This window comes from Candidatus Nitrosocosmicus sp. R (genome assembly GCF_054408505.1).
The window spans coordinates 639,388-1,100,760 of record NZ_CP167090.1; the positions used below are offsets into that span (position 1 = coordinate 639,388).

Sequence of the window (461,373 nt, forward strand, 5' to 3'; positions counted from 1 at the left end):
GTTGAAATCTTACTAGGATGATACTTTTGAATCCAGTTCCAGATCGTCACATGATTTCTTTTGTATATCTGAGATAATCTTTCTGAGGCTTTCCTTAAGGACAGACCTGAAAAATACAAATGCAACCCATAATATACATACTTTGAAGGCGTTCTGTTTCTAGTAAGCATGAAGGAAATGGAATGCTTTCAAGCTATAGACTTGTCGCTAACTGAACAGAGCCGAAATAACGCATTAATATAGTTATATACTCCTAAAACTAGTCAATATGCCCTTAATACTCCGATTGGTTCTGATAGTGGCACGATAGGAAATTCGAATCCATTAGTCTTTTGCCGACAGTAAATTCCAACACGGTTCATATACTTATATGCTGTTTTACCAATTGTTTTTAATCATTCCAATTACGATTGTTATAGTTTCTACGCTTGGTTTGGGTGTCGTTACAACACATGCACTTGATCATCCCCTTCCAAGTGGTATATATAAATTCCATTCGATTCCATACATAAGAAACACTCTTGGAGATACTGTTTATCCATCAGGAACGATGATAATTGCAAACCACTTGGGTAAAAGTGTAGAAGTCGAATTGTTGCATATAATCGTACTATTTTATCCACACAAATAGAATACAGAGATACGCTTTATACTAGAGAGGACCCTGCGATTTATAGTATTGTAATTACTTCTGAGGGTGAGGTGCCGATCAAGGAACTGCTGGATTTGAGGAGTTGTGTAGTAATGATCGTTCTCCAAACCCCTACCAGAGATAACGCAGAAGTTTATGTAGCTCAATGCCCTAGGGATTTATCTACTTCATCAGATGGATTGGAGTTTGGGAATACTGCATCTTTTTCAAACTCATTTGAATCTATCAAATAACTATTTCTAGCAAATTGCTACAAAAACCTAAACGATTCAAATATTTCTTCCAGTTGATTCTGAACATTCACAGAATCTATGCTTTTGGTATTTTGTTGATCCTGTTCAAATAAGGTTATAAAACCACGATCTTTTTTGTCATTTATGATAAACGTTCTTTCATGTATAACTATATTTTTATCATCGTACGATCTCTTTACGATTACAGTTCCAGAGCGGCCACTTCTAATAGGATATTTATCCAACATTGATTCTTCGAGTATTGTCTCTCCTGAGTAAATTGCATCCTTTAATACTTTTTCAATAGCCATTTCAATGGGACCCTCGGAGTTTATTTTTACATTCACTCTTTTAAACCCAAAAATTACCGAATCGCTGTGCATCAACACATCTGCACCAAAATTCTTTATGCTCTCATCAGTTATCTCGACCCAATCTGATGGATAATCAAACGCTATGCATAATTCTATATTTTCATAGTGTTTCTTCTCTAACTTCATCCTCTTTGATGCTCCTCTTCTTCAAATAAATTATAATAGATGGCGGGTTTAAAAATGATCATACTGTATCCCACAGTATTTTCCTTAAACCCATTCCATCAATTTCTCAGCAGACTCAAATGATTTTCATACAGTTACATAGTCGTCTAAGTCTGCTGGAGTTCTTATCTCCTGTGCATCTTTAATATAGTCGGCGAATGATTGATTCTAAACCTCTTCAGCGGGTCTCCTAATAACTAGGTATTCGTTGTAGGGAATTTCGGAATAACCGTTTTTCATTGACTGCGACCATCTTCTCCTTCGTTGGTTTTTGATTTATTGTCCTCATACCGTAGTAGTAGGCCTAAAGGCTTTTTACAAAACAGATTTCCTAGGATTTGATAATCTTCTAGATGCATTGCTAAAATTATAAAAATAATACTTTATGATACCAACTTTATTAGTCGGAATTAAGACCCAACTGCAGTAAATCCTACCTTTACAGCACTAAGTATTAACACATAGCAAGACTGTCTTTCAATTTGTAGTTACAAATGAGCAGGGATTGACAGGTAAATCTGACATTGTTTCAATTACTGTAAATGGGGAAAATGAAAATCCATCATTTGAGGGAATACTCGGCTCTGGAAAAAACATAAACGTCCAGGTTCAAGAGAATTCTGGTAACATTGAAGGTGGACAATCAGGTGCTGGAAATATGTATTCTGACTCTTCCATTTTCCAAGGTCAATCTACAGAGCAGGAAGTCAGGTAATATCTTAGACTTCTAACAAGGTAAGACAATAAGAACCACAGAAGGGCTGGATAAAGTCTCATCTCATTTTATTTATCAAAATCCAAGCAAATTGTTACTATATATAGGTAGATGGTTCGGTGGAAATCGTGTGAATTTCCACATGGGTTTGAGATGATCAGCATAATGTTTGGCTGTTTGTCAATGGCTAAATTTATGAAGGATTTGATGGGGATGAACTATTTTAAATTAACACGTATAAGCAACCTTTAATTCATAGCACGCATACTAGTCGACACTATGTCATTAAAGATATCAATTGTTCTTTCCGTTTTTGCCTTATTTTTCTTATGTTGTGGTGTAACTCTAACCCTAACATCTTATGCCCAATCAGACTTGCAGACAACTAAACATAGAAACATGGTCATAGATTTGGGCAATGGTTTGGAGACCAACGCAAGACTAAACCTTCCAGCCGTTGGCGACGGCCCCTATCCAGGAGTTCTTTTAGTACCCGGGCTCTGGAAAAACTGACATGAATGAAACTGCAGGGTATGTTCATATAGATAATGATACAGGATCAATTATATATCCGTCTAGTAGGCCATACTTTGAAATAGCGCAATATCTTTCAGAAAGGGGCTTTGCAGTATTGCAATATGACAAGAGAGGCATAGGCGAAAATTTTACGGTACTGGATAGCAATGTATGGGGGAATGCCACAGTTCAAGATCTAAAGCGAGATGCGGAGAAGGCCTTAGATCTACTTATACAACAACCAGAGGTAGATGCTAGCGATATAACTCTAGTTGGACATAGTGAGGGTACAACTATTGTCCCAAGAGTTGCAATCGATAATCCAGGAAAAGTAAATAACCTTGTATTAATGGGATCGGTAGCACAGAACATAAGTGATTTAGGCTACTATCAGGGAGTTACGCTCCCGTTGCTTTATGCCCAAGAAAATCTAGACCATAATCACAATGGTCTGATATCAGTACAGGAGGCGGATAGGAACCGTCTTTTTAATACTATTTTTGGGAACCTTACTCTATTTCTTGCTCAAAATATTACTGCTACAAATGGAACGATGATCGAACAACTAAATCCTCAATATAATACGAATAATGATACTTTCATAAGTATTAATGAAGAACTCAAACCTAGGATATTATCTTTAATCAAATCATTACCATCTCAAGTTGCAACTCCAGGTGAAAAGTGTGATCCTAATAACTCCTGTCCTATCTGGATTATTACACATTATCCTACACCTACTTTAGATATCATAAGTAAAGTTCCATCTGATACATCTATTCTAATACAGCAAGGAAAGAATGACTCACAAACTCCAATACAGCAAGCACTTCTTTTAGAACAGGAACTGACAGAAGCAAAACATCCGGATCATACTTTGATAACATATCCTGACCTTGGCCATGCTTTCTCACCTTCATCTCAATGGGTGACTGCTTTTGGCCCAATGGAACCAAAGGTTCTAGAAGATCTTTTTGGCTGGCTTTCAAATCCAGTCAGGGACTTTAAGGAATTTACCATTTTGAAACAAGAATGATATGCCGTGTAATTGATTTGGTTTGTCTAACAGATTGTTACTAATATTGGTAGTGGGTTCGGTGGTATGTGAAACAAATTTGACCTCTTATTGATACCCAAATGATATATTATAGAATGCAATTTCAAATTGCCTGGTTCACCCTAGTTTCATTTGTTTAGAATTTGCCTTCAATTTTGACCACGAAGAATAATAATTAGACAACTTGCACTCTATGAAAAGTAATAAAGCCGTTATCGCCTATCATTTGTTTTAACGGTAACAACAATGGTTGTATCTTTTCTTCCTCATCTATTGTTTCTATCATCATAGGCTGATTTATCATTAAACCCTCCAAATGAACTGTTGACTTGCCTCTTCTTCCAAATCCGTCAACACCTAGCCATACTATAGCCCCTAAAACGTTCGCCTTCATTAAAAATTCAATAATAGTTTTCTCCAGTCTTTTTCCATTTACATTGTCGTTTTTCTTTATGCGAATGTTTAAGCATATCATTTGTTTCAGGGTCATTATTCTAAAATTACTATTGTAATAATTGAATTATTAAGATTCTGCCACCATATAACGCCAAAAAGGATAAGCCTACATTGGCTACTGTATTAATCATCATATTTAGAATTTGTTTATTTTCTATCATCACTATGTTTTCTAAAGCAAATGAAGACATCGTGGTTAAAGAACCACAGAATCCAATAGCGATCAAAAAAGAATATCTTTGATCTATGTTCCAGTTAACCAATAGAACAGAGAAAATGCCCAGGATAAAACTACCTACGATATTTACAATCAATACGTTTGAACCTATTATTCCTAATATCAAAGGAAAAGAGGTGATCTTATATCGGAGATAAGCACCTAATATTGCTCCGGCTGCCAATAAAACAAACTCTATTCCCTTCACGACTGTTAATAGATTTCATATTATACTTTATCTTTTCTTATATCTGGATTTCAAAAATTTAACAATGATTCTGAGAAATAATAGTCATTATCAACCAGTCTTCTAAAAAAAATAGACAAATTCTCAAACTTTATAGAATAGGTGCAATCCAAAGTAGGGTTGAGTCTATTATCTGAATTTACTCCAATTGAAATATCCGCTTTTCTAAAGGCAGGATTATCATTTTCAGAATCACCCAAGTATATTATTTTGCCTTTGATATCCATTATTTCATAGAGTTTGGAAACAACAGAATCAAATGCACCACCCTTATTTAATTTGGTAACATAAACATCAATGAAAGGATGAGTAGAATATTCTTGGATATAAAGATGTTGAGTATAAAAACTTGACTTTTTTTTGGGTATACTGCCTTCTTTTTGTTGAGCACTATTTAATATATTATATACTGATTCTTGGCGCTGTTAACTTAGGCGTCTGGCACCTCCTTGTTGTGTATTTTTACAAATAGATTCAACCAGTTGTTGACATGATCTAGTTTACACTTCTCTTTACTACATGGAAAGTAATCGTCAAATCCTTCAGTTCGATTCTTGATATACTGCATCGTCCTTTCGATAATGCTTTTCTCAAACGAAGAATTGATATGGTGTTTTAGTTTTAGGAATCTACAAGCCATTGGGTACCAGGTTCCACCGTCTGTTGATACGACATGTTTTCCGTGAATCTTGATCAGACCTGAAATAAATCTCTCTGCGATAAGCATGTTCCTCTCCTTGGATTTATTAGCTAAGAAAGAGTGCGAGAATTTGCCTATTTTCTGGTTCGATTGCTGCCCATAACCAGGAGTATTCTGAGCCGACTTTTATTAATGTCTCATCAATGAGGTATTCTGATATTTTTGTTCTTCTTGTTGAAACCTTTCGAGGTTTATACCTTTGAATCCAATTCCAAATTGCAACGTGACTTCTATTGATAATATGTAAAAAGGACAATGCCTTGGCAGTATTTCTAAGCGATAAGCCAAGAAAGTACAAATAAAGACCATAGTAAATATGCTCTGAAGATGTTTTATTTCTTTTACTTAACATAACAGAAATAGAGCGTCTTTAAGCTAAAGATTTATCGTTAAGTTAACAGGGCCCTTTTGTGACTGACACTATTTAAATACAACCGCTGCAATTTGAAGAAAACAGATATAATAACTGGATTAACTTTAACAACAATAGTTAACAAAATTTATGTTGGTGGTCGTTTCAGATGAAATGTCGGCTTACAATAAAGTATATTTTAACTTTCGGGAAACTCTGCAATGGTTGTATATCTATCGTTAAAGAACAATTAAGTGATATAAGAGGAGGAAGAAAAGTGGAAATAAACTACATTACAAACATTATGATAGGGAATTTGATGCCTCATTAATGATATTATTAAAGTTAAGAAATAGATGACTATAAAAAAAATCAATATGTAAATTCCTGCATCATCACTTCGTTCAAATAGAACCGAATAAATAATTTGGTTTGTGTAGAATGATCCGAAATTATGAGAATAGCGGTTTGTTGAAGAAGAAATAACTGATATGATTGCAAGTGACACTCTATTTGTCATTCAATGTTCCCAAAGTAATCTACATTATTATAATAAACACAATGGTCCTTACAAATACCCTCTTTATTAAGCGGAATCTGTTCATTTACCTTGAAATTCTAAATCATAATTATTTGATTCAACCCTGATAATAAGATCAGTATAATCTGATATTGAACTCTCGCGCTGTGAATAAATTCTGTATAAGAGATCCCAACCGTTTGCCTCAATTAAATATACTTTTCTGACTCTATTATAGGATATCAATGAATTATTTACCAAATGATACAAATATTCTCTCAAAATTGCTTTCGATATAGGAATAACTCTAGGGATATGTAATTCGATTTCTGAAAATGACGACCCCTTTATACACGCTAACAAGATTGATTCCGTGGTGGCTACCTTTAGACAAATCGGGTTTATGTCTTCTTTGCTGCGTTCCCGATTCATTTAATCCTTGTCACCTTTTATTTTGTGATTTAGAAAGGTCGCAAAATCGTCCTTGTTAAATGGTTTCAATTCTTTTAAATTCATATGGGATGGTAATTAAAAAACATTTAGGAGCTATAGGCATAGCAAGATTGATTAGTCATCATGATTGCGATTATATTTGGAATAATCATTATGGTGTAGATAAATGCCATCTTAAAATACTAGAACTAGATTATTAACAATTCAAAACATGACTTTTTTAACAATAGGATTACGATAATCGATCCCCTAAACTTTAAACATCACCGGATAAATTGGGCCTGATTTAGGATACCTATCTTAATCTATTTTGTATTGGGTTGAGTAATGTGAAATTATGACGAAGAACCAAATTTTTCTGTTAATGCGATTAAGGTTTACCCAATACTTATCAGAAAAATTAATGGGATTCTAGAAAATCTTGATCAGTATCGAATCAGGCGATATCAAAAAAAATTTGTCTGTTAATTTTATATTGATAATGTATATTAAATTTTAATAAAATATCTATAAACAAGATAACAATAAAAAAAAGGATTAGTTATTTATTTGTCCTAAAGCATTGTTGCCTTTATTGAATTGGTCTTGGAAGTTAAAGTTGTTACCAGATAAGAATGAACTTCCACCAGAAACTACTTGACTATTCTGTTTTGATTTTTGAGATTGTTCGATTATTTGTTTTGCTTTGTTACTTTTTTTTGCTAATGCGTCTTCTGAAATTGCCAATGGGGCTAAGATCAAAGCTAGTGTAAGAACAACTGATGTTGATACTAGTAATGTTTTACTTGTGTTCATACCTGTAAATTCTATTATCATAATGCAATATATATTAGGTATTTTAGAATTTTATATGAACATGTTTCAGTTGGTTTGAACAGAAAAATCTTCTAGTATCCTTACTCATATGAATGACTTCCTTACCATTGTTAGTACCTAATCCTGATAATTGAATGAAAGTTGCAATATTTACTACTATTTATATTGTCTTAGGAAAAATAAAATTACTAATAGCTTCAAGTTAGCTTTCACAATATTTTGCTAAAAAATGATTAGTTATATAAACAATATTGAACATCTACAATTAATGACAGACAATATCATTGATGATGCAGCCAAGAAAATAAAAAATTCAGAACAAGACGCTGAAGCAAAGGCAGAAACAGCCCAAGATCATGCAGAAGGAAAGCCTAGTTCAGAGACCTTGAACAAGGCTAAAGTAAAGATAAAAGATGCATTAGATTAAAAAATTATTTAGACACTTTAACAATATTTTTTTTTACTATATATCTAAATATCATCTCATCAATAGTTTACATATCACATATTCTGAACCTTGATTTTCCATAGAATCTCTGATAGTATTGATTGCTCTATTATCCTTTGTTACCATTGATAATGCGGATTCATAATTAAGGTGTTTGGTATCGTATCCGAATAAACCTCTTTTTCATTCATTGTTTTGGTTCCTCTTGTGTTCAGCGTGAATAAAGAAAGGGTTTGCGAAATTACCATTTGAAAAGTCGTTTTGGAAGTCGATAACATATTCTTTTATTTGATTTTATGTGTCGGAAGCGTGCTATTTATAAGTATTAGTGTGGTTTCGCTTTATTTCCTGCAAGTACAAATTTATGATTATTTTACTCTTGATAAAGCATAGTGCGAAATTACCTCATTGAAACATTGTTTCTATTTGTATATATCGATGGATTGATCCGCGAGTATTATGTTACCTTTGCTATTAACCATTGAATCTACGGTAAAAAGAGGTAAACCAGCAAATTCCAAAAGTGAAAAACTGCTGTGCTTGCTAAAATATCAAAACTACATATTTCAATTCATACATTAATTTATGACATAGAGACATTAAATTGAGATCAAAAAAATTTTGGTGTATTCGTAGAGTATTTCAGTTTGACCTCGTACCATGGATTTTTAAATGACAATTTTCTTTTATCTGTATAGTTGAGGAAATTAATGTTCAGAATATTTCTGCTTTCTCTGCGCCTTGACTATAGTTACTTTGCTCGTTCGAGTTCCACATATATTTTTGAAGATGTGGTATAAGGAATAGCTTGCTTAACTTTACACTCAATGTTATCAATTATAGATTCGATAGCATCTGTACTCAAATCATCACTTAAGCTTACTTCTATTGCTATAAGGACATCTTCTGGTGCAAAGTGCATTGTACGAATTGAAATTATTTTATCTACTTCAGGTATTTTAGAAACTGCATTAAAGATAGCCTGGTAATCTCTTCTCGACATGGCTTCTCCTATAAGCAAATCTTTGTTTTCTCTAGCCAAAAAGAATGCAAATGTCATTAACGTTATACCAATCAAGAGAGAACCAATGGCATCATACGCCATATTTCCAGTTATATCTGAAAGATAGACGGCTGTCCCTGCAATAATTATACCTAAAATAGCTGCCGAATCTTCAACTATAACAGTCAAGACAGACGTATCCTTGCTTTCTTTAAATTCCATCATTGTAGTCGAAATAGTTAATCTTTCGCCTCTATCTTCAATTCCCTTCTTGAATATTCCAAATGCTATTCGGAGAGCATTTGCCTCAAAAACAAATGATATCGCCAAAATTATATAAGTTATGGATACATTTTCTAGCGCATGCGTCTCAACTCCAAATAACGAACTAAATCCTTGTTCTAACGATAGTACTCCAGAAATACCAAAGATGAGTGTGGCTACAATAAAAGACCAAAAAAACTGTTCTTTTCCATGTCCGAATGGATGTTTTTCAGAAACTTGTTTTTTACTTGTTTTAATCCCAACTAAAAGTAATACTTGATTAAATGTATCGGAAAATGAATGATATGTCTCAGCCCACATCGAGGAGCTACCCGTTAGAATCGCGGCCACAAGTTTGGATATTGCAATTCCTAAGTTTCCAAATAAGGCTGCATAAATTGCTCTTTTTGAACCTCCCCCTGCCATTGATGATTGTATTATAACCCTCCATTTAAGATTAGATATAACTGCAAAATATTTATTTGACGTTAACTGGATTTTCCAACCGCTTTTTATTTTTCATTTTATTCGAAATAATGGAGGTGAGAACCTCACAAGGTTTATCAAAAAGACCATCCATACAACATGGAGAAAAACCCGAATTATCCACAGGTCTGCAAATATTGCCATCTGACCACACACTTACCTTCCGATATCCCTTTATTGATGGTAGATAACTTGATAATTATTTCTTTATTTCTGCCACTGTGTTTTTTTTAAGATTTCAATCCCAACCCTAATAGTGAATGTCAAATTAAGCAGATTGGATTTAATTTATTCTGGTGGATCCAATCCGCACGGGTAAAATCCAACCCTACTGCCACCCATCCTGAGCCAATTTATATCATAATTTTAAAAAAATTCGACCAATAATGAGAAGGATCATTCAATCTATAGCGGCGTCACTATATAATCAGGATTCCACTAACAAAGACAATTAAAACGCTAAAGAATTATAATGATAATCGTAGCGGCAATGATAATATCGATAATAAAAAAGTACCGCATAAACCGCATATTCCTGTTATTTCATTTCAGGGCTATAAACATAATCCATCTTCGAATTAAATTGGGTCAAGGATTCAATCCCAAATGAAGTTCAGAGTTAGTTAACCTACTTCTAAATCAAAAAGGATTTTTGTTAATACATGAACTTCTTGCCAATCTTCTGTAGATATACTGCTGATTTCAACCAAATCCTCGTTGTGTACGACTCTACATCTGATTTTCATTGTTTTATAAGTAATAAGATTGGAATTCATTTCTTCTAGAATCTAATACCTAGATACAAAATGCCAACTAATTTTCTTAATCTTGTCTCAGTCAAAACGAGATCATAGCATAATTGAGTAAGACACCTTATTGGCTCGAGGAAAATTGCCAAACAAGTGGTGTTATAAAACTTGTTAAATAATATGATAAATGATAATCTATCATGATGTTTGTGTTTTTAAACCTGGAAAATGACAGTTGAAAAGCGTGAGCATAAGATTGGTACCCACTCATATGGAAAGGGAAAATATGCATCGTCGACCGAAAATCGTCGGTTAGTATGGGAATACGTAATCTGGCCGCTAATATTGGATGTTAACAGAAACTATTTTACTTTACAAGAATATCATATAAAGCGAGATTGCGTTTGTGAAAACAAAGAAATTTTGCCTTCCAAGGTTGCAGGAGGATTTGTGTCACTTTTGGTTAAAGGCATTTTGGTGCGCGAAAAGAACATTTATTCAATCCATTATAAATTAATCCCGTATATGAGAAAAAGAGTCCACCTAGATTATGAAACGGTTCTAAAGGAAATAAGATCAAAAAAATAAGTAAATCGTCTAAATAGGAAGTGACGAATATAATCACTCCAATTATATGCTTTTTTATAATATTTCCACCTTAAAATGCTTGGCTAGTTGGTGTAATGCTTAGTCATAGTAAATTAACGACGAAGGTATACGTTGAGTGCTGATTGTTAATTGAAGATCATGACGGCAATATTCTCACAGACCTTACTATAATAGTCAGAAAACACTGGAATTACAAATGCATTTGGACAGAGTTAGAAGATACGTCAACACAACAGATTGCAACCATAGCAATTTACAAGAGAACCGCCCGAAGAAGAAATATTATTGATTTATTGTTTCTGGTGGCTCAACAACCACATTGCCTTGCACATTAACTAAATATATAGGATCACCATGGAGATCAAATTTCGACGTTTTAGATACCTTAGCTACCATTGGCTGTACTTTTATTTTTGCTCCATCATCGACAACATATTCATTCCAATCTTGAGTTATTATCGTATAACGAACATCATGTGTTATTGATTGTTGCAATTCGGATGGAGAATAGGCTTTGGAATCTGGTTGATCTCTCTCATTTGATAAAACCACAATTATATTTTGAACATCAATATTGTAAGTAGAATTTTTTTTCCGAATTTTAGTGGCTATTACTTTAATCTTTAGAATCGTGCTATCTGATAAATCATATCGGCACCAGTCTTCCCTTGAAACCGTAAAGTCTAATGGAGGCCTTAAGAAACTATCCATTCAATTTTATGGTTCTTTGGTTATTATTAAATTCAGTGTTAGATCAGATAATTTGTGTGCTGTTGGATATTTCCATCAAACCCAAGTCGTTCAGCTTCTCTTTTCGCTTTGTTAAATAAAAGACGGGATCCACCTTTCAGAGTATATTTGTCACGGTCTGTAATTGTACTTTCTTGGTTTATCACTTAGAAATGCTGTCTAAGCATTGTCCTTGTTACATATTGTTCAGGAAAGATGTATTGTGATATGGAATTGGATATAAAAGTACAGACCTCAAAAGGTTTCTGCAAATAGAACAAAGATTTCAGAATCCATGTTATACGAGACGTTCTTAAAAATCTACTCCTGGTTAATCTGGTTATGATTTGCAATCAAATTGAGGCTCACAGGAGGAAGGTTCTCGTAATTTTGAAAAAAATAACCAAAGAGGGGAACATGCTCATCCAGTGAGGTTTCTATCAGGTTTGGGTAACATTCGTAGAATACATTAGGATTCAACATATACTGTAACATGGTAACCTCAATAATGAAGGTTCTTAAATCTTGATCACCATATCCATTCCTCTTTGGAAAGAAGTCTAAGCGAGAGAACGATGCAATACATCAAGGACAGAATTTGGATTTGATAAGTATTTTCCTATCAGAAAAAAGAATTGTAAGCGGAAGCATATCAAATAATACCTCAATTCATTTGCAAGTAAGCATAACAGCAAAATAACGACAACTTTACAGGCTCAGAATTTCCTTAAGCCTTTTATATATGCAATTTAAAGTAGACATGTCATGTCTCCAAACCCATCATTTTATGTGATGATTGTATTTTTGATAGCCATCATAACAAGTCCAACAATAAATTCAGTATTAGCCTCTTCATCGACCAACAAGAGTACTTCTTCTAGTTATCCTAAATCCAATATTTCTCTCTATTCTATCTACACCACCAAGAGATAATAATAATTTGACTTCAACATTTGCAATAACTGACCAGATAAAAGCCCTCATAGATGATCGTTTAGATGAAAATAAAACTAATTCTGGAATCGTTATCGGGCTCATGGACCCCAATGGAACTCAGTTTTATGCTCACTGTAAAATGTCCAATTCAAGTAGCGCTACCGTAGACGAAAATACCGTATTTTCCATTGGTTCTAGTTGTCTTTCTTTGCTAGTCAGATTTATTTCCCAATCTAGAACCCAAACTATCGATTCTCCAATGAAATCTGGACAAAAGAAACTTCTGAACTAAGGGGACTCATTACAGGAGAGAAATCTTGAAAATTTGACTCCTCTATGTTGTTAAACCAAACCGATAAGTTATTTGACATTCAGATCGGCAGGATGGTTAGTCTGTGTGAGTCTATTGTGAATGTAGGAAAAATGGATATGTAGTTTGAAAAGTTAGTTAATTAGATCAAAAGAAAATCATTACTGTCTAGCGTATAGAAGGTAGCCTAGAAGATTTTTCAGTAATTTTTAGGTAGGGAAATGGCGTAGTCACCATCAATTTCTTGCTTAATTATTAATCCTTGTTGTTCAAGTAAGTCAATCATTTGAACTAGAGGTATTACACCTAGTCTGTGACGATACCGTTTTTTAAGACTACTTATAGTTACAATATCTGGTTTGAGCGTCAAATCAGATAGCAAGTTTAGAAATGATTGCGAATACTTCTCCAAATCATTTCTTGATAAAATCCCAAAGGTTTCTGGGGATACCAAATAGTGCTCTGAAACTCTATATATCCCTTCATAGATGATGTTTAATTCGTCTTTTTCATCCCAACCAACCAATTTCTCATGAACAAGAATAGGTAGGATATTATCCTTAAACGCTATCTCTGTTATAGGAAAATTAGTATCTTCGCCTTCAATTGCCATCCAAACTCTCTCAAATTTGACTTTTTTTCGGACATCGCCATTGACCGTTTCAGCTAATCTTTTTAGAAAATTAAAAACATGGAATTGTTCGGCATAATCTAGTTCTGAAACCTTCATTATTGAGTTTTTGAATTTTATTGCATTTAAAGATAAGTTAACATGTTACTTGATCTTCTCAAAATGAATTATTATTTCAAATATATGCTATATTTAGAATTTATTTGGATATCCTCATGATTTCTACATAACAGATGTTTATTTTGGTAACTGTACTAGTATATTTCAAGGGATAAGGTAATTCTGGGATTCTAAAATATTGAAATGAAGAGAAGAATCAGTATTCTTGATATGAAATTGAATCATTTTCTTTCATATATGTTTCCCTTTTTTGTGTCCTCAAAACACAACATTGCAAGACTGAGTTGTTGAACGCCACAAGAATATGGATTCCTCAGAGAGAGAACTGCTACTGATGACTGTCCTAAAACACTGCTAACTAGATTATAGCTTTGAAGCGATTATGATTTGGTCAAGAAAACTATGACGTAGGTATGAGGGAGGTGGTATTTTTTATACACTCATATATATGGTATCTATGTCTTTAAGAAATCAATCCTCGTTTTTTACTGATAGTTCATATGATTACTGGTTAATAGAAAAATCAGGTACCTATAGACAATCTTTCCACATGGGTTTTTCATTCAAAGTCAAATAAATCATCTACTTGTCCATTACCAACAAATTCGTTCTTATAATAATAATAGTCTGTGTTACCATTTTTGTTCAAATCTTGATTATTGGAATTCAATGGTATGTTTGATTCAAGCACCTTTGATTCTTTAGTAGCATTCTTTTTTAAATTCTTTATTACAGAGGCATCAAGCCATATGCCTTTGCATCTTGGACACTCCTCTGCATATAAAAAAGACCTGAATGTTGATTTGATTTTAGAAATACACATTGGACAAATCAGGGTATTATCACCTTGGACTACTTGTATACTGAAATGAGTTCACTCTTTTTTTTGCCATGCTTAATACATTCTGACTAATTAGTCAATTATTTTATTATGAAAAATGTTAAGACCATTTGGGCCTTTGCGACAACCACAATTAGGCATATACCAATCATAGGTATGATAACTGCCATCAATGACAAATTAGCTACACTCAATCCTCCAACTATTGCTGATAAAATATTAATAATAATTACTCCGATTAAGAGCAGGAGTCCCGATTTCCTTTCGTCATTGTCCGTTAAAGTCTTTGCAGTCTGTTGATGGGTTAAACTAATTATGAGGTTAGTTCAAGTGCCTGTAATATATGTGGTCGAAATGTGGGGTACCCCTAACGCACGAACTGCTGAACTCTGTATGCCCATAGATATTGTCGCTAACATGATGAAAAGGTATAAGGCAAACCCACCAATACTTTTACCCACAATAAACCCTCCAAGTGTGAATAGGGCTAGGAATATCACCTCTACCAATAAAGCCCTAGTAACTGTTGCCGGCCAAATTTACCTTTGAAGTCCTAGATTAGGTTCCACAAGTCTGTTACCCAGGACTATTCCACCTATGAAACCAGTTATTGCAACAAGAGGCACTATGACATTAAGAATATTTCCAGTACTAATCGCAAGTCCAAGAAGAACAGTATTACCTGTTAAAACAGATGCAAAAACATCGAGTCCTATAAAGCTTATAGCATCCATGAACCCCGACATAGATGCAAGAGCAACTAACAGTATGTTTCGCAAATACAAAATCTGAGATGTGGCATCATTGACATCTGCTGGCAATTTGGCTGAATCCTTTGCAGGTGTCTTATCTGAAGGGTTATTCATGATCGTCTTCTATCATTTTATGTACTAAGAAATAAAAGAATTAATAACGCTAGACTGTTCCATTTCATAAAATAGATACCAAAGGATAATTTTGGCTTATCCTTTATATCAGTTAATATCCAAAACATAAAGCTCTCACCAAACCCGCGGGACTGTCCTTAGGATTTCTACCGAGTATACTATATACTGTCTATCTTTCATTTGTAGGATAAATTCTTACAAATAATTATTTTAGTTCATTCTAATTATTTAAACAAGAATGATCACAAGTTAGATAGTGGGTTATGCTGGTATCAAGGATTTACAAAAGTAATGAGAAGATTCACTTTACTCATGAACTAGGTTCATGTTTTGACCAGTTAGACGTATTGATATAGGTCATGCATTCTTTCAATCGTATTTATTTGACTACTCTAGTCAGTCAGTCTGACCTTCCAATGTGAATAATCTGATTAGAAATCAAAACGGATTAGAAATTTTTGGAGCGGATCAACACTGGAATAAAATATGTATCCGTCTGACTTCATGTTATTATTAGATAAATTTATGTTATTTTTATAAATCTTATAACAAATAATTATTTTATTCGTATTGTCATAATTTAGTGATATGTTTATTTACTTTTTTGAATAAATATGAATAACCTAGAGAATAGTAATAAGGCTACATTCATGTCATAAAGAATGTTATAGTAAGGACTATGGCAACGAAAGGTACGTCGCAAACTACTTTCTATCGTTGACGCAATAGATTCCTTACTAAAACTTCTGGAAAACATGAGGTTAGATCAAACAGGATGATGACGTGGTCAAAAGTTTACTGATATCTTTTTACTATTTTCTAGGAATGTATGTAGAATCACCATATATCGGATTTTTGTACTTTATATTTGTAATATCAAATGTAAAGTAAATATAGAAAATGAATAACGATACAAGTGAAAAAGACCAGCACTATCCACTAGCTCCTGATTTGACAATACATAGGATAATCAATGGCATGTGGCAAGTCGCAGGAGGTCATGGATATATCGATCATGAAATGGCAATCGAGGAGATGATGAAATATCACGAAGCTGGATTCACAAGTTGGGATCTTGCCGATATTTATGGCCCAGCGGAGGATTTTATTGGACAGTTCCGAACTAGATTATCTAGTATAAAAGGAGAAGAAGAACTCGATAGAATCCAAGCATTAACAAAATGGGTACCGCATCCAGGAAGAATCGAATATTCTATCGTCAAAGAAAATATTCAAAAATCACTTTCCAGAATGGGTGTAGACTCTCTTGACTTACTTCAGTTCCACTGGTGGGATTATAATAATCCGTATTACATGGATGCTCTCAGATATTTGTCAGACCTCAGAGATGAAGGCATAATCAAAAATGTAGGACTTACAAATTTTGATACCGACCGTATACAACTCATGATAGATTCTGGTTTGCAGATTGTATCAAACCAAATTCAATATTCTATCATAGATCGAAGACCAGAGGTAAAAATGGTACCTTTTTGCATGGAGCATAATATCAAACTTCTTGCCTATGGAAGCCTGTGTGGAGGGCTATTGTCAGAACGATATCTAGGACAAATGCAAGAACCGTCTACTACAGATCTAGATACATTAAGCCTGAGAAAATATAAGAAGATGATAGATATTTGGGGGGGATGGTGTTTATTTCAGGAACTTTTATTCACATTGAACGAGGTAGCACAAAAGCACAATGTGAGTATTGCTAATGTAGCAACTCGATATATCCTGCAGAAACCTGCAGTCGCAGGCGCCATAATTGGTGTTAGACTTGGAATATCCGATCATAGAAATAGTAATGCCCAGGCATTCAACTTCAGTTTAGGCAAGTCAGACTATGATACAATAGATGTTGTATGCACAAAGTCAAATAACTTATTTGACATGGTGGGAGACTGTGGTGATGAGTATCGATAATCATCTTAAGGTGATCTATTCTTCTTAAACGTCTTGGAACCTTGTACCTCTTTGAAATTAGGATACTGGTAACACTCATTCAATGTTAATATCAGAATACTAATAATGATGCAGGTGTGGGGAAGAGGTTTTTTATTGATTTTCCACCCTTCTTATCTAAAATAGTTATTAGCATGAATCTCGAAAACTTACACTAACTAAACCCGATTGCAATATTATGAGTCAACATACAGTAGATAGTAATTTCCGGAAATAACGAATTAGATGAAATTAAGACAACAAAAAAGTACTAGTCCTAATAGTTGTATACATCATATCTAATACATGTTGTGGAATTGAGGGTCACGATCTGAAATTCGTACCGCACTTAACTAGAATCATATCTTTTGGATTTATTATTATCTATTATTTGTGTAACCAATCTAAATATCATCCAGATTTCCTCAGACTATACATGCTATGAGGTACTCAATATTTTAACCATATGCATATAGTAACGGCCTAGATGTATGATATCAACTAAAGTACTCTTAAATCATGAATCGATCTATAAAATCATGTCTGCGTTCATATTAATAAAAAAAATTGAAGCATATTTTTTATCATCCTTTTTCCCAAACGACTATCCTCAAAACAAATCATATCTATTTTGAATTTGTTGGTTGTCAATAAGATACTGATTCATCAGATTAAATGTTATCATCACCTGATGTTTATCTTAAATGATTGCTGTCGTATCATATAATTTTGACATTTCAATATGACAGGGGTTGTTGATATTTGGCCGATGAGTTAATAGTATTGAATCGAAGATTATATATCAGTAAACGATCATATATTTATTTTAAGGCGAATAGAATACGACAAGAGTAAAATTTTATAATAACCAACAATTATCCGATATTGAAAAAGATATTAATGAATTTTTGAAGAAAGAAGAGGTTAAACAGTTAATTGATATTAAATTTACCGCCCTTAGCAAAAACGGTATTGATGAATATACCGCAGTAATTGTTTATCAAGAGAATATGAACCCTGGTAAAGAGGATCCTCAAATGTACGAATAGTATTGTTTTATCTTATACACTATCAATTTAATTGGCATTTATTACCACATGATTTTCCCAATGTTAAAACAAAATTGGTTTCAAAGTATCGATTAATTACTAAACAAAACCTCTGTAAGATTATTTTTTTTCAAATAATCTTCAGGGCTTGGAAACAAGATATCAGACAATTCTACTTTCTTATGGAGTTTCAAAAACAATCGGACAAATTCATAGTTAATGCATAATATTCACAGAAATGTTTACTCCTCGTACATGTGATAAACCTTAGCGATGATGTACCAGGTCCCATCAAGTTTTATGAGGGTGTGAAAGTCCGTATAATTTGCCCCAAGCGCGTCATTCTCCATATCGACGTGCAGTACTGCCGTTGTAGGCGTAATAGCTAATACATCTATTCGTGTCTTGATGTTGGGCGCAGGGCCATTCTTCTCAACAAAATCGTAGAGGTTCTTGATTGGCCCATGGAGTAACTTGCCATCGAGATATCCGTACATTATAGCATCCTTATGAAAGGCCTGGGAAAGGACAGTGACGTTGCCCATGCGTAATCCTTCTACATATAAAGCTACAGTAACAACAGCATCTTCATAGTCCTGAGTAGGCACATTTTTTATATTCTTTGACATGGGATTTCTTTTTCATTGGAAATGAAGTATTTCATGTAAATAAACCTACCATATAAGATAAAAATTAAGAGATTGAGAAAATCTTAGGTTAATTGATCAGGTCACGCTTGGTAGCTCGATGAGAATTACCAAATGGAGGAAGTCTAAGAATTTGTTAAATATTATTAAATAGGAAGATCTACTATATTATTCATATTCCTAAATCAAAAAAATGACGATAGCAAAACGTCGGGCAAAGACAATGTCCAATCCAATAGGAAAGGGAAATATGCAACTTCCACCGAAAATCGGAGGTTAGTGTGGGAATACATCGTATGGCCACTAATTCTAAAGATTAACAGAAATTATTTCACTTCAAGTGAATACCATATAATCAGAGACAAAGTTTCGATAGAAAAAAATATTCCTACTTCAAAGGTGTCCGGGGGACTGGTATCACTATTGCTCAAAGGAATTCTCACTCAAGACAAGAAATATTATTCAATTCATTACAAATTAATTCCCTATATGAGAATAAGATCACAGCTAAATTATGGAACTGTTTTAAGAGAAATTTGTTCTAAAAAATGACTAAATGGGGATATACTAATGATTCTCCTATCTTTGCAAATGATTTTTACTCCTTCTCCTTTCTGCTTGTTCACTAGTCAATTATTGTTATGACCATGTTGTAATCTTTTCGTATTAAGAAAAGGCTAGGCTTGACCCTAATATATTAAAAATATATCGCAAAGTTGGTTTATTTATCCTCATATGACAAAAGTAAACTATGAGTAAAATTATACTGTGTCACATCCAATCTCTTCCAAGTCTCATTAATACGATACCCGATGAAAACGATATAGTGAAACTAAAATTCGTTTATGCGGGTATATAGTTCACTTAGTGACTTTTTTTGACAATAATCTATAGGAAAAATCTTTTTATAGATTTATGGTGATAATGACATGATTGAATATGGTCATGGTGGGTAGTTATATTCAAAAATATATACCTAGAAGGACTGACTTAACTTTATCAAACAATAAAGACAAAAATAGACAACAATTACCTTCGTGCTATATACCTAATTGTCATTCCTATCCCTTATCGCGGTGCACCATATGTTCAAGTTATTGCTGCTATGCACATGTTTATGGTCATGATCATTCAATAGAGAATTTTGAAATACTGAAATAATTTCACTTCAATATTGTTTTAAAAATACATTACTTATCGATGGAAAAAATAGAGAAAGAATATCAAAAGATCTATAATAAACAATCAAGGTATTAGAGTTCGTCTTGCTTGGAACTGGGGCAATTTTAGAATCTAACACGACATGCAAGATTGCATCTATTCCTCTAGTTCTTGGAATCATCGATTCAATCTCTTGATTGTAAATGCTACCTGTAGTTTTATTTTGGGAATGTTTTCTATTTTATGAGTCAGCGGGATATTAAACCCGAGATCCTCTTTCATAGTAGATATTAGATTTTGTGCTTCTCCACCACCATATCATCTCTGCTTTTGGAATTTATAGTCATGATAGAAAGTAACCAAATTCTAAATATGATGATTAATATTATAGGCAACGTTGGATTTTCCTTTTTGACCCTGGATCATAGAAGAATAATATTGGTTTTAGTTGTCACAATAGTGCTCTTCTATATATGACCTTGAATGAAGTGACTAACTTATACACTCATACAAAAATGCTAAAATAAATGGAAAGACTTGAAAAACTATCATCGAATTATTGATGAATGAAAAGGTTCTAAACGCTATAGTTTGGTTGGGTGTGGATGGATTTGGTAGCAGATGAAAATAGGCAGTGCTTTTGGAAGGATTAGTGATAAATTAAACCATGATGATCGAACCAATAGATAACAAAAAAGATTAGACCTTTGTTACTAACATTCAAAACGTTGATAGGCGACAATGATCTCATCACTATTCATAGAATGCAAGTTGTCTGACCATCTTTTTCCAGTGTATCTACATTTGTAAAGGTCTGAAGTTAAATATCTTGGTATGCCATGAGATAAGTGTAAATGGCCAAAGACCCCGTTTGTAATATGAAGGTGGATGAAAAGACTGCAGAGCACATATCAGAAATTAGCGGAAACAAGATATATCTCTGTTCTTCTGTATGAAAACAACAATTCGATCGATATCGATCAAAATATGGATATTGAGACAAATCGCGAATAAATAAAAAAATCACTCGGCAATTTCGGATTTACCCTCATATTTTCTTTTAATTGATTCTATTCTGCCTTGATATTTTTCAGTATATCCTGATTTGCATGATATACAACAGAAGAATCGCTCAATATCTGCAAATGTCAATATTTTAGGTTTACCATAGACAGGTCCATCACAAAAATCACAAATAATGTTTATTGCTAGGCCACTTGTAATTCTTTTCTGAATTTCATCTATTTCATTTTTTAGAATCTTATTCTGAGGATTTTTATCGGTGTTCTCTTTTCTTTTGGCATTTTCATCAAGGTACTGCAATTGAATGAAATTCTTTTCTTTTGATTCTATCTTCTCAAAGTCAAAAACCGGTAGGATCCCCTTGATAAATCCTACGTTAACCAACCTTTCATAACGTGCCTTTACTGTAGGAGTTGTTATTCCTGTTTCCCTTGATATTTGTCTAAATGACTTTCTGCCATTCTGTAGTAGTGATTCTAGAATGGATACATCGATTTCATCGAGGCTGAGTGGCATTTAACGATGTCAATTTACCCATCTTCTCATATTATTCTTTACATTTGTAAAGAGTAGGAGTATGTCTCTACTCTTGCCTGATAAGTTCAGCCAAAATAAGAAATTAAATCTAGTCAATATTGTGCGGCTCTAACGAATTTGTATCCAGATTCTTCTAATCTTGCTTGAATGTCGTGTTTAGTTATTGTTAAGGGATCAAACTCGACAATCACTGTATTTGTTATATTGTTTATGTCTATTTTCTTGATTCCCTTTTTATCTTTTAATTGTTTTTCAATGATGGGTATGCATGTAGTACAATACATTCCGACAACTCTAAAGTAGGCTTTTTCAGAGGATGTCAATAATTCTATTTTTGTGTTTATTTAATTAATTGAGCTGCTAAAAAGGTAAGTATTCTAGTGTCAGAGAATCAGCGATTCAAGAAGATTTTACCGACATAAACTAATTTTACATTTGTAAAGCCTTGTTGTTATATATCTATTTATTATTATTTATTGTATGGCAAAGGATCCAATATGCGGAATGTTCGTTGAAGAAAATAAAAACTCCATTCATTATACTAAAGAAGGAATAACCTATTATTTTTGTTCTTCTCAATGTTTAAATGAATTCCTTGAACCCGAGAAGGCCCTAAAAAAACTAAAAATACATGTTATAATTAGCATAGCACTGACAATACCAATCGTGTTGCTTAGCTTGCCACATATGATTCTACAACTGGGACATCTTTATCCAATCGAAATGATGGGATATATCAATTATGTACTTTTAGCTTTGGCTACTCCAATACAATTTTGGATTGGATGGCGTTTTTACCAAGGATTCTGGGATGGTATCAAAGCAAAAGCATCAAATATGGATACATTGATTGCTATTGGAACAACAGCTGCATATGTATACAGCGCCATAGTTACCATCATTCCTGGATACTTTCCATTTACAGCGGTATATTTCGAAACAGCTGCAATCATAATTACTCTTATCTTGATAGGAAGACTTCTTGAAACTAAGACAAAAGAAAAAGCATCAAGTGCAGTGAGAAAGTTATTAGATCTAAAACCCACGAATGCACATGTATTAAGACCTGAAATAAGAGAAAAAAATTATGCAAACAAAGATACTAATAATAAAAGTAATAATGCTTTGGATGGTTCTAGACTCGAGCTAGTTTCAAAAGAGTTTAGAGAACTTGAAATTCCAGTGGAAGAAATCATACAAGGCGACTTAATGATCATACGCCCCGGTGAAAGAGTTCCTACTGATTGAATGATAATGGATGGTTCGTCTTCGATAGACGAGTCTGCGATAACAGGCGAAAGCGTACCTGTTGACAAGGTAAAAGGCGACGAAGTAATTGGAGCAACTATTAACAAGAACGGCCTCTTAAAAGTAAAAGCAACTAAGATTGGTCAGGATACAGTATTATCACAAATAATAACCCTTGTAGAAGAGGCCAAAACAGGCAAAGCCAAAGTAGAAAGAATGGTAGACCAGGTAGCAAAGTATTTTGTTCCAGCCATTGTAATAATAGCAATTGGAGTGTTCCTCGGTTGGTATTTTATAGGTAATGCAGGATTAACTTATTCCATATTGGCATTTGTCTCTGTCATGATAATAGCATGTCCTTGTGCTTTAGGATTGGCTACACCAGCCGCATTAATGATGGGTGCGGCAAAAGGCGCTGAAAATGGTATCTTATATAAAGGCGGCGAGTATATAGAAATGGCAAGTAAAGTCAATTTGGTAGTATTTGATAAGACGGGAACATTAACAGAAGGAAAACCGTCTGTTACTGACATCATTACACTTGATGAAATAGATGATAACGATCTTTTAAGACTAGCAGCTATAGGAGAATCAGGTTCAGAGCATCCCTTGGCTAAGGCTATAATCGCAAAAGCAAACGAAAAAGGAATTTCTACAGTTTCGCCTGATTCATTTGAAGCGGTAGTAGGTTATGGCCTAGAGCCAGATACTCTAACTATGATATAACGATAGGAAATAGAAAAATAATGTTAGACAATAATATTTCAATTTCTGAAAACATCGAAACAAAACTTTTGGAATTAGAAAAAGATGGTAAAACTGCAGTATTAGTCTCAATAGACAATCATTTATCGGGATTAATCGCAATATCTGATACCATAAAGAAAGACGCCAAAGAAGCGATATTTGACTTAAAAAACCTGGGAATTAAATCGGTAATGCTTACTGGAGATAATGAAAGAACAGCAAAGGCTGTCGCTTCCCGAATTGGGATTGAAAGAGTAATAGCCCAAGTTTTACCAAGTCAAAAAGAAGAGATTATAGGCAATATTCAGAGAAAAGAAAACAGAGTTGTAGCAATGGTAGGTGACGGAATTAATGATGCTCCAGCATTAGCCAGAGCAGATTTGGGAATTGCAATAGGATCTGGAACAGATGTTGCCAAAGAAACTGGTGGCGTAATTTTAATAAACAACAATATTAGAGACGTTGTAACCGCTTTAGAATTAGGAAAGAAAACTGTTTCAAAAATAAAACAAAACCTTTTCTGGGCTTTTGCTTATAATACTGGATTGATACCTATTGCAGCTGGTGCATTGGTTCCTATTTTGGGACTATCTGTATTTGGGTGGCTTCCAATTCTTGCTGGGGTTGCAATGGCCATGAGCTCTGTCACCGTTGTTACTAATTCTCTATTTTTGGGAAGATATAAACCAAGAACAAAAAATAGATTGAAAACAAAATTCGTTTAGACATCATCTTGTTCTATTCTACTCTATTTTGATGTTCTAAAACGACTATCCTTGGATTACCTATATCTACTGATTATGCTGTTACAACACACTATCAGTTACTGCTCTTACAGAACTCTTAATTGCCTCAGAGATTCTGAAAAATGTTAGAAGTTTTGTAATAAAACCCTCATTCTTGGATAGAACAAACATTTTGCTGAATAATTATCGATATTCGATTGTTCAATTATACTGTAGGTATCTTCTCAGATCTCTTAATTTGAAGTCATTGTTGCCAATCGTTGTATTATCAAAATCCTTAAACTGGCTGATACTCACTTTCACTTTTAGTTCAGATCTTGGTAAAAGTAATAATCTCTGTGAGCCAAATACAACCATTATATGTTGAAATTTGAAATCTAATTAGTGATAAAGAAATAAGTGAACAATAAAAAAAAGGTTAGTTGTTTGATTGTCCTAATGCATTACTTCCGGTGTTAGCTTGGAATTGGAAGTTTAAGTTGTTGCCTGAAAGTATGGAGTCTCCACCAGAAACTACTTGACTATTCTGTTTTGATTTTTGAGATTGACTAATTATTTGTTTCGCTTTGTTACTCTTTTTTGCTAATGCGTCTTCTGAAATTGCCAATGGGGCTAAGATCAAAGCTAGTGCAAGAACAACTGATGTTGATACTAGTAATGTTTTACTTGTATTCATACTTGTAAACTATATCATTACAATTCAACTTATATTGGATATTTTAGATATTTCTATTAATCTTTAGAGGAAAAATTAAACAGAAAAAATTTCTAAACCTATAATCCGAATAACCCAAAGGTCCAGTAAAGGTGTGATGGAAAATCAAGGATCAAGTTTATGGAAAAAGATTTAACATGGTATATAATATTTGAATGTCACTTTTGATACTTAATCATTTACCTGTTTCTTGTCAAATTCTACTTGTTTACTTTTTTTCCAAATATCTGCAATCATCTCGGATGATTTTACCAATTATCATATTTACATAAACTAATTAAAATTACATATACTAATTCTGAATTAAATCCCTCAGCTAGGCTGTTCAACTAAGATACGTAAACCCTAGACTAACGAATCTGTATTATAATCGATTTAGTCAAAGATAGTATCGGAATTTTGAGTCCGTTGGATTAATACTAGTGTATACACATAAAAAGCACTTTACCCGACATACCGATTTGAATATAGTCATCTGTAAATCCTACATATCTAGGGCACTTGTAATAGAGTTATAGATACGATCATCTGATTGTTAATATTATTGTTGTTGGCTTTGTTAGGAGTATAATAGTAATTTGAAGTACAAAAAAAGAAGAGATAAATGAAAAAAGCTCCCCTAAAGAGTATTTTAGTTGGGAGGAGATAGAATTACTAACACATATTGTTGCAGCTAAAATACAGAATTTAAACAAAAAGTATGATATAATATTAGGAATAACAAATGGTGGAATCATTCCTGCCAGATTAATGGCCCTAGAACTTGATATAAATCATATAGAGTTAATACCTATTAGAAATAAAAAACTGCATATTGAAGAAATGCCTCAATTAATGACCAATAAAAAGTATCTTGTAGTGGATGAAATATATGATACTGGTGAAACATTTTCTAAAGTCAAATGTGCAATGCAAGATTTTGATTGTGATTATGCGTTTCTTATGAGGAGATTCAACGACCCGAATGGCAATAAACCTGGCAATGAAACAGCATTTATCGGAAAAATATTAAATCATTACAAATGGATCGTTTTTCCATGGGAACAAAAAAACATTATCATATGATAGAAAAATGTTTAGGAATTTCTAATTTGTCAAATTGGATTGCACTAGTGATCAACCTGTCCATAAAACTATAAGAACTATGCTTCTCCAAGGAACCAAGATACCTGATCAAAAAGTATGATTAAAGACAGTAGCAATAAATAGGCTCTGTTCACTTAACGGTTTCTCTCCTTGTTGTGATAATCTACAAATAGATTCAACCAATTGATTATGTGATTTAGATTACAATTTTTCATTTTGCATGGAAAGTAGTCATCGAAACCTTCAGTCCTATCCTTGATGTATTACATCGTCTTTTCTATGATACTTTTCTCAAAAGAAGAATGAATGTGGTGATCAAGGTTCAAGAACCTACATGCTTGAGGATACCACGTACCTCTGTCTGTAGATACTGGATGCTTTCCGTGATTCCTTACTAAACCGGAAATGAATCTCTCTGCTATGAGCATGTTTCTTTCCTTAGATATGTTTAGTGCTAGAATTTGTCTGTTTCTTGGTTCTATGGCTACCCAAAGCCAGATATATTGAGAACCAACCTTGATCAGTGTTTCATCTATAATGTATTCTGCGATCCTTTTTCTCTTTGATGATATCTTTTTGGGATGATACTTTTGAATCCAGTTCCAAATAGAAACATGATTTCGTTTGAAAGTATAAGATAATCTTTCAGCTGCTCTTCTAAGCGATAGACCTGAAAAATACAAATACAGCCCATAGTATACTTTGAAGGTGTTTTGTTTCTGGTAATCAAAAAGAAGATAAAGTATCTTAAAGCTATAAAATTTCTTTAAGTGAACAGAGCCAATAAATACGATATTCAGCTAAAATATTACCAAATCAGAAAGAAATGATCAAATATAATAAACTATGTTAATTATAAGGGGAGTATATGAGTAGTAGAGATTTTAACCCATTTGACTGGTATAAGAATTTCTTTGGAAGGCATCCAAACAAGAATAGAGGAGGGGGATTCTTCGATGATTACTTTGCCGGATTTGAAGAGATGCAAGAGGAGATGGAGAGAATATTTAAACAATTTAATAATATACAATCCAATGCGCCCAAGGAATTGGTAAGAGAATATCAAGCGCCGGATGGTACCAAAGTGAGAGAAGTCGGACCAATAGTTTATGGATATTCGATGACAATTGGACCTGATGGCAAACCACATATAAGCCAATTTGGAAACGTTAAGAATTTGGCTGGAGGATCAAACAAGCAAGAACTAAATCTCGCTGGTATGGGCTCAGGACCAGCATTAACAGCTGAAAGAGAACCTCTAGCGGATCTAAATACTACTGAAAAGGAAATTAAAGTTATAGTAGAAATGCCCGGAATAAAAAAAGAAGATATTAAAATAAATGCAACTGAAGGCTTGGTGGAAATTATGACTACTGGTTCTCCAAGAAAATATCACAAAAGTATAGAAATACCAACAGAAGCAGATATCGATTCAGCTAGATCTAACTATACTAATGGTATTTTAGAAGTCGTTTTCAATAAAAAAGAAAATGTGAAACCAAAAGGTAAGGAAGTAAAGGTAGAATAATGTTGCACAATTGCCATTAATTTTTTGTTCATGCGGTACATGAGTCTTTCAAAATAATAAACTAAAATGGCAGAAGGAGAGCACTTGAAGAAGCTTCAAACCGATGTTGAAGATCTTCTTAAACGTATAAAGCAAGAACATTAAAAAGAGTTATCCTCAAAAATTGTCTCAGTAGCAAGCCTAGATGAATGGTCAACTATTATGGAATAATTCAGGTGATTCTTTAGTTTTATTTAACATAATGTAATGTCTATGCTGCTGCATATTCCTAATGATAGATTCAAAGCTTCCATAACGCCTTTGAAATTAAATCAGTCTATTATAGTTGTATAACATCATGTTCAAAAGATTTGAAAGTAAATAAGAGTAAATAAATTAATGACTTTGTGTGATTGATAATTGATAACCATACAAACAGTAAAGTCATTCAAGAGAATGGTCCGATTTCTTAACCTCATACTACAAAACACACCAGATCAATAATTGTCATTGCAATTCTCTTTAGGTCAAAGATTGATACTTCCTTTCCTAAACCTTTCTTTACAACTTGATGTTTAGTTTAGTTTACATATGATTCTATTGTACCCATTATTCTTTTATATTAATAATGATCATATGTATTGACTATTCTACAATTCGTAGTACAGTAACTGTTACCCTATATGAGTAACGAATGCCCGTTAATAAAAAGCTAGATAGCACGGGTTGAGGCTATTGAGTAAATAGTTACTACAGTTAGATATTCTAACTTGATGGTTGTAATTTACATAATTACATTTTCCCACATATGAATAGAATGGCGTTTTGACAGGTAATAAGTCGGAATTCTAGGTCACACGCTTCAACATGGCTCCTCCTTCATAGCTAGTAATAGTGAGTATTTTTTCTCAGCTTTCCTCTGAGACTGAAGAGAGTTGTAATTAGTGAATTGATAAGCATCGGCCTTATAAGCATCGGCGCCAGAAAAATATCGATAACATAGAGACAAGTCTATTCATCAATTTAGTATTTTGTAGAAACCGAACTATTGGTAATTTAATTTAACCTCCAAAATCAATTGAGGTATATGTGATAGAAGTAAAATCAATAGCTAGAGTTGAACCATGTTCCATTCAAAGAATAAAAGCCGGAGGTCCTAGCACGGTTGGATGAAGACAATAGTGGACATACAAATCAATGGACTCAACCATTTGTACAATCAAATACATCACCTGTTGTCCTTTGTGACCCCTGTACAGTTAAGCCTACTTTTACACTATCTAATTTTTCACCTTTAAACATCCTACAATGCAAAATAGAAATGGCAATTAATACTAATTTGATTTTGAGATAAAATATTATTCCTAGGTACAACACTGCTTTCACAAATAACAACTTGATTAGGTTGATTTCCAATTCTTACTTCATCTAGTGTCGCAAATTACTATTGCATCCATAAAGCAAGGTAGTATAAGTAAAACAAGATAAAATATTTGATGATTCGAGTTCACAATTAGTGGGTGATGATCTACGAGTCTCTCACCTCATAATCTACAATACTCTTAATGAGCAGCGTCTACCCCCTAGAGTCTACAAAAAAAACCGAATATGAACAATTAGAATCTTTATCTATGTTCTGAGATTTTAGGAATACCCACATGATTCTCACCATACTATAGATCTTGATGTTTTTTATCGCAGTGAACTTGCACACGGATAGGGCCTTCATCTACTAAACAACACGCAAATTTAGCAGAAAAGTCCGATTAGGGGTTTGTCTAGTCCGTAAAGTCCATAATTTCAGTTGCACTAATAGCCAAAAAGCTTTGAAAGCCAAGCCAGAGTGAATCAGGAGGGACTATGCACGTGAATTTGCAATACTCAATTTTAAAGATGAAATGAAAGATAAAAGCATCGGACTGTCATAGTTAAGTCATTGCATCATCTTGGAAAAAAAATTAATTTATCCATCTCAGTTCTTGATTTGGTAATGGTAAATGCTGGCAGTACTCCGAACCAGTCAATGCAAAATAGTTTGGATTTAGCTCGACATGTGGAACGATGGGGGTATAATCGATATTGGCTGGCAGAACATCATAACATACCTGGTATAGCAAGTGCAGCTACCTCAGTGCTCATAGGGTTTATTGCAGGAGGTACTTCTACCATTCGAGTTGGCTCAGGTGGGATAATGCTTCCAAATCACAGTCCTCTTGTCATAGCCGAGCAATTTGGAACCCTGGAGAGTTTGTATCCTGGTAGGATTGATCTAGGTATAGGTCGAGCCCCAGGAACTGATAGGCTTACTTCTATGGCCTTGAGGCGTGGTATTCTGAATGAATCAGAAGAAGATTTTCCCAACAGTGTAGAGGAATTAATGAACTATCTGGAACCCCAAACCATCACGAAGGAAGTAAGGGCTACCCCAGGAGAGGGATTGAATATACCTATCTGGCTTTTGGGTTCTAGTATATTCAGTGCTCAACTAGCCGCGGCGCGGGGATTACCATTTGCATTTGCAAGCCATTTTGCTCCTGCCTACTTGGAATCTGCTGTAAATATATACAAAGAACGATTTCAGCCATCTAAAACTCTACAAGAGCCTTATGTCATGGCTGCAGTAAATGTATTTGCAGCTGATACTGACGAGGAGGCAAGTCGTTTATTCACATCTGTACAACTAATGGCATTGGGAATGATTAGAAAAAACCATGGACTACTACAACCCCCAATAGACAACATCGATGAGATATGGGACCAACTTGAAAAATATGCAGTGGGTGAACGGCTCAAATACTCATTTGTTGGAAATCCTTCTAAGGTTAAGAAGGGTTTAGAATCCTTTTTGAACAGAACTCAGGTAGATGAAATCATGGGTGTTTCTCATATTTACGACCATACTGCAAGACTTCACTCTTTTGAGATTTTATCTTCACTCTGACAATAACAAAATATAGCAGATCACTATCCCTGAGCTATTACAAAAATAGTTAACCTGCTCCCTTTCTAAATTTGTCACATATGTCTTGATATTTCGATGATTATTTGATTCTATAAAATTGCCATTATTTGTTTTGTAATACAAGGCAATTCAAATCGTATGGCCCTAGTAATATTACCTTATTCTATGTTGCAGTAGGGCCACGACGCCAATAAAACCAGCAACATAATAACCAAAAGTCTGATGGTTCAACTCAATGACTTGAATTTTGGCATTAAATAGAATGATGTTCAAAATATTCAAAAGGGCTGTTGGTTGTATAAAGCTGGCGTTCAAATTTCGATTTAATAATGATGTCTGCAAATACTATGTTGTATTTACACTCAACGATAGAGAGTGCTAAGTGAATCTCCTAACTTTTGACCCATTGAAGGCGCAGAACAACTCATTAATAATACAAATTCAGAAACGGTTGATAGTTCCATCTTTGAACAAACGGATATTTCCTTGCTAAAGAATGGATCATACAATGTTAATCGACATTCAAGTTATTTATTACCGTTGCCACTAATTACAAGACAAGATATACAAGATAGGAGAACTCACCATTCTTTATTGTTGAAGAAATAAAAGAAGTAGTGATTACAGAGCTATTGTGACCAGAAAATTCCGCCAGTTGTAGACAATCTTTTAATAATTACTAATTAATCACCAATACATGGATAAAATTTCTAATTTTGACAAACAATATAGAAAACCTGCTTCTCTGATGATTGTTTTTGTAATATGGTCATCGATTTTTTCTATGATTGTTTCAATTAATACTGGAGATTTAGCTATTAGTTTATTCCCAACAGTTTTTGCTCAAAAGAATCAGACAGGAGTCGGAGATGTTCAAAAAGAGTCTTTGGTAAGAGATGAATCGTTGCAAAAACAGGACACAATAAACGATGATAATAAACTTCAACCCGGTATAGTTACCAATCCTGGACCCCAGAACTGTGGAATAAATCCAAATGCACCGCCATGCTGTACACCTGGAGAGGATAAAGGATGTATCGGCGAAGTACCCCAGAACTGTGGAATAAATCCAAATGCACCGCCATGCTGTACACCTGGAGAGGATAAAGGATGTATCGGCGAAGTACCCCAGAACTGTGGAATAAATCCAAATGCACCGCCATGCTGTACACCTGGAGAGGATAAAGGATGTATCGGCGAAGTACCCCAGAACTGTGGAATAAATCCAAATGCACCGCCATGCTGTACACCTGGAGAGGATAAAGGATGTATCGGTAATGATGATAATGTAAGTATTTTGCAATTAGGAACAAATCCACAAAATCTAAAACCAGGAGACGAATTTAAAGTGCTGGCAACGGTAATAAATAACTTGAATGTCCCAATAAAATATACTGGAGCCCAATGTGGGGGTTCACCTTTAGATATTCAATTTGATAACAATGTAAATATTAACTATGCCATAGCATGTCAGGCAATATCTACAGAAACACTAGATACTCATGAAACAACAACAGTACAAGGGAAAGGATATGAAATATTAACAGCAGAAAACCCTGGTAAGGTGAATGCACAAGTCACATTCAATTATGGAGTAGAAGGCGACGATGCTAATCAGAAACAAGTAGCAGAATCGTTTTCATTTGATATAATAAATTAACAGATAACATCCATCGCAATTCACCTTTCCTCAAAATCTTTATCAAACAACTTTTTTATCTGTCAATATGTTACCTTTTGTCATATAATTATAAAGTTCATAGGACAATTTTATGATTTCCACCGACTCAGCGCTATCTTCTATTAAATAGGCTGGTAAGTTTTTTTATCCTCGTTCATTAACAATTACACATAAGCTTAATAGTTAATCTTTCATCCTATTATCTGACAAAACCATGAATAAGTCAACACAATCGATTACCTTATTTGTCCTCTTGTTTATCTTATTTTCATTTAGTTGTTCATCGTCTACTATTTTTCTGTCATACGGCGCTTATTTCAAAGCACCTGCATCACCCGGTGGTCCGGTTCTAAATGACCCTAACCTTGTGGTCGAAAAAGTCAACAACAAACCATTAAACATTCCTACATCCTTAGCGTTCTTTGGACACAATGATATACTTGTAACTGAAAAAGAGACGGGTAAGGTAATTAGAGTATTGGACGGACAAGTTAAAGAGAATGTTCCTCTTCTAGACGTTGAAGTGGCTACTGCCATGGAGAGAGGTTTGTTGGGATTGACTCTTTTAAAAAGCATGAACGACACTAAAACGTATGTTTTTCTATATTACACAGAATCAGGTGGTGGTAAAGATGGTGATGATTTTAATGCCGGTGTAGAGCCTGTGGGTAACAGATTATACAAATATGAATATCATGACGGAAAATTGATAAATCCTACGCTTCTTTTGGACTTGCCTGCTACCCCTGTGAACAATAAAGGGGAGCACAATGGGGGCAAGGTGATAATTGGCCCTGATAGCAACATTTACACGGTAATTGGAGATGTGGGTGCTCACAGAACAGAATCTCAAAATGTTGTTAATGGTCCTGCAGCTGATGGTACAAGCGGCATCATCAGGCTAACTCCTACTGGTGAATTTGCCGGAGACCCTATTTTTGGAACTGAGGGTCCATTAAGGTACTATTATGCAATGGGTATCCGCAACAGCTTTGGTATGGACTTTGATCCTGTATCAGGTACCTTATGGGCAACAGAAAACGGACCAGCAGCGGGAGACGAAATAAATATGGTTGAACCTGGCTTTAACAGTGGATGGGCTCAAATCCAAGGATTTGCTGATAGCGATATTCTTAATCGCGGTAAATCTGCAGAAGATTTGTTGATTTTAGGAGATGCCAAATACAGTGACCCTGAATTTTCTTGGAACACTACTGTTGGAATAACCGATGCTAAATTTTTCTCATCTGACAAACTAGGTAAACAGTATGAGAACAACCTATTTGTGGGGGATATTAACAACGGCTATATCTACCGATTCACTCTAAATTCAGAAAGAAATGCTATCGAAATAAACAGAAGCTCCTATGAGGGAAATTTGGATATCTTGGCTGATAAACAGGTAAATACTCCGAAAGAGGTTATTCCACTCATATTCGGAAGTGGTTTTGGAGGTATTACAGATTTAGAAGTGGGACCAGATGGATATCTATACGTTTTGACTTATTTCGGAGAAATCTATAGAATCATTCCAAAGTTAGACCTTATTGATTCCGATAATTCTTTACATGCAAATAAATCACAGTCACCACTGACCCAAACCGCACCTTCCGTTTCTAATTCAACCATAGTACAAATAATGGGTATTGAGGGTGACAAGTCCTACAATCCTAATCCTGTAGTGGTCCAAGAAGGTCAAACAATTCTATGGGTAAACGGTGATGCAATCTCTCACACAGTAACCTCAAATTCTCATAAAAATGGATACGAAAATAACTCTGGAATATTGTTTGACTCTACCGCAATATTGCCGGGACACTTTTATAGTAAGGTGTTTGTTCTATCTGGCACTTATTCGTATTATTGTTTCTACCATCCTACCATGATTGGGCAAGTAATAGTAGAGTAAGTGACTATTTAGTTCTGATGAACTAATAAATCATTGATTACGAATTATTGTATTGATTAAAAATTTGTTTCACCTGATTACAAAAGGACTGTTAGGTGATAACAAGGAAAAAAATCCATGACAGAAGCAAAAATATAAAAAGAAATATTAACAGATGAAAAAATATGGTACAACGGCTAGAGGAATGTTATAGTTATTTTAAGATTTTCCTATAGTTATTGGGTATTATTTTATATTTCATCGATACCATCAAACCAAAAAAATCAAAAATGCTTTATTATTCTATCAATATCCGTTTGCTCTATCTGATCCACAGTTACTTCCGCTTCCAAAACAATCTTTTATTATAATTATTATATGATTTATTATACTACTTTTAATGATAGGTTCTATATGGTTTGTTTGTAATCAGTGTTTATTAAATGGTATCTAAGAAAGTTACACCAAAGGATGATAAGAAAGGATTAGCATCTGCTGATAAGGAAACACAAAAGAAGGTCGCAAGTAAAGGTGGAAAGGCCAAAGCCAAGGCCACTAGTACAAAGGCCACTAGTACAAAGGCCACTAGTACAAAGGCCACTAGTACAAAGGCCACTAGTACAAAGGCCACTAGTACAAAGGCCACTAGTCCTAAGAAGACCAGTGGCAGTGCTAAGAAAAAATAATATCTAATTCATAGTATATTATTTTTAATAAATTTTATTTCTTTATTAATCGTGAAACCATATGAAATAACCGCATGTTTAATTAAATAAGATCTGTCTTATGATAAGTCCTTTTTGCAAATAAGAGTATTTCGTAAATCCATATTGTTTTTGGTTAATTTATAAAAACAACTGTTTAAGTGATTCATATCTTTTGATATAATCAATTCCTTTTGGAGATATAACATAGTGAGGAACATCTGTGTATTTACTATTCAATAAGAGATTCTTATTAGTAACGGGTTTAATGAACTGATTAGATAATAATGATGATAAAGTATGTTTATTTGTTGAGATTCTGTACTTAGTTAGAGGGATAGGCTGGTTTTCTAAATAAAGCAGAGCATCATATACACATTCATAGTGGGTCCTGTACCCGTTTAATTTTACTTTTTGGCTACGAATTGCCACTGTCACGCCTGATTCAAACATCATAAAATAAATACAAATCTTAATACAACCATCGATTAAAAATATCCTATTATTATTGCAGTTAGATGTAGTAGTAAAATCATTGATAATATAGTCAAGAAAGCTAAAAAGTAATTTTGTCAGCGCAAATTAAGGCTTTCCAAATAAAATCTACCATACTTTCATCTTCAGTGTTCTATATAAATAGTAATTTTAAAAAATATGATTATTCTAAGTAGATCTTTCCAAAGTTGACTTTATCAAATACCACCGAAATAATGGCTTCATAATATTAATACTGCCGCACTAACTACCGTTGTCCATAGGCCATCCTTGTTTCCTGCAGCTGACTGGGTGAAATTTTGTGTTTTGTAAATCTTTCCTGAAAGTTTCCATTGTTCTTCGTTTTGATCCCATGAAAGTGTTGGATCAGTGGGTAATCCGATTGTTGTGGCAAGCATTTCCATGGCCAAATCCTCTGCATAATCTCCGGCCTTAGAAGCTGTTTCTCCAGTTGAGTGGTGTTCTGACAAATACCCATATTGAGCATCATCTGCTGGCCTAGCTAATCCAATGGATGCGGCAATTAGTCTGTTTGGCTCATTAGTAGCTGATCTCGCCATTACCGTAAAAACAATTTGTCCTGGTTTCAGATATCTTCTGCCTTCTCCTCTATTTACTATCTTGCACTGTGGTGGTTTGATACTAGATACCGATACCAAATTCAGATCGCTTATCGAAGCATCACGTAAGGCAAGTTCAAAGCTAGTGAGATAATCTTTGTGGGTACCTCTACCTTTAGTAAAAAACATAATTTTCGGAATATATGCCATAGGGTCTGACAATGGTATTTTTTTGCAAAGTTCATTCTCTCTAACCATCTCTAGACAAGTTGTGTAAAGGATAGGATAAAAACATGATTTTTGAATTGATCGATTGATTAACCGTCTCTAAGATGTATAGATTTTTTTGCCTTATAGATAAATCGACTTACCTATAGACATGTAATAAAGATCCAAGAAATTGTTATCTGACAATGTAAATCGGGTTTTAGACTTTAGAATGGACTCTAATTAATGATAAAGTTAAGAATCCAGGTGGTTGATATTTTTTTTGCATTATCATCTTTGAACTTGGTATTATGTATGCACAGAATTTTTATAGTAATCTTATCAATTAATCCATGTATATAACTAGAAAAGTATGATACATTCTATTTTCTCAATTATCATTACTTTTACCGATCACGTTATTCATTGAAAATTTGAATTGATTACCTTATACAATGGAGTCATATTGAGGATTTGTTATTGATGATTTACCAGCTTATATCGGTACATCTCAATATCGCAGTGAATGGTGATTTTTCTCAATGCACTTCAAACAGAGTTATACATCAACGCTTTCCACTAATAAGATTAAAATATATAATGGTGAACTTTGATTTAGTGGCAAAAGTCATAGCTTTCCATTCGTACAAAGGCGGAACAGGTAAAACCACTTTAGCAGTAAACCTTTCTGCAAACCTGGCGTCAAAGGGATACCATGTTTTACTTGTTGATATGGATGTCTATGCTCCAAGCTTATATGTTTATTTTAATATTCAACCAAAGAAATGGATTAATGATTACTTGAATGATAAAATTACCTTTTGTGATTCCATTTATGATTTCTCTCATGTATTGAAAGAATTTGATTCAAACACGCAGATTAACGATATAAAAGGCTCCTTTCATGCTGTTTTTTCTAATCCATCAAAGAAAGAAATAACCGATTTAGATTCCGTTATGAGGAAGGATTCATCAAAGTCTCACATGTTAAAAAAAATGTTATTTTTAAAAGAAACAGGTATTACAGTTACAGACTATGATTATATCATTCTGGATACAAGTCCGGGTATTCGATATTGGTCAATTAATTCCTTGGCCATTTCGGATACTATCTTTTTGTCACTAAAGATGGATAATATAGACGTGGAAGGTACTAAACATATGGCTATGGATGTGTATGGTTCTTTTACAAGTTATGGAACTAGATCTTATTTGTTGTTGAATAGAGTTGCAGGCTATTGCGAGCCTCCAGTAACCCTTGATACAGGTAACTCTAAGTATGGTGAAAATATTTCTTCTTTTAGGTCTTTGCTATTAGAACAAAATGAAACAATTAATAATTTGGAAAAGTTAATAAAAATGGATGTAGTTTCGATGATCCCTTGTTATTGTGATATGCAATTTGAAAGACAGGAATATTTAACTGTCTTAAAAAATCCAAATCACCCTTTTTCAAAGAAAGTCGATGAATTATCAAAGAAAATCGAATAGTTCTGATATCAAATCCGGCTGTTGAGGATCGCTCAGTCTCAAAGCTCATAGACCTCTCAAAAGAAAAAAAGAAATATCTACCTAACATAGTAATGTAGATGAAACATTTCCCTGGTAATGACATAATAGGTAGAAACCTACAGCGACCTGATCTTGGAGTGTATCTAATTTCTGGGCCAAAGTTATCGGGAAAATTACACTATTGCAATAATTTTATATTAAATGGCCTGACAGACGGGGTTTTTTGTATTTGTATCAGCTCTTCATTCATAGAAAAAAAATATAAAAGCATTTTTTTTTCGGGGTTGGAGAGCTTGTGTCTTAATTTAACAGTGTTAAATCCATATACGTTAAAGGGATATGATGGAGCCAGTTTTGAAAATAGTCAAGCGCTCACACATCTTTTTGAAGAGGTTAGACAAATAATTGAAACCCACATAAATCGACCTGTCTACTTTGTGTTAAGTTCATTGACTAACTTTCTAGAAAATTTTAACGATCAAGATGTAACCAAATTTGTAACTAGTTTGGTCTTTCTGCTTAAAAACCATGAGGTAAATTCAATATTTTCTATTGATAGCACAGACCCCAATTCATCCATATTTATTAACAAGGTAGCACATCTTTTTGACGGACTATTTGAAACTAAGTTACCTTCAGATCCTTCTCAGTCGCAAAAGTACATAAAACTAGTATCTATGTTTGGGAATACTAAATGTAAATCAGATTGGATAAATTATACACTGGACGATAACAATATCATAACATCTATTAGTAATCAAACTAGACTAATTTGCAATTTATGTAAGGAACAGATTGATGAATCTCCAGTATTCTATCAAGAACTTTCTTTTCATCAGGAACATCTAGCCATTTACATGAAATTAGTTAATTTTTACGGAAATTCTAAAATTGCAGAATTTGGATCATCTGGAATTTTATATACAAATTTCTTCTTTATTGATATAGTTGGATTGTCAGATCCTTCTCTGTCGGTCAAAAATCAGATAGAAAAGATCCAGATACTAAATAATTTGATCAATTCGTGTAATTCTTATAAAAAGGACCGAGAGAAGAAAATTCTTCCTACTGGAGATGGTATGGCGATCGGTTTCTTAACCGATCCTAAACTACCTGTAGAATTAAGCCTGGAACTTCACAAAAAACTAGGAATACACAATTCAAATTCATCAAATCAATCTATAATACAAGTGCGAATTGGAATTGGTTCGGGACATGTTTTTATAGTCAATGATTTGAATGATAATCAAAATTTATGGGGTCCAGGTATAATACTTGCTAGGAGAGTTATGGATTTAGGTGATCAAGGTCACATATTGATCGAAGGAAGTTTTGCAAATAACTTATTTAGTATTGACAGTGAATTAAAGAAAGACATACATTATCTCGGGAGTTACTGTATAAAACACAACCAAAAAATTGATGTTTATTCCCTATATAATCAGTACGCCGGCAATGCAGAAATTCCACAAAAATTTTTAGATTTACCTAAATCCATTTGATACATTCTATATTATTTCCACTAAATCTTCAAATTCTTAATTGTTAAATAACCAATAGCATCCTTATGGAATTCATTTCCTATTGCTGGCTAAATTGTATTACTAACCAAATTTAGTAATACTGTTTCTTTTTAAAGGCTTGTCTTTAAACATTTACAATTATTGGCGATAATCCAATTTTTATTGCTCGTATTAGTACCATCGTATCGTCTTTGCCTAAGAATAATGGTCTTCCTTTTTAGTGAGGGACCTCTTAACAGATATTAATTGCATATCAGTCATTTTTGAGAATGTTTTTATATCTTTATCATACCAAAAACCTGTATGGCTATTTTTCTTGATGTTCATAAGGTGCCATTTAAAGAAGAAAATCTCCAAGAGCTGGTTAAGGCTCCCATAGACGAATATGGGGTCACACACGTCAACTTATTCTACAATATGGAAGCTGGTGTATGTTTTTGTTTATTAAGTGCTCCCGATAAAGAAGCCGTAATTAAGCATCACGATAAGGTTAACATAGAATGTGAATGGATTACAGAAGTTAGTATGGCAACAGGTAATGAATCCCTAAAATTTACCACCAAGTGAACTTGTATATATGCATAAGATTAACTTGGGGTACAAATCGGGTGTTAGAATAATGGAAATTGACATAAAAACAAAACAAAAAACCTTATCAATTATTTAAAATTTGTTACCTTCGGGTTCCATTAGAAGGTAAATTTGAAAAGATAATCTTATATTCGTATGTGGGTTAATAACCTTAAGTTATTAAAAATGCCCACAGGTTCTGGCATAAAGGAAGTCAATGTAAAATATACCCTTGATGAATCCATCAATCTTATACTTAAAATATTTTCTAATACCGAGCAGCATTTGGAAATAATTATAGATCATGATTGGTTATGCCATTTAGTGGAGTATTCATCAATTCTTACATTCTTCAGGAAATTGAAATTGCGCAATATCGACATCAAGATCGTAGTCGAAATTGACAAGAAGAGCGCAAATTATTCTAAGCGTCTAATGAAATTTTCTGATATAAGACATTCAGATAATCTAGAGGGGTGCAGCTTTAGGAACGAGCACTCATATTGTTTCTGCCACTTCTCTGAAAATGGATTAAGCGATCTGGAACAAGAAATCGAGCCACTGGAGAAATTGACTCAATTCTTTTACGTGGATAACAGGAATTTTGTCAAACAACAAGATTCTTTATTTAAGCATCTATGGGGTGATTCCGTTCCAGCAAGGGAAAAAATAACAGAAATTGAAAAAAGTGTAATGGAGGTCATACTAAACCATGAACCCCAGTCAGAAATAGATGCCAATTCAAGTGAAATACTTTTTCGGATTGTGGGATCTTGTGTAGATCAAATACTGATCTTAATTCCCTCAACTAATCTCTTTTGGGATTTTTACAATAGCAATCTGTTTGTCTCAATCTCAAAGATGTTAGTCAAAGACGTGACGGTAAAGATCCTAATTCACTTGGAAGAAGGACAAACGGCCGTAAAGGATGAAATACGATATAAACTCAAGGAACTATCTCAGGATTTGGACATTAATACTAATTTTTTCTCCAAAAAAATTCCTCAATTACATCTATCAATAATTGTAGACAATGTTGTTTTGGTAGAAATTGATTACGGGAACGAAGGATTTGTTCTTTCAACAAAAGAACTTGACCCAATAGTGTCCTTTTCCATTAGTGATACTCGGGTATCGTCCTCAACTTCAGTATTTGACATTTTGTGGATACAGTCTGATTTTGAAAGACAAAAAAAGATTAAACAAACCTATTTTGATATTTTTAAAGGATTTAATATGAAAAGCGAGAATTACAGTAGAGATTGGAATTTTGAAAAAAAAAGTAACAAATAATCTAGCTTCTATGCCCTTAATATTCTTTTAAATAACATCCTTCGTTGGTTTTTTTCATATTGATTGAAACATTGATTAGATTTCTAGAATCTAACCATTTTGCCTACTATTAGTGTGTTTCTATTAATGGGCTCATACCAGTGCTTCTATGTTCAAAGAATTCTGACGTTTTCCATCATGTCTACAAATCAATATTATAACAAGATATGCATGCAGGTAAATTTATCAATATTTTTCGATAATTTATTTCGTTTATTTAATGATCAATGAAATTCACATTAATGAAATAAACAAGAGGGAGAGTTAAACGAAATTAAACTGTATTTTTATTCCATCATGATCGTAAACATAAAATGAAGTTTTTTGGTGAAAATCTGAATCAAGTATCTTTTCATCCATCGAGATACCATTATTAATGAGGTGGTTTTTGAATGAGTCTTTCTCTTTATTGTTATTGGGTATCATGATTGCAAAATGGTCTAGTCCTACTTTACTCAAGTCATTTGCACTATTAGGTAGGATGTTTGTCCCAATCCATGCATTTGTGGCAATGTGATGATGATATCTATCTGCGGCAAAAAAATGGGCTCCTGGATACGAAGCAGTATGGTAAAGTCCAATCATATCCTGATAGAATTTCTTGGCTTTAGTAAGGTTTGATACGTGTAAATGAACATGACCTATCGATGTTTTCTCAGGAAGACCATTCCATGCTTCATAACTTTCATGATTTAATAAATCCTTGACATCGAGTGATTCTGTTACCATGTGTATTTTGTTTGCATCAGTCCATGTCCATTCAGATGGTAGCCTATCATGGTAAATCTCGATCCCGTTATTATCGGGGTCGTGGAGATATAAAGACTCAGAGACGGCGTGGTCGGCCAAACCTTCATAGTATCGTGGATCGAGATTTTTCTTAATGTGCTGGAGAAATGATGCTAAAAATTTTCTTTCAGGCAGTAATATGGCAAAATGATAAAGCCCTGCCTCTCTTTTTGTTAGGCTAGGATTGTTTGATACGCTACTATTGACACCATCTATCTGACTCAAGACTAGCAATGATGAATTCTCATCCTGTCCAGGCTCACGAGAACCAAGACATACTATATTTTCTTTTGGTTTGTTTTCTAATATCTTAAATCCTAAAATGGATTGGTAAAAATCTATGGAATTCTGTAAATTAGAGACTTTTAGGTGAACATGATCAATCTTTAAAGATGGGTCGGCGATAAATCTATTTTCTTCATCATTATTACTATATTTACTATTATAACTACCATTCATATATATATTTTAATTCTGATCTATTTAATACCAAATGCCATTTCAAAAGATCAAAATAAAAAACTAATTAGATAAAATATGGGAAATTTGTTTTGAGGTAGTAAATTTCTCTTTTGATTTCTTTCTAACGGAACATGGGATTTTATCATAGTATAGCTGTTAGTAACAAGAAGTAGTTTTATTTGACTCTAAATGATCTTGCACATTATATTGTAACCTGTGATCATACTAGTTGGTAATTCAAATAAAAAAAGTAGTTTAGTTTACTGCATGAGAATAAGTAAAAAATTACTTCGTTCTTACTTTGTACTCATTAATTGTCCTCTTATTTCACCATCTGGATATTGAACTGTGTGAATGTTAACATAAGTACTATTACCCTTGATTGCAGTCATTAAGTCAGAAACTGTTTTTCCTTGTAACGGTCCTTCCAAATTAATTCCTGTTAGAGTACCATTTATAGTAAGCCCATTTTGATTTGGATTCTGCGTGGGATCGAATGTGAATAGAGTCACTGCAATTGGTCCGTTTTCTCCTAGAATTCCACTGTGGATATGAGCCGCGGTTACATTCTGGATGCCAGAAGCATTAACGGAAAAGTCTAGTGTATCATTGTTTGGGAGAATGGGGCTAAATCTTGCCTCTCCTGTTGCTTGAGTATCCACTGCTGGAACTTCCTCTTGACCAGTAAGGTTAGCAGCAAAATCGTGGTTTGCAAATGCTGTTGATGTACTTGAAACTGCTGATACCGCAAAGACACTTCCTAGTGCTAGAGCGATGCTTAGAAATAACATTCTGTTATTTTTGATTGTCATCCACTTAATGTCAATAATGTGGTATATAACCACTTTGTTAAGCTTCTCAGTCTTCTAGAAATCTATCACGGTCCAAACCATCACTAAAAATATTTTGGTTAGTTGGAGCAATATTTATCAAATAACCATATTTGGATAATTCTAAATACTATCTACATGACTTTGCATATTTTTCAAAGTGTGGATGGTCATGTCTTGTGATTCTATATTTTTGTCGATTTATGATTTTACTTCCCAAGAAGAGTTTCATTCCAAAACCATTACGTCATGTTACAATACCAAAATGGCCGCAGATTACAAAGGTGGTAATAATTATCCTATTGTAAATTGATATTTGTTGACCATAGATGTCGGTAAACCCATATATCTAAGACCCAAGACCTGATGAGGGTTCCAATGATGGAAACTCTATGAAAAAAGTATAGTAGTCAATCCCATAGTAGGATGACGCTATAATTTTTAGACCTTATCACTTGAACTATTGATAACCGGCCATTTTTTCTTACGTAATGAACCCATCATGGTGTGATTCAGATTGAGATGAGCTTGTACAAGTTCTTTGGGCGTCAAAGCCATCCACTGATTTAGCGAAATATCTTGAAAGCGAGAACTTTTAAACATCTCCAGGAAACGCAATGGTTTATCACCAATATTTTCGATATAGTGACCCATCGCAAATGGGACATACCCGACATCGCCAGCCTGGTAGTCAAAAGTCCGTGCTTTACCTTCTGCTGCAAATACTCCCATCCGGGCAGAACCTTCAATATAATATTGCCATTCATCAGTATTTGGATGCCAATGCATCTCTCGCATTCCTCTTGGCTTGACCTCCACAAGTCCTGCCGCTATGTTGGTTGCTTCTGGGAAATTGGACGAATCGATCAGACGAACCGTACCACCACAGGTCGCCAATGGCTCTTGATTCAGAAAATGATAGCTAAAAGATCTTTGTCCCTGATTGCTAACGATCTTGTCAGATGCTAATGGCCCAGGTACCTCGGTAGGAAACATGTAGTACTTGTGATCAAGTTCGTGCATCAGAATATTGGCGAATTCGATCATTTGCAAGCCAAAATTCTTTGCTAGTACTTCTTTGGGGGTATGGGCAAACCAATCGGTAATGAGAAACGTTGAATCTTCAGAAAAGTTGCCATCATCAAAAACGAGGAGAAACTCGCAGCCTTCTTCTAATCCTTGGATCGAATGAGGAATACCGGGAGGAAAATACCATATATCTCCAGTACCTACATCGTCTAGGAAGTTACAACCATCTTGGTCAACTGCACTTATTCGTGCCCTTCCGTTGAGCATATACGCCCACTCCGCCTCCTTATGCCAGTGCAATTCGCGTACTCCTCCGGCATTTAACCGCATGTTAACGCCAGCGAGCGTCGTAGCGATAGGTAACTCTCTTGCTGTTACTTGTCGTGTCCATCCACCTTTCTGAAGTCGATTGTGTGCCAAAGAAAATGAAAATTTCAAATTCGGTAATGTACCTGAATCAGGTACTAGGTGGTGTAAGAATATCGGGGTTCTGACGGTCCAATTCTTTATTACGTGGACCAGGATCGGTTCCACCAGTATCAGGTCTAATAGGGTCTGGTATGGATCTTTCTGAGACCCTTTTATAACACCACTTCTTGATTAGGGATAATAAGGCTGGTATTATTCATCCCACTCTTTGATGACCATGAACAACTAAAGGTTTTCTTATCTTGATTTACCTTGTTAGTTTTAAAATATTTCCAAATATCTGCCATTTTTTGCATCATATACGTAAAGCCAAACCAAGGAATGATTTATACTTAGTGGAATACGGGATGCTGGTATGTATCAGAATAATCCCACCAAAGTCAAATTAGTAATTTGAAAATTGCAATTCAAATGGCAAAATTTATTTGCAGTAATGTGCTGACCTTTTTGATTCATATGCCACGAGCCTGTCAGAATGATCTTGCAAGGTATACTATACTGTCTCAATATTAGTAAAGAGATAAATTGAAAATAAGATGTTTATCCATACTGTCCTTTTGGATCTCTCCTATAAACGGGACAACTTTATCAAATATCAAATATCTTTTAAGCGCCATCATTTTCGTCCAAATGGGATATTTATGGTGGTACTGCTGAATAGTTATCGGATATGGACCATATTTGTAAACAGGCAAGGATAAATTTGAATTCCAATAAAAAAAATGCCGTGAATATAGAAAAAAATAACACGAAGATAAATGATAAAGTTAGATTGTCATTAAACTAATTCTTGTGTTTTAAACGGGTTAAATTTTACCATAAACTAAGAAAGGACGACCTCCACAATTAATCTCATGAGCGAAGTATATGCAATTTCTGCAGTAACTCTAATTATCAGAAACATGAAAAGATCTTGTAGCTTTTACTCTAAAGTACCTGGTTTTGAATTGATTTATGGTGGGTCTATTGATGATCCGTTTACTACTTATCAGATTGGAAAGCGTAAGCAGCATATGTATTTGAACCTCGAACTCGAAGGTTCTGCAAGTAGCACTTGTTTTAGTAAGTGTCAGCCTAGATTTTTTGGTAGAATAATTTTTTACACGGCGGATGTAGACAAATTATATTCGTATTTTGTCAATAACCCGTCTTTCTCGAATTTAATTCTGCTTGTTCACGAACCAGTGGATGCCCCTTGGGGAGAAAGGTATTTCCATATAAGGGAACCAGATGGACATGAACTTTCATTCGCTCACCCTATGAAAAAGAAACCTATCCAGCAGAATTAATATGATTAATTGTCTCTCTGAATTTGAAATTATGATTATTGATAAGCGAATTTCAATGTCAGTTCCATTACCATTTAAAGCGATTTATTTTGTTCAGATCGTGTTATCTGCTATTGAGATGAATGAGTATTGAACAATGTCCTAGAGGTTGATGTTGATATTTTAAACGGATTTACTCCTAAATCTGGTAATCTACTCTGGCCAAAAAACATAAAATTTTTTAGTCGTCTAGAATTTCAAGAACGCAAAAGGATGAAATAATATTTTCTGCAAAGCGTTACAATTTTTATACTATGATGTAAATGTAAAGGAGTATGTATGCTTTAAGGTTAATACTATTGGTCTGTATGCTTGCAACCATAACTTTTATTTCTGGAATAATAGGATTTTCGCTTCAAATATATGCTAACACTCCAACAACAGCGGAGCTTCCTGCAACCGTTGGAAACGCATCACCATCAGATTTGGGATTAACAAATAGTACCGTGCCAGCAGAAAACACAACAACAGTAACACCCGTAACTCCTCTGTAGCAGATGAGAGGAAAATTTAGTAAAAGATTGGATAACATACTCACAAAATAGAAACATGCTGGAATCACTATCAGGGAATTGGGAAAATTAAATAGGTAATGCAATAATAGATATATCATTGATATTCAAAATATTTATTTAATATACTGTTGACTCTTTGACTATGAAATTTTTAATACGAGTTTCCTTTCCTACTTTACTTGGAAACGAAATGGTAAATGATCCAACCTTTTTAAAAAAAATAGAAGAACATATAAGAAACACAAAGTCAGAATCTGCATTTTTTACCCTTTCTGATGGAGAAAGGACTGCTATGTTTGTAATGGATATATCCTCTCCTGACCAAATGTATAACGCTTGTGAACCTTTGTTAATGCTAGGCGGAAAGGTCCACCGGGATATGATAATGACCCTAGATGACATAAAAAAAGGACAGTAACTTTTTTATAAATCGCTACTAATTTCCATTTTTATATGAATTATTGTTACCTTTACAGGTTAGATTGGGTTGTCTTGAAGACCATGATGTTGGATCTATCCAAAAATGTGTTCCACTATTAAAAATAACAGTTCACAAAAAGGAGTTTAAAGATCGATTTATGCTATGGATAGCAAAAGCCTTTTTAACTTGCTGATTTAACAATGAGAAGTGAACAGGAGTTATATAATTGTCGTAATGACCCTAGTGGTGCCAATTTTCTTAATTGCATTAAATCAAAATCTATCTTATCCATTGCAAGAGTATGCACAATAAACAACACTGCTAATACTATTTCTAGTAATGTTACATCAGATATGGCCAATAAAGTCATATCTGAACAGCCAATTGTTCTTCGTGGAATTGTCTCATCCGAAGATTTTAATAATGTGACTTTGAAAGCTGGGGATGATCCACATAGTGCACCACTGCTTCCTAATAGGGATGACGAAACAATATAATCTGGTATAGTAACGTTTACTGCAACGAAACAGGTGGAAGCGGGTATTAGCCACAGACTGAATATTGACAATAATACTTTTTCTCAGCTTGATACAGATAGACTTGGAGAACTATATTCTGGATACCATACTGACACAGGAGAACGCGGAACCCCCGGTGTCTTAAGTGCTCCGTCAGCTATCGTGACTGATTATGGCACTGCATCTCCATATTTCTCTGCATCCATTCCTTTCGTGGGTGATTCAGTATGGCTGAGAACGATTAACGGCGAACCTTTTATTGCAGTATGTGAACTATTTGCAAAGATAATTCAACCTGAAGGAGTTGTCAATCTGGAAACAGCCCTGATTGATTGATCCTACTAACATCTATCCTCAGATGGTTTTTTCCTAACGATTGCCTTTTGGGAATTGCTTTTATGGTGGGTTAAAGAACACGGGTTATTCTCGCTCCGAAAAATAATTTGAATGACAGATGGAGACATAATGATAAGATTTAATGATTGTGATTATTTTCTTACTCTAATTTTTTTTGATCATTTGCAACTTTGATCATATTCTCCTTTTCATGGTTTAATTCATCATCAGTCAAGTTGATGGCCGATATTATTGTGGGATTAGCCCCATTTGGAGGATCATCAATAAAAATGATTACGTGGGTAGACGTCTTTAATATACTAATTACTGATTCATCATATGATGGCAGGTTCAATTCGAGATCTTTTATTGGAACCACAGATCCTAGATCGTCAATATCCAGTAAAGTAACATTTACCTTGTGTTCTACATCGCTAATTTTATTAATCTTAACTAGCACTAATATAATACATCGCCATCTTTAATACATTTTTCTACTGGCCAGATATCATATACGTAGGAACCAGGGGGATATTTTACATGATAATACGACTCGGAAGTTAATCTTTCATACTATTAGACGCTCTATATGTTACATAAGGTCAACGCAAAGATATAAAAATCAAATCTTTTTTGAAACAGTCTAAATTAACCAGATCAATGAGAATAACCATGACATTAGATTAACCATACGAAATAATATCACATGAAGATCATAAAATAATTGAAATCACCAATTTTGCTAGGTGTAATCACAAACATCAGTATCCTATTTTTGTTTCGGTGTCCTGAGACCGTATTTGATGCTTAATATGATGGTGAACATCGTAATAATTCTATCTTATGTTATTATTACATAATGTAAGAAAACTTTATATAATGTAATGTGTATTACATATGTAGGTGTATATGATAAATGAGCAATAAAGACATTATACCAAGCGATTGGATTAGCAGATTCTTTGAGACAGGTCTAGGAAAAGGCAGAGGAAGAGGATTAGGATTGTTTAACAGAGATGCATTCAGCGATTTTGATGATATCCATAAGGAAATGAATAGAATGTTTGATGTATTTAATGATATCTCAAATAACGCCCCAAAAGAACTCGTAAGAGAATATGAAACAAAAGAAGGTGGTAAAGTTAGAGAAGTAGGGCCAATAGTGTATGGATATTCAATGACTATCGGGTCCGATGGTAAACCTCATGTTCGGGAATTTGGAAATATCAAATCTTTGAATGACAGTTCTGTAAAAAAAATAGGAACACAACCTGATAATATCTCCCAAATATCTGCAGAAAGAGAGCCATTAGTTGATGTGAACTTGACCGATAAAGAAGTCAAAGTAGTGGTTGAAATGCCCGGTATCAGAAAAGAAGACATAAAAGTGAAAGCATATGACTCGCAAGTTGAAGTAACAACATCAAAGGATGCTCAAAGAAAATATCATAAGAATATAGAACTTCCAGAGCTAGCAGAAATTGAGACTGCAAGATCAGCATATAACAATGGCATATTGGAAATAACCTTCGACAAAAAGAAAGTTACTAAACCCGCAGGTAAGGAAATCAAAATAGAGTAGATACAATTACATTCCAGACATTCAATAATTCATTTTTTTAGCAATTTTCTAAAATAATAATCACATTTCAGTTTTATTTTGTTCAAAAGCATTTGATATTAACAATATTTTATATGAAGGCGAGTGTATGCGGTCATAATCGAAAATAGACCAGGATAAACAGTAAGGAATCTAAAACTACCAGTCATTCACCTTTCTCAAGAACCTTTTAATCCTATTTGGATACCATCTGTTCTAAAAAAATGTCAAAAGGCCTTTACAAATCATGAAAAATATAAAAAGTAAATGGTGTATCTATAACATGGATACCCTGGAATTTGATCTTTCTACGATAGAGGCGCATCTTAGATATAATCTATTAATTTCTCTAATAACTCCTAGACCAATCGCCTTCATTTCTACATTAAGCGATAAAGGAATCCCAAACGCGGCGCCCTTTTCGTTTTTTAATTTGATGGGGAATGACCCTCCAATTGTGGCTATTGGTATTGGCAAAGATGAAACTCGAAAAAATGATTTGAAAGATACTGGGTATCATATCCAAATGACAAAGGAGTTTGTCATAAATATTGTAAACGAAAGTAGTTTAGAGCAAGTGAACATGACATCCATTGATTTTCCCCCAGAAATTGACGAATCCGATATTGCCGGGCTAACCAAGATACCCTCTATAAAGGTGAAACCACCAAGGATCGCGGAGTCACCAGCTAACCTTGAATGCCGCCTAGCAAGTACCGCAGAAATTGGAAACACCCGCATAGTGTTGGGGGAAATTATCTACCTGCATGTAAAGAAAGAATTTTTGGATCCTTACGAGAATCAAACGGTCCTACCGATCTAATCTCCCCAGTTGGGAGGATGCACAAAAACTGTGTATATACCCGAACTACTGATTTGTTTAATGTACCGCGTCTATCTTTTAAAGAATGGAAAGAGCAGGAAAAGAGTAGTAAAAATATATGAATAGGAATAACCATGGAATGTACCATGTTACCCTCTATAGCCATAGATCCTCCGAGTAATATTGATTTTTATTCTAACGATTTGGGACCTCGGCTTGTAAAGTTCACGCTAAACCAAGATGATGCAATGTCGCATCATCTTTATTTCGGTGATAAAACAAGCCGTCTAGGGACAATACTTACATTTTTCCACTGGCAAGAAATACCTATGGGGTGCCGAGGCCCCTGTCTGATCTATCTGGCAAACAGGTATTATTGCACCAGGGTCAGCGGATCCAATATTACCAAAAGAGCAAGTAAATTGTCTTTTACGACTATTGCAGGTTTATGTTCCCATGAAATATTCTCATATTCATATCTAGTAAAGAGGATGTAGTTTATCAGACAATTTTATAATTCGCTAGAATTTCAATCAAATTCCAGCAACCAATAGTATTGACTTAGTAACGAACAAGTGAAAAACGCTTGTAAGTGAAATTTGATACTATAATAAGTGAAAATAATTATTTCCTGGTCGGGATTTAACGAATCAATATAATTTGCATCCAGACGAGCGTATTTCAACTCACCTGGATGTAAGCATCAAGCCTAAATGATGCATATCATGATGACACTTCATGAATATTAAATATTTGGATGACCTTTCATTGGGATGATACTCTAGAAAAATAATCAAATTCATTGAAAGCAAATGAATGAAAAACTTCAGCTTATTAAAATAAGCATGAAAACACGTTTAATCGTACCGAGTAAAGATATTTTGTATGTGGTAAACCACATCTCCTACCCAGATAATACGTAAATCTCAAATGTCTTACAGGACTAAATCAAGATTAATCTCCAAAGTCTAATTAACTATTGTTTTAAATAAAAAATGATTATATTAAAAAAATAAATTAATTAACTTGGTCTCCAAATGCAGTTATGTTAGTGGTCGCCAATCTAATATGCGAAACGACCTCAAACAAGTTAAAAGTATACTTTTCATTTGGCTTTAATATGAAAGATGGCTGCGTAACATATTCATTGAATTTGCCCAAACTATTTCCATCTTTGTCAAAGAATTCACCAGTGATTTCAATATCATGCACATCAAATGTATTATTATTCCTTACTGCTCCATCCACTTCTACCATACCTTGTGCAGTCTTGGAGGTCACCAGATCCTCTACAGGCATAAACACCTTTCCAGATTTTTGATTACTGTTATTCTGATTATCAGCAGTTTCATTTACCTGTGCTCTTGCACTATTTTTGAATTCATAAAAAGGGTCTGCAGATGAGGCAACCATCAATAGTGACAAAATGATAGTAATTTCCTTTAACATCATTAATTAATAGATGGTATTCCATAATAAATTTTCTTATTGAATTATGTTAAACCGTTTGAATATCTGAGGAATAAATACATCTGGAGATGGAGAATACGGGTAATAGTAAAAATTCTCTAGATAAAAGAAGGGAATTATTTGTACCAGTTTGGATGTTTGGTAATTAGAAGTTGTGAAAAAAAGGAATATCAAATACTTTTTCAAAAGAAAAACCAATTGGAAGATAGCTTGACAACAACAACTTATTCTATATAGAACGATCGTGCTGAAAGTTTTATAATGTTCATTGTCGCAAATGGATTTTATAATTGAATTTCTATATCGGTTGTTCTGGTTGGAGTTACAGTGGATGCAAAGGGACGTTTTATCCAAATGATTTAGATAGCAAAGATTATTTTCATATTATTCCAAATTTTTTGATTTTGCTGAGGTTGATTCGACATATTATAATATTCCATCGAGGTTTGCGGTTAGAGATTGGAAAGACAAAACACTATCTGATTTCAAGTTTACATTAAAGTTTCCAAAGATTATACCACATGAAAAAAAACCTGAGATTGTTTTCCAAGCCGTTATCCATTTTTTTTATTGCTTTAGAGCCTTTGATTGAAAAAATCTTGTTATTACTGATTCAGCTTCTACCCTATCTAACTGTGAAGAAGAGGTTTGAGTCATTCTCTGTAATGACTCAATTTTGATACCCGATTTAGATATGCGATTGAGTTAGACATTCCTCCTGGTTTGAAGAAGAGATATTTGATTATCTAAAAGAGCAAAACATGTCGCTGGTTTGGAGTGTTAGAGAGGAATCAACTACCCATACAATAATAACATTCGATCAAATTTAAGCTAGATTTATTGAGGATGGAAGTATAAATGAAAAAGATTTTGGCAAAGTTGTAAAGGGAGAGGATCGAACAACAGAAATGATCTAATATATGAGAAAATTTGAGAGGATACAAAATGCTGAAAATAATATCCACGACGTGCTAATTGCCTTCAACAATCACTTTGCGGGATTTGGTCCTCAGTCCGTGAATGATTTCTCGAAGACTACGAACAAATTGGAGAGATATTGGAAGTGACCTAGAAAGTCGGCAACAAAACAACTCAAATCAAGCCCATGGTAGATACCAATCAAGTATATCAGATTTTAGCAGATTTCATTTTAAAGCATAGAATCTGGATTAACATTATGCATTCTAATATGCTTGGAATAACTGATGTGTATCATTAAGAATGTGTATGAGGAAAGTCCGTGATTATTCACTGATGTTTTTACCATCCGATATCACTAATGCCATATAGCACAACCGGACCCGGCCAACTACTCATAAATGTAAAGAGAAGAAAATATCGAGCGATATTATTAGTGTGAATCTATAATAATTATAGCGTATTTGATAGATATTTCTTTGCTTTCTCTAATACCTTTTTTTCATTCTCGGGCAAAGGCTGATTGTTTATTAATTCTTTAAATTGTAGCGAATTTATGATTGCCTTTCCACCAAAGTGATTATTAAAATAAACAAAAATCGTATCAGTATTTTCCTTTATTCTATTGATCTTACTTACCCATGGAATAAGTTCCTTTTCAGAATACAGATAATCATACCAATAATGATCTCTAGTAGTGTTTCTCCCATGGAATCTAACTACCGCCAATTTATTAGATGTCAAATTATTTTCATTTGATAAAAATCCAAGATTCTCTTGCGCAGGAGAATCAGTGAAGACGGATGCAATACTAAAGTGATGGAGTAATTCAAACACTCCCTCCGTATTCCATGAATTATGCCTGAATTCTATGGCGATATTGTTGTGATTTTTGAGATCAGATTGATTTCTCAGAGCATTCAAAAACTTTTCCAATATATTGGACTCATTAATGGTAAAACTGGGTGGAAGTTGAATTATTATCGAGCCTAATTTCCCTCTACTTTCAAGTGGAGATATTTTTTTGAGGAATTCATTCAAATCAGGTACCACATTCCTGTTGATATCTAATCTCTTTTCATGCGTAATTATTTCGGGGACTTTGACTGATATTTTAAAATCGTTAGGAGTTGTATTTGCCATTCCTATAAATAAACCTTCATGCATGTGTTCATAGAATCTCTTGTAGAAAGTAGCATCCATCTCGACAGCATCAAAAAATTGAGAATAATATCTCAGTTTTCTCGTTTTATTATCTGGGTAAAATACATTTAACCATCCACCCTTTTCTGGTGCACCGCCATAGTTCCATCCAGAACATCCTAGATATAATTGAGAACACATGATTAGTTTGATTATGATTTCCCAATAATTAAGAAAATCGGTTCATTTTCCTCTCATGCTATTGGATTAAAATTATCAGAAATAATGATTTTGTTTTTAAAGTTTTAATCACTTCAATGTATACTCCTCATTATGAAGATTGGTATATTAGGATCAGGAGAGGTAGGTCGAAGATTGGCGGATGGTTGCTTAGATCTTGGCCACCACGTTATGATTGGGACACGTAATCCTGCAAAAGAAGAAATACAGAAATGGATAAACAACCCCAAACATAAAGAAAATGCTTTTGTTGGATCATTTGCCGATGCAGCTTCTTTTGGTGAATTAATTGTCATTTCAACTTTCTGGGGGGGCACTGAGAATGCAATTAATTTGGCTATTTCATCCAATTTTAATGATAAAATAGTCGTTGATACAACAAATCCATTAGAATTTGCTAAGGATTCACCCCCAAAACTCTCACTCGGGTATGATAAATCTGCTGGTGAGGTAGTTCAATCCATGCTACCAAATTCAAAAGTTGTAAAAGCCTTTAACATAGTAGGTAATCCCCATATGATTCATCCTGACTTCCCGGGAGGTCCACCAACTATGTTTATTTGCGGCAATTTTAAGGATGCCAAAGACACGATCATTGAAGAATTATTAACCCCATTTGGTTGGGAGACAATAGACATCGGGGGAATTGAGCAATCGAGATTGTTAGAACCCCTTGCCATGTTATGGATAACTCATTACCTTCAAACCGGGTTGGGAAACCATGCCTTCAAGTTGTTAAAAAAATAATACCCTTTATGCATTTGTATTTTTTTTATGTTGGATGCCTGTCTACTTGCCATTACATGAAGTTTCGTTTATTGATAAATTGTCCAGATAGCAGTAAATCACAAATATTGAAACCTCTTCCATGGTATATATCGATTTTAGTTGCTCGAAACTTCAATCTTGTTATTTATAAACAAAATAATAAACTAAAATCTTTCCATTTAAAAATGATTATGATTCGTTTTGTTATCCATTGGAAGAATTTATGCGTAACCTATGCATGATAACATTACTGATGTTCAAAAGGCCATCAAGATGGTCCAATCAAAATCTGCGATTAACGTCGTAGGCGACTAGTCTGTTCAAATAGCTTTTAATTTACAAAATATGTGAGTAACAATATTAATTCTTGAATCCCATCTGGTGTTTCACCAAGGTTACTACTAGTATAATATATCCTATTAAATATTGTCAACGAAAATATTGACCTACCTTTCCTGTGATAATAATTTGTTGATTTTATCTATAAATTTGTTGATATTCTCAACATGAGTTCCTTCCCAGTAAACTTTTGAACATTTTGAACATTCATAAATTGTGGATATACTCTCATATACTTTCTCTGGAACGGGATAAGATGTCATTGTCTTGTCAAGTTTTCTAAGAGTGCCGTTACAAATTGAACATCGGGTATTTGCGTTCGGAACCGGATTGATATGTTTGATATCACATCTCCCTAATATAAAAACCAAATTTTCAACTTCATTGTCATCAGGGAGTAACAATCCATTCCTGCTCAATTTTGAGATCTTTAAATAGAGTCCTCTGTCTCTGGTTACCAATAGCTTGTGATCATGATTACTTTTATTGATTAGAAAATCATCACTAGCATCTAACCAGAATTCGGTGTCAAATCCCATTATTCTTAATTTCTTTGCAATATTTCCTCCCATGCAGTCAATAATAAATTTTGGGTGATCCACTTCATGATCAGTAGGTATCTGTTACTTTTAGTTATTCTAAGTACCAGTATGTTTATCTAGATACCAACCGTTATAGTGGAAAACCATTAATACTATTTCGCCTTTTTATATGATTGACCTTTTTTCACTTCAATGACTCTGAATTTTCCCTCTTTTCTTGAATGATTAAGATGTTGAAATTGGCGATCTAATCAAATCATTCCCTTTGCCATTTTTCTCCACACTCACTTTAAGTTGCAACTTTCAACTGAGAATAGATCGCAGAATATTTTATTTAATAGTTTTATCAATGATTAAAGATTTCTAGATGAAAAATCGAGGTTTTAGTAAATTTTAGCTATGAAAGTAAGATTATAAGTGTTGATGATTAATTATTTTAGAATGTCTGTTGATAATGATGTTCGAAATAATCTGGCAAAGTATGAGAAATTCAAGGGTGGAGAACCTGAGAAAGTAATGCTATATCATAAACTCAAACTAGAAAACCTGGAGATAATAAGTGACAAGACAAACTATCTGGATATGGACACAGCCAAGATTCCAATAGTAGATTTTGTATGCGATATATGTAATCTTCCAATGGAGGCACAACAACACCCATCCAAAGTAGATCTCGTCTGCATAAATTGTAATCAGACATATCCTTAGTACTTGGACTAATTTTTGATCATCGTATTAACTTTGAAATATCCAGAACTAATTTTAAGCGGGTCCCGTACTTAGTTTCTGATTACTAATATTGCAATGTCTTTGATTTTATATTAAATGAAATCATTCTAGAGTGGCAACATCGAGTCAAAATCTCGAGGAAAAGGTGTCATGAAGCAGTATCCCATTCATTTTAGGACAGGGTTTATTATTTCAGAAGGGGAAATAAAAGAATACAAGACTGATAAAGGAAATTAGCAAACAAACTGGTAGAGGTCAATGAACCTGATAAAATATGTTATCAATTTTATTTCGAAAAGTCTAAGGCAAAATGTATTGTACATGAAACATGTATGATGCAGAAATAGTATTTGCTCAATTCGAGGGGGTGCCTCAAATACAGTTCTTCCAAAGATTCGTGATATATCTAGGATAACAAGTTTTGAGGTTTTTAGGACCATCAACAACAAGTTACGTAAGGCGATATAAGGCTTGAATCTGCAACCCTCCATTCTATATACGGGTTTTAACCGTTTAATTCGATGATGTGTAGATGGCCGATTCACGAAAGAATAAATGTGTACTCTCAAGCAAACTATTGAGAAAGATTGCATTAGACTCGCCGAAAGATCTTTTTGAAAAACTTTTGGCTGGCTTGCTTGATCAACTCCTAGTTCTGTTTTAACCTACTTAAACCCATTCAAAATAGATCAAACATAATATTTTTATCAATCAATTTTCTAAATGATTAAAGATGTGTTATGTATTTCGATATTTCTACAAGTGATACTGACATTGCAAAATTCGAAAAGTTAAAGGACAATTTTAGTTGGTTTTATTCAAATTATGATAGAATTGAGAGGGATATTCACAATCAGTATATTGCTGTTAAAGATAGAAAGCATATTGATAACGATGTCAACCTCGAAGCTCTTATAAAAAGACTCAATTTGAAGAGCTATGACGAATCAATAGCTATCGAGTTCGTAAATTCTAAGAGTCAATAATATCGACAATTGCTTTTTTATTCTTGTCCGCGTTTTAATATGACTATTTACACCATGATTGATTAGAACTCATAGATAATTTGTGAACTATGGAATCAAAATGTAGAATACATTGCAGATAACTTTTAAAAATATTTTATATATTTCGAATTATCAATGTGTTTAGATGGTAAGATACGTAATAAAAGAGGGAAAAGGACCTATGGAAGTGAAGGTTGGCAATGATAGTAAATGGATTTGCATGTGTGGATTAAGTCAAAACCAGCCGTTTTGTGATGGTGCTCATAAAAAAACACTAAATGAGGAGGATGGAAAAGTCTACAAGTACAATACTGATGGTACTAGAACTGAAATACAAATTTGAATAAGCAATGTAATCATTCTTATAATTTATTCTTTTTAAATTGAAGCAAAAAAGTTTTAAATGATTTCCTTTATGAAAAAAGTTTTAAAGTTAATTTTCGCTACGAAAATAACATATTCCCGAAACATTTATGAGTGTGCATGACCTTATCAATTGCCTTTTAATTTAGATATTGGAATTATATTAATTGTCAGAAAGTTGCGATTAAAATAGGTAGATGGTAATATAGTTATGTACACACTATAATATACAATGGAATCCGATTATAAGTTTAGGTATGTGAATGATTACATTAAAAATTTACTAGATGGAAATATGACACTTCAATATGAAGATGTGGATTTGAAAAGTGTAAAAAAACCTATCGAATATCTCGACAAGATTGAAAAATGGTTGGAATTTAGAAATAGAATTAGAGATGAGGATCCAGATGAATTTACTAAACTTACAGGCGAATTGTTTACCCATCTCTTAGCTATACGACTGGCTGGTGTAGTAATAGACCATTCTTGTGAATATTGTGATATGACTGGTAACGAAGAAATCGTAGATACCGAACCACTATCACCTTCGACTACAATTAAAGAATCAAATAGGGACGCCGAGGTGTAAATTTTGATCAAAATCATTTTTCCTGAAACAATCCTGCTAAATTACAATACCTCCATGAAGATTCAATAATTAATATAATTATGCTTATTTGATAAAAAGACAATCCATTAGGTCTGTTGATCCATTACCGAGTCTTAAAAAACAATGGATTTTACTTTAATAATTTTTATTGAGATACACAATAGGTTCCTCTATGAATCTATTAATAGAGGCGGCTACGAAAAGTTTAAAAAAATCATATAATCCTTACTCTGGTTTATCTGTAGGTTGTGCCTTAAAAACATCTTCTGGCAAAATCTATGATGGAGTTAATATTGAAAATTCAGTTTTTGGACTGACCATGTGTGCCGAAAGGGTTGCAGTGTTTAAGGCCGTTTCTGAAGGGAACGTCGACATAGAGGAAATCGCATTGGTAGCTTCTACAGGAAAACCAATCTATCCCTGCGGTGCCTGCAGACAAGTGTTATATGAATTCAATCCTAATACAAAAATATATTCAAGTGATGGTAAAACTCTAATTTTATTGGAAATTCTCCCTTTTGCATTTTCGAGGGATGCGTTAAGTTAAATTCGCTACTTTAGTTGATCTCTTCATCAAACTTGATTTCTTGAATTAAAGGGCAGCCTATTGTTATGTAGAATAGTTTGAGGATCTTGTAGTATCATTTCATTAAGGTTTTCCACATCAATATATACATCGTTTGCATCTTTCTTGAATGATCTTGCTCCTGAGTGTTGCGTCGATGGTTACCTCAGTTTTATCCTTAGTATCTATACTTTCTGTCTTAAACACTATTACTTTTTGAAGAACATTCCTAACTAAAATGTAATAAGCAAAAGGAATTATTGTATGAGTTCCTGGTGCTAATCGTTTACTACGTATCCATCCTTAAAACTAATTCCTTATAGTATTGGTTGAATAGGATAAGAAAAGAGGAAATAATAATATAATCCTGCTACTAATAATCCGCAAATTAGTATTTCTATGCTGGCATTTATCTTAATCCCATAAATGTAATTAAAACTTCCAAAACCAAAACCAAAACCATCTGGATACCTGAACCTTTTTTCGGTGAATTTGTTCTTGAAAAAACAATTAGCATTTCTTGAAGTGGGGATAGCTATGTGAAGCAAAGTAAACTTAAAATGTTATTATGAACAATTGAAAATATTTTCTAGTGTACTTTTGATTGATCGCATATATCTTATCATCTTTATTTTACATGGATCTAAAGGTCGTTCTGCTAAAATACTTTTTTTTATTTTACTAAGGTTCAATACTGTTACTGCAAGAATACCAAATCCTTACATTTCATATCTTAATTCTTAGTTTCAAGGAGATTTTAATAACCCAAAGGATAAGTAACGAAACATATATACTTAATTCTAGATAACACTGTTTGCAGAATGTCTAATATTGGCAAAAGTAAGGTGGCGCTTGTAACAGGTAGTTCTACCGGTATTGGATATGAGACTTGTTTAGCACTAGCTCGCAACAGTTTCGTTACTTGTGCTACAATGAGGGACAAAAAAAAATCTAAGGATTTGGAGAGAATTGCAAGGAACGAAAATCTACAATTAAAGATATTTGAAATGGATGTTGACATAGACCGTTCTGTTTATGAGGCAATTGAAAAGATAACTACGGAATTTGGTAAAATAGATGTACTTGTAAATAATGCTGGATATGGTCTCTTTGGGGCCTTAGAAGACTTTTCAATGGATGAAATAAAGAATCAATTTGAAACTAATGTTTTCGGTGTGATCAGAGTAATTCGTAAAGTATTACCTATAATGAGGCAACAAAAAGCTGGAATTATTATTAATATTAGTTCCATATCTGGGCTTGCTGGAGATCCTACCCAATCTGCATACTGTGCCACAAAATTTGCTGTTGAGGGGTTAAGCGAAGCTCTTTCTTTTGAGTTAGAATCCTTTGGAATAAAATTAATATTAATAGAACCTGGTGTGATAAATACAGAATTCGTAGAAGATTTAGTCGTACCTTCCAATAAGTATGGGATTGATAAGAATAGGGATTTAGTATCCACATCATATGATGGAAAAAAGAAAAAATCCTTGTCCATTTACAGCAACACAGTGGACAAGTTCTTGTCCTTTTATTACAATGCCATGAGCCATGCGCCTCATCCACACCTTGTGGCTGACGAAATAATTCGAGCAATTGCTAATTCTTCCAACAGTGAGAATGGAGCAACTTTATTGAGAATTGCTGTTGGAAACGATTCCAAAGAATATTCAAAACTCAAAAAGGAGTTATCTGATAAAGACTTTCACGAATTATTAAAAACGAACCTATTGAAATAAAATTACATGCGATGTTCTGGCGATTATATAAAGAGATAAACTGTATTCGTTTTATGCCCGATTTTCTAATAATTGAATTTCTCATGCAAGAAAATTCTCTCGACCTGTCAAAGAAATAAAAAACAAATTCTGTCTACTATTCTATTCTTACTCATATCCATCCAATATAACACTTTCCCATTTTGATATTTCTCAGAGCACATCTCAAAATTGCATTCCTTAATACGATGTGTTGAAGTGAACTATTCTCCGATGACTGCTACTCCATTATAATGGGCCCGCAATTGTCTTAAGCAATAATGAAGAAAAAGTTGGATCATCATTGATCAACTTCAATATTAGTAAAATAAATGGAGACCTTAAGACGAACAGCATGAATGTTGAAAAGTTGATGAAAGATGCTGCATGAGTATTTTTAGCCCCTGTTCACCTTGAAATTTCAAAGTGTCTCATTAATGTCCTTTGTTTTGTGGCGAGTGGTCATTTTTTAAGCTTAGTAACGGCACTAACTTGCTTTCCAAAGAGTAGAAACCCATCGCAAATTTAACTATGCTTATTAAAGCTCTCATCAATTTATGATTTATAAATATCAAATTACAACCTAGAGATATGATTATGCCAATGTCAAATGACGATGGTAATAGTAATAACAAGAATAGTTTGGTGATTAAACCAACAGAGCTAAAGAGAAAAATGGATAAGGGCGATGATATTTTTATTTTAGATGTCAGAAGTAGGCAGGAACATGATATGTGGACTATTTCTTATGATAATTATCCGGATTCACTTGTAATCCCTGTAGATACCCTGGCTTCTCTCGAATCTCTAAGACAGATTCCAAAGAATAAAGAAGTTATCACGTTTTGTGCTCATGGTCAACGTTCATCTATGGCAGCAAGAACTCTCTCGTCTTTAGGATATAATGTTAGAACTGTTGAAGGGGGTATGGCTGGATGGAGTAGATTATATGATGTTGCTGAAGTAAATTTAGATTCAAATATTACTTTGAAAATTTGGCAGGTTAGACGCATATCAAAGGGGTGCATGAGCTATGTTATCGCATCCACTAAAGACAAAAAAGCAACAATTATTGATGCAACATGCGATATCGACACTGTTATCAACACTCTCCTTCAAGAAAATGAACTTACAGTTAGTAGAGTACTTGATACTCATATGCATGCAGATCACCTTTCAGGTTCAGTCAGAGTTGCTAGAAAATATGGATCAGAGGTAGCGATTAGTGGGTTTGAAAACTACACTACAGAACAGGTATCGTCTGAACAGGACCCAAAATGTAAACTAATTTCAACAGGACAAAAATTTGAATTAGAGGATGGATTCTATTTAGAAGCTATTCACACCCCAGGGCATACAGATGGTAGCATGAGTTTCTTATTGAAAATTCATAGAGTTACTAAAAATGATTACACCAACAAACAGCAAAGTAGTGGCGTTACTTTTGCCAAAAATAGTGACAATGATGAACTAGATTATTATCTTTTTACAGGTGATACTATTTTTGTAAATGGGGTGGGAAGACCAGATCTTCGTAATAAATCACAGGAATATACCAATAAACTTTTCCACACTTATTATAACGTGATATTTAACCTACCTGACAAAACAATTATACTTCCAGCTCACTATAGCTCTGGTTTTGAACATGAAAAACCCGTTCTTGATTCACTGGGATCGATTAAACAAAAACTGGCATCCATACTGGATTCCAAAAATACATTCATAGACTTTGTAACTTCAAATATCCCTCACCATCCTATGAATTATGAAAAAATAGTCTACTTAAACAAAAACTTGACTTCCTGTGATATGGTAAATCAAACAGATCTAGAGTCTGGTCCAAATTCTTGTTGTATCAGAGCTTAGTAATTTATGCTTCTATTTTATAGTAACGATTATCTGGTTCTCAATATTAACTGTTGTGGGTTTATCAAAGTTGATACAGATCAATTATGAATATTTGCCAATATCGGACCTTACTTGCTAAATGACCACCTACTACACCCAAGAAGACTCTATGACAACCAAACAGAGTCATTAAAAGTATGTAAAATCTTAAGTGAAAGGAATATGTATTCTATTTGTGACTACAAACGAGCCTTTGAGGGAGTCGTTCAAAAATTAGCTGAAACTTTTAACGATCCTCAAATTAGACAAACGTCTTATTTTGACTTTTATGATGATTCTCTTGCTATACATGGTTTTCCTCCTAATTTACCAAATAACAAAGAGGGTTTTAAGCAATTTATCTATATTCTGTGGAACGCGTTCCCTGATATAAGAATCTTATTTGATGACATTATTATTGAGGAAAGTAAAGTTGTTTGCCGATACGTTTTATCTGGAACTCATAAAGGGGAATTTTTGGGTATACCTCCAACCAATAAGTCTTTTAGAGTAAATGGTATGACCATCTTTTACTTTAAGGATAGAAAATGTGTTCAACGTTGGAACCTAGTAGATATGACATCTTTAATGGAACAGTTAAAACCATAGTCACACCCACTTGATTCATGTCAAACCATTAAGAATAGTCCTGAAAGGGCAACAGAACCTTCATGGTATTGATCAATTTTATAAAATTTATCCTGCAATTTTTACCAAGCATAGTGTTAGGGCTCGGCCTTTCCCATTATTTAATGGCATACTGTAGGGTCATACACAAGTAGAAACCCCTGATTCACATTCTAATGTGACAGTGTTAGACATACTTTTGCATCTTAATTACGACGATTCTTGAATGGACTTTCCCTCTATGGCCTGACGAAAGTTCATAAATAACTGATTTAAATTTTCTTGATAAAAAATACTCTAAAAATGAAACAATTGTCCTTCCATGCATATCGGCTGTAAAAATTGTTATCAATTCTGGTTTTAGGTCGATAACGAACTTTAATAATTCATCGATCCGATATGAACCTGAATGCATTCTATCGCCTTTAAAATGGTGACTCAAAACCATGTACTCTTGAGCCTTTGTTTGATTTGAGCCGGTCCCTGCCGAAACTATAACTATTTCATTATTCATCTATGCATACATCATCTATTCATATATCTTAAAATAAATTTGTTCATATGAATTACTATCAGTGTTTGATTGAGGAGTACCAATTAAGAATTTAAAAATTTGTGATTTGACTGGTCGTTTTGCTATTCACATAATCTATCTGTCCTAGCAGACAATCAACTATGTCTACTTACTACCTGGATACTAGAACATTCCCATTATTTTATCCGTGTTTATCATTTTTAATGCTTCCGCATATCATCCAAACAAAAAAAGGACAAATGAATTGACATGCAATTCATTTTAGGATTGAAGTGCCGAAAGACTGAATGTCTATAGTGCTATTACTATAAGTACCAACAAAAGAAATGAATATTGCTAATAAAATGATCTTATTTACTCGAATTATTTTTTGATAACAAATCGTTGCGTACAAACATAGACTAAATTGTTAAACTATTTTATCTTTAAAATTAGGGAAGTAAATCCTAATACGAAATATTCTAATAATGAATAGTGTCAATAAAGCCACATAATTTAAATATACTTTAAATGATTTCCACTATTTTGTAACTAACATATATTAACCTAATTCCATGCTTTATTAACTATGTTATCTAAATTTAATTATCTAGGGTGATAATATGTCCTTTGACTACCTGCACTATGTGGCTTCTTATAAGAAAAATATAAAAAATCAAAATAGTAAAAGTGATAAACATATATCGCTACCAAAGAGAACCTCTGCACGTACACTTTTATATAATGATAAGAACCTGACAAAGGTTCATCCGAATTCTAAAATAAAGAAAAATAAGAAATATCGAGTCTTGGTAGCCGAATCAAACTCTGGTGTACGGGCAATGATCAAATTATATTTAGAATCTTTGAATTTGAATTACATTGCTGTTGATAGGGGAGATGAAGCTTTACATCTTTTTTCTAATACTGTTGACGACAGAGGGAAAAAATATGATGTTGTGTTACTGGATACTCATTTAGATGGACTATCAGGATTAGAAGTCGCAATCGAGATTCATAAACAGAGTCCCGATCAAAGAATAATGATCATGAGTGCTTCACCAAGAGAACACCTTTCTAATGAATTACTAAAATCGACCAAAATACGTGAGAGCGATATTTTTGCGAGACCATTTAGACTCGCAGAATTGATTTGTTCAATAGAACCAATACCCTGATTCCGAATTATTTATATTAGTATGTGAGATGATTTCTCTTACCTATCCATTTAGTTTTAGGTTTGATTAATACCCAAATTCCCTACCTGATGAGGTTTTGATACTATCGGTATTTTTGGAGAATTGATGTATATCCATCATTCATAGGTAGAGACAACTATCTGCTTGCACCAATTTTAGATTTTCATATTATGAGGCCGACCTAATGTAGCCTACTGTAGCCTAACGTATATCTTTAAGGAAGACCTTCCTAATCAAACTATTAGGCCAATCTGCGATTAGCATAACGTTGTCCATCTAATCCTATTTATAGATAACTGGATTCAGATTGGACTATCTGATCGTGTTTATTGGATCGGTCGATTTTTGGATCTGATTTGAAATGATTCTATTTCAACATGAACTATCGTATCGTTCAGACTAAAAGAATCCTGATGGGCATGGGCAATATGAGAATCGAAGAAGAAATCATGGGTTCGCACATTTTGAGTCTATTTACCCATACAAATGACTTTGTTTATGATTTGTTTCATTGAAATCGGGAACCCTATCCATGTCCATCAATTACGAGGATTATCAACGATCTACTGATTTTCCAAATCTGATGATCTGATAGATGCGAAAAATATTTAATAATCTAATTGATATGCCTTAAAATGTTATAAGCAATGAACTCACGAAAATCTAAGGGAGTTTAGAATTGGGTATGATATTTTCAGATATTGAAAAAGCAGGAGATTTGGCAGAGCAAGTAGCCTTACAAATTAAGAATTCCAATGGCAATCTCAGAGCTGTTTATTATAAGCTTGAAGAAATTTTGATTAATTATAGGAAAAATAAAGTTGATGTGGATTTGATTATGCCGGCTATCTATGAAGTTGATTTTGAATTTAACAAGACGAATCCTGATGGTAGATCTGTGTGGATTGCATATGCAGATGCATTACATGAAGAGTTATGTAATTCAAACGGCAGTCTTCACAAAATGGTGAAATATGGGAACAATTTAAAAGGCGCATTCCTGGTCAACCACATAATGGACCAACTAAATTTACCACCGAGTTCAGCTCTGTTGATAAGTCCAAAAGCTGCCAGTATCTTGGGCCTCGGAGTAACTGCATTTTGCAGACATGAAAATAAAAAATGTGACTGATCGCCTTCAATCATTGATGCATAAGTCAATTTCAATCAAATACAATAATATGGCCATTTATGTCAAAAACCTTTGAGAGCAAAATTAATTATAAAGTCATATTACAAATAAAACATTGCGGTTAGCAGATTATGGTAAAAACGTTGTTATCTTACCCATATTGCTCATATCTTCAGTAATTTTGGGAATCTTATCCTATAATTATTTCACTCAAACAGCAAATCAAATTCAAGATCTGGCATTAGATGATTTGCAAACAAATTCAGGGATTGAAGTATACAGCATTTCAAACATCCTTCAAAACTCTATATATTTTGTAAATTCAAATTTGGAAAGAATTGTCAATTCCCCGTCTATTACAAACTGGAATATTACTGGAATTCAAAGATTACTTGACCTCGCCCTGAATTCTACTAACTATATTACAGATGGGTATTACCTATTAGATAGCAATGGGACCTTAGTTACCTTTACCGGGATAAATAAAGAACAATATGCACCTTACAAGGGTATCAATCTAGGCCATAGAGATTATTTTAAAATTCCAAAGCAGAATGGAACCGTTTATACAAGCACTGTGATTGAATCTAACGACAATGTACCAAGAATCTATATTTCGTTCCCTATTACTAGGAGTAATAATACTGAGTTACTCGATCCTGCTGTAGACCTACAGCAATCCAGAAACAATTCTATCTCTTTCAAAGGGGTAGTAGTGGCTTCTATAGCTGCAAAAACCCTTGGGAGTTTCCTTGAAAGTCAATTGCATCCTAAATTTAATGGTGAAATAGGGTTTCTTGATAGAGACGGTACCATAATATATTCACCCAATCAAACCTTTATAGGCAAAGATTATTTTGGACCGGAATTTCAATCTTTCATGAAAACCTCTCTTAAGGATAACGAGGAGAGATTTAACAATATTATACATAAAGCTCTTGGTGCTGAAAGTGGTGTAGATGAATTCAACTTTGAGAATTCTACGACCACAATAGCCTACCAGGCAGTAATAGTTCCAGGCAGCCAGGGACAGGAGAATAGAATTGGTACCTTGTTCATAACGGTTCCACATACTCTAGCAGGGGATGTAATAGGTCTAATTAATACACAAAATCTAGTTAGTTTTGCGATAATCTTTGCAATTGCCTCGATATTAGTCATAGTAACAATTATCTTGGTAAGATGGAACCGAATTCTAAAGAATGTGGTGGATCAAAAGACCTCCCAATTAACAGATTCGATTGAAAAATTAGAAAAAGCCAATGAAAACTTGCAATCACATGACAAGTTACAAAAAGAGTTTATCAACGTTGCTGCACATGAACTACGGACTCCGACCCAGGCAATATCCGGAAATTTAGAATTAGTTGAAATGACATATCTTCCATCGATCCTACAAGAAACATCAATAAATCAAGAAGAAATCACTAGAGAATTTGAGAATTTGGTCGAAGATAAGGAAAAGTTGGCCGAGTTCAGAAAGGCACTAATCTCCACCTATAGGAATTCACAAAGACTTGAGAAACTGGTGAATGACATACTAGATACTTCGCGAATTGAAGGTAATAGATTAGAGTTACATAAAGAATCATTTAATCTAAATGAAAAAATCGAAAATGTAATTAAAGATATAAGCAACAAATCCGATAACTATAAAGAGCAAAATAATCTACATAATCCGATAACGATAGACTTTGAACCTCAACAGGATCCAATTAACGTATTTGCTGATAAGATAAGAATTTTTGAGGTCCTTTCAAATCTGTTAAATAATGCAATAAAATTTTCAAAAGGTAAACCAGTCACTATTTCAGTCAGGAAGTTAAAGAATAATAGCGAAAATTTTTCTAGTAATGATAAGGAAAAGGGAAATATTCAAGATATCGATGGTACAGAAACAATTATAGTATCTGTTACCGATAGAGGGATGGGTATTGACGTAGAAATTTTGCCTCGCCTATTTACAAAATTCGCTACCAAGTCAAATCAAGGCACCGGACTAGGTTTGTATATAGCCAAAAATATAATTGAAGCGCACGGGGGACAGATATGGGCTCAGGATAATGCCGATGGAATAGGTGTCACCTTTTCATTTAGTTTACCGCTAGATCAATAACCCTATGAACGCTACTTAGATTTGCAACAACATTTTAGTATGATGTTTGCCTCTGACGGCTATTTGACGGGATTATGAGATTTTGTTTATCAAAATATCATAGTCACCAATAATTCAGCGGTATCAAAATTGACTTATTTTAGGGTAATGATAGGCGTTTTTCAAAAAGGTTACTCGAAGAAGAGATTAAAGGACGGGAATTCTATATCAAAGGTTTATCCCACTCGGGACACATCCAGCTTTTCTTTGTGAAGTCATCATTATATAGTCGTTATCATGTTCTACAGCGGGATGTAATGTTATGTCCATATTCTGACTTCCTAGAGCCCTCAAATGTAATATTAAAAAGAGTAGCAGTTTGTATAAATAATTCGGTTGGGTCGAATCGCTAATTGTAATAAAAACCAAGATATATAGTAACAGATATGAAAAAAGATGAACCAATTCTTATTAGTCATAGTCAATTATTTTGAAATGGCACTTTGCAATATTGAATGAAAAACAATTCCTAGGGCCCTATCATGATATAAAAAATATAGTCGAGATTGATTTTAACGAAGCACAATGGTTTGATATCTTAAGGGAGCATTTTATGAAAATATCTTGGAAGTTATCAAATTTTCGAAATAACTGATAATAATGCTATCTCATCAAAAAATTCAAAAAATATATTTATTCGCTGTGAATAATTCCTTTAATCTTCTGTTTCATTTCATCAGTTATATCTTCTTCTTTCATATTGTGATGACTTTTGGCATGCTCTATGCCATTTTTCAAAACTTCCTCATCTGTTTCACCTTTTACGATATAATCACAATCAAATCCAGCTTCTCTACAACTTATCGTTTTCATAATTATCCTTGGACTTGCTACCTATAAATAATTATTGTACCATATCCGGGTTTATATTAGTTCAAAACTATTGTAGTTCAAACCTGTTTCACAATAAAGCTAGCTGTATTTTGACTAATATTTATCTAATATGTATCATTATGTATAAATGGTCCTAAATCAAAATAATTAATTTCGAGTTGGTTTCGATCGCACTGTGAAAGTTGCCGATGACTCAAATGACTCTTTTAATCACCTTCTCTACAATTTATAAAAATAAGGTGTTTGTGCTTGCCTAAATATCGATATTATTGTAGAGTTAGATTCACTTGAGGAACACTAGTTTTGACCAATGGGTTTGCTTGGAATTGTGGTAGTTCGGTGAATCCCAATGGTTTTAGTCCTATCAGTCCTTTATTATTGAAAATAACGTTTGGGAAGATTTTCAGGAAAGTGTTATAATCTCTAACGCCGTCATTATAACAGGTTCTTGCAACCGTTATTCTATTCTCGGTTCCTGCTAATTCGTCCATCAATCTAGTCACGACCTGATCTGATTTCAAAGAAGGATATGCCTCATAAGTTAATACAATCCTACCAAGAGCACTCTCAATCAAATTGCTTAGCTGAGTTTTTTGAGAAATATCACTGTTCGGAGTGGACATCCATTGTGTTCTCAAGTTAGTTATTTCATTGAGAGTTTGTTGCTCAAATTGCATATATCCCTTTACAGATTGAACCAAGTTTGGAATTAAGTCATAACGTCTTTGCAATTGCGTATCAGTATCTACTGCCAACCTCTACATTCTCATTTTTTGCCAAGGCTGCGTTAAATCCAGAATAATAGGTAACAATGAATATAACAATGATGATCGCAATAGTTATGATTATGCCTAAGGATGCCGCTATACTCTTGCTTACCAGACTATTTTCCTCTGTTGTCTAAATTGACATGACTGTGCTATAAATAAACATTATCGTCCTCCACCGCCCCCACTGGAGTGTCCTCCACCGCCACCACTGCCTCCACCGCTAAATCCACCCGCTTCCACTTCCGCTTCTACCAATCCACCCACTTCCACTACTTCCGCCGTACCAACCTGCTCCTCCGTAACTTCCCCATCTTCTCCCGTTTCGTCCGCCTCTTCTAAGGGATAGTAGTAAGACGCTCAAAATAATTATTACAATGATTATAATTCCAAAGTACTCTACTCGAGACTGTTGCTGAAGTTCTTTTGTCAATTCATAGTTCGGGTCATCGTTAGAATATCCAATGTATTGTCCCAATGAAACTACTGTGTTTAGAAGCCCCTGATCGAGTACAGTAATATTTCCATTTTTAGCATAAAGATCTTTTGCAGGCACCAGGTAGGTGTCTAGTATTTCTCCAGCAATTCCATCCGTGATATTACCTTCGAGTCCTCTACCAACCTCAATCCGCATTGAACCCCCGGATGTGTCAGGTTTAGAGGAAAATAACAATAAAATCCCATTGTCCTTCCCGCCCTTGCCAATTCCCTTTATTCCGTCAAGATTTAATTCATTAAATATGTAATTTGAAAGAGGACTAAAGCTACCTTTTTTCTCCTGAGTCGGATTCACTACTGTTATTGCCTCAACAGTATAATCAACTGTATTTTTATCTTTTTATTTATTGACTCCGCTACTGTATCAAATGAATCTTATGTTTTGACTAATTAGAAATCTCTTAAATACAAGGGAATAATCTTTTATCCGCATTTCATGAGAAAAGTAATCTCTTTTTTTAAAAAGTTAATACGTCGTTTTTGATGATCGGCTCTTAATCAATTAGATTATTAACCACTTGAAATTGACATTCACTATTACAGTCATTTATGATTCGATGATTCCATCTGTAATAAAACCTTGTCCACTACTTTTTTGTTTCTTTCTAAATAACTAGGAGATTCTATATCTATCCAATCTGTTCCACTAAAAAACACATCGTAACAATAGATACTATTATTATCACTAATTCTTATTTTTGATAGAATATCTGAAGATAGATCAAAACTTTTTCCATCGTTCTCATTTGATTTTATTCTTAAAAAATTCATTATTCTATTGTTGAAAAGATAAATTCCTGATGCTTCGGGGTGTTCAAGCTTGACAATTGGTTTTTCACTGAATTCCTTAATTAGGTACATATTTTTGTTAAATTTCTTGTCCAGGATCAACCTGCCTGTTTCCTCCTTACGATGTGACCTGGCTATTACTATTCCTATCAGTCCTTCATCTGTTTCAGAATTGATTTTGGTATATTCCTCAACAAGACTGTTTATGTCCACAGCACACAAGTTGTCCGCATACCATACCATGAAGAAGGTCTCCTTCTCCAATCTTTTCATACACTCCAGGAGCGCACCACCAGTTCCCTTTTTTCTATCTTCAATAAAAATAATTTTCTTGTCGATAACGCGTTCCTTGCCCTCTAGATAATTAATAATTTGTTTTCCGTGAGAGTCAAATTCACAAACTATTATGATTTCCGTAATATGTGAGAATTTGGAAACATATCTTATTATGTAGTCAATCAAGGGCTTTCCATTAATCGGAATCAACGCCTTTGGACTATAATCACTAAATGGTCTTGCTCTAGAGCCTATGCCACCTGCCAGTAATACTATCTTCATCCAATCTAATTTTGCTCATGAATTTATAAAATAGTATCTGAAAAAATGCTAAAAGAGAAATAAATGCACCAATCTTACTGCTATCCATGATAAATCTAATCTATTATAAATGATCTGTATCCTTTTCGATTCTTTAGGCTCAATTAAGTCATTTGGCTATTTGAAGGGCCATGAATAATATGTTACGACTATGCCAGTCTCAAAAGAATATTCTCATAGTCAAAAAAATTCGTATTAGGTTTAATAACTTTATTTCATATTGTTAATTCATGCTAGAAAAACAAATCAATGAAATGAAAGAGAATATAGATATAGGAATAGAAGTAGAAAACAGGAAAGAAGTTGTAGGTATTCTTAATATCTTGTTAGCAGACGAATACCTGCTATTTACAAAAACACGTAATTACCACTGGAATGTAGTAGGCAAAGATTTCAAAGAGCGTCATGAATTTTTTCAGCAACAATATGAAAAATTAGATGGGATGATTGACGAAATAGCTGAACGAACCAGACAATTGGGTGGAGCCACAGTAGCTACAATGAATGAGTTTATGCGTATTACCAATTTGAAGGAAAAACCTGGTGAATATCCATCTGATTTAAAAATGATATCAAATTTATTAACCGATCATGAAAGCACCATAAAATATCTACGAAAAAGTGCCGATAAGTGCGATGAGAAATATAATGACATGGGGACTAATGATTTTTTGATAGGCTTGATGGAAATTCATGAAAAAATGGCCTGGATGTTAAGAACCCATTTAGACTAGATGGATATAATAAGGCCATATCTATAAAAAATTAAAAGATATCTTGTCTATTTTTTTATTAATTTTATCCCATGACTGATCAAAAGACACCATAAAGAAATATTATAGGACCATATTTCTAGAGACAATACATAATCATATAAAAATGGTTTCAATAATTGGAGATCTAAATTTAAATTGGTAGGGAATAACATTATCCATATAATTTATTGGATTTGATATTAACATTGTTACTACCAATTTCTACCAAGTAAGATATTAGTACAATAGATAAAATGCTCATTCTAGACAAGTATACTATTTTCTTGAAAACAACAATGATTGAGATCTTTATATAGGTAAAATAAAAATTGTAACTAGAACCCTTTGATTTTCACACTGCAGGGGCTTATTCTAGGTGTGATTTCTATTCATGAATACGGTTACAGATCTTCTAACTGATCTATAGGGTAATCCTTTATTATTTATACCTAAATTCTCCTTATTAATTGGAAGAATAATAATAGCATTTGAATGATCGATTTTCCTTTAAAGTCCAAAACTCGTTCCTTTTGATCTAAATGGTCGGTTGAGGAAAGAAGGTGGTTAAAGTTATGAATATAATAGATATCCCTTTCATAGTGGAAGCAAAAACTATGAGTAATCTAAAAACAAAAAATGTTTCATATTATTTTAGTGAATAGACTCATAGTCTTTGTCTAGTTAAAAAAACTATAATGCTGGGCCAAGTAAACTCTTACGAGAGACTTTTGGATATATCTAAAGATCAAAGAGACATGCGGTTATTGAAAAAGAAATTTCAAAATTAAAGATTGCCATCGAATTGATGAAAAGTCAAGTATTCTTTTGATCATTGGATTATGTTGATATGATACAGATTTTAACCTCCATATATATTAAATCAAAATATTATGCCCGCGATTTCTGAAAAAACTCAATCCCAAGATGGTTAGAATGATGCGATTTACTTTTCTGTGTATATGTTCAATTCTTGCTATTTGATGATTAAATAGGTGATATCAAATCTTTTCAAAGATCAATACCAGTCATTGATCTGAAAACCAGACAGACAAATTAAAATAACGTAGATGGGTAAATCCCATGGTAAGTACAACATGGATACAAAATGGAAGATTATTAATGGTGTGGCCGTAGCAATTTTCATAGCAGCCGCTTTTTATTGGATTGCAAATTCTTAAGTTTCAGAATGACATATTCATAAATTATCTATATTGCTCTTGTTTATCTCATAAGGTGGAGAATTATTAAAGTAATAAACATTCTCTTGTTCCGATTTTCAATTTTAAACGCCCAACTTTTGCAGTCTTGAATTTAGAATACTAGCCTCTTATTTATTATGTCCTATGTTCTCTAACTACCTCCAAATCCCAAGAATGTTTATGGAAGTGTAATCTTAGATCACAGGAAAAGTCATCCAGTCGATAGGTGGCTCGTTAAATCAACAAGAACATTTCAAACATAATGCTCTCAAAAATTCAATTTACTATTCCTATATTTCATAAATTTGATTCACATCCAAGGAATGGTTTGAAAAACAAAAATAAATTTGGAGTCGAGTACGATCGTTTGTAATTTAAGAGACTACTTAGCTATCTGATTACATGAGAAATATTCCATACCCTGCCCCACGATACATCCTGAAATGAATCCTTCGTAATATGCTCTATCATTAGGTCCACATTGATTAAATACAGTTTGGTTGTATGGTTTACTTTGGTCTCCATCATTAAAGCCTGACCTATAGCATGCCTCATTCAATGGATCTCTGTTATTTTCATCATCGTCATCGTCACTACTGGATTATGTAACCATAGGATCGGTAACACCCATAGTTCCGATTACGCCTAGGATTGCTATGATCGTGTAAATCCTTAACACTAGTTAGTGTCCTCTCCCATTGTCTTCTGAACGTTTGACAATTACAATTAAATTTGTCATCATGGTCCTATTACGAATATCTAGTTAGGCTTTTCTATCTGATAAGGTCTGAATGCGTCGTTAGTTTCAAATAAATCCCAAATTATTCAATCAATTCATTACCTTTTATGGACCTGTCCCATCCTTGATTGATACAATATGTGATAATGGTCCTCGAAAGAAGAGATTTATAAAATTCTAAATTCAATACTGTGACTTCTATTCTAAACCATAGGTCCCCAATTGTTCAATTCATAGAATCAATATAGTAAGGCATATCCTACTAGATATTCATGCTTGATTCCCCATTTATTAAGGGACACAAAATCAACAACATATATGGTAATCCTTCGTTACATCTACATCATTTTAAAACCCAGTATGTAATTGGTTGCGAGGTATTATGATTGAGCATTAAAAGTGGGTTTGAATAGAGTCAAAATCATTACACTCTTAGCGGTATAAGAATGGGTAAGTCAAAATTTAATAATTAGAAAAGTAACTAAGAATTGATGCAATCTTCTAATTCGGATATCATTAATAGAAAGGTGGTAATGATTTGTGAAGACGAAAAGGAATTACTTGACCTTTACTCCAGGGTGTTGGAATTGAAATATGACGTTATCAAAGTTTGTTCAGGAGCCGAATGTATGCATGAATACCTTGAGAAAAAAGCAAAGGGATCTCCAATTGATCTCCTTTTCCTAGATTACAAATTAGGTGATATGCTAGGCGATGATGTAGCGAAAAAGATAAAGAAAATGAATGGGATTAAAATTATTCTGATTTCCGCATATAATTTGGATGAACCAACTAAAAAAGAACTTTTTGAAAATAAGTATATCGAAAAATTTCTGCAAAAACCGATTCGAATGAGACAAATAATTCAGGTAGCGGGGGAAGCAATCTGAAATAATTTAAAAAAATCTATTTTCTATATATTTACTTATTGGTATATTAATTTAAGACTTTGAACATTTGGAGTTTTTTTAACATTAGATACCCCTTTGGGATAATAGAGATTCCAAAATGGCATCAACCTGTTTTAGGCTAAGATTTATGACGATATTGTGGATATAATGTATTACATCATAATTCAATGGGCTGATCTTTTGCTTTCATTTAGCCGTTTCCTTACTAGTTGTTTTGTGATATCTAACACTTTATCTCACACAATGAAAGCAAAAATGACCAAAAATCTGATGACTTATCTATAAAGTTCATTCTTATCATCATTACCCATCTCTAATTATGGATGATATATGGGATTGGGAAAGACGATATTGTTTTGAGCTTGGGTAACTCCGCAGCTATGGGTCTGGATATTTGTCTTTAATAGTAGAATGTTCTGGAAAACCATCAGAAGCACTTGCGGTATTGGTATATTCCATTCGATTTCTGGCTTAATTGAGAAGACCCGTTCTCAATACTAATTGAAGGGTCACATAGATGATTTTATTTAGGAAAGGTTGTGTGGCATTTTACAGGAATGGTGAAGATTATTTGATGGTTAATAACCGGGATTATCAACAAAAACAACACTTTAAACTATTTTGAGTGTAATGTAAAGATAAGTTAATGAAAGGAAAAACGGTATGAGAAGATGTTCCATTTTCATACAGTACCATTCAATTTTTTGTTCTTACAAAAAGTATAATTTGATAAAGATTGGTTAGATTGCCTGCTAAAGATATCCAATGACAAAAAGAGCCATAGCAGCTGCCATAGCAGCACCCCATACCAATTTATTCCAATCAAAAATCTTTTGTCCATCTAAGACTCCCATCGGTATGAGATTAAACATCGCAATCCAACCGTTAAAAGAGGCACCGACTGCAAAGTAGGGATTATAGGAACCGTAAGTCAAAGTTAAAATCAAAAACGAAAAACCCATAGCTAAATTAGTAAGCGGTCCAACAAGAGCAACTCTGCCAAATTTAGAGCGATCATTTAGTCTGACCATCACTGCTCCGGGAGCTATGAACTTGAATGGCATTATTGGGAGAGCAGAAATTGCCGTCAGAACAAGACCATAGATTTCGGCTCTAAATTCTGCCCAGCTACCATAATATTGGGCCAAGAACTTATGAGCTAATTCATGGACTAGAAAAGCACTGGTAAAAATTGCAAGGAATTGCCAAGAGAAATATCTGTAATTATTCAGGGAAAGTCCTACACAAATTACGAGCGCAGTAGCTAATGAAAGATGAAGAAGTTCGGTCTTTGAAGTTTTTATACTCAATAAATTACCTATCGATTCTTAAACCCGGATGAGTTGATTTCTTATACTGTTTGTCGTTAAAGAGCGTATCTTGCTTTCGCTTATTGTATGAATACAAGAAAGGACATGAATGATGTATTGGATTTCTATGATTACTGCAAAAGTATTCTTTACAATAATTACATCTAAAGGGAAAACCATCCAACAGTCCGCAGGTATAGCACTGAATAGGATTTTCTTTCCTTTCTGTAGTCATATTGAATAATTACTGGATTCTAATGTGCATGAAATAGTAATCAAACATCCAGTGATAGCCACTGGTAACCCCCCACTATGATTAAGACATGATGGAAAATCTAGTTTTTTCCCACCCAGATAATTGAACCTCACAATCCTCATATACTATATTAATAAGTTCAATTATATCAAATTACCTTAAAAATTCCACTCAGATTTGTTTTGGATAACATATTGATTAATGCCATTTGACCAAATTGATTTTTTTATTATTGTTCGCAGATAAATGGAATTCACGAAGCATTAATTTTTGAGTTTTTGATAATGATAAAATTTCAAAATAGTAGTAGTATTTGATACTTGTGAGGACGTAAAGTTCAATTTCAACAAAGCAGCATAAATCTAATATTTCATGGCTTTATTCTGGAAATTATTTTTGAAAATGAAATTAAGTCAAATATACCCTGTTTTAAAACATTGAGATGATACAGAAATTAATATATCTACATCTAGTAAACCAGTTGTTATTAGGGCAAACTACTTAGATACCTAAATCATGGACTATTGAAATTCGGAATAGGAAGATTTACATCTTATTACTGAGAAAACGGCGGAGACATGTTATGAGTATTTATGGCAACTTCTGCTGTATTATTTGAAGAGCTAGTTTCATTGATTATAGTCATTGGTAAATCAGGAGTTGGACTTTGTGCTTGCATACTTGGAATTATGGGTATTGCAAAAAGAATCGAAGATGCAAAGAGTGCAGAAATCAAGAATACACATGATTTATTCATTTCCCTTACATTTATATCAAAGTATTTAACATCTATTAAAAATATTAACTTAAAGTAATATTTGAAATTACTATTGTGATATGAGAATTAGACGATACAATCTTTTGAAAGCCCACTACATTTATGCTTAATTTCATTCATCAGATGCCAAACGAACTTTCCATAATGTTTACCAAACATCATAGGAATTGGTCAAATGATATATTGGAAAAAATAATAAAGATTTCGGGGGTAAAGTCACTCCAACAACCTGTACTTTTTAAGAAATATCATCAAATACCCGCACTCGATGCTTCGAATTCGTAAAATGAGATAAATTTGTTGGATCATAAAACAATAACATATTGTTCGCAATCCAAATAATTCAGGTAGGACGATTGGGATCACTTGAATAACACTGTTTAAAATTAGATGCGGAACCCTATCCAATATAGTTAAGAACCTACTAAAAGTCTAACCTATAGAATCAAATTTAGACAGTGATTTCCACAAATACCACGTAGCGATACTTCTATAAGGTTTCCATCCAGAAGATACTTCCAGCATATATTCATGAGTAGGTAGTTCAGCTAAATTATATAATTTTTGGATTGCCTTTTTTACTCCCAAATCATCCAAGGGAATTACATCTTCTCGCTGCAGGCAAAAGATAAGAAACATCTCCGCAGTCCATCTCCCAATACCTTTTACTTTTACCAATTCAGTTATAACTTCTTCATTTTGCAAATCGGGTAAACCATGAATATTTAATTCACCGGAGACGATCTTCGTCGACAAATTTTTAATGTATTCTATTTTCTTGAATGACAAACCTATAGTAAATCTCAAGACAGTGTTTGGAGTAGAAATAATCTGTTCAGGAGTTGGTAAAGTATCACCATAATACCGTAGAAATCTGGAGTATATCGCATTTGCAGCACTGCCTGCAAGCTGCTGATAGATTATGGATTTCAACAAAGATTCAAAGAGATTACCGTGGATCTGAATTGAATAATTTCCTATAGATTTAATTAATTTCCCAAGTAGAAGGTCTTGTTTTGAAAGTAATTCTAATGGATCCGGATTCGTCATTCCTACACTAGAAATACTTTTGATCAAGTTTTAAGAGTTACTTTATCCAACTTACTTTCGTTAATTCAAGATAAACCAGATCTTAGTCTCTGCATAGTAATTACTGAGAACTAAATTTTATTGTATAACATTGTCTGGTTAGAATCCTTACTAAGATCTTCTGTTTCAAGACCGTAATTAATACTAGGATCTTAAATGTCAGAGCATAGGAGAGATTTATACTTAAAATGGGTGGGAATGAGGGAGTAAATATTGAATATATTTTTATATTCCTAAACTCTGAAACAAATGACAAATACTTAACAGATCAATTGAAATCGAGAAGAAAAAAACATCGTCAGATCCCTTCAAATTAAATCATCTCAAAAAATTTTGCTGCCATTGTTACTTTTTATGATTCTGAATAATAGGATTGTTGTTTATGTACGACCATCAGGATATTAAAAGACATGAGCATCATCAAAAGGTCCACACTGATTACAGAAACTGTTCATTTCATTCGACCCTTCTTCTGATAACGTTAGAAATACAACTTTTTTCTATTCTATACTTTTTACTTTATTTCAGTAAGAAAAAGTTTGCTTAGGTTCCTGTGATGATAACACTATAAGAAAATGGTAACCATTCAATCAAAGGAGAATAATTGCTTCTCATTGTGGATGAATTTTATCTTATTTACACATCTATGATAAAAGCTCTACAAGCGCGTGGAGGATATTTGTATGGTATTAGGAAAATAAGTTATACTAATGCCCCATCTCATGTTATATTTATTGGTGAATTGTATCCCACTCTAGAAAAAGACATTCCTGCTGACATTGATTCAACAAATAATACAGTTCAAAATTATCTATTCCATGATAAATCAAAAATATGAACAAAAGATTACATCGATGATCTCTGACTGCGTATATCTGAAGGACAGGATACAAATAACAAAGAAGCAAGGCAATTCTGATTCTGTGGCATACTGCGGACTAAATTAAATAAGTGAGTAGTTTGACAAGTCTACGAATACACTTGCATCAAATACTAATTCCACTACGTTGTGTAATGGTAACGTAAAAAAACTACATTGTTTTGCCATATTACCAACCTCTGCAGTCCATATTCCATTTTCTTCCGATACTGAAAGTGCTGTACTAATATCCATGAAGGGGAGGAAGATCCGCATATCATGGGAGTTAGTCAAATGCCAATAAATGATCAGTAAATTATCTTCGAGTCCATTTGGGGTAACCGAATTCAGATTAAAGGTCAATGCTTTCCCAATTTAAATTCAATGTTCCATTACGGTAGGTTATTCTAATTTCTAATTAACTCGGTGCGCTCCCACTTGCATGTGAGTCATTGGATACGATTTTGATAAATTGCAAATTCTTAATAACAATATTGATAATAGTGTTCTATGACATATAACAAATTTTTTTCAATTTTATTTATCTCGATGATGGCGACAATTTTTGCCGGCATTTTAACAATTCCAGGTGTAAATATGCTTACTTACGCAACATCATTGCTAGGGGAATCAATCCAACAGAGCCAACAAGATCTTCAATCGACCATAAATAACCAAGTCCAACAATCGATTACAGATACCATCAACACCATAAACGATAGCAATGATTCAACTGTTGACACCATCGCAAGCAATCAAACACAAAATACGGGTTCCTCAAATAACTTGATAAAGGGAGGAATTACGAGCTTGCAGAACGATCAATCGGATAATACCACCACTTGGATATTGGGCGGTGTATATAAGATGGAAAATCTTAGTTCCGAAGCTCCAACATTTAATGCATCATTCTATATGGTAAAAACAGATGGTAATTCTTCTCATTCTCATGACATCTATGACTTGGTTTTGATCACTCCTATAATTGATAGTACAACAAGTAATTCAACACACATTAATGGTACGACAACTGTGACCATGAAAGACGGACCCATAACTAATGTACCTACAAATATTACCATACTAGGTGACAGTGCTATTAGTATTTGGATAAACCCATCTAAAGTCAATAATCATTTTGGAGATTCGCCCGTTTATGGAACTCAGGAATTGAAATGTGTGGATAAACCTGCACTCTGTAAATGAGTTGAAGGCGGTTAAAATGCCGCAACTCGACAATATATTGTACAAGACTACATTAAGAGAACCTTAAGACTATTGGATATCTATACACAGATCGAGATTTAGGGATAACTGTAAAATCTAGTAGAAACTATCCTTTTTGGCTTATTTTTTCATAATGGAAGAAATATAGTCAAACTATGTGTTGAAATCAAGAAATAATATGATTGCAACGTAGCAAATTCTATTTATTTCGCACATCCTTGATTTCTTTTCGAAACAAAGATGGCTAAAATAGTAGTTTTGATCATTTTAATTACTGCCTGCTGAGCATGAGAATACGTGATAGCATACAAATTACATTTTGATAGGATGATAGTAATCTTCCAATACATTAAATACTAAATTGACTATTGTATATCGATTTGAATTGGATTATCCTGATTATGTTAACGATTTAGAAACAATCAATAATCAAAATCTGTCATGGGTTTACCTGGAAAGACCCACACGAGAAAAAATGGATTTAGTATCCAAAAATTTTCCTATTCATGAGTTGAATATCGAAGATTGCTTGTCGAAGAATCAACTCCCTAAAATCGATCGATATGACGATCATATATTTGTCATACTCCAATTTCCAACTACTCTCAAAGGAAGAGCTGCCCCAAACTTTACTCAACTCTCCTTGTTTATAGGTAAGGACTATCTAATTTCGATTACTCAGGGCGATCTTTATCCATTAACTGAACTATTTAGAACTTGTAAGAGCGGCAGTCAGAAGATCAGGAATAATTTCATGGGAGGATCTCCAGGTTATCTATTACATTCAATTTTAGATGCACTGGTTGATAATCTACTTCACATATTAATGAAAATTATTGGAAACTTAGACGACATTGAAGATGAAGTATTTGATGATAAAGTGGCAAATGCTAAGGAAATATCAATCCTCAGGAGAGAAATTACAACACTTCGCAGAATAGTCTTGCCGTTAAAACGAATCATGATGGAAATCACATCCAGAGATGTTAAGAGATTTTCAAGCAGCGCAGCGGCAGAGGATCTAATTGATTATTTTGACGACATTAATGATCATATATCAAAAGTACTAGAGGCACTCGATGAATCCAAAGAAACAATTGAAATTTACAAAGATACTGATAATATGCTGAATTCGGAAAAAACGAATAAAATTCTAAGTTTTTTAACAATATTGTTTACACTCTCAATTCCAATTACTGTAGCGGGGACCTTTTATGGAATGAACATTGTAATACCTGGTAGTGTCAATGAGGGGGGGAAAATTATCGATTACTTTCCACTCATTTTGACCGCATCACTTTCGTCACTGGCTGCAGGAGTTATGGTGTTATACTTTAGAAAGTTAGGCTGGTTCAATTCATAGGATCATATTAGGATATTTCCATTTCTTTACCATCTGTATTTAATTCAACCAAATCATATCATTTCACTGAATCTTTAGGGTAGAGGTGGGGGCAGACCAATACTTGTCCTTTCTGCTTCCACCTTTGCTTAATTACAACCAATAATCTCATTATTTTAATTCATCCCTTTTGTATTTACGATTATAAGAATGGAGCATATATGTCCATTCAGTGTCAGAAAACTAAGTGCGACTAGTATGACCGTATTTTAGTGGTAGTATAAAATTACATTTGATGAATTTCGAGATCCGCTCGACAAAGTGGGAAAGCCTATATGACCTAGTGGCAAGGATTCTACCATGTCTATGTCTTGTCTTGGCTGTGAAGAATATTTTGATAGGTATATATCCTAGATGGTGATGTAAACGATACCAGTATGTGCATCGTCCGATTAAAATTGATTTCACAAGCTCCTGCTATTGGTATCTTTCAATATTGGGCAATCCTTGTTTGTAATAAATTGTAAAGTTTTGACCTTGAGAATAAGGACAATTTTCTACTGACCTAGGTATACCGTCCGAAGCCTCAACTATGCAAGTACCATTTTGTTTTATCTTGACCACTACTAGCTCTTGAATGCTTGGACTAAAAAGCTGTTGCAAGGATCCACCCATTAAGATAAAAATTAAAACTATTCCTGCAATTATGAATAAAAAAGCTAACATTTTTGGTGAAAGATCAAAATCCATTTTCTTATTTCAATATATTAGAATTCTGCCTTGTTATATTACTATGTTTTCATTTTTTATTGAAATCTGACCGGATAATACAAATTAGCCTTGATATCTTTTTGTGGTTTTGACATCGGTATCATTTATTTGACTATTCTTTTAGTCCCATGATGATTGCAATATGAAGTCAGGAAGTCTACATTTATGCTAGTTATTAATGGTGGAAACAGTAGATAATTTAGATCAAGATTAATTTTTGGCAACTTATCAATTCTTTATGTGTAACCATAGAATGTTCATATGATTCAAGACGCTTGATGAATTGAAGAAGGCTAAGCAATGGGATACCAATTGAGTAGTTTGACAAATTTGTAACATTTCACGTCTCTCATAATGATTATTAGCAAGCTAATTAGCCGGTACGCATCAGAAGATGCTTTTCTTCTTGCATGGGATTGGTATTACATATCGCCACCTAAGATTAGATTATCTGTCAGGGATCTTCAACTAAAACCCTTCTTAAAAAACCCGCTTCAACTAGATACCTATATTACAGATATTTGTAGAGAACTGGACTGATATCTTTTTGATTTTGAGTCGTGATACTCAAATTAGTGTAGTCATAGTTTATGACCGCGTTCTGGCTGATACAATATCGTAGTGATTTTCATCAGTTAGGAACTTGTGCTACTTATTTTCTAAGATGTCTTAAAATTCCTCGAGTATAATGTTTAGTTGATGCAATAAAAACATTGCGATTGATAGAACAATAATTTATTTTAATGAGAACATCTATAATCTGCATAAAATAATTAGGTTCATAGTCTTGTACATAGAATTGAGATTATTTCAACTAAGGATCAAAGTTTCAATTTATGAATGAAAAGAATTCTCAAAAAGATGCATGGTTTGTACTAGCAATTCTCAGCTGTCTAGCACTAATAACTATGTACGGAGAGACCATGCTGATTCCAGCGATCCCTTATTTAATAAATGATTTTGAAATATCTTATAATACCTCATCATGGATTTTGACTGCCTACTTGGTTGCTGGTGCATTAATGACTCCGATTATAGGTAAACTTTCGGATGTTTATGGAAAAAAAAAGATATTGGTGATTGTAATGGTGATATATTCAATCGGGAGTTTATTGGGAGGAATGTCTGATGATATCTTTATGATGGTAATATCTAGAATAATCCAAGGAACTGGCCTAGCTATGTTTCCCGTTGCCTTTGCAATTATTAGAGAGAAATTTTCCAATGAAAAGCTTGCGGTAGGTCAAGGAATTTTTACTGCAGTTTTCTCAGCAGGTGCCGTAATCGGTCTTGGATTAGGGGCAACCATTGTTGAATATTTTAGTTGGCATATGACATTCCTCTCAATAGTTCCTTTAATGGTAATATTATTAGTTGTAGTACTAAAGTGGGTTCGAATTGACTCGGAAAAACTCGTTTCAAGAATTCGAGGTAGCATAGATATAAGCGGGACTCTGGTGTTGGTATGTTTAGTTTCAACTTTCCTCGTGGGTTTGACTATATTACCAAATACTATTTCTAATCCAAACAACAATCAATTAATTCTAACTTTAGCTCTTTTGATAATCTCCATTGTCCTCATACCGATATTCATTTTCACACAGAGAAGGGCTCAATACCCTATTATGGATCTTAATCTGATGAAAGACCCTGTTCTTTTACCTGTTAATATATTAATAATGACCATTGGTATTGCCTTTTTCATAATTTACCAAACTTTGCCAATTTTGATACAAAGTCCTATTCCCCTCGGATTCGGTGGTGGTCCGGTAGCCATTGCAAATGTTCAGCTTCCATTCATGATTTTGTCATTTGTAATTTCAGTTTTATCAGGATTTTTAATATCTAAAATAGGTAACATAAAGCCAACTTTGATGGGAAGTATTTCAAGTACTTTTGGCTTCTTGCTGCTATTTATTTACCATCCATCCGAACTCGTGATATCGCTAGAACTCTGTGTTATCGCAATAGGATTAGCACTCGTAGAAATAGGTGCTTTTAATATATCATTGGTATCTGCACCTTTAAACCAGAGTGGTACAGCATTAGGAATAACTATGTTGTTATTTTTGATTGGAATGTCATTAGGTCCGGCCATTTCTGGTATCTATTTAGAGAGCTTTAGATCTACGATTGACAATACCCATGAGTCATATCCAACCCCAGTCGCTTACGATTCGATCTTTTTAATTGCCTTATTAATATCAATCTTGTCTGTAATACTTACGCTATTAATAACAAAAAAACTAGTAAGTAAGGTAATCTAGTTTGCTAGATCAAACTTGCTTGATTCAACTATTTGTGATTGAATATACTTGAATAATGATAGTCCTATTTTTCACTTGTAGTGACAATTTGTTTAATGAAACAAAAAGTTAAGTATTTAAATAGACATTTGAATTTCGATATTTTTACTATCCTAAAATACAAATTGAAGAATACCACGGAAATGCTTTAAGTAATCTGATAGGGGCTTTTATGAATTAGAAATCAATGGTTCTAAATGTAAGGTTTCATTTAATTAGATAAAACGTATATAAATTCCCCATAAGAATTAGAAATTACCTCTTGAAAAGAGAACTCGATGACATTTTTAAAGCATATATTGTACAACTAGTTCTTGATAAAAAAACAGAACAGGCCCTAGAAAAATTAAGTCAATTTTATGAGATTAGGCCACCCGAAATCGGGGTAGGTACAATCAAAGGGAAGAGAAGAACCGTGTACGCAGTTTATGTTCAACGACAATGTAAAATTTATTGTATAAATTCAGAAATTTTTTACAATCCATTCATAATAATGCATGAGTTCTACCATCATTTGCGTACCACAGCAGGAGTTCATAAGGGATCGGAAAAACATGCTAATATGTACGCTAGAGGCTTTATTGATTCATATAAAACTATTATTAATAATATGGGGCAGAAAGATAAAGGTCCATAGCTAAATTTTATGTCCGTTTGAAAAATTAATTTAAGAGTTGTCAATCAAACCTATCTTACGTGAGTAAATTTTTTGTCCTTTTTTTGTTAACCTGAAAATCATTACTGTACTTTTTTCAGGATTAGTAGAGTTTCGGCTCATTTGATCTTTTCAATAACTCAAAAACTGGAAATAGTTGTTAAGGCCAGTGAAACTGACTTTACCTTTCATATATTATATATTATTTCCTTGAAGCACCTATTTTTTGAGGCTCATCAAATCTTGTAGTTGACTTTATTTCTTTCCTTGAATTATTTTAATATAATAATTTTTCAATTACCATTGTTTTCATAACTTATTTATTACTTTTCTGGCATACCGACTACTAGAAATAGAAACCTTGTTGATCGATTGCTTTTAGTCATTATACATTATGTTTATCCCATTGTGTCATCTTGTGATTTATTGTCTATAAATGCTCAGTCTCGATTGGTAATATCTAAATAATGCAATAATCTTCGAAATCTACTTGCTTTTGGTAAGCCAGTATTGTATTTATAAGATGGACATTAGTATACCTAATTATAGTAACTATCGAGAATTATGTTTTCAGTTGGTAGGGGATATCATTTCCGCAAATATATGATCCGAGTTTAATTCCTTTGACCAATGCATCTCCTGCATCAATATTGAAGAATACATGATTGATTGCTGATGAATTTGGTTTAAGTATGATGACTATTGTTAGACTCATATAAATGGGACAATATTTAGTAAAACCATTAGGTTCCTGCAATATCCTTAATTTGTTACAATAGTCGTTTCTGATGATCGAGTTTAGATGATTCGGTACCCTGGAAATAAAGTCATTGTTTTCATAAGGAACCATCTATGATCCAATGTTTTAACAAGCTGAAAAATCAATGTAAAGTTTTGATAAATACGATTTGATGATCCCGCAAAAATGATTCTACTTAATCTATTCATTTAGTATGAGTAGATGATAGGAGACATTCTTGATCTTAGGTAAAATTATGCATAAGACTAGTAGGAAGAAAACAGCTTGTTTTTTTGATATAATTTGATATCCCCTTTGCGAATTGATATGCGCTAATCATTCCCTTTTTTTATAATAATATTCGATTACCTGCTACCGTTAAATCATACAATTGGTAAATGACCCTTCGTCTTGGGTAATTAATGCCTGATCATTATACTGAAATCGTAGAAGATTGCAGGGATATTAGAATTATAATTTGCTTAAAGTTATCAGATGAGTTTTCTGTTATCGTATCCTTCTTACTATAAAAAATATTGTACATTTTTTTAAGTAATCAGTTATCAAACTCCTTTATTATATAATGCTATTACTTCTTGAATGATAAAGATGTTATCATTAAGTATGCTACTAATATTAACGGTCCTGATTATAACCGGACCAACTGCACAAATGGTTTTCTATCAATGCGTTACTGCTCAAAGATCAAATAGTTACGAAAGTAGTACCTCAAATTTTGATATAAATAGCATATTTAATAACCTTCAAAACAAATTTCTAAATCCAATTGATGAATTGAATTCCGACAATGCTGAAGTTCAAAGATCAAATAGTTACGAAAGTAGTACCTCAAATTTTGATATAAATAGCATATTTAATAACCTTCAAAACAGTTTTACCGATCCACTGGGACAAGTTGACATAACTTTTCCTCCTGGACCTACTGACTCTACGGTTCCTGTAAATCAACCAAGCTCCACTGACTCTACGGTTCCTGTAAATCAACCAAGCTCCACTGACTCTACGGTTCCTGTAAATCAACCAAGCTCCACTGACTCTATGGTTCCTGTAAATCAACCAAGCTCCACTGACTCTATGGTTCCTGTAAATCAACCAAGCTCCACTGACTCTATGGTTCCTGTAAATCAACCAAGCTCCACTGACTCTACGGTTCCTGTAAATCAACCAAGCTCCACTGACTCTATGGTTCCTGTAAATCAACCAAGCTCCACTGACTCTATGGTTCCTGTAAATCAACCAAGCTCCACTGACTCTACGGTTCCTGTAAATCAACCAAGCTCCACTGAGAAACCATCCACCTCTGAAGAATCAAGCTCCACTGACTCTACGGTTCCTGTAAATCAACCAAGCTCCACTGACTCTATGGTTCCTGTAAATCAACCAAGCTCCACTGACTCTACGGTTCCTGTAAATCAACCAAGCTCCACTGACAAACCCTCCACCTCTGAAGAATCAAGCTCCACTGACTCCACTGACTCCATAGCACCTCAGAGCGATAAATCCAAGGACGAATCAAGCTCCACTGACTCCATAGCACCTAAAAGCGATAAATCCAAGGACGAATCAAGCTCCACTGACTCCATAGCACCTAAAAGCGATAAATCCAAGGACGAATCAAGCTCCACTGACTCCATAGCACCTAAAAGCGATAAATCCAAGGACGAATCAAGCTCCACTGACTCCATAGCACCTAAGAGCGATAAATCCAAGGACGAATCAAGCTCCACTGACTCCATAGCACCTAAGAGCGATAAATCCAAGGACGAATCAAGCTCCACTGACTCTACTGAGAAACCCTCCACCTCTGAAGAATCAAGCTCCACTGACTCCACTGACTCCACTGACTCCATAGCACCTAAGAGCGATAAATCCAAGGACGAATCAAGCTCCACTGACTCCATAGCACCTCAGAGCGATAAATCCAAGGACGAATCAAGCTCCACTGACTCTACTGAGAAACCCTCCACCTCTGAAGAATCAAGCTCCACTGACTCCACTGACTCCATAGCACCTCAGAGCGATAAATCCAAGGACGAATCAAGCTCCACTGACTCTACTGAGAAACCCTCCACCTCTGAAGAATCAAGCTCCACTGACTCCACTGACTCCATAGCACCTAAGAGCGATAAATCCAAGGACGAATCAAGCTCCACTGACTCCATAGCACCTCAGAGCGATAAATCCAAGGACGAATCAAGCTCCACTGACTCTACTGAGAAACCCTCCACCTCTGAAGAATCAAGCTCCACTGACTCCACTGACTCCATAGTACCTAAGAGCGATAAATCCAAGGACGAATCAAGCTCCACTGACAAAGTCCCAAATGCAGCCATTGAAAAACCGGTAGGAATTACGAAGGTGATATCTCCAACCAATACAAATCCTACAATTGAAAGCTAATCCTGAAATCAGCGGGTCATGATGTTTCAGAGCTAAAAATTTTTTTATCTTACACATATCGGTTGACATTTAACAAAAAGAAATCCGAAAGATTAGATTATGTGCAACCTTTTTAAGGATTGAACAATTAATACAAACTGCTGACACCCAAATTATCAAAGCAGTAAACTTATATCGAATCATAGTCACATTTTTTGAGAGTCTTATCCAGTTAAGCCTGCCCAATATTCCATTTTAGTTCACTGCCAAACTTGAGCCTTTTAAATAAAAATTGACATGGCAAAGATTGACCGGAATTTAGATATCTTTTTTTGGTAAATTAAGTTAGATGAAGTCCTATTATCCGAGTACAGCAATCTTATAAAATAGGTTCAAGATTGGTGTTTAATAAAGACCGTCAAGTTTAGAGGGTATGTCTAAAAATGATCAGCAGATCCAGTGTGAGCATATTAATCAAGCCGATTTAGAAAAGCCAGGGAATACACAGGGTTGTGAAGAATGTGAAAAAACCGGTTCAGAATGGGTACATTTGAGACTTTGTCTAACATGTGGTCATGTCGGATGCTGCGATGCTTCGAGAAATAAACACGGAACAAAGCATTTTAAGGATACTATGCACCCTGTAATCAAATCATTTGAACCAGGAGAATCATGGAAGTGGTGTTTTGTGGATGATATATTTGCAGAATGAGGTTTTAGATACGATGTAGAAGGAGTTTATCGAATTGAATCACTTGCTCCAAATCTAACAATGTCATCCGATTGATAACTTTTTATAACTGGTAAGCTTCCTCCGTCAACCAAGCTTTAACGACAAGTTTATTTTTAGATAAAGGATAAACCGTTTTGATTTAGTTATCTACAATAGGCATTTGGGGATGACATTTCAGCGAGAATTATGTAAGTATTGATAAACTATGAATACCTTACTAATAATATCTTTAAACAAATAAAGAATAGAATTCTCAAGGCCTCAAAATAAAAAAATCTTTATGATTAGTTAGGTCATAATGCTTTTTGTATCTTAAATTACTAGATATGGAAATTATCCAACAATAAAATTCTCCACAACTCAGTTAAGGTGATAATTTCATATTTCTCTCAGACTAACGCAAACACACTATTTAGAATTATTGCAGCTTGTAATTTAACCATATTCTATCCTCTTTAACTATACCTTAGCATAATGCTTGTATCGCTTTTCTATTCCTCTATTACTCCGGGTTTCGATCTATATCTACGACTTATTCAGTTCTGCCGGTTCCATAATACTTCTAATCTGGTTCTGATGATTTAGATTCATTTGGAGACTTGGGCTCAGAATCTACATCATTTTTTCTTTCAGCCAATTTTAATCCTAATTTTATCAAATATGGCGCTAAGAAGGTAGAAATCAGGGTTATAGTACCAATAATAGGTAATATAAAAGAACTCACCACTCCAATGTCTATCCCTCCCTTCGCTACAATTAGCGACATCTCTCCACCTCTTGAAGCCGATAGATCGATACCGGTCTGCATGGCAGTGAGTTTGCTAAATCCTTGATATCTTGAAGTTAAGAAAACAATAGCAAATTTTACGACTGAGGTAACACCCACAAGTATTAGTGCGGGAATTATGAATACTGGTATCAAATTGATATCCATTAATGCCCCTACTGAAACGAAGAATAACGCAACGAACATATCTCTGATGGGTGTCGTTAGGATGCTTGTAACAGCGTGAGATTTTGATTCAGCTATTAATACTCCTGCAAAAAAGGCCCCAACCGCTACTGAAATCCCAAGCAAGTTTGAAACATATGCAAAGCCAAAGGCTAGACCAAGTACAGCCACTACCAAAACGTCACTCTGATTTGTCCTTGCAACAAAATCGACTAAGCGTGGAATCGTTCTCGAACCTATTATCAAAACCCCAGCAATAAATGCTATCGTTATGCCTATGGGGATTAAGATTTCTACTATCGATATATTTCCCGTTACAGTGGTTGAATGCAATAAGGCAAATATAGACAGTATTATTATGTCCTCAATTATCAGAATCCCTAAAGTAAGATATGAAGCCTCCTCTCTTAGGATTTTTAATTCTTCTAAAACCTTCATTATTACCACTGTGCTAGAAACAGATAATGCAACTGCCATAAACAGGCTATCATAGAATGACATATTCAGTGCTTGACCCACAAAAAACCCTGCAATCATTGTTCCAGTTTGTTCTGCTAAAGTTATGATTGTAGCTCTTTTTCCAATTTTTTTTAGATTTCGAATGGGGAATTCCATTCCGACTGTAAATAGCAGCAAAATTATTCCAATTTCTGCAAATAAATTTAAAACCTCTACATTGCTAATGAAACTGAAAGGAGGGGTATGTGGTCCTATGATTATACCTGCTCCTATGTATCCCAAAATTAGTGGCTGCTTCAATTTGTATGAAATAATCGTCATTACCGCTGCGATTATCATTATTGTCGCAAAATCTTGTAAAATTTGGGTTATTTCTATAGCCACAGTAAAAATTAATATATATATTATATAAATAATTGTAATTGTTTATTTGACATTGTGTCGAAAGAGCTTTATTGACCTAAATATGAGATTCCGATTCTGATAATGCAGGGTTTTCCGAATTGAAATTAATTTGGAATTACATTAACAAATTGTTTCACAGAAGAGTGACACCGTCTTATTTATTCCATCTTTAATCCTAGTTAGGGGATCTTTTCACCTTCCGCAGTTATTTTATAATGGTCGACATTATTTGCACTAACAAAAAAATAGAAATCTCTTTCATACCCTGGTTTAAAAGTTGACGAAGCAGGGGTAATGAATCTACTGGTTTCTGAAACGGTGGAATTTTTAGAATCGAATAATTCTACCAGAACTTTTACATCCCTAGTATCGAATGTCGAATTATTTATAGCTGTGCCTTTAACAGTTATTAATCCTGTTGGACTCTCCCCTACTTCAATTTCTCTGAGCTCAAGATTAATTATTGTGCTAGATAGTGAATTTATAATCCCTTGTTCTTGCGAGTTTACTTGATTTGTTGGTAGATTTACTAGAAATATGGTGGCTATTAGAACACTTGGAATCAAAATGAAGGAATTTCTTATTATATTCACTCTTTTTCCTCTCCCTGCTTAATATTTCATACCGTAACCTAGATATGAATTGTTCTTCGGAAGGTAAAGTTTTCATGGTTTAATAAAACTTTAAAGTTTTTGTATTTGAAACTAAGATTGAGTTAATCGTGCAATAACTGGATGATGAGATTGTGAATAGTACTAATAAAATATTTTAATATCAATATCTTGACTTATTCAATAAACGAGAAATTGGCTTCTCATATTAGGAAAATCTCTGAATTGGACATGCTATATTTTCTGAAAACACATTAATTCGGAATAGATCCCTATAGATTATATTTAACTTACTCTGTCCCCGTCTTCTACTTCAATAATTTGGTCGTCTGGATATTTGACCACCTGAATATCACAATGCTTGCATTCGTAGTATTGAGTGTCATGCCTATGACTAATAGACCCGTTCAGCCATATCATCATATTTCCACATCTTAAACAAGACATAGTCATATATATGACTGACAAATCTGTGATATTAAACTCTTTTGATTTTTCAATAATTTAGATTAAAAGATCTTTTAGATAAATATTCATAAATACTAAAACGTATTGACCAGAGACGATTGTAATTTACATAATCATTTATATAATAAGGACAAATGGTAAAATTATGAGTTTGTACCCCGAGCTTAGAATTATAACCAGTGACAATGTACCAAAACTAGCAATTGGTATCTTAGCCGTCATAGCAATATTTAGTATTTATATAGTAGGATATGATCAAGGACAGCTTTTTAGTATGGTACAAGGAAGCGAAGCTTTTGACACAATGTGGCTTCATGAATTTACTCATGATATAAGACACGCTGCCGGTTTCCCATGTCACTAGACTCACTATATGTTTTCTTTTTAGCCTGATATTCTCATAGATAAAACAATATTTCATATATTATACAATCTATTTATCAGGATCACCTCTAAGTACAGACAATTTCTCATTGATTATGGTAGATTGTGTTGTTGCTTTTAACCCGCATTTCTAAGTTGTAAAATTTATATTAAAATTGTATATGATAGAGATCGTATCCATGGGTAAAAAAATAAATGTTGCAATTGCCGGCGTAGGAAATTGCGCTTCTGCTCTCGTTCAGGGAATTCACTATTACAATTCTACTTCATCGTCTAAGGATTCTGTCGGTCTTACATCATTTAACCTTGGAGGCTATGAACCAAGTGATATTAATTTTGTTGCTGCGTTTGATATTGCCGAATCAAAAGTAGGAAAGGATCTGTCTGAAGCTATCATCTCACCACCAAACAATGCCCTGCAAATTGTTGATGTTCCTCCGACTGGAATTAAAGTTCAAAAGGGTAAAGTGTTAGATGGGGCAGGGAGGCATTTTTCAGAGGTAGTAAAACTTTCTGGTGAGACACATGTCGATGTTTACAATGCACTTAAAGAAACACATGCTGATATTTTGATTAATTATTTGCCTGTGGGTAGTAGAGAAGCTAGCAGATATTATGCTGAAAAATGCCTAGACGCAGGTGTTTGTTTTATTAATGCAATCCCAGTTTTCATATCATCGGATTCTGTTTGGCAAAAACGTTTCGTTGAAAAAAATGTTCCTTGTGCAGGCGATGATGTGATGAGCCAATTAGGTGCTACCGTAGTTCATAAGACTTTGGCAAAATTGTGGGTGGACAGAGGAGTCTCAATAGATGAGACATATCAATTAAATGTTGGTGGGGATATGGATTTCTACAACATGTTAGATGAAGAACGATTGGAAGACAAGCGAGTTAGCAAAACTTCAGCGGTACAGGCTATGATACCATATGACGTGCCGATGAGGATAGGTCCATCTGACTATGTTAATTTTCTTCAAAATGATAAAGTATGCTATATCTACATGAAAGGTAGATTTTTTGGAAAGGTGCCATTAGAATTAGATGTGAAACTACGTGTCCCTGATGCATATAATAGTTCAGGTGTGATGATTGATGCAATTAGAGGCGCCAAAATCGCACTTGATAGAAATATTTCTGGATCTTTAGAGAGTATCTCTGCGTATTGTTTTAAACACCCTCCGGTTCAGATGTCATACTCAACTGCGAAATCTAGTTTCATTGATTTTATCGAAGGAAAAAAAGAACGATAGGCTAATTTGGTTTATTTTCATTGGCTCAATATCCACGTTGATTTTTGAACTTATTTTAGCATATACGTTGGTTTTGCTAGATCAGTAATATCTATCCAACATTTTGCAATCTTATCAAGGCAGGAAATACTGTTTATCATTGCAATTGAATATGTATCGTTTATCACAATCTCCTTATCAGATGTTATATGTTTTTTTAATTCAGAAATTGATTCCTTAAATTCTTCATAATTTTCATTTACCTTAAACGCCTTGTCTCTGCTTGTACTTGTAAAAGCCTCAATGGAATAGTGCTGCATTTCTTCCAGTGAATGCCCCGTTTTCCTAATCAAGTCAGCGATCTGCTTTTTTTCCTTAAGTTCGGATAGGTATGATACCAATTCTGCTATTAAATCTCCCGCATTTTCTAGATAATTAGCTGCTATCCTGTAATCAAGCATGTCTATATTACTTAGATTCAGGTTGCTTGCAAGTTTCTTATTCATAATAGCTGTTCTTATTACTCTAACTAAAAGGAAATATTGTCTGTCTATTTCATCGTCTCGACTGTCAATTTTCTTCTTTAGATCTCTTCCAAAGCCTTCACTAAGTGAACGAATAGTTTCCTTGAACATTCCTGTTATGATTGAATTCATCATACTCAATATTTTTTCAATGTTTAGAGTTTTAGCATCAATTAAGAATTGAAGATGTATGTTATAGCTATTCTCATCTACAATCTCTAGTCCAATTAATTTTCTAGTAGCCCTTTTTATTGTTTCACTATCTTCAAATGATATCTGATTCTTCGAATGTATGTTTATCATATTATACCCCAATAGGTAAGCACCAAAAATCTTGTTTAGAAGGATTTTGATTGATTTATCCTTAATTTCTACCTGTTCAGCAGCGTCATTTTTTGATTGTTGGTTACTATTCTCCTGCCCATACTCAAATTCTATCTTTATTTCTTCGTCTTGGTAATTATCATAAATTGAAATGGTGTTGTCGATGTTAGTTTCTATGGTTAGGCTGTTTCCCTTACCTAGTGAGTTTTTCTTTATCCAATCATTTGGAAGCGATATAAGAATACTACTGCCGATTTGTTGTAATATTCGAGTATATATTGTCATAATTTGTATATATGAATATAAATAAATTATACTATATTTTTATATTTACTTTTGATATTAATAGAGTATAGTGGTTTTAGTTACTGAAGTGCCTGTGGCAGTGGCAAAAGCGTATAGTCCTGGTCACATTACTGGTTTCTTTTCCACACCGGATTCACATATTTCAACAATAGATCCAAAATTTCTTGGATCTATGGGTGCTGGTTTTAGCATTGATAAAGGAATTACATCTACCGTTAAAGTATTTTCTTCAAATGAAAAAAACTATGAAATAAAACTTAACGGGATCCCTAATTTTGAGCTAAAGGTATCAAATTTTGTCATAGCATCTTATATGCGGGTAATCCGTGAGCCTGTTTATCTTTCAATTGAACATGAATCTGATTTACCTATTGGGTATGGTTTGGGATCTAGTGGCTCGGCCGCTCTAAGTCTTTCTTATGCCCTTAATGAGGCGTTAAAGACCAACCTAACCAAAGTCCAAGCAGCTCAAATAGCACATAACGCTGATGTAGTTTGTAGAACTGGACTGGGAACAGTGATATCGGAATTTACAGGTGGTTTTGAGTTTCGATTGAGTGTTGGCGGACCTGGCATTGGCCGAGTTATCAAATCTAAATTGTCAACAGACTGGTGCGTTATCGTTTTATGCCTTGAACCTATTAAAACAGAACTATGGTTAGATAAGTGGGTTACAAGTGAGAACAAACACTCTTTGAATCTTCTGGGTAGAAAAATGGTAAATGTTTTACATCAAGATCCAAAAGTGGAATCATTTCTTGAGATGTCTTATCAATTTGCTCATGAATATCATTTGGATAAGGGCAAATGTCAAAACCCACTAAACCTTATGCAGGCAGAAGGCATTCAGGCTAGTGTTGCACTCTTTGGACATACTTTATTTACTCTGACCGAAAGAGACAAGGTACCTAGAATTGTGAAATTACTAGAACAATTTAAGGGCCAATTACTGGTGTGTGGCGTTGATAATTTGGGTGCCAGATTAGTTAGAAGAAATGACTAAGTATGGAAAGGAAAATAAAATTACATGAGAGTCATCCAAGGTATTTATCATTGTTAGCACGAGAAAAACTGGTAACAGGTTTCAAGCGGGGTTTAGTAGCATCAGAGGGTCTAATCGCTCACGGGAGAGGGGAATGCTTTGACTATTTGCTAGGAGAATGCACAACAGAATCCGCTAGATCGGCCATAAATGTTGCTTCTGCCATCTTATTACTCGCTAAATATCCGGTAATTTCTATAAATGGTAACGTGGCAGCTCTATGCGTAGACCAGATATGTGGGTTAAATAGATCTCTAGAATACTCAGCTGTTGAAATAAATCTTTTTTACTATACAAAAGAGAGAGAAAAGTTGATATCTGAAGAATTCAAAAAATACGGATTGACAAGAATATTTGGTATTGATCCCAAAAATCTTGTAAGCATTCCTGAACTAGAGAGCAACAGAAGATTTGTCGACAGGGACGGAATATCTAAAGCTGACGTTGTCTTTGTACCTCTAGAGGATGGTGATAGAACCATAGCCTTAAAACGGATGAATAAGAAAGTCATCACTGTAGATTTGAACCCACTTTCAAGAACTGCATTGTCATCGGATATAACAATAGTCGATAATATTGTAAGGGTAATTCCCCAACTTATCAAATGCGTGGAATATCATAGAAACCATTCTAGTGAAAATGACCTTAAGAATCTTATTGAGAGCTTTGATAATTTAGATGGCCTAAAAAAGGCACTTGAAGTAATGAAATCCAAACAGATTCTATTTCAATAAAAATGAACCAGGTATTCATTCTACTGGGTTTTTTAGACTCTTATGTTGGGAGTTATGATTAGATCTGATTCCAAACATCAGTATTTTACAACAAAAAAAGAAAGAAAGTGAAAAGATCACAGTTGTAACTGCTTATGACTACACCACTTCAAGGATTTGTGATGAATCCGGAGTTGATATATTACTTGTTGGTGACAGTGCAGGTATGGTTATGCTTGGATACTCAAGTACCATACCTGTTACTATGGAAGAAATGATGGTCTATTGCAGAGGTGTTATTAATGGATCAAACAATACTGTAATCATTGCTGATATGCCCTTTGGGTCGTACCAATTTGATCAGTCATTGGCTTTTTTAAATGCCACGAAATTTATTAAATTAGGTTGTCACGGTGTAAAAATTGAAGGTGGTGTCGAAGTTGTTCCTATTATAAAGAAACTTACGGAATATGGAATCCCAGTTATGGGGCATATTGGATTAAAGCCTCAGACCTCATTACTATGGGAGGGTTATAAGGTTCAGGGGAGGACCGCTAATGCTGCAATCTTATTGCATCAACAGGCAATAGAATTAGAAAAAGCTGGAGCTTTTAGTTTAGTACTAGAATTAGTGACCAGTCAAGTGGCTGAACAAATTTCCAGATCACTAACTATTCCAACGATTGGGATAGGTTCAGGTAGCGGGTGTGATGGCCAAGTTTTAGTATTTCAAGATCTAGTTGGATCCTATAATAACTTTAAACCAAAATTTGTAAAGCGATATCTAGAATCTTTTCCTTTAATATTAGATGCGATGAAAAATTATGTTTCAGACGTAAAAAATGGTAAATTTCCAGACGCTGATCATTCATTTTTTATTGCAGAAGAGGAGTTATTGAGATTCAATAAATATCTTAATACAAAAGCGAATATTCGCAGGTTGAATCTGGAATAAATCGGATCGAATTGAAATGGTAGAAGATGAATCCCTCATTAGAAGATCCGTTGATAGTAACAACGATGATAAATTTGATGTACACCCGTCAAAGGATATTAAATGCACTTTGGGAAATGAATTATTTGGAAAAAGAATTGTAATTTGTGTCACCGCTAGTGTAGCTTGTTACAAGGCGATTGACTTGATCAGATTATTGATGAGACATGGCGCTGAAGTATTTGTGGTAATCTCAAAGACGGTTGAAAAATTTATGAATAAAGATTATTTTTTGTGGGCCAGTGGGAATCCGGTTATATCAGAACTTTCTGGAAATTTGGAACATGTAAGAATAGCTAATTTTAAAACATCCGACCTGATAATAGTATATCCATGCACAGCTAATACCATAGGCAAATTTGCAAATGGAATTGATGATACCCCCGTAACTTCAGTTTTATCGATAGGGCTAGGAGCAAGAGTACCTATAATAATTGCTCCTGCGATGCATGATGCTATGTACCAAAACACGATAATCAAACAAAATATACAAGATTTAGAAAAAATTGGAATAGTGTTTGTAAATCCGATCCTTGAAGAAGACAAGGCCAAGGCTGCAACCGTTGAATCCGTGTTATTACAAAGTGTTGATCTTGTCAAAAATCAAACTTCAAATTCTGGGAAAAATAATTCAATCCCAAACGATCATTTAGATTGGTTTTTCTGTAAATGTTCGATTAATGATTCGATTCAATTAGGTAATGAACAAATGCGATCATTTTTGAAAAATAGAAAGATTTTGATATCTACGGGCAGTACCGTTGAGCACATAGATCCAATTCGGGTCATTTCTAATACCAGTTCCGGTAAAATGGGTTATTTTCTGTTAAAGAAGGCTATTGATTTGGGATTAGATGTTACTCTTGTTAAAGGATCGACAATGATCGATTTAGAATATACTAAATTGAAGGACAAGTTTGATTTTAAGATGGTTGAAGTTAGAACAAGTCAACAAATGCTGGGTAGTGTAATGGGGGAGTTATCTTCAAGACCTTATGACATAATCATACTTGCTGCAGCAGTTTCTGATTTTAGACCCGAATTTTCTTCGAGTGATAAAATTACAACCGACCGCGATTCTTTTGTCATTAAACTTGTGCCAACTAGCAAAATAGTCAATCAAGTCAAAAACATCCAAAGAAAGACGTTCTTAGTTGCTTTTAAAGCTGAATATCACGTTTCAGACCGAATTTTAATGGAAAGATCATATCGGAAACTACTGGATTCTGATGCCGATATGGTTGTTGCCAATGACGTAGGCACTGAAGGAGCACTTGTTGGCTCAGATTCCAATAAGATCATGATTGTAGATAAATTCAAGAATTATTATGATTTTCCCCTTCAAAATAAAGAATCTGTTGCAGAAAACATTCTAAAATTGATATACGTAAATTTATCTGGTAGGCAACGAAATGATGAATACTAGGTTAAAGTCTAATACCAAATAAATACGGCCTAATAATATCCATATATTTATGATTAATCCCTCTGTTTTATAGGCCTTGTTAACAAGACCATTATTTTATCATGTTGATTTAAGTAAAGATCCGCACAGTTTTGAATATCTTTAATTTACCATTCTATAACTTGGGCTGAATGAGAACATCTCAACTGTGGTTTTCCCCTTCATGTAATGCACATAGCCCGTTCAATGACAATTTATAGTTTTCACCGAAAGGAGTCATTCAGTGATTAGTGTGAGTATAATATCAAAGATTGTAGAATAAATAAAATTCCTAGCCGAATAATTCCAATATCTTGTCAGAAATTATTTTTGAAGTATCGCCTTTTCCGAAAATTTGTTTTCTATTCGAACTAGATGGATACCATGATTTGATTGCTCTAATAATTTTTTCACTGTCTGTTCCAACCAATGTATTCCATCCTTCTTCTATGGTCTCAACCCACTCTGTATTATTTCTGATAGTAATACATGGAACAGATAGCAAAAACGATTCCTTTTGGATCCCTCCGGAATCCGTCACAATCTTTGTAGAATTACGCATCAACTGAACAAAATCAGTATACCCTACAGGTTGTATTATCTTAACGTTCTTGCAGGCCAAAATCCTCTCATACAAATTATTCAATTTTAATATACTCATAGTCCTCGGGTGAATAGGAAAAACTACCTTTATATGATTTATTCTCTCCATAGTTTTGATTACTGACAGTAAGTTTTCTGCTTGGGATGTATTTTCTGCCCGGTGCATTGTAAACAATATGTATGAATCCGGTTCTAAGTCCAACATCGAAAGAATTTGGGATTGTCTTGACATTTTTAGATATTCTGCAAGTACCTCAACAGACAAATCGCCTGTTTGGAATATTTGCCCTGATAAATTGGCTTTTTTAATATTTTCAACGGCTGTATCAGTGGGTGCAAATAAATAGTGGCTCAGATTGTCAGTCAAAATGCGATTGATCTCCTCGGGCATATTCTTGTCAAAGCTTCTGATTCCGGCTTCAACATGAGCAATCTTAATATTAGATTTGAAAGCCGCAAAAGCTCCCGCAAATGTGGAGTTCGTATCGCCATAGACTATTGCTAAATCGAATTGATGTTCATTGATCACCTTCTCGGTTTGTTTTATCATCTCACCAACCTGGTAGCATGATGTCCCAGAACCAATTTCGAGATTGAAATCCGGTTTAGGAAGGTTAAATTCATTAAAGAATATTCCAGACATCTCAAAATCATAATGTTGACCAGTGTGAATTATAATGTGTGTAACTTTGCCTTTTAATCTTCTATAAATGGGAGCAAGTTTAATAAAATTAGGCCGTGCCCCCACAATTGAAACAATACTTTTACGTCTATACATTAAATGCATAATACATAAAAAGATGGACTTAAATACCTATGATAGGATAACATTGTCATTCGCTTATCTAATAACCTATGATAGGTTAAGAAAAAACTTATCCTTTTTTCATAACTTCAAATAGTTTCTATTGTGTTATGAGTTAAAGCTGTAGCGAGTACGGGACAACAACGTTGTGTCTTGAATTTATATCTATCAGAGTCATTGTAGATTAACTTCTAAATGATAGTCTCATAATTCTATACAGCGGAGGGTGTGCCATGTTTCAGAAGAAAATTTGGGTGAGCTGATCGAGTGTGATCTTTTGGCAAAACAAAGATAAAACCTATAAGACTAACAGCCACCAGTTCATAATTGATCTAATTAGTATGATGATTCTTTCAAAAATCGTTGACGTACCAATGAGGCGGTCCTATCTGTACCATGCGACCATTATCCTAAAATATTTTATATTTCGAATTTGGATTGGCCAATCTAATTCATGTAGGTTATTGCTTCACTTTCATACCATAAACCTATCATTTAGCAGAAAGATGATGGGAGTAAGGATTGTTTGCTACTGAATCACATTTGACAAGTAATTGGCATCTGAGTGGTCACTAAAACCTTTCTCAGGTGATATCAAAGAGAGGTAATAAGATTGGGTAATTTGTTTGCTTTAAAAGGAGATAAGATCAAACTTTTGAAATATCTATGTACAGACCCTTTCTTGAAGTCCATAAAGGTACAGTATTGGGCAAGTCATCGGTGTAGAAAAAATGACGCCTCTTTCTGATATAATGATGGATACAGCATGAAGTATTAGTTATATGAGGCCGGGTCATTATTCCAAACAAATAAAGCTAGTCTCATAGAGTATCATATCTTGCTTGAAACAGATACTATCCACAAGACCAGTCAGGGATAATTCGTCATCCATTCTAATTAGTATTCTGTATTTTATCGGGTTGATTGATTGGTCAGGTAACTCTGTCAAATCTCATCATAATAACAAGAGAGGTAGACCTTACGTGTACTCACCAATCGTAATCCTTCGATGCTTTATAGTCCGTATCTGGTTTAGACTTGATTCAAACAGGTCACTGCATCATTTTCTATCTTTGGATTTATCCTATAACAGAAAGATTTTGAAGGCGTGCGGGTTATCTGTATCGTACTTACCACCAAGTAGACGCACCTTCGATAGGCGATTGAAAACTATGTCTACCGACATCAAGGAAAGGATTGCAATAATGGGAAGCCTATTTGTCATTGGAGGATTAGTCAGACCATAGATAGTTGCAACAGACACAGCCCTTTTAAGATCAAATGGTCATGTGTGGCACAAATCGTCAATGAAAGAAGGTGTAGTACCTAGATCGGGAATCGACACAGATGCAAGGTGGGGTCGCAGTCGTACCAAAGGGTGGCTATTTGGATACAAACTGCATATGATATCCAGTACCGATCCTTCTTCTACAATGGTACCACTATCAGCCGATGTTACCACAGCCAATATATCAGACAAACCTGTTTATCCAGACGTAGTAGCCTATCTATCTCCAGAAATATTATGGAAAATACATTTTATGATAGCAGACCCGGGCTATGATGGTAAGAAACTGTATGACCTAAGCATGGTTAAGGGATTCCAACTCGTATGTCCTGTTAGAAGATACAAAAGAACCAAAGAAGAAAGACTGAAACCAGTTGAGTTTTATGAGTCGGCTCTGGGACAGGTCGTGTATTCTAGGAGAAGTACTTCTATAGAACCGCTGATAGAGCACATAAAACCTGTTTTTAGGATATACCCAGTACCGGTGAAAAGATTGGATAAGGTACGTGGTATCGTCCTGTTATCCGTATTACTGTATCAGATACTTGTTTATTATAACTGCAAGATGCGAAAAGATGGTCCTAGAAAATCAATCAAATACATGATAGGCTGTTAATCAATTAAGAAACTAGAATAAATTATTAAAATGAATTATGACCCACACTCAGTTATATCCAGGACTTAATATTTGGATTAACCTGTATATATTATCAAACACTGGTACTCTTATTATAGCTCTGCCTGCTGATGTTACAACTGCATAGCCATGTTTATCCTGCAATTGAGTTCAATTTCTCTTCAGAAATAATAAGAATGCCCATTGAATGGTAACATATCCTAGTTACTATTAACATAATCTATATAAATCAAGCATTGGTATGGATTCTTCCATAGTCCTACCCATCAGTCGATAAAAAATATTTCAATAGGAAAACTTGAATGGTCGATTCTTATGATTCTATATTAGATTAATTAGTATACTAGAAAAGAAGAATAGACATGGCACATAGCAACTCGGTCTTTAGGATGGATTTAGTATCCCGTAGAAGTTAACACAATTGCACTATCGTACTACTTTATGTATTATTCTATCGATTGGATCACTATATTAGCATGATGATTGACTTAACTTAACTACTTATATTCTAAATTTAATGGAAATTTTGTCGTTTACCCAATGGATTCGGAGCAACAGCCTCTGTGTAGAACGTGACGGCATTCATGGATTTAGGTGGAATTTAAACTACGCCGTAAACAATAGGAATACTAATCGATATCAAAATCATGTCTTGTTCAAATAAAATTATATAAAGAGGTCAAAAGTAACACTATCATTTGTCATTAAGTAACTTATTGAGTCGTCAGAATGATATTTTAGTTATGCCCGGTGTATACGATGCTTTGACCGCCAAGATTGCTGAACAAGTAGGGTTTGAGGCTATTTTTCAAACTGGATACGGAACTTCGGCGTCATTGTTAGCATTGCCAGATTTTGGATTCTTAAGCATTACCGAGACTGTTGAAAATGCACGGAGGATAACTCGAGCAGTTGATATACCATTAATTGTAGATGTAGATACTGGATACGGTAATCCTTTAACTGTATCCAAATTAGTAAATGATTTACAAAGAATAGGAGCATCGGGGATCTTCCTTGAAGATCAAGTTTGGCCAAAAAGGTGTGGTCATATGATGGGTAAGGAAGTTATCGATTCTCAAGAATACATTCAAAAACTAAGGTCTGCTATTGATGCTAAGAAAAAGGACTCAGATTTCACAATCGTGGCCAGAACTGATGCTATGGCCCCACTGGGCATTGAAGAGGCTATAAAGAGGGGAAAATTATATAGAGAAATTGGTGCTGACATCGTTTTTGTGGAGGCCCCGCGTTCTGTCGAAGATATGAAAAAAATTGCCGATCAAATTGATGCCCCATTAGTAGCTAACATGATAGAGGAAGGTATAACACCTAATTTGACCTCGACTGAACTTTTAGAAATGGGTTACAAAATTGCCCTCTTCCCGCTTTCTGGATTATATTCCTCCGCTTTTGCGTTATTTGAAACGTTCAAGACTTTGAAAGAGACAGGTACCACGAAGACGCTAAAAGATAAAATGATGAAGTTTAAGGAATTTAATAAACTAGTTAGCCTGGATAAATACATGACCATGGAAAACAAATATGTTTGATTCTATGTCAATAACCTAAACTTGACTATTGTTGAATGCATATTTTGCTTTTTCTATCCTATTAGTTTTTGGCATTGGCTGTTTAATTGGGATCATTCCAATAATCCAAAACTTTCCATATCCTGTAGGCTACGATTCTATAAATTACTATCTACCTGCTCTCTATGATCTGAATTCTAACCCCGTAATTGGGGGAACATTATTTCCAGTTTATGTATTTTTGGTATATTCCTTTCATTTGATCTCTTTCTCCGATCTATATCTTGCCTTTAACGTTGTAAACATTATATTATATGGATCTCTTAGCGTTACCACGTTCCTTTTAGGTACTGGTGTATTAGACAATCAGTTAATAAAAGTATATTGTTTGCCATTTTTGTTATATTCCAGCTAAGTGCCCTGAGAATGGCATGGGATCTACATAGAGATATTTTGGCACTTGTTTGTCTTAACCTTAGTTTAGTTACCATAAACCATTTGAGGTCAAATCATTTCAATAGACCTATACTCTTACAATACGTTACTGTTAGTGTCCTGTATCTAGCTACATTATTTTCTGATAGAATGATGGGAGTTTTATTAATTATATCATCAATCTGCTTTTCTATCAGATATAAACTCCTTCTTCTAGGTACTATTAATTTACTATTACTAACATTATTTCTAACTTACTTCTTTTTGTTAGATGATATAACTTTTGTTTCTATTGGGTCGAATCCAGTAGATACATTAGTGAATCCTGTATATAACAAAAATAATCTATCTCCTTACGATTTACTTGTATTGCAACTTTCACTATATGGGATCCTCATTCCATTTTTCATTGTAGGTTTTCTTAAAAAGTCAAATTCGTTAATCCTCAAGATTCCCACTCTAGTGACAATTTTACTATCATTTAGTTGGCTCCTCATCCCTAATCATAGTTATTTGGTACCGGAGCGTTGGATTATTCTTTCAGGATTTTTTATTTCCATCTTCGGACTATATGGGTTCTTCTTTATCGCTGATAGATTAGTAAATTCAAAACTTAGAAATCTAGTTTCGGTCTTATTTGTTTCTTCTTTTATTACTTATGGAATTTTATTTATAGTTCTCCCTTATGGAATTGTTTTTACCATCCCTTCTATATTTCAAACCCAAACTGGACTAACAATCCCGCTGTCCATGTCTTTTAATTCACTAGAGATATCCAAGAATCAGGACTTGGTGAATTCTATAGATTGGATTAATACCAATACGAAGAATAATGCAGAAATTATTGGAACACTGCACTGGCGAGGGTGGTTTCATTTATTTTTAGAAAAACCACGTCAATATATTTTTTCTGAGACTGTATCTTTACCTAGTAATTATTCCTCAATTGAGAAAAATGAAAATGCATTGTACGATAACCTGAAAAGCAAAATTGATTTTCAGTGTGTTAAAGTGGGGGATTATACAAACACTAGTTCCGTTTCTGAAAATGAAAAAAATATTTACTTGATCGATTCTAAATCGGGTCACTATGATATTTATTACTATTACCCTATAGTTTATGATTCAAAATATTTTAATATTTATGAAATTACTAATTCAATTTGTGGGTGATCTTTGCATAATTCTATCCTGGTTTAATTAATGATTTAATTTTATCTACTTGGGTCTTTCTGTTAAATTTTCTAATATCATCCGGGTACATGCTATCATATCCTTCAAGCTTCGGTCTATAAGATATATAATGATATAACATATATAAGGCTCCAACCCTACCAATAGGCTTACTGGTACCAAAATATAGGAAAAATCTCCCAAATGCGAATAATGGATGATAACCCAGGGTTCTCATACTAGCGCCGAATTCATAGAAATGATGATTTTGTCCAAGGGGTCGAGTGTGCTCAAATTTTGCCTCTTCTAGGATGGTCTCTTTATATCCACTTTTTCTTGATGCAATCAAAATAGCGGATTCATATCCCATTTTCTCAGGATATTGAGCGTATTCTTTATAAAAGAAGGAATTTCTGACAAATCTACCTGCTCCACGAGGAGTCTTATAACTACCATCATCAATATTCCCAGATACGATAGCATAATCTGCGTTATTATCCATAAATTCAATTATTTTTTTAGCATAATCGTTATAATAGATAGTATCATCAGTACCTATCATATGATAATCTGTTTCCTCCAACTTTTTTTCAGCTTTCAGAGCCAAGGCTTTGTTCCAGTTCTTAACCACTCTAGAAATGTCATAACCCAAATCAGGATTAGAGATGATATATAAGTTATCGACTCTATTAGATAACTCTTTTAAAATTGTTCCAGTATTGTCTTTAGAGCCGTCATCTATTACAATTATATATGATGGTTTTATGGTTTGGTTTGATAACGACATTATGGCTTTTTCAATATCGTTTTCGGAATTTCTACATGTTACAATTGTAAAATAAGTTCCCATATGGCCTAAAATGGTTTATAAATATATAATCTAAGTGTATTTCATTATTTCTATGATTTACCCAACTGATAATTTTTGTTTCCATTTGATTTACCCTTATAATTAACATGAAAAAGATTATTGAATTTAAACCCAATTTTCGAAAAGATTCTCATGGATACTAGATACCAGATGGGATTATGATTGTAATCGAGATGAAAAATATTATAAATAGATAAATGATCATCTTATCTCATTTAATAAATATATCAAATTTATAATTTAGCGCTGGATTTCAGTGTATGTGAAATAAATATTCTATACCATATTTCAAAAGACAAGACAGATAATAACTTGCTAATATACCTTATCCTTAAATTATTATTAGTTGAATTACCTGCCAAAGAAATGGATTCATTTATCCATTTTATGTTGATGATATCATTTTTAACAGATTCAGAATCTGTATGTAAATATGCTGTAATAATTTGTTTACCATAATTATCCCACATATTTACCAAATTTAGTGAAAAACCTTTTTTTATCGCTGGAATATTTCCATTCCCTTTCGATTTTTTTAGAATTGATATGAGAGGTAATTTTCCTACATTTTTAGCATAATCGTATTTAATATGCCATGGTAATCTGGAAGTAAATTCAATCATCTCTGGATTTAAAAACAAGGAATTTATGTCCATATCTAGATGTTTGCCGAATTTTAAGTTTGAAGGTATCCAATCATATAATAGCTTTCCATTAAAATCTGCAAGAAATACCTGATCTAAAGGTTCCAGTGAACTATCGAAATACTGTTTAAAATTTTCATATATCCTTATCCAAGAAAATTTTAAATTCTTATTGAAGATTTCTTCTTGATTTGGAACCCAGTCACGTTCGTGACATGATAAATAAATTCTTGATTTATCAAGCCATGAAGGATTTTTTAGTTTGTTTAATTCGGTTAGGTATTTGTAATAACGAAAAACGTATCCACCAAATATCTCGTCGCCTCCATCGCCAGAGTAGAAAATTTTAGAATAATCTTTAGCTTTTTCTAGTGTATAAAATTGATATAAATTCCATTTTGGCGTACCTACAAAGGAAATCAATTTTGGTAGATCTACAAGAATATTGTTTAGGTATATTTCGTGAAATTCGCAATTATATTTTTCGGCAATATCTTTTGCGACTGAAATTTCATCATCGTCATCACCAAAGCCAGCACAAATTGCATCAATTTTTAATTCCGGGAAAAATTTTCTTAACATCACTAACGTGAATCTGGAATCTATACCTCCACTCAAAGCAATAGAAACCCTTGGCACTTTCATATGAGATAATTTTGAATCCAAGTCCTTTTTTACAATTTGCAGTACCTTTGGCTCAATATCTTCAATTTTCCCCCAAATAGGCTTCTCCGGTTTTAATGGCACATCAAGACTGTCAACAGATGGATTATATCTTAAAGTTAGGAAATTAATAATATCGTCCTTCTTTAAGATTTGAGCCATACTTTAATATACATACTTAGATTGTTTAATAAATTTAGTGAATTAAATGATATTAACAACTTTTTAGATAATGTTATTAAACTTAAAATTAGACATTGATATACTATTTCTTCTTATTTTTACAAATAATTATCTAATAGTTTTATATTTAATGCAAACTATTTGGGGGTTTATTAAATTATATTAAATCCGATTATTATATTACGATCTAATATATTTGATTAAATATCTTTATCTAATTAAGATAAAATAGTATTTTTACCTTGAAGATAGCTCATATCAATAATATCTCTGGTGTGGCATCCATTCTTTCTAAATATCAAAGACAACAAGGATTAGAGGTGGATGTTTTTGTTTTTAACAAAACCATCTATGAACAATTCGGTGGTATTCTGATTAATTATAAATCTCCTTTCTCTAGATGGAATATATTAAAGAAACTCAAAAAACATTATGATGTCTTACATTATCATTACCCTTATGGTTCATTAAAGAGAAGTTTAGAGAAATTAAATAAGGAAAAAATATATTTAAAACATTACCATGGCAATGATATAAGGGGAAAGTATGACCCTGATCCTTGTCTCGTCTCTACTCCCGATCTGCTACAGTACGCCCCAAATGGTATATGGTTACCAAACCCAGTTGATATTGATGAGATAAACCAAATAGTTACTAACAGAGATTTGGATAATAGAAATGGGCCACTTAGGTTAGCCCACTATCCATACTATAAAAATTACCCATCAACCTTCACTGATTATTATTCTGAGACCTTGTCTAGTGTTAAAAGAGAAAATAAATGTGAAATATTAGAAATTTTTAGATTGTCTAATCAAGAAACTCTTCAACTTATAGCTTACTCGGATATTGTTATTGGAAAAATTTTACCTGATGTAGGATGGTTTGGAAAGTTTGAACTTGAAGCTATGGCTCTAGGTAAACCTGTTATTGCTTACGTTTCGGATGAATTATTTGAAAAATACAAACCCCCGATTTTTAGAACTACCAAAAATACCTTTCAGGAGGATCTAAAATATCTAATTGAAAATGACCAGCAGAGACATAGACTGACTAATGAAGGACCTGCTTATATCAGAAAAAATCATAGCATAGCTGACATCATAGCTACCATTAATAGATATTATCGTAATTAATTTTTTTGAAAACATCGGACCTTTAACTGTCGAATCTATAGAAATTTTTTATGTTAAAGTGGATGATTATTTCATTCTACTTTAAATTTTATAAACCCTTGACTATTCAATTTATTCAGATTTAACACTTTTTATATGCTTCAAAAATATTATTTTCGTTATTTTCCCATAGCAGATTATTTCTAGCGTAATTAAAAATTTCTATTCTTTTCTTGTATAATTCATTCATATTTTCTTTAAGATACTTTATCTTACATATCAAGTCTTCATATCCATCAAATGTCACACAATTTTTTTCTAATATATCTATTACTGGCTTAAATGATGATGTTAATATTACTATTAGTCCTGAATGTGCATATTCATACGCTTTATTTGGACTAGTGAATTCATGGGACCAATGTCTTTTCCAAGGTAAAAGTCCTATTGAATGATTTGACATCTCTTTAAACATTAGATTCCTGTCCAAGAAACCTCTATAGTTAACTTTTAAGGACGATTTTCCTTCCCATCCTATAATAGATAGATCACCTAAGTCTTGATTATCAAATAATTCCGGTAATCCATCAATATTTCGATTGGGTAACTTTTGAATATTGTGACCATCAGAGCCTGCATAGACGCTTGATAGTCTATCATAGAATTTAGGAGTCTCAAAAGACTCGGTTTCAAACTTCATAGGAAAATTAGGAATAACAAATATGTCGTTGTTGAAACGATTTATTATTCGCAAATCATCAGCAATCTTATTTGATACTGTTATTGTTGGATTTGATCCGACTACTTCCTTCTCCCACTTGGCCCATAGGTGAATTATGCGATGATTAATAATCCTTCTTCTTATTCTTATTGGCATCTGAATTATCTTGTTAATGCTTGTCCTATTGCTACTTGCTTCTGAATATTTTTCAATTTCAACTAATAATAGTGAATGTTTTGACCAATATTCATGATCATCATATACAAAAGGCATTTTGAATTCTTTAACCATTTTTGCAGAAAAAATGTTATGAGCATGAATTATGTCTGGTCTTGATTCTTTTAATATCCTTTCAACTTGTTTCTTTACGGAATTCCAATAAAAAGGTATTCCATATCTTGCTTTGGCTGTCCAATTAACTTCAAAAATATTAGAAAAAACTTCCCTCTTATAAAGGGGGGAGACTTTAGATCCCGCAAATGTAACCTCATGTCCACGATTCGATGCACTAATAGCTGATTTTTCAATTCTCCAATCTGGTAGAGCCTCATGCGATAAATGTAAAATTCTCAAATTTTAGTTATGAAGATTATACATTAGTCAAATAAATACTTAGATAAAAATTAATATGAAAATTTCACTTGATTATTTGTGATTGTAAAAGTAATTTGAGGATTATATGTCAATCCTATATCATCTTTATCTTGTTACTATACTAAATTAGCAGAACATGATCCTTTGATATCGTGTATAGAAAAACATCGACATATGGTCTCGGATGAAATGATAAAACAATTTATGTTTAGATAATCTGATTTCATTCATTACTACTTTATAAATGACCTTATATTTTATTATTGAAAAATTTAGTTATTCTTATTCCAATTATTTTACTTGCATCCGGTTACATAAACTCATTATAATGCATATTTGTATTTTTGTAGATTAAAATATACCTCCGTAAGGTATTTTGATCAAAAAGGAAATAGATCAATCCATTATGTTTTTGTAAATATTGGATAAACTGTTTGTGACATTCGAAGGACAATGCTGCGGAGGTAGGCCCCTCAAATTATTCAATCGATGATCTATTACATTTAGACCACAAGATAATGCTTCTAAAGCGGTTTTACTTAAAGCGGGTATCAATTTATTATTTATATATCTAATATCTACATAAGTATCAAATTGTTTAAGAAATTCTGGCATTTCTTGGTAATTGATCGTCTGCTTCATTCTATCATGAATCTTAATTTCGGAATCAAAATTATTCTCTTTCAGATATTTTAATGCCATTTTAGTATCAGTTGCTTCATTATCGATTGTTAAAGCTCTACTTTTGAAATCTTTCCTGAAGCCTTTGATATCTGGCCTAAAGTGTTCTATATCAATAGGATTTGGAAGATATATAGCCTTAACATTATTCTTTGAGGCAGTATAGTTGAGCAGATCAATTGTTGAAACTAAAACTGCATCAGCGACAATTTGTGCTTTTAATTTTATCCTTTTTTTCAATAATATTGTATCTCTTCCCTTTCTGTACGTCAAGATTAATCTAATGATCGTATCTGACAATCTTGATCTATGGGGAAGCTTTTGATTTTTTATACCTCTTATATCTGTCCCATGATAATGTATAATTATTTTTTTTGAATTACTAAATTTTTTACGAAGTTTTATTATGATGTCGCTTCTACCATGAACGTGAATAATATCCATTGTTTCCGCTTCCTTAAAAACATAATTCAGAAATTGTTCTTCAGTTTTAACCTGCGTGATATATTCTTTATAATATTCATAAATGCCATATTTATCAACTCTGCTAAGCTTTATGACCCTTGAATCATGACCATAAATTTTTTGTTGATATTTGGCTAAAATACATGCCACTCCAGCTTCATCATTTACATGGAGGATTCGCAATCTATAACACAATTATACAATAGAGGATTAGGTATAAACTAACTGATGTAGTTGATTTTGGACCGATTTTTTATTTCATATTTGTATGATTCTTATCTCCGGACGATTTTTATTATATATATCTGGTATTAAATGTGATTTCTAAATACATCGCTAATTCATATTTGAATAGTCTCTTTATGATCTTGCCAATTAGTTTTTTCTACTCATTTTTATTTTTTTTAGATCCTAGTTTTGGAAATAAGATTAATGTTCTCTTATCTAGTTAGCACACTTTTTTTCTAATGCATTTATTAAGTTACTTTTTTTATGGATTTATTCCCCATCTCGTTAAATCAATATTGCCTATAGTCATATAACCGCTAATGAAAATTTAGTAATTGGGATGAATGATGAATTAAAATCATCAAAACTATCTTTGAGTTTTAGTTTGATTTAGCTATGATAAATAAATATTAAAATATTACCTTTTTAGTAGATTGGTATTTATATATATTTTTTATATATATGATCATCATATTTCATGGAAAGTGATGAAGATATTAAAAACTATTGGGAGAACCGATTGTCTAATAATTATGGTTTACATGGAACAGGTTTCATTGGATTGGGTAAGAACTATAATAAATGGATGTACAGGGTTAGACGACACGTTTTTCTAAAGAAAATAAAAGATCTTAATATTGAAAGTTCTCAGGTCGATATCTTGGACATAGGCTCTGGCACCGGTTTTTATATAAGTCTTTGGAAAGAATTGATGCTGCCAAATGTTACAGGTTGTGATTTGACAAAAACTGCTGTAACAAACCTGAAAGCGAAATTTCCCGATTTTAGATTCTTAGAATTTGATATAGGTGATGATACTATACCAATATCTGAAAAGTTTGATATAATATCCGCATTCGATGTTCTATTTCACATAGTAGATGATACGAAATATTTAAAAGCGTTAGAAAATATCAAAAACCTGTTAAAACCTGGAGGAATTTTTATTTTTTCAGAAAATTTTGTACATGACGAATCAAAATATGCCAAATTTCAAACCACCCGATCTTTAAAGGAAATTCAGGGCAGTCTTGAAAACCTCGGATTTATTGTTTTGGAAAGGTCCCCAATGTTTTTCCTGATGAATGCTCCGGTTGATTCAAAAAACAGATTATTGAATAAGATGTGGCGAATGATTACTAAAAACGTATCCCGTGGTGAAAAGTTTGGATTAATTATTGGCACTATTTTGTTTCCTTTAGAGATTTTTATTATATCTATTACAAAAGAAAGCCCTACCACCGAAATTATGATTTGCAAAAATTCACAATAAAAGGAAAATTTTATTTTCTTATCTGCCCCTGATGATTTTATAAAACACAGCAGCACCTGGTATTACAGCAAAGGCCATCTTTAAGGATTTTTTGAATGGAGATTCATTGTGTTTTCTTAATATTCGTATATTATTTTTTAAATCTTTAATGGTTCCTTTGGTTTTTGTAACATAGCAAATCAACGAGACTCTATCTCTGATTGTATAACATTCTCCTATCTCTTGAAGGTCTCTAATCGACCATACTGATCTATGGGTTTCAAAGATATTTCCAAATGCATCCTCCTGAGGGCTAGGATTCAGAGGAGTGCTTATCAATAGTCCTTTATTTTTATTCAATAAACCATTGAGTAATTCTAAGCCCTCGTCTTTTTTGAAATGTTCTATTACGTCAATTAACAAAATTAAATCATATTTAAAAGATAGATTGTGATATAATTCTCCTATATTTTTATTGTATAAATTATTATAAATGTACTCGTGTAATGGCGTAATATAATTACTAAAAACTTCTACACCATCGATTCTTTTATTGAACTCGTATTTTTGTTCGCCATTCCATAAATCTAGATATTCTCTGCATAATACTCCGTATTTCCCATACCCACTTCCAATATCCAGAACAGAATTGGGTTTTAAAGCGATTATGATTTCCATTATTTTTGAAATATGGTAATATTGACTAGATGGCATGTTTAATCTATCCACAATTTCTGCTTAAGAATTTTTTGTATTTATATAATTTCTAAGTAGTTACACGTGGAATTCTTGTAATGGGAAATTATTTGGTATTTTGTTCTTAACTTTTTGAACAAAAAATGAATTTGGATCACGCCATATATTACTTTTTTAACTGCTTTTAGTCGCGTATTCTAACTATTACCTTAGCCCAATTAAAATATATTAATTTTATTGTTATATTTTGATGATATTCCAAATTAACATTTGTTGATACAGTGGATTAGCATTAGGTGCTGAATGTTTTATCAATTTTATATATTCATCTATTATTCTGAATTGTATGTTATATCCAGTGTCAAATATGGCAAATAAGCACGACACTTTAGCATATATTCGTGGCCTAACTTTTGAATATAAGAAATCTTAACGACTACCAAAATGTGAATATATCTATCTATTCCACCCAACGTAAAACTTAATCGCATTATTGCCTTTTTTGATTGGCAAAGGACGCCCAAACTCTTTACAAATAAAAATTTTAAAATACCTCTACCTATTAGCACATTTGGAAAAAATACTTGTTTAATATGAATTTTTATTTGATTTTCTAGATTAAAAATTCCTGTTAATCGCAAAACTAAATTAGAGAACCCTAATTAATACTCATAATAGATGATACCAAAAATATCCAAAGTATTCTTTAGGCGACGATGGTTAGATTTTAGGAATGGGCATAGTATATATCTCGTATTTTTATTAACTTTTATTAACTTTATCTTAATATCGTACAACTTTTTAATAAAGCAATTACCGTTTGGAATTGGTGATTACATGACCCTTCCTATGTTCATACTTTTGTTCGCTTTGATCTACATTCCTACCGCCATTACTCTAGGTGTTTGGCATAGAAAGCATCAATATTCTGTAGAAAATGAAGCTTTGCTAAGACAAAACTGGATGTGGGCTTGGATTAGCCAATACCAAATAAGATTGATTAAGGGTAAAACGAATCCAAAGGAGGATGAATATATTATTAAATATTTAAATGATATCTTGATAAGGACAAATAAGAGTGAGTTATTGGGGGATGATAATATTTCCAAGTTACCCAAAGAAGAAAAATCTGAAGACAAAAAGTAGTTTACATTAGGGCTCAAAGAGCATTTACCAATCTCCTCATTTTTTCAAAGTCGATTTCAAAACCAAACCTCTTTTCATCCTTCTTCATGTTCTTGTACATGCTCAATAATAAATTAAAATGCTTCACAGTACTTAATTTCCCGTCCATTTTGAGTCTAACAATTCGGTAAACATCATAGTAATAGTTGAATTTCTTTAGAATTTTTTCCCTGTATTGTTTATGATCAAATTTCACTTTATTGTTCTTGTTGTCCTCCATCACTTGCAAAAATATTTCACAGCTTAGCAATGATGGGATAATGCCTTCACCAAGCATTGGAAACACCGTACCTATAGATTCTCCTATGCCTATGATTTTTCCGTCATAAAAAGGTTCCATCAGCTTGGGTGGTGCAAGTCGTATGGGCCTGCCAATTTTTCTGATTATCCGCGCATCCGGGTGAGTGTCTAAGAATTCTTTTACCCCGTGATATTTCCTGTCAATATCTCCTGCCCCCATAAAACCCGCGCCTTTACTTAAAGGAAAGTACCAAAAGTACCCTCTCGCACCCTTATATCCTATAACATGAAATTCATCAATATCTTGAATGTTTTCAACCATATACTCATACGCTGGAATCACAAAATCTTCTCGGGGTTTAGGTAGAAATTTCCTGTGGAAACCTGTACAATCTAAAACATAATCATATTTATCTATGGGAAACGTCTTTTTATCACAGTTAATACCATACTCTACCGTGATACCAGCGAGCAAATCACTCTCCCATTGCTTCTTATTGTAGGTAACTAGTCCATCTAAATCAAGAAACTCCTCTTTTTGATTTGGCAATCCCATTCTTAGTCTTTTTCCTACATGAAAAACATAATTATCAAAATTAAGCCCTGCCTTATTAGAGAAGTATTCTAACATATGTCTTGACGCTCCCCATGCACATACCGGCCAGTGCATTTCTTTCTTATTTGATTCAAAGATAGTTATTTCGTGGCCAATTTTATGTAACATCCCGCCTAGATAACTTCCTGCTACGCCGGCTCCAATCACAGCTATCTTCAATTGATATAGTTAGGCTCGTAATAATATTAATATTTGTATACCCTTATATGAAATATGTACCCGAGTGATCGATTATATATAACGATTTATTACAAAAAAAGTTCTAATCAATCTGATTATTATTTATTTATATCTGATAGAAAGTAATCTTGAGTTACGTAAAAACAACAGTTTCCCATATATATTATACAATTGATTGTTTGTTTGAATGAATAACAAAATATATCTCATGGCGGCATTAATTGCATTTGCATCTGTTGGTGCTTTGTTAATACAACCAACTGTAGCATCAGCACAAAGCAGCATGATAGACAATATTTTGAACAGTGCTCTCCCCTCCTCTGATACTAATGATAATAATCAACCATCACAAGAAAATAGCAGCAGCAGCAGCAGCGCAGTCCCATTAAGCACCAGCTTATCTTGTGGTCAAGTTATTAAACAAAGTGTAAAACTGACAGCCAACCTTGATTGTAAGACTGATGGCATAATTGTAGGTGCTGATGGTATTACAATAGATTTGAATGGATTTACATTAAGTGGTCCAGGAGAAAAGAGTTCTAAGGTCGGAATCATGTTTGCAGACAACGATGGCGTAACTGTTCAAGGTCCAGGAACTATTAAGAGCTTCCAAGCAGGTGCATTATTCTCAGGTGGAGAAGACAACAAAATTTCAAGAGTCACATTCACAGAAAATGAAATCGCAGTATTTGAAACAGGATCAAAGAATGTAGTAATTGAAGACAATCTAATGTTTGGAAACAGCATTGGTGTAGCAGCTCACTCCTCATCAGGCTCACAGTTAACCACAAACCTATTCAAAGCAAATGACTTAGCAGGTGTGACATTAGTTAACTCCGCAAGCAATGAGTTGTCAATGAATACAATCCAAGGGTCTGTTAACGGTATCTTCCTAGATGGCCAAAGCACAAAGAACAACGTGAATTCAAATAACGTATTGCAAAACCGTGGTGTAGATTTGAATAACGGTAACGGTCTACCAACAAACATAAATGACAACGTGTTCAGCGACAATAACTGTAATACATCTGTCCCAGACGGTTTATGTTTGGGTAGATAAACCTCCCTTTTTCTTTTTAAATAGGACGATATCTAAAATTTCATTTTCAATTTAAAAATCGATCGGCATTTTAGAAATATATTTATTTTATCGCAGATTAACAGACTTGTTATGAATATTAACCCTCCCCTTGAAAGAGTCGCTTTTGTTTCCCTATCTTTTATCATCGTACCAATCTTTATTCTGGCATTTTCGAGTCCCCAATTGACTTCAGAAATTTATATACATGGCCAAGAAACGAATTCTTCTAATAATGATGAATTCTTATTAAACATCAATCAAACTTATCTATCTTTAATTCCATTAATGATCGAGGAAGTTCAAAACACCAACGCCAGCGATATTCCTATCAAACAAATAATGGAGGCTACTCCTTCCAACGCAACAGCCCTCCAAGATATTGTCAAAAATAATTCTAATAAAACTGCTCAAAACAATGACAGTGCTACTTTAAACAATGCTACTGTCAACAACAGCAACCCAGCTAGACCTCAGGATCTCATTCCAGTCGTTGTTAATATGACTCAAAACACCAACGCCAGCGATATTCCTATCAAAAATGTAATTAATACTGTTCCTTCCAACGCAACAGCCCTCCAAGATATTGTCAAAAATAATTCTAATAAAACTGCTCAAAACAATGACAGTGCTACTTTAAACAATGCTACTGTCAACAACAGCAACCCAGCTAGACCTCAGGATCTCATTCCAGTCGTTGTTAATATGACTCAAAACACCAACGCCAGCGATATTCCTATCAAAAATGTAATTAATACTGTTCCTTCCAACGCAACAGCCCTCCAAGATATTGTCAAAAATAATTCTAATAAAACTGCTCAAAACAATGACAGTGCTACTTTAAACAATGCTACTGTCAACAACAGCAACCCAGCTAGACCTCAGGATCTCATTCCAGTCGTTGTTAATATGACTCAAAACACCAACGCCAGTGACTTGGGATTTATGCGAATTATTAATGCATTACCAGGATACGATACCTCTGAATCAAATAATGCGAATTTCCTAAAATGATATTACATATGAGAATTTGAAATAATGATCAAATGATATTTTTTATATCTGACCATTTACCGAATTGTCTGTGTAGGCATCCATAATTCGATACCTTATATACTTGTCATCAAGCGAAAATTTCGGAGGATGTGGATCATTAGTCTCAGACTTACAAATTGGACATTTATCTTTTAACGTATATTGCTTGCACAATCTACAAATTCTAATCCGGTGTTTCATATCTGTTCGATTGGTTAAATGTTTGTATGAGTTTTCTTTGATTCTTCCCTTGTAAATTTAAAAATACCCGAATTTTTTTCTATATTCGTCTTTATTTTTTCTATAGCATGATTGAGTGCTTTCTCGGCAATTTTAAAATTTTCCGCTGTAACTGTGATCCTGTATTTTGGGGCACCTATATAGGTTATATCTATTTTAGAATTATTTTTGGATCCATCTACAGATCCTAAAATATTCTTGATGGTGTCGATACCGTCACCCTTCCTTACAGTAATATCTAAAACTGCCCTGACTTCAATATGTGGGATCTGAATCTTCTTACTTTCTAGTTCTATTGCATCAATGACTTCTGGTTTTAAATCAAGAGTAGATAATACTTCAGGCCCTTTAATGGCTACTGCTTCAAATGCATCATAGATGAAATCATATTTCTGACTTATTTTTTCTTCAATCTCTCTTATACTATTTTGATCATAGCCTAGATTAGTCTTTATAACGTCCATAAAATTAGCGCCCTTTTCGTCTTTTTTTACTTCCATAACTTTCGCCTTCTTTTCTTCGCCAGTAACCTGCTTTAACGAAAGGTCTACCTCTGACCTTATTGGATTAACTCTGATTACCTTGAGGACTGTTTTTTGCTTAGCCTTTACATACCTCTCAATATTTCTGATCCAGCCCGTAGCAATTTCTGATATATGTAAAAACGCAGTAAGATTGTCATACTCGTCAAGGGTTACATATGCTCCATGACCCGTAACTTCTTTGATTGTAACTATAACTATTTCTCCCAAATCGGGGAGTTTTTTGGTTTCTGAAATACTCACTATGTTTAAACCAATTTGTTAGATTAATTAATTTTGCTTTTATGAACTTCTAATAATCAATGCCTTTTTTCGCCTTAATCCCTTTTTTATATGGGTGTTTGATTTCTTTCATTTCCGTAACCAAATCAGCAATCTGAAGTATGTTGTCCGTCAAGTGGTTCCCAGTCAATATTACAGTTACATCAGGTGGTTTTGAATCTAAGAGGGAAATAATCTCTTTTTCTTCTACTAATCCAAGCTTCAAAGCATAATTAATTTCGTCCAATATGACAATACTATATTTTCCAGAATCTATTTTCTCCTTAGCGATTGCCAAAGCATTTTTAGATGATTCTACATGCTCCATAAAATCATGATCATCGTCTATTATACCAACGAATCCTTTTCCTGTTATTACTAATTCAAAATTTGGTTTTAATCTGTTTGAGCTATATATTTCTCCGTAATTCCACTCTCCCTTTATGAACTGAATCATACAGACATTCAATTCGTATCCTATTGCTCTTAAGGCAACACCTAAAGCTGCAGTAGTCTTACCTTTTCCCTTACCATAATATACAATTATTAATCCTTTATCCATAGTCGTCTCCCATAGTGGTGATTCAAGTTTACTCGATATCTCTATTTATTATGTTCATCTAATGCGAATGACATCTAATGACCCCTGGTTTCACTATGACGTCAATATGTATTTACCATATCATTAAAATTCATTTTCAAGCCCTACATGGCCGTTGTATAAGTAGGAAAATTATGCACGGGAAGAATCGAATTCAAAAAAATTGGCCGATCGCAATTGATTTAAATCAACTCTACCACTTATTGGTTTTATAATTATAACCTGTGTCCCAGTTAACGCCAAGCAAGATTAAGTTTACCATAGAAAATGACTTTTGCAGATTAGTAACTTTTTTTAAAGATAAACCACACGGTACCCGTTTCACACATCTACAAAGACAATTTTTTTTATATTTCAACCGATTAAAAAGCAAAAAATTATTCAACATTAAGAAAAATCCTAATGTCAGTTTAACTGTGGATATTTACATATCAAATTTGAAGTAGGGGTTCATTGTAAATGGGTAGTCAGAATAGTCAAAAATGATCAAATATATGACAAAATTTATCTGCTTTTTTATAGCAAGTTTGAGTGGGTTCGAAATGATCCGTGGAATGAAGGGGAGTCTCCTTTTTTAAATTAAAACTTTAAACAAATGTTTGTTGGGGAATTAACTGATTTGTACATTAAATTTCGATTGGAGCAAGCAGCTGGAGTTGTCTGTAAAGCTATCTATCCAATCCCTGTTTCTTCGTTTAAAGGAAAAGGTACGGAGGTTGCTGTTTGTACACTTTCGAGTATGGCCCTTTTGAAAAAGATTTCTAGTGATGCTATCATGGACAAGCTTTTAATTGTAGGGCGTTTATTTTCTGAAAACAAAGGAATAGAGCAGCTAATTCAGTTTTGCACAACTTCTCCAGCTATGAGATATTTGATTTTGTGCGGAAAAGATACTAACGGTCATTACCCAGCGGACGCATTGATGAATTTAATGCATTTTGGATTAGATGAACAGAACAAAATAATAGGAACCAAGGCACCTTATCCATTTATAAGATGCCATCCAAAATTAGTTAACAAATTTAGGGAGCAAATAAAACTAATTGATATGCGCGAATGTTATGATATGGATAAAATAATTAAGACTGTGAACAATCTCATTTAATTTTCTTACTATAGAGTAGTTGATTTGGTTCTACTTCTTGTGTCTTTCTATCTTTACTAATTGCTACAGACCCTATACTACCTCTTTTCTCTCTACTTTGGATGTATTCTCTATAGTCCTCATCAATCTCCATGGCTGCTTGAAGTATTTTGCTTCTTATTGTGTTAGATGAATTGATAAACATCCTTGTATCTTTGGGAAGACAGTGACCTCCTATTCCATCCCTAGGTTCTAGAACTTCTACATTCCATTTTGTATTGAGTGATTCACGTAATTCAGAAAAATTGATGCTGTTAGACTTGCAATAGAGGTAAAGCTCTTCTGCAAATGCTATTTGAAGATATCTATGAGCATTTTCTACTATTTTTGTTAATTCTGCTACTTCAACTGACGATACTGGATGCATTGGAATTGATAGAGTTTTTATCCCAGTGGTTTTTGCCCTTGCTACTGTTGTTGAGGGAATAGTTACATGACTATTATTTGTCGGTTGATTCAAATGGTTATTTGAATTGATGCTAACTTTTGTATTATTGTTGTCAATTAGGGGTGTTTTTGATAATTCAGCCTTTGTTGTTTCTGTTGTCTGTGGTACTACTTCCCGTCCATCATAAAAGTTAAGACCGTGTTGCAAGCAGCAGTTGCTCACACCTCCTACAATACGTAATTGATTAACACCGTGAACCTCTTCTTCTAATGCATACCATCTATGTGGTGCATGTACAACGTGTAGTCTATGGTCTACTTTTTCAAATACTTTTTTAGATGTACCTTTTGGTATAGTGCTTTCAATTGATATTAGTGCGCCTGTTTTAGCTTCTCTAGATAACTTTTCAACTACAGACATCAAACCATCTACTTGTGGTGTAAACATATCATCTGGTCTATGTGTAGATACACAGATAATTAGTACGTCAAAATCACCAAAGTTGGATGCTTGCTTTATTCCATAGTTGGCTTCAGCTGATTGCATGGTTTTTTGATTTATATCATATCCATAAGTATCAAAACCATGTTCTTTAACATATTTTGCAACTGGAAGACCAAGTTGGCCAAGTCCTATGATAACTACTTTGTTGTAGTTGTTTTTATAATTATAATTATACATTCTTTTGATTTCTTCTTTCAACTACCGTAAAAGAATACATAATGATTTCTTATGATTCTATCATTCTTTAAATCTATTACTTTTTACTATAATAATTTCCACTATGTTTTAAATCAAATGATGTTAAAATTTATCCAAGTTAATTGATAGTCTTGAATCGATTAAATGTTTGGGATGAATAAATTCACATTCGATCGTATTTTGGGTTCTTCTTTTGATACTTGCTTTTACGTGAACATACCTGATGATATCGTGGTAAAAAAGTTCATAATTTATTCTTTCTAGACTAGTCTCCTCAAATTTCTCAATTAGGGTACTTGTAAAAAATATGTTTATCCTTTTGGTTATGGCAATTAAAGCTATTTCTCTAATGAATCTTCTAACCTCTTGTCTGATATTCTTATTCTGATTGTAAAGAAACAAGGGGATCACATCATCAAAAATTACACAATCTATCTCTAATACCTTGATTCTTTTCAAAACAAGGATTAGCTTATCTGAATCATAGATTCTTTGATAAGTTATCTTCTTCAAAAAATTTTTTAGTTCCCCATCGTTGGCATTTGCTATCTTTAGAAGATATTCGTTAATTACTTCGGGCCGAAAATTTCCTGATCCATCTAGGTATAATGTTTTTTTACTTCGTATGCTATTTAATGAACATATCAAATATACCAGGTGGCTTCTGCCAGCACCTTTTTTACCAACCAACTCGATAAGTGTGCCATTTTGGGTCATTCTGAGCAAAAGACCATCTAATTTTTTTACTCCTGAATCTATGAGTTTAGATATTCTTTCATGAATAAAAATATTGATTTGTTATGCATCGATTCGTAAAGGAAGCTTTTTATTGTAGCCTAGGGTCTTTTCACAATTGAATAACAATATGGCAGCATCACCTTCACAACAACCTACGAAGAGACCATTAAATGTTTTACAGCGTTCTTTGAACAGAAAAGTTGCTGTAAGGTTAAAAAGCGAAATCGAATATAGAGGCAAAATGTCGAATGTAGATTCTTATATGAATCTGATTTTAGTTGACGCAGAAGAATTTGATGGATCTGATCTGTTAGCAAATTACGGTAAAGTCGTTATAAGAGGTAATAACGTGCTTTTCATTAAATTAGAGAAAGAATTCTAATAATTAGTACAATTTCTGAATTCTTGATTAATGATAATAATGCAACCACGAAAATATATATTTACATCTGAAAGTGTAACAGAAGGACATCCAGACAAGATATGTGATAGAATTTCTGACTCCATTCTTGATTCATTTCTAACTAATGATCCAAATGCTAGAGTAGCAGTCGAAACCATGACGACTACAGGGGTAGTCATAGTAGCAGGGGAGGTAACTTCTACCCATAGGATGGATGTCCAAGATATTGTAAGAAATGAAATAAACGATATTGGTTATAATAAACCTGAATACGGATTTGATGGAAATACGTGTTCGGTCTTAGTTTCACTTCATGAACAAAGCCCAGATATTTCCATTGGAGTTACATCAAATGGATTAAAAGAGCAGGGAGCAGGTGACCAAGGACTCATGTTTGGGTTTGCGATTAACGAAACCCCAGAGTATATGCCTTTGCCCATTACACTCGCTCATAATTTATCATTGCGTTTATCCGAAGTAAGGAAGAAAAAAGAATTGGATTGGGTTAGACCAGACGGCAAATCACAAGTTTCAATTCTATATGAGGACAACAAGCCAAAGTCTATTGATACTATTGTGTTGTCAACCCAACATTCTCCTGAAATCTCTCAAGAACAAATTAATGAGGAAATTACTAAATTTGTGATAAATCCTGTTTGCTCAAATTGGATTACTTCCGAAACAAAGGTGTTTGTCAATCCCACTGGTAGATTTGTTATTGGGGGACCACCTGGCGATACTGGATTGACAGGAAGAAAAATCATTGCTGATACCTACGGAGGGATGGGAAGGCATGGGGGAGGAGCTTTCTCAGGCAAAGATCCAACTAAAGTGGATAGATCTGCATGCTATATGGCCAGATACATTTCTAAAAATATCGTGGCAGCAGAATTGGCTACTAAATGTGAAGTTCAAATTGCATATGCTATAGGTGTAGCAAAACCCGTGTCAATTATGGTTGATACTTTTAAGACATCAAAAGTAGACGAAGAAAAAATAGAGGCTAAGGTTAAAGAATTATTTGATACTAGTCCAGCTGGCATCATTAGAACTCTCGATCTGAAAAGACCAATTTATAAAAAAACCTCTGCATATGGACATTTTGGACGTAGAGATGTTGACTTTAGTTGGGAAAAAACAGATAAAGCGGAAGCTTTGAAAAGCATTCATATCAATTAAATAATCATAAATTTTCTTTTGATATGCTTGCATGGTAATAAAGTCGATGAAAGGTCTTGAGCGAATCTGACGAGAAAATTTCTAATGATTTGTCTATCGCGGAAAGCGAACAGGATCTTCCTCAAGAAGTTAAAGAAAAAAAATTAAAAGGCCAACTTAAAACCGGTTATACCACTGGGACCTCAGCTGCTGCTGCTTCCAAATCAGCTCTTATCACTCTCTTAACGGGAAAGAGCGTCGAAGTTGTGCAGATTACATTACCAAAGGGTAAAATAGTTACACTCAAAGTTGCATGGACAAAAATCAATGAAAAGTCGATTACCTCTGCTGTGATTAAGGACGGTGGAGATGATCCTGATGTAACTCATGGTGCTGAAATTTGCTCTACTGTAGAAACAACAAGTAATAAAGGTGAAGTTAAAATCATTGGAGGGACTGGGGTGGGTAAAGTCACTAAACCCGGCCTTGGACTGTTATTAGGACAAGCTGCAATAAATCCAATACCAAAGAAAATGATAATCGAAGCTATACAAGAAGTATTAAATCTTTATCCCGAGGTAATTAAAAAGCAAGGATTGAAAGTAACAATCTCAGTTCCAAATGGGGAAGAAATAGCAAAGAAAACTGACAATCCCAGACTAGGTATACTTGGAGGGATTTCAATTCTAGGCACTACTGGCATAGTACTCCCTTATTCAACGGCTTCTTTTGCTGCCGCAATAAGACAGAGTTTGGATGTTGGAATAGCTCTAAGCGCAGATACTTTTATTCTTACGACAGGAGGCAGAAGTGAAGATTTTTGTAAAAGCTTGTTCGGTGATACATACGATGATCATTGTTATGTTCAGATGGGTGATTTTGCAGGCTATAGTGTAAAGCAATGCCACGACAAGAGAGTTAAGAAAGTGTTTATTGCTGGATTCATTGGAAAATTAACAAAAATAGCAATGGGAGTCAAACAAACCCATGTAAGAGGATCTCATGTCAATATGGAATTTATGGCTAAACTAGCAGAAGCAGTCGGTGCCTCTGAAAACGTTCTGAAACTAATTCTAGACGCTAATACTGCACGGCATGTCTCAGAAATAATTGACTCTCACCATATTAAGGGGTTTTATGATCTCATATGTAGTAACGCCGCTAGCCAGCTAAAAAATTACTCAAAAAACGAGTTATCCATAGATGTTATTATGTTCGACTTTGACGGATACGTCATTGGTAGATTCCCAAGTAATTGACGGCACTAGTTCTATGAACTAGCATATTTTAGTATATATTTGGATTCAGCAGGATTAGAGCGGTGATAAATTACTGATTCATAATATTTCATATTTTCACAACACTAAATTTCTATCATAAATCTTCATATTCCCTTTGGTCCAAAAGAGGTTATAGACCTGTATTATCAAATCTTAAGATACAAACCTATAATAAAATAGTCATTCTAATAAAATGGTAAAGTATAGGAGGATTATTTTAGGAATTGAATGAGAATATAAACAAAAAGGATATCGCTATTGTCGCTATAACTAAGAAAGGCATTGAAATCGCTAAGAGGATTCGGAATATGTTGAGCGAATCGGAAATCCATGTACCGGAAAAATTTAGAGACACGGATCCATCTATCATTTTCTTCTCAGAATCGGTAACGAATAGAATAGAATCACTTTTTCGTGGATATACTTCGCTAATTTGTATATTTTCATTAGGAGCAGTTATTCGGCTGATTTCGCCCCATTTGAAAGACAAGAGAAATGATCCGGCTGTAATTGTAATAGATGATACTGCAAAATTTGTCATAAGCACACTGTCTGGACATCTAGGTGGTGCTAACGAATTAACACTTAAAGTAGCTGAGATCCTAAATTCAATTCCAGTAATTACAACTGCAGCTGATGTAAACAAAACCATTGCCATCGATCTATTAGGAAAAAAATTTAATTGGGTTATTGATAATTATGAAAATGTAACAAAGGTCAGTGCCATGATGGTGAACGAAGAAAGAATCGGAGTGTATCAAGATACTGGAGAAAAGGATTGGTGGAATATGGATCAACTACCAAAGAATGTCGAAATGGTCACAATGATTACCGATTTGTTATCTAAAGAATATAAGGGCTCTATAATTATTACGGATAAGCTAGAGTCAAATAAATCACTGACTACTAAATCCGTAATATATAGACCAAAATCACTATATGTGGGGATCGGATTGCATTGGAATACCTCCAAGGAAACAATCGAGAAGGGCATAATAAGAGTTCTTGAAGAAAATGAGTTGAGTATAAAAAGCATAATGGCAATTACGTCCCTCGATAAAGGCAAACGTGTAGTTGGCTTGGATGATTTTTGCACTGCAAATGGTCTTCCTCTCCTTCTCTTTTCAAAAACTGAATTAAATGAGATACATGTCCCAAATCCATCTGATTTGGTTGGAAGATATGAAGGAACATCAAGCGTTTCTGAGGCCTCTTCATTGGCAGCCTCAGAGGGTATTTTAATAGTACCTAAACAAAAATTTCCACCAGATTTGACTGTCGCTATAAGTAGGGTGAAATATCAATGAAAAAAGCGTTGTTAATAATAGACCGAGGAAGCAAAATGAAGGAAGTTCAGGAAGAATTGCGAAATACTTGTGGCTTTATTAAACATAAAACCGACTATTCTTACGTTGATTACTGCTTCCTCGAAGTTATTCCACCTGACATTGATGAAGGAATTAGAAAATGCATTGATAGAGGCGTCGATTCCATAACTATTGTTCCCTACTTCCTATATCCTGGAATGAAACTTAAAGATGCTGTTACCCGAACTGCCTCAATTATTCATCAAGAAAAAAAGAAAATGGTAATATCAAAACCATTGTCCTATCAACCCATAATATCTGAAATAGTACTAAAGCGGGTAAACTCACTGATAGTCGAAAAGGGACTCGATAAGGAAAAAACGAACTTGTGTTTATTGTTAATAGGCCATGGTAGTAGCGATAAACGCGCTAGAGAAGCTTTTCTGTATACTGTTAATAGCTTGAAAAAAATATATATGCAGGTTAAATTTTGTTTCTTGGAATTAGAACCGCCAAATATTGACGAAGGTGTAAAGGAATGTTTAACTTCTAACCCAAATACGATAGTGGTAGTTCCATACTTTTTACATAAAGGGATCCATATTCAAAAGGACATCTTGGTTGAATTAGCTAATGCACAAGAAAAATATAGTTTTAACAGTTTGTTTATAACTGGACATATAGGAGTGGATCCTGCAGTAATAGATCTGGTAATCACATTAGCTAAGGAGGCCGAAATTAAAAGTGGAGTTTTCTGATACTAAAATGGGTGATTATAGTATAGGCAATCCACAATCTCGAGACATGTCAACGAGGGCTTTTGGAATTGAGAAACAAAGTTTTGATATAATAGAATCCGAGATCGGGAACCATGGTTATATTGACAATGAATGGGCGGTGGTAAGACGCGTTATCCACGCTACAGCTGACTTTGATTTTGCAAAGAAAGATAGAATTATTTTCCATGAAAAAGCAATAGAATCTGCTTTCTTAGCTTTTTCCAAGAAATCTTTTGTCGTCACCGACGTGGAGATGGTATTGCATGGAATAAATAAGAAATCATTATTGGATCTAAATTTAACTGGCATTTGTCTCATAAATGATCCTCAATTAAAAGAAATATCAAAGAAATCAAACAAAACAAGATCTGAGCTTGCAATGCAGAAGGCCGCTGACAGGATAAATGGTGGTATTGTAGTAATTGGAAATGCGCCAACCGCTCTTTATGAATTAATTTCAATGATAGAGGAAAAAAAAACTTTACCATTGCTCATAATTGGAATCCCAGTTGGATTTGTGTCAGCTGTTGAATCTAAAATTGATTTGTCAAAAATGGATGTTCCTTATATTACAAATATAGGAAGGAAGGGTGGGAGTTCTGCGGCCTCATCTATTATTAATTCGCTCATGTTGTTGTATTCGACAAAAAAATCTAAAGCTCAATCTAAGACACATTGATTATGTTAGTTTTAATTTAAACCCATAAACCTCTAAATCGAAAATTGTTTTACTTGTCAATGTCATTAAGTATATTTATTTTATTTTCTTGAATACCTAACACAGCATTCTAAAAATCTATCTGAGAAAGTTGAATTGATAAAATGTGTATGCATATATGATGCTATGCAGTTATGAGTATGGAAACCGTCTCTCCCATCCATTATGCCTTTCCCTTTTTTTAGATCATAAATCAATTCTAAATCCGTGTTGTTAAAGACTATATTTGAATAATGAAATTCATGACCTCTGACCTTGTGCATCTTTCCAAGATAAGTTTGATCATTATTTAACGAGGCCTCTGTGTATCCTAGGGTAACCTTATTAGTCATAATGGTATCTGCATCAAATAAACCCACCATTTTGTGCTTCTTTTTTTTGCTCTTATAGCCTGAAATTGTCTTTGTCAAGTACATTAATCCTCCACATTCGGCATAAATCGGTATGTTCCTCTGTGCTAAATCCAAGATTGACCTGCGCATAGTAGAATTGTTTTCTAGTTTATCTGCAATTACTTCTGGAAATCCCCCTCCTAATATTATGCCTGTTGTATCTTGTGAGACACATGAGTCATCAAGAGGACTGAAAAACTCTATTTTTGCCCTTTTGTGTAACATGTCTAGGTTATCCTGGTAGTAAAAATTAAATGACTTGTCTAATGCAACTAAAATCTTTACTTTTGGACCAAGCAATTTTTTAGATTCTTGATATCTGGATTTTCTTTTTACCAAGTCCAATGAAAACTTTTCAATTTTTGATTTATCTAGATAATTTATTTTCTTACCTATCTGTATAATCTTTTCAAAATCCAGATGTTCAGCAACAATCTTGGAATTGTCTATGATACTATCCTGTAATCTGGCGTTTAGCTCCATACGTGGTATCAGGCCTAGATGTCTTTCATGATAAATTAGGCTCTTATTATTAAATATCTTTCCTACAATCGGTATCTTAATTTTTGAATCAAATGCTTCGACGATATATCTCAGATGTCGTTCACTTGCAATATTATTTAATATCACTCCTGAAATCCTTATCTTGCTATCAAATTTAATAAACCCCAAGGTGATTGCTGCCAATGATCTGGCTGCTTTTTTAGCATCCACAATTAAGAGAATTGGAAGGCCTAGGATTCTTGATACATGTGCAGTGCTTGCAAAATTGTTCCTTCCAGACATCCCGTCATACAGCCCCATCACGCCTTCCAAAACTGTAAAATCAGAATCAATAGAATTTTCTAAATATGATTCTTGTAATCCCTTTATTCCCATCAACCATACATCAAGATTTCTTGATTTGCGTTTTGAAATCATGTTGTGATAAGATGGATCGATATAATCGGGTCCTATTTTGAATGGTTGAACCTTGTACCCCCTTTTTAAAAGTCCCTCGATTATAGCAGTTGATATAGTTGTCTTTCCCACCCCGCTAGTAATTCCTGCTATAACAATTCCAGGGGTTTTCATAATAGGACTTTGTCATAGATCACTTAAAAATATTATTTCAACCATATTTTTTGGGCCATCGAACTTGTATCAAAAAATACTTCTCCTGGGCGATGGGTGACCTTACGATAGTCATTAATTATGGCCAAGTCCATTACTCACGAGTTAATCATTTTTTTTCTTAAATATCTGTTATATGTTAGGCCAAATCTATGTGATTCGTCTCTTATATGTTGTAAAATCCTTAATGATTTCTTGTTTCTTGGGATTAGGATTGGTGCGGTAGATGACGGTGTATACACCTCTTCGTTCTCTTTAGCTAAGGAAACGCAGTCGATCTCTTCTATTCCTATCTTTTTCAATGTTGCGACTGCCGTGTTTAAATGACCTTTCCCACCATCAATTACAATCAAATCAGGGAATCTATCAGTTCGTTTGTCTTCTGAAACAGTCTGGCCGAAATTATCAGACGAATATCTTCTTCTTATAATCTCTTCCATCATCAAAAAGTCATTTTGGTACGATACCTTTTTTATCTTGAATTTCCTATACCCTTTCTTTTCTGGGATACCGTTCATGAATCGGGTACAAGCTCCTACAGCAAAATCATTTCCAAAATTTGAAATATCAAAACAATCTATAATGTATGGCAATTTTTTCAATCTTAGTAATACCTGTAGTTCATCAAGAGCAGGTTCATGATTCTTTTCAATATATGTCTTTAGATTGTTCAGTATCAATTGCATAATATTATACTTGTTCATTTCATTGGACTCATATTGATGTTTCTTTAAAAAAGAATCGGAATCCATAGGAATTATTTTAACTTCCATCCCGGTCATCTTGTATAGGACTTTTTGTAAATTTGTTTCTTCTCCAATGCTTTTGTTCAGATAAATGACATTTGGTACTTTTGCACTAGAATGATAGTATTGGCAAATGAAATTGTCAATGGAATTATCCCCTAACAATTCAAACTGGTATTTTTTCATATCATTGATAACCCCATTCTTGCTCATTAGTGTCATTACATGCATATTTTTTTGATTCTCATCATTCAGAAATCCAATGTATTCCTCAGATTTGTAACCATCTATAGAATTATTTTCCATTTTTTGATGGTGTAATAAATTTTGGAGTCTGGTTAGAGTATCTCTGATGAAAATAGCTCTTTCATAATCTCGGTTATCAGAAGCAATCTTCATTTCTGCCTCAAGTTTTTCATAAAAATACCCTAGGGTTTCATTGTCTTCTAATATTTTTTTTAACGATACTATATTTTCTTTGTATTGCTCTTCGTTAATCTTATTAATACATGGCGCATCACAGTTTCCGATATGATATTCTAAACATTCTTTTTTAGGAAGTTTGGTACAGATTCTGATCTTAAACATCTTTCTTAATAGACCGACAGACAAGTATCTTGAACTGCCTTTCACAAATGGACCTACTACCTCTCCTTTTGTACCCGTAAATTGTCCGTTTCGGTTTCTCCTTGTTACTAGTAACCTTGGATATGTTTCATCTGTAATTTTTAGATATGTGTATCTTTGCTGATCTTTAAGTTCAATATTAAAAATTGGTCTGTGTTTTTTGATTAAATTTGATTCTAGGAGATAGGCTTCAATTTCGTTGTCTGTGATAATGTAATCTATGCTTTTGATTTTGGTTACAAGGACTCTTGTTTTCCAATTATCATCCTGCATATTCTGAATGTTTTTTGAAAAATAACTTTTGATTCTTTTGTCGAGATCCTTTGCTTTTCCAATATAAATAATGTTTTCCTTATCATCCTTCATGATGTATACGCCGGGATTATGCGGGTAAGGATATTTGATATAGTTGATCTCTTTTGTTTTCAATTTAATTCTTTTTACCTTTGAAAAATAACCATCATTTATTTAAAGGGAATGATGATTCTTTCCTCCCAAACCACATATCCATTTACCTGCTTTTCTTTACGACCAATTCTTTCTCTTTTAATGTTCTTATTTTTTTCTTTAGATACTGTCCGGTGAAACTTGAATTGTTCTCTGATATCTCTTCTGGAGTCCCAGTGGCTACGATTTGTCCTCCTTTATTTCCACCCTCAGGACCTAAATCAATAATCCAGTCGGCAGAGGCGATGATATCAAGGTTATGCTCAATTACAATGATTGTATTTCCTAGTTCTCTTAATCTAAATAATATTTTTAATAATTTCTTTACATCTGCAAAATGCAGTCCTGTTGTTGGCTCATCTAAAATGTATATCGTATTACCTGAATCCCTTTTTGATAGTTCGGTTGCTAATTTTATCCTCTGTGCCTCCCCTCCTGATAGTGTGGTAGCAGGTTGACCCAGATGTAAATACCCAAGACCTACTTCATCTAACAACTTTAGCTTGTTTCGAATTGGGGTATTGTTTTTAAAGAACTCTAGTGCTTCCTCCACAGTCATGTTTAGAACATCCGAAATGCTTTTTCCTTTATATTTGACTGTCAGAGTTTCGCTATTATATCGGGATCCTTTACATTGGTCACAGGTAATATATACATCAGGCAAGAATTGCATTTCTATTTTTCTGACACCGGCACCGTCGCACATATCGCATCTGCCGCCAGGCACATTAAATGAAAATCTTCCCATCTTATAGCCTCGTTCCTTTGATAATTGTGTCTTTGAAAATAAATCTCTAATGAAGGTAAAGGCATTTACGTAGGTAACAGCATTAGATCGTGGTGTTCGTCCAATTGGAGATTGATCTATCCCTATAACCTTGTCAATGTTCTCTATCCCGACAATCTTATGATGTTTTCCGACCCTTTCTTTAGATTTATAAAAATGATTAGTCAAATGGTTAAATAATATATCGTTTACGAGTGTAGATTTTCCAGACCCAGAAACACCTGTGACTACTGTAATTACACCTAAGGGAAAAATGGGATTAATATCTTTAAGGTTGTTCTCATTTGCACCAAAAACTTTGATAAATCTGTCTCCAATATGTTTGCGTTGATGATTTTCGTTTACAACTGTTCTTCCAATTAAATAATCTGCAGTCAGGGAATCCTTATTTTCCAATATATCGTGTAGTTCTCCTTGTGCAACTATTTGCCCTCCGTGTATCCCCGCTTTTGGGCCAATATCTATAATCCAGTCAGCACTTTTAATTACTTCCTCGTCATGTTCTACAACAATAACGGTATTTCCGATCTCTCTCAATTTGAAGAGAGTGTTTATCAGTAGGTTATTGTCTCTCTGATGTAGTCCAATAGTTGGTTCATCCAAAACATATAGGACACCGGTAAGATTAGTTCCAATCTGGGTAGCTAATCTGATTCTTTGCGATTCTCCGCCTGAAAGAGTACCTGCATTCCTATTCAGGTTCAAATAATTCAAACCCACATTTGATAGAAACTTTAGTCTGCTATTAATCTCTTTTAATATTTGTTTTGAGATTATTAGATCACTATTATTGAGAGTAATGTTACTAAAGAAATCTATAGTCTTTTCTACAGGAAGGTTACAAATGTCCATTATGGATTTTCCATCTATCCTTACAGAGAGTACCTCTTTTCTTAATCTTTGACCGCTACATTGTTCACATGGTTTTTCAATCATAAATTTTCTAATTTCTTCGCGCTTTGATTCTGAATCAGTCTCATTGAATATTCTTTGTAGATTGGAAACTACGCCCTCGAACTTACCAGAGTATTCCCATGAACTATCACTCGATCTTGAGGTATAATTATATTTAATCTTTGAATTTGTTCCATTTAGTATGACGTTAATCTGCTCTCCGCTCATTCTATCGATTGGGGTGTTTAGATTAAATCCAAATCTTTTACCCACATCCTTTAACATAGATGTTCTAAAACTTGCAAAATGACCTGCTGACCATGGCTTAATCGCACCATCTAAAATAGTTTTGGTCTTGTCAGGTATTATCAAGTCAACATCAAACTCTGTTTCGACGCCTAATCCGTGGCAACTTGGGCATGCTCCAAATGGGGAATTGAAAGAGAAAAATCTAGGTTCCATTTCCCCAATACTTATGTTACAGAGAGGGCATGAATTTTTTTGGGAAAATAAATATTCCTTGCCCTCAATTAAAACCATGACGATGCCACCGCCTTTATCAATTGCATTTTGTACTGCCTCAAAAACTCTGTCTTTTTCTTCCAATATTTTGTTATTTGATATTCTGTCGATAACAATCTCAATTGAATGTCTTAAATGTTTCTCCTTTGCTGAAATGATATCAAGTCGTTTACTATCTGAAATATCTATTATTTCCTTATCAACTCTGATCCGAGAATAACCTTGTTCCTGCAGAGATTCCAAGATCTTCTCATATGTCCCTTTTTTTTCTCTAATAACAGGAGCTAAAATTAATAACATTCCTTCGTCTATTTTACTTTTACTTAGATCAAGAATTGACCTAACTATTGACTCTAAGGATTGGTAGGATATTTCTGTTCCGCATTTAGGACAATATGGAATACCAATTTTTGAAAACAACAATCTAAGGTAATCATAGATTTCAGTAATTGTTCCTACAGTCGAGCGAGGATTCTTGTTGGTCGTTTTCTGTTGGATGGCTATTGCTGGTGAAAGCCCATCTATTACATCTACATCAGGTTTATCCATGATTTGCAAGAACTGTCTTGCATATGCCGAAAGCGATTCTACATATCTCCTCTGTCCCTCAGCAAAAATGGTATCAAATGCTAGAGTGGATTTCCCAGAACCGGATAAACCTGTAATTACAACTAATTTATTCTTTGGAATTTCTAAGTTGAGATTTTTTAGATTGTGTTGTTTTGCTCCTTTAATTATTATTTTATTTTCCATTTTACATTAACTAGATGTCAGTTTTAGCAGAATTTCATTTACCTTTTTGAGATTTTGTCTGTGTTCAATTGCTTTTTCAAACTCCAATTCCTCTGCAAATTTGTTCATCTGAGTCTCTATTTTGGTTGATAACTCTATTAAATCATTTCTAGTCATTGTTTTCAAATTAACTTCCAAGTTTGAGATATTTGAATTCTTTTGAGGTATCGGTTTTAAGATACTTTTAGGTTCGATCTTATTTTCAAAGTTAAATTCGATTTGCTTTTTTCGCCTTCTATTAGTTTCTATTACTGCTTCCCTTATGGATTTGGTCACCGAACCTGAATACAAAATTACCTTGCCATCAATATTCCTAGCAGCCCTTCCGAATGTTTGAATAAGACTAGTATAATTTCTTAAGAACCCTTCCTTGTCAGCGTCCAAAATAGCCACAAGCGAAACTTCAGGCAAGTCTAACCCTTCCCTCAATAGATTTATACCAACTAATACATCAAACTCTCCTATCCTAAGCTGCCTCAGTAATTCAGTTCGTTCCAGCCCATTAATTTCTGAATGGATATATCTTACCTTTATCCCGTTTCTAGACAGATAGTCTGCCATGTCTTCGGCCATCTTCTTTGTCAATGTCGTTACTAATGTTCTCTGCTTCTTAGAAACTCTTTCTCGAATCTGGTGGATTAGATCTGGAATCTGACCTTCAGTCTTTTTTATTTCTATTTGTGGATCGACTAGTCCTGTGGGTCTTACTAATTGCTCAATAAGATTATCATGGTTATTAATTTCATACTTTCCGGGTGTTGCGGATACAAATATTACATTGTTGAGATATTTTTCAAACTCTTCAAACTTTAGAGGTCGGTTATCAAATGCACTGGGTAATCGGAATCCATAATCTATCAATGTTTTTTTCCTTGAATAATCTCCTTTGTACATTCCCATAATCTGGGGTAAAGTTACGTGTGATTCATCTATTACTAACAGAAAATCTTTATCAAAAAAATCTAAAAGACAATAAGCCGGTTGACCTCTCTTTCTGCCATCAAAATGTCTCGAATAATTCTCTATTCCACTGCAATATCCTAATTCCGATAGCATTTCGAGATCATAATTTGTCCTAGACAGTAATCTTTGCCTTTCTAGTTCGGTGGGCAAATTGGGGTACCATTCTTCTAATTCTTTCTTTATTGATAATAGCGCCCTTTTCTGACTACTTTCGTCCACGATGTAGTGTTTGGCCGGAAAAATGATTATCGAATCTAGTTCTTTTTTAATCTCTCTAGTAATTTTATCAATCACCGTAATTTTTTCAATATTTTGTCCGAAAAGATTAATCCTTATTATATCCTCAGAATATCCTGGAATTATATCTATGATATCTCCTCTGGTACTGAAGGACCCGCTTGTCAAATCCAAGTCATTTCTTTCATATCTTATTTTTATTAGATTCCGAATGATGCTTCTTCTATCCATCTCCATTTCCTTCTTAAGCATGAGAGATTGCTCTTTCCATTCATGGGGTGAACCTAATGAATAGATACATGAAACAGTGGCAATGATGATTGTTGGTTCGCCCGATAATAACATCGATGTTGCTTCAAGACGCATTTGTTCGATTTTTTCATTTATTTCGGTATCCTTTTCTATGTAGGTATCAGTTTGAGGCAAATAACTTTCTGGTTGGTAATAATCATAAAAGCTCACAAAATAGCCAACATTATTATTTGGAAAAAATTCTTTAAACTCAGCATACAGTTGGGCCGACAATGTTTTGTTGTGAGATATAACTAAAGTATTTTTATTGTATTTGGCTATTACATTGGCAACTGTATACGTTTTACCACTGCCAGTAACTCCAAGGAGTATCTGTCTTTTTTTATTTGTTTCCATTCCATCCATTAACCCTTTAATTGCGGTTGGCTGATCTCCACTGGGAACTAGATTGTTTGATAATTGAAAATTTCCCAAGATCGATTACCTCATATGTAACTGATAGATTATGTCACTTTCCAAAAGAAATCTCTTCAACAAGTTTATCTAGATCTATATGTTCTATCAGCTAGATAATATTTTGCATTATTTATCTAAGAATATTTTGACAACGCATGAACTGGAGAAATTTTAGATCCCTTGTAAGCCGGATACAGACCCGAAAAAATACTCAAAACAATAACGATAATGCCAATTTTCGATATTTCTATTATATTAAATACGGGATAAATATTTAGAGGTAGATTTAGAAAATAAAGGAAGCCACTTAGAAGAACGTGTGAACCTAAAAACCCAAATACAATTCCTACTATTGCCCCAATGATCCCCAAAAATATAGATTCCGTCAAAAACATTCCAAGTATGACTCGATTTGTTCCACCTAATGCCTTGATTATCCCGATTTCTCTGGTTCTCTCCACTACTGAGGTATAAATGGTGATAATTATCCCGATGGATCCCACTATCAGAGAAAATATCGCAATACTTGAAATAAATGTGCTAATTCCAATGATGAATTTAGTCAAACTTTTGAGAATTTCAAGTGAATTAAGTATAGTTACTTGATTATTAAAGTACTTTTGAACATCTTTTACAATGTTGTCTACTTTATCAATATTGTCATATGTTAAAAATAACAAATCGTAATCGTCTGATTTTTCCAGGATTTCTTTTCCTTTGTGTACGTCAATGAAGATAGAGTTGTCTATGATCGGATTTCCAGTGGAATTTATGATTCCAAGGACTGCAAAAGTACTATTAATGTCCAAATTTGATTTGCTGCCAGTAAGTTCCTTTAAGTTATTTATTGTTACCTTATTATTATCTATAAATTGGTCTCTGTCTTTGTTTTCTACAGCGTTGTTGATGATTAGACCTGAGGAATTTAGGAAAATTTTCTCACTTATTTTCTGAGGGATGATGACATGATTTTGAGATGTTAAGTTTAGACCATTAAATCCTTTGTCTAAATCAGGGATTATATTAGTCAAGTTATTAAAGTCTACAGCCAATACATTCGATACTTGGGAATAATTTTGATAATTTAACATTGCTACACCTTGAAAAGCTGGATTTATCAGTTGAACACCGGGGATGTTTTTCAAGTATTGAATGGCATTATTATCAAAGGGAATATTTTTTCCAACTAAGGTCATATTTTGGTCGAAAAGCACTTGTAGTTTGTTCTGTATCCCATCTATACTAGATCCTTGTATTTTATCTGTATTCGATATAACTATTTGATTAGGAAGAATTTTCTTAAAATTTTGTTCTACAAAGTATATTAAGCCTTGAGATAGACTATTGAGAGAAACTAGTAATCCGCAACCCATAATGATCATTAGGATTGTTAGAGCATTCCTTGTTTTTCTCTCCTTAATGGAGCTGTACGTTAAGAAAAGAATCTCTTTAAAATCCATGTCGTCTAGTCATGAGGAGTTGAACTCTTGGTTATATAATGTTTTTAAATATGTATTGAATACCATTTTTTAATTTGGGTCATACTAACCAAGTTCTTTGTATAAAGAATATCTCGATTGAGACCTTGGGCAACTTGAAAAGTTATTTGCTATCAGATGGATTCAAGGTCAAAGAACTCCTTGCCACTCATAAGACAATAAAGTCCCAAAATTTACCAGACTACGACGCAGTTTTTATTCTTGGTGGGCCAATGTCTGTTAATGATAATTTTGATTACCTCCTTGAAGAAAAGAAATTAATCCATTCTTCCTTCAATCTTGGGATCCCGATTTTTGGAATTTGCCTCGGCTCGCAACTGATCGCTTCAAGCTGTGGAGGAAAAGTCTACAGAGGACCAAAAAAAGAGATCGGCTGGGGCGAAGTACGAATAACAAGTAAAGGCCAATCGACTATATTTGATAAAATACTTGGGAGTAAAATCCGGGTGTTTCACTGGCATGGTGATACATTTACCTTGCCTAGTGAAGCCGAAATTTTGTCCGAATCAGACTTATATATCCAGGCATTTAAATTTAGAAATGCTATTGGAATTCAGTTTCATTTGGAGGTAACAAAAAATATGATTCAAAATTGGATTCGCAAGTATCACAAAGAGTTGAAAAATGAAAATTTAAGTAGGTATGGATTGGTTAATGATATCGATAGGAACGTATCAGAGTTAGAAACTATCTCAAAGATAGTATATAAAAATTTTAAGTCTATGATTGAATAAATGTACTTCCAAGGTGTTGTTAGCCCGTGTAGGATTCACTGGAATTTTGTGCATATATAACGTTATATTGATTTTTCTGTCGAATAGACAATCTTATTCCAATAAGCTAGAAATATTGAGGAATATAAACAATCATTGAATCAAATTCGATATGGTTTGATTCCATATCTATTTTGCTTCATATATAATATTAAACGGTGTCTGAGTAGCACGTCTGAATTTTGTAAATCCTGCCTCGAGAGCCAAATTCCTGATCCTATTCTCACCTGCCTGTGCTCCAAGCGCAATTCCTTTATCTGCAAGGGAATTGGGGACGCAAATTATAGATGAGGCTGCGTAATATATCCTTCCTACCATGTTCAGGTTATCTTCTATTTTATCATTTGCCATGGGTTCTACTATCATACACGATCCGTTCGGTTTTAGAGACTGTTTTGCGAATTTCAATGCTCCTAGGGGGTCTCCCATGTCGTGGAGACAATCAAAAAAAGTCACCAAGTCGTAGTCGTTACCAATGGATTCGTTAGCAGAAACTTGAGAAAATTTTACATTTTTGTCTACCTTTTCGTTTTTGGCATTCGCAGTTGCAGCCTCAATAGAGGGTAGGTGGTTGTCAAATCCAAAGAATTGAGAATTGGGATATTCTTGTGCCATAATCGTCGTCGAAATACCATACCCGCACCCTATGTCTGCAACTTTCCCCCCTTTTTTTAGTATTTGTTCGATTCCTTCAATAGAAGGGATCCAAGATTGAACTAGGTTGCTCGCATAATTAGGCTTGAAAAATTTTGCAGTACCTTCATAAAGGTCGTGATGGTGGTCACCCCATCTCAGTCCTTCTCCAGTTTGAAAAATTTTTACAAATTTATCTTCGTCCTTAAATATGGATCTTAAAATTTGGTAACCACCAAGAAGGTATGCTGGACTATTTTCATCTGCCAAGACCATCGCATTCTCTGCTGATAAGCTAAATTTTTTATTTTCAGGATCATAGGCTAGATATCCTGCTGCTGCCTGACTTGCAAGCCATTCTCTGATATAACGTTCTGCCGTGTTCGTATTATGGGCTAACTCATCTGACGTCATCGATCCAAATTGACTCAGGGCCTTATAAAGACCAAGTCTGTCTCCTAATATTATCATCATGGACCCTAAACTGCTGCCTAAATCTCCAATTGCCTTAATTACAAATTCTTCGAGTTTTTTGTTATCAATTGTAGTTGTGCTGTTTGAATTCATATCTATATTCAGCGACTTTGAGATATTAATTTTTACAGGAAAATAAGATCATTCCCTATTTAGAAATAGCCTTTTTTTACTATGTCCTCCTGCAGTTCCTGAAACAAAATTATCGTGATGTTATTATGAATACACATCAAATTGATCCGGGAAAATTGTGTTGTAGATTCAACGAGTATTATTACTGTCCTGCAAGTTAGATTATTTTCGAATTGTTTTCAAAATATCCCTTAATTCGATCCTTTCATAAAAGTCTGCTACCCCAATTAAATATGGGTAGAGCTGCAGGGATGCCGACTATGATAAAAAAAATTGGTTCATTATTAAGTAGTGGTTGCCTGTGGGGATATTACGATCATAAAAATAATATTTTTTTAGCAGAAATTGCAAATAGACTTGAGGGGCCTTCGGAGGGATTTGAACCCTCCTCAAGCGGTTTCCGTATTCTTTAAGAAACTAAGTGAATTCCACAGCCGCCTATACTGACCAGGCTATACTACGAAGGCCACGAATTGAATCAAAATTTTATATTAATTATTAATATATAATTGTTTTAACTCTGCATATCTAACAAAAATTTGTTATCTAATCCTGCTGCTGTACAAAACTTATATTTCTATATTCATCCATTAAAGGGATGAGCTGTTCTGGCGAAATATACTCTCACAGTAATACTGATACTGATCTTATTCAAATCACACCTGCTGCCAAACAAAAATTAAAAAAAGCCAAATATGGAGTTTTTAATCATTCAGCCGTAGAATTATGCCATTGGACAAAAAAATCATTTTCGGATGGTGGCTCATGTTATAAGCACAAATTTTATGGAATATCTACTCATAGATGTATGGAAATGACTCCTACAGCTCTAAATTGTGAGAATCGATGCATTTATTGTTGGAGACCAACTGAATTCTACGACACGATGGAAATGCCGGCCCATTTGGTTGATGATCCAGAAATAATTGTTCAGAACCTTTTAGAGGAACGACGAAAATTAATTGTTGGATATTATGGGAAGACAGGAGTTAATGTCTCTAAATTGGATGAATCTCTTTTTCCAGAACATTATGCAGTTTCTCTTTCAGGTGAACCAACTATGTATCCCAAATTGCCTGAGCTAATAAAATACTTATCAGGGCTGAAGGCCACAAAGTCTATATTTTTGGTAACTAATGGCCAAGAACCTGAAATGTTGTATAGGCTAGCCAACGAAAATGCATTACCAACTCAAATCTACTTGTCCACTAACGCGTCAAACAAGAATATGTTTTATAAAATAAATGGACCAAGGCATAGAAATGCATGGGAGAGATGGCTTCAAAGTCTTAGTTTTATGTCCCAAGTTAACACCCGCACAGTTTTACGCTTTACATTGATTAGAAATTTCAACGATAATCCTACATTTCTTAAGGATTTTGCCGAATTAGTTGAAAAAGGAAATCCACATTTTATTGAATTGAAATCATATATGCATATTGGAATGTCTACAAACAGGTTGGAAGAATTAAATATGTTGGAGATGGATGAAGTAAGGGCGTTTTCCAGCGGATTAAAAACCCACCTTGAAGACTACTCTATAATGGATGAAAGTATAGTATCTAGAATTGTTGTTTTGCAGAACAAATCTCGATTTATTTCAAGATGGATAGAATCTCACCATTAGTAAAGGCATTGTGATCATTTTGGTCTTGGGTTTAAATACCAGTTCAGAAATTTGTCTAAAGCAACCCTTCTATGTGATATTCTATTCTTTGTTTTCAAATCCATTTGACCGAACGTTAGATCCGAATTTTCCGGTACGAAAATCGGATCGAAACCCCAACCCCCGTCTGTAAGTTCGAGAGGGATTTCGCCTTTTATCTCTCCAGTGAATGATTCAATTTTATGACCATCATGGAATGCAATTATAGATTTGAAACTCGCTTTTCTGTTTACTTTATTAGCTAGAAGGTCGAGAATACCTACATTTCCAATTGTTTTACTTACATACGAAGAATAAACACCCGGAAAATCATTTAGGGCTTCTATGAAAAGACCGTCATCTTCAACAAATATTTCTTTTTGATTAATCGTGAATGCTTGTAAGACTTTATTTTCTGCTACTTCCAATAAACTATCGGATTGAATTTCTCTCAGTTCCATCTTTTTAAATGTGACAATAATTGGATTCTTTCTGGTTGAAACCAAGTTATTTATTTCATTGTATTTGTTGATATTGCTACTTGCAAAATCCATATCGTTATTTAATGCGTTGTTTAATTTGATTTTACTGGGCTTTTTGTCCTTTCAGTTAACAAATTATTTAAGATAAAATATTAAATTTATATGCTGTTTTGAGATAAATTTAGATGTTTTTGAACATTGAGAATTTTCTACTAATGTTGGCTTGGCTGGGTGGGCTCATCTTGGCAAGCTGGGTACTTTCATACGGTGCGGAACATTTGTCTACCAGATTTGGAGCCAAGTTTGTAGGTAGAACCTTGCTGAGTGTCGCAACCACACTTCCAGAAATAGCAATAGTCATTTATGCAGCATCTGCAGGTCTCTATGAAGTTGCGATAGGCGCCGGTCTTGGAAGTAATATTTTGATGATGACTCTCGGTCTAGCTTTAATGTTACTAATTGCAACTACCAGGTTATCAAAAGCACCGCTAAAGAGAATTGATGTTAGCACCTTCAAAATTGATAAATTGTTCCTATTGGTTTCTGCTTTAATAAGTGCAATTCTATTGCTTGACGGCTATAATTTTATAGATGGTTTCATTTTTATTGGAATGTTTGTAGCCTACGTTTTAATAGCTTTTATAGAAATGAAGAGAGAACAAAAGAGCATCGAACCCACTGTTGTTAAGACCGTGGAAGGGAAATCAGTTTCTGCTCCAGTTCATGTGTTAACTAATAAGAATGAAATGACAAAAGCTATTTTGGCATTTGCAGCAGGGACCCTTGGCATTTTGGTCGCTGCTGGTCCATTCATTGATTCTCTTCAGACTTTTTCTGAAGATATTGGAGTATCCACTATTGTTTTAGCAGTAATAATCAGTCCGATTGCAGGAGAAATGCCAGAAAAAATTTCTATGATGATTTTAGCCAGGAAGGGGGCTGCTGGTGCTGCAATCGCTATTGCAAATGTTCTCGGATCAAAAATACTCAATAATTCTCTCTTACTGGGTGTGGCAATAATAGCTGCCATGTATCATGGCGGGTTCTTTACTACCATTCCTAATAGCGAGATGTTATGGTTTCAGATGATGTTAGCTACTTCAATCACTATTGTGGCGCTGATTCCACTGTTTAGGAGATATATTGGCATTCGTGTTGGAGTATTTCTCCTTGGACTCTACATACTTAGCATAGTGATCCAATTTTTTGCTCCTGTAGAGATCAAACCTCATTAACTTTTTTCATAATTAATTTATCTATGTATTATTTTCAATAATTACTAAGTATTATCAAAAATCTAGTAAAAAATCCGATATGATTACTATATAATTTATGAATTGTTAAATTTAATATAAAAATATTATGTGTAAATTTTAAAAACAACCCCATACTAATACTTTCTAATGAATTTTACTAAATATGCATTAGGGATGTTCGTTTTTGCAGGAATTATCTCTTTAATCGCCGGTAGCGGTGGAAATTATTTCACCCAATCTGTAAATGCTCAACAATCTATAGGTGATACTATAGGAGGAGCAATAGATGAAACAGGTGAAGCAGTAAGTAATGCAACAGAAAGTGCAGGTCAAGCAGCAAATAATACAGTAAGTGAAATGGGACAAGCTGGAGATAATGCTACAGAGAGCTTAAGCGGTGCAGCAAATGAAACAGGTCAAGCAGCAAATAATGCAACAGAAAGTGCAGGTCAAGCAGCAAATAATACAGCAAGCGAAGCTGGACAAGCTGTAGATAATGCAACAAGCGGAAACAGCACAAATGCAACAGAATCCAAGAATCCATTGGAAATGCTAATGAATTTGTTCAAGGGAAATCAGTAGGAATCTATCCTTATCTCTTTTTTTATTTTTTTTTGATTTGTAAAATATTTTATAAAATAAAATAATTGGTATTATATTAACATTAACATGAAGTGAGGATTCTTTATCAATCCAAGAAATAAATTGACCACTCCGTGATGGTACAGATTAAGCCTAGGACCTAATAGAAAGGGCCCTTTTTCAGATAAATGCTTTAGATTTAATTTAGAATTTAATTTTGGTAAGTGGGGTTTGTGATATCTGCTTTCTACGAAATAAAAAATAAAAAAATTGCTCTGAATATTTGATCGAATAAGTTATTTATTGTGGTTTATCACACCCTATCTAATGGAGCTCGTTTATGATTATCCTTTATATCGTCCACCATCTGAATCACAATCTTTAATTTTTCAAGTTACATTAGGTTGTTCGTTCAACAAATGCTCATTTTGTAATATGTACAGAACTAAGGAGTATTCGGAAAGGTCAATTGACGAAATTTACCAAGAAATTGATTTGATGGCTAATTATTATCCAGACACCAAGCGGATCTTCTTGGCAGATGGTGACGCCCTAAACTTGGAAACAACCAAATTGATTCATATTCTCTCAAAGATACGAAAAAAATTCAACAACATAGAAAGGATATCAAGTTACTCGATGCCCAAAAATTTATTAGAAAAATCACATACTGAGTTGAAATCCTTGCAAAATGCCGGATTAGATATGGTTTATTTAGGCATCGAGAGTGGCAATAATACTGTACTTAAAAAAGTAACAAAGGGTGCAACGTCTACGATGATAGTTGATAGTTGTAAAAAGGCAAAGGACACTGGATTCATTCTATCGTGTATGATCATTTTAGGTCTAGGTGGAAAGAATTATTCCAAGGTGCATGCAGAAGATACATCCAAAATAATAAGCGAGATAGAGCCGGATTATATTGGAGCATTAACTCTTTATATGGAACCTGAAATCGAGCAGGAGTTTTATACAAAGTTCAAAGAGCCTTTTCTACCACTTGACGACCTTGGTGTATTAGATGAATTGAACAGTTTGATAGACGGCATAAATGTGAGTCGTGATGTGATTTTTAGGGCAAACCATGCTTCTAACGTATACTCTATTGGTGGTACACTCCCTAAGGACAAGTCAGATATTTTACAAAAAATCGGATATTTAAAAGGGCATCCCGAATTACTAAAACCAAAGGTGTTAAGAAGATTCTAAATAATAGAGTGACTCTGAGTAACTCAAGAAATATTATATTTTAATACAATAGGTAGCCTCCAAAATAAAAAAATCCACCGATTAACTTCGTGTGAAAACCGCTGCAATTTACCTGTCAGAAACTTTAATTAGAAAAATATTGAGTAAAACCTATTGTATCTAAGTTGATTGCATAGCAAGTTCAATTTTATTTTCGAATAGAGTTTGGGAGTGGATGTGAATCTCAATGGCTATATAGAGATATTGGTTTCATTTGCTAGTTAGAAGCTATTTACATTGATTGTATTAAAACAGTTTTCCTCAATTTAGAATCATTTTATTATTTCAAAATGTTTCCCTGATGAACCTTTACATTTGTTCTTATTTAGATCAATTGGGTCAGTTCGTCGCAGGGTCATCATTGTGATACTCAGACTGGAGCAGCTAATTACTTCATCCCCAAATACATCTTTTTTCTGATGGTATTTAGACACCTTTATTCGTTTTAATTACTTTGCTGAAAGCAATTCATAGGATAATCAACTCTTTGTTAAAGGAATTAAAATTTAGCGAATCAAATCCGAATCCAGTTTTTCCATTCTTCCTTTTACCTATGCATAAACTATCCTCTATTCTTACGCCGAATTTATTTTCCAAGTATATGCCAGGCTCTATAGTTATTGTCATATTTTCTTGGATGTGACTTGTTATTTTGGGTCTTATCCAAGGTGATTCATGGACCTCTAGGCCGATGCCGTGACCAGTTGAGTGAATAAAATATTCTCCAAACCCTTCCTTTTGAATTATTTCTCTGCAGGCTGCATCAACCAATGCGAAATTATCAGTTTCCGATAATCGTCTAATTCCGTTTTCCTGAGCAACTTTTACAATGTCATAAACATTTTTCATCTTATTTGAAATTCTTCCTATCCCAAAAGTTCTGGTCGCATCAGAAACATAATGATCATAACTTAAAGTAATGTCTATTACTATGAATTCATTTTTCCTAATTATCCTCCTGGATGTCTCAGCATGCGGAAAAGAAGTTTGTGATCCACTTGCAATTATTAATGGGTTAGAGGTAAATTGATAAGAAGGAAATTTGGCACCCATTTTGAGGGCTTCATATACAAGTATGGCCTGAATTTCTTCCTCAGCCATATTTACTTTAATTTCCTTGGTAGCAACTTCAAAAAGTTTATCAATTATATTAGAAGCTTTTCTTATTTTGTCAACTTCCTGTGCATCTTTTATTTCCCGTAGTTTTTCTACCGGGTTATAGTCAACTACTAGATCCCTTTTGCCTATTTTTTTACCGAGTTCTTTGATGATGTGATGATTATTATTACTATAGAAAACGAAATAATTTTCATCTAATTGATTAAATAAAGAATTAGTTAAGGTTTTGCCTCTTTCTGATGAAATTACATCACAATCCTTGGACATTCTTAAAGCGCGTGAGTACTCTAACTTTGGAACTATTAGTTTTGAATAAGTTTCAAATATGACTAAAATGCCTTCACCCCAAAAACCCGTAAGATAGAAAATATCTTCGGGCTTATCAAGAATCACGGCCACCTTATTAGTATTCTTTTGTTTTTCTCTCTGAGTATTTATGAGTTTGATTAATTTCTCTAGCCTATTATGGTGCTGATTCAAATACCTTTCCCCATATGAGACCAAAACAAATGAATTACTTATAAATAACGGGTAGGCTTCCTGTATTTTTGAAAGTTGCCATGGAATATCTAGTAATGTTGCCAGGACCGACCAATGTTCCCAACAGAGTCATGAATGCTATGTTAGCTCCTATAATTAATCATAGAAGTGAAGATTTTAGAATACTGTATAGATCGATAATAGAAAAAACTCAAAAGCTATTTCAGACTCAAGGTGACATAGTATTATTATCTTCCTCTGGTACCGGTGCAGTAGAAGCATCAGTAGTAAACCTAATAAAAAAAGATGATAAGGTAGTAATTCCTGTAAACGGTGAATTTAGCACAAGATTAGCGGATTTGATTGATAGCTGGGGAGGGAAATCTATTAGAATCGAATCGCCATATGGTGAGAACCCTCCATTCGAAAAATTCGAAGAAGTTTTTGACAAACATAAGGATATCAAAGCGTTGTATGCAGTTTACAATGAAACTTCAACAGGAACGACAATTAGGTATATGGACAAGTTAGGTGACCTGTGTTCCAGAAATGATTGTTTCTTTATCGCAGATTCTGTATCTATATTAGGTGGTGATGAGTTGCCCGTAGATAAGTGGAATATCGATTTATGTCTCACTGCTTCTCAAAAGGCTATAGCTGCTCCTCCGGGAGTTTCCCCGATTTCCATAAGTTCAAGGGCTAAAAAGTACATCCAAGAAAATTCTGCACCTATTCTCTATTTTAACCTCAAGAGATATTTTAAATATTATCAGGAACATTATGAAACACCTTTTACTCCTGCATTACCCTTATGTTATGCTTATGATGAAGCCCTTAATCTAATATTTGAGGAGGGGTTAGCAAATAGGATTGACCGACACAGAAGGTGTGCGGAGGCCTTCTACGAAGGTTTGGGAGCGATGGGATTGACTCCTTACGCGAAACTCGATGCACGGAGTAACGTCGTTATTGCTGTTAATTATTTGCCTGGAATAGACGATAAGAAATTTAGAGATATCTTGTCTAATGATTTTAAGATCCTAGTCGCAGGAGGGTTTGGAAACCTCAAAGGTAAAGTTTTTAGAATCGGATCAATGGGGGAAGTTAACAAATATCATGTCGTCAGGACATTGTCTGCCATAGAGTCTGCATTGAGAATGATGAACATCGATGTGCCATCTGGTGCAATCAATAAAGCCATTGCAAAATTATAAAACCCTAATTTTTGTTTTATTGTCAAACTTAATATAGGGAAAATTAACAGCGAATTTTATGACATTGGAAAAAGGTTCTCTTATTCTACTTGATTATACTGCTAAGATTAAAGATACTAATGAGATTTTTGAGACAACTAGAGCGGATGATGTTAAAAATAACCCCGACTATGATCCAAATAAGAAATATGAACCGCGTTTATTGGGTGTGGGAGAAGGCTGGGTACTAAAAGGCTTGGACGAAGCCTTACTAGAGTCAAGTACCGATACACCGCTAAATATTGAAATTCCGCCTGAAAAGGCATTTGGTGAACGAGATCCTTCTAAAGTCCGGATGATCCCGTTACGGAAACTAGGCGAAAAAGCAAATGAAGTAAGTATAGGAGATGTAATAGAATTAGATGATCGAATTGGAATCATCCGTTTTATTGGATCTGGACGAGTTCAAGTTGATTTTAACCACAAATATGCAGGAAGGACCCTTGTATATTCTGCCAATATTGTAAAAAAACTGGATGATGACAATGAAAAAATTTCAAACCTGATTAGGCGACGGTTGCCTATAGATTTAGCGGAAGTTAAATATGTAAATAAAGAATCTGATCTAGAAATATCTCTTCCTGAAAATACATTCTTGATAGAGGGTATTCAAATTATCAAAAGGGGAATATCCACAGATATTTTCAAATTTATTCCATCCCTGAAAACGATAGTATTTTTGGAAAAGTACACTAATTCTGTTTCAACCGCGGAGAAACCCTCAGAAGCGGAAAATACTGATGCTGGTGTAGACAATGATACTGGTAATGAGGATGCTGATACGGATAAGAAAGAAAATACAGAGATCGATGACAAATCCGCAGAGGTCGGTCCTAAATCTAAAAAGGAAAAATCCTAACTTTATTATTGTCATTAATACGCGATATAGAAATTTTTTTAATCTAAAATCCCTATTTCATCTAGAATGTCTTGATATTTTGACGGACCATAATCAAGCCTATTCAAGATGGTGTACCTTTCAGGCCGGATTTTCTTTGCAAGCAATAATGCTTCTACTAATTGATCTTTATCAACATTTATTCCCTTAGAGGTCGTGGGAGCACCAATTCTTTTTAGTGCATCTTTAATTTCTAACCAATCTAAATTATGTAATTTGGCCATTATGATAGTTCCAATCCCCACCCTTTCACCATGTAATCCGCACTTATTTTCGGTTATGTATTCTAGTGCATGGCTAAAGAGGTGCTCTGACCCTGAGCACGGCCTGCTACTTCCAGCTATACCTGCCGCTACTCCAGAACTTATTAATCCTTCAACTATAGTCCTTGTTAATTGAACGGTAATTTCATTTTTGATAATTTTCTTTGAAATATCTATAACCATTCTAAATCCTAGATGGGCCAGCTTTGCTGCATATTCGCCATAGTACTCGTTATTATAATCTCTTGCTAGTTCCCAATCCTTGATAGCAGTTGTCTTTGCAATCAAATCTCCGCATCCACTGGCGATTAGCCTATAGGGGGCGTTTGAAATAATGTCTAAATCTCCTATAATCTCTACAGGTGTATCTGCCTTTATAGAATAGGGTCTATCATTTCCCTTAAGCGAGACAAAAGGACTAGATATTCCATCATGTGATGCTGATGTGGGGATACTGACAAACGAGACTCTCAGCCTCGTCGCTACCATTTTTCCTAGATCTATACATCTACCTCCTCCCAGGCCTATAATGATGGAGATGTTCCTATCATTTAGTAGATTCGTAATCGAGTCGACTTGTTGGAATGATGCTTCTTTTGCAATTATCCATTCAAATTGGAGATTACTTTCAGCTAAACTCTCTTCTATAATCCCTGCTGTTTTATTTTTAACATTTTTACCAGTTATGATCGCAATTTTATTAATATTTTGGTCACTATTTTTGATGAACTCTCCTGAATTCCTTAAAATATTGTTCCCTATTATTACCTTCCTAGGTAACTGCATTACATGAGTCAAGCGGTAACTCATTTAATCATAAATAATTGAGAAAATTTGTGAAAAAAACTAGAAAAGTTTTTTAAGGTTATTCTTCAGGTTTAGCTTCTACCAAATCTGCTGTAGCATAACCTCTTCCTACTCGAGTAATCTTAACTTTGACTTTGTCTCCTACTTTCGTATTCGGAACGAAAATTACTAATCCTTGAATCCTTCCTACACCTGCATCCCCTCTTTTACTCATAGATTCTATATCTATCTCGTGTTCTTCTCCTGCATTTACTGGAGATGGCTTAAAAAATCTATTGTAGCTACCGCCTCCATTGCCATTACTGCCTCCATTGCTATTACTCCTATTATTGGGGTATCTTCTTTGACCATTGTCACCTTGTGAAATTTGTTCTATTCCTGATGGTTGTGATTCACTGTTTTCCAAACTATATCAGTACACTACTATAATATTATTGGATATTTCAACTTTGATATTATGAGATCATAGAAATAGGTAAATTATGTTAAAATACTTTTTTATTTATTAAAATACTGTATGCAAACCTCATTGCAAGTTGAAGGGTTGATCAAGGAGTTCATGGATGTGAGAAATACGACCTTGGAATTATTTTCTCCTCTGGAAATTGAGGATGCAGTGATGCAGTCGAGTGATTTTGGAAGCCCGCCTAATTGGCACATAGCACACGTGACATGGTTTTTTCACAAGATATTAGAAAAATATTCTAATATCTATAACAGGTATGATGACGATTTTAACCTCTCATATTTGAATTCTTATTATCAAAAATACGGGTCAATTCTCAAGAAAAGTGACAGAGGGAGATATCCAAGACCCACCGTAATGCAAACTATCAAGTACAGGAAGGAAATTGAGAAACTATTTGTAGACTTTATAAAATTAAGAACCAATGACCCAAAAGACTATTCAGATGAATTAATATTAGACATCTATACGGCAATTAATCACGAAAGACAGCATCAGGAGCTGATGATTTATGATTTTCAATACTATTATAATCGATTTCCTGACGATTCTGACAACTATGTTCCAAGAAAGGTTAATACCCCTCTTGTCGTGGAACAGGTTCCAAAAGAAATGATACATATTGATGGCGGTTTATTTTTGCTTGGCTATAAAGGTAAAGAGTTTTGTTACGATAATGAGTTACCAGAAAACCAAGTTTATTTGAATAAGTACAAGATTGATAATAAATTAGTTACAAACCAGGAATTCCTGGAATTTGTTGAAGCAGGCGGATATCAAAATTACCGATATTGGTTAGCGGATGGCTGGGATATGGTATTGTCTGAAAATTGGAACTCACCGCTTTATTGGATGTTTAACAAAGACGATAAAAAATGGAAAAAAAAGGATTTTCGAGGTATTCAGGAAATTAGAATGGATGAACCAGTTGTAAATTTGAGCTATTATGAAGCTGATGCTTTTTGTAAATGGGCCAAAAAGAGGTTGCCAACTGAGGCCGAATGGGAAAAAGCTGCTTCATGGGATAGCAATTCTAATTCCAAAACAATTTATCCTTGGGGTAATACTCAAATGACTAATGAAAACGCCAATCTTCTAGATTCTCATTTATGGCATCCTGTTGAAGCCGGTTGCTACCCAAAAGGCAAGAGTCACTACGGGTGCTATCAAATGATCGGCGATGTTTGGGAATGGACTTCGTCTGAATATGTGTTATATCCCGGTTTTCAATCCAGATTTGAGGAATATACTGACAAATGGGCAATTAATCAAAAGGTACTTCGTGGAGGGAGCTTTGCTACTCCAAAAGAACAAATACGTAGTAGCTACAGAAACTATTTCAAACCTCATGATCGGATACTCTTTTCAGGTTTTAGATGTGCAGCTGACGCATAAATTTTCAATTGAGAAAAGTGGGTCAGGTTGTCAATCTGAATTTTTTAATTCTACTTTCTTTAAAATAGAAAAATCTTGGCCTTCTAATCCTATCATCAAGGAGTAGTTTCCTGGGGGAATATGTTGCGTTCCTCCCAGGGTGACATCTATCTTCCCTAGGTGCGTTGTTTCATTTTCTATCAATTCTTGGGAGTCAATTTCAATAATTTCAGGATTAAAAGAAACCTGCATACCCATTAAGTCTCCATTAGGTACAAATGTCCCTGAGATTATTGGCTTAAAGAAGATCGTGCCATTGTTGGTGAAAGCTTGCATGTGTTTCTGGAAGTCAAAACCTGGATCACTTTTGTTAACGGATATCTCTATACTTTCAATACTATTGTTACCATTACGCAGGCTTATTACTTTAGGATTAACGGACAGAGATATGGGGATAACTTTATCTAAATTAATAAAACCTATCTTATTTTCCGATTGTTCTGTAAACCAGACACCTGATCCAATGCCCGACGAATTATTGGATGACTCTGTCGATACGTCAAATTGCAGTACGTTAGAGTAGCCGCATTGATTGCTACCATTGATAGGATCGCATACAGAATAATGAATATTTTGTGTTGGTATCCAATACTCAATCAATGTATCATTGTCTGGGGCAAATCTCGCAATTTTGTTTCCAACATGTTCGTTAGTCCAAATCGAATTATCTTTGGTAGTCTTTATCCAATAGGGTAAGGTATTTTTGTATAGATTTACAGATTTGTTTGAGATGTCGTTATAATCAATTCCAACAATTCTAGATGAAAGTGGTGATGTTACAACATGTTCTATATTCAGACTTGTTGGGTTATTAGAGTTCCCTGGAGGAGATATTTTGTAAAAAGAGCTAGTAGCATGGTCTGTTATCCAGACTTTACCGTGCGAATCCACTGCTATACCCGTTGGAGATTTAATGTTTGTAGGTAATTCAAAGATATCAAATTTATTATCTGCTATACTGTACCTGATTAAGACACCTTTTTTTTCAAACGCTAGAGCTGTTATCCAAATTTTTTTGTTTACTTTATCAATTGCCAACGATCCCAGCCCTACTTCGTAATTTGGAATAGATTGAAATACATTCTTTAGCGGAATTGGTATTTCTTTGAGACCTTCTGAGGTTCCATTTATCATCTTATCTATTTGACCATGCCACAAAGAGAGAGATCTTATTCCTACAAAATACATGCTATTATTATTTTCAAATCCCATTGATATCGGATATGAGGTAGAAAAAAAATCTGAATGAAAAGGAATGGGGTAATTATAAAATTTCTTTTCTATTTTATCAAACTTCCATAACGAATTTAATTTTTCATCCGTGAACCAGAGGCTATTCAACGTATTATCTAGTTTTATGTCCCAACTCCAAGAATTACCCGCAGGAAGGTCTCTTGAGTACCAGAAAGGTATTCTGTAGGACTCAAATATCTGTTTAGACGGATCAAATCCAAATAAGGTTCCATTCCTGGTGGAGATGAACCATACCTTGTTCTCTGCATTATCAAAAGTAATAGCTATGGGGATACTACATATCTCCGGTACCTTAAATTCTGTTACAAAATAATTGGAATTTGGTGCACTTTCCATCCCACAATTCCACTTTTCATATTCCAAAATTTGATTGGTCGTTTGTTGTTTGATTGTAGACGCCAATACGTTCGGATAACTAATAATCAATGATAAACCAAAAATTGACAATAGGATAATTGAAAGGATTACAACAACCATCTTTTTCAGCATAATATCGTACCCTATACTTGGGATCTGAGACATAAGATTTCGTCATATATATTTTCTACAATGTTTATTAATTTGTTTGTGTGTTCTGGAGTAATTTCTCAGTTTGGAATCCTCTATATTGCTAGGACTCTCGGGTAGCCAGGGGATAGTTTCAGTCATATAAACGGAGTTTGATATGTGATCCTTGAGTCTATAATTATTAGAAATATTCTTTAGTGAATTATTTGCCTGTCCAAAATATCTGGAGTTAGCATAACTTATATTTTGGATTCAAGGATTGCCTGCATATGGCAAAAGGTTCCAGACGAGGGGGCAGGGTTCGTGATAAATGGAGAGATAAACAATGGATTATAGTAAATGCTCCGCCCGCATTTGACAGAGTCCCTCTAAATTATATCCCAATTTCCGATGTTAGTAATGCAAAAGGAAGGGTAATTGAAAATACATTGTATGATGTGCTCAAACAAGATCCAACCCAACATCAAACCAAGATTTTTGTTCAGATTGATAGGATTAATTCTGGAATGGCTTCAACAATATTTAAAGGACATGAATATGCAAAAGAGTTTCTGCGAAGCCTCATCCGACGAGGCAGCTCTATGATAAATTATGTTGACGAATACACAACAGCTGATGGTTATGTTTTTAGGGTGTCTGCTACAGCTTTTAGTCAGAGAAGAATAAATTCAGCAAAGAAACATGAAATTAGACTTTCTATGGCTAAATTACTGGCTGAAAAGATTCCTATACTCTCTCTTGATGAGTTTGTAAAAGAAGTGACTATGGGAAAAATGAGTTCTGAAATGATGGATGTTGCAAAGAAAATAGCTATTATCCGTCATGTGGGTGTAAAGAAAACTAGGCTTCTTTCCTCTCCTCTAGGGGTCAATGAGGAAAAAACCGATGCGGATGGGTCTAATAAAGAAGCTAATTCTGAAGTTTCTACAGAAGCTAATTCTGAAGTTTCTACAGAAGCTAATTCTGAAGTTTCTACAGAAGCTAATTCTGAAGTTTCTACAGAAGCTAATTCTGAAGTTTCTACAGAAGCTAATTCTGAAGTTTCTACAGAAGCTAATTCTGAAGTTTCTACAGAAGCTAATTCTGAAGTTTCTACAGAAAAAGAGGTTGCAACTTCTTTCAAAGAAGAAATAGACAAAGAAGTAGGCACTTAGTATTTCTTAATTTTTGAATTGTTTTCATCCGTAGATATCTCTATTTTAGTTCATGCAACGGAGGATGAAAACAAAATATTGAATCATATTTTGGAAAATTTTAGACTCTCTACCAATATGGTGACAATTGATTATGTAAAAACTGAAGGCCATTGGAAGAATCCAATAATGCGTTTAACCATATCAACATCATCCAGTATTGATCGTCTCTATACGTACCTCTGCAATCAGTTAAGAATTAACTATGGATCTGAGGAACTTGATCAATATTTGAAAAACAACCTTGATGAAAAAGGCTCGGTATATATTCGTCTAGATAAGCAAAAACTTTGTGCAAGGACTCTTTTACTTTCTGATACAGATGCCGTTAGACTGATTTTCAAAAAGAAAGGAAAATTTGAAAAATAGATTGATTACTGTTGGCTAAAAATAGATATATTATAGACCTTTCAGTTGGTTTTTCTTTTCCCCAAGGGACAATATCGTTCATCAAAAAATTCTTTTCCCTAGATGTAATGGGAATTTATGACACCAGCTCATTGGCTATAAAAAAGGACTCTCTAGTGTTGAGGATAGAAAATACCAAACAAGGTATCACTACCATTAAAAAGAACTATATTTATCTTTATTATCAAGATTTTCTTGGAAATCTGGATAATACATATGGCAACACTGATATCTTGACAATAAATGATTTTTTTAATCCTAAGAATCTTTTAAGGAAATTATCAGGCAAGAATATTGGATTCGAATTTTTGGTCTCAAAACTAAGATACTTAGATACATCACAGGTAGGTAGATGGTTTTCTTTTATGAAATATTTTTATAGTCTCTGTAAAAGATATGGACATCAATTTATACTATCCAGTGGTGCTAAGAATATCTATGAGCTATTTTCTTCGCGAATGATCAATTCTATTCTTGATAAATTGGAAGTTTCTTCTACCGAATATTGGTCTGATCTAAACCAGTGGTTGCCGCGTAAAAAGAGGGGTATGATTTATGACCCTCTCTAAAAAAAAATATCGTTATATTGGTATTTATCTATCCAGTCGGTTATCTTTAAATAAATCTGCGATCCTAGAAGAAATTTCTGGAAGATATTTGGGATTATTTGGATCAATTGATTATAGTAAAGCCAACATCAGAATTATCAATATTAATAATATTCCTGATACAATTATCATATTAAAATGCCGATTGGAATCTTTGACTAATACATTGATATCTCTGAGCCTTATTGATTTGGAATTGATGATTATCTCTATATCAGGTACGCTAAAGCAACTCAAGAAAAAAATACTAGCATTCTTGGGTTATATTTCTGAGAATCAAAAAGATCTGACGTTTAACTTCAAAGATAGCTAAGTATAAAGATGTCAGTAAGCAACTATATACAATTCGAGACATAATGTTCAAATTAACTTCAACGAAATCAACATTGGAAGAAAAAAAAGAACTGCTTAACGATGGTACCAAAGATACAAGGGATAGGGAAAAAACTAAGGCAGTAGCGTTATTATCGGGAGGTCTAGACAGCCACTTGGCAGTTAGGATGATGAAGGAACAAGGTATTGAGGTAGAGGCAGTTGCAATTAAGACACCATTCTGCGATTTTGATTGTGGGAAGGGGTGTGGACACAGGGTCCTAGAAGTTGCTTCTGAACTTGACATAAAGTTAAAAACTGTTTACTTAGGAAAGGAATATCTCAACATGTTAAAGAATCCTAAACACGGATATGGTTCAGGGATGAATCCTTGCATCGACTGTAGGATGATGATGTACGATGAAGCTAAGAAACATATGGACGAAATTGGAGCCGATTTTATCATTACCGGTGAAGTCCTACATCAGAGACCGATGAGTCAAAATTCAAACGCTCTGTCTATCATTGAAAAAGGCACCGAAATGGAAGGCAAGGTACTTAGACCATTATCCGCACGATTGCTGCCATTAACAAATCCGGAAAATAATGGATTGATAAATCGTTCAATGCTCGGAGCCATACGAGGACGTTCCAGAAAGGGCCAACTAGATTTAGCCGATAAATATGGAATAGCAAATCCGCCTAATTCTGCTGGTGGATGTCTTTTAACCGATCCTCAATTTTCAAAAAGAGTTAGGGATCTTTTCAAATTTTCAATTCAAGAGCCAAGTATCAATGATGTAGAACTCTTGAAAATAGGGAGGCACTTTAGATTGAACTCCTTCTCAAAACTAATTGTAGGGCGCAACCATGCTGAGAATGAGATGATTAAATCCTTGTGCAATGATACCGATTATTTAGTACAGCCAATGACAGTCCCAGGTCCAACATCTATATTGAGGCTAAATGTTAATCCAGATTTACGAAAGCATAAGAATCTATTAGAATTATCCATACAAATTACCTTGCGTTACTCTGATACAGAGGCGGAATATAAATACGAAGTTTCAGTGGCTAATAGAAGACAGAAATTGGTTAGGAAAATTTCGTCCCTGCCATGTACAAAAAATATAATAGAAGATTACAGAATTTGAATATGCTGTTATATTTAGTCTTTAGTATCTTTCAATCTTCATATTAATCAAGCAGGTTATACACCAATTATATATCTGATAATATGCAAACAAAGAAAATTGGGGAAAGGCCTATCTATTTAAAGACTTTTACACTTCGTAATCCAAAGGATATTATTGAAATTAAAAAAGATATCGAAAAAAATATGATAATTATTATCAGAATAACACCGTTGGCACAGAGAGATGTTGGAGAACTGAAAGTAGTAGTGGAAGATCTTTATAAATCCGTTACCATCTTAGGGGGAGATATTGCGAGATTGGGTGAAGAACGTATTATAATAACGCCTCCTGAAGTAAAAATATGGCAGAGCAATCAAGAAACACCATAATCCAAATATCTATGAGTTTGTTACATTACAATAGTTTTATGGCTTCTTGATTTTGCAAGTACTGTGTTGAAATGTTATGGACTTTGCTAGAATAACCAGAAAAGTTTTGGACTTTGGATTTCTCACCGTGATTTACCAATATTTTTCTAAGCTTTGGTCTAAGTCTAGAAATATATGCATTTAGTTGATTAAAATCAGAATGCGAATTAAATGAGTACATTGTTTCAATAGCGCACTTTATCTCAAAGTCCTCGTCGTTTAACGAAAACCTTCTTTGCCCTTCTATAATCTCTTTCCCTAAAGTCATACCAGTTGGTTTATTTGTAAAAATTATTAGATTCCCAGGATCAGCTGAGACCTTTTTTAGGTAATCCTTGGAGTATTTGCAATTTAACATTGAAGAAGGATAAATGATGATGCCTGGATCCAATTCTTGCGTATTTATATCGGAAATTGAAGTTATATTTCTTGAGCGGAAGGGATTATAATCATTTGAGATTATGGATTGTTGTAACTCTCGATTTAAGAATTCCAAGTTAAATTCGTGTATAGAATTAATTTCGGTTATCAACTTATCAATATATAATTTGCATTTCATTATTTTTTTTTGTTTAATAAGCATATCCAACGTAATTAATAATTCTTGAGACGTTCCAATTAACTGAGACGGCATCAAAACCAATTTTTGATTCCCTATCACCTTATTGATCTCTTCTATTAATCTTTCTTGCGCATCTTCTCGAGACAAATATGAGTCTTCTCTTCCACCATTAGTTCCTTCAATTAGGAGTGTTTCTACCCTGGGGAAATTCCACACTGCATTTTCCAAATATGAACTTTTTCCAAATTTTATATCTCCAGTATAAACAAAATTGTGATCCCCATTTCCCAAATGGATATGAAACGACGATGAGCCAATAATATGTCCTGCATTGTAAAATGTGACTTTAATATCCGGGGCAACATCGGTAACGATATTATAATTAAGATGAATTAGATGTGAAAAAATCTTTTCAAATTCCTTGTCCGTATAATGTGAATCAGATCCGTAGTGTTTCACATATTCTCTATACAGGACATACATTAGGTATGAAGTGGGTTCTGTACAATAAACAGGACCATCGTAACCGTACTTGAATAACATCGGTAAAAATCCAGTATGGTCAAAATGGGCATGTGTTAACAAAACAGCATCAATTCCAGAAAGCTTGATTCCGGTAGAGTCAAATCGTGGAAACCTTGACAAAGGATCTTTAGTATATATGTTCATACCACAGTCCAACAAAACGTTACTTTCATTGGTGCTTAATATCATTGACGATCTGCCAATTTCCGCAAATCCCCCCAAGGAGTTTAAATTTGCCTCAATATTCGGATCCAACTTTTCCCGAAATATTTTTTCACCTATTCTCTTATAAAACTGAATGCGATAGTCTGAAGCATTCCTAATAATCTTGTTAATATTCTTGATTGCGACCATGCTTTTTGGGGCCTTTTTAAATGATATTTTCCAACCTGATTCTAGGATGATATTATTTATGATCTTTTCATCCTTTATTATTTCAGATATTTTTCTTACAAATATGGTGGCTTCTCCCAATGCGGGATCAAACAATATATCCGTTATTCCTGATTCCTGAGGAATATGCTTTTCTGCTATCTTTTGAACTTCTCTCTCGTCAATTCTGATTGCTTCATCTATCCTCCATACAATTCGTTTTTTTATTTGACCCACTATATTAGACAGAATTTTGTTATTCTCGAGCAAAAATTGAGGTTTGTTTGTGTGAAGTGCTATTCTAGGACCTTCATATTCAATTTTGGTCAGAGAACATTCTTTAGGTAGATTCTGTAATATTGTTGCCATTACCGATTGACTATCTTGTAAGTTCTGGCTCGATTCAAAGGACCTCGAGTACATTTGAATCACAGTTTTTGATTAAAATCAAATAGTAAAACAATTAACAAGGAACTTTTGAATATAAAAACCTATTTCTTTATTTTCCTATTGATGTTTAACATATTTATAAGATGATTACCAATATCTATCAGTCCAAACTATGGCAGATTATTTTGACAATTTGGTTTTTTCATCATCAATTATTATATTTGTTGCCGCTCTGATTTGTATATTTGCTTATGAGTTTATCTTTAGGAGTAAAGGCAATATTATTGAAAAATCTAGAATGATACAAAAAATAAATAAAAAGGGTTCTAAACTTAAACAAAACCAACAGCCTGATAGAGTTGAAAAGTAGTTACGCTCAATTAGAACAACATATATTAAATAAATTTTCAAAAGAATCCTTTGCAAAATTAACTTCAATCCAGGACCAATCATATAGAGTTTTAGCACGAAGGCAAGATTCTCTATTGGTAGCTCCAACGGGTTCAGGAAAAACTGAATCTGCTATAATACCTGTAATTACTATGTTGGCTGAGGACAAATGTGGGGCATCCATGGATGGTGAAGGTATAAGGTGCTTGTATATTACACCGCAACGCTCACTCAATAACGATGTTTTTAGAAGAATCATAAAGTATGCAACTTCTGAAAATCTAAAAGTCGAAATTAGGCATGGTGACACATCATACACCAAGCGTAAAAAAATTTATCAAAATCCACCTGATATACTGATAACAACTCCGGAATCCTTGTCAATTATATTAGTAAATGAAAAGATGGGTCATTTATTGAAAACGGTAAGATGGATTATCATTGATGAAATCCACGAGATCATCTCGTCCAAACGAGGATCTTACCTATCATTATGTCTGGAACGTCTGACTTTTTTTTCTAGTGGCTTTTGTAGAATTGGTATATCAGCTACAGTTGGGAATCATGCTGAAACAGCTCGTTTTTTGGTGGGAAAAGATAAAAAATGTTCGATATTAGTGGACAAAACTCTTAGAAAATATGATATTGAACTTAAGCATATAGATGGATCAATTAAAGAAGTTTCCACATATATCTTAGACTATTTATCTAAAACTCATTCAAACTCTTCTGTTTTGTTATTTACCAACACTCGGGATGAATCTGAATTTATGGGTACCGTATTGAAAAATCAATGTAATTTACAGGTTCAAATACATCATGGTTCTCTATCAAGAGATGCTCGAGAAGAAACTGAAAAATTTTTGAGAACTGGTATCGCTGGAATTGTAGTGTGTACGTCTTCCCTTGAATTGGGTTTAGATATCGGATCAATCGATCTTGTAATACATTACGGATCTCCAAGACAGGTATCAAAATTAATACAAAGGATTGGACGTAGTAGGCATACTCGGAGATTATCGGCTAAGGGCTTGATAATTACAAATAACTATGATGATTTTTTAGAATCGCTGAGCATAATCCAAAGAGTTAGGAGAGGATCCATTGAAGATCAGATTCCACATGAGTGCCCGCTTGATGTGTTGGCACATAATATTGTCGGGATGACATTACAAACCAGAGAAAAGCTGAATTTGGAAAAATTATATGGGTCCTTTTCCTCTGCTTACTTGTTCAGATCTTTATCGTATTTCGATTTCATGGATTGCATAAATATACTCCTAAATAGTTTTCTAATCCGGTTGGATGTGGAAAAAAAACATATTACAAGAACGGGAAAGTCTTATAGGTATTATTATGAAAATGTTTCCACAATACCTCATATTGTTAAATTCGATGTAATTGATTCGATATCAAAAAAGAGAATTGGTACATTGGATCAACAATTTGTGGGAGATTACGGTGAAAAAGGTAATGTGTTTGTGCTCAGGGGCTCACAGTGGAGAATATTAGTAATAGATGAGGGAAAATTTCAAGTTCACGTTGAACCGCTAAGCGGTGCTCCAATTAATGTTCCATATTGGGTAGGGGAGATGATTCCAGTTGACTATGAAACTGCGATGATGGTAGGCGAATTAAGAAAAAAAATTAGGTCAGGGAATTCCAAAAAAATTGATATTAGTTTCTCTGATACAGATCCAAAAATAATAGCTAATATGTCCAGGAATATGAAATCTTTGGATGTAATTCCGGATTCTTCAAATCTAGTCTTTGAGACGATACCTACAGAAAGTATTGTAGTAGTCCACAGTACCCTTGGCTCAAAAATCAATAACACCTTAGGCTCATTATTGTCTACATTTCTTTCATCAAAGACGGGTTACATAATTGAAACTAGATCAGATCCATATAGAATATTACTAAGCTCTGTAAATATTAGATTAAGACAGAATCATATTTTCTCTTTATTTGATGATGAATTTGATGTGGAATCAGTACTAATAGCATCTTTTAGTGGGACATATAACATTAATTGGAAAGTGTGGGGTATAGCAAAGCGATTTGGAATTATAAAAAAAGAGTCTATTTACGACAAGAGGGTGGCACGCATGCTTTACGATAGATATTATAAGACTTCTCTTAGCAAGGAATCAATTAGAGAATTAGTCCATGATAAGTATGATGTAAAAAAGACATCGCAGATAATCAAGGATATAAAATCTGGAGCCATCAATTTGCACTGGTTAGACACTCATGAATTTTCGGGACTCGCACAACCTATTTTGTCACGTTCTAAAAAATCAATTTCTGCCCCACTTGGCTTAGAAAAGGGGATATTAGAATTGGTAAAAGAACGCTTGACAACAACAAAGCATAAGTTAGTTTGTATGAGATGTGGTAAATGGGAAAGGATATTTGAAACTAAGGATATACCAAACAAATTGGGTTGTCCATTCTGCAAATCCAAATTAGTTGCGGCTACTTTTTGGAAGGATGGCGATCTGGGTAATATCATTGGTAGGAAAATTACTGGGGCCAGGCTTTCAAAAGATGAAGAACATAAATTTGATAAGGCCTGGAAAATAGCTTCTTTAATAAATAATTTTGGAAAAATGGCTGTTTTTGTGTTATCGGGTCATGGAATTGGAGCTGATACTTGTGCCAGGATTTTGCGTAACTATACCGATGATGAGAACTTGTTGAAAACAATCTATGAAGCTGAAAAACAATATGTAATGACGAGAGGATTTTGGGACAACTGATGAATCTTGTCTTTTTCTAGAATCTTTATGTAATTATGATTCAACCTGACCATCTTAACTTATTTTGATAATATTTGAATAAGGCTTAAGTGATAACTCAATATTTCCTTCTTTGCCACTTGCTGCGTTTACTCCTAAAATTCTTACTCTTTCACCTATCTTAAGATCAATTACTAGGCCGCTACTCTCTCTCCAACCCACTAGTCTCATTTCTCCTGTGTCATCACCCACTATAGTGTCTGCTACTGACACGATTTCCCCACTTTTAGTGTTTACATCCATTTTATTTGGATTCTGAAGAACTATGACCTCGACCACATATGGCTTGTTCATGCTATCTACTTCCATTATTTTGCTTTCAAACTGGTCGCTTTTGGGGATATCTCTGTCCTCCCTCAAGAATCTGTACGTACGATTCTTGACCAGTTATTTCGATTGTATTTCCAAGAACCCTACTAGGGTAACATTCAATTATATCATCAGTTTCAAAATGAATATCAAATAGTTTATTATCTATTGATAATAAATATGACTTGCCATCTTTATCTATCGCCATACAATGCGTTTTCCTTTCTGTTGGATCGAGCCTAGCAGAGACGATCCTCAATGTATAGCTCTCTACAGGTTCTATTTGTTCCACAAATTCAAATCCAGTGCCCTCGTCACCATGTATTTCTAAATCACCGTTACTAAAATTAGGGTTACCTATTTTTGTCTTGACACCGATCAATTTAATTTTTGAACCAGTTGTCAAAGATTTTGGTACCTTCTCATCATTTATATTCCAAATGATTGATCGAATTTTCCTGGTGTTGCTATCATTTGATAACTCCATGTGTAGGGATTTTGCACGTTCTCCTCTACTATTGGTGAATGCAGAAATCCTCGGATCTGAAGTAATTCTTCCAGAAATAACCATATTTTCCTTTGGAACATCAAGATCATCAATCGTTTCAGTTAATTCAGAGAGTAACGGAATTTGATATTTATCATTTTCTGAAACTATTTCAATTGATCCGTTGCTGCTCAAGTTGATAATGGGCTTATTGTCCATCCCTGCTTTGACCTGTCCCTTTGAAACTTTAATCAAATCTCCAAGCTTTAAATCAAGCTGTTCAGGCAAATCTACAAAATCATCCCAAAGCTTTATTTTGACATTTGAGTCTTTATCATAAATATGGATAATTCTATTCCTTGATTCCAGGTTTGAATCCCTCTTTAAAAATATTTTGATCGGATTAATAGTCATGATTCTGCCGACAGTAGTTACATCCCTGGCGCCAACAAATACATCTTTAAGACTATATTCTGATTTTGGAGTTTTTTCCAAGGAAATACCTAAATCTGCGGCCACTAGGAATAATGCTCCCTGGTCTGTCAAATACCCTGCACCCACATTGGTCTTTTTATCTTCAATCATTGTCTTTAATTTCTCAAAATTTAAATCGTGTTTTTCTTCCAATATTATTTCAATCATTTTATTATAGTCTAGTGCCAATTATGATGATCTAATTTACATTACATATTTTAATTTAAAAAAATTTTCGTAGAATGTTAACTTATATACATATAATTTTTATCCAATATTCACGTTTCAAGTGAAATTGTTAACCATTTACTTAGCTAGTCATAGGAAAATTAATTAAGAATACCATTAGAATGATGATTCCTAATGGATTTGTTATAATAAAGTTGACTATTTATTAAATCGCAAGAGGATATTACATAGCTAGCAGTTTTTGATCGGCAAAATAATTTTAGATATACATGTAGAATGGGTTCTTAGATTCCTACAATTATTTTTTAGCACACATTTCCAAAAGAAAACCTATATCAGATTGATAGGTAATGTTTATGGATTTGATGCAGTAGATTTTCAGTCATATGCTTGAGCAAACGAAATAGTTATACTTCAAGCATAGGGATATCTTTGATTTTTCAACTGTCGCAGCTTCTAACTCAATTTTTTAAGGTTTATAATGGTTTTATATTTGAACTCTATCTACTACCAAAGTATGCAATTTACCCCTTGTTTCTATTTACTCGATTTTACCCTCCTCCTGCGATACGTGAAATAAACAACAGCAATAATTATTCCGAGTATGAATGAAATAATGGGTATCAGGAAAAAAGGACTCTGATCATCACCTTGGATATCATTAGATTTAGAAATCTCTAATCCGGACTGATTTTGACTGGTCATGTTATTAGGTTCCGTACCGATGATTTTGATTACTCTAGCATCTTTTCCAAATTCTATTACCAATTTTCTGTTATCGTTATCTAAAGTGTATTCCCCAGATGATGTATTGCTCCCTACACTGGAGGATGATATATTTGAATCAATTTTATCAATAATTTCCTTATATTTTCCTGGTTGGTTATTTACAAGTACTGTAAAGTTCTTATCTTCTTCGCCTATCCTCGAATCTATTATGTTCCGGGGCAGATCAATTGATAGCTCACCGTTTTCGTCATAAGATAAAATATCAAGATTTAGGGTCTTGATTTTTGGATTTGATTCTAATTGGAGACCATTTAGGCTTCCGCCTTTTAGCTCGACGTTTGTGTAATCAATTTTACTATTAACTGTTATGGGAATAATTTGTTGTAATATTTTGTCTAATCCGGACTGATTTTGACTGGTCATGTTATTAGGTTCCGTACCGATGATTTTGATTACTCTAGCATCTTTTCCAAATTCTATTACCAATTTTCTGTTATCGTTATCTAAAGTGTATTCCCCAGATGATGTATTGCTCCCTACACTGGAGGATGATATATTTGAATCAATTTTATCAATAATTTCCTTATATTTTCCTGGTTGGTTATTTACAAGTACTGTAAAGTTCTTATCTTCTTCGCCTATCCTCGAATCTATTATGTTCCGGGGCAGATCAATTTTTATAATATCTGACTTATTTTGACCTGGAGTCAATACAAGAATTATGCTCCTTTGATCATTATCATAAAGTATGTTATTAATTCTATCTCCTGCACTAGAGATTGAGATTGGATTAAGAATGCTACCTGTTTTGACTTGATAATAGATATCTTTTTTGAAAAATGGATGATCAGGCTGATCTCCATTTGTGGATGTGTTTTCAAAGATTTCGTCTTGAATCTTAGGAGCACCCATAGTAGTGGTATTTTCATTATTCAAACTAGATAACGCATCTCTAAAATCAAAGTCGGTGGTACTAAATATTACTACAAACGTTGACATCGTGAGTAGGTATACTCCAATCAACACCGAACTTCCATACTTCCACAATAGTTTAGTATAGATTCGATCATATGATATAAGAATTCTGCGTGGACTATTACTTTAACAGTCAAAATGTGCCCTTCGATGTAGCTATTATTGATAACGGTGTGATCTATGGGGGATAATTTTTCAAATAGACTATTATGAAATGGATATTTAACAACATTGAAATTTCATTCCCTATACCGATATACAATTGGTTTTCGGGATTATTTTGCCATCTTCTGAGTATCCTGATGGAATATTATATATATTCGATTACAGCTTTATTCGATACTTGACATTTATTTTGTTATTACGTGATTCAGCAATTGGTATGGGGGATTTGTGTATTGTCAGCTGAGAAGAAAGAGATAAGAATAGTTGATCATATATACCAACCTAAACATGAAATTCTAACAAAGGATGAAGCTGAAATTGTATTTAAGAAATTTAATTCTAAACCCAGTCAATTCCCATATATGATGTCTTCTGATAAAGGCATTCAAGGGTTAGAAGCTCAACCTGGGGATGTTATTAAAATTACCCGAAAGAGTTCTACTGCAGGTGAAAGTGTATATTACCGATATGTAGTAGAAGGTTGATCTAGGGAATGACAGTCAGTATCAGTAATAATTCTATAGATATGTGGCCTATAATCAATGATATTTTGCGACGAGAGGGAGTAGCAAGACAACATCTTAATTCTTACAATGAGTTCATTGAACGTGGACTCCAAAGCATAATTGACGAAGTTAACGAGATAGAAATTGAAACGGCCGAATATCCATATAAAATTAAATTGGGAAAAATAAAAATGCAGCAACCTAGGATCATGGAGTTAGATGGATCAATTACTCACGTGGCACCAGTCGAAGCTCGACTTCGCAATTTAACTTACGCCTCTCCAATCATGTTGGAATGCAGCATAGTTGAAGAGGGCAAAACTTTGGAATCCAGATTTATACATATTGGTGATATGCCTGTAATGGTGAAGTCAAACGCTTGTATGCTTCATAATTATTCTGAATCAAAATTAGTCGATGTAGGGGAAGACCCAAAGGATCCAGGTGGATATTTCATAATAAACGGGTCAGAAAGGGTAATTGTTGGATTGGAGGATCTTTCTTATAATAAGATTATCGTTGATATCGAGGAAACATCGGGTACCATGTTATACAAGGCTAAAGTATATTCTTCAATTGTTGGATATCGTGCAAAATTGGAGTTGATTATGAGGCCCGACGGTTCCATTGTTTCAAAGATTCCAGGTTCTCCAGTTGATATCCCACTTATCATATTAGTAAGAGCATTAGGCTTGGAGTCTGACAAAGATATTGCCAATGCAGTTTCCTTGAATGATACCATCCAGGACGAACTTGAACCTTCTTTTGAAAAATCTGGCGAAGTTGCTACCAGCAGAGATGCCATAATCTACATAAGCAAAAGAATTGCACCAGGCATGCTAGAGGAGTTTCAAATAAAACGAGCTGAAACATTACTTGACTGGGGGCTATTGCCTCATCTTGGTAAGAATCCTGATAACCGGTACGAAAAGGCATTATTCCTAGGCGAATCCGCATGCAAGTTAGTTGAATTAAATCTTAATTGGATTGAACCAGATGATAAGGACCACTATGGTAATAAAGTAATAAAATTTGCAGGTCAGATGCTAGCAGACTTGTTCAGGACCGCTTTTAGGAACCTAATAAGAGATATGAAGTATCAATTAGAAAGATCTGGTCAAAAACGAGGAATCAATGCAGTTGCAGCTGCTGTCAGGCCTGGAATTATCTCTGACAAGTTAAATAATGCTATAGCTACCGGAAATTGGGGTAGGGGTAGGGTAGGTGTTACCCAACTTCTAGATAGAACAAATTACATGTCTACAGTTAGTCACTTAAGAAGAATCCAGTCCCCACTAAGTCGTAGCCAACCCAATTTTGAAGCTAGGGATTTGCATGCAACTCATTTTGGACGTATTTGTCCATCCGAAACCCCAGAAGGATCAAATTGTGGCTTGGTTAAAAACTTGGCACTGTCTGCAGTAATATCAGTCAGCGTTTTATCATCAGATGTAATTGAAAAGTTATACGAATTGGGTGTTCAAAATGTGAACGAGACGAATGATGATTTGAAACAAAAAGGTGCTAGGATATTTGTCGATGGTCGTTTAATTGGATACATAGAAGATGGTCGTAATTTATCAAATAGGTTGCGTACTATGAGGCGATCTGGCAGAATGCATCCCCACATGGGAATCTATTTTTATTCTTCTTTAAATGACAACGCAACAAAAAGATTGTATATTAGTTGTAACTCAGGCAGGGTTTTACGACCCCTGGCAATTGTAAAAGATGGTAATATCTTACTGACAAAGGAAGTTATCGAAAAAATTTCAAAGAAATTCTTGTCATGGACTGATCTTTTATACATGGGAATTATAGAACTGGTAGATGCTAATGAGGAAGAAAATTGCTATATTGCAAGTGAACTAAGGAACATAACAAACGACCATACGCATGTTGAGATCTTTTTATCTTCGATATTGGGTGTAGGAGCTTCTATCATTCCCTACCCTGAACATAATCAATCACCTAGGAATACATACGAGAGTGCAATGGCAAAACAAAGTTTGGGATTCTCTACCCCACTAATGAATGCAAGTACATATGTAAGACAACATTTTATGCTATATCCGCAGATGCCTGTTGTAAGTACCAAAGCAATTAACTTATTGGGATTAGATGAACGACCAACCGGTCAAAATTGTGTAGTAGCGGTCTTGCCATTTGAAGGATATAATATTGAAGATGCCGTAGTTTTTAGTAAATCATCTGTAGATAGGGGATTAGCACGTACTTTCTTCTATCGTGTGTATGAGGCTGAAGCTAAACAATATCCTGGTGGAATGAAGGATACATTTGAAATCCCTTCCTCTGAAGCTAACATTCGCGGTTATCGTGGAGAAAAATCTTACCGTTTGTTAGAACCAGATGGTGCAATAATGCATGAATCAGTAGTTAATGGGGGTGATATTTTGATAGGCCGAACCTCCCCACCCAGATTCATGGAGGAATATAAAGAGTTTGAAGTTAAGGGTCCATATCGACGGGACACATCAATCGGTGTCAGACCATCAGAGAACGGAGTGGTCGATACTGTTATCATGACGCAGTCAGTCGAAGGCGGCAAAATGTACAAGATTAGAGTGAGAGATATGCGAATTCCTGAGATAGGGGATAAATTTGCCTCCCGTCATGGTCAAAAAGGAGTTGTTGGTATGCTTGTAAACCAAGAGGACTTGCCTTATACAGAAGATGGTGTAGTTCCTGATGTGATGATCAACCCCCACGCATTTCCTTCTAGAATGACCGTTGGGATGTTCATGGAATCATTGGGCGGTAAAGCAGCTTCTTTGAGGGGCAAAATAGTTGATGGTTCTGCATTTTTAGGTGAAAAATTGAATGATATTAAGGATGTAATGGAATCATACGGATTCAAGCATAGTGGAAAAGAAGTAATGTATGACGGGAGGACCGGGAAGAGATTCCCTGTTGATGTATATGTTGGCGTAGTTTATTACCAAAAGCTACATCATATGGTAGCCGACAAGATCCATAGTAGAGCTAGGGGTCAAGTTCAAATGCTAACAAAGCAACCTACAGAAGGTAGAGCTCGTGGGGGAGGGTTAAGGTTTGGAGAAATGGAAAGAGATTGTTTAATTGCTTATGGTGCGTCAATGATGCTAAAGGACAGACTTTTAGAAGAATCTGATAAAGCGGAGATTAACGTATGTGAGAGATGCGGTTTGTTATCATATTTTGATACAAAACAGAGAAAATATGTATGCAGGGTCTGCGGTGACAAAGGAAAAATTTCTAGCGTTATAATCGCATATGCCTTCAAATTGTTATTGCAAGAAATGATGAGTTTAAATGTCGCCCCACGCTTATTGGTAAAGGAGAAGGTTTAATCTTTTTGTTTTTATATAATGGAGGTCTTTTTAAGTGAATGATGAATCTGTCAAGATATTAGATGGTATTAGATTTAGCATTTGGTCACCTGTCGAGGTAAGAAAGTTTAGTGTTACTGAGGTGACAGCACCAGAAACATATGATGAAGATGGAATGCCCGTTCAGGGGGGGTTGATGGACAACAGACTGGGAACATTGGAGCCCGGTCAAAAATGTGCAACCTGCGGAAATACATCTGCCAGATGTCCTGGTCATTTTGGTCATATAGAACTTGCCGAACCCGTTTTACACATCGCATTTATCGATGATATTCATAAATTGCTTTTGATTACATGCAGATCGTGTAATCGTATCAAGCTTAGTAATGAGGATTTAGAAAAATACAAAAATTTACGTGACAGCAAGGCAGCATATGCTGTAATCACTCTTGAAAACGTTAAAGACGAGATTATTGAAAAAGCAAAGAAAGTTAAGGTTTGTCCACATTGCCAGAAAGAACAATATGATCTTATTTTTACAAAACCTACGATCTTTGTTGAAAAAACTGATGTAGGGGAGAATAGATTATTACCAATTACCATTAGGGAGAGACTACTAAATGTTTCAAATGACGATCTAATATTGTTAGGATATGACCCAAAGACTGCTCGACCTGAATGGTTCATTCTTCAAGTCTTGCCCGTACCCCCAGTAACAGTTAGACCATCTATCATTCTAGAAACAGGTATTCGATCAGAGGACGACTTGACTCATAAACTAGTGGATATTATTCGAGTAAATCAGAGACTCAAAGAGAGCAAAGAAGCTGGAACACCACCTTTGATTGTTCAGGATTTGGTAGATTTATTGCAGTATCATGTAACTACTTACTTTGATAATGAAGTATCGGGTATCCCTCAGGCCCATCACAGGTCCGGAAGACCATTAAAGACCATAACCCAGAGGTTAAAGGGTAAAGAGGGTCGATTTAGAGGATCCCTATCGGGTAAACGAGTTGATTTTTCAAGCAGAACCGTCATTTCACCTGATCCAAATCTTACTATATCCGACGTGGGAGTACCAAGTGATGTCGCAAAAAAGCTCACAATACCTGAAACTGTTTCTACCTGGAATATTGATAAGCTGAAAAATCTTGTTCTAAATGGACCCAACAATTATCCCGGAGCTAATTACATTATTCGGCCAGACGGTGTAAAAATAAGACTGGACTATGTCACGGATCGAGCTGCTATTGCTGATTCAATAATGAATGGATATACTGTGGAGCGACACCTAATGAATGGAGATGTTGTAATATTTAACCGACAGCCATCATTGCACAGGATGTCTATTATGGCGCACAATGTAAGAGTACTTCCATATCGTACTTTTAGGCTCCATCCGGCAGTTTGTCCGCCATATAATGCAGACTTTGATGGCGATGAGATGAATTTGCATGTTCCCCAAAGCCAGGAGGCACGGGCAGAAGCGGCCCTGTTAATGCGCGTTCAAGATCAGCTAATATCGCCAAGATATGGAGGGCCTATTATTGGTGGAATACGTGATTTTATAACTGGGGCTTTCCTATTGACAAAGGATGAAACGATACTAACTGTTGATGAAATTGCTAATTTTGCGTATTTGGGTGGATATAGTGGACCTTTACCGAAACCTCATTTAGAAAAGGATGGGAAAACATTTTTTACAGGCAAACAGTTGTTTTCACTTTTCTTACCAAAGGATTTCAACTTTGTAATCACTTCAAAGTGGAATAAAGCCTCGAAGTTGCAGGGCAAGGATGTAGTCATTAAAAGCGGGCAGTTAATGTCAGGCGTAATCGATAAAGCTTCAATAGGTGCAGAAGAACCTGATAGCGTACTTCACAGAATCGCAAAGGACTACGGCAACGAAGAAGCAAAAAAATTCCTTGATGCTATACTTATTATGTTAAAGACCTATATTACTCACAGAGGATTTAGCTATGGGTATTCTGATTTATGGTTGAGTGACGAAACTCGAAAAGAAATTCAAGATGTAATTCAAAAGACTTACAATAAAATCGATGAATTGATAAAACAATATCATGACGGTACATTGCCTTTAACCAGAGGTTTATCTCCTGAAGAAGCCTTGGAGTTATATGTTGTTAATGAACTCTCAAGGGCAAGAGACAGAGCTGGAAAAATTGCGGACCGATCCTTTCCTGATGACAATTCTGGTGTAATCATGGCTTCAACCGGGGCGAGAGGTTCCACTTTGAATATTGGACAGATGACTGCAGCTTTGGGTCAACAATCAATCCGTGGAAAAAGGATCATCAAAGGATACAGGAACAGGGCGTTACCACATTTTAGGCCCGGTGATCAAAATCCAGATTCTAAGGGCTTTGTTAAATCAAATTATAGGGATGGACTTAATCCAATCGAATTTTTCTTTCATGCAATGGGGGGTAGAGAGGGTCTCGTCGATACTGCAGTGCGTACTCAACAATCGGGATATATGCAGCGCAGGCTCATTAATGCATTAGAACATCTTAAAATTGAATATGATTTAACTGTTCGTGACCCACATGGAAATATCATTCAATATGTTTATGGAGATGATGGTATTGATCCGGCCAAAAGCGACCATGGTGATGCCGTTAATATCACTAGGTTGGTAGAGAGCGAATCCGTTATTGATGAAGGAGTCAAAACTAATGAGTCCGAAATGAAGGATTTGTTACTGAAATTCAAGGAGAAGATGAATCCTAAATTAACACAGGAAATCGAAGCAGCATTGTTATCCTATCCACTTAGCAAAACTGGGATTAAGAAAGTAGTTCATAAAATTATGGACCTGTTCGAAAAAGCAATGATAGAACCAGGAGAAGCAGCGGGAGTTGTTACTGCCCAGTCTATTGGAGAACCCGGTACACAGATGACGCTGAGAACTTTTCATTTCGCTGGAGTAAAAGAAAGAAATGTAACATTAGGTCTACCAAGACTTATTGAGCTAGTGGATGCAAGAAAGAAACCGGTTACCCCAACAATGGATATTTATCTTGATGATGAACACAAATTGTCTAGGGAGAAAGCCTTAGAAGTTGCAAAGAGGATTATTTTTACACGGATATCCGATTTAGTAAACAAGGTAGATACTGATTACAGTGGGAATTTGTCATTTTTCTTCTCTGAAAAGAAGATAGCCGATAGAGGAACGTCTATACAGGAAATCCATGAAGTTTTGAAAAGTTCTAAGAAGAGATACGAAGTTACCATAAACGAGGATACTCTCGTTATAAAAGTTTCCCTGTCTCAAGAACCAGATGCTCAAACTTTACTAACGCTACGAAATAAATTATTGAACGGGCGCGTTAAGGGCGTCCCTGATATTGAACGAGTAACAATTGTAAAACAAAATGACGAATGGGTGATACAGACAGCTGGTTCAAATTTGGCAAAAGTGGTGCTAGTAGAAGGAATAGATGTATCCAGAATCACTACTAACAATGTATTCGAAATATGGCAAACTCTAGGGATTGAAGCTGCAAGAACTGCACTAGTCAAAGAAGTCACTAATACTTTAGAGGAACAGGGTTTGGAAGTTGACATCAGACACATTATGTTAGTGGCAGATTTAATGACATCTAAAGGATACCTGCAACAAATCGGACGTCACGGTATAGCAGGGACAAAGACTTCCGTATTGGCAAGGGCAGCTTTCGAAATTACTGTCCCTACAATCGCTAGGGCTGCGCTAGAGGGACAAGTGGAACCATTAAAGGGAGTTACTGAAAATGTAATAGTCGGAGCAACTGTACCAGTTGGAACTGGAATGATTGATCTATATATGAGTGTCAAGGAATAGAGAAGCATATGAATGAAAAGAAGTTGGCAAAAATCCTAAAGGAAGGTGTAAAAAATAACAAAATAAAAACAGGATATAAAGAAGTTTTACAGTACATCAAAGGCACTAAGTTAATTGTACTTTCAAAGACATTGACCCCTGAAAAAGAAGAAAAAATAAAAAAATCCGCTGAAGAAAGTGCTATTTCTGTGATATCTTACCCTGGAAATTCCGTACTACTCGGAAGGCTCTGCAGCCTATCATACGGGGCCAGTGTGGTTTCATTAAAAAGTGTCTCTGATGAAGAAGTAAAAGAGTTAATGAGTAGTTAAATACTTCCACTTATGCGGAACTCTGATTAGAAAATATAAAAGTTTCCTCATTTTATTAGGCCCTGTTAACTTAGGCGTTTGGCACCTCCTTGTTGTGTATTTTTACAAATAGATTCAACCAGTTTTTGACATGATCTAGTTTACACTTCTCTTTACTACATGGAAAGTAATCGTCAAATCCTTCAGTTCGATCCTTGATGTACTGCATAGTTCTTTCAATCAGACTTTTCTCAAACGAAGAATTGATATGGTGTTTTAGTTTTAGGAATCTACAAGCCATTGGGTACCAGGTTCCACCGTCTGTTGATACGACATGTTTTCCGTGAATCTTGATCAGACCTGAAATAAATCTCTCTCTGCGATAAGCATGTTCCTCTCCTTGGATTTATTAGCTAAGAAAGAGTGCGAGAATTTGCCTATTTTCTGGTTCGATTGCTGCCCATAACCAAGAGTATTCTGATACGACTTTTATTAATGTCTCATCAATGAGGTATTCTGATATTTTTGTTCTTCTTGTTGAAACCTTTCGAGGTTTATACCTTTGAATCCAATTCCAAATTGCAACGTGACTTCTATTGATAATATGTAAAAAGGACAATGCCTTGGCAGTATTTCTAAGCGATAAGCCTAGAAAGTACAAATACAGACCATAGTAAATATGCTATGAAGATGTTTTAGTTCTTTTACTTAACATAACAGAAATAGAGCGTCTTTAAGCTAAAGATTTATCGTTAAGTTAACAGGGCCTTTTATTACTTGTGTATATTAAATTTTCATCTTAAAATAGACTTAAATTGGGATAACTTTGAGAGAATTATTTATACTTGGATGAATTATTCTTTTGTTATTGGGTGCGTATGAAATGAGTGAAAAAATTAAGTTATCTCCAGATGAATTTCGATTATTATCGTTATTTCAAACAGTCACGGCCGCAGATGCCCGGGACTGTATAATTGATGAAAAGATGGAACGTGTAATTTTTGTTGTAAACAGAGGACAAATGGGAATGGCAATTGGCAAAGGGGGCTCCAATATTAAGCAGTTACAGAACGTGATTAATAAGAAAATAGAATTGGTCGAACATTCTGAGAATCCGACCGATTTTGTCAAGAATATTTTCAATTCAAATATTATTCAAGAAATTCGTATAAACGATCGTATGGATGGAACCAAAATAGCCTTAGTTGTTGCAGATGCAAAGAAAAAGGGACTAGTCGTGGGTAAGGATGGAAGGAATGTAGACAAAGCCCGCCTACTTGCAAAGAGATATTTCAATATTACGAATGTCCTGGTTGTTAGTCCGGAACAATTAATTAAAAGTGAAAAGATGTGATCTTTATTGAGTAAATCACCGTTAGGATTATTCTCGGGTAGGGTTTTAAAAACCAAACGAAAGCGCTCCCGATGGTCAAACAAGTATTATAAACGTAGAATGTTGATGTTAGATAAGAAGGCTAATCCGTTGGAGGGTGCTCCACAAGCCAGAGGTATTGTTTTAGAAAAGGTCGGAATTGAATCAAAACAGCCTAATTCTGCAGTCAGAAAATGTGTGCGGGTGCAATTAATAAAAAATGGAAAATCAATTACGGCATTTTTGCCCCGAGACGGTGCATTAAACTTTGTAGATGAACACGATGAAGTAGTCTTGGAAGGGATAGGAGGCTCAATGGGTGGTGCAATGGGTGATATCCCCGGAGTTAGATGGCAAGTATTCAAAGTTAATGGTGTGTCTCTAAATCAATTGGTAAGAGGAAAGAAGGAGAAACCAAGGCGATAACAATGAGTGGAAAAGAACAAGCAAATATGCTCCTATTTAACAAATGGGATACAAGAAATATTGAAATAGTTGATGAAGGTCTGAAAAATGTAATCCATTTACATCCCTCAATGACAATACCGGTAACATTTGGACGTCATGAGCATCAACGATTGAAAAAAGCAGAAGTCAACATTATTGAACGACTGGTCAACAAACTTATGCATTTTGGAAAAAGATATGCTAAAAATACGGGACGAATGGGTGGTAAAAAGACAAAGGTTATGAATGTTGTAAAAACTGCACTCGAAATCATATCGATAGAAACCGGTAAGAATCCTGTAGAATTACTCATAAGGGCAATAGAAAATGCCGCTCCTAATGAGGATACTACCAGAATAGTATATGGTGGTGTGGTTTATCATGTTTCAGTTGATGTTTCACCTTTAAGAAGAGTGGACCTAGCTTTGAGATTCATTGCCGAGGGAGTGCGCGAGTCGACTTATTCTTCGCCTCAAGCAATGGAAGAGGTACTTGCCAGGGAAATAATGTTAGCCTCTGAGAACGACATGAACAGTTACGCAATAAAAAAGAAAAACGAGCAGGAAAGGATTGCAATGTCATCTAGATGATTACAAACTATGATTTCTATCATTTATTTAGTGACATTCGATGAGTGGAAAAGATGACTATATTTTTAGAAAACAGAATTTATTGGCAACCCAGTCCGGGAGAAAGATTTTTAAAAGTGGCTTGATCAGGGACAAAAAATATACTTCATTCAAATTTTACCTTAATAAGTCAAAGAAGGAATATGATGGCTTTGTTCAAAGATATAAAGATGGTATATATGGATTAATAAAATCTGATAATTCTCCCATACAGACACATAGGGATTTCATAAAGGAAATTGGTGGCACTCATGAATTAGAGCTTTCCTCGCAAGAAATTGAAACTCTTAAATTGAAGTTGGAATCTCCGACTGATTTGTTTGACCGAATAAATAGAATACTTAATTCTAATTTCATAAAAATGACTTTTCCCGTATTTTATGCTCTTTTTGATGGTTATGCTGAGAGTACGGGCTTAAACGATGACAAAATGAGAAATAATGTAATAGATGGACATTTAATTGCCATTGATTTGAGTGAGCCTATGGATAGGATTTTGGATAGAGATGAAGACCTTGATTATCTTGAAGACTACAAATTTATTAACCCGTACATACTTTTATTGGCAAAACAAAAGATAAGTGAAACAGCACCTGGAGTAATGGAAGAATTTCAGTCTGGTTTTGATGACGCACTTTTAGGTCAACAAATCGATTATGAATTGAAAACCAAAAAACTTGAACTTACGTACGACAATTTAGAGAGAAGTTACAAGAAATACCGATCAGTGCTCGGAACTGCCGGTAGAAATATGAGTCTTAATCAAAGGCCTTTGTCAGAAATTTATTATATCGGTATGGCAAAAGCTGCAGAGTGTGTTGGGTGTGGGAATGAGATCCAAGATGCAATTGTTACTAAGGGAATCAAGTCACCGTCGTGGCCTCTTTATTATTCAAACCTTACTCATGATGTAAAATCAGGATTCAGGTTAACCTTGGAGAAGAGTAAAGCATATTTATCTGAGGCATCATTGGCTTTAGAAATGCTAGATAATGATATAAAGATAAAACCCTTTCTCGAATTTTTGTTCCTGACAGTTAGTCATTATAATGAATTCTGGTATAGGGAGCTTGTAACTAAAAGAGCCGATCTTCTACGTAAATTTCAGAACGAATTAGATAAAAAATAATTTTTAGTTTAAAGAGATTGGTTGTAAGAAATAATGTGGGTAGAAAAATACCGAGTAAATGAATTTGACAGTTTTTTTGGGAATGAAAAATCAAGACTTCTAATCATAAATTGGCTAAAAAAGTGGATTAAGGGCGCAAAACCACTTCTAATCATAGGACCTCCAGGGACTGGAAAGACTTCGTTCATAAAATCATTAGTGAAATTGCAAGATCTTGATTTGATTGAACTTAATGCAAGTGACCTTCGGAATAAACTAAATCTTGAGGCTATAATCAATCCGATCCTTCTAAACAGTAGTATTTTTGGAAAGCGGATGCTATTGTTTTTAGATGAGGTAGATGGCATCTCAGCAAGGGATGATTATGGTGGAATGCCATTCTTGTCAAATATATTAAAGATTGCTGATATTCCGATAATTATGGCCTCCAATTCAAAGAGTTATAAAATGAAAGAGATCGTAAAAAATAGTAAGGTCATAGAATTCAGACCCTTGTCGTCATTTGCAAGTTATTTGTTGCTCCAAAATGTCATGAGAATGGAGAATAAGCATTTAGAAAGTTCGGAGCAGTTTAAGATTATTAGTCAAAGTCGCGGCGATGCCAGGACTCTTTTGAATACTTTGCAAGCAAAGCTGGAAGGAGAAGTAGATTCAGATAGTAACACAGGTTCTGAATTGTCAATTGAAGAGTGTATTAACAAATTTTTTACTCTAACTGACATTTCACAAGCAAAACAATTATTGATGAGATCCTCAATACGTTATTCAACTCCAAAATACGGCTTTACCTCAGAGGAACGCAGCAAAGATTTCTTAAATGCGTTGTATACTAGCATTATTAGCAGTGAGAGAAATATCCCATCAGATGATTTGGCAAATATGCTAGAAAAGCTTTCTGAGATTGATTTATTTATAAACCGGATTTATGAAAAACGAAATTGGAGCTTATTGAGATATGCCAACGACTTGTTCCTCCATAAATTATTTAGTATTAGTAGAGATATGGCTATAGAATATAACCAATATTCCGTTCCCTTCTCAGCAATGGGGCCAATATTTATGAGGGGGCAATCATTAAGACCTCTTAGAATAGAACTATCAAAGATATTTCATACAAGCGTATCTAAAATTGGTCTTTTCTATTATTCCAACTTTATTGTGATTCTGAAAAATCTAGCGATCCAAGATCTTGATTTTGATAATTTTGATAACTTAAAGCTAAGTGAAATCCTAAAAAAGGAAATTGAAAAACAATCAATCAAACCAAAACTTTAAACAATGGATCTGGTTCTCATACCTAAATAGATTCTACAATGGACAAGGATCCTTTACTAGCCCGTGATTGGTTAATAATGACTATAAAATTTCCAGGGTTTTGTTTAATTTGCAAACAGAGGGTCAACCCCGGAATAATGGGTTATTGGTCTAGGTCAGCTAAATCAATCCTTCATGAAGATTGTTATAATCTTTCTGGTCTTCGTGCTAAAAAGAATCAAGACTCTTTAAACAATAATCCGATTCAGAGCAAAAATAATGGGGACAGCCTACTCGCCGACTTTATCACCCAGCATGAAAATAAGGAAAAGTGTTTCATTTGCGGTAGTAAGATAGATTTTCAAGAGAGTTTGATATTGACACTATTAAAACTTGAACGAAATATTAGTACTATAGAAACAATTTTTTGCTCAACCTGCTTATCTCGCTCAGATCTTCATTTATTTGAAGAATACAAGCATGCCTTCTCAAAAAAACTAAAATCCGGTTAGCATAGTCTATTTTAGCTTTTAAAAAGATTAAAATGTATAATCCTATACGATATGAACTAGTGATATATGTTGTCAAGTGAATATGAATATAATGTTAGTAAGCTCTTGGCAGAAAAAGTAAAAAGATTACAAGATTTACAAAATTCAGATAGATCTTCTAATTATGAAAAAGATTTCTTAAGGATGGAAATCGAAACCCTTGAATCCTTATATGAAAATTACAACCTTGGTTTGAATTATTTTAGACGTGCTAAGGGAGGCAGGAATGGGTTACGTGAACTTCGCGAAAGGGACTAAACAAATCCACGTGGTTCATAAAATGAATCCGCAATTATTCAAAGCAAAATCTATATTTAATACTATAAAGGATTAAAAACATAATATATGCGTGAGGAAAAACTAAAACAATATTACGACCGAAAACATAGTGCTGAAGCAGGTGGAGGTCCAGATAAAGTTGAATCTCAGCATTCCAAAGGGAAGCTAACTGCGAGAGAGCGCATAAATCTTTTATTAGATCCAAATACATTTACTGAAATTGACAAATTTGTAACTCATAGAGGTGATGATCCTGAAGTAAAAAAATATTATGGTGATGGTTTGATAACTGGTTTTGGCACCATTAACGGTAGGAAAGTGTTTATCTACGTTTATGATTTTACTGTTTTGGGTGGTTCATTAGGAGAAATGGCTGGAAAAAAGGTATCTAAAGTTATGTCACACGCACTAAAGGTGGGATGTCCTATTATTGGTATTCTTGATTCAGGCGGGGCAAGGATCCAAGAGGGTGTGTCAAGCCTAGACGGCTATGGTGATATTTTTCTCAAGAATGCTCTTGCTTCGGGTGTTATACCTCAAATAACTGCTAGTATTGGACCGTGCGCTGGCGGAGCTGTGTATTCTCCAGCGATGACAGATTTTGTTATCATGGTTGAAAATATAGGACAAATGTTTGTGACAGGACCAGAAGTAGTAAAAGAAGTCCTTAGTCAAGAAGTTACATTCGAGGATTTGGGAGGTGCTAGAACTCATGCTACAAAATCTGGAGTTGCACATTTCGTAGCGAAGGACGAGGTTGACTGTATGGATAAGATTAAAACATTACTCTCTTACCTTCCTCAAAATAATAAAGAAGAACCGGAATTTTTAGAAGCTGATGTTGACGATCCTAACCGTCTGGATACTAATTTGATAAATGTATTGCCTGACAATCCATATCAATCTTATGATATTAAGGAAATCATTGCTGCTATTGTTGATAATGGCAATTTCTTCGAAGTTCACGAACTCTTTGCGGAAAACATAGTGGTTGGATTTGCAAGGATGGGTGGTAGGTCTGTAGGTATCATTGCAAATCAGCCTTTATTTTTAGCAGGTGCATTGGACATACACTCTTCAACCAAAGCTGCAAGATTTGTTAGATTTTGTGATTCATTTAATATTCCTATAATTACGCTTGTAGATACCCCTGGATATTTACCGGGAGCTGATCAAGAACACAATGGAATTATCAGGCATGGAAGTAAACTTTTATTCGCATATTGTGAAGCAACTGTTCCAAAAATTACTTGTATTATCGGAAAAGCATATGGAGGAGCTTATATTGCGATGGGCAGTAAGAATCTTGGTACAGATTTGAACATTGCATGGCCAACAGCTGAAATCGCAGTGCTAGGGCCAGAAGCAGCCATTACTATTATACATAGGAAAAGTCTAAAAGATTCTCCTGATGCAGCAAGCAAAAAGAAAAGTTTGGCGAAGGAGTATCGAAACAAGTTTGCAAACCCGTACATTGCTGCAGAAAGAGGAACAATTGATTCTGTTATTGATCCTATGGAAACCAGACCTTTAATAGTAAGCGCCCTCAACGCCCTTTCTAACAAAAAAGAGAATAGGCCATGGAAAAAGCATGGGAATATCAATTTGTAGAAAGGTGATTGGATGTCAAAACAAATAACCAGCATATTGATTGCAAACCGTGGAGAGATCGCCCTAAGAATCATTAGAGCCTGCAAGGAACTTGAAATAAAGTCAGTTTCTGTATATTCGGATGAAGATAAGAGTTCTATCCACGTTAAACGAGCTGATGAGGCATATCATATTGGACCTGCAGCTCCTGCTCAAAGTTACCTGAACATGAACCGCATTATGGAAGTTGCTGCAAAAGCCGGGGTGGACGCGATACATCCAGGATATGGATTTCTTTCAGAAAATGAATCTTTTGCTGAATTGTGTGAGAAGAATAATATTATTTTCATCGGGCCAAAGAGTCTAGCTATGGAGCTGACTGGAGATAAAATGAAGTGTAAGCGTATAATGAAACAGGCTGAAGTTCCCACAGTTCCGGGTAGTGAAGGAGTTATCGATGACGTTGATAAAGCAGTCGAAATTGCAAATGAAGCTGGATACCCAGTTTTACTAAAATCTGCATACGGTGGAGGGGGACGTGGTATCAGACTTGCAAAGGACGAAAAGGAGTTGAGGCAAGAATTTGAAATGGCTTCAGCAGAGTCGAAAGCTGCGTTTGGGAAGGCGGCTTTATTTGTGGAAAAGTTTCTGGAGAAGATCCGTCATATAGAATTTCAATTGGTTAGGGATTCCCACGGTAACACCAGACATTTGTTTGAACGAGAATGTTCCATTCAAAGAAGACATCAAAAATTAATTGAGATGTCTCCCTCTCCTATAATGACCTCTGAAAAGAGAAATGAAATTGGGGAGATAGCAAAGAGAGCTGCTGATGCAGTTGACTATCTAAATGCGGGAACAGCAGAATTTCTGTGCGATCCTCAAGGCAATTTTTACTTTATTGAGATTAATTCCAGATTGCAGGTTGAACATCCTGTAACCGAGCTTGTTACGGGCCTAGATTTGGTAAAATTGCAAATATCTATTGCAAATGGCGAACCAATCCCCTTTAAACAACATGATCTCGCATTTCATGGAGCCGCAATAGAATGTCGCATTAATGCAGAAGACCCATTCTATGACTTTGCACCTTCAGTGGGTAAAGTACCTTATTGCAATTTGCCATATGGTCCAGGCATACGTGTGGATACTTATTTGTATCCTGGATGCACCGTATCAGGCTTTTATGACTCTTTAACCGCTAAGCTAATAGCTTGGGGATCATCATTTGATGAATCGCGTCGAAGAATGAGAAATGCGTTAGATGAGTTCATGATTGAGGGAATAAATACTACTATCCCATTGTACAAAACAATAATGAATGATGAACACTTTATTAATGGTGATTTGTCAACAGATTACCTTGATAGGTATTCTATCATAGAGAAAATGAGAAAAGAATTAAAGGCTAAGAATTCTGATAGACAAAATAGACTATTACCGGCGGTTGCATCTGCGATCATTCAAACCGAAAATGTGAAACGTCCCATTAAAAGGGATCATTCTGTTCAGAATATCTGGAAATTTGGCGGAGTTGCTTGAAATAGAATGGAAATAAAGGTTAACGATATACAAGAAGAATTTGAAGGTAAAATTATAGGTTTTGATAAGGACGGTAATTTAGTTGTCCAAATTAATGGATCAGATCACCTCATAAAGGTATTAGATATGAAATCAGATAAATTTGAATTCTTGTTTGACAATGCTTTCCATGAAATTAAGATTCTTGAAGTCACAAGTACAGAATTAAAGATATTATTAGATGGCCAATCAATGTCGCTCAAGAAACATGCAAAATTAACTGAAATAATTGAAAAATCAAGAGCCAATACAGGAGGTGCCACTTCCCTTAATACAATATCCAGTCAGATACCGGGAAGGGTTATATCAATTTCAGTAAACAAAGGTGATGCTGTCAAACAGGGGGATAATATTGTGATTTTGGAATCTATGAAAATGCAAGTCGCCATCAAGTCGCCTAGAGATGGGACGGTAAGAGAACTCAAAGTTAAAGAAGGTCAAAGTATATCAAGAAATGATGTTGTAGCAATTCTTGATTAACATACCTACTTTGTTGTCTATAGTTACCGCACTTGATTAATCATTTTAACAAATTAAAGAAAATTTGATTTTTATGTGATTATAGTCTTAATTTCTTCATAATTGGGTTCGATAAGGGGGTTGTCTGTTACCCATTTGTATACTACCTTATGGTTGTTATTGTCCACAATGAATATGGATCTTTTAGCTACTTTGAAATCTCTTAATTTACCTAAACTAGGCATCACAACATTGTATTGTTCAATTACTTCCCTATTGTAGTCGCTTAATACTGGAAAGTTTAGGTTATGGTGTTCAGCAAAAACTTTATTTGCAAAAGGACTATCAACCGATATTCCCAAGATAATTATGTTTTCTTTTTTTAAGCTACTAAGAGTATCTCTGAAATTGCACATTTCTACCGTACAGACTGGAGAACCTGCGGCCGGAAAGAAAGCCAAGATTGTCAACCCTTCTTTATTGGCTGATAATTTATGAACTTCCTGATTCGTGTCTAAAAGCTCAAAGTCTGGTGCCATATCCCCCACATTCGTATTCTTGTTATTAGTTTCAGTATTCAAATTATTTTTCTGGTTCGAAGACATATTATGATAATATGTGATTAGCATTAAAAAGAACCTTTCTATATTACTATGAGCAATTTAAGGCATAACCATTATTTAGAATGCTCTGCAGAAGATATAGCCATACACCTTTGCTTTATACAAAAACATCCCCGTTTATTTTTCTAAATTCTATGATTAGATTTTTTAAAGTATCAACAGCAATTTTCAATTCCTCTAGAGTATTTTGGTATCCTATGGAAAATCTTATCGAACCACTTACCTGATCAAAAGTCAAACCTAGAGCTTTTAGAACATGAGATTCTTTTTGTTTCTTGTTTGAAGAACAAGCAGAACCTGTAGAAGCCTCGATACCATATTCATCTAGTTTTATCAACAGGTTTTCTCCATTTATTCCAGGGAAAGAAAAGTTAACATTGTTAGAAATTCGATTCTCAATTGATCCATTTAATATGGACCCTGGTATTTCATTGATTATTCTGTAAATCATGTATCTCTGAAGTTCCTTAATTTTGATTTGGGCGGATTCTAGTTTCTCTTTCCAAATTTCGCATGCCTTGCCAAAGCCAACAATGGCACTTACATTCTCTGTTCCTGATCTCAGATTCATTTCTTGTCCACCACCAAAAATTATCGGCTTAATATGCATTCCTTGTTTTATGAATAGCCCTCCGATCCCTTTTGGCCCATTTATCTTATGAGATGAAATCGTCATCATGTCTATTTTCAAGTCATTAACATTTATTGGAATCTTGCCAAGGGCCTGGACTGCATCTGAATGAAAAATAGTGTTATTATTTTTTGCCTTTGCAATTTCAACCATAGATCTGATGGGTTGAATAGTTCCTATCTCGTTATTTGCTAGCATTATACTAATCAAACTGGTTTCTGGTGATACCAATTCCCTAAAAATATCTAAATCAATCAATCCATCATTCTTTATGGGTACATAATCTACCTCAAATTCCATATCCTTCTCTATGAATTTAATAGTCTCTATTATTGAATCATGTTCTATTTTGGATATCAATAATCTTTTACCTGTTGGTTTTAGAGTGGATATCAGTCTAGCACATCCGATCAGGGCCAAGTTATTAGATTCAGTCCCACCAGAGGTAAAATAAATTTCGTTAGATTTAGAGCCGATTAGTTTAGATATCCGTACTCGGGCCTTAGAAATGGCGATAGTAGACTTTCTACCCAACCCATGAAGTGATGAAGGGTTACCATAGAAACTGGTTAAAAATGGCAGCATTTCATTTATTACATTAAGGTCAATTGGAGAGGAAGATGCATTATCCAGATAAATGGGTTCCTTGGTTTTATTACGATTATTTTTTGACATATTTATCTATTGTTATTATCTCATTCTCATTCTGTTTTCTTGTATCTTTTTTTCCGTAACCTTCCAGATCTAAAGTGACATGTTTAAAGCCTAACTCTTTGATCTCAAATACTATCTTATCAATTTTGTCAAGATCGTATAACTTGATGATTTCACTCTTCTCTACCTCAATTCTAGCTATTGTGTCATGATCTCTTACTCTAACCTGTCTTACATCCGATAATCTTTTTATTATTATCTCACATCTTTCAATGCGTTTTAATCTGATAGAATTAATTTCCGTTCCGTGAGGAACCCGTGATGCCAAGCATGAATTCGAAGGTTTATCATGAACTGATAAATTATTGATTTTGGCAAAGTGACGAACTTCCTTCTTGCCCCATCCAATTTCCAATAGGGGACTCTTGATCCCATTAGAACGCAGTGCGACCATTCCTGGTCTATCATCATCTAAGTCATCTAGATTAGTACCATCTACGATCAGAGTGATATTTTTCTCTTTAGCTAACTTTAGCAAATTAATGGCCAGCTCATTTCTGCAGTGAAAGCAACGAAGTTTATCATTCTTGGTGAAATCTGGATTATCTAATTCGTTGTATTCTAGTAAAAGATGAATTACATCAATCTCTTTGGCCACTTTTTTAGCTGTTTCTAATTCTTCGTTTGCCAAAGTCTGATAATTTGCTGTAATTGCCAGAACTTTTTCTTTTCCAAGTGCCTGTCTTGCTGCGAGGGCCACTAATGCGCTATCTACTCCTCCGGATAGGGCGACTAGAACTTTACAATTTGTGGATTTAAACCAATTAATTAGTAGATGATATTTACTTTGGTTTGAATCCTCCTCACTCTTGATTGAATTAATCGACATCTAAGATCAGCTATATATCGTATAGATTCCTTTGAAATATTAAATTATTGACTGTTTCCATCGTCTTCCTCAAAGAAAGGCCAAGCTTGTTTGAGATTTCTCTAATATTATCAAACTCTGGTTTTACGTTAATTATTCTTCCTTGCTGATCCTTTGATATCTTTACACTTATGACATATTCATGATTTTCAATTATGATAGGGAGCAATACACTAAACCGTTCCAGTTTATACCTTTCATTTGTTGTTTTTCTAATACCTAATGTTCCTGTCTCATTAAAAATCCATTCAATGATATTTTTTTCAATGTCCTCTGAACAAATAACCTTGAGAATATGTACTGGTCTGTTCTTCTTAGTTATTCCGTTTACCATTGTGACATCCTTCACACCTACATCCTGTTTTGATAACTTTTCTACCAAATCACCAATCATCTCACCGGTCATATCATCAATATTTGTCTCAAGAACCGATACTGTATCTGAATGTATGGAGTAGTGAATATTCGATTTTCCAATAGAAATTCTTAATATGTTAGGAAGACCCTCAAATTTCTTAAATCCAGCACCATATCCTATCTTATGAGGTATAAATTCAGGATATGTACTAATAATTTTGGGATTCAATCCTGCTAATATTGCTGCTCCAGTAGGGGTAGTTATTTCAGAGTGCACTGGACCTCCAGTTATTGGTAGCTCTAAAATCCTAAAAATTTCCAACACTGCGTTTGTAGGATTTGGAATCGTTCCATGTGAGAAATGGGTTGTTCCTCCTCCAACAGCAACCTTAGTAGAATAAAAAGTTGTATCGAAAAATAAATCCAAGTCATCCAGAGCAGTTGCACTTCCAATTAAGTCTGCAGCCGTGTCAAGGCTAGACGACTCGTGGAGGTGCAAGTCTCTAACTTCTCTACCGTGAATTCTTGCCTCTACTCTAATTATAGTTTTTATCGTCTCCATTACAAATTTTTTTGCCATTTCAGAAAGATTTGTAACATTGCAGCTATCGGCCAAAATTCTTAACATCTCAGAGGCATTTCGTTCCAATGATTTCTCTTCAATCTCAAAAAGAAATTTTGTTGCCCTTATTCCATTTGATTCGGAATTTATGAATTCTATCTTTTTTATTCTCGTATCGGAAAATAGTTTCTCTATACTCTTTATGTTATTTATGATTCTGTTCTTATTGGCACCACAATCCACCAAAGCAGATAAGAACATATCTCCTGAAATTCCTGCAACCTGTGGATCAATTACAACTACTTTTCTCAAATATAATTTTATTATATGACTCCTCTATAATGGGTTTTATAGTCCATATAATTAATCACGGATCGAATGCCTCTATAAGGCATTGATATGATTATTAAATCTTTGAATATTAGGAGAATTTAAAACTATAAATAAAAAAAATAATGTCACATTTGTATGACAATATCTATTATTGGTTCTGGTAGAGTGGGGGCCTCGGTTGCCTTAAATTGCGGTATAAGAGAATTAGATCCTCAAATAAATCTAATCGATATAATCGAGGGATTGCCGCAAGGGGAAGCAATGGATATCAATCATCAATTGTCTGAACAAGGTATAGACAGTTTTGTCCAGGGCACCAATGACTTTAGTATTTTGAAGGATTCGGAGATAGTCGTTTTAGTTGCCGGGATTGGGCGTAAACCTGGAATGACGAGGATGGATCTTCTTAAAACAAATGCTTCTATTGTTAAGGATGTTTCATCAAAAATTGCTCAACATCGTCAAACATGTAAACTAATTATAGTAACTAATCCTTTGGACCCAATGACATATCTTACTCTAAAGACCACAAAATTTCCTAAAAATAATGTAATGGGAATGGGAGGAATGCTGGACTTGTCGAGATTCTCTAGTTTTATTAATGAATATACTCGTATGTCTAGAAATTCAATTTCAGCAATGGTGATTAGTGAACATGGAGAAAGGATGTTACCACTAATTAGATTTTCTTCGATTTCTGGAATACCTTTAAGTCATTTCATAGATGAAAAGCAATCAAAAGAAATCTATGAAAAAACCAAACAAGTGGCTGCTGAAGTCATTAAATATAAAGGCGCTACAGTATACGCACCAGGCAATGCGGTGGCAACTATGGTTGAATCAATAGTAAAAGACAAAAGAACTGTTATTCCATTATCTACATATCTTGATGGTGAATATGGGGTAAAAGATGTGTGTATTGGGGTTCCTGCGGTACTTGGGAAAGATGGAGTAGAAAAGATTGTAGAATTACCCCTAAACGAATTTGAACAACAAGAGTTCACAAACGGAGTTAAAAATGTGAAAGAAGCAATCTCTCTTCTGCCGCTTTAACTTGTTTGTATGGTTTATGGACTTAAGAAATATTTTGTTAGATTATTACAATGACAAGAAAAGCCTTGATGAAGTGATCAAATCTATCTCCCTTTTTTCTGTGGAATACATCGAGAACGATATAGCCCAAATCGATATTAACCGCGATTTTAGAAAATCTATTCCAGAGATTATTCTGGCATCACACAAAAAAACCAGCGAATTGGTGATCATTATTAATCGAATCCTTGAGAAAAAAGGCTATGTCCTTGTGAGTAAAATTAAGCCTTTGATAGTAGGCAAATTGGTAAATTATTATAGCGAAAAGGGTCTTGTGGTGGACAGAGGCCACAATGGAACTTCTATACTAGTGTATGACGAGATAACTTCTCTTCCTAAAAATAGAGGAGGTAAAGTGGGAATCATTTGTGCTGGTACATCTGATGTGGGGATTGCTGAAGAGGCACGATTGGCAACTTTAGCAATGGGTTGCACGTCTTATCTTGCTTATGACGTAGGTATAGCTGGGATCCACAGATTGCTCAACTCATTGAAGCAAATGATGTCGAGCAATATCGATGTGATAGTAGCAGTTGCTGGAATGGAGGGGGCACTTCCAGCTGTGGTAACTTCTCTGGTATCTGTTCCAGTAATAGGTGTACCTTGCTCTGTGGGATATGGTTATGGCAATAATGGTAAAGGTGCATTGGCATCCATGCTGCAGACCTGTTCATTTGGTCTTTCTGTTGTAAATATAGATAACGGAATAGGGGGAGGTATTTTTGCAAGTATAATTGCGAACAAGGGCCGGTGAAGAGTTCAAATATTTTTATGATTCTTATACAAAATATCTGTTAACCCTCCGTTGTTTTTGACTCATTCGTAAAGTTTTTGATGACGGTTCGTAAATTCCTTTTGAAAAGCCTATTTATCTTCTCGCTAAGAGAAAATATGATCTATAAACTCCTGTTCAGCTGATTGCCCTTACAGACAAGAATACAAAGGGTTAATGGACCTGCCTTTTGCTTGGACATTTAGCCTTCCAATACTTTTTTGGGATCTTCCAACAATTGTATGCAAAAATGCATACCTTGCTTTATGTAATCATTCTGTTTTTTATGACTGACAGGCTAATCCAAGATAAAAGAATAATCTAATGTTATCATAGTTTTTCGACCTTTCATAAAGTCTACCATGCATAACAGATTCAAAATGACTAAAATATTCTGATTGATTTAACAGTTATACAATGAATCTTATTTTGAACTTGATGATATGTTTGATCTGCTTATTCATTAACATTATTTCTTAATCTATTTTTTAAAACGTTTATAAGAGATTTAAGAGAATTTTTTTGATTGTTAGAATAAAGGAGAAGTAATGAATGTCTTACATTAAAACGCTTAAAAGAATAAGAAATAATAAAACAAATTATAGAAAAAGAAAGGCTGTGTTAATTAGCAAAAGAAATTTCATAACGGTAAGAATCAGTAATCAAAATATTCACTGTCAATTAATCAAACCGTCGATTAAAGGTGATATCGTCCTCTCATTTTCCAATAGTAAAGAGCTGGCTAAATTTGAGTGGAAAGGTTCTACTAATAACTTATCTGCTTGTTATCTGGTCGGATTGATGCTTGGAAAAAAAATGCTTGCCAAAAAAATTGATTCTGCCATTTTGTATACTGGTCAGAGATCTTTCACAAGCAAAGTAGCAGCCTGTCTTAAAGGTATTGCTGCTGCTGGAGTCAATATTCCATTATCTGAAGAAACTTTGCCTGATGAAAATCGAATAAATGGTACCCACATATCACTATATGCTACAATTCTTAAGGAGGATAAAAATAAATATGAGAAACAATTTTCCGGGTTATTTAGTAAGAATATTAATCCAGAAGAATATCCAAAACATTTTGAAGAAGTAAAGACTCGAATTTCTGCCGGAAATTTCAATTAGGGTGAAAACTTGACTACAATAATATTTACCGAAAGAATAATAAACAAAAAAATAACTGATTTTGGTAAGGTACTAATGTGTTGAGAATGAAAGTTATTATGATTAATGAATTGATAATGCCTTATGGATCGGGTGTAATTAATGAGTAGGATGTCTAGGCCTAGTGAACCTGAGGTAGAATGGAAACCCCGAACTACACTTGGTATTATGGTAGCCAGTGGTAAAATTAACTCTATGGAGCAAATATTTGAGAATGGAATGAGGATTCAGGAATCTGAGATTGTGAAACACCTTTTGCCTGATATCAAAACTCAGGTCGTAAGCGTCGAAATAGTACAAAAACAAACCGATGCTGGCGAACTCACTAGATTTAATGCTCTTGTGGCAATAGGCAATGAGTCTGGTTGGTTTGGAATAGGAAAAGGTAAAGCCTCACAAATGAGAAACGCTATAGACAAGGCCACCAATGCTTCTTATTTAAACGTCATTCCAGTAAAATTGGGATGCGGAAGTTGGGAATGTCGATGCCACCAAGCTCATTCGGTGCCGTTTAAAGTGCAGGGTAGAGGTGGCAGTGTAACGATTGAATTGATCCCTGGCCCTCGTGGATTAGGTATAGTAGCTGGTGAGAATATTAGAAACTTGTTGAAATTAGCGGGATTAAAGGATTGCTGGAGTAGGTCTTTTGGATCTACTAATACGATGTCGTCTACTGCAAAAGCAATTTTTAGTGCATTAAGAAGTACGTTTATCACAGGATAGGAATTGAAATGGTGTTTTTAGTAGTTAGAATGAAAGGAACTGTTAACATTCCCAATTGGGCAAATGTAACACTTGAAAGTTTACATCTTAACAAGAAATTTCGTGCAACTTTGATTCCAGAAAATGACCAAACATTGGGGATGCTCAGGAAAATAAAAGAAATTGTTGCTTGGACTTCCGTTGAGGAAAACTTTATCAGAGAATTCATAGAACAAAAAGGCCGTGCATCATCATCTAAATTGCTTTCCAATCAGAGGCAGGAGGAATCTAGAAAAACATCCAATACTGACATTAGCAAGGTTGTCTCTGATGTCTCCAAGAATGAAACATATCTTTCCAAAATAGATGGAATAAAACCATGGTTTGCGTTGAATCCTCCAAGAGGCGGATTTAAGAAAAAATCAAAGCTTTTGCACTCTCAAAATGGAATATTGGGGGAAAATAAAGATTTGTTAGAAATCGTAAAGAGGATGATGTAATCTATGAACAATAATTATTTGTCGTTTAGTAAAGCATTGCAAACTTTAATATTTATACCCAAAGTTGCTTATCCACTAAGGGACATTTGGTGATAATAGATGGCTACTCGATTAAGAAAAAGTAGAAAACAGCGCGGAAGTCGCTTTTGCGGATGGGGCCAAATTGGTCAACATAGAGCTTCTGGAAGTAGAGGCGGTGTAGGAGGCGCTGGAAAGCACAAGCACTTCTTCATCAGAACACTTAAAGAGGAACCGAATCATTTTGGACATGAACAATTTCATGCATTAAGACCAAGCGATTCTTTGAGATGGATAAATCTTAAAGACTTGAATGAGTTGGTAAAATATTCAGAAACTAGTGAAGATGGTAAGGTCATACTTGATTTAGAAAAGTTGGGGTATGATAAGGTATTGGGTAATGGAGCCATAAACTCTGCCCTTACAGTTCGGGTAAAAAGGATCTCAGACTCTGCCAAGAACAAAATCACAGCAGCTGGAGGAGAGGTGCTAATTTTAGATGAGCTCAGGTACAGAATGATGGTATATTTAGAACAATCGTAAAGACAATCTCCCCTGTTATCCCACAAGTTGAGAAACCTAAAAAGAAAATTACTCTAACTAATAAATTGATATGGACTGGCATTGCTATGCTTATATACTTAGTAATGGGCCAGGTTCCATTATTTGGAATAATTATCGATCCCGCAAATGATCCATTGGCTTTTGCCAGAGTAATCTTTGCTGCCCAACAGGGAACTTTGTTGGAGCTTGGAATTGGTCCTATTGTTACTGCTGGATTGTTAATGCAGTTATTGAAAGGTTCGGATATATTAAAACTAAACTTTAAGGATCCTAATGATAGATCCCTTTTTACATCTGCTACAAAAATAGTGACAATAATTGTAATCGTTGCAGAAACACTACTGTATGGTGTAAGTGTATATGGTGGTGCTACTCCGTCGGGCCTCCACTTGGCCGTATTAATAACGCAGTTAATGGCGGCGTCCATTATAGTCATGTACCTCGATGAATTGGTTCAGAAAGGATGGGGGCTTGGCTCAGGAATCAGTATATTCATTATGGCCGGGGTCGCGCAAGCGATAATGTGGAGTCTCTTTAATCCCATACCAATACCTGGTGGCACTGAACCTAGTGGCTTGATACCCTTCATGATCACAAGCGGAATGGAGGGTAATATAGGAGACGCTATACTCCGTGCGTCACCACCTGCACCTGTACCAAATATGCCCAGCCTCTTTGGACTTGGGATGACTGCGGGAATATTGCTGCTATTGGTCTACGTTCAGGGTATACACGTGGACATACCTATAGTATCGACCCGGTATCGGGGCTTTACTGCGACATATCCCATCAAATTACTTTATACGTCCAACATCCCCGTGATTTTGGCGTCTGCGCTTTTGGCGAACGCGCTTTTCATAGGGCAAATGCTCTGGGTAAATTACAATCCTAACAACGATAATCCTGCCTTCAACTATATAGCGCAGTACGACGCGCAATCGCAGAAACCTACTGGAGGTCTGTTTTATTATATTACTGCGCCTAGATCCTTTGAGGCTGTCGTAGCGGATCCCGTCAGAGCGGTTGTATACGTATTGTTCTTGACGACGATTGTTACCATCTTTGGCCGGCTTTGGGTGGAGCTGAGGTGGACTCTCTGCGAAGGCGGCGGCGAAGAATCTATTGGATGCGGATGTCCAAGTACCTGGTTTTAGACGGTCGGAAAGTTCAGTGGAATCCCTGCTAAACCGGTATATCCCGTCTGTGACTATAATAGGAGGAGTAATAATCGGGTTATTGGCTTCTGTATCCGATTTATTCAATGTTTTTGGAACTGGAATAGGTTTGTTACTGATGGTGGATATACTTGTGAACTACTATAACTTGTTGGTTAGAGAACAAGTCGACGTTCATATGCCAAAATTGGCTTCCTTATTAGGACGCACATGAAGAATTTGGTCACATGATAATGATTTCAAAATCAAAATCATTATCATACCACATATTCTCAAATTTTAATACTTTGCAAATTAATGAAACTATTATTATCAATTATAAAGCTAAAAATAAAGGATTTATTTTCTAAATAGAATTATATGACTAAGCGCGTTATGATAGTTGGGATTCCAGGCGTAGGAAAATCTACTGTTATAACAAATGTATTTAATTTGCTCTCTCAAGAGGGTATCGATACTAAAATCGCCGAATTTGGTAAGATCATGTTCGAACAAGCAAAACTCCTATCGATCAACAATCGCGACCAACTCAGGAAGTTATCTATAGAGCAGCAGAGGTCTTTACAAGAAATGACTGCAAACTATATTAATTCATTAGGTAATGACGTTGTAATTATCGACACCCACTTATTTATCAGAACTGAGCACGGGTATTATCCAGGTATGCCGTTAAAATTATTAAATATAATAAATCCTTCGCACTTGATTCTGATCACAGCAAAATCTGAAGAGATTCATAAAAGAAGGACTGACGATAATAGCAGACAAAGAGATCTGATTTCTATTGACCGTATTGGCGATGATTTAAGGTTATCTGAGAGTATGATATCTTCAAGCTCCATAATATCTGGTTGCCCTTTCTATATTATACAAAATAATACAAATGAGATTGAAAAGGCTACAGATGATATTTGTGAGGTCATATTAAGAAAATGATAGCAAAAAAATCATTGATAGCTTTATATATACACAGGTCACTATTGACCCAAATCTAGTTTTAGTGTTAAAAATGGGATCAAATCAAATTAAGGATATTAAGAAAAGTGAAGACAATGTGGATCGAAAGATGAGTATTGTAATTTCTGGATGGCCCGCTGTGGGAAAGACCACGATTGCTGAAAATCTAGCAAAGGATTTTAATCTAAAACTTTGGAACGGGGGAGATATATTAAAGATGATGGCGTTTGAAAGAGGTTATTCTTCGTCACTCAATCATGATTGGTGGGATACAGAAGAGGCAGCTAAATTTATGAAAGAACGCAACAATAATCCAAACTTTGACATAGAGGTAGATAATCGTTTGATTGAGCTTGTTAAAGAGGGAAACGTCGTCATTACTAGTTATACGTTACCATGGATCTCAGACGCAACAATAAATTTTTGGTTGCAGGGCTCTGTTGATAATAGATCAAAACGTATGTCAATGAGAGATAAAATAGATATTAATATTGCCAAGAAAATAGTACAACGACGCGATGTTGAAAATAAATTAATTTATCAAAAACTATATCAGTTTGAATTTGGGGAAAAGCTAGATGTATTCGACTTTGCCATGAATACTGATATCTTATCATTAAAATCTTTAATTATTATTTCAAAAAACATAGTAGAGAATGTATTAAGTTCATCTTGAATATTATAAAATTTAAAGGTAACGAAAATTAATGGAATTTAATCTTCCTCAATTAGACAAATTAGTAAAGATAAATGATGGAACGTCCGATGAGAAATTTGGATATTATCCTAATAATAGACCCATTGCCCAATTATTGAGCTATGGACTGATTTTGTTGGACAAACCACCTGGCACTACAAGTCACGAAATTGTTTCATACGTTAAGAAAATACTTGGTTTGGAAAAAGCTGGACATAGCGGTACCTTGGATCCAGGAACTACTGGATTGTTGCCTATTGGATTAGATGAAGGAACAAAAATAGTCCCAGTACTACTCATGGGGCCAAAGGAATATGTTGCCTTGGCTAGACTTCATAGTCATGTTTCCAATGAGAAACTTAGTCAAGTACTGAAGGAATTTACGGGTCTTATATATCAAAAACCACCCCAAAGATCATCTGTGAAACGTGAGACACGCATTAGAACGATTTACGAATTGGAATTACATGATCAATTTGATCGATTGTTATTATTAAGAACAGTATGTGAGTCTGGAACATACATTCGTAAACTAATATATGATATAGGGGAAGTTCTTGAAGTTGGCGCTTCAATGATCGAGTTACGAAGGACTAAAGTTTGTAATTTTGTAGATGAAACCGACTTTGTTAGACTACATGATCTGGTAGATGCATTTCAGTTGTATAAAGAATCCGGCAATGAAGAGAAACTTCGACGAATCATGCTTCCAATTGAAATGGCTATGACTCATATTCCAGCAATAACTATTAGGGATACTGCAATTGATGCTCTATGCCACGGCGCACAGTTAGCACTCCCTGGCATAGTCTCAATTCCTCAAAACCTAAAAAAGGGTGATTTAGTAGGTATCTATTCCCTAAAAGGAGAAATCGTTGGACTGGGTATTTCTGTATTAGATTTTGATGAATTTCTTAGTAAAAAGAAGGGAATTTGCTTCCAAATAAAGCGGATCGTTATGAAACCAAACACATATCCCAAATTTTGGTCCACATCCGACTCTAATGCGAACCCAGCCAACCATAATGTAACCAGTGATGAATCGATCTTTACCTAATTATGAATTGCTGATCCAACCACCACATGTGATTGCCAGGCAATTTAATTGGAAGTAGACCGATCAGAACTAAATTATTAAATAGTCTCCCCGAGTCCTGGGCTTGTTTTATCTAGCATCGATATTTTTCTTGCGAGGTTTTCCATAGTACCGGGCAAATGACAATTACACATGCAGTCATCACATTCTATGTGTTTTAAATTCTTGCAAGAGTTTGAAAGTTGTAATTTTTCCATATACCTATCTTTTAATAACGTGTTCTAAATTTAATTGTTTAATCCATAGAAAATTTTATTTAATTTTGATGTGTTATATCATCAAGTACAATTTGGTGGTGAGATTTGGTAATAAGGATCTGGCTAAATATCCTTTCTTAAAAGAAGCGTTTTCGTATATTACTAAATATGATTTTAAACTCGATGATCTCGAAAGTAGAGATTATCTGCATCTAGTAAACAAGGCTAATGAAAAAATAGAGCAATATTTATTTTTTGAAAGAGATGAATATCAAATTAATTATAACAAAACACATGAAACGATAGTACAGGAAGAGGTTATCATATTCCTTATTTCATTGTTATTAGTCAAATCTGTTTCAATCGAAGCAGTGACTAAAAAATTTGCATTGTTGGAATCAATGAGATTTGAAAAGTACCTTATTTCTGATTTAAATACAGCCAATCGAGATGATAAAACTATCAAACTAATACTCTACAAGATTTTTGAGGATTTATTTAGTACTAAAATCTTGTTAGAAGAAAATGTTTATAACTTTTACAAAATCCGAATCACTGATTATTTGGATCACCCCATTGCATTTCAAGAGAAAGAATGGAATTTAGTCAACAGGACTCTTCACAATGGATTTGTGTATTTGGATGGAAGTGAAATAGTAAGGTTATTCAGAAATGAACTTTATTTATTAATAATTGACAGGATCAAGAAAATGAACATTGATAGAATCCCCGATACCATAATGGCGATTTCAAGTTCTATCAAAACTCGTTGGGAACAAATGCACCCGTCATTTTATACACCTGTTTACAAAGCAGTTACACCTCCATGCATCCAACACATATATGATCAAATTAGTAAAGGTGAAAATTTGCCCCATCCTGCAAGGTTGCTTTTGGGCACATTTCTAATTTATTCCAATAAAACTCTGGATGAGATGTTAGATCTTTTCAAACGATTACCCGATTTCGATGAAAAAATTACTCGCTATCAGTTGGAACACCTTGCAGGTAAAAAAGGTGGTTCTAAAAGATATTATGTTCCCTCTTGTGAAAAGATTAAACTAGAAAATTTATGTTATGAGACAAAAATATGTCAGGGAATTAGCAATCCTATTCAGCTCATTAGGAAGAAATCGAATATCTAGTATGTCTGATGCACTATCCTTTGATTCAAAAGATTCCATCAAAAAGGGCAAGCATACATCCAAATACCAGAATGCAGAGCCTGGCGATAAGAATAAGAATTGGCTTGAAGGGATCTTCAGGAAATACTATTTTTATCATTACTCACAACTCGAACTGCATGAGTTGATTAATGAACATGAATTTGGATTTAGACTGTTCGACGGAAAAATCCATCGGCACTTAACCTTTAACGATAAGAAAGAATTATATGCGTATATCATAAAATTTTCTCCTTCAGATATCTTTTATTCCTCATCCAGGTATCAAAATCCGAGGGCAGAAATCGATCAAAAAGGTTGGATCGGGTCTGATCTTATATTTGATATTGATGGAAAGGATCTTCATTTAGAATGTGCTCAAAGTCATAACTTGGTTAAGTGTAAGGATTGTAGTTTTATTTCTAAAGGTATCATTTCCAAATGTGAAGTATGTAATAGTACTCGATTACAAATTATCGAAATCCCGTGCACTAGATGTTTCAAATCTCTAAACGGGGAAGTCAAAAAGCTAATAGAAATACTTTATGATGATTTTGGGATTGATAAAGAATGTATATTTATCTATTTTTCGGGTAACAACGGATATCACATTCACGTTGTCGATAAGATTTTTTATGGTGCCTCAGCTAAGAAAAGAAATGCTTTTGCACAATATTTAATGTGTAAAGGATACATGATTGAGAATTTAGGATTTAGAAAAAACGCTGAAGGAGTACTTATTCCGATTCACAACAAGGTTCTCTATAACCAGGGCTGGAGAAAAAGAATTTTTGATTCCATGCATTTACCCATTCAGAATCATAGGATTGATGACAAGTTTGTTAAGAAATATAATCGCATGGAGGATGCAAATAGTACCAACATCAAGGACATTATTAGTACCTATATTTTTAACCTATCTGCAAAAATCGACCCTAACGTCACTATGGACGTTCATCGAATTTTCCGACTTGCTGGCTCCGTTAATAGTAAGAGTGGATTAATCAAAGCTTTTTGCAAAAACTTGGATTCATTCAATCCATTTGTGGATGCCTGTTTTATCGGAGATTCTAATGTTGAAATAGAATCAAAATTAGACATAAAAATATCTTTGAAAGGAAAACAATTTAATATAAAAACTGGAATGAATACTCTTCCAGAGTATGTGGCAGCCTATGTGATTTGTAAGGGCATTGGAGATATTCAAGAATAAACATAGTATTAAATTATGATGTCCAGGTTATTAGTAATGGACCATGATTCAGATTATGAGCCAACTGTAGAATACTGGGTCCTTGCATTTTTCAAATCACATTCAAAAAATAGAGCATATTACAGGCAATTCATGGCTGCCGGATTTTATGAAGCGTTTGATATCGTGATGACATTTTCTGAAAAAACATCTTATCAAATTCTTTGGTATAAAGAGAAACGAAAATGTGATTCAAAATTCACAGAATTAGGTATACCTTTATTGGAAAGCTTTTGTACCTTTTGCAATAAAGAGTTTAATAATATTGAGCCAATAAAATGTAATTATGAAAAAAATAACTTCAGTTGCAAGTCTGAATTTTGTTCTTTAGATTGTAAGCAGGAACATTTTTATTTTAAGCATGTTAGATGACTACTTGATTTTTGTAATCAGGTCGCTTTTCTTATTATTTCTAAGTATCTGTTTACCATTTCAGGATCAATTACACCTTGAACGACCGAGGGAGCACCGGATTCCAAAACTATATCCATTGCTACTGCACTGTAGGGGATATCAAATTCCTCAATCTCTTGCGAATCTTGAGTTTCATAAATTTGTTCATCGCTATTTCCAGTAATTTTGAATGCCACAATCCTGTCAATTTTACGCATACCTGATCCTCCGCCCCTACCCCCTGCTGATCCAGCCGATTCTTTAACCATCAAAACAAATATTGTATTTTCATTCTTAGTGTCATCTACTAGGTTCAAATTAATTTCCTGAGATGAAACTATCAATTTCCGCCTTGGAAGTTGCAGTGTCCCTGATACTTTAAAGACCATGCGATTAAGAGAATGCATGCTCATAAAAATATTTATTGTATCTGGTATTTTGGTAGAAATAAATAATGAGTAGATAAAGTAATCTATCAATTATGGCTAAGCCTAACAACGGGAGTTATCTTACTACAATCGCTTGGGAAAATGGTGGTGTGAAATTGATTGATCAAACTAAATTACCTGAATCACTTGAATACATAACCTGTAAAAACTATATGGACATTGCAGACGCGATAAAAAAGTTGGCAATTCGTGGCGCACCTGCAATCGGTGTTGCTGCCGCTATGGGGCTTGCCCTGTGTGCTAATAATAGCAGCTGCAACAACAAGGCAAAGATGATGGAGGAGTTAGGACTTGCATACGACATTTTGCTCAAAACCAGACCCACAGCCATTAACCTAAAATGGGGATTAGATAGAATACTTGAGGAAGCAAAGAAATACGATGGGGTAGACGATATCAAGAAACATACAATTCTTCAAGCAATTCAGATGTCTCATGACGATGTTACAACCAATAAGCTGTTGGGAAAATTTGGCTCTGAATTGATCAATGATGGAGAAGTAGTAATGACTCATTGTAATGCTGGAGCTTTGGCTACAGTTTCTTACGGAACAGCGCTGGGTGTAATAAGGTCAGTAATGGAGTCGGGGAAGAAGATTAGTGTTATTGCAACAGAGACCAGACCCGTAATGCAAGGATCAAGACTTACCGCTTTTGAGCTAGTGCATGATGGTATCGATGTTAGTTTAATCCCAGATACTGCAGTCGGTTATCTTATGTCAAATAAGATGATAGATAAAGTAGTGGTAGGAGCTGATCGAATACTAAAATCTGGCCATGTTTTTAATAAGATTGGTACTTATCAGGTGGCTCTCCTGGCTAAAGTGCATAATATCCCATTTTACGTTGCTGCACCATTGTCAACTTTTGATATGGACAATAACGAAGAAGATATTATTATTGAAGAGCGTTCCGTAGATGAAGTGGTAAAAATAGGTGAAAAAAGAATAGCACCAGTAGGGGTAAGAATTTTTAATCCTGCATTTGATGTAACCTCTCCAGACCTAATTGCTGGAATAATCACGGAGAAGGGTGTGATTTATCCACCATATGAATTAAGCCTGAGGTCACTATTTAAGTCTGACAAATAATAGGAATGCTACGTCTAAAATCCAATCAAAAAAATTTAAAAAGCGGTTGACTACACATTGAATAGTGCATACAGAGCAAATAACAAAGGATAGAGTCTTTTCTGAATTAAGAAAATGTATGGATCCAGAAATTCCAGTTAATGTAGTAGATTTGGGTTTGATCTATAATGTGGATGTTTCTGATAAAAATAATATTGATATTAAAATGACTATGACTACTCGTGGTTGTCCCCTACACGATACTTTGGTAAGTGACGTAAAAAAATATGTTAATACCATAGAGGGTGTTGGGGATATCAACGTACAAATAGTGTGGGATCCTCCATGGTCTATTGAAAAAATGAATCCGGCGGTTAGGGATAAACTAGGATTCGGCAAACCATCATTGAGATTTAAGATTGACTATGAAAAGTATATGCCCATGAAGGTTGGCAAAGTGACTAAGCAAGAGGACGAGTCCTTAGCTCTAGTTAATGAAAAGGGTCAAGGATTCATGGTTAATGAAAACATTATCGAGTTTTGGGAAAATTGTACTGGAGATAAAACCATAAACCAATTAGCCGACAATTTCTCAAAAAAATTAAGTCTCCCACGACAACAGGTAGAACAAGAGGTAGTCCAGTTAATTCAACAACTGATGGAAGCGGAATTGTTACTGCCTTCTGACGCGAATTGATCGGGTTTAGATAGGTAGGACCCACCCTGATCAGCCCAGATTAACCCAACCCAAACCAAATCATTCAAGAGTATCCCAATTCGTTCAAATCATGACTCCTTGATCTGATATCAATTGGTTTCTTTATTGTGAGTTTCCTTCAATTTCAATGAGATTAGATTTCTTAATTCATCGTCTACAATATTATCCGAATTTATGTTTAAGGATTTGGCGATAATTTCTAGTTTTTGCCGTTCGGATGATATGGGTCCTTGAATCTGTGGCCCTTTGTAAACGTGATCATCGGTAGTCATTGACACTTCTGAAACGAACATGTTTTTTTGATCCATTATTTTCCCTTTAGCCTTTTCATATTCTCCTACAAATTTACCCATGGTTTTTGAAATACTTCCAATTTTCTTTGGAAATATGAAAATAATTACAACAATAAAGATGATAAACCATTCAGAACCTGCGATATTTAGCGCATAGCTTGGGAAAAACATTGCCTACAATTAATGGACAAATCCAGTATTTTTTCTTTTACTAGCGTTATAGTTTCCAAAAGGACTAACCTTTGATTTAGTTGTTTACCTCAAGGAGAAATGAAAATCTTTGTCAAAATATAATAACAAGATAATAAAATATTCAAATTGTGAAATCAGGCGGAAACAAGGAAAAGCCTAATAGTCTCTTACAGAGCGATGTTATCTTAGAACCTTTCGACAATCTCATTAGAAAATTCAAGTCAGGTGAATACATCGTATCAGTTTACGGCTTAGGTCATGTAGGAGCTCCGATTGCCTCTGCTTGGTTGAGGTCGGGTGTGACTGTAATCGGCATTGATAAGTCTGCAAAAGTTTTAGAAAATGCTCGAAAAGGATCAACTCATATTCCGGAACCTATGGTTAATGAAACTTTTACCAATGGGTTAAATAATAACAAATTTTTACTATATGATGACCCGATTCAAGCATCTCGAAATTCAAAATTGAAGATGATATGCGTTCCTGTCTTGATAAGAAAAGACAAAGCTGATTTAGATGCTGTAAAAGAGGTAGCCTTAGCTATTGGGACTGGTTTGAAGAGAAATGACATCGTCTCTATACATCCATCTGTTCCGCCTGGAACCACTGAAAAGTTTTTGATTCCTATTCTAGAGAAATCAAGTGGCATGAGATCTGCATCGGATTTCTTTGTTATCTATAACCCCGAGAGAATTTATGAGGGTCGTGCCATTTTTGACATCGAAGAGGGTCATCCTGGAATAGTATCCTCAAATGATGATTATAGTCTAGATCTTGCGGAAAAATTGTTTGGTCTTATTTATAAGAAAGGACTAGTACGAATCTTGGGAATTAAAACCGCTGAAGCTGAAAAATTATTTGAAGGTGTTTACAGGGATGTAAATATAGCACTCGCAAATGAGCTTGCCAAGTTGAGTGATAAATTAAATATTGATTTTTGGCAAGCCAAAAAGGCAGCCAACTCACAGAATTTCTGTCATATTCATGATCCAGGAATTGGGGTTGGTGGTGCGTGTATCCCGATATATCCTCAATTCGTTCTTGATGTTGCAACAAAAAATAAGATAAATTGTAGAATTACTAAAAGTGCTAGAGCAATTAATAATGATATGCCTTCATACTCTTTGAATAGTGCATTAAAAATGCTTCCAAGAAAGGTAATTAGGAAATCCAAAATAACAATTTTAGGCCTTGCTTTTCGTGGGGGAGTGTCTGACACCCGACTCTCACCCACCTATGATATTTTAAAAGAATTAACAAGATTAAAAATTAAGGACGTTATAGTTCATGATCCGCTGGTAACAGAAGACAATATAATTTCAAAATATAAAAATGTAGAACTAGTTAATAATTTAGATTATGCTGTTACCAATCGCGATCTAATAATCTTGGCTACCAATCATAAAGAATATTTGAAGCTCAATTCCTCCATAATCAGGCAAACTCCTATTTATGATGGGCGAGGCTATCTTAACCCCGATGATTTCGAAAAAAAGCTGTATAGAGGAATAGGCAGACCAATTCAGTCATGATTCTGTGACTCTACCTCAATTTGATTTCTAATAACATTTTTATTTATTTTCATAACAAACTATCTTTATGGTCAAGACACAGTCTTCACAAAAACTGATAGCTGGATCTCAGGCACCTGATTTCTTGCTAAAGGGAGTTGACGATAAAAATTACTCTTTAAAGGATATTAATTCTCGTACCCTTTTGATAGTGTTTATTTGTAATCATTGTCCTTATGTTAAAGCCAGAATAAATGATTTGATCTCTTTGCAATCTAAATTTGATAGCTCTGATTTACAAATTATTGGAATCAATAGTAACGACTCAAATTATGAAGGAGAGGGATTTGCTAATATGGTGAAATTTGCTCAAGAATATTCCCTCAATTTCCCGTATCTTATAGATGAAACTCAAGGAGTGGCTAAGGACTACGGAGCAGTGTGTACCCCAGATCCATTTCTATTTGATGAATCCAAAAAACTTGCTTTTCATGGCAAAATTAATGACGCTTTAGAACCTGGCTCTAATGCCACAGTCAACATTATGGAAAACAATATTCAAAAAATCCTGGCTGGAAAAAAATCTAGTATCGAAAAGGATTTTGATCCATCAATTGGATGTTCAATCAAATGGAGTAGTTAATACACGGAATTTAAGGAATCAGATGACATAAAGTCGAATTTTTTATAATCAGTTAAGTAATTATAAAATATGAATTCAATACATCTATGGTAAGAATATCAATAAAGAGTATTGATGATGTAGATATATTTGAAGGATTATTTGTAATTGGACTAGATGAGAGTAATAAGGATCTAGATTACTTGAGGAATAATACTAAATTGATGGATAATTTGAATATAGACAAAGTCATTCAGGAGGAACATTTAGAAAAAATGAGGAAATTTGGAAAAAATATAATCCTATACATGAATGATGGCGATAAGTTATTAAAAATAATGTTATTAGGGATTGGAGATAGTAAAAAACTTAATGAAGATAAGTTTAGACAACTTGGAGGAATAATCTCTCTTAAAGCAAAGGAGTTAAATTTTCACAATGTCATTATAACTAATTTCTATTCGAGTCCCACCAATGTTGAATCAATAATCGAGGGCCTAGTCTTATCCTTGTACGAATTTAATAAATTTAAGGAGGATAGAATAGACAAATCTCTCCTAACCTTTTATGAAAAATATTCTGCAAGCATTATCGCCCCAGACGATTCTAATCTTGGGAATAAAATTGAAATTGGTAAGATAGTGAATATATGTGAATCCGTTTTTTATGCTCGAGACCTTGCAAATTCTCCACCAAATGTGATAGATCCAAATGCTCTAGCTAACTCAGCTAAAACTCTAGAAAAAATGAAAAACATTCATGTTGACATATTAAATCAGGACCAAATTAAGGACTTGGGTATGAATGGCATTATATCAGTTGGAAAAGGCAGTGAAAATGAACCCAAGTTGATCATAGTGGAATACAATAATTCAATCACATCAAAAGACAAACCAATAGTTCTTGTCGGAAAAGCAGTAACGTTTGATACTGGTGGTATATCGATCAAACCCAGTGATAGGATGGATGAAATGAAATTTGATAAGAGCGGTGGGTGTACAGTCTTGGGGATAATGAAGGCACTGGGGAATTTGGATCTCCCAATAAATGTAGTTGCTCTTATCCCGGCAGTAGAAAATATGCCTTCCGGATCTTCGTATAGACCAGGGGATATTATTCGAATGTATAATGGTAAGACCGTCGAAGTTTTGAACACGGACGCTGAAGGCAGATTGATCTTGGCCGATGCATTGGCTTATGGTGTTGCCAAATATTCTCCAAAATATATCCTTGATTTTGCTACCTTAACAGGTGCATGCATAATTGCCCTAGGAACAAACATAGCTGGAATTATAGGGAATGACGATAAATTGATTAGTAAATTAATATCGCTATCTCGTATACTGGGGAGAAAATCTGGCAATTACCATTATCCGAGGAGTTTTCAGATCTTATAAAAAGTAATGTTGCTACTATCAAGAACATTGGTGGCAGAACTGGTGGAACGATTACGGCTGCAGCATTTTTGTCACATTTTGTGAGTGATGTTCCATGGGCTCATTTTGATATCGCTGGAACTGCATGGACCCAAGATGGGACTACAGACAAGAGTTATAACCCTAAAGGCTCTACTGGGTTTGGAATTTGTACCATTGTAAAGTTCCTCGAAGAACATCAAAGCCTGTAACATATTTCTATTTTTTTATTATAGTTAATTGGATAAAAGTAAAGGTGCCAGCACTGCTGTTTCCCAACGGCTCACGCACGTCAGTATCCAGCAGCGACATCAGGTTTGACTTCCGGGTTCGGAATGGGACCGGGTCGGACCCTAACGCTATGGCCGGCTACTTTTTATTATATTTCCGTCAATTTAATCCTTCCTATGTCTTCAACCTGTGAAACAAGAATTACATATCTTTCGTCGGATGGTGAATTCGTAGGTAATATGTGTCTCTTGTATATACTTACTTGACCAGATATTAAGAATGGGTACAATTAATGATAATTCACACTATCAAGTTTATGTGGTTTCAAATTTCATTTGAAATGAAGGTTAGAATTACAGGGTTGTTTCCTGAGATAGGAAACCTGCAAGATACTCATAACAAAGTTTATTTGCAAAAAAAGTGTTAGTTTGAATATATACCAGAGTTACCATTCAATCAAGAAAAAGATTAGTGGATTGTTGTCTAGAGGGCAATGATTCTGTTAATATTCATGCTGTGATTTTGAAAACCTGAGTATATCAATCCTACTGTATCAATTATGGTCTTTATTATTTATTTTCTGCTTAGATCATGATTTTTTTGTGCCTTTAATAGCTAGTTTGATCTTTATAGTTAAAGACCAAATCATTATAAAGTCTTGAAAATTCTTAAATATCGTCTTTTGACTATTTTGCTCCCTCTAATTCACGATTTATATAAAAGATTTGTGAATATTATTATAAGCAATTGGATAAACATGGAAATTTGACTCATAGAGTTGCTGTTTTAGATCAGGAATTGTGCCAACCAAGAAAGTGTGGTCTAGAGTGCATAATCTATTGCCCTGTAAACAAGACTGGTGGAGAATGTATTATTCAAAGGCCTGATGATGGGAAGGCTGTTATTTCTGAGGATTTATGTACGGGATGTACTATTTGTATTAAAAAGTGTCCTTTTGATGCTATTGTAATAGTTAATCTGGCCCAGGAAATTGGTGTAGATAAAATACATCAATATGGAATCAATAGCTTTAGATTGTATAAAATTCCTATACCAAAAGAAGGTACTGTAACAGGTATTGTGGGTAGAAACGGTATGGGAAAGTCTACAATAATAAATCTGCTTTCAGGAAATATAAAACCCAATTTTGGTTACTATGATAAGGAATTAAGTTGGGATGAAATTTTAACAAAGTTATCTAACATTGAGCTTCGGAAACACTTTGAAAAAATTCATTCCAAAACATTGCGTACTTCAATAAAACCTCAGCTTGTATATCTTATCCCAAAGGTTTTCAAAGGTACAGTATCTGAATTACTGAAAAAATACGATGAACGGGGGGTTTCGGATATCTTGATAGAAGAGTTAGGTCTAAAATATTCACTAGATAGAGACCTTTCAACGCTGAGTGGAGGAGAATTACAAAGGGTAGCAGTTGCTGTTGCTGCTGCTAAGGATGCAGAATATTACTTTTTCGATGAACCTTCTTCTTTTAATGATATTTATCAACGATTGGCTGTGGGACGGGTTATAAATAATTTAGCTAAAGAGGGTAAAAGCGTAATGATTGTAGAACATGATATGTCTTTACTTGATTACTTATCAGATAACATCTACCTAACTTATGGAGAACCCGGTGCCTATGGTATAGTATCGTCCCTTCAAAGCACTAAAGTTGGTATAAATAATTTCTTAGAAGGGTATATTCCTACTGAAAATGTTAGGTTCAGAGATAAAGCGTATAAATTTGATATATCGAGTATTACCGAGACTGTTCTCTCATCTTCTCCTATAGTGGAATATACTGCCCTTACCAAAAAACTTGGTCAATTTTCTCTTACTGTTGATAGGGGAGAAATTTATGAAGGGGAGGTTGTTGGAATTGTTGGGGCAAATGCTTTGGGTAAGACCACCTTCATGCGAATGCTGGCTGGCATGGAAAAAATCGATCAAGGTGGCTTAGACACTACCATAAGGATATCCTACAAGCCTCAGTATCTCAACCAAGATATTGATGGCGATGTACGCTCTTTAATCTATTCTGCAAACACTGGACCATTCGAAGGCACCACAGTAGAAGAACACGTCCTTTCTCCATTAGGAATCAAAAAGTTGTATGACAAATCCGTAAAGGGCCTTAGCGGGGGTGAATTGCAAAAAGTGGCAATATCATTATCATTAATTAGGCAGGCTGATGTGTACGCGCTAGATGAACCCTCTGCATTTCTCGATATAGAAGATAGAATAACATTTGCGAAATTCATACAGAGATTTACTAAATCAAATGGCAAGTCTGCATTAATTATAGACCATGATATTCAATTGATAGATCTGGTTTCGGATCGATTAGTTATGTTCGAAGGTAACCCTGGTATAAAGGGGACTGGTACATCTCCCACTACCAAAGAAATTGGTATGAACAACTTTCTCGAATCCCTCTCAATTTCATTTAGAAGAGATGAGACAACTGGTAGACCTAGAGTTAACAAAGATAGCAGCAGGTTGGACAGACAGCAAAAAACAGCTGGCAATTACTATTACTTGAAGAACAAATAGGTTTATTAGTTGCATCATTAAATGAGTAAATTTTTAAAAAAACTTCTCAAAGGCGTATTAGCTGATGAGGATCTCGAAAAAGTTTATTCTTCATTTGATATGATAGGTGATATAGCTATCATTAAGATCCCTGATTCTCTGTTAGCAAAAAAAAATATCATTGGAGAGGTTATACTAGAAAGTATAAAAAATATAAAAACTGTTTGCTTACAAAGTTCATCGGTTTCTGGAGAATACAGGTTACGTGGGCTAGAAGTAATTGCTGGATATGAGAAATACGTTACCTACTATCGGGAGTATGGTTGCAAGTTTTTAGTTAACGTGGCCACCTCTTATTTCTCACCTAGATTGTCTACCGAACGACTCCGAATTTCAAATCTGGTTTCTCCCGGAGAAATAGTAGTAAATATGTTTGCAGGGGTAGGAACGTTTTCAGTTATAATGGCAAAAAATCATCAAATAAAGGTATACAACATTGATTCTAACTTGGATGCATACATTTTGAGTATTATGAATTCAAAAATAAACAAATTAAAGGATCGCGTCTTTTCAATACACGGAGATTCCCAGGAAGTACTTCTTTTAAACAGCTTTAAAGAGCGTTTCGATAGAGTTCTACTCCCATTACCCGAAAGAGCTCATGAGTTTATAGATGTTTCCATAAATTGCTTAAAAACCTCTGGAGGGCATTTACATTTCTTCTCACATATAAAAAGTGATACCAAAGCTGGGGTTGTCCCAATTTCTGAGGCTCATATTCGCAACTTATTCTCAAAGTACAACTTTGAAATAGAACATACCCAAATAGTCCGAGATGTAGCTCCACGAATTTATCAAACAGTTACGGATCTCTTTATTTCCAAATAATCCTATCTATTTAGTAAGGGAATCTCACTTTGCATTCGTATTTTTTTCATTGACTGTAAGTGTAACTCCAATCCACCCTACTATAAAGAACACTACGCCCACGATTACAACCACAGTAAACTTTAGCAACAGAATACCCAAATCTGTTGCAAAAAGAGTATAAGTATAAGCAGTAAAAAAGGAGATTGCTATAAAAATTAATACGATTCCCTTGATTTTTTCGATTCCATTCATAGGTTTTTCATTCTAAAACTCTTGTATTTAAACCATCGAATTACCGTACAAAGTATATTGTGCTATTTGTTTGTAAATACCAAACTAGGTCTTTCAATTGTTTTGATGTAATTCTCCTCTAACTTGTGTAAGAATTGTTCTTTAGTTAAATTGTCATTATTAAGGAAGGAAGCAATAGAACAACCACCTGCACCAGCACCTTCCTTTACAAATCCTTCAGAGTAAGATCTCAATCCTTTTTTGATTGAATTTTCTAGAAGGAGGTCAATGTAGAAAATAGGTACTTCATCTGAAATGTTATTCATCAATCCAAGGATGTCTGATTTTTTATCATTAATTATGTAAGAAGTTGTTCCTATACAGATGTTTTCTCTTAACTTTACATTCAACGACTTTAATAAAGCTAGGATACAACACATTTGAGTTCCCCCGGCCAAGATAATTTTCTTCTTACTGGAAATGATTTCTGCAGCTAACCCAACAACTGTGGGCATTAGGGGGTCCCCCAGGTTTGCTATTGCCCCAAATGGGTCGTTTGAACAATCTCCAGTTCTCATTTTTGATCTCAAGAGAGCTTTCTCTACTATCTTGTTTTTCAATTCATTAGGGTTGTCTGGCATACTACTACTGACCTTGCTATATCCATCAACCCCAAGAGCCTGCATGACACCCAACGCAGTTGTTGTACCTCCTGGAATACTTTCTCCTATAATTACAGTTTCATTTATTTTGGCCAGTTCTTTCCCAAGCAATTTACCCATATCATAGTTTTTTATTACATTGCCTATTTCTAAACCCGGTTCTTGAAGTATGTTCTTGCCAAATTCGGAATCAATATTAACATAAGGTAAGTTGGGTTTGATTTTGGATCCAGATTCGACTACTGATATCGGGATATTTGATAAATCCAGTGCAGTTTTTGAAATTATCGCAGGAGTTGGCTTTCCATCTGGCGTTGCAGGAATGGTGTCAATGCATTTACACCTACCATAATAAATATACTCTGCATCGGCGGCGGGGGTATATTTTAATAGCTCTGTGTTTGCTCCGGCAACTGTAAGACCGGGAATAGTAGAAGTTTCCGTATAGGATATTGCCAAAATAAAAGAAGTTCTGTTTGATTTAAAAGACAATAAATCATTATTGCCTCTCTTAGAAGGCAGACTCTGGATAACGTCAGTAATCAACAAAATTCTGTCAAATTCTATTAATAATAACCTTTGCTAGTTGGAAGGAAAAGAAAAGAAAAGAAAAGAAAAGAAGAAAGGTTGTTGTTTGTGAAAAGCCTTTCCCCATCCAAACATTATATCATTTCTATTCCATAAAGAAGGTTGGGTCGGAGACGGACACAATAACAACAACAATAACAACAACAACTTCAACAGCTGCAGCAGCCGCAACATCGAGAAGGGGCGGCGGAAGGGGAAGAGGAGCTGATAAGGGCGCGGTGGTGGGTTAGTGTCCTTATGAGCCCATGAATTTAAGGAAATCATCCTCATTCTTGAACTTGAAAACAAAATTGGATTCAAATTCTTTTTTTAATGTTGATGTTTTACTTGAACCATAATGATGACCAGGCAGGATTGTCAAATTTCCATCCAAGTTTACTAGTATACCGTATATCGAGTTATACATTTCATGTGGATTACCCCCGGGCAGGTCTAGTCTACCACAACTACCTACGAAAACGGTATCTCCGGTAAGCATTACTCTGTCATCAATTATTAGGCAAATACTATCCTTAGAGTGGCCCGGTGTATGGATTATTTTGATCTTTGAATCACCAAATTCAATAATGTGGCCATCATCTACCTCGATGTCCTTCTCTAATGGTGATAACTTATGTTGGATCACCTTAGCCCCAGTAGTATTTTTTACTTGTTCATTACCAAATATGTGATCAAAATGTGAATGTGTGTTTAGGATATATCTATTACCAAGCGAATTTCTTTTCAGGTATTCAAAGATAACTTCCAAGTTCCAAGAAGGATCCACAATAATTGTATCGTTATTTTTTTCATCTACAATAATGTATGTGAAGTTTGCCATTTCTCCTACCAGAAATTGTTCTACCTTCAAGTCTTATCATACAACCCCTTTTTCTGTTTCAAATGGTATGCCGATTTTTTTAACTATTAGCCTCCCAACGACCTCTGGATTCTTGAGTAACCCATGTTTTGGTCGATGAAATGTTATTGTTGCGTCTGCTCTAATCGCTTTATCAATAATTTTTCCACTGTCCGGATCTAATCCTGAAGGGATATCAACTGCGAGTATAAAAGCAGTTCCTTTTTTATCATTTATTGTTTCAATCATTTTTGAAAGAGGTTCTTTTATTTCTCCTTTGATTCCTGTTCCAAATATCCCGTCCAAAATAATATTTGACTTTTTAATCTCGTCCTCAATTTCAGTAACATTGTTTGATTCTAATGTAAATTTTCTTATCGATTCCATTTTACTTATGATCTGCCAATTTAAAATGGATTCCGGGGTTTTTAGGTCCTCAAGAGAACATAAAAGGATCACCGATAAATTGATTCTATTATTAGATTTATTTCGCGCAAGAATGTATCCTGATAGGTGACGTATTGCAACCAATGCATCACCACCGTTATTTCCCTTACCGCAAACGGCTACTATAGAATTATCTAGTATGTTTTCTTTGAATTCATCTATCAAGAAATCTGCAATTCTAGAACCAGCATTCTCCATCATCAAAGTTTTCTTCATAGAATAATTGGATTCTCCGTTGTTTTCTATCTCGTACATCTGGCCCGAAGATATCGGCTCATACCCTTTTTCTATGGTATAGTTGCTTTTCATATTCATGAATTTACTTACCTTAAGGACTTTATTAATAAATTTTTTCCTAAAAAATGGCCTAAAATCTTTTACTGATATGAATGTAATCTCTTTTCTTCATGAGCTTTTACTTTCTGATCAAGGGGGTCTTTATGGTCTTTTGCTATGTGAATTTTATAACAATCATCATGAAGGATCCCTAATTCACAGAATTCACAAGATGTTACAAATTCTAATTCCTTGAAATCATCCTTGCAAAAACTGCATTTCTCATTGGGTAATGACTCAGTTAATAACGGTTTTAGCCATCCCTCTCTCCATAAGACGTTGACCAATAAATAAATGGTATTCTGATCCCATAAATATTTGTTATACATCAAAAGGCATAAGATAATTTTTTAGTTTAACTTTTTTGATTTTAGTATCATAAATTGCAAATGTGTCTCCGTTATAATTGCATTTAATCATGGGAAATATTTTTGGCTTTTTTTTAAACCTTATGATTTTATAATACTCTTTTGTTTTTCTTGGTAGGTATTTTATCTCCCCCTTAACTATTAGTCTTTGTTTTCTCATAAATTTAAATGCCAAAATTATATATCTGTCTTGGTAAGCCTCAAACATTTGTGTAATGAGATAACATCTGACAATTTGATCTTGGGGAACATAAATGCTATTACTGGTAGCCGTTTTTGCCTCTATTGATAATAATATAGAATCTGCGTTATTTACCGCTACAATGTCGGGTAAGCCTGTACTCGATCCTCCCAATCTTCGCGCAATCCATTCTCCAGAATTAAGTTGCTTAACCAAACGATACTCAAAATTATACCCTCTGCTCCTGCGAATATTGGTCATCCATTTCAACGTTTGATTTAGATGCCATAAATTTTTTTTTATGCATTCGTAGCAACTATTTATAACCAGCCAAGAAACCCTAATTATGACTTTTGATATTGATTCTACCAAATTACAGGATTCGTTGAATGAATTTTCGTCTTATCTAAAACAAGTGGAATCAAGCAGGGAGAAATTAATAAAGGAAAATAGGGAAATAATTGCCTTGAGTAGCAAGGCAATTATATTATTACATAGCGGAAAGACTGCTGAAGCAACTGAACTAATTAATAATGCGTTTTCTTTGCTTTCAGAACTCAAAAAATATGTTATTTCTGATTTGGAACGTTATTTGTGGCCTGCGGAACAAGAATACGTTGAAGCTGCTATTTTAAAAGAGATTGTTGAAAGGAAAAATCATTTTAGCGGACATATCGAACTGCAGGTTTCATTAAATGCATATGTTACAGGGTTGTTAGATTGCATTGGTGAAATCAAGCGAATGATCTATGATAATCTTAGGAAGGACGATTTTGAGTCATCCCTGTCCTTGTTTACCATTATGCAATCCTTATATGATTTAATATACCCGTTTGCATTCTACGACAATATTGTCTCTGGGGTCAGAAAGAAACTAGATGTTGGCAAACGGATAATTGATGACGTTCGTATCTCTATTACGGAGGAATACCGGCGAAAGAGCTTTCTAGATCGGATCGACCGTGCGTCTTTCGTTAAATGACTGGTTATTATGGATACCTAGAGCATTGGAGTCCACCTTCTGGTCCTAACTTAAAATATAGAGTATAGGGTTTAAGCGAATTTGGCGAAAGCTTCAGATAAATATCTGTTTAGCTCTTTGGACCAATCGGGGAATCCTTGTGATGAATCGGGATAATTTCTATAATGTTTTACTAACTCTTCATTCATCTGAGAAGTGAATTTCAAGTCTTCTGCAAGTTTCTTGTTAAGTGCTCCTCTTATCATCATACCAAGTTTACTAACGGTGCTAAATTCTGGATGCTCCCCATTAGTTATCTTATCAATGTCCATTTTTGACAGAAAGTGCTTCATGCCATAGTTAATCTGTTCGTTAGTAAGTTGTTGGAGCATTCTTCTGAATACTTCCAAACCAGCAGTCTTGTAACCATATTCGTTAATGAAATTCTTATTGTATTTCCAAAGTCCATTCTCTGAAACGTCTCCTGATTCTATTGCTTCAACCAGATCTTTTCCAGCTATAGTGGCTGCAATTATAGCAGGACCTATGCCACCAGCATCCAGCGGCTTTGGCATCCATGCCGAGTCTCCAACCATCATGTAGCCATTGGCAACCATACAATCGTTCTGCCTCCTTACAGAAACCTGCCATGTGCCCCATTCATTGCCTAGGTCTTCCTCCCCAATTGCTAGTCTTGGATTTGATATAACTGGATTAACTCCAACATAATCATCTATTAACTTCTTCAAATCCCTCTTTGTTCCAATTTCCTTGTTTGCTTTATCAAACAGCTTTTGTTGGACACCCAAACCAATATTCACTTTATTATCTCCTTTTGGAAACACCCATCCATAACCACCTGGAGCCAATTTTTGATCTAAGTGAATAATACAATATTCAGGGTCAAAAAAAGTCTTGTCTTCATTACCTTTATTATCAAAATCGTAAATATATCTACCAGTAGATTCCAGATCATTTCTATCAATCCTTCTTTGTATGTGAGAATTAATTGGTAGATTTGTTCGCAGTACTGAAGTAACACCGGTGCAATCAACTATTACTTTTGCTGTTTTCTTAAATATTTCCTTAGTTTTTGTATTTTCCCCTTCAACACCTACAATAAAATTATTCTCAACCGTTAGTTGTCTAATCATGATGTTACTAGCTATTTCAACACCCATTTTGGTCGCCTCCATAATTTGCTTTTGAGGTAATTGTTTTCTATTTAAAATATATCCCTCTCCATCAAATGACACTCGAGTTTCATGATCCGGTGAAAAAGCAACTACTCCCTTCACTGGATGTTCAATTTCTGGGTAACCCCATGATATTTTGATTCTATCAGTCATGTAATCAACAGTATTTTTGCCAACTGCATCGCCACAAATCCAACCCGAAAGGGTCTTCCTTCCTTGAATGTCGATAGAGTTCCTATCTAGTACTAAAACCTTCATTCTTTGTTTTGAATAATATGCTGCAGATGAGGCTACTATAAGTCCAGCTAACCCTCCACCTGCTACTATGATGTCATAATCTGTATTTGACAGGCTCATCTTTTCCTGATATTAGGTACAGGAAAGGATAATTAAAGCTATGTTGTCAATATCTGCCAAAAAATGACCATTATTATGTAAAATGAAGTAAAAGGACAAATGAGGATTATGAGCGGCCATTGATGTTAAATAACATCCTTTTAAGACATGAATATATAGAATGTCTAACGTTTTCTACCAACTAACCTTAATACCATAGATGAATATAATAAAGCAATTGATCTTTTGTCATACCTAGAAAGATAAATATTAGTAATAGAGGTTTTGCTGGTTTCTTATTTATCGGTTGAGGTCAAGACATCTGTGACCGAATTTGACTTGCTGAAATACTTGAGTTTGATAAAGATTCTCCTAAGGCATTTAAAAAATCTCAGGTATTTTAATCAAGTACGATTGATTGATTTTGTGAGACAGATATCAATTGCTGGCCTGAACTTAACATGGAAATGATACCATCTTCGAATCTTAAGAATATGTCAAATTGTTCCTTATTCCATGAGATACTGATTACTTGGACCCAGGTCAGACGATGATCCCTACAACAGATTTAAATAGTAATGAGTGGGTCTTTGATATGCTTTGTCTGAAAAGCCTTTGAACTTCTAAAAGCTCAAGTATTATGGCTAGATTATTAATATCGTGACGATAGAAATCGACCAATTTTTTCGTAATATCAAGTGTGATCACTGTAATAAAATAATTGAAAAGAAGGTAAAGTATTACTTTGACCAACCTAATGTTGTTTTATTATCAGTTGATGTGTGTAGTGATTGTAGCTACCGCATAAGTTTAAAATAATTCTGGATCAATGCATCTACACATATGGCAATCAAAATAGGATTTTCAACGCTTACATTCTCTAGTTTGTCTGGAATTTTAGAACATTGTGAACTTTTCGAATCTCCCGCTATTTCCATCCATTTCATTTATTCCTAGTCAAAAATGGTCTATAAATGATAGGTTCTAACTCTTTACTAATTACATCTCACTTTACAACTAAATCCGCCTCAAAAATCATGTTAGATTTATTACCGCTCTCGATTGTGATGAATAATTACTCCGGATCACTTTGAACAAGAAAATTAATTTCTAATTTCGCACAATTATTTGATATTTAAACCTAAACCTTTCTAGATAAGTATGACTATTCTTGTGGTAGAACCCGATGTTGACACAAAAATATAAAACAAATTAGTCCCTTAATTATTGCATAGCGAATTGGAGCGAGAAATTTACACCGTAAAACCCGACCTGAAAAGAACAAAAATAGAGTGCATTAGGTGTGGTTCGATTATGGGGGAGATTACGGTCTGTCATCTAAAATGCCTAAACTGTGGAGCGGAATTGACTTGTTCTGATAAAGGAAATTTCTGGTAAACACCATTTAGCATAATGGGGATTCCTGATGATACAATGATAATGAAATCAACTTGACAATCTTTTTCAATTTATCCTTTATCCTAAAATATTTTTCTCTTAGGTTGCGAGTAAACACTTATTGAATGCCATTTTCATTCATGTAATCGCGAATTGCATCTTGTAATTGTTTTTGCATACTTGTTTCCCGCAAAGCTCTCATCAAGCAATAACCTAATCACCTGTCTTGACCATGGATGCTGAAATCCGGAATGTCTAAACCATTTAGAATAAATTCTAGATTTTTTAATAATCAATGTGAATAAAAAAAATCTGTACTATTCAAATGAAAAAAAAGTTAATCCTTATTATTTTGACGGCCAGGTAATAATTAGAGAAATTTATAATGAATCTAATAGTAATGATCAGGAAGTATATTTTGTAGAATTTTCTACTGGTGCATTGACTACTATTCATTTTCATGAAACTGAACAATTCTTAGTTCCTGTGTACGGAAATGGAGTGATTGGTGAAATAGAGACTAACAAGTCTAATTCTTTGTTGGATTCGACTTTTGAGAATCTTACCATAAGATCACTTAATGTTGGAGAAATCGTTTCAATCAAACCATATATTTTCCATTTTCATGGTGCTTCTCCGGGTCAAAATTTTTCACATATGGCATTTAGAAAGATGTTTGAAACTAGACAAGGATCTGAAAAGACTGAACCAGAACCAGTTCATACACTAACAAAATGGGGGTATGAAATTATCGCTAAAGAACTCGAATCAGACGATCAATCTCAAATATTAAATGAGTTGAATAGAATTTCTGAAAAAATTCGAAATGCCGTTCATGCGTGGGCAAAGGACATGAATCTCTGACCCGATAAATTATAGAAAAAAGTGATGTTTGAATCAAAAAAATGATGGCTAGTTACTTTCGTTTTCGTTAATTGAAAGACTATCCTCTAAGTCATTTACTGGATTGCTGATGCTTGTATCGCTTTCAAGAATTCCAGTGTTATTACCCTCTTCCTTCAAATTCTTGGACTGTTTCGGTATCGTTAGGATACATGGCTGTTGTATTTTGTGCAAACACATTACCAATGCTAAAACTCACAAGTATTGCTGCAAAAGTAAAAACTGTGACAATGACTTTTCTATTTTCCATTGAATAAAAAAGTATTAATGTTTTATAAAAGTGTATTAAAATTATTATATTATTTAGAACAGGATCAGTAACCAAAAGAGTAATGACGAGTTTGGCTTGATTCTTTTACTACTTTGTAAGATTGTTAAGCCATCCTAGCTTTCTGAAATAGTATAGCATTATGATCACCGATCCAACTGAAAATCCTGCGGTAACGATTAATGGCATAAAATCTATAAAATTGTAGCTATAATTCGTGCTTCCTGGGATATTGATATTCATTCCATAAAAAGTTCCGACTACTGTTACTGGAATTGATAATGTAAACAGGATTGTCAAGAAACTCAATATCTTGTTAGTTTTCTCACTGCTTAGCATATGATCTGTATCTTTGTATATTTCGATGGTTTCTTTTGACTCATCTAGTGCTTCAAGTACTTTGGAAACATGATCATTGATGTCATTAAAATAAGAAATAAGATCTTCCTCTTCTAAGTCGGTAGAGAATTTTCTTACGTCCCTTGAAATGATTTCCAACATGATTCTTTTCAGAGGGACTACTATACGTCGAAGAGTAGTTATTTCTCGCCTCAACATGGAGATTTCTTTTGCCACTGCCACTTGGTCATCAAAAACTGCATCCTCAATATCATCCAGGTTGCCTATTACCTTCATCAATATATGAAGTAAATCATCTACCAGGGCGTCTAAGATTGAGTGCAAAAGGTATCCTGGAGAATTTCCCATTATGTTTTGTTTGTTCTTTCCATTATCTAATTTGCAAGCCTGAAATAGCTCAGAGAGTGGTTTCAAGTCACCATGATGAATGGATATTAAAAAGTCTTTTCCAATGAATAATGAGAGTTGGCTAAATTTAGGGGAAGTTTTTTCCTTCTGGGTCGTCGGAAATTGTAAAATAATAAAAACATGATCCTCGTACCTATCTATTTTGGGCAACTGATTTTTGGACAAACAATCTTCAATGTTTAATTCATGAAGTGAATATTCTTTGGAAACCAGGTCCATTTTTTCCCTGGTCGGCTGTTCGATATATACCCATTCCAATCCTCTACTTGCCAGTGAATCCAACCCATGAAATCGATTAGATAACTTCATCCTACATAACCCTTGTTAGTCTCATTTAATTTCAATAACTCCCTACTAATTAATCTACTATGGACCCAAGTTCTAATTTCAATATATGATTATTTTTTAGGTGGAAAATCCTTCAAATTATCGGACTTGCACCTGTGGCAATTCGGTGACTCCGATGAGGCAAGATAATTAATGTAATAGCAATTTGCACATTGCTTTCGTACAAACTTTGATATTAGCATGATTGCGCCAGAGTCTTCCTTGATGACTAAAACATTTCTATGATGGAGATCAGTTATAACGATATTAAATAATTTGATTATCTCTTCCATGTTCCATGTTTTATATTTGAGATAATTTTCTTTCATGAAACAGCAGATTTCGCTAGTATCAAATATGCTCTTAAAGTCATTATCTTTCCTATTGTTTATTCGAAAGAAATAATCTCGCAGATACCATTCAAATTCGAATGACAGAATTTCAGTATTCAAGTTCTTTTTTTAATAAATATTATTATTTTTTAATCCTTTCGATTTAATAATACATAGTAATCAAAGCAAATCTTAATTTATCAACTGATCGATGGATCGGCTGATTTATGTTGTTGATGGCGGATCTGCAAATTGCATAGAAATTACTTTCTTTAACTTTGTAAGGTTATAACCCAGTTGAGCTGAAACTGGGATGATTTGATCAATGTTTTCAGTTACATTTAGCTCTTTCATCTTGTCCTTAATTTTATTGTTTTTTACCATGTCTATTTTGTTAAGTACTAGTATACATTTTTGAAATGGAATTTGCAATTTTGATAAGATTTCCAGGGAACTCATCAATTTTTTCTTGATAATGGGAACATCATCAGCAAAATCAATTATCAGCAAAATTACATTAGCATAATTCAGTTCAGATAATGTAGACTTGAAGGCTTCAATCATGTACGGGGGTAACTTACTAATGAACCCTATTGTATCTGATACAAGAACTTTCCTCCCTTCAATCTCAGAAGAACGTGTAAAGGTCGTCAATGTTGTAAAAAGTTTCGTACTTGTCTCTTTATTCTCGTTAGTTAGAATGTTAAACAACGATGTTTTACCCGCCGAAGTATAACCGGTTAACGATATCAATGGAATGCTATTTGAGAGCCTTTGGACCCTGTGGAGAGCTCTTTTTCTCTCTTCTGCCTGTAGTTTTTTCTTCAATAACGCGGATCTCCTCTTAATGTCCAAAATGTGCACATCAGCATCGTATTTTCCTAATCCATAAAATCCGGGCTGCTCCCCTAACTTTGCAAGTTTTGCCTTTTCTTTCACTCGGACAATATCATATTTTAGTTGTGCTAACTTTACTTGAATCTTTGATTCATTTGTTACGGCTCTATTTAGAAAAATTTCTAGAATCAATTTTTCTCTGTCCACAATGTCTATTTTGCACAATCTTGCAAGATTGTATTGTTGACTTGGTTTTAGTATCTCATCAAATATGATTACATCAGGTTTTAGTGCTGCAACTCTTTCTTTGATCTCTTCTGCCTTCCCCTTTCCAACACCAAATCTAGAACGGGTAATGTTTTTTTGGCTAATCACTTCTAGGATGGAATACCCAATTGATTCAGCAAGGCCTTTCGCCTCGGATAGGGCAAATTGGTTTGGATATGTGATTAATATCGCTTTCCTATCCTCTGAATACATTAATTTTAAATTTTCTATTCAAAGTATCCAATTTAAACCATCAGCTTATGCGACCACCATCCATTTGGAACTTTGACGAGATTTATTTGATAAAGTTAAATAATTTGTCTTAAATATCATATACTGTTTGCAATTAGCATTAAGGAGAGTTAACGGCTATTTAATCCGAAGATGTGCTTACGAGGATTTAAATTCAGTAATCAGCATTAATTTAAAGACTCTTCCGGAACATTATACCGAGTATTTTTTTGAGTCTCTCTTACGCGAAATTCCAGAAGCATTCATCATAGCTGAAATTAATAATATGGTAGTGGGCTATATAATGTGCAAATTAGAGTTTGGCTTCTCGAATTTTAGGAAACTCGGGTTCGTGAAAAAGGGACATGTTGTATCCATAGCATTGTTGCAAGAGCACAGAGGAAAAAATATCGGTGAGGCATTGATGATGGAGGGAATTAACGGGATATCAACAAGAAAAGGTGACGAGATATATTTGGAAGTTCGTACTAGCAACGGTCCTGCTATCTCGTTATACCAAAAACTCGGGTTTCAAATCAAATCAGTATTAAAATCTTATTATAGAGATGGGGAAGATGCCAATTTAATGGCCCTAGAAATATCATAAAGTCAACAAACTATTACAATTATCTTGTATCAAAATATGAAATAAATATATGGTATTTTGCTATATCAGTATGAATATTTTTGAGCCCTCCACCTTATTAGCTGTTTTCCCATATGTTTTCATCTCCTCTTTTCCAATATTTGGAATAATATTGGTTACATATTGGCTGGTAAAGGATAAAGAGATCAAAAATCAGAAAAAATTGATTTAGTAACAACTGTTATGTTTGAAGTTCTTTTCTCATAATAATACCTTTAATTGGTATAATTATAGAATTTTTGTCATATTCTGCACTGACTTGAATTCTTGAATTTATTATCTTACTCATTATGATGGTAGTCTGACCTTCAATAATCCAGCATCCAATAGAGATATTATTGTTATTCACCATAGAGAATCTCTTTTCAAATCAGTCAATCAAAACCTTGTGAGGGAAAATATGTGAATACAAAGGGGTGGCAGAAGAATCTTATCAAAACATTTCTTTTAAAAGTGCTATTTGGAGACAATAAAACCAATCAAGAACATCTGATAAGAATCTTCTATCATTTTGAAGAAACGATTATTATTTGACAAATGAGTATATTTTTTTTTATCCTGTATTTAATCTAACTAGACTATTAGAGACATTGAAATCAGTTTGCTGATAAAGGGAAGAGAAAGGGGTAAAACAAAGTATCGGGATAAGTGTCAAATCTTCTACCTAATTGTAAAGAGTTGCATAGGGAAATATCAAACCAAGAATAAACTAAGTTATTACAGTTCATATAAAAGATTGAATGATTATTTGGCAGACTTGATACGTTTGAATTTATTATTGTTTGATGAGAAAAAACAAAGATTCATAGCGACTCCCAAGGGAAATGACTTTGTAAGGAAATATGATAATATCATAGAATATATCCCAACTTTCAAGAGAGATTATGAAATCTAGTGCCTACCACTGATGCCATGGTGGGTAGCCCCTTTAATTCATATCCGATTGGTTTATATTTTATTAATTTTTCTACCTTTGGTCACTCAGTGGTTCAAATTTTCTATTTTCATATGGCAATCTAATGGACTGAATATTGTCATTTACTTTATTTTTATTTCAAAATTCTGAGCTAATATATTTATGTTCTATAAGGTGATCGTATTTTTCTATAATTGTTTAAACATGATATTGTTGACTGACCAGTCAGTAATATTTATATGACTTGTTTGCTAGGTAGATATATGGAACCGATCCATTCCCCATCGACCACTGCTCTTAAATTTTCTAGGGTTGTGTTGATGTTTGCATCTGTTGGTTCCTTAATGCAAATAAGTGCTGGTAATTGGGATGTCACTTCACATTTATTGTCAAGCCCTGAATCGTTTTTTACACCTTCTCATGCCTTACTTTACACTAGCATAGGCATTTTATCACTTTCTTCCATCATTGGAGCTATCCTAATGTTAAAATTTGGAGAATTAAAGAGGCACGGTTTAACTCTATCATTCAAATTACTTATTATAGGATCAATAATTTCAATTATATCGGGCCCAAGTGATTTTATTTGGCACCAAACCTTCGGTGTCGATGGATTTCTGAGTCCAACACATCTGATGTTAATTACAGGAATGCTAATCAATTCCTTAGCTGTAGTAATCGGGCTGGTTCGTTTAACTTCATTTGTCAAGACCGGCGCCTTTTATCAAATTGGGAGGATTCTCATAGTCCCTGCTCTAATTGCAGTATGGCTAAATTTGATAACTTATGTTTACATGCTTGCTTTGCCAATTTCTGATGGCGAACTGTTTAACTTTAATCTAAACCCAATAGCAGAATCGTTAATGGCGTTAGTATTATTGCCATTGATTAATTCAGGACTGTTCCTATTTGTTTTGAGGAAAACCCATACATTCGGGTTCGCTAGCGCCATAGCAACAGGAGCAATTTTATTGACCGCATTTACAAATATACTACCCTCTCAAGCACTCTCGAATTTACTCCCTTTTTACCTATTATCAATTATTCCATTTGTATTAGTCGACATGCTAGTTTACGACAAATTGCCCTTGGGCAATAGAATAATTAGCAATAAACTCAAATTCGCAATAGCCGGTGCTATTTCTGGTTCGCTTTTTTATGTTGTCGGATATCCTCTTCTTCCTCTGACACTGTCTAATTACCTGATGCCTGTGGATTTGGAGCAGACCGGATTTGTAACTATTGTTGATATAATTCCAAGTTTTCAAAGTTCTTTACACGTGGTATTGCCAATAACCATTATTATCGGTGCTATTCTGGGGATACTATCTTCCCGGATTTACGAAAGAATCGATGGTTTCAAGGAAAAAAATTCAAAATCTGATGAAGTGATTTTTGAATAATGTGCGCAAAAGTTACTTTACAACACAAGTTAGAAATTCGAGATCGGATCATTGCCGCTGCACTAATTTCTTTTTCTAAAAAAGGGTTTGATAAAACAAGAATGGACGATATAGCTTTAGAGTCAAATGTGAGCAAGGGAACTCTCTATATCTATTTTGAGAGTAAAGAGGACCTTTTTTATGCATTGTGTGAAAAGAACTTGGTTGATCTAAGAAAACAATTATTTTCATTATTCGATACCAATGATGAATTCAATAATACAAAGAATCAAAAATTAATTTCCGATACAAAAGAATATTACAATAATTTTAGTCATTTTGAAAATAGTTACATAATTTTTCTAGAAATCTTGTCAAAATCCACACGGAATGCAAAATTAAGATCAATACTATATTCTCAACACAAACAGATTTTTGGGGTCATGAAAGAACATATCCTTAGCTACCTCAAGAATGACCAAAAAATCACCATTATAGAAGATCATGAGATTGATTGCATTGTTATGAGCCTAATTGCAGTTTACAACGGCCTAATGATGAATAGGCTACTCGGAGTAGAAGAGGAAGCAAACAAAAAGACATGGGTTGACAGCGTAAGCAGGATTCTCGGGACTACCGTAAAGGTACAATAAACTTTCAGTACAGTCTCTTGTTTATACTCTACACCATTTTACTAATGTCTTTTTACCTATCTGAGGGAGGCTTTTTCGCATTTGATAGATATCTTGATAATGTCTTACTGAGAATTAACACAAAATAGAATTTCATTAAACTACCAAAAATTGAAGTAACTGTCGGTTATGGGGACGATTGCAAGTGATATCAATATGGTGAGAGCAGTCTTCTAAAGAGACCAGATATATTTCAATTCATTATTATATTAAAAGAATTTCTAAGATACGTCTTTTTGTTAATTCTTTTTTTTTAAAAAAGTACTTGAAGTTAATTGTTCACATATTCAATTGCAATTGATTCGTCATAGTTTGATAATTTCAATCTCTTTATCAATATTTCAAGGCTGCAATCATTATCTATTTGGATTTTGTCTTTAACCGCTACATATTGATTGCTAAAATCTCTCTTCAATCCATCATAATTAGAATAAAACCATTCAAAATTGTCCCTTAATTTTTCAAATTTTACGAATGCTTCATCATTTAAGGAAGATTCAAGACTCATCTTACATGACTAAGAATATTATGGTAAATTCTTTCATAAAAATGTTATGATATTTTTTATTGGTAACATTATGGCTTTCTCCGTAAGCAATTATTTCGGCAAAAATCAGTAAGCAAGGTTGAAAATACCAACTGGAATATGTTAAAGCGCATCCTAAGGAGGGAATTCATATTGTATTTTTAGTTCATTTGACTTCGAAAACTTGCATGATTCTCGAGAATAGTTGGTAGTTAGCACCTCTGTCTGTATTCCATTAAAAATAAAGTTCAATCTGCAGAGGTTTAATCTCTTACTTGGCAACGACAATGTTAATAATTTCTTCTACGCATACACAGAAATTTGTTAACCTGTCATGATACCTTGGGGTTTTCTTATAAATATTTTAGCAATAAAGATTTGTATAAAAGTATAATAATAATCTTCTTTAAAGTAACGAATAACAAAATCCTCTGAGGTATACATTCATACTAGCAAAAAATTCTTTGCCAATTTCCATATCAATTAGCATGTATTAATTTAGAAAGTTTTGAATGCATTCTTTACAAATAAAGATATGCTGCTCTAGATTCTGGAATTTCGATCCTTTGACGGTAATAAATATCTATGATTTGATATTAGCTAACTAATGGTTTCTCTTGTAATGTTATTATTAGATTGGCGTTTATTTTGTTTTAGTGAAGGGATTCCTATCTGTGGAAAGATTAAAAGGTCTGAGTGATTCTGTTCTTTTGGTCGCCTTAACGATACTTGCGTATAATCTTATCCCTCCTAACTTAGTAGATGGTCAAGCAGATCCAACAGAGCTTGACAGTTTCTATGATACACTATATGGCATGGTGTCTAGTTTTTTTGTAATTTTTGTATTTTGGATGCTATATATGAAGATACTTGATCGTCTCACAGTGCCTGATGACATAGTAATATTGACTTCGTTGGTATTTTTTTTATTTATACTAGTAATACCGGTGTTTACTCTGGCACAAGTACAGTACGAAAGTGCTTCAGCAGTAGTTTTTCTATCACTACTAATGATTCTTACTGATTTGATCTTAATTTTCTTATGGAAGTACATGCACAATAAATCACTGAGTGTTGCCCAGGGAGATAGGGAATTAAGAAGCATTCATAATATGTTTTTTGTAATTCCGACTCTTTACATCATATCCATTCTGTTAACCTTTTATAGCATCAAACTTTCAATAATATTACCAATTGTAATGATTCCAACTTTATTATTGTTGAAGGGTCTCTTCGGTAAGATTGATAGGTAATAGAGGTATCCATTTCCCAGATAATAAATGGAATATGGAATTTTAATTAAAGATATGGCAGATAGGACCGATCTTAACGTTGAGATAAGTTAATATCCTTATAGTATAGATACCAAAAAAGGAAGAATAATTACACTAATAAGAACATCCTACTAAATAAGATTGGCTAAATTACTGTATTAGGAGAAACCAGATGCAACAAGATTAGGGGCTAGTCTAATCACATTTGAATATGATGTTTTGTTCTTTAATTAAGAATTTAATGGGGGTAGAGTACTCAGGCAATAAATGAGAATATTGTAATTATGGCAATGATATAATTCCTGGTTTGTTTGAGAAGTTAATGTCTGCTATAAATGTAGCAGTAGTATTACTCACTTTTAGTTGTAAATATTTGATCACTACCCTACTTCAATACAATGCTAACATTCTATTGAATAACACACCCAGGTGAGGGCCGGATGCTTACTTGATGGATATTGAATACTGGGTATATCTAATTATCTACGACCTCCAAGGCCGCCATGTTCACCTCCGCCATTCTGTGGTGAAAAGCCTCCGCCATAGTGTTCATGTGTAACTCCGGTGTGATGGACAAATGTCCCACTATCACTTGGTTGCACATGATTACCAATATTGTATATCGCATAGTGGCTGTGAGTACCACTAGATTGATTATCATAGGCGGTTCTGCTATCTATTCTATTATCATGAATCACCTTGTTACCATTATCATCATAATGCAATTTCTGGTTATGATTGTTATCTACATAATAGTACTTACGACCATCATTATCGTACCAATAGTGGTGACCTTGAGCATTGGTATAATAGTTATTACCATTTTGATCCTTGTAGTAGTTATTACCACTGTCATCAGTGTAATAATAGTTGTCACCTCCATCGGAGTTGTCGTTATCTTCATCGTAGTAAATTGGTAGACCATAATAATCATAATCATCTACAATGGTCTTATTAACAATGTTTGGTACTGTAGTATTTTGTCCCAAAACTCTTGTAGATGTTCCTAACATAGGTACTGTTACAAGAAAAATTACAGCAATGGATGTAAATCCAAACTGGTTACCTAAAATAGATCTTTTATCATTCATCACCGTCACATGCTATAAATTATATAAAGATATTGAGATACAACTGAATCAGCTTTGTAGTACAGTTCACGCTAGTGATTACAGCTTGAAACGTGAAGTTGGAGATCGTATTAGCTGAAATCATATCATAACACTCACAAATGCTGTTTTGGCATTAGTTATGACCCTGTTAATATTGAAAATTGTTGTACCTGATCTATCTAGTCCAGAAGCTTAAAATGAGCTTCCAAAACGATTAATTGAATTGGGGATGGATATTTGGAGCTAAGCAACTAGTTTCATAGTCTTAGGTTTTTGGATTGCTCATGAGGATCAATTTCACTACATCAAACGTGCGATTCGAATCCTCTTCTGGATAACTATCTTTTATTTAACGTTCATAGTATTCATGCCATTTTCTAATTCTAATTAGAAAATATGAAGATCAACAGATCTCATCGTCATATATGGAATCTATATTATGATAATTCTAATTTGGGCATACTTGCAATGGAAGTACGCTACAAAAGAACATCGTTTAGTAGATAGCATTCTCGAACCCAAATTCAAAACAATAGTGTCAAGAAGAGTAATTGTAGGATTAATACTATGCTCGATAGCGATTGCTATTTCATTTCTAAATACTCAAATATTTATTATATTATTTGCATTGATTTCTATATATTATCTCATACCTCTGAAATATTTTTGGCTTCGATTTACTAAATATAGGTAAAAACTATCATGTCAGATTTATCTGGCCTTATCATCATGATATTAGATCGACAGCACTTGAGAATGACTCGATGTTACATGGCCTGGAGTTTGTATGCTTGTTTTTTTAGATTATGGAAAAAGATTGCATGCTAATCAAGCTTTAGTTTGAATATACCCTACTTTCATATCTGGTTCTTGGGTACCACTCTTTGTCAGTTCTGATAAATCCAAGATTTATCTGAATGTGTTGGCAATTCTCAAACCATATCCATCATAATGATGATGGATGTTTCTTTATAGGTCACTACGGTTAAGTTCCATAACTGATTAAGCAAGAAAGATAATGCTACCTACTAGCTATATCTGCCATTGCATCAACCAAAGTCAACGTCACTAAGATCCATAGTATTTCTATAACCACTTTCTCTCAAGTGCTTAATTGTTCTAGGTGAAAAGTCAAATATCTTATTTGATATCGTGTTCTCATCATTTTTGCGGTTTATTCTTACAACTTTTTCTATTTCAAATTGTCCTATTAGCATGTCCGAGTATTTTCTAGGTTTGATTGCTTGGCCGTGGTTCATTGTATTTTTATTCAATAAATTATTGATGACATCATCTTTTGCACCAGCATCTTTTGCAATCTTGATCAATTCCCTTGCCAGATCCACATAGTCTGATACAAGCAACAAAGCCTGTTGCTCTCGTCCTGTTCTGTCTGAATAGGTTATGTCACTATTTCTGTTCATAACACCATCATGATCCAAAGGAATTGTGTCTTGTTTAACTGGATGAACATTGACGATACCTATCCCTAATCTTGGAACTGAATCTTTCAAACCTTTTACTTTTAGCCAATAAAGACGGTGCAGTCTAACAAGTTGTGTTAAGGGAGTGTTACTCATTATTCCTCCATCCCAAAAGTAGCGCACATTCTTTTCATAATTAGCGCTATTGCTATTGTAACTTTCTACTTCTAAGGGAGTATAACTATAATTGATAGGCACCGAGGCGCTTGCAATAACATGATCTGAAGTAATTCCGTCGTTATATCTAATAACATGTTCATGTCTAACTTCTTTTCCATCATGAGTAATATATTTTCCATATCCAGATTTTCTGGAGCCATCTTCCGTTTCATAACTATCAAATGTTACAGGGGCCCCTTCTGCTACGTCAACACTCACGAGGATGAGTCTTGGTTGAGGTAATGATGATTTCTCATCGAAACTTGTTGCGATAGGGAATTTTGCGAATCTCTCTAAACTTCTCTTTAGCGGTCCACTGTCAAAACGATACCATACATTTAGAGGATCAAAAAACCTAGTATCACCTAGCGGGGCTAAAGGGGAGAAGACTGTAGGTACTCCTGTAATCACAGATAGCTTTGATGAATAATATCTTCTTGCAGCTTCACCAGAAGCAAAACCGGGGTGAATATAGTTATGTAGAAAATCCCACCAAGCAGTAAAACCCGGAATACGGTCTAGTGGTGATTCCTTTGACAAATACTCCCAAAACTCATTTAGCCTTTCTGAAGAGCCTTCCCACGTATTATTTTCTGTCACATAGCTTACAAGTATTGCAGCATTTAGCGCACCTATTGATGTTCCAGCGACAATATTTAAGAATGGTTTATCTTTTTCTCCTTTTTCCTTGTCTGCTTTGGTAACCTTTTCATATAGTGCTTGGTAGGCTCCTGCTTCATATGCACCAAGTGAGCCTCCACCCTGTAAGACTAATGCTCTTTGGTTATCCTGATATATACCCATATGAACTGAGTTTGGATAGGATGTTATTATGTTGATCTATTACTGACAGACCTTGCGATAGTATGCTGAAGATACATGACCGAGCCTATCGAGATTGTAGTACGTTTTCCATGATTCTTGTACGTATAAGTTGGGACTCACTTTCATTAAAGCGAAATCCAAATCCTAAAACCCCCAACAATGCTGTTACTAAAATAAAAATTTTGAAAAAGTAAAAATTAAATTCGAGGATCGAGTGAGATTTGTGTAATTTATTATTTTCGAAAGTTAGGTCTACCTTTGATTACTATTTCATTTAATCTGACATTTCAAAGCATATCCATATCTTCGGATTTTAAATCGGGACTTTACCCAATATCCTGATTCTTATGCCAGTGAAGTATTGGACTCTATTCCACCTTGAATCATATTTTCACAATCCATTTTTGTGGTTATCATAATCGTGAATCGAAAATGAGTGAATGAACAGTCCAATTAATAAATAACAATATTTATATAATTATTAAGTAAAAAATTAGACTGTATATGACTGCAAATGAAAAATTCAAAAACATATATGAAAATGCATATCTTCAGCAGAAACAAGCGATCGGATCAAATTATACCCAGTTCAAAAGCATGATTGAAACCACATATCTTCAGCATATACAAGCGATCGAATTAAGTTATACCCAGTTCAAAAGCATGATTGAAACCGCATATCATCAACAAATACAAATTATCAAAACGAATGCTTCTATAATGAAAACCTATTATAGCATGTTTGGAAATAGCGAGATAGTAAAAAATATTGAAAAGATGGAATCTGATTTTTTAATTCTAAATGAGGAATCAAAAAAATCAATGCTCAGCCAGTTGGACCTCATTAAAGATAATTACCTCTCTAATGCTGCTAGATTAAATGAAGAATATCATAAGATACCTAACATTGATAAGTTTATTCCCAATCCTGATGGCTCAGTACAGTCCGATGGCAATTTAAAGAAATAATATTAGCTGGATAGTTTATTTCGCTCTTCATTTCATAGGTTAGCAGGTTCATAATGAAAAGAATAAATCTTTTTTTGCACATGTAGCATTCTACTTTAAAACAACTCTATTACATGCCAAGTTAACCCAATTTTCATTAGGAACCATATTCCAATTTAAGGTTTTGGCACCTGAACCGTTTGAATGTGAAGTGGTCTTGTTTGAAACCCTCTTGATTAAGGTGTTATCGACCACTAATCATTTTATCAGTGTTGCCTATTACATTAATTCTTAAGAAATATCTGATTTTGGAACAACGTTCGAACTCCGGCCCCTGTCCTACCATTTTTTTTAATATTGTATTACGATATCTGTTAATTCAAATCCAGTTTGGGGTAGCAAATATTCAAAAATCAAAAGGTTTAGCATCTATTGATACAAAGAAACTCTAATAATTGTCTCCTTGAGTAAGGCGCCGGGAGAAGGATTGTACTTAATTATGTACCTAATCATGGGAACAATATGTGCTCAATTGATGACATATCGGTAAGAAATTTCAAAGAATATTTAACTAAACAGAAACAGAGTCCTCATACCATTAGAAACAAGATCCAATATGCAAAGAGATTTTATTATGTTTTGCAAGAGGAAAACGCTCAAGATTTGATGTCTGTATCTCCGGAAACTAGACAATATGTTATGAATCATTATCATCTTTGTCAAAGTATGTGGGAATCTATGACCGATGGCAAACTTTAATCAAGAGATTTCAGTTGAAATGGCCAAAGAGGGAAGCGTATGCTGTATTTAAAGAAATTTTTAATGATTCTAATGAATCTTTTGCTGCCATGTTGAAATGGGTGAAGGAATCTGTTTCTATCCTGCCTGGAACTGTAGGGAATGTTATCCTCTTCAATACCTTGACGGGGCTGCGGCCCGATGAGGGGTACAAAGCAATGGATCTCATCAGGACCGATGAAACTGCATATATCGATAGAAAGAGGATTCTCCTAATGCGCTTTACATACCCGAAACTCTTTCTTCGAGTCTCCAAGAATGCATATGTAAGTACTATGAACGATGATATATTACAAATAGCTCAGAAAGCTGAATCGATTACTTCTTATGCTTTTATTAGAAGCACGTTCGGAAACTACTCTGTTTCGATGAATATGTACTACTGCAGAAAAGTCTTTGCAACATATTTGAGAAATGAGGGCGTCGAATCTGAAATAATAGATCTGTTGCAGGGACAGATATCTAGTTCTGTTTTTGTCAGGCACTATTAACGACCAGACCTCTCAAAGTTTGACCAGATCAGACAAAAGTTAACTAAACTACATGATTTGATTGTTAATTGACAGTACCGGTAGTGACTCAAGTGACACTATTTTTTATTCCCTTGACATCACAGTTTAGGATTGGAGGGGCCCTTGATTATGCACTAATGTTAATCATGATCTAATTAGTTTTGTTTCCTTTGTTGTTGTTGTCAAATTAAGTAGATTTGGTTTTGATGTTAGAGAGGAAGGGGAAGGTTCATTTGTTTTAGTATCATTTGTGTCACTAACATTTCATGGGGATCAGACCCAAAAAGCCACAAACTATAAATACTTAGTAGAAATTTTGTATAAAAAAAAGTACCATAATATTATTAAGCATATTATGAGAACTAAACGCGACGGCATACATTACTTCCTCAAAGGTCTTGCACCCCACAAGGTGTGAGGCCTTGTCAATAGTCGAAATTTTTGTAGTAACGTAATATTTTTAGAAGGTGTTTTTTTGCACTCCTGAACCAATGCTGTAAGAAAAAATACCCCTTTGTCCTTCTAACTATGGTATCTATAACGCTGATAGTATTTTTTCTAACAGACTGGCCTTTTACGTTAAAACGCGGTTTTTGAAATGACATTTTGCTATTGAACTATTGACGACGGTAACTATGTGTTTGACCATGTTAATATATTACACCGCCTTGGTCTTGGCACTTGCCAAACGATGGCCTTGTTATACCGAGTGTAATTGATAGTTTTAGATATTCTATTTTATAAAACATCCTCTATTGTCCAGATTGTGGCAGCAGCTTGTAGGTTGTTGAGCATTCCGGGCGTCCTATGGGACCAGCCGATAGCATCATGACCAGAATGATATAATTTGTTATCTTGCCCTTCTTAAGATTCATTCCGTAGACGACTTTAGGATAAAAAAAGATTATAAATGTTATAGTAGATTTAACTTGTGAATGTCTGAGTCAGCATTCCTAGAATCTAGTCATGCATTTGTCGATAAACTTTTGGATCTAGATAATGAACTGAAAGCCAGGATTTGTGAAAAAGATAAAAGTGCTGATGAAATCTATCAGCCGTATTTTGAGAGATTGTCATTATATGAAGAATCATCAATCCTACCTTTTAATGAAAGCGACAAGGTATTATTGCAGAATAAGAAGGAAGACATCTATTTAGAGTTGAAGTTGTTCAAGTTTAAGCAAGATATGAAAGAACAATTAGATGACATACAGACTCACCTAAATGATCTACAGAAAACCTTGTGAATTTAGGTAAACGAACAACTATGAATCTGAAAAGGTGACTTTCCTTAGTAACAGCGCATCCTCCATTTGACTGGATACTATTGCATGGGGTTGTATCATAATGTTTTTTCCAGTTATTCTGCAAACCGATTAGGTCAGCTGTAAGCAAAAATACCCCTTAGCGAATAGTATCTAACTCAGTAAAGATTTATTACTAGCATTCAATCCAGATGCTACATTTTCAATCTTGTGTTTTTCCTAGTTTGGTATCAATTTCAATTAAATATCTTTGCTAACAACGATTCAACTCTAAACCCGTTTTCTTGAAAATTTAGTATAAGAAAACCTTTTAGAATTGCATTTATATATATTATATATTGATACAAAGCATCGATCGATACTATTATATTAAATTCAGCAGTGTAAATAGAAAAAAAGTACAACATGCTTTCAATATTCTTGCAATTTTCACAATTATATCTACTCTTGTTCTGGGCTCTGCCACTTCAAGCTGGAATGTGTATGGCCAATTAAATGAAACTGATTCGTCAACAGAAAACGAAATTCAATCTATTCCACAGACCACTCAAGAAGAGATCACTGAAAGGGCAAATGAGCAAACTACATCAGAAACTGGTTCTGAAGAAAATAGTTCCGGTATTATAAATGATGAACAAAACATAGCCGGCGGTTCAAATACACTGAGTGGATCTTCTAATATACAACCTGATGGGGATTGTTTGTTTGACCCATCATTACCCAAATGTGCTCCTGATGAAAATGGTAATTGTCCTGAAGGCTTTAATATGAATGAGGATGGTCAGTGTTTTCCACAACATGATGGTTGTCCTGATGGATATCATAGTGTAGATGATGATGAAACAGGACGCTGCATTTCAAATTCCGAGGGCTGTCCATCTGGGATGATTTTTAGACCTGACATGAAAACATGCGGATATAAAGAAGATGTGTGCAAAACATATCCTAACCTTGCAGACTGCAAAGTAGATGATGGTGGAAACGGTGGATCGAATACTCTTGCTTACAATTCGGGATATACCTATGGTTGTTCTGATGCAAAAATCGATGATCCTTCTGAGAGATACATAAATCAAGCAGGCAAGGGCCCCAGCTTTCACACATCAGAATTCATGAGCGGATACAGTGATGGATTTGAAATATGTTCTAATGGAAGCAACCAGCCGCCATCTAATTCAAAATGAACTTTCAAAGGCATTGTTGAAGTTACAAACCAGTCACCGATGGATACATACGGTGGAATCACAGTAAACGTGGGCAATTATCCTGACAATATCTTCAAACCGGAGTATGATATCTATTTCCCAGCGGGCCAATCTGTTTCAAAGACATTTACATTTAAATCAAGCGATGTTCCTGTGGGGACTGAATTTGGGGTAAATCTTGACTATGGTGATGACTATAATCAGTACATATTTGGGATTAACACTCCTGCAAAGAAACCCGAGTTGGTTCAATTCTTTATCTCTTAACTAATTATCGCCTTTTTAGTCTATTAAGAGGAACAAATTCTGTTTTTATAATTAGAGCTCGCTATTTTTAGAACGATTTTCCAAATGTGATTTGATAACACAAGAGTTGACCAAACTACATAATTACTAGCAAGAGGATGTGATATCGTTTCTAAAGAGAATGGGTGTGATTACCTCCAGGCCTTTTAATTGAGTTGAATGATGTATGTCTAAGGGTACCGGAGGTGTAACTTTCTTCCAACTTTCGTGCAATCTGGTTTCAACAGTGCTGTAAGAAAATTTACCCCTTAGTCCTCTATTTAGTTAAACATCTTGCCAAAGTATTTATCATCTTTTTTACAATTTTGGGAACATAAAGGCATAAAAAATCTGTCGACCCTTTCATGAGAGTTTTGGCGACGGAACGTCTTTACCATAACTTTTGACATTTTCATGTTGACAAATTAGATATTGAGTAGAGTTCGAAATGTGGCCCCAACAATGTCATAAACCTTGAACCCTCAGTTAGAGTTAATCGATAAAGTCTAATCCATTGACATCGGTTTTAACTTTTTTCTCTGAAATCTTTTTAATTCCGTTTATCAGTTTTTGATTCTGCAAGACAAGACTAAAAAGAAAAAGAACAGAAATGGTAGATTCTGAAACTTTATCGATTAGCGTCTTGGCCGCCCTTTCATCCAAACTATTACAACAATTAACTAACATGTTTAGTAACTGTTCTCTATCATCTTTTTGAAGGGCGTATAGCAAACCGCGCCACCTTTCACAGGTTTTATCAAACAATGTTTTTGCTAAAGGTTTCTCTCTATCCAATACAACCAATTTCTGATTTATGGAATCCTCAGTGACATTAACCTCCTCTTTACAAAACTTCAAGAGTGTTTTATATTTATGGAACAAAGCACCCATCATAATAGGCTCAATTGGGATTGGTCTGTTAGAATTAGAGAGATATTGTGTATACAATTTGGCGTTTTCAAATATCGTGTTAAAGGCTTCTTTCTCTTTCTTGGATGATAGTTCTTTCTTAAATTCGGACCAATTCAACCGCTCGATTTCAATCAAATATCTAAATGAAGGAATACTTCGACCCATTTGATTTGCATATGTCATACTAAGATTTATCTACTACGCAGTGTAATTATGCGTATTGAGGACTAGACAATTCATATATTCACATCGTCAAATTACAGAATACAAATTATCATTTACCTAAAAGAGCAAAAATGTTAAGTTACTATATGTCAGAACCTGATTTATCTAGTGCAAACTCTAAAGCCCGGATCTCCACTTGTAACTCTGCTGTACAATATTCCTCAGTATTACAAAACATTTTAGCTTCGTAGAGTTTTGCTTGCAGTGCTTTCTTTGTCTTCGTAATAACCATAGGTGAACATAGTTTTTTAGATAGAAACGAATGGCTATCTCTTTTTATGTTTTAGTACTCGGCATATTCGTCTATGGCCTTTTGAGTCAAGTAAATGGAGTCAGCGTCATCTGGATCTACAAATATGTAGCCAATACTAATCAAGTTATCTCTGACATGTTGTCTCAGCTCCAAATCTGACTCTTCCTTGTTGTACCTGCCCCTCGTCTTCTGCAGGCGTCATTATAGATATCAACAAACTTTACTGATACTTTCAATTCTTTGTTAGTACTTTCAATTAAAACTTTGACAGATGTTAAGGGTCAGACTTTGTACCTTCTCAGAAATATCTTGTTGTTCCAATTATATTGATATGATAAAATTCCTTATAAGATACTAACATGGTTGTTCAATCTCAAGGAAATTCGAAAAAGGTTAACAGAGGAACACAAATACGTTTGATTAAATAGAAAAAGCTTAATTCTATATCTTCCATAGACAACTAATATTACTATGTTATCAAAAGCAGTGATTCTCTATCTTCAAGGTCAAAAACAAGTTTCTCAATCCTATGAAAGAAAGTTAAAGTGCTTGATCAGAAAGAAGATGGCGGTTTTGCAAAAAGAACTTCCCTTGCTGTCAAAACTATTTGGCGACGGTGTTAATTCTTTTATGGACATTTCAACTACTACAAAACTGGCCGCCCCAAGTGCTAAAGACAAAAGAAGTTTTAACCCGTCTAGTCAGCCATTGACTCCTAACAACAGCGCTACCAAATTTAGTAATCTGCAAAAAAATGAATCCATATTTGAAAATGAGAAGCTCGTGGCCCGTGAGGGTGTCGAGGGTTCAATGAGCTCTTCCAATGACCATCCATCATTCAACGCTACGAAATTCAGTAATATACAGACCAAATGCGCTACGAAAAACAATTTCGACGAGAAAAGGCGCCGGGAGAGGGATTTGAACCCTCGAGGCCCTCACGGGCCACAAGCTATATAGTTTCCTAATTTCCAGGCTTGCGCCCTTCCAGGCTAGGCGACCCCGGCTTTTGATTAAATGATAATTGTCCTCTTTTTATGTATATCTAATATTAATTTATATTTTAAAACTAACTCATCTCTATCCTGTCGATCATCCGACCGGACAACAAATCAAATTTATAAATCTTTGAATGGCCGGTGCTACTCTTATGATCTTGAACATCCGAATAAAATAGAAAATTTTGATTACATTGAGTACATACCCAAACAATATTTAGATCTTTGTCATTCATGTCTTTGTCTAAGCATACGATTCAAACATACGATATAAGCAGTTTGAAAACAAATAATGTTAATTTATTTTGATTATTCTTTAGTAAAAATATCTCCAATTATTATAACGATAAACTGTAAATAACTATTTTAATACGGCGCTGTTCAGAGTGTTTATTACATGATATTTCTATGTATTAATCAAACTCTCTTGACATCCTTTATAAAGGATTGCCATAAATTATAAAGTACATTTTTTGGATAGATTAATAATTGTGGAAAATTCTCCACATTCTTACACCATGATAACCACTAAATGATCATGCCGCTTTACTTTGAGATCAGATTTGTTCCTTTGTGAAGCAAAAACAAATCCTATCATAACTAAATATATGTATCATTACTCAATATAAGGATTAGTTCATGGAATGGTTTATTACAAATTTTTCTTGTCTAAATATTTGATATTGTTAGTGTAAATTTAATACTTTAAAAAATTTTAGGTCACATAGGATTTCTTTGACGCGGTCCTGAGGAACTTACATTTGCATCATTCAACCATATATCGAAACTAAAAAAGTAGAAATCAATTTCATCTCAAAGTTATATGACTAAATTCAAATTTTTGTAATCTGTCTTTAAAACATTCTGATTATCTGGAATCTAAATAGATTAATTTAACTTGGATTTATTCTATAATCTTTTAACAGATTAAATGACAATACGTCATAGATTTCATACAGGTTAATTTATTTCGCTAGAAATAGCATACTTTTAAATGAACGCATTTCATCGGACATTATAAGAGTATGAATAGGGTTAACGAACCAGTTGTGGCCTTGCTTCCTCATTTGTTCTTACCCCTAGGATTATGTCCGCAATTAGGTTGTAACTAAAAGTTATTTTTGATTTAGAGTTGTCATTATTATAAATTTATCCACGTTACAATGACTCATTAATTCAATACAACATAAAATATGGATATGGATTCAGAATATACATTCTCCAAACATTGTAAATGGACTCCTTTCAGTTCGTTTGGTTACAAATCGTGCTGTTTAGCGTGGATCTTTAAATGATTAACTTATAAATTTCAGACCTACAAGATTATCCACATTGGTTCTAAAATTAGGTGTTCATGTGTCTATTAGTGGTGGTATTTCAAATTCAGTTGATAACGCACTAAAAATTGGATGTTCAGCTTTTCAGATATTTACAAGAAGTCCTAGACAGTGGAAGACTAAGGAACTGACTTTATCTGAAACCGAAATGTTCAAGGAAAAATTGGGTAATAGTTCAATTGATCCTGAATCCGTTGTTGTACATATGCCATACTTGCCTAATCTGTCGGCACCTACCAGTGAAATGTATGAAAAATCAATATTAGTATTGACAGATGAAATAACACGTTGCAATATGTTGGGCATACCTTATCTTGTTATACATCTGGGAAGTCATCTAGGTCAAGGAACTAAAAAAGGGATAAACCAACTTGTAAATGGGTGTACAAAATCATTACAATCATACAGTGACCTGGGCTTACCAAGTAACAGAGTTAAAATCCTTTTGGAAAATAGTGCGGGACAAAAAAATAGTATTGGAAGCCAAATCGAGGAAATCCAAAGCATATTCAACATTCTTGGGAAAACTGATTATGGGTTGTGCATAGACACTTGCCATTTATTTGCCGCAGGCTATGATTTATCAACTGAAAGTGGTGTTTCAACCCTTTTTGAGAAAATAGATAGCCAAATTGGTATAGAAACCATAAAAATAATTCATTTAAACGATTCAAAAGGAGATTTGGGATCTAACCTTGATAGACACTATCACGTTGGTTTAGGAAAAATTGGAGGAAATGGCTTAAGATATATAGTAAATTATAAGAAATTAAACAAGGTCCCATTCATTATGGAAACGCCTATTGACTCGGTTAGAAATGATCTTGATAACATTGGATTCGTAAGAAATGTCCTGGGAAATTGATCGTAATTGATAATCATGATTGCTGTAATTTTGCTTTCATATTCATAAGATAAAATACATGACTATTGAGGATGGCTCATTTTTGTTAAACAACTATATGGATTACTCATTCTATTTGATCAAATTAAGAAGCTTTATTATACAAAAATACTTTTCCATGATCAAAAACGTAGCGAATATTAGGATTATTTCATTTATGCAATATATTTGTAATTGATTTTAGGGTTATAATTTAATTTTAGAATTCTAATACGACTTTACATCTGCAATAAATCATATACTGTTCAATATTGTAATTATTGGTAAAATTTTGGATTTCAATATAAAAATATTACATCGTGTATGTGAATAAAATATAGTTTAAATAGCATGGTACCGATATTATATATACCAGACCCATTAACAAGCTCCACTGAAAGAAGGTAGTAAAGGCAAAGTCTATTGGTATGCATACTAGGTAAATCCCAGTTTAGTGCTGATGTTCATGCCTTGTAAGAAATGATCAACCATTTTAAGAACTGTTACCCTTTGCAGAGCCTTTATTACCTTTTAAAAATATAATTCAACTCATACTAATTTACAAATTTGATTAGAGATTTTTCAAAAAATATTTTTTCGCTGTCTGCAAATCAATATAATTATCAGGATTCTTTTAGTTTTAATCCTTAATAGCTTGGTTTCGAAATTTACATTTCTTGAATTAATAGTTAGCTCTTGATTAAAAGTAAGATGTTAAGAGTCGCTGATCAGCTATTAAAAATCAAGTTTTCAAGGATGTTTGATACAGATTCTCTATTACTATTAAACTTATTAATCAAGATAGTTAACCAGATTTATGATACGAATAAAGGAGGGAAAACCTAACTCGGACCTATCTGAGAAAGTATTTCTTGTGCTTGACAATCATAGCGAAATAATTTACGATTCTTATCCTGTTGTTATTAAACCACCTAACATGAACCATCTTATGTACAAGGCGTCAATTATGGAAAAACAAATAAAGCAATGGTAGTGATTTCGGTTAATTCTTATTAAAAGATGTATATATCAATCATGTCATCATAGTACAGGGTAGATACATGGTCTCTCAATCTTATGAGAATAAATTCGGTATAAAATTATCGGATGATCAACGAATCAGCAATCTTGATAGTAATGGATTGATCAAAACTGAGGAGTTAGTGCAAAAAATTCCGTTATATAACGAAAAGCTTGACGTTACCAAAAAAAGTGAGAATGGCAACTTGAAAATTGAAAAGAAATGGATCACAGTGAAGAAGGAAATCGAGATTCCTTTAAAATATGAAGAGATTTTCATAAACGACAAAGTTTTTGATTCTTATAGTGACAAGGAGAAAGGTGAAATTTTCTTCCAAATAAAAAGCAAGATATCTGATGCATTTCTACGAGAAAGAACTGATGAGAAGGACAACAAACAGCCTGATCCAACTGGTAGCGAGGTAGAAATTGTTTGCTGGGAACCCGAAGGAATGGAATTGAACAAGAATGTAATAAGTGAAAAAGCTATTTCGCTTTCATATGTTACATTGAGCGATCAAACAAACATCCAACAGGCCGATCAAACAAACATCCAACAGGCCGACCAAACAAACATCCAACAGGCGGCCGACCAAACAAACATCCAACAGGCGGCCGACCAAACAAACATCCAACAGGCGGCCGACCAAACAAACATCCAACAGGCGGCCGATCAAACAAACATCCAACAGGCGGCCGACCAAACAAACATCCAACAGGCGGCCGATCAAACAAACATCCAACAGGCGGCCGACCAAACAAACATCCAACAGGCGGCCGATCAAACAAACATCCAACAGGCGGCCGACCAAACAAACATCCAACAGGCGGCCGACCAAACAAAGACTCAAGAGACTTTTGAACTATGGGGTGAAGAAATTATTATAGATAAGAAAATGGTTAAACTAGCCGAGATTGTTATCAAAAAGTATCAAGTGAACGAAAAACGGAAAATCGATGTAGAGGTCAATCGAGAAAAACTTACCTTAAAATTTCCTGGCAATTTCAAAGAAGAGATATCCTAATTCAGAATTTATTTTATTGGTGATGGTTAAAATCTCAATCCATATTATTTTATATATCTTCCTATAAGTATAATTTGTGCGTGTTAGTAACAATAAGGATAATATAGATTGGAAAAATGTTATTAAAAAAGAGGTAATTGGCACCGACGGTTTGGATTTGGGGGAAGTGGTAGAAACTGGCGATAATTTCATTGTGATACAGAAGGGGCTATTTAACAAGAGAAGGTTCGTAATACCAAAATCAACTGCTGAAAGTTTTGATGGAGATATACTCCGTGTTAAAGTAAACGAAAAAGAGTTAACGGGATATGAGGAAACAGCCGACCCTGCATTCAAGGACTATTCTAAATTTAAATCATCGGATATGTCCAAAGAAATGGAGACTAGAATTCCTGTAATAGGGGAGAATCTGCAAGTTTCAAAAAAGGTTGTCGAGGATAAGGTCGATATCATCAAGGAACCTGTTAAAGAAACAAAAACCGTTGAGATAGATTTGACGTATGAAAAAGTTACTATTGAACGTATACCATTTAACAGTGAGGAGACTGGAATAGAAAAATCTCCTGACCAAAACCAAGGACTAGGGGGATCTGATATTGAAAGGCCAGCAGCTTCTCAAACTCAATCTCTTCCTGACCAAAACCAAGGACTAGGGGGATCTGATATTGAAAGGCCAGCAGCTTCTCAAACTCAATCTCTTCCTGACCAAAACCAAGGACTAGGGGGATCTGATATTGAAAGGCCAGCAGCTTCTCAAACTCAATCTCTTCCTGACCAAAACCAAGGACTAGGGGGATCTGATATTGAAAGGCCGGTATCTTCTAGAACTCAAATTTCCATTCCGCTCAAAAGAGAGGTTCCGATAGTAATCAAGAATCCGTATGTTAGGGAAGAAGTAGTCATAAGAAAAAAGCCAGTGAAGGAAACCAAAATAATTACTTCAGATGTGACAAATGAGGAGGTTACTTTTGAGGACAAATCCAATCGCGATCTGACATAAAATTCGATTATACTTATTTATTGAGATAACTAATTTTAAGAGGTTCAATTATCTGATATTGAATAAAACTGCATTTGTTTGAAGATGCGAGAACCATTTTTATTGGGCATCACCAAGACTAGATTGAATATATGGCTTTTGATTAATAAGAGTAATATACACATTCATTTTTTCTCGTTTCATTTTGATCTAATTTCATACTATGCATTAAATTACTCAATATCATTAAAATCTCATTATTGAATAATTTTTATTGCAATCTAACTTATTTTATATTACATTTTTCATGAAAAAATTGCAAATAAAATATTTTTTGCCCACAAATAGATTTAAGGATCTGAATTTTCATATATGATTAATTATCGATGAATACCTATGATGAAATAATACAGCTAGCGCTAGAGAGAGGATTTTATTTTCCAAGCAGTGAATTATATTCTGATGCAAATGCTGGATTTTGGGAGTATGGACCCAATGGTGTAAGAATGAAGAATAAGTTCTTAGAACTATGGAGAAGAGAATTAGTTCGAAGAGACAACATGCTTGAAATAGATGGATCACAAATAATGAGCAAAAAAGTATTCATGGCTTCAGGTCACCTGACAAATTTCACTGATCCTATAGTTAAATGTAAGAAATGTTTAAGCTCGTTTAGGGCAGACAAGCTGATACAAGAGGTAGTCAAAATAGATGTACCAGAACGAATGGAAAATGAAAACGTTGATGAACTAATTCTAAAGAACAATATTAAATGTCCACTTTGTAAGGGAGAAATCTCTAAATCTGAACGATTTAATATGATGTTTAAGATAGAGATCGGTCCAAATCGAGATGAGGCTTACTTACGTCCTGAGACATGTCAATCTATTTTTGTCGATTTCTCTAGATTATTTAAAGTTAGCAGAGGAAAGTTACCATTAGGTATAGCACAAATAGGCAAGAGCTTTAGAAATGAAATATCACCAAGACAAGGACTTTTGCGGTTGAGGGAATTTTATCAGGCCGAGATTGAGATATTCTGTAATCCTGCGAAATTAAATGATTTGAATAAGTATGATGAAATAAAGAATACTCTTTTGAGATTTTATGATACTCGTATAATTGAACTATCAGTTGAAGAAGCATTAGAGCAAAAGATATTGCCAAATAAGTTAGTTGCTTATTATCTAGCATTACTTGTAGAGTTCTTTGATAAGACTGGAATAGATAAGAAAAGGACTAGACTCAGACGTTTGTCAGATCAAGAGAAGGCATTTTACTCTACCGTCGCATTTGATTTCGAGGTAGATACATCCATAGGATGGTTAGAATTAGTTGCATGTAACTATCGTTCCGATTATGACCTAAAGTCTCATTCGGCTACTAGTAAAACTAATCTTGAAGTAATGGATGACGATACTAAAGTATTGCCTCATGTATTTGAGCTCTCACTAGGAGTGGATCGGTGTATTTATTCAATACTAGAGCATTCTTACTTTATAGATAGGCAAAATGATGATCGAGTAGTCTTGAAACTAAGGCCATACATTTCACCCATTCACGCAGGTATACTTCCATTAGTAAAAAAACAAGAGTTTAAGGATAAAGCTGCTAAACTCTTATCCAATATTAAGAGGGATTTTGATGTTTTCTATGATGAATCTGGATCAATCGGTCGTCGTTACCGTCGTCTTGAAGAAATCGGAACCCCTTTTGCCTTTACAGTCGATCATCAAACCCTTGCTGATGACACCGTCACGGTCAGGTTTCGTGATACTATGAACCAGGAGCGAATTAAAATAGATGAAGCGCACTCGTTTCTGTCCAAACAACTGTCTACCTTAACATAATTTGAAATTTTTGCGCGTCGCTTACCAATATGCACTATCTGTTTCATCGATGTGATTTTTCTGTTTGTTTTTACTATTCCTGTCTTCTAAATATCCTTTATCCTTTTTTTCCTTCATATATTGTATATAATTCATAATTAGTGACTCTTCCTTAAAGATCCCCTCCGCCGCTATGACTGAAGGAGTTCTTGTAGTTGGTAACTCACCACAGCAACTTTCCTCAAATTTCTTTATGTGGTATTTGACGAATTCCATTCCATTATTGATGAATAGTTCTACTATTTTTTGTGATTGGGGTGAATCATCAACTAATATAATAGGTTTTCTGGCTCTCAAATAAATCCCTTGTAATATCATTCAGGAAGGACAATCAGTTTAATATTTTTTCGATTATATTTTATCATAATATGTCTTTATTTTGAGAATTCACTTGAGCAATAGCAAACTAAAAATAATTTCAATTTATATAATAAATTAAAACACACTTGAACACGCTTTTAATAAACAACTTTTCACCCTTCATAGGAGACATTGTAGAACTATTGAATGAGCTTGAGAATAATTTTGAATGCTATGATTGTAATCAAATTCATGCCCTTGACACCCATTTAGAGCTTCTTGAGCGATTTGATAATGTCATCTTATCAGGTCGTCAACAAAACTCCCCACTTATTAACAAGATAAATTCTCGTATTGTAAAGGGGTGTTTAGTATTGGACAAACCATTGTTGGGAATTTGTTATGGGGGGCAGATTCTAGGACTGACCCTTGGTTGCACATTAAGAAAAATTCAAAAAATTAAAGATACAATAGAAATTGATCTAATAGAACCAACTCCTATACTTGAGGGCTATAAATCAGTTAGGATGTATGAGAGCCACAATTTCTGCATTTCAACTCTGTCCGATGATTTTAGGTTGTTGGGAACTTCTTCTCACTGCAATAATGAGTTATTCTGTTTGAATAAAAAACCATTATTTGGAACGCAGTTTCATCCCGAAAAGAGTGGCAAGCCCGGAAGGGACCTTTTGGAGAACTTTCTCAACATACATTAGGATTACCGTGCCCAATTTCTAAATAGGTTAGGCGCTAGCATTATGATTTTTATTTGCTATCTACTACAGTTACGCTGTGTACAAAAATGAAAAAGATAATAATATTCAGATATCGCTTCCCCTTGTTAGTAAAAATGAAGATAATGTAGTTTTTCCGCTTGTAATAAATGTATTAACAAAATTCTGGGGTGAAATAACACCAGATGACGAAATATCAAAGAGAACTACTCTATATGCGAATCATAGAGGCACTATTTTTATAGAAGGGTTAGAAATTATTGAAAAAAAATTCAATTTATTATCCAAAGTATATCGAGGCTCTTTAGATGATCTGAAGAAACGACTAGGTCAAGGGATTCCTCTAATCGTTATCTTGCCTGGTATAAATGACACTATCCAATTTGCTACTATTGTGACAGGTTATGATCCTGAGGAAAAAAGATTAATAACCTATGTTCCTGAACCTGATTCATTTGGAGCCATTCCAGAAGAAAAATTTTTTAGCGAATGGGCGCAGGAGGATTTTTTAACTATGATAATATACCCGGAAGATGCCAAAGATATACTCAAAAACAGTTCTTTTATGTTTGAAAAAACTAATCGAATTTCTTTAGAAGCTGAAAGATTAAAAATCCAAGGTAAGACCAAAGAAGCTTTAGAATTGCTTACAAAGTCACTTGCCAGTAACGATGAAGGGAAAGATAATCCACAATTGCTGTTAATGATCGCAGGGATTCTTAATGAGAAGGATGATGAAAAATGTGTTGAACTTTATGAAAAGATTATAGAACTAAATCCGAAATTTTATTTGGCACATAGGGGAATAGGGAATTATTACCTTAAAAGGAAAAATTATTTAAAATCTAAACGGCATTATCTAAATGCGATAGATATCAACCCATCACGCTACGGACCAATTTACAAGAACCTTGGTATTACTTACTTAAACCTTGGTAACGACGCATCTGCAAAAGAATCGTTTAGGGAATATCTTCAACGTGTCCCCAATGCTCCTGATAGGAAAAATATTCTCGATTTTATAAATTCATAATTGTTGCTCTGACAGAAGACCGTTATTGTGATAGATCAAGTTTACATGACATCAATATGAGCAACATAGATTTTCGCTTCTCTACAGATAATAAACATGCTATCGTGATGGAGCCTACAATCAAGTCCATTTCATTCATGAAATTCTTGAAAAAATCAGCCGTTGCATTGTTAAAATCAAATAATTATAAACTAGAGTCGATCAAAACGGAAGGATTCTACTTGATAATATTCTTACACGATGATTCACAACTAGTTCAAGCTACTGAGTTATTAAGGAAAATATCTGGACTTTTATATATTTTCATAGGTGCTGTCATAAAGCTTGAATACGTTACTTTATCAAATAACGTTTTATCAATAGCAAATAAATTATTATTGAATGGTGAAAAATACCTTATCAAGATAGAAACTTCAAAATTGACGGAGTCCAAAGATGATGACTTTACATATTTTAGACATGATCTTGAGTTTTTTATTCAAACTGAATTATCTAGCAAAGCACTAGACCTTGTACCTGTACAAGATGAATCTCAGGCCGATAAAATATTGTACATACTAATTGGGAACAAAATAGCATTCATAAGCTTATTAGTGCTTAAAGGTTCTGATTGCACGCCTTTTAATTTCTTACAGGATATTGTTTTATGTCCTGTTTATGATGATAGTTCTCTACTGTCACTAGTACAGGTTTTAGATTCAGGTTATATGCCGTTACCAATAATTTTCTTTCGTAATCGAGCTCTACTGATAAAAATAATAAGAAAATTTGATGAAATAATTAGGAACTATCCAATTGGTTCCATTACATTCTATTTACACCCTATGAACTATATACAGCTGCCGTCGGTCCGACATATCAATAGAGCATCTGAAGATGATAATATATCTAAGGAATGGAGGAGCCAAGTTCTAAGATTAGTATATGAACAAGTTATCATCAAGATTCTGCTAAATTCCAATTTTGACTCTATGTTTATTAGCTTTCCATTTGTTCCGTTTATTCATCCCAGCTGGTTTATAGAGAAAAACATTAAGCTGTTCAATGAATCAAAAAAAATACTCCTTACACCACTTCTTTTTAGTTTTACTCCACGAGCATTTGAAAAGAAACTGACAACATTGATCGATACAAACTATACCATACATCAAAATACTCTAATCCGAAATTATTTAGTTGACAATGAACCAAAGAATTTTGCCAAGGTTGTGGACAAAAATGCAAACTCTATTGACCAATTGAATTTTAAGAAATTTTCATTTAACGTACGAAAGAACGATATCCTTGACATTCTGGATTCCATCTAGTTTGTTACTTATTTCCATCAATTTCGATACCTTGTCTTGGTAAGAATTATCACAAATTAATTCGTTTAGCGCATCGATAAGTATGGTTTCATTCATTGTCTTTGAATTAATCGCCTTACCTATGCCAAGTTTCTCTATTTTGTAGGAATTTGCCAATTGCTCTCCGTGACTTTGAATAGGAATGGAGATAATTGGCTTTCCATATTGAATAGCTTGTGATATGGCTGTGTGTCCTCCACGCATAATAATGACATCCGAAAGAAAAAAAATTTCGTCCTTGTATGGACACCACTCAAAATACCACATATTACTAGAAATTTTTTTGGGAATCACCTTGCCGTTTGACTTTCCTTCTGAGAACACAAATTGAAAAGATGGCGCCTTCTTGAAAACTTCGATGAGCTTCATTATTATTGGTATCCTGGTTCCCATGGGTCCACTAATGTGGACAAAAATAAGCGGCTTTTTACTGTCAATTTGTAGAACTTCCTTTGCTTTAGAAAGGCTATTTTCAGTAATTTTTGCTCTCGGGGTTATGAATCCAACGTAATCTAATTTAGATTTAATTGATTTTACAGAATTTATTGTGCCCTCTGATATAGTGTAGGGAGGAGGTAAGTCAGGTATTAGAATTTTGTCTGACATATTCCAAAAACCTCCCATTAACTCGCCATTGCACGTTTCAAATAATCTCGCAGCCTTAAACTCTCGCAGTCTGGGAGTTAGTAGAAGTTTGATCTGATTAATTATCAAGATTTTTGGTAAGTTTAATATTCTTGCGGCTATAAGGGGGGATAATCTGGAATCAGATATAATAATATGGGGATTAAATCTCTTTATGTATCTTATTTCCTTATTTACTTGAATAGGTAAATTGACCAGCCATTGTGGTATCTTATTGATGTTACTCATAACTGAAAATTCGCCATCCCTCCCCCACATGAATTCTACTGGAGGAACTTTTTCACACTCAAATCCTTGGCTCAAGATATAATTACGGGCCTCACCAAAGGATGAGAAGCGCAATTCGATGCCGGGTTCTTTTATATTTTCCGCTAATATCAAAAGCCTGCTGGCGTGACCTAAACCCACGCCATATGGTGCCAAATAAACCCTTTGCATCATAAACACGATTTTTGAAGAGACTAAAAAGTGTTCAGTTGCTAAGTCTCATCTTCATGCTGATAGCAACTGTAGGCAAAAACGCAATTATCAAAAAATCTGGTAATTAAAACAATAATTATTGATTTCTGAACTTTAGATACATAATATTACTGCAGACCTTGCCCAATTAAGCATACATACATCCTATTCTTTAATTTTTTGACCATTTGATTTGATTTTAGAAATTTCAGGAATCATCCAGATAAATTTTGTGTGAATGCAGTTATTAGATTGATCTGTTTCACATTGCAATTCCCCATTTACATAAAACACATCAACTAGTATTTTCTTTTTGACGTCTTTAAGGGTTATTCTATTTCCTTCATAGGAATCAACCGATAAAGACGGAGCAACCCTTGATAGGAATTCCTCTTTCTCTAAATATCCTTTCAAAAATTCGTTTACATATTCCTTAATATTTAGGCGTTTTTGAATTGCTCTCTCTTTCATCTTTTGATAATTCTCTACAAAGATCTCCACCGTAACTACACTTCTTCCTCCTCTCTTAACGGGCATAATTCACAATAGCATGTGCTCCCGTTTAATAATTTCTACTAACATGTGATAAAATATAATTAGATATTATTATATATTATAACATAGATTAACATGTTATAATATGTTGATAAAACTAATATTTTTATTGTATTTGACCCTTACTGTGCAAGGCGAAAAGATATGGAAAACAAAACCCATTCGTAAATCAAGAGGCATTCAAAGGAACAAAAAACTACGTAGTCCTAAAAAAAGTAGACAAAACGCTATATTTAGAAGTCAATCATGGAGGATAAGAAGTTTATTTAGGTATTTACCACGCGTCATAAATTTCTACGGTTCAGCAACTTTTGATACCTCGGTTCTGTTGGCAATCTTGCTGTTTATATTGAAAAAGTATTTGCTATTATTAATTTTAGCTATTTGTAGAGTAATAGATAGCCTTTTGAAAGAGGACATTAATGGAAATTAAAATGACCTTTTTTTGATTAGGACACATACATTATTTAGAAAACTATGATTGTTATGTCTTCACTAATAACCTAGATAATAGATCTCGTGCGTAATTAGTCCAAACATCTTTATGAAAAGATGTGTGAATATATCGCAATCTCTACATTATTTTAGAGATACAAGAAGAAAAATCAAACGATATGTATTGCAGATGAGGTTGAATATGTTGTAGACCGTTTAATTACTTATAAATGTGAGCTGGTATAGATATATTAAGGAAAATTAATTAAGAGAATGTGTCTCAAGTGACACAGGTTAATCTTTCTCGAAATACAAAATTTTCCTGCTACCGATAATAAAATTCAATCCAATCACCCGATTGTGCACTAATATTAGATAATATATTAACCAAGTTATAAAAGATAAAAGATAAAAGATAAAAGGGAATCTGGATTGGTTGCAGGGTTTTTATAATATTAAAAAATTAAATCGATGTTTTATAATCATTTGACCGATATTTAACACGGCTCATAATTGTTGCTGGTTTTTATTAAAAATCCTAATTATCTTACAAGATTGAGTTAATCAGACTTATGTAGTTAGCCAAAAAGCTTTGTGTCCTTCTATCTTTTAGATAAGCCTGTCCTTCCTTTCTTCCTTCCTTTGCTATCGCATGTTGTGAAAGGTTATCCACAAAACCATTACTTACTTTTCAAATCGTTCACTGGTCTTTTAATCAAACAGTTTGATGACATCTATCAAACGATGGAATCAAAATACCAAACATGATAAAACGTCTTCTGTCTCGTAGAAAAGATAGAGAAAGAGAGGAAGAGCAGTAGAAGTAGTAGTAAGGCAGTTTGATCTAGACATAAAAAACAGGTTTGTTATGATTTTAGTTTAATATAACTATACATCACCTATACCTTGACCTATACCTTGACCTTGACCGGATACTTGTTTGATTTAGACCAGAGTACAGTATGTAGAGACATTTAAAAGATTGATGGCTTGATGAGACAGTGTACCAATTCTTCAAAAACTATCAGATGACTAAAAGATTGAACAGACCAGAGGAGGAAGTTGAGCAGTACTTTCCAGGCTTCATGGCTTTTAGACTACAGAGCAAGAAATATCAAGACCAAAGGACAGGATGAGAAGAAAAATACACTACTCTGGCAAGAAGAAAAAACATGAAGTAAAGAATCTACACAGTAAACGAACTCGGTCTTAATCTACAAATCAAAACATAAGCAGGTAGGTAGATAGGTAGGTAGGAGACATGATTACAAAATATACAAGAAGAATCATCCTGTTATCCCAAAAGATGTTATTAATACATTTGATCGAGGATTCCTAAGCTAGGAGTACAAAAAGACTATCCAAAACACAAGTCCCTGAGAGGATGGTCTACATTTAACACAAAGTTTTGAAACGTTATCTTGCGTTCATTTAACACCTTAAATTATTTTGATTTATCTTGCCCTTAGTCTTTTTATATTCGTTTTGACTGACTTTTTCTATGAAGACCTATCGTATCGATTCCATTTGGTCATTTTAATTGCTTATCATCTATCTATTTGATAGATTGATCAGTTCATCTCATTTCATAAATAATTGCTATTTGAAAATGGGGCATTATCTAAGCGTCATTATGAATTCTTTTTTTATCTATTTGCTAGATCGAGAAGAGAGCATTTTAGGTAAGGGCCGATTTATGTCTATTTATCTTGAATTTAATACTAAGATCTTGGAAAATTGGTATCGCTCATTTGGTCTAAAAAAATATGGATTAGAGTTAAAGTAATAGATGCTTGAAATAACTCTGTCTTTTTCAAAGCATTCAATTAGCATAATAGTAAAAAATAGAAGTAATTTATCTTAACTAATCGCTATTAGTCAGATTCTTCTGCATAAATCAATTTCATTTCATCGAAAGTGAGTTTCTCTCCGCTCGACATTTTCTTCATGGCGACCTCCTTTAGCGAATTCCATAGATCTTGATTTTCTCTGTTTTTGCGCATTTTGTCTTGAGGTATTTCGTGCCTGATCTTTCTTTCTGGACTATAACGTCTCTGTCTCTCTGAAGAATGCTGTAACCTATTTCTCTTAAACTCTATAGCATTAAGTTGGGTATCTACCATTTCTATCTTAGCCCCGGCTTCTCTAACTCTGTGAATGACACCTCGTCTTTCTTCATAAAGTTCTTCCCTCCTATTCAACAACTCATCTAAATTTGACTTTATTTTACCAATTCCCTTTCCAACATCAGCTTTTTGGTCAAATATTTCATTCATTTTTCCCTTAATGTCATCAAACTTTGTTGCCAGTGATTTGTACGTATCCTCCTTCTTGTGAATTACTTTTAGGGCATGCAACCTAGTAGCTATTTCCTTTGATTTTAAGACCAACCGTCTTTCTTCATCCTTTGATAATTTCTTTGTTTGAATGTCCCTCTCTATTTGCTCTAGTGCTTTTGTCAAATTTGATAGATTATACCTGTCTCTTCTAGACCTTGGACCTCCTCCGCTAGATGCTTTGGTATCCAGTGTTTTCATTCTTTTTCTTTCTTCAATCAGGTTGCTCTTTAATTCTGTAAATTTTGCATAATCTGCATCCTTTACTTCATTAATTTGTTTTAGTTTTAGTCTTTCAGCTTCTAACTTTACTCTTTCTTCGTCAATAACCTTCTTTGTTTCTTCAATACTTTCATTGATTTTCTCAATTTGGGTTTCCCCTAGTTTTTGTTCTTCTATTAATGATTTTTTGAAGTCCAACAGAGTCTTTTGATTTGAATCTATTGAATTTTCCGATCTATTGTCTTTTTTTGTCGTAGATCCTGAAGCTGCAGCAGAAGGAGCTGTAGCTGGATTTCCACTGTTCTGTTCTTGAACCACGCCGCTTACAACCTGTTAATATATGGAAAGATATATTTTTTCTGATTGCATTTTGGTTACCAGCTTCTCAAATCAACGAGGATGGTGGAATTCAAAGTCCACTGATAGGATTTTTGAAAAATAAATCCATTTTGAAGACTACATGGTACAAAGACGATGATTAACTTTGTTATTCATCGAGCCACTAAAAGTCAAATATCACCTTCAGATCTAAATATCGTCTTGATTTACTGCAGATCATGACTATATTTCAGACGATTGTGAATATCATACAAACATATATTTATATTCTATCTTGTGGATTAATAGATGAGTAATATGGATGATTTTGATAAAGATTTTCCAGGATTTGATTGGAAAAATACTCCCGCTTATAAACATCCAGGAGGAAAAGACTGTCCTTGTCCGAAGCACGAGTATATTAGAGAGCAAATTAATGTTGCCAAAACTTTAAATACAAATAGTAAAAATGTAGATACTGATAAAAAACCTGCTTCAAATGTTACCCTTAAATTTTGTCCTGATCATTATAATGTTTATTTCAAAGAAGTGATTCCTGCCATGCCTTTAAAATATAGAATAATTACCAAAATTGCATTGAAATTGGGAGCTGTAGTAATCCAACAAATTCCATATATGATGTCTGACAAGTGCTTTTATTGCAAATTTGGGTCAGGAGGTTTTGATAAAAAGGTGGAATTACCCCCAATTTAGTTTTATTTGATATCGGATTTCTTTAGTAGATTTTTTGCTAGGTTAGAATGATTAGATACTAGCACGAGGGCGGCAATATTTCTTACAATCACTGATAAATATGGTAATTTATCGTTTGGATTGTTTTTATACCCATCCAAAAAAGATTTTTCTATAATTTTATACTTTTCATTATCTAGGTCCAATAAACTAGCCAAAAAAATACCAATGTCAACGCTTTTTGTATACTCTGATGCATGGTTTTGTATCAAACCCAAGTCGGTTCGTATTATTTCTAAATCCCTTACTAAATAATTCTGAGCTTTGTTGTCAATGAAGCAAGAGCCGCTATTGTGTAGACTTCTCGTTATTGTGCCAACTTTGTAAACAATTTCTAAGTTGTGGCCCTTTTGTAAAAATCCATAGAGATTGCCGCCATCGATATATTCTTCAATGATGATGTCCTTATTGATTTCTATTAATCTAGGTGTGTGAATCCCTAGATCCTTCAATTTCTGTCTACTGGCTGAACCTTCATTTATCAGAATAGATTTACCAGTCCTAAATGGGGATGTAGGGTGCAATAGTACAAATGAAATAAATGTGAAAACGAAAACTAAAAGATACTCGTTAATGTTCTTTATCGTCTTATTTCTTTTAATTACTACCATCTTACCTTCAATTTTTGAAATTGCAATATCTCTCTGCCAATTCACAAAGTGCAAAATAATTTAGTCTCTATAATAGGGGTGGTCTATTTTAAAAACTTTTAAGCGAAGCACGATATTAGCCAAATTGAAAATTGATAATTGATAAGCTAATTTTGTCATGTCACAAAATTTGAATTTGATGCATCATTGTTTAGGACCTTCGCGAATATTCATATTTAAAACTTAATAGACGGTGTTCTATAAAATATTCATGTGTTTACGTACACTAACTTTTTTAGAATTTTAAGCACTTTTGTAATTGCTGGAACTTTGTTGTCTCTCACAGCCACAAATGCATTCGCACTATCTGGATCTCTTGCTGATTATGAATTTGGTTATGGTCCTATAGCAAGCATAAATAATGACTGGATATTAGCAGGTCATTGGATGGGTTATCATAATCCATCAAACCTCACTGATTCAGGTTTTCATTCAACATTTGATATGGTAATGAAAAATGGGTCAGCTCCTCATATGCATCAGATATCTAACGCAACCATTAGTGATGTGAAAATGGATGGAAATAATACAGTCATTCAGGGCTCTGTAACAATAACAATGAAAGATGGACCTGTGTTAAATGTGCCGACTACTTGGACAATTTCTAATAATAATACTCTTGCCATAGAGTTGGATCCTTCAATGATTAACAATCACTTTGGTGAATCCCCAATTTATGGACTCGCATTAACGCCTGAGAAAGAAATGAATATAATGAACAAAATGATGGAGGATTCAAAATTCATGGATCAATGGATTCCATTGATGATGCAAAATATGATGAGTACATTAAATATAAATGGTGAAAATATGACAGCGATGCCTCAAATGATGAATCAATCAGGTTCAAATAACCCTATGGAAATGAATATGGCCAATAACACGGTGATTCAATAGACTGATTCCTTAACCTAGAGTTTAAACAAATACAAATACTCTTTATTTTTTTAGCATTTATATTCATGAGATTTTCTTCGAGGCTTTTAATAAACTAAAATAGGTGCATTTCATGCTACCCCAGTGAATGCTACCTACCTATGCATAGACCCGATGGGAGACTAGTCATACAATTGTTGTTAGTATAATGATTATTGTTAATATTTATCGGGAGATTATTTGCATTGTTGATATCCAGTACGTTATTGAATACATTGTTAAAGTCCACATAATTTGAGGAACTTTGTGTATCGATGAAAATACCATTCGTCGTGTTCAATATGTTGTTTCCATTGATCAAACTGTTTGCAGTATTGATTAAAGTGACACCTGACAGCCTGTTTTGACTAAGTTGATTGTATTTAATGTCTGCACCATCCGACGAATGCAATGCTACACCAATAGTATTATCGTTTATCATGTTGTTGGTTATTTCGGAGTTTTGAGCACCGGTCACATAAAAGGCAACCTTGTTGTTGTTAGTATTTATGTCGTGAACGAACACATCATTACTTCCAGAGAGATAGACTCCAGATTGAAATCCCGTTATGATACCGTTACCGGATATTGTTACGTTATGCTGACCAGCGACCATGATTCCGACCTTGTTGCTGTCTAGTCCTGGACCTTTCAGTGAGAATCCATTCATATCTATGTTGGTATTGTTTGCTCCAATTATGAGTCCATCACTCTTGCAAATCAAATTAGAAATTAACTTTACATTACCTTGTACATTTTGACCACAAGCTGGATGTATTTCTACGGCAGGTTGTGGTTGACTTTCGGATAATTGATTTACTTCTTCTTGATTTTCTTGTGGAATTTTAGTTGCTTCTTCATTTGTTTGTTCATCCTCTAGGGATATCTTGCTAATTTGATCTTGTTGTATTTGGTTTTGACTATCATCGTTAGTATTACTATTAGTATTTCCTGTATTTTGACTAGTAATGATATTCCTGCCAGGGTCAGGTTGTGAGGCCTGCATATTAGCAGAGTCATTGACCGTAGAACTGAAAATCATGTTATTTGCTGAAAATGGGAATTGAAACAAGATAGAGAACAAGAGAATTGTAAATGACGAATTTAATAATAAATTCTTACAGCTTGGCATTACTACTTTCATCACAGATAAAATTCTACACGATGTATATTATATCAATATTACCATTATGCAAAGCCCTGAACTACTCCAATTAAAAATTCTACTAATTACGACAGATCATTGCAACGGCTGGCTTTGAATCTGATTTTATTAATCTTTTCTTCCAAGTACCACTTTATGAATTCGTTTTTAGATTAACAGATCAAAGATATTTTTAGACTCAAACGCTCTAGACCGATGAAACTTATGCTTGCCTGATAGTAGTCTTGAAAAGAATTCTAGTTTGGATAAATTTCATAAAACCCTTTCTTAAGTGGAGTTATGTTTAGTCTTAAGCCCCTATTGATTTTGTTTCTCAGATTATTGCCTTGTTAATACAAGAAATGATAAAAAATGTCTTACAATGAGTAGTTATCTTATCTTGGAGACGAGGTAGTAAATTTCAATCGATATTTTTGTCTTCCATCAGAAAATTCAGTATGTCATAGGGGGGAGTATTTATGATTATCAAGTTTGAGATAGTTTTTGTACTAAGGCAGCAAAAATGTTATGATAGAAACTTTTTATTTTGATTTATTGTCAATTTTTTATGAGTAGAAATCTGCGATCTTTGCCACGAAAAGGTTATCTGTTATGATAATTTTCTTCCAGTTCCAAATACTTTCTTTTCAAATTCTCATACTCAGAGGGTTGTATGTCTGGAGCATTCAAGTACATGTAATTTTTCAAAGGCTGATTGCTTTTAACATTTTTCCAGTTCGATAGGAATTTCTTTATAAAATCATCGATTACTTCCTTATTGGTGATCCCAGTTGAATCAATTTTAAGACTCTCATTAATAAAGCATATCTCTTCTTTATTGTCGCCGCTTATGTATTCGATAGGAATTGGCTTAAATTTTTTTCCTTCGATCTTATCTGGAATTATTACTGCAATGTAGGGTTTTTTTTCAAATTCTATTCTCTTTTTTTCACCCATTATACATATTAGAGCATAAAAATTAAAAGTCAATTGGAACAAAAAAAATTTGAATAATTTATGCAAATTTTGCCGTTTAATTTATATCGTTTTACGATACAAGTGAAAATTATTTCAAAAATTTTTTACTGAAAAATAACTTCCATCTCAACAAATATTAATGCGTCACAAAAATTAATGTAGATAGAAGGGGCCGATCGTCTAGCCTGGTAGGATACGGCATTGGCATTGCCGAGGTCGTGGGTTCGAATCCCACTCGGTCCATTACGATAATGGTTCTTTATTTTGGGTTCTACGAATTAAAAGTGTATAAGAAAAAGTGTTAAATCATCAAAACAATGTGGAACTTAATATCTGGCAACTTTATTATACTCGCTAAAGTCGAGTCAGACCAGAAAAAAGTACCAAGGAAGGATAGACAAATTTTTCCATTTTGTAGGAGTGGAGGGTAAAACTACAGAAGAAAAAAGTATTCAGTTTATTGAAAAGGCAAGATCGGAAGAAAGTAAACGGGTTTTTAATTCAGTATTGAATTTTATGTTGTACCAGGTTACCAGAGTTCAAAATAAGGAAATAGTAGCATCTACTATCCAAAATTATCTAAAAAGCATCAAGCTATTTTGTGAATTGGCAGATATTGAAATTTCTTGGAAAAGAATATCCCGAGGTCTTCCTAAAGGAATAAGCTTTGCAGATGATAGAATACCAACAGATGATGAAATACAAAAAATAATTGAATATCCTGATAGAAGGATTAAGGCAATAGTCTATACCATGATGTCTTCAGGTATCCGACTGGGTTCTTGGGATTATCGTCGTTGGGGTAACATAAAACCAGTCGAAAAACGTGGCTCCGGTGGTGGCTGCAAAGGTGATTGTCTATGCTGGAGAGGACGAGGAGTATTTTACATTTATTTCAGGTGAGGCATACTTCGAATTACACAAATGGATAAAATACCGTGAGAATTGTGGGGAGATTATAAATGAAAACAGCTGGGTTATGAGAGACCTGTGGGATAGTGGCTCTCTAAAGGATGGTAAAGGTCTGGTTACAAAACCTAAAAAATTGGCTTCATCTGGAATAAAGAGGTTAATTGAAAGGGCAATCTGGGCACAGGGTCTCAGAAGAAAACTTGAACATGAAAAGATAAGACATCCTTTCTCTGCAGTTCACTCATTTAGAAAATGGTTTAAAACTAGATGTGAGGTTGGAGGAATGAAACCAATAAACGTCGAAAAATTGTTATCTCATAGTATTGGTATCAGTAATAGCTATTACCGACCCACAGAAAATGAAATCTTAGATGACTATCTAAAGGTAGTAAATTCTTTGCAGGTAGATAATAATAATAAATTACAAAAAGAATCACGAGCATATAAAGAAAAAAAGACACAGAGAATCAAATTATAATCAATTCAAAAACATGATTGAAAATGCATATCTTCAGAATGTACAAATTATCAAAACGAATGCTTCTATTATGAAAACCTATTATAGCATGTTTGGAAATAGCGAGATAGTAAAAAATATTGAAAAGATGGAATCTGATTTTTTAACTCTAAATGAGCAATCAAAAAAATCAATGCTCAGCCAGTTGGACCTCATTAAAGATAATTACCTCTCTAATGCTGCTAGGATGAATGAACAATATCAAAAGACACCTAACATTGATAAGTTTATTCCCAATCCTGATGGCTCCTTGCAGCCCGATAGTAATTTAAAGAAATAATATTAGTTGAATAGTATATTTAGTACTAATATTGTCGAAATTTCTACATCCAAAATTGCAGAATACGACTAATTGACTAATAATTACTAGGGTTATCTTTGGGTTGAGATTCTACGATGATCAATTTTTTTCAAAAGATTCGTCAAGTAGACGAATTTGAATAAATTCTTTTTTTCTAATTGCAGTTTGGTATGATCTCTAATTCTAAGGTATGGTTGGGATAACCCACAAAACTTGGTCTTTATTAGAGATTTGATTACATCCGATTAAAAGACCAAATATACGGATTATAAATATATTGCACTGTTAATCGAACTCGGATAAGGCATTATCCCAGATGTACCCGCAAATATTAATTAAAAAATAATCCGTGTCGTGAAAAGTTTATCGCTGTTAATATAGCCTTATATGTTCTCATCCGTTTTCACAGTTTAATGAATAAGAATGTTTATGACAGAAAAATGGAGTGTATAAAGGAGGTAATATTATGGTGGAAGTAGTAGAGCTTTCCATTACTCCGACTGGAGGGTCTTCTGGAGTCTACCGGGTGGACATCAGAGGTTCCGGATTCATGCCAAATCAGACGGTGTTTTGGCGGTTACGGGGCGAGGATCCGGCGTCTGAAGATTTTATCAATGCTCCTAGTGGCGGTGGCGTCGTCGGCCCAGATGGGACGTTCTTCTTCACTGATAGCGCTATCGGGGCGAACTTGAACGAGGATTGGGGGGGCCAAGACGAAATCTTCGCCGATGTATACTATACCTATGTTGGCGCTTCTCACCACAGGTCCAACACGATCAAACGCAACTTCTGAATTCCGACTGCGGCAGCTATGACTGGTCAAAGTATGCTGGAGCGCCCTAATCCTTGCGTTTGGTAAGGAGATAATCTTTGACAAATACAAAGGATAAGGAATCTATCTATTAAGATAGTTACAATAAGGAGTCTTTCAGAAATCCAAGTGTGATTTTTTATCTTGACATTACTACTAGATATTTTATGCCCCCTTCTTGTAGTGTTGTAGATACATCAATTATTTGAAACTCATCTACATTCAGTATTTAAACACAGAAGTAGTCAATCTAAGAACCAAAAAAATACTGTTAATAATATGAATCTGTATTGGCTGTGTTTCAACTAATATTTCTGCATCAAAACATTGATATTGTAAATGAAATAAGCGTATACTCGCTACTAGTTAATCTTTTTCATATATATTATTCTTAAAATATTTCATACTGAAAGTTTATCCATGATTGATTCATAACTCGATGATATTCTTACTTCGATAAATCGGTATTCAATAGATTTCGATCGTCTGTTATTAGGTCTAAAAAGAGGATTGGGAGATATAGGGTTCATGTTAAAGTTTATGGCATGACTCTGTCTTCGTGACAATAATTATAGAGATAGTTAGATGTGTAAAGTTACAGACCCTAATCAGGACATTATTATCAAACTAATAAAGAGAATGAATGATCATTTGAACCCAAACTAGGAATCACATTTGACTCAAAGGAAACCATAGTAGAGCTAAACGACTGCAGCTTTATAGTTATCTATAGATTCCATTAAAACTGTTTGTCGCATATCAAATCTCCTCCGCTAGGGTATGACGGTATCGCATCATTCATTTTTAGTATTAGGTGAATTAATCGACTGGTCATCACCTATAATTGATCCTTTAAACATTAGAATGATCACTACTAAAGCTGGAATAATCAATAAAGATACCATTATATTATAATGTGGATACATGAATCTATTTTCGATGCTCCAAGCAAACCAAGCAACAGTGATGAGAATTAATACTGGACCTATCAATGACAATATTATGACTTGGTAATGTCGTTTTACCTCTTGTGTTATTTTACTTCCACGCGACAGTTGAAATCCATAAATTACAAGTGCTAGACTAACAAGTAATGCGATAGTACCGATATAAGTATCAGCTCGGACCTGAATTGCAGTCTCATCATTTTGTTGAATTATCCTGTTGTTCTGTTGAATGATAGTTTCTAAATTAGTAATATTATTCGTTGGCGGTTGCTGTTGTCCTAGCACATTCTCATTTATAGAGTAATAGATGATGATAATCACCGTTGTCACAACCAAGCAGAGAAGTATCCTACAGGGCAGGTTCATTTGTTTGTCAGTACTATAGTCTGTTCAGCTCAATTCTCATAAACCTTTCCTGATACAAACTCCTCAGTCAAGGCCGTTTTGACAAAATTGACATATACTTTAATCCATAATTCAGTTTTACATCATATTCTGGATAACGGACTATAAAATTAGGGCTATACGCTATACTACAATGTGGGCAAATCACAAAAGACAATAGCTATTGCTATTTAAAAAGTACTGCTTAACAGAGAAATGCTATTCACTGAATTTCAATTAGTGTTACCTACCTTATTTCACAAACACAAGAAATACAAACATCAATTATAAAAAAAATCATGGAACAAATGTTCAAGAAACTGAAAAAAGAGCAACGATCTCAACAACAAGTCAAGAAAGGAGATCCGATAAATTGCTAATGTTTTTTTGGTAAATCCACTTCGCCGCTAATACTAAAGTCCTTGGATTCTAAATAATCAGGAGTAAGGTTTTGGAAAAATTTGTCGATCTCATTGGAGGTATTGATGGAGTATACTTTATAATCATTTACATTTACAAAATTGACTAATTAGATCATAAACTTAGAAACTATGACTAGGGATTTTATCAAATTTATTATCATTGACTGGGCCATATCATAGTGGTGGCCAAGAATAAAAAGTTAATCTTGCATTATTGATTGATTAATACATTTTTTGTCTCTAAATCCTAAAATTATTAAATAATTTACAAGTTGAAAGATTGAGAATTTTTTTAGAAAATTTGATGTGGTATGAAAGTGAAGGTAAATTTGTCTCATTTATTTCAGATGAAAATAAAAGACACCAAAAAGGGAGGAATGGATTGATAATTATGAAAGGTCTTGTGTAGGATTTTTGGCTCTCATTATTTTGTTTTTGGTGATAAAATGGGCATTATTTTGAGACCTTTAATATTATCGTTAATTTATTAATTTAAGTTTTTTCATTTATGCTCATTTCGTTTCTATATAGAGTACTCTAGGACGATATTAATTGTTTTTAATGATATTTTTAAAAAATATAATAACATCATTTTTATAACATTATATTAACAAATAAAATCATGATAGTTGAAGGAATAATATGTTTGGTTATAGGAATAGTACTTTTTTGTGTTACTCCGTTGTTTCACTCTCCGTCAATAAGTCGTATTGTTAGGATTATAGCAATAACCCTTATAGTTATAGGAGTAATCTTAATTGTTCTTGGTCTTGTACTAGGAGTAGCATTGATGTCATTAGGATCTTTATCCTTTCCTACCTGATCTCCCTCCTCACTCCTCCCTCTTTCTATTTTGAGTTCTCCCTGATATCATTTTAGCTTTTTTTTGCAGAGAATCCGGTTTTTTTTTAATTAGCAACGTTCTGTCTAAAGGTGTGTCTTTTTATTTTTCCTTCTTGAAAGTTTAAACGATTGATACTAAAGTTTATTTTATATCTTGATTGTTACTGTAAAGAGGATATATTGTTAGAGTAAATTCCTATAAAAAAAAGGGTCTAGCATAAACGACGCGGAGAACAAAAGATGCAAAGACCCTTATGGAATTAGAGTAAACATTACTAACAGGATGAGTTTAAAAATGAATTGTATCATCAGTCAGCGTCGCCGTAGTTACGATTTAGTTTTGGACATCTTTTCTAATAACGGGTTCCCGAGGTAGAAATAATTCTCAGCATGTACTACATATTAACTTCTCAAGACCGCACTTTTTTTTAAACAATATAGTTATTGAACTCTCGCTATTAATTTTGAAATCAGCAGATATCATTGTCCATACAACGTCAAAAACAAACGGGTATAGGTAACACATATTTCCAAGATCTCAAAATCATATTTAAAATATTATTGGCATCAAATCTGCAAATACAAGATAAAGCAAAATTATTACACAGATAGACTTCCCTTAATTGTACAGATCATTCATATTTTGGAACATAATAGATTCCTGAACCCTTCAAATCAGTGAATAAGGAAAAAATAATTAAATGCTTTTTTAGAAATTACAAAGAGATGTTTCTTAGACGTAATTCCATGCTTTAAGAATTTTCCTAATATTCATATAGTTTATTCAAAAATTATTCATTAAATGTTTACTATTTGTTATAAAATTCCATATGCAATATACAAACTTAATTGCTGAGTTCTCCGTTTGGGTAAAAAAGTGCATAAAAATCTATTTTGTTTATATGCCCAATATATAAGATGTGACGTTTTTACGATTGTGACTAGTCATAAAACTAAAATCAAGTTTTGAAGTAGATGTTACCATGAAAAAATCATATAAATTATAACACATACGATGATTATTTTCCATATGCTTATCTGATTAAATACTTTTGATATGGATTATCTCATTTTAAGGTTAAAACCCATTATCCTATGTCTTATTCTTTTAAGAAGATTCTCCTTTTTTATTAAAAAAAGGAAAAGAAAGTAAAAATTGTTGTTTGAGCTTGATTTGTGGGTTGCCTGATAGTCTACTTATCTGTTTTATTCGCTACAGATGAATAAGATGCAGAGGATCTATAGGTATTATCTTTTCCGATTCCCTCATAAATCCTTACATTTCTTTTTCCTATGTCGGCAAGATGTTTTGATTGTTCTTTTGCTTCGTTGACTGCGTTTTTGAAAAAGCCAATATTAGAAAATGCGATGTCATTAAAAATTCTACTAAATGCAATTACGTTTTCTGTATAGCTACTTATCAACCTTGAATACATCTCGGGTATTCTTCTAAAGAATTCTAGGTTATTCCATAATTGATCGTGGACATTTTCAAAGTATGGTGCGAATACTGACTGAAAGGAATTTATGGCCTGTTTTTGGTATTCCAGATAGTTTTCTGCGATATCCTTGGTTGCTTGTGCTGTTTGTTCCTGTGTGTCAGTAATTGCTTGGGCAAAACGAGGAATTTGATTTATGGCTTCATCGGTGTTTCTCTCTATACTTCTCTTAGATTCTTCTAAGGCGTTGCTGACAGATCGAGTGGACTGCTCTAAATTATAAATGTTATCAAATGATTGCTTATTATTATTATTGATTTGATAAGAGGATTTTTTATTGTAATCTTTATTCTTACCAGGAATAGTATCTTCGATTATATTATTAGATTCTGTTTCGATTTTATCATTATTAGACATAGTAATGCCATTTATTTAACAAGTTATAAAAGGGTGATAAAAAATCACCAAACAACCTTTTACTTCAATTAGTAATTCCTCTTAAATCAGATTCAATAGCCTAAAATTTCATTAAATAACAGTAATTTAATCAAAGTCATCAATTATAACAAATATCCAACAAGATTAGATTAAGAGTAAATTTTAAGTTCATCATGTTTGGCGGATTTTTCCCTTGCTCCCTCACCTCCGAATTCAGCGCTTAAGAATAAAACAGGCCCGCCTTCTCCAGACGACAATCGTCTTAAGACCTGTGAAATAATATATCTCATATTCTGAGTAAGAAAAGTATTTTCAAAAAAGAGACAGGAGTCCGAGTAAATTATATCTGCATTTTCACTATCTTGAAGACTGTAAAAAAATCTATGGCAAATTTAATATAATTTCCCATTTCTCCTTCTAAATCCTTACTTATATTACAATTCTCCCATACTCGCTTAAGAAACACATCAATATCTTTGACCATTATATGATAAAGATTATGACCAAATCTTCCTAATGATGCGGAATAGGTGGCTTTAACATTTTAGTTTTAATTGAAAAGAGGGTTCCAAGAGCTTCTCAAATGGTATTAAGCTGTGACAAATACTGAAACGACTATTATCGAGGATTATGAGGATATCCACATGATTTCCACCGAACCCTTATACCATAAGGGACTTAATCCCACAGAATAATTAATTTTATCGATGGGGACTCAATTAATTACCGTCTTTTAGACTGGAGTAGGTTTTATTGATTCATCTAAAAGCTATTTAAAATCTTTAAATGACAATCTGTCATATAAATAATCCCAGATTATTACATAGGAAATTAACTTATGCGCTCTAAAGAATCCCCTTTCGTAGTCATTCCCATCAAAGGTTAAACTAATAGTACATTTCGCTTCTTTGTAACCATTATTTTTTATAGGTATGCGGAAGACGTCATTTTGATTTCTAATTTCATGATCAAAGCTACCTATAACAGATTGTCCTTCCTTGGTAAGCATACCACTAGATGAAGAAATGAATTTTCCAATTTTGGTTACATCATTAAAAATACGGTTCACGTCAAGGTTATGTTTCAATAGCCAACTAATACATCGATATGGCTTTTTTATTATCGATGGTGTTTTTGATTATTTCCAAATAAAAAGATGATCTTTGTATCAAAAATTATCTGAATAGCTCTGTTACTTTATCAAGACATCATCAACAATAGTAATCACATTGAAAAAAATAATTTAAAGAATTTGAGTGGAATAGGATCTACATGAACGCCATTTTTTTGTGTTCCTTACATTAACAATAGTATTAGTTTTGATAATCTGCCCGATCCACTAATTGATACATAAAATAGTGCTTTATTTCAAGATGGAAGTGGTAAATATGAAGCTATTAACTTCAAACGGCCTGAAACTGTAACAATAATAAATAATCCGAATGTGAATGGGATTCATGAAACTCAACATAAACAGAGCTTTGATTTTTCAAGGGGGGGGTTCGCTTGGTGCATACGAAGCAGGTTGTTACAAAGCTGCTAAAGAAGATCTTTTAGAATACTTTAAAGAAGGCGGCAGGGAAAATGAGCCAATATTTCATATCGTATCTGGAACATCAATAGGCGCAATAAATGCTGCCTTATTGGTAAGCTATGTAAAGGAAAATAAAACATGGGAAGGATCTGGTGAAAGGCTTGTTGATTTTTGGGAGTATCTTTCTACACAATCCTCTGTTGAAAGGATACCTAACTTTAAATCTTATTGGGATTCTTGGCATAAATTAGATAAACGAATAGCATCTGGAGAATCAGCCAGAAGATATTTCAGCACTAAGGAATTTATTTTGAAGGGGGTTCCTAACGTATTCGTACCCAAAATACCTATGTTTGATAATAGATTTTTTGATCCATCAAATACGTGGTATGTCTACGACAACAAACCTTTAAAGAAAAGTCTCGAAAAGTTTGCAAAATTTCCTATTTCCACATGTTACGAAAATAACGAACCAAGGCTTTTGCTGGTTGCTGTGGACATACTAGACCTTACTCCTGTGGTTTTTGATAGCTACGAAAAGGAGGATGGAACGAGGAAGTCAGATACGGTAGATATGGTAAAATAAAATTTGGTAATTCTGAGAAAGATCAGCAGAATACTGAGGGGTTTGAACACATTATAAGATATAACGATGGAATTACATCAGACTTCGTTCTAGCAAGTTGTTCAGTTCCGATAAATTATGACTATACTTGGCTAAATGTAGAAAGCCGTGCCTTAGTTGATGATGGAGTGCAAGACGACAATGCAGATACTGGGGATATCCATGTGCCTTCTCATTCGAATGGCAACACCGGTTTGCGCAGTTTCTGGGACGGTGGTCTATTAGCTAATACTCCATTAAGACAGACAATAATCGCTTATAGGGATTATTGGTATGACGTGAAAAAATTAAAAGAGAACGTACCTAAATTGAGATACGGTATAATAAATCTACATCCGGCTAGACAAGATTATCTACCATCTGACTATGACGGTGTTGTTGACAGAAAGAATGATATAATATTTCATGACAGGACACGGTTTGATGAAAATGTCTCAATTCTGTTGTCCGATTTCATTACTTTTGTCAAGACCCTAATTAATTTAGCCAAAGAGAACGGTGCGAGCGAAGAAGCACTGCAAAAGATCTTGGAGGCCGAAACCAAGTCCGTTCTTCTTGCCACTGGCAAGCATTGGAGGTTTGAGGATTTACTAACTGTCAGCGTAGATGTTGATTATGTTGTTCGTCTTGAGCGAAGGAATGACAGTCATACCGTATCTAATAAGACTTTTGACTTTTCAAAAACTACAATCGACCAGCTGCTTAAGGATGGATACCAAGAAACTAAGGAACAGATGATAGCCATTATTGATAGGCTAAGGGAAATGAATAAATGAAAGGATAGCTAGCATTGTTGCTATTCTGGCCTAAACTTTTAGTATCATATAACATTTGAACTAATTGTCTTTGATTTATATCATTCTTCCATTGGTCATGTGTGTGCAACTTCATTAATCAAAACAGTAAAATGTTATCCAATCGATTATTTTACCTTCAAGAGTGCTTACAAATGAAATTCAGATATATATAAGAGCTGATATCTGATTTGAATACTGGTGTTCTCCTTGTTAAATGAAATTAACTTGTAGTCTATTTTATTACATAGATATACTAGTCAGAATATACAATCGATGAGGGTCTTTAACCATACTTTAGATCAGACGTCCAGAATCCGGCTGTAATTTCACTGGAATTAAGGCAGAGCAAACCACCATGATCCACAGGTACGAGTAGTATGCCTATGTCTGTTGATACCTACCTAATTACAAAATCGCTACATTTCGTTATGGTTCAATTATATCATACTGAGAATGTCTTTACTGCTCCCTATTGATCCATTTTGTCTTTTTATCAGGAGATTTGGTCAAGGTCAAAGGATTGCTCCAATGCATCGATAATTTTGGAATAGGGGAGAGAGTTTTATAGAACATCAGAATGAGTAAGAATCATTGCTAAATGACGTGCCCGGACTTTTAGTCACTAGGGAAATTGCTCTTGGTTTATTCGTTGTGACTACAATGCTTTCCATCGGCCTGAGCGTTAATCTGAAGCAGATCAAAGGTATTTTGTCAAATTATAAGCTAATAACAAAAGGCCTACTAGCTAACTTTTTGATAATTCCTTTGGTAGCGTGGATAATAGTTCAGGTAATCCCAATGGACAATTCGATAAGTACGGGCTTTCTATTGGTATCTGTATGTGCAGGGGCTGCGTTGGGGCCCAAGTTTGCTCAAATGGCAAAATCTGATATTGCTTTGGCTGCAACAATGATGTTCTTCCTTTCAGTTTTGACCGCATTCATCACGCCCTTCTGGCTTGGTGTGTTCTTCGGATCAGCTGGCGATAGTGCTAATAGGGATGGTTTTGCGACTCCAAGTAATCATACATCACGGATCCTTATCGAACTTATAATTCTCTACTTAGTTCCAATGTTATTTGGAATATTAATTAACAATCGTTATCCAGACAGGGTTAAAATTAGGACTCTTTTGGAAAAAGGTTCAACTATTCTCCTGATAGTAGTAGCTGCCCTAGTTCTCATGACCAATCTAAATGGGATTTATCATTATGTTATGGGGAGTGTGGGAATTATCATAAGTTTGATAAGCGTACTTATCTATGGTACACTAGGATATTTCCTGGGCGGGCCTCGGACTTCAACTAAGCGATCACTTGCATTTGATACTGCTATACGTAATGATGCGGTAGCTTTGCTTATAGCAACTCAAAGCTTCTCTGATCAGCCTAATGTTGCTGTTGTAGTTGTAGTTTTTGGTTTGACTCAGATTATTGTAATGGGTGTAATGGCTTATTATTGGTCAAAGAAAAGCAAGGGATCAGAAATTAAAGCGAGTACAATGGGATAGAAATATCAATAGCATTACCGTCTGGGATAGGAAAAATAAAAACATTCAGGTTTGCTAATTTAACACTCTATTCTCTCCGTGAATATCAGACAGCCCAATTCGATATACAACTGATGCCTCAAATCTTGTATAATTATTTAAGTAATAGTTAGCTAGAAAGTTGTTTTTACCATTTTGAATGAAAAATAGGTATGGAAATGCCCATGGTACTCTAAAATGTTGGGATCCCAAAGCCCTGGTAAGTCAGGAGATGATTGTTGTTACAACAGGGACTACTTGTACCTATCTCTGGAATAAGAGATCTGTATTTGGCTTTGACTTTCTTCTCCTGTGACGATTGACTAGAACTAATCAACAACAAAACAGACCGTTAAGGTTTATTACTTGAAACTCGGGTGATAACCTCTGATGTCGAACAAGATATTGGAAATATTAAATGGTTTTCTCTGTCTGGTAGATGTTATTTTGCTAATTCATGTATATGGCCATCTAAATTCAGTTTCAACTTTCGAAATCATAGCCATTGTAGTTTTTGATGCATTTGTTGTTGCTCTTATTCTATTCGATTTCTACGGAAGACTGAAAAAATCGCAACAGGGATGGAGATATATCTTGGATAATTGGTTTATTATCCCCATATCACTACCGATTTTCATTTTCATTTTACCTGAGACGGTATTTTCTGGAGCTTTGACATTAGGTATAATGTTCAGAGGATTAGGAATACTGTACATGCTTAGAGTCGTCGTTAAGGATGATTTGAATGTTCTTGGAACTAGTAAAACTTTGCATGTAGTCATGACATTTTATATCATGCTAGGTGTAATCGCCCTCCTATTTTATGATGCAGAACGTTGGAGTCCAAATTCATCCATAAAAAGTATAGGCGAATCATTTTGGTATATTATCCAGATGTCATCTGGTGCTACGTTTGGGCCAAGCCCCGTTACTTTTGAAGGCAGAATCGTAGGAGCAGTCGCCATGATCGTTGGAACTTTGCTAACGGGAATTTATGTTTCCGTTGTTACTGTCTGGTACATGACGCGAAAAAAGAAGGGGAATCAAAATGAGCTGGCCTACGAAACAAAACAGAACATTATAGACAAGATAAATAGACTGGAGGAGCTAAACAGCAAAGACTTAAAACTACTTCTAATTTTGATAGAAAGCCTACATGGAAATCTGCAAAAACCACGGGAGGGTTGATGCACATATACTTTGACGATTATTACAAGAGGTTACTATATTAGATGTTTGGTACATAAAGGATTTTTTAAGAGAATCTTTTTTAGGAAATTCACGACCAAATCTACATGTCATGTCAACCATAATGAATAGATTAATTTATTGAGCTCTTAAATCAATTGCTTTGAAAGGTAGGATTTTCTCTTTAAGGATTCCTACTATTAATATGGTCTCCTCATTTAACGAAAGAAGTGCAAAAAAACATCAATCGAACTAGAGCAAATTTAAAGCAACAACACAAAGAAGGTGATAGCACACTTATTACACATATGTTTGGAATGATAATGCGCATGAATTAATTATCACAGTTATCTGAAATGGGTGTTATAATTGAAAAAGTAACAATTAACCTCGTTTTTATTAGTGAAATAAACATATAGATGAATACTTATCCCCACCTTATCGATTCACTAAATCAGCATAAAGTATTAGCAAAAAAATGAGGCTTAATTAAATTCGATTCAGCACTCCGCATTCCGGGCCGTTTAAAGGGAGCTGTATATTACTACCCCAATTATCATGGCCTTTCTCTTCTATAACTACAAACTTTCTCTTGAACATATTTTTAATCAAAAAGTCTGAATTTTTGTAATTCTTTTGAATACATATCCAATAATCAATTATTTTGTAAATATATTGGAAAAAGTATAAAAGGTTTGTAGTCGTTATTAAAATATTGATTTGACTGGCGCAGATCTCGATTCTTCTTTGGTAAAGTCTTCTAATCATATACTAGCTATATATCCTAATAGGAGACAAAAGTTAGATGCTGCATTTAAATTCTTAAAAGATGGACTCTTAAATAATGAAGCCATATTATTGATAACTGACGAGATAAACAAGGAGGATGCAATTACACGCATGGAAAAGGATTACACTGGATTTGATGTCTTGAATCTTTTAGAAAAAGGAGTAATTTCTGTTTTATCCACTGGTCAATGGCATTTTATTAATGATCCTTTTGATGGTGACAGGACTCAATCAAAGTGGAAAAAAGCTGTGGAAAAATCACTATTGAATAATTTCTTAAAAGAAAATTCATCAAAGCAAGGAAAGACTTGTGGACTGAGGGCATTTGGTGATACCAAATCCTTCTTTAACAAGGATAGATCTTTACGTTATGATAATAAGAATATATTTAGTTTTGTTGATAAACTTGTAGAATATGAATGCTCTATGGAAAAACGTTTTCCATTTCCGTTGAATGTTATTTGTGCATATGAGGAAGGGGACATAGTTCAACTTGACAATCTGGAACTAAAATCGCTTTTGGAACATCATGGGGTATTCCATAAGGATAGTATCAAGGAACTTGTTTATCCATTACGAAATTCGCATATCACATTATTGTATGATAATCAACAAGACTTGAATGATGCTTATATCACTTACATCAATGAAGGTTTAGCCCGAGGTCAACTTTGTGTTTTTGCCTCTGTTCTTCTACAAAACAATGATTTTTTAAGAGATATTTCCCCAAAAATCATAAATTTTGAGGAAAATGTACAATATAAAAATCTCGTTCTGGTCGATATGGCTAATTACTATATCCAAGCGATGATGGATAATTTACAGGAATTTGACAAGTTTAAAAATAATCTGATGGAGAACGTTAAAAAGGATAAAAATAGAAATAATAAACATATTCGACTTATTAGTGACTGCAGTGACTTTCTTTTCAAAAACAAACACTTTGAAGAATGCATTAACTTAGAAATATGGTTGCACAAAAAACCATTTGAGGGTTCAATTCTTTGTCCTTATTCAAAATCTTTGTTTGATCAGTTTCCCTACTATTATTACCTCTTTAGAGTTTTTCATAGCAATGATATTGTTATTGACTCGCATGGTAATTTCCTCCTTGACTATGTTAAAAATTCTGAACATCAATCCAAATTTATTTCTTATATGATGAAAAGAATGGATGTCTCTAATTTGGAGTTAAAAGACCAATGAGAAATCCAACACAGGATCCAAAAAACTACCAGCCTGGAGAAAGAAAAGTCGATCATGATGTAAAAATGACCAACCCATCAACCGTATCAACGGCAATTAGAAAGGAAATTAATATCCTTGTTTATGAAACGGATCCTGATATTCAGTTCCTTTGTCAAAAATATTTGAGTATCATATCACCTCATGTATCATATACCATAGTAGACGATATTGAGAAATTGACCAATTGTAACGATATTTCTATGTTCGATAAATTTAATTCCACTCAAAAATCTATTTTCGATACTATATTTATTGATGTCAATGTTGGTGATTATAATGTAATTGAAATAGTCAAAAAATTACTTCAGAATATACCCAGACAAAAAATAGTCTTTACAACAACGGCAGGCCTTTATATTATTAAAAATGAACTGATTCGTCAAGGCTTATCATCTAGTATGACTATATTACGAAAACCATTTAGTTTTTCAGATCTGCTTGCAGTTATATCTCCGACAAAAGGAAAATTTGATAAACTAAAATTGACTGATCATGTTCTGGCATCTTATAATTCATTGCAGGAAGAATTAATGGATGCAGTAGATTTCATCAAAAAAGGCGTTGATTTAGACGAATTAAATCTACTTTTGATAAGAAATGATATCGACCTCAAAAATACTGTTATGGCTTTAAAATCAAAAGGATTATCTAATGCGGATATTTTGCTAGAAAATGAATCTCTTGTCATCATAAAGAATGAAGAGTGGTATATCCCGGATGGTAAGGTGGACGTGCCCAGAATAATGAATCAATGGCAGGCTTTAGTAAACCGATCAACACAACTAAAGAAGAAAGGCTTAAGGGCATTTTGTATGATGGATTGTTTTTTTGAAAATGGATTTTCAACTGAGCTTGTAAATTACGAGTGCAATTTGCCTTCACAATTTCAGATACCTGTTATTCCAGTATGCGCGTACCGACAGATCGATTTAGACTGTTTAGCGGAGAAAGACCAAAAGAAATTGATCGAATGCCATAATCATATGATCATTTGTGAGTAACAGTTGTAGTAGGAGATAAAATCATTTAATTTATACTTTATTTGATAACTAGATCTGCTGATAAAAAGATTTGAATATAGTATCATTAATACTTAGATATCGTTTTCCTGATCTCAAATGACCTGTTTTTTTTACTTGACAAAATAAATAATAGAATCTCGATTAAAGGGAGCTTTGCACCATACAAGAAAATTTGGGAATTTTGTTATTTTATTTCATCTTAACTATAAGATGTTATTTGACCTTTGAGTTAAAAGTTACCCAAGGATAAACAACTGCTGAAAATACTAATCCGAATCGTAATTGAGGTAATTTCGAATATTTGTTATCCTTAATTCGAAAATCTTATGGGGAATGCGACCATCTACATAAAGTGTTTCTATAAATTGGTAGAGTAATCATGAAATTTAATAGTTGTTCTTCATACTTGATCAAAATCAAATTCAATGAGCTAAGAAAGAATTAATGGAAAAATAGTTTTTAGGAGGAAGATAAAATTTCTCCTTAGATTTCATGGTCAGATTATTTTACCGTTATGCTTCCAGTCATCCACGGATGCAATATGCAGATATAGTTGTATGTACCGGGTTTCTCAAATAACATTGTAAATGTATTTCCTGACCCTGGAAATTGCTGTTCCATGCCGTTGGGAAGGAACCAACCAGAATTGATATATTTTTCGGTCCCGTCCATGGTATAGTTAGCATTAGGGTTCATGAACTTAACATTATCAGAAGAATCAATCACAACTGGATTGAATGTTCTTGCGTTTAATGCTATAATGGTGTTTGTACCGTTTGGACCGGGTAAAACTATTGGTTCGTTGTTAGAATTGGGGGGTGAACTTGAAAATGTTGTAGTGTTTGAAACAAACAAAGGAGAAACCGCTCCTGCCATGGTGCTGTTATCCATTACAAATGTCACCGTGTGTGGTTCGCCTACTTCGGTGGGATTATACCAATTTACAGCTTGCCCCACCTTCACTTCAACCTTGTCAGGTGCATAGGTGGTCAAAGGAGCAAAATGATTACCGCCGCCAGCCGCAATCTCTATAGTTCCGTTGTCTTGTTGTTGTGTTTGTTGCTGTGACAGGGATGTCGCAAGCGCAGAGCTACTGCTATCCCCTCCTGTAGTTTCAAATAATAGAAATATGGATGTCACGAGCACCATTAAAGTTATTGTTGCAAATCCCATCGTCAAAATGGATAAACACGATTTCTTAGTCATATTTTCAAGACTGTTTTGCCACTTTATTAGTTTTTAGATGATTATCTAATTCTACAGCTAAAGGACTGTAAACCCAATATCGTAAAGTCAGCAAAATACCATATTCAATTGATCAGCTTCTCTAATGGCTTGTTTACTATTGATACAAAACTGAAGATGTTTTAGTGTTGTTTCTGTTATGTTATTTAATATTTTGTCAAACAACAAGGAACTGTTGACATGCCCAATAATTTTAAATGATAAACCAAGAAAAAAAAAATTAACATTTGACTAACGAAAGTAGGGGTGATCTCTAATATACATTCAAATCAATTTTCAATGTGTTCAGTCAGAAAAAATATAAAATTTAAAAAAAAGAGATTGTACCTGTTGTCCTTTACAGTTTTTGAAACCCATTACATTACTGGGTGGATATATGATATCATTATAGCGTGGATTAAAATCCCATTGGTTGGATTATCTCAATTACATTAGTGATACCGACATAACAAAAATAGTTTATATCCCGTTACTTGATATCATTATTGCTTTTGTGCCGAGCCCAATTTAATTGCGGTTCGTTTCATCATTATGCACATTACTATAGTTGAAGCTGAAAGCAGTGCTCCTATTAGGAATATTATATTAAAGGCCATTTCATTAGGTATCGGTTCTGTTGTACCTGATACTGAGGTGGGAACTACGAAGAGAGTTAAGAACACACCTGAAATAACAGGACCTATAGCTCCACCTATAATTCTCATAGTTGCGTTTGTTGCTGAAACCATTCCAGTAGCCTCTTTTGGTGTATGGCGTAGCATGAGATTTGGTACAAGGGTAATAAAGACTCCGCCTAAAGCAAACCCTAAAAGAACCATTGCTGTTTGTACAGGTGTTGTATGAAATAGGAATAGAACAACCATTCCAATCGTAAGTATTACGCCTCCTGGTACGATGAATCTTAAACTGCCACGTTTGATTGCCATGAAACCCACTATGGGACCAAGGACTACGAATAATAACGCTTGGGGTAATTGTAGCAATCCAACATATAGCACACTCATTCCTAATCCATATGGCTCCGGTGTCTGACCCAGGACAGGAATTGTAGTAAAAACAAGGTACTGAACAACTCCTAGCATCAGGAAAATCATATTGGCTATCAAGACGATCCTACCAAATGCTAGCTTTAGATTGACAAGCGGTTTTTTACTTCTCTTCTCAATCATCAGGAAGGCTGCGAGCGAAACTACTGCAATTATCAGGAATACCCAGAACAATGTAGCTCCTTCTGCACCCATACCTAAGAAGGTAAAAGTCAACATAAATGCTGAAATGGTTAGTATAAGTGTGATCAGTCCAGGTATATCCACCAAATCTGTAAACTTTTGCTTCTCTACTTCGCCATCTGCACCTTCCTTTTCTTTTTTGATAGATGTAGGGGTTCCAACTTTAGGAACTAGTTTCCACAATAAGAATAACAAAACTAATGAAAATGGAATAGCCGAAATAAATACAGCCTGCCATCCACCATAGTAAACAACGGCTGCACCTAATACTAATCCTGCTGCGCTGCCCCCTTGGTACATGGATAATATTATACCTTGGGCCATAGGTAGTTTCTTTTCTCCAACAATTTCTCTTGCAATTCTTATAGAAACTGGAACTAGTGCCACAGCTACCCCTTGTAGAATTCGAAGGCCGATAAGGGTATAAATGTCATGAGCTAATGGAGCCAGCATTACTCCCACCGTATAACAAATAAATACAATCAGTAGCATTTTCTTTGCACCATAAAGGTCTGCTAGGCGGCCAATTATTATTGTCACAGAAGCTCCCGACACAAGGTAGGCAGTAAGTACCCAGGTGATGACGCCATAGTCTACACCAAATTCTGTCACCATTTCGGGTAAAGCAGGAGTTAAAGATGTATGAACATATAATACTAAAACTATACTGAGACCCAGTATCCAAATGATCAAATTTGCATGTTTATATTCTGTTTTATGACTATCTGCGTCGCTGGTGTCACCTGCTTTACCCATGAATGTAGTTTTTTGAAATGTCAAATATATATATTTTAATTTAAGATGTTACTGCTACAATTTGATGAAATCTAATACTATAAGATATTCTATGTCATTTTTATTCTCGTCGGAATTAGCGTGCCTTCAAAATATGAAGGTTATGACCAGTATTTACAATCTTTTTATACGTTTAATGTAAAAAATCGCTTGAAAGATTATCTTATTCTTGAATCAGAAATATACTTTACTTGCCAATTATCATTTGGATATAAAACTATTCTCCTCATAGAGGTTTTTTAAGGAAGAAAAAGGAATCAATATCCTTGGTAAATGGTGCAGTGTTAAAAATCGATTGAGAGAGGGGTTTATCTATCTGGGCTGGATTTTTGGAGTTTATAATACCTATAGAACTATGCTTCAAATGTCATAGGAAAAATGCTATTTTCCGCTTTGTTTCTTTTCACGTTCCTTAATCTGTTAATTCCCATTGCTCTATATTTCCATGAACAGGTTAGTCTTAATTTGTCATGAAACCCTATCTGTATTTGAATCCACATCCAGCTTTGATTTTTTTAAATATCTACTCAATAATATTGGATTTACAAGTAGATTAACGAGGATCAAGGAAAACACCAAAGTAACAAAAAGAGCTTTATATTCATAATCAGTGGGGAGAGAAAGTACTAAAGCCACACATATTCCGCCTCTCAATCCACCATATATGAGAACTTTTTGCCATTTAGCAGGTATTCTAACGTGTGCTATACGTAAAAATGCGTCTCCTCCATATACCAGGACTACCCTTGCCAGCATTACTATACCAATTGGAGCTAGAACAATGATAATCCAAGACCAGGCATCTGTTAGGTGTAAATAATAAATTGCCATGGATACTCCCATTAGATAAAATAAAAGTGCATTCAGCGTAAAAGCCAGATAATCCCAATACAAGTGAAAAGATTGCATCATTTCTGAAAGGAGATCTTTATGTGTTCTTATCAATACTAAGGCAAGAAATACTATAGTTACCACACCTGAGACGTGCAAAAAGTGATCGGCTATTACGTATCCACCTATGACCATTGCTATTGACAATGTAAAACTTACAAATTCGGTTCCTTTCCATTTATTCAGCACTTTACCACCAGCGTATCCTATAGCGCTTCCAAGGATAATAGAACCAACCATAGACCAAACGAAAGAAATGGATGTATTTACAAATGAAAAAGCTAGACTTGAAAATACGATCCCAGATATGACACTAAAAGAAATCAAGGAGGTGGCATCATTCAAAAGTGATTCCCACTCTATAAGTACATTAAGTCTGTAAGGGATGGGAAACCTCTTAAAGATTGTAGACACAGCTACAGGATCGGTAGATGCTACTATAGCTCCAAAGAGCAATGCATGGATAAGCGGAATACCAAAAATGACACTTATACCTATTCCTATGAGGAACAATGTAATGATCACCCCAGCGACAGAGTAAAATCCAATTGGGATTATTTCTTTCCTAAGATCGTGTAATTTCAAAGATCTAGCAGATTCAAAAACCAAAAGTGGGATGAAAATCAATAATATGATTTCAGGTAGGCTGTGTTCAACAAAACCATAAATCTCTTGGGTCTCAACGAGATCTTGTGGTGCTGCAATTATGATCACCCCAGCTATCATCATGATAGTTACCCATGGAATAATAAAATTCCGTGTATAATAGTAAACGACGCTGGCTATTAGCAAATATCCAGATACTATGAGAAGATAATTAATGAAAACATCATCCATTACAATCTAATATAATATCAAAGTGTTAATATGTATTTGATAAATTTGTTTAGAGCCCATTGAATAAGTTGTTATCTATTTCCACATGAATCTAAATTGGTACTCTTTGGCTACAAAATACAATTTGTAAGAATTAACTCAAGTGAGGCTGGCCAATGGAATCTAGTTGTATCATATCAAGGTATCCAGACTTTGCTTTTGGGTGCACAAACAAGTTACCCATATTAAGAACTTGTTTGTAAGAATGGTCCATGCAATGAAGTTTCAATGAAGATCTCAAAGGCATCCAAATCCATCAAATAAGGATTCTAAATCTTTATTCTAGAGTAGCAGAACTTTAGGTGGTTTTAAGATTATGATTTTCTCTAAGATAGTCTGGGGAATAAATCAGACACACCCCTTTCTGTAGCCTTAGTAGAGTATTTCAGGAATGTAGCATATCTAATCCACCATCTTGACCTTCTTTTTCTTGTTTATTGATGTCCTTTTTAATCCCTAATTTGAACAGATGATTTGAATCTTAATCTGTTTGAATGCATTTTATGTTAAAATAAGAAAATATCGCGGAATCCAAAACTAATTGGAAATAAATTGAGACGATCACTAGCAGAATGTAAATTTCGTAAAGTTAAGAATGATATTGTTATCCAATTTTATAATATATTGTACAATTATGTTCTTCTGGTATGAGAATTTTAGAGCAACAAAGTGCTTTGTGTAAATGAACAAGGACCAATTCTTTAATTGTAAAGAGTATGAGTTTGTAGAATATGTTGTTTGCTCTATTATCGTTCAGCTGATCTAGGCTTTTGGCTTTTGGTATAAGTATTCATAAGACGATACCAATACGGGATTCCTATCTCTGCCTTTAATCTTTGTTTAAATTGGGACATTTTAACAAGAATTACAAAAAATACCTCTCGTAAGTCATGAGGGCGGTGACTTTATTACATCGTGTTTGACTTTGATGATCATCAAGATATATGATGCCGTTATTGGAATCATGAGTAAATATGCTACAATAAGTACTGGATTGTCCCAGCCTCCAGAAAGCACAGTGTTTACAATATATCTTATAATAATAAAAGTAACTGGAACAATAAGTGAAAAAAATGCAAGTATGTAGAGTCGCTTAGTAAAAAGCGAAAGTTTATGCTCTTGACCGATGTATAAACCAAATATTACAAAGGCCAGTCCAGTCATAAACACAATTATAGTTAGATAAAGTGCAATTTGACTTCCCTGCCTTGTTTGTTCTAAGAGCTCGATGATTCTATCGAGCTTCTCTCCGGTCAGATTACCTGTTTTAGATATTGCATCTTGATTATCAGATGATTGAGCAAAAATCTCGCCAATTAAAAAAAAAGATGGAACTAGTACTAATAATATTAGTGGAAAGCAATAGATAGATAAAATCAAAAACCTCTGCGCCACAAAAACATTAGTAACTAGTCTTTATTAAGTAGGATCACATTTTTGAAATATAATTATTGGGCAGTCAGTTCATCATCAAGTCATAACGGAATCCCCATTATTTGGATTTAAAAATACTTACACTTTATATGAATATAAACAAAAAAATTTACTGAATCTTAGAAGAATCATGGATAAAGCAAGATCTCCCTATTGTATATGTATCACACTTACTAAATTATGTTGAATTAAATTGTCTTACTTTACAAAAATAATGGATTATTTTGAGCTTTCAGGCACTACTGCCTCAACCAGACCGATCTTCATTGCAGGTGTAAGCGCATCAAATACTGTCCATGCTTCTTTGATTTTTCCAGATCCAGACTCAAAATGAAAAATCTCCATTCCATAAGTGTCAAACTTCTCATGGCTAGGTGGAATACCCATAAATTCTCCTTCCTGTGTCGCTGTTACGATCCACCTTATAACAACCTTGTTATCATCTGCGAATGAATCTTGGATTTTGAATTTTATATCTGGCCATGTCTGTCTAGTTTCCTTAATAGATTCTTTGAAATCGGTCAGTCCAGTAACCAATTCACCACCATGCCATACAATATCTTCACTAAATAAATCATCAATTTCATTCAATTCTCCTTTATTGCACACATTTTCTATAAATCTCGTTACGGTATTCAAATTTTCAGTTTCAGACATATTGTTGTTTTAATATATGTTGCATTTAAGGTTTCTGATCAGCAGTAATCATAGTAACCATCTTAAAAAAATGGAAAATAGATATCCTAAAAATGCTTGCAGTTTTCAACTGGATATTAAAATTATTCAATCCTTCTTTTCATTGCTTAGACGCCTCTTATTCAATAATCTAGTAAAGTGATTTTGTTAGCGTCAAATATACTAGTCATGGCATTGCCATGACTAGTATATTTTTAATCTCTTTTGTAGCTCCACAAACATCACCCATCTAACATCGTCTAATTAGCTTTGGAAATTCTCAGTTTTAGCCGTTCAAATTCCCTAATTGCGTCGTCGTAACCCCGTTGAAGCAATAGGTTTATTGTCTTTTTTGAAAAATCAAATATCTTATTTGAAATAGTGTGTTCATCATTCTCGCGGTTTACCCTAATTAGTTCATCTATTTGAAACCTTCCGGCAAGCAGATCTGAATACCTTTGAATTCTTGGAAAAAAACTAGGATTGGCTGTATTTTCGTCTAAAAGTTGATCAATAATTTCTTTCTTAACTCCGTTTTCTGTTGATACTTTGATTAACTTCCTTACTAAATTCACGTAATCTGAGACTATTAATAACATACTTTCTTCTAAAGAGTGACGATCCGAGAATGTAATGTCATTGTTTCTGTTGATGGCTCCGTCTCTATCCACTGGAATTTCATCTTGTCTTGTTGGATGGAGATTAACAATGCAAATCCCTAATCTTGGTACATTTTCTTTCAGGCCTTTGGTCTTGTACCAAAACCATCTGTGTTGTAAGACTAATTGCATTAATGGTGTATTGGTCATAAGACCTCCGTCCCAAAAATAGCGTATTTCCTTTCTTGGTACATTTTCAGTCGTTGAAGAAGTTGTATCCGTATAATTGTTTTCAACTAGAATTTTACAATAATCAAAGTTTACCGGAAAGGAACCACTTGCTATGACGTGATCCGCAGTGATTCCCTCATCATATCTTATAGTATACTTAAAAAGAGGATGTTTTTTGTCTTTCTTTTGAAATTGTCCATACTCGGATTTTCGTGAACCGTCCTCTGTTGCATGACTATCAAAGGTCACGGGAATCCCTTCAGCAACATCTACAGCAACAAGCAATAGCCTAGGTTGATCTGCTTCTTCAGTCGTAGCTATGGGAAATTTCACAAATCGCTCCAGACTCTTTTTTAATGGTTCATTACTATATCTATACCAAATGTTATCTGGATCATGGAATTTCTGATCATAGGTAGGGTTATGAGGAAAAAATGCGTTAGTTACTCCATAAAAGGCAAATTCCTTAGCTGAGTAATATCTCCGGGCAGCCTCGGGAGTTGCATTTCTTTTATTGAACTTATGCAAAAAATCCCAGTACATTTCAAAGAAGGGATTGTTATCTACCTTTGATTCTTTAGAAAGATAATGCCAAAAGTCAATGAGTCGTTCGGCAGAACCTTCGTATGTCTGATTTTCTATAACATAACTTACTAATACTGCAGAATTAATGGCACCAATTGATGTCCCAGCAACAATGTCAAAAGTCGATTTTGTCTCTTTGAAATGATCTTTATCCCATTTGACTAGGAATTCATATATTCCCTTGTACGCCCCAGCTTCATAGGCACCCAATGAACCTCCTCCTTGCAGGACCAAAGCTCTCTCCTTTGTTGGAATAGTATAATTCTTATTATTACTCATATAACCTAATTTGAATATGGTATCCTTTGGAATAAACTTTTAAAGATTCTAGTTCTTTTCAAATTCTGTGTGCCAGTCGATACCATTGTACTGCCCAATATAATTTATTTATCATTATGACAGATGTGGCAATGAAAAAAATTGTACAAAGCTTACAATTACATAAAAGGATATTAATAACAGAAAAAAGTGAGTAGACAGTTTAAACAAATCATAGATAATAACAATTCTATCTATACTAATATCCACACAATTTGAGTAATGGTATAACTTGTCTAGTTTCTAATTAAGTAATAGTTGTCAGATAATATAATCATGGAACAAGCAACACTGATTTTAAAAAAACATTTAGGTTTAATGTATCTAGCGGATTGGTAAATGCCAAATTACTCTAGAATTAAGATTGAAATGGTCATTTGACTTAAGAAAAAATATTTTGAAAAACTCTGTTCAGATCTTGGGTAGTGAAAAAGATACCCGACTTTACTAGCCGTTTAAGAAAATGGTGCGATTATTCAAAATTAAATGTGGTAAAGTTGACATCATAAGCCATGTCTCTTATCCTATTTGGCAAATTTTCCATCTTCAGTTCATTTATTTTTCCCTTTGCAATTATCAGGTAATTGTACTGACGGTCCTTTGAGGGTTGCCAATACAAAAGCTGATTATCTTTTTCCCATTTTATCTCGTTACTAGCAGTGGCCCAGACCGTGAACTCGGGGGAATAATGAGTATCAAATGGTACAAAAATGACAGTTGGTTTGTCGGAAACAATTTTCCCCGCTAGAACAATGGCCGCATATTTTGAATCAACGTCAAAAAATAAAGCGTATGGCTTTGCTGAACTCCTCATTGGGTATGGACGTGTCACTACGTCCATATTACGTGGTCTTCTTTCTGGTCCAAGCAGCGAGTAATTTTCTAAGTTCCAATTATCTTTCAACTCTTCGGTATTATACAGATCATAATTCCAAATGGTTGAATTTAGCAGGAGCGCATCTATTTGATCATATTGTAGGTTCAGATACTCTCTGACTTGTTCTCCTTCTTGAAACGCTCCAAATTCTGTTAGAAAAGGAACAAATCTTCTTTCGATAGCAGCACTGTGTAGCTGTCTAAACATTTCAGGAAATTGTTTCTTATACGTGTATATACTTTCAGGAATCTTTACAAAAGAGCTAGCAACAGCCATCGGATCATAAAAATGAAACGACAAGACACCGTTAGAATCGAAATTAGAAATCGATGATGGATCTTTGGGAAGATATGTAACCAATTTCATTTCTACTGTTTTCTTATCGGCCATTACTTTTTTTATAAAATTCATGTTAAATGATTGTTTAATCTCAAGTGGTGCTGCCCCATAGGCCATAGGCGATCCTTCTGCAGGGAAAGTCCAGTCTACCCGAGGTTCAATAAATATAAAGAGATTCTGGTCAACTTTTCCGATGTTAGAATTTACATCTCGATAAAAGTCCATAAGATACTTTTGTTCAAATTCTTCTTTTGGTATCAGCCCTGGATGAGGCTCATTAAAAGGTTCGACTCCCAATATAGCGGGGTGAGTATTTCCGTTATTTAGCCACTGTAGATGTTTTACAGTTAGTTCAATTATCTTTTCCAGGTGCGTACGTACTGGATAATGTATTAAACCTTCATCTGCATTTGTCAAGTCATTTTCCCAAAAGGATTTGAAAGTATGTTTCAGAGATTTGTTTGTCATGTATTTAATTTGCCATTTCTTGTCAGGACGTGGTGGAGACTGAGTCGGGGTCGGTTTTGGATGTTCTTCATCTACAGCTATAGTCCAGTCAGGAAACCCATCTCCTCCATATATCTCGTTTGCAATGTCTTGGTGAAAATCCAGTATAACGTAGATATTTCTTTTATAGAGCTCTTTTATTATTCTATTTAAAAATGACAGATATTCTTTACCTTCTTCGGAGAGGTCATTTAGGTCTGGATTTGGCTTGGATTCTAACGCTTTCCACGATACAAGAAGACGTGCAACATTAAAACCACTAGTCTTGAGAAGGTCCAGTCCAGGCTTGACCGATTGAATTTCATTATCTAAATCCAGCTTTGATAATTCCTTTACTTCAAGAGGCGAGATGGGAAGGTATGGTGGCAGTTTACTCCGACCTCCAAAATTTACTCCTCGAAATATGGTGTACCTTCCATGCTCATCTCTAAACCATGAGCCATCTTTCCAAAATGTTTTGATGTTCTTTGGCAAAGGCATGACATTATCATTCTCAGTTGCCTCTTTTGTAAGTAAATTATTGGAATCAATCGGGGAGGTAGATATCTGTTTCCTTGCTCTAATTCCAGCCAAAATAACTTGTATACCGCTTACAGCCAGTGCTATTGAGGTCATTATGAGAAGAAGTGCTAGTCCAAATTTTTCAGAAACGAGTACCAAAATAGATAATGAAGTTATTAATATTCCCAAAAGCATAGTTTCATAATCATATGGCTCTCCTTTTTTCTTCTTTAGACTTTTTATTATCCTTATGACTCCATTGGCAAGTAAACCAAACCCTAGAAATATTATTAGCCATTTAGTTGCGAAATCTGGAAAGAAGAAACCTGAGCCAATGTAGATAATCAATCCTAGACCAACACCTATATTGATTAACCTGGAGGTTTTTTTGACACCTTTGGCTGTCAATCCACTTATGAGCCTTTCTGCCCCAAGTAAAATTAGGCCTATTCCGGCCAAGAATAGCCAAATATATGCGCCTGCTACGGTGGTGGTTCCGTAAAACACCACTACTCCTGAAAGGATCAAGCAGATGGTCCCTACAATTATCTGGAAAATCCAAAAAAATGAATGTCTTAAGTGGTGTGTTGGCCGATTCATTTAGAAGGGGAGTACAATGTATCATAAATAGTTTTAGACCTATCATGGATCTGATCAAAGTCGGTACAATAAATGACAGGTATCTATTTTTTGTATATTATCAAAAGAAACATAATGAGCTCAATATAGAGTTTGGTTAGTATCATGCTTGAGCCTTTGTCTTATAGTAGCAGAGTCAAGAATGTATCCCAGTGATGCGAAAGGTCGCATTTAAAACAGGCAGATGTTTAATGTTACGGATTAAAGAATATGATGATAAAGAAAATTTTTCTAGCCCATTAATGAAAAATCTCCTAACCGTAGAGGGCTAATATTTAAGTCCGTTGAATTGTAATCGTCCAAAGCTGAAATTCCAGTCCTTTAGTTTAGTCACTTTCAAATCTCAGCATGAATTGTCTTACAGTTGATAATAGCTAGAGGGATATCGTTTTTCTCCTCTTTATCTGCTTTTATTTTATCCCAATTATTAGATCGGTATTTTGCATTTTGATAATTTCAAACATGTTATGCATCTTAAGCATTGAAAAAATCCATTTCCTCCAAATAACATTATATTGATTATTAATTTTGATTATTCTACCAAAGTTCCTAAAATATGTCCCTTCTTAATATTCAGAAGATATTGAAAATGCCTATTCTAAAGAGGATGCTCTAATATGCAAGGCAGAATAATCAGAATATCCTACCTAGGCCCACAAATAATTTTGACTGATTGAAAAATGCTAAATGGTAAAATTACCCCAAGAAACAAGGGATAGTATCAAACACTATACTCAATATACTTTTGGCCAACAGAGAGACAAGTTGATCTTTCATAGGCATATTACTATACTTCTCTACTGAAAGTTTTTGACAAATCCAGGGTTTACAATTTTTGATGTTTCCTAAAGTTTGTTATTTATAAAACTTTATATTTCAATTAAGTATTACTATAAAATAGTATTATGAAGTATTTCAATCCATATGCATTAAATGCATATCATATCCAACAATGCTGTATTTCCATGTTAAACATTCCACAGTCTAGTTCTAACCTTGACTCTGTAAGGGGGATTTCAATTTGAGTATTGATAGATCACCCGGTTGGATACGTATGGCCCAGATCGGTTTGGGCGCAGTTATCTTAGTCCTGTCTATACTGGTATTGATAAATCCAGTTATGGGGAGTGTTTCGGTAATCTTTATCCTCGCACTTCTATTGTTCTTTGCCGGAATCGAGAAAGTCGTCTCTGGTATTATTGGAAGGGGAAGAGCTCGCTTAGCCAGTATTGGGTTAGGAATTATAGTAATCGTCATTTCCCTGTTAGCAATGACATATCCACAAGGAGCAACTGCTATCATAGTAATACTGCTTGGTATCGCTTTGCTAGTTGATGGTATATCAAGAATAATTCACTCCTTCCAGAACAAAAAAGAAACAGGCAAGTCAAATATATTTGGCATTGGGGTGGGTGTTTTAGAAATAATATTTGCAATTGCAGTAATTGTTTACCCCAATATTGGGATTGCACTGGCAGGAATTTTGATAGGCATAGCTCTACTCATTACAAGCATACAAATAATCGCAGCAGGACTTACCGGTCACTCCAGAAGGAAAGATACATTGACAAAGTAGCGCCTATATTTTTATCAGAAATTCATTTTTTTTCAAATTTAATACTTAATTTAAGAACTAGCTATTGATGAAATACAATATCATTTTTTCAAAAATGCATTAAAGGCTTTTTATTAAAATATAGTCAAAATTAATCTTACTTGTTTTCTTATTCGCACTTAAGATATTTCATTTCCATTGATGTGTAAGAGCTAGCAAGGGAAATTAGTTTTTATGGTGATCCGGGGTGATACTGATGGATTTGGATGTGAAAATGAATAGGTTTAATCCTAACAATATTTGCAGTGAGATCATTTGACAAATTGCTAAATTTGATCACACTGTTTCCTGATTCCTAGAATGACGTGTTTTTTTAGAAAATCAAGCACATTTATTGTCGACTGGTGATGGGTTGGCTATCTGACTGAACGTTTAAGATTTCTAGATGGTATTAGCATGGATAAGCCGGTGTGCATTTCATCCCCAAATTTGAGAACATATATACCGATTGCTAATTTAAAATCAAAGTAGATGTTATGATTTTACAAGAATAAGAGTATCAGACTGAATATGGTAAGATCTCAGTAGAGAGAGACGTTAATTGTACTTGTATTGAAAAAACCTATGTTTATTAGTTAACGAGATAGACTTTATTTTTACAAGTAAAAGTTTTTCAATTATACAACTGGTATTATATGGGATTTCCAAGGCTAAAATCCTAAGATCGGTAATATCTTTTTATGGCCGCTTTTGTAAGAACGAGTGTTGAGTGAGAGCAGCGTAGCAGAGTTTGTAGTGCATCTTATGGAATATCTTATTATTGCTCTGGAAGGGATTATTGCAATATTTATTATAGTGGTTGTTTTCCGAACTTTATATGATATTATCAGAAAATATTTGGTAGGATTAGTAAAGAAGGATCCAGAGCAGCAAATACATAACTATCAAATAGTAAGACGCATGTTAAGGGGGCTACTTTATTCACTAGATTTTTTAATAGCTGTAGATATTTTAAAAACTCTAATAATTCCCTCACCTGACCAACTTTTGTCCTTTATAGTTGTAGTAGTGATTAGAATACTCCTCAGTTGGGCAATGGCAAAAGAATTAGAAAAAAGTATCTAGTAAAACACATTTTGATTTGTATAGCAGCTTACTTTATTTCTTTTATAATGGAATGACATATACGCAGATTATAAATAACTTCAAAATTGCATATTTGTTGATCTATCTTGCGGTAATAACTTTTCATTAATATTTTAAGTTGAATTATTTTCGATTGAGAATCAAATATAAAAAAAATAAAAACTGTCAATGAATATTTTATTTTAAAATTGAGAACCTATTTGAGAACAACCAAATTTACTGAAAAATTCCTGTATAATTTTATAATTTTATTCAGAGTATCTAACACAGAATAACTGCAATATAAATAGATATTATATAAAAAAAACTGATTTTTTGCTACAGACTGCAAAGATCAATCTTGACTTTAGTAGGCTATGTTCGTATGAGAATCCAAATCCACTATAACTGTGATAGCAATTGCATCTTCATTTTTGCAAACTCTTCGTCAGTCAACAAACCCTTTTGATGAAGATCTCCAAGTTTTTGAATCTTTTCGGTCACGTCCACTTGGGAACTGGATGATTGTACATTTTGAGACTGTTGTGCTTGTTGTGCTCTCAATCTCTCGATTTCTTGTTGTTGTGCTTGTGCTTGTTGTTGTGCTAGCTGTTGCTGCTGCTGCATTGCCATATCTGCTTGTTGTTGTTGTTGTTGCAATGCGGCGTTACTTCTACTATTAGCTGCAGCTCTTCCGACTGCAAATGCTGCCCATCTTCCTCTCATATCTATAGTATTACATCTGTAACTAAAATAGTTATCTGGATATTCAGATTCCATTAAAATTTGGATAATGTTTTAAAAAATCTGAAGATGTCTATAAGGACTTTTTGAGTGAAATAATCCTTGATTAACATATGAAATTATCTGCTTATAGAAAATTTCTCGTTTCTTGAACATATCGTGAAGTGACAAGAGTATTAGTGAACGATGAGATGGTATAAGTCTTCCAGATGGAAACGAAATAAAAAGGAGAATTATGGGCTGTTGGGATTTATCACTGGTATTAGATGAATCCCATATCTCTATATACTAACAAATTTTTACCAGCTTGATTCTGATTTATTTATTATTTCAGTGTTTTACTTCATGTCTCCTATCGTGTACCCAAATTGAAATACCAATTATCATCGCTAGTATCCCATTAATCAAAAGTACTATACCTGCTATGATAGCAAAGAATAATATTCCTGCATCAATCATCAATTTTTGTTTAACTTCTTGTTTAGAAACATCTTCGGTATCATTAGATGTACTCAGAAAAACATTAACTCTGTCAGTAATTTTTTCAGATAATCTATCAGGAATTTTGGCTGAAGCATTAATTCTATCAGTAACTTTGTCAGCTAATTTATCAGTAACTTTGCCAGCTATATCTTTGGCTGATATATCGGGAAAGTTCTCGATCATTAAAATAGCTTTGTAAGCCGATAATCCAAAAATAATTATGCTCGTTACAAGAATAATTACACCTACCAACAATACTGTATTGCCGCGTTGCATTTACAATAGTTAGTAAAAGATGTTAATAAACAATCAATACAAAATCTGAAATTTTTAATGTTGAATGTTTAGGTTGCGGTTTTACATAGTGACCAGACTGGTGATCTCTAAAAATATAATAGGTCAAATTAGATGGTCAATCATTAAAATACCAAATAATGGGTTTGATTTCATTGCAACTTGCACTATCCTTCCAGTCATGCAGGTTCTGAGGTTTTCTAGAATGTAGTGTAACACTCAAGCCCTAAATCCGGATTGATATCGATGCTGGAATATATCCAGCATCGTCTATATCTGAACTTTTAAAATTTACCTGGTTAAATTTTGCCTCAGTTCATTGAACTTTTGTACCAGCATCGGTAGGTCACCAGCATATTTTTCCTTCAGTCCTTCTGTTGTATTTGCAACGCCAGCTTGTTCAAGGGCTTGGTTGTATGCATCTGATACTGCTGCAACAACTTTGGCTGCAATTATCTTTTGCAAGTGTTCGGAGATATCCAAGTTCTTAGCTACGGTTAAAGATGTTGCATTAATACCATTTTGTCCAAGTACCTCTTTAAATTTTGATATAATTTGATCCATTTTGTCAGCAGGATCTTGAACTGCAGTTGAGTTTACACCTTGGGCTAATACTTTATTAACATATAATCCGTTACTATTCAATAGAACCATTGAAACTGCAAAAACAAGTATACCAAGAGCAATTCCGATTCCTTCTTTTTTATAAATGATTTTCATAATTTGACTTATAGAAACAAGTATAAAGGTTTAATTCCTTTTCCAACAAAATAATTAATCAATATTATTATTTTGAATGCTTAAGGACTCGACATATCAGTTACAATGAGTTACAATGAGTATCGAGAGTGAATCCAGAAATGTATAATCTATCAAGATTTATTACTTTCAATGGTAAATCGTCTATCTTTATCAAGCGAAACTGATACACAAAAACTCAAATATTCTTCTATCTTTATATATTAGATCTATTTAATAAAGCGTAATGTTATCTCTAAAAATATCTATCGTTTTTACATCATTGATTGTGTTATTAGGCTCGGTATTTGTCTCTAATGCGTACAGTCAGGTCACTGACTCAAGTGGCATAATTGTTGGGCGCGAGGGAAGTGTCTTTGGACTAGTTGATATTGATTCTGATGGTCACAAGTTAAACATTGCTGGGGTTGTAAATTATATTCCACCAACAGACAAAGTATTTGAGGTTTGGCTATATGATGGAAACTATCGTGCATCTGGATATCCATTAAGTGTAGGGATGGTTAAGGCTGACGGATCTTTTAGCATGGAATCAACCCAGGTTTCTGCATACACCTACACCGATATGTTCGTGACCTTGGAACCTAAAGATGATAAGGATCCAAAACCAGCATATTCCAACCAGGTAGGTATTTACGTCTTGCCTGCACCATTTGGACAATAATCCCTTTCTAATTTTTTATTTTTTTGATTAGACAATTTCTTTCGATTTATTATGTTAAGTGTACTCTTTTAGAATTCTAGTAATCACAGCTTGCCTTAGGGCAAATGGTTAATAATAAGAAATCTTTTTGACTGGAAATACTGCCAAAAACAAAACTGTAAAAATATTCTCACATATCTTATGATAAAAAAGGAGTAACTTTTTATTCATATTTTTTCGACGTCGAAAAAATTTAGTCATTTTTAGGACATTTTATATTTCATTTTTTGATTAAATCTTTTTCTCTCTCTTATTATGATATCTATCTCATTATTTATCACATTTTTATGATGCATTAACGTCTCATAGATGATCCAGTTATCGTCGACTTCCTCTATAATTGTTCCAATTCTACTTTGAGTTATCTTAAGAGTTGTAAGAATTTTATCAAAGGATCGGTTTATTTTTAAATCTCTATTTTCTTTTGAATCTCCTAATGTATGATATTCTAGGCTTTCAGTAGAATCAGAGATAGATAATGCATTTGCAAGTTTCCTAACCTCTTTTACTGTCAAGTCTTTGTTTACTATTTCCATTGCCATTTCGTGTCTCGTTGCCTGATTTTTGACATAAATTAATTCTTCTGCCACACTCGAGCTTATTTCAGATTTTGAGATATCTTCCACTATTTCCGTTGGTAAATCTAACAGCGATAGCCTTTTCGACACATAAGATGGGCTTTTTGAGATCTTTTGGGCTAGTGCAGATATGCCTCCCCATCCAAAATCAGTGGTATAAACTTTGAAAGCTCTTGCTTCCTCTATAGGATTGAGATTCTTTCTTTGAATATTTTCAACCAATGATATTTCAAAACTGTCTTTATCATTTACCTCTATCACATGACAGGGTATTTTTTTCCATCTTAATTTTTTGCAAGCTAGGTATCGACGGATTCCAGAAATGATTTCAAAATGGCTTTCTCTGATTCTTATGACAATTGGATGCAACAGACCATATTGTAGGATCGATAGGGCTAATTCATCTACAGTCTCGGTACCCCTTTCATGAATTGTATAATTCGGTAATTTTAACTCACTTATCTCGACTTCCTCTACTATTCCTTTCATTAATGGGCTAGCAGAGAAATTTTTCATCATATTCTATTCAATCATCTGAAGTATTTAATCTTTAATAAAATTTTCACAATTAAATGCGGTATATTATAAAATTTCCATATAATTTCAAATTAGATTACAGATGTGGATGGTATTTCTGTAGCCATATTCTGACTGTAACTTATAATTAATGACTGTATTATGATTTATAGGGTTAAATCATCCGGTAATTTACCAATAAAAAACAGTAGAATTTCTGTAGGTAATTAAGAATGAAAAAAAGAAGAACATGTAATTGGTCAAAGGTGAACTACCCCTTTCATTCTTAGCTGATTTATTTTTCGGACTCGGATTAATTAAGAAAACAACTATTACTAGTAATAAGAATATAGTATCGATACCTCATACTGGTGGCTTACTACTAAGCTAGTAACTTTAATATTTTCCGGTTCTATACCAAATTTTTTTCTGAACTCTATTATTGTATCTACTAAATATGAGTAATATTTGAGATATATGAGAGGTTTATCAAAATACTACATAGACATGATAAGGACACGCTTTTCAATAATCCCTTTATCTAATTCTGATAATAACGATCCTATGTTAAGTACTTCGTTCCAAATATGGGTATAGTACTTATCTTACATTGGATAAGTAATGTCAACATAATTAAAGAATATGATTTACAGTCCTATGAACCAAATGATATGTGTGAATACGGACAATGACCTTTATATTTGGTATCTCGTAAATCTAGCAACCCAGATGATACAATATCTAGTAGGCTTTCTGGAGATTTCTATGTCATGGGGAGTTCTGAATTATCTAATCTTATCATATCTTTATGGATAACGTGAATTTGCAAATGATGTCGAAAGTATAATTAAGAGTAATATTTGCAGAAAACTGTTATACCATCAGGATAACCCAAATCATACTTATGGGTACCCCAAACCGCATAGCAGAAGATAAAGACGATGGTGATTCTTTGAGTTTAGGGTAGGTCCTTCTGTGACCCACTCTCGGAAATCATAACTTAATTTATCATCGATTAACAAATTTGAAAAGAATTGCCTGTGGGGATTCCAAATACCTCATCTAGAAACCTGGTGTTATCGATTGTTACTAAATTTGTACAATATCCATGTAGTTTATGGAAAAGAATTGGTGATTAGGCAGAATCATTGATTTTAATTAATTAATGCATTTTTATATGCTAACTGTGCTAATGTTAATCTTACAAAGTGTACTTTATTGAATCATATTTCCATGCAATTAATAGTCTAAGGATAACCTCATTTTTTAGGTATTCGTGTTACCACCTTGCTACTCGTTTGCTAACTTAGATAAGATCTTGTTGACCCCTGTACTCTTGCCTAATTTTTCTTGAGCCAAATGTTTGTTATGTTTTGCCTGAACGTTTTTAGGATCTATTTTTAATGTCTTGTCATACCACTCTATAGCTTCGCCGTATCTACCTAGGTTAAATAGAGATGCACCTTTATTGAATGTGGCATTAACATGTTCTGGATGTATTTTTAGAGCCTTGTCATACCACTCTATAGCCTCACTATATTTACCTAATTCGTCAAGTGCTGAGCCCTTATTGTTTAAAGCGTTTACGTGTTTAGGATCTATTTTAAGCGCCTTGTCATACCACTCTATAGCCTCACTATATTTACCTAATTCGTCAAGTGCTACTCCTTTGTTGTTTAGAACGTTAGCATTTTGCGGTTTTAGCTTTAGCGCCTGGTCAAAGTATTCTATAGCCTTACTGTATCTTCCTAGAGTATAGTACACCCAACCTTTGTTGTTTAAAGCGTTTACGTGTTTAGGATCTATTTTAAGCGCCTTGTCATACCAGTCTATAGCCTCGTTATATCTTCCAAGACTATGTAGAGCCCTGCCCTTATTGTTTAGAGAATCAGCATCATTTGGTGCTAGCTTTAGCGCCTTGTCATACCACTCTATAGCCTCACTGTACCTTCCGAGGCTGTAGAATGCTGCGCCTTTGTTATTTAGAGATATTGTATATGTTGATTTTATCTCCAAAGCCTTGTCATACCACTCTATAGCCTCGATGTATCTTCCTAATTCATCAAAAGCTGCACCTTTGTTGTTTAAAGCGTTTACGTGTTTAGGATCTATTTTAAGCGCCTTGTCATACCAGTCTATAGCCTCGTTATATCTTCCAAGACTATGTAGAGCCCTGCCCTTGTTGTTTAAAGCGTTTACGTTTTTAGGATCTACCGCCAAAGCCTTGTCATACCACTCTATAGCCTCGATGAACCTCCCTAATTTATCAAATGCTGATCCCTTGTTGTTTAAAGCGTTTACGTTTTTAGGATCTACCGCCAAAGCCTTGTCATACCAGTCTATAGCCTCGTAATATCTTCCGAGACTGTATCGCGCCTTGCCCTGGTTGTTTAAAGAAATCGCATCTTCGGGCTCTATTTTAAGCGCCTCATTAAACCACTCTATAGCCTCGTCATATCTTCCTAGAGTATAGTAAACCCAACCTTTGTTGTTTAAAGCATTTGCGTGATTAGGATATATTTTTAGAGTCCTGTCAAAGTATTCTATAGCCTCACTGTATCTTTCATGCTTATAAAGCCCAGTACCTTTATTGTTTAAGGCGTTTACGTAATTGGGATTTATCTGCAGAGCCCGGTCAAAGTATTCTATAGCATCACCATATCTTTCAAGCTTATACAAGATTTCACCTTTATTGTTTAGAGCGTTTACATGGGTAGGATGTATTTTAAGCGCCTTGTCATACCAGTCTATAGCCTCACTGTATCTACCTACCTTATTTAATGTAAATGCTTTATTGAGAATCGCCTCAAAATAAAGTGCATCCAGTTGTAGAATCTTGTCATAGCATTCAAGGGCGTAATCATACCTGCCCAAATAGAAAAATTGGTTACCCATCAATATTAGATTCTTTAGCTCCAAGTCGTGTTTAGAAAATTGTAATTCTCCTATCTTTATATCGATTATTCTGGTTTTGCATTCTGTCTCAATTTTTTCTACTTCAGTCAATACTTTTTGACATAGTTTGGCTAGTGCAATAGAAGAGTCCTGTAATTCTTGAGCCTTGCTTTCATGCTTTTGAAAGTTATCCGCTAATAGTTGGTACAATAGGTTAGATTTATGAGATAATCTTTGAAATAAATCTGAAATCTGGACTGACGCATCTGCTTTATCATCAAAAATAATTGTGTTATCATTCACCGTATAATTTAGTAATTGATCATCGAAAATTGCTGTCCCAGAAGTAGAAGTATCATTTGTATCCCTATTAGATTCAGCGGAGGAGATATTACCAGTTTCATTTGTATTGTTCTGATCATTAGGTGGTCTCAGATCGATTCCACAGCCGGGACAAATAGTCTCAGCATCCGATTCAAGAGAATAACCACATTGATGACAGGATGACATTAATATCCTTATGTTCTCTATGTATAAAAGATAATTGCAAAAGTTTACTATTAAAAATTCAGAATTAGAGCGCTGAGAACGATAAAACAAGAAAAAAGTTTCATTAGTTACTCCAAGTGGACATAGCATCTGCAAAATCAAACCACATTACAATAACCAAAAATCCATTTAATTCGCAATAATCGCCCCATTATCCACGCTAAAGTATATTTGAGTACAACTTTTGAAATAGAAATCCTTGTCATTCTGTTTCAGTACAAGAACTAGATTACCCTGTTCACAAATACGCTATTAAGAAAAATCATTATTTGAAATAACTGTGTACATCAGATAATTTACAATAATGGTTCCGATTTAGGACTCTTAAAAGAATTCTGACATAATCAAATGAATATTAGTCAATATTTACAAAAAACTAAAGGTAACCAAAATTCAAAATCATTTAGGTCAATTTTAATAATAACTCTATAGAAAGCAGAGTAATGGGAGGGGGAGGTGACTCAAAGAAGGCAATCTATGCTGCATTATTTGGTAATTTGGCAATTGCCATATCAAAGCTATTTGCAGCGTTATTTACAGGGAGTAGCTCTATGTGGGCTGAAACATACCATTCATTCTCGGATACTTTCAATCAGGTGCTACTTTTGGTGGGTGTGAAGACAAGCAAGAAGGAAGCAAATGAAAAGTATCCATTTGGATTTGGCAAGGAACAATACTTTTGGTCGTTTGTTGTAGCACTACTTATTTTTGGTGTATCAGGAGTTTTATCTCTAGAACATGGAATAAGTTATTTTTTAAGTGAGAATGATACTCATGAAATAAAAAATACATTAATAAATTATGTGATTTTGGCGATAGCCTTTGTCTTTGAAGCATATTCACTTAGAGTAGCCTATGGAATATTTAAAAAGAGGATAGAAGAAAGGGGTGATAAATTAAGTTTAAAAGTTTTTTTTACCGATCTAAAAGAAAATAAAGATACTGTTATTATAACGGTACTTGTAGAAGATTCCGCTGCTCTTTTAGGAATAATAATTGCAGCAGTTGCATTGGCCCTTGCTGATCTTACTGGAAATCCTGCATACGACGCTATAGGCTCCCTCTTAATTGGGATATTGTTAATGAGTTTTGCAATATTTTTGGCCAAGGAGAACCGAGGTATGCTTATAGGTGAAGCAATGTCCAAACAAGATTTAAAAAAGATATATGATGCAGTATCTAATATCTCCGAAGTAGAGAAAATAAATTCAGTTCGTACTATGCATCTTGCACCCGAAGATGTCCTAATTGCAATTGAAGTATATTTGATTGAGAATTTGAATACTGTCACAATCGAGTCCGTTATTGACGATATTGAAAACAAGATCAGGGAGGCCATTCCTTACGCTAACCAATCAAAAATATACGTAGAGATAGCACAAGAGAATAGTTAAAAACCGGTAACTACTATTTAGATCAGGATGTATTCTCATATCTTTACATCTAACAGACATTTTCGATTAAATTGAACACCATCCAGCAATACAAAATTTAAATCAATTATATCATTGCATTAATTCGTTAGTAACAGAAACTTTCTACGAAATCTGTATATTTCAGTTACTCCATAACCAATATAGAATTTTACAACATGTTTTAAAACCTAATCAAGCAAATAATGATGATTTTGTCGATTCCAGAGTCTAAGTGGTTGGAAATTGATTACGATTATTGATTAGGAAAATATTTGTTATTTGGCATAAACAGGTAATTTAGGTTTCCTTTTTCTACGATCATTAAAATTCAATATTGATGTGATCTTGAGCTAAAAACCTATTTTTGTAATTGTAATCCATTTAGATCTTATTATTTTTTCATTTTTCATATGTTTCCGATCCTGATAAAACTGATTAGATAGTGTGTCAAAAGAAAGAGGTTATTATTATTGTACCCCTGCGCTGTGTTATCTCATTCATTTTCTTGGTTTCAGAATTACAAGTTATTTCTCAAACTCGATGGGAGTTGCGGGATATTATCTGAAAGTTCTTCCCTATGAATATAATCGATTAATTACTTGAGAAAAATCAACGACCGTCTTCTTAATATAATAGTTCTACGTATAAAGAGTATTCAGCAACAAATGAATATGAAATTGCAAGATTTTATATGCTTTCTTTACAATAATAAAATGATAAATATACACAATCTTTTGAAAGATAATGAAAATGGATATATAAATCGATTAAAATTACAGAAATATGTATTTTTAGCACAAACCTCTTTACAAAATGACTTTGGCTATGAGTATAATATTTATAGAAATGGTCCATATTCGCCAGACCTAGCAAATTATTGTTATGAAGGATTAGATCTTAGTAGAATATCGTCTGACATCAACGAGAAGAGGTGGACAGATAACTCGGCTTTTACCGACAGATTTTTGACTCTGTTTAAAGACAAGGAGCCGGAGTGGTTAGAGGTAGCGGCTACTCTGATAGATAGTACTAATTATTGTGAAAATGAACAAGAGTCTCTGAACAAAGTATACACTATTAAATCAATGTTTAGTAGAGATTACATTGATAATATCTGGAATGAATTAAAAGATAAAAGTCTACTTCATTACGAATCCGACCTCAAATCAAAAAACTTTCTCTCCATATTCTAATTATTTTAATTCAAAATAGCGGGTTTACTACAACAAAGTTTTAGATTATTTAAAGAAGTGATCACAGAATTCAAAAATATTTACTTTTTTCTTCTGCATACTAATGATGACTAACGTAGATAGCCTGTTAATTGGATTTCACTTTCTTCCTAAACATTCTACAATTCCTATTTTTACAAGCTAGTGCCCATCTTTGGGATCTGATTTATCATATTCGTAAAATACAAGCATATTTGTTAATCCCAAATCTAATATGTAAACTGGTATTCTTTTGATTGTCAATTGCTGGAAATGAAACCCTTGAATAAAATGTAGCGTTGAGCTCTTTAATTATGATGCTAAGAGCATCTAGAGCATATAGGTATGCATATGTGATACCTGTCCTTTAGACAATCTTATTTGTGCGTATGAATTCTCTTAAAGCAGATGACTCTTCCTTATATGCCTTAATCGTGTAAACTTTCCCATCTGGACATTTTAGTGATACCCTTACTATGGTGGTCTCTATATCTGAAGCATACACTGGTGGTTCTATCTTTTCTATTTTGCAATCAGCAGCAAGTAATTTCTTTAATTCGGAAATACTCTTAAATTCTGACAAGAAAAATCACATACTATTATTAATTACTAATTTATAAAAAGTGCTTTGGATGCGTTGATTAAATCTACGAGAACAGGTAAATTGTAATCGTATTATTTTTTATATTGGTACTAGAAGGAATCAAATCCCCCAGTATCCATTCCACCAACGTCCATATCGCTGTAATCACCTGTTTCGCCTGTATCAGATGCCGATCCTGAATCATCAGCTCCCGATCCTCCTGATTCGGCTGCTTGTGCATCACTCTGAGTACTCTCAGATGGATTCATTGACATTCCCATAAAAGACATCATAGAAGTAAACATTACTGCGTTTAATAGCCCAGAAAATAGCATCATCGGCATCCACATTCTGTTATCATTCATATAACTTTGCATTTGACCCTTATTGCCGGTTTCATAGAGTTGTTGGAGATATTTGGATTTATTGACCAGTTCTTGTTTTTTTGATTCCAGTATTTTGAATCCTGTTTCGGTAACAAAAACTTCAATTTTCTTGTTACCAAAAAAGCCTTTTTTTGTCTGTTTGATGATTAGTTTTTGGGTTTGTAGATCATTTACAATCAATTCTACTTCATCTTTGGATAACTTTGTAAGCTTGGCTATGTCGTCTATCTTTTTCATACCCCTAGAGATTGCGTCTAATACCATGAAATGATTCGGACTTTGACTAAATCCATTATCTGGAGACATGTATGTGTATAAGGAAGAAATTATTTAAGTCTTAAATGGCTAATTACGATTTTCTAATGATAAAGACGAATCAAGTCATTGAATGAACTAGATAATACGAACAAAAACATTATCTTCGAGCATTTATACTTTAAATACTCGGCGCTTTTGTAATTTTGTAACCCCAACAAGAATCATTCAAATCTGTAATATAATTTTAAAAAGCCAATGCCTAATTTGACAAGCCTAGTAAGAAAGCATACTCGGTTACTTTTATCTGAATAAATTCATTGTAAAGCCATGATGCATTGACTTTGCCTCTTTTCTATATTTATTCCCTTTATTTACCCCTTTTCTAAGAGATTGAAAAAACAGAAAGTTGAGAAATGTGTAGCTTCTCAAATCTAATCATTTTAGTCCTATCATTTGTTTCCAATTATTATAGGTATTAAATACAATTTTTCTTCAATTAAAAATAGTAATGATATATATTCTACTGTAAAAAGAATTTCAAATTCAAATTTATTTTTGTGATACCTTACAAGAGATAGAGATTGGACTATGCTTCTGGTAACGATCATTCCTTTATTCAATAGTTTTGCATCATAAGATTTTTTTTGAGATAGGTCTTATAACCCATTTTCAACTGTTTCACAGCAAAGTATAGCTCTTTGCAAAAACTCAAAATGCTAATCACGATGAGAAACAATCATTCATTCATTTAATTATGAGAATTCGTGGGTAGTATTGGTAGTAACCACACTGTCATAGAGACAGCTAAAAAATTCATTCTTTGTAATCTATCTTAATAAAACAACAATTATTGTTAGATAAAGTAATTTGTAAATTTTTGACTATATTAAAAAAGCGCAGTCTTGTTATTTAATATTATTCTGGCAAATAAATTTAGTATCAAGTATCTAAGCTATAATATAGTTAATTTTAACTAAATAGAATGATTATATTGAGTAACATAACAAGAATACATAAGATAAGAATTATTTTTGCGACGCTACTTGGGGTTTCTATGATTGCATCACTTGCTACATTTGATTACATGATGGTTCAAGCATCTAGTGGGAAAAATGACAATGCAGGGCAGCAAGTTGATAAGCAAGGCCAATGGGTTAGCCAGGGAGCACAATGTGTATCTGGAGAGGATGTTCGGTTTGCATGTAATAACGTTGGAATTCAATCACAAGAACAAAGAGGCCATTTGGCAGCAGGTCAGCAGTGACCTTTTTTTGATATACTAATCAAGCGTTCATAAATGTGCTTTCTTTATGATAGTTTCTTGGTTCTAGTTACTTTATTTGTAATTCAACTTTTTGAATTATTTTAGATTATATTAAATGAAGTTCCTCAAAGCCAAAAATATGACTGGGCCAGGGGTCTTTCAGAAGGATAAGTTTGGGACGAGTAATCTCGTATTAATATATTGATAATATTACAACTTATAGAACTAAAAGAATAGATACGCTACATATCCATAAAATCATTTAGGTGTAAATTTGTCCCAAATTAATCTATCAGATGTTTAGGATCAACCATACATAGCCGAGTGTTAACTACCAGAATGTAAATATGATAAGAATGGTTTTGCTATTCATATTTTTTTGCTCCTTCTTCTCAGTTATTATGGGGTAGTATGGAGTATTCAAGACAGCAATTCTACAATCACAATAAATCCTGGAGCTACAAATAGCGCTAGTCAAAATCCAATAGCTCCTAGAAATACAACTGTGTCAGAGGAATCCACTATTATTTGGCTTAATAATGATTCCACTCCACGTCTAATAGTATCTGGAATGCCAGATCAAGGTCCATCAAACGTGTTTTATGGAGATTATATTTGTGCCGGTGAATCATACAATATAACCTTAGATAATGCTGGAGTTTACAACTATTACGATCCCAATTGGAGTCATATTAAAGGTCAAATAACTTTAGTACCAAACAACGAAACAGATGTGGAAAATAATGAAGGGGGCTAAGAAAGTAATTATTGGTCATGGTACTACTTGGTAGTACCAATTAATCATCATTTGAATTATTTCCATAACATATTCGATCAAGCCAGTGTATTGATAATTCATCTCGATTCTAAGAGCAAATGACATATCATCGGCAATAGGGTAAATCAACTAACTCGTTTATCTTCTATAGTGATTCAAAGTGGGTGAGGAATCACTCAATTCAAATCAAAAATTCCTCTGCAGGACAGGATGTAGTAACAGCCGATTATTCATAAAAATAGATTTTGGCTGTGACCTAAAAAAAATAATCGTTATTGAATTATCTAGTTCTAGAATGAATCAAATCCTCCGGTATCCATTCCGCTATCAGCACCCATATCGCTAAAACCACCTGTGTCACCTGTATCTGATGCACCTGTATCCGATGCGGCTCCTGAATCTTCAGCCCCAGCTCCCCCTGAATCATCTACTTGCCCTTCAGTTTGAGCACTTTCCGCTGGGTTCATTGCCATTCCCATAAAGGCCATCATAGATCCAAACATTACCATACTCATTAGCCCAGAAAATAACATCATCGGCATCCAGCTCCTATTATCGTCCATCATGCTCTGCATTTGACCCCTATTACCGGTTTCATAGAGTTGTTGAAGCCTTTGAGATGTATGTGACAGTTCCTGTTTTTTTGAATCTAGCAGTTTCATGCCTGTTTCTGAAATATGAAACTCAGTTTTCTTGTTGCCAAAAAAACCCTTCTTAACTACTGCGTTAATCAATTTCTGATTTCTTAGGTCATTTACTATCAATTCTACTTCATCTTTGGATAACTTTGTAACTTTGGCAATGCTGTCTATCTTTTTCATACCCCTAGAGATTGCGTCTAATACCATGAAATGATTCGGACTTTGACTAAAATTATTATTTGAAGACATAATTATTTATGAACAAATAATTATTTAAACTATAGATGTTTCATGTTTGAATTTTATATCTATCTTGAGAAACGATGTATAAGATCCAAGTTGATGTTTATATTATCTATATTCAGCTGGAGCAGTCGCATTAGACAGGTTAGTACCTAAATTCGATGTCAAATTGCCAGTTAGGCCTGGTTCGATTCCTGCTCCTGTTTGGTTATTGTCAATTGGCTGTTCTAATGCTAATGCGGGGGCAAGATTTCCGCCAAACGTAGTGATAGATACAATAACTCCTATCAATGTAAAAACATTCAAAATCCTCATAGAATTATAGGATCAGCATATTATATAACATACATACTCCTATTATCTTCATTTTTTGTAAACCCCTCCTATGATATGATCTGAGGATTTCATATGAGAAATTCTAGTGCTTTGCGATGTCCCCTGCGCTCCTCTAATAATTATTGTCCATAAATGTACATTTTTTATTTCGTTGTACTCATACGAGCTAGAATATTGTTTGCAAATAATTGCAATTGAAACTTAATGTTTAATTCTCTTCAACTAAACCTCCTTATATTGGGTTGTAAAGGACTGTGCGTAAGATACGATAGAGTTGGCGGAGGAAAAGAATCTGTTTATGCTTTGGGATATAAACGGTGCTCAGGATGCAGTCTATACATTAAATTCAGCGGTACCCGCTGTCCATGTTGTAATTATCCTCTGCGAACTAAAAAGAGAAATTAATAAGTCAAGTGCTGATCTAAACAAACAAAGGATATTATTATAATACTGGGAAAATTCTTTTGGATGCATGACATTGGTAATTCGAGTTCGGGCGAATCCAAAAAAACTGCTACCATGACGTTTAGGATCGACGAAAATGTATTAAATGTCTTGAGGGCCGAATCGGATAGAAGTCAAATTACCTTAAACAGTCTAGTAAACCAGCTCCTCAAACGCTATGTTGACTGGGATATGTTCGAACCAAAAGTTGGTATGATTCCAATAGCAAAGCCAATAGTGGTTGAATTATTCAAAAAGATGAGTAAGGAGGAGATATCGAATATGGCTGTGAATATCGGTAAGGATGTCGTTCATGACATCGCACTTTTTATGAAGAACCGTATGGACCTTGAATCATTTCTTTCATGGTTTGAAACAAGAATGGCTAGTTCATTGACTGAAACTAATCACACGGTGCAAGATGGTTATAATGTCTACGTTTTAAAGCATGAACTTGGGGAAAATTGGTCATTATATCATAAAATTATATTAGAATTAATGTTCAATGAAATATTCAATATGAAAGTAGATATTACGATAAGTAGTACAACAATTAGATTCAAGTTTAGAAGTTAAATAGCCAAAACCGCCAACCATTTTAATGTTTTCTGATAATCAACTTTATGATATTTGTAGGTTATATCATATCTGACAATATCGCTGATCATCCCGTCTTAATTAGCGAATTCAAAGAATTTATAGAAAACAAGCGAATAATGAATCGATCTCAAGCTCCAGATCCAGTAACGATACTGACATTTTGAAATTGAATCTAATATGCGATGTTCACAATAAGTATACTTTACGGTGGAGTATGTGTTCTTATGAAGCTTGGAATTCGCTTCCAATCATCTTGTTGTTTTGTAAATCCTCATTTCTTGCAAAAAACCAAGGAATCTGTCAATCACAAGACTTATCAAAGGAGAGGAGGACTTTCTGGTACGATTCAGTAGGATCATGTAACAACTTGAACTTCCAAAACCAAGATAATGGTGGGAACAATGTAGTAGGACAACTAGATTAACCACCAAATTAACCACATTTTTTTATTTTTTTCTGAATTATTAATTCAAAGGATACAATTCCATATATCCATGCCATTTCTAATGGAATGAAAGGTTGTCGGTAACAATTAGATGGAAATCTGTTGAAATATTAGTAATTAATAAATAATTATTACTTGCTTATCAAAAAGATATACTAATTGATCTTTAGTATCTTAGCTTATTTAAAAAACCTAATCGTTGTCAAATGGGAAAAAACTTTTGATGTCAAAATGCCAATACGATTGGTTGTTTGATCTGCGTTCAATACGTTTGAACAATTCTGATTTCTGGCTCTAATTTCTAAAAAGAGTCTATTCCTTCAGAAAAGAGGGTTATTCTTTTGTTTTTCGCCTACTCAACGAAATGTTCATCCTTTATTGTGAAGCATTTGTATAGGATGGTTTAGCTATCATATTTAAGGAAATTTGAATTACAAATGGTTAGCATTAAGTAATACTACTATTGGTACCCTCATGGCATCTCTTGATAGGAATATAATAATAATAGCTCTTCCTTCAATTGCCAGCGAATTGCACACCTCTCTTATTACACTCGTCTGGATAGCAATTGGGTATTGGGTAGTAACGGCTTCAATGTTATTGACCTTTGGTAGACTTGCTGATATGTTTGGGAGAGTCAAATTGTATAATCTAGGATTTGCATTGTTTACAATTGGCTCTGGACTTTGTTGTGTGTCTCAAACGGGAGAACAATTGATTGTTTTTCGGATTATCCAGGCATTTGGAGCCGCTTTTATTTTTTCTAACAGCTCCGCCATTCTCTCGGACTCATTCCCAGAGTCTGAAAGGGGAAAAGCTTTGGGAATAAATCAAATATCTATTGTAGTAGGGTCAATCATGGGCTTAGTCATCGGTGGGGGTTTAACGTCATATTTTGGTTGGAGATCTATATTCTGGATAAATATTCCTATAGGAATATTTGCTACGTTATGGGCATTCTCAAAACTAAAAGAATTAGGAACAATAAAAAAGGAAAAAATTGACTGGCTGGGAAATTTGTTGTTTGCTGGGGGATTGGTAGTCCTGTTGGTTGGAATCACTTTCGGTTCTTTTCATCTTTTAAACATATTTGAAATTACCTTGTTTATATCGGGTGGGATCTCTTTGTTAGTACTATTTTATATTAATGAGAAAAAAGTGAGTTTCCCAATGATGGACCTCACCTTATTTAGGCTTAGACTCTTTACCAGTAGTAATATTGCGATTTTCTTTAATTCTCTTGCTCGTGGAGCCTTCACTTTCGTGATGGTATTTTACCTTCAGGGACCAACGATGCTCCTAAACCCATTAGATTCGGGCATTTATCTGATTCCAGTTTCCATTTCATTGGCGATAGTTGCTCCAATAACCGGTTGGTTTTTTGATAAATATAAGTCTCAAATTATCTCTCAGACAGGATTGATAATTTCTGCGATAGGTTTTATTTTGTTGACTGCTATGGGTTCAAAGATTTCATCCGTAGATGCTATACTGCCACTTGCACTCATAGGAGCAGGAATGGGTATATTTACGTCACCTAATCGAGCCACTATAATGAATTCAGTACCTCCAAATAGAAGAGGGGTAGCAGCCGGTATAAGCACTACACTGGTTATGACGGGAAGTGCGTTTAGTATCGGATTGGTCTTTTTGATATTTTCCACTTTGCTACCCTCGGAGTCTGTCGATGTCATCTTTTCAGGTTCTACTGACTATGCAAGTCATAATTCAATTCAATTCAATGACACCAACATAGACAAATTTATTTTATCTATTCACGTAATATTCATAGTTTCTGCTCTATTGATGATATCTTCAGTATTGATTCAGCGTAAAATGAAATGAGCGAATCTTGGGCATAACTTGTTTCTTTTTCATTCATTTTAGGATGGATATAGCCTTGTGCGCTCATATTTTCTAGATTAACGATTATTAGTAACCTATTCTAATTAGATCTAACTATACTATTTATATTAGACGACATCCATTAATCTAATTAGTGATAAAAAGATTATCATCAAAAACAAATGAGAATTTGCAGATCTATTTGTTAAAACCTTCTTGCTTTTCTGATGCACCGGTTATTTCCCACTGGTTATCATTAAAGGAGGAGTTTTCTAAATAATACCATTTGATGAAAACATAATCATAAATGCAGTTGAGAAAGTCAACAAAGATGTAGTAAATATAGCCAGCGTAAGAATGGTCAAAGATCAATTATTACGAATATTTCCTGTAGAAGGGGTCGGTTCGGGAGTAATAATAGATAAGAAAGGTTACATATTGACAAATAATCATGTCATTGAGAAGGCAAATAAGTTAAAAGTTACAACCACCGATGGAAACATTTATGACGGAATGGTAGTTGGAACAGACCCAATTACTGATTTAGCTATAATCAAGATCGAATCAAAAGATGCGTTATCTTACGCGGAATTAGGCAATTCAGATGAATTGAAAATAGGACAAATAGTAATTGCGATCGGGAATCCTTTTGGTTTGGACGGGGGTCCATCCGTTACCGCAGGAATTATTAGCTCTTTAAGCAGAAAATTGCAGTTTGAGCGAGGTATTATGGAGCTTGTTCAAACTGATGCATCGATCAATCCCGGTAATTCAGGGGGTCCGCTCATAAATACCAAAGGGCAAGTGATTGGAATAAATACTGCGAAAATGCCATATGCACAAGGTATAGGATTTGCAGTACCGATAAATGTTGCAAAGTTGATAATAAATGATTTAATAATGAATGGACGCGTTACCAATAGGCCATGGATAGGTATTTCCACAATAAAGATTACAACTGAATTGGCAAATACTTATAGACTACCAACCAACCAGGGATCTTTAATCGCAGAGGTACAAAGAGATGGTCCCGCTTACATTGCCGATTTGCGTAAGGGAGATATTATTGAATCAGTAGATGGGGTAAAAATAATTGATCCATATCAGATTTCTAACCATATCCGAAAAAGGAACATTAAAGACCTAATAATTATTCAAATCAATAGATATGGAAAAAAAATGGATAAAGAAATCCAATTAATGCCTCATCCCACAAATCTTAATTAAATAGTTCCTAGAGTGACGTTTTCTGGCTTGGCTGTAGCAAGACCAGACTAGACCATTTCTATTTTAGATACACATATGCCCATAACCATATTTTTGACATATTCTTCAGATGAATTTGTTCGATACTAGTAGGAGGTTCTTATTCATAGAGAGTTACTAGATTGCTATTGACCGATACTAAACATACTTCAAAATAAAACACAAAAGTTTGTCTTATCTATTGCTCATTTATCATCTAACATAAACCGTGCTCCAAGTCTTCTAAGAATGCTATTTTAGATAGTGGTTTTCTCTCCCTGGGTTTTGTATTTTTGACTTTGAATTTTTCTGGTAAGCTATCATTTGTACCTTGATATCCTATGGCTATCATAATTCCCACTTCATAATCGTCAGGTATCTTGAATACCTCTTTTGCTAACGTTATGTTAAATCCGCCCATCTCATGCATAATCAAACCTTGATTAAAACTTTCCAAGAACATATTCTCATTTGCAGCTCCTAGGTCATGAAAATAAAGTCTATTTGGATCTTGACTTTCTGTATAGGTTTTTTTTGTGATGGCGCAAATCAATATAGGTGCTTGTTTTGCAAATGAATTTGATTCAAGTAGCACAGATTGAGCCTCAAATAATTTACTGGGATTGTCACTAGTAAAAACAATGTAACGCCAGGGTTGTTCGTTTCTAGAAGATGGTGTCCACCTTGCTGCCTCTAGGATCGAAAAAAGTTTTGTTTTCTCCACCTTTCTTGTCGAAAATGCACGAGCACTCCATCTTTTTCTTAATAGATCATGAATAGGATAATCAGTTATCGCATGATTATCTATAATGCCCTTTTTCAAATTCGATCAATAAATAATCCATAATTCACTAATTAAAGTTCTTAACTGCCTACTGTTTGAAGGGTACTATGAATAGACCATGTTAAATCTCATGACCTAATTTTTCATTATTACTTTCTTGAAATTGTGGTTTTCCTTCTTTTATTATTTGTTAATTTTCTTACTTGTACTCCATCTTCTTCAATTTCTTGATCAGCTTGCTGGTTTCTTATGTTCAATTTTGCAACCCGGGGGGTGGCCATGGCAAATTGTACATGAAAACAAGTAGATGACTGACATAGCGAACAACGTAATTTTTCCTCATTAAAATGGATTTCCGTAACTTTATTTTCTTTAGAGTCTTTAATGTAAAGAGTGTCCCTAGTGCACCCCTCCTCTGACAAGAAAGGGGCATAGTGTCTCAAAAATTCATCCTTTTCTAGTATCTCATGTAGTAACTCGTTTACAAATCCCCCAAAGTGTTCATTAATATAGGGATTTCTTTCTCTTTCCCTCTTCCATTTACTTCTTAACTCCTTTACAATGTTAACTCTTAAAGTAATCAATTCAGCAGAATTTGATCTAGGCATCTTTCTAATCATGATACACGCAAGCAATATATAACTTTAATAATCAATGGAGTACAGTAAATACAGCATATTATGCAGTGTAGATAAGTTAGATTCCATACCTTTTTCTTTATATCTTGGTGTCTAAACAGATGAAATTAAATACCTAAAGATTTCTTTGTTAATAATGCATACTAAGCTTGTTTTTTTTGGTATCCTTCCTTTATCCTTATTACTATTATTGATGGGATCAATGAACTTTCAACAAGCATATGTCGAAGCACAATCAAATTCGACCCAAACATTCACTTCCACCAACAATACATTTAATCTCAATTATCCTTTAGACTGGGAAATAGCTCCAAGAAATTCTAGTTTCCCATATTATGGAGAAACTACAGCATTAGTCCTTCGACCAATAATGGACGAGCCTGTCACTCCATTAAATGAAACTTTTTTTAGTATTTCTGTTAGCGATGTAAAGAGGTTGCTAGAAGATAATAAGTCATTACCAGCAGAGTTCCTAGACAAATTAGTCGCTGATAAGATAAATTCTTTTGAAGATCCATCTTCAATATATGGAAACTTGAATGTAAAACTGCTTGGAAATAACTACACCAGACTTGGTGATCAGCCTGCCAAAGAATTGACCTTCCTTACCCAAAATCTCGGAACCTTCGAAGTCGATACATATGCTATCTATAATGACCAATTGTATCATGTCAATTTCATGGGTCCACAGTCAAAAGTGTCCGAAATGTATAAGGAGTTTCAACAAATTAAAGATTCATTTAGATTCTTACCATAGGATTCTATCTATGAGTCCGCTAAGACCACCTTAATTAGCTACTCATATTTTTTATCATATTATGAAAATCTTCATCTGATACTTTGTTTTTTATTTCCATTATATGTTCTACATCTTTGCCTGCAAGATATCTCAACTTTGGATTACTGTCGTTTATGGCATCCAGGACAACCTTAGCAACATATTCAGGGGGTTCGCCACTCTCAATTAATTTTTTCATCCCATTTTCCATATTATTCATAAATTGAAAGTAAGGCGAATTAGGGTCTTTAGATTTTTCTGCTAATACTGCAGCTTTAATGAAATTAGTTTTGATTATCCCCGGCTCTATAAGTATAGTTCTAATCCCAAATGGTTCAAGTTCATAAGATATGGATTCGGTTAATCCTTCTATAGCGAATTTTGAACTTGCATAGGCTGAGCTTGTTGCTATGCCAAAACGGCCTAGTCCTGAACTTATATTGACAATTATTCCAGCGCTCTGATCTCTCATTATGGGCAACACTGCCTGTGTAGCCCGTATCAATCCAAAGTAATTTGTGTCAAACTGTACCTTTATTTCATTTATTAAAAGATCTTCGAAAGCTCCGCTCAAACCATATCCTGCATTATTGACAAGAATGTCTATTTTATTAGCCTCATTTACTATAGTTTCAATGGCTTGTTTAACTGACATATCGTTTGTAACGTCAAGCTGAACACATCTTAAGGGAATTTTTTCTTTATCTACAATAGATCTCAGAGTTGAACTTTTCTGTAAATCTCTCATCGTTGCGTATGTTTTGAATCCGTGTCTTGCAAGGATTAAAGATATTTCAAAACCTATTCCGCTTGAACTTCCAGTCACAACCGCAACTCTACTTTCACTCATAAATGTATGTAAAAATTTCAAATTAATAAGTTATTCAAAAGCAAACAGGTTGACTTGACAACGTATTTAATATCTTCCTCAACTCCCGTCAAGTGTTCTATTTCTCATGTTGATGTAAATATCTAGCGGCAAGAACAAGTTTTTTTCAATATTCCACGTAGGTAGCTTGTGTGCATGAATGATTAGCGGCAAATCTCTTTGAAACCTGAGCTAATTAGTTCAAAGGTTTTGTACTAAAATTTACTAAACAGATATGTGTTTTCAAAACTCATTTGGCTCTAATCTTGGTATCAATTGATCAAAAAAAGGTTTTAAATTATCCAAAGGAGATGGATCCTTTCGAACAAATCCAATTAAAGATGATGATTAAAAAATATTATCTGAATCGTACTTTATTGATCCATCAATTGCAGAATCTATTAAATTAAAAATTGATCAATTTTGTAACTATTGTAACGGACTATTGTGATGACCGACAACAATGTCTTCTTTGATAATGATACAACAATGACAACGAGAATCTATACAAATCTTTGATTTCTTATGATTACAGATAGAACACATACATACCTTAGACAGATCTGTATTTGTTCTTACCTTAGACAGATCTGTATTTGTTCTTACCTTAGACAGATCTGTATTTGTTCTCATTTTATTGATTAAAGGGTGGTACTGACTATACAGCGAGATTATGATTCCTAATATAATAATGACTGTGCCCGGGAGAAAGGTTCTACCTATCATAAGAAAAATCCCTAACGCCATCATGATTATACTTCCAATCATCAAAATGTTCATGAATTTCTCAGGCTCCCATCTATTCTATCGTAAAGTTATTCCTAATTGGTAATCTCATTCTCTGGATTCATTTTCTTTTTCCTAATTTTCCTAACTTTTTCAAGGATCTGAGCTAACTGATCTTCAGAAATTTTTGAAATCCTTGAATCACATTCGATACCTTCTGCGTCCAAAACCTGTTCAGTAATTTCAACAATTTCGTTCTTATGGGTTATTTCCTGCTCTGTTAACATGTTCAAACTTGCAAATCTGAAAAAAGCGAAATCGCTCATGAAATAATACTATGTGTAGTACTAGTTATATTTATGGACTCAACATTGTCTGGTCCGCTGTCCCTAGGTTTTATATTTTACGCTCTAGTCCATATTATCCAGAAACCTCAGGCCTAAATTCCTTTGTATACTTTTAGTAGGTTAGCTCTTAGTGAAGGATTTTTTGCAGAAAATGGCCTTAAAGGAACAATGCTGGTAATGAACGAAATCATCCACATTGCAATATTTACCGTATCATATTACCAGATCTTCATTGAAAGCCTTTAAATCGATCTACACTACCATTTTGGATATTCCAGAATAAAGATCATGTTTGATTTAATTTTATGGTAGAAAATCCATTTATATTCTAATTATTATTTGTACCAGAAAAGTTAAACTTGAAATCGATTATTAATTTCCTGCTGTTTCATAATGTTTATTTATTGCGAGAATTTCAAACTAGATGGTGAATGAGATAAGATGGCTGATAAAATTAAATGTTATCATATTTTAGTAAAGAAACAAAGTGAAGCATTATTGATATTAGAAAAATTGAAAAAAGGGGAAGGCTTTTCAAATCTGGCTAAGGAGTTTTCTATTGACAAAGGGAGTGGCAAAAAAGGAGGAGACTTGGGTTTCTTTGGGAAAGGGATGATGGTCAAACCATTTGAAGAAGCAGCATTCAAGTTAAAAAAAGGAGAGATTACAGCTGAGCCTATAAAAACAGAATTTGGATATCATATAATAAGACGGTCTGGATAATGGTAAAAAAAACTTTATGATTTATATCCAGATGGATAAGAATTAAATAATTTTGAACTAATTAATGAGTCTTTGAAATCATAAATATCTAATCAAATGATAATGTTTTCCGGAATGCAAGTGAAATTGACTAACTATCAAGCATGGTTTGCCAATTTAATTTCTTTTTTTAGATCACTTTTCTTCAAAGGCAAAAAAATTGTTACAAGGTTTTCTTTTATCTCATTGATTGTTGGATCCTAAATGATTTAAAGGGGTTTATCATAGGGTTTAATTATATATTGGATTTTAACCTCGGGTACTGTGCATTTTCTTGTTATACAATTCAAACATGAACCTTATGACTAGACCAAGGCTTTAATTTCAAATTATAGAAAATGAAAAAAACCAACAAAAATTTGGTATATTATACATAGAAACATCGGTGTGTTCGGATAATATGATTTGGGATGTAGAAAGGATATTTTTAAAATAAATTGGTCCTTGAGTAGCGTCTAATGCTAAAAAGAGAGTTGACCACACCTAGTAATTCTGCTTTACCCAGCCAGAATTAATTGAATTTTGATTTGGTTTAGAGATACGGTTGTTACCATGCAAAATAAGTTAATACTTTGATTTCCACCCTATGTTAGCAAGTATATGCACATGTTGTAATTTCAATTTTTATTATAAAGGTATTATTTGCATTATGACAGCAGTCCCACTTTGATAGCAGTTTTACACGGGAACACGAGTACACTTGCTATCTAGCAGGGATCATAATGCAAACACGGTTTATAGCACCTCAGGTAATATAAACTGAAATATTGGTTAATAACTATCAGCAATCTTTGTCATAATAGTGATGATTAAATTACAAAAAAGATCGCTTTAATATGGGCATATCTTAACAATATTAACATTAGCAAAAGAAATGCCAATCATAATATCAAAGGATTATCGATTTTTACAACTTTTACGTACTAATCTTAAGGTTTTGTATAGCTCTAGAAAAAGAAAGCCCCAAGACAAGATTCATGTTTCTGATATAATCTCTGGTTCCTGCCTACGTAAGGCATTTTATGCTCGCACCGTTAAAGACTATGAACTAACTGTAGAAGATATTGACAATTTTGTGAGAGGCGAGTCCTCTGAATATATTCTTGTAGGGCTTGCAGACATCGGTGTAAGTCAAATGGAATTGTTTTTTGAAGATAATCTGATAGCAAGGCCTGATCTGATGACAGGAAGCCAATCTCACAAGACAGAATCTAAAGACATGATTTCCACTAAAAAGGATAAAGAGGCTGAAATCATCGTTGAATTTAAAGATACAAAGAGCTTTGAGAGGTTAAAACCAGATAATAAGCGGTTCAAATCCTATCTTCGTCAATTGTTATATTATTTGGTCATTTCTGGATATGATACAGGGATACTCTGTATTCGTTACGCAAATAATCGAAAAATGGTTTGGATAAAGCGAGACAATCAAGGAGATTATTATTTTTCTCCCAAAACAAAAAATCAAAATGATGACGGAAATTTGGCTGAGATCGAATCGTGGACGGTAATACTAGAAAAAGGATCTCCTATCCGGGATGTTTTGAAAGAAGAAATTCGAACGAGGGTTTCTTTACTAAAATCAGCGCTTGATAATAATGCCGATGCTCAATTGCCCAAGGTGGCTGAAGAATGGAAATGTATAAAATGTCCATTTAAGCAGACTTGTAATCCCGCTAGTGTAATCAAGCAGGACTCTGAAATAGATATTTTAGATGAAAAGGGATTAATAGTAACAATAGAATCCAATTAGTTTAGTCAAAATTAAAGAGTAATATCCGTCAACAATTTACTTGTCCGTCAGTTCAAGTGCACTAAGCAGTTTGCGAATATGGAATGTCATTAGCGCTCAAAAATTCAGAGACTTGCCGATTTTAATATTTACTAAATTAAATTAATTTGCTTTGGCAACTAACATACCTCCAATTCAAATCTAACACATCCTCTTAAATGCCCATACCAATTTCCCGCTTGGACCTGTAAAGTTAAATTGATATTTTGGGAAATAAATTTTCTCGGCCAGCGATCTCGTTGTTTTAAATATGACTAGCTTGATTTGCATATCCTTGTTTATTGCTTGGACCAGGCCACTACAAAATAACATTATGTATTTTCCAATCCCATAACACCTGTATCGTTGATCAATACCTATTTTCTTTATTAAAAGTGCGCAGGTTGGTACTTGGTAAAATTTCTCTCCCTTACCATTTTCTTCGTACTGAGGAAGTAAATCAGATTGTTTCGTATGCAATCTTGTCAGATCAATAGAAAAAAAACCAATCCAATCATCAAAGTACTTTATCACATATTTTACTTCATTAGTATTAGATTTACCGTTAAGGATGTAATTCTCATAATACTCTTGAACTGATAACGGGTCCTCACCGTTTGTTTGCCTGAAATCTATCTTTGGTAGTTGATGTTTTTTTGGATTAAAAATCTTAAATTTTAATCCGTTTGGATCAAATTGAGTCGTCTGAGTCATGTCTATGTTTTTCATAAAAGGCAATAGCTTCAGTTAAGAATTCTTGTTCTATGGGATTATTCTTACCATTTAAATATTCAGAAATTTGGTGATATTCATCATCTTCCAGGAAAATATCAGAATATAGAGTAAACAATTTTGACATGATTATATATCGAAAGAGCACTATTAAAATATCGTTAAAAAAATCTAATCTTTTTATTTTTATCATTTCAGCTACTGCATTCGAATTAAGAGTAAAAGCTTAAGACCCGGTCAATTTTGATAGATACAAAGGTGTGATCCATCCGATGGATACCTAACCCATAATGGACTCAACCATTTGAACAATCAAATATACTATCTATTGTTTCTAGTGATATTACCATAGCTAAGGATCATGTAAACACGTTGAATATTTCTGTTTGTAAAACGATCATGCTTGTTATACCTGCATGTTAATATAGTAGTCAAATGTCCAGTCATAAGCTGTTTACCTACCCGGTGTTCAGTTTCAAAGCTAGATTCGTGAACTTGAATGACTATCTAAAGATATACTGCTTTCCAAATGAGCCTTATTTTACAAAATTATAGGCTATCTTCTAGAGGATCCTAAACTAATGTCAATTGCATTTGAAAATGAATAGTTACAATGCCCTCGGGTTTAATACATTTTATCCCTGAATCATTTTGGGTTGTCTTGGTTTAGGCTTTATTCTAAGTACGATCCTAAAGCGTTGGGTTTAAAAACCATGGTGAAAAATAATCCATGTATTAACAATGAATCAACACCATACCGACATTACCGAACCTCTTATCAAAAATCTTTTAGAAGACAAGAACTTGGCATTTGTTGCTACCCTAATGAAAGACGGATCTCCTCAGATAACTCCTACATGGATCGATATACAAGGTAATGAGATTTTTATCAATACAGCGCTAGGTAGGGTAAAACAGAAGAATGTAACGAGAGATCCAAGGATAGCGGTATCTATTGCAGATCGTAATAATCCTTACCATATGGTAACCTTGAGAGGCGAAGTGATTGACCAGATTACAGGCGAACTGGCTGACAGTCACATAGATAAATTAGCAAAAAAGTATCTAAATAAAGATAAATATCCTTTCAGAGCTCCAGGTGAAAAAAGAGTAATATTAAAGGTAAAACCTACACGAGTGGCATACACATAAAATCCATTGAATATCTGCTCAACTATGAATAGAATGTAATATCTCCGAACAAGGGAGGAACAGTTGAGTTTGAATTTTATTATACCAAATTCAAATCTTAAAAAAAGTATTAGACACACAAATCAATAGCATTTATAGTATATACCAAGGGTTTAGAAATGCTGGCAGTGAGTGCCATGACACCCAACCCGTCTGAATAAACAAAGGTATTTTAGGAAGTATCTCACCTTCTGTCAATATTTAATATCACTTTGTAAGTCATAATTGCTAAATATTTTATTATTTATTACTTCCGACTTACTTGTTGCTCATGTTCATTATTTTTGTTAGAATTTCAAATATGCTAGATTGGGATAAAATCTATAGCATATAGAGTATGTCTGAAGAATGGGTCGGATATGCATACAGGATGGGATTATTGAGATCTTTGGCAGTAAGTCCTAATCTTATAGCCATCGAAAATATGTTTATGACTTCCTCCGCATGAGATCCCAGCAGATGAGCGCCTAAAATTCTGTCACTGCCTTGCTCAATTAATATCTTAAATCCAGAATGAGTTTCACCTTCACGTCTAGAAGAATTCCATTCAGAGGTATTCATATGATTAATTCTAAATTGAAATCCTTGTTCTACTGCATCTTTTTCCATTAATCCTACCGACGCAAGAGGAGGAATGGTAAAGACTACACTTGGCAGACCAGCATAATTTATCTTACTGATATTTCCATTTAATATATTAGTTGATACAATATTCCCTTCATAGCTTGCTACAGGAGTTAAGGGCGCACCTCCACTTGAGGCAACATCGCCTGCTGCATATACAATAGGGTTTGAAATACTCTGAAGATATTCATTCACTTTTATCCCTCTGGGGGTATATTCAATACCACCAACCATTAGATCGAGTTCTTCAATATTTGGCACTCTGCCTGCGCCATGTACTACCATATCAGATTCTAGGGTTCTTGTCAATTTGTGCTCTCTTGGGGAATCTACTATAGAAGAATAATGTACGACTAATTTGCCATCACTTTCTAATGATGATGATGAAGAAATTTTATCTATTTTCTCGACCTTTGTCTCTAATCGTACATCTATTCCAATATTTTTACTCTTCTGCACTAGTTGATTAACGAGGTCTGAGTCAAAATGTTCTAAGGCTTGTTTCCCACGATGAAAAATTGTGATCTCTTTGACCCCAGAGCGGGCAGCAATATGCGCAAATTCAAATGATATGTATCCGCCACCAATGAATGCGATATTGTCAGGTAGTTGATAACTTTCAATATTCAAAAACTGATCACTTGTGATTACATTCTCTAAACCTGGAATACCTAAATTTACAGGTCTTGCTCCAGTTGCTAAAAAGATGTATTTTCCCTTTATAATATCATTATGTGTGTCTTCATTCGTATTGTTGAATTTCACTTTAATTGTGTCATTACCAATAAATTTGGCTTTTCCATGAATGGGAATAATTCCAGCCTTGATATAACTGTCTTCTCTTTGTTTTGGAAAAGGCTCTGTAAAGGTTTTCTTAAAGTTTATCAAGTCATGCCAATTTAGATGGACTTTGTCAACTTCGCTTATGCTCTTATTTTCAAGTCTATGGTTTGCATCAATTGCTTTTGCTGTTTCAACAAGAATTTTTTTTGGTTCGCAGCCGCGTAAAGCACAAGTACCCCCAAAAGGTAGTGAATCTATAATGGCAACTCTTAGTCCCTTAGAGCGGCAAGTTGATGCAACGGTAGTGCCTGCCGTTCCTGTACCTATTACAATTAAATCATATACGCTTTCATTGTCCAACTAGTACTCAATCCTAAATTAATCAAAAAAAGCAGACTCCTTTAAAGTTTTGAGTTTTGACCGATGTTACCCCTTATATAACCAATTTAAATCAATATCATCTATATTCACCTACCCTTGTGGATGCAGCAGAACCACTTTGTAACCTATGAATCTTTACCGAATTTTTCAAGCGATATGGCTTCACTTGATTGATATATATTAATAGAATTTTATCGTGGTATTAATCCTAAACAGATTAACGAGAATGGTGAAAGTGTTCCTGTCCCTTCCTTCTAAGATTCGACTAAAGTTGCAATACAAATACTACCTGATATAGATAGCAAGCATGTCCAATTGCACATGGAATTTAGGAAGTATTCTGCAAAAGTTTTTATCTACTTAAAATAAGGTTATTTTATTATACAATTCCATACCTTCTTTACGCACTTATCAAAGAAAATTATCAGTTTCAATTTTTCTATAATCGTATTTTTTTTATTTTTAATCTTCCTTGCATTTGCGTGCCCAACAACCTTTATTTACCAAACTGCTAATGCCGTATCTTCACCTTCATTTAAATTACAGGAAATGATCAACGAAAATCGTGATTGGTTTCAAACTTATGGTAATAGCGACCTTAATTTAAAAAACAACTATACTGACATACTAGCTGTAAATTATCTTAGCGATGGTGAAAACCTAAATGCCACACTTTGGTTGAACGCTGGCATTAGTAATTATACGGACTTTAGTTACAAAAAGCCCTTAAACAAAATAAATTATGGAATGCTTATAGATGCTGATTCTAATTCCGAAACAGGATATAGAGGAGCAGATTATGATTTATATTATGAATTAAGGGGTGGCAATCTAAGTGCCTATCTATATCAACTTTCATCAACAGGAGGCTACAAGTTGATAGGTTCAAACACAAACTTCACGGAATCTTATGATGACTCTGGTGCATTCCTGGGATCTGTGGACTTTGATCTAAATTTGGATTCAATAAATAATCCAGACCAATACAATCTATTATTCTATTCTGCAGAGTCATTCGGGTCTAACGAAGTGAGGCAATTTACATCTTGGGTTAGCATTCCGCCACCTACATTACAGGTAACAACATCTCCAGAGGATATCTCAATAAGACAGGGCGAAAGTCTGATGGTTCCAGCAAGAATAAAATCCACCACAGGATTTTCAAACGATGTAGTTAACATTACACTATCAGGAGATAAAAATAGTGAGTATGCCATAGCCTCTGGTTTCAACTCTAGTGAACTAATTGTAAATGTAGAAAGAAATCAACCTCCATTATTTAAAATTGACGTTCCCAAAGAAACTCCTTTGGGTATTTACTCAATTCCCTTGATTGTTTCCATAAGAGAGCCTTCTGAAGCCGTAATAACAAAACCAATAAATGTGAATTCGGTGGGGGGAAAAGTGGACCCAGAATTTGAAATCTCTAAGGAGTATCCAACTGAAGGTTATTTGACTAAACCAATAAACTTGACCGTTACTGTAATTGCGCCAATGACCCCAAGTGATCTATTTAAGGAATTTTGGGGAACTTATGGGTCCTTTATAGGGATTTTTGCCGGCGCTTTTATAGGCGCTTTTGCAAAGGTGTTATTTGATAAAAGAAAGAAAGAAAATTAGATTATTATAAAAATAAATATCTATTCTTTTTTCTTCTAAATGTAGGCAAGAAAGTTACAGTTTTTGCCTATTTTTATTTTTCCAAATTAGTTTAGGATAGGCTGTGAATTAGAGAATCTTACTTTAGTCTTGGAATAATTGAATTTATTTCATAAATTCCTGGACTACGCGTAGCTGGTAATGACGAATTTTGACTATTTGTATCTAATTATTAAGAAATGGTAATCAAATATTAAAGGACACTGCTATAATAAATGGCACCAATTCCTGGATCTATTTCTGTGTATAAGAATATTTACTGTAATTGGTAATTATATTGGTAACTGAGTCATAATGACTGTTAGAATCCTATAGTTGATTATATCTTAGCTTCTGAGTTTGTCTGACAAATTCTTCTTAACTGTAGGCCATTCTTCTCTAATAATACTATAGCAAGCAGTGTCTCTTATCCTCCCGTTTCGCATTATTTTGTGATTTCGCAAAATTCCATCCTGCTTTCCTCCTATTCTTTCAATTGCTTTTCTTGATACTTGATTTAGGACGTCAGTTCTAATCTCTACTGCTATGCAGTTTAGCTTTTCAAATGCGTATTGTAACATCAAAAGTTTGGCCTCAGTATTTACAGGAGACCTACGATAAGATTTTGCTATCCAAGTGTGGCCTATCTCTAGCCTATAATTTTGGTGATCAATATTAAAAAACCTAGTCGTCCCAACTATGATTTTCAATTGCTTGTCTACTATAATGAAAGGTAAGCTAGTATTATCATGTTTTATCATATTCTGCAAATAAATGGACATTTCTTCAATGCTAGGGAATGATGTGAATGGGTTTTTCCAGATTTCACCGTCAGCAGCTGCGCTACACAAACCATTCAAATCATCAGATATGGGCGGACGAAGTACTACGTGACTGTGCTCCATAGTTATATCATGGACGTCTAGCATATACCAAACAAGATCAATAATTCATCCTTGCTTTATTAAATACAGTGCTATTTCATATGATGATTTATTTGTTGATCAGTATCACTATATGGGTTTCACAATCAAATTCAACAATAGAGCCTGAACCTACTTTTTTTAAAATGACATTACAAATAGACTATCCATCAGAATATCTATCTGTGGGTGGTTTGTTAGGCTGAATTTTGTCAGACAATGGATCTCATAGTACTTAAAAAACACCATTAATATAGCATTTTTACGATTTTTAATAATATTGGGATAAAAAATGTAAACCCTAGTAATAAATATATCCTTTTTGAAAATATACACTATTTGTATAATAATGTTAGACTAGACATGTTTGATGTTCATTTGCGCCGTTTCATCTCATATATTGAACGAATAGTTGAACTAATGTTATATAAGCAGATTTGTCTATTATACAGATACTTTTGGGTAATTATGACAGTACTGGTGTCTCTTGGTGTCGCTTTTACCATTAGAACAAAATTAATGGTAAACACCATACTTGAAATATATCATAAACCACTTATAAACAAGATTCTGTTCAGCCCAATGTGTGGTTGAGTTATTTTAATTCCATAGTCCTTGATATTCGCGATTCATCGTCCTTGCCGGACTAAAAAATATGCCATCATGATAGCGTAAATATACTAAATCTTTTTGCCTGTATGTATTTTTAGATAAAAGATGATTGCGAATTGCCTTATTCGCTTAGGGTCGATAATCCCACATATAACGATAATCTGCAAACAGGCTTGACCAGTTCATAACATGTTCTACTTTGCACTGTAACTATCATAAAAAGGAGTCATCAAAACATTCGGTTCTGTCTTTTAGGTACTGCATTACTTTCTTTCAATCAGCTATGTCTCTAGACAGAAATGATGAATGTCATGCTTTAATTTAAGAAACAGGCTTGAGGATACAGTAATCCACTTCTATCTGTTGATACTTGATACTTTCGATGTGCCTCGATCAGAACTGGAATTAATTATATGGTTGGAGAATATTTCATAGAAACAGTATTATAAAAAGGAAAAGATGTATATAAACATCTAGATATCCAGAATATCTCCTTCTATATCTTTAACTCTCCATGAATCGTTCGTAACTATTACCTTTCTATATTACCTTGTAATCTTATACTGATATCTCAACCAGTTAATTAATTAGCCTCCACCTTTGAGATTCTATGTTATAAAAAAGGAAGATAGGAATAGATTTATAAAAACAATACCCTTTTAAATACATAAATTTACATAGAATCGGTAATTGTCTATTAAATCATAAAAGTTTGGCGAGTTAGATATAATTTCCTTAAAACTTTTGTATAATTGTTTAGCTTAATAGTCTACTAATATCTAGTTGAAAACCCGTTTTATATATAAAATGATATTAGAATTCTAATGATTAAGTTTACTATAATGATGGCCGTCCTTTTGGCATCAGTAAGCCTCTATGGCGCAAACGTGGGATCAATATATGCCCAGAACAACGCCTTGAGTCAAAGTGGAAATTCAGAAGCAGAACAGACGATTGCACAATCACAAGCATCCGAACAAGATTCACAATGTGTATCAGGAGATATCACTGCTCTCTCGTGTAACAACCTTGGTTTCCAGGTGCAAAGAAATGGTGATGATGACAACGGAGGAGAACCGAATCCACCGAATCCACCAGATGAGAGATGTTCAGTTGATTACGTATGGGACGTAACAACAACTGCTGAACCAGAAAATGGCGACGGTGTTCCAGTGGGAACTATAATATGTTTCACCACAGACCCTGCACGACCTGGTACCCAACCCGCTGAAGTAAATCCACCAAGAGGAGATAGTTTCAACACTACCGTAAACCCAAACCAGTTTAACGACAATCCAAACTGTAACGGCAATGGTCAGCAGCGTGCTGAAGTAACATCAGGAGATCCTCCTCGACAACTACAGATGGGTGACCCACTCTGTGTTCAAGTAGATTTGCCCCCGACCTAAGATTAATTAGAATAAGTTAATCAAAAAATCAATTTTTCTTTTTTTTAATATTAATCAGCAAGCAATTTCTATCAGTCATTTCCAATTTTTGTCATTTTGAGTCAAGTCGAAATTATCTTGGATAATATCTGATAAACTCTTTTAGATTTTCATGTGATAGGGCGACTACGATGCTATTCGACTCAGAATTTTTTTATCTGTTCTTTTCTATTTTGTTTTGCAGAATCAAAAATTGATAGGTAGAATCAAGAAATACACAGGGAAAAATTCTAAAATTAACGTTGATCTATTAGACTATCGATTGAGGACATCGGAAATAGTTCAAGTTCCGTTGTAATGGGACATCATACTTTATCTTTGTATGACTGGATCTTAGGGAGGAAATGAAGAATGAATACGCTGAGTGACTTTTATAATTGGCCAAAGATATTGATTGGGAATGTTAACAATGTTATACTAGCAAAATCTGTCGTCAAGGTCTATCCTCCTTTTGAAAAGACGAGTCAATTATTATATAAACGAAATATTTCATAGAAACAGTATTATATTTATTACTTTACAATCTACGTAATTAGGATAGAGAAGAGTGACGATAGAGCTATCAGTGGGTGCAATAATAAGATATCAATCTATTGAATTTAATAGAGATCATTCTGAATTTCTCCTTTTGAGAAATAAACGGGGATTTTGGGGATTTCCCCAAGGTCATAAAGAAAGAGGGGAAAATGAAATTCAGACATTGCAGAGAGAAGTGCAGGAAGAAACTGGAATAGTTGATCTAGATATACACCAATACATAGGCAAGATTCAATACAAATACTTTAGAGCTGATGGAATTCGATCAGAGAAGGAAGTGAAATTTTATTTTGCAACTACTCCAGTTAGAGAAGTCACCATATCAAATGAGCACGAAGGATTCAAATGGACAACTTATCAAGATGCGCTTTCGCTTCTCGACCACCGTCAACTGAAATCAATAATCCTAAAAGGTAGAAGAAGAGGCCTTTATTAATACACACATTTCAAAAGTTACTGTCCTACTCTGCATACTCTAAATGCTATGAAAATAATTTTATACCTACGTTTTATTAATAGAAGCGGATATAGATTAAAAAATGGTTGCTGGTAAAAGAATTGTGCTAACTGCCGATTGTAGTTTGATGACCAACTATAGAGGTAATTTTCTTTATGGGTTCATAGCATGTGGCCCATATGAACTTGTTCCTGAATTTGTATTTGATAAACTTTTTTGTCCAAGTGTTGAAACTGATAAGAATACTGGAGAAATAAAAGTTGCCCAATGTGGTCTGCGTCGTATTGAAAGTGCATTGATTCGAGAGTACGATAAAAGTGAAGTATTTCTAGCTCATCCAGAAATGTTGGAAAAATGTATTGGACCACAAACCAAGGTTGTAGGAATAAATGTCATGGATCCGTTGGGAATGGCTCCGGTAACAACCACAATGTCACCTGAAAAATTATCTTATGTGGCAATGAAATTTAAAAAAATGTGTGCTTCCATTATTCAATTAAAAAAGAAATATGATTTTAAAGTCGTGGTTGGAGGTAATGGCTCTTGGGAATTAGCCAAACCTGAAAGGATGAAGATTCACGGAATTGATACAGTGGTGATAGGTGAAGCAGATGAGTTAGCATTGGATTTGTTTCATGATCTAGAAGCTGGGGATGCACCAGAACTTCTTCATACGTTTGTACGCAATATAGAGAATATTCCTGTTATACGTGGTCCAACAATCAACTCATTAATTGAAGCCATGAGAGGTTGCGGACGGGGTTGTGATTTTTGTGATGTGAATAAGAGATCTAAGAAAGATATTCCATTAGATAGATTACAGGAAGAAGCTAAAATAAATATAAAATATGGCTTTGATTCCATCTGGCTGCAATCAGATGAAATGTTACTTTATGGCTGTGATAATAAAGACTTTATACCAAATCAGGAAGCAATTTTAGACGTTTGGAAGGGACTAAAGTCGGTAGGAGCTAACTTCATAGGTACTACTCACATGACTTTGTCAGCTGTTGCTTCATCCCCTGATTTGATAAAAAATATTTCTCAGGTAAATGATATGGAAAACAATGGTCGCTGGCTTGCGACCAATTTAGGAGTTGAAACTGTTGCCCCGCGGATGGTAAAAAAACACCTTGGGGTAAAAACGAGGCCTTTCCAACCAGAGGAATGGGGATCAGTTGTAAGAGAGGGATGCAAAATACTAAATCAAAATCATTGGTTTCCAGCATTAACATTGATAATTGGATGGCCTGATGAAACACCTGATGAGACCCAATATACTATTGATTTGATCCAGGATTTCAGACAAATGAATATGAGGGGATTAGTCGCTCCATTATTGTATCAGGATTTCTCTGAGAAAAATTCAATGCATTTTGGAAATTTGAATGAATCACAATTTGCCCTCTTTTGGACATGTTGGCAACATAATCTTAGGGTAATAAGTGACATTATACCTATAATTATTCGTAACAAATCTTACGGCCCTGCGATGAAGGTATTTATGGCAATGTTAATAAAATTTGGAACTTGGGCCATAATGAGATATTTGCGTGGCCTGTCCAAAGGCTTGTTTGAAGGTAAACCTGCTGAAGATATTGTTGCAAAGTATGTGCGACCGCGTTCTGTGACCGCAGCAATGCCTCCAAAATTATAAAAAAGAGTTTATTTTAAAACTCTATTTTATGTCTGGTTTATATTCTAGGTTTGAACGAAAAAATAGGAATAGTTATTCCTAAAATTAGACCGAGGAGAGGTAAAAAATCTAGTGTGTTGAGCTGATCTGGCTCAATGCTGCATCAGCAATGGTGTCCCTCTTAGGTGTAATGACAATAAAATAATTCTTATCAGCTCTTTCCATGACACTGACTAGTTTGTGTTTTTTTGCTGAGATATCAAATTCGTACATTCCGTGCTCAAGATTCCCCTTTGTATAAATCATGAGTAATGTTTCCCCTGATAACGGGGTAATTGGGACCATTGAAAAAACATATCCTTTGTAAGAACTAATGGGTAGGATCTGTTTCATATAGGGTGCCACTGAAACCAAATAAATCAAAACATCTTCGATGGTTTCGAATTCTTCAAATTCAAATTTCATTTAAATTAACTATTTGAAAGTAGGTTAAATAAACTTTATAAAAAAAGTTTATCCGTACGATTCAAATTTAACGTCAAAAGTACCATCTTTTCTCTTGTTCCTTTCAGTTACAAAACCCTTTGGTACTAGAGAATCTAGAACCCCATCTACGGTGCCCTGCCATCCACACACATAAAAAGACGTATTTTGCGGTGTAATTTTCTCACCCACTAGTTCCTCCAAGGGTGATTTATCCTTGCCTGGCTTTGGACGTAGAAAGGTTTCTACTCTCCCCTTATGTCCATTCCATGATCTATTGAACCATTCCTGGGGCCTGCTGATACTTGCTCGATATCTAAAGTTCCATTCACTACCACCCTTCTCCAAACTTTCGGCCTCCAACTCGGTTAACAATTCTCTATAACTCAATTCATCGACATAGCTTGCGCCGTGAAGCACTACGATTTGTCTTTTAGTCCCCTTTGATTTTAGGTGTAACGAATATGATATAAAGGGGGCTAAACCTGTTCCGCCTCCAATCAGTACTAATCTCCTATTATCTGGACTACCATCAGGCATTTTTTCATTAATTGTAAAAATACCTGTGGGCCTCACCCAATTAATTTCGTCTCCTTCCCTCTTATCAAATAATTGTGTTGTAAGCCTTCCGGGCAGTGGTTTCTTAACCCATCGTACTACAAGCTCAAAGTGTTTTTTTTGTTCTGGGGGTGAAGCAATCGAATATGCTCTCCTTATTACCTTACCTTCATTAGGAACATTTAAACCCAAGGTAACAAACTGACCCGGTTTAAAGTCTGGGACTTGGCCCTCGTTTGGTTTAACATGAAAAATCGCAAGGTCTTCTTTTAGAACCCTGATATATGAAACTGTTGCCTTATTGTCTACTACCATAATATTCTCTGTTTTGAGCCAAGTTAGTTAAATATTTTGTTCTTATTATTTTTAAAGTAACATTTACTTTCATTTTTGTATCAGGGATTACGATACTCAGAATGATTTTGCAAGGCAACTCATAAATTAATCTGAATTTTATAAGGTCATGATGATTAGAAACTACGCGTGGTAAATATAAAAGTCGGTTTAGTTAAACTTTTTGATTATATTATAGTAAGGGGAACCCTTGTGTCTTTCAATACATTTTTGACAAATTGATTTGTCGCCGTATTTTTTATGACAGGGGCAATCGCAATTCAAATTCATATTGGATCCCAAATAATACTCTATGAGAATTTGATGAAACATATAAATCGTTTTATGCAATCTTTACGAAAATACAGAAATTAAAAATGATGCAAGACCCACAATCACTACCGGTTTCTAATTTTCATAAGGTCAAGTTTTATGCACAAATGGTATCAATGTTAGAATTTACTCGATGATCTCCAAATTTTTTGTTAAAAAGCAGATCAGAATTACTATATAGTATAAGGTACTGTCTGAATATGACTGAAAGTTTGACTGAATCGATGCATTCGTTTATTTCTAAATCTGTTATCTCTTCTACAACCTGTAAAAAATATCTGGCTTCTGATGGTATTTCATCTAATAATTTGTTGTTGAAGGATCAAACAGGAAAAGTATTGCTTAATTGCAAGAATGTTAGTGTTTTAAAAGGTAAAATAGACGGGATAGGTGTTTCTTTTGCTATAACTAAAAATCTAGATGAGTATCAGTTTCTAATATGTAATTACATTCCCGCCTTACCTGATCACGATATGTTCAAGTTAAAATTTCAAAAGATGCGGTTGCTTATTACCATGTTTATAAATAAAATGGTCGGTGTGTTACTTCAATCTAAAATAAACCCCAAAGCCTTGGCTGACTTGAATAAACACGGCAATGCTATATTGTTAGAGGTTTCTGAATTAACGCATGAATTTCGTGAAAGAGACCAAGATGACAGAGTCAAATACCTTCTAAATGAGGAAAATATGGATATGCTAAATCTCAAAATGGATTATTTTATCCAATTTGGTGCTACTGAAATCCAAATTAATAGGATCCTGTTGTCCATTTATGGATATGATATAGCTGATTCAGCAATTGAATGAAGGTGTCATCCATCTTTAAAGAATTCAAGCACTTCTTTGCTGTGACCCCTTGGTTTGACACTTGAATATATTTTAGCAATGCTTCCAGTTTGATCAACTAAAAATGTTGACCTTGTAACGCCAAAGTATTCCTTACCCATAAATTTTTTGAGCCCGTAGACCCCATATTCCTTTGAAATTTCATTGTTCGGATCGGATGCAAGCATATAGGGGATATTCATCTTCTCTCTGAATTTTGTATGAGAATCGTTAGAATCCGGGCTGATTCCAATTATTTCGATCCCCTGTTGTTCAAATAGAGCATAGTCTTTAGTAAATTCCTCAGCCTCGGTGGTACAACCAGGAGTAAAATCTTTTGGATAAAAGTAAATAACTATCTTTTTGTGTTTTAACAGGTTTGACAATTTGAATTCATTGTTCTTTGGGTCTCTGTATTCAAAATCGAAAGGCTTGTCGCCCTCTTTAATTTTCATCATATTATGATCTTTTTGGTTTGACATACTGTTAATTGTTAGGACACCAAAAATACATGTTTGTTTTCATGCTGCCATCCTGCTCATGATATATCTTAATTTATTGTCTGCCATTGTTCAAGTATTAACCAAATACAAATGTGTAAAAATAGAAATTATCTGTCTTTGGTAATATTTCAAGCACATGAATTTCAGGACTTGGCGTTTTGACTATGTTCATAATATGTGGCCATGTGATTTCGATATAACTCGAATTACTATCCTTTTTTACATGATATCCTAATTGTTCATCCGTTAAAAATTCACCATCCAGCTTAACATTTGCTATTGCAGGCTGGCCGTCGGTACTACCAACTATTACGTTTACATTTGATGCCATATTGTATTTGAAGACTATTGCGGGATCTTTTTCCTTATGGTCAAATGATGCCTTTATGCCCTCTTTATCCCATCTCCATTTTCCTTTTAAATACACGGTATTATCCAACACGGTTTGAGGCGCAGTGAACACATTGTATTCATTAATTTTGGCTTTTTGATTATTTCCAAACCTTCTGATCCGTGAGTAACCTACGCAGATCTCAGGGGCCATGCCGTTAAAATGCATTCCGTATATCTTAGTCACCTCATTTTGATTGCTGTTGATCTCTTGTTCCTTTTCCTTTTGGTTGTTTAAATCAGTACTTAATTCTGATATACCATCTTGCTTTTCTTGAGGCGATTCTCTATTGGAGAATGGGAGATCAAGCAAATCGGCTAAAGCTTCTTCAAAATCATCAAATGTTCCGTATCCAGGATGTTCGTACCTTACAAACCCATCAGTATCAATCAATATGTGCTTGGGCCAGTATGAATTCCCAAATACTTCCCAAGTTTTATTATTGGTATCATATCCCGTCACATCTCCATCCAATCCAAACTCCTTTAATGCCTTTTCGATATTAGCGATATTTTTGGCAAATTCATATTCGGCTGAATGAATCCCAAATACAACCAAACCTTTATCAGCATATTTCTCTTGAATCTTTTTTATTGTAGGAATGGTTCTTAAGCAAAAAATGCATGTATATGTCCAAAAATCTAAAAGCACTACCTTACCTTTTAGTTCCTTTATACTATGCGTGGCGTTGTCGCTCCAATTCTTGATATCTTTGAATTCTGGTGCTGATACGGCAGGTATAATGTTCATTTAATGACTATTTTCATCATGTAACTTATGTCTGTTTTCTGTAGTATTCTATTTATTTGAAAATGTCAAATCAGATGCGGGAGATGGGATTTGAACCCACGAACCCCTAAGGGATAAGGCCCTCAACCTTACGCCTTTGGCCAAGCTGGGCGACTCCCGCTTTGACATTTTATTGTTGGAAGGATAATTTGAATATTCCCACTAATATCATAATGGCATTTGAATGATTTTTATTATGGAGTTCATTTTTTTATAGCATGCTTGTTCCAGTAAGATGCTTCACATGTGGAAAACTGATAGCTAATATCTATAATGAATATTTAACTCAGTTAAAACAAGGAGAAGAACCAAATAAAATTATGGATTCTTTGAAAATTACACGTTATTGTTGCAGAAGGATGTTCGTCTCAAGCGTAGAGACCATATATCAGGTCATTCCCTATTATGAAGCTTTGAGGAAACGACGGGCGGAGATTCAATCTGAAATGGAATGATAAACATTGCCTGAAATCACTTCTATTGAAGAAAGGCTAGTTTTCAATAGCCGAGGAGATAAAACTATCGAAATTGATGTACAGTCCGACAACAAGTACCAAGGGAGGGCTTGTGCACCATCAGGCGCCAGCGTCGGGATGTATGAGGCACAAAGCTTTATTCAAAACGACCCAGAATTAACCATTAGTAATTTTAACAGTATAAAGAATAAATTTATTGGGATTGACAGCGCAGACCTCAAAAATCTGCACAATGTGATTAAAACAGTGGATCCTTCTGATAATTATTCAAATATTGGGGGTTCTGTGGCTTACGCCCTTTCCATAGCGAGCGTAGATTCAGCTGCAAAGGCCATGAACATTCCATTCTATAAAGTTTTGAACCCTAAATTGGATAAGATTAGTTTCCCGTACCCTCTTGGAAATGTATTGGGGGGAGGCGCACATGCTGGTCCAGGAACCCCTGACTTGCAAGAATTTTTAATTTGTCCTGTAAAATCACTATCGATCTCCGAAGCAATCTCTTTGAATTCACAAATTCATAAGGAGGTAAAAAAAAGTATCGAAAAAATCGACAGTAAATTTACATATGGAAAGGGAGACGAAGGAGGATGGGCCCCTGCTATTGTAAATGATCACGCCATTGAGTTAGTTGAAAATGCAATTATTCAGTGCGGATATGATCCAAAGAAAGAGATCAGAATGGGTATAGACTTTGCAAGCTCCTCAATGTGGGATACTAACAAGAAGGTATATGATTACCAGCGGGAGGGAATTTTAAGAACAACAGAGCAGCAAATAGAGTACGTTAACAAATTGATCCGTGACTACAACCTCATATATGCTGAAGATCCATTGCATGAAGAGGATTTTGAGAATATGTCGATTATCACTAAAAATAACCCTACGTGCCTTGTTACGGGTGATGATTTGCTAGTAACAAATACAAATAGGGCCACTCTGGCTGCTAAAAAAAAAGCCTGCTCTGGAGCAATTTTGAAGGTAAATCAAGCAGGCACTTTATACGACGCCATGTTATTTGCAGAAGAATGCACCAAGAATAACATCAAAATCATTACTTCTCATAGGTCGGGTGAGTCAGTTGACAGTCATATTTCTCATATTTCTATCGCTACAAATTCAATAATGATAAAAACTGGTATCGTAGGCGGCGAAAGAATTTCCAAATTAAATGAATTATTAAGAGTTTCAGAGTATGGTTTAATAGAAGGAATGGCTAAATGGAGCAATATATCATGAATATGAATACTGAGGAAATGGATTCTCTTAATAATTCTAATAATGAAAACATAGATAAAACTGTTAACGATGATGCTTCCACAACTGAGGAAGAAGATTCAAAAAATACAACTAGCAACTCAGAAGAATCTCCTGAAAACTATGGGGAATCTGATGAAACTGAACAAACAATTATTGGCGATGAGGAACCGAACAGTTCGTCTGATATCGTAGAACAATCAGAATCATTAGAAGATCCTAATAACCTAGAGAAAATGATATTGTCAACTGGAATCAGGGTAGGAACTCCGATCAAAACTAAATTTATGACATCATTCATAACTCGTGCTAATCCCGAAGGCTTGTATATCCTTGATATTAGTAAAACTCTTGCAAGAATTGACGTTGCCGCCAAATTTATTGGTAGAACGAATATTGCAAATGTTGCGGTAACATCTGCTAGGGAGTACGGAAAAACACCAATCGAAAAATTTTGTGAACTAACAGGCGCTCGTGGTATTTTTGGAAGATTTATGCCAGGTACATTTACTAATCCTTCATTACCCAAATATTTGGAGCCCGAAATAGTTATAGTCACAGATCCGCAGGCCGATGAACAGGCCGTATTGGAAGCAACAAGAGCTGGGGTCCCTGTAATCGCATTATCAAATAGTGACAATATTACTTCTAAAGTTGATTTGGTAATTCCATCAAATAACAGAGGCAGAAAAGCCCTTGCTACGGTTTATTGGCTGTTGACAAAAGAAGTCCTTAAAAAACAAGGAAAGATAAAGTCTGATTCTGAGATGCCATTGACAATAGATGATTTCGAAGCAAAACTAGTTGAAGAATTGATTTAATTAAATATTGACACGTGAACATAACTTTAGTGGAGTTTTTTATCCTAAAGATTATGGGAAATTGAATGCTTCAATTCAAAGCTTTTTTTCGCTCCTGAATTCCTCTTCTGAAGATAGCAAATTCCTACAAATGGTAAATGAATATATTCAAGATAAAAAGATTCTGAGTTTTATAGTTCCTCATGGTTCGTACGATTACTCTGGTTATGTGTCATCATTCACTTATTACCTAATAGACAAGATAGAATGTCAGAATTTCATAATACTATCTTCCGATCATCGTGGCACTAGCCCTGGTATTTCGGTGTGGGATCAAGGTAGCTGGAATACCCCCTTGGGTCCAGCACAAATCAACGAGACAATGGCACGTGATCTGATAAATAAAAGTAATGATGGCTTTTTAGAGATAGATTCATTTTCTTTTGAAATTGATTACACAATTGAAACACAGTTGCCATTTATTCAAGTATTAAAGAAGAATAATTTTAGATTTTTACCTATACTTCAAAGAAAACAGGACAAAAAGACTTGTATACAACTAGCAAAGTTATTAGCAAGTATAGTACCTCAAAATGAAAAAGTTATACTATTATCTACCACTAATTTTACTCACTATCTAAATTATAAAGAATGCTATGCCATTGATAAAAAACTGATATCAGCAATTTCAAAGATGGATATCGATTCATTTTATGATACTTTGAAAAACTATTTTCAATACATCTGCGGATACGGTTGTGTAGGTACTGCAATAGAATTTTCTAAATTATTGGGAAACTTTGACGTAATTTTATTAAAGCATCTTACGAGTGGCGATATTGATGACAAAAAGTCTTCGGTCGTGGGTTATTCATCGATTCTAATGCTTTAGAGGGCTTGAGGTTGAGGAGGAGTACTAATAGTAGTAGGAATGGGAGTTTGATTGTATTCAAATACTAACACTTTTGAACGCCAAATAGAAGCAGTAGCTCCAGGAAAGGTAATTCTTTTTGGGGAGCACTTTGTGGTTTATGGATATCCATCGTTAATCACATCAATAGATAAATTCTTTAAGGTAAAATTATATATCTCGCCATCTACGGCCGATGAAATCAAAATTGAATCAAATCTAGGTTTTAGAGCCACTTTACAAAACTCGGTGCTTTCCTTCCCAGTGGAACAGAATAACACATATCATGAAATTATCAAGAAGCTGTACAGCGTTATCCAATATCTGGTGACTAATGTCAGCATTGATGTTAGATCAAAGTATAGTATTTTGATTCGTTTGGACTCTGAAATCCCGTTAGGCGGAGGACTTGGATCCTCTTCAGCTTTTTGTGTTGCATTAACAGCTGCTCTTTACCATTTCATAGATAAGACGCTAAATAAGGACAAGATTTGTTATGAATCTATTCAAGCGGAGAAGATACTCAATAGAAATACTTCGGGAGCAGATTGTAGTATTTGCACATTTGGGGGGTTGGGACAATTCGACAGATTGAATGGTTTTAGGAGGATCTTAGCAGATTTTAGTGATTATCAGTTCTTGATAATAAATAGCGGTATTACACATGATACCTTTTCTATGATAGAGAAGGTAGCCAAAATTAAAAATAATTATCCCAATGATTTTAACATCCTATGTAACCAGTATGGAGATATCTATAATCAAGTTTTCAGCTACCTTGAGCATAACGATATTGAAAACATTGGTGAACTTTTAAATAGGAATCACCAATTGTTAGTCAGTCTTTCTTTGTCTAATCCCATAATAGATAAGATAATCAATATTTGTAATTCTGAGGGTTCGTTGGGAACAAAAATTACCGGGGCTGGGGGTGGTGGTTCAGTTTTGTCTTTCCTGCATAAGGATGATCTTTCAGCAGTCAAGAATATTCTAAAAAGATTAGATTTATTAAATTTAAGATATTTCTTTGCAAAGATTGATCCAGAAGGGTTGAGGATAGGTCGCAATAACTAATACCTCAGCGCCTTTGGCCATAGTACCAAGATCCCAAAAAATTTTAATAAATCACACAATTAATAATGTCTTGATATTTCACTAGTCTAGTACGTCTTCATGGCTAGCAATTTAATAATCATAAAGTTAGGCGGATCGGTAGTTACATTCAAAGACAAACCTTTATCTCCAAACTACGAGGGGATCGATAAAATATTAAAAGTATTAGGTGAAATCAAGAAAAATTTTAAGATTATTATTGTTCATGGTGGAGGTTCTTTTGGTCACTATTGGTCTGTAAAATATGATATGCATACCAAGCCATACCCATATTCGGATCTAGGTGTATCTGTAGTCCATGAATCCATGATCAAACTAAATCACATAATTATCACTAAATTTATAGAGTCCAAACTAAAACCTTATTCGGTTCAACCATCTGCATTCGTATTTAACAGCGCCGCGGATCCTGCGAGAATACATGATATCCTTGGCATGACCACTGGGAATGATCTGATACCTATTACGTTTGGAGATGTAATACATACCTCTGAAAATAAATTTTCAATTCTTTCTGGAGATACTATAATGTCTATGTTATGCACACAATTACATCCAGATTTCTCCATTTTTACCACAAATGTAGATGGATTATACAATAATATGGATAAAGGGGAAATAGTCCAGGAAATTCGAGTAGACAAGACAGATAATGACAATATTTTTCTAAAAGGTGAAATGCAAAGGGATAACCCTGACTCTTCTTTTGATGTTACAGGAGGAATGAAACGGAAAATAACTGAATCCATTCAAATTGCAAAATCAGGAACACCAGCATATTTGATTAATGGTTTCCATCCAGAAAGAATATTAGATATAATTCACGATCGTGAATATATTGGTACATGTATAAGAAAGGGTCCTGGGAGTTAGGACGGAAATGAAATATTCAGATTTCTGGGAGGGAGTTAGATACGGATAGCGAAGACCATTCAATCTCCGAAAAACAAATTGAAATGATAAAGAGGAGAAAAAAAGAAGGAATAGACATCCCTCTGAATCAAAAGGTTCAGGGCAGAGAAACTACAACTCTTTTGGAGGATGTATATTTGATCCACAATGCGTTGCCCGAAATCAATATAGAAGATATAAAATTGAATACAGTTTTCCTTGGAAGGAACTTTTCTGCTCCCATTATCATTGACTCGATGACTGGCGGTACTGATGAAGCACTAGTTATAAACAAAAGATTGGGTCAAATAGCTGAGAAGTATGGATTAGCAATGGGCCTTGGAAGTCAAAGGGCTGGACTAAAAAGTGACAAGCTGGTCCAGAGTTATGCTGTTGCTCGCAGCGTTGCCCCAAATGCTTTTTTGATTGCAAATATAGGTGGGGCCCAACTTGCGGAAGGATTATCAAAAGATGATGTGAAAAAAATCATAAAAATGATTGATGCTGACGCATTAGCCATTCATTTGAACCCACTCCAAGAACTGATTCAACCCGAAGGGGAACCAAATTTTAAGGGAATACTACAAAAAATAACCTCTCTAGTAGAGGAAATAGAGATTCCTGTCATAGTAAAAGAAGTGGGCTCTGGAATTTCGCCTGAGGTCGCTCTCAAACTCCAAAGTGCTGGAATTGGAGCTATTAACGTGGCAGGGGCGGGAGGTACAAGCTGGGCCGGAATTGAAAAAATAAGAGCGGATAATGCCCACAGTGATATAAAATCTAATTTGGGCACCCTTTTTTGGGATTGGGGTATTCCCACTGCTCTGTGCATATTATTGACTTCAAGATCAGTAAAAATCCCTGTGATTGCTTCGGGTGGACTCCGCAATGGCCTAGAAATAGCCAAGTGTTTGATGCTTGGAGCTAAAATGTCTGCAATGGCCTTTCCTTTCTTAAGAAAGGCTGCAGAATCCGAGTATGAGTTAGACAAGTTTACCCAGTTGATTTTAGCGCAGCTCAGAGGTACGATGTTTTTGTTAGGTTCATCTGATATTGATTCCTTGGTGAATACAAGATATATATTGAAAGATAAATTAGCAAGTATGTTGAATAGTTATGAGTTCAGAAGACATAAAAACTGAAATCAATCTTGTTGCTTCTAAGATAAATCAATTTATTCTCAATAATATTTCCGGCGAGCCTTTTGGCTTGTATACGGCTTCTTTGCACTATATAAATAGTGGGGGTAAGAGGCTGAGACCCTTTATGACTATAAAATCCAGCGAACTTCTTAATGGGAATTTACAATCTTCGCTTCCGGCCGCTGCTTCTGTAGAATTAATTCATAATTTTACATTGGTTCACGACGACATAATGGATAATGATAACGTTAGGCATAATGTAACTACGGTACATCGGCAATTTGGAATTCCTTTGGCAATTCTAGCTGGAGATGTCCTCTTTTCAAAAGCATTCCAAGTGATATCTATTCATGGAAAGAAGGTTGGGCTTGATCAATCCGTTCTGTTGAGGATGGTGGACTTGTTATCCACTTCCTGTATTGATGTCTGCGAGGGACAAGCCTTGGATATACAAATGGCTCAGAACGACGAGTTTTCATCAACAGGATCATATATTAAAATGATTGAAAAAAAAACGGCCGCCCTGTTTAGAGTTTCCTGCGAATTGGGCACTCTTTCATCACCTGATTTTGCCGAAAATGATTTAGGAAATATGTCTAGATACGGAGAAAAAATCGGCATTGCATTCCAACTAATTGATGATTTGATAGGAATTCATGGAGATTCAAAACTAACTGGCAAATTTGTAGGAAATGATATACGAGAAGGTAAAAAAACTCTGCCTATTTTATTAGCTTTTCAGAATCTAAATTCTACAGATAAGGATTTATTAAGACAACTGTTTGGCAAAAAGAATGCGAAAGATTCTGAGATTGCAGAAATGGTGAAAAAAATTGCTGAAATTAGAGTCGATATGGAAGTCCGTGATATTGCAAACAGTTACGCTGAGGAGGCATTTAAGACATTAAAAAGTTATGATCGGTCTCCTGCCTTAATTTCATTAGAAAATTCTGCAAAATACATTGTAGAACGGAGTTTGTAATTTTAAATGATTGCCGATCAGAAATTTGTCAATACTGTTAAGTTGATAGCATTGAAGAATGCTCTGGAGTTTAACAACACAATAAAAATTGACGTTGTTATTTCAAAGACTTTTTCAATTTCTAAGGACATGGGAGCGAATATTGATATAAAAGAATTGATTCCAGAAATTAAAGAAATTACTAGTGAATTAAGAGATCTTTCAGTTCATGAAAAAAAGACACTTTATGACTCTATTATCTTGGAAAATAATCATTATTTAAAACATGTCAAAAGTGAAATGGGGGCAACCGATAATATCCAAAAGGATTCAGAAAATAAAAAGGCCAAAACCTCAACTGGAAAGGATATCGAATTTGAACTCCCAAATCTAGAAGGGGCAATTCAAGGTAAAGTAGTAACAAGATTTCCTCCCGAACCCAATGGCTATCCTCATATCGGTCATGCTAAAGCTGCGGTAATTGACGAAGAATATGCTAGGAAATATGACGGGAAGTTGATCTTGCGATACGATGATACTAATCCTCAAAAAGAAAAAATTGAATATTACAGTGCTATAAAAGATGGTCTTGACTGGCTTCAAGTAAGACCAGATGAGATCAAGAATACTTCTGATGATATTGTTAAAATTTATGATTATGGGAAGGAGTTAATCCGGAGAAATTTTGCTTACGTTTGTTCTTGTTCACCAGAAGTCATAAAGAGTAACCGGCTAAATGCGATTGCGTGTGAATGTACTAATAAATCGATTGAAAATAACTCGTCTGAATTTGAAAGTATGATCGCAGGAAATTATGACAAGAATCAAGCAATCCTGAGGTACAGGGGTAATATGGCCAGTCTTAACACGGCAATGCGGGATCCAACCCTTTTTAGGGTCATAAAAGGTGGTCAACACCCTAAGGTTGGATCAAAATATTCATTATGGCCTACTTATGATTTTGCTGCACCTATAGAGGATAGCCTCGACGGCGTCACTCATGCCTTTAGGACAAAAGAATACGAATTACGAAATGAACTGTATTTTTCCATCTTAGATAATTTGTCTTTAGCAAAACCAAAACTGATTGAATTCTCTAGATTGGAATTTGAAGGAATTCCAGTTTCTAAGAGGAAAATTACGCCCTTGATTGAAAAGGGAATAATAAAGAATTGGGATGATCCCAGATTGCCTACCCTCTTGGGATTGAGAAGACGTGGAATCCTTCCTGAAGCTATAAGGAAATTTGTTCTTTCCCTCAGTATTACACTATCAGAAACAAAACCCTCAATGGAAATATTGGAATCATTTAATAGGAAATTGCTGGACTCCAAAGCACAAAGACTCTTTTTTGTCAAGTGTCCAGTCAGAGTGAAAATAGACACGCTTGATATCGATACAGTTGAGATAAGAAATCATCCTACTCTTGACATGGGGAAGAGGAAGGTGCGGGTAGGAAATATAATTTATATATCTAACGATGATGCAATTAAACTAAAAATCGGAGATACATTAAGATTAATGGATTTATGCAATATAGAAATTTTGTCAATTGAAAAAAATCTCAGCAAGGATGATAACGGCGGAAATGAGCCTAATATTGTTATTAATGCAAAAAATAAGGGAAATGTAATTTCTCATAATATGCCAAAGGTTCAGTGGGTATCAAAGTCCGACTCTCAAAATTATAGGATTTTAAGGCCATTACCTCTTTACGAAGGAGACAAATACAATGAAAATAATTTAATAGTGGATTGTGGATTAGCTGAATCCTATATATCAAAACTTGACATTGGAACTGTGATTCAATTTGTTAGATATGGATTCTGTAAGATTGATGACAACTCTACTGCAATATTTACACATAGGTGATATTAAAAAATGAAAATAGCAAGGATTAGATTGAAAAATTCAGTAGAATCATATGGAATTGTCTCTGAAGACGGGAAGAAAATAATTACTAAGGAACAAATACAGGAAAAGACTGGAGTTCCTATCCCACCTCGAATCAAGGAATTCTTGTTTGGTGGTTGGCTGGCAGAAGTAAATTCTGTTGGAGCTAAACTTACTTACGATTTACCAATAAATGAAGTTGATTTGTTGGCTCCACTTCCCAATCCGCCTAAAATTATTTGTTTAGCTTTTAATTACTATGATCATGCTCGGGATGCAGGATTAACACCTTCTGAAGAACCTGTAATATTCCTAAAACCAAGAACGGCGTTAAATTCACCTTATGGAAATGTCATCTCCCCCTCTTATGTAAAGAGGCTAGATTATGAAGCCGAAATAGCCGTCATTATCGGAAGACAAGTCAAAAAAATTTCTGAAAAAGATTCATTAGATGCCGTATTTGGTTACATGATATTCCATGATGTTTCTGCGCGAGATATCCAGTTTAGAGATAAGCAGTTCACACGAGGTAAAAGTATTGATACATTTGCTCCATGCGGCCCTTGGATAACGACTAAGGATGAGATTCAAGATCCTCAAAAACTACGCATTACAACCAAAGTAAATGGCGAATTAAGACAAAATTCGTCAAGTAGCAACATGGTAATTCCGATTAGAAAAATAATATCTTCTTTGAGTGATCTCATCACAATCGAACCAGGAGATATCATATCTACTGGTACTCCTGCGGGAGTAGCTATGTCAATGAAAGAGCCCAGGTATTTGAAACATGATGATATAGTAGAGATTTCTGTTGAGGGATTGGGAACGATCCGAAATCGGATCCTGTTTAGTTAATTAGAATATATTAAAAATCTAACCCGAAATATGATATTTGTCGTAATCCTGTGATTATTTCTATCCTATAGTTTTAGATTCTAAGGTTTTTCGTACAACGCCTTTTTTAACTCATTCTCTAATAGTAAACAATATTGTTTGTAAGTTTCTACCAATTGTTCCCTGATATTAGCTAACTGCATTGACTGGTTGAGAGTCTGTACGCAACTCTCAAGTGATCTCTCAGAGGCGAATAGTTCCATATTTAATTTAAAATTCTTTACCAGTTCTCTCTGTTCATCACTGATTTCTTCAATTGATTTAATAATTGACTCGATATTTTCATTTAATTTCCTCGTCTCCCTGCCGTCATCCACATTGAGGTGTTTTCGCAAAAATATCAAGCTAAACACTGGTTGTGCGCATATTTAATTATTTATTTGTTAAGAAGTTTAATGATGCAATTTACCATAAATCTATGACATGTTTAATTCACTAGTCTGCATGTGACATTGTAACTAATATCGGCACAGAAATTCAATTGGTATTATGTATATTCTCGTCTCTTAATCGGCATTGCTGTAGAGTCGCAAGGTATAAGTATGTAAAACATTGCATCCTAAACTCAACAGGAGGGTTTCCATATGTTTACAACATATAACAAAGAAATATGTATAATACCCTTTGGCGATTAAATAATTTAGTTATTGAAATTTGATATAGCCATTGTAGGAGGAGGACCAGCGGGATTATCTGCTGCATATTCTGCATCCAAACAGGGTGCAAAGGTAATCCTTTTTGAAAAGGATCCATCGTTTGGTCATAATATTAGGACCAGCGGCGTTACCTGGATCAAAGAAATTGAAAAATTCGATATTACGGAGGAATATTATAATCCAATCAGAAATTATTCCTTCGTCTCTCCGACTAATCAAATTAAGATTTCTGGGACACTTAATTCTGCATGTGTCCTTGATGTCAGGAAGACCTATCAATATTTAGCATCTAGCGCAGCTTCTGAAGGTAGCACTTTGATGGTTAAAAGCCAAGTCATTGATGTTAAAAAAAATTCACAAGGACATTCAAGCATTTTGAAAGTAAATTCTCCTAATGGACCATTGGATGTTGAGGCAACTTTAGTAATAGATGCATCTGGCTTTACAAGTTTTGTATCCAGGAAATTAGGATATGTTGGATCGTGGGGGCGATATGGCATAGGTGCGGAATATGAGTGTTATTGTGATGATGTGGACAAAGAAACTTTGTGCCTTATGGTTGGGCAGATTTATTCTGACGCCGGCTATGCATGGGTTTTTCCTCTGTCCAAAAATCGCATTAGAATCGGAGTGGGTATCGGGAAGCCAAATTCAGACACCGACCCATTATTCAAATTAAACCAAATCCTCAAAAGTCGTTTGCCTCCACTGAATACATTTGGGAAAATTCAACCTTTGGAGCTTCATTACGGTATGATTCCAAATGAAGGATTGCGTACAAATAGCGTCTTTGATGGCTTGATCATGGTTGGAGATGCTGTGGGTCAGGCAAATCCCCTGGTTCTAGAAGGGATAAGATACGCCATAGAGTTTGGACGTTTGGCTGGGATGGTAGGAGCTGAATCATTGCAATACAATTCATCCAGAGATTCTCTAAGGCCCTACGAAGTTGCAAACAAGGATCTCCTTGAAAAAAAAATAAAGTCCGCTTTAAAGGTTCAGTCAAGATGGCTTGGTTTATCTGATTCAGAATGGGACAAAGAAATTGAAATAATAAAAGAATTATCAATAGATGAATTTTTAGATTTCATAAAGTCAGATTTTACTTATACTAAAATGGCTAAATTAGCCCTTAATCATCCCAAAATGATAGTTAAGCAATTGTTTAATCTCGTATTAAACAAATAGTTTTTTTATGAGCATCAAATAAGAAGATATAAATATCTTATATTGTCAGCCACTTTTAATTTGGCAGGAGAAACCGCTACACAATTTCTTCCAATATTATATTTATTTGGATTTGGGATTTTAGTTGGGGTACCCGCAATAATCATGTCGAGGTTGTTTATGACAAGAAGAAGGTATAATCCAGTAAAATTCCTTCCAATGGAATGTGGTCAAGTACCTTCAGGCGAAGGACGATCTCATTTTATGATGCAGTATTATTCTTATATCCTAATGTTTGTCGTCTTTGATGTAATGTCAATTTTTCTGTATGCTTGGGGTGTTACCTTTTTTTCCATCCCTAAAGAAGCAACTTTGCCTATGATAGGATTTTTGGGTATTATGTTTGCTGCAATGGGGTATGCATTATTCTTGGCAGGGAGAAAAGGAATCTGGTAATCATGTTGAACCCAATAGATATTAATAACTTGAATTGTAATTATCTATCAAGTGTAGAGGTATGATAAAGGATCTCGTTAACCCTACCCATTTTAATGTTTTAGTGTCAAAGCTAGGCGATGTTTTGGTCAAAGCTTTCGATGAACCCTTAGGCTACGCAATTAACTGGGGCCGTGTTTGGTCACTATGGCCCGTTCACTTGGAAACTGCTTGTTGTAGTGTAGAATTTGGTGCTGTTTCAAGTCCGCGCTATGACGCTGAACGGTTTGGAATATTGGAAGCTTTTGGTTCATTAAGACAGTGCGATTTGATAGTAGTACAAGGAACAGTAACCAGGAAAATGGCACCTAGGCTCAGGATGGTTTATGATCAAATGCCTGAGCCAAAATATGTTATTGCTATGGGAGCCTGTGCAATAACGGGGGGACTGTATCTAGATTCATACAATGTTTTGCCTGGGATAGATAGCATTGTGCCCGTAGATGTTTATGTCCCAGGCTGTCCTCCTAGACCTGAAACTTTAATTCAAGGTACAATGTTGTTGCAAGAAAAAATTAAAAGGTCGAAAATAAAATAATGGAAAAAGACAATACTCAAAATAATCAAACGAACTTGATGGAAGTAAAAGAAGAAAAGAGTAATTTACTATCTAATAGACTCATTAATTCTATTACTACTAATTTTGGAGATCAAGTTAAACTCGTATATAAAAAGGAAAACCGATCCAAGATAATGGTGAGCCCTGAAAATATTGTAGAAACGGCTCTATATTTAAGAAATAATCATGGATTTGATCATGCTGAATCAGCTTCAGGGACTGACTATCCCGCTGATAATCAAATTGAAATTAATTATCATTTGGGTTCTTATAGTAATACAGATTACTATCCTTACATTGTAGTGCTATCAACGAGAGTCGATCGAACCGATCCCAAGTCGAATAGCTTGATAAATATATTTCCAAGTGTAGAATACCATGAACGGGAAACATATGAAATGCTGGGAGTATTTTTTTTGGGACATCCACGTAATGAACGCTTTATATTGCCTGAAGATTGGGCGGATATGCCACCTCTCAGAAAGGATTTCCGCATAAAGGGAAGATGATAATGAAATGAGCAGTCTGGAAGAAAAAATCGATGAGGCAAAGAAATTATCACTTCAAATAACAAAGGAAACTGAAGATGATAAGTTAATGACTTTAAGTGTTGGTCCACAGCATCCAGGGTCCGGCCATTTTAGATTTACCATTAAAGTAGATGGAGACTATATTGTATTTGTAGATCCTGACCCCGGCTATGTTCATAGGGGGCATGAAAAAATGTGCGAATATAGAAATCACTTTCAAAACATACCCCATTTAGAGCGCCCCGTGATTCATGATTCTTGTAACATTACATATTCATACAGTTTGGCTGTGGAGGATCTTGTGGGCATCACAGTTCCTAGAAGGGGTCAATTTATTAGAGCACTTGCATCGGAGCTTAGTAGACTTTCTTACACATTGTATTGGCTAGCAATATATGGAATATTCTTGGGACATTCAACAATGTTTATGTGGCCTGCAGGAGATAGAGAATTACTTATCGATTTATTAGAGCGATTGAGTGGGGCAAGAGTAACTAATGCCTTCAATATTCCAGGTGGAGTCAGAAATGATATCCCATACAATTTTAAAGAAAAATGTTTGGCCCAAGTCAATTATTTTGAAACACGGCTAAAAGAATATGATGATATTTTTTATAACAATCCTTTGCTAAGACAAAGAACTGAGGGTGTTGGAATATTAACCAAAGAAGATGCGATTAAACTAGGGGTAACAGGATCTGTTCTACGGGCATCGGGAGTACCATTTGATGTCAGGAAAGTGGAGCCATATGACGTTTATGATGAAATCGATTTTAATGTTCAATACATGAAAACATGCGATTCTTTTGCAAGAGCATATGTTCCTGTACTGGATATGCGTGAGTCATGTCACATAATCAGACAATTATTAGATAAGATGCCAGAGTCAGGAGACGTAAGAGAAAAATTGCAATTTAATATTAAAAGCTCCCCTGGAGAAACATACAAGAGGGTGGAATCAGGACGAGGTGCGTTGGGATATCATGTAGTGAGTGATGGGAGTCCAAGGCCATATAGGGTAAAGGCATCGGTAGGTTCATTTAGGAATTTGCTTGCTTTACCTTTCTTGTTAACTGGATCGAAATTAGGTGATATGCCTGCAGTATATTGGTCTCTAAATTATTGGCCGGTGGAGGCTGACAGATAGTGGGTTCGCTGAACCCCAATTTTAGATTCGGGAATTTCGCAGCTAGTATTGTCTGGCTCTTATTTGTAGTGCTAGCATTAGTTACCGTACTCATTCTTCCGATAATCTTTGTTACGTTATTTTATGTTCCATTGCCCGTAGTTGAAGGAGAAGTTTTGACCCCGTATCTTTTCTTTTCAATGATAATTGATCCGTCTAGGACACTACCTATCCTTCAATTTTTCATGCATACCGACCTCTTTAGAGCAGCAGTTTTTCCTGGGTTTGTATTTGCGGCTCTGATAGCAGCAGTTACAATATTTGTCGAACGTAAATTGCTAGCTAAAATGCAATTGCGTGTAGGACCACTTTACGCTGGTAAAGTTGAAGGTATTTTCCAATTATTAGCGGATGGGCTAAAACTTCTTACAAAGGAGATTATAGTACCTTCAGGAGCTGATAAGCCCATATTCTGGTTGGCCCCAATAATGTTTGTGGCTACTGCCGCGGCGGTAGTGGCGTTAATTCCGGTAGCCCCAGGTTGGGTAGTTGCTGATGTTGACGTAGGGTTAATAGCTGCCTTTGCAATACTTGGGTTCTTCCCATTAATCGCGTTGTTATTTTCATGGGCAAGTAACAGCAAATATCCATTCATAGGCGGATTAAGGGCCCTCCACCAGATGATCGCCTTTGAGATACCGTTTTTCTTATCCGCCTTACCGGTTGTTCTTTTATCATCATCTCTTAATCTCACGGAGATTGCCCGGTCACAATATATGATCTGGAATATTTTTTTACTTCCGATTAACGCTTTTGTATTTTTCATATCTTCTTTGGCTGAATTAGAAAGGATCCCATTCGATCTGCCCGAAGCCGAAAGTGAAATAGTTGCAGGCTGGTTAACTGAGACTACTGGAATGATTTATGGATTAATACAGCTAGGTAGCTATTTGAAACTATACGCTCTTGCAGGATTGTTTGTAACCCTCTTTTTAGGTGGATGGTATGGACCACAAATATTTCCTCCCGAATTAATTCCTGGGGCTCATGAATCTAATTTGCCGTTGCTACAAATGTTAGCCTTAGATGGGGTATACAATGCGATTACGGTAAACGGCGTATTCTGGTTTTTGGTGAAAACAATTGTGGTCATCTTTTTGATGTTGATAATTAGAGGTATCAATCCGAGAATTAGAATTGATATTTTACTTCATACAGGATGGTACAAGCTAATAGTTTTAACATTCATAAATCTGTTCGTCGTATTGATGTTGATTTACGGTGGAATTATTGGACCGGAGGGAGTGATTTCGATAAGATGAACACTGCAACAGGATTCATAAAAGCTCTAGAGTCTGGAACTAAGCACCTAGTTTTAAAAAGATTTACATTCCGTTATCCAGAGGAAAAGCTGAAATTTGTGGGCGATGGATACCAATTTGACCCCAAAAAAGGTGTCGGAATTGCTGGGACTAGAGGTAGACATATTTTATTTCATGACAAATGTACCGGATGTCAGCTTTGTGCTATAGCTTGTGAGGGAATAGCAGAGGCAATCACTATGGTGAAAGTTGATGAGCAGTGGAAGCAAAATAAAAAATCTATAATGCCTCAAATAGATTATGGAAAGTGTGTTTTTTGTGGCTTGTGCGTCGATGCTTGTCCCTTTTATGCCTTGTACATGACAAATGACTATGAGTTGTCTTCTTTCACCAAATCTGCTTTAATATACACACCAGCCCAGTTGGCTGTAAAACCAAAATATGACGGTGAGGTCGAAATAAAAATAGGCTCACGAGGTGCATATCATGGTAGATAGTGTTTTTGTAGGTTTATCTGTTATCACCATTGGATCAGCTATATTGTCTCTTGAGAGCCGGGAATTATTGTACGGGGGAATAGCTTTGGCAGTTTCTATGCTTGGGATAGCAGGCTACTTTATTATTTTGGATGCTCCTTTTGTTGCAATGTTTCAAATAGCTGTATACGTAGGTGCTGTTGCAGTTCTTATTATATTCACAGTGATGCTAGTACGGGCTCCGAATACAGTTACAAAAAAAGAAACGCGGAAAAGAAAGATTGCAGGTATTTTGCTAGGATTAGCATTTCTTGTTTTAGCAGGATCCATATTAGGTAATTCTGCTGCAACCCAACTGAAATTTAATGACACGGTTCCAATATTTGATGTACAGGCAATAGGGAAAGAATTATTAACATACTATTCACCGGTATTGTTAGTATTGGCATTAACACTGGCTGCAGCGGTAATAGGTGCCCTGGCCTTGGCACGCAGAGAGGATATTGAGGAAAGAAATGAACCAACCAACTGATTTTTTATATATAGCTATAATCCTCATTTCCATTGGAATTTATGGACTAGTTGTAAAAAGAAATGCACTACGATTAATATTCTCAATCGAGTTAATTGCAAATGCTGTAAATCTTGTACTCATTGCCTTTTCAAGGATGCTACCTAGTCCTCAAGGCCAAGTGTTTGTGCTTTTCTCGATAGCAATTTCTGCTGCGGAGGTTGCTGTAGGCTTAGGAATCATAATTATAGCCTATAGGTTCTACAAAGATATAGATATTACTGAATATAAGAACCTAAAGAATTAATTTTATTCAAAAAGTATTTTTTTTAAAAATTCAACCGTATAATATATAAAAGGAGTTAATGTCGTTGTGGTAGGGGTATTCGGAGCAAGAGATGTAGATGGTGGATTCTTCCTATTATCTTATGGTGGCAACATTTATGCCCTTGATATTATCTCCGGTAGTGTATTTTTTGGGAAAACGAAAGGGAATAAACATTACAACGTGGTTGACTTTTGGAATTTTAGCTATCTCCACTGCGCTAGTGATTATTCCATCTATAGGCCTAGGTTCTGGAGGATCATATCAAGAAGTCTTTGATTGGAGTCAATTGGGTCATTTCGGGTTAAAATTAGATGGTTTGAGCATTCCTTTTGCTATTACGATTTATCTGCTATCAACTATTGTGGTTATTTATTCAAAACCCTATATGGTAAGAAAAATTCTTCTTCAGTATGAACAGGTTAAGAGTTTCTCTAATTTGCAAATGAATGATGCTGAAAGTGAGTTGTATTCTAATAAGGACGGAAAATCTTTATCCTCTTTAATTTTATCGACCGATCAAAAGTCCTACTTAAATAGTCAACTAGGCCTTTATTATTCTCTTTATCTTGTTTTCGCGATGGGTATGCTTGGTACAGTTTTGGCAACCAATTTGTTCGAATTTTATGTATTTTTTGAACTGATGTTGGTTCCATCATTCTTTTTAATTGCCTTTTTTGGATACGGAAACAAGAAAAGAACATCATTAATGTTCTTTTTCTGGGCTCACGTCGGTGCAGTTATCCTGCTGTTGGGTTTAATGGCGATGGGTTTTCTGACTGGTGGGTTTGATTATGATATAGTTAGGGCAAATGCGTCCCAAATTCCACAAGCATGGATTACTGTAATTGTGGCAGCGCTGATTATTGGATTTGGTGTTAAACTAGCTGCTTTCCTTGTCCACGTTTGGTTACCAGATACTTATACAGATGCTCCCACTCCTATTTCTGTACTGATATCCTCAGCAATGACGGGAATAGGTGCGTATGGTCTGATAAGAATTTGGATTGAACTGTTGTCGGGCCCTGGAAACTATACCGATTATAGTATTTACATAAGCATCTGGGGGGTTGCAACAATGATATATGGAGGTGCCATGGCTTTAATGCAAAAAGATATCAAAAGAGTTTTGGCCTACTCTAGCATAAGTTCGATGGGGTATCTGCTTTTTGGTATAGGATCAGAAAGTGTCCTAGGTATTAGTGGTGCAATCTTTATGTATGTCACCCATGCTTTAGGTAAAGGACTATTGTTTATGATGGCAGGTTCCATTATCTTACAAACAGGAACAAGAAGCATGAATAAATTAGGTGGATTGGGTGGGAAAATGCCATATACTGCTGTATTCGCAATGATTGGTGGATTAACAATCATTGGTGTACCAATAACAAGCGGTTTTATGTCTGAATGGGTCCTCTTTAATGGCGCGTTACAAAATGCTGTAGTTAGCGAGAGTGCTCTTAAGGCTGTCTTATTTGCATTGGCTATAACGACTACTATACTGACATCTGCTTATATATTGTGGATGTACAAAAGAATCTTCTATGGGATTACCCCAGAAACATTAAAAAATGTACGTGATTCGAGTAAGTATGTTTTAGTAACCATGGGGATTTTAGCTTCATTAACATTGATACTGGGATTATATCCTGATTTATTTTATAAACCGATTATAGGATATGTTGAAAATCTTTATAATAATTCAGACGAGCTGATACCCGTAAAGATCACGCCTGGAACAGCACAATTAGATGAAAAACCAATTAACAATACAAAGGTTAGTAATGTTGCTTTTCCAGGTGGAACTGAATTCCAGAGGACATATCTGATATCTGAAAATTATGTGGATCATCGCATTACTTTATAGGTGAATAAATGTGGTTGAAGTTTTAGGTTTTGAAGGAATAGGGGTAAATGCATGGTTAATTTGGATGACTCCATTTATTGGAGCTGCCTTTATTCCAATTTTAAGAAAAAAAAGTGAAAAATTCAAAAGTTATGTTGCTGTTGCATTTTCAATTATTAGTGCCTTATTGGCTTTGAGTATCCTGCCTCTAGGGTTGACAAATGGAGAGATACATAGTCAAATCCCATGGTTTTCTGCCTTAGATATAGACGCAGGTGTTTTGGCTGATCCACTTGCCATAATCATGAGTAATTTAGTAGCTTGGATTTCGGTAGCTATCTTTGTGTATTCTATTTCCTACATGCATGGACAAAGATCGCTGATAAGGTATTGGTTCTTTATGCTGTTCTTCATAGGATCAATGCAACTTATTGTATTATCCGACAATTTATTGATGGTATTTTTCGGTTGGGAAGGAGTGGGACTTGCGTCTTATGCCCTGATAGGATTCTGGTACACCGATAGAAAGAAAGATTATGTTGGCAAAGAAGGGCATACAGCTTGGGGCATACCTCAGTGGACATCGCCTACACACGCTGGGATAAAGGCATTCTTACTTAACAGGGCCGGGGATGTCATGATGCTGTCTGGCATGTTTATGATCTTTATGTATTCTGGTACCTTTGGCTTTAGGGAATTATTGGCCGACCAAACCTGGGCTCATGTGATGATGCAACAAAATCTATTGGTACCCGCGGCCGTTTTAATATTTGGAGGGGCTATAGGTAAATCAGCTCAGTTTCCGCTGAATGAATGGTTATTGGAGGCAATGACAGGACCTACATCCGTTTCAGCTCTTATCCATGCCGCAACAATGGTAAAAGCAGGAGTGTTCCTTGTTGCTAGAATAGGTCCTCTATTTTTCGCCTTGTCTGTATTTAATATGAATCAGTTTTTTGAAATTGTTACATGGGTTGGAGCGATAACTGCTCTGTTGTTAGCCACTCAAGCAATAGTTAATCCTGAAATAAAAAAAGTCTTGGCTTATTCCACAGGTTCGCAGATTGGCTATATGATGATGGCTTTGGGAATTGCAGGTCTTTCTACAAACTTTGTTGACGGATATACTGCAGGGTTTTTTCACCTGATTAGCCATGCACTGTTTAAAGCTTCGTTATTTATGGCCGCCGGTGCGATACTACATACTGTACATTCTCGATTTATGAACGATATGGGTGGGCTAAAAAAGAATATGCGAAAAACTTACATATTCTTCCTGCTAGCAAGCCTGTCGCTAGCGAGTGCCCCATTGATAACACTTGGATTCTGGAGTAAAGATGCAATCTTTGCTTCTATCCTTGAATCTAACTATGAGTTCTCTTCTTATGTCTTTTTGATTGCTGTCACCGTAGCCATTATGACCGCGTTCTATACATTCAGGATGGTGGGCCTAGTATTTTTTGGAAAACCGAGCCAAAATGTAGTCAATATTGAAAATAAAGGACATCGTATACGTGAAGTCGATAAAATCATGTGGCTTCCATTCGCCGCATTGGCAATAGCATCTATTGCCTTTGGTGTTGTGGGCTTTGCTTTTGAGGGTCAACTGCATCATATATTTGCAACATATCTTGACACTTATTTTGGAATCACTGAGAACGGAGTGGTACCATTAGGAGGATCTGAAGCCATACAAAGCTCACCCGAATTAACCGGATCCGATGCAACTACTACCGGAGGGTCTGAACAGGATGCATTGGAACTCAATCCATTTGCGGTTGTTTCATCAGTAGCTGCGTTTGGAATAGGAGGATTTCTTGGCTATTTGTTTTACATCAAGAGAATTGCGGACCCAAAGAAGATCAGCGACAACGTTGTTTCCAAGGCGTTATGGAAGTTCCTATACAACCGATGGTATCTTAATTCACTTCTTTATTGGATAGGCGTTGTATTACCATTGGCAGCTTACAGACGAATTTACAAGTATTTTGAAAACATCTTAATGTATGGAATTAATCCTTCAGTACAACAATCAATGGTATTGATGTCAAGAGTCGCAAAAGCAGTACAAACAGGTAACGTACAGACTTATCTTTATGTATTTTCAGCTGGTATAATTCTAATTACCATGCTATTATTGAGTTAAGGAGAGAATGAGAAACTATGATTGATATATTTTCGACCCCTGCTTTAGTAACCATCATCCTAGGGAGCGTAGCTTTGTTAATTCCAATAATAGATGCCTTGAATAAGGAGCGAGGATCTAAGAATAAAGTTTATAGCGCCATAGCCTTTGGGGCCCTAACTTTAGCCCTTATTGTTGTGATATATCGGATATTTTCTGGAGAAAATCTTCCCGCATTATCATTAGCAAATACTGGAGTCATAGGAGACGATATTTTTGGTGCATTCTTCTCTATAGCATTTCTTATAGTATCCATTATGGTAACCGTTTCTTCATGGAGTTACATGAAGAAAAAAAGCAATCATGCTGCATACTATTCTTTGATATTATTATCAAGCATTGGAATGATCCTCATAGGTTATTCAACTGATTTCGTAATGCTGCTAGTTGCTTGGGAACTAATGTCTATCCCTACATATGCGTTAGCTGCTTTTAATAAAAAAGATCCCATATCAAACGAGGCTTCAATCAAATACTTTTTGTTTGGAGCTCTATCGTCGGCAATCATCGTTTTGGCAATGGGAATTGTGTATGGATTAACTGGTACTACAAATATTTACGATTCAATTGTGGCAATGTCGCATTTGAATCCAGATTTGATCCCATTTGGCTTGCTGGCAGTGGGGCTTTTTATCGCTGGCTTTGGATTCAAAATGGGTCTGGTTCCATTCCACATGTGGTTGCCTGATACCTACTCCGGAGCTCCAACTACGATTGCTGCGCTGCTTGCAGCTGGAACGAAAAAAGCCGGATTTGCAGCTGCCATTAGGGTGATAGTTATTGGTATGATCGCCCTTAACGTGCACTGGACATTTACTCTTGCAATAATAGCCATTTTTACTATGACACTAGGGAATTTAGGAGCACTGACACAGAAAAGTATTCCGAGAATCCTTGCTTATTCAAGCATTGCGCAGGCTGGGTATATCTTGATCGGACTTGCAGTTGCTCCATATTCTGACTATGGGTTAGATGCCTCGTTGTTGCAAATATTGAATCATGCAGTAATGAAATCTGCTGCCTTTATTGCTGTTGCGGGTGTAATTATAACCATAGCCGGCTATACACTCGAAAAGTATAAGGGATTGGGATTTAGAATGCCTATCACAGCGTTTGTGTTCGCCATCTCGTTACTTGCACTTGCTGGAGTCCCTCCCCTAAGCGGTTTTTGGGGTAAGTATTTGATATTTGGAGCTGCTATAGATAGTGGTCAAGTAATATGGTGGGGACCTTATCTTGCAATAGCCGGTATTCTAAACAGTGCATTATCTTTGGGTTATTACGCTTGGATTATAAGGAAAATGTACATGGAAGAGGGCGAAAATAGGGTAAGACAGAAGGAACCAAAATCGATAGTTGCTGTATTGCTATTTGCATTGGGTTTTATGATAATATTTGGTATTTGGTACGGACCATTGCTAGACCTAGCGTCAATGGCTGTGCCCAATGACTTGATTCATTTGATAAGTGCGAAATAGCGTATCTGTTTTTCAGTCCCTTTCCTTATCCATCCTAATCTTTCCTCTGCTGTAGTTCCTCGCTGTGTTCCTCAATCATATCTTATTTCTAGATCCAGTTCTAGATCCTATTATGTTACCTTCTTTGAAACTGTTGATTTAGGTAATACTTCTTGGATAACTCGGATAATCAAACGCTTAATCTAAAAAATGTTCAAAAATGATCAATGGACTATTACTACTAAATTCTTGTTACTATAAGTAGAAAAATTACTTTAGAATCTGCAGTCCAATTTTCTTTTTTTCTCAGCTAGGCTGGAAAAAATTTATCCATCATCTCATCCTGAGCATTCACTATTTTTGCGAGTTTTTGGATATCTTCAAAGAAAATTTGTTTTAATTTGTTATTGTATATAGTAGCTGCTGGATGATAAGTTATAAAATATTTCAATGGTGGGCGATTAACTATTTGCCCACGATATGGTGTCATATATTTTAGTCCAACTAATGACTTTAAAGCCGTTGCGCCCAAAATACAAATGATTTTAGGTGAAATAATATCGATCTCTTTTTTGAGATATTCACTGGTGCATATTCTAATTTCTTCGTCAGTTGGAACCCTATTATCAGGTGGCCTGCATTTGACCACATTTGTAATGTAAATCTCTTTTCTTTCTATTCGTGCGTCGATTAGCGCTTGATCCAATATTTTACCAGCGCTTCCCACAAAGGGACTACCAGTCTCATCTTCGTTTTTTCCTGGGGCCTCGCCTATCAATATTATTTTTCTATTTATACCCCCACTACCTGGTACAGCATTCTTCCTGGTTATTGATAGTCCGCACAGGACACATTGAATAACTTCTTTCTTTATTGATTCTAATGATTCATTTTGAGGACTCAAGTTGGGTACAAAACTAAACTAAGGAAGAATTACTTGAAAATCAATACTTTGATTCAGTTACCGATTCTGATGATAATCCTCCAGTGGCATTTTGTGCATCTTCTGCAGGGGACGAGGAATTAATTATCAAATTTGCAGGACTCGATGTGGAGTTTGTAATTGCAGAAACTACCGATTCTGATGATAATCCTCCAGTGGCATTTTGTGCATCTTCTGCAGGGGACGAGGAATTAATTATCAAATTTGCAGGACTCGATGTTGAGTTTGTAATTGCAGAAACTACCGATTCTGATGATAATCCTCCAGTGGCATTACTTATGCTGGTATTATTAGATTGAGCAAACACGGTCGGAAGTCCAATCATTAATATTGGCAAAACAAGAATAACCAAATTAGAACTTTTCATATCACTTTCTATACTTTTGTAATATAAAATAATTTCGTTAGATTCTTATACAGACCTAACAAGGTCCATTATTACTATAATCATCAGGGCGAAATCAATTATCTTGGATTTGACAAAAATAATTTGATAGTATTGATAATTTCAACTCTAGACCTACACCAGTAGGTTGGTTCTTTAACTATAATAAACATGATAATGACAGAAACTTAATGCCTTTATTGATTGGTATCTAAAATGGGATTCACTAGTAATGTAAATCGATGAGTATAGTATCGAATCCATTTAGTTATATTGATGAGAACACTCTCTCAGCAACATCCCAGAAAAAGTAAATGTTTGAGAGAATCAACAACTTTGATTAAACTGAGTTCTCACATCCATTTTTTTTCAAACATCAGGGTTGCTGGTCTGATTTCATATACTTTCTTGTATTCTATTTGTTCCGTATACTTCTTATTCATGCTCTTAAAAAAAGTCGGTTATTTTATTACCGATGCATAATTAATCAATCTTGTCTTATCAATATCTGTCTTTTGGCCTATAAAACTTGAAGTATCTTCTTATCCAATACAATTTCTTGTATCAATTTTGTATTTTAAATAGAACTGCCCTGTTTCTAATCAAGTTTAATATTATCCAAATTCAATTTAACAAGATAAAACGTACATATTTGGATATCAATGCTGTCTGGGGAGATCAAAAAACAACTATAAAGGGCAATTTCCGTAAGAAAAATAGTATAGACATCTATTTCCTATCTAGAAATGCTTCAATATCAATAATTCTTGTCATGATTTATTATGTCATATTTTTAGTCTTTGACGACCAATAATATCAATATTTTGTATCATAGTATTTAAAACTTGTATATTCCTATTCCTTATTTCGAAAACTTAATGATTATTTCATTAGAAACGATAAAATGAAGGATTAGCATTATAATAAGAACTAAAATGTGGTGGAAAAAAACAAAATGGCTCAAAAATTAATTAATTCGTATTCATCAGTATTATGTCCTTTATGTAATAAGCATTCTAATATAATTACCGATCAGAATTCTGGTGAATTGATTTGTACTACTTGTGGGAGTGTTATAATTGATAATGCTGAGGCTGCTAGGTCTGAATGGACATCTTCAAATATTCAGGAATTAGATTTCAGGGATAGAACCGGTGCGCCAACTTCTCTGGCCAAGTACGATCGTGGACTTTCTACAGTTATAGGCAAGATAGATAAGGATGCATCTGGTCGTCAAATTGACCTGGCAATGAAAAGTAGAATAGGTAGGTGGAGAACTTGGGACGCCAGATCACAAACAAATGATTCTTCAAAGAGAAATCTTCAATCTGCGTTTATTCAGTTATACACGATGAAAGATGTACTGGGCTTGCCCGAACCAGCAATTGAAAAGATCGCATATCTGTACAGGAAAATACAGGACCGGAAATTGATAAAGGGAAGAACAATAAAAGGGGCTTTGGCTGTTGCTTCTTATATTGCATGTAGAGAATTAGGAATACCAAGAACGTTAAAGGAAATTGCAAAAATTACTAATCTAAAAGAAAAGGAAATAGCGAGAATATACAGAAAGGTAATGTTTGAACTAGACCTCAAAGTCCCTCAAGTCGATGCATTAAAAGAAATAATAAAGATAGGAAATATTTGCGGAATTTCAGAAAGATCAAAAAGACGTGCTATAAAAATGATGATGACTGTTACGAAAACAGAGATTTCTGCTGGGAAAAATCCAATGGGATTGGCTGGCGCTGTTCTTTACCTGTCATGTAAGGAATATGATGAGGAAATTACCCAAAACAAGATTGCAGAGGTTGCGGGTGTAACTGAAGTCACTTTAAGGCATGATTTAGATATAATATTGAATTTGACTAAAACCCTGTCAAGTAATTAAAACGAATATCTAAACCACGTATCATCTTTTTTTGCAAATATAGAAATATTGTAGTAAGTACTACGAAAATTAATATTCCTACCAATTGTATCAAGTTAAGTAACATAATTTTTTTATTAAGATAGTACAAATTATTTTTTTGAATAAGCCTACCAATTTACCATAGATAATTATCTTACTTGTTTAAGCAAAATGATAATTAGAAACTGTACAATTTCTAAGAAAAGAAGTTGCATGTAATGATTTACTATTGCTTTGATTTTGTAACCAAAATCTCAAATTCAAATCAATATTCTTTAGCGGTGTTATTTATTCTCAAAAGATAGGGGAGCTATTATCAGCCAATTCCGTGTTTGGCCTTTCTCCCCTACCACAATAATGAACCGGTGAACGGAATAGAAACCCGACTCATCCTTTTGTATATTAACATGTTCAACATTTTATTTAAGCTATATGTATTTTTTTTCAACTATGGTATGCTACACGTTCCTATGGAGATATGTTCTAGATCGAAATCCACTTCTTATCAACCTCTCCCTGATTTTGATTAAGATATAGTTACTACTGAAGATAATTGTTTTCCAATAGATTGATCATTATTCGAACTTTGTTGAGATTAATTATCAGAGCGATAGATTGAGAAATAAAAATGCACATTATTCAAACACTACTTTTGAATAATAAATCTGAGCATGGATTTTGACTCTTTGAATAGTAAGCATCCTCAAAAAAATATTGGATGATTTTATTCAATATTATAACAATAACCAAGGCACGAGAAACAATGTACCCAAAGACAAGTTGATTTTGAATTAATATCACTTTCGTTATGTAACAAAGACGTTCTGCGTTTGCACTGCTCGAGCATAAAACTCCAAGCTGAGTATGATGATCTTTAAACGAATCTATTCTTAATTTGCCAATAAATTAAGACACCTTGTATCTGTCTTTAAAGGCCCTATTTTCAGGTAGTCCATTGACCAATTCTTTCGCACTTAGGACATTGTCTTCTATTGATAAATTGCTCTACGGTTTCGTTGATGTCTGGCTCAATAATAATTTGTTCTCCACAATAACATTTCATGATTTCAAGCATATACATAGCCAAACTTCCTATGTATTATAGTTTATTTCAAATATCGCTATAGACAACAATGGCAGGGGTTATTCTAAGACTAGGAAAATGATCCAACTGCACGACCCTGATATTAAGAGGGCATCCTATTTTGAAGAAGATACTTTTACAATCACAATTTGACAAATCATGAAAACTCTGATGCTATTCTTGTAAAAAATTTTGCCATTTAAGACTTGACAGGTGTTTTGCATGCTCTTTGTTTAACCGTGTTAAATCAATTATCGAAACTAAACAGCTTATTATATTTTGTTGTATATATAAATATGAACAGTAGATTGTCAAACGAAAATAATGAAAATCTAGAGGAATCGCAAGAGAACCAAAAAAAAATTGGTTCCGCTGAGAAAGACCCACAAACAACTGGCCCATCTGAAAACCTTAGAGAAGAAGCACTCGAAGAGACCGATACAGAAAACACGGATAAGGAGCCAGCTTAATCTTTTTTTAGTTTACGTCACCACATAATTGATGCGCCTAATCTATAATTGGTAATGATATATGAAATAGTAAAGAATTGATACCAAAATAAACTAAATTCAATTGATGAGCGATTCTTATTTATATTGATAATAGTGTTTGACTATACCTTTTACTTACCTGCCTCTACTTTCTTGATTTTACATATACAGAAAATAATTATTGTACGTTGGTTTTATTCCTGAAATTAACAGTTGAGCTAGATTCTATAAATTGTAAAATGTTCATTATAAAATCTGTAGGCTTTTTTAACAAAATAACATCTGTTTTATTAATTTCTAGCTTAAAGCAAAAATTTTGGATACAGTATATTTACACTGAAGATGATATGTAAGATCGTGATATGATATCAAGTATCATCTATAAAGACCACACCAAAATAGTTAGTGTTAAGCACAACAGATTTAAATAAACCGCCGATCTTCCTTTTAAGGATAAGAAATTTTTAACTTAGACTTGTACAAGATTAAGGAGGCTCAAAACCTACTAACAAAATATGACATCAGGAGAACAGATTTGATAAAATCTGCAACTTTTTCCAAATTAAATGGTAACAACTTATATCTGAAACTTGAATGCCTTCAGAAAACTGGGTCTTTTAAAGTTAGAGGTGCGATGGTAAAAATTCATAATATGTCAGATGAATTAAAAAAGAATGGAGTGATTGCAGCGTCGGCTGGAAATCATGCTCAAGCAGTAGCTTTTGCATCAAAATTTTATAATATTTCTTGCACTATTATTATGCCCAAAAATGCATCTCCTAGTAAAATTGTTGCCACGAAGTCATACGGGGCCAAAGTGATTTTGGAAGGAAACAACTACGATGAGTCTGCTAGTTCTGTCAAGGATTATGCAGAAAAGGAAAATAAAACTATTATTCCTGCTTTTGAAGATCCAGACATAATTTCTGGACAAGGAACAATCGGCTTGGAAATTATGGAAGACTTAGAAGAAGTAGATGAGGTTTATGTCCCAATAGGAGGCGGCGGTTTGATTGCGGGAATATCGATTGCAATAAAATCAATAAATCCGAAAGTCAAAATTATTGGTGTTGAATCAACTGCTTTTCCGACTATGAAAAAATCAATTTCTACAAATAAGATAACAAAAGCAAAAGAAGGTTACACTATAGCTGATGGTATATCTATTAAATCTCCTGGTAAACTTACTTATGAAATCGTAAAAAAACATGTTGATGATATTGTATTGATAGATGATAGTGCAATTGTAAAGACGATGTTTTTATTGATGGAACGATCAAAAATCGTATCAGAACCTGCTGGTGCAGCTGCTCTCGCTTACCTTATTTCGAAGAAGAAAAGCAGTGAACAAGGTAAGAATTTGGTCTCTATCATTTCTGGTGGAAATGTAGACATGTATCTTTTGGGACAAATTGTTGCAAAAGGCTTGATGCAAACAGGTAGATTATTGAAAATATTTGTAGATCTTAATGACAAACCTGGAGCCCTGAAAAAAATTGTTGATGAAATTTCAAAAGCTAGTGTGAATATAGTGGAAGTAGAACATGATCGACTTAGTTCAAATATTCCTGCTGGTACTGCAGGGGTATACTTGAGTTTGGAGTTAGAGAGCAAGAACCAAGCCAATATATTATTAGATTTATTTAGAAAAGAAAAAATAAATTTTGAAATAGTACAATAGGACTAAAAGTCCTACATTTATTATATGTACTCGTAAAAAATATGATTTTTGGCTACTAAATTAGTACCGTTCCACCATCTATAACGATTGTATTCCCAGTTGCATAGGAGAAATTATCGTCTGCTAGGGTCGCAGCAACCTTTGCGACTTCTTTAGGTTTACCCCATCTTTTCATAGGTGATTCCAAAGCGGCCTTTATTATTATTTGTTCAGTCATTGAATCTAACGTAGCAGGTGTAGCAATATTGCCTAAAGCCAGGGTATATGCTCTTACGCCAAAGCTACTGTACTCCTTGGCGATACATTTTGTCAATGTTATGTTTCCAGATTTTGCGATGGAATATGGGAAACCTCCCACACGTCCAGAAATAGCCGGAGTAGAGGAAATATTAATTATAACACCGCCGCCGGCTTTTCTATCTCCTGTTATGTTACTATTTTGGCTTTCAATAGGTGAATTTTTTATCATTATTGGAAGGACAGCTCGACAAAGTCTTATTGACCCAAACAAGTCGACGCTAATTATCTTTTCAAGCTCGTCATTTGAGCCCTCATGTATTTTCTTGTTCCATATTGTATCGTCATATGGAAAGCCAGAATTATTTACAAGGATGTCAACCTTATGATATATGTTCAAAACGATTTTGATAAACTCTGTTACGCTTGATCCATTGGTGACGTCGACTTCGAGTGCAAGTGCTGTACCTCCTATCTTTGCGGCAGCAGTCTTGGAATGAGCCAGTTTTCGAGAACATACTATGACTATAGCGCCTCTCTCTGAAAATTCCTTTGCTATCTCAAATCCAATACCTTTACTTGAACCAGTAACTATGGCTACTTTGTCTAAAAGAGACATTTTACTAATATGATCATATTATCTTATATTTGATACCTTACCAATTACTCCAATAGCTGATACAACAAGTCTCTGATAAATGATAATAAAGTTTTGTCAAAAAAAAAAACCCTGAATATAGAAAATTATGCTAAATTAAAAAGTCTCTGCAGTGAAATCTTTAGCAATGGAATTGGCCAACCTTTGATGTGGTTACGGTCTTAAATCCAACAAACTAATATTTAAAAAAAGCATCCAAACAGCTAATCCTTTGAAGTAGGGCTAGTATTTGAATTGTTAAATATGTCCTCTTTAGTAAAAATCCATTGTTTACGCTTAAAAAAAATCAATAGCAATATCGAAATTAATGCCATTGTAATTAGGACTATTAACAACCCTTGAGGGATATCACTTAATTTTGTCAAGTCCAATCCGTTCATTCCGTATATTCCTGCTATAAGGGTTAAGGGTAGAAGTATTACGCTAAAAACGGTTAGGATCCGCATTGTATCATTAAGTTGTAACGAGATATTTGCCATGTATAGATCTCGTGTTGAATTAATAGTATCTCCATATGATTCTACCAAGTCAATCAGCTGTCCTATGTCATCATATGCAATTTGTAAATATCTAATTTCATTGTCTTGGTTCTGCGTATGAGTTAGAAAGTTTATAGCGTCTCTTGTATACCAAAAATGCCTTCTTATTACTATAGTTTGTTTTGCCACCACATCCAAATAATTGAGCATATTTTTTGAAGGCTTTTTGTATAATGATTTTTGTTCAAAATCTGTGAGTGTAAGCTCAATTGCAGTTAATATCTGTTCATATCTTGATATTATTTCGTCTATAATTGTATAATAAAGTGCATTAATATTTGAGGCAAATAATTTTGTGTTCTTCTTTTCTAGAATATCTTTAATGGTTGAAAATATTTTGACTTCAGATGAATGTATAGTAATTATCCAATTCTGGCCAACATAAATATAGATACCTTCTACTATCAATTGTTTAATAGTTTTAAACCGGATATCTAATATTATGCTAAATATGTAATTATCGAGCATTCTTATTTGAGGTTTCTTTGTTTTTTGACCAATCAGCCTCAGGCTATCTTCATCTATATCATATTCCTTCGCAATAGATTGAAGGTCTTCAGGGGATGGATCACATATATCAATCCATAATTTATCGGACTCTGAGCCTGATGATCTTACCTGTTCTTTTCTTATTCCCTTCGAATTATAGTAAATATGTTGCTTTGCTTGCAAGGATTTGGTTTCTGATGGTATAGGATAAGAACATCTGATATTAACATGTCGTATCTTGATTGCATTTCTTTTATATTCACTTTTTTTATTTTAGATTATTTATCAGGATACTTTTCTTTTAAATTATTCATAAATTGACTGTAGTCATCCTTGGACATTTCTAACTCCAATAGTTTCTCTAAAATTTTCTCTTTTCTTTCTTCACCTATTCTGTCTTGCGGAGAAGCCACAGCAAACAAAATCATCAGGCCACCTATCTGCCATGATAACTGTAAAAATTCAGATTGCCAATTCTCCATAGTTTGTCTAATGAACTCATTCCAAAACAGATTCATTGCAACTGGTTGACCATGTTCGTACTGTTCCTTATAAATTGATTATATGCAGTAATTCCGTGTAGAAGCCATGTTATTGCAAAAAACATAATAGTAACGTACAGATAACCTCGTTTCTTGAATTCTCTCATGTAAAATAAATATCAACTTTGTTAAAATACTGCTATATGAAAATTTATTTATCGGCAACAAGCCACATTGTAAAAATATTAGTTTATCGAATTGGTTTTTTTGTCTTAAACATTAAAAAATCGAATAAGAATTGAAAATATAGAAAAGGTGTTGGTGAATGTATATTTTAGTACCTGTATTTATCTTAATCCTAATGCATCCTTCAAATCTATCTCGTGATCTTGTTCTTGGGCAATAATTCCTCTCAGAATTTCTGATAAAGCATATTCACCTGCTTGTTCGGCCTGTCTGATTCTTTCTCTGTAGTTTTTTATGGTTTCCTGTTCTGCACGAAGATCAATTTCTAACATTTCTTTTGGATTCTCAGATGATTCAGCTTCTTTACCCTTTGTTATAGGGGTTCCACCCAAATAATCAATTTGTTTTGCAACCTTTAACGCATGTTGTAATTCATCAGATGCATGCTTTTCCAATTGAGCTGCAATATTTCCATATTCTGCACCTTTTAAAGTAGAACTAAATACTACATACTGAATTATTGCTTTATATTCTCTGGCAAGATCCTCATTTAGTCCATTAATAATTGACTTTTTATCTGTAGATGAAATATTTTCACTTATCACGATTCACCATATATCACAAACAATATAAACACCATATAACAAAAAATTAAGATTAATTAATCATTCTATTTTTTCCATCTTGTTCAAATTGATTTAGCTTTATATGCTCAGAAGGTTCTGTAAGACAGAATCTTTAATTTGTTAATGGCATAATTAAGCAACTTCGTCTGTATGTTGATATGTTTTAATGTTGTCAGAAAAAATTCCCTCAGGAGGGTCAAATTAAAAGTGACAAGTAGAATTTATTCTATAATTGGATTCTAATACAGTTTAACTACACCATCCTGTTTCTCCGAACTGGTATGCATTTTGTAAATATGACTAAGTATTAGGATTATAGGATATTCACAAAAGATAATCATAGGGGTAGTAAATCATTATACTCATAATCTTTAGACCTTTAATTATAAAGCCATTGGAGGTATCAATCATATGGGTTCAAATATTCCATTAAAGATCTGACACCGGAAGTTTGGTATTAGCAGGTACATTTATTACTTCACCATTATTATAGAACCGCGATCCATGACAAGGACAATCAAATGATGTTTCTAGGGGATTACATGTTAAGGTACATCCTAGATGAGTGCATTTAGCTGAATATGCATAATTTTTCCGTGTTTATCTTTAAAGATTGCAATTGGATTTTTTGGATCGTCATCAATAATAGCTCCTTCGTTAAATAAAAGAGATTCAATTTTGGATTTGTTCTGGAAATTATTAATTGAAGTGGGATTATCCTCAGATTTTTGATTTGATTTGCTATTGCTGTTGTTGGTGTCCTTTTTTGTAGATTTGTTATCTTCCTTGTTATCGATATTTCTTATTGTTCTAGAAGGATTGTACAACCAAGTCCATTTATTTTGTTTTTCCAGTATTAAATAGACAATAGAATTCCTGCTATTGTACCATAGGTCATTCCGTTACCAGAGTCTCCGGTAGCAATATAGATTTTCTTATTCTTGACTTCGTTTTTACCATTAGGATTTTCACCTATAAAAGCTAATGAATCGATAGGTTCCATAACTTGTCCAGACAATTTATACAAAACCTTCTCAATTGGGAAGCGTTGTTTTGCCCATGCTTCAAGGAAAGTGTGTCTATCTTCAATGTCGTATTCGTTACCTGTTTTATGATCTTCACCCCCCATTGATTAGCAATTTATATTCATCAGTATTATTTTTCTTTTTCTCATTGTTGGATTCATTGTTACTAGGATTGTTCGAAGAGTAAGCGTTCCGATCGTTTTCTAACTTTTGAATTCGAACATAATGATATGGTTTGATAGTGTTTGTTGAATTCAAATTACCTGTGTCCCAGTATATGCCTTTTGGTACAGAACCCTTCTTTATCATCGCTCCAATCACATATGTTCTATATGGAATTTGTTTATCGTAAATTTTACTAACTTTATCTACAATGGGAGCATTGGTTGCTATGATTATGTTTTTGGTATTGATCTGACAATCATCTGAAGTTTTTATACAATTTTCAGAAACTTCGTGTACATGAGTTTCCGTAAAGATTTCCCCATTATTAGTTAAAATTGATTTAGATAATCCTCGAAGATATTTTAACGGATGAAATTGAGCCTGATGTGGAAACTTGATGCAAGGTCCTGTATCAAAAGAAGTCAATGGAGATCTGGGAATTAATTCGGTCAGAATCCCAGACCGACGAGTAGCTTCATATTCTTTGTCTAATATCTCTATCATTTTCAGAGCCTAAGAACAGATATCCGTTTAGCCTCTCAAAATCACATTCTATTTTTCCTTCCTCAACCACCGATTCTATAAAATCAATGGCTGTAGTAGGACTTTCAGCTGCCAAGACCGCTCCCTCTTTACCAACCAATTTCTCTTAATTAAAATATCTGTCATCTAGAGCGTGAGTAAGATGAGCAGTAGTATGCCCAGTTTCACCACTACCAATATACCCATCTTCCAAAACAGCTACACTTTTACCTGCTTTTGATAGGTTATATGCAGCTGATAAACCGGCTATACCCCCTCCTATTATGGCAATATCTACGGTAATATTTGTCCTTAATTTATCAAATTTAAGGGGTTCAACGCCGGAAAACCAGGAAGATAATTCATTGACATCAGTAGATGATTCTTTAAGACTATCAACCATTTCATGCTCAAATCTGATAGCACAACAAACTTTTTATGATCCATTCTTTTCTTATCTTGGTAATCATTCAAAATACGAGATGTAAAATAAAGCAGCTATTAATGATATTTGTTTAAATAAATAGACGAGTATACAATCGGCTTCCAAAAAGTCATTTTTTCCTGCCAATATAGTTTAAGCAATCCATATACAATCGGCTGATGATAATTATCTGTTTCTATCATCTTGTACCACAACTCATCTACGTCAAAGAATTTAAGTTCCACATACGAGGACTATGCCAACTGTATAGCCATTTAATAAATTCGCCATGAAACTAAAATCTTAAAGTGTATTGGTTAAATATTCCTCATGTTTGTTACTGAACAACGAATTTGTCATATACATATGTTTATCTCGTCAAATTTGATATCGCCGCACAAGGGCTCATTTTCGAGACCCCCGATCTATAAAGAAGGATGATGGAACCTAAAAATGTGATCCTATAATTCAATTAGCTTGGATAAATATAAAGAAAAGCGGTTACTATGATGCTTTACTCCAATAATATAGCACCATGATATTTGTTGTCTTATTTATAATATGTTTAATAAATAAGATCATGAGCTTAAGTATTGATTGGATGGATGTAATAAAAAAAGAAGCAAGAGGGTTAAATGATGCTGACTTTGGGGAAGTTCAAGAAGTTTCTAATGGTCAGGTTTTAACTCAAAGGGGTATAGTAAATAGGGAACTATTTAGTATTCCACAAAGTGTTGTGGAAAGTTATGATGGAAAAGTTCTTAGATTTAAAATATCTGAGGTCGAAGCAGTCGACAAATATAAAAAACTTTTCGAGCCAAAACCGATAGAAATTGCCACAAATTCTGACCCTGAATTTGAGGGAGTACCTACTATTAATGTTTCAAAGAAAATTGATGGAGCAATAGATGAGGCAGTAGATGAGGCCGTAGATGATACAGTTAAGGATGCACTTATTCAACCCACAAAAGAAGAAACAGAAATGGAAATAGAAAAGGAAGTGGAAAAAGAAGTTGCGACATTAAATAAGGAAACTGATGTAGAAAATGAGCCTGTTGATTCTACTACAACCAGGGACCAGATTCGTCCTGATAATACATTGCAAGTTCCTACGCGTAAGAACGAAAAGTCTTCTAAACTTTTGATGGAAGATAATGAAGAAGAAACCCCTTTAAAGAAAGAAGGAGCAGGTATCGCCTGAAAAACCTTTTTATTATCATTCATTAGGACACTCGTCTATCTGATTTATATTATCATTAGATACGTGCAAATCTCAAATTAGAAATAATTGTGGTTGACTGGTCTTGTTTTACAAATTCTTTCATTTTATTCTTTGTAGTGGATAATCCATTACATTTAATATCTTTCCTAAGTCAGATACAGCTGCACCGCATTCAGACCGGGTTAGTTTCTGTTAGCTTACATAACATTTCCCTCTTTTTTATTTCCTGACTGTCCGTCGGTTCACTCTTCATGTAGATTCGTACTTTCATATGCTTATTAAATTTCTATTTATGCCTTAAAATTGATATTATACTAGATTATATAAAATTAGTATTTTATGAGAGGCATTTGTAAATGTTACAAATATCCTTGATTTATTCCGACTAATATCGATACTGGAAAAAAATGTATTTAATCATTCCATTTTGCCCTCTATAAGAGGTTTTGTAGGAACGTTCTTAAATGAGGTTTTGAGTTTGTTCAACACATCCAAATCTTTCTTTCTTTTAATGTCATTATCGAGATCGATATCAATTCCGAGATCCTGTTTAATAACGTCTTTTCCTTCTCTAGCACCAATGAGGATAACCTGTGCATTGGGAAAATCTATTAGTTGTGTATCGTTTAACATACTAACAAGTTCTCACTTTCACCTAAATCTTTTAAGACTTTATCAGATATTTTGGATTTTCTTCTGCACTGGGAAAGCCTTCTAGTAAAGGGCTCTTGGGATTTATGACAGGTATTATATAGCTTGCCTCTTTTTCTATTCCAAGTTCTTCTTGAGCATTTCCTGGCTGATCTGGAATTTCCAAAACATAGGCCATCTCTGTATGTTTTTGATGTCATACAATTACATATTTACCAGCTCCAACTGGTCTTGCAGCATCACCCTCTCTAAATTCATCTGAATATAGTTCGTTTGTAATCTCATTTACATCCTTAAATATACCTCCTACTCGAGCCCAGTACCTTTACTAGGCTCTTGCCTCACTCTTTCTAATTTCTGGAAGGGATTTTTTGCCTATTACAAATAACCTGTAAAACTTTTTTGAATTCTTGGACGTACCTCTATTGTTTGGTGAGTCGGGGGCAGTTACCATAAAGACCCGTCGAACATCATCGATGTCTTTTACATTTGACGAGTTTTTTTTTGGTCTATAAAAGAAGTAAATATCTCCTTGCTCTATAATATATGATTCGTGATTTCCTAAATTGAGATTCTCTTTAAAACTTTTTTCTTCAGTTTTTAGGCCCTGTTAACTTAACGATAAATCTTTAGCTTAAAGACGCTCTATTTCTGTTATGTTAAGTAAAAGAAATAAAACATCTTCAGAGCATATTTACTATGGTCTGTATTTGTAATTTCTAGGCTTATCGCTTAGAAATACTGCCAAGGCATTGTCCTTTTTACATATTATCAATAGAAGTCACGTTGCAATTTGGAATTGGATTCAAGGGTATAAACCTCGAAAGGTTTCAACAAGAAGAACAAAAATATCAGAATACCTCATTGATGAGACATTAATAAAAGTCGGCTCAGAATACTCCTGGTTATGGGCAGCAATCGAACCAGAAAATAGGCAAATTCTCGCACTCTTTCTTAGCTAATAAATCCAAGGAGAGGAACATGCTTATCGCAGAGAGATTTATTTCAGGTCTGATCAAGATTCACGGAAAACATGTCGTATCAACAGACGGTGGAACCTGGTACCCAATGGCTTGTAGATTCCTAAAACTAAAACACCATATCAATTCTTCGTTTGAGAAAAGTCTGATTGAAAGAACTATGCAGTACATCAAGGATCGAACTGAAGGATTTGACGATTACTTTCCATGTAGTAAAGAGAAGTGTAAACTAGATCATGTCAAAAACTGGTTGAATCTATTTGTAAAAATACACAACAAGGAGGTGCCAAACGCCTAAGTTAACACCGCCAGTTTTTATCATTTTTGTATAATTAACCTCTAGTCTATGTTTATGAAAGAATAAGAATCTCTATCTTTGAGTGAAAGGCAAAAGTATAGACTACTTGTTATGTCCTAATTACCTTAATTACATTTGTGCTCAGAATTTTTCTTTTTATTAACTTGTATAAAAGATAGATTCGCTCTATCAAATAGGGCTTAAAGTTAAATCGTCGTGGTTAATATTATCTTATATTTTATATAAAGTATAAACTTATCATGCAATTTCTCGAAATTTTTATTGGATGATATTCGATCTAGGAACGATATAAATCGTAGTCCTACTTTACATTATGAAAAAAATTAATTTGTATGAATAATTTCATATTTTCTGCAGGCTATATATTAGTATTATAAGAGAATAATATAGAAGATATTGGGTCAATATAGTGTTTATATTTTCATTTAGGTAAACTGAACACAAAAGTAGAGCCAATTCCGTCATCATTATTAAACGCCCATATTCTACCTCCCATGGCCTCAACTAGTTTTTTACTAATGTACAGTCCTAAACCGGTTCCATAGTTAGAATCTGTAAAAAACTTTTGAAATAGTCTAGGTAACATGATGGAAGAAATGCCTTTACCAGAATCAGATACGGAAATATATACTTCTCTCTTATCTTCTTTTTTTACAGAGGTAGATATTAAATTCTCAGAAGAATTGTTAGTTCTCGTGTTTTCTCCTTTCTTAATTATTTCAGAGATATTTTCTTGAACCTTGATATCTATAGAGCCACCCGTGGCAGAAAACTTGATAGCGTTTTCTAGAATGTTAATCAATATCTGAACTAATCTAGATTTATCAGCATAGATATAACAAGTATCAACCAAGGTTTCATTAGCAAAACTTATTTTGATGTTTTTGACTTTTAATTTTTGATTCAATTGGTTCTTAACAATATCTTTTATTTCACTAATGAGATCAAATTCTTTCTTATGCAGTATTATCATGTTTTTCTGACTAGAATCTATCCGTGCAACATCTAATAGATTGTTTATCAAATTATCCAACCTCTCTGCGTTTCTAGAAATGCTTAAGTGATGATTGTGAAGATTATCAAGAATTTGTTTAAATTCAACTTGTTTAGTCACATTTTCATCATTTAACAAAATCTTAAATATTTCATCATTTATTTCAGAATATCCAGTAATAGCTTGTGTAGGAGTTCGAAGTTCATGTGCGGCGACATTAATAAATTCTCGCTCTGTTTCTTCACTTTCAATTAGTTTTTCATTTGCTGTCCTTAAATTATTTGCCATCTCTGTTTGTTCCCAAAGGCTTTCAAAGATAGAGATGTAAGAGTATACTGTGGGTTGGCTTGTAGAATATGTAGATACAGCGGTGGCCTGTTCAAAGGCGTCTTTTGAATCGTCCCTAGGTTCTATAGCTAGAAAATATTTCCTATCTACTAGTAATATGGTTCGTTTAAAGTCTTTCTGTTTTGCGATTTCTCTGACAATATAAGGTGAATCTCGATTATTGAAATCATCCGACAGATACATCAAGACCTTTTTAACCTCACTATCGAGTGGTGACAGGACTTTAACCTTAACGTCCTTCTGGCTTTTTTGTTTAATTATGTCTATTACACCTATGTTGTTTTTTCTCTTTACTGCATTAATGGACGGAAAGATCATCAATATTTCCTGTTTTGCATTTTCTATGATATTTAGCAATAGCATTTTAGTCTGAGAAGGATTATCAATTAATTTTGTAGTTTCTGAGCCAATCCCTTTCTCTATTTGATCGATTCGTTCATGTGCATCTATTGAATTCTTCCACAGTTCCTCAAAGATTCTCTGGAAATGTTCGATATAGAGAGGCTCAGCGGTATGAAGAAGTTTTTCAAACATCTTTTTGTTATCACCGTTTTCTACAGGTACTAGCAAACTGATTTTCCGATAATAGAAAGTTTAACGGGGGTAGATTGTTAGTATGTCTTATTTTAATACCCATATCTAGAAATTTTTTTATAAAATCAAGGTCTTCTTTCTTGTCTTCCAAGTGTGTTATCCATCTAATTCCTGTCTTCACTTTTCCTTCTTTATGTTTGGAAAGTAGTTTAGAGTATGCATGAAAAAGTTTTTCATTTTGTTCTAATACTTTAAAGTAACCTTGCGAAGTACAACTTGAAAGACCGGCCTTAACATTATGAACTAAATCTATAACATAATTCAGGATATTGGCGGTATTTTCTATAGAATAAGGTTCGGGAAGTGAGAGATAATCCTCAAATTGTTGCATTTTTTGCCCTCCAGGCATTGCATTTTTCCAAAGAGTATTATATATGTAGAGATTCTGTTCGACAACATCTTTACTATTACTACGTATTAATTCAATAATTGGTTTTTTTTCTTCCAACTTATTAATTGCAATATATAGTTCACTAGATACGGCAAAATTGCCTCTTATCTCTTTTAAATGTCGAATTTCAGCATCAAAGTCTTTCATAAATTGTTTACAGTATTCCAAATTGTCGACTGTTATTTCTGTTAACAATTTTATATTTACATTGCTGTTTTTTAAAACTGTGAATAATTCTCGGTATGATGGTATTTCCAAGATAACAGAAAGTAAATTTTTTGTCCCATAAAGTAAGAGTCCGCTTTTGCAGTTTGTTGTAATATGATCAAGGACTCTTTTTACCTTTTCCTCACCCTGTATTATTTGGAATTCATGAATATTCATTCGTTCTTCTTGATCTTGACTCAATTTATCATTAAAGTGTGTAAAAGACCGATAGGAATCAAACATGTTTGTTGATTCTGGACTTTTAGCCGAATCATTCAATTGCTCAACCGTATCTCTCTTATCATCAGTATTTAACAAAGTTTTATGGCGCCATGTTATTAATGTCAACAAGAGTTAAAAATCATGGACAATTAGAGAATTACGAATTCGATTTGTTTTTCGATTTGTACGTATAATACGTACTTGCTAGAATTAATTCAATTTTATTTTACAATCATATAGAGGGATAATTGCCTTGAAAGGTAAGTTTCTCAAAAGTATGTCTAACATTGTTCCATTTTTAATATCGTAGACTTTTGAGCCGTAACTATAAGAATATGTTATCATCAATTTTAACCTCTCAAATGAAGAGTATAAATATTAGAATAAGTTCGTATGTTTGCTAAGTCTCGCGATTCTAACTGTTGAGTATTCTAGTGATTTACTCTATCGTAATTAAAATACTTTGTTATACATATTTTATCCATGGTTAAAAATCAAGAGTATAAATCTCACCCAAAAATCAAATTCACCAATTCTCCAATTCTCAAAGTAAGTTTGATTCTATTTTTTGTATCCGTAACATTAAATGTTATCGACTTTTCATATCAGAATCCTGTTGAAGGTCAAACTACGATGTATAAATGTACTCCGGATATGGGTATAAATGTGTCAATGGTAAATTGTCTTACTAATACTACTTCAGATACTTATAATCATTCAATAGTATCTGAAATGAGGCAAAATACAACGAAGTAGATTTTCCTTTTCCTTGAAAAGTTGTGTGAATTTGTATTGACTTTTATTACCTTCATGTGGTAATTTAATCTTCATGAGATTAGAAATCAAACACTTTTAAATATTCCAAATCATCTTATGACGCGAATTACTGTAATTGCAATACATTGAATTATAGAATAGCCAATAGGAATATCCAATATGACCTATCATGCTTCCATTAACTATTTTGAAATGAAACAATATTTATTTTTTTAAATAACTAATGCAAACTAATTAAATTATCTTATTGTAATAATTAAAGTATACTGGCAAATTGAGAATATCTTCCTAAACCAACTAATTCAAAGGTTAATAATTTTATTATTAAATTTTTGAAATATTTTTTTTAGCTAAATGGCGAGTTGTCCATTCCGATAGTTGCATTTCTTACATCATTTACCGACATTGACATATTCTTCATTCCCTTCGGAGCATTGGGCATTTCCTTTGATATATTTTCTTGTGCTATTGCAAATGTCATCGCTATGTTAGTTGATGCGATTATACCTATCCCAATACATAAAAGCATAATAAAGTTAATCCTGTTCACTGATATCTATTGTACTGTAAACTTTAAATAGATATTAGAACACGCAGAGGATAAGGGAAATAACCTCATATATTCGAGAATATAATAAGGTAATGGTAAAAGACTATTAAAAAATGCCTTTTGTAAACTTAAAGATGATAAGGCTAAATATTATAATAATTAACAAGCTCGCTGATTTTTATTTTTCCATTATATGCAAATTGAAAGTCAAATAATCCTTTTAGTAAATTTCATGTATTATTGATTCTAGGTTCATATTATAGAATCTTGATTAAAGGATACATTTAAAATAATAAAATTAGATGAAATGCTTACTGAAAGTTTATAATATTAGATATTTTTGGTAACATATCTACAAATTTCTTTCTGTCAGGACTAGAATTAGTAAATACAATTTCAGTAAATCCAATGTCTACATATTTTTGTAGTTTCTTGATTCCTTCTTCCTCATCAGATATAACAAATAATTTTTTTTCCAGAGAATCATCATCAATCACCTGACCATTTTCTTCAATCTTTCTTGGATCATGTACATCAACCTCAAAGAACGCTTTAATCATAGATCCTCTCCAAAATCTAATCGATTCTAATGCCTTTTGTTTATTTTCATCATATGAAGCAGGAATAAATAATATCTTTTCTAGTTTCTCATAGGCTTTTCCTGATTTAAAACATCCTTTTTTTACCGCCGGTAATAGGGAATCTTTTATCTTGTTTATGTCTAATTCGTTAGTGACAAATCCATTTCCTTCTTCACCGGCTAATTGAGCTGATTGTATACCTAGACCAGCAATATATATTGGAATTGGATAATTGGGTTTAGTATATAATTTAGAATCTTTAACCGAATAAAATTCTCCACTAAAATTAACCCAATCTTCTGACCATAATTTTTTTATTAGTTTAATGGATTCTTTTAAACGCTTTAGTTTTTCTTTATTTGTTGGCCAAATATTTCCAGAAGGCACTTCGTTTAATGCTTCTCCTCTTCCTATTCCTAAAAACACTCTTTTTGGAAACATATAAGCCAATGTTGCAAATACTTGTGCAACAATTGCAGGATGGTATCTTAGGATAGGAGCTGTTACTCCGGTTCCGATTACCAATTTTGTAGTTTTTGCTAATGCAGCTCCCATCCAGGGCCATGCAGCCCCTCCTGAAGCTCCTGTATCCCACCAAGGCATATAATGATCACTAGTCCAACAACGTTTTATCCCCTTTTTATCTAGATATATCACATCATCTAACAAGTCAATAGGATTAATTTGCTCATGCGAAGCTTGAATGCTTAATTTTGTTCTAATTTCTGATGATTTTGACACAGATTTTTTAGTATATTATGTTTTATTAGGATAAACAATTGATCTTGATTCGAATTCCTTATCTACACACTGATAAGTTTTTCATTTCGTATCTTATGTGCCGGCAAGTCATTGATCTTTTAATTAATCAATTTTTCAGTGTAGTGAATCGGATCGTTCATTGTATTTAACAACTAAAATGGAACATTTTGAACTTATTTAATTTTATTACACTTGTAGTAAAACCATATAAGATTATAACCCATCTAAAGCGTACAAATATAAACAAAGATATGAAAAGGTTGAATTGAATTGGACAGAAAAAAAATGATTCATGAAATTTTATATTTTGTCAGTCCTCATCGATTGAAATAAAGTTCATAGTAATAGTAAGGTTCCAATAGTTTTTCCAAAATAAATTTTAAAATTCTAGATCTCTAATATTTACCGGTAAGTTAAAGTGTCATCGAATTCAACAATAATAAAATTATATAGTACGGTTCTCTGTTAGGACAGATCACAAGATATTTCTATATGTTTGATAATTTTAATTATTGAAAGAAAATAAATAATAATTTATGTAAATCCTAATCTTTTATTTTATAGATGTTCTCAGCGTCTTCCTTTGTTACCCTAAACCATAAATTATGTCCATCATATCTTTCAACTAGGTTTTTAGGAATTGAATACACTTCTTTGTCCACTACACCAGCTTTTGTAATAACATTATCTAGTCGGATTTCCTGTACTTCTCCAAGATCAGTGTCATTGATACCTCGGGCCTCTTTCTTAATGACATCGTTCCAGTCAATATTGGTGTTACTCATGATTGACATTATTTAATATCATTTAAATAGATACACCATAATCTTTAATTGAGATAATATCCAAAAACAGTTTAATATACAAACCTAATATTCATATTTCAATTCTAAAGTTTCGGATAGATTACAATGATAAAAGTGCAAATATAGCGTATAAGATTACTGGTTTTATATCAAGCCCAAATAATAACGAGTGACCATGGTCTCTATTGGAATTTAAAAATATTAAATCACAATCATGAGAGAATATTGTTGACATATTGGTCCAGCGATTATGAAACAAATACAAAAGAAATATCTGAACAAACAGACTAGATAAATATTCAATTCTTCATTTTACAGTTATTTGTGTGTCGTACGGATATATGCAAGACTACGATTATACATTTTCCTTCTAAACTCAAAGTTGATTGAGTAAAAGGATGATTATTCAATGAAAAAAGAATGGATTGTGAGTTTTCCTAGCATATTATTATAATACGATTGTTATAAGTTAGTACGTGCCAATGTATTAATCCTGCATATCATGCTAGTGATTTGAGAATGCATTAATAATTAATAAAAGCAAAAATAGGGATGCATTTGATTACTCTGAAATCAAAGATTTAGATAATTCAAGTATTGAAGAAAAAATTACATTCACTAAAGTATTTCATGGTTCAGAAGTAGCAAATAACCAAATTATAGAGTTTTTCAACAGATCTAATTAGAAGATTTATTCTTGTGTAAGTGCTGATGCACCTTAAGTAATTATAGAAACAGAAGCAATTAAGAATGCAAGAATTGCTGCATTCAAAAACAGAGGCGTGAAACTCAGATATGTGACTGAGATAAACGCAGACAATTTAAAATATTGTAGAGCTGATAGCCTTCTCTGAAATTAGACATTTAGAAGGAATGAAAGGAAACTTTGAAATATCTGATGAAAAAGAATACGTGGGGGTTGCAACTCTTAAGAAAGCCCAACCCATATCTCAGCTTATATTTAGCAATGTGCCTGAAATAGTAGAACAACAGCAATTTGTTTTTGATAGTTTCTGGGAAAAGAGCATACCCGCAGAATAAAGGATAAATGAATTAGAGGAAGGAATAACCTCTTCTATTACCATTATTTAAAATGACTACAATGAAGCAGAGAAAAAAGAATTTGAAATGATTAGAAAAGCCGTTAAAGAAATACAAATAATTTATTCTACTACGAGTGCATTTCATCTTCAGGCGAAAAGGGGAGTTCTTGAACTTTTAAAAGAAAAGGCTGAAATAGGAAAAAAAATTCATATAAGTATTCTCGTACCATTGGATTAGTCGAATAGAGAATCAATATCTCATCGCCTCTTAACCCAGACTATTGACAACAATATTGAAATTCAAGACATTGCATCAAGCATCGAAATTAAAATAAAATCGCGGCTAGTAGACAGAAAAGAAGCAATAGTTATTGAGTTAAAGCATTTACAGAAAGATGATGCTACTGCTTCAATAGGCTTCTCAATCTATTCTGACAGTATACCAACAGTGTTATCCTATTCCTCTATATTTGAAGTGATATATAATCAAAGTGTACTTTCTGAAGAACTAAAACAACAAGGCGATATTAAAGATGAATTCATCAACACTGCAGCACATGAATTGCGAACTCCTACACAAGCTATTACAGGATATTCTGAAATAAATGATGAATTGTTTGATAATTACTGGAGTAATAGAAAAAATTTGACAGTTGAAGAAATAGCAAGAATCATGGTGAAACTTCATGAGCATCATGAAAATATTTCCAGAAATGCATTAAGATTAAATACTTTAACAAATAATCTTTTGGACGTTGCAAGATTTGAGTCAAATAATGGTGGTGATATTTTATTATAAAAAGAGAAAATAGATTTAGTTAAAGAGATTAAAAATGTTGTTGAGTTTGAATTTGGCCAAAAAATAAGAGATAAAGCCATCAAAATAAATTTTATAAACGACAGTCTAAATGAGAATTGTTGGGCTCATGTGGATAAAATGAGGCTAAATCAAATCCTAATTAATTTGGTAGATAATGCTATCAAGTTTTCTAAAAAGATGATGACATTAATTTAATTATCAAAGATATCGACAGTTTTGGTTTTAACATGAATATGAAAGAATTAGATCATACAAACTCTACTACTGGTAGTACTCATAATAGTAACACTCCAGACAACTTGATCCAAGAAAGAATTAAAAATGAAGAAAGGAAAAGAAAGGACATGGTATATGTTGGCATATCTGATACTGGTAAAGGAATATCTTCAAAGATAATGCCAAAATTATTTCAAAAGTTTACCACAGACATGATTTTGGAACCGGTCTTGGACTGTATATTACCCAAAAACTAGTTGAGGCTATGGGAGGGAGAATATGGGCGTTTAATAATAATGACGGAATTGGCTCTACTTTTGTATTTAGTTTACCTGTGACAGATACAAAATAATTCTACGGAATAACAATATCCTTAATAAAATGATCAAAATCATCATCCTATATATTTTGTGCTAATTTTTATACCTTTAATTTAATACTTTATGGAATTCTAATTCAAAATTGATTCCGCAAATGATTATTTTAGAAGCAAATTACCAATATCGAAGGCACTCAAAAGTTCTGTCTTATTGTCTTATTCCTTTTATGGTGTCAATAGACTTTAAAAATTTCAAACTTTTGTCCTTTGCAAGTAATATAACCCATATTAGTTCCCAAATGTATCGGTATTCTAACTTGCTAATCTTCTTTGAGTGATTTCCATCGATACCTTTTGTTTTTCTAATATGTTTTCATAAACTAAACAATGTTGTCTTGCTATGGTATTCCAATCGATATTGTGTCTAAATTCTTTGACATTTAGTGCAAACCTTTCATAGTTTTTTTCCAGTTCAACAAATGCTTTTTCAAAAGAACGAGGTTTTCTATATGATATTATACCTAAGTTCAATTCTGAAAACTCCTTGAAAAAACCCAGGTTTGAAGAGATAAAAGGCTTTCCGTGACCTAGCCCATCAAACATGATGCCAGATCCAGAAGAGACTTTGTAAGGCAGAAATACAGCGTCGCAAGAAAAAAATAATAGTGACAGTTCTTCCTCTGTAAGATATTGCTTGCCTAGGTTAATGATTTGATTATTAATTTTGCTATTCCTTAGGTCTAAACTGGCATTTTCTGTATTGTAAAAATTTTTAGAATAATTAACAACTATTTTCCAATTCTTTGGCATCCTCATATTTTTTATAATATCCCATCCCTTTGTGGATGTAAAGAAGCCTTGCGCTAATGCTAGTCTCCCCTGTGGAGGTAATCCTAGTTTTTCCCTTGCATCTTTCTGCGTAATACCAATAGTAGTTGGCCAGGGGTCTGAGCCGTGATATATAAGATTGGTTCCGGGTATCAAAGTCTTCATATAATTAGAAAGTACTATTCCATATGCACTTTTTGACATTATTTGTTTATTTATTCGATGCAATGATGGATAATTAATAAGTTGTTTCCAAATTTTGTAAAAAACATGCAGTCTTAGTATATCATTACTATTGCCTTGTTTTGTATTTAGTAATTGCATCCACTGTTTGAAATACATTGATGTATGAAACGTAGTAATAATTGGGATAGTACATTTATCATAAAATTTATCCAACCCTGTTCTGGTTTTAGGAGGATACAAAGGATTTAGATAAAAGCCATATAGTCCATGCTCATGTTGAATATGTACTATATCTGGATTGTACTCTTGTATTATATTTAGGAGTAACTCGGAATTTTTCTTATTATGTGGAGATAATCCATGGTAGTCTCCAGAACCATGAGAATCAGACACGACTTTAACATCTAAATTATTTGAACGTAAAGATCTTACCAAATTATATGCATAGCGTCCAACACCACCATGCATGGGAGGGTACTGGGTACTAACCATTAAAATTTTTAAATTTGGGTGCAATATTTAATGCATTTATTAATGTGTATAATAGTTAAAATACATCTAACATATACTTTTTCTTATGATTATTAATTAGTCCTATACGATGTTTATTATTGTTCCTGAACATGGTATGTGATTATTTACCAAAAAAAATCATTACGAAAATTTTAATTAATTATTTCTCATAGATCTTAAAAACTAAAGTTCTCGAAATAGATAAGATCTTCTATTATCTATATTATGCTGTCTATTATTGACCTAAATGACTTTAATTGATCATTAAACATTGTTAAACAATAACTGTTATGTAAAACTATAGTGACAATTAAAAAAATAAAGCAGTGAGAAATTCTAAACAAGCTGCTGATGAGGTTGAAGACACACTGGAAGAAACAGGAGATAAAATTAAAACAGGTGCAAAAGCTGTCGGAAATAAAATAAAAGATCCCGATAGAGATTTAGATACTAAATAAGATTAAGAAAAGTTAAAGGAAAATCTCAATTAATTACAAGTTTTCTATTTATTATTCAAATTCATTTATTTACTAGTCACTGGGCCAATTTTCCTATATCTTATATGTTAAAAATACCGGGAAGAAGTTAAGAATATCCTAGTTAGCAGAGTAAATAATGAAGGTCAATATGTCTCCGATTCAAGATAACTATATTCAACATGAGAAATATTTGGTTCCTTCGTAAATGTATTACTTGAGTATGATGAAGTAATAAAATTATTGTTGCATGAGTTGGGATGAGCAACCCAGAGAATGGTTCTCATAACCTTTGCATCCCAACTGGTCACAATACGATGTCTTATCTGTGGGGAATTAGGTTTTGGCCTATTTTGGGTAGGCATAGCGACTTTTTCCTTTATATCAACTATTTATAGTTTGAATAATAGATCTTTACAATGTCTAAAATAAATATTTCGTTATTTGGAATTGTGATTGCAACTATATTTTCAATGACTCTTAGTTTACAATCAGCCAATGCCGAACCCATGACTATGGATATTAATAAAGCTAAAGATCCTGGTCCTGGATTTGGTACAGAAAAGATAGGGACACTCTCAATCGATACCCAAAATAAAACATTAGATATTTCAGTAAATATGACAGCAACGCCTAAACAGGATAAAGTCTTTGAAGCATGGCTGGTTGACGCAGACGGATCTAACTACAAGTTAAGCCTAGGTTCACTTGATGGAAATAGCTTGAAAGTCTCAGATAACATGGTAAATCCATATACCTATACACAATTTATTATAACTGAAGAACCAGTTGATGATGTCGACCCTAATGCAGCAGGTACGTATGGAGGAGCTGAATTACAGGCACCATTCGGACAATAATACCTTTTTTTCTTTTAGACCTAGTTAATCATGATCAAACATGACCATTACGTACTAAATTTTGATAGGGCATGTCGACTGTTCGTATATGAAACACCTACAAATATTGCCTAAGTGTTAATGGCACCAATAAATCATGTAATATGCACAAAGCATTGCCGAACAAATAGAAGCCAAGCGTTTGAATATTAGAATTACCGCCCTTGGGAAAATAGATATAATCGATCCTTTGATAACTATTGCTACCTGCTTACTAAAATTAATAGTAATAACTTCGGTCAATCGGTCATCAATAGTTAATAAATCCATTTCATATCAGATTTAATAAACCAGTAATTGGTTGTTTAATGATCGTTCCCAAGAAAATATTGTTGATTAGGATGTCCAAACTTCTTATTAGATGATATTCTCCCTACAAAATAAACAAATGCATACATCTTCGTAATATACTGCATGATTAGTTGCTGAAAGTCTCATTATTTGTTGCTATTTTATCGGCACCGGGTATCTCCGACCATACTGCGGGATCTATTATATTAATAATATTTAGTATTCCTATGAACATCATAAATACGATTATGGATATGAAACCTATTTTAGAAAATAATATTCCCATTTTGTCATTGTCATTTAGATAATTGAAGCAAGCAACTGAAAACATAATTACAATAACAACTGCAATAGTTACAAACAATGAACGATTGGGAAATTCGGCTGGTGAAAATGAAGATATTGTAAGTAATATTAGGAATCCACCAATGATAGTGGCATCGATCATTAGTAGATCTTTGGGATTCATCTTCATAAGGACATGGCCCCAGACTTATATCTTTATAAATTCCATTCTGACATTTGAACTTGTAGCATAAGTATTACTAAACCTACTAGCTACTCTCTTACTGAATATCAGTTGGAAAGGTATAACTCTCAATAGATTTTCTATCTATAGTTTGAATATTATTTTTGTCGCATCTTGTTCCTTATTGTCAAAAATCTCATAAGCTTTCGGAGCTTCATCAAGTTTCATTGTATGACTAATTATTTTGGTAGCATCTATTCTGCCAGTTTCAATTAAATGCAGTAGTTGTTCATTATATTTCTTGACAGGACATTGTCCAAGTCTAATAGATAGTTCTTTGTTCCACATTTGGCCAAAAGGAAATTTGTCGTAGGTTGAGCTGTAAGCTCCAGGAACCGATAGGGTAGAGAATTTTCTAGCACTCTGACACATCCAATCAAGCACCTGGATTGGGTTAGCAGGTTCATAAATGGGGTCGGAAACCTTAGAATGATCATGGATGCCACCAGAAGTGTTACCATTACCTGAACCTGATGTATGACCAACAGCCTCAAATCCGACTGCATCAATGCATAAGACTCCCTTTCCTCTGGATTCTTTATGGAGTACTTCAACAGGATTGTCCTTATCAAAATTTATGATTTCAGCCCCTAAATCCTTAGTCTTTGACAAGCGCTCATCTAGATGATCGATTGAAAAGACTCGAGCAGCTCCTCTAAGAAAGGAACTCATAACTGCAAAATACCCAACAGGACCAGCACCAAAAACTGCCACATCATCGCCTGGCTGTACATTAGCCATGTCAGCCCCAAAGTATCCGGTTGGAAGTATATCACTAAGAAATAAAACTTGTTCATCTTTAGATATGCTATCAGGAACTTTGAGTGATGCAACAGTATTTGCGAAGGGTACCCTGACATACTCAGCTTGACCACCATCATAACCCCCTAACAACTGAGTGTAACCGAAAGCAGCCCCGACTTCTCCTTTAGGGTTTGATCTATTACATTGTGACCAAAACCCCCGGTTACAAAACCAACACTGTCCACAACTTATGTTAAAGGGAATTACAACTCTGTCTCCCTCCTTAATTTCGTGCACTGCCGGACCAACTTCTTCTATTACTCCCATGAATTCGTGACCTAAAGTCTGACCCGGTTCCATTCCAGGAGCCACCCCATGATAAAGATGCAAATCAGAGCCGCAAATTGCTGAAGATGTTACCTTTAATATGATATCTTCTCTATCCTTAATCTGAGGTTTTGGTTTGTCATCGATTCGGACATCTTTAGCTCCATGATATACTAGTGACTTCACATATCAAGAATGTTAACATGATATAAAGTCGTAGTTTATTTTGGATCTAATTTACTTATGATTTGAATAATATAAGAAAACATTCCTAGATTTAGATAATCTCTAATTCCAGGATTATTTAGGAGTTAATAAACTTCAATCCTAGATTAGTAATAAATCTATTATTAAAGTCACCGAACCCGCTTCTATATGTCATTAAATTGGATAGCTGAGCAATATGCATACATGCACGGAGATAGTGACAACCAATAAAAATTCGAAAGTCTCATTGATACTCGGCTCCTTTACTCTACACGTTACGAAATCATTAATGAAATTAGCAAGCAACAGACTTTAAGCGGGAAAAAATCCATTTTTAAATTAAATTCAAAGGCTTTTTGGGGATTTTTAAAAGTGAACTCAAAATATCAAATAGTCATCTCAATTTTTGACAAACTGGTGATACAAGGCATATGGTCAAAAATTAAATTAAGAGTAATATATTGTGGTTTTTCCTGGATAAATATTTAAACATGCTAGCTAGATACAAATAAACTTCCTATATTATTCACTGGGTTTTTTATGTTTTGAGATCGATTATACACCACTTGATAGCTTCAACAACAAAGATGCGAAACATGGATAGATTTGTTTATTAAAAGTATGAGTTATAGGTTTGAATCCCTATTCATATTTGCGGATCCTTAAAGTAGAAAGCGAGATTTTGTAATAAAGGCAATAAATGCTTAAGGATGCGAAAAAAGGATCGTAACCATGTCCTTTCAAATGATCAAACCTAAGCCGGATGAATTAAAACAGACGTGTCGGTTGTCGAGTAATATTCGCCTCTACATTTACTCCCAACTAAAAAGAGATTAGGCATACTATTACGAGAATACGTTTTTGTTCTCATATACAACATCGTATAATAACGTTGCTGTCTCAAAAACGTTAAGCTAGTGAGTCATACTAGCGAATCTTGCAAGCAAAATAATAAACTTGAAAATACATTATACTAGATATTAATAACCTTTTTTGTATATTAAAAAAATATGAGTTTAGTTGGAGGAATAATTGTTTTGATAATAGGAATCATACTATATGCGATAGCCGGAATGTTACCACCAGTAGCCGCAAGAATTGCTAGAATTCTAGGAATTGTTTTGGCTATCATAGGTGTTATCCTAATTGTGCTTGCAGCTGCAGGAGTTGCATTTGGTTTGGCTCTATCTTTGTAAACTTTTGTAATTGAAATCAAATTAGGTGCACACAATACTTTTTAAATAATCTACGTTCTATGATGTACTCTATCATATTTTTTGACTTGTCGCATACTCTTGTCTGCCTTGTTCATTGATTCATATCCTGAAAATGGGGGGGAGAGTTCATGTCAGATACTGCAACGATACTAGAATATATCATCGACGATCTATTGCCACAAATAACTATTTTTTCTTTGAGCCAAAAACATGCATATATCTAACAATGATATTTATGACGGTATATGACAATACGGAAGCAATTATAGAAGAGATAGTTGTCGATTCTATTGCCGAATATTCCAATTTTAGCAGCTGAACCATGAGAATGAATCTCGTGATGTTATTTACAATATCAAAAATAGAGCTAGCGAATAACATTTTGATAAGAATTTGCTTGAATTTTTGAATGTTTAGTTTTCCAGTTAATTTCTTTGTATATCTTTGTTTGTTGTCTAGGTGAAAGAGAATCGCAAAAATTAATTTGTAAGTAAGATAACCAGCTGTAACTGTCAAAGCTGAGTTTAGTACAAAATCGATAGAATATTCAGCTGAAATGTGTGAAACGACTAAACTAAGCACGAAACCTGAAATCCCTGATATCAATAAATTCTTGTTTAAGGAAAAGGTATTGTAATATTTCAAATAACTATCTTTGAAGAACCTGTTAATTTTATCAACTCTCCATTTCACTTATAATCAAAAATATGCAATTAATATATAAATACATGGAATAATTAAAATTAAATGTGCATTGATACCGGCCTTTTTCATACTATTTTAAATAGCTATGCGATTGGTCTTTTTTTAAGACACTCACTCCAGTATTATGCCTTGTCTAAACCTTGAGATCTGGCTATCTCGATTATCATAATGACATTTGTAGGGGTGCAGCGAAAGTATTATTTATACTGCGTCGTCTTCCGATTAGTTGTATAAAAGTAATTATTATTTGTCATACTAACCCTTATATTACAGCAATCCAAACCGACAAATGTAACACTATTGTTAGAATTTCCTTAAATAAACTCAAATTTAAGCATGCTATTCATCGGTACGTTCCTTATTGTTGACCTTATGCTGATTTAAGAAAGGATTTTATTCTTTATCTTGTGCTTATGTCTTATAATTTAAAAGCACATACCGTTCTGGTTTCAGATAGACTCCAATAATCATCATAAAAAAAAGCATAAAATAGGAAGAGGATCGCACTTTTGCAAAAAGAGAAATAGATACCATATCTGCTTATTTACAATGTATTAGAAAATGTATTATGACCAAAAATTTAAAGGGCTTCAGAGTACAGAAACTGAGAAATTCAATAAAATTTTATTTACCCCGAATAGAAGGATACCTTGAAGTTGTAAAAAAGTTATCTGGCGAGTTTGAAGGGATGACTCTTATAGAGTTTGATGGTTATTTTGAAAAGAAAATCGAACCCACAAAGTATGTTCGGGTAGAAGTACATAAGAATAAACTAAACGAAAAGAGCTTGATAAAACTGGCAAACGAACTCAGAATGATTTTAAAACAAAAGAGTATCGCAATAGAGATAAACAATGAAATGATCTTAGTGGAAGCCGATAACGGCTGAAATTGAAAAGAAACCTGTCCATTCGAACAACTCATTGAATATGATTTAATGGTTATCTAATGAATTTAAACCAGTTTCTGTGTGTATTTGATATATCCTGCATAATTAAATTTTCAGGAAGTTATTATCATTACCCTCTATGTGATAATAGAATATCTAGAGGGTTTGAAAAGTTGACGTCGTTCTCATGCTAATTTATATGTTAATTAATCTAAACATTCAATTTTTAAAAGATGTTCATATATATTGGTACGTATATTAAATGAATTATTTTGTTGAGGTTATCTCAAAAAAGGTATAAGGTCTTGAAAAAAAGAACGTATCTATTATTGAAGATTTAGTTTACACCTAGGGATTGGTAACTCATGTTTATGTCTATTGTTTCTTATCCACTCAATAACGGTTCTAATATCTTTTTGATCCACACCCACTATTTTAGGGACTGGACAATTTTTCAATATCTTGTCAAAATTTATTTGACCAAGAATTTTGTCAATAGTTTCATATGAGACTCCGATTTCACCTTCGGCGGTCTGTCCCTTCCATAACCTTGCACTACTTTGTTTTTCAATAATATACTGTGGTACCTCAATATACTTGGCAATTTTCCTAACTTCTGTTTTATAAAGGTCTGCTATTGGAAAAATGTCTGCTCCTCCATCCCCATATTTTGTGAAGTAACCCAGTTGCAATTCGCTCTTATCTGCAGTTCCAACCACAATGCCTCCCATAACGGCGGCATAGTAATAGAGAATTGCCATTCTTAATCTCACCAGAAAATTCGCTTTTGCTAGCTTGTTCCGAGGGAAATTCTTTATTATATGATTTTTACCCTTACCAATATCAATTAACTCATATTGAATGTTCAATTTTTTGGAGATTTCTAATCCATGTTTTACATCAACCTTAGGAGTTACAGAATAATCCGGAAGTAACAGGCCGAATACCTTGTCAGATCCCAAAGCTTGTGCTGAGAGATATGTCGTAACAGTCGAATCTATCCCACCGCTAATTCCAATGACAACACAATTAGCGTTTCTTGACCTAACCTCTTTGTTCAAAAATCTTGAAATTTTCTTTAACACTTTTCTCTCTTCCAAGATTCATTAAACCCCCTTCTAATTGTAGCAAGTCGCATATGCCTCAAAATGTAATTATCTTTTATAATTTAAATTAATGGCTTGAAATCTAATGCAGAGATTGGATTAGTATTTGAGATCGCGCTATAAGCAGATATTTACCATCAATTGAATATCTTGACCTTTTCTTATCGTTACTTTATCTTCTAAGAGATTTATCAAAACCATTTCTTAGGAGAGGAAAATTGATTTATTCTTGCTCTCTCATAACAATTCAACCTTTGTTAACTTGTTTGACTTTCCAATTCATGATAAATTAGAACGCATAGCCAATTCAGTTAGATGTTTGACAACGTCTGCTAATACCAAAAGTGTCTGACAATTTTGGACAACCATCGGTATTAATCTCGACCTGAAAGAATATGGTCAAAATGTCTCATTAATACTCTGATTTCTTTGTAATTATCAAATTCTTCGAAATATCATTTAGCAAATTATCTACTATTAACAAAAGTAATTATACAATAAGGTTTCCTTAGATCTTATAAGTAAGCATAGATGTCTAAGGATTTTTATTCTTTATTTGAGTCATAGGTATCCTATCATTATGACAACACCAATCTATCAGAAATTTTCCAGCTGATTGAGTATCTTTGTAAACTCTTTTAATGACAAAATCATTATCATTTGGAATACAATGAAAATCTGTGAGTTCAAGTGGAGTATTATTGAGTGTAATAATATACTCGATGTTGGCCTTCACGGCAGATTCAATACCTAGTGGTGAATTTTCGACAACTAGGGCTTCAGAAGGTTTTAGTTTTAGTTTAGAAAGAGCCGTATTGAACGGATCAGGATTTGGTTTTCCCTCTTCCAATTCCTCTCCAGATAGGATCAAATCAAATTTATCAATGTTGTTTTGTTCTAGGAGGAATTCTACCTCTTTCCTAGATGCACCACTCACTACAGCCTTTAAGCAATTCTCACAATTGAGTGAGCCAATTAATTCTTTTACCCCAGGAAATGCTGTTGCTCTATGGATCTTTTCAAATAATTCTTTTTTCCGATTACTAATTTTTTCTACAAGGTTCCCATCTGGTGATTCGAGATTGTTTCGTTTGAAAATTTCCTGAATAAGTACGGGGCTAGGCATCCCCTCAAGTAAGAACACATTTCTTTTGTCAATCTCAACTTTAACTATTTCTCTGAATGCGATTTGAAAAGCTTCTGCATGAAATGGCATTGCATCTATTAGTACGCCATCCATGTCAAACAAAATCCCTTTCAACCTTAACCAACAAACTTCCGTTCAATAATATAAATTAGTGTGAATAATAGAATATATGCTGATCCCGCCAGCTTGGAACATAAAGGGCCTACTCATTAGGGCATATCCGTCAAATGGACTAACTATCTTCCTTGATAAAACAGTCAGGGTTGACATTTGTCCTTACTATCAAAAAAAATTCATTTTATTATCATAAATAAAATTAGAAAAATATTTCAAACTTTGATTAAATAATACCTTCAGTTAATAGATGGCCTAAAATAAACAGATTTTTTTTATTAAATCAATCTCAAATTAAATGATAGATTGATAAATTAATTTCTTTAAGAGAACATGGAGTCAAATATTATGGTCATTCACTTGATCAAATATATAACCAATAATGAACTTTTAACTAATAAATTAATCCTAATATCATAGTATTAACATAACTTAGTTACTTTCATTGTTGTAATACACTATCAATGATTTCTCTTAATGCTGCAATTTTGACTGGTTTTTGAACAATTTCGTTTATCTTGGCTAGCTTGTACGTCTCACTTAACAATAAATCCTCAACCATGAATGCTGTTATCAGTATGATTTTGATCTTAGCATTAATTTTTCTAATCTCAGCAGCAAGCTCTATTCCTGACATCTGTGGCATACGTAGATCAGTTAGTATCAATGAAATCTCCTTTGTCCCTTGCTTAAAAAATTCGAGTGCCATTAAGGGGTCAGTGAAGGTTACTGTATCATAACCCATATTTTCTAAAAATGCCTTAAATAATGCAGCCAGTTCCCTTTCGTCTTCAATGACCATTATAGACGTAGGTTCTGGCATATCGAATACTCTAGCAAGTCAATATTTAACCGTTTTTAATATCGATATTGACTAGGAAATTGTTTCTGGTCACACGAGTTCAGCTAAATACACTAAGGAAGCGAAACTAAGAATTTTAATAACCCCTGCTCTGCAACCTATAAAGTTCAAATGATAATTATAAGATCTCTTGCGTAACTACTCCAAACAGCTTTTACGAAAAGATGTGTGAATATATCGCAATTTCTAAATTATTTTAAAAAGTTACAAGAAGAAAAATCAAACGATATTCGTATTGCAGATGAGGTTGAATATGTTGTTGACCGTTTGATTTGGTTATAACTGTAACCGTATATAGATATATTAAGGAAAATTAATTAAATGGATGTGTCGCAAGTGACACAGGTTAACTTTTCTCATATATGCAAAATTATTCCCACTACTACCGATAATAAAATTCAATTCATTAACCAGATTGTGACTATATACTAATAGTATGTTAACCAAATTATAAAGATAAAGACAAAAGGGAATCTGCATGTTTTTGTAGGGTTTTTATAATATCAAAAAACTAGGTTGATGTTTTATAATCGTTTGACCGATATTTAACATGGTTCATAATTGTTGCTGGTTTTTATTAAAAATCCTAATTATCTTACAATATTAATTATTAGATCTTACATAATTAGTCAAACAGCTTTGTGTCCTTCTATCTTTTAGATAAGCCTATGTCCTTCCTTCTTTTGCTATCGTATGGTATGAAAGGTTATCCACAAAACCATTACTTACTTTTCAAATCGTTCACTGGTCTTTTAATCAAACAGTTTGATGACATCTATCAAACGATGGAATCAAAATACCAAACATGATAAAACGTTTTCTGTCTCGCAGAAAAGATAGAAAAAGAGAGAAAGAGCAGTAGGAGCAGGATGAAGGTAGTTTAATCTAGACATAAAAAAACAGGTTTGTCATGATTTTGGTTTACTATAACCATACATAACCTATACCTTGACCTTAACCTTGACCTTCAGAGGATATCTGTTTGATTTAGACCAGAGTAACGTATGTAGAGACATTCAAAAGATTGATGGCTTGATAAGGTAGTCTACCATTCCTCAAAAACTATCAGATGACTACAAGATTGAACAGACCAGAGGAGGAAGTTGAGCAGTACCTTCCAGGCTTTATGGCTTTTAGACGGTACAGAGCAAGAAATACCAAAACCAAAGGACAGGATGAGTAGAAAGATGTACTACTCTGGCAGGAAGAAAAAATATACTTTAAAGAATCTATACACAACTAGGCACTATTAATTATTGTTAAGCCCTGAATCCTAAAGTCGTTTAGAGTTTTTGAAATGCTATATCTAACATTATCATAAATATCATTTGATTTATCGGGATTTGGCTCAGGTTACTCCAAATACAAAAGAATCTCGCTAGTAGTAATCTTCTCAATTAATTTTTTACGTTCTATTTTTAATAATAGATTTAATCCAGAATCACTCGAAAAATATGAGTGATAGTTACCGTTATACGATATCAAGCCATATTCAATGAGGTAAAACAAATATTTTTTTATTAATTCATCTGAAATGGGCAATATTCTTTGAATATTCAAATATATATTATGGAGTGGAGAGCCTTTCAAACACATTAGCAATATAGGCTGAAAAATAACCGCCTGCATAACCAAAATATTTTGGGTTCTCTCTTCATCTCTAATTAATTTCATAATCGTGACACACCAATCTTACTTATACTGGATTGACAGATGTTTGTCCTCAGACGGAAGAATTCATTGTAAAATGGGACTTGCACAGTTTCCATATCCAAATAGTTGTTAAATGCTTCGCATGTCCGATCCGTTCCTCCAATAAACACTGGGCACATTTTAGACAAATTGATATTATCTAAACCGGTCTTGACCATGTTTGAAAATTCTAGAGTAACATTCTATATAAGGAGTGATCCATCTAATAGCCCTAGTGACTACCTTACAACAATCCCAAAGAAACGGGACCAAGGATGCTGCTCCTATTGAGACAACCTGCCGACTGTTCCATTTTGTCAACTAATTACACATATTATTACCATTGGCAGGTAATAAAATAAACTATTACAGAAAAAACATATCTGTACAGAAGTCATTATCGAATAGTTAAACTCTGTTGATATAGTGTAAACAAAACCGGCAAAATTCCATAGGTTCTCCTTCAACAGTAACGTTCATTCTATCATGAATTTCTGTTAATTACACAACAGTTTGATATTGACTATAGATAATATCGTCCTCGGTTGTAATCGCCATCTCACCCTTTTTTTATGTTTATTAATTTCCGTAGGATTTTGAAATGTGTCAGGATTTTTTATTACTATTGTATCTATTTATCCATCAGTAACGTCTGTCCTATTTGTAAAATGAAATCCACTATGTAAAAAACTGTTATTAGATACCACTCCAATGGTCGTTTTTGTCAAAAACCGTTTACTTATTCTTTTGTCTCCTTAGGTCAAATCGATTATTTCATTTATATTACTTTCATAAGTAGATTTAGTTGCAATTATTCCAGTAATAGCAGAAATCAGCCTACTACAGATTTGATTTCTTACCAATTTAGACCTCTCGATAATTTTGCCCGCAATCCTGTCTCAGCCACATTTAAAAATTTTCTAAAATTAGATTTTGAATCTACTTTATTACTAACCATTAGTATTGTAACAATTACATCAATCGTTTGGATGTCATGTCATTATATATTGATAGTTTCATGCAACATTACTCGAAATCTGTGGATAAATCAAGTGACTTATTCATTACTTCACTAATCCCTCCAAATATATCGTCATAATAGCATTTGTGTTGATGGGTCCACCATCCTTAAGTGTGATTAAATCATGAAGTTTAATAATTTAAATCCTATATATTCAAGATTAATGTAATGCCTTTCTTTCAAAAATCCATTAGTAACTTCATTGATATACCCTCTTCCCCCACAGGCAGCATATGAGTAGAACCTTTCTGTAGTTACTCTCGAGAGCGTAGGGTCCTTTTTTCTGATTTCACGGTGAATAGAATTTTTAGGTCGTTACTAAAATATTTTATTGGTATTAGTTAAATGTAATGCCAATTTATTCTAGTTTTTCCACCCTTCGAATCAGTGTTCACTCTAATAACCAAGTTATCTGGCATACGGTGTAACGAAGGTTAAGCAGTAAAGATGACCGTATACGAATTAAGCATTATCTTGGGAACTCAGCAAGACCCGTGAATCACCATCATTGTGACGCTATAATTATGTAAGTCCAATCTTCACAAACTCTCAATGAATCTTTTACTGATTGTCGCAGTGGTTGTAAGATCAGCTTTCCGGGTTAATGTCACCAATAAGCTTTGAAGATTCAATTACACTTACAACTTGTAAATCATCGCTACCTGAAATAATTTTCGATAAAGTTGGTTTTGCCTCCTTTCCCAATATCATTGCCTCCTTTCCCTTCCGCATTAATACCAAAGTCATGCTATTTTCTGTTAAAGTATGGGCAAAATTCTTGGCTAAATCCAACTGCTGTTGGAAATTTGATTCTTTATCTGTCATGGAGTGAATGAATTCCTTAGCCCCATCCAGCTTATCCAATATTTTATCAACCGAGCTTTCGTTCTCCCTACCATGTGGTAAAACTTTATGTTTGGAGGTATCGTTAGTGCTTCCTTTAAGGAAATCAAACAATTCCGGTTCTAGTATGTCGATACTAATTTTGTTTGATTGGTTGTCGGAAGTAGCAACGATATCTACGGCTGATTTATTCTGGATTTCAATATGTAATTTTCCACTTTTTATAGTCTTTATTGATTTTGCTAACTTGTCAATCAAAGAATTGCTGGACTTTCCAATCTTCTTGTCGTCAATGTCTGTCAATCCAATCAAATCTCAATTATATGTTGGAAGGCCTCTAAGGGCCTGCTTGTCATAAAATTCAGACTGATTAATATCATTAGTTGACTTAATTATTGCTGTCATAGCCTTGAATATCCTCTCTACTTGGGGTTTCTTTACCTTTCTTCTCCTCAAAGCTTCCGTTGTTTTTACCGTGAACTTCCGCAGATATTCTAATTTTACCGTTCACAGTAAGGCTGCCACTGCAAATCTGGCACCATTCATGACCTTGAGCTTTTGGCATTTCTATCTTGAGGTTATCAAACGAATATGTAACTACTGCACCCTTTCCAGTTAACTTTTCAATTAATTGTTCCAAAATTGGCGGACCTTCTTCTGATATTTTATGGGTTATCTTATTTAGATTATTATTAAATTGATCCATTCTAGATACGATTATATAATTACATGAAACGTTATAAATCGTATATGTTTTGTTATCTTAATATCTAGATTTAATTACACATATTTTCATCAATGTCAGGAAATATTTCTCTTCCATTAAACTACTGAGATAACTGGATCGCTTTATGGAACTTTATAGAGATCCAATAATAATTACTTGCGCTTACAGCTTTAGAAACATTATTTATGGAATCAAAAATGTCATTAACATATTACCTTAATCACAGAATTATCTCATTCTGGTTTTAGGATCACTTACAACTGGTCTATTTATTGTAATACAAAATTAAAAAGTTTTTGAAACCTGGCTATTAACACAATATATGAGAGAAATAGTGAAAAAGACTAACTTTAGTGTAAGCATATTCTACGATGAGATGATTTGCAAGAGCTTTTGAGTTGAAGAATAAATACGAATTATTTGTCATCTGAAGTCTAACAAAATGCGGTTTAGGGTGTTAGCAAATTTGTCAAATAGTTGATTAATAATTATTAAATAGTGAGAAGATTTTGCATTCTAAGACCTTTATAGATTATGATAGGCATACAGAAGTGCTTGAAAAGCGTTGGATGGCTACTGGGTCTTTAATATTAGTCTTTGATTTATTGAATAGTTTCCTCTGGCTTTGTCCATTGAAAGAATACTGTGGCAAGTCATAATTGTTATTAAAAGAAACAAAGAACTTTAAATGGATTATGTGGATTATTTTAGTAGTTGATCCCTGAACATTGCTCTTTTGTATCAGACGGCATCAAATGCCCTCTTCCTCCTGAATTCATTATCGAGGTAGAAGATAAAACTGACAACAACAGTAAATTTATGATAGGAGTAACCTGTTCTGATCACAGGGCCTTATTGGAGAAGAAGTTTCATTTACTACAAAAAAAGAATACTATTCCTTCGGGAAAGATAAGTTTGACAAACATAAGAATAATTCACACAGACTGTATCAAGGGCACCCGAGAGGATGAGGAAGAGGTTCGGATCAAAAGGTTAGATGTCTAGATGGCGGGTTTATTATTTTAATAGCAATGCCTTGTCTTGACGACCTTTCAATACGTGAATAATATTAGAAGCTGCCATTTCTGACATCTTATTTCGCGTATCGATACTCGCGCTCCCTATGTGTGGTAATAGAACTACATTTTTCATCTTAATTAGCGGATTGTTACGGCGGATTGGTTCATCTTCAAAAACATCCAGGCCGGCTCCTGCGATCAGCTTCTCCTTTAATCCACGAATCAAATCACCTTCTTTAATGATCTTTCCCCTGGATATATTTATTAAGTAAGTATTCTTTTTCATCATTTTTATCTTTTCATAATCTATTAAATGGTAGCTATCTTCATTTAGGGTACAACTAATTACAATATAGTCTGAATCCGAAACAAGTCTTTGTAAATTGCAATACTCTAGCTTGTAGAATGATTTATTTTTCCTAAATTCATTTGAATCAAAATTCCTTTTTGTAAATAATATTTTCATTCCAAATCCCATTGCTCTCCTACAAATTGCACTACCGATTTTTCCTAAGCCTATCACTCCCAATGTCTTATGATGCAAATCCCTTCCAATCATAAGATCGGGATTCCAACCATATTTCCATTTGCCTATTCTGAGGTATCTGTCAGCCTCAACTAATCTTCTACCAAGGCAAAGCATCAACCCGATTGCTAAGTCAGCCGTCGTTTCGGTAAGTATGTCTCCAGTATAACCTACCCTTATCCCTCTATTCTTAGCTTCTAAAACATCGACATGTTCATAGCCCGTACTGAAGGTGCTTATTACTTTAAGTGATGGACCAGCAGCATCCATTATTTGTTTGTCAATCTTATCGTTAAGAAAACACAAAATTGCATTTACACCCTTCACTTTTTTCAATAAATCCGGATATCTGAGAGGAGCCATTCTTTGATTTACAATCAAGTCACAGTGAGTCTCTAAGATTTTTAAACCCGCATGTGGAATAGGTCTTGTTACCAATACGATCGGTTTAATTTTTTTTAACAAATATTGTCAATTGAGTGGTTGTTATATTATTTGTTAATTCTGTATGAATGATCTATACAAAATAATTTGACAAGCCTTCGACCAAAAAATTTATATAGTTTATTTAATCAACACCAGCATTTCAATATTTAACCTGGATTAGATGTACTTTTCTAGAATTACTAGATTCTGTGTATTTCGATTAATGCATATGGACTTGCTATTGCATCGGCACCATATTTTACTACATTATCAGGAGGGCAAAAGAATTACGCTATATGATTAAAATATAAACACTACTTGATATTTTAAGATTGGTATGTTGGGCTCTACCAAAAGATAGTGGACTTTGTTGCAAAGTCTAAAATCCATACTAGTAAAAATAAAAAACCTGAATTTACAAGTATATTTTTATAGACTACTGATTATTAGAATTCATGCAAGACCATTCTACTAGTATACAAGAGAATGGAATGAATTCAATCAGTAACCGTAAAAAGGTTAGGATCAGGAAAAAGACCGAGTATGAAAGTAAGCCTGAAAATTTGGAGGAAAGGTTGATTGAAAAAAATACTAAAGAATCACCAGAAACGTTGTTTGCAAACATAGTGGGATATGAGGACATTAAAAAAATTTTTAATTATGCTTTTAATTCATCGTTACCAGTTCATATTTTGCTGGTAGGTCCTCCCGGTTCTGCTAAAACCCTATTCTTGATGGAATGTATGAAACTGTCTCGTTCCTATTTTACATTGGGCAGTCACAGTACAAAAGCAGGAATGTTAGATTACTTATTCAATAACAGACCAAAAAATCTAATAATCGATGAAATTGAATACATGGCAATTAAAGATCAAGCAGCATTGCTTAGTTTAATGGAAACTGGAATATTAAGCGAAACCAAATATGAAAAAACTCGAAAATCAATCATGAGGACGTGGGTTTTTGCATCTTGTAATGACGAAAAAAAACTTTTGACTCCACTTTTATCACGTTTCTTTGTGCTTTATTTTAGGAAATATGATTACGCTACTTTTGAAAAGATAGCAAACCACATTTTAGCAATTGAGTGTAATATGGATTTTGAAGTCTCAACCCTGATTGCGCACTTAGTTTGGAATAAACTGAAATCCAGGGATATAAGGGATTGTATAAAAATAGGTCGAATTTGTAATAATAAAGAAGATGTTTACATGATAGTAAAAACTCTGATAAGGTATAACAACACAAACGCTAGTAACATTAAGACTGGTTACATTAAGGATCAATGACCGAAAACATTTAGAGGCATTTATTTGAAGTTCTTTGCCATTTCTCATTACTTAATATGAGTAGAATAATTTAGTGTTCCTATTTTGAATAAAACATCCAATTTGAATAAAACACTCAAAAAATTGAAAATTTTTATCTGTGGTCCAACTCTGTATGAAAAAAGCCACTTGGGGCATGCTAGAATTTTTATTTTTTTTAATTTTTTAATTAATTATTACAAATGTTTGGGACAGTCTCCTATTACCATAGTACAATTGACTGATGTCGATCCCAAAATATTTGCTAAAATCAAGACAGCTAATGATAATGATAATATCTCACTTGAGAGTATTACCATGCGTCATCTAACCCAATTGATAAAAGACTTACAAAAATTACAAGTTATTAACAATTTCACCTTCACCAGGGTGTCTAGCTTTCAGGTTCAAATGATGAACCAAATAATAAAATTACTTGAACTCACAAAGGCTTACTCGTATGGTGGCAATATTTATCTTAAAATAGATTCAGATATCCAGAGTCCTTTTGGTCTTACACTCAGGGAATTGGATAATATGCCAATTGATATCGCACCAGGAAAACTGGATCAAAAAGATATTATGCTTTGGAATGCTGAGAATTTCTATGAACTATCTATTAAGGGCGACGAGCGCTCCGAATTTTATTTTAGGAATTTAGTTAGCGGGATCCCTGGATGGCATTTTCAAGATTTTCAAATAATAAAATCTCTTTTTGACAATCACTACGATATACATGGAGGGGCAGGCGAGTTAGTCTACCCTCACCATGAATTCATTTACAGAATTTCACATCAAATACAAGGGACCAGCCATCAAAGTAAAAAAAAACCAATGTGGATTCACATAGGTATTTTAAAGATCAATTCTGAAAAGATGTCTAATTCTAGAGGTAATACAATCGCCATCAGTGACTTTCTAAACAAATATTCTCCAAATTCTCTAAAAATACTTTTTTTGGGTGAACACTACGACAAAGATTTTAGTTTTGACGAAAAGAAATTGTCGGAGGCTATTGTTGTAGATAATGAAATTTCATCGTATTTTGCATCGGAGTACGTCAAGAACGGAAAATTAGTAGAAACATTGAACGAATCTGATGCACATAAGTTTTCCGCGTTTTTAAGAATTTTGGATAATAATTATGATACAAAAACCGCAATCAGTTATATAAGAAAGTGTATTAGATCTTCTGAAAATGCTAGTTATGTTAAGAAGATGACTGATTTACTTGGATTACAGTATCATTGATAGCCTGAAATCAAATGAAATTGAATTTTGTAAGAGTTGGAGCAATCAGACAATTAACTTTGACTCCTTTCGCATTTTAGCTAATCGTGAATTAAAAGGCGACTATTTTCTTAATCGAGTGATTTTGACTGTTGGAATTGAGGACTCAAGACTTGATAAGAAATGCATTTCAACAATCATGTCAAGACTAAAAGAAATTTCCAAACAACAGGATATTGATGTTTATATTCATATCAATGATAACCTGTCATTCCTTAAATCGATACTTGAACAGAACGGCTTGAGAAAAATTGATAAATTGACAGGATTGGTTAACATCATAGAGGGTCAAAAATTCCTTTCAAAAAATGAATCTAAAAAACAAGAACCAGTAGTTAATGGAGAAACTTGCAAGGTGGTCAGGTCCGTCGATGAATTCGAAGGATGGTTAGATGTTTATTCAACTTCATTTGAAATCGATACAGAAAGAAGAACCACTATTCGAACTAGTCTGCAAAGAGATAATTTTAGAGAAAGTAAATTTATTTTGTATGAACAAAAACTCCAAGGTAAAACAAATGGGCACAATTTAAGACCGGTCGGATGCTGCTTGCTTTTCCCTACAAATGACGTCCTGGGGTTATACTGCTTAGGCACCGATCAGAAGTTTCGAAATATGGGTATTGCTACAGGCCTTTTAAATTTTGCAATAACTTATGCCAAAATGAATGGATTTAATCTTTTAGGGCTTCAGGCGCTGCATACTGATCACATATTAGGATTTTATCAAAGAAGATATTTCACAACAGTTTATACTGATGCCATATTTTCTATTCCTATCAGTTAGATTTAATAAATCATTTGACCCACTTATTAAAAATCTATTGACATTTCTTGACTGTATACAGGAAGATCTCATTTTTCCAGTATTCGTATATGAGAACGAGCACGCTTACAAACAAAGCTTAAATTCTGGATACATGAACAACTCAAAGGTATTTTCGAAAAAATTAATCAATAGATTTGAAGAATTGGCTCAGCTAAAAATATCTAACTTGTTGTTATTTGGTATACCAAAAAAAAGAGACGGCCTGGGAAGTGAAGCTTTTAATAGGAATGGTGTGATTCAGCAGGCAATTCAAACAATTAAAAAAACTTTTGGCAAAAAATTTAACATTCTATCAGACGTTTGTGTGTGCCAATATAATACTAGCGGACATTGTGGTGTCACTAATGGCACAATAGAAGATACTAACCAACCTAAACATATAGTTAGAGTAGATAATGACAAGACCTTAAATATTCTTGGAAAAATTTCATTGAGCCTTTGCGAAAGTGGGACCGATTTCATAGCCCCATCGTCAATGATGGATGGTCAAATTTTGTACCTTTCCAATTTGTTAAAGAGGAGCGGGTTTAAAAAAGTCAAAATTATGAGTTATTCTGCAAAACATAATTCTTGTCTATACTCGCCATTTCGTAATTATAATTATCATAATACTAGCTTTATAGATAAATCAAGTTATCAAAGTAATTTTAACAATCCTAGTGAATCAATGCGGGAAATTTTACATGATGTAAAAGAGGGATCGGATTGGGTAATGATAAAACCTTCGTTTTGGTATATGGATTTGGTAAGATTAGCTAAAAATCTAGTGGATGTCCCTCTGGTGGTTCAGAATGTCTCGGGTGAGTATGCTTTACTCAAAGAAGGAGCAAAAATAGACCAAATTGACCAACAGGAATGGATAGTTCAATATCTCAAAAGTTTAAGAAGGGCTGGTGCCGATAAAATAATTTCCTATTTGATGCTCGATTTGTTTGATGAATTTTGAGAAAAATCGCCCACATATCGATTTGAAATCTGATTCTAATTCAGTGTTTCTGGATAGGAGATCATTTGACCACTAGAGGAATCGACGTAATATTTTGTATTATTTGCAATAATTTCCCAGCCATAGTGGATACCACCAGTTAGGGGTTCTACCGTATTGCCCAATACCTTTCCTAAATCGTGAGTTTCCTGATCTGCTTGATATATCGTCCCATTGGCATTTACCATTACATATTGCGATGTAAATTTTCCATCAAGATCTGCAAAAGTAATCTTGCTTATTTGATCCAAGGATTGATTATACACATCATGTAGAATTATTAAATAGGCTTCTTCTGGTATAAGTCTAGGAGATGTGGAATTGGGTTGACTTAATGAGTAACTTAGCACCCAGTACATCGCCAAAGTAAATCCAATGGATAACAGTACTATGAATATTACTTTATTGCGGGCAACATCAAGCTTCATTAAGATATTTTATTGACAGAAAAACACTATATAATCATTGATTCATGCCTTTACGATTAGAATATATATCAATTCTTTTAAAAACTAAATATCCCGCGGTAGCTCAGCCTGGTAGAGCTTTCGGCTGTAGTTGTTGGCAGATTATTGCTAATCATACATCAGCCTATCAGGCTTACATTCAACAGTAACCGAAGAGTCGCAGGCTCAATCAAAAAATAAGAGATTATTTTTTGGAGTAAATCCTGCTCGCGGGATACAAAAAAATAAAAATTTTGTTTATTGATTGGGATTTATTATGGCACGTCCAATGATTTTACCATTCCTTAAATCGTGTAAGGCCTCATTTACCTGGTCAAGAGCGAATGTCCTATCCAAGACAGTACGTACTTTTCCATCGGAGGCAAGTTTCACTAATTCAGTCAAATCCTGAAAAGTTCCTGTATAAGCTCCTGTCAGTGTATACCCTCTCAAAGGGATCATTGGTAGGTTCAATTCCATTGATCCACCAAATAGTCCAACCATAATTACCTTACCTCTTTTTCGTAACATATTAAATGAATTTGCAGACGTAATATTGTTATTTACAAAGTCTATGACGACGTCTGTTCCCGACCCGTTGGTAAGGTCTTTGACCTCTTTTACCACATCTTGTTTCTCTTTGGTATTAATGATGTTATCTGCACCAAGCTTTCTTGCTTCTGCCAATTTTTGATCATTAACATCTATAACAGTTATTCTTGATTTGAATATAGCTTTAGCAACTTGTACTGCCATAAGCCCTAGTCCACCAGCCCCTACGATTACAATATTATGCCTATCTTCCAAACCTGGGATTGGCTTTGCTTTTTTTACTGCGTTGTACGCTGTCAATCCAGAGCAAGCCAGGGATGATGCAGAATCAAATTCAAGTTGGTCAAGTTTAATCAAAAACTTTGAATCTGGGATTAAAACATATTGCGCATACCCTCCATTTTGATAAATTCCAAGGGTTTTCGGATTATCACATAGATTCTGTTCGCCAGATAAGCAAGCAGGACAAGTCCCCTCACCCAACCAAGGGTAAACCAACACCTTATCACCTACATTGAAGTTATTTACACTGTTACCAACCTCTTCTATTGTTCCAGATATTTCATGGCCAGGTATCAGAGGAAACTTAACTCCTCTATCTTCGACCTTCATGAAGACGCCTTTGGGTCCTGCATATCCGCCCTCCCATAAATGAAGGTCGCTATGACACACGCCAGTTGCTGCAACTCTGACCAAAACTTGATTTCCTTCAGGTTTAGGTTTTTCTACTTCATTAATTACTAATGGTTCATTTGTTTTAATAATTTGAGCCCCTTTCATATCAAAATCAAGGTCTCCTTGTTTAATTATCTTTACTAACGAATAAGTATTCAAAAGAATATATTAATTCATATTCCAAACCTATTGATGTCAATGATGACGACGAAGAGCCGTCTGAAATTACATGGTGACGAAGATTATGAGGTACTGAGACATCGAACTTTTCAAAGGATGGATATTATAGATGTAATTCCACCCTTTTCATGAAATTAAAATAACATCCAAAGCATATACAATTATTGTGGTTAAACTCTAAAAATCGGAAATGTTTTGTACTAAAGACAAGGATTGTAATACCATTTATATTTTTTAGCAGTACTATGTTTGAAAAGTTACTTGATAAACTGCGGAAGAATTTTGTTTAATGAATTTTTGTAATTTATGAGCTGTAAAATTATATACGGTGAAAGTTCATGATAAATCAAATTTAATGAATTCGATAGAACGGTCCCTATTATGTTCGATATATAGCAATAATTTGATTGATAGTCGAATTCCTAATCCAATATTACCTTATTTAATGAAAAAATTGGAACTTGATGTGACCTTTTACATTAATCAATTATCTAAACTTGAAGACCTAGGCTTAATTGTTACAAAACAAAATGAACGTGATTCTGAAATAAGCTCTAATAATATGACATGTACGCTTACGAACTTGGGTCGTGAACAAATTAAGGTTGTGCTTGTAGGTGGGGTATTTGATCTACTTCATGTTGGTCATATTCATACCCTAAAATCTGCAAAGTTATTAGGCGATGTCCTAATAATTGTAGTTGCAACTGATTCCACAGTTAGCAGCTTGAAAAAAAATCGCAAAATTTACCATGATGAAAAAAGCCGGTTAGAGCTAGTTTCATCTATAAAATTTGTAGATAAAGCCGTAATAGGAAGAAAAAAATCGATATACGATACAGTAGAATTCGTCAGGCCAGATATCATAGCCTTAGGATATGATCAAATTCATGATGAAGTAGCGATGAAAAAGAATTGCTTTGATCGAGGCTTGAATCTAGATGTAGTCAGGCTTTCTTCTCCACTTCCCGAACTCAAAAGTTCCTTAATTAAAAGCGAGTTGGGAAACTCTTTTTATGATCTTTAATTGTTTCTCACAGACTCTTTAATTTTTATCACAACATTATCTCCATTTTTGAGATTGGATGATTCTTTTAAGTTCAAAGGACCGATGACCTCTATTAGGTTGTTGTTATGATGGGTCCTTTCTAATAAAAGAACATGAACCTCATTTAAAATTTCAGTTGGTTGTGATTCAAATTCCTCACGAGAGAGTTTTGGCTCTTGAGATATCGTAGCTGGATAGCATCTAACCCAACCAAAGGTTCTATCTGAATTTTTGAACCCAGCAATGTAGACTGAGGGGTAATTTATCAAATCTTTTCTGGAATTCATGTAGTTTTTATCTTCAATTTTTACATTCAGTGTTCCAGGGAATGGCTCATAACCCAATTTATGTTGAAACTGTTTCTTATAACCATCCAAGGACATATAGTACGCGCCTTCCCCCATTCCAGTAACAATCTTCCCCTTAAAAAGCACAGGCTTAAAATGAGATTCCTCCATAGATATTTTTAATAAATTATAAATATTCTGTAATATTTCAAAACCAGTTTCTGTTAGTTTCATTCCAAATTTCTTTTTATTCTTTACTCTTTCTATTAGGTCTTCTTTCTCTAAGTCGATTAATATTTTTGAAGCTGTTTGTTGTGACCTATTGATTAAACGACTTATTTGGGTACTGGTTATTTCTAAATAACTATCCTTACCCCCATTTGACAGTAAATGAATCATAACTAAAAAATGAAAATAGTTAAAGTTTGAATGATCTTTAACCATCATGCGCGATTATCTGCTACTAATAGGTTGACTAATTAACCCCATATCCGAAAAAGTTTGAACACGAACATCTGGGCTTGCCTTTTTCAAATTGCTGATTCTATGACCTATAATGTACTTTATACCCGATTTATTAGCGGCTTCAACGAGCCTGGGAGTAACTATGCCGTCTAGTATCAATAGGTTTCCGTCTTCTAAGACAGATATTTTCTTTAATATTTCAGATATTGGAATCTTAACTATCTTTTTCATTGACTTGTCAAAAACCATTGCATCTAAAGTTTCATTTATCTCTTGAAATACTTTTTTTACAATGGAGATAACTTCTTCGTCTTCTTTAGAAATCATGTTATCCGGATTTTGCATTTGATCACTATTATCATAATTATTTTGTTTGTTTATACTTTGATTAGGGAAATTCCTATTATATGTGAACGAGCTATTTTGGTCTTGATTGTTTGATTGATTCAGGTTATGATCAACTCTATGATGATTCCTAATCTGTTGAACGTTGGATGGGACGGTGTTAGTATCGTTGATTTTATCGTTAATAAATTGTTCAACGTCCTTCAATATTTCTGAAATCTCCAGTGGAGTGCATTCTTCTACCTCTCTGCCAGGGGGAGCTCTGTATACTTTTTCTATATCTACTAGCCCTTGTAACTCCTTTAGTATCAAATCTCCAGCCCGATCGCCATCGATAAATGCGATAACTCTTTTGCCCTGGGTCAATTTTAATATAGTCTCGTCAATTTTTGCACCTTCTATTGCTATTGAATTATCATATCCTGCTCTTAAGAGATTTATAACATCTGCACGACCTTCTACAAGTATTATCCAATCGCTGTCAAATACGCCAACACCACACGCTAATTGTGCCTTTCCAAATGTTGTCAATCTGCCTGGTTTGCTCGCATCGTAGACATCCTTTAGCATTTCCTCTCCTTCACTAATAGTTTTAGTAGCCCATTCTTGGACAATTTTCTTAGCCCTGTCGACTATTACTTTCTTCTTTATCGCTCTAATATCATCGATACCGACCAAGGAAAATTTTGCCTGAAAGGGTCCTACTTTATCGATACTTTCAATGGCCGCCGCAATCAAAGCTGCAGTAGATATATCAGTACTCATAGGAATCAAGGCATCTCCACGTGCTGAGTTGGATTTAGTATCTACGTTCACTTCAATTCTGCCAACTTTTGAAACTTTCTGTAGTTCGTTTAGGTTCATCTCTGGACCCAACAGACCTTCTGTCTGGCCAAATATTGCGCCAATGATATCGGCCTTCTCGACTAGTCCATCTACATCAAATTTTAGTTTGACATGATATTTTACAATACCAGTATTTGGCATTTTTATAACTTCATTATTAATTTTATTTATCATATTTCACTGATTATCATAACTATGTTGTCTTACCTTGATTAAGTTTTTCGTTTTAAAATATTTCCATTTTTATTGACACCTTTAAATGGTTATAATATAAATATCTTATAGAGCTTGAAATTATTCAAAAATACCTTTGTTTTTTTTTAATCTCATAACATACTGTTATAAAATGATTTTAACTCCTCAATAGTCCTTATTTTCCCTTGTGTGATTTTTATTATCTTATTCCTGTAATAATTGTCTATATATCTTTGATTTAGTAGATGGGAAATTTTTCTGGTCATTATTTTACCAGTATCATCCAAATCTAAAAGCAAAATTAGTTTCTTATATTTAACTCTAAAATTATCCGCCAAATCGACAATGCTTTTGTAGTTGTGATATATCTGAATGTTTCCAGAACAACCCAAATATGACAATGCTTCCAAATCTCTTTTACCTTCTACCAAAATCAGTGAATCTTTGGTAGATTCGTTATTAATCTGATTTACAAATTCTCTTAATTCTCTAATTTTCTCCAGTCGTTGGACCTTATCCATTACTTCATTCTATTTGATTATGAGCCTACTCTCTTCATTTTGGAGCCACATTTTGGACATGAAGACTGATTATGTTTTGTTCCGCAACTCATACAATAATAGCTAACGGAACTACCATTTCCTCCAAATACAGAGCCCGCCATCCCCATCTTCTTCATGGCTCTATTTCTAATGTAATAACTAAGCAAAATGAAAACTACTATTATTACCGGTAAAGATAACGGAAACGGTAGCAAGAACGAGATTGCAAGACTTATTCCTAAGGATATACCAATCCACAATAATTGTTGAGACAAGAATTGTTTGTTATTATCTATCACTATCTCTCAGTGTTATATTTAAGAAACATTATATATAAAATGTTTCCCATGATGACCATAGACCGAGTTCAGCTATATTCTGTGTAATATTTGTATCTCTTCTCTACTTCTTTATTCTTTCCTTCGTGAACTTTATTGATTTCAATTTTCAATAGACTCTTGGCATACTCTTTAAATTTAATTCCCTCTTCCGTATCTGGAAATTTGCTAAGAGAAAAATCAAATTGACTCATGAACTCGATAACCAGATCTCTAAATTCCTCCCTCGAGGGCCTTTTGTTATTGTTGACCTTTAACCATGAGACAGCTAATTGTGAGGCATATATTTTTGCTATATCTTCAGCTAATCTGTCAACTTCAAAGTAGTCAGCCACCAAATAACCGCCATCGGATAATTTATAAATTTTATGAGGCGGTTCTAATTTATAAAATAGAAAGATAAAAATGTGAATAGTTTCCAAAAAAATTATTATGCCAATTACCGATGTAACAAAAAGAAGTATTGCACAAAAGCGTCGATTATTTTTCAAAATCTGTTTTGATTGCGGAGCAAAAAATCCAATAGGCGGAACTAGATGTAGAAAGTGTCATGGCAGTCAAATGAGATTAAAGAATAGAACCCTAGGTGCAAAGAAATAATCTGGGGTTTGGCATATAGTTATTCCATTTTTCTAAATTTTAAATAAGAAAACTTTAATTATCTTTTTTGATTCCTACACTTTGAGATAACAAATAATATGAAGCACCCAAAGGTTGTTCTTACTGCAGATAGAACATTAATGTCTCCCTATCGAGGAATTTCACTTGCATCATTTTTTGGATGTGCTCCTGCACTTGATCCAAACCGTAGTCATGATTCTATTTGGTATAAAATATTAGGAAATCAAGTAACTCCTAAATTGCTTTTTGATTTTATTTGTAATCCTATTGCTAATTCAAACGGATTGGCCGATTACGCTCCATATGGTTTGAGAAAACTTGAAGCCGCCTTGTTGAGGGACGGATATGCTAGGGAGGATGTAGTTGTTGCTCATCCCGATCATATTGATAAATTTATTGGTCCACAAACTGAATTCGTAGGTACATATGAAATGGACCCGCTAGGAATGGGCCCTGTTACAATGACATTTACTTATGGGAGGAAACAAATGTCTTACGCTGAATTTTATAATCGTGATCTGCATCATCGAATTAATGCGGCCAAACAAAAGAATGGAAGCAGGGCCAAAGTAGTTGTGGGAGCTTCTGGGACTTGGCAGTATAATTATGACCCAGCCAAAATTGAAGAGTATGGATTGTACGCAATCGTAGAGGGGGATTTGGGGGGCATTGGACCTGAACTAGATGGAGTAGGAGGAAGGTTCTTTGATGCTATGATCAATAACGAGTTGGAAACCGCTAATCCATTCAAGAAATCCGAGTTTAAAGTCGAAATCAAAGAATTTGATAGAAACGGCAGGAAATATCACGGTAGATTTGTTCATTATTCCAGAGAACCAAAGGTAGATGAAATTCCTGATATAGTCAATCCCAGTATGCACGGGATGATTGAGGTAATGAGGGGATGCGGAAGAGGATGCAAATTTTGCGACGTCACACTTCGACCTTTACGCTATTATCCAGTAGAAAAAGTGCAAAAGGAAATCCGTGTCAATATGAAATATGGTGGATTAAAAAATGCCTGGGTCCATAGCGATGATATCTTTGTTTATGGGCTTAATCCTAGGACAACCAAAAATATGCAGCCAAATCGGGAAGCAATAGAAGAGCTTTTCAAGGGGATAATGGAGACAGGAATAGAACATACTAATCCTACACACGGAACATTAGCTGGTGCCATTGCAGACGAGAGACTTATCCCTAATCTTTCCCGGATAATCAAAGCTGGACCTACTAATCATATTGGTGTACAGTGTGGATTCGAAACAGGGAGCATAAGATTAATTGGAAAATACGCCGACAGAAAGTTAGCCCCTTTTAGACCATCTGAATGGCATTGGGTGGTAAAAGAAGGTGTAAAAACATTAAATGAAAATTACTGGGTGCCTGCATTCACCCTGATTATGGGATTGGATAACAATGAGACAGCCGATGATAGCTGGGAAACCATCCAACTCATCCATCAATTAGAGAAAGAACAACCTGATTCTAAATTCACCGTAACGCCGTTGACTTTTGTTCCGATTGGTCTATTAGAAAAGTCCGACTTCTTTGACATAGGAAACACAATGGATCCAGCAAAATTGGGAGTGATGTATAAAACATGGCAACACAACTTCAAATATGCAATTCATAAATTCATGCACAAGGTAGGTCAAAATGACCCTATAAAGAAATTCTTTTTTGCATCACTTGCTAGGACATTAGGTGGTGTACCTCTAAATGCTATGGAAAAATATGCGCGCAGAAAGAGTCCCGAACACGAGCAAGTAATTGAAAAAATTAAGGCACAGTATGCATAATGATATCTAACTACTATTCATCATTTCTAGTTCGCTTAAGAACAGTTCGATATCTGAATAAATTGGACTAGAGACGGATTTTTCCAATTTTTCCATCATCAACTTATTAGAGAATATAATGATTTGATATTTTTCCTTGGCATCTATATTGATTAGAGCTGAGTGTAGAAATCTTATGGCCGTTTCATTATGTGAAACAACAATAATTCTGGTTTTTCCCCTTGATCTTTTAGATAATTTATTAATATAACGTTGAAAATCAATATCAAAAAAGGGATCAATTAAATTCTCAACATTCCCTATAACGGTAGGATTTAGTCCCTCTCGCCTAGTCAAAATATCTATCATGATACAAATAGGTAAAGATTCATCATCGCCAGATACTATTGCAAGTAAGCAGTTACCGAATTTTCGATCATAATTTTTATTAGTGTAAATAGTGTTTCTCAATAATCTAAATGAGTCAGAAAGATTGGTAAGTAAGTGAATTTTTTCGGTTTTGCCTATTTTTCCCCTGTTATACAATTCGAGAATGGTATTCAAAACAGGGAAACTAACATCGGTAAAAATTTTTCTCAAATTGATATTCCGGTTGATCAGACTAAGAACTATATTGTCTGTTATTTCCTTTTGGCCATTGATTAGGGATTCAATTAACTTTTGCTGTATCTCTAGAAAATTTTCATCTTTTAGATCTAAATTGATTATCCCGGGGTCTAAAAACCAGAAGTTCACGGAGCCGATTTTTTTCTTGTTCAGGATTTTTTGGAAATATAGAATATCGAGATATTTTGACATTGTAATACGATTAGTTCCTAGTTTGTTAGAAATTTCACTACTAGACATAGGATTATTATTTTGTAAGAGATCTATTACTTTTTTCTGAATGTCCGATAAATCGTACTTCTTATACATTGGTCACAATGTTTTGGCCGGAATCATTTAAAAAGAATTTTTTTTTTGATGAGTTTTCGACCTTCAGAATTGCGATGCTAGTTCATATAACTTTTCGTACCAATTTTTTGCCTTTATCACGCTACTAGCTGCGAGTATCCCTTTTGAGCCTAACCCAATTGCAATTCTTATGTCTTCAGATGTATTGATTCCAGCTCCGCAAATCAATTGAGACCGACTTGCAACTAATTTTAAATGTTGGAACGAATCAGTTATTAAAGAAGGTTTTTCTGTAGCAATAGATTTTTTAGTGCCGATTAATTCTGGGGGCTCTATTGCTAAATAATCGGGACTCATAGAACTAATATCTATAAGTTCAGACAGGTTTTTGGCGCAAACAATACTTAGTAGGCCCAACGAACGCAATCTCGGAATCAAATCTCTAATGATTTCTTGATTTATTGGATGCTCGCTATGGTTTATTAACGAACCAGCTCCTCCCACATCTTTAACGATCTCTGGAATTGAAAAACCCGTACTTGGACCTGGTTGTTGTATATCTATATGTTGGGCTATTACACTTAATTTTGTATTTTTTGCCAACCATGCTAATAGGACCTGAGGTGGTGAAAGGATTATTTCAGTATCCGTCTGCTCGCTAACCCTTTCACTTCTCTTGCAAGGGACAATGCCTTATCCCCCGAAATCTCTAGATAATTCTTTAAATTGATTATAAGGGGTCCCTTTCTTTCTGACATTGCGTTTGTTACCGGTTTATTTGAATTTTTCATTCAATTTAGCCATTCTTGCCTCGTATCCTTTGTTATACTCTAGTTCATCAGGTACAAGTGTTGCTGGATGGATAAATCCTTGAACTCTCAATACCGTTGCGCGCTCAGATGCTATTCTACGCTGATATTCCCAGTCAGCAGTCCCAAATCCATCATGAGGACCTGTAAGCTTACCGTTGTGCATACTAAATAATAAGCACGAAACTATGGGAATGGAGTAATTCAAACTTGCTGCAGAGTTTAATGTAACAGGCATGAATGGCATGTGGTGACTCCCCCTAGTATTGCCTGCCACTATATGAGGGTCATTGAAAGCACTACCTGCTTCTTCTGTAGCGGGAAAATTCTTTTGGGTTCTTACGATTGCGATAGGATCATCCTTTCCCACATAAGTTCCTGCGATATTATGAAGTCTATCGGTGGAACATGACACAATCTGTTCACGCTCATGTGTTAATACAGAATGTACCACATACCTGCCTGGATACATCAAAGCAGCCTCTAGCTCTGGTTTATCGTTCCATAATTTAAGATCGGCAATTTTACCTGACATTACATCCATGATTCTAAATATCACACCTTCGGCCAACTCCTCGTTAATAATCAGTCCTGTATTACTTCTTGCGTCGACAAACATTCTCCAAAATGGAAAATTATATGCCCCTGGTTCAGTCTTGTCTGCTGCAAATACACAAAATACTTCGCTAGGCCTTTCTTCCATTTCTATTTCTGCTACTCCGGGGCCCATCCCTTTTACATTTCCAGAGAATGAGTCTTTAAGTAAATCTTGCCCTGCGCCGTATAATCCCTGTTCTTTAGCAATTTTTGTCCCCTCAGTAAATGCATCCCAGGCTAGTTTGTGAATTTCTTTATTATCTGTCCCAAGTGTATGGGTCATCACAATGTGGATATCATCGCCAGTGTAGCCTATATAATTATCAATCAAAATTCCTTTTCCATTTTTTAACACAAAATCTTTAACAGTCTGAACCAATTTATCACTAGGTCTGGTATGTCCTCCGATTCCTCCAATGTCTGCTTTTATTGCTGAAACAGTGATCTTCATACTCAACTTGAATTCTACGAGGTTTAAAAATTTTTGTTTCCCGCAATTTCTGACTAATTTGTCAGTGACCGTAAGATTTTGAACTACAAACTCGTTCTCTTTGGTAAAAATTATTGGATCATCTGATTTGTTACTGTTATTTTTTTCCAATGATCATACTATTCTGTCATTAATATCGATATTTGTTGCCAAAAAAAGTAACCAATAAATATCCTTAGTATTACTTTACTGTCATGCGTGACGCAAATTTAATAAAGATAATGATCGAAGAAAGAGCTTTGGTGAAATTGATAAAGACTATAGGAGAAAAGGAGTATTCAACAAGAGACTTATTGAAGAAATTGGGCGCTTATGGGTATGGTCATAAATTACTCATAAAAGCTGAGGATAAAGGATTGGTTGAACGAAGTAACGTAAAAAACAAAACTTACAATAAATTAACTAAAGAAGGAAAGAAAATTATAAGATTAGCAAAGGAGATAGGAGTATAGCTTTAGATCAAGGGATTGACAAATCTTTTATTCTAAACATTTTTATCTTTTTCTGTTTCACAAAGATTAAATTATTAATTATGCTACGAACCCCTGATTAATGAGCAAAGTAATTCTGGCTTTTTCTGGCGGCTTAGATACATCTGTTTGTGTAAAATATTTACAGAATCTTCATAAACTTGACGTTATAACACTTACAGTTGATGTAGGTCAAAATGATGATTTTGACGAGATTAGGAGAATTTCGTCAGAACTAGGCGCTATTGAACATATTTATATTGACTCAAAACAAGAATTCGTTCATAACTATGTTACTCCAGCCATAAAAGCAAACGCCCTATACCAACAAAAATATCCACTTGCTACAGCGTTAGCTCGACCGCTAATTGCTAGTAAAGCTGTTGATACAGCTAAAAGATATAATGCTAAGTATATTTCCCATGGATGCACAGGCAAGGGTAACGATCAAGTTAGGTTCGATCTTACCATTAGATCTTTGGATCCTAGTTTGGATATAATTGCTCCAATTAGAGATATGAACCTTACAAGGGATAAGGAATTAAGATATGCCAGTGAGACTGGAATTAGAATTAGCGAAATAGCTAAGAAATATAGTATTGATGAAAACCTGTGGGGTCGAGCTATTGAGGGCGGCCTGCTAGAAAATCTGGAGAACGAACCTTCAAGTGATTCCCTAAAGTACGTTCATCAGGACAATACCTCTACTGAATATATAACGATCGGATTCGAAAAAGGAATACCTATTTCCCTAAACGATCAAAAAATGGATCTCGAAAAGCTAATCACTGATCTCAAAAATATTGCTGGATCACATGGAGTTGGCATAGTTGACCATATTGAGGATAGAGTAGTAGGTATAAAATCTCGTGAAGTCTATGAAGCTCCGGCTGCATTGGTATTAATAGAAGCACACAGGGATCTTGAAAAATTGGTGTTGACCAACTCCGAACTCCGTTTCAAACTATTAGTCGATGAACAGTGGGCATGGTTATCATATTCAGGATTGTGGCTAGATCCCCTATTATCCGACCTGAATGCTTTTATCGAGAAAACGCAACAAAGAGTAAACGGCCAAATAAAGGTTAAAATGCATAACGGATCCTATCGTGTGGTAGGGAGAAAATCAATGTTTTCACTATATAATAATGACACAGTAACTTATTTGTCTAATTCTAATTTCGACCAAACTTTGGCGAGAGGATTTGTCGCGCTTTGGGGCTTACAATCTACCGCAGCCAATTCAAAAATTATGGAAAATAAGGAGTAAAAATGGTAAAATTAGATATCCTTTTTGATAAATTAAGGTTTGAAGAAAAGGCTCTTTATAATACTGCGATCAAAAAAGGAATCGACGTAAGGTTAGTCGATTCAAGAAATATCATTATTGATACGGATGATTTGGATTCAAATGAATTTGAATTTGGAGATATATTACTTCAACGTAGCATAAGCCACTTTCGGGGACAATTTCTTACCTATTGCTTAGAGTTGTGTGGTTATAATGTGATTAATAGTTCAAGAATCGGGGAGATATGTGGAAACAAATTATTGACTTCAATGATCCTCAAGAAAAACGACATACCTACTCCTAAATCTTATTTCTCATTTAATTCTGATTCTGCCTTTAACTTTATCAATACGATAGACCTGGAACATAATCCATTAGTATTTAAACCAGTGATTGGGTCTTGGGGACGTGGCGTATTCCCTGTGCGGAATAAAGAAATAGGCAAGATAATTGTAGAAATGAGGCAAGAGAGTATTAGTCCATTCTCAAGTATTTTTTATTTTCAGGAATTAATTCACAGGCCACCAAGAGATATTCGTTGTATAGTAGTAGGTGAAAAATTGATAGCAGCAGTTTATAGATATTCATCTGATGATGAATGGCGTACAAACGTAGCAAAAGGCGGTAAGGCTCAATTAATTGAAGTTACCTCCGAATTAGAGGAGTTAGCTCTAAGGGCCTCAAAAGCTATAGGGACAGGGGTTCTAGGTATAGACATGATGGAGGATCAAAAACGAGGACTGGTGGTACACGAAATAAATAATACGGTAGAGTTTAGGGGAGCCAGTCTAGCTACTGGAATTGATATTGCCGATATGATAATTGAATACGTAAAAGATTGTGCCAAGAAATAGAAAAAACTATAATCGACAAAAAATTTAAATGAGGATTATTGAACGATTTATTATTTATGAAATTCATTGTCGATAAATACTTTTTATTTGAAAGAGAGGTAAATGAATATACATTGAGGAATTCTAAATGAAGATTGGAGTTATAGGCGCTTCCGGTTTTGTGGGTGGAGAGTTGCTACGGCTGCTAGTAACTCATCCCAAGGTGGATGTATCGATGGTTACATCAAGACAAAGGGTAGGTGAATATGTTCATAGGATTCACCCAAGTCTAAAAAGTTTCATTAATTTAACATTTTCAGATCTTAATCTTGATAAATTGACTGACACATGTGACGTAGTTTTTGTTTCTGTTCCTCATGGTAAATCTAATAAAATCGTTAATGAACTTTTTAAGAGGGGTATTAAAATAATTGATCTTTCTGCCGATTTTAGATTGAAAAATCCAGAGGATTATGTTAAATGGTATGGATGGGAACATCCTTATCCTGAAATGCTGTCAAATTCTGTTTATGGAGTTCCCGAATTTCATCGCGAACAAATAAAAAATGCAAAGTTAGTTTCTTGTCCTGGATGTATGGCTGTTACTTCCCTTCTGGCATTAAAACCCTTAATTGAGAACAATGTGATAGACACCGACCATCTTGTAGTAGATAGTAAGATAGGTTCATCAGGTGCAGGCGGGCAGGCGAATTCTGCCACACACCATGCCATGCGATATGGTGTTATTCGTCCTTACAAACCTGCCAAACATCGTCACACGGGAGAAATAGAACAGGAACTAAGTTTGTTAGGAGGCAAGAAAATTCATGTAAGTATGACTCCTCATGCCGTTAATATGGTTAGGGGAATATTGACCACCAATCATGCATTTTTGACAAAGGATCTAAGTGAGTTGGAACTATGGAAAATGTATAGAAATTCTTACAACAATGAATTCTTCGTGAGATTAATAAGAGACAAAAATGGAATATATAAATTTCCAGATCCAAAATTTGTAATAGCATCAAATTTTTGCGATGTGGGATTCGACTTGGACGAAGATAATAAACGAATTGTAGCAATGTCTGCTTCCGACAATTTAATGAAAGGTGCCGCAGGCTCTGCAATTCAAAACCTTAACGTAATGTCAGGGTTTGATGAAATGACAGGACTAAAATTCACTCCAGTTACTCCAGTATGATTGTTATAAAAATAGGGGGAAGTATAGTGGAGGGATTAAACCCTTCAATCCTAGATGACTTTAGTAATTTGGTAAAAAAACAAAAATTTGTAATAGTTCATGGTGGAGGTAAAGATGTTACTAATATTGCAAACAGCATGGGAAAGGAACAGAAATTCATTATGTCCCCGGCAGGGAAGCGTAGTAGGTATACCGATAAAGAGACTGCAATGATTTATACAATGGTAATGTCAGGAAAGATCAGCAAAAACATTACTGGGATGCTACAAAGTAAAGGTATATCGTCTGTGGGGATAACTGGCATTGACGGGGGAATGATTAAGGCGGATCGAAAAAAGAAATTGGTGATACTAAATGAAAAGGGAAGAAAGATGTTAATAGACGGAGGCTACACTGGAAAAGTTTCAGCAGTAAACCCCAAATTGATTAGTTGCTTGTTAGATAACGATTATGTGCCAATTATTTCTCCGATAGCTATCAGTGATGAGTTTGAATTTCTGAACATAGACGGCGATAGGGCAGCAGCCAACGTAGCTGGAGCACTACAATCTGAAGTGGTAATCTTCATTACTAACGTTAATGGACTTATGATGGATGATCATTTGATACCAGATCTTTCTCTAGAGGAGGCAAAAAACTTGCTACCCCGGATTGGACCCGGGATGGAAAAAAAAGTGCTTGCTTGCACAGAGGCTTTGTCTATGGGTGTAAAAAAAGCTATAATAGCCTCTGGTTCAGTACAAAATCCTATAATGTCTGCTCTTGAAAGTAAGAATTGTACAGTGATCTCGAGATGCAAGGCGTAGAGAGTGAAGAGTCCTTTGTCGGGGACTTGTATCAAAGGTTCCCTGTTAATATCTCAAAAGGAAAAGGATGCAAAGTTTGGGATATCAATGATAAAGAATATATTGACTGTATGGGCGGATATGGGGTGGCCCTAGTAGGCCACTGCAATGATCGGGTCATTCAGGCAATAACAAGTCAAGCTCAAGATTTGATTACATGTCATATGTCTGTTTATAATAACATGCGTTTTAACTTTCTTAAGAAGTTCTCCAGAATAGCTCCAAAAAATCTGCAAAAAACCTTTTTCACAAATAGTGGAACCGAATCTGTAGAGGCTGCCTTAAAATTTTCTAGAAAATACACTGGTAAACCCGGCGTTTTGGCACTAAATGGGGGTTACCATGGAAAGACTTTTGGATCTCTATCCGTAACTTATAATGAGAAATATAGAAAGTCGTTTTTACCATTGTTGGACAATATGCAATTCATTCCATATTCTGAATCAAACACGATACCAGAGATTGTGACAAAGACAAATAACAAGATAGGAACTGTAATAGTAGAGCCTATTCAAGGCGAAACAGGAATCATTATGCCCCCTTCCGATTTTCTGAGGGATATTAGGAATGTTTGCAATGAAAATGGCTTGGTGCTTATTTTTGATGAAATTCAATCTGGGTTAGGAAGGACTGGAAAAATGTGGGCGGGGCAGCATTGGGATGTTGAACCTGACATAATGTGCTTGGCAAAAGGTATTGCAGGTGGTGTTCCAATGGGACTTACAGTCATGCGTTCTGAAATTTTAGACTGCCTAAAGGTCGGAGAACATTCCTCTACATTTGCTGGAAACCCCTTAGCCTGTGCAGCAGGTTCTGCAACCATAGATTCTCTCATTGAGGATAAGCTTGTTTCAAACTCTGAAAGCATGGGCCAGATTTTTAAATCCGGTCTATTAGAAATAAAAGAAAAATATAAAATTGTTCGTGAAGTCAGAGGACTTGGAATGATGCTAGGGGTAGAAATGAGATTTGATGTGAAAGACATTCTTCTTGATGGTATCAAAAATGGTATTCTGTTGCTTTATTCAGGTAGAAACATTTTAAGATTGCTGCCTCCAATAGTCATGAAAGAGGAAGAAGTGAACAAGTCTCTGGAATTAATTGATAAGCTAATTTACAACGAGGAGAAGAGACGATTTGGCTGATAATCTAAATAGCATAGATGAAAAAATAATTGGAATATTGAAAAGTGATTCACGCAGGTCGTTCGTTGAGATTGCAAATACGATAGGAATGTCTGAATCTGCGGTTCGTCGTAGAGTAAAGAACTTGCAAGATACAGGTGTAATCCGAAAATTTACTATCGACATGGGCCCATCCAATAAAACCAGTGCCATAACACTAATTTCCGTAAGTTCTGTAGCTGATACATCCAAGGTGTCTGACCAATTATTAAAACTCAAAGGTGTGGAGATCGTATATGAGATCACCGGTCAATATGATATAGCAACCATAATAGTGGCTCCAACTATATTGGAAATAAACTCATACATTGATGAAATACGGAAAATTGATGGCGTATCTGATACGAATACGGTAATAATCTTAAGAACGTTGGGAAGCCTAAGCTAAATTAAACCCTTCCAAAGTTTATTGACTTTGTTATTGGCCATCTAATTCATAAGCTGAATTATGTAAAGCCTATCAGGTAGTTATTTTTAGCAAAAGCCATTATATAGTTGATTTGATATATTTATTAACGAAAACATACATTATATAATCGATTATAGTAATATTATGCATCGAATGTCACTAAAAACAGATGACCCCAACTATTTTGCTCATCAATATAATGATTCCGAGAAAGATAAGAAAAAAATTAGAATCCTGGACTCTACTCTTAGAGAAGGAGAACAGCATCCGGGAGTATCCTTCTCCAACAAACAGAGAATCCAGATAGCTTGGTTGTTGGATTCCTTTGGCGTAGATCAGATAGAAATTAGTCCAATAGTTTCACCTGATCATCACGAAGCAACTAAAATTATCATGAAGCAGGGTTTAAAAGCTGATATTGTAGCGCACGTAAGAGCTATAAAATCTGATGTAGATAAGGCACTAGATTGTGATACTAATTGGATTGCAACATACATGGGTATTTCTGATATTCACTTAATGGCCAAGCTCCGGATATCAAGAGAAGAAGCAAAACAGAGGGCACTTGAAGTGGTAGATTATATCAAATCTCATGGCCTAAAATCCCGCTTTACTATGGAAGACGCGAGCAGAACGGACCCCGAATTCTTGTTGGAAATGTGTAAAGAAATGAACCAGAGAGGAATAGAAAGAATTAGTATTCCAGATACTGTCGGAATCATGAGACCACGGGGAATGTATAACTTAGTTAAGATGGTATACGACAATATAGACAATTCTAAAACCTCTTTAGATGTACATTGCCATAATGACGTAGGGTTGGCACTTTCCAATGCGTTATCGGGGTGTGACGGAGGAGCTGATCAGATTCACACAACCATAGATGGACTTGGTGAACGGACTGGAATTCCTACGTTAGCAGAAACTGCCGTTGCATTGAATTTGATCTATAAATCCAATAACAGTTTCAGACTACATCTCTTAAAGGACTTATCTCGAACTATATCTGATTACACTAGAATTCCAATCCATGAATCAAAACCTTTGGTGGGAGATAGTGCTTATAAACATAAAGCGGGGACCCATTTAGCAGCCATCTTGAGAAATCCCTCTGCATATGAAATTATTGAACCAAAACAAGTAGGAAATCGCCGTAAAATCGTATTTGGTGAGCTGTCGGGAAAGAATGGTTCTGCCTACTTGTTGTCGCTATTAGGTTTGGATTCTAACAAAGAAAATGCAGAGTCTTTGGCCAAGGGATTGAAAGAGTTAAGAATGGGTGATATTTTGGAACTATTTTTAGATGAAAAATTAGAGAGAAAAATACTTAATGAGGATTATGTCAAAAACAATAAGGATTAAGAAAATGGCAAAAGTTAATTGTAAGGAATGTGACGCGGAAATTCCAATACCATCTGACTCAATGCAAGGTGAAATCGTTACCTGTCCTGATTGCGGGGAAAGTTTTGAATTGGTGAAATCTGGTGACGAATTTAGTATAAAGCCTGCACAAGTAGTTGGAGAAGATTGGGGACAATAAATATAGAGGAAGATGCATCTTCTCTCTATATCCTTTTTGATAATATCCGTTGGGAAGAGAAATCTATTATTGAAAAAGCAAAAAAAACTCAAATAAACATAAAGCCTATTGATTGCAAAGACCTTGTACTTTTTCTTAATGAAGATACAAAAATGTTTAAGGATAAAGTAATTTTACAACGATGTATAAGCTACTTTAGAAGTTTGCATTCAACAGGAGGTCTAGAAGGATTAGGTGCGAGAATGATTAATTCATTGTATACATCCTTTATGTGCGGGAATAAGTTAATTTCTCATATAGAACTTCAGAAAAATGCAATACAGACACCTAATGCAATATGTGCTTTTAATACCGAATCCTCTATTGAAGGCATCAAAAAATTTGGGTATCCAGTAGTGATAAAGCCCACTGTAGGTAGCTGGGGGCGACTAATTGGACTATTAAACGATGAGGAAGCGGTAAAGGCAGTTTTGGAAGATAGAGAACATATGTTTCCTATTTATCACATTAATTATTTCGAAGAATTCATCAAAAGGCCACCCAGGGATATTCGTGCTATTGTTATTGGTGACGAAGTTGTGGCTGCGATCTACCGATATTCTGGGACTAATGAATGGAAGACTAATATGGCTTTAGGTGGTCACGCTTCCCCTTGTCCCATTACGACGGAGTTAGAAGAAATTTGTGTAAAATCATCGAAAATTTTTAAGGGAGATATAGTAGGAGTGGACCTGATGGAAAGCGAAAAATATGGATTAGTTGTTCACGAAGTAAATAATACCACTGAATTCAAGAATACTGTTCGAGTAACCGGGGTTGATATACCCGGTTTAATTGTGGACTATATGGTTAATATTCATAAGAAATAAGAATCTAGAAAATGGTCTCTCCAAATTTTGCCATAGAGCTTTTAAAAAATACTTTAGAAATCTATACTCCCTCAAGATCAGAATCTCAACTGGCCAATTTCTTGAAAGATATTTGTATGGATTTAGGATTTGAGACAGCAAACATTGACAGCGTTGGAAACATGGTTGCAGTTAGAGGAAACGGAAAACCGATTATTCTCCTCTGCGGTCACATGGATACCGTCCCTGGGATTGTACCCGTAAGACTAGAGGGTGATTATTTGTACGGACGAGGTGCTTCCGATGCAAAGGCCCCATTAGTTTCAATGTTATTGGCAGCGGCAGACATTCCGAAACAAGCAGGGACAATTATTTTTGCTGGAGTAGTAGACGAAGAAGGCAATGCTACTGGAATAAAAAATCTGGTAAAAGATACTACACTAAATCCCGACTATGCTATATTTGGAGAACCAAGCGGAATAGAAAATATCACTATTTCGTATAAAGGTCGCCTTGAAATTCGCCTGATATGTGATGTTGATAATAGTGCTCACGCGAGTGCTCCTTGGTTGACATTAAACGCAATTGATGAATTATATAATGTATGGAATGAATTGAAAAGTGTATTTCAGAAACCGGAGATCACAAACACAAAAAATAAGGCCGATCAAATAAGTTACAGCGTTACGGAAATAAATGGCGGCACTAGTCATAATGTTACTCCGCAAAAATGTAGAATCACTATAGATATACGTATTCCGACTAATTTATCTTGTGACAACGTATTAGAACTGATTGATAAGCGGATAAACGAGATTAAGGATTTCATTAAAGGTGTAAAGATCAAATACCGGGTAGAAGATAAAACCGAACCCTTTCAAGCAAACGTATCTTCTCCGTTAGTACGGGCATTAGTCTTGTCCATCTTGGATCAAAGAAAAAAAAGGCCGTTATTGTTAAAGAAAACTGGAACAGGCGATATGAATATCCTAGGAAATATTTTAAATATCCCTGTCGTGACTTACGGCCCAGGAGACCCTCATTCATCTCACACAGTGGACGAAAAACTGTTTGTACCTGACTACTTGACTGGTATAGAAATTTACAAAGGTGCGTTATTACACATGGTGAGGCTTCACAAAAATCTTCAAGAAAAATCAAATACCGTAAATTCAAAGTGAGATACACATGGTGTGTCATAAATTGATATAAATTAGAATAATTACTAAGATGCATTAATATTAGAAAATGTTGTATATAATTGGCATCGGTATTAATGAATTCGAATCCTTATCCATAGGATCTATCGAAATACTAAGAAATAGCGATAATGTGTATATAGAAAGATTTACAGGATTTATTTCAGACGAATTTGTTCAGAATCTATCTAATACTCTACAAAATACAAGCGGATTAAAATCCAGAAACGATGTGGATATTAAGTTCATTAAGAGATGGTTTATTGAGGATGGAAGAGAGATCCTTGAAAAAGCTCAAAAATCTCATGTTTGTATTCTCGTCTACGGTGACCCCTTAGTAGCAACTACATACAACGAGCTACTTGTGAGGGCAAAAAAACTATCTATAGATTTTAAAATTGTTCATTCTTCTTCGGGGATCCTGTCATTAATAGGAGAATCCGGACTTCATCCATACAAATTTGGGAAGATGGTCACCATGATGGACGATCCAATGTCTTCAATTACCGTTTATAACACAATCTATGAAAACATGTGCCTTGGCCTGCATACTCTGATTCTTACAGAGTACAATAATGATGATGGAAAAAACAATTTTCAATCAAGTTCTGATCCATTCTTCCTGTCTCCCAACAGAGTAATAGAACTATTACTAGAAAGAGAAAAAGAAATGAAACTAATGAATTTTTCTATGGAATCATATGCAATGGTAGCCAGTAAAATAGGACATGAGGAATCGAGTTTTAGTTCCGGAACAATAGAGTCGCTATTGAAGTTAGAATATAGTGGTGGACCAAATTCGATTATTATCCCAGGAAGACTACATTTTACCGAGATAGATTCAATCAAATATCTTACTACTATGTTTGATGAGCCAACTGAAAATACTCTGCATATTTCCCGATTGGCACACCGTATGTTAGACAAATACATACCAAATACTAAAGTCGCCCTTGATAACATGTATCAGCTTATCAGAACAGAATTGTCGGAGCTTCCAAAAGATTATGCACCAGTGATTGAAAATGCAGAAAACTACTTACTCGATGCACAAGATTTTTACAACCAAGGAAAACTTGAACTAGCTATTTTAAGTGTTGGGTACGCAGAGGGGCTAATTGATTCTATCCGGTTTCAAAAAGGTATGAACCCTTGGTAGGTTTTTGTATACTAATTTTTTATAGTTGATAGTTTAGAATTGTTAATAGAATATCTTAGTTTAGATGTAGCAAGGAATGTCCGAGAGCAACAGAAATTCTCCCAATGATGAGAACAATAGCATCAATAATACGGACGTCGATAGACCTAGACGGAGAAAGAGAAATACAGTGGGCCATTTGCCACTAGAGCTCCTTAAATTTGTCAAAAACGAATCATATTCGTTACTTATAAAAGGTAAACCTGGAACTGGTAAAACTACATTCGCACTAACTTTATTAGACAATCTTAATGATGATAGTAACTACTTTTATATATCAACTCGGCTATCTTTGAAACAATTATTATTTTATTACCCTTGGGTCGAAAAATTTTTTTCCAAGGATGAGAACAAATCTGGCTATAGGTTTGAAGATGCTCGCCTAGATGAACCTGAATCATTATTTGAAAGAATCACTAATCAATTGATGGATGTTAAATCTCCTGTCATAATTATCGATACATGGGACACTATTGCATCATTTATGGATCGAGAATCTAGACTAAATAATGAGAGAGTTTTGCAGATTTGGAGGGAGCGGGCAGGTGCAAAATTAATCTTCCTAACCGAAACATTCGATCTTGGAATATTAGATTCAATTGTTGATGGAGTTATTACTTTAGATAACAGCATATTTGAGTCTTCTAACAACAGACAATTGACAATCAATAAGCTTAGAGGCTTACCAATTAGGTGTAGTAGTTACTATTATTCGTTATATAATGGGGTGTTTTATACTTCCGACCTAACTAGAGATTTAAATTTGTTTTCAACTTTTGAAAAAATTAAACCCATTTATGAGAGGTCAAAACTAATTCTTGAGGGTTCAAACAAGTCAAAGTCTAGCAGACCCGGCGACTTTGATGTGAAGGAACTTTTTATAAAGAATAACTTCATTTCAATTTTTGTAGAAAATGAGATCAGTAATGAATTGTTGATATCTTTGTTATTAAAGCCGCTTTGTTTTTGGATAAACAGGACCAACCATAAAATGATGTTAAATAATTTTGGCCCCGGTTTCAGGTATTTGTGGGAGAGAATTTTGAATTATCACTTGACCCGCGATAAAGTTATCGACAAATTATTAAACCAAGAGATTGATTTTTCAAGTTCATTTGGAGTCCTTAGGGGCACATCAGAGAAGGAAGAATCTCATGAAGGTGAAAATGGCAATGATTTTAAAAAGATTAAGCATTTAAAAACTTTAAATTCGGGGCCAAGCACGAATCCAAAACTATACAATATACCCATACAAGATGAAATGAAGATCCTGAATATTTTAAATGCATCTAATCTAATATCTCTAATAGATGATGAATCTTTCTTAAAAGTATTGCAAGATAACTTTGCCGCGAATGTGATTGTTGTCAATCATCATAACCGGAACTTAAATTTCCAATTCACGGAAAAAGGCATACACATTAAGATGAACTTGGTTGGAAAAAATATTTTGATTAGACTTATGAATGATGATATTATGTTGTTTGAAACAGTAATTGACAGATCCCGCTTGTTTGTGGAATGGCGTCCTGTTTTTTGATCATCTATTGTAAGCGTCTGTCAATAAATTTAATTTAATCAGGTCGTGAAATTAACAAATGGAAGATATATTATCAGTTTTTGATTTAACACTTGAGGATAGTAGGAAGTTATTTGAAAAGATAACATCGATTCACAATGATCAGAATCTTCAAGGATTCATTTCGGATATTGGTATGAGTTCAGGTGATTATCTTAATTTTCAAATACCAGATAATCTAGTTGTGGTGGGAGACCTCCACGGTGATTTTACTTCGTTAAAAAAAATAATGAATGAGATCAACTATAAAGAGTATTTAAGGGCCGAGTCAAACATACTAATTTTCTTGGGTGATTATGTTGATAGAGGTAAGTATTCTCTAGAGGTTTTGCTATTCCTGTGTGGTATTAAATCTTTATTCCCTAATAACATGTTCATGTTAAGAGGAAATCATGAAGCGTATCATAGATTTCCATTTTCAGCGTTTGATTTTCCCAGGGATCTCCAAACCAAATTTGGTGGTTCTGGCCAAACTCTATATACCAATACAATAGTGCCATTTTTCGATTCTCTTTCTAGTATTTGTGAAATAAATGGCTTTGGCCTTTTAGTGCATGGTGGTTTGCCTGTCATTGAAGATATGGAGTTTTTTAGAAATTATAAATTTAGATTATCTGAGATGAAATCAGACGGAGAGCTATTAGAAGAGATTCTTTGGAATGATCCTAGGGAATTTACCGATAGAAATTGGCAGTCCTCAAATAGGGGTCTAGGTAAATACTTTGGAATCAATATTACAAAGAATTGGCTAAGTCATACTAATACTAAGTTAATAATAAGAGGACATGAACCGTGTATGGGTTATAAATTCAATCACAATAATACAGTGATGACACTTTTCTCATCTAAAGATCCATACCCAAAATTTGAATCTGCATATTTGGAAATTTCAAAAAAACAAATAGGATCCCTGAACCTAACTCTTGATATTAAGGATTTTGTTCATGGCATTTAGGAATTTTATGATTCATATAGCAATTTAAAGCTCTGTCTTGGACTTTATTTCTTTACATCGTTTTCTTAATGAAACAGTTGAAATTTCTGCAACTTGGCATATTTCCACTTGCCTTAAAAATTCATTGCAATTCTGGGAAGCGAGATAAATTATAGATCCTGCCAAGGCTCTTGGATTTTTGCCTATTGAAATTCTATTCTGTTGTACTAGTGAAAATATTCGCAGAGCTTCTCTTTTGGTCTTTTCGCTAAGTTGTAAGCGGTTACATATTAAAGTAACATAATCTGGCCCATGCAAAACTGGCATCTGTAGGGAGAGTTCCTTTAATATTAATTTATAGTGAGACATGATATCTTTTGTGGTTATATTACAAGCTGTTGCGATGTCTGTAATCGTTTTAGGAGTGGCAGTTTCTCTGCAAGCCGCATATAACGCTGCCCCTACTAACCCTAGTGTTGATCGTCCCTTGGCTAATTTCTTAATTGCTGCCTTTCTATAGATATAAGCAGCTCCTTCTATCACTGCCTGACTGAGATATAATTTATCTCCAAAGTTATTTAACAGTTTTAAGGCTTTTTCTAAATTCCTAGAAACAGAATCATTAAGCTGACTCTGTTATTCCAAGTCCTTAATCTCTGGATATTATTTTTTTGAGACGAATCCAAGGCTTTCCCCCTTGCATCAGTGTCCCCAATTCCAATTAATGTAGAAAGCCCTTTGTTATGGATTGCAAGTGATTCAGGCATACCCGTTCTGGTCCTGTCGTTATACCCCGAATTATTTCTAAAGCTCGCCATAGAGTCAGAATTTGGATCCTGGCTCGATACACAACCGCAAGAGGAGCATACGTATTCGAAAGATACATTATCAAAAATAACAGAATCACTTTTACAAAATTCACATACTAGGGGCTTTGAATTCTCTACCTTGCCTTCTGGATGCATAAAACTATATTCAATCCTTTATCACTTATAACAGTTATTATTTATCTTTTTTCAAATAATTAAGTATATCTATGTTAGTGGTAATTCTACTATGACTTTGAGTCTTCGAGGAAATAATGATTAAATAAACGATTAAATTATTAAATAATAATAATACTAGTTATTTAATTGATTGACAATCCTGCCTTAATGATAGCTATGATTCTTTGGATATTCTTTATACCTAACGCTGTTAAATTATTCTATAGGTTTGTCAGAAATAATAAACAATTTATAGAGAAGGATCTAAGGAGAATTCCCAATGATCCAAAGATTATTTTCCAAATTACTACTAGATCCGCTACCAAAACCAGTGTCGTAAAAAGAGGAATTCAATCTATTGTTGACTCATGTAAATCTACAAAATACTGGAAATTCGAGATTTTGGTTGTAACCGAGGATTCTAAAGATACTAAGACTTTGGAATCCATGCCTTGTAAAGTACTTTGCGTGGAAAAGGGCTTTTCACCCAACGCCATAAAGAAAGCCAGAGCACTGCAATTCGCGATAGAATCAAGGAGAAAACAAAAAAAACAGAGTTCTGATCATTGGATTTTTCACATGGATGATGAGAGTTATGTAGTACCGCAAACCATTCTCTCTATTTTAAAATTTATACGGGAAAAGAAGGGAATAGCAAGTGAGGGTCCAATATTTTATCCTCTTAAATTTGAAAAAGCTAATCGGATTACTGCTTTAGCAGAATCTATGAGAGCTTTTGGTTGTTTTGAATGTGTTACACATATGCATAATCCTCCTCCAATTCATATGCACGGGAGTAATCTTCTCGTTCGATCAGATGTGGAAGACAAGATTGGTTGGGAATTTGGACCTATCTTGGCTGAGGATCAAAGATTTGGATATGAATTATATAAGAAATATGGAAAGAATTCGATGGGATGGCATGGAGGAATTCTCTTGGAACAACCTCCACTTGACATCAAAGATCATTTTATGCAGAGGAGACGTTGGGTGATAGGCAACTTACAAAATATAGAGAATTTTTCAAGGCTTTTCAAAGCTCGATTAATATATAAATGCACATCTTTTTTTCTTGGGTTTGTATCTGGAGTAATCTCTTTAGCCTTGGCCTTTTACATCAATATCCCTAAACTAATGAGTGTATTTTCATATGCAAGTTTTGATTGGAATAATAACATTAATTTTGATTTGTTTCTTTGGTTTGATCGAATAATACATATTAACAGCTCATATAATGAGATATTTAGACCACTTTTTGATATTCAAGTTTTTGATAGTACACTTGCTTTGATCTTGCTCTTTTCAAGTACAGTTTGGATATTGGGTTATCAAGTAGGGCTCTTTCTTAATCTCAAGTATACCAGAATTGGACGATCGAAGCGAATATCTTTACATGTGCAGACTTTTTTACTAGCTCCACTTTTGGGATTGTTGGAATCGTTTCCCGCGTTTTATTCAATCATCGAATATTATTTCTATAAGTTAATAAGGCAAAATAAGTTGAAATCGTATGATTTTTACGTTGTAAAAAAATAGTTGTAGATATCGGTGCTGAAAGCCTCTCAGGATTGCAATGCTTGAAGTACGTATTCGTGTGGATATTTTTACAAGCGAACAAGCCTAAAAATGTGATGGAGGAGGTGGGATTCGAACCCACGAACCCCTAAAGGACGGGATTTCTTAATTTAATCTTGAGTCCTGCGCGTTTGACCAGGCTACGCGACTCCTCCTTTGTTAAACTAATGAATAAAACTCTGTATATAATCTTTTGATCTTTGAAGAGTACCAAATTCCCAATTGCAGATAAGATAACTGAAAATTTGAATGATAAAATTTTATATTAATTAGAACTAAACATAATGAAAAGATGACAATGAAGATTAATGAACTAACGAATGATATGAGACATGTTACGATCGAAGGAAAGATCGAAAAAATAAGTGAACCTAGGACAGTAAATTTACGTGCAGGAGGCTCGGCACTGGTAGCTGATGCCATGATATCTGATGATACTGGCAGCATTAAGTTATCGTTATGGGATGATCAAATAAAGATGGTTAAAGAAGGTGACAAAATATCAATAGAAAATGGGTATACTCAAGCTTTTAGAGGAGAAAATAGTCTAAACATTGGACGATACGGAAAAATTGCAGTTATGGATGAATAAAGACCTTTTTGTAAACTATCTTTTTATATTTTTATTGAACCAGTCTATAAAATCCTTTGTGTACAGTTTTACATACGATCTTTTCAATCTTGATAATTACTATACTCATCCGACCATTTGTATCCAAGTAGGGTGTTAGATAGCTTATTCACAGAAAATGCAGGAGCGCCTGAAAAGATGGAATTTCATCCAAAAATCACACCTCAAAAATTTAATGCGCTAGAAAAAAAGGCTTAATCTCAAAATTCAACTCATAGAACACATGCTACGATTGAGTAAATAATCTCTAGGAGAAATTCTGATAACAAGACGAAATATTATCATTTTTCTCGGTAATAATCTACTCATTAAATTCGCTTCTTAAAGTCGTTAGCAAAGCGTGTATACCTCCGATTAGAAATATAAACCATCTAATAGGTTAGGCTGATCCTACCATTTTTACTCAATCTAAAGCAAATAACAAACCAGCCGGAAATTATATGCCGATTTATATGAACGTCGATCTGGATCCTCAGATAATTAATCCCGGGCTTATATTTAGTGGCTTTGGCATCAAAATATTATCGTTATTCCTTTCTAATCCTAACACTATATTTCGTTTGGATGTTTTTGAGTTTAAATTTGTTTATTCTTTATGTCATTTCAATCTGATTTGCAAATTGGTATAGTTGTTATTGCTTTTCTTTTACTGCTACAAGATCACACTATAATTTTATTTTATATCATAACAAAATCATTTTGTTATGCAATTATTATAAACTCCTATATTTTATAAATTGTTTTTCATAATAATGCATTATCTTAAATGTTATACTATTCTTTTTCTAATTATTCCAACTCTTTTCTTGGCTGGCTTGTCTAGTTCAGTGTCTTTTGGGGCACCTGACAAAACTCACATTATCACCCCCTCAAAAAACATTTGTTGCAAGGATGTTACTAGTACCAGTTCAGATTCCACTTCTACTCCCACTTCCTTTGCAAACCCATTAAAGAAAATAAACACAGATGAGAAAAAAATTATCACCCCCTCAAAAAACATTTGTTGCAAGGATGTTACTAGTACCAGTTCAGATTCCACTTCTACTCCCACTTCCTTTGCAAACCCATTAAAGAAAGTAAGTACTAAACCGACTCAGAACGATGAAGCAATTGAAGCAGAGAAGACTGATTCCACTTCTACTCCCACTTCCTTTGCAAACCCATTAAAGAAAGTAAGTACTAAACCGACTCAGAACGATGAAGCAATTGAAGCAGAGAAGACTGATTCCACTTCTACTCCCACTTCCTTTGCAAACCCATTAAAGAAAGTAAGTACTAAACCGACTCAGAACGATGAAGCAATTGAAGCAGAGAAGACTGATTCCACTTCTACTCCCACTTCCTTTGCAAACCCATTAAAGAAAGTAAGTACTAAACCGACTCAGAACGATGAAGCAATTGAAGCAGAGAAGACTGATTCCACTTCTACTCCCACTTCCTTTGCAAACCCATTAAAGAAAGTAAGTACTAAACCGACTCAGAACGATGAAGCAATTGAAGCAGAGAAGACTGATTCCACTTCTACTCCCACTTCCTTTGCAAACCCATTAAAGAAAGTAAGTACTAAACCGACTCAGAACGATGAAGCAATTGAAGCAGAGAAGGCTGATTCCACTTCTACTCCCACTTCCTTTGCAAACCCATTAAAGAAAGTAAGTACTAAACCGACTCAGAACGATGAAGCAATTGAAGCAGAGAAGACTGATTCCACTTCTACTCCCACTTCCTTTGCAAACCCATTAAAGAAAGTAAGTACTAAACCGACTCAGAACGATGAAGCAATTGAAGCAGAGAAGGCTGATTCCACTTCTACTCCCACTTCCTTTGCAAACCCATTAAAGAAAGTAAGTACTAAACCGACTCAGAACGATGAAGCAATTGAAGCAGAGAAGACTGATTCCACTTCTACTCCCACTTCCTTTGCAAACCCATTAAAGAAAATAAACACAGATGAGAAAAAAATTATCACCCACTCAAAAAACATTTGTTGCAAGGATGTTACTAGTACCAGTTCAGATTCCACTTCTACTCCCACTTCCTTTGCAAACCCATTAAAGAAAGTAAGTACTAAACCGACTCAGAACGATGAAGCAATTGAAGCAGAGAAGACTGATTCCACTTCTACTCCCACTTCCTTTGCAAACCCATTAAAGAAAGTAAGTACTAAACCGACTCAGAACGATGAAGCAATTGAAGCAAAACAGTCGAGTCATGAGACCTCCAAGAAATCTAGTGATGATCGAAACCTTTCTGATTTAATCCAGACTAACCTAGGTAAACTGATTAACGCAAATTCAGACAAGACTGAGGATCACGACAAAGATGCCAAAGATACCAATGATAACGACAAAGATGCCAAAGATACCAATGATAACGACAAAGATGCCAAAGATACCAATGATAACGACAAAGATGCCAAAGATACCAATGATAACGACAAAGATGCCAAAGATACCAATGATAACGACAACGATAGGTTAGATGAATTAAGGACGATAGTAAGCGCAGTTTTATCTTAATTCATCCTAAATTTATTTTGAATTAATCAAACATTCTAAAATCTTAAACATGTTTTTTACCTCTTTTGAGGGCCCTTTGATGTCTAGCTTAATTCCACCATTAATGGATATCCTTGCCAGATTGAATAATCCACCTTTTTCTTTGTATTCCAACCCTTGCAACCTCTCAATTTTTTCGCAAATAACATCCTCTGATTTATTTATGAATCCGCTTTCCCTATATAATAAAATCCTCTTATTTGTGATGAACAGGTCATAATTCTTGTTGGCATATTTAATGTCCCTTCGACAAACAAATTTCACTTTTTCTTCAGGTACCAAGAAATCTTTAAGAGGCATTTTAGATTAATTTCCAATTAGCTATATATTGAATGTAGTCTATGGATTTAATCTGTTTAGTAATTATATTTTAGCTACTTTTAGACAAGAACTTACTTGGTTGAAATTGCAAACTATGTCGATCTTGCGTTAGCATAATGAATCTCCATTTTTTTTCAATCCCAGTCGAGATCCCTATTCTGATAGTTTGAGCGACCTTGAATTTGTGATATCGAGAAATACTCTCATTTTCCTCGAAATAAAAGAAATTATTTGCTGAATGATTTGTTGTATCAAGATTGTTATGTTTAATGGTAATCTTAAATGCCTGCGCTAATCTTCCTGGTCCTGTGGTCAATTTGTATATATTTTCTGTTTTCCTAAACAACTTCATTAGACTGATTCCTTCAATAGGCTCTATTGATCGAATTAGAACTGCTCCTGCCAATTTATCGTGATTCCTTGCCACAATATTGAGACAATGGTGATTCCCATAAATAAAGTAAATATAGAGTCGTCCTACTTCTCCGAACATTGAGGCATTTCTAAGGGTAATTCTCTTGTATGCATGGCTCGCGGGGTCATCCGTATATCCGTATGCCTCCGTTTCTGTAATTATCCCGCTGGTCTTAAAATAATTGCCCATAAAATTTGAGTACTTGACTAACACCTTTCCAATCAAGGAACTAGCTACCTTGGACGTATCATCCTCAAAAAATGATTTTTTGAGCCTCAACTATTGTGTTAAAGTAATATAAGGTTTCTATATTTTTTTACCTATGGAATATAGAATTAAGGATATCTCCTTGGCAGATAAAGGTAAAAAAAAAATTGAATGGGCTGAAGCAAATATGCCCGTATTACTATCTCTAAAGAATAAATTCAAAGAATCAAAACCACTAAAGGATCTTGTGGTTGGTGGTTGTTTGCACGTAACAAAGGAAACGGCAGTTTTAACCAAAACACTTGCAGCAGCAGGAGCCAAAATAGCATGGTCAGGATGTAATCCATTAAGCACTAATGACGATATTGCCGCCTCACTCGTAAAAGACGAAGAATTGTCTGTTTTTGCTAGCAGAGGCGTATCAACCAGCGAGTATTATGAAGATATATACTCGGTCCTGAAGTTCGACCCTGATATTACGATTGATGACGGTGCAGATCTTACAATCGAATTTCATAAAGCATTTGAAAAATACGGAAAGAATATCATTGGTGGGACCGAGGAAACTACCACAGGAGTCTTAAGATTGAAAGCTCTTGAAAAAACATCAAAACTTAGTTACCCTATAGTGGCTGTTAATGATGCTGAAACTAAGCATGACTTTGATAATGTCTATGGTACTGGTCAATCTGCTTTAGATGGTATTATTAGAGCTACAAATGTATTGATCGCTGGTAAATCCGTAGTCGTTGCTGGATACGGACATGTTGGAAAGGGAATAGCAAGCAGGGCTCGGGGATTAGGAGCATCGGTAATTGTAACTGAAATTGATCCAATAAATGCCCTAAAAGCAAAAATGGATGGATTCATAGTTGCTCCAATGGAAGAAGCATCATCGGTTGGCGATTTATTCATTACTTCTACAGGTTGCAAAGACGTTATAATTGGTTCTCATATAGAAAAAATGAAGAACGGTGTGATCCTTGCTAACGCAGGACACTTTAATGTAGAGATCTCTATTGAAGAAATCAAAGGTCTAGCTAAAAGTTCAAAGCATGTAAATGAAAATGTAGAACAATTTATTTTGAAAAATGATGCAAAAATAAATGTAATTGGGGAGGGGAGATTGGTAAACCTGGTAGCGGCAGAGGGTCATCCCTCCGAAGTAATGGATATGAGTTTTGCTAACCAGTTCTTATCAGTACTTAATCTTGTTAAAAATAAGGGTAAATTTGAAAATAAGATTTATGAGATTGATAGAGACCAAGATCTGCTCATTGCTGGCCTAAAGTTAGAAGCAATGGGGATCAACATTGATAAATTATCTGAAGTACAAAATAAATATCTAACCGAATATGGTGAGGGGACTTGATTATTCGAGTACATTCATCTACTATCCTGTAATTGTAACGAAGGCTTGAAGCCAAAAGTTAATTAATCTTCTTATTTTATCTCTAGAAGAGCATTCACTGCTGGATGGGTGGTCTAGTCTGGTTAGGATACCTGTCTCACACACAGGTGGTCGAGAGTTCAAATCTCTCCTCATCCATCGCGCTTTAAGCACTCATTAAAAATCAGGTAAAGAGTAACATTAAGATATATACAACAAAAGTAATTGCCAGAAAAATCTTAGTTACTAAAAATGATTTCTCTAGGGCGTTTGAATAATCATCAAATTGGTCGTTTCCCATTACCATTACTTGACTCTCTATCTTAAAGACATCAAATGTCGATTTTTCAAGAGAACTTTTTGCTCTTGTAGCCAAAGATTTGAATACGTCCAATATTTTGGATTCTGGAGTTACATCGCCTAATGTGTAATAACCTTTGATATTTCTCTTTCCTGATGTAGAATGAGTATCAGAAGTACATACTTCAATAATCTTCAAATTTTCTGTTTCAAGGGAGTCCACAATTTTTTCCCTAATTCCATTTTTCATATTATTAGAATCGATCCAACAGAGTGAATAATCTATTTTATTGATTGAGATGATCAATAATCCAAACTGGCCATGTCCTAAGTCAGGTTGTTTCAATAAGTCCTTATTGGTCTGTTCTTCTATTTGATAACTATTTGCATATCCTACCTTGAAGGGAAATTGTTCTGATTCTCTTATCTGAATCAAGCATTCTTTACCTATTTTTATCAGTACTTCAATATTATCTGGTTCGATTTTCTCCCCAAGTGAGTTATGAGCATCGATAATTAATATTTGCTCGAAACCAATCTGTTTCGCATATTTTTCAAGTTCTGTTTTGACATCAGGGGGTATGTCCTCCATCCCAGAGGGCGATTTGGAAAACAAGATTATAACGTTTTTCCCCAGAGCAAATCCGTTGCAATTACAATCGCCCCTGCGAATTGTCAGCGGAATTGAGCATTTGTCACCTGCCTCTAGATGGTTGTATTGATCCAACGATGTTAAATATTTTTCAACTTCTTTTTTAGAAGGTATATTCAAAGAATGATCAGAGACACTGTGCATGACCATAGCAGAATTTGAATAAAATTTAAAAATATCGTACGGCAAATTGCTGCCGCCGATTGGATTAAATGGGCCTGGATGGAGTTCTGGTAGTACAATCGAAATTTCCTTTTGATTCTTAGGTCTTAATTTTACAATAAGGGTATTAACCATCTTGAGGCTTGCTTTAGCTTCTGCAATCTTTTCCATTTCATCAGATTTATTCTCAGTCCACGCAATAAGAAATGCCTGCAATATCTTAAAAGCACTTGTAAAATTGGGTCTACCAATCCTGTCTATTACTATCGTCCATAATACACCAATGAACAAGATCACTGACCCAAAGACGTATACAGTAAAGTTTGTGTAAAATATATGGTTAAAGTAAAAAAAAGAAAATAAAATGAAAATGATCAATGGTTGAATAAATGAAATCGGAATAGATCTCTTTAACGATGCACCGAATACTGATACGAAAATACCTATTCTTAGACCTATGGCCATAAACATACCTTGCAAAACGAAATTAATGTTCAAAGTATTGGTATTAATAATAAATTCTGAAATATACCCACCAATTACGGTTAAAGTCCAAAGCAGATTTGCAAATGCAGCTACATGTAAAACTTTGGAGAATCTGTTTAAGGGTGTACCGCGCAATGAAAGGTAGTCAAAAACAAGTGTCACTGAAAATACCGAAGCAATAATTGGGAGGCTTATTAGAAAATCAGCTATTGAATGTGGGGTAATTACGAAATTAATTATAGCTACATTTGTAATTAAACTTAAGATTGCTATTAGAAAAGAAAATCTTTCTGATGAAGGATTTATGTTTGTAAAAAGCCATCTTTTATGAAGGCTGGAAACACTATCAGACTCAAAATTACTCATTAATAGTCAAAAAAATTAGACTGGAATCAAAATTTTTATTGCTATTGAAATGGCAATTAAAGCACCCGCAATTCCTAATATAATTTCTGGCTTTACCTTAACCCCTTTAGTTTCATCTTCAAAAAACCTTAAAAGACCCGCACTTGATGCAGGTAAAGGTGCATTCTTCTTCGCCTTCTTACTCATATATAAAAATTTGTACAATGGAAATAAAAGCATTTCTGTATCAAAAAAAAATGAAACAGGGAATCAGATTCTAAATCATATTTAAATGACAGTATTTTAGTTTAACTAGATTGAAACGAGTGCAAATCGGGGTTATAGGATACAACAGTGGGTCTCTTCCGATTAAATCGAGAACTCTTGATTTAGCCTACGAAGTGGGGAGTTTTATAGCAAGAAAAAATGCTATCTTGGTTTGCGGGGGTTTAGGAGGGGTGATGGAATACTCTTGTAAAGGCGCTAAAGACAACAATGGTTTTACAATTGGAATCGTTCCACAAGAAGATTATTCAAGTGCCAACAAATATTGTGATGCGGTAATATGCACAGGTATCGGATTGTCCAGGGATTTTATCGTTGCTTACTCTTCTGATGGCCTTATTTCAGTAGGAGGAGGTGTGGGTACATTAATTGAACTTTGCGTTGGTTATATAGCAAAAAAACCAATGATCTCAATTTCTGATAGTGGTGGGACATCTGATAACTATGGGGGAAAATATTTAGATGAACGCAATAGAATCATGATTGAGAAAACAAAGTCTCCAATGGACGCAGTGGAATACATACTAAAAAAACATGAGATGCGCTAATGGTAGAATTTTTTAGCATTTGATCATAGTAAGAGTAAATGATAAATAATAAAAAATAAGATCAGTATTGGATGAAATCACCCTATTTTATAGAGTACAGATATTGATTAGGGTGATAAAAGGATCCATATTTTGATTCCAGTTCTAGTAATTTATTTATGATTTGAATGGGCCCAATCTTTTTAAATACATCAAAAATGTCCATTTTAAGGCCCATACCCAACCGTAATGCGATGTTCAAATCCTCAATAGTGCAAACCTGATTATCAATCAGCCATGAGGCATTGTTGGCCGCGACCCCTAAAATTGAATATGGATCATATTTTAATGCCTTTTCCATAGTAAGATCTATCCTTTCATAATTGTCGCCCTTGTATTCATAAAAGCCACTCCCAGATTTTTGACCCAAGTTTTGATTGTCGTACAACTCTTTAATTTTTGGATGGGGCAAAAGGACTGTTTTGTCCCTCAGATTCATTTCATAAGAGGCCTTATGAATAACATCGAGGCCAGTATAATCGGCAAGTTCAAAAATTCCCATTGGAAATTCCAATTTGAATTTAACTGCAGAATCAATCACTTCCTTAGAGACATGGTCTCTATCTAGTGCAAATAGTGCCTCATGTACCAATGGTATGAAAACTCTATTGACGATAAATCCGGATACATCCTTGTTACAAACTACTGGATGTTTATTGATCATATTGATATAATTTGTCACTTCTTGTGTTACTTGAATGTCTGTTCTAGTTCCGGGAATCACTTCAACCAATTTCATCAATTGAGGGGGGTTAAAAAAATGAACACCAATGAATTTTTCGGGACGGTCTGTTAGACTGCTCAATTCTGTTATGGGTAACGTACTAGTATTTGATGCAAAAATGACGTTCTTTTCTGCCAAACTGTTTAACTCTTGATATACTTTCTTCTTCAAATTAAAGTCTTCAGGAACTGCTTCAATTATTAAATCCGCATTCTGTATTGCTGTCTGAAGGTCGACCATTGGGGTGATATTATTATAGAAAATTTCAACTTCCTCTGTGGACATCTTATTTTTTTCTGCAAGCTTTTGTAATGACCATCTAATCTTCTCCATTGCCTTATCCAGGAATTTTTGTTCAATGTCACGTAGTACAACTTTATAACCTGCCATAGCAGATACTTGAGCAATTCCGTGACCCATGATTCCTGAACCTAAAACAGTTATTTTTTTTATTGACATAATCAGCCGTAAGCCCGTATCAAAATATAACTTTTGTTTTCTTCCAGTTTACTTGATCTAAAATTCATCTGTGATTCTAGTTTGTTTTGTTCCTTTTCTTATAATTTTACTGCTTTTCTTTCCAACCGCTTTGTCTACCATTCTTACGATATTATTATCTTTAGTCTCTTTAGCATAAATCAAATATATCCACGCACTGTCCTTTTCCTCAGTTTTCCTGATAACTCTACCTATTCTTTGGGCAATCTGATTAATGTTGGAAGTATTCGATAGAATGATGGCTATTTTGACCTGAGGAATATCAAAACCTATTTCCAGTGTGTGGACGGATAATAAAGGATAAAAATCTTCTCCCCATTTTTCAAGAATCATTTTCCGATCCTTTGTTTTTATTTTTGAATGGATTATCTCCGATCTAATATTTCTCTTTTCAAGAGTTTCCTGTAACGTCTTGATCGAATCTATGGTTTCACTGAAAACCATTATCTTTTCATTATTGTGCTTTTCAATTATGGAGACTGCTTTTTCTAATTTATATTTGGATGAATTCAGTAAATCCTTTCTTAATCTTACCTGGTTAAACCATTCCTTTGCGTACTTCGAGCGCATTCCACCCTGGTAAAGGATCTTTGAGATAACCCCAGGATCATATGCATTTAGTTTATATGATATATTTCTAATGGATTCACTAGTTTTTTTGTATATATCTTTTTCTTCGGTTGTAAGGCTTACTTCGATAGAAACTATTTCGGGTTTTGCTAATCTGCCGTCATCTACGGCCTCCTTGATAAGATATTTTTTTACAGGTGGGATTATATCAATAATTTCCTTGTACTTTGGGTCTAATTCATTAATGGTAGCTGTTAGACCTAGAATCTTTCTTTTCGGATCAGCCGTAATTATTTTGAATAGTTTCTTAAAAGAAAAGGCTGTGTTACTTAATAAATGAACCTCATCGAGAATAACTAATTTTGCATTTTCGATTAGAGGAAAATTATTTATTGCACTTTGATATGTAGAAATAGTAATCTCTTTTTGATCTTTTCTCTCTCCATAATATGTTCCTACATAATCCTTTGAAATGTTGTATCTTAAAAGTCTGTTAACATTTTGTTCAATAAGGACGATCCGGGGAACGAGGAATAAAATGTTAAAAGAACTGGTTAAATTTTTATTGAATTGCGTATTCCTCATGACCTCTAAACATGCCCTTCTAGCGCTCTCGTACGCTATTTCCGTCTTACCGGTACCGGTTGAATAAATGATGGATCCTCGGTAGCCGTTCTTAATCCATGAATCAACTGCCGCTACTTGGTCTGGTTTTAGCACAAAGGGAAATTTGAGTGACGATATGGCGGGAGACATATAACTATTTGTGTCTTTTTTTATATAATCCTTCCACAATCATAATTGCACTAAATTAAATTTACTAAATATCAAATAGAAGGTGGGTTTTCAGAATTAAAGGTATCTTTATGATAAATCTTGGATTTCAAATAAGAAAATTTTTAATCAAAATTGAGTGTGGTTTGCCCCTTTTGGAATCTTGAGGTATCCGGGAAATTTTAATATTAATTTCGAAATATTGTGATACTTTTTAAATCCTCATCTATTCCAGATCCGAGTGTCGTTCTCGTTAAGATCATTAAAAGTCTAGAGAATTAATAGCTAAGGAAGGCTTAATAAGAGGAATTAGGTATATGAAGCAATAATAGATGGCTGTAATATGCAAAAAATGTGGCCTACCTGATGATTTATGTGCATGCGGAGAGTTAGATAAAGAAGATACTCGAATTGTAGTAAGATTGGAAACCAGACGATTTTCTAAAACAACTACCATGATTGAGGGTTTGGATCCAAAAATCAATGACATTCACACAATTGTTAAAGAGCTTAAAAGCAGGTTGGCATGTGGCGGTACAGCAAAAGATGGTTTTATCCTTTTACAGGGTGATCATAGGGATATTGTCAAAAATTATTTAGTGGTAAAGGGTTTTAACGAAGGTTCTATAGAAGTAATGTAGATTTATAAATTTAAGAAAAGACTTTTGTTAAATAGAATATTTTTGAATAGAGTTTTAGTATACATAGATGATATACTACTCGTTATCATTATATTGGTAACGGCTTTTTCTTTTTTTATAGGAATCTTTTTAGTTTTTTTTACTAACATTGGTGGCGAAGCTCAATGGTATAGGGACGTTCCTCTTGATTTTTTGATATTTGGCATCTTTGGACTTAATTCAATAAATTTCAATTTGGGAATATCCTTCTTGTTTTTTTGGACTATATACTTGGCATGTTATCTGTTTTGTTTTTTAAAACCTGTTTCAATCTTTCACTTATCTTCAGTGAAAAAGCCATTTCAAATGACAGGACTTGAAAGGATCAAAATCCAGCGAGATAATTATCTTGCCATAACTATTTCTTGGTTTTCAAGTTATTTTGTGCTTTCAATTTTGATTGATGTCATACAACAGCTGTTTGGTGTAACTTTAGGGAATCCATTAACGGCTAACCCGTTATTGTCCTTTTTTTACTTAACTGCAGCCCCACTGAATGAAGAAATATTCTTTAGGGTGCTCCTTTTAGGGTTACCTTTATTCATATTATTTGTCCCATTTGGTAAAGGTTTATTCCTCTCAACGCTTTATCATCCATACAAAAATGTTTCATATAAAAAAGGAACATACACTACTATAGCAATAGTAATAATTATTGCATTGAATTCTCTAGCTTTTGGATTATCTCATGTATTATTCGGAGGAAGCTATGAAATCGGTAAAATAACTCAGGCTGGGTTAGGGGGTGTTATAATAGCTTGGCTATATTATAGGTATAGCCTTTCTTCAGCTTTAACCTTTCATTGGATATCTAATTTTGTATTTTTTGCGTACAGTATTTTTGGATATTTTTTGTTCAAAAGTCCTTGGAACACCGAATCTGACAATATATTCCTGGCTATAGTATCAGTGGTTTTCATAGTAATGGGTGTCATATTTTTGTTTAGGCTTTCCGTACAATTGACTAAAAAATATTTGAAAAAATCAAAAATATGAATTTTTTCACAATTTCAGGTGAGTTTTGAGTCCTTTATACCTATTTCTGATAGTTACTTCAGTGACGCCAGCCGCTTCAGCCACATCTTTTTGAGTTTTATTTTCTCCGTTCATTACACAGGCTACATACAAGGCTGCAGCTGCTAATCCCATCGGATCCTTTCCAGCTGAAATCTTGCCTTCTTCTGCTTTCTTTAGGATTTCTAAAGCTTTTCTCTTAGTTTTTTCTGTAAGGCCGGCCTTGCTTGCTATTCTTGCAACACATTTTACTGGATCAACTACTGGCATTTTAAGATCCAATTCTCTAATTAGCAATCTATAACATCTTGCAACATCCTTCTTTTTTATGTTACTGGCATTTGCAACATCTTTTAATGTTCTCGGTGTTTCCGTATCCCTGCATGCAGCATAAAGTGCAGCCGCAACTAGTGCTGAAATAGATCTACCTCTTACCAAACCCTTTTCTAGAGCCTTTCTATAAACGTAAGCTGCTTTTTCAATCACTGCATCACCTACTGCTAATTTATCTTTTAGCCTGTCTAATTCACTAAACGCTTGTCTGAAATTCCTGTCAACAGGTTCATGGACTTGACTCCTGCTATCCCATGTTCTTAATCTTTCGATGGTGCTTTTCATAGATGCGGATAAAGGTTTGCCAGAAGCATCCTTATCCACTGGTCCAATAATCGTAGCCAAGCCCATATCATGCATAGCCAAGGAGGTGGGCACACCTGCTCTACTTCTATCCTCATGTTCTTCTTTAGAAAAGGCTCTCCATTCGGGTCCAGTTTCTTCTATCCTTTCTGTAACTACAAAGCCACAGTTACCGCAAAACATTTCCCCAGTTGAATTGTCTGTAACCATTGGACCCTTGCCACATCGTGGACACCGGTCACCAAACATAGAAATATCTTTTACCAATATTTATCACCATAAAACTTATAAACTAATTCCACATGTATTTATATCTTTCCTTACATATAAATATATCGGAAATTATCAATATAAATAGGTTAGTACTTTGCTTTAGTTCTTTTTCTCCTCTCTACTTTTGCGTATTTTTTGCTCTCGCTTCTTTTTGAACTGTAAGCATGAGTTCTTTTTGCACTTTTGTTGCTCATGGATCAAAATGATAAGCTATTATTTATATACTATAGTTTTTCCCAAATGAAATGCTAGAAACTAAAATAATGAATTTATAATACATTATTCCTTCAATACTTTATTCATGAGGAATATCTTACATGTGCTGGCTTTTTTGACTGCACTTTTCGCTTTAATCCTATTCACTTCCAATAATTATGCCTTTTCTCAGATAAATCAGACAGGCGGATATGCTGACCATGTTAAATTCATAAGGTTTTCTAATGAAAATGTCGCATACCAGGAAGTGAGTAATGGTCATCTTGACAGTTACTTTTTTCAAATTCCATTACAGCTTGTTGAATCAGCTAAAAAGAACCCAAATTTAGAAGTGTATGAGAAAGAGGGCCTTTCTTATGGCTTGTTATTAAATCCTTACGATGGAAACCAAACATTCAATCCTCTATCGATCAAAGAAATTCGATTTGCAATGAATTTCTTGATTGATAGAAACTTCATTGTAAATAATATTTTAAAGGGGTTTAGTGATCCTATTGTAGAGCCCTATGGACCCACTTCTCCAGAATACCATAATGTGTTACCCGTAGTCGATCCCTTGAAAATCCGTTATGATGTAGATTTCGCTGCTAAAAGTATCAAGGATTCTATGACAAAAGCGGGAGCAGTTATGGACCAAACAGGCAAGTATGTCCTAAACGGAAAACCCGTGCTAATTAAGATATTGATTAGAAATGACGATTTAATAAGAAAATCGTTTGGTGATTTTGTTGCCTCTGAAATTGAAAAAGTTGGATTTACGGTCATGAAAGAATATGGCGACTTGACAAAAGCCAATAGGGTTGTTTACGGATCAAACCCGGCAGATTTAGAATGGAATGTATACACCGAATCATACATTTCCAGTTCGTTCTCAAGGTATAATCCAACCACTGTTAGTCAAATGTATGCCCCTTGGTTTGGAAATATGCCCGGGTCTCAGAATCCGGGCTTTTGGCAATACTCTAATTCCACAATTGATGACTTGACTCAAGATCTAGTTTTTAACAATTTTACATCTGAGACAGAACGAAATAGTTTGTTGCAACAAGCGGAGTCTGTAGGTTTGCAAGAAGGAGTGCGGCTCTTTTTTGCGAGATCCTTTGATCCATACATAGCCTCATCGAAAATTAATGGGCTAATCAATGACTATTCTGCTGGTATCGCTAATAAATTATCATTGCTAAATGCAATAAAACACGATATCGATAATTCTACGCTCAACATAGGCATGAAGGAGGTATATCAAGGGGCCTGGAATAATGTTAAGGGTTGCACAGATTTTTATTGTAGGATTATTTATTCACTTATCGCCGACACTCCGACTATTTCTAATCCATATTCCGGCGACCCCGAACCTTCCAGGAACAAATGGACACAGCTGTTTTCAAAAGGACCTACTGATACTGTCATAGTTCCAAGCGATGCCGTTACTTGGAACCCATACAATCAGAGTTGGGATAAAAACAAAAATCAAAGTAATTCTGCTTTAACCAAAGTTACGATGGAACCTTTATTTTCAAAATGGCATAATGGGGTACTAATGGATAAGTACGATCTGTTGTACTCTTACTATTTTCCATTCGAATGGTCAACTGATACTAAAAACAATGATAAAACCTTCGATGCTGAGTATTCAAGTTTAATTTTTCCAACTCTGTCTCTAATTAAGGGGATAAAGTTCTATGACAACAGTACTTTTGATACCTATGTTGATCTCTGGCATTATGACAAAAATTTGGTTCCCTCTTACGGGACTTTATGGCCCACTGAACCTTGGGAAATTACAGCTGCAACTGAACGATTGGTTACTGATAATAAATTATCCTATTCAAAATCTGACGCTAATATTAAACATATAGATCAGTTATCTCTGAATCTTCCAGTGCAATCTGAAATGATAAAACAAGAGTTAATTAAGATGTCTAATGAAAAATATATCCCCAATCCTTTGAAAGGTTTGGTAAGTTTGGAATATACTCTGGAACGCTACAAGTCGTCAATAGATTGGATCACAATACATCACAATGCGGTCATTGGAGATGGGCCTTATTATTTGGAAACTTTCAATCCTACAGGAGGGGTTGTAACCTTAAAAGCTTCTAGAGATGTAACATACCCGTTCAAAACAGGGATATACTCTGAATATGAAAACCCTCCTCAACTAGGCATTGATAGTTTGACTATTCCAAAGTTCCTGAAAATAGGTGACCCATTTGATTTTAACTTACAGGTAAATGTTAAAAATATATCTAATGGTTCAAACAGTTTGAGGGGGAGCGTTGATTATTTCATTTCTGACAGAAATAATAAGATCGTGGTTGAAGGTTCTTCTGTGATAAATGATTCCTTTACTAATCAATCTAACGATAAAGGTCAACTTCAAACTCAATTGGATAAAGCTGGGACAGTTGCCATATCTTTGAATGCAAGTCAGACAAAAGAATTGATCCCGGGTCCCGCAAAAATAAAACTTATCATTACCTCTGCAGAGTCACCAAAACCACTCATCCAAGAAAAAACCTTGATTGCCCGTCCTTGAGTATGGTTCAATAAATTGATACAGACGAGTTTGGCTTGATGACTATCATCATTTATCTGTTAAAAAAAATTTCAATTTTAATATTAGTCTTAATTATCACACTATTAGTAACAATATTTCTTTTGGGTTCGACTATCGACAAAATCATGGTAGATAATATCCGAATGCAGGTAACTAATTCTCTATCAGACTCGATTTCTGAAAATCAAAGACTAAACCAGCTACAAGATCCGCTGGAAAGGCAGGCAATCATCGATAAACAAATTAGTATCCAAACTAAAAGCTTGGGGCTAGATGAGCCGTGGTATTCTCTAAAAAAAATCAGCAATACTCTCCTTCAAATCATTACATTGAATCTGGGTAATTCGAGATTTTTTACTACCAATGATGGTTCAAGCAGCGTAAATGAATTAATCATTGAAAAACTGCCAAATACAATTTTGTTGTTTACTACCTCGTCAATAACTGTGATAGCCATAGGGATAGTATTAGGATCTTATCTAGCAAAGAGAGAAGGAAAAATTTCAGATAAATTGGTGGCCGGTCTTGCGTCTGCCAGTCTAAGTGTCCCTCCATGGTGGTTTTCAATGATAATGATAGTCTTGTTTTCATATTTTCTGCAAGTTTTTCCCGCAAGATCTACTCCATTCATTGCTCCAGGTACTCCGGGATACTTTGTTGATTTGCTGTATCATATGACTTTGCCTTTTATTACGATGGTTATCATAGGGTTTGCATCATCCGTTTATTACACTAAATATATTGTTTTGAGGGTAATTGAAGAAGATTACATAAAAACCTTAGGAATTATTGGTTTGCCCTCTAGAAAAATTTTGCTCAAACACGCATTGAAGAATGCTAGTCCTCAATTGATGACAATGCTGGGATTGGGACTTACAGCAACTTTGGGAGGTTCTATATTAATAGAAGAGATTTTTGATTGGCCTGGAATGGGAAATCTATTTTATAATGCAGTTATTCAAAATGATTCTCCCTTAATTATAGGACTGGTATACTTCTTTACACTACTTTATTTATTGACTAGATTGGTTCTGGACCTTACACTGTCATTTTTAGATCCCAGAATTAGAACCGGAGACGAATGAGCTAGCGGATGTGGTTTACTTAATTTGACTATTAATATGAAAGTTTTTCTAATGAACTACAAGGGCGGTGTATTGGGCCTTGTCTTGCTTTTGTTGTTGATTGGGATCACTATCTATACCGTTTTATATATTCCAGCAAAAGAACGATCAGAATGGAATAATCCTTTTTTTTGGATTAACTATCCCAAAAACGCTGCCCCTGCTTGGATTAACTATTTCTTGATGCCATTTCAGGAGCAATTACCAGAACATGAGATATATTCGAAAGACGAAGCAGTACTCTCCTCTTATTCAGATACCGACTTCAAAGTGGATAATCATACATTTACTTACGAATTTATGTATGGACAATTTCCATCGGGCTTTAGTATACCATATTCGTTAGAATTTGGTGAAATTCCTCCCGCGGTAGAAATTTCAGTTAAGAGGCCAGATGGATTGGAATTTGTTATATATTACAATTCCTTAGACTCTGTGCCAAGCGTTCAAAACGATGTCAGGGTTCAATCATCAAATACCAGCAACCAAAAACACGAAGTGTCTCAAAGAGTTTATTCCTCATCAAAAGAAGTAACTGATTCCTTGATGGAATATGCAAATTTGTTTAACTTTTCCTTAAGTGATTTGTCTGCGGAAAAAATAATTTTTTCTGAAACTGATTCAAATATACCTCTCAAAGGAACATATCAGTTTATATTTACTACTTATTCATTTGATAATGACACTGTTTTAAAAGAAATCAATCTTATCATAGAAGGCAAGGTGTTTGGATTGATGGGAACGGATGAATTTAGACGGGATATTACGTTTGGAATTATGATTGGAACTCCAGTAGCACTAATTATTGGAGTCGCGGTTGCTTCAACTTCAACAACCATTGGTCTTTTCTATGGATTGATTGCTGGATATAAAGGGGGGAAAACAGGAACGCTTATGGTAATAGTGATTGATATTTTTCTTTCGATTCCAACAATGGTATTATTTATAATATTATCACTGAATTTTGGAAGTAGTTTGTTATTTTTGATTGGACTTTTTGTTTTATTTGGCTGGCCAGGATTAGCTTTGATAAATCGAACATTCAGTGTTCAAATTAAGAACTATCCCTACGTTGAAGCTTCTAAATTGATGGGTGAATCTGACTTTAAAGTCGTGTTAAGACATATTATACCTCAGTTAATCCCATTTACCCTAGCCAATTTTGCACTTTCAGTGCCAGCTGCAATATTGGCTGAAGCAGCCTTGAGTTTTTTGGGATTTGGAGACCCATCTTTTCCCACATGGGGTCAAATGTTGCAGGATGCACACTTTTCATCTGCTGAAATTTTAGGATATTGGTGGTGGATATTGGCGCCAGGACTCATGATTTCCATCACTAGTATGGCATTTATTCTGATAGGAAGATCCTTGGAGTATAGGGCAAAGTTAAGCAAAAAACAATGATTTCTATTCTAAATCCTTCTTTCAAGTGGTACTTCGCTGCCTTGGCTATTGTATGCATGGATATCCTCCTCATCATAGGGATGACATATAATAATAGAGATTAAACCGTAGAAATGGTTCAGATCCTCAAGGGAAGGTTGGCTTGAACCACTAGGATGGGAATGAGCTGTCCCAAGATAATTTAAGTCAAAGGGCAATTCATTTATTGGAAACCCTGAATAGAATGGTCCATGTACCGAGAAAGGAGGGATTACCAAATTGTTTATCAATATCTCTGTTTTTTTTCTTTCACCGCCTAAGATTAGTATCCCCTCATAGGGATGATGCATTTTAGCATAGGAAATTAATCCATTAATAACATTCTGGGTGATTGCTACAATTTTCTTTTTGCTTTTATTTCGATCCGGGGGCTTATTTTTTTTACCACCAAGAAACCCAAAATCCATACCAGATTTTAGAACTTACTAACATAAAAATAATATTTGGATTTATTTAAAATCGTAACTACGTAATCTTTATGTGAAAATCGTTAACTGAATTTTTATGTTATTTTAAACCTGTTGATAAAATAACAAGCTTTTAATATTTTTAGAAAGCATTATTTTTAGTTTGATTTATCAGGTTTCCATCGTGCTTATTTTTTCTACCTTTGTATTTCTTGGTGGGCTGTTCTCAGGCGCCACCGCCCAAATTCTTCCACAAAACAACAATCAAAATTCAGATTCTACATCTATTACTGCTCCTTCACCTTCTCCATCTTTGCTTAAGAACCCTTACGGGATCAGAATTACACATCCCACAAGTGGTGATCAGGTTCTTATCAACGGCACTGATTACTTTGATATTACGGGAAAAAGACTTTCTGTTGAAGGTTTTTCTATATCAAACAACGGGAATCTAACTAATTGCGATGTTTCTATAGTGTCTAATAGCATCTTTCCCTACCAAAGTGTAAATGGGACTGGTCCGCTTGGTGTAAAGGACTTTTCCAAATGGAACTACAAATTCAATTCCAACTACGCAAACTTTCATGAGGGTTCAAACAAAATCACTTCAAAATTAGCTTGTGAAGGAGGTGCTGCAAAGGCATATTATAGTGTCAACGTAACAGGAACAAGATTTAATGGGACATTTCCTACATCCTCGTCAAATTTAGCTTTAGCTAGCGGAAATATTACAGGTACATCTCAGAATAATTTAAGTTCTGGTGCTACAGACTCGGCTACTGAAGATTCAGCATTTCCCGTGACTGGGATCGAAATAGAATCTCCTTCTAATGGTGAAACAATTAATATTGATAAACCTATAAATATTAACGGTAGTTCGGAGTATCCGAACAATTATGATTGTGAAGTACTTTTAGCTGATGGTAATACTGCGGGAGTAATTGCACCAACTAGCGCTAACCAATCTAATTTTAAGAAAACAATACCAGGAGGCATTAATGGCACAAGTGATTATAGAAGTTGGAGTGTCGTGCTTGAACCTGGATCAAATAACCTCAAGAATGGCTCACAGTCTTTAACTGCAAAATTGCAATGCTATTCCCCACTATCTTCCGTGAAATTTGCAAAAGTAAATATTGTTACTAATACATCGAAGCCGCTAGAGCTCAAAACAATGGATGTCAGTATTGACAAAACCGGACAAGGTACAAACCAAAAAATTGTCATTGGGGTAAATGACGCTATTACAAATGATCCTTTGACAGATAGTGCTATTACAGGTTCAATTAACGACAATTCGTTCTCTGGCACTACAGACTCGCTGGGAAAATACAGTACAACTATACCGACTAGTGTTATAGATTCTGGTGCGACCATTGACGTATCCGTTTTAGCTTCTGTTGATGGATATAAGATTAAAAAGACGAGTACTACTTTTGAAGGGTCACCTAAGGTAACGGATGAAACAACTCCACCCACTTCCGATACTGATAATCGAGATATACCAAATAACGAAGAGGATCTTGCAGATAAAATATTCGATGATGTGCAAAAGCAACTAAGTGAGCAGGGTATTAATATTCCTCTTCCATTTGGATAGAATGTACCCTGGTTAGTTCATTGTAAATTACTTAGATTTGGCTAGCTACGGCATCAATAATTACATTGGCTATAAGATGCATAGTGTTTTTTAGAATTTTTTAATCCATTTATTCTTCTAATTAGATTTGCAATTAAGAAATAACAAGGTTATTATTCTATATCTTTTAAGTTATCTTGAATTTAGATTTATGACTGACAATGTGTACAAATTTTTGATTCTTGAGTTAGGCATTGCTATTGTAGATGAAAAGAATCAAACCCAATCTTTTAAGAAATTTTATGATCCTATAGTATCCCACCTGAAAATTAAGAATAGGGACTATGAAGAAATTTCGGAAAGCTTGGAGTTTTTTAAAGTTAAACCTGAATTATTGCAAACAAATTATCCGGAGTTAATAGATTATTTGAAAAATAATACTTTTAATGCTGAAAAAATTCCTGACGGCGATGAAAAACAATTGCAGATTGGTAAGATCCGTTTATATACACAGATGTATGGTTCTAATTCACAGGACCATTCAGAAATAGTGAGTAATATATCAGGTGAGATAAGAGAGTTTGCACTTAAATGGTCTTCTATAAGAGTTCAGGAAGCCTCCGAGCAATTGGATTTACATATTAGTCAATCCATCAATGCATTAGATGAAATAGACAAGATATTAAATACAGTTGGAACTCGAATGAGAGAATGGTATGGACTTCACTTCCCTGAATTGGATAACCTACTCCAAAATATTACAACTTATGCAAATATTGTATCCAAAGTTGGCAAGCGGGATGAAATAACAGTAGAATTCTTACAAACCCTGGACATACCGGAAAATAGAATTGAGATCATTCGAATGACAGCGAATAGAAGTAAAGGGGGCAAAATTACAGAAGATAATTTACTAATATTACAGAGTCTCGCTAATGAGGTTATTTCTTTAGGGCAAATTAGAAAGACAATAGAGGACCATATTGATATATCCATGGAAATGATATCACCAAATTTGAAGGAATTACTAACTGCTACTGTTGGAGCACGCTTAATCGCCAAAGCAGGCAGCTTGAAAAGACTAGCTTCATTGTCATCTAGCACGATCCAGATTCTTGGTGCTGAGAAGGCGCTATTTAGAACTTTGAAAACTGGTGCTAATCCCCCAAAGCATGGTTTACTCTTTCAGCACCCTGTTATTCATTCGGCACCAAAATGGCAGAGGGGAAAATTGGCAAGGGCTATCTCCTCAAAAGCTGCAATTGCTGCCAGAGTTGATCTTTATAGTCGGAATCCAGAATCGAGCAATGCATTGGCAAGTAAGTTGAACGATAGGATAACAGAAATTCAAGAAAAGTATAAAGAACCTTCCGAAATTCAGCAAAAACAACAACAACAAAATTTTAAGCGAGGTGATAGGGATTCATATACTAGAAATAAAGGAAAGAAATACGGGAGAGATAGAGATAGAGATGGGGATAAAGATTTTAAATTCAAGAAGAATAAATTCAAAAAAAGATTCCATAAATCAAATAAAAAATAATGGATTGTGTTTGCAAAAGAAGGCGTGTTAAATGAATCAATTAACTTTGTATAAATCATACGACAATGGATCTTTTGTTATTTTGGTAGACCAGGCGAAGGAAAAATATTTGGCAACCCAAAATCTAGACACAGGAAAAAGCGTTTATGGAGAAAAAATAATAAAAATTGACGATCTCGAATATAGAATTTGGGAACCTTACAGAAGTAAATTAGCCGGAGCATTATTTAAGAATCTTAAGGATAATCCAATTAAGGAATCTTCTTCAGTGCTCTATTTGGGAGCCTCAACCGGAACGACCGTAAGTCATGTATCAGATATAGTGGGAAATAAGGGATTGATATTTGCTGTCGAACCATCTGTTCGCGTTGCGAGAGAATTTTTGGAAAATGTTGCCTCTAGAAGAAAAAATATTATTCCTATTTTAATGGATGCAAGAAGATTTTTACATTATTATTCGTATTTTGGACTGGTGAATGTAGTGTACTCAGATATTGCACAACCAGATCAAACTGATATAGCAATCAATAATTGCAAATGTTACCTAAAGCCCGGAGGCGATTTGATAATAGTCATCAAGACTAGAAGTATAGATGTATTGACAGATCCTAAGTTGGTAACTCAAAACGAAGCTAAGAAACTTGAGAATAATCAATTTCAGATTTTGCAGATTATTAATCTAGAGCCTTTTGATAAGGATCATTCATTAATTCATGCCAAATTTTTAGGCTAGATAGTATAATAAGTCAAACTTTTTATTAGAAAAGCTTTGTTTGAGCACATTCGTTTATCATGTTCTTAACAGGACTCCACGAGAATCTAATGTATTTTTTATTTTCGTTATCAAAAAGATGATTTCTCAGGAATAATTTTGTTGACGGATCAGAGGGATATCCTGAGCCTATTTTTTTACACAAGGTCTCCTCTATTTTCTTAATCTCTCTATCCCTAGTTACCTTGGCAATTATAGATGCAGCAGAGACTATCAAATTGTCTGTGTCGGCCTTGTGAAAACAATATATCTTGACTGACTTGCTTGTCAAATTTTTTAATATCGACTGTTTGAACCGATCGGGGTTTACATCACATGCATCAATAATAATTTTGTCAGCCCTTAAATTGTCTGCGATGATCGTCATAAATCTTGATTCTAGAACGTTCAATTTTTTGTGGTTCACGTAATTATCAATGGTTATAGGATTAATTCTACATACGAAAACAGAAACAGCTGATTTCAAAATCTTGGTATACAAAGTTTCCCTTTTTTGTATTGAAAGTTTTTTAGAATCTGTAATGCCCTCGTTCCTAATACTTTCTAATCCCGTTGGGTCGAACGAGATACCTGCGATCACTAGGGGACCAATCACAGAACCTCGCCCGGCTTCATCAATTCCGCCTAACAACAATCCTATCTATTCTTGTTGAATTCACTAATCCTATATTAATGAAAAACTCGATTACTCTGATAAATGAGCTAGTTTACCGCGTCAAAAAAAGGAAAATGACCATAGATTGGCTACTGATTTCTACCCTCATTCAAGTTATTTATAATAATCCAGATTCTGTTTCCCCTGCTTGAAATCTGCATGTGATAAACTAGATTCTAATCTTTTGGCTTTGATAGTTTGCAGAAAAAAGAAGCCACATGAACTTTTTGAAAGGATGAAATGTAGGAACATAGTGCTAATCCGAGGAATAAATTTGATTTAAAAAATGTTTGATTCAAGTAAACAAGAAAATCCTATATTTAACTTTTTGAATCTTCAATAATTTAATCCTTGTTGAGGTAGATACTTTTCAATTTTATAAAAAATTTACAACAAAAAAATTCAATTCCCCTAAAAATTGAGTCTAGTTCAACAAGAAACAATTTAATGCGATTGTGCAGTCACTCGATCTCTTGCGTAATTAATCCAAACATCTTTTATGAAAAGATGTGTGAATATATCGCAATTTCTCTAAATTATTTTAAAGAGATACAAGAAGGATCATCCTGTTATTCCAAAAGATATTATTAATACATTTGATCTAGGATCCTGGACTGAGAGTACAAAAAGACTATCCAAAGCAAAAGTTCCTCTTTACCGGTAAGAAAGAAAGAAAAGAATCAAAAGGATCTAACAGAAGAGGAAAAGGAATACAACAAAGATCTCTAAAAGAAGGATAATTGTAGTCGAACATACCATCTGCAGGATAATGAATGATGTGTTTAGGAATAGATTAAGAAAGTACGATAAGACATCGGACATAGTATTAGGACTGGTAAACTATAGGATGATGAATTCGTTAGGCTAGTTGGATGATAATGGATAGGAGACGGAGCTAGCCAGTTTTAATTACGCGAGAGATTGAGTGTCTTATGCAAGGAAATTCAAATATGATATTATTTTTTTCATAGGTTGAGATTAAGATTGAATAAATATGGGGTGGACCTCCGTTTATTATTTGGAAAGAATGAAAACCACATATGACTGGTCGAAGATCAAAGAAGGGGAGGTCACACTCTTGGTTCCAACACAAGCCTTAACCCAAAAGGAGCCTCCTAAATTTCCTGCATTCTTTAACCCAGCTGCAAAATTTAACAGAGATATTTCTATTCTGATATACCGACATTACATTGATCAGTCAAGGAAGAATATTTCCTTTGTTGATTCCATGTGTGGGTTGGGGGCAAGAGGTATAAGAGTCGCGAAAGAAATTCCTCAAATTCAGAAGGTGGTTTTTAATGATTTTGATATGCTATCTGCCCAAACTGCGAAAGTTAATGCCGTGATAAACAATGTATACCACAAGTCTGATTTTTATACATCCGAGATTTGTAGTTTCCTATCGGCTAGTGCCAATTTTGGTAATCGCGCGACCATAATTGATTTGGATCCTTTCGGAACACCTGCACCTTATTTGGATTGCATCTTGCGTGGGGTTGAAAATGACGGTATGATCTCAATTACCGCAACCGATACCGCGGTACTGCAGGGTGTTTATCCAAGAGTCTGTTATAGAAAATATTATGGAATACCGTTGAGAACTGGGTATTCTTTGGAAATCGGCACAAGATTGTTACTATCCTGTACTGCCTTAGTTGCTTCTAGGCTTGATCTATACATTAATCCAATATTTGCACACTCATACAGAAATTATATACGAATTTATTGCAAAGTATCAAAAAGCAATTATTTGGCGAATAAAATAACTGATAAATTAGGGTATATACTTCATTGTTTCGAATGCGGATATAGAGGATTGATGAAAAAAACTCCATTTGTCATTGATTGTCCGTTGTGTCAGAAAAAGATGAGGATGAGTGGGCCGTTATGGGTATCTCATATATTCGATAAGAATGTGATTTTCAAAATACTAGCTGAAGTACTTGGATCGGAAGCAAGAATGATGCAGAAATCAAATGTAAAACAAAGTAAGAATCCTATCAAGAGGTTTTTCGAGATTGCATCCAAAGAATTAGATCATATCCCGTATCATTACAATAGTGACGAATTTGGAAAAATTATGAAGAATAGTACTTATCCCCTTTCTAAAATTGTTAGTAAATTAATCTTGGATGGGTATAACACCACCCCGACCATTTTTTCACCGACAGGGTTTAAGTCAGAAGCAAGTATAGGAGAAATCAAGTCTAGTCTTTCTAAACTTTAGTAAACTTGCAGCTTTTGGGTTGATCGATGTCTACAATGTAATCCTTAAGATAGTAATGCTCTCTATTCAAGAATTTGTGCAAATATTCATAAACTTATCAATGTAATTTCCGAATTTGGAACTATTGCGGATTTTGAATATTTACCATTTCTTTCAATTACTAGCTTGTATCCATCCTTGATTCTTTGCAGCGATTTAAATCCCAATTTGTCAGAATAAATTCGAGGAAGACTTGAAATCAAAAAAATCTCATATTTTTCCCTTAACATTTTTAGAAAATTAATGTGCTCCAAATCTTTTGAATATTGATATTTATTCAGTCCAACTAAATCCAGTCTGTTTTCAATGAGTTTAAGCAATGTCCCATTACCCACTCCCCACCGATTTTCTGCTAATAATATTATTATGCCATTGTCACTCACTACGTGGTAATTATTCCACAAAAGGTTTAAACTATTTCCAAGCGTCATTTGGCAGGAATAGTTAGTGTTACCAGAAATGAATGCGGATTTTGAAGTTTCAGAGGTTAATTGTGTTATTGACTTAAATCTTTCAATGGCTTGGTTAAAAGAATTTGAAAGGTCTCCTATGAAAATCGAGTCAATTCCTTCATTATTAGAAATTACGTGTATTGACTGAGAAGCAACTTTAGATGTAACTTCTATAGCCAACTTAAGAGGTTCACTGTATTTACCAGGTTGAGGTAACGAATCAAATATGAACGCGTAGACTTGGTTCATTTCATCTGGATAGCATTCCCTCAATAGTCTGACTGGGGACCCAGTATAACCAAAGACCGGATCATATTCGATCCTGTCTATCAAGATGGTGTTATTAAATTTGTTTATTTTCTCCAATACTTCCTCGCTGGCAAGTCTACCAATGCTAATGCCATTTTCATTAAGCTGTTGTTTTGCTCTTTGGGGAATGGATTTTGAAAGTATACAGTACTCAATATTTTCAATTTTCAGTTCTTTGGACATGTTTTGGATAAGTGTCAATATTGGTAGCATGAAGAAGAATGGGCTCGTAATCAGAATCAGAGTTGACTCTTGAATCACTATCTTGTTTTGTATTTCATTTTCTAATTTCTTCAAATCTAACTTATTCATCGAAGGTCTAAGTATGTGAGAAATATTCTCATATTTGATATCTAATATAATTTCTGAATCGCCATAACCTAACCATATTTCCGGCATAATAGAATATTTAGCAGTGAGTAACATATAAAATCAAAGATTATCTAATTAGGAGCAGTTGAACGAAAATGATAAATTACAGATGGAGGAGGATCTCATACTCTTTTTATTCGATAGAAATGCCATCAAGATTGGAGATTTTACACTATCAAGTGGTAGAAAGAGCCATTTTTATTTGGATTTGCGAATTCTGCAGAGTTATCCATTGTATTTCAGAAAGACCATATCCTTACTGAAAGACCTTATCTACTCACAAATTGGCTTTGAGAGTTTTGATTATATTTGCTCTGTGCCAACTTCAGGAACCATCTTTGGCTCAGCTCTTTCTTACGAACTCTTTAAACCTCATATTTACGTGAGGAAGGATCTTAAGAGCTATGGTACTCAGAAAAAAATAGAAGGAGCATTAGAACCAAATTCAAAAATATTATTTGTGGATGATGTAATTACAACCGGACAATCTATATTATCGGGAATAGAATCATTGCCCAATCATGCAGTTTTGGGTGGAGTAGTTGTTCTGGTCGATAGAAATCAAGGGTCTCAAGATTTGTTTAATCAGTTTGGATTAAAGATAAAAAGTGTAATCCCAATCTTCCGGATTATCAAAATCTTGAATGATAACGCTAGGATTGATAAGAACGAATACTTTAAAATTAAAGAGGAGATCGCAGATTCTTAACTTTCGTATATCATTAAATTCTTTTCTTCCAAAAGGGTATGCAAGTTGGTAACTGCCCTATATACTTCAGTTTCTTTTTTTGCACCGGTGCAAACAAGCTTACCACTTGCAAATAACAAAATTACGGTTTTTGGATCTAACATCCTATGGATCAATCCTGGAAATTGCTCGGGCTCGTACATACTTCTTGGCAATATTCTGGCTGCTAGCTCCAAATGGATTTTACCTCCTAAACTTGCTGAAGCGACAATATTCTGAATTTCAATAATTGGATCATTTTCCACAGGAATTCCACCCTTACGTAACTTTTGAACAACACTTCTTACTGCCTTAATGGCTTGCTCTTCTGATTTTGCCCCGGTACAAACCATCTTCCCTGAACTAAAAATTAACGTAGCAGTTTTGGGGGCTTTTAATCTAAAAACTAGTCCTGGAAATTGATCTGGATGATATTCTACATCGGGAAATATCTGTGTAATCAAGTTTAAATTTATAGTTTGATTGACCGTTGCAGATGCCACAACGTTTTCTATACTTACCATTGGTTTTGTTTGGGGCATAATTCGTTTCCTTGGGGGTATATAAATACTCGATATAAATATACCTTTATGTGATATTGTCAAGTTTGATCAATACCAATCTTTTTTATTTTCTTCAAGAAAATATTTCACTATTTTTAAAAATAACTAAAATAAAAATAATTATTGATATGAAAATTAAAATAAATCTATTAAAGTAATCTTTACGTGTAATTATTATATATAAATAAACAACCTTGATTTTTACCCTCCTATTATTCAAAAAGATATAAAAAAATGATCAAGATGGTTAATCGAAACCTGAATTTCTTGCATTATACATTTTAAATACCGATTTCAAAAATGAATAATATGTCTCAAAAAACTAGAATTGATAGGGATTCATTGGGTGAAGTGGCCGTCCCAGAAAATGCATATTATGGTCCATTCACTACAAGAGCAAAGGAACAATATCAAATAACAAAACTCCAACCACATAGGAACTTTGTAAAGGCATTCATTATGATCAAGAAAGCGGCTGCTGTAACAAACCGAGACCTTGGCGTGTTGTCGTCTCAAATTGCCAATGCAATAATAAGTAGCTGTGATGAAATTTTGGCAGGGAAATTATCTGATCAATTTGTAATCGAGACCCTTAATTCGGGAGCAAGCACAGCTTTTAATATGAATTGTAATGAGGTAATTGCAAACCGGGCACTAGAGATCCTTGGCAAACCAAAGGGTTCTTACGAAATAATCAGTCCAAACGACCATGTGAATATGTCCCAGTCGAGTAACGATACCTCTCCTACAGCCATTCATATTTCTATAATCATGAATTGTCAAGAGTTACTAAAATCATTGGACCTATTGATCCATTCCATAGAAAAAAAGGCAATTGACTTTAAAGATGATATAAAAATTGGTAGAACTCACTTGATGGATGCAATCCCAGTCACCATGGGGGACGAATTTAGTTCATACCTGTTTGCACTAATAAAATCAAAAGAATTTATCAGCAGATCTTTGGAACAACTCTACTATGTCGCCCTTGGAGGCACAGCCGTAGGAACGGGCGCAAATACACCAAAAGGTTATCAACCCCTTGTGGTTGAAAATTTAGCCAATATTTCTGAACTGCCATTAAAGCCGTCGCCTAACTTATTCTATTCTCTACAAAGTAAGCTTGATGTAGCGAATTGTTCCTCTGCGATAAAAAATTTTGCCATCGAATTGACAAAAATGTCAAACGATTTTAGGTTGATGGCTTCAGGCCCTATGGCGGGATTTGCGGAAATCACTATTCCAGCTGTTCATGCAGGGTCCTCAATAATGCCAGGAAAAGTCAATCCTTCTCTTTCTGAAACGCTGAATATGATTTGTTTTATAGTAATTGGAAATGATCTTTCAGTCACCATGGCATCTCAGGCGGGACAGTTTGAATTAAACGTCATGCTTGGAGGGATGGTTAAGTCAGTGTTAGATTCCACAGACATGCTCACTAATTTTCTACCTATATTTTCTAAGAATATGGTTGATGGAATACAATCAAACAAACAGAAACTTCAATTAAGTGTCCAGAAGAGCCCTGTGTTGGTAACATTATTGAATCCAATAATAGGCTATCTTAAAGCAGCTGAAGTTTACAAGGAAGCAATGTCAAGCAACAAAACCATTAAAGATGTAATAATTGAGAGAAAATTAATGAGTGAGGAGGAATTCGATAAGGCATTATCCAAGGAAAGACTTTTAACATGATCAATTCCCGCTGTCTTATTTCTTAATTGAAGCGTGAAATTCACAAATATCACAATGCTTGAATTGTTCACCATCCAGATGATTGAAGTGTACTCCGCAGGTCATACATGTATGATGAGAATCCTCATATCCATCAGAAGCCACAAAATTGTTACTAGTTAAGCTTGGGCTTTTGCAATTTATACATCTGCAATTGCATTCCATATATATTTTCAAGAATCTCATCATAAAAAATGTATTGTTTAAATTATGCAGACTCTAAGTACACCGATACAATTGAAGAAAATTATTCCCCCTTGGTTTTCATTTCTATTTCTAATCTTAATGTTGTTATCTTCAGTAGCCTATAAAGAAATTGAAAATGTCCTAGCTCAAGAGCAAAAACAAAATCAAACATCTTTGGTGACGGTAGGAGGTGTTAATTTAATAACTAGTCTTTCTACGACTCCTGATGCTCAGTCTAAGGGATTGGCAATTAGAGATTCCCTCAATGAAAACGAAGGAATGCTATTCATATTTGAGACTCCACAAAAATACTCTTTTTGGATGAAAGACATGAAATTTCCGATAGACATTATTTGGATTAACCAAGATGGCAAGATCGTTCACATAGAAAAAAATCTTCCTCCCTGTATCTTCTTGCTTCCGTGTCCGTCCTATGCACCAAATGACGATTCATTGTATGTATTAGAAGTTGTCTCCAATTTTACAAACAAATTTGACATAAATGTCGGTGACTCGGTCGACTCTAAAGTCATAAAATAAGGTCATCGTTAGAATTTTAATGCTAGGATTTGAAACTGTCAACGAGCTTCTTGTGGTAGCTACAGAGACACTGAAATCCTAAATCTTGGCCATTTGGTATGACTTGAATTTTTTTTAATTGCTTTACAGAATAAATTGATTTTAGAAAATTAAAGCAAGTTTCACAGACATACATATCTAAACAATATGGCAGTGGGCAATTAATTTGTTATTTTAGTTTGATGATTTATGAAAAAGCTAGAGGTTTATTGTTATATTTGTGCATATTAATGGATTTGTATCAATTATCAGCCGCCATCGAGAAACCCATTCTACTGGGAAATAATTATAGAGAATAAGATTGTCATCTATTCTAAGTCATCTATTAATCGTTATTCTTTGGCCATCTCAATTTACATAATCATCATCATAATTCTGCTGTCAATGTAATGAGCATTTTTGTCTAAAGGATCGGTTCTAAATCCAACTTTAAGAATTACAACGAAAACATTTTTTTCTTGGCTCGCCACATTTAGGCAAATACTTGTCAAATCTCAATAATTTTCCAGTACAGTAATTTACTAAGAGCGCAATAGAAATTCTTATTGTTGATGTTATTGGGCGCTGCTAACTTAGGCGTCTGGCACCTCCTTGTTGTGTATTTTTACAAATAGATTCAACCAGTTTTTGACATGGTCTAGTTTACACTTCTCTTTACTACATGGAAAGTAATCGTCAAATCCTTCAGTTCGATCCTTGATGTACTGCATAGTTCTTTCAATCAGACTTTTCTCAAACGAAGAATTGATATGGTGTTTTAGTTTTAGGAATCTACAAGCCATTGGGTACCAGGTTCCACCGTCTGTTGATACGACATGTTTTCCGTGAATCTTGATCAGACCTGAAATAAATCTCTCTGCGATAAGCATGTTCCTCTCCTTGGATTTATTAGCTAAGAAAGAGTGCGAGAATTTGCCTATTTTCTGGTTCGATTGCTGCCCATAACCAGGAGTATTCTGAGCCGACTTTTATTAATGTCTCATCAATGAGGTATTCTGATATTTTTGTTCTTCTTGTTGAAACCTTTCGAGGTTTATACCTTTGAATCCAATTCCAAATTGCAACGTGACTTCTATTGATAATATGTAAAAAGGACAATGCCTTGGCAGTATTTCTAAGCGATAAGCCTAGAAAGTACAAATACAGACCATAGTAAATATGCTCTGAAGATGTTTTATTTCTTTTACTTAACATAACAGAAATAGAGCGTCTTTAAGCTAAAGATTTATCGTTAAGTTAACAGGGCCTGTTATTGTATGTTAACACTTAAAAATAGGTAGCATTGTAAAAGAAGATATCATGGCTGCCCGCAAAAGTACAACCAGAAAAATAAGACTATTGAAAAAAATTAAACAAAATAGACCGGTGCCAGCCTGGATTATTATTCGGACACACCGACATGTTAGAACAAATCCAAAAAGAAGGTCATGGCGCAGATCAGATGTGAATATAGGATAAAAAGGGGGATAATGTAAAATGTCAACAGTTGAGGATACACTCGCAAGAATATATACAATAAATTTCAGTAAAGCATGGTTAACACCAAAGCATAAGAGAACAGATAGAGTAGTTAACATGATTAAAGAATTTGCTATAAAACATATGAAAAGCTCACAAATTAAAATTGATCAAGAGCTGAATCGATACATTTGGGAAAGAGGCAAAACTAATCCCCCACGAAAGGTGAGGGTTAGAATAGTGAAAGATGAAGACGATCAGGTTATAGTTTCTCTATATGAGGATATTGTCATCGAATCAGATTCTCAACCTAAAATTGAAACATCAGAAAAGGTCGAAGTGGAAGATGATAATGTTGCAATTGAAGAGAGTGGACCGGAAAAAAAGAAATAACAATGTCATAATTTAATCTTGAATTATATTCAAATAATTTTTTATTTTTAGAATCAACAACAAATTCAGAAATAAAACTCTGATTGTGGTTTTATAGTTTTATATTTATTTTATATCTTTTTAAAGTATCAATATCAATTATTGGATCTTTTGTTAACTAAAGCAGATCCTGATTCGATATCTTTGAAATAAGGTAATTGAATATCATCCATTGCTATTTCAGGTTCAAAATCTAAAATATTTTTCTTCGGAATTAAAAAGTTCAGGGGATCGTATCCTGATATGATATCTTTATTTGTTTTCACCAAGATATGACATTTGGGAGTATCATTTCCTCCTTCTAGTATGTTTACTTCTCGTTCAGCTTCCGAAAGTATATTATTGGCTGTCTCTATTACATTTTTCATTACTGAAATTTTTTCAGTAGGCTGATATAAATAGAGAGAGCATTTTTGTATGCTACTAATATCGATTTTTTGTGTCAGTTGAGCCATTGTTTCTACAAAGGCATTCTTTATACCCTTTGTAGATTTACTAGACGCAACATAATTTAATTTTTCTGGAAAACTCTTGATCACTGATTGAACTATTATATCGACTATTGCTGTATTTGTAATCTTGTAGCATTGTTCAATGGAAATATCGTTATCGTTCCTTATTATTGCATTGTTATCAATTACTATTATACTATTAACGAATTTACATAAGAAAGAAAGAGATACTCCACAACGAAATAACTTTTCTTTCTCAAATCCAAAGGGTAGTATAGTTAAGCAAATTATCTCTCTATTTATATTGTTCTTTAGCATTTGAGATAAAACTGGCAATACTGCTGAGCCAAACTTGGAAGCCAAGTTCCCTACAATGATAATAGATTGGGATTGGTTAACCTTTGATAAAATATCTTCTGTCGCTTCCGATAATGCTTTTCTAATTTGATCCAGAGATGGATTAATTCTGGACGGAATAGCTATTTCAATTTTATTATCAAAATCTAGTCCGGTCGAGGAATGATTCTCCAAAAGAAGATAATCTAAATTTACTTTATTCAATACTTCAATTGTTATATTTATCCCTGCATTCCCAACACCGATAATACACGTATTCAAACTATTAGCATTCTTCAATCGTCATTAACAAACCTTAGTCGATAGATAAAAGTGTTGTGAGACCACTTATGAGCGTAGGCTACACCGGTATTGCGTTTAAGACATGATTTGAACAGGCTATTACTCTGACTCTGACCCTTTTGCCTATGAAAGGGTTGTCAAAACATAATATACTATTCTTATAAGGACCAGTTTTGATAACCATATTTTCTTCCTTTTGATCCGTATATTTGTGATAGACCTTTGATTCTTCTATTCTTGAATTATAATTGGTTTGGTTCTTTCCTTTCAAAAATGCCTCATCAGGATCACGTTCTAGAATTATTGATTTGTAATAATCATTTCTCCCCTTCAATTTTCCGTTTTCAATTTCGTTAATGAGGATCTCTCCTTCCCAATTAATCCACTTGGAATTTCTCCTTTTTGCTATTCCCTTGATTAAATTATGCAGCCTTTCTGATCTAACTGAAATTATGTCGTCATCGACCTTTTTTAATTTCGAAGCGGCAGTTCCGGGCCTAGAACTGAATTTCGATGAATTAACAATATCGGGATCTATAAATGATATTAAATCTAAAGTCTGTTCAAAATCTTCATTGGTCTCTGAGGGGAATCCGGTAATAATGTCTGTTGCAATTGTGATTTCTGGAATCTTGTCTTTCAATTTCGTGATAAGGTCTTTGGTTGTATTAATCGTGTGTCCTCTTTTCATTTTCCTTAAGATTCTTTCACTACCGCTCTGGATGGGGATGTGGATGAATTTAAAAAGCTTTTCACTTTCTGAATAAAACGTCGATAGATCCTTTATCATTCTGGTCAGATACATTGGGTTCATCATTCCAAGTCTTATCTTAAATTCTTGGTTTATTTTTTCGCAGCTCCTTAACAAATTTATTATGTTAGTCCCAATGTCCAATCCATAACATCCATTGTCCGTGGATGTAAGCCAAATCTCTTTACTCCCATGTTCTAAATCTTCTCTTATTTGTTTAACTATCTGGCCAATTCTATAACTCCTTAGATTACCCTTCGCAAGCTTTGTTTGACAAAAGGTACATTCGCTTAGACAACCAGTTGAGATTTCAACGATACTAATTATAGGACTGATCTGGAACTTGGGCATATTTATTTTTTCTATATTTGAATCCACTAGGCTTGATACAGTTTGTCCACCCAACGCCGCATGAGCGACCTCGACTACCTTATCAATGGAATTTGGTCCAATTAAGCTTGCGTGGCTATTAGCAGATTTTACTAAACTCTCATCAGCTGCCGGCAAGCAGCCAGCAATAATCAATGGTTTATTAGTATTAGTCAAATATTTAATCCGATGAATCATTTTATGTTCAGTAGAATTTTTTACCGAGCATGTTACTATCAAATTAATACTAGAGTTCTCTGGATTCTCCGCCAACCTGAATCCCCGTAGTTTTAGCTGTCCCGCCATCATTTCTAAATCAGCAAAATTGGCTGAGCAACCATAACCTTCGATCCAGAAGCTGGGTCTTTGTTGATACTCATCATTTTTGGGTTCATCATCTGTTCTATATCCAGCATTTTTCCTAATTCTTTTTTTAGAAGGTATTTCTGTTCTTTTTAAGAGTTTAATATGGTCAATTAATTGTGGCTTTAAAGAAATGAAAATTGATGAGCCATCTATTGTTCTGTGGGTTGTAATAGATCTCAATCTCACTTCTTGGTTGAATCGAATTGAGAAATATACCTTTTCCTTAACAACCTGCTAGAACCTTGTGCGTTGTGATTAGTTAATATATATCTCTCCAGACCGAAAACGTACTTTAGTCATGAATATTCTTAATAATTGCTATGTAGTGACGAAACAAATCTTTATCATTGCGTATATGACAGGATTCCTTTGGTTAAGAAGGAATCCTCTGTCATTAATATTCACGGCCATTTCTCCATTTTCATTGTTGTTCATATTATTTGTAGTAAGTAGTGGTGAATACGTACAGTTTGCCGTTGCTGGCAGTCTGGTTATGGCGCTAGTAGGCTACGGATTGGCTTTAGGTCAAGATATTTCATTTTACAAAATTGAATATAAAATGCAAGACGTATTTGTTGCCTCTCCAGTTTCTTCCATAACTTATATGCTGGGATTGGCTTTGTCACAATTACTATATGGGCTACCTGCACTGCTGGTTTTGCTCTCACTTGCCGTATATTTTTCAGTTTCTTTAAATTTCATTCCTTTGTTATTATTAAATGTCTTTCTCATTTGGGGGACTATGTCTTCCATAGGATTTTTCTTGTCTTCTCACATGCTGCATATGCGAAATGCCACTCAGCTAATTTCTTTCGTAAACGTTATTATTGCTATTTTACCTCCAGTTTTTTATTCAATAGAAAAATTGCCCTTAGATTTACAATTCATATCATATTTTGTTCCCACCACTCATGCCTCATTGATGTTGCAATATTCAATGGGTTTTCCAGTACCTCCGGGTTGGACCATCTCATTAGGATTATTTGTCCAAATTGCATACTTTGCTTTTTTTATATTGGTGGCAAAGAAAAAGGCCTTGTGGAGAGAAAATTAGGGGACAATGGGTGAAATGTATGCTAAAACTCTTGCTTTAGTCCAATTATTGTTTATTCTGTTCAAATATTCTTCTAGTGGAATCGACCAATTTAACTACATCTTTCTTATCATTTGCGTTTGAAAAAGCTCCCATCTTCCCTGGCAAGAAAAATATATCATGTTTAGCCATTAGTGCCAGATTATAATTAATTAATATCTCCCTATCGCTTAGTGCTGCATCAACAGCATTGTCTATCCTCTCTGTCTTTTCATTCAGGAAATGAACCATGAATAATGAACCAATTCCTGTAACTTGGACTCTTATTCCAAGCTCAACGAATAATTTTGTCAA

461 protein-coding genes, 7 tRNA genes, 1 rRNA gene and 5 pseudogenes (2 of these 474 cut by a window edge) are annotated in these 461,373 nt (G+C 34.3%); 270 read left to right on the forward strand and 204 right to left on the reverse strand.

The genetic code is table 11. From position 1 onward, the window contains the following. On the reverse strand, positions 1-170 hold the 5' end (the start) of the coding sequence (locus AAGU22_RS03330) for a DDE-type integrase/transposase/recombinase (RefSeq protein ID WP_458720818.1). The gene continues 436 nt to the left of window position 1, outside the view; 170 of the gene's 606 nt are visible here — the first part of the coding sequence; it begins with the start codon at positions 168-170; the stop codon falls past the left edge of the window. 215 nt (positions 171-385) lie between these two features. Between AAGU22_RS03330 and AAGU22_RS03335 the strand changes: the two genes are divergently transcribed. Then, a complete protein-coding gene (locus AAGU22_RS03335) occupies positions 386-631 on the forward strand; it encodes a hypothetical protein (RefSeq protein WP_458720819.1) in 246 nt (81 codons plus the stop codon). Between the two features lie 71 nt (positions 632-702). Beyond that, positions 703-885, forward strand: a complete 183-nt coding sequence (locus AAGU22_RS03340; RefSeq protein ID WP_458720820.1) for a hypothetical protein — start codon at positions 703-705, stop codon at positions 883-885. A 17-nt stretch (positions 886-902) separates the two neighbouring features. On the opposite strand, the gene AAGU22_RS03345 is transcribed toward AAGU22_RS03340, so the two are convergent. Then, the gene (locus AAGU22_RS03345; protein WP_458720821.1) at positions 903-1,385 is read right to left on the reverse strand and encodes a hypothetical protein; all 483 of its coding nucleotides are present in this window, start codon (positions 1,383-1,385) and stop codon (positions 903-905) included. Between the two features lie 544 nt (positions 1,386-1,929). On the opposite strand from AAGU22_RS03345, the gene AAGU22_RS03350 reads away from it, so the two are divergent. From AAGU22_RS03350 to AAGU22_RS03360, 3 genes are all read left to right on the forward strand, one after another. After that, positions 1,930-2,139, forward strand: a complete 210-nt coding sequence (locus AAGU22_RS03350; RefSeq protein WP_458720822.1) for a hypothetical protein — start codon at positions 1,930-1,932, stop codon at positions 2,137-2,139. Positions 2,140-2,418: 279 nt separating this feature from the next. Continuing rightward, positions 2,419-2,652 carry a hypothetical protein gene (locus tag AAGU22_RS03355; RefSeq protein ID WP_458720823.1) on the forward strand — a complete coding sequence of 78 codons (234 nt, stop codon included), beginning with the start codon at positions 2,419-2,421 and terminating at the stop codon, positions 2,650-2,652. Position 2,653: 1 nt separating this feature from the next. Next, positions 2,654-3,691, forward strand: a complete 1,038-nt coding sequence (locus tag AAGU22_RS03360; RefSeq protein WP_458720824.1) for an alpha/beta hydrolase family protein — start codon at positions 2,654-2,656, stop codon at positions 3,689-3,691. Between the two features lie 196 nt (positions 3,692-3,887). Here AAGU22_RS03360 and AAGU22_RS03365 read toward each other — a convergent pair whose 3' ends face one another. The 7 genes from AAGU22_RS03365 to AAGU22_RS03395 form a co-directional block, all read right to left on the reverse strand. Beyond that, positions 3,888-4,202, reverse strand: a complete 315-nt coding sequence (locus AAGU22_RS03365) for a DUF190 domain-containing protein (protein WP_458720825.1) — start codon at positions 4,200-4,202, stop codon at positions 3,888-3,890. A 13-nt stretch (positions 4,203-4,215) separates the two neighbouring features. Further along, positions 4,216-4,593, reverse strand: coding sequence for a fluoride efflux transporter FluC (locus AAGU22_RS03370; protein ID WP_458720826.1), 378 nt, complete (start codon positions 4,591-4,593; stop codon positions 4,216-4,218). Positions 4,594-4,643: 50 nt separating this feature from the next. Beyond that, positions 4,644-4,859 carry a hypothetical protein gene (locus AAGU22_RS03375; RefSeq protein WP_458720827.1) on the reverse strand — a complete coding sequence of 72 codons (216 nt, stop codon included), beginning with the start codon at positions 4,857-4,859 and terminating at the stop codon, positions 4,644-4,646. A 203-nt stretch (positions 4,860-5,062) separates the two neighbouring features. Beyond that, positions 5,063-5,359: a hypothetical protein gene (locus AAGU22_RS03380; protein WP_458720828.1), complete on the reverse strand. Its 297-nt coding sequence runs from the start codon at positions 5,357-5,359 to the stop codon at positions 5,063-5,065. A gap of 19 nt (positions 5,360-5,378) precedes the next feature. Further along, positions 5,379-5,684 (reverse strand): hypothetical protein, encoded by a 306-nt coding sequence (locus AAGU22_RS03385; protein ID WP_458719600.1) that lies wholly within the window; start codon positions 5,682-5,684, stop codon positions 5,379-5,381. 601 nt (positions 5,685-6,285) lie between these two features. Further along, on the reverse strand, positions 6,286-6,636 hold the full coding sequence (locus AAGU22_RS03390) for a hypothetical protein (protein ID WP_458720829.1): 351 nt from the start codon (positions 6,634-6,636) through the stop codon (positions 6,286-6,288). 558 nt (positions 6,637-7,194) lie between these two features. Further along, entirely contained in the window at positions 7,195-7,473 is a 279-nt protein-coding gene (locus AAGU22_RS03395) for a hypothetical protein (protein ID WP_458720830.1), read from the reverse strand. 268 nt (positions 7,474-7,741) lie between these two features. Here AAGU22_RS03395 and AAGU22_RS03400 point away from each other — a divergent pair, with 268 nt between their 5' ends. Further along, complete coding sequence (locus AAGU22_RS03400) at positions 7,742-7,900, forward strand: hypothetical protein (RefSeq protein WP_458720831.1); 159 nt, start codon at positions 7,742-7,744, stop codon at positions 7,898-7,900. A 772-nt stretch (positions 7,901-8,672) separates the two neighbouring features. Here AAGU22_RS03400 and AAGU22_RS03405 read toward each other — a convergent pair. Together AAGU22_RS03405 and AAGU22_RS03410 are read right to left on the reverse strand one after the other, a co-directional pair. Then, on the reverse strand, positions 8,673-9,614 hold the full coding sequence (locus AAGU22_RS03405) for a cation diffusion facilitator family transporter (protein ID WP_458720832.1): 942 nt from the start codon (positions 9,612-9,614) through the stop codon (positions 8,673-8,675). Positions 9,615-10,297: 683 nt separating this feature from the next. After that, positions 10,298-10,450, reverse strand: a complete 153-nt coding sequence (locus AAGU22_RS03410) for a hypothetical protein (protein WP_458720833.1) — start codon at positions 10,448-10,450, stop codon at positions 10,298-10,300. A gap of 201 nt (positions 10,451-10,651) precedes the next feature. Here AAGU22_RS03410 and AAGU22_RS03415 point away from each other — a divergent pair, with 201 nt between their 5' ends. Beyond that, positions 10,652-11,011, forward strand: coding sequence for a hypothetical protein (locus AAGU22_RS03415; protein ID WP_458720834.1), 360 nt, complete (start codon positions 10,652-10,654; stop codon positions 11,009-11,011). A gap of 303 nt (positions 11,012-11,314) precedes the next feature. On the opposite strand, the gene AAGU22_RS03420 is transcribed toward AAGU22_RS03415, so the two are convergent. Both AAGU22_RS03420 and AAGU22_RS03425 read right to left on the reverse strand, forming a co-directional pair. After that, positions 11,315-11,743: a hypothetical protein gene (locus tag AAGU22_RS03420; RefSeq protein ID WP_458720835.1), complete on the reverse strand. Its 429-nt coding sequence runs from the start codon at positions 11,741-11,743 to the stop codon at positions 11,315-11,317. Positions 11,744-11,781: 38 nt separating this feature from the next. Further along, the gene (locus AAGU22_RS03425) at positions 11,782-11,928 is read right to left on the reverse strand and encodes a hypothetical protein (protein WP_458720836.1); all 147 of its coding nucleotides are present in this window, start codon (positions 11,926-11,928) and stop codon (positions 11,782-11,784) included. A gap of 598 nt (positions 11,929-12,526) precedes the next feature. On the opposite strand from AAGU22_RS03425, the gene AAGU22_RS03430 reads away from it, so the two are divergent. Together AAGU22_RS03430 and AAGU22_RS03435 are read left to right on the forward strand one after the other, a co-directional pair. Continuing rightward, positions 12,527-12,694: a hypothetical protein gene (locus AAGU22_RS03430; RefSeq protein WP_458720837.1), complete on the forward strand. Its 168-nt coding sequence runs from the start codon at positions 12,527-12,529 to the stop codon at positions 12,692-12,694. A 7-nt stretch (positions 12,695-12,701) separates the two neighbouring features. After that, positions 12,702-12,989, forward strand: coding sequence for a hypothetical protein (locus AAGU22_RS03435; RefSeq protein WP_458720838.1), 288 nt, complete (start codon positions 12,702-12,704; stop codon positions 12,987-12,989). Between the two features lie 217 nt (positions 12,990-13,206). On the opposite strand, the gene AAGU22_RS03440 is transcribed toward AAGU22_RS03435, so the two are convergent. Both AAGU22_RS03440 and AAGU22_RS03445 read right to left on the reverse strand, forming a co-directional pair. Continuing rightward, the gene (locus AAGU22_RS03440) at positions 13,207-13,737 is read right to left on the reverse strand and encodes a hypothetical protein (RefSeq protein WP_458720839.1); all 531 of its coding nucleotides are present in this window, start codon (positions 13,735-13,737) and stop codon (positions 13,207-13,209) included. A 580-nt stretch (positions 13,738-14,317) separates the two neighbouring features. Then, positions 14,318-14,581: a zf-TFIIB domain-containing protein gene (locus AAGU22_RS03445; protein WP_458720840.1), complete on the reverse strand. Its 264-nt coding sequence runs from the start codon at positions 14,579-14,581 to the stop codon at positions 14,318-14,320. Positions 14,582-14,689: 108 nt separating this feature from the next. Here AAGU22_RS03445 and AAGU22_RS03450 point away from each other — a divergent pair, with 108 nt between their 5' ends. Then, on the forward strand, positions 14,690-14,899 hold the full coding sequence (locus tag AAGU22_RS03450; RefSeq protein WP_458720841.1) for a hypothetical protein: 210 nt from the start codon (positions 14,690-14,692) through the stop codon (positions 14,897-14,899). A gap of 15 nt (positions 14,900-14,914) precedes the next feature. Continuing rightward, a complete protein-coding gene (locus AAGU22_RS03455; protein WP_458720842.1) occupies positions 14,915-15,148 on the forward strand; it encodes a hypothetical protein in 234 nt (77 codons plus the stop codon). On the opposite strand, the gene AAGU22_RS03460 is transcribed toward AAGU22_RS03455, so the two are convergent. After that, on the reverse strand, positions 15,139-15,465 hold the full coding sequence (locus AAGU22_RS03460) for a YoaK family protein (protein WP_458720843.1): 327 nt from the start codon (positions 15,463-15,465) through the stop codon (positions 15,139-15,141). The genes AAGU22_RS03455 and AAGU22_RS03460 overlap by 10 nt on opposite strands. Before the next feature lie 921 nt (positions 15,466-16,386). Here AAGU22_RS03460 and AAGU22_RS03465 point away from each other — a divergent pair. After that, positions 16,387-17,415, forward strand: a complete 1,029-nt coding sequence (locus tag AAGU22_RS03465; RefSeq protein WP_458720844.1) for an aldo/keto reductase — start codon at positions 16,387-16,389, stop codon at positions 17,413-17,415. An 878-nt stretch (positions 17,416-18,293) separates the two neighbouring features. Then, positions 18,294-18,482: pseudogene (locus tag AAGU22_RS03470) on the forward strand (sporulation protein Cse60); the annotation flags it as partial. A 242-nt stretch (positions 18,483-18,724) separates the two neighbouring features. Here AAGU22_RS03470 and AAGU22_RS03475 read toward each other — a convergent pair. Next, positions 18,725-19,111, reverse strand: coding sequence for a nuclear transport factor 2 family protein (locus AAGU22_RS03475; RefSeq protein WP_458720845.1), 387 nt, complete (start codon positions 19,109-19,111; stop codon positions 18,725-18,727). A 297-nt stretch (positions 19,112-19,408) separates the two neighbouring features. Between AAGU22_RS03475 and AAGU22_RS03480 the strand changes: the two genes are divergently transcribed. After that, on the forward strand, positions 19,409-19,681 hold the full coding sequence (locus tag AAGU22_RS03480) for a hypothetical protein (protein ID WP_458720846.1): 273 nt from the start codon (positions 19,409-19,411) through the stop codon (positions 19,679-19,681). A 1,632-nt stretch (positions 19,682-21,313) separates the two neighbouring features. Here the strand turns inward: AAGU22_RS03480 and AAGU22_RS03485 are convergent. Further along, positions 21,314-21,829: an AsnC family transcriptional regulator gene (locus AAGU22_RS03485; protein WP_458720847.1), complete on the reverse strand. Its 516-nt coding sequence runs from the start codon at positions 21,827-21,829 to the stop codon at positions 21,314-21,316. Between the two features lie 113 nt (positions 21,830-21,942). Continuing rightward, positions 21,943-22,173, reverse strand: a complete 231-nt coding sequence (locus AAGU22_RS03490; RefSeq protein ID WP_458720848.1) for a cation transporter — start codon at positions 22,171-22,173, stop codon at positions 21,943-21,945. A 157-nt stretch (positions 22,174-22,330) separates the two neighbouring features. Between AAGU22_RS03490 and AAGU22_RS03495 the strand changes: the two genes are divergently transcribed. From AAGU22_RS03495 to AAGU22_RS03505, 3 genes are read left to right on the forward strand one after another with little or no spacing between them, the layout of a single operon-like run. Further along, a complete protein-coding gene (locus AAGU22_RS03495; RefSeq protein WP_458720849.1) occupies positions 22,331-23,098 on the forward strand; it encodes a YHS domain-containing protein in 768 nt (255 codons plus the stop codon). Between the two features lie 6 nt (positions 23,099-23,104). Beyond that, complete coding sequence (locus AAGU22_RS03500; RefSeq protein ID WP_458720850.1) at positions 23,105-23,824, forward strand: HAD-IC family P-type ATPase; 720 nt, start codon at positions 23,105-23,107, stop codon at positions 23,822-23,824. Positions 23,825-23,844: 20 nt separating this feature from the next. Beyond that, the gene (locus AAGU22_RS03505) at positions 23,845-24,570 is read left to right on the forward strand and encodes an HAD-IC family P-type ATPase (RefSeq protein ID WP_458720851.1); all 726 of its coding nucleotides are present in this window, start codon (positions 23,845-23,847) and stop codon (positions 24,568-24,570) included. 439 nt (positions 24,571-25,009) lie between these two features. Here AAGU22_RS03505 and AAGU22_RS03510 read toward each other — a convergent pair whose 3' ends face one another. Further along, positions 25,010-25,267 carry a hypothetical protein gene (locus AAGU22_RS03510; protein ID WP_458720852.1) on the reverse strand — a complete coding sequence of 86 codons (258 nt, stop codon included), beginning with the start codon at positions 25,265-25,267 and terminating at the stop codon, positions 25,010-25,012. Positions 25,268-25,969: 702 nt separating this feature from the next. Here AAGU22_RS03510 and AAGU22_RS03515 point away from each other — a divergent pair. Continuing rightward, the gene (locus tag AAGU22_RS03515) at positions 25,970-26,371 is read left to right on the forward strand and encodes a phosphoribosyltransferase (RefSeq protein ID WP_458721732.1); all 402 of its coding nucleotides are present in this window, start codon (positions 25,970-25,972) and stop codon (positions 26,369-26,371) included. A 284-nt stretch (positions 26,372-26,655) separates the two neighbouring features. Here the strand turns inward: AAGU22_RS03515 and AAGU22_RS03520 are convergent, their stop codons facing one another. Further along, a complete protein-coding gene (locus tag AAGU22_RS03520; RefSeq protein WP_458720853.1) occupies positions 26,656-27,075 on the reverse strand; it encodes a DDE-type integrase/transposase/recombinase in 420 nt (139 codons plus the stop codon). Between the two features lie 185 nt (positions 27,076-27,260). Here AAGU22_RS03520 and hsp20 (AAGU22_RS03525) point away from each other — a divergent pair, with 185 nt between their 5' ends. From hsp20 (AAGU22_RS03525) to AAGU22_RS03550, 6 genes are all read left to right on the forward strand, one after another. Beyond that, positions 27,261-27,920 carry an archaeal heat shock protein Hsp20 gene (gene hsp20 / locus AAGU22_RS03525; RefSeq protein WP_458720854.1) on the forward strand — a complete coding sequence of 220 codons (660 nt, stop codon included), beginning with the start codon at positions 27,261-27,263 and terminating at the stop codon, positions 27,918-27,920. Between the two features lie 1,144 nt (positions 27,921-29,064). Continuing rightward, positions 29,065-29,253: a hypothetical protein gene (locus AAGU22_RS03530; protein WP_458720855.1), complete on the forward strand. Its 189-nt coding sequence runs from the start codon at positions 29,065-29,067 to the stop codon at positions 29,251-29,253. 582 nt (positions 29,254-29,835) lie between these two features. Next, positions 29,836-30,840 carry an LLM class flavin-dependent oxidoreductase gene (locus AAGU22_RS03535; protein ID WP_458720856.1) on the forward strand — a complete coding sequence of 335 codons (1,005 nt, stop codon included), beginning with the start codon at positions 29,836-29,838 and terminating at the stop codon, positions 30,838-30,840. A gap of 718 nt (positions 30,841-31,558) precedes the next feature. After that, positions 31,559-32,521, forward strand: a complete 963-nt coding sequence (locus AAGU22_RS03540) for a hypothetical protein (RefSeq protein ID WP_458720857.1) — start codon at positions 31,559-31,561, stop codon at positions 32,519-32,521. A gap of 235 nt (positions 32,522-32,756) precedes the next feature. Then, a complete protein-coding gene (locus AAGU22_RS03545; protein WP_458720858.1) occupies positions 32,757-34,451 on the forward strand; it encodes a PQQ-dependent sugar dehydrogenase in 1,695 nt (564 codons plus the stop codon). A 422-nt stretch (positions 34,452-34,873) separates the two neighbouring features. Beyond that, the gene (locus AAGU22_RS03550) at positions 34,874-35,116 is read left to right on the forward strand and encodes a hypothetical protein (protein WP_458720859.1); all 243 of its coding nucleotides are present in this window, start codon (positions 34,874-34,876) and stop codon (positions 35,114-35,116) included. Positions 35,117-35,275: 159 nt separating this feature from the next. Here the strand turns inward: AAGU22_RS03550 and AAGU22_RS03555 are convergent, their stop codons facing one another. Further along, complete coding sequence (locus AAGU22_RS03555; RefSeq protein WP_458720860.1) at positions 35,276-35,566, reverse strand: hypothetical protein; 291 nt, start codon at positions 35,564-35,566, stop codon at positions 35,276-35,278. A gap of 284 nt (positions 35,567-35,850) precedes the next feature. Then, on the reverse strand, positions 35,851-36,399 hold the full coding sequence (locus AAGU22_RS03560) for a pyruvoyl-dependent arginine decarboxylase (protein ID WP_458721733.1): 549 nt from the start codon (positions 36,397-36,399) through the stop codon (positions 35,851-35,853). Between the two features lie 615 nt (positions 36,400-37,014). Between AAGU22_RS03560 and AAGU22_RS03565 the strand changes: the two genes are divergently transcribed. The 4 genes from AAGU22_RS03565 (at position 37,015) to AAGU22_RS03580 (ending at position 41,294) form a co-directional block, all read left to right on the forward strand. Then, entirely contained in the window at positions 37,015-37,887 is an 873-nt protein-coding gene (locus AAGU22_RS03565) for a ParA family protein (protein ID WP_458720861.1), read from the forward strand. A gap of 314 nt (positions 37,888-38,201) precedes the next feature. Continuing rightward, positions 38,202-39,410 carry an adenylate/guanylate cyclase domain-containing protein gene (locus AAGU22_RS03570; RefSeq protein ID WP_458720862.1) on the forward strand — a complete coding sequence of 403 codons (1,209 nt, stop codon included), beginning with the start codon at positions 38,202-38,204 and terminating at the stop codon, positions 39,408-39,410. 324 nt (positions 39,411-39,734) lie between these two features. Continuing rightward, positions 39,735-39,998, forward strand: a complete 264-nt coding sequence (locus tag AAGU22_RS03575; RefSeq protein WP_458720863.1) for a nickel-binding protein — start codon at positions 39,735-39,737, stop codon at positions 39,996-39,998. A gap of 159 nt (positions 39,999-40,157) precedes the next feature. Then, entirely contained in the window at positions 40,158-41,294 is a 1,137-nt protein-coding gene (locus tag AAGU22_RS03580) for a hypothetical protein (RefSeq protein ID WP_458720864.1), read from the forward strand. A 303-nt stretch (positions 41,295-41,597) separates the two neighbouring features. On the opposite strand, the gene AAGU22_RS03585 is transcribed toward AAGU22_RS03580, so the two are convergent. The 3 genes and pseudogenes from AAGU22_RS03585 to AAGU22_RS03595 form a co-directional block, all read right to left on the reverse strand. After that, positions 41,598-42,581, reverse strand: coding sequence for a VOC family protein (locus AAGU22_RS03585; protein ID WP_458720865.1), 984 nt, complete (start codon positions 42,579-42,581; stop codon positions 41,598-41,600). A 299-nt stretch (positions 42,582-42,880) separates the two neighbouring features. Next, entirely contained in the window at positions 42,881-43,396 is a 516-nt protein-coding gene (locus tag AAGU22_RS03590) for a CHRD domain-containing protein (RefSeq protein ID WP_458720866.1), read from the reverse strand. Positions 43,397-43,855: 459 nt separating this feature from the next. After that, positions 43,856-45,044 (reverse strand): annotated as a pseudogene (locus AAGU22_RS03595) (oxalate decarboxylase family bicupin). Between the two features lie 682 nt (positions 45,045-45,726). Here AAGU22_RS03595 and AAGU22_RS03600 point away from each other — a divergent pair. The 5 genes from AAGU22_RS03600 to AAGU22_RS03620 all read left to right on the forward strand — a co-directional run bounded on the left by AAGU22_RS03600 (position 45,727) and on the right by AAGU22_RS03620 (position 47,990). Next, complete coding sequence (locus tag AAGU22_RS03600; RefSeq protein WP_458720867.1) at positions 45,727-46,161, forward strand: VOC family protein; 435 nt, start codon at positions 45,727-45,729, stop codon at positions 46,159-46,161. A 347-nt stretch (positions 46,162-46,508) separates the two neighbouring features. Continuing rightward, a complete protein-coding gene (locus tag AAGU22_RS03605) occupies positions 46,509-46,694 on the forward strand; it encodes a hypothetical protein (protein WP_458720868.1) in 186 nt (61 codons plus the stop codon). Positions 46,695-46,857: 163 nt separating this feature from the next. Next, positions 46,858-47,133, forward strand: a complete 276-nt coding sequence (locus AAGU22_RS03610) for a hypothetical protein (RefSeq protein WP_458720869.1) — start codon at positions 46,858-46,860, stop codon at positions 47,131-47,133. A gap of 203 nt (positions 47,134-47,336) precedes the next feature. Beyond that, positions 47,337-47,633 carry a hypothetical protein gene (locus AAGU22_RS03615; protein ID WP_458720870.1) on the forward strand — a complete coding sequence of 99 codons (297 nt, stop codon included), beginning with the start codon at positions 47,337-47,339 and terminating at the stop codon, positions 47,631-47,633. Between the two features lie 33 nt (positions 47,634-47,666). After that, positions 47,667-47,990 carry a hypothetical protein gene (locus AAGU22_RS03620; RefSeq protein WP_458720871.1) on the forward strand — a complete coding sequence of 108 codons (324 nt, stop codon included), beginning with the start codon at positions 47,667-47,669 and terminating at the stop codon, positions 47,988-47,990. Between the two features lie 160 nt (positions 47,991-48,150). Here the strand turns inward: AAGU22_RS03620 and AAGU22_RS03625 are convergent, their stop codons facing one another. After that, the gene (locus AAGU22_RS03625) at positions 48,151-48,450 is read right to left on the reverse strand and encodes a hypothetical protein (protein ID WP_458720872.1); all 300 of its coding nucleotides are present in this window, start codon (positions 48,448-48,450) and stop codon (positions 48,151-48,153) included. A 456-nt stretch (positions 48,451-48,906) separates the two neighbouring features. On the opposite strand from AAGU22_RS03625, the gene hsp20 (AAGU22_RS03630) reads away from it, so the two are divergent. Next, positions 48,907-49,572: an archaeal heat shock protein Hsp20 gene (hsp20, locus tag AAGU22_RS03630; RefSeq protein WP_458720873.1), complete on the forward strand. Its 666-nt coding sequence runs from the start codon at positions 48,907-48,909 to the stop codon at positions 49,570-49,572. A gap of 265 nt (positions 49,573-49,837) precedes the next feature. Further along, positions 49,838-50,413 carry a flavin reductase family protein gene (locus AAGU22_RS03635; RefSeq protein WP_458720874.1) on the forward strand — a complete coding sequence of 192 codons (576 nt, stop codon included), beginning with the start codon at positions 49,838-49,840 and terminating at the stop codon, positions 50,411-50,413. Between the two features lie 1,017 nt (positions 50,414-51,430). Here AAGU22_RS03635 and AAGU22_RS03640 read toward each other — a convergent pair. Continuing rightward, on the reverse strand, positions 51,431-51,865 hold the full coding sequence (locus AAGU22_RS03640; RefSeq protein WP_458720875.1) for an FxLYD domain-containing protein: 435 nt from the start codon (positions 51,863-51,865) through the stop codon (positions 51,431-51,433). A 406-nt stretch (positions 51,866-52,271) separates the two neighbouring features. On the opposite strand from AAGU22_RS03640, the pseudogene AAGU22_RS03645 reads away from it, so the two are divergent. Next, positions 52,272-52,475, forward strand: a pseudogene (locus tag AAGU22_RS03645) (DUF72 domain-containing protein); the annotation flags it as partial. Positions 52,476-53,254: 779 nt separating this feature from the next. Here AAGU22_RS03645 and AAGU22_RS03650 read toward each other — a convergent pair. Beyond that, positions 53,255-54,145: a DUF72 domain-containing protein gene (locus AAGU22_RS03650; protein ID WP_458720876.1), complete on the reverse strand. Its 891-nt coding sequence runs from the start codon at positions 54,143-54,145 to the stop codon at positions 53,255-53,257. Between the two features lie 132 nt (positions 54,146-54,277). Between AAGU22_RS03650 and AAGU22_RS03655 the strand changes: the two genes are divergently transcribed. Continuing rightward, positions 54,278-54,931: an NADPH-dependent F420 reductase gene (locus AAGU22_RS03655; RefSeq protein WP_458720877.1), complete on the forward strand. Its 654-nt coding sequence runs from the start codon at positions 54,278-54,280 to the stop codon at positions 54,929-54,931. 467 nt (positions 54,932-55,398) lie between these two features. Here the strand turns inward: AAGU22_RS03655 and AAGU22_RS03660 are convergent, their stop codons facing one another. Beyond that, the gene (locus AAGU22_RS03660; RefSeq protein ID WP_458720878.1) at positions 55,399-55,893 is read right to left on the reverse strand and encodes a Mut7-C RNAse domain-containing protein; all 495 of its coding nucleotides are present in this window, start codon (positions 55,891-55,893) and stop codon (positions 55,399-55,401) included. Positions 55,894-56,274: 381 nt separating this feature from the next. On the opposite strand from AAGU22_RS03660, the gene AAGU22_RS03665 reads away from it, so the two are divergent. The 8 genes from AAGU22_RS03665 to AAGU22_RS03700 all read left to right on the forward strand — a co-directional run bounded on the left by AAGU22_RS03665 (position 56,275) and on the right by AAGU22_RS03700 (position 63,369). After that, positions 56,275-56,541, forward strand: a complete 267-nt coding sequence (locus AAGU22_RS03665) for a hypothetical protein (protein WP_458720879.1) — start codon at positions 56,275-56,277, stop codon at positions 56,539-56,541. Positions 56,542-57,302: 761 nt separating this feature from the next. Beyond that, complete coding sequence (locus AAGU22_RS03670) at positions 57,303-57,548, forward strand: hypothetical protein (RefSeq protein ID WP_458720880.1); 246 nt, start codon at positions 57,303-57,305, stop codon at positions 57,546-57,548. Between the two features lie 166 nt (positions 57,549-57,714). Beyond that, a complete protein-coding gene (locus AAGU22_RS03675) occupies positions 57,715-57,912 on the forward strand; it encodes a CDGSH iron-sulfur domain-containing protein (RefSeq protein ID WP_458720881.1) in 198 nt (65 codons plus the stop codon). Positions 57,913-58,191: 279 nt separating this feature from the next. After that, on the forward strand, positions 58,192-58,524 hold the full coding sequence (locus tag AAGU22_RS03680; protein ID WP_458720882.1) for a hypothetical protein: 333 nt from the start codon (positions 58,192-58,194) through the stop codon (positions 58,522-58,524). A gap of 193 nt (positions 58,525-58,717) precedes the next feature. Beyond that, on the forward strand, positions 58,718-59,092 hold the full coding sequence (locus tag AAGU22_RS03685) for a cytidine deaminase (protein WP_458720883.1): 375 nt from the start codon (positions 58,718-58,720) through the stop codon (positions 59,090-59,092). Positions 59,093-59,931: 839 nt separating this feature from the next. After that, entirely contained in the window at positions 59,932-60,852 is a 921-nt protein-coding gene (locus AAGU22_RS03690) for an SDR family oxidoreductase (protein ID WP_458720884.1), read from the forward strand. Between the two features lie 621 nt (positions 60,853-61,473). After that, a complete protein-coding gene (locus AAGU22_RS03695; RefSeq protein ID WP_458720885.1) occupies positions 61,474-62,739 on the forward strand; it encodes an MBL fold metallo-hydrolase in 1,266 nt (421 codons plus the stop codon). 114 nt (positions 62,740-62,853) lie between these two features. Beyond that, complete coding sequence (locus AAGU22_RS03700) at positions 62,854-63,369, forward strand: ester cyclase (RefSeq protein WP_458720886.1); 516 nt, start codon at positions 62,854-62,856, stop codon at positions 63,367-63,369. Positions 63,370-63,574: 205 nt separating this feature from the next. On the opposite strand, the gene AAGU22_RS03705 is transcribed toward AAGU22_RS03700, so the two are convergent. Next, the gene (locus AAGU22_RS03705; RefSeq protein WP_458720887.1) at positions 63,575-63,901 is read right to left on the reverse strand and encodes a hypothetical protein; all 327 of its coding nucleotides are present in this window, start codon (positions 63,899-63,901) and stop codon (positions 63,575-63,577) included. A 623-nt stretch (positions 63,902-64,524) separates the two neighbouring features. On the opposite strand from AAGU22_RS03705, the gene AAGU22_RS03710 reads away from it, so the two are divergent. The 3 genes from AAGU22_RS03710 (at position 64,525) to AAGU22_RS03720 (ending at position 68,348) form a co-directional block, all read left to right on the forward strand. Next, a complete protein-coding gene (locus AAGU22_RS03710) occupies positions 64,525-65,079 on the forward strand; it encodes a response regulator (protein ID WP_458720888.1) in 555 nt (184 codons plus the stop codon). A 700-nt stretch (positions 65,080-65,779) separates the two neighbouring features. Continuing rightward, positions 65,780-66,232 carry a hypothetical protein gene (locus AAGU22_RS03715; RefSeq protein ID WP_458720889.1) on the forward strand — a complete coding sequence of 151 codons (453 nt, stop codon included), beginning with the start codon at positions 65,780-65,782 and terminating at the stop codon, positions 66,230-66,232. Positions 66,233-66,347: 115 nt separating this feature from the next. Then, complete coding sequence (locus tag AAGU22_RS03720; RefSeq protein WP_458720890.1) at positions 66,348-68,348, forward strand: ATP-binding protein; 2,001 nt, start codon at positions 66,348-66,350, stop codon at positions 68,346-68,348. Positions 68,349-69,020: 672 nt separating this feature from the next. On the opposite strand, the gene AAGU22_RS03725 is transcribed toward AAGU22_RS03720, so the two are convergent. The 4 genes from AAGU22_RS03725 to AAGU22_RS03740 form a co-directional block, all read right to left on the reverse strand. Next, complete coding sequence (locus AAGU22_RS03725; RefSeq protein ID WP_458720891.1) at positions 69,021-69,200, reverse strand: DUF1059 domain-containing protein; 180 nt, start codon at positions 69,198-69,200, stop codon at positions 69,021-69,023. Positions 69,201-69,487: 287 nt separating this feature from the next. After that, the gene (locus tag AAGU22_RS03730) at positions 69,488-69,976 is read right to left on the reverse strand and encodes a LemA family protein (RefSeq protein ID WP_458720892.1); all 489 of its coding nucleotides are present in this window, start codon (positions 69,974-69,976) and stop codon (positions 69,488-69,490) included. Positions 69,977-70,211: 235 nt separating this feature from the next. Beyond that, on the reverse strand, positions 70,212-70,781 hold the full coding sequence (locus AAGU22_RS03735) for a TPM domain-containing protein (protein WP_458720893.1): 570 nt from the start codon (positions 70,779-70,781) through the stop codon (positions 70,212-70,214). A gap of 248 nt (positions 70,782-71,029) precedes the next feature. Next, positions 71,030-71,833: a nucleotidyltransferase family protein gene (locus AAGU22_RS03740; protein WP_458720894.1), complete on the reverse strand. Its 804-nt coding sequence runs from the start codon at positions 71,831-71,833 to the stop codon at positions 71,030-71,032. A 269-nt stretch (positions 71,834-72,102) separates the two neighbouring features. Here AAGU22_RS03740 and AAGU22_RS03745 point away from each other — a divergent pair, with 269 nt between their 5' ends. Further along, positions 72,103-72,606 (forward strand): Dps family protein, encoded by a 504-nt coding sequence (locus tag AAGU22_RS03745; RefSeq protein ID WP_458720895.1) that lies wholly within the window; start codon positions 72,103-72,105, stop codon positions 72,604-72,606. 2,450 nt (positions 72,607-75,056) lie between these two features. Then, positions 75,057-75,455: a response regulator gene (locus tag AAGU22_RS03750; RefSeq protein ID WP_458720896.1), complete on the forward strand. Its 399-nt coding sequence runs from the start codon at positions 75,057-75,059 to the stop codon at positions 75,453-75,455. Between the two features lie 773 nt (positions 75,456-76,228). Here the strand turns inward: AAGU22_RS03750 and AAGU22_RS03755 are convergent. The 3 genes from AAGU22_RS03755 to AAGU22_RS03765 form a co-directional block, all read right to left on the reverse strand. Further along, the gene (locus AAGU22_RS03755; RefSeq protein ID WP_458720897.1) at positions 76,229-76,786 is read right to left on the reverse strand and encodes a zinc metalloprotease; all 558 of its coding nucleotides are present in this window, start codon (positions 76,784-76,786) and stop codon (positions 76,229-76,231) included. Positions 76,787-76,790: 4 nt separating this feature from the next. Next, entirely contained in the window at positions 76,791-77,021 is a 231-nt protein-coding gene (locus AAGU22_RS03760) for an AN1-type zinc finger domain-containing protein (RefSeq protein ID WP_458720898.1), read from the reverse strand. A 577-nt stretch (positions 77,022-77,598) separates the two neighbouring features. Continuing rightward, positions 77,599-77,799, reverse strand: a complete 201-nt coding sequence (locus AAGU22_RS03765) for a hypothetical protein (protein WP_458720899.1) — start codon at positions 77,797-77,799, stop codon at positions 77,599-77,601. 144 nt (positions 77,800-77,943) lie between these two features. Here AAGU22_RS03765 and AAGU22_RS03770 point away from each other — a divergent pair, with 144 nt between their 5' ends. Next, a complete protein-coding gene (locus AAGU22_RS03770) occupies positions 77,944-78,105 on the forward strand; it encodes a hypothetical protein (RefSeq protein WP_458720900.1) in 162 nt (53 codons plus the stop codon). Between the two features lie 147 nt (positions 78,106-78,252). Here AAGU22_RS03770 and AAGU22_RS03775 read toward each other — a convergent pair whose 3' ends face one another. Continuing rightward, positions 78,253-78,897, reverse strand: a complete 645-nt coding sequence (locus AAGU22_RS03775) for a DNA-3-methyladenine glycosylase family protein (protein WP_458720901.1) — start codon at positions 78,895-78,897, stop codon at positions 78,253-78,255. Between the two features lie 200 nt (positions 78,898-79,097). Between AAGU22_RS03775 and AAGU22_RS03780 the strand changes: the two genes are divergently transcribed. Next, positions 79,098-79,226: a hypothetical protein gene (locus AAGU22_RS03780; RefSeq protein WP_458720902.1), complete on the forward strand. Its 129-nt coding sequence runs from the start codon at positions 79,098-79,100 to the stop codon at positions 79,224-79,226. 299 nt (positions 79,227-79,525) lie between these two features. Continuing rightward, on the forward strand, positions 79,526-79,747 hold the full coding sequence (locus AAGU22_RS03785) for a hypothetical protein (protein ID WP_458720903.1): 222 nt from the start codon (positions 79,526-79,528) through the stop codon (positions 79,745-79,747). A 105-nt stretch (positions 79,748-79,852) separates the two neighbouring features. On the opposite strand, the gene AAGU22_RS03790 is transcribed toward AAGU22_RS03785, so the two are convergent. Beyond that, positions 79,853-80,023: a hypothetical protein gene (locus tag AAGU22_RS03790; protein ID WP_458720904.1), complete on the reverse strand. Its 171-nt coding sequence runs from the start codon at positions 80,021-80,023 to the stop codon at positions 79,853-79,855. Between the two features lie 255 nt (positions 80,024-80,278). Here AAGU22_RS03790 and AAGU22_RS03795 point away from each other — a divergent pair, with 255 nt between their 5' ends. Together AAGU22_RS03795 and AAGU22_RS03800 are read left to right on the forward strand one after the other, a co-directional pair. Next, the gene (locus AAGU22_RS03795) at positions 80,279-80,974 is read left to right on the forward strand and encodes a hypothetical protein (RefSeq protein WP_458720905.1); all 696 of its coding nucleotides are present in this window, start codon (positions 80,279-80,281) and stop codon (positions 80,972-80,974) included. A 406-nt stretch (positions 80,975-81,380) separates the two neighbouring features. Then, a complete protein-coding gene (locus AAGU22_RS03800; protein ID WP_458720906.1) occupies positions 81,381-82,358 on the forward strand; it encodes a magnesium transporter CorA family protein in 978 nt (325 codons plus the stop codon). 456 nt (positions 82,359-82,814) lie between these two features. On the opposite strand, the gene AAGU22_RS03805 is transcribed toward AAGU22_RS03800, so the two are convergent. Then, entirely contained in the window at positions 82,815-83,087 is a 273-nt protein-coding gene (locus tag AAGU22_RS03805) for a hypothetical protein (protein ID WP_458720907.1), read from the reverse strand. Positions 83,088-83,944: 857 nt separating this feature from the next. Between AAGU22_RS03805 and AAGU22_RS03810 the strand changes: the two genes are divergently transcribed. Both AAGU22_RS03810 and AAGU22_RS03815 read left to right on the forward strand, forming a co-directional pair. Beyond that, complete coding sequence (locus AAGU22_RS03810; protein WP_458720908.1) at positions 83,945-85,375, forward strand: MFS transporter; 1,431 nt, start codon at positions 83,945-83,947, stop codon at positions 85,373-85,375. Positions 85,376-85,676: 301 nt separating this feature from the next. Further along, the gene (locus AAGU22_RS03815; protein WP_458720909.1) at positions 85,677-86,051 is read left to right on the forward strand and encodes a hypothetical protein; all 375 of its coding nucleotides are present in this window, start codon (positions 85,677-85,679) and stop codon (positions 86,049-86,051) included. A gap of 580 nt (positions 86,052-86,631) precedes the next feature. Here AAGU22_RS03815 and AAGU22_RS03820 read toward each other — a convergent pair. Next, positions 86,632-86,919 carry a hypothetical protein gene (locus AAGU22_RS03820; RefSeq protein ID WP_458720910.1) on the reverse strand — a complete coding sequence of 96 codons (288 nt, stop codon included), beginning with the start codon at positions 86,917-86,919 and terminating at the stop codon, positions 86,632-86,634. A 489-nt stretch (positions 86,920-87,408) separates the two neighbouring features. On the opposite strand from AAGU22_RS03820, the gene AAGU22_RS03825 reads away from it, so the two are divergent. After that, the gene (locus AAGU22_RS03825) at positions 87,409-89,229 is read left to right on the forward strand and encodes a hypothetical protein (RefSeq protein WP_458720911.1); all 1,821 of its coding nucleotides are present in this window, start codon (positions 87,409-87,411) and stop codon (positions 89,227-89,229) included. Positions 89,230-89,641: 412 nt separating this feature from the next. Then, entirely contained in the window at positions 89,642-89,920 is a 279-nt protein-coding gene (locus tag AAGU22_RS03830; protein ID WP_458720912.1) for a ubiquitin carboxyl-terminal hydrolase 14, read from the forward strand. 583 nt (positions 89,921-90,503) lie between these two features. On the opposite strand, the gene AAGU22_RS03835 is transcribed toward AAGU22_RS03830, so the two are convergent. Continuing rightward, entirely contained in the window at positions 90,504-91,736 is a 1,233-nt protein-coding gene (locus tag AAGU22_RS03835; protein ID WP_458720913.1) for a cation:proton antiporter domain-containing protein, read from the reverse strand. Between the two features lie 200 nt (positions 91,737-91,936). Next, a complete protein-coding gene (locus AAGU22_RS03840) occupies positions 91,937-92,350 on the reverse strand; it encodes a hypothetical protein (RefSeq protein ID WP_458720914.1) in 414 nt (137 codons plus the stop codon). Positions 92,351-92,981: 631 nt separating this feature from the next. On the opposite strand from AAGU22_RS03840, the gene AAGU22_RS03845 reads away from it, so the two are divergent. Both AAGU22_RS03845 and AAGU22_RS03850 read left to right on the forward strand, forming a co-directional pair. Then, positions 92,982-93,200 (forward strand): CbtB domain-containing protein, encoded by a 219-nt coding sequence (locus AAGU22_RS03845; protein ID WP_458720915.1) that lies wholly within the window; start codon positions 92,982-92,984, stop codon positions 93,198-93,200. A 199-nt stretch (positions 93,201-93,399) separates the two neighbouring features. Further along, the gene (locus AAGU22_RS03850; RefSeq protein ID WP_458720916.1) at positions 93,400-94,473 is read left to right on the forward strand and encodes an inositol-3-phosphate synthase; all 1,074 of its coding nucleotides are present in this window, start codon (positions 93,400-93,402) and stop codon (positions 94,471-94,473) included. 50 nt (positions 94,474-94,523) lie between these two features. Here the strand turns inward: AAGU22_RS03850 and AAGU22_RS03855 are convergent, their stop codons facing one another. Then, positions 94,524-95,585, reverse strand: coding sequence for a PhoU domain-containing protein (locus AAGU22_RS03855; RefSeq protein WP_458720917.1), 1,062 nt, complete (start codon positions 95,583-95,585; stop codon positions 94,524-94,526). A gap of 70 nt (positions 95,586-95,655) precedes the next feature. On the opposite strand from AAGU22_RS03855, the gene AAGU22_RS03860 reads away from it, so the two are divergent. The 4 genes from AAGU22_RS03860 to AAGU22_RS03875 all read left to right on the forward strand — a co-directional run bounded on the left by AAGU22_RS03860 (position 95,656) and on the right by AAGU22_RS03875 (position 99,781). Beyond that, on the forward strand, positions 95,656-96,609 hold the full coding sequence (locus AAGU22_RS03860; RefSeq protein WP_458720918.1) for a pantoate kinase: 954 nt from the start codon (positions 95,656-95,658) through the stop codon (positions 96,607-96,609). Between the two features lie 2 nt (positions 96,610-96,611). Next, positions 96,612-97,382, forward strand: coding sequence for a phosphopantothenate/pantothenate synthetase (locus tag AAGU22_RS03865; RefSeq protein WP_458720919.1), 771 nt, complete (start codon positions 96,612-96,614; stop codon positions 97,380-97,382). An 82-nt stretch (positions 97,383-97,464) separates the two neighbouring features. Continuing rightward, positions 97,465-98,316: a 3-methyl-2-oxobutanoate hydroxymethyltransferase gene (panB, locus tag AAGU22_RS03870; protein ID WP_458721734.1), complete on the forward strand. Its 852-nt coding sequence runs from the start codon at positions 97,465-97,467 to the stop codon at positions 98,314-98,316. A gap of 16 nt (positions 98,317-98,332) precedes the next feature. Next, positions 98,333-99,781 (forward strand): phosphopantothenoylcysteine decarboxylase domain-containing protein, encoded by a 1,449-nt coding sequence (locus AAGU22_RS03875; protein WP_458720920.1) that lies wholly within the window; start codon positions 98,333-98,335, stop codon positions 99,779-99,781. Between the two features lie 310 nt (positions 99,782-100,091). Here AAGU22_RS03875 and wecB read toward each other — a convergent pair whose 3' ends face one another. Continuing rightward, the gene (gene wecB / locus AAGU22_RS03880) at positions 100,092-101,150 is read right to left on the reverse strand and encodes a non-hydrolyzing UDP-N-acetylglucosamine 2-epimerase (protein WP_458720921.1); all 1,059 of its coding nucleotides are present in this window, start codon (positions 101,148-101,150) and stop codon (positions 100,092-100,094) included. Between the two features lie 899 nt (positions 101,151-102,049). Here wecB and AAGU22_RS03885 point away from each other — a divergent pair. The 4 genes from AAGU22_RS03885 to AAGU22_RS03900 all read left to right on the forward strand — a co-directional run bounded on the left by AAGU22_RS03885 (position 102,050) and on the right by AAGU22_RS03900 (position 106,272). Continuing rightward, the gene (locus tag AAGU22_RS03885) at positions 102,050-102,454 is read left to right on the forward strand and encodes a transposase (protein WP_458720922.1); all 405 of its coding nucleotides are present in this window, start codon (positions 102,050-102,052) and stop codon (positions 102,452-102,454) included. 60 nt (positions 102,455-102,514) lie between these two features. After that, positions 102,515-103,111 (forward strand): transposase, encoded by a 597-nt coding sequence (locus AAGU22_RS03890; RefSeq protein WP_458720923.1) that lies wholly within the window; start codon positions 102,515-102,517, stop codon positions 103,109-103,111. A gap of 719 nt (positions 103,112-103,830) precedes the next feature. Next, complete coding sequence (locus AAGU22_RS03895; protein ID WP_458720924.1) at positions 103,831-104,685, forward strand: isocitrate lyase/PEP mutase family protein; 855 nt, start codon at positions 103,831-103,833, stop codon at positions 104,683-104,685. 678 nt (positions 104,686-105,363) lie between these two features. After that, positions 105,364-106,272: a hypothetical protein gene (locus AAGU22_RS03900; RefSeq protein ID WP_458720925.1), complete on the forward strand. Its 909-nt coding sequence runs from the start codon at positions 105,364-105,366 to the stop codon at positions 106,270-106,272. A gap of 13 nt (positions 106,273-106,285) precedes the next feature. Here the strand turns inward: AAGU22_RS03900 and AAGU22_RS03905 are convergent, their stop codons facing one another. Both AAGU22_RS03905 and AAGU22_RS03910 read right to left on the reverse strand, forming a co-directional pair. Beyond that, the gene (locus AAGU22_RS03905; RefSeq protein ID WP_458720926.1) at positions 106,286-107,122 is read right to left on the reverse strand and encodes a glycosyltransferase family A protein; all 837 of its coding nucleotides are present in this window, start codon (positions 107,120-107,122) and stop codon (positions 106,286-106,288) included. Between the two features lie 254 nt (positions 107,123-107,376). Beyond that, complete coding sequence (locus AAGU22_RS03910) at positions 107,377-108,612, reverse strand: asparagine synthase-related protein (protein WP_458720927.1); 1,236 nt, start codon at positions 108,610-108,612, stop codon at positions 107,377-107,379. 263 nt (positions 108,613-108,875) lie between these two features. Here AAGU22_RS03910 and AAGU22_RS03915 point away from each other — a divergent pair, with 263 nt between their 5' ends. Beyond that, a complete protein-coding gene (locus AAGU22_RS03915) occupies positions 108,876-109,769 on the forward strand; it encodes a glycosyltransferase (RefSeq protein WP_458720928.1) in 894 nt (297 codons plus the stop codon). A gap of 121 nt (positions 109,770-109,890) precedes the next feature. Here AAGU22_RS03915 and AAGU22_RS03920 read toward each other — a convergent pair whose 3' ends face one another. Together AAGU22_RS03920 and AAGU22_RS03925 are read right to left on the reverse strand one after the other, a co-directional pair. Then, positions 109,891-111,042, reverse strand: a complete 1,152-nt coding sequence (locus tag AAGU22_RS03920) for a glycosyltransferase (RefSeq protein WP_458720929.1) — start codon at positions 111,040-111,042, stop codon at positions 109,891-109,893. A gap of 417 nt (positions 111,043-111,459) precedes the next feature. After that, a complete protein-coding gene (locus tag AAGU22_RS03925; RefSeq protein WP_458720930.1) occupies positions 111,460-112,392 on the reverse strand; it encodes a glycosyltransferase family protein in 933 nt (310 codons plus the stop codon). Positions 112,393-112,957: 565 nt separating this feature from the next. On the opposite strand from AAGU22_RS03925, the gene AAGU22_RS03930 reads away from it, so the two are divergent. Beyond that, on the forward strand, positions 112,958-113,710 hold the full coding sequence (locus AAGU22_RS03930) for a class I SAM-dependent DNA methyltransferase (RefSeq protein WP_458720931.1): 753 nt from the start codon (positions 112,958-112,960) through the stop codon (positions 113,708-113,710). Between the two features lie 18 nt (positions 113,711-113,728). Here the strand turns inward: AAGU22_RS03930 and AAGU22_RS03935 are convergent, their stop codons facing one another. Then, positions 113,729-114,403: a methyltransferase domain-containing protein gene (locus AAGU22_RS03935; RefSeq protein WP_458720932.1), complete on the reverse strand. Its 675-nt coding sequence runs from the start codon at positions 114,401-114,403 to the stop codon at positions 113,729-113,731. An 819-nt stretch (positions 114,404-115,222) separates the two neighbouring features. Between AAGU22_RS03935 and AAGU22_RS03940 the strand changes: the two genes are divergently transcribed. Beyond that, positions 115,223-115,531 (forward strand): hypothetical protein, encoded by a 309-nt coding sequence (locus tag AAGU22_RS03940; RefSeq protein ID WP_458720933.1) that lies wholly within the window; start codon positions 115,223-115,225, stop codon positions 115,529-115,531. Positions 115,532-115,544: 13 nt separating this feature from the next. On the opposite strand, the gene AAGU22_RS03945 is transcribed toward AAGU22_RS03940, so the two are convergent. Further along, a complete protein-coding gene (locus AAGU22_RS03945; protein ID WP_458720934.1) occupies positions 115,545-116,585 on the reverse strand; it encodes an NAD(P)/FAD-dependent oxidoreductase in 1,041 nt (346 codons plus the stop codon). Positions 116,586-116,793: 208 nt separating this feature from the next. Between AAGU22_RS03945 and AAGU22_RS03950 the strand changes: the two genes are divergently transcribed. Beyond that, the gene (locus AAGU22_RS03950) at positions 116,794-117,666 is read left to right on the forward strand and encodes a NosD domain-containing protein (protein ID WP_458720935.1); all 873 of its coding nucleotides are present in this window, start codon (positions 116,794-116,796) and stop codon (positions 117,664-117,666) included. Between the two features lie 111 nt (positions 117,667-117,777). Continuing rightward, a complete protein-coding gene (locus tag AAGU22_RS03955; RefSeq protein WP_458720936.1) occupies positions 117,778-118,698 on the forward strand; it encodes a hypothetical protein in 921 nt (306 codons plus the stop codon). Positions 118,699-118,740: 42 nt separating this feature from the next. Here the strand turns inward: AAGU22_RS03955 and AAGU22_RS03960 are convergent, their stop codons facing one another. The 3 genes from AAGU22_RS03960 to cobO are packed head-to-tail and all read right to left on the reverse strand — an operon-like array spanning position 118,741 to position 120,324. After that, the gene (locus tag AAGU22_RS03960; RefSeq protein ID WP_458720937.1) at positions 118,741-118,920 is read right to left on the reverse strand and encodes an RNA-protein complex protein Nop10; all 180 of its coding nucleotides are present in this window, start codon (positions 118,918-118,920) and stop codon (positions 118,741-118,743) included. Between the two features lie 14 nt (positions 118,921-118,934). Further along, positions 118,935-119,744 carry a translation initiation factor IF-2 subunit alpha gene (locus tag AAGU22_RS03965; protein ID WP_458720938.1) on the reverse strand — a complete coding sequence of 270 codons (810 nt, stop codon included), beginning with the start codon at positions 119,742-119,744 and terminating at the stop codon, positions 118,935-118,937. 49 nt (positions 119,745-119,793) lie between these two features. Next, complete coding sequence (gene cobO, locus AAGU22_RS03970) at positions 119,794-120,324, reverse strand: cob(I)yrinic acid a,c-diamide adenosyltransferase (protein ID WP_458720939.1); 531 nt, start codon at positions 120,322-120,324, stop codon at positions 119,794-119,796. A 658-nt stretch (positions 120,325-120,982) separates the two neighbouring features. Here cobO and AAGU22_RS03975 point away from each other — a divergent pair. Then, positions 120,983-121,468 (forward strand): hypothetical protein, encoded by a 486-nt coding sequence (locus tag AAGU22_RS03975; protein WP_458720940.1) that lies wholly within the window; start codon positions 120,983-120,985, stop codon positions 121,466-121,468. On the opposite strand, the gene AAGU22_RS03980 is transcribed toward AAGU22_RS03975, so the two are convergent. Together AAGU22_RS03980 and AAGU22_RS03985 are read right to left on the reverse strand one after the other, a co-directional pair. Next, positions 121,461-122,597: an NAD(P)-binding domain-containing protein gene (locus tag AAGU22_RS03980; RefSeq protein WP_458720941.1), complete on the reverse strand. Its 1,137-nt coding sequence runs from the start codon at positions 122,595-122,597 to the stop codon at positions 121,461-121,463. The genes AAGU22_RS03975 and AAGU22_RS03980 overlap by 8 nt on opposite strands. Positions 122,598-122,699: 102 nt before the next feature. Continuing rightward, on the reverse strand, positions 122,700-123,392 hold the full coding sequence (locus AAGU22_RS03985; RefSeq protein ID WP_458721735.1) for a P-loop NTPase family protein: 693 nt from the start codon (positions 123,390-123,392) through the stop codon (positions 122,700-122,702). Between the two features lie 58 nt (positions 123,393-123,450). On the opposite strand from AAGU22_RS03985, the gene AAGU22_RS03990 reads away from it, so the two are divergent. From AAGU22_RS03990 to AAGU22_RS04015, 6 genes are all read left to right on the forward strand, one after another. After that, entirely contained in the window at positions 123,451-123,717 is a 267-nt protein-coding gene (locus AAGU22_RS03990) for an LSM domain-containing protein (RefSeq protein ID WP_196818427.1), read from the forward strand. Between the two features lie 39 nt (positions 123,718-123,756). Continuing rightward, positions 123,757-124,917, forward strand: a complete 1,161-nt coding sequence (gene metK / locus AAGU22_RS03995) for a methionine adenosyltransferase (RefSeq protein WP_458721736.1) — start codon at positions 123,757-123,759, stop codon at positions 124,915-124,917. Positions 124,918-124,973: 56 nt separating this feature from the next. Next, positions 124,974-126,155, forward strand: coding sequence for a cobalt-precorrin-5B (C(1))-methyltransferase (locus tag AAGU22_RS04000; RefSeq protein WP_458720942.1), 1,182 nt, complete (start codon positions 124,974-124,976; stop codon positions 126,153-126,155). A gap of 245 nt (positions 126,156-126,400) precedes the next feature. Next, complete coding sequence (locus AAGU22_RS04005) at positions 126,401-127,483, forward strand: cobalt-precorrin 5A hydrolase (RefSeq protein ID WP_458720943.1); 1,083 nt, start codon at positions 126,401-126,403, stop codon at positions 127,481-127,483. Further along, a complete protein-coding gene (locus AAGU22_RS04010; RefSeq protein ID WP_458720944.1) occupies positions 127,480-128,241 on the forward strand; it encodes a sirohydrochlorin chelatase in 762 nt (253 codons plus the stop codon). The genes AAGU22_RS04005 and AAGU22_RS04010 overlap by 4 nt, the downstream gene beginning before the upstream one ends. Positions 128,242-128,248: 7 nt before the next feature. Then, entirely contained in the window at positions 128,249-128,941 is a 693-nt protein-coding gene (locus AAGU22_RS04015; RefSeq protein ID WP_458720945.1) for a precorrin-8X methylmutase, read from the forward strand. Between the two features lie 80 nt (positions 128,942-129,021). Here AAGU22_RS04015 and AAGU22_RS04020 read toward each other — a convergent pair whose 3' ends face one another. The 5 genes from AAGU22_RS04020 to AAGU22_RS04040 form a co-directional block, all read right to left on the reverse strand. Continuing rightward, positions 129,022-130,446, reverse strand: a complete 1,425-nt coding sequence (locus AAGU22_RS04020) for a cobyrinate a,c-diamide synthase (protein ID WP_458720946.1) — start codon at positions 130,444-130,446, stop codon at positions 129,022-129,024. Between the two features lie 137 nt (positions 130,447-130,583). After that, a complete protein-coding gene (gene uvrC / locus AAGU22_RS04025; RefSeq protein WP_458720947.1) occupies positions 130,584-132,287 on the reverse strand; it encodes an excinuclease ABC subunit UvrC in 1,704 nt (567 codons plus the stop codon). A gap of 82 nt (positions 132,288-132,369) precedes the next feature. Beyond that, the gene (gene uvrA / locus AAGU22_RS04030; protein WP_458720948.1) at positions 132,370-135,261 is read right to left on the reverse strand and encodes an excinuclease ABC subunit UvrA; all 2,892 of its coding nucleotides are present in this window, start codon (positions 135,259-135,261) and stop codon (positions 132,370-132,372) included. A 6-nt stretch (positions 135,262-135,267) separates the two neighbouring features. Continuing rightward, on the reverse strand, positions 135,268-137,226 hold the full coding sequence (gene uvrB, locus AAGU22_RS04035) for an excinuclease ABC subunit UvrB (protein WP_458720949.1): 1,959 nt from the start codon (positions 137,224-137,226) through the stop codon (positions 135,268-135,270). 116 nt (positions 137,227-137,342) lie between these two features. After that, positions 137,343-138,668 carry an ABC transporter permease gene (locus AAGU22_RS04040; protein WP_458720950.1) on the reverse strand — a complete coding sequence of 442 codons (1,326 nt, stop codon included), beginning with the start codon at positions 138,666-138,668 and terminating at the stop codon, positions 137,343-137,345. 74 nt (positions 138,669-138,742) lie between these two features. On the opposite strand from AAGU22_RS04040, the gene AAGU22_RS04045 reads away from it, so the two are divergent. Next, on the forward strand, positions 138,743-139,441 hold the full coding sequence (locus AAGU22_RS04045) for a type 1 glutamine amidotransferase (protein ID WP_458720951.1): 699 nt from the start codon (positions 138,743-138,745) through the stop codon (positions 139,439-139,441). A gap of 168 nt (positions 139,442-139,609) precedes the next feature. Here AAGU22_RS04045 and AAGU22_RS04050 read toward each other — a convergent pair whose 3' ends face one another. Then, positions 139,610-140,680 (reverse strand): class I SAM-dependent methyltransferase, encoded by a 1,071-nt coding sequence (locus AAGU22_RS04050; RefSeq protein WP_458720952.1) that lies wholly within the window; start codon positions 140,678-140,680, stop codon positions 139,610-139,612. Between the two features lie 402 nt (positions 140,681-141,082). Continuing rightward, positions 141,083-141,186, reverse strand: a tRNA-His gene (locus AAGU22_RS04055). 131 nt (positions 141,187-141,317) lie between these two features. Here AAGU22_RS04055 and twy1 point away from each other — a divergent pair. Further along, on the forward strand, positions 141,318-142,346 hold the full coding sequence (gene twy1, locus AAGU22_RS04060) for a 4-demethylwyosine synthase TYW1 (RefSeq protein WP_458720953.1): 1,029 nt from the start codon (positions 141,318-141,320) through the stop codon (positions 142,344-142,346). 14 nt (positions 142,347-142,360) lie between these two features. On the opposite strand, the gene rdgB is transcribed toward twy1, so the two are convergent. Beyond that, entirely contained in the window at positions 142,361-142,918 is a 558-nt protein-coding gene (gene rdgB, locus AAGU22_RS04065) for an RdgB/HAM1 family non-canonical purine NTP pyrophosphatase (RefSeq protein ID WP_458720954.1), read from the reverse strand. A gap of 113 nt (positions 142,919-143,031) precedes the next feature. Here rdgB and AAGU22_RS04070 point away from each other — a divergent pair, with 113 nt between their 5' ends. From AAGU22_RS04070 to AAGU22_RS04080, 3 genes are all read left to right on the forward strand, one after another. Next, complete coding sequence (locus AAGU22_RS04070) at positions 143,032-144,081, forward strand: sodium:calcium antiporter (RefSeq protein ID WP_458720955.1); 1,050 nt, start codon at positions 143,032-143,034, stop codon at positions 144,079-144,081. Positions 144,082-144,249: 168 nt separating this feature from the next. Then, positions 144,250-144,684: a hypothetical protein gene (locus AAGU22_RS04075; RefSeq protein WP_458720956.1), complete on the forward strand. Its 435-nt coding sequence runs from the start codon at positions 144,250-144,252 to the stop codon at positions 144,682-144,684. Positions 144,685-145,011: 327 nt separating this feature from the next. Continuing rightward, entirely contained in the window at positions 145,012-145,893 is an 882-nt protein-coding gene (locus AAGU22_RS04080; protein WP_458720957.1) for a radical SAM protein, read from the forward strand. A 507-nt stretch (positions 145,894-146,400) separates the two neighbouring features. Here AAGU22_RS04080 and AAGU22_RS04085 read toward each other — a convergent pair. Then, positions 146,401-147,531, reverse strand: a complete 1,131-nt coding sequence (locus tag AAGU22_RS04085) for a M24 family metallopeptidase (protein WP_458720958.1) — start codon at positions 147,529-147,531, stop codon at positions 146,401-146,403. An 80-nt stretch (positions 147,532-147,611) separates the two neighbouring features. Here AAGU22_RS04085 and AAGU22_RS04090 point away from each other — a divergent pair, with 80 nt between their 5' ends. Next, positions 147,612-148,745 carry a pyridoxal-phosphate-dependent aminotransferase family protein gene (locus AAGU22_RS04090; protein WP_458721737.1) on the forward strand — a complete coding sequence of 378 codons (1,134 nt, stop codon included), beginning with the start codon at positions 147,612-147,614 and terminating at the stop codon, positions 148,743-148,745. A 58-nt stretch (positions 148,746-148,803) separates the two neighbouring features. After that, entirely contained in the window at positions 148,804-149,643 is an 840-nt protein-coding gene (locus AAGU22_RS04095; RefSeq protein ID WP_458720959.1) for an FKBP-type peptidyl-prolyl cis-trans isomerase, read from the forward strand. A 38-nt stretch (positions 149,644-149,681) separates the two neighbouring features. Here AAGU22_RS04095 and AAGU22_RS04100 read toward each other — a convergent pair whose 3' ends face one another. Then, entirely contained in the window at positions 149,682-150,731 is a 1,050-nt protein-coding gene (locus AAGU22_RS04100) for a sn-glycerol-1-phosphate dehydrogenase (RefSeq protein WP_458720960.1), read from the reverse strand. Between the two features lie 79 nt (positions 150,732-150,810). Then, the gene (locus tag AAGU22_RS04105; protein WP_458720961.1) at positions 150,811-151,158 is read right to left on the reverse strand and encodes a TRAM domain-containing protein; all 348 of its coding nucleotides are present in this window, start codon (positions 151,156-151,158) and stop codon (positions 150,811-150,813) included. A gap of 111 nt (positions 151,159-151,269) precedes the next feature. Here AAGU22_RS04105 and egtB point away from each other — a divergent pair, with 111 nt between their 5' ends. Next, positions 151,270-152,613: an ergothioneine biosynthesis protein EgtB gene (gene egtB / locus AAGU22_RS04110; protein ID WP_458720962.1), complete on the forward strand. Its 1,344-nt coding sequence runs from the start codon at positions 151,270-151,272 to the stop codon at positions 152,611-152,613. Between the two features lie 30 nt (positions 152,614-152,643). Here egtB and AAGU22_RS04115 read toward each other — a convergent pair whose 3' ends face one another. After that, the gene (locus AAGU22_RS04115) at positions 152,644-154,383 is read right to left on the reverse strand and encodes a Vgb family protein (protein ID WP_458720963.1); all 1,740 of its coding nucleotides are present in this window, start codon (positions 154,381-154,383) and stop codon (positions 152,644-152,646) included. A 299-nt stretch (positions 154,384-154,682) separates the two neighbouring features. Between AAGU22_RS04115 and AAGU22_RS04120 the strand changes: the two genes are divergently transcribed. The 6 genes from AAGU22_RS04120 to sepF all read left to right on the forward strand — a co-directional run bounded on the left by AAGU22_RS04120 (position 154,683) and on the right by sepF (position 158,459). Next, positions 154,683-155,567: a hypothetical protein gene (locus AAGU22_RS04120; protein ID WP_458720964.1), complete on the forward strand. Its 885-nt coding sequence runs from the start codon at positions 154,683-154,685 to the stop codon at positions 155,565-155,567. 18 nt (positions 155,568-155,585) lie between these two features. Beyond that, positions 155,586-155,975, forward strand: a complete 390-nt coding sequence (locus AAGU22_RS04125; RefSeq protein ID WP_458720965.1) for an RNA-binding domain-containing protein — start codon at positions 155,586-155,588, stop codon at positions 155,973-155,975. Positions 155,976-155,986: 11 nt separating this feature from the next. Continuing rightward, positions 155,987-156,583 (forward strand): hypothetical protein, encoded by a 597-nt coding sequence (locus AAGU22_RS04130; protein ID WP_458720966.1) that lies wholly within the window; start codon positions 155,987-155,989, stop codon positions 156,581-156,583. Further along, entirely contained in the window at positions 156,570-156,935 is a 366-nt protein-coding gene (locus AAGU22_RS04135) for an Rpp14/Pop5 family protein (RefSeq protein ID WP_458720967.1), read from the forward strand. Before AAGU22_RS04130 ends, AAGU22_RS04135 begins: the two co-directional genes overlap by 14 nt. 73 nt (positions 156,936-157,008) lie before the next feature. Further along, entirely contained in the window at positions 157,009-158,088 is a 1,080-nt protein-coding gene (locus AAGU22_RS04140) for a tRNA (5-methylaminomethyl-2-thiouridylate)-methyltransferase (RefSeq protein WP_458720968.1), read from the forward strand. Between the two features lie 83 nt (positions 158,089-158,171). Further along, a complete protein-coding gene (gene sepF / locus AAGU22_RS04145) occupies positions 158,172-158,459 on the forward strand; it encodes a cell division protein SepF (RefSeq protein WP_458720969.1) in 288 nt (95 codons plus the stop codon). A 25-nt stretch (positions 158,460-158,484) separates the two neighbouring features. Here the strand turns inward: sepF and AAGU22_RS04150 are convergent, their stop codons facing one another. Further along, positions 158,485-160,380 carry a beta-CASP ribonuclease aCPSF1 gene (locus tag AAGU22_RS04150; protein WP_458720970.1) on the reverse strand — a complete coding sequence of 632 codons (1,896 nt, stop codon included), beginning with the start codon at positions 160,378-160,380 and terminating at the stop codon, positions 158,485-158,487. 326 nt (positions 160,381-160,706) lie between these two features. Here AAGU22_RS04150 and AAGU22_RS04155 point away from each other — a divergent pair, with 326 nt between their 5' ends. Continuing rightward, complete coding sequence (locus AAGU22_RS04155) at positions 160,707-163,499, forward strand: DEAD/DEAH box helicase (protein WP_458720971.1); 2,793 nt, start codon at positions 160,707-160,709, stop codon at positions 163,497-163,499. Between the two features lie 54 nt (positions 163,500-163,553). On the opposite strand, the gene AAGU22_RS04160 is transcribed toward AAGU22_RS04155, so the two are convergent. The 3 genes from AAGU22_RS04160 to AAGU22_RS04170 form a co-directional block, all read right to left on the reverse strand. Beyond that, the gene (locus AAGU22_RS04160) at positions 163,554-163,898 is read right to left on the reverse strand and encodes a hypothetical protein (protein ID WP_458720972.1); all 345 of its coding nucleotides are present in this window, start codon (positions 163,896-163,898) and stop codon (positions 163,554-163,556) included. Then, the gene (locus tag AAGU22_RS04165; protein ID WP_458720973.1) at positions 163,858-164,976 is read right to left on the reverse strand and encodes a hypothetical protein; all 1,119 of its coding nucleotides are present in this window, start codon (positions 164,974-164,976) and stop codon (positions 163,858-163,860) included. The genes AAGU22_RS04160 and AAGU22_RS04165 overlap by 41 nt, the downstream gene beginning before the upstream one ends. Before the next feature lie 558 nt (positions 164,977-165,534). Continuing rightward, positions 165,535-166,725, reverse strand: a complete 1,191-nt coding sequence (locus AAGU22_RS04170) for a hypothetical protein (protein ID WP_458720974.1) — start codon at positions 166,723-166,725, stop codon at positions 165,535-165,537. A 374-nt stretch (positions 166,726-167,099) separates the two neighbouring features. Between AAGU22_RS04170 and AAGU22_RS04175 the strand changes: the two genes are divergently transcribed. The 4 genes from AAGU22_RS04175 to AAGU22_RS04190 are packed head-to-tail and all read left to right on the forward strand — an operon-like array spanning position 167,100 to position 174,862. Beyond that, complete coding sequence (locus AAGU22_RS04175) at positions 167,100-167,351, forward strand: DNA-directed RNA polymerase subunit H (protein ID WP_458720975.1); 252 nt, start codon at positions 167,100-167,102, stop codon at positions 167,349-167,351. 8 nt (positions 167,352-167,359) lie between these two features. Next, entirely contained in the window at positions 167,360-170,722 is a 3,363-nt protein-coding gene (locus AAGU22_RS04180; RefSeq protein ID WP_458720976.1) for a DNA-directed RNA polymerase subunit B, read from the forward strand. A gap of 34 nt (positions 170,723-170,756) precedes the next feature. Continuing rightward, a complete protein-coding gene (locus AAGU22_RS04185) occupies positions 170,757-174,551 on the forward strand; it encodes a DNA-directed RNA polymerase subunit A' (protein WP_458720977.1) in 3,795 nt (1,264 codons plus the stop codon). 8 nt (positions 174,552-174,559) lie between these two features. Then, complete coding sequence (locus AAGU22_RS04190) at positions 174,560-174,862, forward strand: ribosomal L7Ae/L30e/S12e/Gadd45 family protein (RefSeq protein WP_458720978.1); 303 nt, start codon at positions 174,560-174,562, stop codon at positions 174,860-174,862. A 70-nt stretch (positions 174,863-174,932) separates the two neighbouring features. On the opposite strand, the gene AAGU22_RS04195 is transcribed toward AAGU22_RS04190, so the two are convergent. Beyond that, the gene (locus tag AAGU22_RS04195) at positions 174,933-175,142 is read right to left on the reverse strand and encodes a hypothetical protein (protein WP_458720979.1); all 210 of its coding nucleotides are present in this window, start codon (positions 175,140-175,142) and stop codon (positions 174,933-174,935) included. Between the two features lie 108 nt (positions 175,143-175,250). Next, positions 175,251-175,502, reverse strand: a complete 252-nt coding sequence (locus tag AAGU22_RS04200) for a hypothetical protein (RefSeq protein ID WP_458720980.1) — start codon at positions 175,500-175,502, stop codon at positions 175,251-175,253. Between the two features lie 222 nt (positions 175,503-175,724). Between AAGU22_RS04200 and AAGU22_RS04205 the strand changes: the two genes are divergently transcribed. The 10 genes from AAGU22_RS04205 to AAGU22_RS04250 all read left to right on the forward strand — a co-directional run bounded on the left by AAGU22_RS04205 (position 175,725) and on the right by AAGU22_RS04250 (position 184,153). Continuing rightward, positions 175,725-176,195: a NusA-like transcription termination signal-binding factor gene (locus tag AAGU22_RS04205; RefSeq protein ID WP_458720981.1), complete on the forward strand. Its 471-nt coding sequence runs from the start codon at positions 175,725-175,727 to the stop codon at positions 176,193-176,195. Between the two features lie 6 nt (positions 176,196-176,201). Then, positions 176,202-176,639 carry a 30S ribosomal protein S12 gene (locus AAGU22_RS04210; protein ID WP_144733459.1) on the forward strand — a complete coding sequence of 146 codons (438 nt, stop codon included), beginning with the start codon at positions 176,202-176,204 and terminating at the stop codon, positions 176,637-176,639. Positions 176,640-176,641: 2 nt separating this feature from the next. Further along, a complete protein-coding gene (locus AAGU22_RS04215; protein ID WP_458720982.1) occupies positions 176,642-177,250 on the forward strand; it encodes a 30S ribosomal protein S7 in 609 nt (202 codons plus the stop codon). Positions 177,251-177,290: 40 nt separating this feature from the next. Beyond that, positions 177,291-178,418, forward strand: coding sequence for a hypothetical protein (locus AAGU22_RS04220; protein WP_458720983.1), 1,128 nt, complete (start codon positions 177,291-177,293; stop codon positions 178,416-178,418). Positions 178,419-178,451: 33 nt separating this feature from the next. Beyond that, the gene (locus tag AAGU22_RS04225) at positions 178,452-179,693 is read left to right on the forward strand and encodes an AAA family ATPase (protein ID WP_458720984.1); all 1,242 of its coding nucleotides are present in this window, start codon (positions 178,452-178,454) and stop codon (positions 179,691-179,693) included. 77 nt (positions 179,694-179,770) lie between these two features. After that, entirely contained in the window at positions 179,771-180,184 is a 414-nt protein-coding gene (locus tag AAGU22_RS04230) for a hypothetical protein (protein ID WP_458720985.1), read from the forward strand. A 69-nt stretch (positions 180,185-180,253) separates the two neighbouring features. Continuing rightward, complete coding sequence (locus AAGU22_RS04235) at positions 180,254-180,481, forward strand: hypothetical protein (RefSeq protein ID WP_458720986.1); 228 nt, start codon at positions 180,254-180,256, stop codon at positions 180,479-180,481. Between the two features lie 87 nt (positions 180,482-180,568). Continuing rightward, positions 180,569-182,113: an acyl-CoA carboxylase subunit beta gene (locus tag AAGU22_RS04240; protein ID WP_458720987.1), complete on the forward strand. Its 1,545-nt coding sequence runs from the start codon at positions 180,569-180,571 to the stop codon at positions 182,111-182,113. 12 nt (positions 182,114-182,125) lie between these two features. Then, entirely contained in the window at positions 182,126-183,634 is a 1,509-nt protein-coding gene (locus tag AAGU22_RS04245) for an acetyl-CoA carboxylase biotin carboxylase subunit (RefSeq protein ID WP_458720988.1), read from the forward strand. Positions 183,635-183,640: 6 nt separating this feature from the next. After that, positions 183,641-184,153, forward strand: coding sequence for a biotin/lipoyl-containing protein (locus tag AAGU22_RS04250; RefSeq protein WP_458720989.1), 513 nt, complete (start codon positions 183,641-183,643; stop codon positions 184,151-184,153). A 71-nt stretch (positions 184,154-184,224) separates the two neighbouring features. Here the strand turns inward: AAGU22_RS04250 and AAGU22_RS04255 are convergent, their stop codons facing one another. The 4 genes from AAGU22_RS04255 to larC form a co-directional block, all read right to left on the reverse strand. After that, positions 184,225-184,737 (reverse strand): redoxin domain-containing protein, encoded by a 513-nt coding sequence (locus tag AAGU22_RS04255; RefSeq protein WP_458720990.1) that lies wholly within the window; start codon positions 184,735-184,737, stop codon positions 184,225-184,227. A gap of 115 nt (positions 184,738-184,852) precedes the next feature. Further along, on the reverse strand, positions 184,853-186,061 hold the full coding sequence (locus AAGU22_RS04260; protein ID WP_458720991.1) for a cysteine desulfurase family protein: 1,209 nt from the start codon (positions 186,059-186,061) through the stop codon (positions 184,853-184,855). Then, positions 186,048-186,929: an ATP-dependent sacrificial sulfur transferase LarE gene (gene larE, locus AAGU22_RS04265; protein ID WP_458720992.1), complete on the reverse strand. Its 882-nt coding sequence runs from the start codon at positions 186,927-186,929 to the stop codon at positions 186,048-186,050. The genes AAGU22_RS04260 and larE overlap by 14 nt, the downstream gene beginning before the upstream one ends. A gap of 10 nt (positions 186,930-186,939) precedes the next feature. After that, on the reverse strand, positions 186,940-188,199 hold the full coding sequence (larC, locus tag AAGU22_RS04270) for a nickel pincer cofactor biosynthesis protein LarC (protein WP_458720993.1): 1,260 nt from the start codon (positions 188,197-188,199) through the stop codon (positions 186,940-186,942). 156 nt (positions 188,200-188,355) lie between these two features. Between larC and AAGU22_RS04275 the strand changes: the two genes are divergently transcribed. The 11 genes from AAGU22_RS04275 (at position 188,356) to AAGU22_RS04325 (ending at position 196,918) form a co-directional block, all read left to right on the forward strand. Further along, positions 188,356-189,273: a malate dehydrogenase gene (locus AAGU22_RS04275; RefSeq protein ID WP_458720994.1), complete on the forward strand. Its 918-nt coding sequence runs from the start codon at positions 188,356-188,358 to the stop codon at positions 189,271-189,273. Positions 189,274-189,307: 34 nt separating this feature from the next. Beyond that, positions 189,308-190,066 carry a nickel pincer cofactor biosynthesis protein LarB gene (gene larB, locus AAGU22_RS04280; protein ID WP_458720995.1) on the forward strand — a complete coding sequence of 253 codons (759 nt, stop codon included), beginning with the start codon at positions 189,308-189,310 and terminating at the stop codon, positions 190,064-190,066. 570 nt (positions 190,067-190,636) lie between these two features. Further along, positions 190,637-191,209: a 50S ribosomal protein L18 gene (locus tag AAGU22_RS04285; RefSeq protein WP_458720996.1), complete on the forward strand. Its 573-nt coding sequence runs from the start codon at positions 190,637-190,639 to the stop codon at positions 191,207-191,209. A 141-nt stretch (positions 191,210-191,350) separates the two neighbouring features. Then, a complete protein-coding gene (locus AAGU22_RS04290; RefSeq protein ID WP_458720997.1) occupies positions 191,351-191,971 on the forward strand; it encodes a 30S ribosomal protein S5 in 621 nt (206 codons plus the stop codon). Positions 191,972-191,979: 8 nt separating this feature from the next. Further along, positions 191,980-192,450: an uL30 family ribosomal protein gene (locus AAGU22_RS04295; RefSeq protein WP_458720998.1), complete on the forward strand. Its 471-nt coding sequence runs from the start codon at positions 191,980-191,982 to the stop codon at positions 192,448-192,450. Between the two features lie 99 nt (positions 192,451-192,549). Beyond that, complete coding sequence (locus AAGU22_RS04300) at positions 192,550-193,011, forward strand: uL15 family ribosomal protein (protein WP_458720999.1); 462 nt, start codon at positions 192,550-192,552, stop codon at positions 193,009-193,011. 47 nt (positions 193,012-193,058) lie between these two features. Continuing rightward, on the forward strand, positions 193,059-194,186 hold the full coding sequence (gene secY / locus AAGU22_RS04305; protein ID WP_458721738.1) for a preprotein translocase subunit SecY: 1,128 nt from the start codon (positions 193,059-193,061) through the stop codon (positions 194,184-194,186). Continuing rightward, complete coding sequence (locus AAGU22_RS04310) at positions 194,155-194,421, forward strand: hypothetical protein (protein ID WP_458721000.1); 267 nt, start codon at positions 194,155-194,157, stop codon at positions 194,419-194,421. The genes secY and AAGU22_RS04310 overlap by 32 nt, the downstream gene beginning before the upstream one ends. Positions 194,422-194,567: 146 nt before the next feature. Next, positions 194,568-195,143, forward strand: coding sequence for an adenylate kinase (locus tag AAGU22_RS04315; protein ID WP_458721001.1), 576 nt, complete (start codon positions 194,568-194,570; stop codon positions 195,141-195,143). Between the two features lie 73 nt (positions 195,144-195,216). Further along, entirely contained in the window at positions 195,217-195,840 is a 624-nt protein-coding gene (locus AAGU22_RS04320) for a cytidylate kinase-like family protein (RefSeq protein WP_458721002.1), read from the forward strand. 31 nt (positions 195,841-195,871) lie between these two features. Next, positions 195,872-196,918 carry an RNA-guided pseudouridylation complex pseudouridine synthase subunit Cbf5 gene (locus AAGU22_RS04325; RefSeq protein WP_458721003.1) on the forward strand — a complete coding sequence of 349 codons (1,047 nt, stop codon included), beginning with the start codon at positions 195,872-195,874 and terminating at the stop codon, positions 196,916-196,918. Between the two features lie 77 nt (positions 196,919-196,995). Here the strand turns inward: AAGU22_RS04325 and AAGU22_RS04330 are convergent, their stop codons facing one another. Beyond that, entirely contained in the window at positions 196,996-197,154 is a 159-nt protein-coding gene (locus AAGU22_RS04330) for a hypothetical protein (protein ID WP_458721004.1), read from the reverse strand. 68 nt (positions 197,155-197,222) lie between these two features. Between AAGU22_RS04330 and AAGU22_RS04335 the strand changes: the two genes are divergently transcribed. Then, the gene (locus tag AAGU22_RS04335) at positions 197,223-198,299 is read left to right on the forward strand and encodes a hypothetical protein (RefSeq protein WP_458721005.1); all 1,077 of its coding nucleotides are present in this window, start codon (positions 197,223-197,225) and stop codon (positions 198,297-198,299) included. A gap of 1 nt (position 198,300) precedes the next feature. Continuing rightward, positions 198,301-199,530: a DNA primase small subunit domain-containing protein gene (locus AAGU22_RS04340; protein WP_458721006.1), complete on the forward strand. Its 1,230-nt coding sequence runs from the start codon at positions 198,301-198,303 to the stop codon at positions 199,528-199,530. 428 nt (positions 199,531-199,958) lie between these two features. On the opposite strand, the gene AAGU22_RS04345 is transcribed toward AAGU22_RS04340, so the two are convergent. Then, positions 199,959-200,351 (reverse strand): hypothetical protein, encoded by a 393-nt coding sequence (locus AAGU22_RS04345; protein ID WP_458721007.1) that lies wholly within the window; start codon positions 200,349-200,351, stop codon positions 199,959-199,961. A 92-nt stretch (positions 200,352-200,443) separates the two neighbouring features. Between AAGU22_RS04345 and mtnA the strand changes: the two genes are divergently transcribed. Further along, positions 200,444-201,502, forward strand: a complete 1,059-nt coding sequence (gene mtnA / locus AAGU22_RS04350) for an S-methyl-5-thioribose-1-phosphate isomerase (RefSeq protein ID WP_458721008.1) — start codon at positions 200,444-200,446, stop codon at positions 201,500-201,502. A gap of 64 nt (positions 201,503-201,566) precedes the next feature. Further along, positions 201,567-202,178: a PqqD family peptide modification chaperone gene (locus AAGU22_RS04355; RefSeq protein ID WP_458721009.1), complete on the forward strand. Its 612-nt coding sequence runs from the start codon at positions 201,567-201,569 to the stop codon at positions 202,176-202,178. Between the two features lie 110 nt (positions 202,179-202,288). Here AAGU22_RS04355 and AAGU22_RS04360 read toward each other — a convergent pair whose 3' ends face one another. Continuing rightward, on the reverse strand, positions 202,289-202,663 hold the full coding sequence (locus tag AAGU22_RS04360) for a translocase (RefSeq protein ID WP_458721010.1): 375 nt from the start codon (positions 202,661-202,663) through the stop codon (positions 202,289-202,291). Positions 202,664-202,812: 149 nt separating this feature from the next. Here AAGU22_RS04360 and AAGU22_RS04365 point away from each other — a divergent pair, with 149 nt between their 5' ends. The 3 genes and pseudogenes from AAGU22_RS04365 to AAGU22_RS04375 all read left to right on the forward strand — a co-directional run bounded on the left by AAGU22_RS04365 (position 202,813) and on the right by AAGU22_RS04375 (position 206,444). Beyond that, on the forward strand, positions 202,813-204,216 hold the full coding sequence (locus AAGU22_RS04365) for a nucleotide sugar dehydrogenase (RefSeq protein WP_458721011.1): 1,404 nt from the start codon (positions 202,813-202,815) through the stop codon (positions 204,214-204,216). Positions 204,217-204,283: 67 nt separating this feature from the next. Further along, entirely contained in the window at positions 204,284-204,838 is a 555-nt protein-coding gene (locus AAGU22_RS04370) for a thioredoxin family protein (RefSeq protein WP_458721012.1), read from the forward strand. Between the two features lie 254 nt (positions 204,839-205,092). After that, a pseudogene (locus tag AAGU22_RS04375) lies at positions 205,093-206,444 on the forward strand (leucyl aminopeptidase). Positions 206,445-206,486: 42 nt separating this feature from the next. Here AAGU22_RS04375 and rrf read toward each other — a convergent pair. Beyond that, positions 206,487-206,605: ribosomal RNA gene (gene rrf, locus AAGU22_RS04380) — 5S ribosomal RNA — on the reverse strand. A 623-nt stretch (positions 206,606-207,228) separates the two neighbouring features. Between rrf and AAGU22_RS04385 the strand changes: the two genes are divergently transcribed. After that, a complete protein-coding gene (locus tag AAGU22_RS04385) occupies positions 207,229-209,019 on the forward strand; it encodes a ribosome biogenesis/translation initiation ATPase RLI (RefSeq protein ID WP_458721739.1) in 1,791 nt (596 codons plus the stop codon). A 21-nt stretch (positions 209,020-209,040) separates the two neighbouring features. Next, positions 209,041-209,886 carry a class I SAM-dependent methyltransferase gene (locus tag AAGU22_RS04390; RefSeq protein ID WP_458721013.1) on the forward strand — a complete coding sequence of 282 codons (846 nt, stop codon included), beginning with the start codon at positions 209,041-209,043 and terminating at the stop codon, positions 209,884-209,886. A gap of 24 nt (positions 209,887-209,910) precedes the next feature. Here AAGU22_RS04390 and AAGU22_RS04395 read toward each other — a convergent pair whose 3' ends face one another. The 6 genes from AAGU22_RS04395 to AAGU22_RS04420 all read right to left on the reverse strand — a co-directional run bounded on the left by AAGU22_RS04395 (position 209,911) and on the right by AAGU22_RS04420 (position 213,735). Then, positions 209,911-210,120 carry a hypothetical protein gene (locus tag AAGU22_RS04395; RefSeq protein ID WP_458721014.1) on the reverse strand — a complete coding sequence of 70 codons (210 nt, stop codon included), beginning with the start codon at positions 210,118-210,120 and terminating at the stop codon, positions 209,911-209,913. 62 nt (positions 210,121-210,182) lie between these two features. Then, positions 210,183-211,253: a nicotinate mononucleotide-dependent phosphoribosyltransferase CobT gene (gene cobT / locus AAGU22_RS04400; protein ID WP_458721015.1), complete on the reverse strand. Its 1,071-nt coding sequence runs from the start codon at positions 211,251-211,253 to the stop codon at positions 210,183-210,185. Between the two features lie 331 nt (positions 211,254-211,584). Next, positions 211,585-212,169 (reverse strand): MBL fold metallo-hydrolase, encoded by a 585-nt coding sequence (locus tag AAGU22_RS04405; protein ID WP_458721016.1) that lies wholly within the window; start codon positions 212,167-212,169, stop codon positions 211,585-211,587. Between the two features lie 36 nt (positions 212,170-212,205). Further along, complete coding sequence (locus AAGU22_RS04410; RefSeq protein ID WP_458721017.1) at positions 212,206-212,949, reverse strand: NAD(P)H-hydrate epimerase; 744 nt, start codon at positions 212,947-212,949, stop codon at positions 212,206-212,208. A 62-nt stretch (positions 212,950-213,011) separates the two neighbouring features. Continuing rightward, a complete protein-coding gene (locus AAGU22_RS04415; protein WP_458721018.1) occupies positions 213,012-213,257 on the reverse strand; it encodes a hypothetical protein in 246 nt (81 codons plus the stop codon). A 34-nt stretch (positions 213,258-213,291) separates the two neighbouring features. Next, on the reverse strand, positions 213,292-213,735 hold the full coding sequence (locus tag AAGU22_RS04420; protein WP_458721019.1) for a resolvase: 444 nt from the start codon (positions 213,733-213,735) through the stop codon (positions 213,292-213,294). A 130-nt stretch (positions 213,736-213,865) separates the two neighbouring features. Between AAGU22_RS04420 and AAGU22_RS04425 the strand changes: the two genes are divergently transcribed. Next, a complete protein-coding gene (locus tag AAGU22_RS04425; protein WP_458721020.1) occupies positions 213,866-214,501 on the forward strand; it encodes an RNA-binding protein in 636 nt (211 codons plus the stop codon). Between the two features lie 71 nt (positions 214,502-214,572). Here the strand turns inward: AAGU22_RS04425 and AAGU22_RS04430 are convergent, their stop codons facing one another. Both AAGU22_RS04430 and AAGU22_RS04435 read right to left on the reverse strand, forming a co-directional pair. Next, a complete protein-coding gene (locus AAGU22_RS04430; RefSeq protein WP_458721021.1) occupies positions 214,573-216,033 on the reverse strand; it encodes an NAD(P)/FAD-dependent oxidoreductase in 1,461 nt (486 codons plus the stop codon). A gap of 776 nt (positions 216,034-216,809) precedes the next feature. Further along, a complete protein-coding gene (locus tag AAGU22_RS04435) occupies positions 216,810-216,959 on the reverse strand; it encodes a hypothetical protein (protein WP_458721022.1) in 150 nt (49 codons plus the stop codon). A gap of 748 nt (positions 216,960-217,707) precedes the next feature. Here AAGU22_RS04435 and AAGU22_RS04440 point away from each other — a divergent pair. Beyond that, a complete protein-coding gene (locus AAGU22_RS04440; RefSeq protein ID WP_458721023.1) occupies positions 217,708-218,274 on the forward strand; it encodes a cupin domain-containing protein in 567 nt (188 codons plus the stop codon). Positions 218,275-218,416: 142 nt separating this feature from the next. On the opposite strand, the gene AAGU22_RS04445 is transcribed toward AAGU22_RS04440, so the two are convergent. The 3 genes from AAGU22_RS04445 to hflX all read right to left on the reverse strand — a co-directional run bounded on the left by AAGU22_RS04445 (position 218,417) and on the right by hflX (position 221,325). Continuing rightward, positions 218,417-218,563, reverse strand: coding sequence for a hypothetical protein (locus AAGU22_RS04445; protein WP_458721024.1), 147 nt, complete (start codon positions 218,561-218,563; stop codon positions 218,417-218,419). Positions 218,564-218,671: 108 nt separating this feature from the next. Beyond that, positions 218,672-219,658 (reverse strand): magnesium transporter CorA family protein, encoded by a 987-nt coding sequence (locus AAGU22_RS04450; protein ID WP_458721025.1) that lies wholly within the window; start codon positions 219,656-219,658, stop codon positions 218,672-218,674. 575 nt (positions 219,659-220,233) lie between these two features. Then, entirely contained in the window at positions 220,234-221,325 is a 1,092-nt protein-coding gene (hflX, locus tag AAGU22_RS04455) for a GTPase HflX (protein ID WP_458721026.1), read from the reverse strand. A gap of 127 nt (positions 221,326-221,452) precedes the next feature. Between hflX and AAGU22_RS04460 the strand changes: the two genes are divergently transcribed. Further along, on the forward strand, positions 221,453-221,950 hold the full coding sequence (locus AAGU22_RS04460) for a GNAT family N-acetyltransferase (RefSeq protein ID WP_458721027.1): 498 nt from the start codon (positions 221,453-221,455) through the stop codon (positions 221,948-221,950). Between the two features lie 220 nt (positions 221,951-222,170). On the opposite strand, the gene AAGU22_RS04465 is transcribed toward AAGU22_RS04460, so the two are convergent. Then, positions 222,171-222,341, reverse strand: coding sequence for a hypothetical protein (locus tag AAGU22_RS04465; protein WP_458721028.1), 171 nt, complete (start codon positions 222,339-222,341; stop codon positions 222,171-222,173). Between the two features lie 249 nt (positions 222,342-222,590). Here AAGU22_RS04465 and AAGU22_RS04470 point away from each other — a divergent pair, with 249 nt between their 5' ends. The 3 genes from AAGU22_RS04470 (at position 222,591) to AAGU22_RS04480 (ending at position 224,940) form a co-directional block, all read left to right on the forward strand. Further along, positions 222,591-222,884 carry a winged helix-turn-helix domain-containing protein gene (locus tag AAGU22_RS04470; protein ID WP_458721029.1) on the forward strand — a complete coding sequence of 98 codons (294 nt, stop codon included), beginning with the start codon at positions 222,591-222,593 and terminating at the stop codon, positions 222,882-222,884. A gap of 341 nt (positions 222,885-223,225) precedes the next feature. Next, positions 223,226-224,308, forward strand: coding sequence for a hypothetical protein (locus tag AAGU22_RS04475; RefSeq protein ID WP_458721030.1), 1,083 nt, complete (start codon positions 223,226-223,228; stop codon positions 224,306-224,308). Beyond that, on the forward strand, positions 224,308-224,940 hold the full coding sequence (locus AAGU22_RS04480) for a TetR family transcriptional regulator (RefSeq protein WP_458721031.1): 633 nt from the start codon (positions 224,308-224,310) through the stop codon (positions 224,938-224,940). Before AAGU22_RS04475 ends, AAGU22_RS04480 begins: the two co-directional genes overlap by 1 nt. A gap of 310 nt (positions 224,941-225,250) precedes the next feature. Here AAGU22_RS04480 and AAGU22_RS04485 read toward each other — a convergent pair whose 3' ends face one another. After that, entirely contained in the window at positions 225,251-225,487 is a 237-nt protein-coding gene (locus AAGU22_RS04485) for a hypothetical protein (RefSeq protein ID WP_458721032.1), read from the reverse strand. A gap of 674 nt (positions 225,488-226,161) precedes the next feature. Between AAGU22_RS04485 and AAGU22_RS04490 the strand changes: the two genes are divergently transcribed. Beyond that, on the forward strand, positions 226,162-226,758 hold the full coding sequence (locus AAGU22_RS04490; protein ID WP_458721033.1) for a TMEM175 family protein: 597 nt from the start codon (positions 226,162-226,164) through the stop codon (positions 226,756-226,758). A 500-nt stretch (positions 226,759-227,258) separates the two neighbouring features. On the opposite strand, the gene AAGU22_RS04495 is transcribed toward AAGU22_RS04490, so the two are convergent. After that, on the reverse strand, positions 227,259-227,870 hold the full coding sequence (locus AAGU22_RS04495) for a hypothetical protein (protein WP_458721034.1): 612 nt from the start codon (positions 227,868-227,870) through the stop codon (positions 227,259-227,261). Positions 227,871-228,150: 280 nt separating this feature from the next. On the opposite strand from AAGU22_RS04495, the gene AAGU22_RS04500 reads away from it, so the two are divergent. After that, on the forward strand, positions 228,151-228,282 hold the full coding sequence (locus tag AAGU22_RS04500; protein ID WP_458721740.1) for a TMEM175 family protein: 132 nt from the start codon (positions 228,151-228,153) through the stop codon (positions 228,280-228,282). Positions 228,283-228,940: 658 nt separating this feature from the next. On the opposite strand, the gene AAGU22_RS04505 is transcribed toward AAGU22_RS04500, so the two are convergent. After that, positions 228,941-230,338, reverse strand: coding sequence for a patatin-like phospholipase family protein (locus AAGU22_RS04505; protein ID WP_458721035.1), 1,398 nt, complete (start codon positions 230,336-230,338; stop codon positions 228,941-228,943). Between the two features lie 525 nt (positions 230,339-230,863). Here AAGU22_RS04505 and AAGU22_RS04510 point away from each other — a divergent pair. The 5 genes from AAGU22_RS04510 (at position 230,864) to AAGU22_RS04530 (ending at position 235,354) form a co-directional block, all read left to right on the forward strand. Continuing rightward, positions 230,864-231,328, forward strand: a complete 465-nt coding sequence (locus tag AAGU22_RS04510) for a hypothetical protein (RefSeq protein ID WP_458721036.1) — start codon at positions 230,864-230,866, stop codon at positions 231,326-231,328. A gap of 752 nt (positions 231,329-232,080) precedes the next feature. Next, the gene (locus tag AAGU22_RS04515) at positions 232,081-232,596 is read left to right on the forward strand and encodes a site-specific integrase (protein WP_458721037.1); all 516 of its coding nucleotides are present in this window, start codon (positions 232,081-232,083) and stop codon (positions 232,594-232,596) included. 956 nt (positions 232,597-233,552) lie between these two features. After that, positions 233,553-233,864 (forward strand): hypothetical protein, encoded by a 312-nt coding sequence (locus AAGU22_RS04520; protein ID WP_458721038.1) that lies wholly within the window; start codon positions 233,553-233,555, stop codon positions 233,862-233,864. A gap of 356 nt (positions 233,865-234,220) precedes the next feature. Beyond that, complete coding sequence (locus tag AAGU22_RS04525) at positions 234,221-235,066, forward strand: hypothetical protein (RefSeq protein ID WP_458721039.1); 846 nt, start codon at positions 234,221-234,223, stop codon at positions 235,064-235,066. Between the two features lie 39 nt (positions 235,067-235,105). Beyond that, entirely contained in the window at positions 235,106-235,354 is a 249-nt protein-coding gene (locus AAGU22_RS04530; RefSeq protein WP_458721040.1) for a hypothetical protein, read from the forward strand. A 510-nt stretch (positions 235,355-235,864) separates the two neighbouring features. Here the strand turns inward: AAGU22_RS04530 and AAGU22_RS04535 are convergent. The 5 genes from AAGU22_RS04535 to AAGU22_RS04555 all read right to left on the reverse strand — a co-directional run bounded on the left by AAGU22_RS04535 (position 235,865) and on the right by AAGU22_RS04555 (position 237,769). After that, the gene (locus AAGU22_RS04535) at positions 235,865-236,467 is read right to left on the reverse strand and encodes a hypothetical protein (protein WP_458721041.1); all 603 of its coding nucleotides are present in this window, start codon (positions 236,465-236,467) and stop codon (positions 235,865-235,867) included. A gap of 124 nt (positions 236,468-236,591) precedes the next feature. Next, complete coding sequence (locus tag AAGU22_RS04540) at positions 236,592-236,741, reverse strand: hypothetical protein (RefSeq protein WP_458721042.1); 150 nt, start codon at positions 236,739-236,741, stop codon at positions 236,592-236,594. 51 nt (positions 236,742-236,792) lie between these two features. Then, positions 236,793-236,915: a hypothetical protein gene (locus AAGU22_RS04545; RefSeq protein ID WP_458721043.1), complete on the reverse strand. Its 123-nt coding sequence runs from the start codon at positions 236,913-236,915 to the stop codon at positions 236,793-236,795. 374 nt (positions 236,916-237,289) lie between these two features. Then, positions 237,290-237,442 (reverse strand): hypothetical protein, encoded by a 153-nt coding sequence (locus AAGU22_RS04550; RefSeq protein WP_458721044.1) that lies wholly within the window; start codon positions 237,440-237,442, stop codon positions 237,290-237,292. Between the two features lie 226 nt (positions 237,443-237,668). Further along, positions 237,669-237,769 (reverse strand) — tRNA-Ser (locus tag AAGU22_RS04555). Positions 237,770-239,092: 1,323 nt separating this feature from the next. On the opposite strand from AAGU22_RS04555, the gene AAGU22_RS04560 reads away from it, so the two are divergent. The 5 genes from AAGU22_RS04560 to glyS all read left to right on the forward strand — a co-directional run bounded on the left by AAGU22_RS04560 (position 239,093) and on the right by glyS (position 244,854). Continuing rightward, on the forward strand, positions 239,093-239,962 hold the full coding sequence (locus AAGU22_RS04560) for a deoxyribonuclease IV (protein WP_458721045.1): 870 nt from the start codon (positions 239,093-239,095) through the stop codon (positions 239,960-239,962). Positions 239,963-240,797: 835 nt separating this feature from the next. After that, complete coding sequence (locus tag AAGU22_RS04565) at positions 240,798-240,974, forward strand: hypothetical protein (RefSeq protein WP_458721046.1); 177 nt, start codon at positions 240,798-240,800, stop codon at positions 240,972-240,974. 67 nt (positions 240,975-241,041) lie between these two features. Then, positions 241,042-242,025 (forward strand): hypothetical protein, encoded by a 984-nt coding sequence (locus tag AAGU22_RS04570; RefSeq protein WP_458721047.1) that lies wholly within the window; start codon positions 241,042-241,044, stop codon positions 242,023-242,025. Between the two features lie 76 nt (positions 242,026-242,101). Beyond that, positions 242,102-243,025, forward strand: a complete 924-nt coding sequence (locus tag AAGU22_RS04575) for a DUF2382 domain-containing protein (protein ID WP_458721048.1) — start codon at positions 242,102-242,104, stop codon at positions 243,023-243,025. A gap of 365 nt (positions 243,026-243,390) precedes the next feature. After that, the gene (gene glyS, locus AAGU22_RS04580; RefSeq protein ID WP_458721049.1) at positions 243,391-244,854 is read left to right on the forward strand and encodes a glycine--tRNA ligase; all 1,464 of its coding nucleotides are present in this window, start codon (positions 243,391-243,393) and stop codon (positions 244,852-244,854) included. 21 nt (positions 244,855-244,875) lie between these two features. On the opposite strand, the gene AAGU22_RS04585 is transcribed toward glyS, so the two are convergent. After that, positions 244,876-245,190: a hypothetical protein gene (locus AAGU22_RS04585; RefSeq protein ID WP_458721050.1), complete on the reverse strand. Its 315-nt coding sequence runs from the start codon at positions 245,188-245,190 to the stop codon at positions 244,876-244,878. Between the two features lie 149 nt (positions 245,191-245,339). Between AAGU22_RS04585 and AAGU22_RS04590 the strand changes: the two genes are divergently transcribed. The 3 genes from AAGU22_RS04590 (at position 245,340) to AAGU22_RS04600 (ending at position 248,267) form a co-directional block, all read left to right on the forward strand. Next, positions 245,340-245,909, forward strand: coding sequence for a type 1 glutamine amidotransferase (locus tag AAGU22_RS04590; protein ID WP_458721051.1), 570 nt, complete (start codon positions 245,340-245,342; stop codon positions 245,907-245,909). A 76-nt stretch (positions 245,910-245,985) separates the two neighbouring features. Next, positions 245,986-246,960 carry a tetratricopeptide repeat protein gene (locus AAGU22_RS04595; RefSeq protein WP_458721052.1) on the forward strand — a complete coding sequence of 325 codons (975 nt, stop codon included), beginning with the start codon at positions 245,986-245,988 and terminating at the stop codon, positions 246,958-246,960. A gap of 56 nt (positions 246,961-247,016) precedes the next feature. Continuing rightward, positions 247,017-248,267, forward strand: coding sequence for a hypothetical protein (locus AAGU22_RS04600; RefSeq protein ID WP_458721053.1), 1,251 nt, complete (start codon positions 247,017-247,019; stop codon positions 248,265-248,267). Here the strand turns inward: AAGU22_RS04600 and AAGU22_RS04605 are convergent. From AAGU22_RS04605 to AAGU22_RS04615, 3 genes are all read right to left on the reverse strand, one after another. After that, positions 248,217-249,374, reverse strand: coding sequence for a glycosyltransferase (locus AAGU22_RS04605; RefSeq protein ID WP_458721054.1), 1,158 nt, complete (start codon positions 249,372-249,374; stop codon positions 248,217-248,219). The genes AAGU22_RS04600 and AAGU22_RS04605 overlap by 51 nt on opposite strands. A 201-nt stretch (positions 249,375-249,575) precedes the next feature. Then, the gene (locus AAGU22_RS04610; protein WP_458721055.1) at positions 249,576-249,947 is read right to left on the reverse strand and encodes a hypothetical protein; all 372 of its coding nucleotides are present in this window, start codon (positions 249,945-249,947) and stop codon (positions 249,576-249,578) included. Positions 249,948-252,274: 2,327 nt separating this feature from the next. After that, positions 252,275-253,276: a coiled-coil protein gene (locus tag AAGU22_RS04615; RefSeq protein WP_458721056.1), complete on the reverse strand. Its 1,002-nt coding sequence runs from the start codon at positions 253,274-253,276 to the stop codon at positions 252,275-252,277. 318 nt (positions 253,277-253,594) lie between these two features. On the opposite strand from AAGU22_RS04615, the gene AAGU22_RS04620 reads away from it, so the two are divergent. Continuing rightward, positions 253,595-253,990, forward strand: coding sequence for a hypothetical protein (locus AAGU22_RS04620; RefSeq protein WP_458721741.1), 396 nt, complete (start codon positions 253,595-253,597; stop codon positions 253,988-253,990). A 2-nt stretch (positions 253,991-253,992) separates the two neighbouring features. Here the strand turns inward: AAGU22_RS04620 and AAGU22_RS04625 are convergent, their stop codons facing one another. Further along, complete coding sequence (locus AAGU22_RS04625) at positions 253,993-254,694, reverse strand: hypothetical protein (protein ID WP_458721057.1); 702 nt, start codon at positions 254,692-254,694, stop codon at positions 253,993-253,995. Between the two features lie 198 nt (positions 254,695-254,892). Between AAGU22_RS04625 and AAGU22_RS04630 the strand changes: the two genes are divergently transcribed. Continuing rightward, positions 254,893-255,576, forward strand: a complete 684-nt coding sequence (locus AAGU22_RS04630; protein WP_458721058.1) for a hypothetical protein — start codon at positions 254,893-254,895, stop codon at positions 255,574-255,576. Positions 255,577-255,706: 130 nt separating this feature from the next. Here AAGU22_RS04630 and AAGU22_RS04635 read toward each other — a convergent pair whose 3' ends face one another. Both AAGU22_RS04635 and AAGU22_RS04640 read right to left on the reverse strand, forming a co-directional pair. Next, positions 255,707-256,738: a NosD domain-containing protein gene (locus tag AAGU22_RS04635; RefSeq protein ID WP_458721059.1), complete on the reverse strand. Its 1,032-nt coding sequence runs from the start codon at positions 256,736-256,738 to the stop codon at positions 255,707-255,709. Positions 256,739-257,341: 603 nt separating this feature from the next. Beyond that, the gene (locus AAGU22_RS04640) at positions 257,342-257,695 is read right to left on the reverse strand and encodes a hypothetical protein (RefSeq protein WP_458721060.1); all 354 of its coding nucleotides are present in this window, start codon (positions 257,693-257,695) and stop codon (positions 257,342-257,344) included. A 190-nt stretch (positions 257,696-257,885) separates the two neighbouring features. On the opposite strand from AAGU22_RS04640, the gene AAGU22_RS04645 reads away from it, so the two are divergent. The 5 genes from AAGU22_RS04645 to AAGU22_RS04665 all read left to right on the forward strand — a co-directional run bounded on the left by AAGU22_RS04645 (position 257,886) and on the right by AAGU22_RS04665 (position 260,239). Further along, positions 257,886-257,959: transfer RNA gene (locus AAGU22_RS04645), tRNA-Ala, on the forward strand. A 177-nt stretch (positions 257,960-258,136) separates the two neighbouring features. Further along, positions 258,137-258,619 (forward strand): hypothetical protein, encoded by a 483-nt coding sequence (locus AAGU22_RS04650; protein ID WP_458721061.1) that lies wholly within the window; start codon positions 258,137-258,139, stop codon positions 258,617-258,619. Next, entirely contained in the window at positions 258,552-259,106 is a 555-nt protein-coding gene (locus AAGU22_RS04655) for a hypothetical protein (protein WP_458721062.1), read from the forward strand. Before AAGU22_RS04650 ends, AAGU22_RS04655 begins: the two co-directional genes overlap by 68 nt. A 13-nt stretch (positions 259,107-259,119) precedes the next feature. Further along, the gene (locus tag AAGU22_RS04660; protein ID WP_458721063.1) at positions 259,120-259,425 is read left to right on the forward strand and encodes a hypothetical protein; all 306 of its coding nucleotides are present in this window, start codon (positions 259,120-259,122) and stop codon (positions 259,423-259,425) included. A 487-nt stretch (positions 259,426-259,912) separates the two neighbouring features. Beyond that, complete coding sequence (locus AAGU22_RS04665) at positions 259,913-260,239, forward strand: hypothetical protein (protein ID WP_458721064.1); 327 nt, start codon at positions 259,913-259,915, stop codon at positions 260,237-260,239. 812 nt (positions 260,240-261,051) lie between these two features. Here the strand turns inward: AAGU22_RS04665 and AAGU22_RS04670 are convergent. After that, complete coding sequence (locus AAGU22_RS04670) at positions 261,052-261,525, reverse strand: hypothetical protein (RefSeq protein WP_458721065.1); 474 nt, start codon at positions 261,523-261,525, stop codon at positions 261,052-261,054. Positions 261,526-262,632: 1,107 nt separating this feature from the next. Here AAGU22_RS04670 and AAGU22_RS04675 point away from each other — a divergent pair. Beyond that, positions 262,633-262,833: a hypothetical protein gene (locus AAGU22_RS04675; RefSeq protein ID WP_458721066.1), complete on the forward strand. Its 201-nt coding sequence runs from the start codon at positions 262,633-262,635 to the stop codon at positions 262,831-262,833. A 1,213-nt stretch (positions 262,834-264,046) separates the two neighbouring features. Here AAGU22_RS04675 and AAGU22_RS04680 read toward each other — a convergent pair. From AAGU22_RS04680 to AAGU22_RS04690, 3 genes are all read right to left on the reverse strand, one after another. Next, complete coding sequence (locus AAGU22_RS04680) at positions 264,047-264,709, reverse strand: hypothetical protein (protein ID WP_458721067.1); 663 nt, start codon at positions 264,707-264,709, stop codon at positions 264,047-264,049. A gap of 170 nt (positions 264,710-264,879) precedes the next feature. Beyond that, entirely contained in the window at positions 264,880-265,020 is a 141-nt protein-coding gene (locus AAGU22_RS04685; RefSeq protein ID WP_458721068.1) for a hypothetical protein, read from the reverse strand. Between the two features lie 479 nt (positions 265,021-265,499). Then, positions 265,500-265,817 carry a hypothetical protein gene (locus AAGU22_RS04690; RefSeq protein WP_458721069.1) on the reverse strand — a complete coding sequence of 106 codons (318 nt, stop codon included), beginning with the start codon at positions 265,815-265,817 and terminating at the stop codon, positions 265,500-265,502. A 370-nt stretch (positions 265,818-266,187) separates the two neighbouring features. Between AAGU22_RS04690 and AAGU22_RS04695 the strand changes: the two genes are divergently transcribed. The 6 genes from AAGU22_RS04695 to AAGU22_RS04720 all read left to right on the forward strand — a co-directional run bounded on the left by AAGU22_RS04695 (position 266,188) and on the right by AAGU22_RS04720 (position 273,439). Then, complete coding sequence (locus AAGU22_RS04695) at positions 266,188-266,850, forward strand: patatin-like phospholipase family protein (RefSeq protein WP_458721070.1); 663 nt, start codon at positions 266,188-266,190, stop codon at positions 266,848-266,850. Positions 266,851-267,017: 167 nt separating this feature from the next. Beyond that, the gene (locus tag AAGU22_RS04700) at positions 267,018-267,665 is read left to right on the forward strand and encodes a hypothetical protein (protein WP_458721071.1); all 648 of its coding nucleotides are present in this window, start codon (positions 267,018-267,020) and stop codon (positions 267,663-267,665) included. Positions 267,666-268,277: 612 nt separating this feature from the next. Next, positions 268,278-269,195, forward strand: a complete 918-nt coding sequence (locus AAGU22_RS04705) for a bile acid:sodium symporter family protein (protein ID WP_458721072.1) — start codon at positions 268,278-268,280, stop codon at positions 269,193-269,195. A gap of 408 nt (positions 269,196-269,603) precedes the next feature. After that, complete coding sequence (locus tag AAGU22_RS04710; RefSeq protein ID WP_458721073.1) at positions 269,604-270,401, forward strand: hypothetical protein; 798 nt, start codon at positions 269,604-269,606, stop codon at positions 270,399-270,401. Between the two features lie 720 nt (positions 270,402-271,121). Beyond that, positions 271,122-272,396, forward strand: a complete 1,275-nt coding sequence (locus AAGU22_RS04715; protein WP_458721074.1) for an MEDS domain-containing protein — start codon at positions 271,122-271,124, stop codon at positions 272,394-272,396. Beyond that, entirely contained in the window at positions 272,393-273,439 is a 1,047-nt protein-coding gene (locus tag AAGU22_RS04720; RefSeq protein ID WP_458721075.1) for an MEDS domain-containing protein, read from the forward strand. Before AAGU22_RS04715 ends, AAGU22_RS04720 begins: the two co-directional genes overlap by 4 nt. Positions 273,440-273,961: 522 nt before the next feature. Here AAGU22_RS04720 and AAGU22_RS04725 read toward each other — a convergent pair. From AAGU22_RS04725 to AAGU22_RS04755, 7 genes are all read right to left on the reverse strand, one after another. Next, entirely contained in the window at positions 273,962-274,666 is a 705-nt protein-coding gene (locus tag AAGU22_RS04725; RefSeq protein ID WP_458721076.1) for a cupredoxin domain-containing protein, read from the reverse strand. A 521-nt stretch (positions 274,667-275,187) separates the two neighbouring features. After that, positions 275,188-276,690: an MFS transporter gene (locus tag AAGU22_RS04730; protein WP_458721077.1), complete on the reverse strand. Its 1,503-nt coding sequence runs from the start codon at positions 276,688-276,690 to the stop codon at positions 275,188-275,190. Positions 276,691-277,197: 507 nt separating this feature from the next. Next, entirely contained in the window at positions 277,198-278,457 is a 1,260-nt protein-coding gene (locus tag AAGU22_RS04735) for a cation:proton antiporter (protein WP_458721078.1), read from the reverse strand. 927 nt (positions 278,458-279,384) lie between these two features. Then, complete coding sequence (locus tag AAGU22_RS04740; RefSeq protein WP_458721079.1) at positions 279,385-279,876, reverse strand: hypothetical protein; 492 nt, start codon at positions 279,874-279,876, stop codon at positions 279,385-279,387. A 273-nt stretch (positions 279,877-280,149) separates the two neighbouring features. Then, a complete protein-coding gene (locus AAGU22_RS04745; RefSeq protein WP_458721080.1) occupies positions 280,150-280,587 on the reverse strand; it encodes an ester cyclase in 438 nt (145 codons plus the stop codon). A gap of 278 nt (positions 280,588-280,865) precedes the next feature. Beyond that, a complete protein-coding gene (locus tag AAGU22_RS04750) occupies positions 280,866-282,254 on the reverse strand; it encodes a patatin-like phospholipase family protein (RefSeq protein WP_458721081.1) in 1,389 nt (462 codons plus the stop codon). Between the two features lie 556 nt (positions 282,255-282,810). After that, positions 282,811-285,090: a cellulase family glycosylhydrolase gene (locus AAGU22_RS04755; protein WP_458721082.1), complete on the reverse strand. Its 2,280-nt coding sequence runs from the start codon at positions 285,088-285,090 to the stop codon at positions 282,811-282,813. Positions 285,091-285,128: 38 nt separating this feature from the next. On the opposite strand from AAGU22_RS04755, the gene AAGU22_RS04760 reads away from it, so the two are divergent. The 3 genes from AAGU22_RS04760 to AAGU22_RS04770 all read left to right on the forward strand — a co-directional run bounded on the left by AAGU22_RS04760 (position 285,129) and on the right by AAGU22_RS04770 (position 287,881). Then, entirely contained in the window at positions 285,129-285,302 is a 174-nt protein-coding gene (locus AAGU22_RS04760) for a hypothetical protein (protein WP_458721083.1), read from the forward strand. 920 nt (positions 285,303-286,222) lie between these two features. Continuing rightward, a complete protein-coding gene (locus AAGU22_RS04765) occupies positions 286,223-286,777 on the forward strand; it encodes an HdeD family acid-resistance protein (RefSeq protein ID WP_458721084.1) in 555 nt (184 codons plus the stop codon). A gap of 744 nt (positions 286,778-287,521) precedes the next feature. After that, the gene (locus AAGU22_RS04770; protein WP_458721085.1) at positions 287,522-287,881 is read left to right on the forward strand and encodes a DUF1622 domain-containing protein; all 360 of its coding nucleotides are present in this window, start codon (positions 287,522-287,524) and stop codon (positions 287,879-287,881) included. A gap of 402 nt (positions 287,882-288,283) precedes the next feature. On the opposite strand, the gene AAGU22_RS04775 is transcribed toward AAGU22_RS04770, so the two are convergent. The 3 genes from AAGU22_RS04775 to AAGU22_RS04785 form a co-directional block, all read right to left on the reverse strand. After that, a complete protein-coding gene (locus AAGU22_RS04775) occupies positions 288,284-288,661 on the reverse strand; it encodes an SHOCT domain-containing protein (protein ID WP_458721086.1) in 378 nt (125 codons plus the stop codon). A gap of 294 nt (positions 288,662-288,955) precedes the next feature. Further along, positions 288,956-289,384: a hypothetical protein gene (locus AAGU22_RS04780; RefSeq protein WP_458721087.1), complete on the reverse strand. Its 429-nt coding sequence runs from the start codon at positions 289,382-289,384 to the stop codon at positions 288,956-288,958. A gap of 309 nt (positions 289,385-289,693) precedes the next feature. Next, a complete protein-coding gene (locus AAGU22_RS04785; RefSeq protein ID WP_458721088.1) occupies positions 289,694-290,122 on the reverse strand; it encodes a hypothetical protein in 429 nt (142 codons plus the stop codon). Positions 290,123-290,387: 265 nt separating this feature from the next. Here AAGU22_RS04785 and AAGU22_RS04790 point away from each other — a divergent pair, with 265 nt between their 5' ends. After that, complete coding sequence (locus AAGU22_RS04790) at positions 290,388-290,825, forward strand: anti-sigma factor (RefSeq protein WP_458721089.1); 438 nt, start codon at positions 290,388-290,390, stop codon at positions 290,823-290,825. Positions 290,826-291,067: 242 nt separating this feature from the next. Here AAGU22_RS04790 and AAGU22_RS04795 read toward each other — a convergent pair whose 3' ends face one another. Beyond that, positions 291,068-291,961 (reverse strand): ParB/RepB/Spo0J family partition protein, encoded by an 894-nt coding sequence (locus AAGU22_RS04795; RefSeq protein ID WP_458721090.1) that lies wholly within the window; start codon positions 291,959-291,961, stop codon positions 291,068-291,070. Between the two features lie 1,287 nt (positions 291,962-293,248). Then, positions 293,249-295,363 carry a tetratricopeptide repeat protein gene (locus tag AAGU22_RS04800; protein ID WP_458721091.1) on the reverse strand — a complete coding sequence of 705 codons (2,115 nt, stop codon included), beginning with the start codon at positions 295,361-295,363 and terminating at the stop codon, positions 293,249-293,251. A gap of 482 nt (positions 295,364-295,845) precedes the next feature. Between AAGU22_RS04800 and AAGU22_RS04805 the strand changes: the two genes are divergently transcribed. Together AAGU22_RS04805 and AAGU22_RS04810 are read left to right on the forward strand one after the other, a co-directional pair. Beyond that, complete coding sequence (locus tag AAGU22_RS04805; RefSeq protein ID WP_458721092.1) at positions 295,846-296,796, forward strand: cation diffusion facilitator family transporter; 951 nt, start codon at positions 295,846-295,848, stop codon at positions 296,794-296,796. 734 nt (positions 296,797-297,530) lie between these two features. After that, the gene (locus AAGU22_RS04810; protein WP_458721093.1) at positions 297,531-298,010 is read left to right on the forward strand and encodes a hypothetical protein; all 480 of its coding nucleotides are present in this window, start codon (positions 297,531-297,533) and stop codon (positions 298,008-298,010) included. Positions 298,011-298,395: 385 nt separating this feature from the next. Here AAGU22_RS04810 and AAGU22_RS04815 read toward each other — a convergent pair whose 3' ends face one another. Next, positions 298,396-298,611, reverse strand: coding sequence for a hypothetical protein (locus AAGU22_RS04815; RefSeq protein WP_458721094.1), 216 nt, complete (start codon positions 298,609-298,611; stop codon positions 298,396-298,398). A 110-nt stretch (positions 298,612-298,721) separates the two neighbouring features. Further along, a complete protein-coding gene (locus AAGU22_RS04820; RefSeq protein ID WP_458721095.1) occupies positions 298,722-299,303 on the reverse strand; it encodes a MarR family transcriptional regulator in 582 nt (193 codons plus the stop codon). Positions 299,304-300,246: 943 nt separating this feature from the next. Between AAGU22_RS04820 and AAGU22_RS04825 the strand changes: the two genes are divergently transcribed. Beyond that, positions 300,247-300,519: a hypothetical protein gene (locus AAGU22_RS04825; protein WP_458721096.1), complete on the forward strand. Its 273-nt coding sequence runs from the start codon at positions 300,247-300,249 to the stop codon at positions 300,517-300,519. 379 nt (positions 300,520-300,898) lie between these two features. After that, positions 300,899-301,276: a cupredoxin domain-containing protein gene (locus AAGU22_RS04830; RefSeq protein WP_458721097.1), complete on the forward strand. Its 378-nt coding sequence runs from the start codon at positions 300,899-300,901 to the stop codon at positions 301,274-301,276. A 311-nt stretch (positions 301,277-301,587) separates the two neighbouring features. Here AAGU22_RS04830 and AAGU22_RS04835 read toward each other — a convergent pair whose 3' ends face one another. Both AAGU22_RS04835 and AAGU22_RS04840 read right to left on the reverse strand, forming a co-directional pair. Next, complete coding sequence (locus AAGU22_RS04835) at positions 301,588-302,187, reverse strand: MarR family transcriptional regulator (RefSeq protein ID WP_458721098.1); 600 nt, start codon at positions 302,185-302,187, stop codon at positions 301,588-301,590. Between the two features lie 102 nt (positions 302,188-302,289). Next, positions 302,290-302,496, reverse strand: coding sequence for a hypothetical protein (locus tag AAGU22_RS04840; RefSeq protein WP_458721099.1), 207 nt, complete (start codon positions 302,494-302,496; stop codon positions 302,290-302,292). Between the two features lie 319 nt (positions 302,497-302,815). On the opposite strand from AAGU22_RS04840, the gene AAGU22_RS04845 reads away from it, so the two are divergent. The 5 genes from AAGU22_RS04845 to AAGU22_RS04865 all read left to right on the forward strand — a co-directional run bounded on the left by AAGU22_RS04845 (position 302,816) and on the right by AAGU22_RS04865 (position 307,078). After that, complete coding sequence (locus tag AAGU22_RS04845) at positions 302,816-302,965, forward strand: hypothetical protein (RefSeq protein WP_458721100.1); 150 nt, start codon at positions 302,816-302,818, stop codon at positions 302,963-302,965. 20 nt (positions 302,966-302,985) lie between these two features. Next, the gene (locus AAGU22_RS04850) at positions 302,986-303,537 is read left to right on the forward strand and encodes a hypothetical protein (protein ID WP_458721101.1); all 552 of its coding nucleotides are present in this window, start codon (positions 302,986-302,988) and stop codon (positions 303,535-303,537) included. 238 nt (positions 303,538-303,775) lie between these two features. Further along, complete coding sequence (locus AAGU22_RS04855; RefSeq protein ID WP_458721102.1) at positions 303,776-303,985, forward strand: hypothetical protein; 210 nt, start codon at positions 303,776-303,778, stop codon at positions 303,983-303,985. Positions 303,986-304,432: 447 nt separating this feature from the next. Continuing rightward, complete coding sequence (locus AAGU22_RS04860; protein WP_458721103.1) at positions 304,433-305,851, forward strand: MFS transporter; 1,419 nt, start codon at positions 304,433-304,435, stop codon at positions 305,849-305,851. Positions 305,852-306,208: 357 nt separating this feature from the next. Beyond that, on the forward strand, positions 306,209-307,078 hold the full coding sequence (locus AAGU22_RS04865; protein WP_458721104.1) for a S1C family serine protease: 870 nt from the start codon (positions 306,209-306,211) through the stop codon (positions 307,076-307,078). A gap of 235 nt (positions 307,079-307,313) precedes the next feature. On the opposite strand, the gene AAGU22_RS04870 is transcribed toward AAGU22_RS04865, so the two are convergent. Beyond that, on the reverse strand, positions 307,314-307,919 hold the full coding sequence (locus AAGU22_RS04870) for a nitroreductase family protein (protein WP_458721105.1): 606 nt from the start codon (positions 307,917-307,919) through the stop codon (positions 307,314-307,316). Positions 307,920-308,029: 110 nt separating this feature from the next. Continuing rightward, the gene (locus AAGU22_RS04875) at positions 308,030-308,488 is read right to left on the reverse strand and encodes a hypothetical protein (protein ID WP_458721106.1); all 459 of its coding nucleotides are present in this window, start codon (positions 308,486-308,488) and stop codon (positions 308,030-308,032) included. A 166-nt stretch (positions 308,489-308,654) separates the two neighbouring features. On the opposite strand from AAGU22_RS04875, the gene AAGU22_RS04880 reads away from it, so the two are divergent. Continuing rightward, positions 308,655-309,275: a PsbP-related protein gene (locus AAGU22_RS04880; protein ID WP_458721107.1), complete on the forward strand. Its 621-nt coding sequence runs from the start codon at positions 308,655-308,657 to the stop codon at positions 309,273-309,275. Positions 309,276-309,309: 34 nt separating this feature from the next. On the opposite strand, the gene AAGU22_RS04885 is transcribed toward AAGU22_RS04880, so the two are convergent. Then, positions 309,310-310,146, reverse strand: coding sequence for an SDR family oxidoreductase (locus AAGU22_RS04885; protein WP_458721108.1), 837 nt, complete (start codon positions 310,144-310,146; stop codon positions 309,310-309,312). An 839-nt stretch (positions 310,147-310,985) separates the two neighbouring features. Then, positions 310,986-311,216 carry a hypothetical protein gene (locus tag AAGU22_RS04890; RefSeq protein WP_458721109.1) on the reverse strand — a complete coding sequence of 77 codons (231 nt, stop codon included), beginning with the start codon at positions 311,214-311,216 and terminating at the stop codon, positions 310,986-310,988. A gap of 462 nt (positions 311,217-311,678) precedes the next feature. Between AAGU22_RS04890 and AAGU22_RS04895 the strand changes: the two genes are divergently transcribed. Both AAGU22_RS04895 and AAGU22_RS04900 read left to right on the forward strand, forming a co-directional pair. Then, positions 311,679-311,960: a peptidylprolyl isomerase gene (locus AAGU22_RS04895; protein WP_458721110.1), complete on the forward strand. Its 282-nt coding sequence runs from the start codon at positions 311,679-311,681 to the stop codon at positions 311,958-311,960. Between the two features lie 913 nt (positions 311,961-312,873). Beyond that, the gene (locus tag AAGU22_RS04900; RefSeq protein WP_458721111.1) at positions 312,874-313,752 is read left to right on the forward strand and encodes a hypothetical protein; all 879 of its coding nucleotides are present in this window, start codon (positions 312,874-312,876) and stop codon (positions 313,750-313,752) included. A gap of 180 nt (positions 313,753-313,932) precedes the next feature. On the opposite strand, the gene AAGU22_RS04905 is transcribed toward AAGU22_RS04900, so the two are convergent. Beyond that, on the reverse strand, positions 313,933-314,499 hold the full coding sequence (locus AAGU22_RS04905; RefSeq protein WP_458721112.1) for a hypothetical protein: 567 nt from the start codon (positions 314,497-314,499) through the stop codon (positions 313,933-313,935). Continuing rightward, positions 314,462-314,629 (reverse strand): hypothetical protein, encoded by a 168-nt coding sequence (locus AAGU22_RS04910; protein WP_458721113.1) that lies wholly within the window; start codon positions 314,627-314,629, stop codon positions 314,462-314,464. Before AAGU22_RS04910 ends, AAGU22_RS04905 begins: the two co-directional genes overlap by 38 nt. A gap of 614 nt (positions 314,630-315,243) precedes the next feature. On the opposite strand from AAGU22_RS04910, the gene AAGU22_RS04915 reads away from it, so the two are divergent. Next, positions 315,244-315,654: a PPOX class F420-dependent oxidoreductase gene (locus tag AAGU22_RS04915; RefSeq protein WP_458721114.1), complete on the forward strand. Its 411-nt coding sequence runs from the start codon at positions 315,244-315,246 to the stop codon at positions 315,652-315,654. 360 nt (positions 315,655-316,014) lie between these two features. On the opposite strand, the gene AAGU22_RS04920 is transcribed toward AAGU22_RS04915, so the two are convergent. After that, positions 316,015-317,460 (reverse strand): dihydrolipoyl dehydrogenase family protein, encoded by a 1,446-nt coding sequence (locus AAGU22_RS04920; protein WP_458721115.1) that lies wholly within the window; start codon positions 317,458-317,460, stop codon positions 316,015-316,017. Positions 317,461-318,030: 570 nt separating this feature from the next. Here AAGU22_RS04920 and AAGU22_RS04925 point away from each other — a divergent pair. Beyond that, positions 318,031-319,101 (forward strand): COG1361 family protein, encoded by a 1,071-nt coding sequence (locus AAGU22_RS04925; protein ID WP_458721116.1) that lies wholly within the window; start codon positions 318,031-318,033, stop codon positions 319,099-319,101. 365 nt (positions 319,102-319,466) lie between these two features. Here AAGU22_RS04925 and AAGU22_RS04930 read toward each other — a convergent pair whose 3' ends face one another. After that, entirely contained in the window at positions 319,467-320,048 is a 582-nt protein-coding gene (locus AAGU22_RS04930) for a GNAT family N-acetyltransferase (RefSeq protein ID WP_458721117.1), read from the reverse strand. Positions 320,049-321,478: 1,430 nt separating this feature from the next. On the opposite strand from AAGU22_RS04930, the gene AAGU22_RS04935 reads away from it, so the two are divergent. The 3 genes from AAGU22_RS04935 (at position 321,479) to AAGU22_RS04945 (ending at position 324,753) form a co-directional block, all read left to right on the forward strand. Beyond that, positions 321,479-322,063 carry a hypothetical protein gene (locus AAGU22_RS04935; RefSeq protein WP_458721118.1) on the forward strand — a complete coding sequence of 195 codons (585 nt, stop codon included), beginning with the start codon at positions 321,479-321,481 and terminating at the stop codon, positions 322,061-322,063. 586 nt (positions 322,064-322,649) lie between these two features. Beyond that, positions 322,650-323,075, forward strand: a complete 426-nt coding sequence (locus tag AAGU22_RS04940) for an NUDIX domain-containing protein (protein ID WP_458721119.1) — start codon at positions 322,650-322,652, stop codon at positions 323,073-323,075. A gap of 148 nt (positions 323,076-323,223) precedes the next feature. Further along, complete coding sequence (locus tag AAGU22_RS04945) at positions 323,224-324,753, forward strand: B12-binding domain-containing radical SAM protein (RefSeq protein WP_458721742.1); 1,530 nt, start codon at positions 323,224-323,226, stop codon at positions 324,751-324,753. 108 nt (positions 324,754-324,861) lie between these two features. Here the strand turns inward: AAGU22_RS04945 and AAGU22_RS04950 are convergent, their stop codons facing one another. Both AAGU22_RS04950 and AAGU22_RS04955 read right to left on the reverse strand, forming a co-directional pair. Next, entirely contained in the window at positions 324,862-325,197 is a 336-nt protein-coding gene (locus AAGU22_RS04950) for a hypothetical protein (protein ID WP_458721120.1), read from the reverse strand. A gap of 48 nt (positions 325,198-325,245) precedes the next feature. Beyond that, entirely contained in the window at positions 325,246-326,088 is an 843-nt protein-coding gene (locus AAGU22_RS04955) for an FAD-binding oxidoreductase (RefSeq protein ID WP_458721121.1), read from the reverse strand. 551 nt (positions 326,089-326,639) lie between these two features. On the opposite strand from AAGU22_RS04955, the gene AAGU22_RS04960 reads away from it, so the two are divergent. Continuing rightward, on the forward strand, positions 326,640-327,248 hold the full coding sequence (locus AAGU22_RS04960; protein ID WP_458721122.1) for a hypothetical protein: 609 nt from the start codon (positions 326,640-326,642) through the stop codon (positions 327,246-327,248). A 5-nt stretch (positions 327,249-327,253) separates the two neighbouring features. Here AAGU22_RS04960 and bcp read toward each other — a convergent pair whose 3' ends face one another. From bcp to AAGU22_RS04975, 3 genes are all read right to left on the reverse strand, one after another. After that, positions 327,254-327,748 (reverse strand): thioredoxin-dependent thiol peroxidase, encoded by a 495-nt coding sequence (bcp, locus tag AAGU22_RS04965; protein ID WP_458721123.1) that lies wholly within the window; start codon positions 327,746-327,748, stop codon positions 327,254-327,256. A gap of 97 nt (positions 327,749-327,845) precedes the next feature. Then, positions 327,846-328,910 carry a redoxin family protein gene (locus tag AAGU22_RS04970; RefSeq protein ID WP_458721124.1) on the reverse strand — a complete coding sequence of 355 codons (1,065 nt, stop codon included), beginning with the start codon at positions 328,908-328,910 and terminating at the stop codon, positions 327,846-327,848. Between the two features lie 75 nt (positions 328,911-328,985). Next, positions 328,986-329,070 (reverse strand) — tRNA-Leu (locus tag AAGU22_RS04975). A 97-nt stretch (positions 329,071-329,167) separates the two neighbouring features. On the opposite strand from AAGU22_RS04975, the gene AAGU22_RS04980 reads away from it, so the two are divergent. The 10 genes from AAGU22_RS04980 (at position 329,168) to AAGU22_RS05025 (ending at position 339,250) form a co-directional block, all read left to right on the forward strand. Then, a complete protein-coding gene (locus AAGU22_RS04980; protein ID WP_458721125.1) occupies positions 329,168-329,404 on the forward strand; it encodes a DNA-directed RNA polymerase subunit N in 237 nt (78 codons plus the stop codon). A gap of 6 nt (positions 329,405-329,410) precedes the next feature. Then, the gene (gene eno, locus AAGU22_RS04985; RefSeq protein WP_458721126.1) at positions 329,411-330,664 is read left to right on the forward strand and encodes a phosphopyruvate hydratase; all 1,254 of its coding nucleotides are present in this window, start codon (positions 329,411-329,413) and stop codon (positions 330,662-330,664) included. Positions 330,665-330,918: 254 nt separating this feature from the next. Beyond that, a complete protein-coding gene (gene rpsB, locus AAGU22_RS04990; RefSeq protein WP_458721743.1) occupies positions 330,919-331,503 on the forward strand; it encodes a 30S ribosomal protein S2 in 585 nt (194 codons plus the stop codon). A gap of 7 nt (positions 331,504-331,510) precedes the next feature. Next, positions 331,511-332,374 carry an AmmeMemoRadiSam system protein B gene (gene amrB / locus AAGU22_RS04995; protein ID WP_458721127.1) on the forward strand — a complete coding sequence of 288 codons (864 nt, stop codon included), beginning with the start codon at positions 331,511-331,513 and terminating at the stop codon, positions 332,372-332,374. Positions 332,375-332,425: 51 nt separating this feature from the next. After that, positions 332,426-333,466 (forward strand): mevalonate kinase, encoded by a 1,041-nt coding sequence (gene mvk, locus AAGU22_RS05000; protein WP_458721128.1) that lies wholly within the window; start codon positions 332,426-332,428, stop codon positions 333,464-333,466. 99 nt (positions 333,467-333,565) lie between these two features. Then, on the forward strand, positions 333,566-334,378 hold the full coding sequence (locus AAGU22_RS05005; RefSeq protein WP_458721129.1) for an isopentenyl phosphate kinase: 813 nt from the start codon (positions 333,566-333,568) through the stop codon (positions 334,376-334,378). A gap of 83 nt (positions 334,379-334,461) precedes the next feature. Further along, positions 334,462-335,538, forward strand: coding sequence for a type 2 isopentenyl-diphosphate Delta-isomerase (fni, locus tag AAGU22_RS05010; RefSeq protein ID WP_458721130.1), 1,077 nt, complete (start codon positions 334,462-334,464; stop codon positions 335,536-335,538). After that, positions 335,513-336,520 (forward strand): polyprenyl synthetase family protein, encoded by a 1,008-nt coding sequence (locus tag AAGU22_RS05015; protein ID WP_458721131.1) that lies wholly within the window; start codon positions 335,513-335,515, stop codon positions 336,518-336,520. The genes fni and AAGU22_RS05015 overlap by 26 nt, the downstream gene beginning before the upstream one ends. A gap of 6 nt (positions 336,521-336,526) precedes the next feature. Beyond that, positions 336,527-338,371 (forward strand): glutamate--tRNA ligase, encoded by a 1,845-nt coding sequence (gene gltX, locus AAGU22_RS05020; protein ID WP_458721132.1) that lies wholly within the window; start codon positions 336,527-336,529, stop codon positions 338,369-338,371. A 9-nt stretch (positions 338,372-338,380) separates the two neighbouring features. After that, the gene (locus AAGU22_RS05025) at positions 338,381-339,250 is read left to right on the forward strand and encodes a fumarylacetoacetate hydrolase family protein (RefSeq protein WP_458721133.1); all 870 of its coding nucleotides are present in this window, start codon (positions 338,381-338,383) and stop codon (positions 339,248-339,250) included. Positions 339,251-339,330: 80 nt separating this feature from the next. Here the strand turns inward: AAGU22_RS05025 and AAGU22_RS05030 are convergent, their stop codons facing one another. Then, a complete protein-coding gene (locus AAGU22_RS05030) occupies positions 339,331-339,624 on the reverse strand; it encodes a hypothetical protein (protein WP_458721134.1) in 294 nt (97 codons plus the stop codon). 312 nt (positions 339,625-339,936) lie between these two features. On the opposite strand from AAGU22_RS05030, the gene AAGU22_RS05035 reads away from it, so the two are divergent. The 12 genes from AAGU22_RS05035 to AAGU22_RS05090 all read left to right on the forward strand — a co-directional run bounded on the left by AAGU22_RS05035 (position 339,937) and on the right by AAGU22_RS05090 (position 351,965). Beyond that, complete coding sequence (locus AAGU22_RS05035; protein WP_458721135.1) at positions 339,937-341,133, forward strand: NAD(P)/FAD-dependent oxidoreductase; 1,197 nt, start codon at positions 339,937-339,939, stop codon at positions 341,131-341,133. Between the two features lie 60 nt (positions 341,134-341,193). Further along, positions 341,194-341,568, forward strand: a complete 375-nt coding sequence (locus AAGU22_RS05040; RefSeq protein ID WP_458721744.1) for an NADH-quinone oxidoreductase subunit A — start codon at positions 341,194-341,196, stop codon at positions 341,566-341,568. Positions 341,569-341,629: 61 nt separating this feature from the next. Beyond that, positions 341,630-342,145: an NADH-quinone oxidoreductase subunit B gene (locus tag AAGU22_RS05045; RefSeq protein WP_458721136.1), complete on the forward strand. Its 516-nt coding sequence runs from the start codon at positions 341,630-341,632 to the stop codon at positions 342,143-342,145. Beyond that, on the forward strand, positions 342,145-342,675 hold the full coding sequence (locus AAGU22_RS05050) for an NADH-quinone oxidoreductase subunit C (RefSeq protein WP_458721137.1): 531 nt from the start codon (positions 342,145-342,147) through the stop codon (positions 342,673-342,675). Before AAGU22_RS05045 ends, AAGU22_RS05050 begins: the two co-directional genes overlap by 1 nt. A gap of 88 nt (positions 342,676-342,763) precedes the next feature. Beyond that, positions 342,764-343,843, forward strand: a complete 1,080-nt coding sequence (locus tag AAGU22_RS05055) for an NADH-quinone oxidoreductase subunit D (RefSeq protein WP_458721745.1) — start codon at positions 342,764-342,766, stop codon at positions 343,841-343,843. Further along, positions 343,843-345,144: a complex I subunit 1/NuoH family protein gene (locus tag AAGU22_RS05060; RefSeq protein ID WP_458721138.1), complete on the forward strand. Its 1,302-nt coding sequence runs from the start codon at positions 343,843-343,845 to the stop codon at positions 345,142-345,144. The genes AAGU22_RS05055 and AAGU22_RS05060 overlap by 1 nt, the downstream gene beginning before the upstream one ends. Beyond that, positions 345,141-345,641 carry a 4Fe-4S binding protein gene (locus tag AAGU22_RS05065; protein WP_458721139.1) on the forward strand — a complete coding sequence of 167 codons (501 nt, stop codon included), beginning with the start codon at positions 345,141-345,143 and terminating at the stop codon, positions 345,639-345,641. The genes AAGU22_RS05060 and AAGU22_RS05065 overlap by 4 nt, the downstream gene beginning before the upstream one ends. Beyond that, positions 345,631-346,152: an NADH-quinone oxidoreductase subunit J family protein gene (locus tag AAGU22_RS05070; protein ID WP_458721140.1), complete on the forward strand. Its 522-nt coding sequence runs from the start codon at positions 345,631-345,633 to the stop codon at positions 346,150-346,152. Before AAGU22_RS05065 ends, AAGU22_RS05070 begins: the two co-directional genes overlap by 11 nt. Continuing rightward, positions 346,136-346,438: an NADH-quinone oxidoreductase subunit NuoK gene (nuoK, locus tag AAGU22_RS05075; RefSeq protein ID WP_458721746.1), complete on the forward strand. Its 303-nt coding sequence runs from the start codon at positions 346,136-346,138 to the stop codon at positions 346,436-346,438. Before AAGU22_RS05070 ends, nuoK begins: the two co-directional genes overlap by 17 nt. A 97-nt stretch (positions 346,439-346,535) precedes the next feature. Then, positions 346,536-348,323, forward strand: a complete 1,788-nt coding sequence (locus AAGU22_RS05080; protein ID WP_458721141.1) for a complex I subunit 4 family protein — start codon at positions 346,536-346,538, stop codon at positions 348,321-348,323. 64 nt (positions 348,324-348,387) lie between these two features. Continuing rightward, a complete protein-coding gene (locus AAGU22_RS05085) occupies positions 348,388-350,448 on the forward strand; it encodes an NADH-quinone oxidoreductase subunit 5 family protein (protein WP_458721747.1) in 2,061 nt (686 codons plus the stop codon). A 17-nt stretch (positions 350,449-350,465) separates the two neighbouring features. Further along, positions 350,466-351,965 carry an NADH-quinone oxidoreductase subunit N gene (locus AAGU22_RS05090; RefSeq protein ID WP_458721142.1) on the forward strand — a complete coding sequence of 500 codons (1,500 nt, stop codon included), beginning with the start codon at positions 350,466-350,468 and terminating at the stop codon, positions 351,963-351,965. 289 nt (positions 351,966-352,254) lie between these two features. Here AAGU22_RS05090 and AAGU22_RS05095 read toward each other — a convergent pair whose 3' ends face one another. Both AAGU22_RS05095 and AAGU22_RS05100 read right to left on the reverse strand, forming a co-directional pair. After that, entirely contained in the window at positions 352,255-352,848 is a 594-nt protein-coding gene (locus tag AAGU22_RS05095) for a uracil-DNA glycosylase (RefSeq protein ID WP_458721143.1), read from the reverse strand. Positions 352,849-352,888: 40 nt separating this feature from the next. Continuing rightward, on the reverse strand, positions 352,889-353,254 hold the full coding sequence (locus AAGU22_RS05100) for a hypothetical protein (protein WP_458721144.1): 366 nt from the start codon (positions 353,252-353,254) through the stop codon (positions 352,889-352,891). Between the two features lie 973 nt (positions 353,255-354,227). Here AAGU22_RS05100 and AAGU22_RS05105 point away from each other — a divergent pair. The 3 genes from AAGU22_RS05105 (at position 354,228) to ilvA (ending at position 358,440) form a co-directional block, all read left to right on the forward strand. Continuing rightward, positions 354,228-355,163, forward strand: a complete 936-nt coding sequence (locus tag AAGU22_RS05105; protein ID WP_458721145.1) for a transcription initiation factor IIB — start codon at positions 354,228-354,230, stop codon at positions 355,161-355,163. A gap of 1,401 nt (positions 355,164-356,564) precedes the next feature. Beyond that, positions 356,565-356,738, forward strand: coding sequence for a hypothetical protein (locus AAGU22_RS05110; RefSeq protein ID WP_458721146.1), 174 nt, complete (start codon positions 356,565-356,567; stop codon positions 356,736-356,738). Positions 356,739-357,234: 496 nt separating this feature from the next. Then, complete coding sequence (gene ilvA / locus AAGU22_RS05115; protein ID WP_458721147.1) at positions 357,235-358,440, forward strand: threonine ammonia-lyase; 1,206 nt, start codon at positions 357,235-357,237, stop codon at positions 358,438-358,440. Between the two features lie 55 nt (positions 358,441-358,495). Here the strand turns inward: ilvA and AAGU22_RS05120 are convergent, their stop codons facing one another. The 10 genes and pseudogenes from AAGU22_RS05120 to AAGU22_RS05165 form a co-directional block, all read right to left on the reverse strand. Further along, the gene (locus AAGU22_RS05120) at positions 358,496-359,296 is read right to left on the reverse strand and encodes an SDR family NAD(P)-dependent oxidoreductase (protein WP_458721148.1); all 801 of its coding nucleotides are present in this window, start codon (positions 359,294-359,296) and stop codon (positions 358,496-358,498) included. A 242-nt stretch (positions 359,297-359,538) separates the two neighbouring features. Continuing rightward, on the reverse strand, positions 359,539-360,546 hold the full coding sequence (locus tag AAGU22_RS05125) for a magnesium transporter CorA family protein (RefSeq protein ID WP_458721149.1): 1,008 nt from the start codon (positions 360,544-360,546) through the stop codon (positions 359,539-359,541). Positions 360,547-360,641: 95 nt separating this feature from the next. After that, complete coding sequence (locus AAGU22_RS05130) at positions 360,642-360,881, reverse strand: hypothetical protein (RefSeq protein WP_458721150.1); 240 nt, start codon at positions 360,879-360,881, stop codon at positions 360,642-360,644. A 311-nt stretch (positions 360,882-361,192) separates the two neighbouring features. After that, positions 361,193-361,636 carry a ferritin-like domain-containing protein gene (locus tag AAGU22_RS05135; RefSeq protein WP_458721151.1) on the reverse strand — a complete coding sequence of 148 codons (444 nt, stop codon included), beginning with the start codon at positions 361,634-361,636 and terminating at the stop codon, positions 361,193-361,195. 450 nt (positions 361,637-362,086) lie between these two features. Further along, a pseudogene (locus AAGU22_RS05140) lies at positions 362,087-362,191 on the reverse strand (Rieske 2Fe-2S domain-containing protein); the annotation flags it as partial. 23 nt (positions 362,192-362,214) lie between these two features. Further along, a complete protein-coding gene (locus AAGU22_RS05145) occupies positions 362,215-362,484 on the reverse strand; it encodes a hypothetical protein (protein WP_458721152.1) in 270 nt (89 codons plus the stop codon). A 29-nt stretch (positions 362,485-362,513) separates the two neighbouring features. After that, positions 362,514-362,786, reverse strand: a complete 273-nt coding sequence (locus tag AAGU22_RS05150; RefSeq protein ID WP_458721153.1) for an FAD-dependent oxidoreductase — start codon at positions 362,784-362,786, stop codon at positions 362,514-362,516. Beyond that, positions 362,776-363,351: an FAD-dependent oxidoreductase gene (locus AAGU22_RS05155; RefSeq protein ID WP_458721154.1), complete on the reverse strand. Its 576-nt coding sequence runs from the start codon at positions 363,349-363,351 to the stop codon at positions 362,776-362,778. Before AAGU22_RS05155 ends, AAGU22_RS05150 begins: the two co-directional genes overlap by 11 nt. Continuing rightward, positions 363,323-363,490, reverse strand: a complete 168-nt coding sequence (locus AAGU22_RS05160) for a hypothetical protein (protein WP_458721155.1) — start codon at positions 363,488-363,490, stop codon at positions 363,323-363,325. Before AAGU22_RS05160 ends, AAGU22_RS05155 begins: the two co-directional genes overlap by 29 nt. Before the next feature lie 6 nt (positions 363,491-363,496). Continuing rightward, a complete protein-coding gene (locus AAGU22_RS05165) occupies positions 363,497-363,772 on the reverse strand; it encodes an FAD-dependent oxidoreductase (protein ID WP_458721156.1) in 276 nt (91 codons plus the stop codon). Positions 363,773-364,373: 601 nt separating this feature from the next. On the opposite strand from AAGU22_RS05165, the gene AAGU22_RS05170 reads away from it, so the two are divergent. Beyond that, on the forward strand, positions 364,374-364,994 hold the full coding sequence (locus AAGU22_RS05170; protein ID WP_458721157.1) for a hypothetical protein: 621 nt from the start codon (positions 364,374-364,376) through the stop codon (positions 364,992-364,994). A 438-nt stretch (positions 364,995-365,432) separates the two neighbouring features. On the opposite strand, the gene AAGU22_RS05175 is transcribed toward AAGU22_RS05170, so the two are convergent. From AAGU22_RS05175 to AAGU22_RS05185, 3 genes are all read right to left on the reverse strand, one after another. Further along, entirely contained in the window at positions 365,433-365,648 is a 216-nt protein-coding gene (locus tag AAGU22_RS05175) for a hypothetical protein (RefSeq protein ID WP_458721158.1), read from the reverse strand. Between the two features lie 31 nt (positions 365,649-365,679). After that, entirely contained in the window at positions 365,680-365,832 is a 153-nt protein-coding gene (locus tag AAGU22_RS05180) for a hypothetical protein (protein WP_458721159.1), read from the reverse strand. Between the two features lie 162 nt (positions 365,833-365,994). Further along, positions 365,995-366,120, reverse strand: coding sequence for a hypothetical protein (locus AAGU22_RS05185; RefSeq protein ID WP_458721160.1), 126 nt, complete (start codon positions 366,118-366,120; stop codon positions 365,995-365,997). A gap of 298 nt (positions 366,121-366,418) precedes the next feature. Here AAGU22_RS05185 and AAGU22_RS05190 point away from each other — a divergent pair, with 298 nt between their 5' ends. Together AAGU22_RS05190 and AAGU22_RS05195 are read left to right on the forward strand one after the other, a co-directional pair. Beyond that, complete coding sequence (locus tag AAGU22_RS05190; protein ID WP_458721161.1) at positions 366,419-366,628, forward strand: hypothetical protein; 210 nt, start codon at positions 366,419-366,421, stop codon at positions 366,626-366,628. A 19-nt stretch (positions 366,629-366,647) separates the two neighbouring features. Then, entirely contained in the window at positions 366,648-366,944 is a 297-nt protein-coding gene (locus tag AAGU22_RS05195) for a hypothetical protein (RefSeq protein ID WP_458718895.1), read from the forward strand. 442 nt (positions 366,945-367,386) lie between these two features. Here the strand turns inward: AAGU22_RS05195 and AAGU22_RS05200 are convergent, their stop codons facing one another. Together AAGU22_RS05200 and AAGU22_RS05205 are read right to left on the reverse strand one after the other, a co-directional pair. Further along, positions 367,387-368,877 carry an ATP-binding protein gene (locus AAGU22_RS05200; RefSeq protein WP_458721162.1) on the reverse strand — a complete coding sequence of 497 codons (1,491 nt, stop codon included), beginning with the start codon at positions 368,875-368,877 and terminating at the stop codon, positions 367,387-367,389. Further along, positions 368,852-369,817, reverse strand: a complete 966-nt coding sequence (locus AAGU22_RS05205; protein WP_458721163.1) for a hypothetical protein — start codon at positions 369,815-369,817, stop codon at positions 368,852-368,854. The genes AAGU22_RS05200 and AAGU22_RS05205 overlap by 26 nt, the downstream gene beginning before the upstream one ends. Before the next feature lie 387 nt (positions 369,818-370,204). On the opposite strand from AAGU22_RS05205, the gene AAGU22_RS05210 reads away from it, so the two are divergent. Next, positions 370,205-370,477 carry a hypothetical protein gene (locus tag AAGU22_RS05210; RefSeq protein WP_458721164.1) on the forward strand — a complete coding sequence of 91 codons (273 nt, stop codon included), beginning with the start codon at positions 370,205-370,207 and terminating at the stop codon, positions 370,475-370,477. 367 nt (positions 370,478-370,844) lie between these two features. Here the strand turns inward: AAGU22_RS05210 and AAGU22_RS05215 are convergent, their stop codons facing one another. From AAGU22_RS05215 to AAGU22_RS05225, 3 genes are all read right to left on the reverse strand, one after another. Continuing rightward, the gene (locus tag AAGU22_RS05215) at positions 370,845-371,048 is read right to left on the reverse strand and encodes a hypothetical protein (protein WP_458721165.1); all 204 of its coding nucleotides are present in this window, start codon (positions 371,046-371,048) and stop codon (positions 370,845-370,847) included. A 311-nt stretch (positions 371,049-371,359) separates the two neighbouring features. Next, a complete protein-coding gene (locus tag AAGU22_RS05220) occupies positions 371,360-372,370 on the reverse strand; it encodes an LLM class flavin-dependent oxidoreductase (RefSeq protein WP_458721166.1) in 1,011 nt (336 codons plus the stop codon). Between the two features lie 566 nt (positions 372,371-372,936). Continuing rightward, complete coding sequence (locus AAGU22_RS05225) at positions 372,937-373,176, reverse strand: hypothetical protein (protein ID WP_458721167.1); 240 nt, start codon at positions 373,174-373,176, stop codon at positions 372,937-372,939. Between the two features lie 894 nt (positions 373,177-374,070). Between AAGU22_RS05225 and AAGU22_RS05230 the strand changes: the two genes are divergently transcribed. The 5 genes from AAGU22_RS05230 to AAGU22_RS05250 all read left to right on the forward strand — a co-directional run bounded on the left by AAGU22_RS05230 (position 374,071) and on the right by AAGU22_RS05250 (position 375,628). Beyond that, complete coding sequence (locus tag AAGU22_RS05230; protein ID WP_458721168.1) at positions 374,071-374,238, forward strand: hypothetical protein; 168 nt, start codon at positions 374,071-374,073, stop codon at positions 374,236-374,238. Positions 374,239-374,325: 87 nt separating this feature from the next. After that, positions 374,326-374,478 (forward strand): hypothetical protein, encoded by a 153-nt coding sequence (locus tag AAGU22_RS05235; RefSeq protein ID WP_458721169.1) that lies wholly within the window; start codon positions 374,326-374,328, stop codon positions 374,476-374,478. A 210-nt stretch (positions 374,479-374,688) separates the two neighbouring features. Continuing rightward, positions 374,689-375,039: a histidine kinase dimerization/phospho-acceptor domain-containing protein gene (locus AAGU22_RS05240; protein WP_458721170.1), complete on the forward strand. Its 351-nt coding sequence runs from the start codon at positions 374,689-374,691 to the stop codon at positions 375,037-375,039. 248 nt (positions 375,040-375,287) lie between these two features. Next, positions 375,288-375,533, forward strand: coding sequence for a hypothetical protein (locus AAGU22_RS05245; RefSeq protein ID WP_458721171.1), 246 nt, complete (start codon positions 375,288-375,290; stop codon positions 375,531-375,533). Beyond that, entirely contained in the window at positions 375,518-375,628 is a 111-nt protein-coding gene (locus AAGU22_RS05250) for a hypothetical protein (protein ID WP_458721748.1), read from the forward strand. Before AAGU22_RS05245 ends, AAGU22_RS05250 begins: the two co-directional genes overlap by 16 nt. A gap of 279 nt (positions 375,629-375,907) precedes the next feature. Here the strand turns inward: AAGU22_RS05250 and AAGU22_RS05255 are convergent, their stop codons facing one another. Further along, entirely contained in the window at positions 375,908-377,101 is a 1,194-nt protein-coding gene (locus AAGU22_RS05255; RefSeq protein WP_458721172.1) for a glycosyltransferase, read from the reverse strand. A gap of 347 nt (positions 377,102-377,448) precedes the next feature. Here AAGU22_RS05255 and AAGU22_RS05260 point away from each other — a divergent pair, with 347 nt between their 5' ends. Next, entirely contained in the window at positions 377,449-377,580 is a 132-nt protein-coding gene (locus AAGU22_RS05260) for a hypothetical protein (protein WP_458721173.1), read from the forward strand. A 437-nt stretch (positions 377,581-378,017) separates the two neighbouring features. After that, complete coding sequence (locus AAGU22_RS05265) at positions 378,018-378,458, forward strand: hypothetical protein (RefSeq protein WP_458719339.1); 441 nt, start codon at positions 378,018-378,020, stop codon at positions 378,456-378,458. 457 nt (positions 378,459-378,915) lie between these two features. Here the strand turns inward: AAGU22_RS05265 and AAGU22_RS05270 are convergent, their stop codons facing one another. Together AAGU22_RS05270 and AAGU22_RS05275 are read right to left on the reverse strand one after the other, a co-directional pair. Continuing rightward, a complete protein-coding gene (locus AAGU22_RS05270) occupies positions 378,916-379,263 on the reverse strand; it encodes a hypothetical protein (RefSeq protein WP_458721174.1) in 348 nt (115 codons plus the stop codon). A gap of 138 nt (positions 379,264-379,401) precedes the next feature. Then, entirely contained in the window at positions 379,402-380,574 is a 1,173-nt protein-coding gene (locus AAGU22_RS05275; protein WP_458721175.1) for a zinc-dependent alcohol dehydrogenase, read from the reverse strand. A gap of 1,031 nt (positions 380,575-381,605) precedes the next feature. Between AAGU22_RS05275 and AAGU22_RS05280 the strand changes: the two genes are divergently transcribed. Then, the gene (locus tag AAGU22_RS05280; protein ID WP_458721176.1) at positions 381,606-381,791 is read left to right on the forward strand and encodes a hypothetical protein; all 186 of its coding nucleotides are present in this window, start codon (positions 381,606-381,608) and stop codon (positions 381,789-381,791) included. 207 nt (positions 381,792-381,998) lie between these two features. Here the strand turns inward: AAGU22_RS05280 and AAGU22_RS05285 are convergent, their stop codons facing one another. Next, the gene (locus AAGU22_RS05285; protein ID WP_458721177.1) at positions 381,999-382,505 is read right to left on the reverse strand and encodes a hypothetical protein; all 507 of its coding nucleotides are present in this window, start codon (positions 382,503-382,505) and stop codon (positions 381,999-382,001) included. Between the two features lie 580 nt (positions 382,506-383,085). On the opposite strand from AAGU22_RS05285, the gene AAGU22_RS05290 reads away from it, so the two are divergent. Further along, positions 383,086-383,406 carry a hypothetical protein gene (locus AAGU22_RS05290; RefSeq protein ID WP_458721178.1) on the forward strand — a complete coding sequence of 107 codons (321 nt, stop codon included), beginning with the start codon at positions 383,086-383,088 and terminating at the stop codon, positions 383,404-383,406. Between the two features lie 326 nt (positions 383,407-383,732). Here the strand turns inward: AAGU22_RS05290 and AAGU22_RS05295 are convergent, their stop codons facing one another. The 3 genes from AAGU22_RS05295 to AAGU22_RS05305 form a co-directional block, all read right to left on the reverse strand. Further along, entirely contained in the window at positions 383,733-384,491 is a 759-nt protein-coding gene (locus AAGU22_RS05295) for an NAD+ synthase (RefSeq protein WP_458721179.1), read from the reverse strand. Between the two features lie 556 nt (positions 384,492-385,047). After that, positions 385,048-385,773, reverse strand: a complete 726-nt coding sequence (locus tag AAGU22_RS05300) for an HAD family hydrolase (RefSeq protein WP_458721180.1) — start codon at positions 385,771-385,773, stop codon at positions 385,048-385,050. A gap of 442 nt (positions 385,774-386,215) precedes the next feature. Next, on the reverse strand, positions 386,216-386,596 hold the full coding sequence (locus tag AAGU22_RS05305) for a response regulator (protein WP_458721181.1): 381 nt from the start codon (positions 386,594-386,596) through the stop codon (positions 386,216-386,218). A 1,142-nt stretch (positions 386,597-387,738) separates the two neighbouring features. Here AAGU22_RS05305 and AAGU22_RS05310 point away from each other — a divergent pair. After that, positions 387,739-387,888 carry a transposase family protein gene (locus tag AAGU22_RS05310; protein WP_458721182.1) on the forward strand — a complete coding sequence of 50 codons (150 nt, stop codon included), beginning with the start codon at positions 387,739-387,741 and terminating at the stop codon, positions 387,886-387,888. A 100-nt stretch (positions 387,889-387,988) separates the two neighbouring features. On the opposite strand, the gene AAGU22_RS05315 is transcribed toward AAGU22_RS05310, so the two are convergent. The 3 genes from AAGU22_RS05315 to AAGU22_RS05325 all read right to left on the reverse strand — a co-directional run bounded on the left by AAGU22_RS05315 (position 387,989) and on the right by AAGU22_RS05325 (position 390,897). Beyond that, positions 387,989-388,309, reverse strand: a complete 321-nt coding sequence (locus AAGU22_RS05315) for a hypothetical protein (protein ID WP_458721183.1) — start codon at positions 388,307-388,309, stop codon at positions 387,989-387,991. Between the two features lie 1,627 nt (positions 388,310-389,936). Then, positions 389,937-390,494 carry a hypothetical protein gene (locus AAGU22_RS05320; protein WP_458721184.1) on the reverse strand — a complete coding sequence of 186 codons (558 nt, stop codon included), beginning with the start codon at positions 390,492-390,494 and terminating at the stop codon, positions 389,937-389,939. Between the two features lie 85 nt (positions 390,495-390,579). Then, positions 390,580-390,897 carry a hypothetical protein gene (locus tag AAGU22_RS05325; RefSeq protein WP_458721185.1) on the reverse strand — a complete coding sequence of 106 codons (318 nt, stop codon included), beginning with the start codon at positions 390,895-390,897 and terminating at the stop codon, positions 390,580-390,582. A 735-nt stretch (positions 390,898-391,632) separates the two neighbouring features. Between AAGU22_RS05325 and AAGU22_RS05330 the strand changes: the two genes are divergently transcribed. Beyond that, the gene (locus AAGU22_RS05330; RefSeq protein ID WP_458721186.1) at positions 391,633-391,923 is read left to right on the forward strand and encodes a hypothetical protein; all 291 of its coding nucleotides are present in this window, start codon (positions 391,633-391,635) and stop codon (positions 391,921-391,923) included. Between the two features lie 12 nt (positions 391,924-391,935). Here AAGU22_RS05330 and AAGU22_RS05335 read toward each other — a convergent pair whose 3' ends face one another. Continuing rightward, the gene (locus tag AAGU22_RS05335) at positions 391,936-392,928 is read right to left on the reverse strand and encodes a 2-hydroxyacid dehydrogenase (protein WP_458721187.1); all 993 of its coding nucleotides are present in this window, start codon (positions 392,926-392,928) and stop codon (positions 391,936-391,938) included. A 452-nt stretch (positions 392,929-393,380) separates the two neighbouring features. Here AAGU22_RS05335 and AAGU22_RS05340 point away from each other — a divergent pair, with 452 nt between their 5' ends. The 4 genes from AAGU22_RS05340 (at position 393,381) to hemB (ending at position 397,261) form a co-directional block, all read left to right on the forward strand. Further along, the gene (locus AAGU22_RS05340) at positions 393,381-394,178 is read left to right on the forward strand and encodes an AAA family ATPase (RefSeq protein ID WP_458721188.1); all 798 of its coding nucleotides are present in this window, start codon (positions 393,381-393,383) and stop codon (positions 394,176-394,178) included. A gap of 123 nt (positions 394,179-394,301) precedes the next feature. Continuing rightward, on the forward strand, positions 394,302-395,447 hold the full coding sequence (locus tag AAGU22_RS05345) for a hypothetical protein (RefSeq protein WP_458721749.1): 1,146 nt from the start codon (positions 394,302-394,304) through the stop codon (positions 395,445-395,447). Continuing rightward, a complete protein-coding gene (locus AAGU22_RS05350; protein ID WP_458721189.1) occupies positions 395,428-396,273 on the forward strand; it encodes a GNAT family N-acetyltransferase in 846 nt (281 codons plus the stop codon). The genes AAGU22_RS05345 and AAGU22_RS05350 overlap by 20 nt, the downstream gene beginning before the upstream one ends. Next, positions 396,245-397,261 (forward strand): porphobilinogen synthase, encoded by a 1,017-nt coding sequence (gene hemB, locus AAGU22_RS05355; protein ID WP_458721190.1) that lies wholly within the window; start codon positions 396,245-396,247, stop codon positions 397,259-397,261. The genes AAGU22_RS05350 and hemB overlap by 29 nt, the downstream gene beginning before the upstream one ends. Before the next feature lie 35 nt (positions 397,262-397,296). On the opposite strand, the gene AAGU22_RS05360 is transcribed toward hemB, so the two are convergent. Then, on the reverse strand, positions 397,297-397,728 hold the full coding sequence (locus AAGU22_RS05360; RefSeq protein WP_458721191.1) for a hypothetical protein: 432 nt from the start codon (positions 397,726-397,728) through the stop codon (positions 397,297-397,299). Positions 397,729-397,820: 92 nt separating this feature from the next. Between AAGU22_RS05360 and AAGU22_RS05365 the strand changes: the two genes are divergently transcribed. Then, positions 397,821-397,982, forward strand: a tRNA-Tyr gene (locus tag AAGU22_RS05365). A gap of 22 nt (positions 397,983-398,004) precedes the next feature. Here the strand turns inward: AAGU22_RS05365 and AAGU22_RS05370 are convergent. Further along, positions 398,005-399,132, reverse strand: a complete 1,128-nt coding sequence (locus AAGU22_RS05370) for an alcohol dehydrogenase (RefSeq protein ID WP_458721192.1) — start codon at positions 399,130-399,132, stop codon at positions 398,005-398,007. A gap of 349 nt (positions 399,133-399,481) precedes the next feature. Here AAGU22_RS05370 and AAGU22_RS05375 point away from each other — a divergent pair, with 349 nt between their 5' ends. Next, the gene (locus AAGU22_RS05375) at positions 399,482-400,180 is read left to right on the forward strand and encodes an adenylyltransferase/cytidyltransferase family protein (RefSeq protein WP_458721193.1); all 699 of its coding nucleotides are present in this window, start codon (positions 399,482-399,484) and stop codon (positions 400,178-400,180) included. Here AAGU22_RS05375 and AAGU22_RS05380 read toward each other — a convergent pair. The 5 genes from AAGU22_RS05380 to AAGU22_RS05400 all read right to left on the reverse strand — a co-directional run bounded on the left by AAGU22_RS05380 (position 400,177) and on the right by AAGU22_RS05400 (position 403,554). Then, on the reverse strand, positions 400,177-400,935 hold the full coding sequence (locus AAGU22_RS05380; protein ID WP_458721194.1) for a DUF120 domain-containing protein: 759 nt from the start codon (positions 400,933-400,935) through the stop codon (positions 400,177-400,179). The genes AAGU22_RS05375 and AAGU22_RS05380 overlap by 4 nt on opposite strands. A gap of 6 nt (positions 400,936-400,941) precedes the next feature. Further along, a complete protein-coding gene (dnaG, locus tag AAGU22_RS05385; protein ID WP_458721750.1) occupies positions 400,942-402,285 on the reverse strand; it encodes a DNA primase DnaG in 1,344 nt (447 codons plus the stop codon). Between the two features lie 185 nt (positions 402,286-402,470). Next, entirely contained in the window at positions 402,471-402,860 is a 390-nt protein-coding gene (locus AAGU22_RS05390) for a toprim domain-containing protein (RefSeq protein ID WP_458721195.1), read from the reverse strand. Between the two features lie 17 nt (positions 402,861-402,877). Continuing rightward, complete coding sequence (locus AAGU22_RS05395) at positions 402,878-403,180, reverse strand: hypothetical protein (protein WP_144730046.1); 303 nt, start codon at positions 403,178-403,180, stop codon at positions 402,878-402,880. A gap of 68 nt (positions 403,181-403,248) precedes the next feature. After that, on the reverse strand, positions 403,249-403,554 hold the full coding sequence (locus tag AAGU22_RS05400) for a hypothetical protein (protein ID WP_458721196.1): 306 nt from the start codon (positions 403,552-403,554) through the stop codon (positions 403,249-403,251). Positions 403,555-403,651: 97 nt separating this feature from the next. On the opposite strand from AAGU22_RS05400, the gene AAGU22_RS05405 reads away from it, so the two are divergent. Together AAGU22_RS05405 and AAGU22_RS05410 are read left to right on the forward strand one after the other, a co-directional pair. Continuing rightward, positions 403,652-403,819 (forward strand): 50S ribosomal protein L40e, encoded by a 168-nt coding sequence (locus AAGU22_RS05405; protein WP_196815677.1) that lies wholly within the window; start codon positions 403,652-403,654, stop codon positions 403,817-403,819. A gap of 98 nt (positions 403,820-403,917) precedes the next feature. After that, complete coding sequence (locus AAGU22_RS05410; RefSeq protein WP_458721197.1) at positions 403,918-405,642, forward strand: B12-binding domain-containing radical SAM protein; 1,725 nt, start codon at positions 403,918-403,920, stop codon at positions 405,640-405,642. 6 nt (positions 405,643-405,648) lie between these two features. Here AAGU22_RS05410 and AAGU22_RS05415 read toward each other — a convergent pair whose 3' ends face one another. From AAGU22_RS05415 to AAGU22_RS05425, 3 genes are all read right to left on the reverse strand, one after another. Further along, the gene (locus AAGU22_RS05415) at positions 405,649-406,557 is read right to left on the reverse strand and encodes a hypothetical protein (RefSeq protein WP_458721198.1); all 909 of its coding nucleotides are present in this window, start codon (positions 406,555-406,557) and stop codon (positions 405,649-405,651) included. Positions 406,558-406,620: 63 nt separating this feature from the next. Next, on the reverse strand, positions 406,621-407,226 hold the full coding sequence (locus tag AAGU22_RS05420; RefSeq protein WP_458721751.1) for a triose-phosphate isomerase: 606 nt from the start codon (positions 407,224-407,226) through the stop codon (positions 406,621-406,623). Between the two features lie 84 nt (positions 407,227-407,310). Further along, a complete protein-coding gene (locus AAGU22_RS05425; protein WP_458721752.1) occupies positions 407,311-408,393 on the reverse strand; it encodes a fructose 1,6-bisphosphatase in 1,083 nt (360 codons plus the stop codon). Between the two features lie 233 nt (positions 408,394-408,626). Here AAGU22_RS05425 and AAGU22_RS05430 point away from each other — a divergent pair, with 233 nt between their 5' ends. The 14 genes from AAGU22_RS05430 to AAGU22_RS05495 all read left to right on the forward strand — a co-directional run bounded on the left by AAGU22_RS05430 (position 408,627) and on the right by AAGU22_RS05495 (position 421,984). Next, the gene (locus AAGU22_RS05430) at positions 408,627-408,884 is read left to right on the forward strand and encodes a hypothetical protein (protein ID WP_134485267.1); all 258 of its coding nucleotides are present in this window, start codon (positions 408,627-408,629) and stop codon (positions 408,882-408,884) included. 100 nt (positions 408,885-408,984) lie between these two features. Continuing rightward, on the forward strand, positions 408,985-410,172 hold the full coding sequence (locus tag AAGU22_RS05435) for an argininosuccinate synthase (RefSeq protein ID WP_458721199.1): 1,188 nt from the start codon (positions 408,985-408,987) through the stop codon (positions 410,170-410,172). A 2-nt stretch (positions 410,173-410,174) separates the two neighbouring features. Next, positions 410,175-411,047 carry a lysine biosynthesis protein LysX gene (lysX, locus tag AAGU22_RS05440; protein WP_458721200.1) on the forward strand — a complete coding sequence of 291 codons (873 nt, stop codon included), beginning with the start codon at positions 410,175-410,177 and terminating at the stop codon, positions 411,045-411,047. A gap of 127 nt (positions 411,048-411,174) precedes the next feature. Continuing rightward, positions 411,175-412,227 carry an N-acetyl-gamma-glutamyl-phosphate reductase gene (argC, locus tag AAGU22_RS05445; protein WP_458721201.1) on the forward strand — a complete coding sequence of 351 codons (1,053 nt, stop codon included), beginning with the start codon at positions 411,175-411,177 and terminating at the stop codon, positions 412,225-412,227. After that, positions 412,224-413,033, forward strand: a complete 810-nt coding sequence (locus AAGU22_RS05450) for a [LysW]-aminoadipate/[LysW]-glutamate kinase (RefSeq protein ID WP_458721202.1) — start codon at positions 412,224-412,226, stop codon at positions 413,031-413,033. The genes argC and AAGU22_RS05450 overlap by 4 nt, the downstream gene beginning before the upstream one ends. Next, positions 413,021-414,217 carry an aspartate aminotransferase family protein gene (locus AAGU22_RS05455; protein ID WP_458721203.1) on the forward strand — a complete coding sequence of 399 codons (1,197 nt, stop codon included), beginning with the start codon at positions 413,021-413,023 and terminating at the stop codon, positions 414,215-414,217. Before AAGU22_RS05450 ends, AAGU22_RS05455 begins: the two co-directional genes overlap by 13 nt. After that, a complete protein-coding gene (locus AAGU22_RS05460) occupies positions 414,210-414,644 on the forward strand; it encodes an AsnC family transcriptional regulator (RefSeq protein WP_458721204.1) in 435 nt (144 codons plus the stop codon). The genes AAGU22_RS05455 and AAGU22_RS05460 overlap by 8 nt, the downstream gene beginning before the upstream one ends. Before the next feature lie 174 nt (positions 414,645-414,818). Beyond that, positions 414,819-416,027, forward strand: coding sequence for a LeuA family protein (locus tag AAGU22_RS05465; protein ID WP_458721205.1), 1,209 nt, complete (start codon positions 414,819-414,821; stop codon positions 416,025-416,027). A 4-nt stretch (positions 416,028-416,031) separates the two neighbouring features. Continuing rightward, on the forward strand, positions 416,032-416,205 hold the full coding sequence (gene lysW/argW / locus AAGU22_RS05470; RefSeq protein WP_196815686.1) for an alpha-aminoadipate/glutamate carrier protein LysW: 174 nt from the start codon (positions 416,032-416,034) through the stop codon (positions 416,203-416,205). Then, positions 416,193-417,074 (forward strand): lysine biosynthesis protein LysX, encoded by an 882-nt coding sequence (gene lysX, locus AAGU22_RS05475; RefSeq protein ID WP_458721206.1) that lies wholly within the window; start codon positions 416,193-416,195, stop codon positions 417,072-417,074. The genes lysW/argW and lysX (AAGU22_RS05475) overlap by 13 nt, the downstream gene beginning before the upstream one ends. An 11-nt stretch (positions 417,075-417,085) precedes the next feature. After that, on the forward strand, positions 417,086-418,234 hold the full coding sequence (locus tag AAGU22_RS05480) for a M20/M25/M40 family metallo-hydrolase (protein WP_458721207.1): 1,149 nt from the start codon (positions 417,086-417,088) through the stop codon (positions 418,232-418,234). A 67-nt stretch (positions 418,235-418,301) separates the two neighbouring features. After that, entirely contained in the window at positions 418,302-419,411 is a 1,110-nt protein-coding gene (gene dph5, locus AAGU22_RS05485; protein WP_458721208.1) for a diphthine synthase, read from the forward strand. A gap of 76 nt (positions 419,412-419,487) precedes the next feature. Further along, the gene (locus AAGU22_RS05490; protein WP_458721209.1) at positions 419,488-420,990 is read left to right on the forward strand and encodes an RAD55 family ATPase; all 1,503 of its coding nucleotides are present in this window, start codon (positions 419,488-419,490) and stop codon (positions 420,988-420,990) included. Positions 420,991-421,048: 58 nt separating this feature from the next. After that, positions 421,049-421,984, forward strand: a complete 936-nt coding sequence (locus AAGU22_RS05495; protein ID WP_458721210.1) for a metallophosphoesterase family protein — start codon at positions 421,049-421,051, stop codon at positions 421,982-421,984. Positions 421,985-422,008: 24 nt separating this feature from the next. Here AAGU22_RS05495 and AAGU22_RS05500 read toward each other — a convergent pair whose 3' ends face one another. Together AAGU22_RS05500 and AAGU22_RS05505 are read right to left on the reverse strand one after the other, a co-directional pair. Next, positions 422,009-422,548 carry a transcription initiation factor IIB gene (locus tag AAGU22_RS05500; RefSeq protein ID WP_458721753.1) on the reverse strand — a complete coding sequence of 180 codons (540 nt, stop codon included), beginning with the start codon at positions 422,546-422,548 and terminating at the stop codon, positions 422,009-422,011. A 14-nt stretch (positions 422,549-422,562) separates the two neighbouring features. Beyond that, on the reverse strand, positions 422,563-422,928 hold the full coding sequence (locus tag AAGU22_RS05505) for a hypothetical protein (protein ID WP_458721211.1): 366 nt from the start codon (positions 422,926-422,928) through the stop codon (positions 422,563-422,565). A 168-nt stretch (positions 422,929-423,096) separates the two neighbouring features. Between AAGU22_RS05505 and AAGU22_RS05510 the strand changes: the two genes are divergently transcribed. After that, entirely contained in the window at positions 423,097-424,485 is a 1,389-nt protein-coding gene (locus AAGU22_RS05510) for a glycosyltransferase family 2 protein (protein ID WP_458721212.1), read from the forward strand. Positions 424,486-424,581: 96 nt separating this feature from the next. Here AAGU22_RS05510 and AAGU22_RS05515 read toward each other — a convergent pair. Further along, positions 424,582-424,679, reverse strand: a tRNA-Leu gene (locus AAGU22_RS05515). 143 nt (positions 424,680-424,822) lie between these two features. Between AAGU22_RS05515 and AAGU22_RS05520 the strand changes: the two genes are divergently transcribed. Both AAGU22_RS05520 and AAGU22_RS05525 read left to right on the forward strand, forming a co-directional pair. Beyond that, positions 424,823-425,116: a single stranded DNA-binding domain-containing protein gene (locus AAGU22_RS05520; protein WP_144730449.1), complete on the forward strand. Its 294-nt coding sequence runs from the start codon at positions 424,823-424,825 to the stop codon at positions 425,114-425,116. Positions 425,117-425,907: 791 nt separating this feature from the next. Further along, the gene (locus AAGU22_RS05525) at positions 425,908-427,674 is read left to right on the forward strand and encodes an RNA polymerase sigma factor (protein ID WP_458721213.1); all 1,767 of its coding nucleotides are present in this window, start codon (positions 425,908-425,910) and stop codon (positions 427,672-427,674) included. A gap of 12 nt (positions 427,675-427,686) precedes the next feature. Here the strand turns inward: AAGU22_RS05525 and AAGU22_RS05530 are convergent, their stop codons facing one another. Next, positions 427,687-428,013, reverse strand: a complete 327-nt coding sequence (locus AAGU22_RS05530; RefSeq protein WP_458721214.1) for a PH domain-containing protein — start codon at positions 428,011-428,013, stop codon at positions 427,687-427,689. A 70-nt stretch (positions 428,014-428,083) separates the two neighbouring features. Continuing rightward, on the reverse strand, positions 428,084-428,728 hold the full coding sequence (locus AAGU22_RS05535; protein WP_458721215.1) for a DNA-3-methyladenine glycosylase: 645 nt from the start codon (positions 428,726-428,728) through the stop codon (positions 428,084-428,086). A 43-nt stretch (positions 428,729-428,771) separates the two neighbouring features. Here AAGU22_RS05535 and ahcY point away from each other — a divergent pair, with 43 nt between their 5' ends. Together ahcY and AAGU22_RS05545 are read left to right on the forward strand one after the other, a co-directional pair. Next, entirely contained in the window at positions 428,772-430,028 is a 1,257-nt protein-coding gene (ahcY, locus tag AAGU22_RS05540; protein WP_458721216.1) for an adenosylhomocysteinase, read from the forward strand. A gap of 102 nt (positions 430,029-430,130) precedes the next feature. After that, positions 430,131-430,205: transfer RNA gene (locus tag AAGU22_RS05545), tRNA-Val, on the forward strand. Positions 430,206-430,230: 25 nt separating this feature from the next. Here AAGU22_RS05545 and AAGU22_RS05550 read toward each other — a convergent pair. Next, positions 430,231-432,012, reverse strand: a complete 1,782-nt coding sequence (locus tag AAGU22_RS05550; RefSeq protein ID WP_458721217.1) for a DUF2070 family protein — start codon at positions 432,010-432,012, stop codon at positions 430,231-430,233. 15 nt (positions 432,013-432,027) lie between these two features. Further along, entirely contained in the window at positions 432,028-432,198 is a 171-nt protein-coding gene (locus AAGU22_RS05555; protein WP_144734800.1) for a preprotein translocase subunit Sec61beta, read from the reverse strand. A 119-nt stretch (positions 432,199-432,317) separates the two neighbouring features. Between AAGU22_RS05555 and AAGU22_RS05560 the strand changes: the two genes are divergently transcribed. Next, on the forward strand, positions 432,318-432,824 hold the full coding sequence (locus tag AAGU22_RS05560) for a TIGR00725 family protein (RefSeq protein ID WP_458721754.1): 507 nt from the start codon (positions 432,318-432,320) through the stop codon (positions 432,822-432,824). Between the two features lie 82 nt (positions 432,825-432,906). Here AAGU22_RS05560 and AAGU22_RS05565 read toward each other — a convergent pair whose 3' ends face one another. Together AAGU22_RS05565 and AAGU22_RS05570 are read right to left on the reverse strand one after the other, a co-directional pair. After that, on the reverse strand, positions 432,907-434,046 hold the full coding sequence (locus AAGU22_RS05565) for a 3-hydroxyacyl-CoA dehydrogenase family protein (protein ID WP_458721218.1): 1,140 nt from the start codon (positions 434,044-434,046) through the stop codon (positions 432,907-432,909). Positions 434,047-434,103: 57 nt separating this feature from the next. Then, positions 434,104-435,411 (reverse strand): DEAD/DEAH box helicase, encoded by a 1,308-nt coding sequence (locus AAGU22_RS05570; RefSeq protein WP_458721219.1) that lies wholly within the window; start codon positions 435,409-435,411, stop codon positions 434,104-434,106. A gap of 350 nt (positions 435,412-435,761) precedes the next feature. On the opposite strand from AAGU22_RS05570, the gene yciH reads away from it, so the two are divergent. Both yciH and AAGU22_RS05580 read left to right on the forward strand, forming a co-directional pair. After that, positions 435,762-436,070, forward strand: coding sequence for a stress response translation initiation inhibitor YciH (yciH, locus tag AAGU22_RS05575; protein WP_458721220.1), 309 nt, complete (start codon positions 435,762-435,764; stop codon positions 436,068-436,070). A 327-nt stretch (positions 436,071-436,397) separates the two neighbouring features. Continuing rightward, complete coding sequence (locus AAGU22_RS05580) at positions 436,398-437,105, forward strand: CPBP family glutamic-type intramembrane protease (RefSeq protein ID WP_458721221.1); 708 nt, start codon at positions 436,398-436,400, stop codon at positions 437,103-437,105. Positions 437,106-437,111: 6 nt separating this feature from the next. Here AAGU22_RS05580 and AAGU22_RS05585 read toward each other — a convergent pair whose 3' ends face one another. Continuing rightward, positions 437,112-438,008, reverse strand: coding sequence for a transcription initiation factor IIB (locus AAGU22_RS05585; protein ID WP_134485877.1), 897 nt, complete (start codon positions 438,006-438,008; stop codon positions 437,112-437,114). A gap of 325 nt (positions 438,009-438,333) precedes the next feature. On the opposite strand from AAGU22_RS05585, the gene AAGU22_RS05590 reads away from it, so the two are divergent. The 3 genes from AAGU22_RS05590 to AAGU22_RS05600 all read left to right on the forward strand — a co-directional run bounded on the left by AAGU22_RS05590 (position 438,334) and on the right by AAGU22_RS05600 (position 443,336). Beyond that, complete coding sequence (locus AAGU22_RS05590; RefSeq protein WP_458721222.1) at positions 438,334-440,787, forward strand: ABC transporter substrate-binding protein; 2,454 nt, start codon at positions 438,334-438,336, stop codon at positions 440,785-440,787. Positions 440,788-440,933: 146 nt separating this feature from the next. Then, positions 440,934-441,893, forward strand: coding sequence for an ABC transporter permease (locus AAGU22_RS05595; RefSeq protein WP_458721223.1), 960 nt, complete (start codon positions 440,934-440,936; stop codon positions 441,891-441,893). A 51-nt stretch (positions 441,894-441,944) separates the two neighbouring features. After that, a complete protein-coding gene (locus tag AAGU22_RS05600) occupies positions 441,945-443,336 on the forward strand; it encodes an ABC transporter permease (RefSeq protein WP_458721224.1) in 1,392 nt (463 codons plus the stop codon). 8 nt (positions 443,337-443,344) lie between these two features. Here AAGU22_RS05600 and AAGU22_RS05605 read toward each other — a convergent pair whose 3' ends face one another. Further along, positions 443,345-443,782 carry a Mov34/MPN/PAD-1 family protein gene (locus AAGU22_RS05605; RefSeq protein WP_458721225.1) on the reverse strand — a complete coding sequence of 146 codons (438 nt, stop codon included), beginning with the start codon at positions 443,780-443,782 and terminating at the stop codon, positions 443,345-443,347. 184 nt (positions 443,783-443,966) lie between these two features. Here AAGU22_RS05605 and AAGU22_RS05610 point away from each other — a divergent pair, with 184 nt between their 5' ends. The 3 genes from AAGU22_RS05610 (at position 443,967) to AAGU22_RS05620 (ending at position 447,637) form a co-directional block, all read left to right on the forward strand. After that, complete coding sequence (locus AAGU22_RS05610; RefSeq protein WP_458721226.1) at positions 443,967-445,382, forward strand: hypothetical protein; 1,416 nt, start codon at positions 443,967-443,969, stop codon at positions 445,380-445,382. Positions 445,383-445,509: 127 nt separating this feature from the next. Further along, positions 445,510-446,904 (forward strand): NOP5/NOP56 family protein, encoded by a 1,395-nt coding sequence (locus AAGU22_RS05615; protein WP_458721227.1) that lies wholly within the window; start codon positions 445,510-445,512, stop codon positions 446,902-446,904. A gap of 31 nt (positions 446,905-446,935) precedes the next feature. Beyond that, the gene (locus AAGU22_RS05620; protein ID WP_458721228.1) at positions 446,936-447,637 is read left to right on the forward strand and encodes a fibrillarin-like rRNA/tRNA 2'-O-methyltransferase; all 702 of its coding nucleotides are present in this window, start codon (positions 446,936-446,938) and stop codon (positions 447,635-447,637) included. Between the two features lie 25 nt (positions 447,638-447,662). Here AAGU22_RS05620 and rnhB read toward each other — a convergent pair whose 3' ends face one another. Then, entirely contained in the window at positions 447,663-448,307 is a 645-nt protein-coding gene (rnhB, locus tag AAGU22_RS05625; protein WP_458721229.1) for a ribonuclease HII, read from the reverse strand. 1,018 nt (positions 448,308-449,325) lie between these two features. On the opposite strand from rnhB, the gene AAGU22_RS05630 reads away from it, so the two are divergent. Further along, positions 449,326-450,558 (forward strand): hypothetical protein, encoded by a 1,233-nt coding sequence (locus AAGU22_RS05630; protein WP_458721230.1) that lies wholly within the window; start codon positions 449,326-449,328, stop codon positions 450,556-450,558. An 86-nt stretch (positions 450,559-450,644) separates the two neighbouring features. Here AAGU22_RS05630 and AAGU22_RS05635 read toward each other — a convergent pair whose 3' ends face one another. Next, positions 450,645-451,757, reverse strand: a complete 1,113-nt coding sequence (locus tag AAGU22_RS05635; protein WP_458721231.1) for a hypothetical protein — start codon at positions 451,755-451,757, stop codon at positions 450,645-450,647. 58 nt (positions 451,758-451,815) lie between these two features. On the opposite strand from AAGU22_RS05635, the gene pyrE reads away from it, so the two are divergent. Beyond that, positions 451,816-452,439 (forward strand): orotate phosphoribosyltransferase, encoded by a 624-nt coding sequence (gene pyrE / locus AAGU22_RS05640; RefSeq protein WP_458721232.1) that lies wholly within the window; start codon positions 451,816-451,818, stop codon positions 452,437-452,439. On the opposite strand, the gene AAGU22_RS05645 is transcribed toward pyrE, so the two are convergent. Then, complete coding sequence (locus tag AAGU22_RS05645; protein WP_144734851.1) at positions 452,436-452,999, reverse strand: TATA-box-binding protein; 564 nt, start codon at positions 452,997-452,999, stop codon at positions 452,436-452,438. The two genes, pyrE and AAGU22_RS05645, sit on opposite strands and share 4 nt — an antisense overlap. Positions 453,000-453,329: 330 nt before the next feature. On the opposite strand from AAGU22_RS05645, the gene AAGU22_RS05650 reads away from it, so the two are divergent. Then, a complete protein-coding gene (locus AAGU22_RS05650; RefSeq protein ID WP_458721233.1) occupies positions 453,330-454,715 on the forward strand; it encodes an aspartate ammonia-lyase in 1,386 nt (461 codons plus the stop codon). A 276-nt stretch (positions 454,716-454,991) separates the two neighbouring features. Continuing rightward, positions 454,992-455,480 carry a DUF192 domain-containing protein gene (locus tag AAGU22_RS05655; protein ID WP_458721234.1) on the forward strand — a complete coding sequence of 163 codons (489 nt, stop codon included), beginning with the start codon at positions 454,992-454,994 and terminating at the stop codon, positions 455,478-455,480. A gap of 611 nt (positions 455,481-456,091) precedes the next feature. Here AAGU22_RS05655 and AAGU22_RS05660 read toward each other — a convergent pair. Continuing rightward, positions 456,092-456,388, reverse strand: a complete 297-nt coding sequence (locus AAGU22_RS05660; RefSeq protein ID WP_458719599.1) for a hypothetical protein — start codon at positions 456,386-456,388, stop codon at positions 456,092-456,094. A 19-nt stretch (positions 456,389-456,407) separates the two neighbouring features. Further along, positions 456,408-456,713 carry a hypothetical protein gene (locus AAGU22_RS05665; protein ID WP_458719600.1) on the reverse strand — a complete coding sequence of 102 codons (306 nt, stop codon included), beginning with the start codon at positions 456,711-456,713 and terminating at the stop codon, positions 456,408-456,410. Between the two features lie 105 nt (positions 456,714-456,818). Between AAGU22_RS05665 and AAGU22_RS05670 the strand changes: the two genes are divergently transcribed. Both AAGU22_RS05670 and AAGU22_RS05675 read left to right on the forward strand, forming a co-directional pair. Continuing rightward, positions 456,819-456,977, forward strand: coding sequence for a 50S ribosomal protein L39e (locus tag AAGU22_RS05670; protein ID WP_144734863.1), 159 nt, complete (start codon positions 456,819-456,821; stop codon positions 456,975-456,977). Positions 456,978-456,995: 18 nt separating this feature from the next. After that, complete coding sequence (locus tag AAGU22_RS05675; protein ID WP_458721235.1) at positions 456,996-457,370, forward strand: 50S ribosomal protein L31e; 375 nt, start codon at positions 456,996-456,998, stop codon at positions 457,368-457,370. 134 nt (positions 457,371-457,504) lie between these two features. On the opposite strand, the gene AAGU22_RS05680 is transcribed toward AAGU22_RS05675, so the two are convergent. Next, entirely contained in the window at positions 457,505-458,497 is a 993-nt protein-coding gene (locus tag AAGU22_RS05680; RefSeq protein WP_458721236.1) for a hypothetical protein, read from the reverse strand. A 61-nt stretch (positions 458,498-458,558) separates the two neighbouring features. Beyond that, positions 458,559-460,166 (reverse strand): tRNA (N(6)-L-threonylcarbamoyladenosine(37)-C(2))-methylthiotransferase, encoded by a 1,608-nt coding sequence (locus AAGU22_RS05685; protein ID WP_458721237.1) that lies wholly within the window; start codon positions 460,164-460,166, stop codon positions 458,559-458,561. A gap of 145 nt (positions 460,167-460,311) precedes the next feature. Here AAGU22_RS05685 and AAGU22_RS05690 point away from each other — a divergent pair, with 145 nt between their 5' ends. After that, positions 460,312-461,040, forward strand: a complete 729-nt coding sequence (locus AAGU22_RS05690) for an ABC transporter permease (RefSeq protein WP_458721238.1) — start codon at positions 460,312-460,314, stop codon at positions 461,038-461,040. A gap of 45 nt (positions 461,041-461,085) precedes the next feature. Here AAGU22_RS05690 and AAGU22_RS05695 read toward each other — a convergent pair whose 3' ends face one another. Beyond that, positions 461,086-461,373: the 3' end of an aspartate aminotransferase family protein gene (locus AAGU22_RS05695; RefSeq protein WP_458721239.1), read on the reverse strand. 1,047 nt of this gene lie beyond the right edge of the window; only the last 288 of its 1,335 coding nucleotides appear in the window; its start codon lies off the right edge, out of view — the gene reads right to left on this strand; the stop codon is at positions 461,086-461,088.

Bases quoted from the DNA above. Each gene is read 5' to 3' on its own strand.
- AAGU22_RS03705 (WP_458720887.1), bottom strand. From the start codon at position 63,901: ATGAATAATGAAATAGTTATAGTTTCGGCAGGGACCGGCTCAAATCAA.
- AAGU22_RS03590 (WP_458720866.1), bottom strand. From the start codon at position 43,396: ATGACAATCAAAAATAACAGAATGTTATTTCTAAGCATCGCTCTAGCA.
- AAGU22_RS04760 (WP_458721083.1), top strand. From the start codon at position 285,129: ATGAATGTCTTAAGTGGTGTGTTGGCCGATTCATTTAGAAGGGGAGTA.
- AAGU22_RS05085 (WP_458721747.1), top strand. From the start codon at position 348,388: ATGACTCCATTTATTGGAGCTGCCTTTATTCCAATTTTAAGAAAAAAA.
- AAGU22_RS04295 (WP_458720998.1), top strand. From the start codon at position 191,980: ATGGTGTTTTTAGTAGTTAGAATGAAAGGAACTGTTAACATTCCCAAT.
- AAGU22_RS04640 (WP_458721060.1), bottom strand. From the start codon at position 257,695: ATGGGTGAAAAAAAGAGAATAGAATTTGAAAAAAAACCCTACATTGCA.
- AAGU22_RS04535 (WP_458721041.1), bottom strand. From the start codon at position 236,467: ATGACATATGCAAATCAAATGGGTCGAAGTATTCCTTCATTTAGATAT.
- AAGU22_RS03960 (WP_458720937.1), bottom strand. From the start codon at position 118,920: ATGAAACACCGGATTAGAATTTGTAGATTGTGCAAGCAATATACGTTA.
- AAGU22_RS04930 (WP_458721117.1), bottom strand. From the start codon at position 320,048: ATGCTAGACGTCCATGATATAACTATGGAGCACAGTCACGTAGTACTT.
- AAGU22_RS05120 (WP_458721148.1), bottom strand. From the start codon at position 359,296: ATGTCTCTTTTAGACAAAGTAGCCATAGTTACTGGTTCAAGTAAAGGT.
- argC (WP_458721201.1), top strand. From the start codon at position 411,175: ATGAAGATTGGAGTTATAGGCGCTTCCGGTTTTGTGGGTGGAGAGTTG.
- AAGU22_RS04435 (WP_458721022.1), bottom strand. From the start codon at position 216,959: ATGAAATGGATGGAAATAGCGGGAGATTCGAAAAGTTCACAATGTTCT.
- rpsB (WP_458721743.1), top strand. From the start codon at position 330,919: ATGATATTGTCAACTGGAATCAGGGTAGGAACTCCGATCAAAACTAAA.
- AAGU22_RS04610 (WP_458721055.1), bottom strand. From the start codon at position 249,947: ATGCCCGTTAAGAGAGGAGGAAGAAGTGTAGTTACGGTGGAGATCTTT.
- AAGU22_RS03940 (WP_458720933.1), top strand. From the start codon at position 115,223: ATGACCCTTCCTATGTTCATACTTTTGTTCGCTTTGATCTACATTCCT.
- AAGU22_RS04255 (WP_458720990.1), bottom strand. From the start codon at position 184,737: ATGTCTTCGAACCAGAAAAATAATTTGAATACTGAAACTAATAACAAG.
- AAGU22_RS04115 (WP_458720963.1), bottom strand. From the start codon at position 154,383: ATGGTTGTTGTAATCCTTTCAATTATCCTATTGTCAATTTTTGGTTTA.
- AAGU22_RS04900 (WP_458721111.1), top strand. From the start codon at position 312,874: ATGCCAATCATAATATCAAAGGATTATCGATTTTTACAACTTTTACGT.
- cobO (WP_458720939.1), bottom strand. From the start codon at position 120,324: ATGGATAAAGGATTAATAATTGTATATTATGGTAAGGGAAAAGGTAAG.
- AAGU22_RS05270 (WP_458721174.1), bottom strand. From the start codon at position 379,263: ATGAAGATGAATCCCAAAGATCTACTAATGATCGATGCCACTATCATT.
- AAGU22_RS04240 (WP_458720987.1), top strand. From the start codon at position 180,569: ATGCGTGAGGAAAAACTAAAACAATATTACGACCGAAAACATAGTGCT.
- AAGU22_RS03580 (WP_458720864.1), top strand. From the start codon at position 40,158: ATGTGGGTTAATAACCTTAAGTTATTAAAAATGCCCACAGGTTCTGGC.
- AAGU22_RS03365 (WP_458720825.1), bottom strand. From the start codon at position 4,202: ATGACCCTGAAACAAATGATATGCTTAAACATTCGCATAAAGAAAAAC.
- AAGU22_RS05665 (WP_458719600.1), bottom strand. From the start codon at position 456,713: ATGTTAAGTAAAAGAAATAAAACATCTTCAGAGCATATTTACTATGGT.
- AAGU22_RS04015 (WP_458720945.1), top strand. From the start codon at position 128,249: ATGGGTGATTATAGTATAGGCAATCCACAATCTCGAGACATGTCAACG.
- nuoK (WP_458721746.1), top strand. From the start codon at position 346,136: ATGAACCAACCAACTGATTTTTTATATATAGCTATAATCCTCATTTCC.
- AAGU22_RS04330 (WP_458721004.1), bottom strand. From the start codon at position 197,154: ATGGAAAAATTACAACTTTCAAACTCTTGCAAGAATTTAAAACACATA.
- AAGU22_RS04215 (WP_458720982.1), top strand. From the start codon at position 176,642: ATGAGTGGAAAAGAACAAGCAAATATGCTCCTATTTAACAAATGGGAT.
- lysX (WP_458721200.1), top strand. From the start codon at position 410,175: ATGGTAAAATTAGATATCCTTTTTGATAAATTAAGGTTTGAAGAAAAG.
- AAGU22_RS04300 (WP_458720999.1), top strand. From the start codon at position 192,550: ATGGCTACTCGATTAAGAAAAAGTAGAAAACAGCGCGGAAGTCGCTTT.
- AAGU22_RS05525 (WP_458721213.1), top strand. From the start codon at position 425,908: ATGCATTATCTTAAATGTTATACTATTCTTTTTCTAATTATTCCAACT.
- AAGU22_RS05590 (WP_458721222.1), top strand. From the start codon at position 438,334: ATGAGGAATATCTTACATGTGCTGGCTTTTTTGACTGCACTTTTCGCT.
- AAGU22_RS05550 (WP_458721217.1), bottom strand. From the start codon at position 432,012: ATGAGTAATTTTGAGTCTGATAGTGTTTCCAGCCTTCATAAAAGATGG.
- AAGU22_RS05245 (WP_458721171.1), top strand. From the start codon at position 375,288: ATGAATATGAAAGAATTAGATCATACAAACTCTACTACTGGTAGTACT.
- AAGU22_RS04320 (WP_458721002.1), top strand. From the start codon at position 195,217: ATGGGATCAAATCAAATTAAGGATATTAAGAAAAGTGAAGACAATGTG.
- AAGU22_RS05080 (WP_458721141.1), top strand. From the start codon at position 346,536: ATGGTGGATTCTTCCTATTATCTTATGGTGGCAACATTTATGCCCTTG.
- AAGU22_RS04895 (WP_458721110.1), top strand. From the start codon at position 311,679: ATGGCTGATAAAATTAAATGTTATCATATTTTAGTAAAGAAACAAAGT.
- AAGU22_RS03640 (WP_458720875.1), bottom strand. From the start codon at position 51,865: ATGATGTTAAAGGAAATTACTATCATTTTGTCACTATTGATGGTTGCC.
- AAGU22_RS04665 (WP_458721064.1), top strand. From the start codon at position 259,913: ATGGTGGAAGTAGTAGAGCTTTCCATTACTCCGACTGGAGGGTCTTCT.
- AAGU22_RS04220 (WP_458720983.1), top strand. From the start codon at position 177,291: ATGAGTGGAAAAGATGACTATATTTTTAGAAAACAGAATTTATTGGCA.
- AAGU22_RS03905 (WP_458720926.1), bottom strand. From the start codon at position 107,122: ATGGGAACTTATTTTACAATTGTAACATGTAGAAATTCCGAAAACGAT.
- AAGU22_RS03830 (WP_458720912.1), top strand. From the start codon at position 89,642: ATGTCTAAAAATGATCAGCAGATCCAGTGTGAGCATATTAATCAAGCC.
- AAGU22_RS03675 (WP_458720881.1), top strand. From the start codon at position 57,715: ATGGTAAGATACGTAATAAAAGAGGGAAAAGGACCTATGGAAGTGAAG.
- AAGU22_RS05455 (WP_458721203.1), top strand. From the start codon at position 413,021: ATGCAAGGCGTAGAGAGTGAAGAGTCCTTTGTCGGGGACTTGTATCAA.
- AAGU22_RS04620 (WP_458721741.1), top strand. From the start codon at position 253,595: ATGGATGATTTTGATAAAGATTTTCCAGGATTTGATTGGAAAAATACT.
- AAGU22_RS03355 (WP_458720823.1), top strand. From the start codon at position 2,419: ATGTCATTAAAGATATCAATTGTTCTTTCCGTTTTTGCCTTATTTTTC.
- AAGU22_RS03410 (WP_458720833.1), bottom strand. From the start codon at position 10,450: ATGAATTCCAATCTTATTACTTATAAAACAATGAAAATCAGATGTAGA.
- AAGU22_RS03615 (WP_458720870.1), top strand. From the start codon at position 47,337: ATGAGAAGTGAACAGGAGTTATATAATTGTCGTAATGACCCTAGTGGT.
- AAGU22_RS05225 (WP_458721167.1), bottom strand. From the start codon at position 373,176: ATGAGTAACACCAATATTGACTGGAACGATGTCATTAAGAAAGAGGCC.
- AAGU22_RS04395 (WP_458721014.1), bottom strand. From the start codon at position 210,120: ATGAATGGAATCGAAAAAATCAAGGGAATCGTATTAATTTTTATAGCA.
- AAGU22_RS04285 (WP_458720996.1), top strand. From the start codon at position 190,637: ATGTCTTACATTAAAACGCTTAAAAGAATAAGAAATAATAAAACAAAT.
- AAGU22_RS05465 (WP_458721205.1), top strand. From the start codon at position 414,819: ATGTCACTAAAAACAGATGACCCCAACTATTTTGCTCATCAATATAAT.
- AAGU22_RS03500 (WP_458720850.1), top strand. From the start codon at position 23,105: ATGGATGGTTCGTCTTCGATAGACGAGTCTGCGATAACAGGCGAAAGC.
- AAGU22_RS04720 (WP_458721075.1), top strand. From the start codon at position 272,393: ATGAGAAATCCAACACAGGATCCAAAAAACTACCAGCCTGGAGAAAGA.
- AAGU22_RS04875 (WP_458721106.1), bottom strand. From the start codon at position 308,488: ATGCCTAGATCAAATTCTGCTGAATTGATTACTTTAAGAGTTAACATT.
- AAGU22_RS04070 (WP_458720955.1), top strand. From the start codon at position 143,032: ATGTTTTTGAACATTGAGAATTTTCTACTAATGTTGGCTTGGCTGGGT.
- AAGU22_RS03865 (WP_458720919.1), top strand. From the start codon at position 96,612: ATGGAAAGGAAAATAAAATTACATGAGAGTCATCCAAGGTATTTATCA.
- AAGU22_RS05595 (WP_458721223.1), top strand. From the start codon at position 440,934: ATGGTAGATAATATCCGAATGCAGGTAACTAATTCTCTATCAGACTCG.
- AAGU22_RS05660 (WP_458719599.1), bottom strand. From the start codon at position 456,388: ATGCTTATCGCAGAGAGATTTATTTCAGGTCTGATCAAGATTCACGGA.
- AAGU22_RS03650 (WP_458720876.1), bottom strand. From the start codon at position 54,145: ATGTGTTCTCAATTATATCTAGGATGTTCTGGATGGAACTATGGCGGT.
- AAGU22_RS05600 (WP_458721224.1), top strand. From the start codon at position 441,945: ATGAACTACAAGGGCGGTGTATTGGGCCTTGTCTTGCTTTTGTTGTTG.
- AAGU22_RS05425 (WP_458721752.1), bottom strand. From the start codon at position 408,393: ATGAAGATCACTGTTTCAGCAATAAAAGCAGACATTGGAGGAATCGGA.
- lysW/argW (WP_196815686.1), top strand. From the start codon at position 416,032: ATGGCAAAAGTTAATTGTAAGGAATGTGACGCGGAAATTCCAATACCA.
- AAGU22_RS03740 (WP_458720894.1), bottom strand. From the start codon at position 71,833: ATGAAGATAGTATTACTGGCAGGTGGCATAGGCTCTAGAGCAAGACCA.
- AAGU22_RS05495 (WP_458721210.1), top strand. From the start codon at position 421,049: ATGGAAGATATATTATCAGTTTTTGATTTAACACTTGAGGATAGTAGG.
- AAGU22_RS04885 (WP_458721108.1), bottom strand. From the start codon at position 310,146: ATGAGTGAAAGTAGAGTTGCGGTTGTGACTGGAAGTTCAAGCGGAATA.
- AAGU22_RS03910 (WP_458720927.1), bottom strand. From the start codon at position 108,612: ATGGCTCAAATCTTAAAGAAGGACGATATTATTAATTTCCTAACTTTA.
- AAGU22_RS03575 (WP_458720863.1), top strand. From the start codon at position 39,735: ATGGCTATTTTTCTTGATGTTCATAAGGTGCCATTTAAAGAAGAAAAT.
- AAGU22_RS04100 (WP_458720960.1), bottom strand. From the start codon at position 150,731: ATGCAGTTACCTAGGAAGGTAATAATAGGGAACAATATTTTAAGGAAT.
- AAGU22_RS05390 (WP_458721195.1), bottom strand. From the start codon at position 402,860: ATGGATAAGGTCCAACGACTGGAGAAAATTAGAGAATTAAGAGAATTT.
- AAGU22_RS03510 (WP_458720852.1), bottom strand. From the start codon at position 25,267: ATGAATACAAGTAAAACATTACTAGTATCAACATCAGTTGTTCTTGCA.
- AAGU22_RS05090 (WP_458721142.1), top strand. From the start codon at position 350,466: ATGATTGATATATTTTCGACCCCTGCTTTAGTAACCATCATCCTAGGG.
- AAGU22_RS05185 (WP_458721160.1), bottom strand. From the start codon at position 366,120: ATGGTAACTGCCCCCGACTCACCAAACAATAGAGGTACGTCCAAGAAT.
- AAGU22_RS03795 (WP_458720905.1), top strand. From the start codon at position 80,279: ATGACATATAACAAATTTTTTTCAATTTTATTTATCTCGATGATGGCG.
- AAGU22_RS04795 (WP_458721090.1), bottom strand. From the start codon at position 291,961: ATGATGAAAAATTTCTCTGCTAGCCCATTAATGAAAGGAATAGTAGAG.
- AAGU22_RS03825 (WP_458720911.1), top strand. From the start codon at position 87,409: ATGATAAAGATGTTATCATTAAGTATGCTACTAATATTAACGGTCCTG.
- AAGU22_RS04865 (WP_458721104.1), top strand. From the start codon at position 306,209: ATGGTCAAAGATCAATTATTACGAATATTTCCTGTAGAAGGGGTCGGT.
- AAGU22_RS03505 (WP_458720851.1), top strand. From the start codon at position 23,845: ATGTTAGACAATAATATTTCAATTTCTGAAAACATCGAAACAAAACTT.
- AAGU22_RS05290 (WP_458721178.1), top strand. From the start codon at position 383,086: ATGACCAAAAATTTAAAGGGCTTCAGAGTACAGAAACTGAGAAATTCA.
- AAGU22_RS04150 (WP_458720970.1), bottom strand. From the start codon at position 160,380: ATGTACTCGAGGTCCTTTGAATCGAGCCAGAACTTACAAGATAGTCAA.
- AAGU22_RS04710 (WP_458721073.1), top strand. From the start codon at position 269,604: ATGTCGAACAAGATATTGGAAATATTAAATGGTTTTCTCTGTCTGGTA.
- AAGU22_RS05340 (WP_458721188.1), top strand. From the start codon at position 393,381: ATGAATTCAATCAGTAACCGTAAAAAGGTTAGGATCAGGAAAAAGACC.
- AAGU22_RS03380 (WP_458720828.1), bottom strand. From the start codon at position 5,359: ATGCTTATCGCAGAGAGATTTATTTCAGGTCTGATCAAGATTCACGGA.
- AAGU22_RS03655 (WP_458720877.1), top strand. From the start codon at position 54,278: ATGAAGATTGGTATATTAGGATCAGGAGAGGTAGGTCGAAGATTGGCG.
- AAGU22_RS04520 (WP_458721038.1), top strand. From the start codon at position 233,553: ATGTCTGAGTCAGCATTCCTAGAATCTAGTCATGCATTTGTCGATAAA.
- AAGU22_RS03455 (WP_458720842.1), top strand. From the start codon at position 14,915: ATGAGGTTAGTTCAAGTGCCTGTAATATATGTGGTCGAAATGTGGGGT.
- AAGU22_RS04820 (WP_458721095.1), bottom strand. From the start codon at position 299,303: ATGTCTCCAGATAATGGATTTAGTCAAAGTCCGAATCATTTCATGGTA.
- AAGU22_RS05530 (WP_458721214.1), bottom strand. From the start codon at position 428,013: ATGCCTCTTAAAGATTTCTTGGTACCTGAAGAAAAAGTGAAATTTGTT.
- AAGU22_RS04540 (WP_458721042.1), bottom strand. From the start codon at position 236,741: ATGGTTATTACGAAGACAAAGAAAGCACTGCAAGCAAAACTCTACGAA.
- AAGU22_RS05150 (WP_458721153.1), bottom strand. From the start codon at position 362,786: ATGGGGGGTGAAGATCATAAAACAGGTAACGAATACGACATTGAAGAT.
- AAGU22_RS05210 (WP_458721164.1), top strand. From the start codon at position 370,205: ATGGTTAAAAATCAAGAGTATAAATCTCACCCAAAAATCAAATTCACC.
- AAGU22_RS05565 (WP_458721218.1), bottom strand. From the start codon at position 434,046: ATGTCAATAAAAAAAATAACTGTTTTAGGTTCAGGAATCATGGGTCAC.
- AAGU22_RS03345 (WP_458720821.1), bottom strand. From the start codon at position 1,385: ATGAAGTTAGAGAAGAAACACTATGAAAATATAGAATTATGCATAGCG.
- AAGU22_RS05315 (WP_458721183.1), bottom strand. From the start codon at position 388,309: ATGAAATTAATTAGAGATGAAGAGAGAACCCAAAATATTTTGGTTATG.
- AAGU22_RS04910 (WP_458721113.1), bottom strand. From the start codon at position 314,629: ATGTCAAAATTGTTTACTCTATATTCTGATATTTTCCTGGAAGATGAT.
- AAGU22_RS03550 (WP_458720859.1), top strand. From the start codon at position 34,874: ATGGTATCTAAGAAAGTTACACCAAAGGATGATAAGAAAGGATTAGCA.
- AAGU22_RS04565 (WP_458721046.1), top strand. From the start codon at position 240,798: ATGATACGAATAAAGGAGGGAAAACCTAACTCGGACCTATCTGAGAAA.
- AAGU22_RS05520 (WP_144730449.1), top strand. From the start codon at position 424,823: ATGAAGATTAATGAACTAACGAATGATATGAGACATGTTACGATCGAA.
- bcp (WP_458721123.1), bottom strand. From the start codon at position 327,748: ATGTCAAACCAAAAAGATCATAATATGATGAAAATTAAAGAGGGCGAC.
- AAGU22_RS03635 (WP_458720874.1), top strand. From the start codon at position 49,838: ATGAAAAATATAAAAAGTAAATGGTGTATCTATAACATGGATACCCTG.
- AAGU22_RS04935 (WP_458721118.1), top strand. From the start codon at position 321,479: ATGATTAAGTTTACTATAATGATGGCCGTCCTTTTGGCATCAGTAAGC.
- AAGU22_RS03385 (WP_458719600.1), bottom strand. From the start codon at position 5,684: ATGTTAAGTAAAAGAAATAAAACATCTTCAGAGCATATTTACTATGGT.
- AAGU22_RS03805 (WP_458720907.1), bottom strand. From the start codon at position 83,087: ATGGATTTTGATCTTTCACCAAAAATGTTAGCTTTTTTATTCATAATT.
- AAGU22_RS04730 (WP_458721077.1), bottom strand. From the start codon at position 276,690: ATGGGTAAAGCAGGTGACACCAGCGACGCAGATAGTCATAAAACAGAA.
- AAGU22_RS04445 (WP_458721024.1), bottom strand. From the start codon at position 218,563: ATGGAAAATAGAAAAGTCATTGTCACAGTTTTTACTTTTGCAGCAATA.
- AAGU22_RS04170 (WP_458720974.1), bottom strand. From the start codon at position 166,725: ATGTCAACGTTTGTAGTAATATTTAGTACCACCGACTTTGATTTTAGA.
- AAGU22_RS03485 (WP_458720847.1), bottom strand. From the start codon at position 21,829: ATGCCACTCAGCCTCGATGAAATCGATGTATCCATTCTAGAATCACTA.
- AAGU22_RS05155 (WP_458721154.1), bottom strand. From the start codon at position 363,351: ATGATAGAGATATTAGACAAAGAATATGAAGCTACTCGTCGGTCTGGG.
- AAGU22_RS05605 (WP_458721225.1), bottom strand. From the start codon at position 443,782: ATGGATTTTGGGTTTCTTGGTGGTAAAAAAAATAAGCCCCCGGATCGA.
- AAGU22_RS05005 (WP_458721129.1), top strand. From the start codon at position 333,566: ATGGCTAGCAATTTAATAATCATAAAGTTAGGCGGATCGGTAGTTACA.
- AAGU22_RS05165 (WP_458721156.1), bottom strand. From the start codon at position 363,772: ATGGTTGATAGTCTTAAAGAATCATCTACTGATGTCAATGAATTATCT.
- AAGU22_RS03460 (WP_458720843.1), bottom strand. From the start codon at position 15,465: ATGAATAACCCTTCAGATAAGACACCTGCAAAGGATTCAGCCAAATTG.
- AAGU22_RS04925 (WP_458721116.1), top strand. From the start codon at position 318,031: ATGATCAACGAAAATCGTGATTGGTTTCAAACTTATGGTAATAGCGAC.
- AAGU22_RS04840 (WP_458721099.1), bottom strand. From the start codon at position 302,496: ATGAGGATTTTGAATGTTTTTACATTGATAGGAGTTATTGTATCTATC.
- AAGU22_RS04915 (WP_458721114.1), top strand. From the start codon at position 315,244: ATGAATCAACACCATACCGACATTACCGAACCTCTTATCAAAAATCTT.
- AAGU22_RS03685 (WP_458720883.1), top strand. From the start codon at position 58,718: ATGAATCTATTAATAGAGGCGGCTACGAAAAGTTTAAAAAAATCATAT.
- AAGU22_RS04890 (WP_458721109.1), bottom strand. From the start codon at position 311,216: ATGAGCGATTTCGCTTTTTTCAGATTTGCAAGTTTGAACATGTTAACA.
- gltX (WP_458721132.1), top strand. From the start codon at position 336,527: ATGATTGCCGATCAGAAATTTGTCAATACTGTTAAGTTGATAGCATTG.
- AAGU22_RS04465 (WP_458721028.1), bottom strand. From the start codon at position 222,341: ATGGTGAATAACAATAATATCTCTATTGGATGCTGGATTATTGAAGGT.
- AAGU22_RS03560 (WP_458721733.1), bottom strand. From the start codon at position 36,399: ATGGCATATATTCCGAAAATTATGTTTTTTACTAAAGGTAGAGGTACC.
- AAGU22_RS03850 (WP_458720916.1), top strand. From the start codon at position 93,400: ATGGGTAAAAAAATAAATGTTGCAATTGCCGGCGTAGGAAATTGCGCT.
- AAGU22_RS04905 (WP_458721112.1), bottom strand. From the start codon at position 314,499: ATGAAAAACATAGACATGACTCAGACGACTCAATTTGATCCAAACGGA.
- AAGU22_RS04505 (WP_458721035.1), bottom strand. From the start codon at position 230,338: ATGGGTATATATCAGGATAACCAAAGAGCATTAGTCTTACAGGGTGGA.
- AAGU22_RS04250 (WP_458720989.1), top strand. From the start codon at position 183,641: ATGGAAATAAAGGTTAACGATATACAAGAAGAATTTGAAGGTAAAATT.
- AAGU22_RS05380 (WP_458721194.1), bottom strand. From the start codon at position 400,935: ATGATGGTTAAAGATCATTCAAACTTTAACTATTTTCATTTTTTAGTT.
- AAGU22_RS05675 (WP_458721235.1), top strand. From the start codon at position 456,996: ATGTCAACAGTTGAGGATACACTCGCAAGAATATATACAATAAATTTC.
- AAGU22_RS03445 (WP_458720840.1), bottom strand. From the start codon at position 14,581: ATGTGTATTTCTAAAATCAAATCAACATTCAGGTCTTTTTTATATGCA.
- AAGU22_RS04790 (WP_458721089.1), top strand. From the start codon at position 290,388: ATGTTATCTCTAAAAATATCTATCGTTTTTACATCATTGATTGTGTTA.
- larE (WP_458720992.1), bottom strand. From the start codon at position 186,929: ATGTCGATTAATTCAATCAAGAGTGAGGAGGATTCAAACCAAAGTAAA.
- AAGU22_RS05435 (WP_458721199.1), top strand. From the start codon at position 408,985: ATGAGCAAAGTAATTCTGGCTTTTTCTGGCGGCTTAGATACATCTGTT.
- AAGU22_RS04780 (WP_458721087.1), bottom strand. From the start codon at position 289,384: ATGCAACGCGGCAATACAGTATTGTTGGTAGGTGTAATTATTCTTGTA.
- AAGU22_RS03780 (WP_458720902.1), top strand. From the start codon at position 79,098: ATGGGTGGGAATGAGGGAGTAAATATTGAATATATTTTTATATTCCTA.
- metK (WP_458721736.1), top strand. From the start codon at position 123,757: ATGCAACCACGAAAATATATATTTACATCTGAAAGTGTAACAGAAGGA.
- AAGU22_RS03765 (WP_458720899.1), bottom strand. From the start codon at position 77,799: ATGAATAAATCATGTGTATTCTTGATTTCTGCACTCTTTGCATCTTCG.
- AAGU22_RS04425 (WP_458721020.1), top strand. From the start codon at position 213,866: ATGACTTTTGATATTGATTCTACCAAATTACAGGATTCGTTGAATGAA.
- AAGU22_RS03375 (WP_458720827.1), bottom strand. From the start codon at position 4,859: ATGGATATCAAAGGCAAAATAATATACTTGGGTGATTCTGAAAATGAT.
- AAGU22_RS03430 (WP_458720837.1), top strand. From the start codon at position 12,527: ATGTCTCCAAACCCATCATTTTATGTGATGATTGTATTTTTGATAGCC.
- AAGU22_RS04800 (WP_458721091.1), bottom strand. From the start codon at position 295,363: ATGTCATCCTGTCATCAATGTGGTTATTCTCTTGAATCGGATGCTGAG.
- AAGU22_RS03600 (WP_458720867.1), top strand. From the start codon at position 45,727: ATGAGCGAAGTATATGCAATTTCTGCAGTAACTCTAATTATCAGAAAC.
- AAGU22_RS03465 (WP_458720844.1), top strand. From the start codon at position 16,387: ATGAATAACGATACAAGTGAAAAAGACCAGCACTATCCACTAGCTCCT.
- AAGU22_RS03770 (WP_458720900.1), top strand. From the start codon at position 77,944: ATGCCAAACGAACTTTCCATAATGTTTACCAAACATCATAGGAATTGG.
- AAGU22_RS03450 (WP_458720841.1), top strand. From the start codon at position 14,690: ATGAAAAATGTTAAGACCATTTGGGCCTTTGCGACAACCACAATTAGG.
- sepF (WP_458720969.1), top strand. From the start codon at position 158,172: ATGCAAACAAAGAAAATTGGGGAAAGGCCTATCTATTTAAAGACTTTT.
- AAGU22_RS04205 (WP_458720981.1), top strand. From the start codon at position 175,725: ATGAGTGAAAAAATTAAGTTATCTCCAGATGAATTTCGATTATTATCG.
- AAGU22_RS03540 (WP_458720857.1), top strand. From the start codon at position 31,559: ATGGATAAAATTTCTAATTTTGACAAACAATATAGAAAACCTGCTTCT.
- AAGU22_RS04430 (WP_458721021.1), bottom strand. From the start codon at position 216,033: ATGAGCCTGTCAAATACAGATTATGACATCATAGTAGCAGGTGGAGGG.
- AAGU22_RS04360 (WP_458721010.1), bottom strand. From the start codon at position 202,663: ATGTTTTTCCCAAGCTATGCGCTAAATATCGCAGGTTCTGAATGGTTT.
- hsp20 (WP_458720873.1), top strand. From the start codon at position 48,907: ATGAGCAATAAAGACATTATACCAAGCGATTGGATTAGCAGATTCTTT.
- AAGU22_RS04075 (WP_458720956.1), top strand. From the start codon at position 144,250: ATGAATTTTACTAAATATGCATTAGGGATGTTCGTTTTTGCAGGAATT.
- AAGU22_RS04475 (WP_458721030.1), top strand. From the start codon at position 223,226: ATGTTTGCATCTGTTGGTTCCTTAATGCAAATAAGTGCTGGTAATTGG.
- AAGU22_RS04880 (WP_458721107.1), top strand. From the start codon at position 308,655: ATGCATACTAAGCTTGTTTTTTTTGGTATCCTTCCTTTATCCTTATTA.
- AAGU22_RS03665 (WP_458720879.1), top strand. From the start codon at position 56,275: ATGTCTGTTGATAATGATGTTCGAAATAATCTGGCAAAGTATGAGAAA.
- AAGU22_RS05630 (WP_458721230.1), top strand. From the start codon at position 449,326: ATGGGGTGGACCTCCGTTTATTATTTGGAAAGAATGAAAACCACATAT.
- AAGU22_RS04340 (WP_458721006.1), top strand. From the start codon at position 198,301: ATGTCTGATGCACTATCCTTTGATTCAAAAGATTCCATCAAAAAGGGC.
- AAGU22_RS05585 (WP_134485877.1), bottom strand. From the start codon at position 438,008: ATGTTTGGTGACCGGTGTCCACGATGTGGCAAGGGTCCAATGGTTACA.
- AAGU22_RS03670 (WP_458720880.1), top strand. From the start codon at position 57,303: ATGTATTTCGATATTTCTACAAGTGATACTGACATTGCAAAATTCGAA.
- AAGU22_RS03760 (WP_458720898.1), bottom strand. From the start codon at position 77,021: ATGACTACAGAAAGGAAAGAAAATCCTATTCAGTGCTATACCTGCGGA.
- AAGU22_RS04635 (WP_458721059.1), bottom strand. From the start codon at position 256,738: ATGAAAGTAGTAATGCCAAGCTGTAAGAATTTATTATTAAATTCGTCA.
- AAGU22_RS04275 (WP_458720994.1), top strand. From the start codon at position 188,356: ATGACAATATCTATTATTGGTTCTGGTAGAGTGGGGGCCTCGGTTGCC.
- AAGU22_RS04390 (WP_458721013.1), top strand. From the start codon at position 209,041: ATGAGTAAATTTTTAAAAAAACTTCTCAAAGGCGTATTAGCTGATGAG.
- AAGU22_RS05410 (WP_458721197.1), top strand. From the start codon at position 403,918: ATGAAGCACCCAAAGGTTGTTCTTACTGCAGATAGAACATTAATGTCT.
- AAGU22_RS04945 (WP_458721742.1), top strand. From the start codon at position 323,224: ATGACCAACTATAGAGGTAATTTTCTTTATGGGTTCATAGCATGTGGC.
- AAGU22_RS04410 (WP_458721017.1), bottom strand. From the start codon at position 212,949: ATGAATATGAAAAGCAACTATACCATAGAAAAAGGGTATGAGCCGATA.
- AAGU22_RS04530 (WP_458721040.1), top strand. From the start codon at position 235,106: ATGGATACATACGGTGGAATCACAGTAAACGTGGGCAATTATCCTGAC.
- AAGU22_RS03405 (WP_458720832.1), bottom strand. From the start codon at position 9,614: ATGGCAGGGGGAGGTTCAAAAAGAGCAATTTATGCAGCCTTATTTGGA.
- AAGU22_RS04095 (WP_458720959.1), top strand. From the start codon at position 148,804: ATGACATTGGAAAAAGGTTCTCTTATTCTACTTGATTATACTGCTAAG.
- AAGU22_RS03750 (WP_458720896.1), top strand. From the start codon at position 75,057: ATGCAATCTTCTAATTCGGATATCATTAATAGAAAGGTGGTAATGATT.
- mtnA (WP_458721008.1), top strand. From the start codon at position 200,444: ATGGCTAAGCCTAACAACGGGAGTTATCTTACTACAATCGCTTGGGAA.
- AAGU22_RS04120 (WP_458720964.1), top strand. From the start codon at position 154,683: ATGGCAAAAGGTTCCAGACGAGGGGGCAGGGTTCGTGATAAATGGAGA.
- uvrA (WP_458720948.1), bottom strand. From the start codon at position 135,261: ATGGAAAATAAAATAATAATTAAAGGAGCAAAACAACACAATCTAAAA.
- AAGU22_RS05505 (WP_458721211.1), bottom strand. From the start codon at position 422,928: ATGCATCCAGAAGGCAAGGTAGAGAATTCAAAGCCCCTAGTATGTGAA.
- AAGU22_RS04725 (WP_458721076.1), bottom strand. From the start codon at position 274,666: ATGACTAAGAAATCGTGTTTATCCATTTTGACGATGGGATTTGCAACA.
- AAGU22_RS03360 (WP_458720824.1), top strand. From the start codon at position 2,654: ATGAATGAAACTGCAGGGTATGTTCATATAGATAATGATACAGGATCA.
- AAGU22_RS05065 (WP_458721139.1), top strand. From the start codon at position 345,141: ATGAACACTGCAACAGGATTCATAAAAGCTCTAGAGTCTGGAACTAAG.
- AAGU22_RS04335 (WP_458721005.1), top strand. From the start codon at position 197,223: ATGTGTTATATCATCAAGTACAATTTGGTGGTGAGATTTGGTAATAAG.
- AAGU22_RS05050 (WP_458721137.1), top strand. From the start codon at position 342,145: ATGGAAAAAGACAATACTCAAAATAATCAAACGAACTTGATGGAAGTA.
- AAGU22_RS05110 (WP_458721146.1), top strand. From the start codon at position 356,565: ATGAACAGTAGATTGTCAAACGAAAATAATGAAAATCTAGAGGAATCG.
- AAGU22_RS04315 (WP_458721001.1), top strand. From the start codon at position 194,568: ATGACTAAGCGCGTTATGATAGTTGGGATTCCAGGCGTAGGAAAATCT.
- AAGU22_RS03695 (WP_458720885.1), top strand. From the start codon at position 61,474: ATGTCAAATGACGATGGTAATAGTAATAACAAGAATAGTTTGGTGATT.
- AAGU22_RS05265 (WP_458719339.1), top strand. From the start codon at position 378,018: ATGTCTAAAATAAATATTTCGTTATTTGGAATTGTGATTGCAACTATA.
- AAGU22_RS05235 (WP_458721169.1), top strand. From the start codon at position 374,326: ATGATTAGAAAAGCCGTTAAAGAAATACAAATAATTTATTCTACTACG.
- AAGU22_RS04480 (WP_458721031.1), top strand. From the start codon at position 224,308: ATGTGCGCAAAAGTTACTTTACAACACAAGTTAGAAATTCGAGATCGG.
- AAGU22_RS04190 (WP_458720978.1), top strand. From the start codon at position 174,560: ATGAATGAAAAGAAGTTGGCAAAAATCCTAAAGGAAGGTGTAAAAAAT.
- AAGU22_RS05280 (WP_458721176.1), top strand. From the start codon at position 381,606: ATGAGTTTAGTTGGAGGAATAATTGTTTTGATAATAGGAATCATACTA.
- AAGU22_RS04675 (WP_458721066.1), top strand. From the start codon at position 262,633: ATGATAGTTGAAGGAATAATATGTTTGGTTATAGGAATAGTACTTTTT.
- AAGU22_RS03890 (WP_458720923.1), top strand. From the start codon at position 102,515: ATGAAAGAAGGTGTAGTACCTAGATCGGGAATCGACACAGATGCAAGG.
- AAGU22_RS03935 (WP_458720932.1), bottom strand. From the start codon at position 114,403: ATGCCATCTAGTCAATATTACCATATTTCAAAAATAATGGAAATCATA.
- AAGU22_RS04980 (WP_458721125.1), top strand. From the start codon at position 329,168: ATGCTTGTTCCAGTAAGATGCTTCACATGTGGAAAACTGATAGCTAAT.
- AAGU22_RS03395 (WP_458720830.1), bottom strand. From the start codon at position 7,473: ATGATAATAGAATTTACAGGTATGAACACAAGTAAAACATTACTAGTA.
- AAGU22_RS03690 (WP_458720884.1), top strand. From the start codon at position 59,932: ATGTCTAATATTGGCAAAAGTAAGGTGGCGCTTGTAACAGGTAGTTCT.
- AAGU22_RS05570 (WP_458721219.1), bottom strand. From the start codon at position 435,411: ATGTCTCCCGCCATATCGTCACTCAAATTTCCCTTTGTGCTAAAACCA.
- AAGU22_RS04810 (WP_458721093.1), top strand. From the start codon at position 297,531: ATGATAAATATACACAATCTTTTGAAAGATAATGAAAATGGATATATA.
- AAGU22_RS04970 (WP_458721124.1), bottom strand. From the start codon at position 328,910: ATGAACATTATACCTGCCGTATCAGCACCAGAATTCAAAGATATCAAG.
- AAGU22_RS04485 (WP_458721032.1), bottom strand. From the start codon at position 225,487: ATGAGTCTTGAATCTTCCTTAAATGATGAAGCATTCGTAAAATTTGAA.
- AAGU22_RS05480 (WP_458721207.1), top strand. From the start codon at position 417,086: ATGGTCTCTCCAAATTTTGCCATAGAGCTTTTAAAAAATACTTTAGAA.
- AAGU22_RS03440 (WP_458720839.1), bottom strand. From the start codon at position 13,737: ATGAAGGTTTCAGAACTAGATTATGCCGAACAATTCCATGTTTTTAAT.
- AAGU22_RS05490 (WP_458721209.1), top strand. From the start codon at position 419,488: ATGTCCGAGAGCAACAGAAATTCTCCCAATGATGAGAACAATAGCATC.
- AAGU22_RS03390 (WP_458720829.1), bottom strand. From the start codon at position 6,636: ATGAATCGGGAACGCAGCAAAGAAGACATAAACCCGATTTGTCTAAAG.
- AAGU22_RS04775 (WP_458721086.1), bottom strand. From the start codon at position 288,661: ATGGAATCTGAATATCCAGATAACTATTTTAGTTACAGATGTAATACT.
- AAGU22_RS05170 (WP_458721157.1), top strand. From the start codon at position 364,374: ATGAGCTTAAGTATTGATTGGATGGATGTAATAAAAAAAGAAGCAAGA.
- AAGU22_RS04370 (WP_458721012.1), top strand. From the start codon at position 204,284: ATGGTCAAGACACAGTCTTCACAAAAACTGATAGCTGGATCTCAGGCA.
- AAGU22_RS05055 (WP_458721745.1), top strand. From the start codon at position 342,764: ATGACTTTAAGTGTTGGTCCACAGCATCCAGGGTCCGGCCATTTTAGA.
- AAGU22_RS03475 (WP_458720845.1), bottom strand. From the start codon at position 19,111: ATGTCAAAGAATATAAAAAATGTGCCTACTCAGGACTATGAAGATGCT.
- AAGU22_RS04450 (WP_458721025.1), bottom strand. From the start codon at position 219,658: ATGAAGTTATCTAATCGATTTCATGGGTTGGATTCACTGGCAAGTAGA.
- AAGU22_RS04600 (WP_458721053.1), top strand. From the start codon at position 247,017: ATGAGCAACATAGATTTTCGCTTCTCTACAGATAATAAACATGCTATC.
- AAGU22_RS04020 (WP_458720946.1), bottom strand. From the start codon at position 130,446: ATGAAAACCCCTGGAATTGTTATAGCAGGAATTACTAGCGGGGTGGGA.
- AAGU22_RS04195 (WP_458720979.1), bottom strand. From the start codon at position 175,142: ATGGCTTGTAGATTCCTAAAACTAAAACACCATATCAATTCTTCGTTT.
- AAGU22_RS05645 (WP_144734851.1), bottom strand. From the start codon at position 452,999: ATGCCCCAAACAAAACCAATGGTAAGTATAGAAAACGTTGTGGCATCT.
- AAGU22_RS05230 (WP_458721168.1), top strand. From the start codon at position 374,071: ATGAAAGGAAACTTTGAAATATCTGATGAAAAAGAATACGTGGGGGTT.
- twy1 (WP_458720953.1), top strand. From the start codon at position 141,318: ATGAGCTGTTCTGGCGAAATATACTCTCACAGTAATACTGATACTGAT.
- AAGU22_RS03745 (WP_458720895.1), top strand. From the start codon at position 72,103: ATGCTAGAAAAACAAATCAATGAAATGAAAGAGAATATAGATATAGGA.
- AAGU22_RS04010 (WP_458720944.1), top strand. From the start codon at position 127,480: ATGAAAAAAGCGTTGTTAATAATAGACCGAGGAAGCAAAATGAAGGAA.
- AAGU22_RS03725 (WP_458720891.1), bottom strand. From the start codon at position 69,200: ATGAAAACGATAAGTTGTAGAGAAGCTGGATTTGATTGTGATTATATC.
- AAGU22_RS03855 (WP_458720917.1), bottom strand. From the start codon at position 95,585: ATGACAATATATACTCGAATATTACAACAAATCGGCAGTAGTATTCTT.
- AAGU22_RS03790 (WP_458720904.1), bottom strand. From the start codon at position 80,023: ATGGATATTAGTACAGCACTTTCAGTATCGGAAGAAAATGGAATATGG.
- AAGU22_RS05130 (WP_458721150.1), bottom strand. From the start codon at position 360,881: ATGAATCTGTTTTGGAATGAGTTCATTAGACAAACTATGGAGAATTGG.
- dph5 (WP_458721208.1), top strand. From the start codon at position 418,302: ATGTTGTATATAATTGGCATCGGTATTAATGAATTCGAATCCTTATCC.
- AAGU22_RS03400 (WP_458720831.1), top strand. From the start codon at position 7,742: ATGACAGACAATATCATTGATGATGCAGCCAAGAAAATAAAAAATTCA.
- AAGU22_RS04685 (WP_458721068.1), bottom strand. From the start codon at position 265,020: ATGAGATATATTATTTCACAGGTCTTAAGACGATTGTCGTCTGGAGAA.
- AAGU22_RS04050 (WP_458720952.1), bottom strand. From the start codon at position 140,680: ATGAATTCAAACAGCACAACTACAATTGATAACAAAAAACTCGAAGAA.
- AAGU22_RS05650 (WP_458721233.1), top strand. From the start codon at position 453,330: ATGTCTCAAAAAACTAGAATTGATAGGGATTCATTGGGTGAAGTGGCC.
- egtB (WP_458720962.1), top strand. From the start codon at position 151,270: ATGCAAACCTCATTGCAAGTTGAAGGGTTGATCAAGGAGTTCATGGAT.
- AAGU22_RS04845 (WP_458721100.1), top strand. From the start codon at position 302,816: ATGCTTTGGGATATAAACGGTGCTCAGGATGCAGTCTATACATTAAAT.
- AAGU22_RS04495 (WP_458721034.1), bottom strand. From the start codon at position 227,870: ATGAATGATAAAAGATCTATTTTAGGTAACCAGTTTGGATTTACATCC.
- AAGU22_RS04805 (WP_458721092.1), top strand. From the start codon at position 295,846: ATGGGAGGGGGAGGTGACTCAAAGAAGGCAATCTATGCTGCATTATTT.
- AAGU22_RS03610 (WP_458720869.1), top strand. From the start codon at position 46,858: ATGAAATTTTTAATACGAGTTTCCTTTCCTACTTTACTTGGAAACGAA.
- AAGU22_RS05175 (WP_458721158.1), bottom strand. From the start codon at position 365,648: ATGTTAAACGATACACAACTAATAGATTTTCCCAATGCACAGGTTATC.
- AAGU22_RS04835 (WP_458721098.1), bottom strand. From the start codon at position 302,187: ATGTCTTCAAATAATAATTTTAGTCAAAGTCCGAATCATTTCATGGTA.
- AAGU22_RS05635 (WP_458721231.1), bottom strand. From the start codon at position 451,757: ATGCCGGAAATATGGTTAGGTTATGGCGATTCAGAAATTATATTAGAT.
- AAGU22_RS03820 (WP_458720910.1), bottom strand. From the start codon at position 86,919: ATGGTTCCTTATGAAAACAATGACTTTATTTCCAGGGTACCGAATCAT.
- AAGU22_RS03710 (WP_458720888.1), top strand. From the start codon at position 64,525: ATGTCCTTTGACTACCTGCACTATGTGGCTTCTTATAAGAAAAATATA.
- AAGU22_RS04950 (WP_458721120.1), bottom strand. From the start codon at position 325,197: ATGAAATTTGAATTTGAAGAATTCGAAACCATCGAAGATGTTTTGATT.
- hflX (WP_458721026.1), bottom strand. From the start codon at position 221,325: ATGTATTCAGAGGATAGGAAAGCGATATTAATCACATATCCAAACCAA.
- AAGU22_RS04735 (WP_458721078.1), bottom strand. From the start codon at position 278,457: ATGGATGATGTTTTCATTAATTATCTTCTCATAGTATCTGGATATTTG.
- hemB (WP_458721190.1), top strand. From the start codon at position 396,245: ATGCCATATTTTCTATTCCTATCAGTTAGATTTAATAAATCATTTGAC.
- AAGU22_RS04850 (WP_458721101.1), top strand. From the start codon at position 302,986: ATGCATGACATTGGTAATTCGAGTTCGGGCGAATCCAAAAAAACTGCT.
- AAGU22_RS04680 (WP_458721067.1), bottom strand. From the start codon at position 264,709: ATGTCTAATAATGATAAAATCGAAACAGAATCTAATAATATAATCGAA.
- AAGU22_RS04165 (WP_458720973.1), bottom strand. From the start codon at position 164,976: ATGATTGAAATAATATTGGAAGAAAAACACGATTTAAATTTTGAGAAA.
- AAGU22_RS05100 (WP_458721144.1), bottom strand. From the start codon at position 353,254: ATGAAAAGTTCTAATTTGGTTATTCTTGTTTTGCCAATATTAATGATT.
- AAGU22_RS05405 (WP_196815677.1), top strand. From the start codon at position 403,652: ATGCCAATTACCGATGTAACAAAAAGAAGTATTGCACAAAAGCGTCGA.
- AAGU22_RS03605 (WP_458720868.1), top strand. From the start codon at position 46,509: ATGCTTGCAACCATAACTTTTATTTCTGGAATAATAGGATTTTCGCTT.
- AAGU22_RS04955 (WP_458721121.1), bottom strand. From the start codon at position 326,088: ATGGTAGTAGACAATAAGGCAACAGTTTCATATATCAGGGTTCTAAAA.
- AAGU22_RS05360 (WP_458721191.1), bottom strand. From the start codon at position 397,728: ATGAAGCTTGATGTTGCCCGCAATAAAGTAATATTCATAGTACTGTTA.
- AAGU22_RS03875 (WP_458720920.1), top strand. From the start codon at position 98,333: ATGGTAGAAGATGAATCCCTCATTAGAAGATCCGTTGATAGTAACAAC.
- AAGU22_RS04510 (WP_458721036.1), top strand. From the start codon at position 230,864: ATGACTGCAAATGAAAAATTCAAAAACATATATGAAAATGCATATCTT.
- AAGU22_RS04405 (WP_458721016.1), bottom strand. From the start codon at position 212,169: ATGGCAAACTTCACATACATTATTGTAGATGAAAAAAATAACGATACA.
- AAGU22_RS05105 (WP_458721145.1), top strand. From the start codon at position 354,228: ATGGCTCAAAAATTAATTAATTCGTATTCATCAGTATTATGTCCTTTA.
- AAGU22_RS04135 (WP_458720967.1), top strand. From the start codon at position 156,570: ATGACCCTCTCTAAAAAAAAATATCGTTATATTGGTATTTATCTATCC.
- AAGU22_RS04345 (WP_458721007.1), bottom strand. From the start codon at position 200,351: ATGGTCTTTAAAGTATCAGGGACACTGCAACTTCCAAGGCGGAAATTG.
- AAGU22_RS04745 (WP_458721080.1), bottom strand. From the start codon at position 280,587: ATGTCTGAAACTGAAAATTTGAATACCGTAACGAGATTTATAGAAAAT.
- AAGU22_RS04225 (WP_458720984.1), top strand. From the start codon at position 178,452: ATGTGGGTAGAAAAATACCGAGTAAATGAATTTGACAGTTTTTTTGGG.
- AAGU22_RS03950 (WP_458720935.1), top strand. From the start codon at position 116,794: ATGAATAACAAAATATATCTCATGGCGGCATTAATTGCATTTGCATCT.
- AAGU22_RS04785 (WP_458721088.1), bottom strand. From the start codon at position 290,122: ATGAAAATCATTTATAAAAAAGAAGGAATCGGAATTGCTCTTGGTATA.
- AAGU22_RS03415 (WP_458720834.1), top strand. From the start codon at position 10,652: ATGACAGTTGAAAAGCGTGAGCATAAGATTGGTACCCACTCATATGGA.
- AAGU22_RS05015 (WP_458721131.1), top strand. From the start codon at position 335,513: ATGAGTTCAGAAGACATAAAAACTGAAATCAATCTTGTTGCTTCTAAG.
- AAGU22_RS03495 (WP_458720849.1), top strand. From the start codon at position 22,331: ATGGCAAAGGATCCAATATGCGGAATGTTCGTTGAAGAAAATAAAAAC.
- AAGU22_RS04090 (WP_458721737.1), top strand. From the start codon at position 147,612: ATGGAATATCTAGTAATGTTGCCAGGACCGACCAATGTTCCCAACAGA.
- AAGU22_RS04570 (WP_458721047.1), top strand. From the start codon at position 241,042: ATGGTCTCTCAATCTTATGAGAATAAATTCGGTATAAAATTATCGGAT.
- AAGU22_RS05450 (WP_458721202.1), top strand. From the start codon at position 412,224: ATGATTGTTATAAAAATAGGGGGAAGTATAGTGGAGGGATTAAACCCT.
- fni (WP_458721130.1), top strand. From the start codon at position 334,462: ATGATAAAGAGGAGAAAAAAAGAAGGAATAGACATCCCTCTGAATCAA.
- AAGU22_RS04180 (WP_458720976.1), top strand. From the start codon at position 167,360: ATGACAGTCAGTATCAGTAATAATTCTATAGATATGTGGCCTATAATC.
- AAGU22_RS04960 (WP_458721122.1), top strand. From the start codon at position 326,640: ATGACTGAAAGTTTGACTGAATCGATGCATTCGTTTATTTCTAAATCT.
- AAGU22_RS05325 (WP_458721185.1), bottom strand. From the start codon at position 390,897: ATGGATCAATTTAATAATAATCTAAATAAGATAACCCATAAAATATCA.
- AAGU22_RS05415 (WP_458721198.1), bottom strand. From the start codon at position 406,557: ATGTATAAGAAGTACGATTTATCGGACATTCAGAAAAAAGTAATAGAT.
- rdgB (WP_458720954.1), bottom strand. From the start codon at position 142,918: ATGGATTTTGCAAGTAGCAATATCAACAAATACAATGAAATAAATAAC.
- hsp20 (WP_458720854.1), top strand. From the start codon at position 27,261: ATGAGTAGTAGAGATTTTAACCCATTTGACTGGTATAAGAATTTCTTT.
- AAGU22_RS05670 (WP_144734863.1), top strand. From the start codon at position 456,819: ATGGCTGCCCGCAAAAGTACAACCAGAAAAATAAGACTATTGAAAAAA.
- AAGU22_RS04290 (WP_458720997.1), top strand. From the start codon at position 191,351: ATGAGTAGGATGTCTAGGCCTAGTGAACCTGAGGTAGAATGGAAACCC.
- AAGU22_RS05305 (WP_458721181.1), bottom strand. From the start codon at position 386,596: ATGCCAGAACCTACGTCTATAATGGTCATTGAAGACGAAAGGGAACTG.
- AAGU22_RS03585 (WP_458720865.1), bottom strand. From the start codon at position 42,581: ATGAATGGTAGTTATAATAGTAAATATAGTAATAATGATGAAGAAAAT.
- AAGU22_RS04245 (WP_458720988.1), top strand. From the start codon at position 182,126: ATGTCAAAACAAATAACCAGCATATTGATTGCAAACCGTGGAGAGATC.
- AAGU22_RS03545 (WP_458720858.1), top strand. From the start codon at position 32,757: ATGAATAAGTCAACACAATCGATTACCTTATTTGTCCTCTTGTTTATC.
- AAGU22_RS03845 (WP_458720915.1), top strand. From the start codon at position 92,982: ATGAGTTTGTACCCCGAGCTTAGAATTATAACCAGTGACAATGTACCA.
- AAGU22_RS05070 (WP_458721140.1), top strand. From the start codon at position 345,631: ATGGTAGATAGTGTTTTTGTAGGTTTATCTGTTATCACCATTGGATCA.
- AAGU22_RS03955 (WP_458720936.1), top strand. From the start codon at position 117,778: ATGAATATTAACCCTCCCCTTGAAAGAGTCGCTTTTGTTTCCCTATCT.
- AAGU22_RS04040 (WP_458720950.1), bottom strand. From the start codon at position 138,668: ATGGATTTTAAAGAGATTCTTTTCTTAACGTACAGCTCCATTAAGGAG.
- AAGU22_RS05555 (WP_144734800.1), bottom strand. From the start codon at position 432,198: ATGAGTAAGAAGGCGAAGAAGAATGCACCTTTACCTGCATCAAGTGCG.
- AAGU22_RS04325 (WP_458721003.1), top strand. From the start codon at position 195,872: ATGGAATTTAATCTTCCTCAATTAGACAAATTAGTAAAGATAAATGAT.
- yciH (WP_458721220.1), top strand. From the start codon at position 435,762: ATGGCTGTAATATGCAAAAAATGTGGCCTACCTGATGATTTATGTGCA.
- AAGU22_RS05430 (WP_134485267.1), top strand. From the start codon at position 408,627: ATGCGTGACGCAAATTTAATAAAGATAATGATCGAAGAAAGAGCTTTG.
- glyS (WP_458721049.1), top strand. From the start codon at position 243,391: ATGAATACCTATGATGAAATAATACAGCTAGCGCTAGAGAGAGGATTT.
- AAGU22_RS05620 (WP_458721228.1), top strand. From the start codon at position 446,936: ATGAATCAATTAACTTTGTATAAATCATACGACAATGGATCTTTTGTT.
- AAGU22_RS04660 (WP_458721063.1), top strand. From the start codon at position 259,120: ATGATTGAAAATGCATATCTTCAGAATGTACAAATTATCAAAACGAAT.
- AAGU22_RS05045 (WP_458721136.1), top strand. From the start codon at position 341,630: ATGATAAAGGATCTCGTTAACCCTACCCATTTTAATGTTTTAGTGTCA.
- AAGU22_RS04230 (WP_458720985.1), top strand. From the start codon at position 179,771: ATGACTATAAAATTTCCAGGGTTTTGTTTAATTTGCAAACAGAGGGTC.
- AAGU22_RS04080 (WP_458720957.1), top strand. From the start codon at position 145,012: ATGGAGCTCGTTTATGATTATCCTTTATATCGTCCACCATCTGAATCA.
- AAGU22_RS04695 (WP_458721070.1), top strand. From the start codon at position 266,188: ATGAAACTCAACATAAACAGAGCTTTGATTTTTCAAGGGGGGGGTTCG.
- dnaG (WP_458721750.1), bottom strand. From the start codon at position 402,285: ATGCCAAATACTGGTATTGTAAAATATCATGTCAAACTAAAATTTGAT.
- AAGU22_RS05025 (WP_458721133.1), top strand. From the start codon at position 338,381: ATGAAAATAGCAAGGATTAGATTGAAAAATTCAGTAGAATCATATGGA.
- ahcY (WP_458721216.1), top strand. From the start codon at position 428,772: ATGGAATATAGAATTAAGGATATCTCCTTGGCAGATAAAGGTAAAAAA.
- AAGU22_RS04855 (WP_458721102.1), top strand. From the start codon at position 303,776: ATGTGTTCTTATGAAGCTTGGAATTCGCTTCCAATCATCTTGTTGTTT.
- AAGU22_RS04260 (WP_458720991.1), bottom strand. From the start codon at position 186,061: ATGTCAAAAAATAATCGTAATAAAACCAAGGAACCCATTTATCTGGAT.
- AAGU22_RS03810 (WP_458720908.1), top strand. From the start codon at position 83,945: ATGAATGAAAAGAATTCTCAAAAAGATGCATGGTTTGTACTAGCAATT.
- AAGU22_RS03420 (WP_458720835.1), bottom strand. From the start codon at position 11,743: ATGGATAGTTTCTTAAGGCCTCCATTAGACTTTACGGTTTCAAGGGAA.
- AAGU22_RS05255 (WP_458721172.1), bottom strand. From the start codon at position 377,101: ATGGTTAGTACCCAGTACCCTCCCATGCATGGTGGTGTTGGACGCTAT.
- AAGU22_RS05195 (WP_458718895.1), top strand. From the start codon at position 366,648: ATGCTTATCGCAGAGAGATTTATTTCAGGTCTGATCAAGATTCACGGA.